This is a genomic window from Kocuria sp. CPCC 205260 (genome assembly GCF_040981045.1).
GTDB lineage: Bacteria > Actinomycetota > Actinomycetes > Actinomycetales > Micrococcaceae > Kocuria > Kocuria palustris.
This window is the reverse complement of record NZ_JAVKPT010000001.1, coordinates 230687-690724: the sequence shown is the minus strand read 5'-3', so window position 1 is coordinate 690724 and position 460038 is coordinate 230687. Positions and strand designations below refer to the sequence as shown.

Below are 460038 nucleotides of genomic sequence, written 5' to 3'. Positions count from 1 at the left end.
GAGCCGACCGCGGTGCGGGGGCTCTGGACCGGCAGATCGCTGGCGCTCTCGCGCTGCTCGTCAGGTGCCGGGGCCTCGACCTGCGCGTCTGCGGAGGCGGGGGCCGCCCAGGCGCTCGCGGCGGCACCGCCGGCCAGGAGCAGGACGGTCCCGGTGCCCAGACCGCGCCGGGCGGACGAGCCGTGGGGCCGGCCGGATGCGCTGAGTCCGGCGGTGGATTCGACGGGCGGCGGGGGAGCGAAGCGGGCTGCGCACTGCACCGACATGGTTGCCTCCAGGCGTCATGGTCACCTGCTCTGCGCACCCCGCCCGAGCCGGAGGCCCGGAGCGGCAGATCCTCTCAGATGCTGTCATTTGATGCCATTTGGTGACTGTTGATGCTCATAGCTTCCAGGAGGACGCGTCAGGTGTCAATCAACGATGATTCTCAATATGAAGCGCCGTGAAGGGATGTCTTTCGTAGACTCCGGGCAGGTCGGTCCACGGCTGGTCGCAGTGGCCTGCCGCGGGCGGGGCGTTCGGGAGACGGGGGAGCCGATGCGCTGGGATGAGCTGTTCGCGGACATGGAAGCGCAGCTGGCGGCCGAGCGCTTCCGGGACGTGGAGCGGGAGGCGGCCGAGCTGACTCGCGCCGAGATCGCGGAGGCGCTGCTGCAGGACCGGTTCCTGGGGTGCGAGGGCGCAGCGGTCCATGTGGGGCTGCGAGGGGGCTCGTCGGTGCGCGGCGAGGCGGCCGGTGCCGGGATGGGCTGGGTCATGCTCGACGGCTCCGCGGCCCAGCTGCTGATCCCGCTGGAGTCGGTGCTGTGGGTCGAGGGGCTGGATCGGCGTCGCGGCGATCCGCAGCGCCGCAGCCGACTCGGGCTGGGACAGGCGGTGCGGGCGCTGGCGCAGGCCAGGGCGGGGGTGCGGGTGATCCTGGTCGACGGCGTGCCGGGCGCAGCGCTGGAGGGGACGATCGACCGGGCCGGGCGCGATCACCTGGATCTGGCGATGCACCCGGACGACGAGTTCCGGCGTCGTCGGGCGGTGCGCGCCATGCGGACGGTACCCTTCTCGGCGATCGCCTGCGTGGTCTCGAACGCCGCGGCGGCCGGGCGCGCCTGAGGCCTCAGTCCAGGGAGGCGCCCGCGCGCACGGCTTCAGCGGTCTCCTGGTGACGCTTCTCGATCCACTGATCGAAGCGCGCCTTCTCGACCCGCCATTGACCGCGGCCGCCGACCTGGATGGCCGGCAGCTCGCCCGAGCGGACCATGGCCCGGGCCTGGGAGGCCGAGATCGCCAGAATGTCGGCGACATCGGCCAGGGTGAGGAACTGCGGCTCTGCCATGGTGATCTCCTGAGATTCCGGGGTCGGGGCCGAGGCCGGCTGCGACTGTGGACATTGTGCCATCCAGTGCGCTGACGTGGGCAGAGGCTGTGGATGAGCCGCCTTGAGGCGGTTCGCCCCCGGATGATGTGCTCTGCCGTGGAGAGGCATGCAGTTCGTGCCGTCTGAGCGCAGTTGAAGTCATCGAGTCGTCCACAGTTCCAGTCGAGGTCTCCCGGGCGGGCCCTCGCCGGGTCACGATGAGCACCGGATCGGTCCGCTCGCAAGCGGGCATGGCCGATCGCAGCGCCACGGACGGCCCGCGGCGCTGTGCCGACTCCAGGAGGCGAACGTGCTCAGATCCGGTTCGACCACTTCATCCCGAAGCGCCTCGGGCGCCTCGGGCACCGCGACGGCCGGACGGCTGCGTCGTCCCGGCTGGCGCGAGCCGCGGCTGCTGGTCGGGCTGGGGCTCGTCGTGGTGGCGATCGCCGCCACGACCGCCACCGTGACCTACGGCGATGCCACGGAGTCCTTCGTCGTGGCTGATCGGGATCTGGAGGTCGGTCAGACCGTCACGGCCGAGGACCTGCGCACCGTCGACCTGCGGCTGGAGTCCACGGGCGAGCAGTATGTGGCCGGGGCGCAGCAGCTGCACGAGGGCTCAGTCGTGCTCCAGCGCGTTCCGGAGGGGCAGCTGATCCCCACGGAATCCCTGGGGCGGCAGGAGGACATCGACCGTCGTCCCATCGGGATACCGCTGGCCACTCCGCTTCCGTCGGGAACCGAGCCCGGGGACCACGTGGACATCTGGGCCTCCCAGCGCGATCGGACCGGCGGGCAGTGGGACGAACCGGTGCAGATCCTGGAGGGGGCGGAGCTCGCCGGCGTGGAGGAATCCGCCGGCGGGCTGGCCGCTGACGACGACGCCACCGCCCAGGTGCTCGTGGACTCCGCGGACGTGGAGGCGGTCGTGGGGGCGCTGTCCGGCGAATCCAGGATCACGCTGGTGCCGCACCTGGGCGGCGGACGATGAGCCTTCCGCTGGCCTGCCTCGGCCAGCAGGCGGATCTGCTCGGACAGGAGGTCGACCGGTTGCACGGGCCGGTGACGCTCGTGCGCCGCTGCGGGGACCTGGTCGAGCTGCTGGCCGTGGTGCGCTCGGGCCTGGCGCTGGCCGTTCTGGTGGACGCCGATGAGCCCGAGCTGACGGCACCGGCCCTGGATGCGCTGCACCGCGACGGCGCCGTGGTGGCCGTGGTCGTCCACGAGCCGCTCGTCGCCGTGCTCGACGGGGCGGAGGCAGAGGACGCGCCGGATGACCGCCTGGCCCACGACGCCCACGATCCTGCCTCCGATGCCATCGACTGGCAGCGCCTCGGTGCGCTCGAGGTCCCTGCCCAGCTGCCGGCGCGACAGATCGCCCAGCGCCTCCTGGAGGCTGCTGAGGGGCCGCGCTTCCGCCCCGGCGATCCGCCGATGATGCTCGGCGGCGACGAGGTCGAGGGCGTCGTCGACCCTGGCAGGGGCGCGCCCGGGCAGTCCGAGGGAAGCGGCAATCGGCTGGATCCCGATCATGAGGATCCAGAGGCCGCATGGCGCCGCCTGCTCGAGGAGCCCGAGCAGGCGGTGGGCCTCGACGCTTCGAGCGGTCTGCCTCCTCGAGGGCGCGTGGTCGTGGTCTGGGGACCGCACGGCTCCCCGGGTCGGTCGACGGTGGCGATCAACCTGGCGGCGGAGCTGGCCCAGCAGGGCGTGGAGACCACCCTCGTGGACCTGGACACCTGGGGCCCGTCCACGGCGGCGCTGCTGGGGCTGCTCGACGAGACGGCCGGCGTCGCCCTGGCCTGTCGAGCCGCGGACCGGGATCGGCTGAGCCCGGAGGCCCTCGAGCGGGCGGCCGTGGAGGTCCAGGTGGGCCGCGGCCGGCTGATGGTGCTGACCGGGATCACGCGCCCTGAGCGCTGGCCTGAGCTGCGCGCCGGCAGCGTGCGCCGAATGCTGCGCGCCTGCCAGCACATGCCCCGGGCTCTTCAGCTCGCCGACGGCTCCGGTGCCGCCCCGTCGCGCGGGCCAGCGCCGGTGATCGTGGTCGACGTCGGGGCGAGCCTGGAGGAGGACGAGGAGCTGGTCTCGGAGATCGAGATGCCGCGGCGATCGGCGGCCACCACGGCCGCGCTGGCCGAGGCCGACCTGGTGCTGGCCGTCTGCTCGGCCGAGGTGCTCGGGATCCCGCGTGCGGCCCGGGCGCTTCCGGGACTGCTCGAGCTCACGCCGGCCCCGGTCATGCTCGTGGCCAACCGGGTGCGCCGCTCTGCCGCCGGAAGCTCGCCCCGGGCCGCCCTGAAGGAGGCATGGGCGGCCATCGGTGCACCGGGGCAGTGGGACGCCCACCTGTCCTGGGAGCCGAAGACCGTGGATGCGGCGGCCCTTGCCGGCTCCGTGCTGGCAGAATCCGCGCCGTCGTCGAGCCTGCGCGCGCAGCTGCGCGATCTGGCCGGCTCGGTGCTGCGCCGCCTGGACGGAGATCTGGGCCCTGAGCAGGATGCGGAGGAGATCGAGGACGTCCGCGGAACCCGTCTGGGACGGGCCGTGGGAGGCTGGCTGCGCCGGTGATAGCCTCGAAGCCACGATCCCGTGCGGGCAATGCCGCCCGCTGCGGCGGAAGGAGCCCGAGCGCGTGTCCCTCGTCGAGCTGAGCAGCCGCGATGGATTCTCCGAGGAGGCCGTCGAGCACCTCCATCTGCTCGTGGGCGAGTGGCAGATGCTCGCCGATCTGGGCTTCGGCGATGTCCACCTGACCTTCCCCGATCGCAGCTTCGAGCCCGCTCCGGGCGCCATGCGCCTGCCGGCTCGCGACACGGACTTCCTGATCCTCGATCACGCCCGGCCGGGGACCACGCAGACCCTTTTCCCTGCTGACCAGATCGGCCAGCATCTCGGCCCCCCGCTCAGCGCTCTGCTGCGCGAGATCTGGGGCGCTGCCGGTGTGAGCTCCCACCGCAACACGGGCCAGCGGCTGCTGCCGGGGCTGGCTGCCGACGTCCAGGCCATAGTGACCACCGTCTTCTTCGACGGGCAGCCGATCGCGCTGCTGTCGCTGATCTCGGAGCGCAGCATTGGGACCACGACCTCTCCGGGGGAGCAGAGCTATCGCGAGGTCGCGGCTCAGCTGATGCGCATGGCGGGGAGGGGGCAGTGGCCGCAGGCCGGCACCCAGCCGTCGCCCCGGCGCGGCAATCCGCGCGTGGGCGATGGCGTCATCAGACTGGACCAGGACGACCGCGTCTCCTTCATGTCCCCCAATGCCGTCTCCGCGGTCGCCCGACTGGGCGCCGGGGAGGCCGCGCTCGGGCAGCGGCTCACGGAGGCGCTGGGCTCCGGAGCCTTCGCGGGGGAGCAGGTCGACGAGGGCCTGATGGGCGTGCTGCGCGGTCGGGTCCCCAGCCACGCGGAGGTCCGCCGGGGCCGCGTGGTCGTGATGTTCCGCTCGGTCCCGCTGTCCGAGGACGGTCAGCGGGTCGGTGCGCTGCTGCTGTGCCGCGATGTCTCCGAGCTGCGTCGGCGCGAGCGCGAGCTGTCCTCCAAGGACGCCGCCATCCGCGAGACGCACCACCGCGTGAAGAACAGCCTGCAGGCCGTGGCGGCCATGATGCGCATGCAGTCGCGCCGCGCAGACAGCCCGGAGGCACGGCGCGGGCTGTCGGAGGCCATGCGACGGCTCGAGGCCGTCTCGGCGGTGCATGAGACGCTGTCGCACACTCCCGAGGGCTCGGTGGACTTCGACGAGCACTTCAGCCGCCAGATCCGTGCGATCGCCGAGCTGGCCGCCACCGGGCAGACCGTGCGCACGCGCGTCACGGGGAGGTTCGGCCGGCTGCCGGGTCAGCAGGTGACGGCCATGGCCCTGGTGCTCAACGAGATGCTCACCAATGCCGTGGAGCACGGGCTGAGCGGTCGCGACGGCACGATCGAGGTCAGCGCGCAGCGCCGTGATCCGGACCCCTCGACCTGCCGGGAGGCTCGCGCCGAAGGCCGTCCGGTTCCGTGCGCGGAGCTGGTCGTGACGATCGTCGACGACGGCCTGGGCATGGATCCCTCCATGAGCAGCGGACGATGGTCGGCCGATGAGCCCGAGGGATCGTCGATGCCCTCGGCGGGGCTGGGGAGCCGGATCGTGCGCAGCCTGGTGCTGGGGGAGCTCGACGGATCGGTGAGCTGGCGCCCCGGAGACGACAGCGGCACGGTCATCGAGATGACCGTGCCGGTGTACGAGGCCTCGTCGTGACGAGGCGATGAGCTGATCAGGAAGCGCGGCGAGCGCGGGCGTTGCGGCGCTTGAGGGAGCGGCGCTCGTCCTCGCTCATGCCGCCCCAGACTCCGGCGTCCTGGCCGGAGGACATGGCCCACGAGAGGCATTCGTCCATGACGTCGCAGGTGCGGCACACGGCCTTGGCCTCCTCGATCTGGAGCAGGGCCGGGCCGGTGTTGCCCACGGGGAAGAACAGCTCCGGGTCCTTCTCGAGGCAGGCTGCGTGTGAACGCCAATCCATGACGATTCGACTCCTTTCAGAAGGCACGCGACGGCCGGGCAGGGGCAATGCCCGGCGAGGTGAGGGGTGCCCTGGAGGGCGGGTGACAGGTCGTCAGCGACCCGTTCAAGATCTCCTCCACTTTTCCATGTGAACGGCACGTGAACAAGGGGATGGGACATTCGTCACACCCCTTCCCGACGGGGATCTCGGGGGTGAATTCCCGAATCCCCGGAGAATTCCTGAAGCCCACTGCGAGCGCCGATCACGCGGCCGGGTCGTCGGGCGGGATCGGCCTTCGTGGACGTGGTCGGTGCCCTGCGGCGATACGCTGATGCGGCAAGGAGCCGCGCGAGTCCGCGGCTGCCCCGAAGACCCTTCCAGGAGCTGCCCGTGGCATCCGCCGGTCACCGAGACACCGCCGAGGCCGCTCGGCCTCTGCGCCCCCAGGCCCTCGTGCCCCTGGTGGTGATCGTGGCCGCCGAGTCGGTGGTGGTCTTCGCCGGCGCGCTGTGGGCGCTCTCCGGGCTGTTCACGGGCCACGCCGCCTCCGCGGTCACCACGCTGATGCTTACCGTCCTGCTGGCAGCCGGAGGGCTGTGGGTGGCGCGCACCTCCATGGCGCTGTGGGCTGGCAGGCGCTGGCCCCGTGCCGCGGCGCTGACCTTCCAGCTGTTCGCGGTGATCATCGCCGTGGCGATCCTCCTGCCGCTGAGCCGGTGGCTCGCCCTTCTCGTGGCGGCGGCCGCCCTGGTCGCGGGCGGCTCCCTCTTCCGCCAGGACGTCGTGGACTGGACCACGCAGGACGTCGCGCCGGATCGGCGCTGACGGCCAGTCTCCGTCGTCCCGCCCAGCCCGTGAGCAGTCCGTGACCGGTCGCACGGCCGGGTGTGGCAAGCGCCTCATCATGCGCGTCCCACAGGAGCTCCCAGGATCGCTCCGGTACCGTGGGGGCCACGCCGACCGGTCGCGCTGCGTCGCGCCGGGTGAGATGTGGTCCGTCGGCCGAGCAGGCTCGGAAGCGGACCGGAACGGGAGAAACTGCATGAATGCTGACCTCGTGGTCGTCGGATCGGGCCTGTTCGGGCTCACCGTCGCCGAGCGCGCTGCGGATGAGCTGGGCCTGAAGGTCGTCATCCTGGACCGCCGCTCGCACATCGGAGGCAACGCCTACTCCGAGAAGGAGCAGCGCACCGGGATCGAGGTGCACCGCTACGGCGCTCACCTCTTCCACACCTCGAACGAGCGCGTGTGGGAGTACGTGAACCGGTTCACCACGTTCACGGACTACGTGCACAAGGTGTACACGCGCCACAACGGCGAGGTGTTCCCCATGCCGATCAATCTCGGCACGATCAACCAGTTCTTCCGCTCGGCCTACTCACCGGGCGAGGCAAGGGAGCTGATCCGCGAGCAGGCCGGCGAGCTGGCGGGCACCGACCCGCAGAACCTCAACGACAAGGGCATCCAGCTGATCGGACGCCCCCTCTACGAGGCGTTCATCAAGCACTACACGGCCAAGCAGTGGCAGACCGCCCCCGAGGACCTGCCCGCAGAGATCATCAAGCGGCTGCCCGTGCGCTACACGTACGACAACCGCTACTTCAACGACACCCACGAGGGGCTGCCGACCGACGGCTACACCGCCTGGCTCGAGCGCATGGCGGATCATCCGAACATCGAGGTCCGGCTGGACACCGACTTCTTCGACGACTCGCACGAGTTCTCGAAGTCAAAGGTCGTCGGCCAGGTCCCCGTGATCTACACCGGCCCGGTGGACCGCTACTTCGACTTCGTCGAGGGCGATCTGTCCTGGCGCACGATCGATCTGGAGGAGGAGGTCCTGGAGATCGAGGACTTCCAGGGCACCTCCGTCATGAACTACCCGGACGCCGACGTCCCCTTCACCCGCATCCACGAGTTCCGCCACTTCCACCCGGAGCGGGACTACACCAAGGACGCGACCGTGATCATGCGCGAGTTCTCGCGCTTCGCCGAGAAGGGCGATGAGCCCTACTACCCGGTCAACACCACGGTGGACCGCGAGAAGCTGCTCGCCTACCGAGACCTGGCCGCCGGCGAGTCCTCGGTCCTGTTCGGAGGGCGGCTGGGCACCTACAAGTACCTGGACATGCACATGGCCATCGGGTCGGCGCTGTCCATGGTGGACAACAAGATCGCCCCCCACTTCCGGGGCGGGGATCGGATCACGAGCGGAGGCATCGACGCGTGAGCGAGCAGAACGGCAGCACCGGCGCCGAGCAGGACGCCCAGGGCTTCCTGGGCCGGATCACCAACGCGCCGTCGTCGTCGCAGGGCTCCCTGCGCGAGGTGGCCCGGGTGGTCCTGCCCGAGGCCAAGGACCTCGACGCGCTCCCCCTGTACGTCGACGGGCCGCTGAGGAAGGAGCGCTCCTCCGGCTCGTCAGACGAGGTCGCCGAGCACCCGGATGACATCCTGAGCCGGCGCTCCATGCGCATCCGCTCGGGGCGCCGCGTCTCCTTCGGCTCGTACTTCAATGCGTTCCCGGCCTCGTACTGGCGCCGCTGGACGGTCGCCGAGAAGGTCGTGCTGTCCGTGGCCACCACCGGCGCCGGCTCCCTGATCGTCTACCGCTCGAACGCCCGCGGCATCTCCCAGCGCGTGGAGAACGTGCGGCTGCCCGGCGGCTCGCAGACCAGCGAGTTCGACCTCACCCTGGCGCCGTTCGGCGACGGCGGCTGGTACTGGTTCGACCTGATCGCCGATGAGGAGGGCATGGTCCTCGACTCGGCCGCCTGGTCGGTTCCGGACACGGCCCCCCAGGGGACCGTGACCCTGGGCGTCACGACGTTCAACCGCCCGGACTACTGCGTGAACACGATCCGCACGATCGCGGAGGCCGACGGCTTCGACGACGTCCTGGACGAGCTGATCATCGTGGACCAGGGCAACAGGCTCGTGGAGGACGAGGACGACTTCGCCGAGGCCGAGAAGGCTATGGGCGGGAAGCTGCGCATGATCCGCCAGGGCAATCTGGGCGGCTCGGGCGGCTTCTCCCGCAACATGTACGAGGTCGTGCAGGGACGCGCGGACGGCTCGGCCTCCGACTACGTCCTGATCCTCGACGACGACATCCTCCTGGAGACCGAGGGCGTCCTGCGCGCCGTCGCCTTCGCGGACTTCTGCCGCACTCCCACGATCGTGGGCGGGCACATGTTCGACATGTACAACCGCCCGGTGCTCAACGGCTACGCCGAGGTCGTCGACCGCTACCGCTTCCTGTGGGGCCCGATCGAGCATCTGGGCGGCATCGACTTCTCGGAGGCGGGCCTGCGCTCGCGACCGAACCTGCACCGCCGCTGGGACGCCGACTACAACGGCTGGTGGATGTGCCTGATCCCGCGCAAGGTGCTGCAGGACGTCGGGCTGTCGCTGCCGGTGTTCATCAAGTGGGACGACTCCGAGTACTCGCTGCGCGCCGCCGAGGCCGGGTACCCGACCGTCTCCCTGCCCGGGGCGGCCGTGTGGCACGTGTCCTGGATGGACAAGGACGACGCCGTCGACTGGCAGGCCTACTTCCACGAGCGCAACCGCCTGATCGCGGCCCTGCTGCACTCGCCGTTCCCGCGCGGCGGGCGCATGGTGCGCGAGTCCCTGGCCGTGGACACCAAGCACACGGTCTCCATGCAGTACTACGCCGCAACGTGCGTGCTGATGGCCATCGAGGACGTCCTGCGCGGCCCCGAGGGCCTGCACGGGATGATCGGCACCAGGATGCCGGAGATCCGCTCCCTGAAGTCCGAGTTCTCGGACGCCCAGTTCAGCCAGGACCAGGGCGCGTTCCCGGCGGCCAAGCGGCGTCGTCCGCCCAAGCGCCTAGGCCTGCCCAAGCCGCCGGCCTACTGGCAGCTGCCGCCGTGGGCGGTCAAGACCCTGCTCAAGCAGACGGTCCTGCCGGTGCGCGAGCTGGCGCAGAGCCATCCCGAGGAGTGGGTCGCCCACCAGGACGGCAAGTGGTACCACCTGGCCACCCTGGACTCGGCCGTGGTCTCCAATGCCGACGGCACCGGTGCGGCCTGGCACAAGCGCGACCCCAAGGCGGTGCGCGAGCTCACCGCCCGCAGCGCCAAGCTGCACGCCGAGCTGCTCTCGCGCTGGGACTCGCTGTCCGAGCAGTACCGCGCGGCTCTGGGCGAGATCACCTCGCCCGAGGCGTGGGCGAAGACCTTCGAGGACAACCCGCCGGTGGACGTCCAGCGCTGATCCGCGGCGCATGACCGATCCACCACGATGACGGGCGCAGCGGCGCACCCAGCCGCTGCGCCCGGCGTCGTCGTGATCCCAGCGCACGGCCGGCCCAGCGCCGCAGTGCGCGCACTGACGCAAGGAGCAAGGATGAGCACGACAGCGCCGGAGCTGATGACACCCGGCAAGGGACGCGGACTGCTGGACGTCTTCCGGAACCGCTATCTGCTGAGGCTGCTGGTCGACAAGGAGATCCAGGTCCGATATCGCGGGACCGTGCTGGGCCTGGTGTGGTCCTATCTCAAGCCAGCCGTGCAGTTCTTCGTCTACTACATCGCGATGGGCATCTTCCTGGAGCTCGAGAAGGGCCTGGAGAACTTCGCGATCTACCTGTTCTCCGGGATCGTGCTGATGAATCTCTTCGGGGAGGTCTTCGGCAATGCCTCGCGGTCCATGACGGACAACGGCGGGCTGCTGAAGAAGATCTACCTGCCGCGGCAGCTCTTCCCGGTGGCCAATCTCTTCGTGGCCCTGGTGCACTTCCTGCCGCAGCTGCTGATCCTGCTCATCGCATGTCTGGCCGCAGGATGGCACCCGGGGCCCAAGCAGTTCCTGTCCATGATCGCCGGATTCTTCATCGTCGCGATCTTCGCCCTGGGCCTGGGACTGATCTTCGCCACGCTCAACGTCTTCTTCCGCGATGCGGAGAACTTCGTGGACCTGATCCTCATGGTCTCCACGTGGGCGTCCCCGGTGCTCTACCCCTTCACCATGGTCGAGGACAAGCTGCCGCAGTGGGTGTACTACATCTACTTCGCCAACCCGCTGACCGTGGCCGTCGAGCTGTTCCACTACGGGTTCTGGTTCGCCTCAGTGGAGCTCGAGCAGCCGCGCTGGCACGTGGCCGATCACCTGATGACGTTCTGGACCCCGTTCGCCCTGCTGGTGTCCGTGGCTGCCGTGCTCGTCGGCGATCGCATCTTCCGCCGCTACGAGGGCAACTTCGCCCAGGAGCTCTGATCCCCATGACCGCTCTTCCCTTCAAGAAGCCCGGTGCCGTCTTCACCGAGGACTCCGTGGCCATCCGCGTGGATCACGTGGTCAAGTGGTTCACCCTGCGCCACACGCGCTCCATCAAGGAAGCCGTGCTGTGGATCCTGCGCGGGCGCAAGAACGACCTCTCGGACAAGTTCAAGGCCCTCGACGACATCACCTTCGACATCCACGACGGTGAGACCGTGGCGCTGCTGGGATTCAACGGCTCGGGCAAGTCGACGTCGCTGAAGATGATCTCCGGGGTCATGCACCCCGATTCCGGCAGCGTGGGCACCCGTCGCAAGGTGGCCGGCCTGATCGAGGTCGGCGCCGGATTCCACCCGGATCTGTCGGGGCGCGACAACGTCTATCTCAACGGCGCGATCCTGGGTATGGACAAGGAGGAGATCGACTCCAAGTTCGACGAGATCGTGGCCTTCTCCGAGATCGGCGAGTTCATCGACACGCAGGTGAAGTTCTACTCCTCGGGCATGTACCTGCGCCTGGCCTTCGCGGTGGCGATCCACACCGACCCGGAGGTCTTCCTGGTCGACGAGATCCTCTCCGTGGGCGATGAGCCCTTCCAGAAGAAGTGCATCCGGCGCATCAAGGACCTGGTGCGCCGCGGCAAGACCCTCGTGGTCGTCTCCCACGACCTGGACCTGATCATGGACATCTGCGAACGCGGCATCGTGCTCGAGCACGGGAAGATCGTCTACGACGGCTCCTCCGTGGGCGCGGTGGCCATGCTGCGCGATCGCCCCGTCGAGGAGGTCCAGCGGGAGCAGAACGAACGCGTGGAGCGCCGCCTGCACTGGAAGCGCGTGGACCGGGAGAAGGCGGCCGAGGAGGCCGCCGAGCGCGGGGAGGCCTACGTGCCCGAGTACGACCCCGAGCTCGATGACCCCGCAGATCTGGACGACCCCTCGAAGGTGCGCCGGACCAAGGGCCTGTGAGGAACGAGGGTCGTGCAGGCGCACTGAAGGGGGCCGGTCATCCGACCGGCCCCCTTCATCGTCTCTTGAGGTCGAGCCTCAGGCCCCTGTGATGAGACCCGGGTGCAGCTCGTCGACCGTGGCCACCCCCAGCAGGTGCATGGTCACGCGCATCTCCTGCTCAAGCAGCTCGAGCGCGCGCTCCGCGCCCCCCTGCCCGCCAGCCATGAGCCCGTAGAGATAAGCGCGGCCGATCAGCGTGAAGTCCGTCCCCAGTGCCAGGGCGATGATCGCGTCCGTGCCGGAAAGGATGCCCGAGTCGTAGATGATCTCCGCGTCCGGGCCGAGGGCCTCGCGGATGCGCGGCAGCGCACGCAGCGGCTGGATCACGCGGTCGAGCTGGCGGCCGCCGTGGCTGGAGATCACGACGCCGTCGGCGCCGGCGGCCACGGCCCGCTGGGCGTCCTCGACGCCGAGCACGCCCTTGAGGAAGAGCTTCCCCGGCCAGACCGAGCAGATCCACTCGAGATCCTCGAAGTCCAGGGTCGGCTCGAACATCGAGTTGATGACCTCGGGAAGGGAGGCGCCGCTGCCGGAGAGCGAGGCGAAGCTCAGGGGGTCCGTGCTCAGGAAGTTCAGCCACCATTCCGGGCGGTAGGAGGCATCCAGCACGGTGGACAGGCGCAGCTTAGGCGGGATGGTCATGCCGTTGCGGGTGTCGCGCAGGCGGAGTCCGGCCACGGGGGTGTCGGCAGTGACCAGCAGGGTGTCGTAGCCGGTCTCCCAGGCGCGGCGCACCAGCTCCCCGGAGGCGCGGCGGTCCTTCCAGAGGTAGAGCTGGAACCAGCGCCGTCCCTCGCCGGAGACCTCGGCGACCTGCTCCACCGAGCGGGTGCCCATGGTCGAGAGGCTGAACGGGATGTCGAAGAGCCTCGCGGCGGCCGCCCCGGCGGGACCCGCGGGCGGTCTGCTCGGACAGGGCGGCGCCGTCGACGTAGTCGAAGGCCGCCTTGGGCGTACGGCGCTGTGCGATGCACCGGAGGTCGCCGATGTCGGCGGCGCGCTGCAGCCGGTGCGCCCGATCCGGCAGGTCGGGGCGCTCGAAGGACAGCAGCGGTCGCAGCTCGGACCAGCGCGGGACCTGGCGGGAGAGGCGGGTGCGGTTCATGTCAGTGGGCTCCTGTGGTCTGGGAGCAGCGAGATGAGGCAGGCGGCGCTGACGGCGACGGCACCGGCCAGCACGCGTCCGCCGGCCAGGTCGATGATCCACACGAGCGCTGCAGGCGTCAGCCCGGCCACGATCGCGCCGTTGACCTCTCGGGCGATCGCGATCCCGCTGCAGCGCTCGGCGGCGGGGAACAGCTGCGCCAGGAAGGCGCCTTGGGAGCCCGAGGCGAGGGCGATGACCAGTCCGTAGCCGCCGGCGATGGCCACGGCGGCCACGACGGCGCTGCCGCTGGAGAGCCCGAGCAGCAGGGGGGAAGGCGTAGGCGGCGCCGATGGCGCAGCCGAGTCCGAGGATCCTGGCGGCGCCGAGGCGGTCGGTGGCCGCGCCTCCGAACGGCGTGGCCACGACGCCGACGAGGCTGCCGAGCGTCACTGCCAGCAGCGCCGGGGTGCGCTCCAGGCCCACCTGCGGGGAGGTCATCAGGGAGATGGCGAACACGGCCATGGCGTAGTTGAGGCAGTTGTGCCCGGTCATGGCCAGGAAGCCGATCAGCAGCTCGCGCGGGCTGCGGCGCAGCAGTTCCATGACGGGCAGCTTGGTGCGCCCCTGCCCCGCGTCCTCGACGGCGGCGCGGTACTCCGGGGTCTCCTCCAGGTTGCGGCTGATGAAGATCGCCAGCAGGAACAGCACAGCCGAGATCAGGAACGTAAGCCGCCAGGCCCAGCCGAGCAGGGCCTGATCGCCCAGGCTGGCTGCGGCCAGGAAGGCGGCGGTGGCCAGGGCGATGCCGGCCGGGGGAGTGGACAGCACGAGAGAGGTGCAGAGCCCCTTGCGCTTCGACCATGCCGGCGACACGAGCAACGCGTTCCACCGATCGGTCGGAGCATGGCCCGGTCCTCCACGGTCCACCTGCCCGTGGCGCCTGTCGCCGCAGCGGCGGCGGGCACCTCGGTGGACGGCGTGATTCCTCCTCGCTTAAGCTCGACGAGAGCCGGGCCGCGGGCGACGGGCATCCACATGACCGTGGCACTTCCGCGACCGGGCCATCCCCAACTGGAGGAGATCGTCATGGCAAGCACCAACCGCGCCGTCGTGTTCCAGAACGTCAAGGACATGCGCGTCGAGACCCTCGACTTCCCGAAGCTCGAGATGCCGAACGGCAAGAGCGCCCCGCACGGAGTCATCCTCAAGATCGTCGCCACCAACATCTGCGGCTCCGACCTGCATATCTACCGCGGTTCCTTCCCCGTCCCCCAGGGCATGGTGATGGGGCACGAGATGACCGGCGAGGTCGTCGAGGTCGGCTCCGACGTCGAGTTCCTCTCCGAGGGCGACCTGGTCTCGGTCCCCTTCAACGTCGCCTGCGGCCGATGCCGCAACTGCCGCGCCCGCCACACCGAGGCGTGCGAGACCGTGAACCCCGACGTGTCCTGCGGCGCCTACGGGTTCAACCTGGGTGATTTCCAGGGCGGACAGGCGGAGTACCTGTTCGTCCCCTACGCCGACTTCCAGCTGCTCCGCTTCCCGGACAAGGACCAGGCCATGGAGAAGATCCGTGACCTCGCCCTGCTCTCGGACATCCTGCCCACGGCGTTCCACGGCCTCATGGAGGCCGGGGCGAAGCCCGGCTCGACCGTCTACATCGCCGGCGCCGGACCTGTGGGACGCTGCGGCGCCGCGGCGGCCCGTCTCCTGGGCGCTTCCTGCATCATCGTCGGTGACTACCATCAGGACCGGCTGGACCTGATGAAGAACAACGGCTGCGAGACCATCGACCTGAACCAGGACGTGCCGCTGACCGATCAGATCGAGGCCATCCTCGGCGAACCCATGGTGGACTGCGCCGTCGACTACGTCGGCAACGAAGCCCACGGGATCGGCCGCGAGGCCGAGGACATGAGCCCGGCCCACGCCATCAACCAGGTCATGGACGCCACCCGCGCAGGCGGTGCCACCGGCATCGTCGGCGTCTACGGCCCCGACCCGCTGGCCTCCTCCAAGGCCGAGCAGGAGGGCACCTACCCGCTCGACTTCGGCAAGGCGTGGATCAAGTCGCCTCGGATCTCCGGCGGCCAGGCCCCGATCATGCACTACAACCGTGAGCTGATGATGTCGATCCTGTGGGACCGCATGCCCTACCTCAGCGACATGCTCAACACCAAGGTCATCAGCCTCGACGAGGCCCCCGAGGCCTACGCGAAGTTCGACACCGGTGTCTCGGAGAAGTTCATCATCGACCCGCATGGCATGATCCCCGCCTGATTCAGGGATGTCATGCACCCGGCCCGCGATCGTCGCTCCTGCGGCGGTCGCGGGCCGGCTCTGTGCACGGATCCGTCGCCGATCCCGGCCTGGACGATGCCCGGGCGCGGGCCTGGCGCCGGTGGGGCCGGCATGCCGGAGCTCAGCGGCGGTGACGAGTGCGCAGGGGCGTGATCGGGGGAGACGGGGCAGGTCGCTGCGACGCTCCTGACGCCCCTCACCTCCCGCTCCGGATCGCCTCGCGAGGCGAGGGGGGGGGGCGACCACTGGTGCCAGGGCCGCCGGCGCGGGCACGTCGCGGAGGGACCGGTGGTCACCCGGCACCGGTCCTGGCGGGGAGCTCCAGCGGGGGTGTCACGCGGACGAGTGCCGGAGTCCGCAGCTGTCGATCGAGCCGTTGCGGGAGTCCGGCGTATGCGCTCCATGAGAGAAACCATCGCCTGGATCGAGCGGACCTCCGACCGGCGCCGATGCCGGGCACGTCCTGCGGGGAGGAGGGTCACGTGGCGCTCTGCGCCACGCGGGGATCGTCTGCGGCATCAGTCCACCGCATCCGGTGGGAGGGGACAGGGTCCGGGCGTGCCGTCACCTGCCCACTCACTACGGGATGCGGTGGGCGGTGGTCACCGGATGGCGGAGCGGATGGCGGCGGCCGCGGCGGCGACGTCCGATGCGCTGTAGATGGCGCTGCCCGCGACGGCCACGTCTGCTCCCGCCTGCTGGACGGCCTCGACAGAGTCCGCACTGACGCCGCCGGCGACGGAGAACGGGACCTCGGCGGCCTTGCCGGCGGAGAGCAGGGCGTCGAGGCTGTAGCCGTCCTCCGCCTGCTCGTCGAGGCCGGCGTGCATCTCCACGAAGACGGCGCCGAGGGCGACGACCTCTCGGGCCCGTGCGGCCTTGTCGGACACGCCGATCAGATCGACGACGACGCCCTTGCCGTGCTTGGTCGCTGCGGCGACCGCTCCGGCGATCGTGCTGTCACCGGCGACGCCGAGCACGGTGACCAGATCGGCTCCGGCGGAGAAGGCGATGTCAGCTTCCAGCTCGCCGGCATCCATGGTCTTGAGATCGGCGAAGACGGTCTTGTCGGGGTGGGCGGCCTTGACCGCCGTGATCGCCGCGAGGCCCTCGCTCTTGATCAGAGGGGTGCCGAGCTCGAGGATGTCGACGTAAGGGGCGGCCTTCGCGGCCAGGTCGAGGGCGGACTCGGTGGTCAGGGTGTCCATGGCGAACTGCAGTCGCATGTCAGGGTGTCTCTTTCTCGTGGTGGTGTCGATGATGGAACGGGGAAGAAAGGTCATTCGAGGTTGGCATGACGGGGCCAGAGCGCATCCGCACTCTGTCCGCTCTTCTGCCACAGGACGTCGAAGAGAGCGTCGCCGACGAGGACGAGGAGCTGCTCGAAGAGGCTGCCGGCGTACTGGGCCGACTGCTGCTCGGACCGGTCTGTCTTCGTCGCCGCACGGATGACCAGGACGGCGTGGGACAGCTGAGCAAGCGGTGACTCGGGGTCGGTCGTGATCCCGATGACGCGGGCACCGACGGATCGCGCCGTCTCAGCCGCGCTCACCACCCCCGAGGTCGTGCCGGAACCGCTGGCGGTCAGGAGCAGATCGCCCTCTCCGATCGCCGGGGTCGTCGTCTCACCGACGACGTGGACCTCCAGTCCGAGGTGCATGAGGCGCATGGCCGTCATCCGCAGCGCGAGCCCGGAGCGTCCAGCGCCGTGGACGAAGACCCGCCGGGCGTCCGCTGCCAGCTCGACGGCGGCCGCGAGCGCGGGCGCGTCGGGAAGGGCAGCTGCCCCCTCGATCTCGTTGACGATCCGCGTCAGCGAATCCTGAATGCCTCGTTCTTCCATGTCGACCATCTTGGGCCGGTCCGCGGCGGTCCACTGCTGCCCGATGAGCGGGGCGCCCCGTTCGATCGGGTAGGTCTCCCAGGTCGGGCTAGAGTAGCGGGGTGAGCGACCTCCCGACCCCGCTGGAACGTGCCCGCTCCCTGTCGCGGGACCGTGCCCTGACCGAGCAGGCCGATCAGCATGCGATCACCCTCGAATCGATCCTCGCCGTGCTCCGCTCCGGCCGACTCGCGGATGCTGCCGCGCGCAGGGAGGCCACGGAGATCGCCTCCTCCGCACTCATCCGTGCTCGTTCGGTCCATGCGCAGCAGGAGAGCGTGCTCGAGCCGGTGGCCGAGGCATTCTCGCGCCTGCGCACCGAACTGCGTCCTCTGATCCGCTCCGGGCCACTGCAGGTCCAGTTCGCCGAGCCTCCTGCGCGAGGACGGGCGCTGCCGGGCCCGGTCGCTCGGGAAGCCCGCGCCATCTCCCGCACAGCAGTGCTCTCGCTCATGGACCGCGCGGACGCTGCACGCGCCCGGATCGGCTGGGACTGCGATGGCCGCAACCTGCTGATGGAGGTCCGTGACGACGGGGGAACCGCGGTGACGGCGGACGACGACACACTGCGTCCGATCGTGGAGCGGGTGGTGGCGCTCGACGGAACCATGGACGTGGAGACGACCCCGGGCTGGGGGACGACGCTGCGGATCGAGATCCCGCTGGACCCACCCAGCGCAGCGCTCACCGTGGAGGGCGCCGAGGAGCTCACCGATCGCGAGAAGCAGGTGCTGCGCCTGGTCGCGACCGGGATCTCGAACCAGCGCATCGGCGATCAGCTCGGGATCACGGCGAACACCGTGAAGTACCACGTGGCCAACTTGCTGCGGAAATACGGCGCCCGCACGCGCGCCGAGCTCGCAAGCATCGCCCACTCCGATGATGCGCACCATCCGAGCTCCCGGACTCGATAGCGGGCCTCGGTCCGGACGGTGACTGCGGTGCCCCGACCTGGCGCCCGGCGCGGAAGATCCCACCATCACCGGTCGGCCGGCACTGCGAGCGGTGGCGTACCCGCAGCATGGGCGTGGGTCCGGGCTGTCGAGCGATGGTGACCACCAGCGGACATGGTGCGCATCCTTCTGGGCCGCCCATCGGCCACGCCAGATCAGATGTCACCTCTCCGTGCGGCAGTGCCCTGCGTGGAACGGGTTCCTCGCCGGCATGGTCGCCCGCGACCTCGCCGGGGAGCGCATGGTGACATCGGATGCGCATGCGGGGGGGGGTCACGGCGATCGCCGCGCATCTGCCCGGGGCGGCCCGGCGGCGGAGTCGCACCCACTGCGTCGTGAACCTCATGGCCGTGACCTCGAAGAGCTGGTGGCCGGCGGTGAAGGCGATGCCGCACGGTGTCCATGACCAGCCCGACGCGAGAGCGGTGAACGCGCAGCTGTGACTGATACGCTCCGGCACCGCCCGCGTCCCACCGTGTTCTGGGTTCGCGGATCGGCCTCAGGCCTTCGCCGCCTGGGTGCGGCTCCCGCGACGGCTGGATTCCAACATCTCGGTCAGTGAGCGCGCGTCATAGCTGCCCATCATCCGACAACCATCGACGAAGAACGTCGGGGTCATCTTGGCGCCGCTCGCCTCCGCGCTCGCGATGTCCCGCTGCACCCTCTCAGCAACCTCGTCGCTGTCGAGATCCTCGATGAACGCCTCGACATCGAGGCCCAGCTCAGCCGCGTAGCCGATGAGATCCTCCCTCTCCAGCGCGTGCTGCCGAGTGAAGACGAAGTCGAGCCACCGCCAGAACATCTCCTGCTTCGCGGCCGCCTCGGCGGCCCGTGCGGCGAGGGGGCCGTGAGGATGGTGAGGCAGATGCCGCACGACATAGCGCAGATCGTCACCGAAGCGCCCGTGCAGGTCTTCCCATGACCCAGTGGCGTGCGCGCAGAACTCGCACTCGAAGTCCACGAACTCCACGAGGGTGAGCCGGGCGTCCTCCGGTCCGCGGATGTGATCCACCTCGGGGTCCACCGGAGAGTCGAGCGTCATCGGGAGATCCGCCGTCTCCTCTCCCCACCGACGGGCCGCGACCTTGAAGATCGACCAGCCCAGAACAGTAGCGAGCACCATCGCCACGAGCACGCCCAGCGTCGCCTGGCGCCCCAGATCAGAAGAGGAGTCGAAAGCGAGGCTGATGACCAGCAGCGACACGGTGAAACCGATGCCCGAAAGTGCTGCCCCGCCGAACACGCTGCCCATTCCGACTCCCTCCGGCAGTCGGCCTGCGCCCATCCGAACGGCGAGGAGCGTCGCGATCCCGATTCCGAGGAGCTTGCCGAGCACGAGCCCCGCGATGACGCCCCACGTCACAGGCGAGCCCAGCGAGTCTGCCACCACCCCGCCGCCCAGGTCGACCCCGGCATTGGCCAGAGCGAAGATCGGCACGACCAGCAACGCCGTGGGGAGACGGAGGTGATCGTGCAACCGCTCGTTGACCGACACGCCCTTGGACAGCCCCCGTCCGACGGCACGCGCCGAGGAAGCGCTCGGGGATTGCCAGAAGTCGCGGAACAGTTGCCGGGCGGCGACCACCTCGTGCCGTTGCGTCGGGTAGGCGGGGATCAGAAGGCCGGCGATCATGCCCGTCAGCGAGGCGTGGATGCCGGAGGACAGAGTCGCCAGCCACAGCACGATGACGATCCCCACATACGGAGCAGCACTCCACTGCCGGGAACGGCCCAGCAACCACAGGGCGACGAGGCAGCCGAGAGCGACCAGCAGCGGGACGGGCCGGATCTCCTCGCTGTAGAACACCCCGATGATCGACACCGCAAGGAAGTCGTCGACCACCGTGAGAGTCAGAAGGAAGACGCGAAGCTGCCCGGAAAGCCGGGGGCCGACGATCGCGAGAGCACCGAGCATGAACGCCGTGTCCGTTCCGACGACCGCCCCCCACCCGCGAAGCCCCTCGCCACCGGACGCTCCGACGACCAGGACATACACCAGCGCGGGCAACGCCACGCCCGCGACACCGGCGATCGCTGCCAGGCGCGCGCGACTGCTGTCCCGCAGGGCCCCATACGCAAACTCCTGGCGCACCTCGAGACCCACGACGAAGAAGAACACGACCATGAGCCCGTCGTTGATCCAGTGGTGCAGATCCAGGTGCAACCCGAACGGGCCGACGTCGATCCCTACGTTCTGGTGCCACAACTCGAAGTAGGAAGAGGACAGCGGCGAGTTCGCCCAGAGGAGGGCGAAGGCCGTGACAATGATGAGCAGCACGGCCGATCCCGACTCCGTGCGGAGTCTTCCGACCATGCCCCGGGGGGATGAGTTTGAGTGAGACACGGCTACATTCTGCCTGTACATGCTGGCTAGCGGTGCAGCGGGACGGTGAGGATGGCACGCAACGTCAGCGCTCGAGGAGCCGTCGAGAGGGACTGCCGCACGATCAGGTCAGGTCAAGATGACCTGACCTGATCATGCGGCAGTCCCTCCTCACCTGACGTGCCACTCAGGGTTCCCCGAGATGACGACACACGATCGACATCCCGCCCTGTCCCATCGCGAGAGGCCGATTCTTCCCGTCCGTCACTATGACCGAGTGCCGCGCGTCAGACTTAGTGGCAGGGCCGTTATGTAGGTCCTGAAGGAGAGTCAGACATGGGTAGACCACCCTCGATTCCGGCGGAGAAGAAGACCCGGATAGTGCTGAGCGTGCTGGCCGGCGAGATGTCCATCGCCGAAGCGGCACGCAAGGAGAAAGTCAGTGAGCAGTCCATCGGACGGTGGAAGGCCGAGTTCCTGGAAGCCGGCAAGACCGCCCTGGTGGCCGGCAGGTCCGGACCATCCTCCCGAGAGGAACAGCTGGAGGCCGAGGTCGCCGAGCTGACCCAGGCCTTGGGCGAGGCACACCTGGAAGCCAGGGTGTGGAAGAAGTCCGCGGAGGGCCGGCTGGGCCCTTCGAGGACCTCGAGGTGATCCGCGTGGAAGCGGGCATGTCGACCGCGAGGTTCTGCCAGCTCTTCGACATGCCCGAGCGGACCTGGCGCCGCTGGCAGGCCAAGGCCCGCACCGGGACGGCGGTGAAGGGACCGTGGCCGCAACCGGGACGGCAGGCCGCCAGGGAACTGGTGGTCAAGCACGCGCTGGCCCATCCGGCGTGGGGGCATCGGAAGATCTGGGCAATGGTCCGCCACGACGGGCATGTGGTTTCCGAGGCGACCGTGCTGCGAATCCTGCGCGACGAGGGGCTGATTCTGCCCGCGCAGTACCAACGGGAGCGACGGAAGCTGGCCGAGCGGCGCAAGGCCGCGTTCGCCACCGAGCCCTCAGGCCCGAACCAAGTCTGGCAGCTGGACTTCAGCGAGTTCGAGACCACCACCGGAGGGACCTGGCGGCTGGCCGGGTGCCGGGACTACTGGTCCAAGTACGAGCACCCCTTCCACGTTTCGCCCACCGGGAACCAGCACGACGCGATCGACGCGATCGAGTTGGCCCTGGCCGACTACGAGGCCATGTTCGGTCACCCGCTGGTCGAGGCCTGCCCGGTCGATCCCGAGACCGGTGAGCTGTTGCCCGTGGTGACCATCGTGACGGACAACGGCGGGCCGTTCCGGTCCTTCCGCTTCGAGTCCTTCATCGCCGCCCACCCCGAGCTACACCACGTGCGCACCCGAGTGAAGACCCCGGGGCAGAACGGGTCCCGTGAACGCGGCTTCGGCACGCTGAAGTACGAACGGCTCTACCTGGACGAGATTGACGACGCGATCGTGCTCGCCGAGCGGGCCGAGGACTACCGGATCGAGTACAACGAGCTCCGGCCCCACGAGGCCGTCTCATGGAACCGGCCCAAGGAGGTGCACCTGGGCCTGGCCGACCCCACCACCCCGACATTCAAAACCAAGGAAATCCTGCCAACTACTTGACGCGGGACACGAGCGTCTCTCCACCGCTCCAACGCCCTTGCAGTGAATCTTCGACCGGTCGCGGGGAAGGTCGCAGCATGCGAGGAAGCAAAAGGGTCGGCAGCGACGTCGAAGGGAGGGCCCCTGAGAGGATCAGCGGATGCGTTGAGCGGGTCAAAACTGCACGAATGATCATTCTGCGTCGCTACTTTGCGGTCACTTCCCGGCTTGCCCGGGGGTGTTCCCCCAGGTCGGAGAAGTGTTATCCACACCCTGGACCAAGGTCCATGTACCGCCTGCACCCTGAGCTCTAGATTCCTCGGCAATCGGGGTTGTCGAGCGGATGGGGGTCCGTGATGGCTGCAGTGCTGCAGGGGCAGACGCGCCCACGGGGCGTGTCTGCGGTGCGTGGGCGTCGTCGAGCCGGACAGGTCGAGGAGTCGCAGCTCAGCTCACGGGTGATCGCCGAGGTCCGCGAGCAGGTGCGTCGTCGGGGTCTGGATCCGTTCGATGCGCCCACCGAGGTGGCCTCGATCGTCGACGCCGTCCTGAATGAGCACGATCAGATCTCGGCGCGCACGGGCTCCGCGTCGTTCGAGGACCTGGAGGAGGTCCGCCATCGGATCCTGGACGCTGTCGCCGGCTTCGGGGTGCTGCAGCCGCTGCTCGACGACGACTCGATCGAGGAAGTGTGGATCAACGGCCCCGATGAGGTGTTCGTGGCCCGCAGCGGAGAGTCCGAGCTGACGGGGCTGCACGTGGAGCCGGAGGAGGTCCGGCAACTGGTGGAGCGGATGCTGCGACGCTCCGGCCGACGCCTGGATCTCAGCTCGCCGTTCGTGGACGCCTCCCTTCCCGACGGCTCGCGCCTGCACGTGGTCATTCCGGATGTCACCCGTGAGCACTGGTCGGTGAACATCCGCAAGTTCGTGGTGGCGGCACGACGGATCGCGGACATGGTCCGACTGGGCTCCATGAGCCCGGAGGCGGGGACGTTCCTCTCGGAGGCCACGCGGGCGGGGCTGAACATCCTGGTCTCCGGAGCCACGCAGGCGGGCAAGACCACCATGCTCAACTGCCTGTGCGCGCAGATCGACCCGCGGCAGCGCGTGGTCACGGTCGAGGAGATCTTCGAGCTGCAGATCCCGCTGCGCGACGTGGTCGGGATGCAGTGCCGGCAGGCGAACCTCGAGGGCACTGGCGAGATCCCCATGCGCCGGCTCGTGAAGGAGGCACTTCGGATGCGACCTGATCGGCTGATCGTGGGGGAGGTCCGCGAGGCCGAGTCCCTGGACATGCTCATCGCGCTGAACGCCGGCCTCCCGGGGATGGCCAGCCTGCATGCGAATTCCGCGAGGGACGCCGTCACCAAGATCTGCACGCTGCCGCTGCTCGCGGGGGAGAACATCTCCTCGGCGTTCGTGGTGCCCACCGTGGCCGCGTGCTTCGATCTGGTGGTCCACTGCCGTCGTCGCCCCGACGGGCACCGAGAGGTGGAGGAGATCCTAGCCGTCGGCACCCGGGTCGAGAACGGGATCATCGAGACGTCGACTCTGTTCCATCGGGTCGGCGGCGATCTGGTCGCAGCCGGTGCCGAGGTTCCGGCCCCGGGGAAGTTCGCTCTTGCGGGCATCTCCACCGAGCAGGTGCGCGAGTGCCTGGGCCGCAGCCGTGACGACGGGTCGGGACGATGATCACCGGTGTCCTGCTCGGGCTGCTGCTCGGGGCCGGACTGTGCCTGATCTGGTGGTCGTTCTGGACCCAGGTCACGCCGCGTGCGCAGCGACGGCGTCGTGAGGGACTTCTGCGCCGGCGCCTGGATCGTGCCGGGATGCATGCGGTGCGCCCCGGCTCGTTCGTGCTGCTGTCCGTCGTCGTGGCGGCCCTGGCCGCGGTGATCGTGTGGGCCGTGTCCGGGGGTGCGGTGTTCGGCCTGTGCGCGGGCATCGTGTCGCTGTTCGTCCCGTGGTCCCTGCTGGGGCGGCGCATGCGCCGTCGCTCGCACCAGCTGCGCACCGTGTGGCCGGACGTGGTGGACATGCTGCGCTCGGCGATCCGCGCGGGGCTCTCGCTGCCCGAGGCCCTGGCCCAGCTGCAGCACCGGGGCCCGGAGATCGTGCAGCCGGCCTTCGAGCGCTTCGCCGGCGACTACCGGGCCACTGGGCAGTTCCTCCCGGCGCTGGACGCCCTCAAGGAGGAGCTCGCCGATCCGGTGGCCGACAACATCATCGAATCCCTGCGCGTCACCCGGGAGGTGGGCGGCACGGACCTGGGTCGGCTGCTCGGCACGCTCTCCGAGTTCCTGCGCGAGAACTCGCGGACCCGCAGCGAGCTGGAGGCCCGGCAGTCGTGGACGGTCAATGCGGCACGGCTGTCCGTGGCCGCGCCCTGGCTCATCCTGCTGCTCATGGCCAGCCAGCCGGCGGCCGTGAGCGCCTATGACAGCCCGGCTGGCGCGGTCGTGCTGCTCGGCGGTCTGGCGATCTCCGCGATCGCCTATCGCCTCATGCTGCGCCTCGGTGCTCTGCCCGAACCGGAGCGGGTGCTCCGATGAGCCTGCCTTTCGCCATCCCGCTGATCATCGGCACCGTGCTGGGGCTCGGGCTGTGGCTGATGCTCGTGCCCGCGCCGTCCAGCTCCCGTCGTCGCTTCACGCGTCGAGTGGTGATGCAGATGCGCGCCACGGATCCAGCGGTGCGCCATGCCGAACACGTGCGCACCCGCGACCAGCGCGGACTGCTGGCCATCGGCATGGCACTGGCCTCTCCGGTGGGACTGGGGCTGGGGCGGCGCCTCGGCGGGGATGCCCAGCGTCAGCTCCTGCGCAGGCTGGAGCGCGAGGGGGCGGGCCGCAGCCTCGCCGACTACCGGACGGAGCAGGTCCTCTGCGCCTTGGCCGGTGCGGTCATCGGCGGCGTCTGGGGCGCGGCGGCTGTCCTGCGACTCGGTGCGCCGGGGCCTGCGGTCCTGCTGCTGCTCATCGGCGGTGCGCTCAGCGGGGCCTGGGCCCGCAGCTGGTGGCTCGGGAACCGGATCTCCGGCCGCGAGACCCGCATGCTCGCCGAGTTCCCCGCGATAGCCGAGCTTCTGGCACTGTCCGTCGGCGCAGGCGAGTCCACCCTGGGCGCCCTCGAGCGCGTGAGCCGGATCGCCGATGGAGTGCTGGCAGAGCAGTTCCGCTCCGTGCTCGATCGCACCCGCTCCGGTATCCCGCTGACCGAGTCGCTGCAGGAGTTCGCCGACCGGGTCGAGGTCACGCACATCTCCCGCTTCGTCGCGGGCATCGCCGTGGCCATGGAGCGCGGCACGCCGCTCGCCGAGGTCCTGCGCTCACAGGCCCAGGACGTCCGCGACCAGGACAAGCGCGAGCTCATGGAGATGGCCGGGCGCAAGGAGATCGCCATGATGGTGCCCCTCGTGTTCATGGTGCTCCCGCTGTCCGTGCTCTTCGCGGTGTTCCCCGGCATCGCCATCCTCCAGCTCGATCTGTGATGACTTCCCATCCGCGTCACCCTCTCCCGAAAGGCAGCACCATGAACCGCGAGCACTCCTCCCTTCCCGACGCCGTCACCGATGTCCCCGCTGCGGCTGTCCATGCGCACAGACCAGTTGAGCCGGCGGCTCTCCGGCCGCTCGATGATCCCGACCGCGGGGACGTCCCCGGCTGGGTCATGCTGACCCTGATGTCGGCGGTGCTGGTGGCCGGACTCCTGCTGATCGCACAGCCTGCCCTGGAGGGCCTGTTCAATGACGCCATCTCCCGGGTGACCGGTGGCTGAGCCTGCGACTCGCGGCCCGCAGAGGGAGGGGGACGACGGCTCCGTGGTCGCCGAGTGGGCCATGGTCGCCGGGCTCAGCGCGATCCTCTTCGCTCTCACGCTGCAGCTCGTCTTCGCCCTGCACGTGCGCAACGTGCTGATCGATGCGGCCTCGCACGGGGCGCGCTACGGCACGCTGGCGGACCGCGGTCCCGCCGATGCGCAGGAGCGCACGCGCGAGCTGATCACCGGCTCGGTGGGCGCGCGATTCGCCGGCGATGTCACCGCGGTGCCCGCCGAGGTGCAGGGAACTCCCACGCTCGAGATCCGAGTGGTCGCGCCGCTGCCGATCGTCGGCCCCTTCGGGCCACCCGGGGCGATCGAGGTGAGCGGCCATGCCGTCGACTGGTCCTGAGGCTGCAAGCTCCGGGCGCGAGGACGACGAGGGCTCGGCCGTCGTCGAGTTCCTGCTCGTGGGTGTGGTCCTGCTGGTTCCGATCCTGATCTTCGTGGGCGTCCTGGCCCAGGCGCAGGCCGCGGCCTTCGCCGCCGTGGCGGCTGCCCAGCAGGGCTCGCAGGTGCTGGCCTCCCAGCCTGCCGGTGAAGTCTCGACGGGGCAGGTCCAGTCCGCCGCGGCGCTTCCGGCTGCGGATCAGGGCTTCGACGACGGCGAGATCGAGGTCTCGGTGACCTGCTCCGACGGGACGTGCGAGGAGGCCGGTGCCACGGCCACGGTCACTGCCGTGGCCACCGTGCGACTGCCCCGGATTCCGTTCGTGGGCATGGCCGAGATCGTCCAGATGGAGCACTCCTCGACAGTCGTGGTCGGGCGGTACTCATGAGGCCAGAGGAGATGCAGCCGGACCACCCAGGGCAGGAGGACGACGGACAGATCTCGATCCTGGTGATCGGGATGATGCTCATCCTGCTGATGGCGGTGATCGTGGTGATGGCGGTGACCTCCGTGCAGCTGGCCGAGCGGAAGCTGCAGGTGCACGCCGACCACGCCGCGCTCGCGGCCGCCGACACCTTCACCGAGCTGCAGGGCACCGAGGGAGCGGGATCGGCCCCCACCGCGGTGCTCGATGACGCCTCCGTCTCCGGTGCAGCGACGTCCTACCTGGTGACGGTCGATGCCGAGCATGACCTGGACAGCCTTGCGGTCGGATCGGGAACGGGCTCCGCCGACGGTCGCACCGCCCGGGTGCATCTGACCGCGGTGGCTCGCCCGCCGGTGGTCGCGTGGTTCATCCCGGCAGGCGTCCCCGTCGAAGCCAGCGGGGAGGCCAGGGCGGAGTTCAGCCGGTGAATGGGGGAACACGCAGGTGTGGAGCCGGACGAACGCCAGCAGGACAGCAAAGCGTGACGCCAGAGCACGACTGCTTCGCAGGACGGTGCTAAACTGCCACCATCATGATCAGCCCGTTGCCGAAAGGCGCGGGCTGATTTTCTTCCTGGGAGAGGGCCCATGGTCGCTTATGACAAGCCATGGCTGTCGGTCGAGGACCAGATCAGTCGCCTCAGGTCGCATGGTCTGGTGATCGACGACGACGCCCGTGCGGCTCAGGTCCTCTCGTCCATCGGCTACTACAGACTCACTGGGTATCTGTACCCGTTCCGAGTCTCGGAGCCGTTCGACGACGAGACCGGCAGGCGTCGGATCCGAGTCCTCAGCGACTTTCGACCCGGTACGCACCTGACCCACGCCGAAGAGATCATCGTCTTCGACCGTCACCTGAGGATGCTCGCCCTCGATGGGCTGGAACGGGTGGAGGTCGCCTTTCGTATGCGTACGGGATATGTCCTCGGACGGAGGTCTCCTTTCGCTCATGAGGATCCGACCAACTTCACATCGTCATTCACCAGTGAGCTGGCAGAAGACGGGAGTCGCTCGACGAGCAAGCATGAGCAATGGGTCACGCGGGTCAGGGAGCGCCAGCAGAAGTCTGATGAGCAATTCGTTCAGCACTTCCACGATGCCTACGACGGTCGCATGCCGATCTGGGCCCTGACAGAGATCATGGAGCTCGGCCACCTGTCGACCTTGTACCGGGGTCTCAATCAGGCCGATGCGGAAGAGATCGCGCATGCTTTCGGAGTGCCGACGAAGAAGCTGATGACGAGCTGGCTGGGCAGCCTCAACTACGTGCGGAACGTGTCGGCTCACCACGCCCGGCTGTTCAACCGCAAGCTGCAGAACGCTCCGGGCCGCCCTGGGATCGGGCAGATTCCCGTGCTGGACCACCTCCGCGAATCGGAGGATGCCAATCGTGTCTTCGGGACGTACAGCGTCTTGGCGGTCATCGCCTATCTGCTCTCTGTCATCGATCCCTACTCCGACTGGGCAGAAAGGCTGGCTGACCTGCTGCAGAGCTTTCCGGCTTCTGACTGTCTGAGCGTCGAATCGCTCGGCGCCCCTCAGGCGTGGGAATCGCTGGACCTCTGGCGATCCTGATGGCATTCGACCTCGGCAGATCCATCGCTCAGAGTTGTTCGTGCACGTCGCATTGGGGTACCGCCCCGGGCTCAACAGCTGACGCACGCCCCCGTGATCCTGAGCGTGTCGGCGTCACTCGAACTGCGCGAAGTCCGGCCGTCGCTTCTCCTGGAAGGCCGCCAGCGCTTCCGCTGACTCGGGGCTGCGCAGGCGGTCGGCGAAGACCTCGATCTCGCGCTGCATGTGCTCCAGCAGCGCGGGGACATCGCGCATCAGGGCCTTGGTCTCGGCCAGCGACGTGGAGGGGCGCGCGAGCAGCTCTGCGGCCAGGCGGCGGGCCTCGTCGTCGAGCTGATTGGTGCCGACCACGGAGGTGGCGATCCCCGTGGACAGGGCCTCCTGGACGCCCATCGGCTGCCCCAGGGCGAACATCGCGAAGGCTCGGGCGTGGCCGATGCGCTGCGGCAGCAGCAGGGTCGAGCACGCCTCCGGCACCAGCGCCAGATCGACGAACGGGACGGTCAGCGAGGCGTCGTCGGCCAGCACCACCAGGTCGCAGTGCAGCAGCATGGTGGTCCCCACTCCCACGGCGCGGCCCTGGACCGCGGCGATCACGGGGGCGCCGCAGGAGATCAGCGCTCGCAGGAACCGGGTGACCGGCCACTGCTCGGCCGGGCGGTCGTCGCCGGTGAGATCCGCGAAGTCCGCCAGGTCGTTGCCGGCGGTGAACAGCCCGCCCTCGGCGCGCAGGACGACCACGCGGACGTCGGGATCCGCATCGGCGCGCTCGAGAGCCTCGGCCAGCCCGGTGTACATCTCGTGGGTCAGCGCATTGCGCTTGTCCGCCCGATCGAGCGTCACGGTGAGAACGCGGTCCTGAAGGCTGACGCTGATGCTCTGGGCCATGTGAGTGTCCTCCCGCCGGATGGTGCACGACGACGCCGCGCAGTGATGCGCGCCACTATGCCATGGGTCGTCGGGGCGGGGTCCAGGCCGTGCCTGTGCCGTCGGCGAGCTGTGATCTACTGAGCGGAGCATCAGGACATGATCTGGATCACAGAGGAAGTGGGAGACCATGCCATCGCAGGGCGGGCACATCATGGGAACGCCGTCGACCATGGGCGACGACGAGCAGCTGACCACCACGCGCCTGCTGCGCGATGCCGCGCGCAGCTTCGGCGACCAGGAGATCCTGTACCGCACGGACGACGGCGCCTGGCAGCGCACCGACTACGCCGCCACCTGGGACCGCGTCCTGCGCATGGGATCGGCGCTGAGCGGTCTGGGCGTGGGCCCCGGATCCAAGGTGGGCCTGCTGCTGTGGAACGGGCTGCACCACTTCGAGTCCTACTACTCCGTGCCGCTGACCGGGGCCACCATGGTCCAGCTCAACCTGCGCCTGGCCCCGGCGGATCTGGCCTACGTGATCGAGCACAGCGGCGTGTCCGTGATCGTGATCGATCACTCTCTGCTGGATCTGGCCCGCACGCTGCGCCGCCATGTCTCCGAGGACATCCGCTGGATCGTCGCCTCCCACGACGAGCTGGAGGAGGGGTGGGAGGAGATCGCCGACGGCGACACGTACGAGCAGCTCGTGGCGGGATCCGAGCCGCTCGCGGACATCCCGGACATGTCCGAGCGCAGCGCCTCGGGCGCCTGCTAGCAGCGTCTCGGGCGCCTGCTACACGACCGGCACCACAGGTCGGCCCAAGGGCGTCTACTACTCGCACCGCTCCGTGTGGCTGCACGCCGCGGCCATGGCCTGCAACGCCGGGATCACCCTGGATGACGGCGTCATGATGCTCACGCCCATGTTCCACGTCCAGTGCTGGGGCCTGCCGTACGCGGCGACCATGGTCGGGGCGCGAGTGGTGCTGCCCGGGCGCTTCGATCTCAATGACGTCGACGGGCTGATCGACTCGATCGTCGAGTGCGACGTCACGTTCTCCCCGGCGGCCCCGGCCATCCTCATGCCCATGCTGCGCGCCCTGAAGCGCCGCGAGGACCCGCCGCGCTTGGATCGACTGCGCTTCATCAGCGGAGGCAGCGAGCCCCCGGTGTCCATGGTCCGGTCCTTCCATGAGCTCACGGGCGCGCAGGTCATGCACCTGTACGGCGCCTCCGAGACCTCTCCGCTCGTGACGATCAACCGCATGAAGCCGGCCGTGGCCGCCAAGGTCTCCGAGGAGGAGGCCTGGCAGATGCGCAAGTACCAGGGGCTGGTGCCTGCAGGCGTGGAGGTCCGTCTCGTGGATCCGGCGGGGGAGCAGCTGCCCTGGGACGGCGAGACCGTGGGCGAGTTCCGCTACCGCGGCCCCTGGATCACCCGCTCCTACGCGGACAACCCGGAGGCCACGGAGAACGGCTTCGACGAGGACGGCTTCTGGCGCAGCGGCGACATGGGGTACCTGACCGAGCACGGCTATCTGAAGATCACCGACCGGCTCAAGGACGTCATCAAGTCCGGGGGCGAGTGGATCTCCTCGATCGACATGGAGAACGCGCTGGTCGCCCTGGACGGAGTGGTCGAGGCGACCGTGATCGGGGTGCCGCATCCCAAGTGGGAGGAGCGGCCGCTGGCGCTCGTGGTGCGCTCGGAGGGCTCGGCGGTCACGGACGAGTCGGTGCGCGAGCACCTGTCCTCGAGCTTCGCCTCCTGGCAGCTGCCGGATGAGATCCGCTTCGTGGACGAGATCGCACGGACCTCGGTGGGCAAGATCAACAAGAAGAAGCTGCGGGCCGAGTTCGAGGACGCCTACACCGAGCAGTCCTGAGGGTCGCTCGACCGGGCGGGTCTGCGCGGGCCTCAGCCCTGCGCGGTCGGCTCCTCGGGGGGCATCGCGATCCTGACCAGCGGTGCCGGGGCATCGTGCGCGGCGTGATCGGCCGCCGGCTCCAACCGCTGCCAGAGCCGGTCGGTGAGCGGCTGGACCACCATGGAGCCGATCTGGCGCAGCAGCGTGGACAGCACCGAGGTCCGAAGATCCCGGCTGCTGGCGCCTGCACGGCGCAGGCGCCGGGCCTCGCTCAGCGTGAAGTCGACCAGCCGCTCGGCCAGACCGTCCTCCGCGGGTGCGGCCTCGCGTGCGGAGTGGGTGCGCGCGGAAGGCCTGTGCTCGTCGTCGTGGGCTGCGGGCTCGGACCCCGTGGGGTCGTTCCAGACCGGGGCGATCAGGCACCAGCGCAGGTAGCCGGCGATCTCTGGGTGCTCGCGCAGCATGCGCGCGAAGGCCTCGTCGCGCGCCGCCCCCACGGCTGCTGCCGTGTCCGAGGGTGCAGCCTGCGCGGTGGCCGTCTCCAGCGTCTCGGCGATGACCGAGAGCACGAGGTCGTCCACGGCGCGGGTGAGTCCCGCCTTGGAGCCGAAGTGATGGCGGATCAGTCCGGGGGCTGCCCCTGCATCGGCGGCGATCTCCCGCACGCCGGTGCCGGTCGGGCCCTGCCGGGCGTAGAGCTTCAGGGCGCTGGCGCGCAGGCGCTGCGCTGCGGCGGGAAGCTCCGGGGCAGCGTCGCGCGTCGTCGCATCCATCCGGAGTCCCCCTTCGACCAGGCGAGCCGCCCCGCGCGGCCATCGTCCTGAGCCGGAGTATTGCACGACTGTGCAATCTCGTGCTTGACTGCGGGCACCAACCATGTGAGTCAGACCACAGGAGTCCCACCATGGCCGCAGAGCCGCCGCTGGTCCACGGAGCACCGTCCACCATGGGCGATCACGAGCAGCTGACCACCACCCGGATGCTGCGCGACGCGGCCCGCAGTTTCGGGGATCAGCAGATCTCCTACCGGGACGACTCCGGGCAGTGGCAGTCCACGGACTACGCCGCCACCTGGGACCGGGTCCTGCGCATGGGCTCGGCGCTGGAGGGTCTGGGCATCGGCCCGGACTCCCGCGTGGGCGTGCTGCTGTGGAACAGCCTGGAGCACTACGAGTCGTACTTCTCGATCCCGCTTGTGGGCGCCACCATGATCCAGTTGAACATGCGCCTGGCGCCGGCGGATCTGGCGTACGTGATCGGGCACAGCGGGGCCACGACCCTGATCGTCGATCACACCCTGCTGCGCCTGGCCCAGGGGCTCAAGGAGCACATCCCGCAGGTCACCCAGTGGATCGTCGTGGGCCCGGACTCCTCCCTGGAGCAGTTCGACGGCTTCCCGGGAGTCTCCTCTTACGAGCAGCTGATCGCCGGCTCCCAGCGGCTGGCGCAGATCCCGAACATGGCCGAGACCACGGCGTCTGCGGCCTGCTACACCACGGGCACCACGGGTCGGCCCAAGGGCGTCTTCCTGTCCCACCGCTCGGTGTGGCTGCACGCCATGGCCGTGAGCTCGAACAGCGGTCTGACGGGTGCGGACAAGGTCATGATGCTCACGCCCATGTTCCACGTGCAGTGCTGGGGCCTGCCGTTCGCGGCCACTGCCGTGGGCGCGCAGATGGTGCTGCCGGGGCGCTTCACGCTCGATGACATGGACATGCTCACCGAGGCCATCCTGGAGCAGGAGGTCACGCTGGCCCCGGCGGCGCCGGCGATCCTCATGCCCATGCTGCGCAGCCTCAAGCGCATGGACGCGCCCCCGCGCCTGGATGGCCTGCGCTTCCTGTGCGGGGCCAGCGAGCCGCCGGTGTCCATGATGCGGGCCTTCCATGAGCTCACCGGAGCGGAGGTCGTCCACGCCTACGGAGCCACGGAGACCTCGCCCGTCGTGACGATGAACCGCATGAAGCCGTCCGTGGCCGCGAGGGTCTCCGAGGAGGAGGCCTGGGAGATGCGCAAGTACCAGGGCCTGGTGGTCGCCGGCGTGGACGTGAAGATCGTGGACCCCGCAGGCGAGGAGGTCCCGAACGACGGCAGCACGGCCGGCGAGGTGCGCCTGCGCGGACCGTGGATCGTCGCCTCCTACGCCGATAATCCCGAGGCCACGGAGGCCGGCTTCGACGAGGAGGGCTACTGGCGCAGCGGCGACGTCGGCTACCTCAACGAGCACGGCTACCTGAAGATCACCGATCGGCTCAAGGACGTCATCAAGTCCGGCGGCGAGTGGATCTCCTCGATCGACATGGAGAACCGCCTGATGGCCCTCGACGGGGTCGTGGAGGCCACGGTGATCGGCGTCCCGCACCCCAAGTGGGAGGAGCGGCCGCTGGCTCTGGTGGTGCGCTCGGAGGGCTCTGACGTCACGGAGGCCTCGGTGCGCGAGCACCTCTGCGGCGCCTTCGCCGAGTGGCAGCTGCCGGATGAGATCCGCTTCATCGACGAGATCGCCCGCACCTCCGTCGGCAAGATCAACAAGAAGAAGCTGCGCGACGAGTACTCCGACGCCTTTCAGCCCGAGTCCTGACGGACCGCGCAGCCCGACCACCCCCATTCCCCAGGAAGGCCCCCTTTCATGACGGCACCTGCCGAAGCACTCATCTTCGACGCCATCCGCACCCCGCGCGGGCTGGGCAAGCCCCGCGGCAGCCTGCATGAGATCAAACCGGTCGACCTGCTCGGCGGACTGCTGGATTCCCTGCGCGAGCGCCACCCGGAGATGGACCCGGCGGGCATCGAGGACATCGTCCTGGGCTGCGTGACCCCGGTGGGGGATCAGGGCGCGGACATCGCCCGCACCGCCGCGATCAAGGCGGGCATGCCCGAGGGAGTGGCCGGCGTGCAGCTCAACCGCTTCTGCGGCTCCGGGCTGGAGGCCGTGAACCAGGTTGCCGCCCGCGTGCGCTCGGGCTGGGAGTCGCTGCTGATCGGCGGCGGCGTGGAGTCGATGTCCCGGGTGCCCATGGCCTCCGACGGCGGCGCGTGGGCCATGGACCCGGCCACGGCGATCGCCACGGACTTCATCCCGCAGGGCATCTCCGCCGACCTGATCGCAACCCGCGAGGGCTTCACGCGCAGGGAGCTCGACGAGTTCGCCGTCCAGAGCCACCAGCGCGCGGCTCGGGCTTGGGAGGACGGCCGCTTCGCCGGGTCGGTGATCCCGGTGAAGGACCAGAACGGACTGCAGGTCCTGGACCGGGACGAGACCATCCGACCGGAGGCCACCGTCGAATCGCTTGCCGAGCTCAACCCGGCCTTCGCCAAGGTGGGGGAGGCCGGCGGCTTCGACTTCATCGCGGCCAACCGCTACCCCGAGATCGAGCGGGTCGAGCACCTGCACCACGCAGGCAGCTCGTCGGGGATCGTCGACGGCGCGGCCCTGGTGCTCGTGGGCAGCCAGGAGGCCGGGCAGCGCCACGGGCTGCGGCCCCGGGCGCGGATCGTCTCGACCGCCGTCGTGGGCTCGGAGCCCACGATCATGCTCACCGGGCCCACTCCGGCCTGCCGCAAGGCCCTGGACGTCGCCGGGCTCAGCGCCTCGAACATCGATCTGGTCGAGATCAACGAGGCCTTCGCCGCGATCCCGCTGAAGCTGCTGCGCGACATGGGCTGGTCCCAGGAGCAGACCAACGTCAACGGCGGCGCGATCGCCATGGGCCACCCGCTGGGAGCCACCGGCGCCATGATCCTGGGCACGCTGGTGGACGAGCTCGAGCGCCGGGACCTGGAGCACGGGATCGCGACCCTGTGCATCGGCGGCGGCATGGGCATCGCCACCGTCGTCCAGCGGATCTGACACCGCCTTCTGCACCCCGCACACAGCAGCCAGCCCCGGTTCGCATGAGCCATCCGAAGGGACCCCCACCGATGACGCAGCACGACAGCGACGCCACGACCACCGAGCCGACCATGATCTCCTGGCAGCGCGACGACGACCTGGTCATCCTCACCATGGATGACCCCGGCGCCCCCGTGAACACCATGAACGACGCCTACCAGGACGCCCTGGAGAAGGCGCTCGAGCGGCTCGAGGCCGAGCGAGACTCGATCCACGGCGTGGTGCTGACCAGCGCCAAGAAGGACTTCTTCGCCGGAGGCGACCTCAAGGCGCTGCGGGCGGCCGGGCCGGGCGACGAGGAGGAGATCTTCGCCCTCACCCAGTCGATCAAGGGGCAGCTGCGCCGCCTGGAGACCCTGGGCATCCCGGTCGTGGCTGCGCTCAACGGCTCAGCGCTCGGCGGCGGGCTGGAGATCGCGCTGGCCTGCCACCACCGGATCTGCGTCGGCGGCTCCCGGGTCAAGCTCGGCCTGCCGGAAGTGAGCCTGGGCCTGCTGCCCGGCGCCGGCGGCATCTCGCGCCTGACCCGCATGCTCGGGATCCAGGCCGCTCTGATGGGCTGGATCCTGCCCGGGGCCCAGAAGTCCCCGGCACAGGCCCTCGAGACAGGAGTCATCGACGAGGTCGTCGAGTCGCCGAAGGAGCTGCTGCCCGCGGCGAAGGCCTGGCTGCGCGAGCACGCCCAGGGCGAGGACGCCGCGGTCAAGGCCTGGGACGTCAAGGGCTTCCGCATCCCGGGCGGCGGCCCCTCGCAGCCATCGTTCGCCCAGAACCTGCCCGCCTTCCCCGCCAACCTGCGCAAGCAGCTGAAGGGAGCGGACCTGCCCGCTCCGCTGGCGGCGCTGAGCACCGCGATCGAGGGTGCGCAGGTCGACTTCGACACCGCCTGCCGGATCGAGTCGCGGTACTTCACACAGCTGGTCACCGGCCGGGTCTCGACCGCCATGATCCAGGCCTTCCACTTCGACCTGCAGGCCGCCCGAGCGGGCCGGTTCCTGGGCGAGCGGACCACGCAGCCGCAGAAGGTCTCCTCGGTGGCCGTTCTGGGCGCCGGGATGATGGGCGCGGGCATCGCCTACGAGTGCGCCCGCGCCGGGATGACCGTGCACCTCAAGGACGTCTCCGTGGACAAAGCGGAGAAGGGCCGTCAGCACAGCGAGTCGCTGCTGGCCAAGGCCGTGCAGCGCGGGCGGATGACGCAGGAGGAGGCCGATGAGGTCCTGGGCCGCATCCTGCCCACCGATCAAGCGTCGGATCTGGCGGGCGTCGAGGCCGTGATCGAGGCGGTCTTCGAGGACCCCGATCTGAAGGCATCCGTGTTCGCCGAGGTGGAGGCTGTCGTCGGGCCGGACACGCTGATGTGCTCGAACACCTCCACCCTGCCGATCACCTCGCTGCAGTCCCGTCGTGAGCGGCCGGCGGATTTCATCGGCCTGCACTTCTTCTCGCCGGTCGAGAAGATGAAGCTGGTCGAGATCATCAGCGGCGAGCAGACCTCCCAGCGCACGCTCGAGCGGGCCTATGACCTCTCGCAGCAGATCCGCAAGATCGCGATCAGCGTGGGCGACGGCCGGGGCTTCTACACCTCGCGCGTGTTCGGCACCCTGCTGCTCGAAGCCGTGGCCATGCTCGACGAGGGCGCGGATCCGCAGGTGATCGAGCGCCGCGCCTCGCAGGCGGGGTTCCCGGGCACGCCGCTGGCGATGTTCGATGAGATCTCCATGAACCTCATGCGCCACATCCGCGATACCGAGATCCAGGCCGCCCATGCCGAGGGCCGAGAGCGCCCGGTGGCTCCCGGCGAGGCGCTCGTGGACCGCATGGTCGAGGAGTTCGAGCGGCCCGGACGCGCTGCCGGGGCGGGCTTCTACGACTACCCGGACGACGGCGGCAAGCACCTGTGGCCGGGGCTGAGGGAGCACTTCGCACGCGGCACCGAGCTGCCGGCCGAGGACATGAAGGACCGGCTGCTGTTCCGCATGGCCCTGGAGACCGCGGCCTGCTTCGAGGAGGGCGTGCTCACCGACACGGCCTCGGCGAACATCGGCGGGATCTTCGGCATCGGCTTCCCTCCGGCCACCGGCGGCCCGGCCACCTTCATGACGAACTACGAGGGCGGCCTGGCCGGCTTCATCGCCCGGGCGGAGGAGCTGGCAGCGGCCTATGGCCCGCGCTTCGCGCCCTCGGACTGGCTGCGGGCCCGAGCGGACGAGGGGACCCTGGCATGACCGAGCGCCCCGAGCCCGGCCCCGCCCAGCCCGCCGCGCGCGGAGGGGCGGTGCCGTCCGGGGCGCTCGAGGACCTCGTGGTGGTGTCGATCGCCCAGAACCTCCCGGGACCGGTGGCCGCGGCGCGCCTGCAGGGCCTGGGCGCGCGGGTCGTGACGATCCAGCCGCCGTCCGGAGATCCTCTGCGCCACCAGCTGCCCGAGCTGTTCGAGCACCTCCACCGGGGCCAGGAGGTCCTGAGCCTGGACCTCAAGTCGGACGAGGGCCGAGAGCGCCTCGAGGGCCTGCTGGAGGGCGCGGACCTGCTGCTGAGCTCCTCGCGGGCCGGGGCGCTGCGACGGCTGGGCCTGGACTTCGCCTCGGTGCATCCCCGGCACCCGGGGCTGTGCCAGGTCGACCTGGTGGGCTTCCCCGGCGACCACGCCGATCGTCCCGGGCACGATCTGAGCTTCCAGGCGGGGGCGGGGCTGCTCGACCCGGACCGTCTGCCCCGCACGCTGAGCGCGGACATGCACGGCGCCGAGCAGGCCGTGAGCGCAGCCCTGACCCTGCTGCTGTCCCGCGAGCGCCACGGAACCCGCGGGCCCGACGGCCGCTGGGCCAGCGGCGGCGGCCATGAGCAGACGGCGCTGAGCGAGGCCGCCCTGGATCTGGCACTGCCGGTGCGCTGGGGGATGACCGGCCCGGAGTCGCCGCTCGGGGGAGCGAGCCCGTACTACCGCATCTACCCGGCCGCCCAGGGCCACGTGGCGCTGGCGGCCCTGGAGCCGCACTTCGTGCAGGCGCTGGTCGGCCTGGGCCTCGACCCGCAGGGCGACGTCCCGGAGCAGCTCACCTGGATCCTGGCCGAGCGCACCGCACAGGAGTGGGAGGACTGGGCGGCCCGAGCCGGGGCCCCGCTCACCGCTCTGGCTGAACCCGTGCGTCCGGGCCCGAGCACGGACCGCCCCGAATCCGGAGCCCCCTGACCCAGACCCCGGGCCCGCAGCAGCGACGTCCCGGTCGCATCGCAGAAGGAGAGCCATCATGAGCGCAGAGCACATCGACATCGCAGATCTGCCGGAGGCGGACCTGCTGGATCACCGCAGCGCGCTGCCGCAGGACCAGCAGCGCAGGCTGCGCGAGCTGCGGGAGTTCCTGGACGCGGAGATCCGCCCGCATACGGCCGAGCACTGGTCGCGCGACGAGTTCGCCCCCGAGCTGGCCGCCAAGTGCGGCGAGTTCGGACTGGGGGATCTGCGCTCGCCGGATACCGACTCGGTCTTCCGCGGCTTCGTGGCAGCCGAGCTGGCGCGGGCGGACATCTCCATCAGCGTCTACCTGGCGCTGCACAGCGACCTCGTGATGGCCACCCTCGACGAGCTGGGCTCCGAGGAGCAGAAGCAGCAGTGGCTGCCGCCCATGCGCCGCATGGAGTTCACCGGCTGCTTCGCCCTGACCGAGCCCGACCACGGCTCAGACGTGGCAGGCGGGCTGGCCACCACGGCGCGCCGCGACGGCGATCACTGGGTGCTCAACGGCACCAAGCGCTGGATCGGCAACGGGACGATCGCCCGCATCGCGATCGTGTGGGCCCGCGACGAGGCCGACGGCCAGGTCAAGGGCTTCATCGTGGAGACGGACACCCCCGGGTTCACGGCCACCAAGATCGAGCACAAGATCGCGGTGAAGATCGTGCAGAACGCGGACATCACCCTCGAGGACGTCCGCATCCCGGCCTCGAACCACCTGCCGGGCACCAGCTCCTTCCGCGACACCAACGTGATCCTGGAGCAGTCCCGTGCGGGGCTGGCCTGGCAGTCCGTGGGTGCGCAGATGGCGATCTTCGACGTCGCCCGCCGGTACGCCCTGGAGCGCCGGCAGTTCGGCCGCCCTCTGGCCGGCTTCCAGCTCACGCAGGATCACCTGGTGCGCATCGCGGCCAACACGACCGCCTCGGTCGGGATCGCCCACCGGATGAGCCAGCTGCGCGCCCAGGGCACGGCCACCATGGGCCAGGCGGCCATAGCCAAGCTGAAGACCTCCCAGATGGCGCGCGAGTCCGCTGCGCTGGGCCGCCAGCTCATGGGCGGCAACGGCATCCTGGTCGATCGGGAGATGGGGAAGATCTTCAGCGATGTGGAGGCGATCTTCACCTACGAGGGCACCGCGGAGGTCAACACCCTGATCGTCGGACGCGCGCTGACCGGGGTCTCCGCGTTCGTGTGAGTCGGCACATGCCCGCTCAGCCGTCGGTGCGCCGCCCCACGCAGCGCGCCGGATTCCCCGCCCAGATCTCGTCCTCGCCGGTGGAGCCCAGCACGACGGCGTTCGCTCCCACGATCGTCCCTCGGCCGATGCGGGTGATCCCGGCTCCGCCGAGCACCTTGCACCCGGGGAACAGCACGACGTCGTCGCCGATCTCCAGGTGCTCGAACGGCGAGTCGGTGCGGGGGAGGTGCGCATCCTTCCGCCCGATGGTGACCTGCTGATAGATCCGCACGCGATCGCCGATCGTGACCTCCGGATAGATCACGGTCCCGAAGCCGTAGTGCACCAGCTGCAGTCCGTCCCCGATGCGCACCTCGGCGGGCACGGAGAGGTTCAGCGGCAGGGCGGCCAGCCGTGCCAGGCGCCAGTTCCTGCGTGCGACGAGCCTCTCGGCGATGCCCATGGAGTTCCTCCCGATCCGGTGCTGCGAGCCGCACCCGAGTCTTCCGCGCCGTTCGTGAGCAGGGAAGAGGGACAGATGTGGACAGACGACGACGGACCCGCTCGAGAAGCGGGCCCGTCGCGGCGGCTGCTCCGGTGCGGGGCTTCAGCCCTCGAGGTCGACGACCTCGAACTCCAGCAGCTCGGCCTGCGAGCTCACCGGCTGGCGGCCGGTGGACTCGTGCGAGGGCTGGCGCTGGGAGCGCCACGCCTCGAAGGAGGCCTCATCGCGCCAGCGGGTCACCACGAAGTAGCGGGATTCACCGCCGGTGGGGCGCAGCAGCTCGAAGCCCTCGAACCCGTCCGCGCCGTCCACCGAGTGCTTTCGGGCGGCGAAGCGCTTCTCGAGCTCGGCACCTGCACCCTCGGGGACGCTGAGGACATTGATCTTCACGACAGACATCGCGCACCTCTTCCGGTCGGCTCTGCGGCTTCTCGGGGCCGCCCCTTCAGCCTATGACCCCGGAGCCGGGGCGCTGGAGGGGCGAGGGCTCAGGCGGTCGCGGGCGATTCGTCCAGGGCATCGGCCAGGTGGCGGCTGGTCGTGCCCGGTGCCTCCTGCACGCCCGTCGCCCTGCACCACAGCAGGTACGTCGCCGCGGTGACGAGCACCGTGGGCAGCATCGCCCCCAGGGCGGAGGGCCACACGAAGGACAGGAGACCGCAGCAGACGGCGCCCACCGCCCAGGACACGACGGCCCCGGCATGCCAGCCGCCGCGGAACCAGTAGCGCCCGCCGCTGGTGCGGAGGATGTCCGGGGTGATGGTGCGCCGTCGCACCAGGTAGTAGTCCACGATCATCACGGCGAAGACCGGGATGAACAGGGAGCCGATCGTGGACAGGAAGTCGGTGAAGCGCTCGAGCAGCGCCAGCCACGTGGATCCCGCCACGGCCGCAGCGCCCAGGCCCAGCGCCGTGGGCACGAAGGGCAGCGGGCGACGATGCGGGAAGGCGTGGCGCAGCGTGAGCGTCATCCCGTAGAGGGCCATGGAGTTGGCGGCCATGACGGACAGGAACATGACGGCGGCCAGGGGAGCGCCGAAGGCGTCCAGGATCAGCGCCGGGTCGAAGGCGCGCGCACCGCCTCCTTCCAGCAGCACGAAGGACACGCAGACGATGCCCAGCACCATGGCCAGGATCGTGGACGTGGCATAGCCGACCGACGAGCCCACCGCGGCAGCCCTCTGCGTCCGAGCGGCCCGGGTCAGATCTGCGCTGAGCACGGTCCAGGAGATGGCGGTGGCGAAGGCGATGTCGAAGACGTCGATGCCCATCAGCTCGCCGCCGGGGATCCCGGTCAGCTCCAGGTACTCGCCGGGAGAGTGCCGTGTGAGGGCCTGCTGGAAGATGAAGGCCATCACGGCCAGGGTGAGCAGCCCCAGCAGCGGCTCGACGCGCTCGATGGCCCGATGCCCGAACAGGGCGATGCCGACCACGATGGCCTCGCTCGCAGCGGCGAACAGCGCAGGCTGGGAGAAGCCGGTCAGGTCGTGGACGACGTAGTCCACGGAGAGCCCGGCCAGCATGGCCTGCACCCATGACCAGCCCATCAGGATGACCACGTTGGCGATCGAGGGCAGCTGGGATCCCCGCAGGCCGAAGGAGGCCCGTGACAGGGCCATGGTGGACAGTCCCGTGCGCGCGCCCATCACCGCGATCAGCGACAGGATCGCGGTGCCGGCCAGCGTTCCCACGCCCGCCCACAGCACGGCGTCGGCGAACGGCACGGAGGGCACGAACATGGTCCCCGTCAGGATCGTGGTGACCACGAGGTTCGCGGCCAGCCAGATCAGCAGGATCCGGCCCAGACCCAGGGTGCCGCGCACGGGGCGGGCCCCCGGCGGGATGTCCATCCCACCGGGGGCCGTGGGCTCAGCCGCCGTAGACAGTGCCCGACTCCCCGTAGGCCGGTCCGCCCTTCTCGGCACCGGCGCCGAGTGCGAGCAGGGACATGAACTCGTAGACCACGTGCGCGGCGGCCAGGCCGGTGAGCTCGGCGTGATCGTAGGGAGGGGAGACCTCCACGACGTCCGCGCCCACCAGGTTCGTCCCGCGCAGCCCGCGCAGGATCTCGAGCAGCTCGCGCGAGGTCATGCCGCCGGGCTCGGGGGTTCCGGTGCCCGGGGCGTGCGCCGGGTCCAGGACGTCGATGTCCAGGGAGATGTACAGCGGGCGATCGCCCACGCGCTTGCGCAGCAGCTCGACCACGGCATCGGGGCCCATGCGCATGACGTCGTTGCTGGTCACGATCCCGAAGCCGAAGCGGGCGTCGTCGTCGAGGTCCTGCGTGCCGTAGAGCGGGCCGCGGGTGCCCACGTGGCACAGCGCGTCCGTGTCCAGCAGACCCTCCTCGAAGGCCCTGCGGAATGGCGTGCCGTGCGTGTACTCGGCGCCGAAGTACGTGTCCCAGGTGTCCAGGTGGGCATCGAAGTGCAGCAGGGCGATGGGCCCGTGCTTGGCGGCGTGGGCGCGCAGCAGCGGCAGGGCCAGGGTGTGGTCGCCGCCGATCGTGATGATCGAGGTGTCCTGGGCCAGGAAGGAGGCCGCGGCCTCCTGGGCGGCGCGCAGTCCGTCCTCGATGTCGAAGGCGTTGATGGCCACGTCGCCGGCATCGGCCACCTGCTTGGCGGCGAAGGGCGAGACCGACTGGGCGGGGTTGAACGGGCGCAGCAGGCGCGAGGACTCGCGCACGTGCGTGGCTCCGAAGCGAGCGCCGGGCCGGTAGGAGACGCCGGTGTCGAAGGGCATGCCGACCACGGCCACGTCGGCGTGGTCGACGTCCTCGATCCGGGGCAGGCGGGCGAAGGTGCCCAGTCCTGCGTAGCGCGGGGTGAGGGCGGCGTTGACGGGGCCGACGTGCCCGTTCTCGTTGACGCGGGGGTGATCCATGACGGGTCCTTCCGGTGGTGGGTGCGGGGCGGTTCAGTCCAGGGAGATGGGGCCGTACTCGTCGAGCAGCTCGCCCGGGCCCGGGTTCTCGGCGGCGCTGGAGCCGCCCAGATGGCGCACGACGCCCCAGGCCGCGTTCAGCGCGGTCTGCACGGCGCCCTCGGCCCAGCCGGCGGTCCAGGAGATGTCGTCGCCGGCCAGGAAGATGCCGCGCTGGTGCTCGGGCAGGTCGTCCTGCTGGAAGTGGGTGAACAGGCGCTGCTGGTAGCGGTAGTGTCCCGGCAGGTTGGCCTTGAAGGCGCCCATGAAGTTCGGGTCGGACTCCCACGAGACGGTGATCGGCTGGCCCACGATGTGGCTGGCGATGTCGACGTCCGGGTAGATCTGCTTCAGCGAGTGCAGCATCAGCTCCACGCGCTGGTCCGCATCCAGAGACAGCCACTTCATGGCGTCGTCGTTCCAGGTGTAGGACAGCAGGATCACGGCGGGCTTGTCGTCGCCGTCATCGAGCAGGTAGGTCGCGCGGTTGAGGCGGTCCGTCAGCGTCATGGACAGGGTGTCGCGGCCGGTCTCCGGATCGACGTCCTTCCAGAAGGGCCGGTCCACCATCACGAAGGTCTTGGAGGACTGCATGTAGTGCGAGCGCTCCAGGGCCGTCCACAGGGGCGCGGGGAACAGCGACTCCTGGGTGTCGATCCGGGTCGAGAGCAGCCAGGACTGGCAGGCGGTCACGACGGCGGCGTAGCGGCGGGTGCGGCCCCAGCGCTCGGTGATCTCGAGCTCGCCGGTGGTCTCGTCGCGACGGATCGCGCTCACGGCGCCGGCGGGGGCGCCGCCGTGCAGCGACTGCAGGCTGGTGCCGGCGGGCCAGTGCTCGAGCTGATCGGGGACATGGCGCCACAGCCGCTCCGGCAGCTGCTGGGCCCCGCCCAAGATGCGGCGGTGGCCGTCGTCGGCATCGGTGTAGACCACGCGCAGGATCTCGAGGATCGAGTTCGGGAAGTCGGTGTCCCAGCCGCCGGTGCCGAAGCCGACCTGGCCGAAGGCCTCGCGGTGGGCGAAGCCGGCCTCGCGGAAGGCCTGCGACTCGGCGATGAAGCCGTAGAAGGTCTGCTCGTCCATGCGCGGCAGCAGCCGGTTCCAGATCTCCTTGATCCGGGCGGTGTCGCGGTCGCGGATGGCGTCCTTCATCTGCTCGGCCTCGGCGTCGTCATCGATCGCCGACTGCCAGGCGCGGGCCACCTCGTTGAAGAACTCGGGCAGCTCATCGGGCGTGCGGGCGTAGTGCGACTGACCGCCCAGCTCGATCACCGTGGAGGGGGTGACGTCCGAGAGCGGGTTCGGGAAGGCCTCGGTCTCCAGTCCCACCAGGTCGATGTAGTGGTAGAGGGCGCGTCCGGAGACCGGGAAGCGCATGCCGCCCAGATCGGCGACGACCTCGGGAGCGGCGTCGAAGCTCGCGGTCTTCAGGCGACCGCCGATCTGGCCGGCCTCGTAGACCACCGGGCGCAGGCCGAGCTTCATCAGCTCGTAGGCCGTGATGAGCCCGGAGAGCCCCGCGCCGATCACGGCGACCTCGGTGCCGTGCATGGACTCGGGCACCTGGCCCAGGCCCGCGGGGTGCTGCAGGTAGTGGTCGTAGCTGAACGGGAAGTCGGGGTTCAGCATGGTCAGCGGGCGGTTCTGGCCGCCGTCCATGGGGTGCTCGGTGGCAGTGGTCATCGTGATTCGCCTTCCTGGTCGCGGCGCTGGGGGGCGCTGTCCTGGTCGCGGCGCCTCGGCGCGCCGATGGGGGAGGGGCCGTCAGCGGCTGCGTAGTCGATGGGGCCGGTGGCGGGGTACGGCTCGGCCATGAGGACGCCGTACTCGTCGGCGGAGAGCTTGCCCACGAGGGAGTGGCGGCGGCTGTAGGCCAGGTAGATGACCGCTCCGACCGCCATCCAGATCAGGAACACGATCCAAGTCACGCCGCCGAGCTGGGTCATCAGCGCCGCGCAGATCAGGGCGCCGAGGATCGGGGTGATGGGGAACAGCGGCAAGCGGAAGCTGTCGCGGCTCATGGGCTCGCGGCGGCGCAGCAGGATCACGGCGATGTTGACCAGCATGAAGGCGAACAGCGTGCCGATGCTCGTGGCGTTGGCGAGCTCGCCCAGCGGGATCAGACCGGCGGTCACCGTGATGATGGCTCCGACGATCACCGTGTTGGCCACCGGGGTGGCGGTGCGCGGGGAGACCTTCTGGAAGATCGCCGGGACCATGCCGTCGCGGGACATGGACATCAGGATGCGGGTCTGGCCGTAGAGCACCGTGAGCACGACCGAGACGATCGCGACCACAGAGGACACGGCGAAGATCAGGCCGGGAACACGGGATCCGGTGATTGAGTCGAGGATGTGCACGAGCGGGGCCTCGGAGCCCTCGAACCAGTCCCAGGGCCGAGCGCCGACCGCGCTGACGGCGACCAGCACGTAGAGGGCCGTGATGACGACCATCGAGATGACGATCGAGCGCGGCAGATCCCGCTTGGGGTTCTTGGCCTCTTCGCCGGCCGTCGAGGCGGCGTCGAAGCCGATGTAGGAGAAGAACACGACGGCAGCCGCACCGGTCACGCCGCTGACGCCCATGGGCAGCAGGGGTTCGAAGTTGCCCGAGTCGAAGGCCGTGAAGGCCACGATGATGAAGAAGATCAGGATCGCCATCTTGATGAGCACCATCACGACGTTGGTCAGCGAGGACTCGCGGGCTCCGCGCACCAGCAGGATCGTGGCGAAGATGACGACCAGGATGGCCGGCAGGTTGATCAGCCCGCCCTCCGACGGCGCGGCCGTGAGGGCCTCGGGCAGGCTCAGCCCGAAGACCGACAGGGTCTCGTTGACGTACTGGCTCGCGCCCACGGCCACGGCTGCCACGGAGACCCCGTACTCGAGCACCAGGCACCAGCCGCAGATCCAGGCCATGCCCTCGCCCATGGTGGCGAAGGAGTAGGAGTAGCTCGATCCGGAGACGGGGACGCGTCCGGCGAGCTCGGCATAGGACAGGGCCGACAGCAGCGCAGCGATGCCTGCGATGACGAACGAGATCCACACGGCGGGACCGGCCATGGGCACGGACTCGCCGAGGATCACGAGGATGCCGGTTCCAAGGGTCGCGCCGATGCTGATCATGGTCAGCTGGACCACGCCGAAGCTGCGGCTGAGCTCGTTTCCCTCCTCATCCGCGCCGCTCTCGCGTCGGAACATGGGCAGGGGCTTGCGCCTGGACAGCTGGGCTCCGAGCGAGAGTCGCTCGGCGGGTGCATCGGCCATGGGGGTTCCCTTCTCCGGCGGATCGAGTGCCACTCTAGGGACGTGATCCGCATCTCATCGTGGGATGATATGCCCTGAGATTCGTCAATGAGGTGCGGAACGCACCATAGCCGCTGCCGTCGAGGACGGGGCCCTCGGGCCCGGCCCGGCGAGGCGGGGGCATCGGCGCAGACCAGCGAAGGAGCACCGACCGACGTCGGGGCCTCCCGCGCTCGGATCAGGAGGAGATCGTGGACCCGTCGCTCGAGACACCGCTCGTGACCGTGACCCTGGACAGGCTGCTGCGGGCGCTTCCCGGTTCGGTGCGCGTGCTGCACCCGGGACGCGGGGACAGCGCGGTGCGGTGGGTCGGCTCGAGCGAGCTCGATGACCCCGTCCCGTTCCTGGTTCCGGGGGAGGTCCTGCTCACCTCGGGCATGCCATTCCGCGCCGCCGACGGCAGCGGCGAGGCCGAGCGCTACGTGGCGTCGCTGGTGCGGGCCGAGGTCCGCGCGCTGGGCGTGGGGCTGGCTCCGCATCACGATCGCACCCCCGAGGCGGTGCTCGAGGCCTGCCGGCAGCACGGGCTGGGGCTGTTCGAGATCCCGCCCGAGGTCTCGTTCGCCGCGATCGGGCTGGCCTTCGCTCAGCTCATGGAGACGGCTCGGGCCCGGGTGCTGCGCGATCTGCACGACGGCACCCGGCGCCTGCTCGGTGCGGCCATGGGCTCGAGCCCCGAGCAGGACGTGCTGTCGGTGCTCACGCGAGGCGGCGTGGGGTGGGCCGTGCTGCTGGGCACGGACGGACGGGTGCGCGCCGGGGTCAGCCCGGCCTCCGCGCAGCAGCTCGAGCAGCTCGTCGAGCGGGTGATGGGCCGGTCGGGATCGCGCCTGGAGATCGCCCGGTTCCCCGAGATCGAGGAGCCGGTCGTGGAGGCGCACCCGCTGCGCCCCCGCGGCGACGACGCCGTGGCGGTCCTGGTGGCTGGCTCCCGCCGCCCGCTGGAGCCCTCGGCCGCCGGCACCGTCCGCGCGGCGGTGACCGTGCTGGAGGTCCTGCAGCATCGCCGCGACGGCAGGAGGGAGGCCGTCGGGGAGCTGGCGGCTCGGTTGCTGCTGCGGGGCAGCGCGGCCTCACCGGCCACGGAGGCGCTGATCAGCCGCAGCGCGGGGTCCTCGGAGCGCAGGCGGCTGCGAGTCGTCATGGGCGTGCCCAGGGATCCGGGCGGGACATCGGCCGGTGCTCGCTTCTGGGGCCATCTGCTCGACACGGATCTGGTGATCCCGGAGGACTGGGGATTCACGGCGATCATGCGCCGCGATCCGAGCGCCCAGGCGGTTTCCGAGGCCCGGCGCCGCGGATGGCTCCTGGCCATCGGCGATCCGGTCGCGGCCGACGCCCTGCGGACGGCGGCCGTGGAGGTGACAGCGGTGCGCGATCAGCTGCGCAGCAGCGACCGCAGCCTGCGTCAGGGGGAGCAGCCGCCGAGCGTGGCCTCCCTGCTGGGCCCGCAGGCGGGCGCCGCACTGGCCCGTGGAGTGCTCGGGCCCCTGCTCGAGCCCACCGCGGAGGCGGTCGAGCAGCGCCGCGTGCTCACCGCATGGCTGGCCTGCGGCGGCTCCTGGGAGGCGGCGGCCCGCGAGCTGGACCTGCATCGCAACACGGTGCGTCGCCAGATCGAGACTCTGCAGCGGGAGCTCGGGACGGATCTGGGCGACATGGGCGTGCGCGCCGACCTGTGGGTCGCGCTGCGCTTCGCCGCGGAGGCTTAGGAGGCTCGGACGGACGACGACGGGGACCGAGCGAGCCGCTGAAGGCTCGGTCGGTCCCCGTCGTGCGCCGCCTGCTGTGCGTCGCTGCTCAGCCGCGCTCCCAGCGGGAGTAGAGATCGGGGCGGCGCTGGTCCAGGTAGGGGATCTCGGCGCGGGCCCGGCGCACCTCCTCGAAGTCCAGGTCCGCGATGATCAGCTCCGGCTCCTGGCCCGCTCGGGCAAGGTCTCTGCCGTGCGGTCCCACGATCACGCTGCGTCCGTCGTAGCGGATCCCGTCCTCCACGCCCGCGTGATTCGCATAGGCCACGATCGTGTGGTTCTCGAGAGCGCGCGCCCGCAGCAGCACCTCCGAGACCTCCGGGAAGCCCTCGGACATCGCCGTGGGAGCCAGGATCAGCTCCGCGCCCGCGACCGCCGCGGCTCGCACGATCTCCGGGAACTCCACGTCGAAGCAGATCACGATCGAGACGGGCACGCCCAGCAGGTCGACGACGGCTGGAGCCTGCTCGGAAGGGGAGAAGGCGGCCGCCTCGTCCCCGCCGAAGAGATGGACCTTGCCGTAGTCGAGCAGCCGGCTGCCGTCGGCGTCGAAGAGCGCGGCGCGGATCTGCCATGGGCCGTCCGGGCCCGAGCCCGGCTCCTGGGCGGGGAAGCTGACGGCCGCGGCGATCCCGATCTCCCGGCAGGCCTGCGCCACGCGCTCCAGGACGCCGGCGATCGCCTGCGGATCGGCTGCGGCGCGCACTGCGAGCGGGGCGTAGCCGGTCAGGAACAGCTCCGGGGTCACGAGCACGTCGGCCCCGCGGTCGGCGGCCGCTCTCATGCCGTCCACCACCGTGGCCAGATTGGCCTCGAGATCGTTGACGACCGCGAGCTCCTGCAGAACTGCCAGCCTCATGGGCTCCTCCTCATCCGTGCGGGGCCGTCGAAGCGGTGCCGGTCGCGCCCGGGCAGTCGCGTGCTCGACGGGCCCGCGGCTCAGGCCTGGGTCGCGAAGGCCTCCTCGAGGACGTCCAGGGCCTCGCCCAGCAGATCATCGCTGATCACCAGGGGCGGGAGGAAGCGCAGCACGTTGCCGTAGGTGCCCGCCGTCAGCGTGATGACGCCTGCGGCGTGGCAGGCGGCGTTGACGGCCTTGGTCAGATCGGGATCCGGGGTGGTGGTGCCGGGCTTCACGATCTCCACGGCCATCATGGCGCCGCGGCCGCGGATCTCGCCGATGGCTTCGTGCTTCTCGGCCAGCTGCCCCAGGCGCTCGCGGAAGATCGCCTCGATCTCGCGGGCGCGGCCCGGGAGGTCCTCCTGCTCCATGGTCTCGATCGAGCCCAGGGCGGCGGCGCAGGCCACGGGGTTGCCGCCGTAGGTGCCGCCCAGCCCGGAGGCGTGCACCGCGTCCATGATCTCGGCGCGGCCGGTCACCGCGGACAGCGGCAGTCCGCCGGCGATGCCCTTGGCGGTCGTGATCAGATCCGGGACCACGCCCTCGTGATCGCAGGCGAACCAGTCGCCGGTGCGGCAGAAGCCGGTCTGGACCTCGTCGGCGATGAAGACGATGCCGTTGTCGCGGCACCACTGGGCGATCTTCGCCAGCCAGCCCGACGGCGGGACAATGAAGCCGCCCTCGCCCTGGATCGGCTCGATGATCACGGCGGCCACGTTCTGGGCGCTGACCTGTGCGGAGACGGCCGAGGTGAAGGCCTCGAAGGCGTCGTCGGCGATCGAGGCGGCATCGCCGGTCCAGCGGTACGGGTAGGCCATCGGCATGCGGTAGACGTCCGAGGCGAACGGGCCGAAGCCGTGCTTGTACGGCATGTTCTTGGCCGTCAGCGCCATCGTGAGGTTCGTGCGGCCGTGGTAGGCGTGGTCGAACGCGATCACGGCGGTGCGCCCGGTGTGGTGGCGGGCGATCTTGATCGCGTTCTCGACGGCCTCAGCGCCCGAGTTGAACAGCGCGGTGCGCTTCTCGTGATCGCCGGGGGTCAGCTCGTTGAGCTTCTCGGCGACCTGCGTGTACTCCTCGTACGGGGTGACCATGAAGCAGGTGTGCGTGAAGTCCTCGAGCTGGGCCTGGGCGCGGTCGATCACGCGCTGGGCGGAGGCGCCCACCGAGGTCACGGCGATGCCCGAGCCCAGGTCGATCAGCTGGTTGCCGTCGACGTCGACGACGATCCCGCCGCCGGCCTTCTCCACGTAGACCGGCAGCCCCACGCCCACGCCGGAGGAGACGGCCTGCTTGGTGCGCTGGTGCAGCTCCTGGCTGCGGGGGCCGGGGATGGCGGTGCGCAGCTCGCGCTTCTGCGGGACGGACATGACGGCTCCCTGGTGCTCGTATCGATGCGATGCTCGCCGCGGGCTGCGCCGGCTGCGAGCCGGTGCGGGCACCGCGACGACGGTGATGGCCACCACTGTCGTCTGCGCCTGCCTATGCTGTCCAATATCGATACTCGATGATCGCCATGCCGATCAGGAATAGGGGTGGGAATGGACCTGCGTGCGCTGCGCAGCCTGGTCGCCGTGGCCGAGGAGGGCACCGTCACGGCCGGGGCAGCCCGGCTCGGCCTGGGTCAGCCGGCCGTCAGCCGCCAGCTGCTCCAGCTCGAGCGGCAGCTGCGCGTGCGCCTGTTCGACCGGGAGGGCGCTCGGATGCGCCTGAGCGCGGCCGGCCAGCAGCTGCTGCCCGAGGCGCGGGAGCTGCTGCGCGGCGCGGCCGCCTTCGAGGCAACGGCCGCCGACGCCGCCGCCGGATCCCTGCAGCGCGTGCGGATCGCATCGGCCGGCACCACGCGCGATGACGTCGTGGCTCCCTGGCTTGCCGAGTGGTCGCCCGAGGCCCCGCTGGCCTCGGTCCTGGAGGCGCCCGTGGACTCCCTCTATCCGGCGCTGCGCCGCGGCGCGGACCTGGCGGTGGCTCCGATCGCCCCCACCGCCGGCCTCGAGTCCATCGAGGTCGCGCAGCTGGGGCTGTGGGCCTATGCGGCCCCCAGGCACCCGCTGGCCGGGACGGGGGCGATCACGGTGCGCGAGCTCGCCGACACCGACCTGCTGCTGCTCGAGCGGTCGTTCCACGCCCGTCGCAGCCTGGACGCCGCCTTCGAGGCCGCCGGGCTGGGCGTGGAGCCGGCGGTCGAGGTCGGCTCGCCCGTGATCGCCCAGGCGCTGGCCGCCTCGGGCCGCGGTCTGACGGTGCTCAGCGACGATCCGCGCTTCGAGCTCGTGCCGCTGGCGATCCTCGCCGACGACGGCAGCCCCCTCACCCTCCGACTGCACGCGGCCTGGGACCCCGACCACCATGCCGCCGGCGCTCTGGCCGAGCTCGCCCGCGACCTCCGCCGGTTCGTGCGCGGACGCTACCCGCAGCCCGGCGCCAGGCAGCCCGCCGGGCCCGGGACGGACGGTGCTCAGCGCGCCGGCAACCGCGAGGACTCCGCTCGGAGCGGGTAGCGCTTCCACTGCCCGTCGCGCCAGTACTTCAGCTGCTTGAGCTGGCGCAGCCCGGCGTCGGGGCACGTGTTGATCCGGATCTGATCCGTGACCAGCCGGTCCAGGGTGGACAGGGCGATGTCGCGGTCCCGCCAGTCCTCGCCGCGGCGCGGATCGATGACCTCGAGCACCTCGTCGATGCGGTCCACGATGTAGGTCGGGACGATGTCCACGCGCGCCCACTGGATCTTCTCGCGGGTGACCTGCGACCAGATGTCCCAGGTGTCCTGGCCGGACTCGTAGGCGTCGATCTTCCGCCGCAGCTCGATCATGTCGTCGACCACCTCGCCCTTGCGGCCCAGGTGCCTGCCATCGCGGTCCAGCAGGTTCTCGAGGGTCTTGAACGGGTTCAGCGACAGGGACGGCACGGATGCTCCTCGGGTCGACGGACCGACGGCCGGGTCCGCCGGGGTGATCGTTCCCATTGTGACGGCTCGGGCGTGCCCGCGTCAGCCGCTGCTGCGACGACTTCCTGCGACCGTCGTGATCGCAGGGGTCGGGGCAGGGGAGCGGCCTGTGCGCATGAACTAGGCTGTGTCCCTATGGCCACCACAGACTTTCCCGCCGAGATCAGCTCTCTGCGCTCCACCTACTCGTCCATCACCGAGGTCGTCGACATCGACGCTCTGCGCGCAGAGGTGGCGCAGCTCAATGAGCAGGCGGCGGCCCCGGATCTCTGGGACGACGTCGAGAACGCCCAGAAGCTGACCTCGCAGCTCTCGCACAAGCAGTCGCAGCTCAAGCGGCTCGACGCCCTCGGCGAGCGGATCGAGGACATCGAGGTCATGGTCCAGCTTGCCGAGGAGGAGGACGACGCCGACACCCTCGCGCTCGCCGAGGAGGAGCTCGTCTCCGTGCGCAAGGATCTGGCGCAGCTCGAGATCACCACGCTGCTGTCGGGCGAGTACGACGAGCGCGACGCCGTCGTGACCATCCGCGCCGGCGCTGGCGGCGTCGATGCCGCGGACTTCGCCGAGATCCTCATGCGCATGTACCTGCGCTGGGCCGAGCGCCACGGCTACCCGACCAAGGTCCTGGACACCTCCTACGCGGAGGAGGCGGGGCTGAAGTCGGCGACCTTCGAGGTCAAGACCCCGTACGCCTTCGGCACGCTATCGGTCGAGGCCGGCACCCACCGCCTGGTGCGCATCTCGCCGTTCGACAACCAGGGCCGCCGCCAGACGTCGTTCGCGGCGGTGGAGGTCATCCCGCTGATCGAGTCGGACGACACGATCGAGATCCCGGAATCGGAGCTCAAGGTCGATGTCTTCCGCTCCTCGGGCCCGGGCGGTCAGTCCGTGAACACCACGGACTCGGCGGTGCGCATGACCCACATCCCCACGGGGATCGTCGTGTCCATGCAGAACGAGAAGTCGCAGATCCAGAACCGCGCCGCCGCCCTGCGCGTGCTGCAGTCGCGCATCCTCCTGCAGCGCAAGGCCGAGGAGGACGCGAAGAAGAAGGAGATGGCCGGAGACGTCAAGGCGTCGTGGGGCGATCAGATGCGCTCCTACGTGCTGAATCCGTACCAGATGGTCAAGGACCTGCGCACGAACCATGAGGAGGGCAACCCCTCCTCCGTGTTCGACGGCCAGATCGACGATTTCGTGGACGCGGGCATCCGCTGGCGCGCCGGCGCGACGCCCGATCCGTCCGAGGGGTGATAAGGCCGCATGGCGACCAAGAAGAAGAAGCAGAACGACGACGGCCGTGATGTCGTCGCCAACAACAAGAAGGCCCGGCACGACTACGAGATCCTCGACACCTACGAGGCCGGGATCGCCCTGATGGGCACCGAGGTGAAGTCGCTGCGCATGGGCCGCGCCACGCTGGTGGACGGCTACTGCGCCTTCGACCGCCGCGGCGAGCTGTGGCTGGAGAACGTGAACATCCCGGAGTACCTGCAGGGCTCCTGGACCAACCACTCCGCCAAGCGCCGTCGCAAGCTGCTGCTGCACGCCTCGGAGCTGGACAAGATCGCGCAGAAGACCCGCGAGTCCGGCTTCACGATCGTGCCGCTGAGCATGTACTTCCGCGACGGCAAGCGCGTGAAGGTGGAGATCGGCGTGGCCCGCGGCAAGCGCGAGTTCGACAAGCGTCAGGCACTGCGCGAGGCCCAGGACAACCGCGAGGCCCAGCGCGCCATGCGCTACCGCAACATGCGCTGAAGCGCTCTCCAGCACCGCTCACCCCGACGGCTGCGGTCGGCGGGGTGTTGTCGTCCCGGGCGTCGAGCAGTAGACTCATGTGTCCGGCAACGGCCCTCAGGGGCAGTCGTCGGAGCTGGTTGACAACAGCATATGGGGATGATCGGTTTCGACGGTGTGAGTCGATTCTGGTGAAGCGGGCCGAGAACGCACAGTCATCTCGTTAATGTCCTGTGCAAACCAATAAGTGCCGAATCCAAGCGCACTGACTTCGCTCTCGCTGCCTGATTGAGCTAGCGACAGCAGTCTGTCAGCCCGGGGTCGCCTTCGCCCCGGTGTCTGGCATCAGCTAGAAGGCCACTGCTTCAGCCGTACGTCGCGGACGGCTGGTGAACACTTACGCGACTGAGCCTGTTGGTCGAGACGTGTGCTACAAGGACCAGGGCTGAGAAAATCCACAGCACACTGCGCCCGGAGAAGCCCGGAAGAAGCTGCACCGGACGGGGGTTCAATTCCCCCCATCTCCACATGTGATGCCTCGTGCATCGGCAGAGCGCCCCGGACCATTCAGTCCGGGGCGCTCTGCGTTGTGCTCGCATCCGCCCAGGGCCCTGGCTGCACCCCTCGGAGGGCCGCTCCGCGTCCCTGCCGTCGCATCGCTCGTCGAGTCGACGCTTCCCTGCGCGAAAACCGCACCATCGCACCGGGACGCGTCGATTCGGCGGGGGAGCAGGAGCCGGTCGGAGGGTCGTCGCGGACCTCCCTGCGGCGGGATTCACAGCCGAAGAAGCTGACAAGTCGGCTCTCAGGTGTTTACCTGGGGGCGCACAAGATCTGAAAGCTGTCTGTTAATCGCTGCCCGGGCGGTTCCGTGTCGGAGCCGCAGGATCGAGGCGGCACGGAAGGAACGCATGGCTGAGACACCCCACGAGACCAGACCGCCGGCAGCGGACGAGCACAGCACGCCGCCCGAGGATCCCCTGGACTCCGATCTGCGTCCCCAGAACCAGATCGCCGATGACGACACCGATGCCCAGATCACCGAGAAGCTCAAGGCTCAGGGCGTCCGGCTCCGTCGCGGCAGCATCGCACCGGCGGTGTTCTGGCCCGCGCTGATCGCGATCATCGTGGTCACCGCCTGCGCGCTGATCTTCCCGGACTTCACGGCCGATGTGCTGCTCGGGGCTCAGACCTGGCTGGTGACCAACCTGGGCTGGTACTACATGACGGTCATCGCGGCCTTCATCGTGTTCGCCCTGTACATGTGCTTCTCGCGCTTCGGCAGCATCAAGCTCGGGCGTGATGACGAGGAGCCCGAGTTCTCCTGGATGAGCTGGTTCGCCATGCTCTTCTCCGCGGGCATGGGCGTCGGTCTGGTCTTCTACGGCGTGGCTGAGCCGCTCACCTACGCGACCTCTGATCCCAAGCCGGGCTGGACAGGCGACCAGGTGGAGCTGGCTCAGCTGGGTATGGCCCAGACCTTTGTCCACTGGGGCCTGCATCCCTGGGCGATCTACGCCGTGATCGGCCTGGCTCTGGCCTACGCCATCCACCGCCGCGGCCGCCCGGTCTCCATCCGCTGGGCGCTGGAGCCGCTGCTCGGCGAGAAGCGCGTCCAGGGCTGGATGGGCGACGTCATCGACATCCTGGCCGTCTTCGGCACCATCGCCGGTGTGGCGACCTCGCTGGGCCTGGGCGTCCAGCAGATCGGCGCGGGGCTGGCTGCCATGGGCGTCGTCGAGTCGGCGGATATGACGCTGCTGATCATCCTGATCGTCGTGATCACGTTCCTGGCCACGGCCTCTGTGGTCACGGGCCTCGGTCGAGGCATCAAATGGCTGTCGAACATCAACCTGTCGCTGGCCGGCATCCTGCTGATCGCGGTGCTGCTGCTGGGTCCCACGCTGTTCATGTTCCAGAACTTCATCCAGTCCCTGGGCGTGTACCTGGCCAACGTGCTGAACATGAGCTTCGACGTCGGCGCCTACCAGGGCGAGGAAGGCGCGGCCTGGGGCGCTGCCTGGACCATCTTCTACTGGGGCTGGTGGGTCTCCTGGGCGCCCTTCGTGGGCGTGTTCATCGCCCGCATCTCCCGCGGGCGCACCGTGCGCCAGTTCGTCGCCGGCGTGCTGCTGGTGCCCACCACGGTCGGGTTCTTCTGGTTCTCCGTGATGGGCGGCGCGGGCCTGTTCCGCCAGCTCTTCGGCGAGGGCGGCCTGGTCGACCCGGAGGAGGGCGTGATCGCCGAGTCCGCTCTGTTCGATCTGCTGGCGGACATGCCGATCGGCGGGATCCTCTCGGTGCTGGCGATCGTGGTCATCGCGATCTTCTTCATCACGTCCTCGGACTCGGGCTCGCTCGTGGTGGACATGCTCGCCTCCGGCGGCCACCCGAACCCGCCCACGTGGTCGCGTGTGACGTTCGCCGTGCTCGAGGGCCTGATCGCGGCAGCTCTGCTGCTGGCCGGCGGGCTCACCGTCATCCAGGCCGCGGGACTGATCACGGCGCTGCCGTTCTCCGTGATCCTGATCCTCATGGCCATCGCCACGGTCAAGGCCATGCGCACGGACCTGGAGCAGATGCAGGACCGGGAGCTGGAGCAGCGCTACCGGCGCGTCTCCGAGATGCTCCAGGAGGACTTCGACTCGAGGTTCGGCGAGCAGGTGGATACCCGAGTCGATCACCGGATCGACTACCGCCTCTCCCGCACCACGGGGCCTGTCACGGGCAGGTTCCGTCGGCTGAAGGGCAACGAGAAGAAGTGACCGTCTGTGCCGATCAGCGCCCTGCGGGGCCGTGATCGGCGAAGAGGATCCCACGGGGGTCGTCGAGCACCGCGCTCGACGGCCCCCGTCGCCTGTGCACACCGCCGCCGTCCTGCCGCGACTGTGGGAGAATCGGAGGCGACCCACGAACATCGGACCTCCCTCAGGAGACGGACTTGAGCTACCAGCCCCCGCACAACGCAGACCAGTCGTCCCCGTGGTCGGACGGCGGCGCACGGGCAGACGGCGCGGCCCGCGACGGCGGCCCCAAGGGCCCCGCGCACGATCCCGGCCAGGAGGAGGCGCCCCGCTACGGCGTGCGCGCCCCGCAGGAGCCCGCCCCGTCCCAGCAGGGCGTCCCGCAGTACGGCCGCTACGACGACGGCCAGAGCTCGTACAGCGCCGGTCAGCCGGTGCAGACCGCCGGCTACGGCGCGGGCGCGAGCGCCCCGGCGCAGCAGTCCTACAGCGGCTACCCGAACCAGGACCCCTACGCCCAGGGCGGCTACCAGCCCGGCCGCAAGGTCAAGGACGGCAAGGGCATGGGCATCGCGTCCCTGGTGCTCGGCATCGTCAGCGTCCTGCTGTTCTGGCTCCTGGGCCTGTTCATCATCGCCGCCGTGATCGGCCTGATCCTGGGCATCGTCTCCCTCGTGCGGGCCTCCAAGGCGCGTGCGGGCAAGGGGTTCGGGATCGCGGGCGTGATCCTCAACGGTTTGGGCCTGATCCTCAACGGCCTGATCCTGGTGCTCTCGCTGATCTTCGGCGCGGCCATGATCCAGGTCTTCAACGACCCGGACGTCCGCAGCTGCTGGGACACCTACATGGGCACCGAGATGACCACGCAGGACCAGGCGGACTTCGAGCAGTGTGTCAGCGACACCGTCGACCAGCAGCTCGACGAGGAGCCTGCGACCGCCAGCTGAGCGATCCGCGCCGCGGTGCTCCAGCCCAGCGGCAAGGACCTGCTCGCGCACGCAGACGAGGGGGCCGAGGCATCATGCCTCGGCCCCCTCATCCGTCTGAGCTAGCCCGCGGGCGATAGGGGATCAGTCGCCGATCAGCTCCAGGACCTGGTCGTGCAGCAGTCCGTTGCTGGCCACGGCGTTGCCGCTGAACGGGCCGGGGGCCCCGTCGAGTCCGGTGAAGCGTCCGCCGGCCTCCTCGACGATCGGGACCAGTGCGGCCATGTCGTACAGGTTCAGCTCCGGCTCGGCGGCCAGGTCCACGGTGCCCTCGGCCACCAGGCAGTAGGACCAGAAGTCGCCGTAGGCGCGGGTGCGCCAGACGCGGTCCGTGAGCTCCAGGAAGTCGTCGCGGTGCCCACGGTCCTTCCACCCGCTGAGCGAGGAGTAGGACAGCGAGGCGTCCTCGAGCCGATCCACCGACGAGACGCCGAGCCGCTCGGCCTTGGCCAGGGATCGTCCTGCCCAGGCCCCGGTGCCGGCTCCGGCCCACCAGCGCCGCTGCAGGGCGGGGGCGGAGACCAGCCCCACCACGGGGACGCCGTCGTCGATCAGGGCGATCAGCGTGGCCCACACGGGCACGCCGCGCACGAAGTTCTTGGTGCCGTCGATCGGGTCCACGACCCACTGCCGGGATCCGGAGCCGGTGGTGCCGAACTCCTCGCCGAGCACGGAGTCCCGGTTGCGGACCCGGGCCAGCTGCGCGCGGATGAGCTGCTCGGCATCGCGATCGGCATCGGTCACCGGGGTGAGATCGGGCTTGGTCTCGACCTGAAGCTCCTGGGAGCGGAACCGCGCCATGGTGAGCGAGTCGACCGTGTCGGCGAGCACGTGGGCGAGGCGGAGGTCATCCGTGTAGGAACCGTGAGGGCGCATGCTCTCCAGGCTAGCGGAGGCTCAGGCCCCCAGGGTCTTGGACTCGGCCTCCTGCTCGTGTCCGGAGCTCAGCAGGCGCCGCAGCGACTCCAAGCGCTCGGGGCCCGCCTGACCTGCGTGTCCCTGCGCGACCCATGCGTCGAGGGCGCAGCCGGGCGCCTCGGCCAGGTGCGTGCAGCCCTTGGGGCACTCGGCGATGGCCGGGCCCAGCTCGTCGAAGGCCTCGACGATCCGATCGGGCTCCACGTGCGCCAGGCCGAAGGAGCGCACACCGGGGGTGTCGATGATCCAGGTGCCGGCAGGGGAGTCGGGGACCCGCAGCGCCAGCGCCGAGGACGAGGTGTGCCGCCCGCGACCGGTCACGGCGTTGACGCCGCCCGTGGCCCGCTGTGCGCCGGTCAGGGCGTTGACGAGCGTGGACTTGCCGACGCCGGAGTGGCCGAGCATCACGGAGACGCTGCCCAGCAGCCTCTCGCGCAGCGCGTCGACCAGCTGCTGATCCAGCGGCAGCGAGTCCTCCTCGGCCGCTGAGGCGCCGTCGCCGGCGGCTCCGGAGGTCAGCACGGACAGCTCGAGCGCTCGGTAGTGCTCGATGAGCCACGACGGGTCCTGCAGATCCGTCTTGGTGATGATCAGCAGCGGCTCGATGCCGGCGTCGTAGGCGGCGACCAGCGAGCGGTCGATGAAGCCCGTGCGCGGCTCCGGCTCCGCGGCCGCCACCACGATCACCAGACGGTCGGCATTGGCCACGACCACGCGCTCGACGGGATCGGTGTCATCGGCGCTGCGGCGCAGCAGCGTGGTGCGCGGCTCGAGGCGCACCAGCCGGGCCAGGGTGTCCGGGCGTCCGGAGACGTCCCCGACCAGGCCGACCCTGTCTCCGGCCACGATGGGGGTGCGGCGCAGCTGCTTGGCGCGCACGGCGGTGACCAGGCGCTCGTCGTCCGAGGATTCGTCGACGACTGCGGTGAAGCGGCCGCGGTCCACCGCGACGATCCGCCCGATCACGGCATCCTCGTAGGCGGGCCGCTCCTTGGTGCGCGGCCGGGAGCCCTTCTTGTTGGCCCGGACACGGACGTCCGACTCGTCCAGCTCGTCCCAGGACGATGCCCTGCGATCAGCGCGCGCCATGGCTGTCTGAGCGCTGGGGAACGGGGGAGGACCCGGGCTGGACGGGCACGGCACCGGTGTCCAGCACGGAGCCGGTGACCATCTGATTCCACAGCTGCGGGAACTGCGGCAGGGTCTTGGCGGTCGTGGCGATGTCCTCGACCTGCACCCCGTCCAGGACCAGTCCGATCACGGCGGCGGCCGTGGCCATGCGGTGGTCCTCGTAGGAGCGCATGACGGCCGGGTGCAGCTGCCCCGGCTCGATCCGCAGGCCGTCGGCGGTCTCCTCGGCGCGGCCGCCGATCCGACGGATCTCCGTGACCAGGGCGGCCAGACGGTCGGTCTCATGCCCGCGGAGGTGGGCGATCCCGCGAAGCACCGATGGCGAGTCCGCCACCGCGCAGATCGCCGCGACGGTCGGTGCGAGCTCCCCGGCCTGGCTGAGATCGAGGTCCACGCCGTGCGGCGGCTTGGACGCGCTGACGGTGAAGGTCCCGTGCTGGCCGTCGGCCTCCGGCTCCAGGCTCACCTGCGCCCCGAAGGCGGGGAGGATCTGCTGCCAGTGGGCTCCGCCCTGAGTGGTGCGCAACGGCCAGCGGGGGATCGAGACGGTGCCGCCCGAGACGACGGCCGCCGCCAGGAACGGCCCGGCATTGGACAGGTCCTGCTCGATGCTCAGATCGACGGCCTGCACGGTCCCGGGGGACACCGACCAGGCGGCGGGCTCGGAGCCCTCGACGCGCACACCGGCCTCCCGCAGGGTCTGCAGCGTCATCTCCACGTGGGGCAGGGACGGCACGCCTGCGCCGTCAGCGCCCACGTGGCGCAGCTGCAGGCCGTGCTCGAAGCGGGCGGCCACCAGCAGCAGCGCCGAGACGAACTGGGACGACTCGGAGGCGTCGATGCTCAGCTGCCCGCCGGGCAGGGCACCACGGCCGATGACGGCGAAGGGCAGGCGCCCGGGCTCGCCGAGCTCCTGGACCTCCACGCCGAGCCCGCGCAGGGCCTCGATGACCGGCCCCATGGGTCGGCGCTCGGCGGCGGCGTCCCCGTGGAACTCGGTGCGACCGGGCACCAGGGCCGCCAGGGCCGGCACGAAGCGCATGACGGTGCCGGCCAGCCCGCACTCGATCCGCCGCTCGGTCGCCGTTCCGGCGGCATCCTCAGCGGCCGCCTGCGTCCGCAGGTGCTCGAACGGGATGGGGGTGATGAGCCAGTCGTCGCCGAAGTCTCCGTGGCCCGGGACGTCCTCCACCCGGGCGCCGAGCTCGCGCAGGGCCTGGGCCATGAGCTCGGTGTCCCGGGAGCGCAGCGGAGCCCTCAGGCGCGACGGGGCATCGGCCACGGCGGCCAGCAGCAGCCAGCGGTTGGTCAGCGACTTGGACCCGGGGACGGTGAGGGAGGCCTGGACGGGACGGGAGCCGAGGAAAGGAGCCGGCCACAGCGACGTGGCTGCGACCGGCTCCTGGTGCTCGGGCTCCTCCGGGAGATCGCGGGTCACGCAGTGCTCCGTTCGGGGTTCGACGAGGTGGTTCGGCGAAGGGCGCTCAGCGCTTCTTCTGTGCCTTCTTGGCGGCCTTCTGCGCCTGCTTGATGCGCTCGGCCGAGCGCTTCTGCGCCTGCTCGGCAGCCTTCTTGGCCGCCTTGCGGGAGCCGCGGGTGGACTTCTCAGCGGACTTCTGGGCCTGCTCGAGGCGCTTGGAGGCATCGGCGGCGAAGCTGCTGGAGGACTTGGTGGCCGCATCCACGAAGTGCTTGGCGCGCCAGGCCAGCGACGGACGGCCGTTGGTGTCCACGGTGGCCAGCATGGTGGCGCCGATCAGCGACACGTTCTTCAGACCGGAGTTGCGGCGAGCGGCCTTCTGCTCCTTGGAGCCGTGCTCGGCCGCCTGGAAGTCCAGGTACGCGTTGAGGCTGGTGGTCACGACCAGCACGGAGGCTGCGGTGCGGGGGAACTTGCCCAGGCCGTAGGCGACACCGGCGGTGACCTGCGCGGCGGCCAGTCCCTGCGCCACGACGGCGCTGTTGGACACGGCCGACTTGGCCTGCGGGACGGCGCGCTCGACGCCGGTCAGGACCGGGGCCAGGTGCTCGGCCGAGCGCGACGAGTTGCGGAAGGCGTCGACGCCGTTGACCACGAAGCCGGTGGCCAGCAGCGGACGGGCGATGATGCGGATGATGCTCATAAGGGGTCCTCCTGTATGTACTGGCGGTCCGGCGTGCGCGGACCGGTGGCCCTTGTTACCGGCCATCCTAACCAGGCTGTCGGTCACCGCACCGGCGCTGGCCCGAGGTGTCGGGACGGCGTCACGATCCGGCGGCCGGAAGGGGCTGCCTGCACAGCGCTTCACCTGCGCCGCGCGGAGGTCCGGGAGGTCGCGGCCGCGACCCGGCGGAATAGACAGGCCCCGCCGACCGTTGCGCGTTGTCGACGCACCGGGAGGCAGACAGACCCTGCCGGACCCGACAGGACAGGAGAGGAGGGACATGGTGCTGACAGCGACCCGCACGGCCGCGACTGCTCCGGCCCGCCTAGACTTGTCCGCGATGAGCGAAGCAGATGACACCGCGGACCGGACCAAGCCGAGCGCGCAGGACGGCCCCGTCGAGACCGCGCCCGATGACGACCTGATGGCCGAGTCCGGCCCGGCTGCCCCTGAGGAGCAGCCCGTGGACCTCGAGACCGAGACCCCGGAGCAGCGTGCCGAGCGCTTCGAGCGCGAGGCCATGGTCTACGTCGACCAGCTCTACGCGGCGGCGCTGCGCATGGCGCGCAATGCCGCCGATGCCGAGGATCTCGTCCAGGAGGCCTACACCAAGGCGTTCTCGTCCTTCCACCAGTACCGCCCCGGCACGAACCTCAAGGCCTGGCTGTACCGGATCCTGACGAACACCTACATCAACCTGTACCGCAAGCGCCAGCGCGAGCCCAAGCAGGCGGACACCGAGACGGTCGAGGACTGGCAGCTGCACCGCGCGGAGCAGCACACCTCCTCCGGCCTGCGCTCGGCGGAGGTCGAGGCCCTCGACCACCTGCCCGACTCGGACGTCAAGCGCGCCCTTCAGGAGCTGCCGGAGGACTTCCGCATGGCGGTCTACCTCTCCGATGTGGAGGGCTTCGCCTACAAGGAGATCGCCGAGATCATGGGCACGCCGATCGGCACCGTGATGTCGCGGCTGCATCGTGGCCGTCGGCTCCTGCGCGAGATGCTCAGCGATTACGCGGCCGACCGCGGGATCGACACCACCAAGGGCGGTCGCCGCAAGTCCTCCGCCACGCAGAGCGCGGCCGCCGACACCAAGTCCGCCGCCAGGGCCCGGGCCGCCCAGCGCACCACCGACGAGAAGCAGAAGGACTGACCATGACCGATTCCCAGCGCGATGCTCACGACGACGGCGCTCCCTGCGGCTGCTCGCAGGCCCAGCTCGAGCGGATCCACGAGTACCTTGACGGCGCCCTGACCGTGGACGACGTCCGCGCCATCGCGGAGCACCTGGACGACTGCCCGGACTGCACGCACGAGCACGACCTCGAGCGGGAGATCCGCACCGCGGTGCGGCGATCCTGCGCGGAGACCGCCCCGGAGACCCTGCGGGCCTCGATCATGTCCCGCATCAACGAGGCCTGCGGCCGCACCGAGGCCGGAGCCCAGGCGGAGTCGGAGTCCGTCCGCCAGAGCACCCAGTGAGCACAGTCGCGGGAGAGCTGTCCCCGCGCGCATGACGAAGGCCCCGACCGGAGGAGCTCGAGGATCTCGAGCCGCCCTGGTCGGGGCCTTCGCTCACTGCTGTCCCAGTCCGGCCCGGGAACGGGCTCAGGAGTTGGGGCGCTTGCCGTGGTTCGCCTTGTTCTTGCGGCGGTCCTTGCGCTTGCGTCCACGCTTGCTCATGCGTGCCTCCTCGGTCGAGTGGTCGGGGATCCGACGGGGGCGGACGGCGTGGGACCGCCCGCAGCCTTCCGCGGACATCCGCCCATTGTTCCACATCCGCGCATGCGGAGGGAACGAGGCGGCGCCGATCGCGCGGATCACTGCGGCTCGGGCAGATCCAGCCAGGAGTACCAGCCGCGGTGCAGCACGAGCCAGGCGATGAGGCCGTAGCCGGCCTGGCCGGGGCTGCCGTCGTTCGCCGAGAGGTCCTTGCGCCACTGCTCGTGGTGCTGCAGCGGATTGAAGGTGTCGACGTAGATGTGGTTGCGCCGAGTGACGACGTCCGCGAAGGCGGCCGAGAGATCGGCGATGCGCCGGTTGCGATCCGGGTCCAGGGTGGGCGGGGGGCCCACCACGAGCACCTTCACGTTGGACTGCGCCGCGGTGTCGACCATGTTGGCCATGTGCAGGCGCGAGCGCGCCGTGGTGATGGCCAGGTCGACGTCGCGCGTGGACGGAGCGATCACCAGGCGGTTGTCCGCACCGGCGGCGAAGCGGAGGGAGGCCTCGCCGAACCAGCGGTCGTTGAGCGCCTCGCTGCCCTCGCCGGGGGCGGCGAGGACGTAGGAGGAGATCGGGACCACGTCATGGGGCGTGCGGGCCAGCACGCGGCCGTACCAGCCAAGCGCCCGGGGGTCTCCGGCGCCGGCCAGCAGCTCGTCGCCGACCGCGACCATTCTGATCCTGCGTTGCTCCACGGGGTTCCTCTTCTTGATGTTCAGCACGGATGGTGGGCGGTGCGGTCCGGGCCTCGGGGGAGGGCCTCGATCGGGCCGCCGGTGACTCAGGCACCCGTCTCATGCAGCCTGTGCCGCCGCTGTGGCAACGGTACATCCTGCGGGGCCGCGCACGGGCACCGCGCGGGACATGGGACGACGGGTGACGCCTGGTCGTGACGACGGCGCCCGGCCCTCCTGCCGCCGCAGCGGGAGGCGGACCGGGCGCCGTCGTCAGGTGCGCCCTGGGGCGCGGCGATCGGCTCAGCGGCCCTCGAAGAGCTCCTCGATGAGGGTCTCGAGCTCGAGGGAGTGGCGCTTGGCCGAGCCGGCTGCCGGGGAGGCCGAGGCCGGGCGCGAGACCAGCGAGACGCGGCGGTCGAGCTCCGGGACCAGGTTGACGGCCATGAAGGGCCACGGGCCCTGGTTGGCCGGCTCGTCCTGCGCCCACACGACCTCGGCGTTCGGGTACTTGGCCAGCTCCGCGCGGATCTCCTCGCTCGGCAGCGGGTAGAGCTGCTCGACGCGCACGATGGCGGTGCTGCGATCGTCGCTCTTCTCGCGGTGCGCGGCGAGGTCGTAGTACAGGCGGCCGGAGACGAGCACCACGCGGGTGACCTTCTCGGCATCCAGACCGGCCTGGTCCTCGATCACCGGGCGGAACGTGCCCGAGGTGAAGTCCTCGACCTGCGAGCTGGCGGCCTTCAGCCGCAGCAGCTGCTTGGGGGCGGCCACGATCAGCGGCTTGCGAGGACGGGCGTAGGCCTGACGACGCAGCATGTGGAAGTGGTTCGCCGGGGTCGACGGCTGCGCCACGATCATGTTGCGCTCGGCGCACAGCGCGAGGAAGCGCTCGATGCGGGCCGAGGAGTGGTCCGGGCCCTGACCCTCGTAGCCGTGCGGCAGCAGCATGACCAGCGACGAGCGCTGGCCCCACTTCTGCTCGGCCGAGGAGACGAACTCGTCCACGATCGTCTGGGCGCCGTTGATGAAGTCGCCGAACTGCGCCTCCCACACGGTCAGGGCGTCCGGGCGCTCGACGGAGTAGCCGTACTCGAAGCCGAGCACGCCGTACTCGGAGAGCAGCGAGTTGTAGATCGCCAGCGTCTCCTGGTCATCGACCAGGCCGTTGATCGGGATCCACGGCTTGCCGGTCTCGTTGTCGAAGAGCACCGCGTGGCGCTGGGTGAACGTGCCGCGCTGGACGTCCTGGCCCGACATCCGCACCGGGATGCCCTCCATCAGCAGGGAGCCGAAGGCCATGATCTCGCCCATGCCCCAGTCGATGCCGCCGTCGACGGTCATCTTTGCGCGGCGCTCGAGCAGCTTGGTGAGCTTGCGGTGGACCGTGAAGTCCTCCGGCGACTCGAGGTGGGCCTGGCCGATACGACGGGCGGTGTCCACGGAGATGGCGGTCGAGCGGGGGATGGAGATCCCGGAATCGGCCTGCTGGGCTGAGGGGCGCTCGATGTTCGAGATCGCGGCGGCATCGCCGGTGACCAGCGGGGCCTCGGAGGTCTGGGCCTCGTGGGTCTCGGTGAACACCCGCTCCAGGCGCTCCTGGTAGTCCTTGAGCGCGCGATCGGCCTCGTCCTGGCTGATGTCGCCGCGGCCCACGAGGTTCTCGGTGTAGACCCGGCGCGTGGAGCGCTTCTGATCGATCATGTCGTACATCACCGGCTGGGTCATCGAGGGGTCATCGCCCTCGTTGTGACCGCGGCGGCGGTAGCAGATCAGGTCGATCACGACGTCCTTGTGGAAGCGCTCGCGGTACTCGAAGGCCATCTGGCCCACGTGGGTGACGGCCTCGGGGTCATCGGCGTTGACGTGGAAGGTCGGCACCTGCACGGCGCGGGCGACGTCCGTGGCGTAGGTCGAGGTGCGACCGGCCTCCGGACCGGTGGTGAACCCGATCTGGTTGTTCACCACGACGTGCACCGTGCCGCCCGTGGCGTAGGCGGGCAGCTCGGCCATCTGCATGACCTCGTAGACCACGCCCTGACCGGCCATGGCGGCATCGCCGTGGACCTGGATGGGCAGCACCGGGAAGGTGCCGTCGCCCTCGGGGCCTGCGCCCAGGACATCGGTCTTGGCGCGGGCGACGCCCTCGATCACCGGATCGGCGGCCTCGAGGTGCGACGGGTTGGCACCCAGGTAGACCTGGGTCTGGTTGCCGGCATCCGAGGTGAAGGTGCCCTCGGTGCCCAGGTGGTACTTGACGTCGCCGGAGCCCTCGGCGCGGGGATCCTGGCCGCCGTCGAACTCGCGGAAGACCTGGGCGTAGGACTTGCCGGCGATGTTCGTCAGCACGTTGAGGCGCCCGCGGTGGGCCATGGCGATGGCCACGCCGGCGAGGTTCTGATCGGCGGCATCGGAGATCACGGCGTCGAGCAGCGGGATCAGCGACTCGCCGCCCTCCAGCGAGAAGCGCTTCTGGCCGACGTACTTGGTCTGCAGGAAGGTCTCGAAGGCCTCGGCCGCGTTGAGGCGGCTGAGGATGCGGAACTGCTCCTCGCGCGAGGGCTTGGTGTAGCCCTTCTCCAGGCGCTCCTGGAAGAACTCGCGCTCCTGGGGGGCGTCCAGGTGCATGTACTCGACGCCGATCGTGCGGCAGTAGGCATCGCGCAGCAGGCCCAGGATGGTGCGCAGGGTCAGCATGCGCGCCCCGCCGAAGCCGCCGGTGGGCCACTCGCGGTCCAGGTCCCACAGCGACAGGCCGTAGGTGCGGATGTCCAGATCCGGGTGGGCGCGCTGTTCGTAGCCCAGCGGGTTGATGGCGGCCATCAGGTGGCCCCGGACGCGGTAGGCGTGGATCAGCTGCTGGACCCGGGCGACCTTGTTGACCTCGGTCTCCGGGTTCACCTGGTTGTCGGTGACCCAGCGCACGGGCTCGTAGGGGATCCTCAGCCCGTGGAAGACCTCGTCCCAGAACTCGTCGCCGAGCAGGTAGGACTCGATCAGCTTCAGGAACTCGCCGGAGCCGGCGCCCTGGATGACGCGGTGGTCGTAGGTCGAGGTCAGGGTGATGACCTTGGAGATCGCATTGCGCGCCAAGGTGCGGGGGGAGGAGCCGCGGAACTCGGCGGGGTAGTCCAGCGCGCCGACGCCCACGATCGTGGCCTGGCCCTTGGACAGGCGGGGCACGGAGTGCACGGTGCCGATGCCGCCGGGGTTGGTCAGCGAGACCGTGGTGCCGGCGTAGTCGTCCATGGTCAGCTCGCCCTTGCGGGCACGGCCGACCATGTCCTCGTAGGCATCCCAGAACTCGCGGAAGGTGAGGTCCTCGGCGCCCTTGATGTTGGGCACCACCAGGTTGCGCGAGCCGTCCTTGTTGGGCAGGTCGATCGCCAGGCCGAAGTTGACGTGCGCCGGGTGGATGGCCACCGGCTTGCCGTCCTGCTCCTCATAGGTGACGTTCATGGACGGCATCTTCTTCAGCGCCTTGATGACGGCGTAGCCGATCAGGTGCGTGAAGGAGACCTTGCCGCCGCGGTTGCGGGCCAGGTGGGAGTTGATGACGATGCGGTTGTCGATCAGCAGCTTGGCCGGCACCGCGCGCACGGTCGTGGCGGTGGGGACCGACAGGGAGGCCTCCATGTTGGCGGCCACGGCCTTGGCCGGCCCGCGCAGCTTCACCACCTTGTCCTGCGGCTCGTCCTGCGGCTGCTCTGCGGATCCTGCCGAGGTGGACTCCACTGGGGTGCTCTCCTGGGTGCTCTTGTTCGTGGTCTTCTGGGGGGCGGGCTTCGAGGCGGCGGCGCTCGGACCCTTCTGCTGCGCGGCGGAGGACGGCGCCGGCTTCTTCGCCGGTGCCTCCGCCTCTGCTGCGGACTCGTTCGTCGTGGCCTCTGCCGGGGGCTCCGGGGAAGCTGCCGCGCTCTCGCTGCCGGAGGATGCGGCGCGGTCCATGGCCTCGAACACCGGCCACCAGTCACGATCGACCGAGTCGCGATCCTTCCGGTAGCGCTCGTAGAGGTCCTCGACCAGCCACTCGTTGCCCGCGAACTCTTCCGGGATCAGATCTCGTGGTGTGCTTGGCACGTGCCTACGCCTCATTCTGTCGTCAGTATCGCCGCGGCCGCCGTCGGCCGCGCCTGAGGACCGCCCTGCCGGGTCCGGACCCTGAAGGGCGGCTCGTCGTCGAATCCGCCCGTTCCGACTCAGCCCGGGACGCGGCTGGAGGCGCTGCTCCCGGGTGCGGTCATATGCATCCAGAGTCTAGTAGGGCGAGTCGGCCAGGGCCAGCAGGGGCCGCGCCCGTGGCCCGCGCGGCTGAACGGCGGTCCTAGACTTCGGTGCGTGCGATTCCTCAACACCCCTGTCACGGATCTGACCTACGACGACGCCTTCCTGGTCCCGTCGTCCTCCGCGACCTCCTCGCGCTTCGACGTGGACCTGGCGGCGCCCGATCCGACCGGCTCCACGATCCCGCTGGTGGCCGCGAACATGACCGCGGTGACCGGCAAGCGGATGGTCGAGTCCATGGCCCGGCGCGGCGGCCTGGCAGTGCTGCCGCAGGACCTCCCGCTGGAGGTCGTGGCCCGGGAGACCGACTGGGTCAAGGCGCGTCCCCTGCGCTTCCTCTCGGCGCGCACCTTCCGCGCTGAGGACACCGTCCACGACGCCCGGACGCGACTGGGCGAGTACGCCCACGGCAGCGTGCTGGTCGTCGACGACGACGGTCGACTGCTCGGGCTCGTCCAGGAGCCGGACTGCCAGGAGGCGGACAGCGGCGCCTCGCTGCGCTCGGTCATGCGCACGGACCTGCCGGCGATCCCGGAGCAGGACCTGGCCGTCGAGGGCATCGGTGCGGCCCCGTCGTCGCTGGTGCCGACCATGGCAGCCGTCAGCCAGCGCCTGGCGCAGTCCGGCACCGAGGTGGCCCCGGTGGTCTCCGCCGAGGGCATCGCGCTCGGCGTGATCACCTCCCAGGCGGCTGTGCGCGCCACGATCTACGCGCCGGGCACGGATGCCGACGGACGGCTGAGGGTCGCCGCGGCCATCGGCATCAACGGCGATGTGGAGGGTCGGGCCCGAGCGCTCGTCGAGGCCGGCGTCGACGTGCTGGTGGTCGACACCGCTCACGGGCACCAGCGGAAGATGCTGCAGGCGCTGGAGACCGTGCGGACGGTGGCCGCCTCCCGCCCGATCGTGGCGGGCAACGTGGTCACGGCGGACGGCGTGCGCGACCTGCTGGGGGCCGGGGCGGACATCGTGAAGGTCGGTGTGGGCCCGGGGGCCATGTGCACGACCCGCATGATGACCGCCGTGGGGCGTCCCCAGCTGTCGGCCGTGCTCGAGTGCGCCGAGGCCGCCGCCGAGCTGGGCGGGTCCGTGTGGGCGGACGGCGGCGTGAAGCATCCCCGGGATGCCGCCCTGGCGCTGGCCGCGGGCGCCAGCCAGGTCATGGTGGGCTCCTGGTTCGCCGGAACCCACGAGAGCCCCGGGGAGCTGCGGCGAGCCGCCGACGGCCGCCTCTACAAGGAGAGCTTCGGCATGGCCTCCACGCGCGCCGTGCTGGCTCGGACCGAGGGGCTGGAGGCCTTCGAGCGCTCGCGCCGGGCCATGTTCGAGGAGGGCATCTCGAGCTCCAGGATGTACCTGGACCCGCGTCGCCCGGGGGTGGAGGACCTGATCGATCACCTCACCGCCGGGGTGCGCAGCTCCATGACCTACGCCGGAGCCTCGAATCTGCCGGAGTTTGCAGATCGCGCTGTGCTCGGCATCCAGAGCCGCTCGGGATATGAGGAGGGCCGCGCGCGCTCCGAGAGCTGGAGCTGAGTGCGCGAGCGGTCGGATCGCGCTCGGGCTGGGTCCGGGCGGCAGCATCTGCTACTGTCGGCGCCTAGATGAAAACGATTATCAATAAGAGCCGGCCCGGCGGGGCGGCCGACGAGCTTCCCGCCGCGGCCCGCGCAGGGCGACCCGCGGGGCGGCCTCGCCGCGGAAGCCGCTGCTCAGCGACCGGCCTCCTGGCTCTGGCCGCCGTCGGGGCCCTGGCGATGACCGGGTGCACCTCCGGCCATCAGGCTCGGGCAGCGGCGGACGACGAGACGCTGCGCGTCGTCGCCTCGACCTCCGTCTATGCCGACATGGCCCGGGAGATCGGCGGGGATGACGTCGAGGTCACGGCCATCATCGACTCCCCGGCCCAGGACCCCCACTCCTACGAGGCCACGCCGCTGGATGCCCTCATCGTGCGCGACGCCGACCTGGTGATCGTCAACGGCGGAGGCTACGACAGCTTCATGGACGGCCTGCTCGAGGGCTCTAAGGCCCGGGTGATCGACGCCGTCGAGGTCTCCGGCCTGGAGGCGTCGGACGAGGCTGACGACGAGCACGACCACGACGGCCACGACCACGAGGAGCACAGCGAGGACGAGAGCGCGCATGAGGCGCACTCCCACGACGGCCACGATCACGCCGCCTTCAACGAGCACGTCTGGTACGACCTGCCGTCCATGGAGCGCCTCAGCGGGGCCCTCGCCGACGGCATCGGCGAGCTGGCGCCGGAGGAGGCCCCCGAGGTGACCGAGCGCGGGCAGCAGTACGCGCACAGCCTCCACGAGCTGGGCGTGCGCGCCGAGGACCTGCACCTCGAGGGCTCCTTCCTGGCCACCGAGCCCGTCGCCGATCACCTGCTCGAGCGCGCCGGTCTCCACGACGCCACTCCCGAGCAGCTCACGGCCGCGGTAGAGAACGGGCTGGACATCCCGCCGCTGCTGTACCTGGAGGCCGAGGAGGCCCTGGAATCCGGGGAGGCGGACGTGCTCGCCTACAACGAGCACACCGCCAGCGGGCAGACCCAGCGGCTGCAGGACACCGCTGAGGAGACCGGGGCGGACGTCGTGTCCTTCACCGAGACCGTCCCGGAAGGCGTCACCTATCTGGAGTGGATGAGCGCGAACGTCGACCAGCTGGAGGAGATCCGATGAGCGCCGGCAGCACCGAGGCGGCACCCGTGGTGGAGTTCCGCCGGGCGAGCCTGTCCATGGGGCGGCGCACCCTGTGGTCCGGGCTGGACCTGCAGATCTCGCCGGGGGAGTACATCGCCGTGCTCGGCGGCAACGGCACGGGCAAGACCTCGCTGCTGCGGGTCCTGCTCGGCCTGCAGCCGCTGAGCGGCGGAGAGGTCCGGGTGCAGGGCCAGGCCCCGCGCTGCGGCTCCACCGGCATCGGCTATGTGCCCCAGCAGAGGGCCTTCGCCCGCGAGGTGCCCATGCGCGGCCGCGACCTGGTGGGCATGGGCCTGGACGGGCACCGCTGGGGGCCGCGCCTGCGCGGCCGCGCGTCCGCCCGGCGCCGGATCGACGAGGCCCTGCAGCGCGTGGGCGCCCTGGACTTCGCGGATGCCCCGGTCGGGCTGCTCTCCGGAGGCGAGCAGCAGCGCCTGCGCATCGCCCAGGCCATGATCACCGACCCGGACCTGCTGCTGTTCGACGAGGCCCTGCTGTCGCTGGACCTGAGCAGGCAGCGCGACGTCGCCGGACTGGTGGCGCAGCAGAGCCGGCGCACCGGGGCGGCCGTCGTGTTCGTCACCCATGACGTGAACCCGATCATCGACGACGTCGACCGCGTGCTGTACCTGGCGAACGGCTCCTTCCGCATCGGCACTCCGGACGAGGTGCTGCGCACCGACGTGCTCTCCGAGCTCTACGGGACCCCGATCGAGGTCGTGCGCGCCGGCGGGCGGATCATCGTGGTCGGCGCCGAGCGCGAGCACGCCCACCATCTCGATTCGGACCCTTCAGCCCACGAGGGCGCTGCGGTCCGACCGCCCCACGACGAAGGGAGCCGTCCGTGGACGACGCCATCTCGCTGAGCACGCTGCTGGAGCAGGTCTTCGTCTTCGAGCGCTACGGCGAGGTCCTGGTCCTGCTGCAGAACTCCCTGTACGCCGGAGCCCTTGTGGGCCTGGTCGGCGGCATCATCGGCACGTTCGTGATGATGCGCGACCTGGCCTTCGCCGTCCACGGCGTCTCGGAGCTGTCCTTCGCCGGCGGGGCGATCGCCCTGCTGGCCGGGACCTCGATCGTGACCGGCTCGCTGCTGGGCTCGGTGATCGCAGCGCTGCTGATCGGTCTGCTGGGTGCCCGATCCCGGGCGGCCAACTCGGTGGTGGGAGTGCTCATGCCGTTCGGGCTGGGCCTGGGCATCCTGGCGCTGTCGCTCTACCAGGGGCGCAGCGCGAACCAGTTCGCGCTGCTGACGGGCCAGATCGTCTCGGTCTCCGAGATCCAGCTGGTCTCGATCGCGATCCTGTCGATCGTGGTCCTGGCGGGGCTGGGGCTGCTGTGGCGGCCGCTGAGCTTCGCCAGCCTGGATCCCGCGGTGGCCCAGGCGCGGGGGCTGCCGATCCGGGGGCTGTCGATCGTGTTCATGCTCCTGCTGGGCGTGGCCGTGGCGCTGTCGGTGCAGATCATCGGCGCCCTGCTGGTGCTGGCCCTGCTGGTGACCCCGGCCGCAGCGGCCATGAGCCTCACGGCCTCCCCAGGACGCGTGGTGGTGCTGTCCGTGGTCTTCGCCGAGGCGGCGATGCTCGGGGGGACGCTTCTGGCGCTGGGCGGATCGCTGCCGATCAGCCCGTACGTCACTACGATCTCGTTCCTGCTGTGGGGCATCGCCCGGCTGCTGGGGCGGCGCCGCCGGGCAAGCGGACGGCTTCCGCGCAGCGGCCGCCCCGCGGGGCAGCCGCAGGCTCAGAGCAGGACGGGCAGCGCCGCGGGTTCGATCGAGATGACGGCAGGGCCGGAGCCCACGGGCTCGCCGTCCGCGTAGATCGGGCCGGTGGCGTCGATCCGCGCGGACAGGGCCGCATCCATGCTGACCTCGGGCAGCTCGGTGTGCGCGGCGCGCATCAGGAGCGGGAACAGGCGAGCGACGCGGGTGCGCGGCATGGCCCGGACCTGGAAGATCTCCAAGACGCCGTCGAAGGCCTCCGCATGCGGGACGATCCGCAGACCGCCTCCGATCGAGGACGTGTTGGCCACGGAGAGCATGAGCAGGCGCCGCGCCGACAGCACGGTCCGCCCTCCCGGCTGCTCGATCTCCAGGGACGTGAACGGAGACGGGTAGCGCAGCACCTCCACCGGAAGAGCGGCCAGATAGCGGGACTCGCCGCGCGGCCAGCGCCAGGAGTTCGCCCGCTGAGCGACCGCGGCGTCGATGCCGCAGCAGGCGGCGGTCGCGTACCAGCGCCGGTTGCCGTCGGCGAGCTCGATGCGCCCCAGATCCATGGACCGCGGGCCCTCGTCGAGACCGCGCAGCACCCGGCCGGCGGCTCGCTCCGGGTCGTTCTGCGGAACGCCCATGTGCCGAGCCAGGTCGTTGCCGGTGCCCGCCGGCACCAGCCCGAACGGGACCGGCTCCAGGCCCCGGTCGCTGCGCTGCCTGAGGACGTTGACCACGGTGTGGACCATGCCGTCCCCGCCCACGGCCACGACGGCGGCCACGGCCTCGCCCTCGGCGTCGGCCCGGGACAGCCTGCGCTGCAGGGATGCTCCCCACACCACGCCAGAGCGGTCGGTCGCGTCCTCCGGGGCGGTGCGGACGGTCTCGGTGCGGAAGCCTCCGGTGCGCAGGATGGCCGCCGCGCGCCGGGCCGTGTCCGGGCCGCGGCGCCTCCGCGGATTGACCACCAGGAGGATCAGCGGCGCGGTCCGCGCCGAGGACCGGCTCATGCCGCACCCGGGGCGTCGTCGCCCTCGTCATCGCTCGAGTCCTCGGCCGGGGCCTGAGCGGAGCATCGGGCGCACAGCCCGACGATCTCGACGGTGTGGTCGACCTGCGTGAAGCCGTGATCCTGCGCGGTCTGCGAGGTCCAGCGCTCGATCTCCGGCGCCTGCAGCTCCACGGTCGCTCCGCACCGGCGGCAGACCAGATGGTGGTGATGCTGCTCGGCGGCGCACTGGCGGTAGATGGACTCGCCGTCCTGGCTGCGCAGGACGTCGACCTCCCCGGCCTCGGCCATGGACTGCAGGATCCGGTAGGTCGTGGGCAGGGAGACGGACTCGCCGCTCTCGCGCAGAGCTGCGTGCAGGTCCTGGGTGGAGATGAAGTCAGACTGCGCGCTCATGGCGGCCTGGACCGCGCGGCGCTGGCGGGTCACGCGCACGGCGGCGTGCGGCTGCTGAGCTGACGGCGTGGACAACGAAGGACCTCCTGAACACGATCGCACCCGTGCCTGGGGGACGGCGGCCGGGGGATCCTCCATGCTACTCGGGCGCGGCCCCGGGCCCGGTGCGGTGGACGCGGGGGACGGGGCCCTCGCGAGGTCGCAGCGGATCAGTAGGCTGGGAGCACAGCACCGGCCGCGCCGCGCAGCTAGCGGCGGAACCGCACGGTGCAGGCATCGCTGAGGAGTTCCACGTGAAGCTGACCAAGTACACCCATTCCTGCGTCCGCCTGGAGATCGACGGCACCGTGCTGGTGCTGGATCCTGGCAGCTTCTCCGAGGTCGAGCAGGCCATGGACGGGGCCGATCATCTGCTGATCACTCACACGCATCCCGATCACCTGGATCCCGAGCGCGTTCCGGCGCAGCTGCGGCAGATGCGCGATCTGCAGGTCTGGGCCCCGGGCTCGGTGGCCGCCGATCTGCGCGAGCAGCTCGGCGCGGACGCGACCGACTCGAAGGGAGGCGAGCGCATCCACGACGTCGATGCCGAGACCGAGCTCGATCTGTCGGGCGTGCGGGTGCGCACCTTCGGCGGGCAGCACGCGCTGATCCACCCGCTGATCCGCACGGTCGACAACGTCGGCTACCTCATCGAGGAGCGCGTCTACCATCCCGGGGACTCGCTGGTCGTCCCGGACGGCATCACCCCGTCCACCGTGCTGGTCCCGCTGCACGCGCCGTGGTCCAAGATGGCGGAGGTCATCGACTTCCTCATCGCGGTCCGGGCCGAGAAGGCCTACCCCATCCACGACGCCCTGCTCTCGGACAACGGCTTCGGCATCGTGGAGAAGCAGGTCACGGCCTTCGCCGCCAAGTACGGCACCGACTACGAGCACCTGGACCCCGGCACGACCGTCGAGGCCTGAGCGCACCCCTCGCACAGCACACCCGGAGACACCCGCACACCCAGGAGGACGCAGTGACGACCATCTTCACCCGCATCATCGACGGCGAGATCCCCGGCCGATTCGTCTGGACGGACGACGAGTGCGTCGCCTTCCTCTCGGCGGATCCCCTGTCCACCGGGCACACCCTGGTGGTGCCCCGCCAGGAGATCGACCACTGGCTGGATCTCGACCCGGCGCTGGCCGGACACCTCATGCGCGTCAGCCAGGTCATCGGCCGAGCCCAGCGAGAGATCTTCGAGCCCCAGCGCGTGGGCCAGATGATCCAGGGCTTCGAGGTGCCGCATGTCCACATCCACGTGTGGCCCGTGTCCTCGACCGCGGACTTCGACTTCGCCAATGCGGACCACGATCCGGATCCGGCCGTGATGGACGACGCCGCTCAGCGCATCCGCGAGGCACTGCGCTCGGCCGGCCACGAGGCCCAGGTGCCGCAGGACTGAACCGGATGGGGCCCGCAGGACCCCGGCCGCCACGGCGCCATGTCAGCAGGCCCCGACGATTCCCGGATCGTCGGGGCCTGCTGACATCCTGCGGCAGAGGCAGCGGGTCACGGCGCGGGTCGGGCCCGGAGCGTCGTCTCCCGGTGCCTTCCCGGATCAGCGAGCAGCGGCGTCTCGCAGCGCCTTGCGCACGCGCTTGGCCGAGACGGTGTGGGCGGTGCCGAGCTCCTGGGCGAACAGCGAGACGCGCAGCTCCTCGAGCTCCCACTCGATCACTGCCAGCGCCTCGGGCACCGGCAGGCCCTTCGGCACGGCGGCCACGGCCTTGTCGAACTCCTCCTCGAGGGACTGGATCTCGCTCATGTTCACGCCGTCGCGCTGGATGTTGGCGGTGCCCACGAGCTTGTCGATGCGCAGCTCCATGGCCTTGAGGTAGCGCGGCAGGTGCTGCAGGTGCGCCCACCCGATACGGGTCACGAAGCCCGGCTTGACCAGACGGTCGAGCTGCTCTCGGATGTCGGCGAACGCGCTGACGGCTGCCATGGACGACGGTCGCTTGATCCGCTTGCGCACGGAGTTGGCCAGCGTGAGGACCTCGGCCACCAGCGCGGTGACCTGGAAGACGGTCTCGATCTGCTCGGCACGGACGTCGTCGAAGAGCCGGTCGAACTCCTGGCGGGTCCACGGCGGCTCGGCCGGCACGAGCTTGTCCACGGCGGCGCGGGTGCAGTCCTGGATGAGGGCGTCGACCGACCCGTGGGGATTCTGGGTGAAAACGATCTTCTCCCGGTTGTCCAGATGGTCCGAGATGAACCGCTGGGTGTTCGGCAGGCGGCGCTGCAGCAGCGAGATGGTGCCCGAGCGCTGGGCCGCCCGCTGGTCCTGCTCGGAGGAGAAGACGCGGACGTCGGCGGTGGGCTCGGAGGCCTCGGCGCCGGGGGAGGCCACGAGCGCCGGCCAGCCGGTGATGCGCTGACCGGAGACCACGGTGTCGACCTTGCGCGGCAGGTCCCGCTCGGGCCACTCGGTGAGCCCGTCGCGCTCCATCGCAGGCCCGGCCGTTTCCTTGCCGCCGCCGGAGGCAGGGCCCTTCTTCTTCCGCCCGCTCTTCCCCTGGGAGCCGGAGCCGCCTCCCGGGCCGGGGACGGCACCGGGGCCGGGCACCGGCAGCGCCGAGGCCGAGGTGCCCAGCGATTCGGCCAGCGTGGCGCGGACCTGATCCCGCAGCGCGACCTGCAGGTGCTCGAGGTCCTCGCCCTCGCCGAGGATCCGGTTGCGGGAGTCGCGGACCTGGAAGTGCATGCGCAGGTGCTCGGGCACAGCGGACCAGTCCCACGACCCCGGTGGGATGACGACGCCCTTGAGCTGGCGCAGAGCGCGCTCCAGAGACTGCTCCAGGTCGTCCTGCTCCGGATCGGCTTGAGCGTCGAGCAGCTCGACGGCCCGACGGGCCACATCCGGGGCCGGGACCACGCTCTTGCGCACCTGCTTGGGCAGCGAGCGGATCAGGGCGGTCACCAGCTCCGTGCGCAGACCCGGGATCAGCCAGCGGAAGGGCCCCGGGCGCAGCTGGTGCAGGAAGAGGATCGGCACGCGCACTGTGACGCCGTCGGCCTGGCGCCCGCGCCCGGACCCCTTCCGCTCGGAGGGTCCGGTGCCGGAACCGGGGGCGAACGTGTAGTCCAGATCCAGGCTCAGCTCACCGCCGTCGGTGCGGGCGATCCAGTGGCGCGGGAAGGCGGAGTCGTCCCAGGTCTCGGCCTGGTCGTCGATCAGCTGCTCGGGGTCGAAGTCGAGCAGGTGCTCGTCCTGGCGCGAGGCCTTCTTCCACCACGTGTCGAAGTGGGCCTGGGAGACGACCTCGGCGGGGACCCGGGCATCGAAGAACTCGTAGAGCGCCTGGTCGTCGACCCGCAGGTCCTTGCGGCGCAGCCGTGACTCGAGCTGCTCGACCTCGGCGAGCTTCCTGCGGTTTCGCTGCACGAAGCGGTGGCGGGTCTGCCAGTCGCCCTCCACGAGGGCCTTCTGCAGGAAGATCTCGCGGGAGGCGACCGGGTCGATCCTCCAGTAGCCCACGGGCCGATCCGCCGCCAGCGGGACGCCGTAGAGGGTGGCCCGCTCCTTGGCCATCACCGCGCCCTGGCTGCGGGACCAGTGCGGCTCGGCGTAGGTGCGCTTGACCAGATCGCCGGCGACCTCCTCGATCCACTGCGGTTCGACCGCGGCGTTCACGCGCGCCCACAGGCGGGAGGTCTCCACGAGCTCGGCAGAGACCACGAAGTCCGGCTTCTTCTTGAACAGCGCCGAGCCCGGGAAGATCGCGAAGCGCGTGCCGCGGGCGCCCTGGTAGTCGCGGGTGCGCTCATCGCGCAGGCCGATATGGCTGAGCAGCCCGGCCAGCAGGGACTTGTGGACGTCATCGGCCTTGGCGGCCGGATCGATCTCCCGGTCGCGGCCGACCTCGATGCCCACCGAGCGGCCCATCTGCCGCAGCTGCGTGTAGAGGTCCTGCCACTCGCGGATGCGCAGGAAATTCAGGAACTCGCGCTGCACGGTCTTGCGGAACTGCGAGCTGGACAGCTGCTCCTGCTGCTGCTGGAGGTGCTGCCACAGCAGCAGGAAGCCCAGGAAGTCGGAGCTCGTGTCCTTGAAGCGGGCGTGCAGCTCATCGGCCTGAGCCCGCTTCTCCAGCGGGCGCTCGCGGGGGTCCTGGATGGTCAGCGCGGCGGCCAGGATCATGACCTCGCGGGCGCAGCCGCGGCGCTGGCCCTCCACGATCATGCGGCCCAGCCGGGGATCCACGGGCAGCGCGGCCAGAGTGCGACCGGTGCGGGTCAGCGGAGAGCGCTCGTCGTCCCTGTCGCCGCGACCGCGCCCGCGGCGTCCGCGCGAGCCGCGCCCGGATCGCTCGCCGTCCTGCTCTGCCCGACGGCCGCGGGAGGACTCGGCGGGACGCAGGGCGCCGAGCTCGCGCAGCAGCATCACGCCGTCCTTCACGGCGCGGGATTCGGGCGGCTCCACGAACGGGAACCGGCCGATGTCCTCGGGGGAGTGGACCACCCCGGCAGAGGTCATCTGCAGGATGACAGAGGCCAGGTTGGTGCGCAGGATCTCCGGATCCGTGAACTCGGGACGGGACTCGAAGTCCTCCTGCGAGTACAGCCGGATGCAGATGCCGTCGGAGACGCGGCCGCAGCGGCCTGCGCGCTGATTCGCCGAGGCCTGCGAGATCCGCTCGATCGGCAGGCGCTGGACCTTGGTGCGGGTGGAGTACCGGGAGATGCGCGCCGTGCCGGTGTCGATCACGTACTTGATGCCGGGCACGGTCAGCGAGGTCTCGGCCACGTTGGTGGCCAGCACGATGCGCCGCGAGGAGCCGCGGGAGAACACGCGGTGCTGCTCGGCCATGGACAGCCGGCCGAACAGCGGAAGGACCTCGGTGCCGCGCAGCCGCGGACGATCCGCCACCAGGGACTCGAGCGCGTCCTGGGCATCGCGGATCTCGCGCTCGCCGGAGAAGAAGATCAGGATGTCGCCGCGGTCCTCGTGCGAGAGCTCCTCGACGGCCTCGCACACGGCGTCCAGGGGGTCGCGGTCCTCGTCCTCGAGGCCGTCGTCGTTGTCCTCGTCGATCTCGTGTTCGCCGCTCAGCGGCCGGTAGCGGATCTCGACGGGGTAGGTGCGCCCGGAGACCTCGATGATCGGCGCGGGCTCGGGCTGCGCGTCCTGCGAGCCATCGGTCGGCAGCGGCTCGTGGAAGTGCTGGGCGAAGCGCTCGGGATCGATCGTGGCCGAGGTGATGATCAGCTTCAGATCCGGGCGCTGGGGCAGGAGCGTCTTGAGGTAGCCGAGCAGGAAGTCGATGTTCAGGGAGCGCTCGTGGGCCTCGTCCACGATGATCGCGGAGTAGCGCGAGAGCAGGCGGTCGTGCTGGATCTCGGCAAGCAGGATGCCGTCGGTCATCAGCTTGATCCGCGAGTCCCGGCCCACCTCCGAGGTGAAGCGGACCTGGTAGCCGACCGTCTGGCCGATCTTCTCGCCCATCTCCTCGGCGATGCGCTCGGCCACCGAGCGGGCGGCGATGCGCCGGGGCTGGGTGTGCCCGATCATGCCGGACTCGCCCAGGCCGAGCTCTAAGCACATCTTGGGGATCTGGGTGGTCTTGCCGGAGCCGGTCTCGCCGGCGATCACGACGACCTGATGGTCGCGGATCGCGTCCTGGATGTCCTGGCGCCGGCCCGAGACCGGCAGCTGCTCGGGGTAGACGATCCGGGGGCCGGTGCCCTCGTGCGCGGTGGTGGTCATATCCGGGCCATTCTACGGGGCGGGGACGACGGCCCCGCGGCCGCCGTCCCCCTGGCGGCGCCCTCGTGGGGCAGCGCGGCGCCTCAGAGCAGCTCGAGCGCGCTGCGAGCGGCCCGGTCCGCGGCTCCCAGGTAGGACCCGCCGCGCGGAGGGTCGAAGAGCACCGCGTGGGCGATCAGCACGAAGAGCTGATGCAGCCCCGTGCGCTCGTGCCACCCGTCGCGCAGCGGATGCGCCTCCTGATAGCCGGCCAGGATCTCCTCCAGGTGCGGGGCGCCGAAGACCGAGAGGAAGGCCAGGTCCTGCTCCCGGTGGTCGCCATGGGCGGCGGGGTCGATCAGCACCGCGCCCTGGTCGTCCCACATCAGATTGCCCGCCCACAGGTCGCCGTGGATGCGTGCGGGACGGTCGCCGTCGTCGAACCTCCCCGCTTCGATGGCCTCGGTCGCCCGCTCGATGTCCTCGAGCTCCGAGTCCGTGACGCCGCGGGAGCGCAGCCGCTCGAGCATGGGGCGCAGCCGCTGACCGCCGTAGAAGGCGCCCCAGGAATCCGTCGGCTCGAGCGAGACCTCGATCGGCTGCTCGAGCGGGCCGAACCAGCCGCTGCGCCAGCCCTCTTCCGGGGCGGGACGCGTCCACTGCGAGCTGGCCGCAGGCACCGGCGGTGCCGCGCCGAAGGCCTCCGCGCCCAGGTCATGCGTCTGCGCCAGGGCCCGGCCGAAGCTCCGCGCCGCCTCAGGGGTGGGCTGCGCGGAGCCGATGCGGCCCAGCTCCAGGAAGTCCGCGCCGACGTTGTGGACGGGAGCGCAGCGCACCGGACCCTCATCGAGCCACAGCAGTCCGGCTGCCTCCAGGGCGAAGACGCCGGGGGAAGAGCCGTCGGAGGACTTGCGGTGGATCTGGTGCTCAGCAGGCTTGCGATCACGTGTCATGCCACGAGTCTGACGCCACTAGGGTGGATCCGCACGCCCGGGCGAAACATTCGCCCAACCGACCGCCGAGCCCCTGGCCGAGGAGGCCGCAGAGATGACCAGCCTGTCCCCGCAGCAGCGGGCCCGACGACGCCGGATCGCCGGCCTGCTGGCCCTCGTGGGCATCGTCCTGCTGCTGGTCTCCACCTATGCCGTGCCCATGGGCATCATCTACTGGGCCCGGGCCACCTCGGAGGAGGCCCCGGTCCCGCTCACCGACGGTGCGCTGCTCACGATCATCGCCGGACCTGTCTCCCTTGTGCTCGGGGGCATCCTGAGCATCGCGGCCTTCCAGATCACTCGCTCCCACCGCGAGCCGCGCACCGAGGAGGACCGCGAGCTCGATGAGCAGTGGGGCGACGACGCCATGATCGACTTCGATCCGACCGAGTTCAACAGCGGCCATCGCTCGGCTCGCCAGCGCGAGCGCGATCGCTGGAGCTGATCCGGATCGGCTGAGGCATCAAGAAGGCGCCGATGGGGCGCAGCACCGGGGAATCCTCCCCGTGCTGCGCCCCTTCAGCGCTCACAGCCGCCTCGGCGGTTCAGCTCTCAGGACCGGCGGCGCCGCAGCGCGGTCGCTCCCACCAGGCCAGCTCCGGCCATCAGCAGGACGCCGCCGGCGATCACCACCGATCCGTTCGAGACACCGGCGTGCGGCAGCTGCTCGCCCCACCACTGCTCAGCGGGGGGGGGGCTGCTCGGCCTCCTGCGCAGGAGCGGCCTGCTCCGGTGCGGCCGGGGTCGGCTCTGGCGCGGGGCCGGCGTCTGGGCCCGCGCCGTCTGAGCCGTCGCCCGGGACCGCGGCGCTCGGGCTCGACGTGGCTCTCGGCTGCGGGACGACGGGCTCCTCCGACGGCTGCTGCGTGGGTGCCTGAGTCGGGGCCGGTGCGGGCTCCGGCGTCGGTTCGGCGGTCGGTTCCTCAGTGGGTTCGGGACGCGCACGGAGACCGTCTCTCCCGGGATCAGGTCGCGCAGCTCGTAGAGGTAGGGGTCCTCCTCGGTGCCCAGGCCCGGGCTGTAGTCGATCTTCGGGTTCACGCGCGTTCCGTAGAGCAGTGCGGAGGCGAACTGCTGGGTGCCGTTGACGTACCCGTGGCCCTGGAAGCTCAGCATCATGCGCGACTCGGCGGGGATATACGGGAAGTCGTAGGTGCAGGTCACGGTGCCGTCGGCGATCACGACCCGGGTGGGCGTCGGCACTGCCGGCGAGGAGGTCGAGGTCAGCTGCGTCCCGTAGTGGGCCGCCACGATGGCCGGCTCGTCGGCGATGAACAGCCGGGGTGTGGCGGAGACCGACGGGCTGTCGGAGCCTGCGGGCAGGGTCACCGTCAGGGTCGCGTCGCGGACCTCGCGGTAGACGGCCAGGGAGCCTGCGGCGAGCCGACGGGCTGCCGTGCGCCGTGCCGCGCGACGCGGTGCGGATCCGCTCCCGCTCGAGAGGCTGGTGTCCCGCTCGAGAGGCTGGTGGGGGAGGGGGTTCCGCTGCTGTGCATGGTGCTCCAAAGGCCTTGTCGGCCTGGGGGGGGGTGCCGACGTGAGGACTCGGATGAGGGCGCGCCCACGCGTCACCGACGAGTCGCGAATGGCCTCGGAGTAGGTCCACGTGAGAGCCCACACCTATATTCCGTCACATGTTTTCAACTGTGACTTCTTGGCGGCTCATCTGTCGCGCGGTCGAGGTTCGCGAGACTGCTCGGCGTCCCTGACCTGCGGCGACCGTGGTGGTGGCAGAGATGCCCTGAGCCGGAGTGGCCCACGGCTCTGACGGCGAGGGCGACAGCTATGGAAAAAGCCTGAGCCGCGACCTCGTCTGTGGGCGGGGTCGCGGCTCAGGCCGGAAGTGCCCGAGATAGGATTCGAACCTACGACTTCCTGCTCCGGAGGCAGGCGCTCTATCCCCTGAGCTACTCGGGCGGGGGTCGATGCTCCGGCACGGATGCCGTGATCGACCCGACGACTCTATCACCACGGCCGCCCCGGGTCGCATCGGCGGGCAGCCCGTCGCGGCCCCGTCGGACGACCCGGTCGGCGGAGGCCCGCAGGTACACTGTCCCGGTGACTCCCGAAGAACTCTCCGCAGCCCTGTCCGCCAGCCTCGAGCAGGCCGTCGCCTCGGGGGAGCTCGCTCTCGCAGAGGATGCGCAGCTGCCCGAGCTGAAGGTGGAACGTCCCAAGAGCCGAGAGCACGGGGACTGGGCCACGAACGTGGCCATGCAGCTGACCAAGAAGGTCGGGATGCCCCCGCGCGAGGTCGCCGCAGTGCTGAAGGCCCGCTTCGAGCAGATCGAGGGCGTGGCCTCCGTCGACATCGCCGGGCCCGGGTTCCTCAACATCGTCCTGGACGCCGCCGCAGCAGGCGAGCTCGCCCGCTCCATCGTGGAGGCGGGCCGGGAGTTCGGCCGTGGCACCGCCATGCAGGGCCGCAGCATCAACCTCGAGTTCGTCTCGGCCAATCCCACCGGCCCCATCCACCTGGGCGGCACCCGCTGGGCCGCCGTCGGCGACTCCCTGGCTCGCGTGTTCCAGGCTCAGGGCGCAGACGTCACCCGCGAGTACTACTTCAACGACCACGGCGCCCAGATCGACCGCTTCGCACGCTCCCTGCTGGCCCGGGCCCAGGGCCAGCCCGCCCCGGAGGACGGCTACGGCGGCGAGTACATCTCGGACATCGCCCAGCGCGTGCTGGAGGCAGAGCCCGGAGCGCTCGAGTCCGAGGACCCGCAGGAGGCCTTCCGCGCTGCCGGCGTCGAGTTCATGTTCGGCGACATCAAGCAGTCGCTGCACGAGTTCGGCGTGGACTTCGACGTCTGGTTCCACGAGGACTCGCTGTTCCGCGACGGCTCCGTGGAGGCCCTGCTCGAACAGCTGAAGGAGCAGGGAGCCCTCTACTTCGCCGACGGCGCGTGGTGGCTGCGCTCCACCGATCACGGCGACGACAAGGACCGCGTGGTCGTGAAGTCGGACGGCAAGGCCGCCTACATCGCCGGCGACATCGCCTACTACAAGGACAAGCGCGACCGCGGAGCGGACCTGTGCCTCTACCTCCTGGGCGCGGATCACCACGGCTACGTGGCGCGCCTGAAGGCAGTGGCCGCCTCGCTGGGCGACTCCCCGGATCGGGTCGAGGTCATGATCGGGCAGATGGTCAACCTGGTGCGCAACGGGGCGGCGGTGCGGATGTCCAAGCGCGCCGGAACCGTGGTGACCATGGAGGACCTGGTCGAGGCCGTCGGCGTGGATGCCGCGCGCTACTCGCTGACCCGGTACTCGATCGACTCCAACATCGACATCGACCTGGACCTGCTGACCAAGCGCTCCAACGAGAACCCGGTCTTCTACGTCCAGTACGCCCACGCCCGCACCTGCGCGGTGGGGCGCAATGCCGCCGAGATCGGGGTCCGCCGCACCGCTGAGGACGGCGCGGCCGCCTTCGACGCCTCCCTGCTCTCCCACGAGACCGAGACCGAGCTGCTGGCAGGGCTGGGGCAGTACCCGCGGATCGTCGCCGAGGCCGCGCAGCTGCGCGAGCCGCACCGCGTGGCCCGCCACCTGGAGGCGCTGGCCGGGTCCTACCACCGCTGGTACGGCGCCTGCCGCGTGACCCCGCAGGGCGACGAGCAGATCACCGACACCCACCGCACCCGCCTGTGGCTCAACGATGCCACGCGCCAGGTCCTGGCCAACGGCCTCGAGCTGCTGGGCGTGAGCGCACCGGAGAGGATGTGAGCATGCCCCTGGACAGCGATCCGGCGCAGGAGCCGGCCGAGGACGTCGTGACCACCGGGTTCCGGCTGCAGCCGGTCCCGCTGCTGGAGCCCGCCCGGGGGGAGCAGATCCACACTGGCCCCAGTCCGCTGGCGCCCGAGTGGCTCGAGGTCCCGCAGGACTGGACCAGCCTGGATCCCAAGATCTGGCCGGAGCAGTTCGGCCGCGATGACGAGGGCACGCTCACCGTCTCGGGCATCCCCACCACCGCACTGGCCGAGCACTACGGCACCGCGCTCTACGTGGTCTCCGAGGACGCCTTCCGCCAGCGAGCAGCACAGTTCCGCACGGCCTTCCAGGACGCCTTCGCCGCGATCGGCGCGGAGGCCTCCGTCTACTACGCCGGCAAGGCCTTCCTGACCCCGGAGATCGCACGCTGGGTGCAGGAGGAGGGCCTCAACCTCGACACGGCCTCCGGCGGCGAGATGGCCGCAGGGCTGCGCGGCGGCATGCCGCCCGAGCGCATGGCGCTGCACGGCAACAACAAGTCCGCCGCGGAGATCACCATGGCGCTGGACGCCGGCGTGGGCCGCATCGTCGTGGACTCCCTGCAGGAGATCGAGCTCGTCGGGCGACTGGCCCGCACGCTCGGGGTGAAGGCGCCGGTGATGATCCGGGTGACCCCGGGCATCCATGCCGAGACCCACGAGTTCATCGCGACCGCGCACGAGGACCAGAAGTTCGGGCTCTCCATGGCCGCAGAGGACGGAGAGTCCCCGGCGCTGCACGCCATCAGCGGCTGCGTGGCGCACCCGGACATCGAGCTGATGGGCCTGCACTGCCACATCGGCTCGCAGATCTTCGCCTCCGACGGCTTCGCCCAGGCCGCCGATCGCGTGCTCGGGCTCATGGGAGAGGTCGAGCGCCGCTTCGGCGTCACGCTGCCGCAGCTGGATCTCGGCGGCGGCTACGGGATCGGCTACACCGCCGCAGATGCTCCCCGCCCGGCCGCGGCCGTCGCCCAGGACATCGCCCGGGCCGTCCAGGAGTCCTGCCGGCGGCTGGGCCTGCAGATCCCGCACCTTTCCGTCGAGCCGGGCCGCTCGATCACCGGTCCCGCCGGGATCAGCCTCTACACCGTGGGGACGTGCAAGTCCGTCACGGTCCGGGACGGACTGCGCCGCCGGTACCTCTCGGTCGACGGCGGCATGTCGGACAACGCCCGCCCCGTGCTCTACGGCGCGGACTACTCGGTGGTCGTGGCCGACCGTGCCGAGGAGCATCGCGGGCAGGCCCCCGCGCTGTCCCGCGTGGTCGGCAAGCACTGCGAGTCCGGCGACATCCTGGTGCACAGCGCCTACCTGCCCGAGGGCGTGCGCGCCGGCGACCTGCTGGCCGTTCCCGCCACCGGCGCGTACTGCTGGGCGCTGTCCAGCAACTACAACTGGCTGCCGCGTCCGGGCGTGGTCGCGGTGCGCACTGTCGACGGCATCCCCGAGGCCCGGCTGATCGTGCGCGGCGAGACGGAGGAGGACCTCTTCGCCCGCGACGTCTCCCAGGACCCCGAGGCCTCCCGCCCGCTGCGCCTCGCCGAGCGCTGAAGTTCCGCAGCACCCGACCACCCGAACGCCCCGACCCCACCCGTCTGGAGCCTCCACGTGACCCACGCACCCGACACCCGTCCTGACGTCGTCCGAATCGCCCTGCTCGGCGCCGGCAATGTCGGCGCCGAGGTGGCCCGCGTCCTGCTCGAGCAGCCCGAGGAGCTGGCCCGTCGCATCGGCGCCCGACCCGAGCTGATCGGCATCGCCGTGCGCGACACCTCCGCCCAGCGCACCGTCGAGCTGCCGCAGCAGCTGCTGACCACCGACGCCGAGTCGCTGATCGACGCCGCCGACGCGGTCGTCGAGCTGACCGGCGGCATCGAACCGGCCCGCACCCGGATCCTGAGCGCGCTGAATGCCGGCAAGCCCGTGGTCAGCGGCAACAAGGCGCTGCTGGCCCGGCACGGACAGGAGCTGCACGAGGCGGCCGAGGCCTCCGGGACCACCCTGAACTATGAGGCCGCCGTGGCCGGGGCCATCCCGATCGTGCGCCCGGTGCTCGAGTCGCTGTCCGGGGACCGCATCCGCCGCGTGCTCGGCATCATGAACGGCACGACCAACTACATCCTCGACCAGATGGACACCACCGGGGCCTCGTTCGACGACGCCCTGGCCGAGGCCCAGCGCCTGGGCTTCGCGGAGGCCGATCCCACAGCTGATGTGGAGGGCCATGACGCCGCCGCCAAGGTCGCGATCCTGGGCGGGCTGGCCTTCCACTCGTGGTACACGATCGACGACGTCTACTGCCGGGGCATCCGCGGGATCACCGCAGAGGACGTCGAGGCCGCGCGCTCCGCGGGCTTCGTGATCAAGCTGCTCGGCGTGGCCGAGCGGGTCTCCTCGGGCGTGAACCTGCGCGTGGTGCCGACCATGATCCCGCGCACCCACCCCCTGGCCAGCGTCCACGGCGGTTACAACGCGGTGTTCGTGGAGGCCGACGGCGCTGAGGAACTCATGTTCTACGGCCCCGGTGCCGGCGGCGGGCCCACCGCCTCTGCCGTGCTCGGGGATCTGGTCTCGGCCCTGCGCCGCGTCGTGGCCGGAGGACCGGGCATCGGCCCGGTCGTGCACGCGGGCCTGCCGGCCACCGGCGTCGACGACGTCCAGACCAGCTTCTCCCTGACCCTGCTGTGCCCCGATCAGACCGGGGTGCTCGCGGCGGTGGCCGGGGTGTTCGCCGAGCACGGCGTCTCGGTCTCGACCATGCGCCAGGACGACGTCCGCGACGATCCCCGCCGCCCCGGGGAGGACCTGGCCGAGATCCGCATCGTGACGCACCGGGCCCGCAACGCGGACCTCGTGCGCACCGTCGAGGCCGTGCGCGGCCTGGACGTGGTCTACGACCTCTCCGGGCTCATCCGGGTCGAGGCCGACGACTGAGCACGGATTCGTCCGCAGCCGCACGGGCCGGCGGACCCGCGAGTCCGACGAGCCCCAGCGGCCCCGGCACGACAACGCAGTGACAACCCCGCGGCACCGCCCACCGGGCGAGGCAGCCGCAGCGAAGCGAGGAGCAGCAATGGCACATCAGTGGCAGGGCGTCATCAACGAGTACCGCGACCGCCTTCCGGTCACCGATTCCACCCCCGTCGTCTCGATGGGCGAGGGCGGCACCCCGCTGATCCGCGCCCGCGCGCTGTCCGAGCTGACCGGCTGCGAGGTCTGGGTCAAGTTCGAGGGCATGAACCCCACCGGCTCCTTCAAGGACCGCGGCATGACCATGGCCATCACCAAGGCCAAGGAGGAAGGCGCCAAGGCGGTCGTGTGCGCCTCGACCGGCAACACCTCCGCCTCCGCCGCGGCCTACGCCAAGCAGGCCGGCATGCGCTGCGCCGTGCTGGTGCCCGAGGGCAAGATCTCCATGGGCAAGATGGCCCAGGCCGTTGCCCACGGCGCCGACATCATCCAGATCAACGGCAACTTCGACAACTGCCTCGAGGTCGCGCGCAAGCTCTCTGAGTCCTACCCGGTCTTCCTGGTCAATTCCGTGAACCCGTACCGGATCCAGGGGCAGAAGACCGGCGCCTTCGAGGTCGTCGACGCCCTGGGCGATGCTCCGGACCTGCACATCCTGCCGGTCGGCAACGCGGGCAACATCACCGCGTACTGGAAGGGCTACCAGGAGTACGCCGCCGAGTTCACCAACGACCAGGGCGACGTCCTGCCGGCCGTGGCCACGAAGACCCCCACCATGTGGGGCTTCCAGGCCGAGGGCTCGGCGCCGCTGGTGGCCGGGCATCCGATCGATGACCCGGACACCGTGGCCACCGCGATCCGCATCGGCAACCCCGCCTCGTGGGACACCGCGATCGCCGCGCGCGACGACTCCGGAGGACTGATCGAGGCCGTCTCGGATACCGAGATCATCGCCGCTCAGCGCTTCCTGTCCTCGCGCGATGGCGTGTTCGTGGAGCCCGGCTCCGCCGCCGGCGTGGCGGGCCTGATCAAGAAGCACGAGCAGGGCCAGGTCCCTGCCGGTGCGCGGATCGTCATCACGGTGACGGGCCACGGTCTCAAGGACCCGCAGTGGGCCGTGAAGGGCGCCGAGGCCGAGGACCCGCATGCCGCCGAGCCGGTGCGCGTGGACTTCGACGTCGTGTCCGTCGCCTCCGCTCTGGGCCTCGAGTGAGCCCCGTGGCGCGTCGCGACTGGCGCGAGGTCCTGGTCCCGGGGCGCTCCGTGGCCGTGAGCGTCCCGGCCTCGACCGGCAACGTGGGCCCCGGCTTCGACACCCTGGGCCTGGCCCTGGAGCACCGCGACGAGATCGAGCTCACCGTCCTGGAATCGGGCCTGGAGTTCGAGCTGCAGGGGGAGGGCTCCGAGTCCGTGCCCCGCACGGAGGACCACCTCCTGGTGCGCGCCGTCCGCGCCGCCTGGCGCGCGGCAGGCCTTCAGGAGCAGCCCGGCATGCGGATCGTGGCGCGCAACCGCGTCCCCCACGGCCGCGGCATGGGCTCCTCGGCCGCCTGCGCGGTGGCGGGAGTGGTGGCCGGCAACGCCCTGCTCGCCGAGCAGCAGCGCCTCGACGAGGACGCCGTCTTCCAGGTCTGCGCCGGCATGGAGGGTCATCCGGACAACGTGGCTCCGGCCCTCTACGGCGGCCTGACGATCTCGTGGGGCGAGCCCGGGGCCTGGCGGACGGCCCCCGTGGACGTGCTGCCGGAGATCGTGCCGATCGTGGCGATCCCCAACTACGAGGTCTCCACGGCGCTGGCGCGCTCGCTGCTGCCCCAGACGGTCGACCACCGCGAGGCGGCCCGCAACGCCGGGCGCTGCGCCCTGCTGATCGACGCCATGTCGCATCGCCCCGAGCACCTGATGCCCGCCACCGCCGACAGCCTGCACCAGCCCTTCCGCGCACCGGCCATGGAGCCCAGCGCGGCCCTGGTGGCCGCGCTGCGGGAGCAGGGGCACGCCGCGCTGATCTCGGGAGCCGGACCCACCGTTCTGGTGCTCTCCGATTCCGCGCCGTCCGCTGATGCCGCGGAGAAGGCCATCGGCGAGCTCGCCGCGCACCAGGGCCCGGGCAGCGAGCACGTCACCTGGCGTGTTCTGCGCCTGTCCGTGCCTCAGCAGGGTGCTAAGGTGAGCGAGCATCCATACAGCATCTAGGATGCGCACGGGCGTTCGAGTCCGCTCCAGCAGACCGAGGTCCGCCGGGGGTGCTCGTAGTCTCCGCCCGACCCGACGCAAGCCCCGCCTGCTCCGGCAGGACGGCTCGTCCAGTCTCCATCGCGATATCGCCCTCGGCACGGCCTGCGTGCATGCCGTCGGGCGGGCATCTCATCGGATGGGGGCTCCGTCGGCGAGATCGTCGCCATCTGCAGCGCGATCAGGCCCGCAGCTTGCGGCCCGCCACCATGCACAAGAGGTCCGGCGTCTGAGTGCCGAGGCCTTCCACCGAGGGAGAAGGAAACCTTCGTGACCGAATCCACCGACCTGACCTCAGGTACGGATCAGAACTCCGAGCAGAACCAGGGCACCGGCCTCTCGGGCCTCAAGCTGGCTCAGCTGCAGGCCCTCGCCGCGCAGCTGGGCATCACCGGGGCTCGCCGCATGCGCAAGTCGCTGCTGGTCGACGCCATCCAGGCGCATCAGCGCGGCGGCGCCGTCGCCGAGCGCGATGTCGAGGTGGCCGAGAAGATCGAGAAGACCGCGCAGCGCGCCGCCGCCAAGGCCCAGGGCGATGACGCCTCCTCGGCCCAGGCGGGGGAGCCGAAGGTGGAGCCCGAGGCGGGCGATCTGCCGAAGGTCTCCGCGCGCACCGGCCGCGGCCGCCGCTCCTCGGGCTCCGAAGGCTCGCAGGGCGAGCAACAGGGGCAGGACCGCGAGAGCCAGTCCGGCTCGGAGTCCGGGCAGGACGCCCCGTCGGGCGATGACTCCCAGCAGCGCTCCGAGGGCGGGCGCCCCTCGCGCTCCCAGCGACGCGGCCGGGGACGTCAATCCGACTCGGACGATCAGGGCGCTCAGAACAGCGCCGGCCAGAGCAACGGCGGCCACGACGACTCCGAGTCCTCGGACGAGGGCGGGCGCCGTCACAACGGCCAGAACGACGGCGGCGGCCGCGGCAGGGGCCGCGGCAAGGGCCAGGGCGGCCAGAACGACGGCGGCCAGCAGGGCGGCAAGGGCCAGAACAGCCAGAACGGCGGCGGCAAGGGCCAGAACGGCCAGGGCGGCAAGCAGCAGTCCAAGCGCCAGGGCGGCAGCGACCAGAACGGCGACGACGATGGCGGCTCGCGCCGCAGCCGTCGCAACCGCGGCCGCAATGATCGCAACGACCGCAACGAGCGCCGGAACAACCGTCGCAACCGCGGCGGCAACGGCCCCGAGGTCGATGACACGGAGCTGACCGAGGACGACGTCCTGCTGCCCGTGGCCGGCATCCTGGACGTGCTGGACAACTACGCCTTCGTGCGGACCTCCGGCTACCTGCCCGGCCCGAACGACGTCTACGTCTCGCTGGCCCAGGTCAAGAAGAACAACCTGCGCAAGGGCGACGCCGTCGTCGGCGCCATCCGCGCCCCGCGCGAGGGCGAGGAGAACCAGCGCGGCCAGCGCCAGAAGTTCAACGCCCTGGTGCAGCTGACCAGCGTCAACGGCAAGAAGCCGGAGGAGCAGGGCGATCGCACCGAGTTCTCCAAGCTCGTGCCGCTCTACCCGCAGGAGCGCCTGCGCCTGGAGACCGAGCCCAAGAAGGTCGGCCCGCGAGTGGTCGATCTGGTCTCGCCGATCGGCAAGGGCCAGCGCGGCCTGATCGTCTCCCCGCCCAAGGCGGGCAAGACGCTGATGCTGCAGTCGATCGCCAACGCGATCACCACGAACAACCCCGAGGTCCACCTCATGATGGTGCTCGTGGACGAGCGCCCCGAGGAGGTCACGGACATGCAGCGCACGGTGAAGGGCGAGGTCATCGCCTCGACCTTCGACCGTCCCGCGGACGACCACACCACCGTGGCCGAGCTGGCCATCGAGCGCGCCAAGCGCCTCGTGGAGCTGGGCATGGACGTCGTGGTGCTGCTGGATTCCATGACCCGCCTGGGCCGTGCGTACAACCTGTCGGCTCCGGCCTCCGGGCGCATCCTCTCCGGCGGCGTGGACTCGGCGGCGCTGTACCCGCCCAAGCGCTTCTTCGGCGCCGCGCGCAACATCGAGAACGGCGGCTCACTGACCATCCTCGCCACCGCGCTGGTGGAGACCGGGTCCAAGATGGACGAGGTCATCTTCGAGGAGTTCAAGGGCACCGGAAACATGGAGCTGCGCCTGTCCCGTCAGCTGGCGGACAAGCGCATCTTCCCCGCCGTGGACGTCAACTCCTCGGGCACCCGTCGCGAGGAGAACCTCATGGGCGCCGATGAGCTGAAGATCATGTGGAAGCTGCGTCGAGTGCTCTCGAGCCTGGATCAGCAGCAGGCCCTCGAGCTGCTGACCTCCAAGCTGCGCGACACCCAGTCGAACGCCGAGTTCCTCATGCAGGTCCAGAAGACCACGCTGAACGTCAAGGCGGACGACGACCGCTGAGGTCCCTCGCGACCAGCCCCGGGGTCCGCTCGACGAGCGGTCCTCGGGGCTGAGCCGTCATGCGTCCGTCGACCGGTCGCATGCCATCCCCGCCCGGCGACCGCCGTCGCCCGGCCCGCAGCCCCCTCAGGAGAGCGCGAACCCGTGACCGAGATCGAAGCCCGTGAGGGTACCGGGCCCCTGGAGGCGATCCTCCAGGAGCACGAGCAGCTGCAAAAGCGACTTGCGGATCCGTCCGTGCATGCCGACCAGCTGCTGGCCCGTCGGCTCAATCGCCGCTATGCGGAGCTGGACCGGGTGGTGGGCGCCCATCGGGAGCTGCAGGCCCTGCGCGAGGACCTGGAGGCGGCCCGCGAGCTGGCACCTGAGGCCCCCGAATTCGCCGCGGAGGCCGAGCAGCTGCAGGCCCGGATCGACCCGGCCCGCGAGCGGCTGCGCCGGCTGCTGATCCCGCGGGACCCGGACGACGCCCGTGACGCCATCCTGGAGATCAAGGCGGGGGAGGGCGGTGCGGAGGCCGCGCTGTTCGCCGGCGATCTGCTGCGGATGTACCTGCGCTTCGCGGAGTCCCAGGGCTGGAAGACCGAGGTCCTCAGCGACACCCCCGCGGACCTGGGCGGGCACAAGGACGTCCAGATCGCGGTCAAGGGACGCTCCCAGGACCCGGCCGAGGGCGTGTGGGCCAAACTCAAGTACGAGGGCGGCGTGCACCGCGTCCAGCGGGTCCCGGCCACCGAGTCGCAGGGCAGGATCCACACCTCCGCCGCCGGCGTGCTGGCCTTCCCCGAGGTCGATGCCCCGGAGGAGGTCGAGATCACCCAGAACGACCTGAAGATCGACGTCTACCGCTCCTCGGGCCCCGGCGGGCAGTCCGTGAACACGACCGACTCGGCGGTGCGGATCACCCATCTGCCCACGGGGATCGTCGTGGCCATGCAGAACGAGAAGTCCCAGCTGCAGAACAAGGAGGCGGCCATGCGCGTGCTGCGCGCGCGCATCCTGGCCCACCAGCAGGAGCAGCTCGACGCCGAGGCCTCCCAGGCCCGGCGCAGCCAGGTGCGCACGATGGACCGCTCCGAGCGGGTGCGCACGTACAACTTCCCCGAGAACCGCATCGCCGATCACCGCACCGGCTACAAGGCCTACAACCTCGACGCCGTGCTGGACGGAGCGCTCGGGCCCGTGATCGAATCCGCGATCGAGCTGGACGAGCAGCACCGGCTCCAGCAGATCGGCCAGGGCGCCGGCGCCCAGGACCTCGGCTGATGGCCGAGACCCTCGCCCAGGCGCTGCGCCGGGCCACGGCACGGCTCGAGCGCGCGGGGGTGCCCGCTGCGGAGGCCGATGCCGTGGAGCTGGCCGGGCACCTGCTGGGACTGCAGCGCGGAGAGGTCGCCGCGCGCGCCATCATCGGCGCGGACGCGCCCGAGGGCCTCGACGAGCTGGTCGAGAGGCGCGCGGCCCGCGAGCCGCTGCAGCACATCGTGGGCACGGCCCCCTTCCGCCGCCTGGCGATCCAGGTGGGGCCGGGGGTCTTCATCCCGCGCCCGGAGACCGAGCTGCTCGTCGAGCTGCTCGTCGAGCGCCTGCGCGAGGACCAGGCGGACGGGGAGGCGCGCCCGGTAGTCGTCGACCTGTGCACCGGCTCGGGGGCGATCGCCGCCGCTGTCGCCGACGAGGTGCCCCACGCCCGGGTGCACGCGATCGAGCTCGACCCGCAGGCCCTGCACTGGGCACGGCGCAATCTCGAGGGCACCCGGGTGGACCTGCGCGAGGGCGACGCCACGCATGCTCCCGAGGATCTGCGGGGGCGCTGCGCGGCCGTGGTGAGCAATCCCCCCTATGTTCCGGCCCGCGAGCCCATCACCCAGCCGGAGGTGCTCGAGCACGATCCCGCGGCAGCGCTGTGGGGCGGTGGAGACGACGGGATGGAGATGCCGCGTCGGATCATCGCCGCGGCGGCCCAGCTCCTGCGCCCCGCCGGCTGGTGCGTGCTCGAGCACGCCGAGTCGCAGGCCGAGGACATGCAGGAGCAGATGCGCAGCTCGGGATTCGAGCAGGTGCAGCTGCATCAGGACCTGACGGGTCGGCCCAGGGCCACCAGCGGGGTCCTCGCGTGATCGGGACCGCAGGGGCCGTCGGGGGTGGACAGGGGCGGCGGAGTGCAACAATGAACGGTGTGAACGACACTTCCAGCGATCGCCCCCAGAACCCCGACGACCTCGCAGCGCAGCCCCGGGACGCCATTCCGGCCGAGGACGCCGAGCAGTCCCTGGAGGAAGCCCCCGAGAACGTCGAGCCCGAGCAGGAGGCCGAGGAGCAGGCGGAGGCGCCTGTGCCCGCGGAGTTCTTCCGCATCAAGGACGAGCGCTCGCGCGGCGCCGCTGTCGATGCCGCCCGCCGCGAGCTGGCCCGCCACCAGGTCGTCGTGATGCCCACCGACACCGTCTACGGCATCGCGGCCAACGCGTTCTCGGCCGAGGCCGTGCAGCGCCTGCTCGAGGCCAAGGGCCGCGATCGCACCATGCCCCCGCCCGTGCTCATCGCCCACAGCGGCGTGCTCGACGGGCTCGCGGACTCCGTCTCGGAGGAGGCCCGCGCCCTGGCCGGAGCCTTCTGGCCCGGCGGACTGACGCTCATCTGCCACGCGCAGGCGTCCCTGCAGTGGGATCTGGGCGAGACCCGCGGCACGGTCGCGCTGCGCGTGCCCGACGATCCCGTGGCCCAGCAGCTGCTGCAGGAGACCGGGCCGCTGGCCGTGTCCTCGGCCAACCGCACCGGCATGACAGCCGCCGTGACCGCCGAGCAGGCCCGCGAGATGCTCGGCGACTCGGTGCGCGTCTACCTGGAGGACGGCCCGCGCACCGAGGGCATGGACCCCGCTGGGGAGGGCACGGCCGACGCACAGCCCGTGGCCTCCACGATCGTCGACTGCACCGGCGGCGTTCCGGTCGTCGTGCGCGACGGCCGCATCTCCCTGACCCGCCTGCGCGAGGTCGTCCCCTCGGTGATCGCCCGCGACGGCAGCAGGGCCCCGAGCGATGCCGAGGAGGAGACGGCGCAGCCCGACGCCGTCTCCTCCGCGGACGGGGAAGCCGCCGACGAGTCGTCGGTGCAGGGCCCCGGTCAGCGCAGCCAGGATGCCTCCGGCGAGCAGACCGGTCCCGATCAGGACCCCGCCGGAGCCGACGAGCCGTCCGGGCCGCAGGGCAGACACGCGGGCTCGGGCGGCAGCACCGTCGCCGACCCGGAGATCGGGATCGTGGAGCAGGCTCGCGCCGAGCAGGATTCCGCGGCACCTGGGCCCGAGGACTTCGCAGGGGCCAGCGCCGCCACAGGGGTCTCGGCCGCAGCCGCCGTCGTGGCTGCCGGCGGAGGAGGCGGGAGGCACGGTGCACCCGACCAGAACCGCACCCGTCCGCAGCGCAGGGATCCCGAGAGCACTCGCCCGCTCGGGGTGGCGCAGGCCAGCGCGCTCGTGGCCCGCGCCGTGCCGGAGGACCAGGCGGAGGCCTTCCTGCCGCAGGCCGGGGTGGACCAGCAGCGCTGAGGCACAGGGACTGCAGCACGAAGGGCCCGTCGGGCAGAGGAGCCGATCCTCAGCCCGGCGGGCCCTTCCGCGCCCAGCGGCGCAGGTGCCGGATGCGTGCCGGGGCTCAGCGGCCCTGGGCCGTGTGCACGGCGCGCAGCACGGGCGTGATGGCGGGGGCGGGGAGCATGTCGTGCTCCTGGACCCAGCCGGGCACCTGCTGCTGGCCGAACCACGTGACCTCTATCCGGCGCAGCGGGCCATGCCAGCGGGACCCGGCGGCCGAGGAGATCAGATAGCCCAGGCGCACTGCCGCCCGGCACAGGACGGTGGGCAGGTGCAGAGGCTCCCGACGGCCGGCATCGCGCAGGATCGAGGCGGTCGTGGCCCCCTCCCACGGCTGCAGCACGATCCGGGGCGGCTCGCCCTTGAAGGTGCCGAGACTGGCCACGAGCTCCGCCAGGGCCTCCGAGGAGGTCACCGGGGTGTGCGCGGTGCCGTCGCCGGCCACGGAGCTCAGCGGGGTCGCGGCGAACCTGGCCAGGCGCTGGGTGGTCGAGCGTCCCCGGCCCTGGACGGAGGTCGCGCGCAGCAGCACGAGCTCGGGCAGGCCCTCGCGGGTATCGGCCTCGCGGTCCAGCACGCGCAGCAGGGCGCGCTCGGCAAGGGCCTTGGAGAACGAGTAGGGGGAGAAGGGATCCGTCTGCGTGGTCTCGTCGAGGCACGGCGTGCTGCCCTGGACCGCCGCGGTGGACAGGTGGATCACGCGGGTGACGCTCGTGCGCTCGGCCGCGGCGAGGATCAGCAGCGGCAGGAGGGCGTTGGCGCCCACCAGGGCGTCCTGATCGGTGCCATCGGGGCGGGCGAGTCCCGCGGCGTTGACGACCACATCTGCACCGGCGAACGAGTCGGCCAGGTAGTCGATGACGGATTCCAGGTCCCGGGCGCGACCCATCAGGTGGTGGACGGTGCGCGCGCTGCTGGAGAGCCGCGGAGCGGAGACGGCCTGGACGGTGTGGCCTTCGGCACGCAGCCGGGCGGTGATCGCCGATCCTGCGAAGCCGGTCGCACCCACGACCCGCCAGTTCCTCGCCGTCATGAGAACTCTCCTGTCTGCAGACCCGCGGACCGCGGCGCCGCGGCCCATCGCTGCTCATCGTACAGAGGCCGCGGATCCGGCAAGCGGATGCACGAACCGTCCAGGGGAGCCTCAGGCAGGCTCCTGGAGGATCACAGAACGGGCGAAGGCACCGGTGCTAATGTTCCGGAACCCGAGACAGGCCGCGCAGCCCCCGAGCCCCGCGCACCGGTCCTCGGACCCGAATCCTCGATTCCCGTCTGGAGCTGAAGCTGTGCCCGTCTCTGCGAGCGAGCCCGTGGTGGTCGCCGTCGTCGTGAGCTTCAATCGAGCTCGCCTGCTCACGATCACGCTGCAGGGCCTGGCCTCCGGCGAACGCTCACCGGAGACCATCGTGGTCGTGGACAACGCCTCGGACGACGACTCCGTGAGCGTCGTGGAGGACTTCGCCCGCCGCAGCGAGATCGACGTGGACCTGATCCGCCTGCCGCGCAACGTCGGGGGCGCCGGAGGCTTCGCCGTGGGGATCGATCGAGCGGCCCATCACCACGGCGCGGACCTGATCTGGGTCATGGACGACGACACCGAGCCCCTTCCGCAGGCGCTGTCCGCGGCCGTGGGCGCCTGGCGGGCCTACGACCCCCGCGGCGGCCGCCGTCCCGCCTTCGTGGCCAGCCGCGTGCTGTGGACCGACGGCACCGAGCACCCCATGAACTCGATGATCGAGCGCATCGGAGCCGGTGCCGGGCGCCGTCGGCGGGCCGAGGCCGTGGGCGCCCGCACGATCCGCTCGGGCTCGTTCGTCGCGCTGCTGCTCGACGGCGATGCCGTGCGCGCGACCGCTGCGCCCATCGCCGACTTCTTCATCTGGAACGACGACTTCGAGTTCTCCACACGGCTGGCTCGATGGAGCGATGCCCTCCAGGTGCCGGCCTCCCAGGTCGTGCATCACACGGCCCGGCCGGTGACCACGGACTCGGATCCGGGCCCGCGCTTCTACTACGACGTCCGCAACAAGCTGTGGGTCTTCACCCGCTCGACCTCGCTGGCCCCGTGGGAGAAGGTGCTCTACGGCGGGGCGACCGCGCGGCTGTGGCTGCGGACCCTGCGCGGATCGCAGGAGCGCGGACAGGTCCTGCGGCGGTTGGCCGCAGGCGTTCGGGACTCCCTGAGCGCCCCCCGCAGCAATGCCGAGGTCCTGGATGGCGTGTGGCGGCTCGAGGGAGCGCAGTCGCAGTCGGAGGAGCCCGCCTCCGAGCAGGCCCTGCCCGAGTTCTCCGTGCTCCTGCCGGTCTACGCCGGGGACGCCCCGGAGCGCTTCCGCCGTGCGGTGGCCTCGTCCACCCTCGAGCAGACCGTGCGCCCGAGCCAGGTCGTGATCGTGCGCGACGGCCCCGTGGCCCCCGAGATGGCCGCAGCGCTCGAGGAGATCACCGAGCAGCTGCGCTCGGCCGAGCCACCGATCGACGTGGTGCGCGCTGACCTGCCCGAGAACCGAGGGCTGACGGCCGTGCTGCGCCACGGGATGCGGCTGTGCACGCACGAGATCATCGCCCGCGCGGACGCCGACGACATCTCCTACCCGCAGCGCTTCGAGGAGCAGCTGCCCCTGATCCGCGACGGCGCCGACCTGGTGGGGGCGTCCATGAACGAGATCGGGGATCGGGAGGAGGTCCTGGCCCTGCGCCAGGCGCCCACGGATCCGGCGCGCATCGCGCGGATCTCCAGGCTGCGCAATCCCATATCCCATCCCGCAGCCGTCTTCCGCCGCGGCGCGGTCGAGGCCGTCGGCGGCTACCAGGAGCTGCCTCTGGCCGAGGACTACTGGCTGTGGGTGCGGATGATGCGCGCCGGGGCCCGGGTCCGCAACGTCGCGCAGCCGCTCGTGGGCTACCGCGTCTCCGACGGCGCCTACACCCGCCGTGGCGGCCTCCGGGTCTTCGCCGCCGAGATGCAGCTGCAGTCCCGGCTCTTCGGCCTGGGTCACGTGGGCCGGCTCGAGCTGGCGCGCAACGTGGTGGTGCGCGGCGGCTACCGGTTCATCCCGCGGCGGCTGCGCGAGCGCAGCTTCCGCGCGCTGGTGAGCTCTCGCCGCGTGTGATCCGCCTCCCGCACAGGGGCGGCCTACCGGGTCGCGGGTCCGCCTGCCTCTAAGCTGGACGGACCGACTGCCGGGCCCGCGCACCTTCGGGCGCTCCGTCGCAGCCCCCGCGAGGGCTCTGCTCGGGCGGCCGGCACAGCGCTCCCGTACGTCTCCAGGAGGGACCGACCCCGATGCAGCCACCGCAGGACGGCGACGGAGCCGCATCCTCCACCGGTCTGACCGGCTCCGCCTCGCTCGCGCTGAGCCGAGCCGCGGCCGATGAGAAGCCCACCGCGTGGCTGTGGATCCAGATGATCCTGGACTCGCTGTCCTGGATCGTGGCCATGACCGTCGCCCTCGCGCTGCGCTACGAGCTCAACCTGGACTTCATCAGCCCGATCGGGATGTTCGCCGTGTGCGTCGTCGCTGTCGTCTCGCAGCTGGCCGTCGGCTATTCCTTCGCCCTCTATCGGGGCCGCTACTCCTTCGGCAGCTTCGACGAGGCCAAGCTGCTCGTGGTCGTCACCGTGATCGTGGCGGCGATCCTGCAGATCCTGCTGCTGATCACCGGCCCGTCGATCGGGGTGCCGCGCTCAGTCGCGCTGATCGCCTTCCCGTTCGCGTGCCTGCTGATGGCCGCCTTCCGCTACCTCAAGCGCATGTACCAGGAGTCCGCGTCCAAGCCCGGCGAGGCGGCCCAGCACGTGGTCGTCTACGGCGCGGGGCAGTCCGGCACGTTCATCATCCAGCGCATGATGCAGGACCCGGACTCGGAGTACGTGCCCGTCGGGATCATCGACGACGACCCCGCCAAGAAGCACCTGCGCATCTCCTCGGTCCCGGTGCTCGGCACGCTCGACGACGCCACCCAGGTGCTCGAGCAGACGCGCTCGCAGATCCTGCTCGTGGCCCTGTCGGGGGTCGACTCCAAGAAGCTGCAGCGGGTGGCGGACACGGTCGCCGGCACCGGCACGCGCGTGATGACCGTGCCGCCGCTGTCGTCCATGCTCACCGGCCCCGGCACCAGCGTGGACATCCGCGATGTCAACCTCGAGGACCTGATCGGGCGCAGCCCCGTGGACATCGACTCCAAGGAGATCTCCGGCTACATCACGGGTCGGCGGGTGCTGGTCACGGGTGCCGGCGGCTCCATCGGCTCGGAGCTGTGCCGCCAGCTGCTGGCCTTCGAGCCCGGCGAGCTGATGATGCTCGACCGCGACGAGACCAACCTGCAGTCCACGCAGATCTCCATCACGGGCCGCGGCCTGCTCGACGGCCGGGACACCGTCCTGGCCGATATCCGCGATGCCGAGGCGCTCGAGCAGCTGTTCCTCGAGCGCCGACCGGAGGTCGTCTTCCACGCGGCGGCGCTGAAGCACGTCTCGCTGCTGGAGACCTATCCCGACGAGGCATGGAAGACCAACGTGCTCGGCACCCTCAACGTGCTGGAGGCCGCACGGAAGGCGGACGTGGGCGTGTTCGTCAACGTCTCGACCGACAAGGCCGCTAACCCCACGACCGCACTGGGGCACTCCAAGCGCGTGGCCGAGAAGCTCACCGCCTGGATGGCCCAGGAGACCGGCAAGCGGTATGCCTCGGTGCGCTTCGGCAACGTGTTCGGCTCGCGCGGATCCATGCTCCCGCTGTTCACGGAGCAGATCCGCCAGGGCGGGCCCATCACGGTCACCGACGCACAGGCGACCCGCTACTTCATGACCATCCCGGAGGCCTGCCAGCTGGTGGTCCAGGCCGGGGCGATCGCCCGCGGCGGCGAGGTGCTCATCCTGGACATGGGCGAGCCGGTCCGCATCATCGACATCGCCGAGCGGCTGCGGACCCTGTCGGGGCGCGAGTCGATCGAGATCGTGATCACCGGGCTGCGCCCGGGGGAGAAGCTGCACGAGGAGCTGATCGGTCTCGGCGAGTCGGACGAGCGCCCCTTCCACCCCAAGATCTCGCATGCCAAGGCGACGGCGCTGTCCCCGGAGGGCCTGGACCGGCACACCTGGAAGCTGCGCGGCAACATGCCCACGACCGGCATGATCCCCGTGGTGCGAACGCACTCCCAGCCTGCGCCCACGGAGTTCCGCGCCGCACGCCGGGCCTCCCTCTCCGCTCACGCGGAAGAGCCCGAGCACGGGACCGCTGCCGGTGGTGCGTGCCGCGGCGACGAAGAGCTGCCGTACGACCAGGATCAGGACAGCGCCTCATGAGCACCGCCGCGATCCCCGCTCTGCAGCTCAGTGCCGAGAACAAGGACATCTCGGTGCTCGCCACCGATCCCGGCGCCTGGCCGACCGCCGAGGAGCTGCAGTCCCTGCTGCACCTGGGCCTGATCTTCGGCTCCGCAGCCCTGGTGCTGAGCCTGGCCATGCCGCTGGTGGTCAAGCCCGTGCTGCGCCGACTGGGCGTGGTGGACATCCCCAATGAGCGCTCCTCCCACACACGCACCGTGATCCGCGGCATGGGCCTGGCGGTGGCGGCCGCCGTGGTGGTCGTGCAGCTGCTGGCCCTGCTTCTCGGGGCCGTCGAGGTCGACCGCTCGGTCGCCCTCGTCGTGCTGCTCGGCACGGCCCTGGCCGCCGGGCTCGGGTGGTGCGAGGACATCCGCGGGCTGTCGGTGCGCTGGCGCCTGGCCGGGCAGCTGCTGATCGGCCTGGTGTGCGCCGGGGCGCTGACCCTCATCCTGGGCACCGGGATCTGGTGGTGGCCGGTGTGCGCGATCGCCGTAGTCGCCTACATCAATGTCGCGAACTTCATGGACGGCCTCAACGGCATCTCCGGGATGCACGGCTTCGTGGTCGGCCTGGTCTACTCCTGGGCGGGGGCCTCCAACGACCTGGTGTGGATGATCGTGGCCGGGCTCGTGGTCGCCTTCGCCTTCCTGGGCTTCCTCCCCTGGAACTTCTCGCGCGACTCCGTCTTCCTGGGCGACGTCGGCTCCTACCTGCTGGGCGGATCGCTGATCATGATCGCGATCGCGGCCTTCCTGTCCGGGGTGTACGTCGAGTACCTGCTGCCCGCGCTGTCCGTGTACCTGGCGGACACGGGCTGGACCCTGCTGCGGCGCATCCGCCGCGGCGATCCATGGTGGCGCCCGCACCGCGAGCACGTCTACCAGCGGCTCACGGACATCGGGTTCTCGCATGCGGCTTCGTCCCTGACGGTCGCGGTCTTCACCGTGGTCGTCTCCCTGGTGGGGCTCACCGGCCTGTGGCTGAGCGGGCTGCCGGCCGTCGTGCCGGGCCTGGCCGTGCTGGCCGTGCTCGCGCTGTACCTGAGCCTGCCCCACCTGCTCGGCGCACGACGCACCGCCGAGGCCCAGGAGGCGCGCGCATGAGCGTCCGTCGAGACCCTCGCCGGCGCCTGAGCACCGTCGGGGGAAGCCCCTGGGCAGTGATGCTGCGCCACGGCCTGATCGCCGGTGCCGCGGCCTGCCTGGCGCTCGTGGTCGCGGCCGCGATCATCTCCGGGGGAGGTGCTGCCGCCTCGGCGGCGACGGCCTCGGCGGTCGTCGCCGTCCCGTTTGCGCTGTCCGGCCTGGCGCTGTGGTGGGCCAGCGGGCTGTCGGCCTATGCCCCTCCGCTGGTCATGCTCTTCGCCTACCTCGTGCTGGTGCTCGTCGGGGCCATGCTGATGGCCTCGGTCGAGACCCCGGGCTGGCTGAGGCCCCACTGGCTGATGGCAGCGGCCGCTGTGGCCGTGGGGGCGTGGCTGGGCGGGATGGCCACCGGCCTGCGCCGAGCCCGCATGCCGATCTACGACGTCGCCGTGCCGGACGGCGATTCCGAGAGGACCTGACGATGGACCCCGCACAGCACCCAGACCATACGCCGAGAGCATCCGCGGGCAAGGACTCCCCGGAGGCTGGATCAGCCGCTGAGAAGAGCCCGCTGAGCACCGCGGGGGAGCTCGTGCAGGCCGGTGGGAACCGCGCCGCACTGGGGATCATGACCTATCTCGTGATTGGGACGGCCTTCTGGGGTCTGATAGGATTCATGCTGGATTACCTGGTGGGAACACAGTGGATGGTCTATGCCGGTGCGGGCCTCGGGCTCGCGGCAGGCCTCGCTCTCTCCTACCTCCGCCTGCAGGCCGGGCTGCGGATCAGCGAGGACCCGCAGGATCATGGTGCCGCCCGGAAACGCCGAGACGCCCCGTATCACTCCGAGACTCACCGGAGCTGGGACGGCGGCAGCAGAAAGGACCGCCAGTGATTGTCGCGCCGCCCCTCGAGGGAACAGGCCTAGAGGTCCCCGGCGTGGAGGACATGCACCTCCCGCCGCTGTTCGAGATCGGGTCCTTCGCCTTCGGCAAGCAGATGCTTCTGATCCTGCTGTCGGTGGCACTGATCTCCTTCTTCTTCCTCTGGGCCATCCGGCGCCAGTCGCTCGTGCCGTCCAAGGGCCAGTACCTCGGTGAGGTCGCCTACGGCTTCGTCCGCAACTCGCTGGGTCGCGATCTGATCGGCGAGAAGGAGCTGCGCCCCTGGCTGCCGTGGCTGTTCACCTTCTTCTTCTTCATCCTGGTGAACAACTTCTTCGGGTCCATCCCCGTCCTCCAGCTGCCGACCATGTCGCACGCCGGCTCGGCCTACGTGCTGGCGATCATCGCCTACGTCGCCTGGGTGGGCGTGGGGATCAAGCGCCACGGCTTCGGGAAGTTCATGGCCAAGATGACCATGCCGGAGGGCGTCCCCAAGATCCTCTACGTCATCCTGATCCCGATCGAGTTCCTCTCGAACCTGATCATCCGCCCCGTGACCCACGCTCTGCGTGTGTTCGCCACCATGTTCGCCGGCCACATGGCCATCATGGTCTCGGCCGGCCTCATGTCCCACCTCTTCGTGAATGTGGGCGGCTTCGGGTTCCTCGGCGGACTGGGCGCCCTCGTGCTCGGCATCTTCATCTTCTTCCTGGAGGTGCTGATCCAGGTGCTCCAGGCCTACATCTTCGTGCTGCTGTTCGCGGTCTACGTCGACGGCGCACTGAAGGAAGGGCACTGACCCCACAGTCTTGGTTCGGCAGCGACCGAGCCACACGCGGAGTACCGCTCCGACCTGTCAATCGCCATTCGTGGCACACCGCTCGCACTGCGCGGGCAGTCTGAAAGGAATCTCCAAGAATGGATATCACTGGTTCGCTCTCCGCCATCGGCTACGGTCTCGCTGCCATCGGCGGCGGCATCGGCGTGGGTCTGATCTTCGCCGCGTACATGCAGGCCGTCTCCCGCCAGCCGGAGGCCCAGCGCGTCCTGCAGCCCATGCTGTTCATGGGCTTCGCCGTGGTCGAGGCCCTGGCCATCCTGGGCTTCGTCATGTTCTTCCTGTGATCCTCCGCGGTAGTGGAGATCTGACAGGAGCCGAAGAGAACAGGAACGACGTCCATGACCACTGACATCATGGCTGCCGAGGCGGCCAATCCGCTGATCCCCAATGGCTGGGAGATGCTGGTCACCGCCGTGGGGTTCTTCATCCTGCTGTTCGTCGCGATCAAGTGGATCGTCCCGATGTTCGAGCGCACCTACGCCGAGCGCAGCGAGGCGATCGAGGGCGGGCTCGCTAAGGCCGAGCAGGCCCAGGCCGAGGCCGACCGCGCTCGCGACGAGTACAACCAGCAGCTGGAGAGCGCCCGTCTCGAGGCCCAGAAGATCCGCGAGGAGGCTCGCCTCGAAGGCGAGAAGATCCTGGCTGACTTCAAGGACCGCGCGAACAGCGAGTCCGCTCGGATCACAGAGAACGCGCACAAGGCCATCGCCGCCGAGCGCTCCTCCGCCGCGCTGTCGCTGCGCACCGAGGTCGGCTCGCTGGCCACGCAGCTGGCGTCCAAGGTCGTCGGGGAGTCCCTCTCCGACGATGATCGCTCGCGTCGCGTCATCGATCGGTTCATCTCCGAGCTCGAGAGCGCGCCGGCCGATCAGGGTGCCCAGCAGTGAGCGCCGCACGGTCTGAGCTCGGACGCGTGGATGTCGCGTCGCTGCTGCGCCCGTGGGCGGAGCAGGCGCACTCGAGCATCTCGCGCGAGCTGTTCGACGCGCTCGAGGCCGTGCAGGGCAATGATCTGCTGCGGCGCTCGCTGACCGACCCCTCTCGCTCCGGCGAGGAGCGCGGCGCCCTGGCGCGGCGCATCTTCTCCACGGCGCTGGGGGATGCGGCCACCGGGATCCTCGAACTGCTGAGCAGCCGCACGTGGGCCACCGAGGAGGCGTTCACCGAGGGCCTCGAGTCCTCGGCCGTCGTCCTGGCGGGGTTCGCGGCAGAGCGGCGCATGGGCCCCGAGGGCCTGGACGCGGTCGTCGACGACGCCCTGGGCATGCAGGCGGTCCTCGAGGAGGACCCCGAGCTGCAGCAGGCGCTGACGGACGCACGAGCTCCGCGCGAGGCCAAGCTGCGTCTGCTGGATCGCGTGGCCCCGTCGCTGCGCGAGGAGGGTCGCCTGCTCGCCGAGCAGGCCATCCTGACCCCGCGGGCCCACCGCCCGCACCGGGTGCTGGCCGACTGGGCCGAGCTGCTCGCCGAGGTCCGAGAGGGCGGCATCGCCCGCGTCCGCTACGCCGGAGCTCTCGACGACGCACAGGTCGAGCGCCTGCGCGGCGCCCTCTCGCGGCTCTACGGCCGCGAGCTGAAGATCGTGCTCGACGAGGACCGCACGCTGGTCGGAGGTCTGCGGATCACCGTCGGCGACGAGGTGATCGACGGCTCCGTGGCAGCACGGCTGAACGAGCTGCAGGAGCGCATCCGCGCCTGAGGCCGCCACCGGACGCCGCACCGCGCCCGCCGGTCGGGAAGATCCGACCGCACAGACGAAACAGCTGGTCATCGACACGATGATCACGAACGAGGAAGCAGGGACACGAGATGGCCGAAGTGACCATCAATGCCGATGAGGTCCGCAGCGCGCTCCAGGAGTTCGCGGCGTCCTACGAGCCCGGCACCACCGAACGCACCGAGACCGGCCGCGTCACCAGCGCCGCCGACGGCATCGCCCGAGTCGAGGGCCTGCCCTCGGTCATGGCCAACGAGCTGCTGCGCTTCGAGAACGGCGAGCTGGGCCTGGCCCAGGACCTGGACGTGCGCGATCTCGGTGTGGTCGTCCTGGGCGACTTCCGCGAGATCGACGAGGGCCAGACCGTCGAGCGAACCGGGGAGATCCTCTCCGTGCCGGTCGGCGACGCCTTCCTCGGCCGCGTGGTCGACACCCTGGGCAACCCGCTCGACGATCTGGGCCCCATCGAGGCCGAGGGCCGTCGCGCCCTCGAGCTGCAGGCCCCGGGCGTGACCATGCGCAAGTCGGTCCACGAGCCCATGCAGACCGGCCTGAAGGCCATCGACGCCATGGTCCCGATCGGGCGCGGCCAGCGCCAGCTGATCATCGGCGACCGCCAGACGGGCAAGACCGTGATCGGCATCGACACGATCCTGAACCAGCGCGAGAACTGGGAGACCGGCGATCCGGACAAGCAGGTCCGCTGCATCTACGTCGCCATCGGCCAGAAGGCCTCCACGGTCGCGGGCATCCGCAAGACCCTCGAGGACAACAACGCGCTCGAGTACACGACCATCGTGACGGCCTCGGCCTCCGACTCGGCCGGTCTCAAGTACCTCGCTCCGTACGCCGGCTCGGCCATCGGCCAGCACTGGATGTACGGCGGCAAGCACGTCCTGATCATCTTCGATGACCTCTCCAAGCAGGCCGAGGCCTACCGCGCCACGTCGCTGCTGCTGCGCCGCCCGCCGGGACGCGAGGCCTACCCCGGTGACGTCTTCTACCTGCACTCCCGCCTGCTCGAGCGCTGCGCCAAGCTCTCGGACGAGCTGGGCGCAGGCTCCATGACCGGCCTGCCGATCGTGGAGACCAAGGCGAACGACGTCTCGGCGTTCATCCCCACCAACGTCATCTCCATCACCGACGGCCAGATCTTCCTGCAGTCGGACCTGTTCAACGCGGATCAGCGTCCCGCGGTCGACGTCGGCATCTCGGTGTCGCGCGTCGGCGGCGCCGCGCAGATCAAGGCCATGAAGAAGGTCTCCGGAACGCTGAAGCTGGACCTGGCGGCCTACCGCTCCATGCAGGCCTTCGCCATGTTCGCCTCGGACCTGGATGCGGCTTCGCGCCAGCAGCTGACCCGCGGCGCCCGCCTGATGGAGCTGCTGCGCCAGAAGCAGTACTCGCCGTACCGCGTCGAGGACCAGGTCGTCTCGATCTGGGCCGGTGCCAACGGCCACCTGGACGACATCGAGGTCGCCGACGTCCTGGACTTCGAGCGCGCTCTGATCGATCAGGTCCGCCGCACCACCAACGTCACCGACTCGATCGTCTCGAGCGGCAAGCTCGAGAGCGACGCCGTAGAGGCGCTGGAGAGCGCCGTGGCCGAGGTCAAGCGCGACTTCCGCGGCACGAACCGGGACAACCACGCCCAGGGCCACGAGGAGAGCCAGCCGCTGTCCGACGACGAGGTCGGCCAGGAGCAGATCTCCGCCAGCGGCAGCACCCGCGCCAACTGACGCCCTCCGCTGCGGTGCGCCGCGCGTGAGCGCGGCGCACCGCAACGGCACAGAAAGGAAGCTTCATGGGAGCCCAGATCCGGGTCTACCGCCAGAAGATCTCCTCCACGCAGTCCATGAAGAAGATCTTCAAGGCGATGGAGATGATCGCGACTTCGCGCATCAGCAAGTCGCGTCAGCGCCTGGCCGCGGCCTCGCCGTACGCCAATGCGCTGACCCGTGCTCTGTCGCAGGTGCTGTCCCAGTCCGGGACCTCGAGCCACCCGATGCTCAACCAGCGCACGGAGACCTCGCGCCGCTCGGCCGTAGTCGTGTTCAGCTCGGACCGCGGCCTCGCCGGTTCCTACTCGGCCAACGTCCTGAAGAAGACCGACAAGCTGCTGGCTCGCTTCGCCGAGCAGGGCACCGAGGCGAAGGTCTACCTGATCGGGCGCAAGGCCAAGCAGAACTTCGACTTCCGGGACCGCGCCTACGAGCAGGCCTTCGAGGGGGACACCGACAGCCCCAAGGCGGAGCGGGCCGAGGAGCTGGCCGAGCTGCTGGTCGATCTCTACACGACGGAGTACGACGAGGGCGGCATCGACGAGATCCACCTGGTGTACACGCGCTTCGAGTCGCTGGTGAAGCAGGAGCCGTCGGTCCTCCGCCTGCTGCCGCTGGAGGTCGTGGACGCCAACGAGATCCATGACGACGTCGCCGAGAGCTACGGCGAGGTCTCCACGGCGGACACCGGCTTCGATTTCGAGCCCTCTCCGGAGGACTTCCTGGACATCGCGCTGCCGCGCTACATCCGGGCGCGCATCTACTCGAGCATGTGCCATTCGGCCGCTTCTGAGCTGGCTTCGCGCCAGCGCGCCATGAAGTCGGCCGGGGACAACGCCGGCGAGCTGATCAACAAGTACACGCGCCAGATGAACAACGCCCGCCAGGCCGAGGTCACCACGGAGCTCACGGAGATCGTCTCGGCCACCGAGGCCCTGTGATCCATCGGCGCCCCGGCGCCGCCGCATTTCCCCACGCCACCCACGAACAGTGAAGTGAGAGACATGACTTCCACCATCAACGAGCAGGACACCACGCCTGTCGCTGGCGCCGTCGGTCGCGTCGCCCGCGTCAAGGGCTCGGTCGTCGACATCGAGTTCCCCGAGAACCAGATGCCGGCGATCTACAACGCGCTGACCACCGAGCTGGTGTTCGAGGGCGAGACCAAGACGATCAACCTCGAGACCGCTCAGCATCTGGGCGGCAACATGGTCCGCGCGATCTCGCTGCAGCTCACCGACGGCCTGGTCCGCGGCACCGAGGTGCACGACACCGGCGCCCCCATCTCCGTCCCGGTCGGCGATGTGGTCAAGGGCCACATCTTCAACGTGGTCGGCGACTCGCTGGACGTCGCCTCGGACCAGCTCGAGATCAAGGACCGCTGGTCGATCCACCGCGACCCGCCCCCCTTCTCCGAGCTCGAGGGCGCGACCGAGATGCTGGAGACCGGCATCAAGTCGATCGACCTGCTGACCCCCTACATCCAGGGCGGCAAGATCGGCCTGTTCGGCGGCGCCGGCGTGGGCAAGACCGTGCTCATCCAGGAGATGATCACCCGTGTGGCCCGCAACTTCGGCGGCACCTCGGTGTTCGCCGGCGTGGGCGAGCGCACCCGTGAGGGCAACGACCTCTGGGTCGAGATGGACGAGGCCGGGGTGCTCAAGGACACCGCCCTGGTGTTCGGCCAGATGGATGAGCCGCCCGGAACGCGTCTGCGCATCGCGCTGACCGGCCTGACCATGGCCGAGTACTTCCGCGACGTGCAGAACCAGGACGTGCTGCTGTTCATCGACAACATCTTCCGCTTCACGCAGGCGGGCATGGAGGTCTCGACCCTGCTGGGCCGCATCCCTTCGGCCGTGGGCTACCAGCCCACGCTGGCCGATGAGATGGGCGTCCTGCAGGAGCGCATCACCTCCACGCGCGGACACTCGATCACCTCCATGCAGGCGATCTACGTCCCCGCCGATGACTACACGGACCCGGCTCCGGCGACCACGTTCGCCCACCTGGACGCGACCACGAACCTGTCTCGTGAGATCGCATCCCGCGGTCTCTACCCGGCGATCGACCCGCTGGCCTCGACCTCGCGCATCCTCGACCCGCAGTACGTGGGCCAGGAGCACTACGACGTCGCGACCCGCGTGAAGTCGATCCTGCAGGAGAACAAGGAGCTGCAGGACATCATCGCGATCCTCGGTGTGGACGAGCTGTCCGAGGAGCAGAAGGTCGTCGTCTCGCGCGCCCGTCGCATCGAGCAGTTCCTGTCGCAGAACACCTACACCGCCAAGCAGTTCACCGGCGTGGAGGGCTCCACGGTCCCGCTCAAGGAGACCATCGAGTCCTTCAAGAAGATCTGCGACGGCGAGCTCGACCACGTTCCGGAGCAGGCGTTCTACAACGTCGGCGGCCTGGACGATGTCATGGAGCAGTGGGACGAGATCAAGCGCTCCACCGGAGAGAAGTGACATGGCTGATCCGCTGATCGTCGAAGTCGTCGAGGTCGACCAGTCCGTGTGGAACGGCGAGGCCCGTCAGGTCATCGTCAACACCATGGAGGGCGAGATCGGCATCCTCGCGGGACACGTCCCGGTCGCGGGTGTGCTGCAGGAGGGTCGTGTGATCATCGACCCGACCAGCGGCTCGCGCGTGGAGGGCCGCGTCGACGGCGGAATCGTCACCGTCGACAACAACCGCGTGACCATCGTCGCCGATCACTTCCGCGAAGGCGCAGCCGCGCAGAAGTGATCCGCCGGACCGCCCGTCCCCGCGCGCAGCAGCGTCTGCGGGGGCGGGCGGCTTCATGCCGTCGTCGTGTCGGCGCATCGCCGCCGCCCCGAGGGCTGCGGGCCAGCAGACCAGGAAGAGCCAGAACATGGAAGACAAGATCGTCGTCCGCGGCCGCACGTCCGTGAACGGGACGCTGCCGGTGCACGGCGCCAAGAACAGCGTCCTCAAGCTGATGGCGGCCACGCTGCTGGCCGAGGGCCGCTCCACGATCACCAACGTCCCGGAGATCCAGGACGTCTCGATCATGGCGGAGCTGCTGAGGCGCCTGGGCTGCCAGGTCGACTACGACCGCGCCGCGCACACCGTGGCCATCGACGTACCCGAGGTCCTGCACCACCAGGCCGACTACGACCTGGTCCGCGCCATGCGCGCCTCGATCTCGGTGCTGGGCCCGCTGACGGTGCGCAGCGGTGCGGCCGAGGTGGCCGTGCCCGGAGGCGACGCCATCGGCACCCGCGGCCTGGACATGCACCGCGCCGGGCTGGAGGCCATGGGTGCGCACCTGCGCACCGAGGGCGGCTACCTCAAGACCTCGGTCGACGGGCGGCTGCACGGCGCCCACTACCGGCTGCCGTACCCCTCGGTGGGGGCCACCGAGAACCTCATGACCGCAGCGACCCTGGCCGATGGCGTCACGGTGCTGGACAACGTGGCCCGCGAGCCGGAGATCGTGGACATCTGCCGCATGCTGGTGGACATGGGCGCTCAGATCGAGGGGATCGGCACCGGCACGCTCACGATCACAGGCGTGGAGCGGCTGCAGCCGGTCATCCACCGCACCGTTCCGGATCGGATCGTGGCCGGCACCTGGGCCTTCGCCGCGGCGATCACCGGGGGAGAGGTCGTCGTGCAGGGCGCTGAGGCCGAGCACATGGAGGTCGTGCTCGACAAGCTGCGCGACGCCGGCTGCGAGATCGAGGTGCTCGACGACGGCTTCCGCGTCCGCGGGCCGCAGCGACCCAGCCCGGTGAACTTCTCGACCTTCCCGTACCCGGGCTTCCCCACGGACCTGCAGCCGTTCGCCGTCGCCCTCAACGCGGTGGCCGACGGGCCCGGCATGATCACCGAGAACGTCTTCGAGGCGCGCTGGGGCTTCACCGCCGAGCTCGAGCGGCTGGGCGCGATCGTGCGCCTGGACGGTCACCACGCCTGGCTCAACGGTGTGGACGAGCTCTCCGGTGCGCCCGTCGAGGCCATGGACATCCGCGCCGGCGCCGCACTGGTCATCGCCGGCATGCGCGCCGACGGCGAGACGATCGTGGGCGGAGTCGAGCACATCGACCGCGGCTACGAGCACTTCGTGGAGAACCTGACGGCAGCGGGCGCCGCCGTGGATCGCCGACTGCAGGGCGGTTTCTGAGCCGGGAGTTCGCGGACGGATCGGGGGTCGGCAGCACCGACGGGTGCCGCCTGCCCCCGATCCGTCAGAAGAGCCGCGAGTCGACGTCGTCCACGCCGCGCATGGCGTCGTAGTCGAGGGTGAGGCAGTCGATGCCGCGATCGGCGGCCAGGGTGCGCGCCTGCGGCTTGATCTGCTGCGCGGCGAAGATGCCGCGCACCGGGGCCAGGCGGGGGTCGCGGTTGAGCAGCTCGAGGTAGCGGGTCAGCTGCTCCACGCCGTCGATGTCGCCGCGGCGCTTGAGCTCGATCGCGATCGTGGCGCCGGAGGCATCTCGGGCCAGGATGTCCACCGGCCCGATGGCCGTGGGGAACTCTCGGCGCACCAGCGTGGTGCCCATGGAGACCAGGTCCAGCTGCTCGGCAAGAAGGCGCTGCAGGTCGGCTTCCACGCCGTCCTTGATCAGCCCAGGGTCGACGCCCAGGTCGTGGGAGAGCTCCTCATGGCGGGCGTGGATCAGCACGCGCAGGACATCGTCGGACTTGGCGGCGCTGACGGTCCACACCTCGGTGACGCCGGCGGCGGCCTGGTCCTCATCCGGGGCGGTCTCGACCAGCCGAGCCGGCGGGGACATCCAGTTCAGGGGCTTGTAGCTGCCGCCGTCGGAGTGCACGAGCACGGAGCCGTCGGCCTTCACCAGGAGGAGGCGACGGGCCAGGGGCAGGTGGGCCTTGAGGCGGCCCTCGTAGTCGACGGAGCAGTCAGCGATCACACAGCGCACGGCCGACAGTCTCCCACAGCGGCCCTGCTCGAGCGGACACGGGCATCCCTCAGCGAGGGTCGCCAGCCCTGTCCCGCGCTGCTGCGGAGGCTCTCGCGCCGGGCCTCCGTCTGCGCGGACGACGCGCCCGTGCGCTGACAGCGAGCGCCGCAGCAACGACGGGCAGAGGCGGCGATGCCGTCGCTAGACTCGCAGGCATGAGCATTCCGAGCGATCCCCGTATCCCCGCAGGCGCCGGCGCGGCCGAGTCCGCGTCGCAGGACGACCAGGCCCAGCAGCTGCCGGCCTCGGTGCGCGGAGCCGTCGACCTGGGCCAGGCAGCCGCCCCGTCGGCAGACGGCGAGCAGGGCCAGGTGCAGGGCGGCGGCTACCGCCGGGACATCGAGACCGTCGAGCAGTTCCAGGACGTCGCCGAGCTCTCGGCCACGGTGCCGGTCGTGCTCGTGCTGTGGGCCGCGTACTCCGAGGGCTCCCGCACGTTCGTTGACGAGGTCGCCGCGCAGATCGACCGTCGCGCCGGTCGCCTGGTGCTGGGCGCGGTGGACATCGAGAAGCTGCCGCAGATCGCCGAGGCGCTGCAGGCCCAGTCGGTGCCCACCACCGTTGCCATGATCGGCGGGCGCCCCGTGCCGATCGGACAGTCGGCGATCCCCATGGACCAGCTGAGCTCGCTGTTCGACGAGCTGCTGCAGCTGGCCGAGCAGAACGGCGTCTCCGGCACCGCCGAGCCGACCGGGGGGCAGGAGGAGGAGAAGCCGCTCCCGCCGCTGCACCAGGAGGCCATGGACCGCATGGAGGCCGGCGACCTCGACGGCGCCAAGGCCAGCTACGAGCAGGCCCTGAAGGAGAACCCGGGCGATCACGAGGCCAAGCTCGCCCTGGCCCAGGTCGAGCTGCTGCGCCGCGTCACCGCCATGGATGCCGCCGCGGTGCGCCAGGCCGCGGCACAGGACCCGCAGGACGTCCCCGCCCAGCTGGACGTGGCGGATCTGGATGTCTCGGGCGGTCACGTGGAGGACGCCTTCACTCGACTGCTGCAGCTCGTGCGGCGCACGGCCGGAGAGGAGCGGGAGACCGTCCGACAGCGGCTCGTCGAGCTCTTCGATGTGGTGGGCTCGGAGGACCCCCGCGTCATAGCGGCACGGGGGCAGCTGATGCGCGCCCTGTTCTGAGCAGAGCCTCTCCGCCGGCCCCTCCTCTCCTGGGGGGAGGGGCCGGTGCGCGCCCCGGCGATCCTCCTCCCAGCGGGGGAGGCGACCGGGGCGCTGTCGTGCCTATCGTGGATCCATGACGCAGATCCCCATCCCGCCCTCCGAATCCGCGGTGAGCCTGCGCGGGCTCACGAAGGTCTTCGGGTCCTCGAAGAGCCCGTCGGTGGCCGTCGACCGGCTGAGCCTGGACGTTCCGCGCGGGGCCTTCTACGGCCTGGTGGGCCGCAACGGCGCTGGCAAGACCACTGCGCTGTCCATGCTCACGGGGCTGCTGCGCCCCACGGAGGGGCAGGCCTTCGTCTCCGGGATCGACGTCTGGGCGGATCCTCGAGCCGCGAAGGCCAGGATGGGGGTGCTTCCGGACGGGGTGCGGCAGTTCGACCGCCTGGCCGGTCGCCAGCTCGTGACCTACTCGGGCCTGCTGCGCGGCATGGATCGGGAGACGGTCGCCCAGCGCACCGAGGACCTGCTGCGGGCCATGGATCTCGTGGAGGCCGCGGGCACCGCTGTGCAGGACTACTCGGCGGGCATGACCAAGAAGATCGCCCTGGCGGCGGCCATGATCCACGCACCTGATCTGCTGGTGCTCGACGAGCCGTTCGAGGCCGTCGACCCCGTCTCGGCGGCGCGGATCCGCGAGCTGCTGCACGGCTTCGCCCAGGCCGGCGGCACGGTGATCGTCTCCAGCCACGTGATGGACCTGGTCCAGCGGATGTGCGACCACGTGGCGATCATGGACGGCGGCGTGCTGAAGGCCGCCGGGACCGTCGACGAGGTCCGCGGCGAGCGCTCCCTCGAGGAGGTCTTCGTGGACACCGTCGGCGGCGTCCAGGGCGCAGGGGAGGAGCTGACGTGGCTGAAGCCCCGATGACCCCGCAGGGACCCGGCTCCGAGACCCCTATGCAAGATGCCGGGACCGGGGAAGCCGCACCGCAGGATCTGACCGCTCGGCAGGCGGCCTCTTCCCTTCCCGCCCCTGGCGGGAGCGCGAGCGTGAAGGGCCCGTCGGCTGCAGCCACGGCGCGGCTGGTCGTCGGCCTCAAGGCGCGACTGACCGCGGCGGCCATGCGCCGCAGCACCTGGACCCTGGTGGGCACGATCCTGGGCGGGCTCTACCTGCTCGGCCTCGTGGTCTTCTGGGGCGGCATGGCCTGGGTCGGCGGAGGCGGCGCCGAGCCCCGAGCGGTCGCGGTGCCGGTCGTGCTGGTCGGTGCGGCCGCCACGATCGGCTGGTGGGTCGCCTCCCTGGTCACCGGGCGGGCCGATGCCACGGTGCACGCCGGTCGCTTCGCCCTGTATCCCATCCCGCGCTCCGGACTGGCCCTGGGCCAGCTGCTCAGCGCGGCCGTGGGGCTGGCGGGGCCGTTCACGCTGCTGGGGCTCCTGGCGCTGAGCCTGGCCTGGCGCGCCACCCCTATCGCACTGATCAGCTCCCTCGTGCTGATCCCCGTCGCCTGGGGGCTCATGGTCCTGGGCAACCGGTGCCTGGCTGCCGGGCTGGAGGGCCTGCAGCGCAGCCGGCTGCTCGGCGATGCCGCCTCCGTGCTGGGACTGGCCCTGCTGGTCCTGATGGGGCCGGTGATCGGCGGTCTGACCGGTCTGCTGGCAGGTGGCGGGCTCGACCTCGAGCGGATCGCTGCGGGGGTGTCGTGGACCCCCTGGGGAGCACTGTGGGCGATCCCCGCCGATCTGGCCGACGGCTTCCTGCTGCGCGCTGCGGGTCGGCTCGCCGTGGTCGCTGCGACGGGCATCGCCGTGTGGCTGCTCTGGGCTCGTCTGCTCGAGCGCTCGCTGGAGCATTCGACGGCACCGGTGCGGGGCACGGCCTCTCGCGTGCGCGGCGCCGGGCTGCTGGGCCGAGTGCCCGCGACCCCGTGGGCCGCCGTGGCGGCGCGCAGCATCATCTACTGGCTCAAGGACCCGCGTTACGCAGCCTCGATCGTGCTGATCCCCGTGATGCTGGGCCTGCTGTGGTTCAACTCGGGCTCGGGGGAGGGCGGTCCTCTGCTGTTCGCGGGACCGCTCGTGGCCGCCATGATGGGCTTCACGATCTCGGCCGATGTGGCCTACGACCACTCGGCGTTCAGCCTGCACGTGCTCAGTGGGATCCGAGGCCGCGACGACCGCCTGGGCAGGCTGATCTCGCTGTGCGTCGTGGGAGGGGTGCTGAGCATCGCGGCCCTGCTGTTCGGCGCCGCGATGACCCAGACCTGGCACCTACTTCCCGGTGTGATCGGCATGAGCCTGCTCGGGCTGCTCGGCGGGGGCGGCATCAGCTCCGTGCTCTCGGCGCGCTACACCTATCCCGTGCCGCTGCCGGGCGATTCGCCCCTGAAGACGCCGCCGGGCTTCACCTTCCTCAACGTGCTGGTGCAGATGGCCGTCATGGTCCTGATCGGAGCTGTGACGATGCTGGCCGGCATCCCGCTGGTGGTCCAGATGATCACCGGACAGGATCTGTGGGGCTGGCTCGGCCTCGCCGTCGGTGTCATCGGCGGGCTGGGCCTGGCCTGGGGCGGCGTCGTCCTCGGCGGCAGGTGGCTCGAGGCCCGGGCGCCGGAGCTGTACCAGCAGGTCTCGTCCTACCGCTCCTGAGCCGCGCCGTGAGGGTGGCCGGACGCACAGGCCCGCAAGGCCCTGAGCTGGGGAGGGGCGTCGGGCGCGCGGAGTACACTGGCCGCCATGAGCTTCCACGACGACACCCTCCCCGTGGCGGGTCCCTGGCCCTTCGGCGGGGGAACCTCGAACGAGCCCGTCGGCGGCACCTCGACCCTCGAGCGGGAGGAGACCCGCACCTTCGAGGAGCCTGGCGATCACGAGCGCTTCGCGCACTACGTCCGCAAGGAGAAGATCACGGAGTCGGCCGTCACCGGCGATCCCGTGATCGCACTGTGCGGCAAGGTCTGGGTTCCGGGCCGCGATCCGGAGAAGTTCCCGGTCTGCCCCACCTGCAAGGAGATCTACGACGGCCTGCGCGCTCCGCAGGACGGCGGCAAGTGATCTGAGACCGCGTGCGCTCGGCCCCGTCGGGATCGACGGGGCCTTGCTCGTGCGCCCTCAGCTCGGCCCGCGCCACCCCCGGCCCCGCAGCGATTGCGGGGCGCCCCTCTGCGGCGCGTCCGCACGACGCCCGCCACGCGATCCGCGAAAGGACCTGCCCAGCCCGTGTCCGATGACTCCCAGCCCTCACTGTTCGGCGGCACGGCCGCCGAGATGCCTCCCGCCTACCCCGAGCGAGCCGCCTGGGGCACAGCGGGGAAGCTGCGCGCCTGGCAGGCAGAGGCCCTGGAGAAGTACTTCGCCGCCGAGCCGCGCGACTTCATGGCCGTGGCCACGCCCGGCGCCGGCAAGACGACGTTCGCGCTGCGCCTGGCCCGGGAGCTCGTGGACCGAGGGACCATCAACCGGATCACCGTGGTGTGCCCCACAGAGCACCTCAAGCGGCAGTGGGCGGATGCCGCCGCGCGCGTGAACCTGGCGATCGATCCCAATTTCAAGAACGCCGACGGCAGCCATGCCCGCGGGTTCATCGGAGTCGCGCTGACCTACGCGCAGGTCGGCATGAAGCCACTGCTGCACCGGGCGCGCACCGAGCAGGGCCGCACGCTGGTGATCATGGACGAGATCCACCACGCCGGCGACTCCCGCTCCTGGGGCGACGGCCTCAAGGAGGCCTTCGAGCCCGCCGCGCGCCGTCTGGCTCTGACCGGCACGCCCTTCCGCTCGGACACCTCGCCGATCCCGTTCGTCACGTACCAGGAGGACAAGGACGGCATCCGCCGCTCGAAGGCCGACTACACCTACGGCTACGGCGACGCCCTCAAGGACCACGTGGTCAGGCCCGTGATCTTCATGGCGTACTCGGGACAGATGCGCTGGCGCACCTCGGCAGGCGAGGAGATGGCCGCCGAGCTCGGCGAGGGCTTCACCAAGTCGATCACCGCTCATGCCTGGCGCACGGCCCTGGCTCCCGACGGCGCCTGGATCCCCTCCGTGCTCCAGGGCGCCGACCGCCGCCTGACCGAGGTCCGGCGCACGGTCCCCGATGCCGGTGCGCTGGTGATCGCCACGGATCACCAGGACGCCAAGGCCTACGCCGCTCTGCTCGAGCGGATCACGGGCGAGAAGCCCACCGTCGTGCTCTCGGACGACAAGGGCGCCTCCGAGCGGATCGAGGCCTTCGCGGAGGGGGATCAGCGCTGGATGGTGGCGGTGCGCATGGTCTCCGAGGGCGTCGACGTCCCCCGCCTGGCCGTGGGCGTGTACGCCACCTCCACGTCCACCCCGCTGTTCTTCGCCCAGGCGGTCGGGCGCTTCGTGCGCTCGCGCAAGCGCGGGGAGACCGCCTCGATCTTCCTGCCCTCGGTGCCGCTGCTGATGGCGCACGCCAACGAGATGGAGCTCGAGCGCGATCACGCCCTGGACCGTCCCGTGGCGCAGGGCCCGGACTTCGTGGACCTCTCGGAACAGGGCTGGGACGACGACGAGCTCGCGGCCGCCAATCGCGAGGAGAAGGCCTCCTCGCAGCTGGCCGGCGGCGAGTTCAAGGCCCTGGAGTCGGACGCGTCGTTCCACGGCGTGCTCTTCGACGGCGGCGAGTTCGGCGGCGGCGTGGCCGCCGGCACCGACGAGGAGGCCGACTACCTCGGCATCCCGGGTCTGCTGGATGCCGAGCAGGTCACCACGCTGCTGCGCGAGCGGCAGTCCGAGCACGCCCGTCGGCGCTCGCAGTCGGCAGCCGATCAGTCGCAGCAGGCGTCGTCCGTTCCGGATCACCGCCGGCTCAAGGAGCTGCGCAAGAAGCTGTCGCAGAACGTCTCGGCCTGGTCCGCCCGCACGGGCACGCCGCACGGTGTGATCCACAACGACCTGCGCCGCGAGTGCGGGGGACCGGCCGTGGCCCAGGCCACCGAGGAGCAGATCGAGGCGCGGATCGCCAAGATGCAGAACTGGTTCGTGGGGCGGAAGTAGGACGCACCGGGGCGAGACGCTTCGATGCGGAAAGTCCCGCCGCAGCAGGCGCAGCGCGTCGGTGCGAGGCGGGCCCCGTCAGTCGCGCACGAGCTCCACGCCTGCGTCGTCGAGCTCGTCGATGACGTCCTCGAGGGAATCGGGGGAGACGGCGGCGCTCAGGCTCAGCAGCACCCGGGTCTCGTAGCCGGCGTCGGCGGCGTCCAGGGCGGTGGCGCGCACGCAGTGATCGGCGGCCAGGCCCACGATGTCCACGGCCTCGATCTCCCGATCGCGCAGCCAGTCGTCCAGGCCGATCGGCTCCTCGTCCTCGGCCTCGTCGTCCTCCTCCACCGCCCCCAGGGGCGTGGAGGTCTCCGGGGCCAGGACGCCCTCGAAGCCCGAGTAGGCGGCTTCGTACTCGCCCTTGCGGAACCAGGCCTCGATGCGGTCGGTCTCGAACTCGTCGTGGGTGTCGGCGCCCTCGGTCTCGGCCACGCAGTGCACGGGCCAGGAGGTCCGGAAATCAGGGTCCTCGGAGAAGTGCGAGCCCGGCGAGATGTGCCAGTCCAGGGTCCCCACGATCGCCTCGTAGTCCCCGTGGTGCTGCTCGATGTGCTCGGAGATCGCGGCTGCGACGTCCGAGCCGCCGTCGACGGCCAGGGAGCCGCCCTCGCAGAAGTCGTTCTGGACGTCGACGACGATCAGTGCGGTGCGCATGAGGAGGGTTCCCTTCAGTTCTCGAGCACGGTGGGGATCGCGGCCTCGCCCTCGGAGAGGCGGGTGGCCGAGCGCGGGAGCTCCCGCACGGAGTCGGCGTGGCGCTGCCGGGCGCGCCGGACGCCCTGGGGGCCGGTCCAGCCGTCGACCAGCTCGCCTCCGCGCACGAAGTCCTGCATCAGGGGGCGGTCGTCGCCGTCGTCGGCGGGATCGTGGCCCACCCCCACGATCTCGTGGGTCGCGGTGCCGCGCGGATCCAGGCGCCGCAGCGCCGACTTGCGCCCGCCGACGGAGGCCTTGCCGGACGAGGCCTTGGCCACGGAGACGAGCTGCCCATCGGCGCCCTCGCGGGCCACGAGCTTGTAGACCATGGAGGACGTGGGGGCCCCGGAGCCGGTGACCAGTCGGGTGCCCACGCCGTAGGAGTCCACGGGGGCAGCGGCCAGCGCTGCGATCGCGTACTCATCGAGATCGGAGGTCACGGTGATGCGCGTGTCGCGGTTTCCCAGGCTGTCGAGCAGGGCGCGCACGCGACCGGCCTGATCCACCAGGTCCCCGGAGTCCACACGCACGGCCCCTAGCTGCGGACCGGCGAGCTCGACGGCCAGGCGCACCGCCTTCTCGACGTCGTAGGTGTCCACCAGCAGCGTGGTCCCCACGCCCATGGTCTCGAGCTGGGAGCGGAAGGCCGCCTCCTCGTCGTCGTGCAGCAGCGTGAACGCATGCGCCGAGGTGCCGATGGTCTTCAGGTCATAGCGGTAGCCGGCCTCGAGGTTGGAGGTCCCTGCGAAGCCCGCGATCACGGCCGCACGGGCGGCGGCCACGGCGGACTCCTCGGAGGCCCGGCGCGAGCCCATCTCCAGGCACGGGCGCTCGCCCGCGGCGGTGATCATGCGGGAGGCGGCGGAGGCCACGGCGGAGTCGTAGTTGAGCACCGAGAGCAGGTAGGTCTCCAGGATGCAGGCCTCGGCGAACGTGGACTCCACGCGCAGGATCGGCGAGTGCGGGAACCAGAGGTCGCCCTCGGCATAGCCGCTGATGTCGCCGGTGAAGCGGAAGTCCGCGAGCCACTCGAGGGTGGCGGCATCCACCACGCCGGTGCGCTCCAGGAAGGCCAGGCGGTCCTCGTCGAAGCGGAAGCTCGCCAGTCCCTCGAGGAAGCGCCCCGTGCCGGCCACGACGCCGTAGCGGCGTCCGGCGGGCAGGCGGCGGGAGAAGACCTCGAAGACGCTGCGCCGCTGCGCGGTGCCGTCGCGCAGGGCGGCCTGCAGCATGGTCAGCTCGTAGTGATCCGTCATCAGCGACGTCGGGGCGGGGTACCAGGTCCGGTTGCTCGATTCCACGCAGGCCACTGTACTGGCCGCCCGCCGTGCGGTCCTGTCCCCGGGCATGGTCCTCATGATGCGCTGTCGGGACCGGTGCCTACGATGGGGCACATCATGGAGCTCAGCACGAGAACCCGCACGCCTCTGACCAGCCTCGGACCGGATCTGGACGAGCGCCCGGAGGTCGACACCGCCCAGCGCACCGCCCTGGAGATCCCGTGGCACGTGGTGGTCTGGGACGATCCCGTGAATCTCATGTCGTGGGTGACCTGGGTCTTCCGCACGCACTTCGGCTTCTCGCAGGCCAAGTCCCACGCCCTGATGCTCGAGGTCCACGAGCGGGGCCGGGCGATCGTGGCCGAGGGCACTCTGGAGGAGGCCGAGCGCCATGTCGCCGCCCTGCACGGCTATGGCCTGATGGCCACCTACGAGCGCGCAGGCGGAGGCCAGGACGCGGAAGGGGTGCGCAGCTGATGGCGCATGGATTCCGCTCGGGGGCCCACGGCCTCTCCGCCCGGCTCTCCGCGGATGAGCGAGGGCTGCTGGTCAGGCTGTGCCAGGACATCATCGGCCTGCTCGAGCTCGAGCAGGCCGCTCCGGAGGCAGATCCGCTGGAGGCCCTGCTCGGCGGCGACGGTCCCGTCGAGGCGCCGCAGGATCCGGCGGTGGCGCGCTTGCTGCCGGCTGGCAGCCAGGATCCGGAGCAGGCGGAGGAGTTCCGCCGCTTCACCGACCGGTCCCTGCGCGAGCAGAAGGTCGCCTCGCTGCGCGCTGCGGCACTCGCCTTCGAGTCCGATCCCGTGCGCCTGAGCCCCGCGGCGGCCAGCGACGTCTCCCGGGCGCTCAACGACATCCGTCTGGTGCTCTCGACCCGGCTGGGGATCGACTCGGAGGCGGACGCCCGTCGGGTGGAGAAGGCCTCCGGGAAGAAGCCCAAGGACACCGAGACCTACATGGCCGTCGTCTACGGCTTCGTCTCGTGGCTGCAGGACTCGCTGATCCAGGCCATGCTGGTGGAGCTGCCGGAGGATGACGGGACGGATGATCAGCCGGCGCAGGGCCTCTGACCAGCGTGAGGACTCTGCATGAGTCATCGTGTGAAGTGATCTCCGTGACCTCGTCGGCGCGCGGTTCAGGCTGCTGAGCGGCACCGGTCTACCCTGGGTGCCCTATGCGCGAGATTCCGGGGATCACAGAAGCGGCAGACGGACCCGTCGAGGGTCCGTCGCCCGATGCTCCCATCGGCGTGTTCGATTCCGGCGTGGGCGGGCTGACGGTCGCCCGGGCGATCATCGACCAGCTGCCGGATGAGCGGATCGTCTACGTGGGCGACACCCTCAACGGCCCCTACGGTCCGCTGCCGATCGCCGAGGTCCGCGCCCACGCGCTGCGGATCATGGACGAGCTGGTGGACTCCGGGGTCAAGGTGCTGGTGATCGCCTGCAACACCGCCTCGGCGGCCGTCCTGCGCGATGCCCGGGAGCGCTACACGCGCGCCTACGGCATCCCCGTGGTGGAGGTCATCCAGCCGGCCGTGCGCCGGGCCGTGTCCTCCACGCGCAACGGCCGCATCGGCGTGATCGCCACCCAGGCCACCGTGGGCTCGCGGGCCTACGAGGACACCTTCGCGGCCGCTCCGCAGCTCGAGGTGCGCTCCGTGGCCTGCCCCCGGTTCGTGCCGTTCGTCGAGGCCGGGGTAACCACCGGTCCCGAGGTCCTCGAGACCGCTCAGGAGTACCTGCGTCCGCTGCAGGACTCCGGGGTGGACACCCTCGTGCTCGGCTGCACGCACTACCCGCTGCTCACCGGCGTGATCTCCTACGTCATGGGGGAGGCGGTCACGCTGGTCTCCTCTGCGGAGGAGACCGCCAAGGACGTCTACCGCGCACTGGTGCGCCATGACCTGGCGCGCGTCCAGCCGCCGCAGGAGCCCCACGAGTTCCTGGCCACGGGAGATCCGGAGCCCTTCCAGATCCTGGCCCGGCGCTTCCTGGGCCCGGAGGTCACGGCGGTGCGCCACGTGGGCTCGGTGGCCGAGCAGTTCCCCACGGGCTCGCTGTCCCAGGTGAGCTCGCAGATGCTCGCCGAGCACGCCGCCGTGAAGGACCGCTCCTCCGCCGGCCCGTCCCCTGTCCGCGCCTCCGACGATGAAGGCCCCGTCTCATGATCCTGACCGTGATCGGCTGCACCGGCTCGTTCGCCGGCCCCGATTCCCCTGCCTCCTGCTACCTGCTCACCGGAACCGATCATGAGGGTCGGACCTGGCGGGTGCTCATGGACCTCGGCAACGGGTCGCTGGGCGCGCTGCAGCGCCACATCGAGCTCTCGGAGATCGATGCCGTCCTGATCAGCCACCTTCACCCGGATCACTGCGTCGACCTGGCGGGGCTGCACGTGGCGGTGAAGTGGGATCCGCGCGGCTGGGGGGCCGGCCCGGTCCCGGTCTGGGGCCCGGCCGGGATGATGGACTACATGGAGGCCGCCCACGTCCTGGCCTCCGCGGAGACGATCGAGAACGAGTTCACGATCGGGCAGTGGGAGGACGGCCGGGCCGTGGAGATCGGCCCGTTCCGCATCACCCCTCACCGGGTCGAGCACCCGGTCGAGGATCCGTTCGCGCTGCGCGTCGAGTACGACGGAGCCGACGGCAGCAGCGTGCTGACCTACTCCGGGGACAGCGACGCCTGCGAGGGCCTCACCGAGGCCGCCCGCAATGCCGATCTCTTCCTGTGCGAGGCCGCTTACCACGAGGGCCGCGACGCCTACCGGGGGATCCACCTCACGGGCCTGCGCGCCGGGCAGACCGCCGACGATGCCGATGCCGATGAGCTGATGCTCACGCACCTGCCCGTGTGGAACTCGCCGACCCGTGCCGTCAGGGAGGCTGCCGAGGCCTTCACGGGTCCGATCTCGCTGGCTCAGCCGTCGACCTCGTACCGGATCGTGGCCGACATGGACCGCACCGCCGGTCGCGTATTGGCCAGGGGCCGCTCGGTGCCGAGCACCACGACCACCATGCGCGTGATCGACCCCAACACGCGCGGTGCCGAGACGCGCTGAGCTCCGGCACGGCTCGCCCGCCGAGCCGTTGGCCGCCGCCGCCCGCGCGCGGCTAGGCTGGGCGCCATGACTTCCGAGGCTGAGACCCCCGCCGCATCCTCGTCCGCGAGCGGACCCCGAGCGGACGGACGCGCCGTCGACGAGCTGCGTCCCATCACCATCACGCGCGGCTGGTCCGCGCAGGCCGAAGGCTCGGCGCTGATCGAGTTCGGGCAGACTCGCGTGCTGTGCACCGCCTCGGTCACCGAGGGCGTTCCGCGCTGGCTGCGCGGCGAGGGCCGCGGCTGGGTCACCGCCGAGTACGCCATGCTTCCCCGGGCCACCGGCACGCGCTCGCAGCGCGAGTCGGTCAAGGGAAGGATCGGCGGCCGCACCCACGAGATCTCCCGGCTCATCGGCCGGTCGCTGCGCTCCGTGATCGACCTGAAGGCGCTCGGCGAGAACACCGTGGTCCTGGACTGCGATGTCCTCCAGGCGGACGGCGGCACCCGCACGGCATCGATCACCGGTGCCTATGTGGCGCTGAGCGAGGCCATGGGGTGGGCCCGACGCCAGGGCCTGGTCACCGGCGATCCGCTCACCGACTCCGTGGCCGCGGTCTCGGTCGGGATCATCGACGGCGTCCCCATGCTGGATCTGCCCTATGTCGAGGACGTCCGCGCCGAGACCGACATGAACGTGGTCGTCACCGGCTCCGGGACCTTCGTGGAGGTCCAGGGCACCGCCGAGGGCGCCCCGTTCGATCGCAGCGAGCTCGACGGCCTCCTGGACCTGGCGGTCGCCGGATGCGCCGATCTGGCGAGGATCCAGGCGGCCACGCTCGCGGAGGGCCGCGATGCCTGAGCAGCATGACCCATCCCAGGTCGCCGCACCGACCGCTCCCGGTGCGGCCGTGGAATCCGCACCGGAGGACCCCGAGCCAGATCCGGACGCGTCCGCGGTGTCCATCCCATCGGGCGCCCGCCTGGTCCTGGCCACGCACAACGCCGGCAAGCTCGCCGAGCTGCGGGCCATGATCGCAGCCGAGCTGCCCGGTCTGGACGTCGAGCGCGCCGTGCTGGACGCAGGCTCCCTGGGCCTGCCCGACGTCCGTGAGACCGGCACGACCTTCCAGGCCAACGCGCTGCTCAAGGCGCACGCGGCCGCCGAGGCCTCCGGCCTGCCTGCCGTGGCCGATGACTCCGGACTGGCCGTCGACGTCCTTCACGGCGCCCCGGGCATCTTCTCGGCACGCTGGGCGGGGCGCCACGGCGACGACACCGCCAATCTCGAGCTCCTGCTGGCCCAGCTGGGCGATATCCCCGATGAGCACCGTGCCGCGGGCTTCGTGTGCGCCGCAGCTCTGGTGACCCCGGAGGGAGCCGAGCACCTCGAGTTCGGGCACCTGCGCGGCACGCTGCTGCAGGAACCGGTCGGCGACGGCGGCTTCGGCTACGACCCCGTCCTGCGCCCCGACGGCCTGGACGTCTCGTGCGCCCAGCTCGATCCGGAGCACAAGAACCGGATCAGCCACCGGGGACAGGCCATGGCCGCCCTGGCGCCGCACCTGGTCGCCCTGCTCTCCCAGCGCGCTCCCGCAGCGGAGCCCGGAGAGGAGCGCTGAGGTGGTCGCCCTGGGCATGAAGCGCATGCTCCCGTACGCCGATGTGGTGGATGCCGCGCTGCGCGAGATCGGAGAGCACCCGGATCCGAGCACGTGGCGGATCATCACGAGCGGGTCCGCGCACGTGGTCGTCGGGATCGACGACCGGCTGTGCGTGCGCATCGCCAAGAACCCGGCCGCCAAGCGCAGCCTGGTACGGCGCACCGAGGTCCTCTCCAGGCTGCCCGAGTACTCCTTCGCCACGCCGCGGCCGCTGAGCCGCGTGCACGGCAGCCGAGGCCACGGCGCTGTCGCCCTGTCCTGGGTGCATGGCGAGCACCGCTGGGGCAGGGTGGACACCGCGGAGCTGATCTCGCTGCTCGAGCAGCTGTGGGCCACCGACACCGCACCGCTGGAGGCCTATCTGGACCGCCCTGGTCAGCATTGGGGCGGGCATCGTCGGCGTCGGATCATGCTCGACGACGTCGTGCCGCGGCTGCTGCCGCGCAACCGCGAGCTGGCCCGGCACGCGATCCGGGATCTGGCCGAGCTGGAGACGGTGACTCCTCACCTCGTGCACTCGGACCTGATGGGCCAGAACATGATCTGGTCCGGTGACGCGCTGGCCGGGGTGATCGACTGGGATCACGCGAGCCTGGGCGATCCGGCGCAGGACGTGGCCGCACTGGCCTGCTCGTACGGCTGGCCCACCCTCGACGGCGCCCTGCCGCCCGAGATCCTGCACCGAGCCCGACTGCACGCGCGGATCATGCCCATGCAGTCGGTGGCCTACACGCTGGTCCAGGATCTGGACACGGCGCAGGTCAATCAGGCCGTGGCTCGGGCCGATGAATGGATCGACACTCGTCTGCGAGCCCTGCTGCGCCGCTGAGCCGGGTACCGAGCCCAGCGGCGATCGCTCAGCCGGTCAGGCCGAGCAGCTGCACCCACCGCTGGCAGGCCTCCTCGATGACCTCCCGGGCCTCCAGCCGCCCGATCTGCTGAGCCTCCAGCGACGCACCGCCATGCGCGGCGGCGATCAATGCCGCCGCCAGCGGTGCGCTGCCGCGGGCGTCCGAGCCCTGCTCCCGCTGGGCCGCGGCCACGGCCGTCTTCCAGAGCTCAGGCGCCGAGGCACCTGTCTGCTCGGCTTCCAGGGCGCAGCGCAGGCCGATGGCCAGCGTTCTGGACGACGTGTCCCGGTCCGGCCCGGCGCTGCTGCCAGCGGCGCCGGAGTCCGCCTGCCCCTGCGGGGTGTCGGCGTCCTGTGCCACGCCCGCGGCGGTGTACGGATCGCGTCCATCGAGGACGGCCTGGAGCAGCTCGGAGGTGCCGCGGGTGGGACGGGTGAGCCGGCCCAGCACGTCCAGCGCGGACTCGGCGGCAGTGCGCACGGGCTCCTCCGAGCCCCGGCAGCCCTCGACCTGCGCGGCTTGGAGCATGAGCGCCAGCGCGGTCGCGGCCGTCTGCGCCTCGGCCCGTCCGTGGGTGATCGCGGCGGCATCGATGCTCAGCGGGGCGATCGAGCGCCAGCCCACGGGAAGCAGGCCGTAGGGGATCGAGCGGATCACCGCAGTCCGGTCCTGGGCCTCCGGGAGCACGGGGCGCTCGACCAGGCCCATGCTGCCGGTGAGCAGCGCCTCCAGCGTCTGGCCCTGGTGGCCGTGATCTGCGTGAAGCACCTGGTGGGCGTCGATCCAGCGCGGCAGCGGGGAGGGTGCGGACTCCGGCCATTCGACGTCCTGGGTGCGCAGCCAGCGCAGCTGCGCCAACCACTGGCAGGCGGTCTCATCGGCGGCCTCACCGGCCGAGGCCCATTCGATCGACTCGAGCAGCCCGTCCATCGTGTAGAGGCTCAGCTGGGTGTCGGCACTGATCCGCAGCGGCTGAAGCTGGAGCGTCGTGGGACCGGAGACGGCTGCGGCGTCCGCGATGCTCGCCCCCGCTCCTCCAGAGGCCGCACCCGCACCGGGCGAGCCATCCTGCGCGGCGCCGGGCGACGGGATGCCGAGGACCTGGCCTCCTGCTGCGGTGCTGACGCCCTCGGGCGGGGCCGCAGGGGCTTGCGCGGGCTCGGGCTGCGCCGTCAGGGCGTCCCCCAGTGCCCCTGCGAGCATGATCGCGCGGACCCGATCGGCGATCCCGGGGAGATCTGCCAGGGTGCCCTGATCGGGCGAGAGCGCGGGCGAGGACGAGGATGCGGTCATGGCCCCATCCTAGAAGCGCTGGGACGCGCCCCGGCACGAGGCCCGCGGGGCCGCCCCGACGCTCGGCGCTAGGCTGGGCGCCGAGCACCGCGCAGAGCCGGTGCCGTGAATCCGTCCGCACGACAGCCAGGAGCGCCATGAGCGACAGGGCCAGGCTCGGCACCGGCCGCGAACCCGCAGCCGACCATGCCGCCGGCGGCTCGTGGTCGGGATCCCGCAGCAGCACCGGCGAGGGACGGGCAGACGCGCCGACAGGCTCCGGGCCTAGCGGTGCCGCCGCGGGCTCCGGCGAGTCCGCCGCGGGAGAGCTGGCCACGCCGCTGCCGGACCGGGGCCACCGCGCGCTGGCGATCGGCGGCATCGCCAGCGCGGGCACGGCGGGACGCGGCCCGGAGCTCGGTGCTGCGGGGCACAGCGGCGCCGTCGCGGGGGACGGCGCCGCGCCTGCGGATCCTTCTCCCGGCGCCTCGTCGGAAGCCGACGTCCAGGCCGGCGATCTCACCTCGGACACGAGAGCCGAGGACGGCTCTGCCCCGCAGGAGGGAAGCGGCCGCGATCGGCGCACCCGACGGGCGCAGCTGCGCACCCTGATGGTGGGTGACTACCCCGTCCTGCGAGGCGTGGTCTCCAACTGGTACCTCCTGCTGACCCTGATCGTGCGGCTTCCGTCGGTCATCCTGCCGCTGACGGTGCTGACCTATGTCACCGCCGTGTCCGGGCAGGAGCTGTGGGGTGCCGCCTGCGCGGGCGCGGTGCACCTGGGCCAGGCGGTCTCGGTGCTGGCCCTGGTGCGCGGCGACCGGATCCGCCGCCGGCAGTGGATCCTGCTGCTGCACACGCTGCTGCACGTGGGCGTGATCTGCTGGCTCGTCTTCCGCTTCTCGGAGCAGGCGCAGGACGCGCCCACCGCGCCCTGGCCGTGGCTGCTGTGCCTTCTGGCGGGGCTGTCCGCACCGCAGCTGGGCAGCGCGACCCGGCTGCGCTGGCGCACCATCCTGGAGCAGCGCCGCAGCCTCGTCCTGATCCTGCCGAGCATGCGCCACGACGCCGTCATGGACGCCGTGCCCCTGGTGCTCGGCGCGCTGATCGTAGGCGTCCTGGCGATCACGCTGGGGCCGTTGCTGGGGATCATGGCCGCCGCCGGGCTGCTCGTGCTGTGCACGACCGCTCTGCTGCTGCACCCCACCGCCGACATCCTGGGCGAGGATGCCCAGAACCATCTGGTCGATCCGACTCATCAGCCGCTCAACTCCGCCATGCGACGCAGGCTGCGCACGCAGCGGCGCATGCGCTTCCTGCCGGTGGTGGGCGTCGGGTGCATCGGGCTGATGCTGGGCTCGATCCAGATGTGCCTGGTCTACTTCACGGCCTCGGTCGAGGCCATCGAGACGATCGGGGCCCAGTTCGCGGCCCTGGGCCTCACCGCTGGGGCGGCGGCGGTGATCACCGCAGGCGCGCGGCCGCGTCGTCCCTGGAACCTGTGGGTGCTCTTCGGGGCGGTGACGGTGCTCGCCACGCTGCTGATGTCTCTGCCGTCGCGGCCGCTGGGAATGGTCCTCATCCTGGCGGTCCTGGGCGCTGCGATCGGTCCCACGCTGGTGGCCGTGTTCTCCACGGTCCCGCTGATCACCCCGCTGAGCGAGGTCAGGGGACTCACTGCTGCCACGAGCGTCCTCATCCAGGTGGGGATGGGCCTGGGCGTGGGCCTTGCCGGTGTCATGGGCGACCTGGCCGGCTATGAGACGGCCGCCCTGCTGCCCGTCCTGGCGGCGGCGGCTCTTCTGGCGACCGCCTTCGTGCTCATGGCGCGACGCAGCCGCGTGCCCCTGGACCTGGTGGGGGAACGGCCGATCCCGGGCACCGAGTCCGTTCCGAGGATGCTCTCGGAGGACTGAGGCCTGGGATCGGCGCGATCGATCAGCGTCCGCGGATCAGTGGCCGCGGTCGAGCCACTCCTGGACATGCGGGGCCTCGGCCCCGATCGTGGTGGAGTCCCCATGCCCGGTGAGCACCGCCGTGGAATCGGGCAGGGTGAGCAGGCGCTCGCGGATGGACTCGACGATGGTGGGGAAATCCGAGTACGAGCGGCCCGTGGCTCCGGGACCGCCCTGGAAGAGGGTGTCTCCGGAGAACACCACGCCGCTCAGGGGCTCGACGGGGGAGCCCTGGTCGTCCACGACGCCCAGCTCCGGGGCGTAGAGGCACACCGAGCCGGGCGCGTGGCCCGGAGTGTGCAGCGCGCGCAGGCTCAGGGAGCCGATCTGGAACTGCGTGCCCTCGGCGATCTCGTGATCGGGGGCGGTCCGCGGGTGGGTCTGGTCCCACAGCACGCGATCCTCCGGATGCAGCCAGGTCTGCGCCCCGAGCATCTGGGCCACCTGCGGGGCCACGCCCACGTGGTCGTCGTGGCCGTGGGTCAGCACGACCGCCACGACCTCTCGGCCTGCCACCGCCTCCCGCACGGCCTCCGGGGAGTGCGCGGGATCGATCACCAGGCAGCGCTGGCCGTCCCCGACGATCCAGACGTTGTTCTCCACCTCCCACGTGCCTCCGTCGAGGGAGAAGGTCCCGCTGGTCACCACGCGCTCGACGCGCACGGAGCCGTCGGCGGAGGCGGCGACGGTCTGTGGCGCGGTGCTCATTCGCCCACCTCCACGACCGAGCGCAGGACGCGGCCCTGCTTCATCTTCTCGAAAGCGGACTGGACGTCATCCATGGTGATGCGCTCGGAGACGAAGCTGTCAAGGTCCAGCCGACCCAGGCGGTACTGGTCCACGAACATGGGGAAGTCGCGCTCGGGCAGGGTGTCGCCGTACCAGGCGGACTTGATGGAGCCGCCGTGGCTGAAGACCTCGGCCAGGTCGATGTCGGTGACCGTGCCCGGGTTCGGGACGCCCACCAGCACCATGCGACCGGCCAGGTCACGGGCCTCGAAGGCCTGGCGGAAGGTGGCAGCGATGCCCACGGCATCGATCACCAGGTCTGCGCCGTGGCCGCCGGTGATCTCGCGGATGGCCTCGACGGGGTCCTTCTCCTTGGAGTTGACCTTGTGCGTGGCGCCGAAGGACTCGGCGGTGGCCAGCTTCTCGTCGTCGAGGTCCACGGCGATGATCCGCGTGGCTCCACCCAGCTGAGCGCCGGTGATCGCCGCGGTGCCCACGCCGCCGCAGCCGATCACGGCCACGGACTCGCCGCGCTTCACGGCACCGGTGTTGAGCACCGCGCCCAGGCCGGCGGTCACGCCGCAGCCGAGCAGCCCGACGGCCGCGCGCTGCTGCGGCTCGAGGGCACCGCCCGGGATTCGAGTGCACTGACCGGCTGCGACCAGGGTCTTCTCCGCGAAGGCGCCGATGCCCAGGGCGGGCTCGAGCGGGGTGCCGTCCTGCAGGGTCATCTTCTGCGTGGCGTTGAGGGTGTCGAAGCAGTACCAGGGCTCGCCGCGGTGGCAGGCGCGGCACTGGCCGCACACGGCGCGCCAGTTGAGGATGACCTCGTCGCCGACGGCGATGTCCGTGACGCCCTCGCCGATGGCGGCCACGCGGCCGGTGGCCTCGTGTCCGAGCAGGAACGGGAAGTCGTCCGAGACGCCGCCGACCTGGTAGTGCATGTCGGTCTGGCAGACCCCGCAGGTCAGGATGTCCACCAGGGCCTCCCCGGGGCCCGGATCCGGGACCAGGATGGTCTCCACGACGGGGGCCTCGTCCTTGGCCTTGACGACGACGGCCTTGACTTCATGCATGCTGGATCGCTCCTCGTGCGTGTTCAGGACAGATGCTCGCCGCCGACCCTGGACAAGACGGCGGGAGGCGCCGCGGCACCAGGGCCGCGGCGCCTCCCGCCACTGTAGCGAACAGCACAGACGTCGTGCCTGGCCCGCCTGTCTCAGACCTCGCGCTGGCGCTGCTCGTCGAGCACGGAGCGGGCCTCGTCATCGAAGTGGGCGACCTCGTCGGCGCCCGCCGCGCCGGAGTCCTTCCCACTGGCCGTGTAGTCGATCCCGGAGTCTGAGTCCAGGCGCAGCTGCCGGCCCTGCTCGATGAGCTTGTCCTGCTTCTCGATGTTCGCCACGACCGTGCCGACATCGCGCGGGGGCAGCTGCAGCGTGTCCTCCGCGGGGATGCCGGCCTGCAGCTCGCGCGCCCGCTCGACCTCGGCGTCGATCTCGGCACCCAGCAGGAGCACGTTGTTGAAGATCCACACGCCCAGCAGGCCCAGGATCACGGCGCCGATGACGCCGTAGGTGGCGGTCTGCGTGGCGAACTGCGTGGCGTAGACGGAGAAAGCGCCGGCGGCCAGGATCGCGCCCAGGATTGCGAAGACGGCACCGGGGGAGATCCAGCGCATCTTGGGCTGGCGGACGTTGGGGGTCCGGTAGTACAGGACGGCCACGAGCAGCATGAGCAGCAAGAGGATGACGGGCCACTTGGCGATGTTCCACACGGTCACGGCGGTCGAGCCCAGGCCGATGGCATCGCCCAGGGTCTCCGCGATGCCGCCGGAGAGCAGGATCATCAGGAAGATCAGCACCACGGTGATCACGACCGTCAGCGTGGTCAGCAGCATGGACAGCTTGAGCTTGACGAAGCCGCGGCCCTCCTCGACCTCGTAGATCCGGTTCATGGCCCGGGAGAATGCGCCGACGTAGCCGGAGGCCGTCCACAGTCCGGTGGCCACACCGATGATCAGGGCGATGATGCCGCCGCCGGTCGAGCTGGTGAGGTTGTTGATCGGCTCGGAGAGCAGCTCGTTGAGCTCCGGCGGGACGCGTCCGTCCAGGAAGCCGGTGATCGCCTGCGTGGTCTGCTCGCCCTGGCCGAACACGCCCAGCAGGGAGACGACGGCCAGCAGGCCGGGGAAGATCGCCGAGACCGTGAAGTAGGTCAGCGCTGCGGCCAGGTCCGTGCAGCCGTCCTGCGTGAACTCCGCGAACGACCGCTTGAGGACATAGCCCCATTTCATCTTGGTCGGCGAGTCCGGCTTCGAGCTGCTCTCGGCCGCGGGGGCCTCGGCGCGCTCCAGGGTCTCGCGAAGGTTGTTCTTCGCCACGTGGGGCTCCTTGCTGAGGGTCGAGAGGGAACTCGGATCGCTCGTGAGCTCGGGCGGCCGTCGCGATCCGGGAGTTCAGTGTACTGAGATCCGGCCCGCGGACCCGGGAGCCGGCGCGACCCCCGTCGCTCCGACGCGCCGGGCAGGGCGGGTCGAGGCGGCAGGGTCCGCATGGTGCAGGGCGCGGACCGGGGAGGTCCGTGCGGGGATCAGTCGGTCAGGCTGTGGCGCAGGCGATCGGAGAGCCGGGTGAGGATGCGCAGCTCCTCCGAGTCCAGCCCGGCGACCATGAGCTCGTGCACGTGGCGGTCGAAGTGCTCCGCGATGCGCTGCTGCAGGTCCTTGCCGTCCTCGGTGAGCCTGATGCGCAGGCCGCGCAGGTCCTGGGGATCCTGCCAGCGGTGGACGAGGCCCTTGGCCTCGAGCCTCTCGAGCATGCGGGAGAGGCTGGACTGCGTGAGGAGGACATACTCGTTGAGCTCGTTCAGGCGGATGCCGCGGGCGTCGGAGCGGGCCAGGTTGAACAGGACGTCGTATTCGCGCATGGACAGATCCGCGAACTCCTCCTGTCGCTGGAGCTTGCGCATGACGGTGACCTGGGCTCGGTACAGGGCCTCCCATGCAGTGGTGGAGGTCTCTACGGGGTCGTTGTCAGATTCTCTGGTGGGCACGAGCCAGATCATATGTCATCCAAGTCGAATGCATGATTCTTCCGTGTCCACCGAAAGGCGCCTGTGTCCGGAGAAAAGGTCGGGGACAGTTCCGACGGCGGTCTCCGTCCGTGTCTGTGGCCTGCAACGTCACGGAAGGACGGGCCGGGACGACGACGGCCTCCCATGCATATGCATGGAAGGCCGTCGTTCAGGCGTGCGTCATGAAAGCGCTCGGAGGCTATCTGCTCATCGGATTCCGAGGGTCTTTGCGGTGTGGCCCATGATCTCGTCGGCCAGCGCCGGGTTCTCATCGAGCTGCTGACCCAGCGAGGGGATCAGGTCGGTGAGGCGGGACTTCCAGGCCGCGGAGTGGTTCGGGAAGCAGCGTCCCAGCAGGTCGATCATGATCGGGACCGCGGTCGAGGCGCCCGGGGAGGCGCCCAGGAGGCCTGCGATCGAGCCGTCGTCGGCGGTGATGAGCTCCGTGCCGAACTGCAGCACGCCGCCCTTCTTCTTGTCCTTGCGCATGACCTGCACGCGCTGGCCGGCGTGGACGAGCTCCCACTCCTCGGCCTGGGCCTGCGGGTAGAACTCGCGCAGGGCCTCCATGCGCTGGTCCTTGTTCTTGGCCAGCTCGGAGAGCAGGTACTTGACCAGGTCCAGGTTGGCCAGGCCTGCGCGGGCCATGGGGTAGATGTTGTCGGGGCGCACGGACTTGGGCAGGTCCAGCAGGGAGCCCTGCTTGAGGAAGTTCGGCTTGAAGCCGCCGTAGGGGCCGAACAGCAGCGACTTCTTCCCGTTCTCGTAGCGGGTGTCCAGGTGCGGCACCGACATGGGCGGGGCGCCGACGGCCGCCTGGCCGTAGACCTTGGCGTCGTGGCGCTCGGCGGTGCTGGGGTTGGAATTGCGCAGCCACAGCCCGGAGACCGGGAAGCCGCCGAAGCCCTTGATCTCCGGGATCCCCGACTTCTGCAGCAGCGGCAGGGCTCCGCCGCCGGCGCCGACGAACACGAACTTGGCGCGGATCTCGCGGGAGTCCTCCGAGTTCAGGCGGTTCTGGGTGCGCACGATCCAGGTGCCGTCCGGCTGGCGGTCCAGGTTCTGCACCTGGACGCCGGTGCGGATCTCGGCGCCGTTGGCCTCCATGTGCCGGATCAGCTGGCGGGTCAGCTCGCCGAAGTTGACGTCGGTGCCTTCCGGGGCGAAGGAAGCGGCCACGGGGCCGGCGCCGCGGCCCTCCTGGGTCAGCGGGGCCCACTGGGCGATCTGGTCGCGGTCCTCGGAGAGCTCGAGGCGCTCGAAGAGCTTGTGCTGCGAGAAGGACTCGTGGCGGGCCCGCAGGTACTCCACGTGGTCCGGGTTGAAGACCATGGAGATGTGCGGGACCGGGTTGATGAACGAGCCCGGCTCGCCGAGCTTGCCCTCGGTGACGAGCGTGGACCAGAACTGGCGCGAGACCTGGAACTGCTCGTTGATCTTCACGGCCTTGGTGGCATCGACCGTGCCGTCCGCGGCGCGCGGGGCGTAGTTGAGCTCGCACAGGGCGGAGTGCCCGGTGCCGGCGTTGTTCCACACCGCCGAGCTCTCCTGGCCCACGTGGTCGAGGCGCTCGAGCAGGGTGATGCTCCAGCTCGGCTCGAGTTCCGTGAGCATGGCGCCCAGGGTCGCGGACATGATGCCGCCGCCCACCAGGACGACGTCGGTGGATTCCATGGTCTTGGTCACGTGAAGAGGCCTCCGTCTGCTCGGGCGCGGAGATCAGCTGCCCTGGACCCGGGCCTCCGCGCGCGTGGTCGCCTCCCAGGCTACTCCGTCGTGGGCCGTGCCTGCGGTCACGACTGGGTGAGCTCGACCTCGCGGAAGGGCTCGAAGCCCGTGGAGGACAGGGGGAAGGACGCCGTGCGCTGATTCACGGCCACGGCAGTGATGGGGAAGGCCAGGGGCAGCGCGGCGCGGTGCTGGGCGACCTGGTCGCCGACTCTGCTGTAGAGCTCCTGGCGCTGCTCGCCGTCCGGGACCTCCGCGGCCTCCTCGATGAGCTCGTGGAGGCTCTCGGATCGCAGGTCGAGCTCCGGGGTGGTCGCGGAGAAGAGCACGGCCGTGAAGAAGTCCTGATCGCGCAGCCCGCCGCTGAGGCCGCTGAGGAAGAGGTCGTGATCGGCGGAGCGGGTGCGCAGGCTCTGCGCGTAGGTGCTCCAGGGCAGCGGCACCGGCTCGATCTCGAACCCGCAGCGCACCAGCTGCTCCGAGATGTCGGCGTAGAGCCGCTCCGGCTCCAGCGCCCAGGAGCGGGAGGCTCCGGTGGGGTAGGCGAAGCGCAGGGGCGTGCCGTCGTAGCCGGCGTCCTCGAGGGCCCGGCGCGCGTCCTGCGGGTTGTAGCCGGGGTATCCGGAGGTGCCGTCGGGGATGTTGAAGCGGGCTGGCATGAAGTCCTGGGCCACCCCGGTGCCCTCGGGGTAGTGCTCGCGCACCAGCGCCTGCCGATCGATCGCGGACATCACCGCGCCGCGGACCTCGAGGGAGTCCAGCCACTTCGACGAGGTGTGGATGCCCAGGTAGGACAGGGCATAGGGGTCGCGCTGCAGGACCTGGACTCCGTCGCGGGCCAGCGGCGCGAAGTCCGAGAGCCCGACCAGGTCGTAGCCGTCCACGCGTCCGGTCTCCAGGGCGATGTAGCGCATGCGGGGGTCGAGGATCGCCACGAACGACAGGCGGCCGATGTCTCCGGTGCCGTTCCAGTGCTCGGGGAAGGACTCGAGCTCGATGGGATCGTCCGGGAGCTGGCCTGCGCCCGGGTCGAGTCCGCGCACCACGCGGAATGGCCCAGTGCCCACGGGTGCGGTGCCGACGGTGTCGTCGTCGATCGAGGCGCTCGAGGCGATCCCGAAGGCCGGGTGCGTCAGGCACGTGACGAGGGCGGGGAAGCGGCGGGTCAGCAGCAGGCGGAAGGTGTGCTCGTCGACCGCCTCGCAGCCGTCGTAGAGGCTTCCCTGGGGGGTGCCGCGGCGGAAGATCGCATCGAACAGGCTGTGCCGCCCGGTCGCGGTGTCTCGCACGGAGGCCGCCGCCCAGCGCTCGAAGTTGCGGCAGACGCTCTGGGCGGTGAGCTTCTCGCCGTCGTGGAAGACGACGTCGCGACGCAGAGCGAAGTCGAGGGTGCGTCCGTCGTCGGAGGCAGCCCAGCTCACCGCGAGCGCAGGCACGGCCTCGCCGGTCAGGGAATCCGGGGCCACGAGGCCGTCGAGCACCTGGCGGGCCACGCGATTGGTCTCCACATTGTCCGTGAGCGTGGGGTCCAGCGTGGGGGCCGTGGCCGCATTGGCGAACACGTACGGCCGCTGCGATGCGCTCTGCTCCTCGGAGGCGGAGTCGGCTTCCGATCCCCGGGAGCAGCCGGCCAGCGCCAGGGCGGAGGCGCCGAGCAGCAGCGCTCGGCGGGTCGGCTGAGCGCTCACGATTCCTCCTGGGGCTGGTCTCGGTCGGGGACGGCGGTGCGGGAGCGCGGGCGATGAGCAGGCGCGCTGCGGGAGTGCGCGAGGCGGGACTCGAACCCGCACGCCGGAGCACAGGAACCTAAATCCTGCGTGTCTGCCAGTTCCACCACTCGCGCTCGCCCCGCACTGCGGGGGCCGCCCGATCATACCGTCGACGGAGCCGACGACGCCGGCCGCATCGCCTCAGTCCTCCAGGCCGAGGTCCCGGCGCAGCTTGGCCACGTGGCCCTTGGCGCGCACGTTGTACTGGGCGAGCTCGACGACGCCGTCGGCGTCGACGACGATCGTGGAGCGGATCAATCCCTCGTACACCTTGCCGTAGTTCTTCTTCTCGCCCCAGGCGCCCCAGCGCTCGGCGACCTCGTGATCGGGGTCCGAGAGCAGGGGGAAGCCGAGCGACTCCTTCTGCGCGAAGCGCTCGAGAGCGGCGGGGGCATCGGGGGAGATGCCCAGGACCTCGAAGCCGTCGGCGCGGAAGCGCTCCAGGCGGTCCTGGAAGTCGCAGGCCTGGGTGGTGCAGCCGGGGGTGGAGGCCTTCGGGTAGAAGTAGACGATGACCCGACTGCCGCGCAGCCCGGACAGGGTGACCTCCTCGCCTGCGGCATCGGTGAGGGTGAAGTCAGGGGCCTGCTCTCCGGGGGTCAGTCGCTGGGACATGTTCGGACTCCTTCGTCGCTGTCGGGTGCTGCTGACATGGTCGCAGATCGGCCTGATCCGGCAGTCGGGGCCGAACCCATGCGGCAGTGAGGATTGCTTCCCTCGTCATGGTTACAATCGTGTCATGTCCGAGAACTCCGAGTGGTCGACCAATCGCCTCCTGTCCACGGCGGCCCGGCTCGTCGAGCACTCGTGGAACGAGCGGCTGGCGGCCCTGGGCGTGACCCACGCCGGGTACATGGCGCTGGACGTGCTCCACGAGCACGGCACGCTGAGCCAGGCCCGGCTCGCCCAGGAGGTCCGGGTCCAGGCGCAGACCATGGGCAAGACCCTGCACCGGCTGGAGAGCCACGGGCACATCAGCCGCAGCCCCAATCTCAAGGATCGGCGCAGCCACCTGGTCTCGATCACCGAGGCGGGCCGGAACGTCCTGAACGAGGCCTCGCGCCTGGAGGGCGAGCTGATCGACGACGGCACCCTGAGCGACGAGCAGCTGCGCCGCAGCCTGGCGCACATCATCTCCACTCTCGGCGCCTCCCGCTGGAAGTTCGATGTCGATGCCCAGGGCGCGGTGTACGAGGTCTCCGAGGACCAGGGTGAGCGCCCTGCCGAGTCTGCTCCAGCGGCGGGGGGTTCGGGGGCGGTCTGAGGCCGCGGCGCCCGGCCGGCTCTGCGCCCCGGCGAGCGCGGCATGCGGCGTTCATGCATAAGGGCCCGACTCCAGCTGTAGTCGGGCCCTTTGCCTTTCCTGTGCGCCCCCTCGGACTCGAACCGAGAACCCGCTGATTAAGAGTCAGCTGCTCTGCCAATTGAGCTAGAGGCGCGGGATGCGATCTGGGGGAGCGGAACGCTGCCGCTTCCTTCGATCTGCGCCGCAAGACATTACCACAGGGCGAACTCGGACTCGCTGGACCTCCAGGAGAGGTGCGGGGAATCCGTTTCGCGAAGCTGTGCTCCGTCGAACGACGAGGAAAGAATGTACCGGAGGTTCCCGGCGCTGTCCACTTGGTGCTCCCGGACGTGGTCTGTCTCACTATGCGGGACGGTCGTCCCGAGGATTGACACGCCCTTGCGGGGCATCGGAGCATGGCCGACATGCAGTGGATCACAGCGCGCCGTCACTCGGTCATCCTGACCGGGCTGGTCGTCCCAGTCGGGCGACCGGTCTGACGCGCGCTGAGCATCCCGCGAGCTGAAGGCCCCGTCGCCCGTCCGCACCAGGATGGATCGGGGCCTTCGCTCGTTCAGCCCGCCCGCACGATCGCCTTGGCACCCGGGGCGCCGGCGAGCGGCCGCTTCCGGAGGATGGCGAGATGCCCGAGACCTCCCGGCGCCGTCGTGCGCCAGGGGGCCGCGGGAGGCCTTCGGATCGGGGACAATGTCTGCAACGGCCGCTGGGCCGAGGACCGCAGCGCCGAGGATTCGGCACGAAGGACGATGACATGAGCAGTGGAACAGAGATCAGCCCCGCGCTGATGGCCAGTCGGCGCACGGGTGCGGGGCACCAGAAGGCGGCCTCCGACTCGGGCGTCGTCATGCCGCGGGTCATGGGGCCGAACCCCACGATCGCCCCGGAGGAGACCACCGGGTCGGGGGCGGTCATCAAGTCCCTGCAGGCCCTGGGCGTCACGGACGTCTTCGGCCTGCCGGGCGGGGCCATCCTGCCCACCTACGACCCCCTGATGGACGCCGAGGGCATCAATCACATCCTGGTCCGCCACGAGCAGGGCGCCGGGCACGCAGCCGAGGGCTACGCCATGGCCTCCGGGCGCGTGGGCGTGTGCATCGCGACCTCCGGCCCGGGTGCCACCAACCTGGTCACCGCCCTGGCCGATGCCAACATGGACTCGATCCCCATGGTCGCGATCACCGGTCAGGTCGCCTCGAGCCTGATCGGCTCGGACGCCTTCCAGGAGGCGGACATCGTGGGCATGACCATGCCGGTCACCAAGCACTCCTACCTCGTGACCGACGCCGACGAGATCCCTCGCATCATGGCCGAGGCCTTCCACCTCGCCTCGACCGGCCGTCCCGGCCCCGTGCTGGTGGACATCGCCAAGGATGCGCAGGTCGCGTCCACGACCTTCTCCTGGCCGCCCACCCTGGACCTGGTCGGCTACCGCCCGATCGCCCGGGGCCACGCCAAGCAGATCCGCGAGGCCGCGCGCCTGATCCGCGAGGCCCGTCGTCCGGTGATCTACGCCGGCGGCGGCACGATCAAGGCGGAGGCCTCCGAGCAGCTGGCCGAGCTGGCCGAGCTCACGGGCGCCCCGGTCGTCACGACCCTCACCGCCCGCGGTGTCTTCCCGGACTCCCACCCCCAGAACCTGGGCATGCCGGGCATGCACGGCACGGTGCCGGCCGTCTACGCCATGCAGCAGGCGGACCTGCTGATCGCCCTGGGCGCTCGGTTCGACGACCGCGTGACCGGTGTCCTCGCCTCCTTCGCCCCGAACGCCAAGGTCATCCATGCAGACGTCGACCCCGCGGAGATCTCCAAGAACCGCGTCGCCGACGTCCCGATCGTGGGCGATCTGGCCACGGTGATCCCGGATCTCTCCGAGGCGCTGCGCTCCGGCACGCAGCAGCTGCCGGACCTCGCCGACTGGTGGAAGGTCCTCGACGGCGTGCGCGAGACCTACCCGCTCGGCTGGACCCCGACCGAGGACGGCCATCTCAGCCCGCAGCTCGTGATCCAGAAGATCTCGGAGCTCAGCGGACCGGAGTCGGTCTACGCCGCGGGCGTGGGCCAGCACCAGATGTGGTCCTCGCAGTTCATCCGCCACGAGCGCCCGCGCCAGTGGCTGAACTCCGCCGGACTGGGCACCATGGGCTTCGCCGTGCCCGCGGCCATGGGCGCCAAGGTCGCCGAGCCCGAGCGCACGGTGTGGGCCATCGACGGCGACGGCTGCTTCCAGATGACCAACCAGGAGCTGGCCACGTGCACGCTCAACGGGATCAACATCAAGGTCGCGGTCATCAACAACAGCTCGCTGGGCATGGTGCGGCAGTGGCAGACCCTGTTCTACGACGGCCGCTACTCGAACACCCACCTGAACACGGGCCATGACTCCCGGCGGGTCCCCGACTTCCTCAAGCTCGGCGAGGCCTACGGCTGCGCCGTCTTCCGCTGCGAGCGGGAGGAGGACGTCGAGGAGACCATCCGCGCGGCCATGGAGGTGAACGACCGCCCGGTCGTCATCGACTTCGTGGTCTCCGCCGACGCCATGGTGTGGCCCATGGTGCCCTCCGGCGTGGCGAACGACCTGATCCAGATCGCCCAGAACATGACGCCAGATTGGAACCAGGACGATGCCTGAGCAGTCCCGACACACCCTCTCGGTCCTCGTGGAGGACAAGCCGGGCGTCCTGACCCGTGTGGCCGCCCTGTTCGCCCGGCGCGCGTTCAACATCGACCAGCTCGCCGTGGGCGGCACGGACCAGGAGGGGCTCTCCCGCATCACGGTCGTCGTGAACGCGGACCCGCACTCCCTCGAGCAGGTCACCAAGCAGCTGAACAAGCTGGTGAACGTGATCAAGATCGTGGAGCTCGCCCCGGAGGCCTCGGTCTCCCGGGAGCACGTCATGATCAAGGTCCGGGCGGATGCGGCAACGCGGCTGCAGGTCACCCAGGCCGCCGACCTCTTCCGCGCCTCGATCATCGACGTCTCCCCGGACTCGGTCGTCATCGAGGCCACCGGCTCCTCGAACAAGCTAGAAGCGCTGCTCGAGGTCCTCCAGCCCTTCGGAATCCGCGAGATCGCCCGTGCCGGTACGCTGGCGCTCGGTCGCGGATCGAAGTCCATCACCGACCGCGCGCTGCGCCACTGATGCGGCCCCGCCCCGGGCCGTCGAGCACGGAACGGGGCATCGTCGCAGGCGCGGCGCCGGCACCGAAACGCCCGCACCCGCTGCGGGTCACCCACCCAAGGAGATGCACACGAACATGGCAGCAGAGATCTTCTACGAGGATGACGCCGACCTCTCGATCATCCAGGGCCGCAAGGTCGCGGTCATCGGCTACGGCTCCCAGGGCCACGCCCACGCGCTGAACCTGCGCGACTCGGGCGTCGACGTCCGCATCGGCCTGGCCGAGGGCTCCCGCTCGCGCGCCAAGGCCGAGGCCGAGGGCCTGCGCGTCCTGACGGTGGCCGAGGCCGCCGCCGAGGCCGACGTCATCATGATCCTGACCCCGGATCAGGTCCAGCGCACCGTGTACGCCGAGTCGATCCAGCCGAACCTCGCCGACGGCGACGCGATCTTCTTCGCGCATGGCTTCAACATCCGCTTCGGCTACATCGAGGCCCCGCAGGGCGTCGACGTCGCCATGGTCGCGCCCAAGGGCCCGGGCCACACCGTGCGCCGCGAGTTCGAGGCCGGGCGCGGCGTGCCGGACCTGGTCGCCGTGGAGGTCGACGCCTCCGGCAAGGCGCTGGAGCTCGCCCTGTCCTACGCGAAGGCCATCGGCGGCGCTCGCGCCGGCGTGATCAAGACGACCTTCACCGAGGAGACCGAGTCGGATCTGTTCGGCGAGCAGGCCGTGCTGTGCGGAGGCATGTCCCAGCTGGTCCAGTACGGCTTCGAGACGCTGACCGAGGCCGGCTACCAGCCGGAGATCGCGTACTTCGAGGTCCTGCACGAGCTCAAGCTGATCGTCGACCTCATGGTCGAGGGCGGCATCTCCAAGCAGCGCTGGTCGATCTCGGACACCGCCGAGTACGGCGACTACGTCTCCGGGCCGCGCGTGATCGATTCGTCGGTCAAGGAGAACATGAAGGCCGTGCTCGCCGACATCCAGGACGGCACCTTCGCCCGCCGGTTCATCGAGGACCAGGACAACGGCGCCCAGGAGTTCCAGCAGCTGCGCGAGAAGGGCCAGGGCCACAAGATCGAGTCCGTCGGCCGCGAGCTGCGCAAGCTGTTCGTCTGGTCGGACTCGGACGCCGACTACAACGAGGGCTCCGCCGCTCGCTGATCCGCGCAGCACCTCATCACGACGGCGGCCTCCCCTCCATCAGGAGGGGAGGCCGCCGTCGCGCTGTGCGCAGCCGATCAGCTGCCGGTGGTGATCACCGGAACGCCCTCGGAGGGCTGGACGACGACGAAGCCGGGGCCGTGGAAGGCCAGCTGGAAGGCCTCCCCGGAGCCGCCGCGGAACATGCCCGAGAAGTTGAAGTCGTTCTTGATGGACGGCGCCAGGTTGGTGGACCAGCACACCGCGGCCTGGGGATCCACGAAGGTGGGCTGCGTCGAGGCATCCAGGACCATGGGCTCGCCGTCGCAGCACACGGCGATGAAGCCGTGACCGGACAGCTCGAGGTTGAACAGGCCGCCGGCCATGAAGCCCGCGCCCTGGATGCGCTTGATGTCCCAGTTCAGGGAGCCGTCGAAGGCCAGCAGGGAGTCGGAGTCGACCGTGATGGCCTCGCCCTCGAGCTGGATCAGGAAGATGTTGCGCGCCTGGCGCGCGAAGAAGACCTCGCCCTGGCCGGAGACGCGCATCATGGCCCCGCCCTCGCTGGTCATGGCCTTCTTGAGGAACTTGCCCAGGGAGCCGGAGCCCTCGTGGGTGAAGGTCATCTGCCCCTGATAGGCCACCATGGCGCCCTTGGTGGCGATGATGTCCTGGGACATGTTGACCCGGAGCATCTTGGAGGACTGCAGGGCCCACTGGTCCTGCGTCTCGCGCTCCATGTGATCCGGGGCGAACAGTTCGCTGCGCATCGCGTGCCTTTCGTGCTGGGAGACGCCCGACGGTCGCGGGCAGGATCAGGGTCTCACATGAAATTGCTTAAGTGAATACTTGACGGGATCGTGGCCGCTCCGTGTCGGGTCGGGCACGGCGCCGGCGGTGGGGCGGGCGCGGTCGTCGCCGCTACGATGGTCCGCGTGACTTCTGAGCAGACTGCCGACGTGAGCGCCGAGACCCCCGAGCCCGAGACCGTGACCAGCGCGCGACCGGCGTTCTACCTCACGACCGCCATCTCGTACCCCAACGGGGCGCCGCACATCGGGCACGCCTACGAGGCCATCGCCGCGGATGTCCTGGCCCGGTTCAAGCGCCTGGACGGCTATGACGTCCGCTTCCTGACCGGCACCGACGAGCACGGCCAGAAGATGCAGCAGACCGCCGACCGCGAGGGCATCGCGCCCAAGCAGCTCGCCGATCGCAACGCGGCCGCGTTCCGGTCCATGGACGACATGCTCCAGGTCTCCTACGACCGCTTCATCCGCACCACGGATGCGGATCACTACGAGGCCTCGCAGGAGATCTGGCGGCGCATGGAGGCCAACGGGGACATCTACCTGGACTCGTACTCGGGGTGGTACTCGGTGCGCGACGAGGCCTACTACGCCGAGGACGAGACCGAGGTCGTCGACGGCGTGCGCCTGTCCAAGGGCACTGGCACGGAGCTGACCTGGACCGAGGAGTCCTCCTACTTCTTCCGGCTCTCCGCCTATCAGGACCGTCTGCTGGCCCTCTACGAGGACGGGCTGGTGGGCCCGCAGTCGCGCAGCAACGAGGTCGCCGAATTCGTGCGCGGCGGACTGCGCGACCTGTCGATCTCGCGGACCACCTTCGACTGGGGCGTCCCCGTGCCCGGGGACCCGGATCACGTCATGTACGTGTGGGTGGACGCCCTGACCAACTACCTGACGGGTGTGGGCTACCCGGATGTCGACGGCGAGCTCTTCCAGAAGTTCTGGCCGGCGGACGTGCACATCATCGGCAAGGACATCATCCGCTTCCACTCGGTCTACTGGCCGGCCTTCCTGATGTCGGCCGGACTGCCGGTCCCGCGGAAGGTCTTCGGGCACGGCTTCCTGTTCAACCAGGGCGAGAAGATGTCCAAGTCCGTGGGCAACGTGATCGACCCGCAGTCGCTGGTCAGCGTCTACGGCCTCGACGCCCTGCGCTTCTTCCTCATGCGCGAGGTCCCCTTCGGACAGGACGGCTCGTACTCGCACGAGGCGATCGTCTCGCGCATCGATTCGGACCTGTCGAATGACCTCGGCAACCTGGCTCAGCGCTCGCTGTCCATGGTGGCCAAGAACCTCGAGGGCAGCGCCCCGCAGCCGGGCGAGCTCACGGCCGAGGACCGCCAGATCCTCGACGACGCCCACGCCCTGCTGCCGCAGGTCCGCGAGGCCTTCGACGCGCTCCAGTTCCATCGCGGTCTTGAGCAGATCTGGAAGGTCGTGGCGCAGTGCAACCGCTACTTCAGCTCGCAGGAGCCGTGGGTGCTGCGCAAGACCGATCCCGGGCGCATGGCCACGGTGCTGTGGTCCACGCTCGAGGTCGTGCGCACGGTCGCGGTGCTGGTCCAGCCCGTCATGCCCGGATCGGCCGCACGCCTGCTCGACGCGCTCGGGCAGGAAGCGCAGGACCGCGAGTTCACCGCGCTGTCGCGCGAGCTCGTGCCCGGCACACCGCTGCCCAAGCCCACGCCGGTCTTCCCGCGCTACGAGGAGCCCTCGAAGGATTGAGCGCCCTGCCTGCCCGCAACGTGGACGTTCGTCTCACATCATGAGATGACATCGCGGTCCGGGGACGGCGGGCCCGCGCCGTCGTATCGTGAGGGGCATGACCGCGCAGAACACCGCCACCGCCTCGTCCGCCTCCCACCGCATCGCCGTGATCCCCGGGGACGGGATCGGCCCGGAGGTCGTCGCCCAGTCGCAGAAGGTGCTGGCGGCGGTGTGCGCCCCCGCAGGGATCGAGCTGCAGGAGACCAGCTTCCCGCTGGGCGCCGAGCACTGGCTGGCCACGGGGGAGACCCTGCCGGATGAGACGCTCGAGCAGCTGCGCGGCTATGACGCCATCCTCTTCGGCGCTGTGGGCGCGGCTCCCGGCGACAAGCGGATCCCGTCGGGGATCATCGAGCGCGAGATGCTGCTGAAGATGCGCTTCAGCCTGGACCACTACATCAACCTGCGCCCGTCGGAGCTGTTCCCCGGCGCGGTCTCTCCCCTGAGCGACCCCGGGAACATCGACTTCGTCGTGGTCCGGGAGGGCACCGAGGGCCCGTACACCGGCAACGGCGGTGCGCTGCGCGAAGGCACCGATCAGGAGATCGCCACGGAGGTCTCGATCAACACCGCCCACGGCGTGCAGCGGCTGGTGCGCTACGCCTTCGAGCTGGCGGCCGAGCGGCCCCGGCACAAGCTGACCCTCGTGCACAAGCACAACGTCCTGGTCCACTCCGGGCGCCTCTACCAGCGCACGGTGGATGCGATCGCCCAGGAGTTCCCGACGGTCGAGGTCGACTACATGCACATCGACGCCGCGACCATCCACATGACCGTGGATCCGGCTCGATTCGACGTCATCGTCACGGACAACCTCTTCGGCGACATCATCACCGACCTCGCCGGCGCCGTCTCCGGCGGCATCGGCCTGGCTCCCTGCGGCAACATCAATGCCGCTCGCACCGCGCCGTCCATGTTCGAGCCCGTCCACGGCTCGGCCCCGGATATCGCCGGACAGGGCATCGCCGACCCCACCGCCTCGATCCTGGCGGGGGCCATGATGCTGGATCACCTGGGACACCCCCAGCAGGCCCAGCAGATCCGCGACGCCGTGCGCCGCGACCTGGAGGCCTCCGGCTCGCAGCGCCGCAGCCCCGAGCAGATCGGCGACGCGGTCGTCGCCGCCCTGGCCTGATCAGGCCAGGGCTCCCGCACCACCAGCACACAGGCTCTCCGGCTCCCGAGCCGGGCGCAGGCCGCGCGCGCAGCCGCGGCAGAATCGACGGAACCGACATGAGCATCGACTTCCAGCGCACCCCGAACCCGAATCCGGCCACCGCGCAGCAGCGCGAGGAGATCCTGGCCGCGCCCGGCTTCGGGCAGCACTTCACCGATCACATGGTCACGATCGAGTGGACCGGCGACGTCGAATCGGGCGAGGGCTCGTGGGGCACCCCGCACCTGCAGCCCTACGGGCCGCTCCAGCTCGACCCGGCGGCGGCCGTGCTGCATTACGGGCAGGAGATCTTCGAGGGGCTGAAGGCCTACCGGCACGACGACGGCTCCGTGTGGACGTTCCGCCCCGAGTCCAACGCGAGCCGGCTGCGCCGCTCCGCCCAGCGGCTGGTCATGCCCGAGCTGCCGGAGGAGCTGTTCCTGGCCTCCCTGCGCGAGCTCGTGAGCGCCGATCAGGACTGGGTGCCCTCGGGGGACGGGCAGTCGCTGTACCTGCGCCCTTTCATGATCGCCACGGAGTCCTACCTGGGGGTCCGGCCCGCGCGCCGCTACCTGTTCTGCGTGATCGCCTCTCCGGCGGGCTCCTACTTCGGCACGGTCGACACCGTCGACATCTGGCTGTCCCAGGACTACGCCCGGGCGGGCGTGGGCGGGACCGGCGCGGCCAAGTGCGGCGGCAACTACGCGGCCTCGCTGATCGCCCAGATGGAGGGCGAGGCCCACGGCTGCGCCCAGGTGCTGTTCACCGATCCGAACCGCGATCACGCGGTCGAGGAGCTCGGCGGAATGAACGTGTTCTTCGTCTTCGACGACGACCGCCTGGTGACCCCCGAGCTGACCGGGACCATCCTGGAGGGCGTGACCCGCTCGTCGATCATCGAGCTGGCCGAGGCCCGCGGGATGACGGTCGAGCAGCGACGATTCACGCTCGACGAGTGGCGCGAGGGCGTGCGCAGCGGGCACCTCACGGAGGTCTTCGCCTGCGGCACCGCTGCGGTCATCTCCCCGGTCGGTCGGCTGATCTCGCCCCAGGAGGCCATCGGCCCGGACGACGCCCGGCCCGGAGAGGTCACCATGGCCCTGCGCGAGCAGCTGCTCGGCATCCAGACCGGCGCTGTGGAGGACACCCGCGGCTGGACGTCCCGGCTGGCCTGAGCCGACGCCGGCCGCAGCGCCCCGGAAGCCTGCGCGCGAGCGGGCGGTCCCGGGGCGCTGCCGCGTCGGGGGCGGGGCTTAGGCTGAGAGCATGCGCATCAGCCGATTCACCGTCGAGAACGAGATCCACTACGGCGTCGTCCAGGGCGAGGGGGAGGACCAGGTCGTGGTCCCCATCGCCGGCGACCCCTTCTACAACGGCATCCAGCCGATCGAGGGAGCGTCGTGGAAGGCGCAGGACGTCCGCCTGCTGGCTCCCGTGATCCCGCGCTCCAAGATCGTGTGCGTGGGGCGCAACTACGCCGACCACGCCGCGGAGATGGGCAACGAGCTGCCCACCAGCCCCATGCTGTTCTTCAAGCCGAACACCTCCGTGGTGGGCCCCGGCGACCCCGTCACGCTGCCGTCGTGGACCGAGCGCGTGTCCTACGAGGCCGAGCTGGCCGTGGTCATCGGCCGGATCTGCAAGGACGTCCCGGCGGAGAAGGCCGATGAGGTCATCTTCGGCTACACCGCCGCCAACGACCTCACCGCCCGCGACGCCCAGGAGACCGACGGCCAGTGGGCCCGCGCCAAGGGCTTCGACGGCTCGTGCCCGCTGGGCCCGTGGATCGAGACCGAGCTGGACCCCTCGGACCTGCGCATCGCCTCGCGCGTGGATGGGCAGACCAAGCAGGACTCCTCGACCGCCCAGATGGTCTTCTCGGTCGCCGAGATCATCGCCTACGCCTCCGCGGCGTTCACGCTGCTGCCCGGCGACGTCATCCTGACCGGAACCCCGGCGGGCGTGGGCCAGGTGGATGAGGGGGATCGGATCGAGGTCGAGGTCGAGGGCATCGGCACCCTGGCCACCGTGCTGCGCCGCTGACCCGGGGCTGAGCCAGGCGGCGTCGGTGCCTAGACTGGGGTCATCATGACTGACGCATCCACGGACGCCCCCCAGGGCGAAGCACAGATCACCCCCAGCGCAGCCGCGACCGGCTCGGACATCCGCGTCCGGTTCTGCCCGTCGCCCACAGGAACCCCGCATGTGGGCCTGGTGCGCACCGCCCTGTTCAACTGGGCGTGGGCCCGGCACACCGGCGGCAAGCTGATCTTCCGCATCGAGGACACCGACGCCAGCCGGGACTCGCAGGAGTCCCTGGACCAGCTCGTCGAGGCCCTGCAGTGGCTGGGCATCGACTGGGACGAGGGCTACGGCGTGGGCGGGCCCCACGAGCCGTACCGCCAGTCCCAGCGCGGCGAGCTGTACCAGGACGTGATCGCCAAGCTGAAGGACGCCGGGGCGATCTACGAGTCCTTCTCCACTCCGGAGGAGGTCGAGGTCCGCCACCGGGAGGCCGGGCGCGACCCCAAGCTCGGCTACGACGGCTTCGACCGCGATCTCACCGACGAGCAGATCGCAGCCTTCCGCGCCGAGGGCCGCAAGCCCGTGCTGCGGCTGCGCATGCCGGACGAGGACATCACCTTCACCGACCTGGTCCGCGGCGAGATCACCTTCGGCGCCGGCTCCGTGCCGGACTTCGTGGTGGTGCGCGCCAACGGCCAGCCGCTGTACACCCTGGTCAACCCGGTCGACGACGCCCTCATGGGCATCACCCACGTGCTGCGCGGAGAGGATCTGCTCTCGTCGACCCCGCGCCAGATCGCGCTGTACGACGCCCTGGTGCGCGTGGGCGTCGCCGAGCGGATCCCCGAGTTCGGCCACCTCCCCTACGTGATGGGAGAGGGCAACAAGAAGCTGTCGAAGCGCGATCCGGAGTCCAACCTCTTCCTTCACCGCGACGCCGGCTTCATCCCGGAGGGGCTGCTGAACTACCTGGGGCTGCTGGGCTGGTCGCTGTCCGCGGATGAGGACGTGTTCACCACGCAGCAGTTCATCGAGGCCTTCGACATCCACGACGTCCTGGCCAATCCCGCGCGCTTCGACGTCAAGAAGGCCACGGCGATCAATGCGGATCACATCCGCATGCTGGAGCCGCAGGACTTCCGCGACCGCCTGGTGCCGTACCTGCAGGCCGGGGGAGTGCTCGGCGAGACCCTGACGCAGCGCCAGGAGCAGATCCTGGACGAGGCCGCTCCGCTCGTGCAGACCCGCATGGACCTGCTGGGCGAGTCGGTCGCCCTGCTGGGCTTCCTGTTCGTCGACGACGCCGAGCTCGTCCATGACGAGACCGCCGTGTCCAAGCTCAAGGAGTCGGCGCCGCAGGTGCTGGCCGCGGCCCGCACGGCGCTGGCCGATCTGGACGACTTCACGGCCGAGCCGATCGAGACTGCCCTGCGCGAGGCGATCGTGGACGGGCTGGAGATCAAGCCGCGGCTGGCCTTCGGCCCGGTGCGAGTGGCCGTCTCCGGGCGCCAGGTCTCGCCGCCGCTGTTCGAGTCGCTGGAGATCCTGGGGAAGGACGCGGCGCTGGCACGCATCGACGCACTGGCCGCTCGACTGGGCTGAGATCGCCCGAGGCCCGGCCGTCGGATGGATTTGCTGAGGCGGTCGGCCTTGGGTATAGTTTCAGCCTGTTGCGCGCAGGAATGCGAGGCGGACCGAGAGGTTCACGTCGAGGACTTGCGCTGACAGTGGGGTATGGTGTAATAGGCAACACTACGGTTTCTGGTACCGTCATTCTAGGTTCGAGTCCTGGTACCCCAGCGGCCCCATCGTATAGCGGCCTAGTACTCCGCCCTCTCACGGCGGCAACACCGGTTCGAATCCGGTTGGGGTCACTTCCGCTGACAGCTGCGTCGCATCTTCGGGTGCGGCGCAGCTGTTCACGAGACCACCGGCGCACGTCGTCGGTCGCACGCCCCGATCCTCGGATCGGGAATCCGCTCGCACTGCGAGCACCTCGGCCCCATCGTATAGCGGCCTAGTACTCCGCCCTCTCACGGCGGCAACACCGGTTCGAATCCGGTTGGGGTCACACCGAGGCGAAGCCCCGGACCATCTGGTCCGGGGCTTCTTCCATGTCTGCGTCGCGCTCTCGCGCGCCGGGACTCCGGGTCCATCCTGCACACGCCTTCCTGTCCACGGGCCGCTGACGCCGCTGCGGGCTCCTGAACCCGTGCACTGCGGGTTCGTGGCAGATGCGCATCCGATCAGCGCTGATGGGGTGCGCATGTGTCACCAATCGGCTGCCGGCCTGCGCCGGGCGGCTTCGGCGCGGGGCTGAAGCGCTGCCGGGGGAGGGTGCGGCATGATGGTCCACCGTGAGCACCGCCCCAGATCCTTCCGCGAACGGCCGCACCCCCGCCGAGGCCGTCGACGAGCTGCGCACGGTCCTGTCCCAGGTCAGTCTGCCCTTGGACACTCCGGACGCGCCGCCCGGGCGCGACGCCGCCCGACGCAGCCTCGACCAGATCGACGACTACGTCCTGCCCCGCGTGCGCCACCTCGACGCCCCGCTGCTGGCGGTCGTGGGTGGCTCGACCGGGGCAGGGAAGTCGACCGTGGTCAATGCCCTGATCGGCCGCCCCGTCACCCGGGCGGGCGTGGTGCGCCCGACGACCCGCCAGCCCATGCTGATCCACCACCCCGACGACGCGGCGGCCTTCGAGGGCAGCCGTGTGCTGCCGCACCTGGCTCGCGTGCGAGGCAGGCTGGCGCGCACGGAGGACGCCGGCGGGGAGCTCGGTGCGCCCGAGACCGCAGCAGCGGGGACGAGTCTCGTGCTGCTCGCCGACGAGGGCGCGGATCGCGGCATCGCCCTGCTGGACGCCCCGGACATCGACTCGATCTCTGAAGCGAACCGGAAGCTGGCCGGGCAGCTGCTGGCAGCCGCCGACCTCTGGCTGTTCACCACGACCGCGAACCGCTACGCCGACGCAGCCGCCTGGGACCTGCTCATCGAGGCCGGCCGCCGCCAGATCACCGTCGCCGTGATCCTGGACCGCGTGCCGGCAGGGGCGGCCGAGGAGATCGAGCCGGACCTGCGGCGCATGCTCACGGAGAAGGGCCTGGGGGAGGCGCCGATCTTCGTGATCCCCGAGTCCCCGCTCAACGCCGCCCAGATGCTGCCGGTCGCGGCCGTGGATCCGCTGCGCATGTGGCTCAGCGACCTGGCCGCCGACGCCCAGGCCCGCTCCGAGGTCGCCCGTCGGACGCTCGGAGGTGCGCTCGAGCAGCTGGCTGAGCGCACCGACGACGTCGCCGACGCGGTGGCCGCGCAGAAGGAGGTCGCCGACCAGCTTCGCTCGGACGTCGAGGAGGCCTACCGCCGGGCCCTGGAGGCGATCGACGACGCCACGCGCGACGGCTCCCTGCTGCGCGATGAGGTGCTCTCGCGCTGGCAGGACTACGTGGGCACCGGCGAGTTCTTCCGCTCGCTGGAGGCCAGGATCGGGCGCTGGCGCGATCGAGCCGGAGCGGCACTGCGCGGCAGGCCTGCGCCGGAGGTCCAGGTCGAGCAGGCCCTGGAGACCGGGCTGCAGGCCGTGATCATCGAGGAGCTGGCCAAGGCCGGCGAGCAGTCCCAGCGCCGGTGGCGCGCGGACGCCGCCGGGCGCGGGCTGCTCGGCGGAGATGACCTGGGGCGACTGCCCGACGACGTCCCCGAGCGCTCCGCCGAGGTGATCCGGGCCTGGCAGGGCGAGATCATGACGATGATCCGGAGCGAGGGCGCGGGCAAGCGCACACAGGCTCGGCTGATGTCGATCGGGCTGAACATCGTCACGGTCGGGCTGATGGTGGTCGTGTTCTCCATGTCGGCGGGGCTGACGGGAGCGGAGGTCGGCATCGCCGGAGCCTCCGGAGTGGTGGGCACCAAGCTGCTGGAGGCGGTGTTCGGCGAGGACGCCGTGCGCCGGATGGCCCAGCAGGCACGTGAGGACCTGGAGCGCAGGATGGAGGAGTTCGTGGAGCAGCTCGAGCAGCCGTGGAGGCAGCGCCTGGAGGCGGTCGCCGATCCGGAGCCCGCGCGGCTGAAGGAGGCGGCTGCTGCCGTCCGCGCGGCGGGGGAGGCGCTGTGAGGCTCCCGGGGCGGCGCACCCGCCGCGATCCGCACGCCGATCTGGATCAGCGCCTGAGCGCCCTGCGCGAGGCGGTCGACCTGGGCCGCGGGCGCCTGGACGAGGAGGCGCTGCAGCTCGGCGAGGACGCCCTGGCTCGGGCGGCAGGACGGCGCGCTCTGTCTGCCGAGCACACCGTGGTGGGCTTCTTCGGAGCCACGGGCTCGGGGAAGTCGTCTCTGCTGAACACCCTGCTGGGCCGTCAGGTGGCTCGAGCCGCGGTTCAGAGGCCCACGACCTCCGAGCCGATGGCCGTGCTGGGCGGGCTGCCGGGAGCCGATCCGCTGCTGGACTGGCTGGAGGTCCGCGACCGGCGCGTCCTCGAGGAGCTGGCGGCCGAGCCGTGGTCCCAGGGACCGGCGGGGCTGTGGACGCCCGTGCCCGAGGGGCTGATCCTGCTCGATCTGCCGGACGTGGACTCCGTGGCCCGCGAGCACCGGCAGATCGCCTCGCGTCTTGCGGGAATGGTCGACGTCGTCGTGTGGGTCGTGGACCCCCAGAAGTACGCGGATGCGGTGCTGCACGACCACTTCATCGCTCCGCTGTCGCGCCACGCCTCGTCCACCCTGGTGGTGCTCAACCAGGCCGACCGCCTCCCGACCGGAGAGGTGCCGCGCGTGCTGGAGTCGCTGCGCGAGGTCCTGGCCCAGGACGGGCTGCGCACGGACGGCCGCGCCGCGCCGATCGCAGCCTCGGCGGCCCGGGGCACGGGCATCGGGCAGCTGCGGGAGGCGATCGCCGAGGTCGTCGAGGCCAAGGCCGCCTCCTCGGAGCGCCTGTCCGGGGATGTCGACTCCGCCGCCGAGGCGCTCGAGGCCTCCCACGGCGCGGGACGGCCCGACGGCGTCACTCCGTTCGCCCGCGAGTCCCTCGTGGACGGCCTGGCGACCGCGGCGCAGGCCGACGGGATCGCCGCTGCGGCCTCCCGCAGCTATGTCCTGCACGCCTCACGGCGCACCGGATGGATGCCGGTGCGGTGGCTCGGAGCCTTCCGCAAGGATCCGCTCAAGCGCCTGCACCTGCAGGGGGCTGGGCAGGGTTCCGCAGAGGGGGCCGATCCGTCGCTGCACCGCAGCTCTCTGCCTCCCATGGGCGCCGCCCAGCGCGCCGCAGGGGACACCGCGGTGCGCCGCTTCGCGCAGGAGGCCGCCCATGGCGCGTCACCGGCCTGGGAGCGCTCGATCCGCGAGGCGGCCCGATCGCACGACGAGCAGCTGCCCGACGCCCTGGACCAGGCTCTCGCCCGCACGGACCTGCGCCGCGGCGCGCGGTCCTGGTGGTGGGTTCCCATGGGCATCGTGCAGTGGCTGCTGCTGCTCATGGCCGTGGCGGGTCTGCTCTGGCTCACCGGGCTGTTCGCCCTGGACTACCTGCAGATCCCGGTGCCGAGCGCACCCGAGGTCCGGGACACCGGCATCCCGGTGCCCACGCTGCTGGTGGTCACCGGCCTGGTGGCCGGGCTGGTCTTCGGGGTGCTCTCGGCCGCCCTGGCGCGGCTGTCGGCCTCCCGACGACGGGCGCGCGTACGGCGCAGGCTGCGGGATCAGATCGCCGACGCGGCCCAGACCCATGTGATCGATCCGGTCGAGGCGGAGCTGTCCCGGCAGGAGCGCCTCACCGAGGCGCTGGTGCGCATCAGGGGCTGAGGGCCCAGCGCCGGCAGCCCGCGGACCGTCGGCTCAGAGTCCCGGGCGGATGGCCTGGGTGAGCTGACGCGCCGCCGCCACGACCGTCTCGGCGTGCAGCCGCCCGGGCTGGCGGGTCAGGCGCTCGATCGGTCCCGAGATCGACGCGGCGGCGATGACGCGCCCGGACGGTCCGCGCACCGGAGCGGAGACCGAGGCGATGCCCGCCTCGCGCTCGCCGATGGACTGGGACCAGCCTCGGCGTCGGACCCCGGAGAGCATGGTGGCCGTGAAGCGGGCGCCCTGCAGGCCCTCGAGCAGGCGGCTGTGATCCTCCCAGGCGGTGAGCACCTGGGCAGCCGAGCCCGCCTTCATGGACAGCTGGGTGCCGACCGGGATGGTGTCGCGCAGGCCGATCGGGCGCTCCGAGGAGGCCACGCAGACGCGCCACTCTCCCTGGCGCCTGAAGATCTGCGCGGACTCGCCGGTGGCATCGCGCAGCTGCACCAGCGTGGGGCCTGCCGCGGCGATCAGGCGGTCCTCGCCGGCGGCCGAGGAGAGCTCGACCAGGCGCGGGCCCAGCACGAACCTGCCCTGGACGTCCTTGCCGAGCAGCCGGTGATGCGCCAGGGCGGAGGCCAGCCGGTGGACGGTGGGCCGCGAGTAGCCGGTGGCCGAGACCAGCTGGGCCAATGAGGCGGGGCCGGCCTCGAGGGCATCGAGGATCCCGGAGGCCTTGTCGATCACCCCGACTCCGCTGGGGGAGAAGGAGGTCTCCGCCTCGGCGGAGGTGCTGCGGAGGGGGTCGGAGGCCCGCGGAGTGTCCATGTTGCGATACTACGTCTCAGGATGCGAGATGTCCTCCCGTAATGTGGCGGAATCCGCGCGGCGGGCCGATCCTGAATGCATGACTCCGGCGGCCGCATGGCCGCCCTCTTCCGCCTCGCCCCGATCGGGCGGGCGCGGAGCTCTTCAGCGGAAGGACCACCATGTCGACTGAGACCCAGTCAGCGCCTCTCACCCTGGCCGAGAAGGTCTGGCAGCAGCACCTCGTGCGCCGCGGCGAGGACGGGCAGCCGGACCTGCTCTACATCGACCTCCACCTGATCCACGAGGTCACCTCGCCCCAAGCCTTCGAGGGCCTGCGTCTGGCGGATCGGCCGCTGCGGCGCGTGGACCTCACCATCGGCACCGAGGACCACAACACGCCCACCGAGGACATCTTCTCGACGATCGCCGATCAGACCTCCCGCAAGCAGATCGAGGCCCTGCGCTCGAACACCGAGGAGTTCGGCGTCCGGCTGCACCCTCTGGGCGATGACGAGCAGGGCATCGTCCATGTGGTGGGCCCCCAGCTGGGTCTGACCATGCCGGGCATGACCGTCGTGTGCGGCGACTCCCACACCTCCACCCACGGGGCCTTCGGCTCGCTGGCCATGGGCATCGGCACCTCCGAGGTCGAGCACGTCATGGCCACGCAGACCCTGCCGCTGGCACCGTTCAAGACGATGTCCATCCGGATCGACGGCCACCTGCGCCCGGGGGTCTCCTCCAAGGACATCATCCTGGCGGTCATCGCCGAGATCGGCACCGGCGGCGGCCAGGGCTATGTCCTGGAGTACCGCGGCACCGCCATCGAGGAGCTGTCGATGGAGGCCCGCATGACGATCTGCAACATGTCGATCGAGGCGGGCGCGCGCGCCGGGATGATCGCCCCGGACGAGACCACGTTCGACTACGTCAAGGGCCGCCCGCACGCCCCCGAGGGCGAGCTGTGGGACCAGGCGGTCGAGCACTGGCGCAGCCTGCGCACGGATGACGACGCCGTCTTCGACGCCGAGGTCGTGATCGATGCCGACACCCTCGAGCCGTTCGTGACCTGGGGGACCAACCCGGGCCAGGGCGTCTCGCTGTCGGGGGAGGTCCCGGATCCCGAGGACTTCACCGACGACAGCGCCAAGGCCGCGGCGCAGCGCGCCCTGACCTACATGGACCTCACTCCCGGCACCCCGCTCAAGGAGGTTCCCGTGGATGTGGTCTTCCTGGGCTCGTGCACGAACTCGCGCATCGAGGACCTGCGCCTGGCGGCCGAGGTCGTCAGGGGCCGCACCAAGGCCCCGAACGTCGAGATGATGGTCGTACCCGGCTCCCAGAAGGTCCGGCTGCAGGCCCAGGAGGAGGGCCTCGATCAGATCTTCAAGGACTTCGGCGCGGACTGGCGCTTCGCCGGATGCTCCATGTGCCTGGGAATGAACCCGGACCAGCTGGCCCCGGGGCAGCGCTGCGCCTCCACCTCGAACCGCAACTTCGAGGGTCGACAGGGCAAGGGCGGTCGCACGCATCTGGTCTCGCCCGTCGTCGCCGCCGCCACGGCCGTGCGCGGCACGCTCTCGGCCCCGTCCGACCTCGAGCCCGTCTCGGTCTGATCGGGCCCAGCGCCCGCCTCGCACACGTCCAGCACCCGCCCGGGCAGAGCCCGGCAGCACTCCAGGAGGACCCCGTGGAGAAGTTCAGCACCCACACCGGCATCGCAGCGCCGCTGCGCCAGTCGAATGTCGACACCGACCAGATCATCCCCGCCGTCTACCTCAAGCGGATCACCAAGACGGGCTTCGAGGACGCCCTGTTCGCCCAGTGGCGCACCCAGGACGACTTCGTGCTCAACCAGGACGCCTACCGCGACGCGAGCATCCTGGTGGCCGGTCCGGACTTCGGCACCGGCTCCTCGCGCGAGCACGCCGTGTGGGCGCTGCGCGACTACGGCTTCAAGGTCGTGATCTCGCCGCGCTTCGCCGATATCTTCCGCGGCAACTCGGGAAAGCAGGGGCTGCTGGCGGCCCAGGTCGAGCAGTCGGACGTGGAGCTGCTGTGGAAGCAGATCGAGGCCGAGCCGGAGGTCCCCACCACGGTGGATCTCACAGCGCGCACCGTCTCGGTGGGCAGCGTCACCGTGCCGTTCCAGATCGACGACTACACCGCGTGGCGGCTGTCCGAGGGGCTCGACGACATCGGCCTGACCCTGCAGCACGAGGATCGGATCCGCGAGTTCGAGGCCCAGCGCCCGGCCTGGCTGCCCACGACCCTCCCCGCTCGGACCTGAGGCCCTCGAGGAGGCGGATCGTGACCTGGGCGGATGAACCGCTCATGAGGGCAGTGCGAACACGCGGGGCCGTCCTCTCGTAGGATGGTCCCTCGAAGCAGCGCGATCGCTGCGCGCATCGAGCAATTGCCGTGGGCTCACGGCAGATCGGGAGACCATGTCCAGCGCACTGACCATCACGGGCGGGGTTCCGCTCCAGGGCACGATCAAGGTCCGGGGAGCCAAGAACCTCGTACCCAAGGCCATGGTGGCCGCGCTGCTGGGCGCCACCCCCTCGACGCTGCGCAACGTCCCGCACATCAAGGACGTCCAGGTCGTCACCGATCTGCTGTCCCTGCACGGAGTGGCGGTCGACAACGACGGCCAGGGCAAGCTGCACCTCGACCCGTCGAACGTGGTCCGGGCCCAGCACGCGGACATCGATGCCCACGCCGGCGACTCCCGCATCCCGATCCTGCTGTGCGGCCCGCTGCTGCACACCCTGGGCGAGGCCTTCATCCCCGACCTGGGCGGCTGCAAGATCGGCGATCGCCCCATCAACTACCACCTCGATGTCCTGCGCCACTTCGGCGCCAAGGTCGAGAAGCTCGACTCCGGCATCCGCATGTCCGCCCCCAACGGGCTGCACGGCGCCAAGGTCGAGCTGCCGTACCCGTCGGTGGGGGCCACCGAGCAGGTGCTGCTCTCCGCCACGCGCGCTCGCGGGCGCACCGAGCTGCGCGGCGCCGCGACCGAGCCCGAGATCATGGACCTGATCGCGATCCTGCAGAAGATGGGCGCCATCATCACGGTGCAGACCGATCGCGTGATCCACATCGAGGGCGTCGAATCGCTGTCCGGCTACAACCACAGCGCCATGTCCGATCGCATCGAGGCGGCCTCCTGGGGCTCGGCCGCGCTGGCCACCGGCGGAGACATCTTCGTCGAGGGCGCCACGCAGGCGGACATGATGACGTTCCTCAACACATTCCGGAAGGTCGGCGGCGATCTCGACATCCGCGAGGACGGCATCCGCTTCTCCCATCCGGGAACGGCGCTCAAGCCGATCGTCGTGGAGACGGATGTCCACCCCGGCTTCATGACTGACTGGCAGCAGCCGCTCGTCGTGGCGCTGACGCAGGCCGAGGGCGTGTCGATCGTGCACGAGACCGTCTACGAGAACCGCTTCGGCTTCACCCACGCGCTGCAGCGCATGGGAGCCAACATCCAGCTGCACCGCGACTGCCTGGGCTCCACGCCCTGCCGCTTCGGCCAGTCCAACTACGTGCACTCCGCGGTCATCTCCGGACGCACCGAGCTGCGGGCACAGGACATCCACGTCCCGGACCTGCGCGGCGGCTTCTCGCACCTGATCGCGGCCCTGTCCGCCGAGGGCGTCTCCCACGTGACCGGCGTCGAGCTGATCGAGCGCGGCTACGAGCACTTCACCACGAAGCTCGAGGCCCTGGGCGCCACGTTCGACGTCGCGAACAGCTGATCCGCTCGAACCGCCGGGAGCTGCACATGGCCCGCACCCGCCTCTCCGGTCGCCGCAGCGAGCTCAATCTCGAGCTGCAGATCCTCCAGCGGCTCGTGCGGCTGCCCTACGGGCTGCTGGCCCGGCGCCGCGTCGAGCATCTGGAGCGGATCCCGTCCGACGGCCCGTGCCTGATCGTGGCCAACCACGTCACCGAGATCGACCCGATCACGGTGGGGCTCAGCGTCGTCGATGCCGGGCGCACACCCCGATTCCTGGCCAAGGAGTCGCTGTTCCGCATCCCCGTGCTCGGCTTCCTGCTGCATCGGATCGGGCAGGTGCCCGTGCACCGGGGCACTCGCGACACCGCCCAGGCCCTCAGCAACGCCCAGGACCACCTGGCTCGCGGCGGGGTCGTCGTGATCTATCCGGAGGGCACGCTGACCCGGGATCCGCTGCGCTGGCCCATGCACGCCTACCCCGGTGCGGCGCGGCTGGCTCTGGGCCTCGACGTCCCCGTGATCCCGATCGCCCACTGGGGAGACCAGCAGATCCTGGGCCGCGACAGCCGGTGGCGGGTGCACGTGAGCCTCCGTCCCCGGCGGCCGGTGCGGGTGCGCGTGGGCGAGCCCGTGGACCTGAGCCGCTTCCGCAGCACGCGTGCGCCCGGGCAGACTGGGCGCACGGATGCCGAGAGGGTCGCGGCCGTGCCGCGCGCCGCGGCCGCTGAGGCCACCGATGCCATCCTGGACGCGATCGCCGCTGAGCTGTCCGTCCTGCGCGACGAACCCGTTCCGCCCACCCGATGGGACCGACGCCTCAGGGGACGACGATGACGCAGCATTCCGAGCAGCTGACCCGCGACGGCGACGCCGCACAGGATCTGGGCGCTCCCGAGCCGAGGTGGAGCCCGCGCCGGGCCGCCGTGCTGGGCGCCGGATCCTGGGGAACGACCTTCGCCAAGATCCTCACCGACGCCGGGCTCAGCGGCGAGGGCCCGGTCCCCGAGGTCGTGCTGTGGGGCCGGGACGCAGAGGCGATGTCCCGCATCGCCCGCACCCGGGTCAACGAGCGCTACGTCCCCGGCACGCACCTGCCCGATCCGCTGCAGGTCACCGCGGACCTGGCCCAGGCCCTGGAGGGGGCGGACCTGGTCGTGCTGGCTGTTCCCGCTCAGGCCCTGCGCGCGCAGATGGCTGCCGTGGCGCAGCACCTCGAGCACGAGGCCGTGCTGGTCTCGCTGGCCAAGGGCCTCGAGCGGGGCACGGGTCTGCGCATGAGCGAGGTCGTGGCCGAGGTCCTGGCCGAGCAGCGCCCGGAGGGCCACCCGCAGGGCGGGCGCGACCGCGAGGGCTGGAGCCGGCGGCTGTGCATCGTCTCGGGCCCGAATCTGGCCATGGAGATCGCCGACGAGCAGCCCACCGCCTCGGTGGTGGCGGCAGCCGATCCGCAGCTGGCCGCCGATGTGGCCCGCGCCGTGGCCGCGCCCTACTTCCGCCCGTACACGAACACCGATGCCGTCGGTACGGAGATCGCCGGGCTGACCAAGAACGTGATCGCCTTGTCCGTGGGCATCTGCGACGGCCGCCACTACGGCGACAACTCCAAGGCCTCCGTGATCACCCGCGGGCTGGCGGAGTCCACCCGGCTGGCCCTGGCGCTCGGGGCTCGCAGCGAGACCATGGCTGGGCTGGCCGGGATCGGCGATCTGGTGGCCACCTGCTCATCGCCGCTGTCGCGCAACCGGACGGCCGGGCGCCTGCTGGGACAGGGCCGCACGCTCGAGCAGATCGACCGCGAGATGACGCAGACCGCCGAGGGCCTGAAGTCCGCGCCTGCTGTGCTGCAGCTCGCGCGGGCGCACGGGGTCGACATGCCGATCACCGAGGCCGTCGTGGCTATCCTGGACGGTCGCATCACCGTCGAACACCTCGCCCCGCTGCTGCTGGGCCGCGAACTGAAAGCGGAGGCAACCACCGCATGAGCACCATCGATCCCGCAGCCGCTGAACCGCAGACCGCAGCCCCGTCGTCCCGCCCCCGTGTGGCGATCCTGTTCGGCGGGCGCTCCTCCGAGCACAGCATCTCGCTGGTCACCGCCCGGGGTGTGCTCGGGGCGATCGACCGCGAGCACTGGGACGTGGTGACCGTGGGGATCGCGCGCACGGGCGAGTGGTTCCTCTTCTCGCAGGACGAGCTCGAGGCGCTGCTCGACGAGAACCCCATCACCGAGCTGCCGGTCGGCGAGCAGATGGTCTCGCTGCCCATGGGCTCCGGCGACACCGAGCTGCTGATCCGCGACATCTCCGGCGAGGGCCCGGCCCAGGAGCGCCGCGAGCACATCGACGTCGTGCTGCCGCTGCTGCACGGCCCCTACGGCGAGGACGGCACCCTTCAGGGGATGCTCGAGCTCGCCGACATGCGCTACGTCGGCTGCGGGGTGACGTCCTCGGCCGTGGGCATGGACAAGCACTTCATGAAGGTCGCCTTCGAGTCAGCCGGGCTGGAGGTCGGGCCGTACATCGTGGCCAAGGACCGGCGCTGGCGCAGCGAGCCGGAGGCGGTCCTGGACGAGATCGCTCAGCTGGCGGCGCCCGTCTTCGTGAAGCCCGCCCGAGCCGGATCGTCGTTCGGCATCACCCGGGTGGATGACCCGAGCGATCGTTCGGCTGTCACCGCCGCGGTGGAGGAGGCCCGGTCCTTCGACCGCAAGGTGGTCGTGGAGGCCGGGATCTCTGGGCGCGAGATCGAGTGCGCCGTGCTGCAGGGCCACGGGCAGGACGCTCCGCGCGTCTCGCTGCTCGGGGAGATCGTCGTGGTGGACGAGCATTCGTTCTACGACTTCGAGGCCAAGTACGTCGCGCAGGACTCCGCGCAGCTCAGCTGCCCGGCCGTGGTCCCGGAGGCGACCGCCGAGCGCATCCGCGCGGACGCCGCCCGGGCCTTCGAGGCCGTCGACGGCGAGGGGCTCTCGCGCGCCGACTTCTTCCTGACCGACGACGGCCGCGCCCTCATCAACGAGGTCAACACCATGCCGGGATTCACCTCGATCTCCATGTACCCGCGGCTGTGGGAGGCCTCCGGCCTGCCCTACGACGCTTTGCTCGACGAGCTGCTGCGCCTGGCCCTCGAGCGGCCGATCGGGCTGCGCTGAGCCCGGCTCAGGTCTGCGGGACCTCGTCCACGGAGAGGCACTCGGAGTCCTGCGGCACGGTCGAGACCGCGCTGCCCAGATCGACCAGAGCGGTCGAGGACGGCACGACCGTGGTGTCGAAGGTGATCTCGAAGGCGGGGTCGCGCCCGTAGGTCGTGGCCTGCCACCGGTTGTCGGACTCGAGATCGCGGATCAGCCAGTCCACACCGTTCACGCGCGTGCACAGATCGGTCGTGGGCTCCGGGGGAGTCACCCCGCAGCGCACCACGGCCGCCGAGGGATCCCCGTAGGCCGTGGTGCCCTGGCTCGAGGTCTGGCGCTGGTCCTGCCCGCTGATCTGCTCCGGCATGGCGAGCATGGCGGGCGCGCACTCCGGATTCGCGGCGTCCTCGGCAGCCTCGACCTGCGCGGTGCTCGAGCCGCAGCCCGTGAGCAGGACCAGGCCGGCGGCCGTCAGAGCCGCAGCGCGGAGGGGGAGCAGGGGATTCGGACCGGAGCGCATGGCCCGGATCCTATCGCCCGGCTCCAGCGGGCCTCGAATCGCGCAGAACCGCCGCACGGGACCGCCGGCACGCACGACCTCAGGACGCAGCGAGCGGCTGTGCTGTCCGCCCAGGCGGCTAGCGTGAGCCCCGATGAACCGAGAGGCGGCGCAGATGACCAGGCAGGACAGCACGGGCGGCTCGACGCTGCGAGGCCAGGGGCCTGGGACTGCTCGCGCAGCGGCCGTGGACGGCTCGTCGGAGGCTTCCGCCGAGCCGTCCACGGCTGCGGAGGCTCTCGCCGGCCGCAGCGTGGGGGAGACCTCCGAATCGGAGCTGCTCGCCGCCTTCCTGCCGCTGCTGCAGGGCGAGGACTCGCCGTACCTGCAGCTGGGCCCTGGTGATGACTGCGCGGTGATCGCCGCCCCGGACGGGCGCTTCGTGATCACCACGGACACCCAGGTCGAGGGCCAGGACTTCCTCCCGGTGTGGCTCAGCGGCGCACGGACCGGCGGTGCGGACACCGGTGCCAAGGCCGCCGCGCAGAACCTGGCAGATGCCGCGGCCATGGGCGCGGTGCCGTCATCCATGGTCGTGTCCCTGACCCTCCCGGCGCAGACTCCGTGCCAGTGGGTCCTGGACTTCGCCCGCGGGCTGCGCGGCGGGATCCAGGCCTGCGGGGCACCGCAGCTGTCGGTGGCTGGAGGTGATCTGGGCGGCGGCGAGCAGATCTCCGTGACCGTGACGGTGACCGGGGATCTGCAGGGCCGTGAGCCCGTGCGCCGCTCGGGAGCCGCGCCGGGGCAGCGTCTTGTGCTGGCCGGGACAGTCGGGCGCGCGGCGGCCGGCTTGGCGCTGCTGCTCTCGAGCGACTACCGCCCCGGGGAGGATGCCGTCCTGGATGAGATCGCAGGCTGGCAGCTGCGGCCCGTGAGCCCCGTCCCGTCAGGCGCGCGGCTGGCGCAGGCAGGGGCCACCGCCATGATCGACGTCTCCGACGGCCTCGTGCGCGACGGCGGACGGATCGCCTCGGCCTCCGGTGTGCACCTGGAGCTGGATCCCCAGTCCCTGCAGGAGCTTGCCGAGCCCCTGCGGCCGGCGGCCGAGCTGCTGGGTGCAGACCCCCTGGACTGGGTGCTCGCAGGCGGGGAGGACCACGGTCTGCTGGCCTGTCTCCCGGAGGATGCCCAGGTGCCCGAGGGAGTCCGTGCGATAGGCTCTGTGCGCCTTCCGGGAGCTCCCTCCGGCGGACCAGCAGCCGGTCCTCCCGGACGCGCGCAGCCCCAGGAGCCCGTCGGCGGCTGGGGCGTGAGCGTGGCGGGCGATGACGCGAACCAGCTGATCGGCGGGAGCCGCAGCGGAGGATGGGACCACTTTGAACGAGCGCAGCACAGCGAGCACGGAGGCCGTTCGGCGGTGGTTCGACCTCGCCGTCCGTGAGCTGCGCGCCAGCGCCGACATCCTGGACGCGATCAACGTCTTCCCGGTGGCCGACTCGGACACCGGCGCCAACCTCGTGACCACCGTCGGCACCGCCGCTGAGGCCGCCCAGGTGCTCGAGACCCCGGATGTCGGCGAGCTCATCTCGCTCGCCGGCCAGGCCGCGCTGGATGACGCCCGCGGCAACTCCGGTTCCCTGTTCGCCGTGTGGCTGTGCGCCGTGGGCGCCTCGCTCGAGGGCCGCGGCCTCACCGCAGACGCCTTCGCCCAGGCCCTGTCCTCGGGCGAGCTGCGCTCCTGGTCCGCCCTGACCGATCCCGTGCCGGGCACCATGCTCTCGGTGATCCGGGACATCGCCGCGGTGCAGGTCCCGGAGGCCGAGGAGCCCGGCTCCAAGCGCACGCTGCTGCACCACATGGAGCGCGTGGTCGCCGCGGCCCGGGAGGCCGTGCTCGGCTCCACCGAGCAGCTCGGGGCCTTGCAGGGCTCGGGGCGCGTGGACGCCGGCGCCCTGGGGATGCTCATCATCCTGGACGCCCTGCGCCGCACCGCCGCCGGCGAGGGCTCCGGGCGGCCCGTGCTGTGGGCCGGTGCCCCGGAGGACAGCGCCGAGCCGACCGGTCAGGAGACCGGCATGCAGGTCCAGCAGCTGCTCGAGAGCATGCGAGAGGCCGCGGCGGCCTGCGCAGCCGGGGAGGCCGCCGCGGCGGGCGGCGAGGCCGAGACCGGCGTGGAAGTCGTGGCCACCGTCGAGCTGACCGCCCTGGAGGCCGCCTCCGTGCGCTTCGAGCTCACCGAGATCGGCCGCTCCGTGATCACCTCGCCGATCTCCCAGATCGAGGGAGAGCTGTGGCGCTGGCGGGTCCACGTCCACGTGGATGATCGTCAGGCCGCCCTGGATGTCCTGTGCGCCCACGGCACGCCGCGCAATGTGGCCGTCACCGGGCTGGACCCGGAGGGCTCGGGGCGTCAGAGCCGCGTCAACCCCTCGGATCTGGACTGATGAGCCCCCGGAAGGGGAGCCGGGGCTCGGCATCCGGACCGGAGGCCCCAGCGTCGTCCGTGGACCGCGGGGATCTGGACCGCTCGCTGGCCGAGGTCCTCGGGGCCGGCTCGGCGAAGGCCTTCGAGAAGCACCTGGGCATCGTCTCGATCGGGCAGCTGCTCGAGCACTTCCCGCGCCGGCTGGTGCCCCGCGGGGAGCTGACGTCCTTCAGCGGGCTGCGCCTGGATGAGCACGCCACGCTCGTGGCCGAGGTGCTGCGCGTGTCCACCCGGCGGATGCGCTCGCGCAGCGGCTCGATCACCGAGGTCGTGATCACCGATCGCTCCTCGGACTCCGGGCCGGATCTGCTCGCGGAGTCCACCGGGGCCACCATGACGCTGAGCTTCTTCAACGCCTGGACCGCCTCGCGCGACCTCACCAGCGGGACCCACGCGCTGTTCTCGGGCAAGGTCTCGCAGTATCGCGGCGAGCTGACGATGGCCAATCCGCACTATGCGCCGCTGGATCCCGACGACGACGTCGATGCCGCCGACGCCTTGGACAGCGCTGGTCGCCCCGTGCCGGTGTACCCGGCCGTCGCCAAGCTCACGAGCGATCGGATCGCTCAGGCCGTGCAGCTGTGCCTGGCCGCCGTGGACTGGTCCACCGTCCCGGATCCGCTGCCGCTCGAGGTCGCCCGGGAGCACCGGTACTCGGATCTGGCCAGCGCCTATCAGGCCATGCACCGTCCGGCGGATGAGCAGGACTGGCACCGCGCCAAGGCCCGCTTCCGCCACACCGAGGCGCTCGTGCTCCAGGCTGCGCTGCTGCGTCGGCGCCAGGCGGTCGCCCAGCGCCGCGCTCCGGAGCTCACCGGCGCGGAGGGCATGCTGCAGGAGGGCTTCGCACGACGGCTGGGCTTCGAGCTGACCGCCTCGCAGCAGGAGGTCGGGCAGCAGATCGCCGCGGATCTGGGGCAGGTCCACCCCATGAACCGGCTGCTGCAGGGCGATGTGGGCTCCGGCAAGACCGTCGTGGCGCTGCGGGCCATGCTGCAGGCCGTGGACTCCGGGGCGCAGGCCGCACTGCTCGCGCCCACCGAGGTCCTGGCCGCCCAGCACCATGCCTCGATCGTGCGCGCACTGGGGCCGCTGGGTGCGGCCGGGACGCTGGAGGGCGATCCGCAGGGAACCCGTGTGGTGCTGCTGACCGGCTCCATGCCCGCCGCCGCGCGCAAGCAGGCGCTGCTCGAGATCGTCACCGGCGAGGCCGGGATCGTGATCGGCACCCACGCGCTGCTCTCGGAGACGGTGCAGTTCCTGCGCCTGGGCCTGGTGGTGGTCGATGAGCAGCATCGCTTCGGCGTGCAGCAGCGCGACCGCCTGCGCGAGACCGGCGCCGACGAGGTCCCGCACCTTCTCGTCATGACGGCCACGCCCATCCCGCGCACCGTGGCCATGACGGTCTTCGGCGACCTCGACGTCTCGGTGCTCGAAGGGCTGCCCGCGGGACGCCAGCCGATCGACACGCACGTGGTCGGGCTGCTCGAGCACCCGGCCTGGGAGCGGCGGATCATGGCCCGGGCCGCAGAGGAGATCGCCGCAGGACGGCAGGTCTACATGGTCGCGCCCAAGATCGGGGCGGACGACGAGGTCCCGCCGTTCTCCCTGGCAGGCTCGGCCGCCGATGAGAAGGCCGCCGAGGCCATGGTCTCGACCACCTGGCTCGAGCTGCTCGTGCGGCGGGCGCCCGAGCTGGAGCAGGCGAGGGTCGCGGTGCTGCACGGGCGCCTGGACGCCGCGCAGAAGACCGAGACCATGGAGGCCTTCGCCGCCGGGGAGATCGATCTGCTGATCTGCACCACCGTGGTCGAGGTCGGCGTCGACGTCCCCAATGCCACGCTCATGGTGATCGTGGACGCCGATCGCTTCGGCATCTCCCAGCTGCACCAGCTGCGCGGGCGGATCGGTCGCGGGGCGCACCGCTCCACCTGCCTGCTGGTCACCCGCCGCGATCCCGAGCATCCCTCGCGGGAGCGGATCGCGGCCGTGGCGGCCACGACCGACGGCTTCGAGCTCGCCCAGGCCGATCTGGCTCAGCGCCGCGAGGGCGACATCCTGGGCGATGCCCAGTCCGGCGGGCGCTCCACCCTGCGGCTGCTGCGCGCCGTCGATGACGCCGGCGTCATCGAGCGCGCCCGCCGCGAGGCCCAGGCCGTGCTGACGGCCGATCCCGGGCTCGAGCAGCACCCGCAGCTGCTCGCGGCCATCCGCGCCGCGCTCGACGAGGACACCGAGAAGTACCTGGAGAGGGGCTGATCCGCTCGTGACCCGCATCATCGCCGGAGCGGCCGGCGGCACCCGACTGGCCTCCGTGCCCGGCACCGGTACCCGGCCCACGACCGATCGTGTCAAGGAGTCGCTGTTCTCCCGCCTGGACGCCTGGGGCATGCTCGACGACGCCCGCGTCCTGGACCTCTTCGCCGGCTCCGGGGCCCTGGGCTGCGAGTGCGCCAGCCGCGGCGCGCGCGAGGTCGTGCTCGTGGAGAAGCATCCGCGGGCCGTCTCGGTGTGCAGGGTCAATGCCGAGACGGTCAATCGTGCCCTCGGCTCGCAGCGGGTGCGCTGCGAGCGCGGCTCCGTGCACGGATACGCCTCGGCCCACGAGGGTCCCTGGGATCTCGTGCTCGCAGATCCGCCCTACCCGCTGGGGGAGGCCGAGCTGAGCGAGGTGCTGTCCCTGCTGAGCGGCAAGCTCGGCCCCGGCGGCGTCGTGGTGATCGAGCGATCCGCGCGCAGCCCGGAGCCCGCCTGGCCCCAGGGCCTGCGTCGGCTCGAGAGCAGCAGGCACGGCGAGACCATGCTCTGGTTCGCCGAGGCCGACGACCCCTCCTGACTCGCTCGTCGCCCGAGCGGATCCGGGGTGCGGGCGGGGACGTCGACGCCGGCATCATCTGAAGTTCACCTGGCACACCGCGGCCCCCCCGCTCCGGGGAGGAAGAGGATAGCTAGTCTGCTGGTATGGGTTGCCGTCTGTGCGGCCCGCACTGCGGAACGGCGTGCGTTGGGCACGCACACGAGACCGAGGAGCACGCACCGGATGCGCATCACTGTGCTGGGGACCGGATACCTGGGCGCCACGCACGCGGCGTCGCTGGCGGAGATGGGCTACGAGGTGCTGGGGGTGGACATCGACCCCGCCAAGCTCGAATCGCTGTCGGCCGGGGTTCTGCCCTTCCACGAGCCGGAGCTGCCGCAGCTGCTGCGCAAGCATGTGGAGTCCGGGCGCCTGCGCTTCACCTCCGACTACGAGGAGGCCGGGGCCTTCGGGGACGTGCACTTCATCGGGGTGGGCACCCCGCAGCGCCCCGGAGCATTCGCCGCGGACATGAGCTTCGTGGATTCCGCCGTGGAGCAGATCTCCCGGCACCTGACCCGCGATGCCGTGATCGCCGGCAAGTCCACCGTCCCGGTGGGCACCGCTCGGCGGCTGCGCGAGCTGGCGCGGGAGAATGCGCCGGAGGGGATCGAGGTGGACCTGGTGTGGAACCCCGAGTTCCTGCGCGAGGGCCACTCCGTCGAGGACACGCTGCACCCCGACCGCATGGTCATCGGCCTGCCCGGGCACGGCTCCGCTGATGCGAGGGAGCACGAGCAGGCCCAGCGCCTGGAGTCGCTCATGCGCGAGGTCTACGCCCCGCAGCTGGCCGAGGGCATTCCGCTGATCGTCACCGACTACGAGACCTCGGAGCTCGTGAAGGTCGCGGCGAACTCGTTCCTGGCCACCAAGATCAGCTTCATCAACTCGCTGTCCGAGCTCACGGAGGCCGTGGGCGGAGACATCCGCACGCTGGCCGATGCGATCGGGATGGACGAGCGGATCGGGCGCAAGTTCCTCAACGCCGGCGTCGGATTCGGCGGCGGCTGCCTCCCCAAGGACATCCGCGCCCTGCGTGCCCGGGCCTCGGAGCTCGGCCTGGATCAGTCCGTGCGCTTCCTGGCCGAGGTCGACGACATCAACATCCGACGCCGCGAGCACACCGTGGGAGTCATCACCGACATGCTCGACGGCTCCGTCATGGGCCGGGAGATCGCCGTGCTGGGCGCTGCCTTCAAGCCGGAGTCCGACGACGTCCGCGACTCGCCGGCACTCGACATCGCTGCGCGCCTGCACTCCATCGGCGCCGACGTCCACGTCTATGACCCCAAGGCCAATGAGAACGCCGCCAAGCGCTACCCGCGTGTGGACTACGCGAGCTCGCTGATCCAGGCGGTGGCCCGCGCCGAGGTGGTCGTGCTGCTCACCGAGTGGGACGAGTTCCGGCGGATGACGCCGCAGGACCTGGCTCCGCTGGTGCGGCGTCGCCAGATCCTCGACGGGCGCAACGTGCTCGATCCGCAGCAGTGGATCGATGCGGACTGGACCTACCGCGCGCTGGGGCGCAAGGGCTGAGCCTCAGCGCAGGGCTGCGGCCAGCCGGTCCATGCCCTCCTGGAGCGTGGACTCCCGCTTGCATGCGGCCACTCGCATCCAGCCCGCGTAGAGCTCCTGGTTCTCCGGGGCTGCGAAGGCCGACAGGGGCAGCAGGGCGAGCCCGGCCTGCTCGATCAGCGCGCGCGACATCTCCGCCGACGTCGTGGCGCCATAGCGGTCGAACAGCGGCGAGAAGTCGGCCACCACGTAGTAGGAGCCGGACGGCTGGGCGACCTGCAGCCCCAGATCCCGCAGCGCCTGCCCGACCAGTGCGCTGCGCTGCGCCTGCTCGGCGGCCAGCGTCTGCCCCCAGGTCTGCAGGTCGCGCAGGCCTGCCGCCACGGCCTTCTGCAGGGGAGCGGCCGCGGAGTGGCTCAGGTAGGTCTTCACGGCGCTGACCCCGCTGATCAGATCGGCCGGCCCGCTCACCCAGCCGATGCGCCAGCCCGTGACCTGCAGGGACTTGGAGGCCGAGGACACCACGAGCGTGCGCTCGCGGACCTGCTCGGCCAGCTCGGGCTCGAGCATGGACGACGACGCCCCGGCCGCCAGGGAGAGGTGCGCTCCGTCGTAGCGAAGGTGCTCGTAGACCTCGTCGGTGAGGATCACGGCATCGTGCTCCACGGCCAGCCGAGCGATCTCGCGTGCGGTCTCGGGGCTGAGCACGGTGCCGGTGGGATTGTGGGGATCGTTCACGAGCACTGCGGCTGTGCGGTCGCTGAAGGCGGCGCGCAGGTCCTCCAGGTCCACACCGAACTCCGGCGGGCGCAGGGCCACGGGGCGCAGGACGCCCCCGGCGAAGGCCACGATCGCGGCGTACAGGTCGTAGTGCGGCTCGAGCACCACCACCTCGTCGCCCGGGCGCAGGATCGACAGCAGCGAGGCGGCCAGGGCCTCAGCGGCGCCGGCCGTGACGACCACCTGGGTGTGGGGGTCGAGTTCGCGGGACTGCGTGGCGAGCTGCTGGGCCGCGATCGCCTCGCGCAGCTCGGGCAGCCCGCGCTCGGGCGAGTACTGGTTGAGCCCCGAGCGCAGGGCCTCCGCCGCGGCCTCGATCATGGCGGCGGGGCCGTCGGCGTCCGGGAAGCCCTGACCCAGGTTCACGGCGCCGTGGGCGCGGGCCAGGACGGAGGTCTCGTCGAAGATCGTGGAGCGCAGCGCCCCGGAGTCCTGCATGAGACCCGCACCGCGTGCCAGGTCGTGCCAGGGGAGGTCGGGGGAGTCGGTCTGCAGAAGGCTCATGGGCTCGAGTCTAGGGAGGCGGCCGCCGCGATAGCGTGTCCGGCATGACTGAGAACCCTGCACCCGCTTCGGCCGCGCCCGAGCAGACTCCGAGCGCTGGGCGCCGAGCCGTCTGCGTCGGGTCCTTCGACCCGATCCACCTGGGCCACGTGGGCATCATCGAGCGCGCGGCTCGGCTGTTCGACGAGGTGATCGTGGCCGTGGCGGACAACCCGAGCAAGAAGCACCGCTTCCCGATCGATCGGCGCGTGGAGCTCGTGGAGCAGTCGCTGGGCTCGTCGTCGGAGCGGGTGAGGATCGAGCCGCTGGGCGGGGGACTGCTGGCGCAGTACGTCACCGGCCGCGGCGCCGTGGCGGTCGTGAAGGGCCTGCGCTCGGGGCAGGACTTCGACTACGAGCTGCCCATGGCCGGGATGAACCGCAGCCTCACGGGCATGGAGACGGTGTTCCTGGCCGCTGCGCCGGAGCTCGCGCACGTGTCGTCGTCGCTCGTGAAGGAGGTCCACGGCTTCGGAGGGGACGTCTCCGCGTTCGTGACGCCAGAGGTGCTGGCCGCCCTGGACGGGACCCGCGACGCCATCGGTTGAGCATCCTCGTCCTGCCGTCTAGAATGACGTGCTGGCATTGAACCCACAGGAGATCATCATCAGTCGAGACAACGTTTCACCGCTGGCGCTGGACGTCAGGGACCTGGAACACCGTCCCGGGACGATGCGTCTCTTCCAGGAGACCTTGCCTGCGCCGAAGGATTTCGGCAATGCGATCATCGGGGCCCCTGAGGGCTCCGACATGGCAGCCGACCTGAGGCTGGAATCCGTCGTGGACGGTATCCTGGTCTCCGGCACGGTGACAGCCCGCCTTCACGGCGAGTGCAGTCGGTGCCTCGATCCGGTCGAAGAGGACATGACCGTAGAGGTGCAGGAGCTCTTCCTGTTCGACGCCCCTTCCGAGACTCCGGAAGAGGACGACGACGCCGACGAGATGTACACCGTCCAGGACGATCACATCGATCTGGAGCCGATGCTCCGGGACGCAGCGATCACCAAGCTGCCGTTCCAGCCAGTGTGTCGGGAGGACTGCCCCGGTCTGTGCGCCCAGTGCGGCGCGCGGCTGGAGGACGACCCCGATCATGTACATGAAGTGCTCGACCCCCGCTGGAGCGCCCTCGCAGGCCTGCTCGAGCAGGGGGACGAGTCCCCGAGAGAAGAGAGATAGCAGTGGCTGTTCCGAAGAGGAAGCTCTCGCGAGCCAACACGCACGCCCGTCGTTCGCAGTGGAAGGCGAAGGCCCCCAAGCTGGTCCGCACCGTGGAGAACGGCAAGACCGTGTACTCCCTGCCGCACCAGGCCAAGCTGGTCACCGACTCCGCCGGCACCGCCCTGTACTACGAGTACAAGGGCCGCAAGGTGGCGGACGCCTGAGTTGGCGTCTGATCATCAGGATCTTCTGCAGCGTCTCGGCGTCGATATCGACGCCGAGACGCTGCTCATTGCGCTGACGCATCGCTCGTACGCCTACGAGCATGCCGGTCAGAAGCACAACGAGCGCCTCGAGTTCCTGGGCGACTCCGTGCTTGGGCTGACGGTCACCGACGAGATCTTCACGCGCTACCCCGAGCGCAGCGAGGGCGACCTCGCCAAGATCCGTGCCTCCGTGGTCTCCACGCGCACCCTGGCGCAGCTGGCGCGCGAGCGCGGGCTGGGGGAGTTCATCCGCCTGGGCCGCGGCGAGATCCGCACCGACGGGCACGACAAGTCCTCGATCCTGGCCGACACCATGGAGGCCGTGATCGGTGCGCTGTACCTCTCCCAGGGCCTGGATGCGGCACGAGCGTTCGTGCTGCAGATGATCGTGCCGCTGCTCGAGGACGACTTCGTGATCCGCGAGGGCCGCGACTGGAAGACCGAGATCCAAGAGCTGGCCGCCATGCGGGGCATGGGCGCGGTGACCTACGAGGTCGAGGGCACGGGCCCCGACCACAACCGCTCCTTCACGGCCTCCTGCCTGCTGGGCGGAACCGTGCACGGCACCGGCCCCGGCACCTCCAAGAAGGAGGCCGAGCGCCGGGCGGCGGAGTCCGCCTACTCGGCGATCACCGGCACCACCCGCACCGACGGCCACGGCCGGCCGCTGGCCGACGGGCGCTGAGATGCCCGAGCTGCCCGAGGCCGAGGTCGTGCGCCGCGGCCTCGAGCGATGGACGGTCGGGCGCCGGGTCGAGACCGTCGAGGTCCTGGACCCTCGTTCACTGCGCCGTCATGCGGATGGTCCGGGCGACTTCGTCGAGCGGCTGCAGGGCGCGTCCATCCTGGACGCGGTGCGCCGGGGCAAGTTCCTCTGGCTGCCCGTAGCTCTGGCCTCCGGCGATGAGCTCGCGCTGATGATGCACCTGGGGATGTCCGGACAGGCGCTGATCCAGGGAGATGACCAGCCCGACGAGCGCCATCTCAAGGTCCGCCTGGGGCTCTCCGAGACTCCCGAGGAGCTGCCCGGTCAGCTGCGCTTCGTGGACCAGCGCATCTTCGGGGGCATGTTCCTGGATCCTCTGGTCCCCACCGCCGACGGCCATCCCGGCGGTCGAGGTGCTCTGGGCCAGCCGCTGATCCCGGTCCACGCCGCGCACATCGCGCGAGATCCGCTGGACCCGCACTTCGACCCCGGCGCCTTCCACGCCGCCCTGCGCCGCCGCAAGACAGGCATCAAGCGCGCTCTGCTGGATCAGGGCCTCATCTCCGGGATCGGCAACATCTACGCCGACGAGGCCCTGTGGTCCGCCCGGCTGCACTACGCCCGCCCCACCGAGACCCTGACGCGCCCGGAGACCCAGCGGGTGGTCGAGGCGGTGCAGGACGTCATGGCCCGGGCCCTGGAGGCCGGCGGGACGAGCTTCGACTCCCTGTACGTGAACATCAACGGGGAATCCGGCTACTTCTCCCGCTCCCTCAATGCCTACGGCCGCGCCGGTGAGGCGTGCCCGCGCTGCGAGGCCGAGGGCCGCGATGGCGTGATCGTGCGTGAGCAGTTCATGAACCGGTCGTCGTACCGGTGCTCCGTGTGCCAGCGCCGCCCTCGCCGCGCGCGGTACTGACCTGCCGCCTGCCCGCCCCGCTGAGGCCGCACGTGCGCATGCCATCAGCTCTGATGGGTGGGTGTCATGCGGCGTCAGCATCCGGGGCCAGAGCTCGTCGTCCGATCCAGCAGCTGCGCGGCCGTGGTCTTCCCGACGAGTGAGCGGCAGGCCTGCTGTGAAGGCGATTCCTACCGGGAGGCCCGACGTGAGCGCCACTGTCACCAGCCGCGAATTCGACTGCGACGTCGGCGCAGCCATGCGAGCCGCCGAGCAGGGCCCGGTCAAGGTCATCGATCACGGTCGGGCAGCGCATGTGCTGCTCACTGTCGAGGAATTCGAGCGGCTCTCCGGCACGCCGGAGCTGATGGGAGACCGTCTCCGAACGGGCCAGAATCACGGTGACGAGTTCGACCTGCCCGTACGCCGTGTCGAACCGCCGCGGCCTCTCGACCTGTGAAGTGCTGTCTCTGCGCGGGAATCACGGGACCTTCGGGTTGGCCGACGTGGCCTCGTCGCGGGAGAGGGACTCCGGAATGGCGTCGGCCCCGCCTCGTGAGACGAGGCGGGGCCGAAGCGAATGTTGCGCAGGTCTGCCGCTCAGTGACGCTGCAGGCCAGCGGGCCTGCAGATCATCAGATCAGTCGACGCAACCAGCAGGCTCAGCTGCCGGCCTTGAAGGTCGTGGACTCGACGCGCTTCTCGCGCTTCTCGCGCTGCTCGACCACGACCGGCAGCGGATGGTGGTCGTAGTGCTGCTTGAGCCGGCGCATGCCCTCCTCGATGGAGACGGACGGCTCCCAGCCCAGGACCTCGTGGGTGCGCTTCTGCGAGAACCAGTGCGCGGTCGAGAGCTGCTCGGCCAGGAACTCGGTCATGGGCGGCTCGTCCTGACCGGGGAACCGGGCCCAGACCTTCTCGATCGTGCGGCCGGCGAAGCGCGCCACCCCGGCGGGGATCTTGCGCTTGGGAGCGGGCACGGAGCCTGCGCGGCACATCATGCCGATCAGCTCGCCGACGGGACGCGGCTGGCCGTTGGTGACCACGAAGGCCTCGCCGTGGGCGACCTCGATGCGCTCGAGCGCCCGGACGATGGCCTCGGAGGCGTTGTCCACGTAGGTGGTGTCGATCAGCGCGGCGCCGTCATCGAGCAACGGCATGCGCCCGCGCGCGGCCCGGTCCACGATGCGCTCCACGAGCTGGGTGTCGCCGGGGCCCCACACGATGTGCGGGCGCACCGCGGTGACGCGCAGGGTATCGGAATCGGCCTCCAGGGCCAGCAGCTCGGCCGCCGCCTTGGAGCGGGCGTAGTTCCCGCGGGCCTTGTACGGATTGGCCGGTCCGGCGCAGTCGCCCGTGATGGACACGCCCGTGTGCGCCACGGACGGGCTCGAGACGAAGACGAAGTTCTTCGCCCCGGCCTTGCGCGCCGATTCCAGCAGGATGCGCGTTCCGGTGATGTTGGTGAAGACGAAGTCCTCCCAGTCGCCGGCGAAGGAGACCTTGGCCGCGAGGTGGATGACGTCGTCGACGCCGTCCAGGGCGCGCTTGACGGTGTCCATGTCCGTGATGGAGCCGAGGACCTGCTCCACGCCGTGCTCCAGGGCGATGGGGGCCTGGCCGCGCTGCAGCACGCGCACGGTCCAGCCCTGGCTCATCAGCCTGCGGGCCACGGACTCGCCGAGCATCCCGGAGGCGCCGGTCACCAGGACGGTGCGGCCCTTCCCCTGCAGCTCCTGCACGTCTTTCAGCTCGTCCGCAGTGGCGCGGTGCGCTTTCCGGGGTGCTCCGGCGGCGCGGGGAATGCCTGGCGTGGTGCTCACGGGTTCCTGATCCTTCCCCCGCTCAGGGCATCTTCGGCCCAGGCGGCGAGGCGCGTGCGGTCGACCTTGGAGTTGTGGCGGATGTCCGTGGGGTGCCGGGGCACCACCAGAACGGCCGCGACATCCAGGCCGGTGGCGGCGTGGACTGCACTGCGCACGCGCCCGGCCAGACCCGCTCGTGCGGGGCCGGATCGGCGTGCCGGAGGCTCAGTCTCGCACACGACGACGGGCACCTGAGCACCCTTGGGTCCGACACCCACGAGCGCTGCTCGGCCCACCCCGGAGACGGTCTGGGCGGCATACTCGCCGGCCACGGGAGCGACCGGTCCGTCGCTGGTCAGCAGCAGGTGATGGAGGCGTCCGGAGACCCACAGGCGGCCCTTGTCGTCGAGCTGCCCGACGTCTCCGGTGGCGTGCCAGCCGGGGATCCGCGTGGACTCGTTCTCGGTGATCCACAGGGAGTCGTAGCGGTCCTTGACGTGCGGGGCCTGCAGCACGATCTCGCCCAGCACGTCCGGCAGATCCACGAGCCGATCGGAGGGGACGCCGTCGTGATCGACCGGCGCGATCCGCACGGCCGCACCGGGGACCGGGGCGCCCACGCAGACGCCCTCGCCGGCCCCGCGCACGCGGGCCTGCGAGCGGAAGCCCTGCTCGGGGTGCAGCGGCTGGGAGTCGACGGCCGCCTCGCGGATGGTCTCCAGGCGGACGTCCGTCATGGGCAGGGCCTCGGTCATGCCGTACGGGGTGTGCAGCTCGGCCGCGGGCAGCAGCTTCTGCAGCTGCTCCAGCAGCGGCGGCGGCAGTGGGGCCCCGGCCGAGAGCATGAGCCGCACGCGGCCCAGCGCCTGGCGCTGATGCGGTGCCAGGTCGTTCTGGGTGGCCAGCACGTTGACGATCGCAGCGGGGGAGGCGAACACGGTGGTGGCCTCGATCGCCGCAGCCGCATCGGCCAGTGCTCGGGCGGTGAGGGTGCGCGGTTTGGTGACGTCCATGTCCGGGGTCACCGAGGCCGCGCCCATGGCCGGGGCCAGCAGTGCGAACGGCGCGAAGGCGGCAACCAGCCCGGTGCCGGGGCGCAGGTCGCACACGGCGGCCACGGCATCGCGCATGGCGGCCATCTGCCGCTGGGTGTAGACGACGCCCTTGGCCGGGCCGGTGGAGCCCGAGGTGAACAGCACGGCGGCGTCCGCATCCGGGTCGATCTGCGGCAGCGGGCCCGGCGCGGTGCGCTCGAGCTCGGCCACGGAAGCCTCAATCCCCAGCACGCGCCGGCGCACCGGATCCAGGGTCTCGACGCTGATGCGCCGCCCCGGCCAGCCCAACGTGCGGGCGGCGGTCAGAGCCGCGGGGATGCCGATGAACCACTGCGGGGAGGCGCCCTTGAGCGCGCGGCGCAGCCCCGGCAGGCCCAGTCCGGTGTCCGCCACGACGATCACGGCTCCCACACGCAGTGAGGCGTAGATCAGCGTGGTGAGGTCGGCCCCCGGGGGCACCATGAGATTGATGCGGTCTCCGGGCTTCACCCCGAGCCCGATCAGCCCGGCGGCGATGCGCTCCACGCGCTCGTCGAGCTGCGCCCAGGTGAGGCTGCGCTCGACGGCCGGGGCGCTGTCGTTCTCGGCCTTGCCCATGTCCACGGTGGCGACCGCGGTCGTGGCCTCGTCCAGGCCGGCCCGGTGGGACAGCCCGGCCGTGAAGGGCACGAACGGCTCCTCGGCCTGCGGACGGGCCTCGAGGTGCTGGAAGCGGCGGGGGTGCGGATCGACGAGGTTCTGCTGCAGCCACTGCATGACCGGCGTGGCGATGTCCCGGTCCTCGGGCAGCAGGTGGTTGGCGCCCTCGAAGCGGTGGACGTCCGCCTGCGGCATGCGCTTGCGAAGGTCCTGGAGGTAGCGCTCCAGGAACACCGGGTCCTTGGGGCCCCACAGGAACAGAGCGGGAACGGTCGAGGTGGCCATCCAGGACGCCGTGCGCTCGTAGCGGTGGTTCGACGGATGATCCGCGAACGCCGGGATGTCCGCCACGAAGTGCTCGATGCCGGCTCGATGCTCGGGGGTGTCGTAGGGCGCCTTGAACGCCGCCTTGATCTCGGGAGCCAGCGAGGGGGAGACCAGCGACAGGGAGATGTCCAGGAACGCGGTGGTCCGGGAGGTGACGGCTCCGTGGACCTTCGGCGCCAGCGCCAGACGCAGCGGATCCGGGATGGGACCGGACTCGGGATCGTGGTAGATCGCCGTGTTGGTCATGATCGTTGCCGCGTGCGCCTTCGGGTGCAGCTCGGCCCAGCCCATGGATACGAGACCGCCCCAGTCGTGGGCCAGGGTGACCACGCGCTCGTCGTCCAGGCCGATCTCGGCGGTGAGGTCGCTGAGGTCCTGGATGCGGTCGTCGTAGCGGCGGAACAGGCCGGTGCGCTCGGAGAAGCCCATGTCGAGCTGATCCACGGCCACCACGCGCCAGGGGGTCTCGGCCTCGGTCGCGGCCTTCAGGACCGAGCGCCACAGGTACGACCAGGTGGGGTTGCCGTGCACGGCCAGGATGGTGCCGGCCGGGGTCTTCCCCTGCTCCTGGAGCACCGCCTGGTTGTCGAGCAGGTGCCAGCGCCGGGTCGTGCCGGGGACCGGCTCGCAGGCCGCGTGGGAGGGGGCCTCCACGGTGCGGGACCAGCGGGGGTCCACACCGGGGAAGCCGGCCCAGTCGATCCGGGGGGTCTCGGTCTGCATGCTCACCAGTCGACCTCCATGAAGGTCGCGTTCAGTCCGGATCCCACGCCCATGGCCAGCACGCGCTCGCCCTTCTGGAACGAGCCGTTCTCGGCCTGCAGCGCCAGGGTCATCGGCAGGGCGGCTGAGGCCACGTTGCCCCAGAACGGGAAGGTGCGCGGCAGCTTGTGCGCGGGGATCCCGATGTCCGCCTCCGTCTTGTCCGTGTGGGAGGTGGAGACCTGGTGGGCGACCACCCAGTCGAAGTCATCCCACTCGAAGCCCTGGGTGCGGGCCTCCTCCCACGTGTCCGTGAGCAGGCCGACGCCGTGCTTGAGCAACCCGCCCGCATCCGTGAACATGCCGTCGAAGCCGCCCACGCACAGCTCGAAGTGCTCGGTGGCCGAACGCGTCACAGAGGTGCGGATCCGATGGCCGTCGGGGTGGTTGTCCGCCCGTCCCACGACGGCAGCCGCGGCGCCGCAGCCCAGCGTGAGCGTGGCGAACTCCCGGATGACCTCGGCGCGGGTGACGTCCGGTCCGCTGAGGCGGCGGAAGGCCTCGCGGTGCCAGCGGGTGGGATCCTCGCCGGCCACGACCAGGGCGTAGTCGATGGCGCCGGAGTCGATCATGGACGAGGCCACGGTCATCCCGTTGATGAAGCCCAGGCAGGCATTGGTGATGTCGAAGCTCAGCGCCGAGCTGGGCAGGCCCAGCCGGGCGTGCTCCCCGGAGGCCAGGGCCGGCTCGTAGCCGTCGCGGGTCACCGAGCAGTTGATCAGCAGGCCCACTTGATCCGGGCTGATGCCGGCCTGGTCCATGGCGGCCTGCGCCGCCTCGATCGCGCCGTCGGTGTAGTGGCGGCCTTCGGACCACTCGCGGTGCTCCTTGACGCCGGCCAAGCGCTCCAGCAGGCCCTTCGGCAGCTTGAGGCGCTCGAACGTCTCCTGCAGCTGCTCGTCTGCGCGCTCGGAGGAGACGACGACGTCGGCTTCGACCTTCTGGATCGACAGCAGCGAGGCGCTGCTGTGGCGGATGATGGAGTTCCCTGGCAAGGCACTGCTTTCGACGAAGGTGTGAGGAGTCTGTCCTGAAGTCTATCGACGCGCCTGGACATCACCTGACGGCAGCGCGTCCATGTCCGCCGCTTCGTCGTCCCGGGGCCGATGCGAGACGATGGGCGCATGAACAATCGCTTCCTCATGGCCGGGGCCGTCGTCACCCTCGCCCTCGTCCTCCTCGTCGCCTATCTCGTGGGCATGTGGGCCTGGATCTTCTTGGGCGTGGTGGCCCTGCTGCTGCTGGGGCTGGGCATCTGGGACCTGGTCCAGCCGCGCCATGCGATCCTGCGCAACTTCCCCGTGCTCGGGCACGCCCGCTACCTGCTGGAGTCCATCCGCCCCGAGATCCAGCAGTACTTCATCGAGAAGAACACCGAGGGCAAGCCGTTCAGCCGCGACCAGCGCTCGATCGTCTACGCCCGCGCCAAGGGCCAGGACGATCACAAGGCCTTCGGCACGGAGAAGGCCACCGACGAGATCGGCTACGAGTTCCTGCTGCACACCACCGCCCCGGTAGCCCCGGCCGCGGAGCCGCCGACGGTGCGCGTGGGCGGGCCGGACTGCGCTCAGCCCTACGAGATGCCCCTGATGAGCATCTCCTCGATGTCCTTCGGCTCGCTGTCCAAGAACGCCGTGCTGGCCATGAACAAGGGCGCGGCCATGGGCGGGTTCGTGCACGAGACCGGCGAGGGCGGGCTGACCGAGTATCACCTCGGCAGCGGCGCCGACCTGTTCTGGGAGATCGGCTCCGGGTACTTCGGCTGCCGGTACGACGACGGGCGCTTCAACCCCGAGCGCTTCGCCGAGAAGGCCCGCTACGACGAGGTCAAGGGCATCACGATCAAGCTGTCCCAGGGCGCCAAGCCCGGCCTGGGCGGCGTGCTGCCGGGCTCCAAGGTCACCGCCGAGATTGCTGAGGCCCGCGAGGTCCCCGAGGGCGTGGACTGCATCTCCCCGGCCTCGCACTCCGCGTTCACGACCCCGCGCGAGATGGTCCGGTTCATCGGGCAGCTGCGCGAGCTCTCGGGCGGCAAGCCGATCGGCATCAAGTTCTGCGTGGGCTCGCGCACCGACGTCCTGGCCATGTGCAAGGCCATGTGGGAGGAGCGGATCGCGCCCGACTACATCATCGTGGACGGCTCCGAGGGCGGAACCGGCGCCGCCCCGCTCGAGTACTCCGATCACGTGGGCACTCCGCTGACCGAGGGGCTCATGCTCGTGCACAACGCCCTGGTGGGCACCGGACTGCGGCACATGATCCGCATCGGCGCCGCAGGCAAGGTGGTCTCCGGCTCGGACATCGTCAAGCGCATGATCCAGGGCGCGGACTTCACCATGTCCGCCCGCGGGATGATGATGGCCACCGGCTGCATCCAGGCGCAGAAGTGCCACACGAACCACTGCCCCGTGGGCGTGGCCACCCAGGACGCCCGCCTCATGCGCGCACTGGACGTGGAGGACAAGGCCAAGCGGGTGCACAACTACCAGAAGCTCACCGTCCGCGAGGCCGTGCAGATCATGGCCTCCATGGGCGTGGAGGCCCCGTCGCAGCTCAACGCGCGGATGCTGCGCCGTCGGGTGGATCACCTCAACACCCGCTCCTACGCCTCGATCTACAACTGGCTGCGGGAGGGCGAGCTGCTCGAGCAGCCCCCGCGCGGCTGGGCCGCGGACTGGGCCGAGGCCGACGCCGATCACTTCGGCGAGCACGCCCCGCTCGGCTTCTTGGACGAGGACGGGCCCCACTGGAACGACGAGATGGCCACGCAGACCGGGATGATGGCGACTGTCGGCGCCGGCAGCTCGCTGGCCTCTTCGGGCGGCAGCCATGTTCCGGGCGGGCCGTCGGGACAGCGTCACTCGGACGCGCACGCCCCTTCGAGCGGTCGGGGCGGGGAGCAGGAGCAGGGCCAGCAGCCGGTGCGCAGCGACGGCGACGAGCCGATCGGCCGACCGGAGGCCAGCCGCACGCCGACCACCGGCTCCACGCCGGTCGTCGGCGACAGCACCCGACCGGAGGGGCGCCCAGCCGAGTGAGGCAGGTTCAGAGGGTGTTCTCGGTCGGCTCCTGACCGGCGATCTCATTGCCGAGCTCACCCGGGGGCGGGCTGACGGCGTCGTCGGCCCCCTCCCGGTAGGCTCGCCGGGTGCATCTCAAGACCCTCTCCGTGCGCGGCTTCAAGTCGTTCGCCTCGGCCACGAGCTTCGAGTTCGAGCCCGGGGTGACCTGCGTCGTCGGCCCGAACGGGTCGGGCAAGTCGAACGTGGTCGATGCCCTGTCCTGGGTCATGGGCGAGCAGGGCGCCAAGTCGCTGCGCGGCGGGAAGATGGAGGACGTGATCTTCGCCGGCACCTCGGGCCGGGCGGCCCTGGGGCGAGCGCACGTGGCCCTGACGATCGACAACACCGACGGCGCCCTGCCGATCGAGTACACCGAGGTCACGATCTCGCGCACCCTGTTCCGCACCGGCGGCTCCGAGTACGCGATCAACGGCCAGTCCTGCCGCCTGCTGGACATCCAGGAGCTGCTCTCGGACTCGGGTCTGGGCCGGGAGATGCACGTGGTCGTCGGGCAGGGCCAGCTCGACCGGATCCTGCATGCCACGCCGGAGGAGCGCCGCGGCTTCATCGAGGAGGCCTCCGGGATCCTCAAGCACCGGCGGCGCAAGGAGCGCACGATCCGCAAGCTCGAGGGCATGCAGGCCAACCTGGACCGCCTGGACGACCTGCTCTCCGAGATCCGGCGTCAGCTCACGCCGCTGGGCCGTCAGGCCAAGGTCGCCCGCCGCGCCCAGCGCATCCAGTTCGACGTCCGCGACGCCCGCTCGCGCCTGCTCGCCGATGACCTGGTGCAGGCGCAGTCCGCGCTGGCCGTCGACGTCGAGACCGAGCAGCGGCTGCGCGAGGAGAAGGAGGACGCCGAGCGGCGTCTGGGGGCGGGCCGCACCCGCCAGAACGAGCTGGAGACCCGCGCCGCGCAGGCCACACCGGCGGTGACGGCGGCGCGCGAGACCTGGTACGAGCTGACCTCGGTGCGCGAGCGGCACCGCTCGCTCGAGCAGCTGGCAGGGGAGCGGCGGAGACTGCTCGGAGCCACGGAGGAGCAGCCCTCCTCGGACCGCGACCCGGACCGGCTGGCCGGGCAGGCCGCGCGCACCCGCGAGGAGGAGAAGTCGGCGCTGGAGCAGGTCGAAGAAGCCGTGGACACCCTGGCCGAGGCCATCCAGGACCGCGAGGACAGCGAGGCGCAGGCGCGCGAGGCCGACAAGGCGGTCACCGCGATCCTGCAGGCCGCCGCCGATCGCCGCGAGGGCGTGGCCAAGCTCTCCGGCGGCGTGGGCGCTGCGCGCTCGCGGGTCGAGGCCGCCGAGAACGAGCTCGAGCGGCTGCGCGGCACCGAGCAGCAGGCCGCCCAGCGCCGGATGGGTGCGCTGAGCCAGGTGGAGACGCTGCGCGCAGCCGCCGAGGACGCCGCCGAGGCCTCGCGCCGGGCGGCCTCCGAGCGCGACGAAGCGGTCGAGGCCTTCGACGCCGCCCGGGAGCTGCACCGCCAGGCCGAGGCCGCTCGCACCGAGGCGGTGCGCGCCCACGACGCCCAGGCCGCCCGCGCCGAGACGCTGCGGGCCTCGGTCCGCCAGCCCGACGGCACCGAGGCCGTCAAGGCGCAGTCCGCCGATGCTGTGGTGGCTGCAGTGGCCGAGGTCCTGACGATCTCCGCCGGCTGGGAGCGTGCGCTGACGGCGGCCCTAGGTCCGCTGGCCGAGGCGCTCGCGGTGCGCTCGCACGCGGCGGCGGCGGGCATCTTCGAATCTCTGCGCCAGGCGGATGCCGGGCGCGTGCACATGCTCGTGGCGGGCGGATCTGCGGCGCCCGTCTCAGAGCTGCCGGACGAGATCCGGGGCTACGCGGGCGTCGTGCCGGCGGCCGAGGCCGTCGAGGCGGCGGCGGGAGCGGGGGATGCTGCGGAGGCCGTCGTGCAGCGCGTGCGCGCGGAGCTGGCCGGGACCGTGCTGGTCTCGGACGCGGCCACCGCGGTGCGCCTGACCGGCGATCACCCGCAGGTGCGCGCCGTGACCCGCGACGGAGACGTCTTCGCCCCGCACAGCGCCTGGGGCGGAGCGCGGGAGGCGGCCGGCTCCCTGGAGATCCGCGCGCAGGCCGAGGCCGCGGAGGCCGAGCTGAGTCAACTGCGGCAGACGCTGGATCAGGCGACGGAGGCCGCCCAGTCGGCTGCTGCGGAGCGGGACCGCCTGCGCCCCCAGGCCGAAGCTGCGCGCAAGGCGGCGCAGGAGGCCGAGAAGGCCGAGCGGGATGCCGCCGGAGCGTCCTCGCGGACCGAGGCCGTGCTGGACTCCGCTCAGGCTGAGTCGGATCGCTTCCAGCGCCAGGTCGCCGAGACCCAGGACCAGGTGGCCGCGCATCAGCGCGCTCTGGACGAGGCGCTTTCGCGCCTGGAGGCCGCCCAGGAGGACCACGACGACGACGAGTCCGAGCGCGCCCACCTGGAGGCCGTGGCGCGCCGCGACTCCTCGCAGCGCGAGGCGACCCAGGCACGGCAGGCAGAGACGGAAGCCCGGCTGGCGCTGCGGTCGCTCGAGGAGCAGGCCCGAGCACTGGGCAACCGCGCGCATTCGCAGGAGCGGGCCGCCGCCGCCGAGCGCCGCGCCCGGGAGGAGGCGGCCCGCCGTGCCGAGAGGCGGCGGCAGCAGGCGCGCAGCGCCGAGGCCGTGCTGGCCGCGGTGCGCCAGATCCTGGTGCGCATCGACGCCTCCGTGGAGCGGGCCGAGGCCGAGCGGCAGCATGCCGAGCAGGTCCGCCAGGCCCTGGACGCCGAGCTGCAGGAGGTGCGCACCGCCAACGACGGCCTTGCCTCTCGACTGGCCCAGCTCACCGACGAGGTCCACCGCGACGAGGTCGCCCGCACCCAGAAGCGGGCCCGCATCGAGACCCTCGAGCAGCGCTCGCTGGACGAGCTCGGGCTGACCCCCGACGCCCTGATCGACAACTATGGCCCGCACCTGCCCATCCCTGATGCCGACGCCATCCTGGAGGCCTCGCAGCGCCGCGATGAGCGCGCCGCCGCCGCAGCTGCGCGTCGCGAGCTCGAGGCCGAGCAGCACGGGATCACCCCGGAGGAGCTGGCGGAGAAGCAGGGGGAGTCGGTGCCGTCGTCGGGGACCCCGGACACTTCGGACGGGGAGGAGCCGGAGGAGGACCTCTACGACGAACCGGTGGGCATCCCGTTCGTGCGCGAGCAGCAGGAGAAGCGGCTGGCGTCGGCGGAGCGTGATCTGGCCAAGCTCGGCAAGGTCAATCCGCTGGCGCTCGAGGAGTTCGCGGCCCTGGAGGAGCGCCACGCGTTCCTCTCCGAGCAGCTCGAGGACCTGCACCGCTCCCGGGCCGATCTGCGGCAGATCATCCGCGACGTCGACGAGCACGTGGAGCAGGTCTTCACCGAGGCCTGGCACGACGTCGAGCGCGAGTTCATCACCGTGTTCGGGACGCTGTTCCCCGGCGGTGAGGGGCGACTGAGGCTGACCGATCCTGCGGACATGCTCAACACGGGCATCGACGTGGAGGCGCGCCCGGCGGGCAAGAAGATCAAGCGGCTGTCGCTGCTGTCCGGCGGCGAGCGGTCGCTGACGGCGATCGCGATGCTCGTGGCGATCTTCCGCGCCCGGCCCTCGCCGTTCTACATCATGGACGAGGTCGAGGCCGCCCTGGATGACCGCAACCTGGGCCGGCTGCTGACGATCTTCCAGCAGCTGCAGGAGACCTCGCAGCTGATCGTGATCACCCACCAGAAGCGCACCATGGAGATCGCCGACGCCGTCTACGGCGTGAGCATGCGCGACGGCGTCACCACCGTCCTGGGCCAGCGCCTCAAGGAGATGCGGTAGACCCGCTCTTCCACGTCGAATGGCCTGGGCGTGTGCTTCTCAACCGCGAAACGGACACTTCCGGGCCACTCGATGGTGAGGGCACGCTGCGGGGCCACTCGATGGAAGTTCCCGAGGGGAGCTCGGGGTCAGGAGTCCTCGCGCTCCTCGTCGGACACACGGGGGACGGAGCCGGTGGGGACGGCGTCGACGTCGGGGCGCTTGAGGGTGTCCATCACCGGGGTCCAGGCCAGCGCGGCCACACCCATCAGCACGCCGGAGACCAGGAAGGCCGGGCCGAAGCCGGCGGCATCCACGAGGGCCCCGGCCAGGATCGGGCCCAGGATCTGCCCGGCGTCCTGGCTCATCTGGAATCGCGAGAGCACGGTGCCGCCGGAGCGCTGCGGGCCGATGACATCGGCCACGGCCGCCTGCTGCCCCGGATTGAGGGTTCCGGAGCCCACTCCGGAGAGGAAGGAGGCCACCGCGAAGATCCACACGCTGTCCGTGAACCCGATCACCGCTGTCATCACGCCGGCCAGCACCAGTCCGGTGATCACCAGCGGCTTGCGGCCCACGGAGTCGGAGATCCGGCCCGAGAACGACAGCGCCACGGCGGAGCCGGCGGCGAACACCGTCAGTGCGACGCCGGACAGGGCAGGTCCGGCGCCGAAGACGGCGGAGGCGATCAGCGGGATCAGCGCCACGCGGATCCCCATGGAGGTCCATCCGTTGGCGAAGCCCGAGACCAGCGAAGCCCGATACGCCCCGAACTGCCAGGCCTCGCGGAAGCTCATACGCACCTGGGCCTTGGCGGCCGCCCGATCCTGCAGCGACTGCGGGGGGATCTGCCAGAAGACCACACCGGCGGCCAGCAGGATCGCGGCCCCGTAGATGAGAAACGGCGCCTGCATGCCGAATCCCGCCAGCAGCCCGCCGATCACCGGCCCCAGGATCCCACCGATCAGGAATGTGGAGGCGTACATGCCCGAGATCCGCCCGCGCGAATCCGGCGGCGCCAGGCGCACGATCAGGCCCATGGCGGAGATGGTGAACATGGTGGAGCCGAGTCCGCCCAGGCCGCGGAAGAGCAGCAGCTGCCAGTAGGAGCCGGCGAACGCCGTGGCGAACGACGACAGCGCCACGATCACCAGGCCGATGAGATAGGTCCGGCGTTCGCCGATGGCATCCAGGATGCGACCGCCGGCCGGGGCGAACATCAGTCTGCAAAATGCGAAGGCCGAGACGACGGCTGAGGCGGCGGCCACCCCCACGCCGAAGCTCGAGGCGTACTGGGGCAGCACCGGGGCCACCAGGCCGTAGCCGACCGCGATCGCGAAGGCCGCGGCGATCAGCACCAGGATCTCCCGCGGCACCGGGGTCCGGGCAGGAGACTTCGATCGCGACGACCGGTCGGAGGACCTGCGCGCAGCGGGGTCCGGGGAGGAAGAGGAGGAGGCCATCACCAGCGCAGTCTAGGAGTATGGCGCTAACGCCGCAGGCGCGTGCGGGCACCGCCCCTCGGCGGCCCCCGCCGAATCGTGGTGCAATGGGGGACGTGGACCAGATACTCGCTCAGATCCCTGTCTTCGTGTACGTGCTGATCGCCGTGGTGGTGCTGGCGCTGCTGGGCTTCGTGCTGCTGCGCGGGCCCAAGGCGCCTCCCGGCGGTTACGACTCGACCCGAGACGCCGATGACCCGGCGCCGAGCGCTGCCGGCGACGGCTCGGGTGAGCATGCCCGGGCCGGAGGGGCAGCCGCGACCGAGGCCAAGGCGCCGTCGCTGGACACCCCCGAATCCGCCGGCTCCCGCATGGCGCGCCTGCGCGGGCGCCTGGCCAAGTCCAACAACGTGTTCGGCCGCGGCCTCCTGGCGCTGCTGTCCCGCGATCACATCGACCAGGACGTCTGGGATGAGATCGAGGAGACGCTGCTCATGGCGGACCTCGGCACCGACGCCTCGATGGAGCTCGTCGAGAACCTGCAGGTGCGGGTCAAGGCCGAGGGCACGCAGGACCCGAACCACGTGCGGGCCATGCTGCGCGAGGAGCTGCTCAAGCTCGTCGACCCGTCGATGGACCGCTCCCTGGCCGTGACCCGCAAGGGCGACACTCCGGCCGTGATGCTCGTGGTGGGCGTCAACGGCGTGGGCAAGACCACGACCGTGGGCAAGCTGGCGCGCGTGCTCGTGGCCGAGGACAAGGACGTCATGCTCGGTGCGGCCGACACGTTCCGCGCCGCGGCCGCGGATCAGCTGCAGACCTGGGGCAACCGCGTGGGCGTGCCGACCGTGCGCTCCGACGTGGAGGGCGCCGATCCCGCCTCCGTGGCCTTCGATGCCGTGAAGACCGGTATCGACTCGGAGGTCGACGTCGTCATGATCGACACGGCCGGGCGCCTGCAGAACAAGGCAGGGCTCATGGACCAGCTCGGCAAGATCAAGCGCGTGGTCCAGAAGGCCGCCGAGGTCGACGAGGTCCTGCTGGTCATCGACGCCACGACCGGGCAGAACGGCATGACGCAGGCCAAGGTCTTCTCCGAGGCCGTGAACGTGACCGGCATCGTGCTCACCAAGCTCGACGGCACCGCCAAGGGCGGCATCGTCGTGGCGATCCAGCGTGCGCTGGGCGCCCCGGTCAAGCTCATCGGCCTGGGCGAGGGCGCCGATGACCTCGCCCCGTTCGACGCCGAGCAGTTCGTGGACGCCCTGCTCGAGTAGGCCCCCTGGTGTGATCCCACAGATCGAGTGGCCTCGCAGTGTTCGTCCAGCAGCTCAGACGCACACTGCGGGGCCACTCGTCTTGTCTCCGCCGTACTCAGGACGCGCGGACGCTGCTCGATGACCGCAGCCCCGTTCACATGCCCGACACGAACGAGCGCGTGTTGTCACACGCCGGAAACGACGGTGCGACGCCGGTGACTCATGACCTCGCTTGACTCATGTGCAGCGCCCGAGAGGGCCCGAGACGCGAGGAGAGACTGACGATGGACGAGACGACGCTGAGCGCGGTCGATGTGTGGACCGTGGTCGCCAGCGCCATGGTGCTGCTGATGACGCCGGGACTGGCCCTGTTCTACGGGGGCATGACCCGTGCCAAGGGCGTGCTGAACATGATGATGATGTCCTTTGCCGCCCTGGGTCTGGTGATCCCGGTGTGGATCCTGTGGGGGTGGTCGATCTCCGGCGGCGAGCCCATCCTGGGAGGCCTGGCGGGCAGCCCTCTGCAGGCGCCGGGGCTGGAGGACCTGATCGGCACCAGCGATCTGCTGGGCGTCGCGTTCTCCTGCACGTTCGCGATCATCTCGGTCGCGCTGATCTCCGGAGCCGTGGCAGACCGCATGCGCTTCAGCGCCTGGCTGCTGTTCGTGCCGGTGTGGACCACCCTGGTCTACGCGCCGCTGGCGTTCATGGTCTGGGGCGGGGGCCTGCTGGGCGCCGATGGGGCGATCGGCTCCCGCTTCGGCGAGGCGATCGACTTCGCGGGCGGGCTGGTGGTGCACATCAACGCCGGCGTGGCGGCGCTGATCCTGATCCTGCTGATCGGCCCGCGACAGGGATTCGGGAAGGACTCGGGCCAGCGCCCGCACAACCTCCCCCTGGTCATGCTCGGCGCGGCCCTGCTGTGGTTCGGCTGGTTCGGCTTCAACGTCGGTGCTGCGGCCACCCCCGAGCAGGCCGGCCTGATCCTGGTCAACACCATGGCCGCCCCGGCCACCGCGATGCTGGGCTGGCTGCTGGTCGAGCGGGTCCGCGACGGCCACCCGACCTCCCTGGGCGCCGCCTCCGGCGCGGTGGCCGGTCTGGTCGCCATCACCCCCGCCTGCGCCGATGTCTCCCCGTTCTGGGCCATGGTCCTGGGCCTGGTCGCCGGCATGTGCTCCGCGGTCGCGGTCGCGCTGAAGTACCGGATCGGGATGGACGACTCCCTGGACGTGATCGGCGTGCACCTGGTCTCCGGCATCGTGGGGACCGTGGCCCTGGGCTTCATCGCGATCCCGAGCGCGGAGTCGGCAGGCGGGCTGTTCTACGGCGGCGGGCTGGGGCTGCTGGGCACGCAGGTCATCGCCACGGTCGTCTCGGTCATCTACTGCGCCGTCGTGACTCTCGTCATCGCCCTGGTCATCCGCGCGTTCGTCGGCCTGCGGATCACGGCGGATGCGGAGATCGAGGGCATCGACATCACCGAGCACGCGGAGTCCGGCTACAACCTCGCGGGCGATGCCTCCGGCTCGTTCCGCCCCCGTCGCCCGGTCCCGGGCAGCCTCGAGGACGTCATCGAGCGTCAGAAGAAGGAGCAGCGCGCATGAAGCTCGTCGTCGCCGTCATCCGGCAGGAGAAGTTCGCCGACGTCAAGGACGCGCTGGCCGCGTTCGGGATCCAGGGCATGACCGTCACCAACGTCCACGGCTACGGCCGCCAGCGAGGGCACTCCGAGGTCTACCGCGGTGCGGAGTACTCGGTGGACCTCATCGAGAAGACCCGCCTGGAGCTGGTCGTCACGGACCAGCAGGCCCACGAGGTCGTCGACGCGATCGCCGCTGCCGCCACCACGGGCCGGGCGGGCGACGGCAAGGTCTGGGTCACCCCCGTGGAGGAGGTCGTGCGGCTGCGCACGGGGGAGGGCGGCGAGTCCGCTGTCTGAACACGTCCCGCAGGCGCTTCAGCGCACGGCGTCAGGAGCCGAGCATGTGCTGACGGCGGGCATTGCTACCCTGGAGCACTGATCCGGTGCGCACTGCGCACCCCCAGGGGCGACGACGGCGCGGCCACCTGGTCGCGCCGTCGACGCGCGTCCAGGCCGGCCCGCCGCCCCAGACCATCGAAGATCCACAGCGAGGACCACGTGTTCAACTCCCTCTCCGACCGCTTGACCGCGACGTTCAAGAACCTGCGCGGGAAGGGCAAGCTCTCCGAGGCGGATGTCGATGCCACCGTGCGCGAGATCCGCCGCGCGCTGCTCGACGCCGACGTCGCCGTGCCCGTGGTCCGCGAGTTCACCGCCGCCGTCAAGGAGCGCGCGCTGTCGGCCGAGGTCAACGAGGCGCTGAACCCGGGCCAGCAGGTCGTGAAGATCGTCAACGACCAGCTCCAGGAGATCCTGGGCGGTCAGACCCGGCGCATCCGCATGGCCAAGACCGGGCCCACGATCATCATGCTGGCGGGCCTGCAGGGCGCCGGCAAGACCACGCTGGCCGGCAAGCTCGCGTACTGGCTCAAGAACCAGGGCCACCGCCCGCTGCTCGTGGCCTCCGACCTCCAGCGCCCCAACGCCGTGACCCAGCTGAAGGTCGTGGGAGAGCGCGCGGGCGTGCCGGTGTGGGCTTCGCACCCGGGCACCACCTCCGAGTTCGACGACCCCACCGGCGATCCGGTCGAGGTGGCCCGCGAGGGCGTGGAGCACGCCCGCTCCAAGCTCTACGACGTCGTCATCGTGGACACCGCCGGCCGCCTGGGCGTCGACCAGCCCCTGATGCACCAGGCCCGCGACATCCGCGACGCCGTCCAGCCGGACGAGGTCCTGTTCGTCATCGACGCCATGATCGGCCAGGACGCCGTCCAGACCGCCCAGGCCTTCAACGAGGGTGTGGACTTCACCGGCGTGGTGCTCTCCAAGCTCGACGGCGACGCCCGCGGCGGCGCCGCCCTGTCGGTGGCCTCGGTGACCGGCAAGCCCATCATGTTCGCCTCCACCGGCGAGGGCGTGAAGGACTTCGAGCAGTTCCACCCGGATCGCATGGCCTCGCGCATCCTCGACATGGGCGATGTCATGACCCTGATCGAGCAGGCCGAGAAGACCTGGGATCAGGCCGAGGCCCAGAAGATGGCCAAGAAGTTCGCCGACCAGGAGGACTTCACCTTCGAGGACTTCCTGGCCCAGATGCAGCAGCTCAAGAAGATGGGCTCCATGAAGAAGCTGCTCGGCATGATGCCGGGCATGGCCGGAATGCGCGAGCAGCTCGAGAACTTCGACGAGTCCGCGCTGACCCGCATCGAGGCCATCATCCAGTCCATGACCCCGCACGAGCGGGTGGCGCCCAAGATCATGAACGGCTCGCGCCGAGCGCGCATCGCCAAGGGCTCCGGGGCCACGGTGCAGGAGGTCAACCAGCTCATGGAGCGCTTCGGGCAGGCGCAGAAGATGATGCGCAAGATGTCCCAGGGCAAGGGCATTCCGAACCTCCCGGGCATGGGCGGCGGCGCTCCGGGCATGGGACCGCAGGGCGGCAACCCCATGGCCGGCATGCAGGGGATGCAGGGCATGCAGGGGCTGCCTGGCGCGGGCGGCGGCAAGTCCTCCAAGTCCAAGGCCAAGAAGAAGGGCTCGCGCTCCGGCAATCCGGCCAAGCGCGCGCAGGAGGCCGCCGCCGCGCAGAACCGCTCCAAGGCACCCACGGGCTCGTCGTTCGGCCAGCCCCAGCAGCCCGAGCAGAACCTCAAGGACCTCCCCAAGGGCTTCGAGAAGTTCCTCAAGTGACCCCGCAGCTGCCCCCGCGCCGCTGAGCGAAAGGCGCCACCATGTCGTCGTACCTCCCCGAGAACGAGCTCAAGGAATTCATCGCCTCTCTGCCGACCCGCCGCCTGGCGTCCTCGGCGCTGATCCGCGACCCGCACGGCCGGGTGCTGATCGTCGAGCCGAACTACCGCGACGGCTGGACCCTGCCCGGCGGAACGGTCGAGGCCGGGGAGGATCCCCGCACCGGATGCTTCCGCGAGGTGCTCGAGGAGGTCGGGCTGCAGCTGCCGGAGGGACGGCTTCTCGTGGTGGCCCACGGGCTCGCCGCCGGCATCTGGGGCGATTCGGTCGCGTTCCTCTACGACGGCGGCGTGATCCCCGAGGACACCGAGATCACCTTGCAGGAGGAGGAGCTGGACAGCCACCGCTGGGCGGAGCCCGGCGAGATCCTGGGGTACGTGGGCGATCGCATGGGACGGATGATCCTCAGCGGCCTCGAGCAGCTCGAGACCGGCGGCGTGTCCGAGTTCGTGATCGGAGGCTGAAGGACGCCCCGGCGCAGGCTCTCAGCGGAATCTGCTGCCCGCACCCCGGGGTCGTCCAGTGCCCGCGGGTAGCATGGCGCGCATGACCACCCCCTCTTCCGGACCCCAGCATCCGTCGTCCTCCGGCGCGGACGGCGCAGGCGGAGCAGACGGCGCCCGGCACGGCCGCCGACGCGCGGAATCCCCGGTGGATCGCAAGACCTCCGCCCTGGACGGCTGGTCGGTGCTGCCTCTGGCGGTGCGGATCAGCAGCCGCAGCTCCGTGCCGGACGTCGACGGCTCCGACCTGCTGGGCCCGAACACCGCAGATGCCGCCGAGATCGTGGGCTTCGTGCCCACCGCGCAGGGCATCCGCAAGGTCCTGGGCCACCACCGCGCCGTGGCCGCCGCCGCCGAGGGCTCCGACTACCTGCAGATCGCGGTCCTCGTCGACGACCAGGGCCGAACGGCCACCGTGGGCGAGCACGGAGCGGTCGTGCCGGGCCAGGGCGTCGAGGAGATCGCCGCCTCCGTCCACCGCATCACCGGTCAGACCCTCGAGCCGCAGCACCCCCGCCTGCAGCGGGCGCTGATCCTGCACCTGGATGCTCCCGAGCTGCCCCTGCTGGCCAGCAGCGCCGGCGCCGCCTTCCGGGCTGTCAGCCGCGACGGCTGGTCCGTGCTCGTGCCCGACGACGACGCCTCGTGGTGGGCTCTGCGCACCGGAGTCTCCGGCACGGCCGTGGCGCTGGCCTCGGACGGCGCCGCCCGCTCCCTGGAGGTCCTGCTCGACGGCGCTGACGGCGTGGGCCGCCATCCGGAGACTGCCCGGCCCGACCCCACTCGGATCTCGGCCGAGTCCTCCGGCGACCGAGCCGCCTGCGGGCTGTCCTGGGGCCCGGCCTGGTCTGCGGTCTCGATCGACGACGACGGAACCCCCGCCGCACGGCTGACCCGCGAGGTCCTCGAGCTGTGCGATGGCGAGACCACCCAGATGCACGTCGAGTCGGTGGCCTCGGTCTTCGACCTGGACCCGGTGCAGACCGTGCGCCTGCGCAACTACGTCGACGGGGAGACCTCCTCGCTGGTCCTCGAGTCCGTGCTGCAGCTGCTCGAGCTGCCGGTGCTGGCCGCCAAGATCGTCGAGGGGCAGAAGCCGCTGTCGGAGATCGAGGGCCTGGAGCGGTTCGAGCCCACCAGCATGCGTGAGGCCGTCATGCAGGGCCTGGGGATGGAGCCCACGGACGACAGCACCTTCTCCCGCCTGCAGGCCAGGCTGGCCGAGCGCCCGGAGATCCTGCTGGCCGCCGCCGGGGCGCAGACCGCCGTGGGCATCGGGCTCGCCGCCCTGGGTCGTCGCGGGGGACGCGGCAGCCTGGTGCTCGGCACGCTGTCCGGACTCGCGTTCACGGATGCGGCCTCGCTTTCGGGGCTCTACGCCGTGCTTCGCAGGCAGCGCCGCCGTCGAGACGGCAGGCGGCCCGGCCGATCGCACGACTGAGCGGCCGCTGCCGGCGGATCCGTCGCGCGACGGATCCGCCAGGACGCGGGAGGCGATAGCGTGCTGGGGTGTCGCAGCTCAGCCAGGACCCCCGCCAGGATGTCGCCCCGTCTGCTCCCGCCCGGACGGCTCCGCGACCCGAGTCCCGGCCCACGACCGCCGAGCGCCTGATCGGGGTCCTCTCCGACCCCTCGGATCCGGACTGGCGCCGTCCCGGGCCCGGTGCCACGGGGCTGCGCCGCGATGTCCTGGGGGCCCTGGCCCTGTTCGCGGTGGCCGCCCTCATCCTGGCCCTGCTCGAGAGCTTCGCCGGCACGAGCGAGGACCGGCCCCGCTGGCTGGGCTATCTCATGGTCGCGCTGCAGATCCTGCCGCTGGCCGGGCGCCGCCGCTGGCCCGCTGCGGTCATGGTGGTCTCCACGGCGGTCTACGTGATCGGCTACTACCTGACACCCATGGCGGCGGGTCAGTCTGGGACGGTGCTCGGGCTGTACGTCGCGGTCTACACGCTCGTGGCCTGGGGGCCGTTGCGGCAGGTCGTGCGCATCATCGTGGCCCTGTTCCTGGTCCTTCTGCTGCTGTGGGTGGGCATCGACCTGGCCATCACGGGCTCGTACGCGGAGATGGTCGAGGAGCTCGACTCCCAGGCCGGGCCCTTCGAGCCCATGTCCGCCTATTCGGCCTACTCCTTCCTGCTCAACATCCTGGGCTTCGGCATCACGATCTTCCTGGGGTGGACCTCGTGGCGCTCGGCGCTGCGGGACCATCAGAACCGCGCGCAGGCCGAGCAGCTGCGCAGCCAGTCGCAGCGCCTGGCCCGGCAGGCGGTCGTCGAAGAGCGCCTGCGGATCGCCCGCGAGCTGCACGACGTGATCGCCCACCACGTCTCGGCCATCGGGATCCAGGCCGGGGCCGCCCGGAAGGTCCTGCACCGAGATTCCGAGCTGGCGGCCGAGGCGCTGCGCTCGATCGAGGGATCCAGCCGCCAGGCCGTGAGCGAGACCCGGCAGCTGCTGGGCGTCCTGCGAGCGGACTCGGACGCGGAGGCCGCCGATGGACAGCCGCGAGCGGAGACGGCGCCGGCGACGAGACCCGGGCCCCGGCTGGAGGAGATCGAGCAGCTCGCACGCGAGCACGCCCAGCGCGGCCTGTCGGTGACGGTGACCTGGGTCGACGGTGCAGAGGCCGCTGAGCTGCCGCCGGCCCTCGCGCTGTCCATGTACCGCTGCGTCCAGGAGGCGATGTCGAACGTGGTGCGCCATTCCACCGCCACCAGCGCCGAGGTCGTGATCCGCAGCATCCGCCGGGACGACCATGGCTCCGGGGCAGCGCAGGCGATCGAGCTCGAGGTGCTGGACGGGGGAAGGCCCCGTGCGGGCAGCGCCGGCACCGGCTTCGGACTGCGAGGACTGCGCGAACGGGTCCAGCTCCACGGCGGGACAGCGGAGATCGGCAGCCGGGATCCGGGGCCCGGCTGGCGCGTGCGGGCGAGGTTCCCGCTCGAGAGGATCGGTCCCGAGGCGCCCGACTCGGAATGAGAGGATCACAGCCATGACCTCTGTGCTGCTGGCCGATGACCATGCTCTCGTGCGCTCAGGCTTCGCCATGGTGCTCTCCGTCGAGGACGACCTCGAGGTCGTGGGCCAGGCCGCCGATGGTCGCCAGGCCGTGGAGAGGGTCGCCCAGGGCGGTGTCGACGTCGTGCTGATGGACGTGCAGATGCCGGACATGGACGGGCTCGAGGCCACCCGGCGCATCGTGGCCGCAGGCGGAGCCAAGGTCATCATCCTCACGACCTTCGACCGGGAGGACTACCTGTTCGAGGCGCTGCGCGCCGGGGCTTCGGGCTTCCTGCTCAAGAACGCCGACCCGGATGATCTGGTCGACGCCGTGCGCTCGGTGGCCGACGGTCACGCGCTGCTGGCTCCGGAGGCCACGGTGCGGGTGATCCAGCGGTGGGTCGCCGCGGACGCAGCGGGTCCGGGCGCTTCCGCCCCCCACGGCGCAGCCGCGCCGACGTCGGCAGCCGCTGCGCAGCGCACGACCGGGACGACCGCGACCAATCCCTCCGCCGGCCCAACCACCGAAGTCGGCGCATCGGGCCCGGGGCGTCCGTCCGAGGAGCATCGCCGTCTGCTGGAGGGCCTGACCGAGCGGGAGTCCGAGATCCTTCGGCTCATGGCCGAGGGGCTGTCCAACGCCGAGATCGCCCAGCGCCTGTTCGTGGGCTCGGCCACCGTGAAGACCCATGTGTCGAACGTGCTGGCCAAGACCGGCAGTCGCGATCGGGTCCAGGCCGTCGTACTGGCGCACCGGGCCGGCGTCGTCGGGCCCTGAAGCGCACGATCTCGGGCCGCTCCGCCTCGCGGCGGAGGCGTCGTCCATGCCCAGCCGCTGGGCTGTCCCGGAGGTTCCGTCGCACGGCGGAGGACCGCGGCGAAGCCCGTCCCTAGGCTGGTCCCAGTTGCGCTGGGGGAGCTGCCCCGGCGCTGAGGCCGAGAGCTCAGGAGCCCACGTGAGCAGCACGCAGACAGCGCAGGAGACGCCCTCCGACGGCGCCACGAGCCGCAGCACCACCTACTCGCCGCCCAGCCGGGGCCATCGGCTCGAGGTCCGCGGCCTGACCCGCACGTTCGGCGAGAAGACCGCCGTCGACGACGTCTCCTTCACCGTGGAGCCCGGGGGCATGACCGGGTTCATCGGGGCCAACGGCGCCGGGAAGACCACGACCATGCGCATGATGATGGGCGTGCTGCGGATCCATTCCGGGCAGGTGCTCTGGGACGGCCGCCCGATCACCGCCGCCGACCGCGCGGGGTTCGGGTACATGCCGGAGGAGCGCGGGCTGTATCCCAAGCAGGGGATCCTGGACCAGCTCGGCTACCTCGGTCAGCTGCACGGCATGGAGCGCGCCCAGGCTCTGCGCGAGGCCCAGCGCCTGCTCGAGCGCTTCGATCTGGCCGATCGGCCCAAGGACAAGCTCGAGACCCTCTCGCTCGGCAATCAGCAGCGCGTCCAGGTGGCGGCCTCCCTGCTGCACAGCCCGTCCGCCCTGATCCTCGACGAGCCCTTCTCCGGGCTGGACCCGGTGGCCGTGGACTCGATGGTCGAGCTGCTGCGCGAACACATGGCCCGCGGCGTCCCCGTCCTCTTCTCCTCCCACCAGCTCGACCTCGTGGACCGGCTGTGCGACTCCATGGTGATCCTCTCCGGCGGCCGCGTGCTGGAGCACGGCACCGCCGACGAGCTGCGCGCCGCCCGCCCGCTGTCACATCGCCTGCGATGCAGCGAGGACGTCGGATGGGTGCGCGATGTCCGCGGCGTGCAGGTCGAGGACCTCGACGGCTGCCGGGCCGTCGTGCGCCTGGACGACGACGCCGCACGCGCCGAGCTGCTGCGCCGAGCGCTGGACCGCGGCCTGCAGGAGTTCACCGACCTGGCGCCCACCCTGTCCGAGATCTACCGCGAGGTGACCCGATGAGCTCTGCGACCCGATCCGACGGACCCGATGCCTCCGCACCCGGTGCTTCCGAGGAGGCCGGCGGCCCCGGTCGCACCGTCGAGCGTCCGTGGCTGACCGTGATGATGCGGGAGCTGGCCGTGAAGGTCCGCAACCGCTCCGTGCTGATCTCCACGGCGGTCACGCTCGTGCTGATTGTCGGGGGCCTCGTCGCCTCCTCGCTGCTCTCCGGCACGGATTCGGGCAGCGAGCACGAGATCGCGGCGGTGGGCGCCGGCTCGGTCGAGATGGTCGAGGCCGTCGATGACAGCCTGTCGGACGACGACTCGGCGAGTCCGCGGAAGGCGACGCGTCAGGAGGCCGAGCAGCTGCTCGACGACGGCGACGTGGACGCGGCTCTGGTCCACGAGGACGGCTCGTGGGTGCTGCTCGGCGACGGCTCCCTCAATCCGGTCCTCGAGCAGGCCGTGACGCAGTCGGTCTCCAGCGCGACCATCGCCGCGAACGCGGCCAGCGCGGGCACCTCGATGGATCAGCTCGCGCAGGGCTCCGAGGTGCGGGTCGAGCAGATAGGCGAGGGGTCGGACAGCAGGGATACCGCGGCCTCGGTCGTGCTGCGCTACGTCTTCGCGATGCTGTTCTACATGGCGGCGATCATGTTCGGGACGGCGATCGCCAACTCCGTCCTGGAGGAGAAGCAGAACCGCGTGGTCGAGATCCTGGCCACGGCCATCCCGGTGCGCCAGATCCTCTACGGCAAGGTGCTCGGCAACTGCGTGATGGCGTTCGCGCAGATGGGTCTGTTCGCAGGCGCAGGTCTCCTCACGGCCTCGCTGCTCGGGCTCACGGACGACCTCGGCTGGGCGCTGTCGGCCTCCGGCTGGTTCATCGCGTTCTTCGTCGTGGGCTTCGCCGCGCAGGCGACGATCTGGGCGGCCCTCGGCGCACTGGCCTCGCGCAGCGAGGACCTGAACACGTCCATGACGCCGATCATGACAGTGCTCGTCGTCGCCATGTTGGCGGGGCTCATGGGCACCGGCACCTGGCTGACGGTCGCCTCCTACGTCCCGATCATCTCGTCGATCGCCATGCCGGTGCGCCTCCTGGAGGGCGAGGCGGCCGTGTGGGAGCCCTTCGCGGCCCTGGCCGTGTGCGGCGCCTTCGGCTGGGCCATGCTGCGGATCGGAGAGCGGGTCTACCAGCGCGCGGTGTTCCAGGGCGGGCGCTCGCTGTCCTGGCGCCAGGCGATGCGGCTCGAGGACTGAGACGGCGCCTCCGGCAAGCGTGAGCGGACTCGCACCGGGTACCGGGGCGTCATCGCCTGCAGCCTTGACAGATCTGGCACAATAGCCGGGTACCCGAAACGAGCGGACCCTCTCTCCGCCCGGATTCGCGTCCACAGGGTGCACCTCAAGATCGGCCCGCCCCACGGGAGCGTGACCGGTGCACCCGTACCTGAATACCAAGGAGAGATTGCACAAGTGGCAGTCAAGATTCGTCTGAAGCGCATGGGCAAGATCCGCGATCCCCGCTACCGCGTGGTCGTCGTGGATTCCCGCAAGAAGCGCGATGGTCGCGTGATCGAGGAGGTCGGCATCTACCAGCCGACCGAGAACCCCTCGCTCATCCGCATCACCTCTGAGCGAGTGCAGTACTGGCTCGGCGTCGGCGCTCAGCCGTCGGAGACCGTCCTGGCCCTGCTCAAGGTGACCGGCGACTGGCAGAAGTTCAAGGGCCTGCCGGGCGCCGAGGGCACCTTGCAGCAGCCGGAGTCCAAGGCCGCCTTCGTGGCCGAGGACAAGGGCTCCGTGATCATCCCCGAGGCGATCACCCCCAAGGCCGAGAAGATCGAGGACTCCGCCGAGTCCGAGGATGCTCCGGCTGAGACCGCCGAGGCTGAGGCCGAGAAGGCCGAGTGATCATGCTCGCCGACGCGTTGGAGCACCTGGTCCGCGGCATCGTGGACAACCCCGAGGACGTCGACGTCACCGCCAAGAACGGTCGACGCGGCGAGTCCCTCGAGGTGCGCGTGCATCCGGATGACCTCGGTCGCGTGATCGGGCGCCACGGCCGCACGGCGGCTTCGCTGCGCACCGTGATCAGCGCCCTGTCCGAGTCCGAGGGAGTGCGGGTCGACGTGGTCGACACTGACCGCCGACGCTGAGGCGAGAGGGTCCGCACGGATCCGGCACGAGCGATCGTGCACCGAACACGGCCCCCGTGTCCCGCAAGGGCGCGGGGGCCGTCGTCATCCCGCCCCCCCTCCTCAGCGAGGGGCCACGAACCATCAGCACGGGCATCCCGTGCGCAAGGAGCACTGCGTGAAGGTCCAGGTCGCCCGCATCGGCAAGCCGCACGGCATCCGCGGCGAAGTCACCGTCCAGCTGTTCACCGACGATCCCCAGGGGCGCTGCGCGCCCGGCGCCGTCCTGCAGCTCGAGGCCGCCACCGACCAGGCGGCCCGACTCGCGCCGACCGGGACCCTCGAGATCTCCTCGGCCCGGTGGAACAAGTCGGTCATGGTGCTCGGCTTCACCTCCGTGAAGGACCGCAATGCCGCGGAGCTGCTGCGCGAGTCCCGCCTGTGGGCCGAGTCCGAGGACGACGACCAGGACGACGACGCCTGGTACGAGCACGAGCTGCTCGGACTGGACGTCGTGCTGGCCGCCGAGCTGGAGCGCGCCGAGGCCGAGGGGCGCGAGCCCGCCGCGGTCGGCAGGGTCACCGGGCTGCGGACTCTGCCGGCCCAGGACCTGCTCGAGCTCGAGCTGGCGGACGGGCAGGAGGGCATGGTGCCCTTCGTGGAGCAGATCGTGCTCGAGGTCGACCCCGACGCGGCGCGCGTGGTCATCGACCCGCCGCCCGGTCTGCTGGATCTGGAGGCATCGCAGGGCACCGAGGGCGAGGCCGCCGAACGCGCTGCCGAGACCGGCGAGCCGGCCGATCTCAGCGGTGTCGAGCTTCCCGGGCAGACCCAGGGCCAGCGCTCGTGAAGCTCGACGTCATCAGCATCTTCCCGGAGTACCTGGCCGCGCTCGACCTGTCGCTGATCGGCAAGGCCCGGCGCGACGGCCTCCTGGACCTGACGGTCAACGACCTGCGGGAGGTCACCACCGACCGGCACCGCACCGTCGATGACACGCCCTACGGCGGCGGGGCGGGCATGGTCATGCAGCCCGAGCCGTGGGCGCGCGCGCTCGAGGGCGTCCTGGAGTCATCGGACGCGGGCGAGGTCGAGCGGCCGCGTCCCGTTCTGGTCGTGCCGTCTCCGGCGGGGGAGGTCTTCCGACAGTCGACCGCCTACGAGCTGGCCGGACGCGAGCACCTGGTCTTCGCGTGCGGACGCTACGAGGGGATCGACGAGCGCGTGCTCGACTGGGCGCACGAGCGCTTCGAGGTCCGGCCGATGTCCCTGGGCGACTACGTCCTGAACGGGGGAGAGGTCGCCGTGCTGGCCATGGTCGAGGCCATCGCCCGCCTGGTGCCCGGGGTGATCGGCAACCCGGAGTCCCTCGTGGAGGAGTCGCACTCGGACGGGCTGCTCGAGTACCCCGTCTACACCAAGCCAGCCCTGTGGCGGGATCGGCCCATCCCCGAGGTCCTGCTCTCGGGCCATCACGCCAAGATCTCGCGCTGGCGACGGGACGAGCAGCTGCGGCGCACGGCCGCTCGGCGTCCCGACCTTCTCGAGCAGCTGGACCCGGAGACCCTCGACAAGCACGACCGCGCGGTGCTCCAGGAGCTGGGCTGGGAGCCGGGAGCCGCGCAGTGAATCCCTGGGCCGCGCAGCGTGAGTTCGGCGGCCCGCTGTGGCATAATGGTCGCTCGCGTGTGCGCTGGGCACGCCCCTGCCGCAGGGGGAAGAGCGACCTCAACAGCGCACGCACCGCCTGATTCCTCCATGGAGATCGGCGGCAAGCACACGACTCGCGGCACGCGAAGCCCACGGACATCCGCCAGGGCCAGCGCTGTGCCGAAGACCTCACGCGGGCGACCTGCGGTGTCCGCCAGGAGAAGCACCATGAACATCCTTGATGATCTCGATGCCAAGTCGCTGCGCAGCGACATCCCCGAGTTCTGGCCGGGCGACACCCTGAACGTGCACGTCAACATCATCGAGGGCAATCGCTCTCGTGTGCAGGTGTTCAAGGGCTTCGTCGTGGGCCGTCAGGGCCAGGGCGTCCGCGAGACCTTCACGGTCCGCAAGGTCTCCTTCGGCGTCGGCGTGGAGCGCACCTTCCCGGTGCACTCGCCGGTGATCGACAAGATCGAGGTCCTGACCCGCGGCGACGTCCGCCGGGCCAAGCTGTACTACATGCGCGATCGCCACGGCAAGGCTGCTCGCATCCGCGAGAAGCGTTGATCACCCTCCCCATGGCATGCCGCGCCCCTCGGGGCGGGGCCGTCGCGGGGAGCCGATCGATTGGCTGAGCGCAGCACGCACGAGGACCCGGCTCCGGCCGGGTCCTCGTCGTCTCAGGGTCCTTCCGATCCGCAGCGGACGTCCCTGCTCGAGCGCTGGAGCCGCGGCTGGCGGCTGGTGCTCGTGGCGGTGATCGCCGCGCTCGTCGTGCTGATCGGCGTGCGCACGTGGGTGCTCGACATCTACTACGTCGGCTCGCAGTCCATGCAGCCCACGATCGAGCCGGGGGACCGGATCCTCTCCGATCAGATGGTCGATGCCTCGCAGCTGCAGCGCGGGGACCTCGTGATCTTCGACGGACGCGGATCGTTCGCCCCCGTCGACGCTGACCCGCCCCTGGTGGAGGCGGGTCAGCGGCTGGCCAGCTGGGCGGGGATCCGACCGACGGACGACATCTTCGTCAAGCGAGTGATCGGGGTGCCCGGCGACACCGTGGCCTGCTGCGCTGCCGACGGCCGTCTCACGGTCAACGGGGAGCCGCTCGAGGAGCCCTACCTGTTCCCGGGCGATGCCCCCAGCGAGACCGAGTTCGAGGTCGTCGTGCCGGACGGACGCCTGTGGCTGCTGGGCGATCACCGATCGGTCTCCGTGGATTCCCGGTCACTGCTCGGCGCACCGGGCGGAGGCCTGGTCCGGGCGGATAGAGTGCTCGGGACACCGGTGGCCGTCGTCTGGCCGCCCGGTCGGGACCTCCCTTGATCCATCGACCGACGCGCGGCGAACCGCGCTGCGGCCCCCTGTCCGGAAGGAAGCACTGCCTGTGAGCGATCAGCCCGCGTCGAGCACCCCCGAGAAGGCGCAGAAGAGCGGATCGTCGGGCGGCATGCTCAAGGAGATCCTGATCACGATCCTGGTGGTCCTGATCATCTCCTTCCTGCTCAAGACGTTCCTGTTCCGGCTCTTCTACATCCCCTCCGGGTCCATGGAGAACACGCTGCAGCTGCAGGACAAGATCGGCGTGAACGTCGCCGAGCCGTGGGCGGGACCGCTCGAGCGCGGGGACATCGCCGTCTTCGAGGACACCCAGGGCTGGCTGCCGGCCGCCGAGACCTCCTCGAACCCCGTGCGCCAGGGCCTCGAGTTCGTGGGGCTGGCGCCCGATCGCTCCAAGCAGTACCTGATCAAGCGCGTCATCGGCACCGAGGGCGACACCGTCACCTGCTGCTCCGCGGACGGCAGGATCACGGTCAACGGGCAGGAGCTGGACGAGCCCTACCTGTACGAGGGGGACGAGCCCTCGGAGATCCCGTTCGAGGTCACCGTCCCGGAGGACAGCTACTTCGTGCTCGGCGATCACCGCTCGGCCTCCGCCGATTCCCGGTACCACATCGAGCAGGGCACCGAGTTCGTCAGCCACGACGACGTGGTGGGCTCGGCCTTCTCGATCCTGTGGCCTATCGATCGGTGGACCTGGCTGTCGAACCCCTCCGACACCTTCGCCGACGTCCCCGACCCGTCCTGATGACCGGCTCGCCGTCGTCGCAGTCATCGCCTCCCGAGCAGGAGAAGGCGGAGGTCTCGGCGCCCGCCCAGTGGGAGGGCCTGAGGGACGCTCCTGCGGTGCGCTCGGACGGCGTGCCCATGCGCCGCAGGCGCACCGGTCGCCGCGTGCGAGGCGCGGATGCGTCGCAGCCCGAGCGCAGCCGCGGCATGCAGTCGGCCCGCGATGTCGCGACTGTGGTGATGGCCGGCCTGCTGATGACGTTCGTGTCCCAGCACGTGCTGGTCAGCGGATATCTGGTCACCGATGAGGCCATGGAGCCGACGCTGCGGCCAGGGGACCGGGTGTTCGCCAACGTGCTGGATCTGACGGTCTCCGGTGCTGATCGCGGTGAGGTCATCGTGTTCCGGCGCCTCGACGGCGACCCGGCGAGCCCCGTGGACCGACGCGAGGCCAATCCCGTGCAGCAGACCCTGTCCTTCTTCGGGCTGTCCCCAGATCGCTCGCTGGACCACGACGTCAAGCGGGTGGTCGGGGTCGGCGGCGACCGGGTCTCCTGCTGCGACGCCCAGGGGCGGATCATGGTCAACGAGGTCCCGATCGACGAGGCCGAGGCCTACCTGCACCCCGGTGAGATCGCCTCCGACATCGAGTTCGACGTCATCGTCCCGGATGATCAGTACTTCGTGCTGGGCGACTACCGCTCCGTCTCGCACGACTCCCGCGATGTGCTCAACACCGATCAGGGTTTCGTGAGCCACGACCGGGTCGAGGGAACCGCGTTCGTCGTCGGCTGGCCGCTGGATCGCATGGGGCCGCTGCCGGACGGCACCTGGGTCTACGACGAGTCCCGGGCCGCAGCTCTCGGCCCCCAGCCGCCGTGGCGGTGAGCGCGGCCCCCACACTCGAGCTCGAGCGCTCCCTGCTCGAGGCTCTTCCCGCCGGCGCACGGATCGCGGGCATGGACGAGGTGGGTCGCGGGGCGCTGGCCGGTCCGGTGGCCGTCGGCGTGGCGGTCGTCTCCGCTTCGACGCCCGGGGCGCCGAGCGCCGTGCGCGACTCCAAGCTGCTGCGCCCGGCCGTGCGCCAGGAGCTGGTGCCGCAGATCCGCTCGTGGGCCGTCGGCTCGGCGGTGGGCATGGCCTCGCCGTCGGAGATCGACGCGCTGGGGATCGTCGGGGCTCTTCGCCTGGCCGGACGACGGGCGCTGGAGGACCTGGACCCGACGGCGCAGCCGGACCTTGTGCTGCTCGACGGCTCCCATGACTGGCTCAGCCCGCCGAGCGACCTGCTGGCGCTGGCCGCAGACTCCGATGCGGCCCCTGCATGGGACGGTCCGGTGCGCACACAGGTCAAGGGCGATATGACCTGCGCCTCGATCGCCGGTGCCTCCGTGCTGGCCAAGGTCGAGCGGGACGCCCTGATGCAGGCTCTGGATGCCGAGCACCCGGCCTACAGATGGGCGCGCAACAAGGGCTACGGCGCCGCCGCGCACCGAGCGGCCCTGCTCGAGCGCGGGGTCACCGAGCACCACCGGCGCAGCTGGAAGCTCGGTCTTCCGAGCTGAACCTCGTCCACAGACGCAGGGCGGCTCTGGTCCGCCCGTGCGGGTGTCGTCATCCTGGGCCCCAAGGGACGACGACGGACGGGGGAGCTCATGCCGAAGGAGGGCAGCGGATCGAGGCTGCAGCTGGGGGAGCAGGGGGAGCGGCTGGCCGAGGCCTTCCTGGTGCGTCGCGGGGCCCAGGTGCTGGAGCGCAACTGGCGTGCCCGGCCGACGCACCACGGCGTGCGCGGGGAGCTGGACCTGATCGTGCAGTGTGAGGCCGTGCTCGTGGGCGTGGAGGTCAAGACGCGGCGCGGCACCTACTACGGCCATCCGTTCGAGGCGGTCGATGAGATCAGGCTGCGGCGGCTGCACCTTCTGCTTGCGGCCTGGGCGGGCGAGCGGGGCTGGACGGCCGCTCGGCGAGTGGATGTGATCGCCGTGCTGCTGCTCGGCGGCCCGGAACACGAGCGGGTCCGGCTGGAGCACCGCGCGGGGCTGCACTGAGCCGCGGCACTCGGGCGCGACCAGCATCTGCGGAGCCCGAGCTGCCGGCGACGAGCCGGGGAGGAGCCTCGCCGCCGCGGCCGGGCACCGGATGCCGGCGACCGGAGGCCGGAGACCCGGCCGGATGCCGGAGGTGGAACCGCGCGGGCGTCGCGGCTCCACAGGCTGCTGCTTCTGCCGCCTCCGGGACGAGCCCTCCTGCATCGGCTCGGTAGAGATCCGACGAGCCGGTCAGTGATCCACCCTGAGGCCACCCGGGAGGTCCGGGGCATCGGAGGGGGTCAGCATGAGCGGTCCGGGCTACGCGCGCAGCCTGTCGGTGGCGCTGATCGGGCTGGAGGGCACGGTCGTGGAGGTCGAGGCGGACATCGGCTCGCAGATCCCGGCGTTCACCATCCTGGGACTGCCAGATGCCTCGGTCCAGGAATCCCGCGACCGCGTGCGCTCGGCCGCCCGGAATGCCGGGATCCCCCTGAGCCCGCGGCGCATCACCGTGAACCTCTCCCCTGCCACGCTGCCCAAGCGCGGCAGCGGCTTCGACCTGGCGATCGCCATGGCCGCGCTGCAGGCCGACGGACAGCTCGCAGCCCCGCCCGGTGTGGTCTACCTGGCGGAGGTCTCCCTGGACGGAGCGCTGCGACCCGTGCGCGGGGTGCTTCCCGCCGTGCTGGCAGCGGTGCGCGCCGGCTATGACCGGATCGTCGTCGCCACGGCCAACGCGGAGGAGGCCGCGCTCGTGACCGGGGCCCAGGTGCGCGCCTATGACTGCCTGGCCGATGCCGCCGCCGAGTTCGGCGCGGATCCGCGGCCGCTTCGCAGGCCAGCCAGCCAGTCCGCCACCTCGGTCGGCGTCGCAGACGAGGAGGAGGCACCGCTTCCCGACCTGTGCGATGTGGCCGGTCAGGCGGAAGCACGCATGGCACTGGAGATCGCAGCGGCCGGATCCCTGCACCTGCTGCTGACCGGACCGCCGGGGGCGGGCAAGTCCATGCTGGCCTCCCGTCTGCCGAGCATCCTGCCGGAGCTGGACGATGAGGCGGCCACCGAGGTGACCGCCGTGCGGTCGCTGGAGACGCTGGTGGGGCCCAGGCGGCGGCTGATCCGCCGCCCGCCGTTCGAGGCTCCGCACCACTCGACCTCGGCCGCAGCACTGCTGGGCGGAGGCTCTGGCATTCCCCGGCCCGGGGCGGTGTCCCGGGCGCATCGCGGGGTGCTGTTCCTGGACGAGGCGCCCGAGTTCGACCGCGGCGTGCTCGACGCCCTGCGCCAGCCCCTGGAGACCGGTGACGTGCGGATCGACCGCTCGAGCGCCAGCGCCACCTATCCCGCGCGCTTCCAGCTCGTCCTGGCGGCCAACCCGTGTCCGTGCGGACGCTCGAGCGGCAAGGGCGAGGACTGCCGGTGCACGCCGGCTCAGCGCCGGGCGTACTTCGGGAAGCTGTCGGGTCCGCTGCTGGACCGGGTGGATCTGCGGCTGCAGGTTCCGGCGCTCAGCTATGCCGAGCTCACGGCCGGGCAGACGGGGGAGTCCAGCGCAGACGTGGCGCGCCGAGTGGCCGCAGCTCGTGCCGTCCAGGCCGAGCGGCTGCGACCTCACGGGCTGCGCACCAATGCGGAGCTCACGTCCTCCCTGCTCAGCGGGCCCCTGCGCAGCGCCGCGTCCGTGATGGCGGGTCTCGAGCGGGAGATGGAGCGCGGTGCGCTGACCGCCCGCGGCATGCACCGGGTGCTGCGCGTGGCCTGGACGCTGGCCGACCTGGAGGCTCGCGACGGCCCCACCGCCGACGACGTCGACACCGCCCTGCACTTCCGCGCCAGCTCCCTGGCGTGAACCGCCCCTCCATGCACCGGATCAGGAGATCGCCATGACCCTCGAGGACCAGCAGCTCATCCGCCGAGCGCGGGCGGGCCTGTCCCGCGTGATCGAGCCGCGGGATGCGATCGGCCATGTGCTGATCAAGGCCCTGGGACCCGTCGTCTCCTGGGAGATCGTGTCCAGCGGACGCCGCCTGAGCGCCGAGGAGAGCCTCGCCCTGACTCAGGCGATGCAGCGCGTCCCGGAAGCGGTGGGCGGGAGCATGGCCACGGCAGCGCAGCGCTGGAAGGCACGGGCCTCGGTCGTGGACACGGATGCCGATCGGCGCGCCCTGGAGGACGTCGGCGGGTGGCTGTGCGTTCCCGAGGACGACGACTGGCCGGCGCAGCTCGACCAGCTCGGCCTGCAGTCGCCGGTGGCTCTGTGGGGCCGAGGGAGACGCACCGCGCTGGGCCGATGGCCGCGCGATGCTGTGGCCATCGTCGGCTCCCGCGACGTCACCAGCTACGGGCGCAGCATCACCTTCGATCTGGCGGGGGCCCTGGCCGCGCGCGGTCGCACGATCGTCTCCGGCGGAGCCTATGGGGTGGATGAGGCGGCGCACCGAGCTGCTCTGGCCACCGGGGTCGGTCCCGTCCCCACGGTCGCCGTGATGGCCGGCGGCGTCGACCGGCTGTACCCGCGCGGGAACCAGGAGCTGCTCGAGCGGGTGTGCGCGGAGGGCACGGTGGTCTCCGAGTCGCCACCGGGGACCATGCCGGCGCGCTACCGGTTCCTGGACCGCAATAGGCTGATCGCGGCGCTGTCGGCGGCGACCGTGCTGACGGAGTCGCGATGGCGCTCCGGGGCGCAGAACACCGCGCATCACGCGGACCAGCTCTCCAAACCGGTCGGTGCCGTGCCCGGAAGCATCCACTCGGCCGCCTCGGCCGGGTGCCATCGCCTCATCCGAGAGGGCGCGGCGGTCCTGGTCAGCGACGTCGAGGAGGTCCTGTCCCTGCTGGAACCCCTGGGGGCAGTCGCCGAGTCCGCACCGGCCGAGCAGCTGCAGATCTTCGACGGGCTCAGCCAGCAGGACCGCATGCTCGCCGATGCCCTGCCCGTGCGCAGCGGTGCGAGCATCGACGCCCTGGTCTCCGCCACCGGGCTGCCGGTGCGCCTCCTGCTCGGTGCCCTGCGCCGCCTCGAGCGCGACGGCCTGGCCCTGGAGCGCGACGGCCTGTGGCGCAGGCCGAGGATCCGATAGGCCGGCCTGCACCGTCATAGGATCGGAGGCATGTCCCACGCCGGTCCGCCCCCCGCCGCACCGCACGACTCAGCGGCTGACGACTCCACCGAGGCCGAGTCCCGGCTGCTCGCGCAGTTCGGCGAGCACCTGCGCCTCGAGCGCTCGCGCAGCGAGGCCACCATCACGGCGTACACGGCCGATCTCGAGCTCCTGCTGGCGTGGGCCCGTCGTCGGGAAGCTGCGGTGGAGCAGATCGACCTGAGCGTGCTGCGCGGCTGGCTGGCCGAGCTGCATGCGCGCGGGGCCTCGGCGTCGACGCTGGCTCGTCGCACCTCCGCCCTGCGCACCTTCTTCGGGTGGACCACCGCGACCGGGCGCACGCCTTCAGATCCGACCCTGCGCCTCAAGGCGCCTCGGCGCGGCTCCCACCTGCCCGAGGTCGTGGGCGCCGGCGACCTGCAGGCGATCCTCGACGATCTCGCCGCCCGAGCCCAGGACGCGAAGTCCTCGGAGCGGGACCGGGCGCTGGCCTCCCGCGACCTGGTGATCGTCGAGCTGCTGTGGGCCACCGGCGTCCGCGTCGCGGAACTGTCCGGGCTGGATGTCGATGACCTGGATCGGCAGCGCCGGACCCTGCGAGTGACCGGCAAGGGCGACAAGCAGCGCGTCGTCCCGTACGGCGCGCCGGCCGATGCCGCGCTCGAGCGATGGCTGAGCCGGCGCGCTGAGCTGAGCTCCCCGGCCAGCGGCCCTGCTCTGCTGCTCGGCTCCCGAGGAGGTCGTCTGGGCACCCGGCAGATCCGCGAGGTCGTCGATCGGGAGCTCGCGGCCCGCCCGGACGTTGCCGCCCGGGGCCCCCACGCGCTGCGGCATTCAGCGGCCACCCACTTGCTCGACGGCGGCGCCGACCTGCGCAGCGTCCAGGAGCTGCTCGGCCACGAGTCCGTGTCGACCACCCAGATCTACACGCACGTCTCGGTCGACCGGCTGGGGGCCGCCTTCCAGCAGGCGCATCCCCGGGCCTGAGCCCCTCGCGGAGCCGAAGCGCGGTGTCATCGACGTCCTTATGACGTCGGAGTCCGTCGTACACTTCGCCGCCGAGTTGACGGCAGAGTCATCGATCGAGAAGGATGAGACTGCTCCTCTGTCTGATGACCTCGAATCCATCAGCTCGGTGGGGCGCCGCAGGACAGAAAATTTCATCGCGGGACGATCCCGGAGGCCTCGAATCCTCTCCGATCGGACCGCATCGGCAGACGCGGGCTGAAGGGTCCTTGTCGCTTCTGGAACTCGTGAAGGTCGTTGGGGAAGACGCACCTACACGTCGGAGGGACACGTCATGTCGACCACGATCACGCGGGGAGTGCTTCACATCCACTCCGCCCCGCAGGCGCTGTGCCCTCATATCCAGTGGGCGCTCGAGGCGCTCGCGCGGGGACGCACCGCACTGGACTGGACCGCCCAGGAGGCGGAGCCCGGTACTCTGCGCGCCGAGCTCACCTGGGCCGGACCGGCCGGGACCGGCGCGCTGATGGCCTCTGCCCTGCGCACGCTCGGGAAGATCCGCTTCGAGATCACCGAGGAGCCCTCGCCCGGAGGCGACGGATCCCGCTGGTCCTTCACCCCTGACCTGGGCGTCTTCCACGCCACCACCGACGCCGCCGGCAACGTGGTGGTCTGCGAGGACCGCATCCGCTACGCCTTCGAGAACTCCCATGGCAACCCCGCCCTGGTGGTCAACGAGCTCTCGCTGGCTCTGGGCGAGGCATGGGACGAGGAGCTCGAGCCGTTCCGCCTCGCCGCCGAGGGCGCCCCCGTCCGCTGGCTCCACCGGGTCTCCTGAGAGTCCCGGGCCTCGCGGGCCTGTTCTGCGGGACCTGACGCCTGGCCGCTGATCCCTCACCCGGAACGAGCAGCCCCTCCGCCTCCCCACTATCGAGTGGGGCCTGCGTGTGAGGACCCGAATCGAGGGGCGTCGGAATGTGCGTTCGGGGCGTCGGACGCACACTGCCGCACCACTCGAATGAGTGAGCACCGCTGAATCGCGCTGCAAGGCCACTCGACGACTGCGGCCCGGAACGACTGCGGCCCCGCACCTCGAGGTGCGGGGCCGTCGATGCTTTCCGGGCATCGTCCCGGCAGCAGAAGCCGACTCAGACGGAGCGGAAGGCCACCACGGCGTTGTGACCGCCGAAGCCGAACGAGTTGGACAGGGCCGTCGCGTCGCCGGAGCGCAGCTCGCGCGGCTCGGTCACGACGTCGAGATCGATCGCGGGATCCTGGTTGTCCAGGTTGATGGTCCGCGGCGCGGTGCGCTCGGTGAGCGCCTTGATCGTGAGGATCGCCTCCACGGCGCCGGAGCCGCCGAGCATGTGCCCGGTCATGGACTTGGTCGCCGAGACGGGGATGCCGTCGATCGCATCGCCCAGCGCCGCCCGCATGGCGGTGGCCTCCGGGAGGTCGCCCTTGGGGGTGGAGGTCGCGTGCGCGTTGACGTGGATGACGTCCTCGGGGGCGATATCCCCCTCGCGCAGCGCCTCGCGCAGGGCGCGGGCCGCACCGGCTCCGGTGTCGTCGGGGGCCGTGATGTGGTGGGCGTCGGCGCTGAGGCCAGCGCCTGCGAGCTCGCAGTAGATGCGGGCGCCGCGGGCCTTGGCGAACTCCTCGGACTCGATGACCACCGCACCGGCGCCCTCGGCCATGACGAAGCCGTCGCGGTCGATATCGTACGGACGGGAGGCGCGCTCGGGCTCGTCGTTGCGGGTGGACAGCGCCTGCATGGCGCCGAAAGCCGCGAAGTTCACGGGGTGGTTGGCAGATTCGGCGCCGCCGACCACGACGACGTCGGCCTTGCCGGTCTGGATGAGCATGAGCCCCTGGTAGAAGGACTCAGTGCCGGAGGCGCAGGCGGAGACGCTGGTGATGGCGGCTGCGCGGGCCTTCAGAGCCATGCCGATCGTGGCGGAGTTGCCGTTGGGCATGAGCATGGGGACGGTCATGGGCATGACGCGTCGGACGCCGCGCTCGCGCATGGTGTCCCAGGCATCGAGCAGGGTCCAGGCGCCGCCGATGCCCGTGCCGAACACGACGGCCAGGCGCTCGGGGTCGACCTCATCGGAGAGCTCGGCGTCGGCGCCGGAGAAGCCGGCGTCGGCCCAGGCCTCGCGGGCGGAGATCAGGGACAGCTGCCCCGACGGATCCAGGCGCTTGGCCTCCACGCGGGAGAGCGCCTCGGAGGCGGGGGTCGAGACGGAGGCGGCGATGCGCGAGCTCGTGGGGTAGAGCTCGAGCCACTCGGCGTCGATCGCGGAGACACCGGAGACTCCGGCCAGGGCGTTGCGCCACAGCTCGGGGACGGTGCCGCCGATGGGCGTGGTGGCTCCGAGTCCGGTGACTACTGCTTTACGGGTCATGTGCGCTGCTGCTTCCTGATCTCAGGGGTGGAGGGGCCGGTAGTCCGCGGCCGGCGCGCCGCCTGCGCCGTGCCGTGGCACGACGGGGCGGCGGCGCGCTCGGCCTGCGGTTCCGGTGGGCCGATCAGCCCTGGGCGTTGTCGATGAAGTCGACGGCGTCCTGAACGGTCTTGAGGTTCTTGACCTCCTCGTCCGGGATGGTCACCTCGAACTTCTCCTCGCAGTTCACGACGATGGTCATCATCGAGATGGAGTCGATGTCCAGGTCCTCGGTGAAGTTCTTGTCGAGCTGGACGGCCTCGGTCTCCAGGCCGGTCTCCTCGTTCACGATCTCGGCCAGACCTGCCAGGATCTCTTCCTTGCTCGCCATGCTGTCTTCCTTTCGTCTGGCCCTCGAGAGGGCCGTTCCCAATCGCGTCGGTCGGCGGTCGCCGACCGGTGATCTCCGGCTCGCGGTGCGAACCCGGCGATCTACGTTGTCACTGCGGTCTCAACTCTACGGGCGGGCCGGCCGCTGAGCGTGGAGCCCGATCCTCGAACGACTGCCTCATCGGGAGGAGGTCGTCGGCCGCTTGCGGATCGGAAGGCGGGGGAGCCGCTGGCTGCAGGCACGAGGCCTGCAGCGGAGGGCTCAGGGCAGGATCACCACCTGGGCGGCGAACACGAGTCCGGCGCCGAATCCGACCTGCAGGGCGGGCTTGCCGGACAGCTCCGGGTGCTCCTTGAGCAGGCGGTGGGCGGCCAGCGGCACGGAGGCCGCCGACGTGTTGCCGGCATCGGCGATGTCGCGGGCGATGACGACCGACTCGGGCAGCTTCAGCACCTTGGCCATCTGGTCGATGATCCGCATGTTGGCCTGGTGCGGGATGAAGGCGCCCAGATCCTCGGGTCCGATCCCGGCAGCTTCGAGCGCCTGCGTGACCCGCTTGGCGACCTCGAAGGAGGCCCAGCGGAACACGGTCTGCCCGTCCTGGCGCAGGGTCGGCGACAGCGGGGCGTCGGCCGGCATCTCGCCGGTCTCCTTGTCCGCCAGATCGGCGCGGAAGGGCCGCGGCTGCCCCTGATCGATCAGGCGCAGATCCGTCAGCGGGTGCGTCATGCGGATGGCCTCGGCCTTGGAGCCGTCCGAGCCCCACACGGTGGGGGCGATCCCGGGCGTCTGCGAGGGGCCCACGACGGCCGCGCCGGCGCCGTCGCCGAGCAGGAAGCTGATCGAGCGCTCGCCGTTGTCGATGACGTCGGAGAGCTTCTCCACGCCCACGACCAGCACGTGCTCGGACATGCCCGAGCGGATCAGGGCGTCGGCCTGGGCAATGCCGTAGCAGTATCCGGCGCAGGCCGCCGAGACGTCGAACGCCGCAGCGGGCGTGGCGCCCAGCTGATCGGCGAGCACGGCAGCCATGGACGGGGTCTGGTACGGATGCGAGATCGAGGCGACGATCACCGCGGAGAGGTGCGAGCCCTGGATCCCGGCCGCCTCGAGCGCCTCGCGCGAGGCCTCCAGGGCCATGTCCAGAGCGCTGGTGGACTCATCGGCGCGGTGGCGGGTGACGATGCCGGTGCGCTGTCGGATCCACTCGTCCGAGGACTCGATCCACTGGCAGATGTCGTCGTTCGTGACGGTGACATCCGGTCGGGAGGCGCCCAGGCCCAGGATGCGGGAGTGGGCGGTCGGGGTGTACTGGTTCAGCGTCACCATGCGGACGTCTCCTGGAAGTAGTGGATGGACCGATGCGCGGCAGCGGGCTCAGGACAGCGCACTGCGCGCGTCCTCGAGGGCCTCGGCCGAGGTCACGGCCACGGCCGGCACGCCGCGCATGGCGCGCTTGGCCAGTCCGACGAGCGTACCCGCGGGCGGCAGCTCGATGAGCTGGGTGACCTCGCGGCGCTTCATCTCCTCCATGCACAGGTCCCAGCGCACGGGGCGGCAGACCTGCTCGATGAGGGACTCCAGGTTCGCCTGCCCGGAGGCGACGGCCCGGCCGTCGCGGTTGGAGAGCAGGACCGAGGCGGGGTCCTGCGGAGACAGCGACCCGGCGAGCTCGCGCAGCGGCTCCAGGGCAGGAGCCATGTAGTCGGTGTGGAAAGCGCCGGCGACCTTCAGCGGGACCACGCGCGAGCGCTCCGGCGGGTTCGCGGCGAAGGCCTCGAGGGCCTCGAGCGAGCCGGCGGCGACGATCTGCCCGGAGCCGTTGGCATTGGCCGGGGTCAGTCCGGCGGCCTCGATGGCCTCGCGGATGACGTCCTCCTGCGGGGAGAGGACCGCGGACATGCCGGTGGGCGCGGCGGCAGCGGCCTGGGCCATGGCGGTGGCTCGGGTGCGCACGAAGCTCATGGCGTCGTCCTCGCTCAGCGCGCCGGCCAGGGCGGAGGCGGTGATCTCGCCGACAGAGTGGCCGGCGAACAGGAGGTCGTCGCGGCCGTCGAGCTCGCTGCGCAGCAGGCGCGCGGCCACCAGCCCGGCCGCCACGATCAGCGGCTGGGCGACCGCAGTGTCCTTGATGGTCTCGGCATCGGCCTCGGTCCCGTAGTGGATGAGGTCGAGGTCGGCACCGCGGGAGAGCCGCTCGAGGTGCTCCCGCACGCCGGGCAGCGGCAGCCACTCGGCGAGCATTCCTGGCTTCTGGGCGCCCTGTCCTGGGCAGAGGATCGCAATCACCCGTGAATTCCACCAGATCGGGGGACGCGCAGCGACCTGCGGCTCGCACGAAGGCCCCGTCGGAGCTTTGTCGACTCCCTACAAGGCCTGCGACGGCGCCTCGCCCGGGCTCCGGCGCGCCGGTCGGGGCAGCTGTGCGGGGCCTCCAGCTGCGCCGGGGCCGCTGCGTGCGGCGGAGCTGGAGGCGAGCCGGCCGGCCACCAGCGCGCAGTGCAGCACGAACGCGTCGCGGGGCACGAGCGGATCCCAGCCGGTGAGGTCAGTGATCCGCCGCAGGCGGTAGCGCACGGTGTTGGCGTGGACGTAGAGCTCGCGCGAGGTGGCCTCGAGGGAGTGGCCCACGGAGATGTAGGTCGACAGGGTCTCCTCGAGCCCGGTGGTCGAGGCCGCCAGCGGCGCGTGGATCTGCTCCACGATCGCCGCGCGGGCCAGCAGGTCCCCGGTCATCAGGCGCTCTGGCCACAGCTCCTCGGAGTGCACCGGGCGCGGGGCGGCGGGCCAGGCATGGGCTGCCTCGAGCCCGGCGGAAGCCGGCTCGGAGGAGGCGACCACCGAGAACAGCGAGTCGGCCTCCGGCCCGTAGACGACCGGGCCGGGGCCGAACAGGGCGGCGAGCCGGGCCAGGGCGCGGTCGGTGCGCTGCATGTCCGCGAGCATCAGCAGGAGGCGATCGCCCTGGATGGACACGAGCGCATCCGAGGCGTGCCGGGTGGCCACGCGTCGGATGCGGGCCACCACGGCCGGGCTGGTCTGCTCGGGGCTGCTGCCGACCACAGCCGTGACCGGGCCCTTGGAGTCCCAGCCCAGGGCAGCCACGCGGGAGCGCAGGGTCTCGCTGCGCTCGCCGCTGAGCAGGCCGTCGACGACGACGGACTCCATGCGAGCATCCCAGGAGCCGCGGTTCTCGGCGGCACGGGCGTAGATGTCGGCGGCGGCGAAGGCGATGTCGCGGGAGAAGCGCAGGACGCCGTCGCGCAGGACGGCGGCGTCGCTTCCCGTGGCCAGCTCGGGGACCCGGTCCTCGACGACGTCGACCACTACGCGCAGCACCTGCAGGGCCTGGTGCAGGGAGATCGCGGTGGTGAGATCCGTGGGCGCTTCGCGGAACATCGTGAGGAGGAACTTCTCGTCCTCCGGATCCTCGCACCACGTCACGAAGCCGGCGATGCCGCGCTGGGCCATCAGCCCGAGCTCGGAGCGGTCCTTGGGCTGCAGCTCGGCGAACCAGGGCAGGTCCTCGCCCAGCCGGTCGATCGCCACATCCGACAGCGGCGCCACGTTGGCTCGGACCCGGTCGAGGGTCTTGCGTCCCGGCATGGGCTCAGCGCGCCACGCGCTGCGTCGGGACGAGCGCGCAGACCTGCCGCCGGTCGACTTGGCGCCGCGGATCCACCGGCTCCCGCCGAGCAGCGCGCCGCCGGAGCGGGAATCGGAGTCCGTCGAGGTGTCCTTCGCCATGACGGCCAGGATACGACAGGAGGCCCGGGGCGAGCGCCCCGGACCTCCTGCCGACTGCCGTCGCCTGAGCTGATCAGGCGTCGCCGCCCGCGTTGCCGGAGGTGCCGGCGTTCGGGTTGAGCAGGTCGTACTTCTCGATCGCCTTCTGAGGGGCGTCCGAGTCGACCTCGCCCTGCTTGGCCAGCATCTGCAGAGCGCGCACCACCATCGAGTGCGAGTCGATGTGGAACCAGCGACGGGCACCGGCACGCGTGTCCGCGAAGCCGAAGTCGTCCGCGCCCAGTGTGGCGAAATCGTTCGGGACGTACTGGCGGATCATGTCCGGGACCTCGGAGGCGTAGTCCGTCGAGGCGATGATCGGGCCCTCGGCACCGGCCAGCGCCTGGGTGACGTACGGCGTGCGCACGCCCTCCGACGGGTTCAGGAACGCGTCCTTCTCCGCGGCCATGGCATCGCGGCGCAGCTCGGTCCAGGAGGTCACCGACCAGACGTCGGCGGACACGCCCCAGTCTTCGGCCAGCAGCTTCTGGGCCTCGAGCGCCCAGGGCACGGCCACGCCGGAGGCCAGCAGCTGGGCGCGGGGGCCCTCCTGCTCGGAGGCCTTCAGGTGGTAGATGCCCTTGAGGATGCCCTCGACATCGACGTCCTCCGGCTCGGCCGGCTGCTGGATCGGCTCGTTGTACACCGTGAGGTAGTACATGACGTCGTGATCCTCATCGGCGGTGCCGTACATCTGCTCGATGCCGCGCTTGACGATGTGGGCGATCTCGTAGCCGTAGGCCGGGTCGTAGGTGATCACAGCCGGGTTGGTGTTCGCCAGGATCGGGGAGTGGCCGTCCGCGTGCTGGGTGCCCTCGCCGGTCAGCGTGGTGCGCCCTGCGGTCGCGCCGATGATGAATCCGCGCGCCCGCTGGTCGGCGGCCGCCCAGAAGACGTCGCCGGAGCGCTGGAAGCCGAACATCGAGTAGAAGAGGTAGAACGGGATCATCGCCTCGCCGTGAGTGGCGTAGGAGGTGCCCGCGTTCAGGAACTGCGCCGTGGCGCCGTCCTCATTGATGCCCGGGTGCAGGATCACGCCCTGTGAGGACTCCTTGTAGGACAGCATCAGCTCGCGGTCCACCGACATGTAGTTCTGCCCGTTGGGGTTGTAGATCTTGGCCGTGGGGAAGAACGAGTCCATGCCGAACGTACGGGCCTCATCCGGGACGATCGGCACGATGCGGTGCCCGAAGTCCTTCTCGCGCATGAGGTCCTTGAGCGTGCGGACCAGCGCCATGGTGGTGGCGGCCAGCTGCTTGCCGGAGCCCTTCTTGGCCGAGGCGTAGGCCTTGTCCGAGGGAAGGGTGATCTCCTTCTGCTCGTGGCGGCGCTCGGGCAGGAACCCGCCGAGCTCCTTGCGGCGCTCCAGCATGTACTGGATCTCGGGGGAGTCCATGCCCGGGTGGTAGTACGGGGCGTTGTACGGGTCCTCGAGCTGCTCGTCCTCGATGGGGATGCGCAGGTGATCGCGGAAGGCCTTGAGGTCCTCCACGGTCAGCTTCTTCATCTGGTGCGTGGCGTTGCGGGCCTCGAAGTGCGGGCCCAGGCCGTAGCCCTTGACGCCCTGCGCCAGGATGACGGTCGGCTGGCCCTTGAACTCCATGGCGGCCTTGTAGGCGGCATGGATCTTGAAGTAGTCGTGCGCGCCGCGCTTGAGGTTCCAGAGGTCGTCGTCGGACAGGTCCGCGACGAGCTCCTTGGTCTCCGGGGTCTGGCCGAAGAAGTGGTCGCGGATGAACGCGCCCGACTCGCCCTTGTAGGTCTGGTAGTCGCCGTCCAGGGTCTGGTTCATGATCTGGACGAGCTTGCCGGTCTTGTCCTTCTTCAGCAGCTCGTCCCACTCGCGGCCCCAGATGACCTTGATGACGTGCCAGCCGGCGCCGCGGAAGAACGCCTCGAGCTCCTGGATGATCTTGCCGTTGCCGCGCACCGGGCCGTCCAGGCGCTGCAGGTTGCAGTTCACCACGAAGGTCAGGTTGTCGAGCTTGTCGTTGGCGGCGGCCTGCAGCACGCCGCGCGACTCGGGCTCGTCCATCTCGCCGTCGCCCAGGAAGGCCCAGACGTGCTGTTCGGAGGTGTCCTTGATGCCGCGGTTCTCGAGGTACCGGTTGAACTGGGCCTGGTAGATCGCGTCCATGGGGCCGTTGCCCATGGAGACGGTCGGGAACTGCCAGTAGTCCGGCATCATGCGCGGGTGCGGGTAGGAGGACAGCGCATGGCCCTCCTTGGTCTTCTCCTGGCGGAAGCCGTCCAGGTCCTCCTCGCTGAGACGGCCCTCGAGGTAGGAGCGGGCGTAGTTGCCGGGGGAGGAGTGGCCCTGCCAGAAGATCTGGTCGCCGCCGCCGGGATGATCCGGGCCGCGGAAGAAGTGGTTCTGGCCGACCTCGTAGAGCGTGGCCACGCCGGCGAAGGACGAGATGTGCCCGCCCACGCCGATCTCCGGCTTCTGGGCGCGCTGGACCATCATCGCGGCGTTCCAGCGCATGTAGGCGCGGTAGCGGCGCTCGATCTCCTCGTCGCCGGGGTAGTCCGGCTCCTGGTCGACGGGCACCGTGTTGATGTAGTCGGTGGTGGTGACCATGGGGACGCCGACGCCCTGGGCGCCCGCATCCTGCAGGAGGGCGCGCATGATGTACTGCGCGCGCTCGGTGCCCTGGGTCTTCACGAGGTCCCTCAGGGACTCGACCCACTCCTCCGTCTCCTCCGTGTTGGAGTCGGTCAGCTGGCTGGTGAGCCCGCTCAGGATGTGATTGTTGCTCTCGGATGCCACGATCAACCTCTCTTCGTCGAGTGCGGCGGCGGTCCTGGCGGCAGCTGCGCCGCATGTTGGGGCGCGCCCCGCCGGAAGTCCTCAGACCATCATCCAACATTCTGCCGTCTCGTGCGTCCACGCCTTGACCTCCTGTCATGGGACTTGCCATGCGTCTCTGGTCACAGTCGGGCCGGGTGGAGTCGAAGCCGTCGTCACGGGTTCGCTGGCAGCGCCAATGACGGGCTCTGGTTGCCAGTCGCCTTGCACGCAGCGGCCAACAGGTGTTGTGTTGCGTCGAGGGCCGGACCGCGTCCTGCGATCCGGCAGCACAACTGGCCGCGACTGAGCGGCATGTCTTTCGGTGCACCTCCCGGCGGGAGGGCCCGGTGAAGGAGAGTGACGTGGGCGAGGCCAAGGCCGCCGCAGACGACGCGATGAGCGAGCTCAAGCTGCCTGAGGACGCCATCGTGCAGGAGTTCGGCTACGACGACGACGTCGACTTCGATCTGCGGGATCGCATCGAGGACCTGATCGGGTCGCAGATGCTCGACGAGGACGATCAGGACGTCGTGGATGCCGTGCTGCTGTGGTGGCGCGACGGAGACGGCGACCTCATCGACGCGCTGGTCGACGCTCAGACGCAGCTCGACACGGGCGGAGCCGTCTGGCTCCTCACGCCCAAGCCCGGTCGCGACGGCCATGTCAGCCCCGCGGACGTCGAGTCCTCGAGCTCCACGGCCGGACTGCACACCACCTCGCGTGCAGGCGTGAGCGAGGACTGGACCGCGCTGCGCTTGGCGCCCAAGCGCAATCACTGACGAGCAGGCGGCCTCCGCGCCGCTGCACGGACCCCCAGACCCACGATGATCTGCACCGGAGTCGGCCGTCTCGGCCGATCCCGGACGCGGCGAGGTGAGACCCATGATCGAGATCGGCCAGTTCGCGCCCGACTTCACGCTGAACAACCAGTACGGGGAGGCCGTGACGCTCGCTGAGCACCTCGGCCGGCCCGTGGCGCTGGTCTTCTATCCGTTCGCCTTCTCCTCAGTGTGCACGGGGGAGATGTGCCAGCTGCAGGACATGATGGATGAGGTCCAGGAGGCCGATGCCCTCCTGCTGGCGGTCTCCACGGACTCCCAGTACGTCCTCAAAGCCTTCAGTCGCGAGGAGTCCCTGGAGTTCGACCTCCTCTCCGACTTCTGGCCCCACGGCGAGACCGCACGCGCCTTCGGCGTGTTCGACGAGACCACCGGCATGGCCAGCCGCACGACCTTCCTGATCGATGCCGACGGCATCGTGCTCGACCGCTTCACCTCGGAGATCACCTCGCAGAGGCCCGTCGAGCGCTATCGCGAGGCGCTGGCCAAGCTGCCGGCACCCACCGCGTGAGCCCTCCTGTCCGCATCCTGCGGGCCGGATACGGCCCCCGCGATGAGCCGGACCTGTTCCCCGATCCGCAGGCTCTGAGCCTCGAAGCCGGGCTTCCGGCCGCCCTCGAGCAGCTGGCCGGGCGGGAGGCCCTCGTCATCTCGGGCGCGGGCATGTCCACGGCCTCCGGGATCCCGGACTACCGCGGACCTGACGCCCAGCCGCGCCAGCCCATGAGCTTCCAGGAGTTCACGGGCTCGCCCGAGCGCCGAGCGCACTACTGGTCGCGCAACCAGATCGGGTGGCGGAACCTGCAGCGCGCCGAGCCGAACGCCGCGCACCGCAGCCTTGCCCGGCTCGAAGCCGCCGGAGCAGTGCGGGCGGTCATCACACAGAACATCGACCGGCTGCACGAGCGCGCCGGCTCGCGCTGCGTGATCGACCTGCACGGGCGCTACGACCGCGTGCGCTGCATGGACTGCGCAACGCTCATCCCACGGACTGTCTGGTCGGATCGGCTCGACGCGCTGAACCCCGAGGCCGCAGCGGCCTCGGCGGATCCCGCCGACATCGACTTCGCCCCGGACGCCGATGCCGAGGTCGCCTATGCCGGCGACGCCTACCGCGTGCCGGACTGCCCGGTCTGCGGGGGCGTGGTCAAGCCGGACGTGGTGTTCTTCGGCGAGAGCGCTGATCCCGACGACGTCGCCGCCGCCTGGCATCAGACCGAGCTCGCTCAGGCCCTGCTGGTGCTGGGGACCTCGCTGACCGTGCACTCGGCGCGGCGATTCGTGCGCGGGGCTGTGCGAGCGGGCATCCCCGTGGTGATCGTCAACCACGGCCAGACCCGCTCGGATGCCGATGCCTCGGTCAAGATCGACGCGCAGGTCGCGGAGTTCCTGGCCGCAGCAGAAGCCCCGCTGAGCGAGCGCGCACGCGGCCGTCGACCCTGAGGGGCCCAGGGCCAGGAGGACGTCTTCACAGCCGACGTGATGGAAGACACCAGCTTCCGCATCAGGAATCGTTGTCGGAGCGTCACATAAGAGCCGACTCGGGGGTAACATCTGCGTCGGCATCGGGTGCTGACGGCTGCAGAAGTCGTCCACCCGATGCCGCCACATCCAGGGCCTTTAGCTCAGCTGGCAGAGCACTGCGTTTACACCGCAGGTGTCGTCGGTTCGATCCCGGCAGGGCCCACCACAGCGGGCATCTGCTGTCGGACCCAGTGCATCACCCACAGGCCGCCGGCACGCTCGTCCTGCTTCTCGGTCCCATCGGGCACGAAGCCGTTGCGCCGATAGAAGCGGTGGGCGCGCGGATTCTCCCGGGCGACCCACAGCTGACAGGGCTCGGAGCCGACGACGGCGTCCAGGAGCGCCTGTCCCGCTCCCGAACCGTGGTGTCTGCGCAGCACATAGAGCATGCGCAGCTGCGTGCTCGGTGGGTTGTCGTGATCCGTCGGGACTGCCATGGCGAAGCCGATGACCTCGTCGCCCGCCTCGGCCAGCATGAGCCGCTGACCATCTGGTTCGTCTCGCACCAGGCCGGACCACAGCTCCTGCCGTCGCTCCAGTGCCGAGGCCTCAGTGGGGTCGGTGGGAAGGCGCATCCCATAGGTCTCGCGCCAGCACTGGGTGTGCACCCGGGCGAGCTCGTGGGCATCGGACGGCGTCGGGCGGCGCAGGGTCCAGATCGGATCGATCACATCCGAGAAACTATCAGCGACAACCTGGGTGCTGGTGCAGATCATGCGCCCCATGGTGCGCGCATGGCGGAGCGATTGCCCGCAACCTGCCGCATCCGGCGGTTCCGCAACATCCCCGGCTGGTGGGAGCGTGATTCCGACGCCGCGGCGAGGAATGAGGAACCCTGATGTCCAGCATCACGCACCGTCCGCCCTTCGACGCCGAGACCGAGGCCTCGATGAACGCGATCGCCGAGCAGCTGCCGGTGATCACCCCGGAGATGATCGCTTCGCTGCGCGAGGTGCCGCTGCCGGTGTCCTTCTCCGAGGAGCTGCTCGCCGAGCACGACGCCGTGGCCGTGAGCGTCGAATATCGCCTGGCCCCGGAATTCCCCGATCCCTGCCCCGTCGAGGACTGCCATGCCGGGCTGGTGTGGACCGCGGCCAACGCGGCCCAGCTCGGCATCGATCCGCAGCGGCTGATGATCGCTGGTGCCAGCGCCAGCGCCGGCGGCGGTCTGGCGGCCGCGCACCTCAGCGCTCCCGCCCGGGATGACCCACGCGTCGTCGCGCGGTGCACGCGGACAAGTCGCCGCGCTCGGAGGACCAGGGCTTCCACGGCCGGTGCCGGCGACGTCGCTTGCGGGTTTCCGCCGCCCGCGTCCGCTGGGCCCAGGCAAGGAGACCGGTCCGGTCGACAGGGGCTGCCGCGAGCTTGTCCCCGCGATGCAGGTCATGCTCGGAGGCCAGCTCCCAAGTCTGCGGTCTCGGCTCCTCGGACAGCTCTCTGACAAGCTCCATGATCAGGCATCGAACGCAAGGGCCTTCCAGCACTCGCAGGGCCTGCGTCTCATCCATCCGCCCATGTGCGGCGGACATGCTGCGACGAGTAGGGATCAGAGTCGGCTCTGAGTCAGCCGTTCCACGGCGTCCCAGGCCTCGAGCTCGCGCCGGGCGTCGTACGACTGCGCCGAGGACCTCTGCACGGTGTCGCGGTCGATGTAGGCGCCCGTGGGCGCCTCCAGGTCTCCGGTGACGACGGAGGCGAGCCAGCTGCCGGCCTGCTCCGGAGTGCTCGCCAGCGGGGTGACGGCCAGCAGCGGCATGATTCGTCGCATGACGAGGCGAGATGCGACATCGGCCTCGCGGGCAAGGTCGGTGTCGGGGACGAAGCCAGGGTTGAACCCCACGATGGTCGGCCCGGAGGGGAAGCGGCGCGCGAACTCATGGATGAGGTGGATCGACGCGAGCTTGCTGGTCGAGTAGGCCCTGCGACCAGCAGCCGTGCTGCTCGGCCTGTCGAAGGCCCCCGGGCGGGCCAGAGCCTCGACCGGCTGCCAGCGCGGGCCCGGCACCATGCCGAGGTTGTGCCGCAGATCGCCGAAGTGGGTGTCGCTGACGGTCACCACGATCCTGCCCTGCGGGGACAGGGCGCTCTGCAGCCGCCGGATGAGGACGTGGTGCGCCAGCACGTTGACCGCGAATGTCGATTCGAAGCCGTCGTCGGTCTGCGTGCACGCGTTCGTGTGCTGGACGCCGGCGTTGCAGACCAGGGCTCCCAGCGGCGGGAGGCCGCCCGCGCTCAGCTTCTGGAGCACGGCGTCCGCGGCATCCCGCGTGCTGGGCAGCGAGGACAGGTCGCAGCCGATGCTCGACAGCCTTCCATCGAGCACCGCTGGTTGGTCGACGAGCTCACGGGAAGGGCCGCGGCTGAAGATCACCAGATGCGCTCCGGGCCGTTCGGCCAGCAGCCGCTGCGCCGCGATCCAGCCGATTCCGCGGCTCGCGCCCGTCATCACGATGGTCTGCTCCACGAGCAGATTCTCCCATGCCACCGGCCCGACCATGGCCTGCTCGAGCACTGCCGGGGCAACAAGCAGTACCCATGGAGGGCTGTCCGGCCCCCGGACTAGGCTGAGGCCCATGACTTCAGAGAAGAAAGCTCAGATCGGCGTCACCGGACTCGCGGTGATGGGCGCCAACCTCGCCCGCAACTTCGCGCACCACGGCTACACAGTGGCCCTGCACAACCGCTCGGTCGGCAAGACTGATGCCCTGATCGCCGAGCACGGCGACGAGGGCGAGTTCATCCGCACCGAGACCGTGCAGGAGCTCGTGGACTCGCTCGAGAAGCCGCGCCGCATCCTCATCATGGTCAAGGCCGGCGCCCCTGTGGACTCCGTGATCGAACAGCTCGTCCCGCTGCTGGACGAGGACGACATCATCATCGACGGCGGCAACTCGCACTACCCGGACACCATCCGCCGCGAGCAGGCGCTTGCGGAGAAGGGCCTGCACTTCGTGGGCGTCGGCGTCTCCGGCGGCGAGGAGGGCGCGCTCAACGGCCCGTCGATCATGCCGGGCGGCTCGCAGAAGTCCTACGACTCCCTGGGCCCCATGCTCGAGTCCATCGCCGCGGACGCCCCCGGGGACGGCAAGCCCTGCTGCGCCTGGATCGGCACCGACGGCGCCGGGCACTTCGTGAAGATGGTCCACAACGGCATCGAGTACGCCGACATGCAGGTCATCGGCGAGGCCTATGAGCTGCTGCGCCAGGTCGGCGGCATCGAGCCGGCTCAGCAGGCCGAGATCTTCACGCAGTGGAACAGCACCGAGCTGTCCTCCTACCTGATCGAGATCACCGCCGAGGTCCTCAAGCAGGTGGACTCCCGCACCGGCAAGCCCCTGGTCGACGTCATCGTGGATGCCGCAGCCATGAAGGGCACCGGCACCTGGACCGTGCAGGCCGCCCTCGAGCTGGGCTCGCCGGTCACCGGCATCGCCGAGTCCGTCTTCGCCCGCGCCCTGTCCTCCACCGCTCGCGAGACCCGCCTGGAGGCCCAGGAGGTCCTGGCCGCAGGCGTTCCCGAGCCCGGCACCGTGGATGACGCAGCCTTCATCGAGGACGTCCGCCGCGCTCTGTACTGCTCCAAGCTCGTGGCCTACGCCCAGGGCCTGGAGATGCTGGATGCGGCCTCGGCCGAGCACGACTGGGACCTGCAGCTCGACGTCATCGCCTCGCTGTGGCGCGCCGGCTGCATCATCCGCGCCGAGCTGCTCGAGGACATCATGGCCGCCTACAAGGACAAGGAGACCGCCCCGCGCAACCTCCTGTTCGCACCGGCCTTCCGCGACGTCATCGCCGAATACCTGCCGTCGTGGCGCCGCGTGGTCGTGGAGGCCACCAACCGCGGCATCCCGGCCCCGGTCTTCGCCTCGTCGCTGTCGTACTACGACGGCCTGCGCCGCCCCCGCTCCAACGCCGCCCTGACCCAGGGACTGCGAGACTACTTCGGTGCGCACACCTACCTGCGCACCGACTCCGAAGGTGCCTTCCACACGCTGTGGAGCGGCGACCGCTCCGAGATCGACAGCTGACCCGAGCCGTCGGGGCCCTCGGGCTCCGGCAGCCGGATCGACGACGGCCCCGGACTCTCGTGAACGAGAGTCCGGGGCCGTCGTCGTGAACCGGAAGACTTCAGATCCACATGGCCGGATCGATGTAGGCGGCCGGATCCACCAGCGGCTCCTGCTTGTCCGGGGTGCGGGCTCGGGCCTTGCCGGGAATGCCGGTGACCACCGAGTCCTCCGGGACGTCCTTGACGACCACCGAGTTGGCGCCCACGGCCGAGCCGCTGCCGATCTCGATGTCGCCCAGGACCTTGGCGCCGGCGCCCACGGTCACGCCGTCGCCGATCGTGGGGTGGCGCTTGACCTTGGCCAGCGACGTGCCGCCCAGGGTCACGCCCTGATACAGCATGACGTCATCGCCGATCTCTGCGGTCTCGCCGATCACGATCCCCATGCCGTGGTCGATGAAAAACCGGTGCCCGATGGTGGCGCCCGGGTGGATCTCCACGCCGGTCAGGAAGCGCCCGAGCTGGGAGACCGTGCGGGCCACGCCCTTGGTCTGCTCCCGCTCCCAGAGTCGATGCGAGAGGCGATGCAGCCAGATGGCATGCAGCCCCGAGTAGTTCACGACGATCTCGACGTCCGAGCGGGCGGCGGGGTCGAAGGCGCGCGCGGTGTCGATGTCCTCGCGCAGTCTGCTGAGAAAGCTCACGGATCTCCTCATCGAAGCGTCACCGGGCGGGCGGAGCCCGGCGGGGCGGTGGGTCCAGCGGCATCCGTCCCGGCCGGCTAGGGACCGAGGGGAGATCGCAGGAGGTCGGGGAAGGCGACGGACCCGCCGCTCGTCGACCCCGTCGAAGGCAGGGAGGGGAGCACGCGGGTCCGTCGGGACCGTACCGCGCCGGTGCTCGGCGCGGTCAGAGGTCGCTGCGGGGATCAGCCCCGGATGTCCTCGTACAGGACGGTGGAGATGTAGCGCTCGCCGAAGTCGCAGACCACCGTGACGATCAGCTTGTCGCGGTTCTCCTCCTTCTTGGCCTCCTCCAGCGCCGCGAAGACGTTCGCGCCGGTGGAGATGCCGCCGAGGATGCCCTCCTTGGTGCCGAGCTCACGCGCCACGCGGACGGCGTCGTCGACCTCGACGTCGTAGACGTCGTCGAAGACCTCGCGGTCCAGGACGTCCGGGACGAAGTTGGCGCCCAGGCCCTGGATCTTGTGCGGGCCGGCCTTGCCCTGCGTGAGGATCGGGGAGTCGGCCGGCTCGACGGCGACCACGCGCACATCCGAGTTCTGCGACTTGAGGTAGGAGCCGGCGCCCGTGATGGTGCCGCCGGTGCCGATGCCGGCGACGAAGACGGCGACCTGGCCGTCGGTGTCCTCCCAGATCTCCGGGCCGGTGGTCTCGCGGTGGACCTTAGGGTTGGCCTCGTTCTCGAACTGGCGGGCCAGGATGGCGTTGTCCGAGGACTCGACGAGCTCGCGGGCCTTCTCGACCGCCCCGCGCATGCCGTCGGCACCCGGGGTCAGGACGATCTCGGCACCGTAGGCGCGCAGCATGGCGCGGCGCTCGGTGGACATGGTCTCCGGCATGGTCAGGATGACCTTGTAGCCGCGGGCCGCCCCGACCATGGCCAGGGCGATGCCGGTGTTGCCGGAAGTGCCCTCCACGATGGTGCCGCCGGGGCGCAGCTCGCCGGAGGCCTCGGCGGCGTCGACGATCGCGCGGCCGATGCGGTCCTTGACGGAGTGTGCGGGGGAGTAGAACTCGAGCTTCACGGCGATGTTGCCGGGGAGGTCCTTGTCGAGCTCGTTGAGTCGCACCAGCGGGGTGCCGCCGATGAGCTGGGTGACGTTGTCGTGGATCTTGCCCATGATGATTCCTTCCGAAGGGGATCTGCGGTGCCCTGGCAGCCGCGGTGAGACGGCATCCGTGTGCGGGGCGATCGGACTCTGCTCGAGCCTAACGGCCGATGCCGCGGCGCCTGCGAGTCACGAGGTGGTCAGAAACTCTGCGTAACCTTGCCGGACCTTGGCCAGCTTGGGATTGATGACGAACTGGCAGTACCCGTTATAGGGCTGGCGGGCGTAGAAGTCCTGGTGGACCGGCTCGGCCTCCCAGACGGTGCCCAGCGGCTCGAGCGTGGTCACGATCGGGCGCTCGAAGTTCGGGGCCATCCGCTCAATGGCCTGCTGGAAGAGCTGCTTCTGCTGCTCGTCGGCGTAGAACATCGACGAGCGGTACTGCGGGCCCTCATCCGCTCCCTGGCGGTTCAGACTCGTGGGATCGTGCGAGGTGAAGAACAGATCCAGGATGATCTCGGGGGAGACGACCTCCTGGTCGAAGCTCACCGCCACCGCCTCGGCATGGCCGGTCTGACCGGAGCAGACCTGCTCGTAGGTCGGGTGGCTCACATGGCCGCCGGTGTAGACGGAGACGACGTCGCTCACGCCGCGGGTCTTGCGGTAGATGGCGTCGAGGCACCAGAAGCAGCCGGCGCCCAGGACGTAGGTCGTGGTGGTCATGGTCGGTGGAACCTTCCTCGCGGCCTCGGTATTCCTGCGCTCGACCTCCTGCCGATCCGGCCTCGGGAGGGTCCCAGCGGTGAGGTCCCGACCGGCCGGGCGCGCTGTCGTCGTCTCCTCCTAGACTCGGTGCCATGAGCGAGATCCCCACGCTGGCAGAGGTCGTCGACGCCGCGGATCGGCTGTGGCCGCTGCGCACGCAGCAGTCCTGGGATGCCTCGGGGCTGATCGCGGGGCGACCGGAGGCCCCCGTGCGCCGGATCCTGATGGCCGTGGACGCGGTGACGCCCACCGTCCAGGAGGCCGTGGAGACGGAGGCGGATCTGCTGCTGACGCACCATCCGCTGCTGATGCGCGGGGTGTCCACGGTGGCCGCTGACACCTACAAGGGACGGGTGCTCCACGAGCTGATCGAGCGCCGGATCGGGCTGCTGGCTTGCCACACCAATGCCGACGCCGCGCGCGACGGCGTCTCCGATGTCCTGCTGCGCGCCTGCGGCGTGGAGCGGATGCAGCCCCTCGAGCCGTCGTCGGAGGATCCGGAGATCGGGATCGGCCGTGTGGGCGACCTGGACGAGCCCGTGCGCCTCGTCGAGCTCTCCCAGCGGCTGGCCGCCGTGATCCCGCCGACCGCCCAGGGCGTGCGCGTGGCAGGGGATCCCGACCGGATGATCCGCCGCGTGGCGGTGTGCGGCGGCTCGGGGGACTCTCTGTTCGAGACCGTGCGGCGTGCCGAGGCGGATGTCTACGTCACCGCCGATCTGCGCCATCACCCGGCTTCGGAGGCGCGCGAGACCGCACTGACCGGCGACGGCTCACCGGCGCTGATCGACCTCTCGCACGCGGCCAGCGAGTGGTTGTGGCTGCCCGCGGGCGCGGCCGCGCTGCAGGAGGAGCTCTCCGCGCGCGGGTTCCAGGCCGAGGTCCGGGTCTCGCGGCGTCGCAGCGACCCCTGGGACTTCCGGGTGCCCAGCCCGCACGAGCCCCCGCAGGACGTGTGGGAGCCGAGCCGATCGACAGGAGCCGCATCATGACCACCGCCGCCCCTGAGCAGTTCGAGGCGCTGCTGGCGCTGCAGTCCCGCGACTCTCGCGCTGCGACCCTGCGCGAGCGGCTCACGGTGCTTCAGAAGGAGCCCGAGCTCGTGGAGTCCCTCAAGCGCCAGCGCGCCGCCGTCGCCAAGGCCAAGGAGCTGCAGGCCCGGGGCGCTGAGCTGGTGGGCGCCCGAGACGCCGCCCATCAGAAGGTCGATGACCTCCTCGCCCGGCTCGAGACGGAGCGCGCCCGGCGCGATGCCGGCGGATCCGCCAAGCAGGTCTCGGCCCAGACCCGGCAGATCGAATCGCTGACCGGGCAGGCCGAGAAGGCCCGTGCCGGGGCCGAGCGCGCCGATCAGGAGCTGGCCGCCTTCCAATCCCAGCGCGACGAGCTGATGCCGCGGCTCAAGGCCGCAGATGCCGATGCCCGCGCGCGCGTGGGTGCGGCCCAGGAGTCCGGCAAGCAGATGCGGCTGGATCAGGGCCGGCAGGACGCAGTGCTCGCCGTGGGCAACGATCAGCTGGTGGCGCGCTACGAGCGGATCCGCGGCGGCGGCACGGGACGGGAGAAGATCGCGGCGGCGCGTCGTCAGGCCTCGGCCTGCGGAGCCTGCGGCAGCCCCATGAGCCCCGCGGAGGTCTCGGCCCTGGAAGCCGATCCGCAGACGGTGGCCGCCTGCTCCGACTGCGGCGCGATCCTGGTGCCCTGAGAGCGCTTGCGGAGGTGCCGGAGCGGCGATGTCGAGGGACAGGACGGCCTGTGAGCCGGGTTCTGTGCACGCGCCCGGTCGCCCGGGGCACGGCGGTGATCATCCATCTAGGCCCATCGTTGCCGATGGGCTCGAGCGGCCTACCCGGATGCAGGACGAGCAGCCCTGTCGCACCCTGTCTGACCTTGCTCCGAACGGGGTTTGCCTAGCCGCACCGGTCGCCCGGCGCGCTGGTGGTCTCTTACACCACCCTTTCACCCTCACCGCACGGCGGGCCGTGGGCGGTCTGCTCTCTGTGGCACTTTCCTGCGGGTCTCCCCGAGTGGCCGTTAGCCACCGTTCTGCTCTGCGGAGCCCGGACTTTCCTCGAGGCGCACATGGCGCCGCGCGATCACCCGGCCGTCCTGTCCAGCCGACCACTGTACCCGTCTGCGGCCGATAGCATGCTCGGATGCTGATCCTGCTGCCGCCCTCCGAGACCAAGACCCAACCCGCCTCCGGGGATCCGGCGCAGCTGCAGGAGCTGTCGCTGCCGCAGCTGAACGACGACCGCCTCCGGGTGCTGAAGGCGCTGGAGAAGGTCAGCGGGCAGCGCAATGCGCTCGAGGCACTGGGCGTGGGGGCCTCGCTCGCACCGGAGGTGCAGCGCAACCTGTCGCTGCGGACCGCACCGGCGGCACCGGCGCTGCAGATCTACACCGGGGTGCTCTACGACGCGCTCGGGACCGAGACGCTCACCGCCGAGCAGCGCCGGGTCGCGGAGCACTCCGTGGTGGTGATCTCGGCCCTGTGGGGCGCGGTGCGCCCCGTCGACCGGATCCCCGCCTACCGGCTGTCGATGGGCACGGCCCTGCGAGGGCTGGGCAAGCGCGAGCCGGTGAAGCTGTCGTCTTTCTGGAAGCCGCGGCTAGGGGAGGCGCTGGGCACGCAGACCGAGGGCCAGCTGATCATCGACTGCCGCTCCTCCGCCTATTCGGCGGCCTTCGCCGCCCCGTCAGAGACCACCGTGGCCGTCCGCGCCGTCACCGAGGACGACGACGGCCAGCGCAAGGTCGTCTCGCACTTCGCCAAGCACACGCGCGGCGAACTGGCGCGTCACGTGCTGGAGCAGCTCGCCCTGGGGCGCCGCGTCGAGACGGCCCAGGAGCTGGCCGAAGCGGCGAGCCAGCGATGGCGCGTCGAGCTGGAGGAGCCGAGCGGTCGACGGCCCGGTCAGCTGACCGTCGTGCTGCCCGCCTGAGCCGAGCCCTGCCCGGCCGATCAGCAGGACCGGGCAGCGGGCGGGCTACGGTTCCGGGTCTAGGATGTCGGACCTGCTGACTGCCTCCACGCCGACTGTGCCTGCAGCTGCCCCCGCGCAGGAGGTTTCGCGTCCGGTCATCAGAGTGAATGCCGCTCTCCACCTGTTGCTCGTCGTGGGCGTCGCGGCTGCTTGGGGCCTGGGGGATCTCGGCGGCGCCTTTTCGGGCTGGGACTCACCGCCTTCACTTGGACCGATGCTCTGTCGCTGGACTGGTCCGGCGTGGTGGTGCTGGTGCTGTTCGCGGTGATCTTCACCGGGGCGGCGCTGCTGTTGAGGCGCGGAGCGCGCCAGGTCTGAGCGCCGGGCCCGTGCCATCGCGGTGTGCGGTCGTCGCCTCGCGGCTGCTGCCGGGCAGACCGAGGGCCCGAGGCCGGATCAGTGTCCGAAGGGGTCTTCATCCACGCCGGGGGTCCAGGTGTTCCCGGCCTCGCGCCAGCCCTCGCCCTTCAGCGCCTTCTTGGCCTTGCGCGACCACTTCTCATCCAGGCGGTCGACGTAGAGCTTGCCGTCCAGGTGGTCGTACTCGTGCTGCATCACGCGGGCGAACCAGCCGGTGGCCTCCCAGGCGATGGGCTGGCCGTGCGGATCGAAGCCGGCGATGCGCACCCACTCGGCGCGCTTGAGCGGGAAGCTGTAGCCGGGCACGGACAGGCAGCCCTCGGCCTCCTCATCGGGGTCCGGACGCTGCTCGGAGATCTTGCCGACCGTGAGCACAGGGTTGATGATCTCGCCGCGGTTCGGGGCGTCGTCGTCGTTGTCGAACACGAAGGTGAAGATCCGCAGTCCGACACCGATCTGCGGGGCGGCCAGGCCGACGCCGTGGGCTGCGTCCATGGTCTCGTGCATGTCGGCGATCAGCTCGCGCAGCGAGTCGTCGAACTCCGTGACCTTGGCGGCCGGGCGGTGCAGGACGGGATCGCCGGTGATCACGACGGGGCGGACGGACATGCAGGGGCTCCTGGAGCTGGCGGGACGGTGGGGCGGCCGTGCGCGGCGGCGGCCCCGATCCTACCTGGGGAGCCGGTCGCCCACCGGAACCGGGGGCCGACCGGCTCGGGCACGGTCCGGCTCCGTCCATCAGCCTGCTGTCTGTTCCCAGGTCCGTGTGCCAGATTAGGGCCATGACCTCTGAGCCTGCCCCCATCCTCGATGACATCGCCCAGGCCGTGGGCGGCACCCCGCTGGTGCGCATGTCCCGGCTGTTCGACGGCCATCCGGCCGAGGTGCTCGCCAAGGTCGAGTCCCTGAATCCCGGGGCCAGCGCCAAGGACCGTCCGGCACTGGCCATGCTGCGCGATGCGCTGGACTCCGGGCGACTGGCCCCCGGCGGGACCGTGATCGAGTCCAGCTCCGGGAATCTGGGGATGGCCCTGGCACGCGCGTGCTCGGCGCACGACGTGCAGTTCGTGTGCGTCGTGGACACCCGGGCCAACCGCTCGACGATCGCGGCGATCCGGGCGCTGGGCGGACGGATCGAGCTCGTGGAGCATCCGGATCCGGCCACGGGCGACCTGCTGACCGCCAGGCTGGCCCGCGTTCAGCAGCTGCTGCGGGAGATCCCCGGGGCGGTGAACCTGCACCAGTACGGCAATCCGGCGAATGCGGGGGCCCACCGCGAGGGGACCATGCGCGAGATCGCCGAGGCCATGGAGCACCGCGTCGACGACGTGGTCGCGGCCTGCTCCACGACCGGCACGATCGGCGGCTGCGCCTCCTACATCCAGGAGCACGGGATGCGCACCCGCGTGATCGCCGTGGACGCGCAGGGCAGCGTGCTGTTCGGCGGGACGGCCGGGGCACGACGCCTGCCGGGGATGGGCGCCGGATTCGTGACCGACCTGTCGCGCCGGGTCCAGCCCGATCAGGTGCTGCGGGTCAGCGAGCTCGAGTGCGTGGCCGGCGCGCGTCTGCTGGCCAGGCGCGAGGGCATCCTGGCCGGGGCCTCGACCGGGGCGGTCGTGCACGCCGTGGCCTCGCTGCTGCCGCAGCGCCCGGACGATGCCCGGATCGCCATGGTCGTGCACGACGGCGGCATGCCCTACCTGGACACCATCTACGACGACGAGTGGGTGCGCACCGTCCTGGGAGCCTCCCCGCAGCAGGTCGAGGAGGCCGTGCAGGCTCTGCAGGAGCGGACGCGTGGCTGAGGGCATCCTGCGGCTGGCGGTGATCGGAGCCGGTCCCAAGGCACTGAACGCACTCGATTCCCTGGGCAGACGGCTGCGAGCAGCCGGCCGCGGCGACGGTCCGCGGGAGATCCGGATCGACATCGTGGACCCCTCCGAGCGGCCCGGCACGGGCGCGGCCTACCACCCGCGACAGCCCCGGCATCTGCGCCTGAACGTCACGGCGGGGATCGTCGACGCCCATGAGCCGGGGGCCGAGGACCGCGTGGTGCAGCCCTTCCGGCAGTGGGCGCTCGAACAGGGCCGGGACGATGCCGCCGAGGACTACCCGCCCCGGGCGCTGATCGGCGACTACCTGGAGCACGCGTGGTCGCAGGTGATCGCGGCACTGCCCGAGCGGACCCGGGTGCGGGTGCTCCGCGGCCGCGCCGAGCAGCTGCGCCGCCCTGCGCTGGAGCCGCGCGCGTGGGAGGTGCGGATCGAGCCCGCGCGGCGCGCAGGGGGCTCCGGCCCGCTCTGGCACGGCCCGTACGACGAGGTGCTGCTGGCCACGGGCCACGCATCGGATCACCCTGCCGCCCTGGCGCACGGATGGGTCGCTCCCGTGCCGCTGATCGGCGGTGTGTATCCCGCCCAGCAGCGGCTGAGCGAGGAGGCCGTGCCCCCGGGATCCGGCGTGGTGGTGCGCGGTGCTGCGCTGACCTTCATCGACGCGGCGCTGAGCCTGAGCGAGGGACGCGGCGGCCGCTTCGAGGAGGGCTCCGACGGCCGTCTGCGTTACCGCCCCAGCGGCCGGGAGCCCGCGGTCATTCTCCCGACGGGACGCAGCGGAGCGCTGCTCGATGCCAAGCCGGATCCCGATTCCGCACCGGCGAGAGCGCTGCAGGAGGGCGAGCGCGCCGAGATCCTCGCAGCGGGCCGCCGAGAGGTCCTCGATGCCTCGGACGTGTCGGAGCTGCTGGGGGCCGTGCAGCGCACGGCGCAGCGGCTCCTGCTGTGCGAGCAGGGGCAGGAGTCCGAGAACAGCCGCGACCCTCTGCGCTCGCCGATCCCGGAGGGCATCATCGCGGCGGTGGGGGAGACCCTGCGCCGCGGCAGCGAGCCGGAGCGGTCCTGGGGAAGAGCGGCGAAGCCCGCGGCGGGATCGGCCCCGGCTGGACACGGTGCTGCAGCACGGGGTCTGCGCCGCGGGATCGCCGTGGCCCAGGGCCGCGAGCCGGGCGGCCCGGCGTGGGTGCTGGGGCGCGCGTGGTCGCTGCTGTACCCGGCCATCGTGCAGCGGATCAGCTTCGCGCAGATCCCGCCGCAGCAGTGGGCAGAGCTCCGCGCGGCGGCAGTGCGCTTCGAGCGGTGGGCCTTCGGACCGCCGCTGCGCAGCGCGCGGCGGCTCGAAGCCCTCGTCGAGGCCGGGATCGTGGATCTGTCCAGCCTGGATGCGGGTGCGCAGATCGGTGCCGACGGCCGGCTGCGGGCCCCCGGCGGGCCGTCGTCCCCGGGCCCGGACGTCGTCGTCGATGCCGTGCTGGCCCCGCCGGGCATTTCGGCGACGGATCCGCTGCTGCACGGGCTCGTGGAGCGCGGTGTGCTCAGCATCCCGCCGGGGCGCCGCGGCTGCCGCATCACGCGCGAGGCGGCCGCTGTGGATGTCGCCGGTCGCCTCGTCCCCGGGCTGTCGGTGCTCGGGCGGCCCACCGAGGACGTCGTGCTGGGCCATGACACGCTGAACCGAGCCCTGCATCCCCAGCCGCAGCTGTGGGCACAGCGGATGATCGAGACCCCTCCCAGGAGAGCCATGACCGCCACCCCGCCGATCGACGACCCCCTTCGCTCTCGCGCGCACGGCAGCCCCGCGCTGCCGGGCCGCCTCGAGCCCTGGATGCAGGAGCTGGTGGGCGATCCCGTCGCGTGCCAGGACCTGCTGGCCGAGCACGGCAGCCCCGTGAACCTGCTGGACCCGGGCCCGCTGGAGGCCAACGCGCAGGAGCTGATCCGTGCGGCGGACCAGCGCGGGGTCGAGCTGCGCGTGTTCGTGGCGCGCAAGGCGAACAAGATGCTCGCGGTGGTGGACCGGGCGCGGGAGCTCGGCCACGGGATCGACGTGGGCAGTCAGCGAGAGCTGCGCCAGGTCCTCGAGCGCGGGGTGCCGGGAGAGGACATCGTGGTGACGGCGGCGATCAAGCCGGAGCCGCTGCTGCGGCTGGCCGTGGACTCCGGTGCGACCGTGGTCGTGGACAACCGGGATGAGCTGGCCCTGCTGCGCCGAGTCGTCGCGGGGCGTCCGGCCGGGGCCGCGCCCGTCGGGATCGGTCTGCGGCTGGCGCCGGAGCCGGGGCGGGGGATCGCGCCGACCCGGTTCGGGGAGTCGGCGAGCACGTGGCTGGCCGAGCTCGGCGGCGCAGGGGAGTCGGTGAGCGAGTCGGGGCTGGCGGTCACCGGCGTGCACTTCCACCTGCACGGCTACGATCCGGGCGATCGCAGCGAGGGCCTGCGCCAGGCCGTGTCGCTGGTCGATGCCCTTCGCCAGCGCGGACAGAAGCCGGCCTGGATCGACATGGGCGGCGGCGTGCCCATGTCCTATCTCGAGGACCCCGAGCCGTGGGAGTCGTTCTGGCGGGCCCACGAGCAGGCCGTCCTCAGCAGCGACGAATCGCTGACCTGGCGCGGTGACGGCCTGGGACTGCGTCGGGAGGAGGGCCCCGACGGTCCGCGGCTGGGCGGAGCGCGCGAGCTGTACCCCTATCACCAGAAGCTCACGCGCGGGCCCTGGCTGGGCGAGGTCCTCGACGCGGACTTCGCCCCCGGCAGGGACGATGACGGCGTCGTCGGGGCGGAGCACGTCGGCCTCGGCGCGCAGGCCACGGTGGCCGATGCCCTGCGCGCCCGCGGCCTGCAGCTGCGCTGCGAGCCCGGCCGAGCGATGCTCGACGGCTGCGGCATGACCCTGGCCCGAGTGGCCTTCCGCAAGCGCACCAGCGACGGCGTGCCGATCGTCGGTCTGGAGATGAACCGCACGCAGTGCCGCTCGACCTCCGCCGACTTCCTGGTGGACCCGCTGCTCGTGCCCGGTCCGCAGCGCGACGACGGCGCACTCGCATCCGATGCCGCAGGATCGGAGTCGCCCGTCGACCCCTGGGCGGGGCCGATCGAGGCCTTCCTGGTGGGCGCCTACTGCGTGGAGGCCGAGCTGATCCTCAAGCGGCGCATCGTCTTCCCCCACGGAGTGGCGGTGGGGGACGTCATCGCGCTGCCGAACACCGGCGGCTACCTCATGCACATCCTGGAATCCGCCTCGCACCAGATCCCGCTGGCGGCCAATGCGGTGCGCACGGCCCACGGATGGGAGCCCGATGACATCGATCGGCAGTGAGCGGGTCCGACCGCGGGGGCGACTGCGGGCGGGCACCCCGCTGACAGCCTCCCGGGCGATCGACGACTAGGATCGATGCTCGGAATCGACAGACGCCCGCGGGACGACCCGCCTCACCAGCGGCCTGCAGCGGGGACGGCCCCGCACAGGAGACCTGGTCCTCATGAATTCACCGTCTTCGGCCCTGTGCACCGTGCTGCACCCAGCCGTCATCCTGCGCCTGCTGCTGGGCTGGGGCTTCTATTTCGCGCTGATTCTGGCCCAGCCCCTTCTGACGGGGCACCTTTCCGCGGCCGCACTGACCGCGCTGCTGACGGGCATCATCGTCGTGATCCTGGTCTGCGCCTCAGGCGTCGTCGAGCAGGCAGAGCACCTGGCCCACCGGCTGGGGGATCCCTACGGGACGCTTGTGCTGACGCTGTCGGTCGTGCTGATCGAGGTCATCCTCATCTCGGCGGTCATGCTCGGCCCCGGCGAGCACGCGAGCATCGCCCGCGACTCGGTCATGGCGGTGTCCATGATCATCCTCGACCTCGTGATCGGTGCGTGCCTGATCGTCGGCGGTGCACGCCACGGGGGTCTGCGATCCAACCGCGCCGGGGTCTCCGCCTACCTGACGCTGCTGATCGTGCTGGCGGCCACGGCCTTCGCCCTTCCGGGACTGATCGGCGACGAGGGCGCGTACACCGGCGCGCAGGCGGTGCTCGTGGCGGCCATGACCATCGTGCTCTATGCGTACTTCCTACAGCGGCAGATGGGACCCCAGCGCGCTGACTTCCAGGAGCCGGGCGCTTCCTCGGACCCGGAGCTCCCCGCCGCAGCTTCCTCGGGCGCTGCGATCACAGAGGTGCTGCGGGCGCATCGCGCCGAGATCATGCTCCGAGCGCTGGTGCTCGTGGCCGCCGTCGTGCCGATCGTGCTGCTCTCGCACCACATGGCAGCCCTGCTGGACGAGGCGCTCGCGCGCCTGCAGGCCCCGGCGGAGCTGTCCGGGCTGGTGATCGCCGCCATCGTGTTCCTGCCGGAGACGATCACCGCGCTGCGGGCGGCCCTGGCCGGCGAGATGCAGCGGGTCTCGAACCTGTGCCACGGCGCCCTGGTCTCCACCGTGGGCGTGACGATCCCGGCCGTGCTGGTCATCGGTCTGCTCACGGGTCAGGACGTGGTCCTGGCAGCTTCCCCGGCGCATCTGGTGCTGCTGGGGATCTCGCTGCTGCTGAGCGTGACCACGTTCTTCGGCGGCCGGGTCACCGCGCTGCACGGTGCCGGGCACGTGATGGTCTTCGTGCTCTACGTCATGACGCTGTTCGCCTGAGCAGAACCAGACAAAGGGGCTCTTCAGGGTTGAGTGTGGGCGCGTCGGTTGGGTCGGGTAGCGGGGTGTAGACGTCGAGGTCCCCGATGATCAGCGGACTTCTGCCCCCGCTGATCTCAAGGACCTCGACGATGCCCAGCCATAGTTGTGTATGCCCTGACGCGCTCGATCGATGCGATGTTCTCCTCGACTTCCCAAGCCTCCACCTGGTCGCGGTGACGCAGGCTCCAACGGGCCTGGTACTCGAGGTGGAGTCCTGCGATCCGGTCACGGGCTGCCCCGGCTGCGGAGTCATCGCGACTGGTCACGGCCGTGTGATGGTCGAGATGATCGATGCGCCCTGGGCCGGGCGGCCGGTGCGGATCCGGTGGGCGAGCGGCCAGGTCCGGGCCGAGGGAGCAACGATCCAGGGCCTGGCCCGGCAGCTCGGCACCACCTGGAACACGCTCTGGTCCCAGGTCCAGCCCGTCCTGGCCCAGGCCGCAGGCGATCCCTCTTCATGCCATGCGTGCCACGGCATCGCACTGCACGAGGGTAATCGGACGAGGTCAGGCGGCCTTGAGAGGGCACCGGAGCTGCTGCCCGGAACCTCACGGAGCGCGTAGAGCGCAAATGAAGTATTTACTGCTTTACATATGGCTGGCTACCGGCCATTTTTCACAAGAACGACGTCGCCGTAGTCCTTTCCCCGGCTGTTCAGTGCTCCGCTCCTGGGCGCCTGTCTAACGGGCGGCCACGGCAATGGGTGTCAGGACGGCGAGGACAAGCATCACGGTGGGTATGGCCCGCCGTCAGGCGCGGCCCTCGGTGACGCACGGCGGATGGGCCCCGCTTCGAGCGGATCGCTCAGATCGTCTGTGTCGTCCGGGGGAGTGTGGTGCTCAGGGCGGTGAACTGGGCGGTTTCGACGAAGGCGCGCGCTGCCCAGTCTTCGTTGTCCTGGCGCCAGGCCACACTGACTGTGGAGGGAGACAGCTCGGCCACGGGGACGAAAGCCAGGCCGGGGCGACTGTAGAAACGTTGGGTGGAGGCTTGCGTGAAGGCGACGCCTTGGAGACTCAGGATGGCCTCGAAACACTCGTCGACGGTGTTGACCTCGGAGCCGATGACCGGGGAGTGGTTGTGACGGGCGTCGGTGGCCAGCCAGAAGTCCCGCCACAGATCCGGGGCGTTGCGGGCGATGAAGGGTTCATCGAGGAGTTCTTCTACTCGGACCGAGGATCGGGTAGCCAGCTCGGAGGCCTCTGAGACCGCTAGAACCCGGGGTTCGGTGAACAGGGTGGCCATCCGCAGCTCTTTGAACTGCGGCAAGGGTGGGCGAACCAAGGCGACGTCGGCGCTGCCATCGGCCAACCCAGCGGTGGGATCGCCGAAGGGGTAGGAGCGCATTTCGACCTGGACCGCCGGGTTGCTGTGGCGATAGGCCTCCAAGACGGCCCGGGTGAGTTCGGCGGCAGCATTGGCCTGGAAACCTACCACCAGTTTTCGGCCCGGTTCCCGGGCTGCCCGCCGGGTCAAGGAAACGGCCGCCTCAGCGGCCGCCAGCAGGTCCCGGGCGTGGACCAGCAGGACCTCCCCGGCCGGGGTCAGGGTCACCCCGCGGCTGGTGCGGTTGAGCAAGGGGGTGTCGAGGGAGCGTTCGAGATTGCGGATCTGCACGCTCAGTGACGGCTGGGCGATGTGGAGCCGGGTGGCGGCGCGTCCGAAGTGCAGCTCTTCAGCAACAGTGACGAAGTAGCGCAGAACGCGCAGCTCGAAGGAGGGCTGCATGACTCAACGGTAGTGACCGCCCCGTTGGCTGGCAATAGTCGTGGCCTATCGCCCCATCGAAGAGGAGTAATGGATTTGTGAGACAGGTCACGCTCCAATGAAGGAGGCAGACGCCACGGACAGAGCACGTCAGGCGGGAAGGACCACAACATGACTACCACCACCTCCACCACCTCGACCCAGCAGTGGGTTGACGCCTTCACGGTGGCCAACGACCAGGACCCCGAGCTCCTGGCCCATGGGAAGTACTTCACCTGCTCCTACCTGCTGGACATGGACGAGCACTCCTTCGTAGTGCGAATGAACGCGGGGAAGGTCGCTGAAATCAGCGTCGACCCCGGACCCCTCGACGCCCCGTACCAGTTCGCCATCCGCGCGAGTGCGGCCACCTGGCGAGAGTTCGGCACCGAGATGCCCGCCCCGATGTTCCACGGCATCTGGTCGGCATCCTTCCAGCGCGACATGGCCCTGGAGGGCGACGTGCTGGTGCTGATGCAGAACCTGCGCTGCCTCACACGCCAGATCGAACTGCTGCGCACCGTCGGCGTCCCCGTCTGAACCGCCTGAACAAGGAGAACTCTCATGGCTCGCATCTCACCCGTCACCGGCCACTACGTCACCGTCGACGTCGACGGACTGGAGTACAAGGTCTTCTACCTCGAAAACGGCACCGGCCAGCCGTTGGTCTGCCAGCACACCGCCGGCTGCCACAACCACCAGTGGCGGGACCTGCTCGAGGACGAGGAGATCACCGCCAACTACCGGGTCATCGCCTACGACCTGCCCCGCCACGGGAAGTCCGACCCGCCCGAGAACACCGCCTGGTGGACCGAGGAGTACAAGCTCACCGCCGACCACTTCGCCAACTTCATCATCGCCTTGTGCGATGCCCTGGAGCTGGAGAACCCGATCTTCATGGGCTCCTCCTTCGGCGGCAACATCGCCCTGCAGCTGGCCTACCGGCGCCCGGACCGCTTCGATGCGGTCATCCCGGTCGAGGGTGCGGACTACTCCCCGGGCTTCTACCTGGACTGGTGGCAGCACCCGCACGCCAACGCCGCCCAGGTCTGCGCCTCCGGTACCTGGGACCTGATGGCCCCGCAGTCCCCGGATGCCGACCGGTGGAAGACCTGGTTCTACTACACCCAGGGCTCGGAGTCCTTCAAGGGGGATTTGCACTACTACTCGGTCGACCATGACTTGCGCGGCAAGCTGGGAGAGATCGACACCGATCAGTGCGCGGTGGTGCTGATGACCGGGGAGTATGACTACCTCACCACTCCCGAAGACGGTGAGCGGACGGCCTCGCAGATCCGCAACGCGGAGTTCATCGAGATGAAGGAGATCGGCCACTTCCCGATGAGCGAGAACTACCCCGTGTTCGGCAGCTACCTCAAGCGCGCCCTGGAGATCGTCAAGACCAAGAAGAGCTCCTCGGTCAGCTCCTGACCCCGGCCTGCCACCGTCTTCCTACCCGGAAATTACCTCCCCATGGAGAAGATCAGCTGTCTCCGGGGGAGAGAACGCCTCGTGGGCGCCTCACCCGCTAAAAGTGGGTGAGGCGCCCACGAGGCGTTCCGGGAAGCACATGATCAAGAAGCGCCCTGCGATGCGCGTCCACCATCCTCCGCGGGCCTGAGCCCGCACCACCGGAGGCATTCCGGGGGCTCCCGGGACTCTTCAGGCGTCGGTCCCCACCAACGGAATCATCGAGCTCGGCCGCCGCATCGCCGCCGGGTTCCGGAACGTCGAGCACTACCGCCTCCGCATGCTCCTCATCACCGGCGGCCTCGACGCCTCACCCCACACTCAACTCTGAAGAGCCAGTTAACCAGCTGAAGGCTGCTGTCCAGAAGGTTTTTTGGAAGCGTTGGCGGAAAAGTGCGAAGTGCCCGATCTCGTCTACATCGAGGTTCCGGGGGTGCAGGTAGATCTCCTCGCATTCGGCTTGAGGGAGATAGTTCAGTGTTCTTCGCACCGCTGCTGGTGTGGCATATGGGTCGTCAGTTGGATTCACCGCCAATACCGGGAGCGTCAGCTGAGCGCTTCGGCGCAGTATCGCCTCTCCCTCGGGGCCGATCGTCTTCGAGTAGTCCGATGCTCCGCGCGCCCAGTCGAGGGCGACGCCCTGTGGCAGATTTTCCAGCCATCCGAGCTTCTTTCCCGGGAAGTAGCCCAGTGCTCGAGCAATCACCGGCATGCAGACGTGCCACTTGATAAATAGGCTGAGCCTGTGCTTCTTGTCGTAATCCGGCCAGTGTGCGTGCTGGGCGCCCACCATCAGTAGCCGGTCGATCTCAGACGCGTGCTCCGCGAGGATTGCCGCGTAGCCTCCGAAGCTGTGGCCGACGGCGCTTAGGCGCGCCTGCGCTCCGTGGCGTTTGCGTATCCAGAGAATGCAGGCTTCAAGGTCACGCGTACCCCAGTAGTGCCATCGAATCTTCGCTTTCCGGTACTCCTTGAGAGTGTTCGGTGCCGAGCGGCCGATACCTCGATAGTCGGGCACCAGGGTAGTGACTCCGTTCTCAGCCAGGTAACTCGCGAATCGCCAGTAGTATCGGCCCTGCACACCGGTTGCCGGGGCGATGATCACAACATGCTCGATGTCACGGGCCGGTGCTGTGGAGGAGAAATACCGAGCCTGGATCGTCTCGCCGTCGGCGCAGGTAATCGCGACGTCCTCGTACTCATATTCGGATTCGATCACCCGACATCTCCTTTCGATTCCGAGTGCCTCTCGTTCTCACACGATCTGCCCTCAGCTACTCTCGTGAGCCGACGCTCTCTGGTCGATAAGGTTCTTCCTGCACACCGTGGGCGAGCACGAGTTTCATGGTGAGCAGGACGGGCAACCACGCCCAGAGATCAGGGGCGGGGGTGAAGAATGCTGCGATGCCCGCGAGTGCGCAGAACGCCGAGGCGACCGGTCGCTGGAGATACAGCGTTGAACGTCGGACAGTGATGGTACCCGCGAGGGTGAAGAGATACCAGAGCGCGCCCCACCACCAGAGTGTCGGAGCGAACACCAGGGCAATGAGTATGGGATGCAAGTGCAGCGCCGAGAAGAGGACCGGTCGCCGCACGAGTTTCATCCCGAAGGATTCCGGTCTCTCTCCGTGCGAACCGAAGTGGTCACGTTTTGCGGAGTTCAGGCCGTTGGCGACGACGCCGCCGACCACATCGAACGAGATGATGACGGCAAGAACATACTGTGCCCAGCTCCAAGACGCGTTCGTTCGCAGGGTGAGTGCGGTGATTCCGATCGCTCCGACCAGGCCGACAATGTTCGCGAGACCTTTCTCGGCGCGGGTTGCGCCGGTGTCGAAGATCGGGTCGGGTTTGCCCGGCGGAACAGCCCAGCTCACCGCTGAGGTCGCTTCACGGGGAAATTCTTGGCTCATCGCGTTTCTCCGGCGACGTCGAGAATCGCACCGTTGACGTAACTGGCCTCGGGGCCGACGAGCCACTCGACAGCAACAGCGATCTCCTCTGGTTGAGCGGGTCGCCCCATCGGCGATCGCGCCCCGACTTCGGTTGCGCGGTCGGGGCGCGATCGCCCGCGCATGGATCGTCGTGGCCGTCGTGCCCGGACTCACTGCATTCACCTGGATTCCGTGAGATGCGGCTTCTACGGCCAACCCCACAGTGAGCGCGTTCACCCCGGCCTTCGCTGCCGCATACCAGACGTATTCCCCGGGAGATCCGGTTTTCGCGGCGACGGAGGACAGGTTGTATCGCCCTGGGTCTGGTGGAGGCTGTGATCCCACGGGTGGATGAGCACCGTGGCAGCACCGAGGAAGTACCCCGACGAGCTCCGGGAAGGGCCACGAGGATGGCTGTGGCCGTGCGGCTGGATCCAGCGACGAGGTCGGGTGCGTTCCGCCGTGTGGGCGAGCAGCTCGGGATCCATCCGGAGACGCTGCGGACATGGGTCCGGCAGGCTGAGATCGACGAGGGCCACCGGTCCGGGACCACGACCAGCGATGCGCAGCGGCTCGCTGAGCTGGAGAAAGAAGTGCGCGAGCTGCGCCGAGAAGGCGTCATGGTCGCGCGCTGCACCGGGCAACGACTGATGCCGGCGGAAGGACTTCGCGGGATCACTCGAGAGAAGGGCCCGCGGATCACGCTTGCCGGCGATGGCCCGGACACTGGCCTTGACCTGGTCGAACGGGACTTCACCGCGAGCGCCCCGAACCAGCTGCGGGTCGCGGACATCACCTGCTGGCGCACCTTCGCGGGCTGGGTCTATGCCGTGTTCGTCATCGATGTGTTCTCCCGCCGTGTGCTCGGCTGACAGCTGTCGACGTCGCTGCCGGGCCGACCTCGCCCTGGACGGGCATCGGCGAGCTCGAGGAGAACGACCATCACCACCAGACCGTGCCGGCGGCCGCCGACACGGCACTTGCGAGCCTCTCACAAACCCGGGGCGATACACACCGCGTCGTTGGAGACCATCGAGCACCGGATCACCGCGCACCACGGCAACTACGCCGCTGCGCGAGAGAACTTCGACGACTCGCTGAAGCTGTTGTCCAACGCCGCCGACATCTACGAGTACGCCGACGACGCGAACCGGCGGCTCATCAATCAAGTGCTGTTCAAGGCGCTCTACATCGACGAGGACAACGACGTGCGCGTCGGCTGCCGGAACCCGTACGACGGGCTGAGCTGGACCGCCGAAGCGAAGAAAATGGGCCAGGTGAGAACCTCGACCAAGAGCGGACCCTTGGTCGAAAGTTCACACCTGACCCGTTTGGGGTGAGCGACGGGGGTTGAACCCGCGACCTCCTGGACCACAACCAGGCGCTCTGCCGACTGAGCTACGCCCACCAAGCTGCTCGCCACGGCCGGGCCGTCTCCGCAGGGGAGACGTTGTCAGCCGCTGAGCAACGCGGACTACTGTAACCCATTCCTGAGTCTTCCGCGCGCACGATGTCGATCTCGTCACGGGCAGATCGCACAGCCGCAGGGGCGGCGCGGGACCTCAGGCCTGCGGCTCGTCCTGGGAGCCGCTCTGCTCGGCCAGGCGCCGGGCCGCCACCACACGGGAGGCGGCTTCCTTGGCCTGCTCGGAGGAGGGGCCGGGGTCGTCCACGAACACGGCCTCGCGGAAGTAGCGCAGCTCGTCGATCGAGTCCTTGATATCGCCCAGGGCGCGGTGGTTGCCGGTCTTCTCCGGGGACTGGAAGTAGGCCCGGGGGAACCAGCGCCTGGACAGCTCCTTGATCGTGGAGACGTCGATGATCCGGTAGTGCAGGTGCTCCACGACCTCCGGCATGTCCCGGACCAGGAACGTGCGGTCGGTGCCCACGGAGTTGCCGGCCAGCGGTGCCTTTCCCGGCTCCGGAACCCATGTCCTGATGTAGTCGAGGACCTGCTGCTGGGCCTCCTCCATCGAGGTCCCCGACGGCAGCTCTTCCAGCAGGCCGGACTCGACGTGCATGTTCCGCACGAAGTCGCCCATCTGCTCGAGCGCGCCCTCCGGCGGCCGGATGACGACGTCCACGCCGTCGCCGAGCACGTTGAGCTGATCATCGGTGACGAGCACCGCGACCTCGATGAGGGCATCGTCCGTCAGGGACAGACCCGTCATCTCGCAGTCGATCCACACCATTCGTTCATTAGAGAGAGCCACGTCGGCCACTGTAGCCGCGGCGACGGACAGCCCAGCGCCTCCGTCGTGAGAAGTCCTCACTCATGGCGCGGCGGTAGGATGACGGCCACCGCGCCAGGCGCCCGCAGCATGACCGGGGCGCCTGGCCGACCGCCCGCAGACCGCCGTGAGGGGATCCGTGCCAGAGACGACCACCGAGCAGCCGCCCGAGCCGGCGGCCGACACCGCGACGACCCCGCCGCGCTCCGCGCGCGCAGAGCGGTCGATCCTGCGCTCCGTCGTCTTCGGGACTCTCGGATCCGTGCTGCTGATGATCGGCTCCTACGGGGTCGGCTGGCTGGCAGGGGTCTCCGAGCTGCGGCGCAGCCCCCTGGTGATCGAGCTGCGCTTCACCACACCGGGCGCGATCCTGTCGATCATCCTGGTGGCGATCGGATCCATGATGCTGGTGCGCGAGTGGTTCCGCCTGGGCCAGAAGCTGCAGGGGTGGGGGCCCGGATCCCGCAGGTGGGTCACCGCCGCGACCATCGCCTGGTCGGTGCCCATGGTCTTCTCGGTGCCGATCTTCAGCCGCGACGTCTACTCGTACATCGGGCAGGGCCGGGTGGCGGCTGCCGGGCTGAGCCCCTACGAGGCCGGCGTCTCCACGATCGAGAACTTCTTCCAGCTCGGTGCGGATCAGCTGTGGAGCGAGTCCCCTCCGCCGTACGGGCCGCTGTTCATCATGATGGAGCGGGCGATCGTCGGGATCACCGGCGCGGAGCCGGACTCGTCGGTGTTCCTGTTCCGCATCCTGTGCGTGCTGTCCGTGATGCTGCTGGCCTGGACCGTTCCCCGGCTGGCGCAGCGCCACGGGGTCGATCCCACGCGCGCCCTGTGGCTGTCGACGGCCAATCCGCTGCTGCTGGTGAACTTCATCCTGGCCGTGCACAACGACGCCATCATGACCGCGCTGGCGCTTCTCGGCGTGCTGGTCGCGGCCACGTGGCGCGACTGGCGCGGGGGACTGGCAGGCACGGCCCTGGTGGTCCTGTCGATCGGCATCAAGCCGATCACGGTGGTGCTGCTGCCGTTCATCGGGCTCCTGTGGGCCGGGCGCGGGGCGTCGTGGCCGCGGAAGTTCCTCATCTGGTTCCTGACGCTGGCCTGGGCCATCGCCGTGATGGCTGCGCTGGGCTGGATGTCCGGCTTCGGCTGGGGCTGGATCGAGGGCCTGTCGACTACAGGTACCTCGTTCATCTGGTACGCCCCGATCGGCCTGCTGGGCGTGGTGATCGGGGGAATCGCCGGGCTGTTCGGCGGCGACGCGGGGGCCGCCAGGGGCTTCGTGCACTCGGCCGGTCAGGCGCTGGCGGTGCCGATCATCCTGTGGCTGATGTTCACGGGCCGCGACGAGCGGGTGGTGCGGCGCATGACGCTGGCCTTCGCGGCGATCGTCGTGTTCTCACCCATGATCCAGGCCTGGTACGTGGTGTGGCTGATCCCGTTCTTCGCGGTGACCGGCATCCGCCCGGACTGGCAGGCCGACGTCCTGCTCTTCCTGACCGTGTTCTTCATGATCTACGCGATCTCGGACCAGCTCGACGTCTTCCCGTACCTCGACATCGACCTGGGATCCGGCCGCACCATCGCCGCGGTGATCGGCGTGGCGTACGGGGCGTACCTCTGGTTCCTGGACCCCTCCACCCGACGCAGCCGGCGGACGCGCAGCATCGACCCGAATCAGCCCGTGGTGATCTGAGGGCTCAGGAACCGTTCTGCGCGTCCCAGGGATCGACGACGGGGACGCCCAGGGGCATGGAGTCCCTGACAGTGCGCGAGACGATCCATGTGCGACCGGCAGGGTCCCCGCGCCTGAACGTCCGCCGTGAGCGCGTGAGCCTACGGCAGCTCCGGTTGGTGACGGATATGCACGCCATCAGCGCGGATGGCGTGCATATCTGTCACCAACCGCCTGCTCGCCGACTCGCCGCGAGAAGAGGCTGAGCCGCGACATCGTCTGTCAACGATGTCGCGACTCAGGACAGAAGTGCCCCGGGAGGGATTCGAACCCCCGACCAAGAGATTAGGCTCGTTGAGCCCCGCCATTGTGCCCCTGACCTGCCCATTCACCGGGCTGACCTGCGACAACGCTGCTTCAGACTTGCTCAAATGAGCTCAGCAACTCTCGGAAAAGCTCGATGCTGTGGGTCAGTTTATGGGTCAGTTCTGTGCCTGCCCTGCCGGGCTCACTCGTCCTGAGGATCCGGCTCAGCCTCGTCCTCATCATCGTCCATCAGCCCGACCTCGCGCAGCGTGCGCAGGTGCTCGGTCAGCACGGTGGCATCGGCCAGCGACGTGTACGACGACCGGTTGACCGCCACGCTGTGACCCAGGTGCGCAGCGCGCATCGCCACTGGCAGCTCCTGGAGCATCGTGTTCAGCGTGCCCCGCCAGATGTGCGTGCGTCGCTCGTGCAGGTAGGGCAGATCCAGCTGCTCGGCGAGCTCGTCGTAGAGGTTGCGGATCGCTTCGTCGCGCTGGCGCTTGTCCCAGAGACCCTCCGGTCGAGCCGGCGAGCCGAAGACAGGCCAGCCGTACGGGATCGCTGAGCCGCGCTCCAGCAGGCGCTGCTCGACCCGAGCATCCCCGACACCGATCGAACGAGGCTTCTTCGTCTTCGAGATCTCCTTGGTCACGTTGATGATCAGCCGGCCGTGGCTGTCCGCGACCATCTCTTTGCCCCAACGCAGCCGCGAGGCCTCGTTCACGCGCAGCGCCGTCGTGGCCTGCAGCAGCGTCAGGTCGATCACCGTGGCGCGACGCGCGATCCGATCCGCCAGCGTGTACATCCCGCGCTTGGGTGCCTCGATGCCCTCGGCCGGGTCGATGCTCAGCAGGTGGTCCAGCACCTGGTTCCACTGCTGGAAGTCCAGCACCAGCAGGGGCCGCTCCTCGACTTCAGTCACCGTGTTCAGCCGTCGACCCAGCAGAGGATTCGCCGTGATGAGGTTGTCGCGCATCATCTGCTCGAGCACGTAGAGCGAGACGACCGTGCGCGTCTGGTGCCGAGTCTCGCGACCATGCAGCACCTCCATCTCATCGAGCATCTTCTCCACGCTGCGAAACTCGCGAGCCGTGCCGATCGTCTGTCCCTTGAAGCTGTGCTGCGTGCCGTGGTCAGCAGCGCACTCGCCTTTCATGTAACGGAGCACCTGCAGATATCGATCCTCTGTCCGCTTTCTCCGACGGGCCCGCATTATCGCCGGCTTGGCCACCAGATCGAGGTAATCGACCATCAGATCCGAGGTCGACCAGTGCCCTGTCGAGAAGTCACGGATCATCTTCTCGGCCTTCTGCTGGGCATTGCGACGAGCCGCGCCTTTCGTCTTTCCCTGAGAGCGCTTCTTGATCAGCTGTCCATCCGGCATCTTGATGTACCAGGACAGCATCCACACGCCATCGGCGTTCTTGACCGCCTGCACGCGGTTGATCGTCGTCTCGCCCTCGCTGAGTCCTGCCACGTCAGCCCGCCTCTTCTCGTCGTGCCGCCAGTCCTGCTGAGCCGGTGCCGGCATCAGCGTCGCTCGATCCTAGCCATCGTCAGCGCCTCATGTCGCCCGTGAGCGCCCTAATGCTCTCAGAACCTCTCGCGAGTTGCTTGTCGAGAGGGCATGAGAGACCTATGCTTGTCCTGCACGCGCACAGCCGGTCGCGTCGCAACGCACAGGCCTCTCGAGTCATCGGGACAGGCTGTTGAGAACCCGAAGGTGAGCAGTCATGACCCGATCGCCCCAGACGCAGATCGACCCGCGGCGCGGGATCTCCGAGCAGCTCGACGAGATCATGGCTCGACTCGACCAGCAGGCCTCGGGGGCACCGACCAAGGCCGCGCTGTCGGCCGCTGAGGCCGCTGAGTACATCGGCTTCGGGGTCTCGACCATGCGTCGCTGGCGCGCTGAGGGAGTCGGGCCCAACTACGTCCAGCACGGCTCCTCGATCGTCTACCGCGTCAAGGACCTCGACGCCTGGCTGCGCGCGCACCTGGTCTCCTCGCGCTGAACAGCAGCCCGACTTGAAGCACCTCATCGGCCCGTCTGCGGATTCCGCAGACGGGCTGCTTCGTTCGTGCAGTCCTGACAGATCAGGCGAAACGTCGTGCGCTCTGCTCTACGATCCGGAGCATGCGTTCCACCTCTTCCCACACCCCGGACACCTCGAAACCTGCATCACGGACCCCTGCGCGCAAGCCGGCGAAGTCCGTGAAGACCACGACGGCCGATGTCCAGTCCGAGCAGCCGGTCCCGTCTTCTTCGCCGGTCGAGGCCACGACGCTGGCTGTGGCCGATGCCGTGCGCCAGTACCGGCGCACCCTGCAGCTCAGCCGCGATGAGCTCTCCGGCCAGATGGCCTCCTACGACCACCCGATCAGCCCCCGGCGTCTGCGCCAGATCGAAGATGCCGAGGTCCCTGCCACCGTCGATGACCTCGTGGCGCTGAGCTTCGCGCTCGACGTGACGCCCACGGTGCTGCTGGGCCACCTGCCGATCAACACGCCGGGTCCGGAGCAGCCGCTGGGATCCGGGCTGCCGGAGGACCTGAGCTACCTCGAGTTCCAGCAGTGGCTGCGCGGGGAGACCAGCTTGGATCAGCCCACGCGCCTGGCCTGGTATCAGGACAAGCGCTTCCGGCTGCGGATCCGCTGGGATCACGTGGAGGACCAGCTCGAGGCGGCCCGCGATGAGCTCCAGGATCTGGCGGTCGTGCACGAGGACGAGCTCGATGTCGCCCGGGTGGCCTATCTCCAGCAGCTCGTGCCGGAACTGGAGCTGCTCTTCGACGAGACGGAGCGCGGTCTGCGGGTGCTCGAGCACCAGATCGAAGTCCTCTCCGGCCGCGGCTGAGACTCGCTCGAGAATGCGCAGGAAGAGAATCTGTCTGCGTATTCCGCAGTTCTCTGGTTGAATGTTCCTGAAGTGGCAGGACAACTATGGATCGATCAGGCCAGCTCCGGCCCCCGGGTGTCCTCGCGAGAGGACTCTGCTCGGGTCGGGGGAGTCTGCTGGAGATGGGGCCGGGACGCTGGAAACAGCGGCGAGGTCCTGATCCGATTACACGATCCGCAGTTTCGATTCACGAACATCATCAACCGATAGAAAGAGCACATCATGAACACCACCAGGACCGCGACCCAGCGGATCCGCCGCACCGCCGCTGGTCTCGTCCTGGGCGGTGCACTCATGTCTCTGGCTGCCTGCGGCGGCTCGAGCACCACCGAGGCCAGCGGCTCCAGCTCTGACACCAGCTCGCAGGCCGGCCCCGTCCAGGGCATCTTCCAGGGCGAGGACCGTTCCGAGCCGATCTACCTGCAGATCGACGGTGATCAGGCGATCCTCACGCGCTCGGCGCTGCAGGACGAGGATCCCTACGAGACGACCGAGGCTGCCGAGGCCGGCGAGTTCGATCAGAACGCCGACTACATCGACGACATCGGGACCATCAACGACGATCAGACCGCCATCGTCTGGCAGAGCGGCGACGATTCGACGCTGAGCCTCGACGACAGCATGGCCGTGCTCGACGACGATCCGATGCTGCCCTTCGACTCGGACCAGGCCAAGGCCCAGCGCGACGAGCAGCTCAACGACTGAGCCTGCGCTGAGATCCTCAGCGCGCACGACAAGAGCCCCGTGGGAGATCCCACGGGGCTCTTGCTTTCTCACCGATCAGCGACGACGCATCTGACCGGGACGACGACCGCCGTTCTTCGGCTGAGTCGCACCACCGGCAGCACCACCGGTGCGCGGAGCCGGGGACTGCCGCGGGGCCGGAGTCGCGCCACCCGTGCGCGGTGCCGATCCGCTGGTGCGCGGAGCCGGTGCCTGAGGACGTGCCGGTGCCTGGCGCGGAGCCGGAGTCGCACCACCCGTGCGCGGGGCCGGTGCCTGAGGACGTGCTGGTGCCGATCCCGAGCGCTGCGGTGCAGCCTTCGGTGCCGGAGCCGAACCCGAGCGCGGAGCGACCGGGGTCGAAACCTGACCTCGAGGCGTTCCCTTGACGCTGCGGCCCAAGCGGGATCCATCGGCGGTGTAGTTCTCCACACCCGTCGCGGCTCCCTTCACGCCCGGCTGGGAGACCCGGTGCTTCCCAGAGTCGCTGGCAGCACCGTTGGTCGGCTGGCTCGAAGCGCCCTTTGCACTGCCGCGACCGGTGGAACCAGCAGCCTTGCCGGCCGCCGCCCCGACACCTGCAGCAGCCCCGACACCTGCAGCCGCGGCAGCACCGGCACCGGCACCGGCACCGATACCAGCACCGGGCTTGGAGCCGGTGTTGATCCCGGTTCCCACGCCCAGCCCTGCCGTGCTCGCAGCACCGGGAGCCCCGTTGCCGCGATCGACGTCCATGCCGAAGCGCCCGCCGTTGCGGGAGCCGTTGTTGGACCCGGCAGCACCTTCAGCACCAGCGCCAGCACCAGCACCGCCGTTGACGGCCACAGAGCCGCCGGCCGCACGATCCTTGGAGCTCAGCGCCGAACCGGACTCGCCGGTGGCATCCAAACCATCAGCACCGCCGACGCCGGAGGCCTCAGCCGAGGCACCGTCGCGACCCATGCCAGCGGTGCCGTCGGCACCGCCCACAGCGAAGCCTGCACCGGCCGAACCGTGCGCACGCTCACCGGCAGCACCAGCAGCGCCGGAGCCGCCGGAGGCACCCTCGGTGCCCTCAGCGCTCTGACCCGTACCGGCTGCGCCCTCGGTGCCTGCACCGTCGACGCCCATGCCGGCCTGACCGCGAGGACCGCTCGTGGAGCTTCCGGAAGCACCGGAGGAGCCCGAGCCGCCCTCGGAGCCGGCCTCGCCGTCAGCGCCGACGTGGTTCGGCCCGAAGCCGTAGTTCGTCAGGCCGCCCTGGGACTGCAGACGATCCGCGGCCGCACGATCGGCAGCCGGCGAGTCGCCCTGTGCACCCTGGGTGCCCTCGGCACCGGCACCATCAGCCCCATCGGAAGAAGCACCCGTCAGGGCACGACCACCGGGGCCCTTGCCGCCGCCGGGGCCGCCGGGTCCGGTGCCGCCCTCGATGGCACCACCGGCAGCGCCGGGCGAACCCTTCGAACCGCCGCCCAGACCACCAGCTGCACCGCCAGTGAGAGCGCCGGCCGCACCGGCGGAACCCAGTCCACGACCGCCGCCGTTGAGGCCGCCGGTGTTGGATCCGCCGCCGACGCCGCCCATGCGGGTGGAGCCGCCGCCGCTGGGGCGACCGCCGCCGGAGCGACCCGAGCCGCCGCCGTTGAGACGCGAACCGGCAGCTGCCGCACCGGCAGCACCCAGACCGCTGCCCACGGCCTGCGGGATGCCCGTGCCGCCGCCGAGCTGACCAGCCCCGGTGGGTGCGGCCTCAGTCTCCATGAAGCGGTTGACATACTTGGTGACCTGCTCATCGATGACCGTGAGCACCACCTTGCGAGCCCGCATCAGCGCGAAGGCGATCACCAGGATGAAAAGCGTCGAGAGCAGCGTCAGCACGACGATCGCCACAGTGCCCAGGATCCGGCTGCCCAGCAGCGACCCGTTGCCCAGGAAGCTGGACATCGGCCCCGTGATCAGCGAGGGCAGCACCAGGATGATCTCGGAGACGAACTGGTACAGGAACAGCGTCACCAGGACCTCGAGGATCAGCACGGTCGCGTAGATGACCAGCTTGGCGATCTGGCCCAGCGAGCCCAACGTCGCGAGCGGAATCGCGCCCACCAGCCCGATCACGCGCTTGATCGCTCCGAAGAGCATCCCGAAGGCGTAGGAGAAGCCCAGCAGGACGATGACGCCGAGGATCACCACGGTGTTGGACCAGAAGGTCACCTTGACCGGACCGGTGCCGACCTGCGAGACCGCCATGTGGTTCTCACGGGTGAACCCGCTGGTCGCGTTGTTGGAGCTGTACATCGTCATCGCATCCGGACCGAAGCCGGTGTTCAGGTAGTTGTACATGGCCAGCGGCGCGAGGTTGCACGCGGCCGCGTTGCCGTCCTCATCGACCACCTGGAAGTGGCAGGACCGACGCGCAGCGTCCGAGGTCGTGAACTCGTAGACGGACGAGCTGCCGTCATCAGCCTCGACCAGCTCGGCCTGCAGTCCCTCGCCCGGAGCCACGGAGATCACCGGGTGCTCGTTCGGCTTGACCGGATCACCCTTCTTGCCCAGGTCCTTGACGTCGCCGTAGCTGCCGGAGTCGTCGAACCAGGCCTGCTTGTCCTTGTCCTTGACGGTATCGGTGCGGGTGATCTCGGACTTCACGCCCGACTCGAAGTCGGCGGCCGAGACCTCGGTGCCGCTGATGTAGTTGTTCAGAAGCCCCAGCACCGCCAGGATCGAACCGGCGTCAGAGCCCTGCGTGGCATCGTCCTCGGCCACAGCACCGCTGAAGTCGCCGGTGCCGGAGTTCCAGGCCTCATCGGCAGACGTGCCGGACTCGCCGACCTGGATCTGCGAGAACTCCGAGTTCGAGGCCGCGTTGATGGCCAGGGCCGTCGTGCGCGCGTTCATCATCGACGAGGCCCCGGCCTCCTGACCGGACCAGGAGATGTCTGCATTCTCGGGGATCGCCAGGCGCTGATTCATCGCCCAGTCCTCGAAGTCCACGTAGGTCGAGAGCACCACGCGCGTGGGCCCGGAGTGCTGACCGAACATCGAGTCGTCGAACTGGTTCAGCACCGACGTATAGAGCGAGCCGATCAGCGGCAGACCCAGCCCGATGAACAGCAGGCGGATGGCCAGCTTCTTGAGCAGCGACCCGCGGTTCGACTTCTTGAGCACGACCAGCGAGAAGATCAGCACCGCCACGAACAGCGGCACCATCAGCTGCCAGGCCATGTCGTTGAGCAGCCCGTACCAGCTGCCGACCCAGATCTGGATGTGACCCAGGATCGACTGCGAGCTCTGCGGGGCACCGTCCATCATGCCCAGAGCCATCTCCTTCTGGGCCTCGATCGAGTCCGCCGAGCCGTCGCCAGCACTCATGATCCCGGTGTAGAACCAGCCGAACGGATTGAGCAGCTTCAGGAGCTGGATGACGACCCAGAACGTCGTGCTGATCGCCAGCGCCAGGGCGTAGAGGATCCACACGATCGATCCGGAGATCATCGCCATCATGCTGCCGCCGATGCCGCTGGACATGCTGTCCAGGCCCAGGGAGTTGTTGGCCGCACCGAAGTGGGCGTAGTCCAGCATGCCGGAGTAGTTGGCGTCCGAGTTCGCCTCAGCCGGGGTCACGAAGGTCTCGTAGCGCACCGACTGCGAGGAGCCGGAGACCTCGTTGAAGGCCCAGCCGACGGCATCGCCGAGGCTGAAGTCCGGGTCGGCATAGCCGAGCATCGAACCGCCGTCGGCCGCCGAGTCGGTGACCTCGCCCCAGTTCTTGGCCAGATCGCCCTTGCCGACCGGGCTGTTCTCCTGAGCGAAGTAGCTCGAGGCGTTTGAGGCCAGCTGGTAGAGCGAGTAGTTGTCGGCCTCCTCGTCATCCTTGGCGGCCGAAGCCGGTGTGATCGACAACACCATCGGCACGATCAGCAGCGCCATGAGCAGCACCACAAGCACACGCACGAGAAGGGGCCTCGTGGCCCCGTCTCGCGTCTTCAATCCGAGTCCGCTCAGCGGGCTCCGGGCGATCATCTCAGTCATCGCAGTCTCTCGAGTAGTGGTGGACATCTCAGTTCACGGTGGACCCGTGCGAGGCAGCCGACCGCGCTGCCGAAGTGGTGGCCGGCTGCGAGGAGCTGCCCTGCCTGGCCTTGTCGGCCCGGTTCAGACCCAGGCCTCGCCCAGAGCTCTGTCCGGGCCGGTTCTTCTGCTGACTCGAGTCCTGCGCCACAGCTGCGGCCGCCTTCTCGTCCTTGCGCAGCAGCGACTTGCGCCGAGCCGCGCGCACAGCGGCCTGACGCTCTCGGGCCGCCACGTACGTCGGATCCGCCATGGACTCGTTCATGACCGAGCTGCGTCGGGCTCCGGGCTCCATGTGCTGATCCAGGGCCGCCTCGGCGCGGGCCTTCTCCATCGCCTCCTGCGCCTGACGCGCCAGCTTCCGCCGATCCGCCTCGCGGTGCGGGTTGATGCCCAGCGCGAGGTCGGTGTGGAAGACGATGTTCTGCTTGCCGCGGCGCAGGAAGGTCAGGCCCTCACCGCGACGCACGACGAGGTTGTGCAGATCCGGGGGCAGCACCTGGTGCAGCAGCTTCTGGTACTTCTCCACGATCGGCTCGCGCATCGGGCCCAGAACCGTGTAGTCGGCCGCGTCGAAGGTGTTGAAGTCCTGGTCGTCGAGCATCTTGCCGACATCGTTGTAGCTGTAGACCACGCGCCCGCCCCGGCTGTACAGGTGCGCCAGCTGGTCGCCCACGTACTTCTTCACGCCGTCGTCGATGTGCTCTGCGCCGTGGATGATCACCACGTCGCCCTCGCCCAGCGTGGAGACCGCGAAGCCCAGGACGTTGACGAACTGCGCCATCGCCAGACCCTTGCCGCGGCGGATCAGCTTGGAGAACTCGTAGATCACGCGCTGGGCGTCATTGACCCCATCGATCGCCGCTGTCGTCGGCTTGTTGAACAGCTCGCCGTTGGAGTTGAGCATCATGTTCGAGATCGAGATCAGCACGTTGTAAGCGCGCAGCTGGTCCGGGTCGTTGTCCGAAGCGGCCATCAGTCGCTTGCGGGCCACGTTCAGGTACGAGATGAACATCTCCAGGCGCGGCACGTCCTGGTGCGGGATCCCGACCACGCGCAGCTTGTGGCGGTTCTCCTGCGCGTTGTAGCGCCACATGCCCTGGTCGACGTAGAAGTCGGTCAGCGACTCCTCGAGCGCGCCGCGGATGATCGTGCGCACCGAGCCGTCGGTGTCCTCGTGGAGCTGCTCGTACATCAGCTTGAGCTTCTCCATCTGGACCGAGAAGATCGCCAGCTCCTCCTCCTTGTCGCCGAACATCTCGAACATGTTCACGTCGCCGGTGGACATGTCCACGCGCGAGGTCAGCCGGGAGAACTTCGGCCCGAGCTTGTCGAGATCGGCTCCGTCCAGCACCAGGTGCACAACGCGGTGATTGTTCAGCAGCGCGGCCTGCGAGATCTTCGAGCACCACATGTTCGACACGCGCTGGCGCTCGAGGTAGAGGCTCATGGCCTCGTCGGCGATCACCGTGTGGTGATCGAAGCCGTCGACCTCGAACAGCACGGCGGAGTTGTTCAGGTCGCCGACCATCTCGCCGACGAACTCGCCGGCCTTGTCGTTGATGCCGTTGGTCACCAGCGAGTACGACCCGGCCAGCTCCGTGGAGGTGAAGTGGAAGCCGCGGCCGCGCTTCTTGTCGTTGGGCTTGAGCAGTCCGCCGAGCTCATCGCGCTGCAGGCCCGTGTAGGCCGCCGTGGTGATCGTGGCGAAGCGCTCGGTGTAGAGCTGGCTCAGCCGCTCCAGCGACTCCTCGAGGATCTCCAGGGTCGGGGCCTTGAGCATGATCCGGTTGTGCACGTGCAGATACGTCGCTCCGTTGCGCAGCTCGGAGGCGATGACCTCCATGTCCTGAGCGACCTTCGAGGTCTTCTGCTTGGAGGACCGGGTGCCGGCGTCGGCCTGCTCCTTGGCGTCGAGCACGTCCAGGCGCTCGGCCATCTTCTCGTGCTGCTTGACCCAGGACTCGTCCATGCGCCGGGTCTGCTCGAAGACCACAGCGGTCACGTCGTGGTGCAGCCCGTCCGGCACGCGATCCACGCCCCAGAAGCTGGCGAAGCCGTCGTCGGCCGCCTCGCGGTGGAAGAAGGCCAGCACGCAGGCGAAGCTGTCGTCGACCTTGTAGTAGTCCGAGTGGAAGACGTAGCCCTCCTTCGGCTTGATCGCCAGCAGGTGCGGGTAGTTCTCGAACGCCCCGGTCAGCTCTCGCTCACGGGCGCGACGAGCCCGCCAGCCGCGCAGGCCCTTCAGCTCGGTCGCCGGCGTCTCCTCGTCCTCGGAACCGGCCTCAGCACCGACAGCCGTGGAGCCGCCGGAGGTCTCACCCGCACCCGCGGTGGTCTTCTCCTTCGCGGCCCGGGCCTTGCGACGCATGCCGGTCACCCGGGCCATGCGATCTCGCAGCGACCCGCCCCGGTTCGAGGTACCGATGGTCTCCTCGATCTCCGAGGCGTCCACGCTGTCCTTGAAGAGCGCGTCGATCGAGGCGTCCACCTCGTCGTAGGTCGTGCGGTTGGTCGTCGCCTCGGTCTCGTCCCCGGTGCCGACCGAGCCCGTGGTCTTCGGGCCGGAGCTCGTGATCAGTGCCATATCGCTTTCGTCCTGTCCGTTCTGGTGTCTGTGGTGATCGCTCAGCTGGCCGGCGGCTGGGCCATCTCGCTGCGGGCCAGCTCGTTCTGCAGCTGGCTCTTGGCACGCTCGGCCGGGGTGCGCCCATAGCCGTAGCTGTTGAAGACCGATCCGCCGCCGGAGCCCTGGAAGAAGGTCTGCAGCAGGGGCACGACCTCGGTGCGATCCTGCAGCTGGATGTCGCGCAGCATCAGCGTGGAGGCCTGGGCCTCGGACTCGAAGACCTTCTGGGCCCGCAGCAGCGCGTCCGCCGAGTCGCCGCGCACGAGCATGTACTGGTGCAGGGAGCTGAACTTCGTGCCGACGTGATCGACGAGGATGTCGTAGCTCTCGTTCTGCAGCCCGATCAGATCCGGATCCCGGTTGACCAGCTCGCGGTTGCGGCGCTCGAGGTTCGCCAGCTGGTGATGGATCCGCTGGGGCTCCTTGGTCGTGATCGTCAGCCACTCGCTGGACACGTCGGCCTTGCGCCAGTACGAGTCGTTGCGGTCGATGATCTCGATCCGGTCGTCGTCGAAGAGCAGGTAGGACGCCGAGCCGACGACGCGGTAGATCACGGCCTTGGCCCCGCCGTAGAAGCTGATCGTGCCGTCCTCATCGATCCCGTCGATGCCGCCGGAGACCGAGTAGAACGGCGTCGGCGAGGAGGTCGTGCGCGTGATCACGTGCCGGGCCTTGTGCGGCAGGTAGGCCAGGATTGAGGGAACCTGCGAGATCACCAGGTCCTTCGTCTTGGTGACCCGGCCCATGTAGAGCAGCACGAGCACGCCCCAGATCACGAAGAGGACCACCAGCCAGGTGGCCGCGCTGCCCACGAAGGTCACCCGCACGATCCAGACCAGCGCCATGGCTCCCAAGAAGATGAACAGCAGCTGCTTGACCGGGGTCTCCGGCAGCGACGGATTGACGTGGATCCCATGGTCCAGCGGGGACCGGTTCAGACTTGCCGGAATGCCATAGCGTTCCTTCGCCATGTCGCCGCCCTTCTGCGCTTCTCGTTCTCACCGAAATCTCCCTCAGAGATGAGGGCACTTGTAGAGAAGACTACCGCACAAAGGCCTCTCGAGACGAGACTCGAGAGGCCTTGACGGGTGAGATGTCCAAGACGCGCACGAAGGCCTCTGCCGATGCGGCAGAGGCCTTCGCCGTGTGACGATCTCACGAGCCGGATCGACTCGTCATCGCAGGTCAGTTCTGATCAGGGATCACTTGCCGAAGGTCGGGACCAGCTTCTTGCGTCCCTTCTCCTGCTTCCACTGCACCGTCGCCTCGAAGCGCTTCTTCGTCTTGCTCGAGACGAAATCGCTGGCCTTGACCTTCTGCCCGGCGACCAGCTTCTTGTACTCGGCATCCGAGAACTCGTGATTGCACCACGACTTGGGCGGAGCGTCCGGATTGCCGAAGTCCGGGATGATCTTGTGCTGATCGGCATCCCAGGTGACCTCGGCCGAGAAGGTCTTCTTCGTCCGGGCCGACACGAAATCGTCGATCTTCAGCTTCTGCCCGGCCAGCAGGGCCGTCACCTCGTCGTCGGTGAACGTGTGACTGCACCACTGCGTCGGCTTGTCCGGCATCTTGCGCACGAAGCCCACGTAGACCCGGCCCTTGAAGGTGTTCAGCCCCAGCGAACCGGTGGCCACGTAGGGCTTGTCCTGCTTCGAGACGGCATCGAAGGTGATCTCCTCGCCGGCCAGCAGCTTCTGGATCTCCTCGTCGGTGAACTCGTGGCTGGAGTAGATCCGCTTGAAGCTCACCTTCTGCGGGCCCTCCGGATGCGCCTGCCACACACCGGTGGCCCGGGCCGTGACCGGCGTCCTGGTCAGCCCGAGCTCGCTGCGCAGGGTGTCCGCATTGCGCTGCATGGTCTCGATGTCCTCGCGCACCCAACCGGCGACGTCGCCCAGCAGCTGATCCGCCGAGGCCGAGCCGTCGGCGACCGCGCGCATGTTCGCGTAGACCTGCTCGGTCAGCGTGAGATTCCCGATGTGTGTGTCCGGCAGCAGCCGCCAGTTCAGGTCCCCAGCCTCGGCCAGGGTCAACTTGCGGCCCTTCTCGATCAGCAGCGGGTACTTCGCCTTCTCGTTGGTGATCTCCGCGTACGTCGAGGTCCGCGTGGCACCGGTGCCCACGTCGCGCTTGGCCAGCTGCTTCATCAGCCAGCGCATCGAGGGATGCTCCGGGCGCACGTTCGCGCCCTCGTGCACGAACGGATCGGCGCTGGTGCCCAGCCCGGAGGCGGCCTCCTGCTCGGCGTCCTCCTCGGGCTCCTCACCGGCGTCGGGATCGAAGACCAGCTTCCAGCCCTGCTCCTTGGGCACGTTGGTCTGGCCCAGGAACGCCGGGTAGGTCTCCAGGTGGCCCTTCTGCTGCTCGTAGGTGTAGTCCTCGGCCAGCATCGCCAGGTAGTTGCGACCCAGCGTCTCGTAGATCAGCCGGCCGGTGACCCCGTACGTCGACTCGAGGCTCTGCAGCGAATCGGGGACATTCGGGCCCGGGCGGTTCGCGCCGTGGGCACCCTGGGACTTCACGTGCGTAGTCCGGGCCGTGCGATGCGTCAGCAGGGCCGGATCCACTCCGACCAGGGCCGCAATCTGGTCCACCTTCGGGGCGAGCTCGTCGAACTGGGCCGGGGTGATCGTCTTGTCGTCCGTGCGCGGGTAGCTGACAACACCAGCTTCGTACATCTTCTGGTACGTCGAGAGCACGAGCTTGGCCTTCACACCCTTGCCCTGCAGCTGCGTCGACAGGCTCGCCAGATCCAGCAGCTTCGGGGGAGCGGTGGACTTCATGGTCGCCGAGTCCTTCACGACCGGCGAGCTCGAGTAGCTGGAGGGCACCTGATCAGCCGCGTCGAAGCGCGGCTCCTCCGGGTTCGTGTAGACGACGCCGTTCTCATCCTTGAAGCGGTTCTGGAAGAACGGCTTGCGCACGTAGTCGTTGTGAGCCTTGAGCTGATCGCCGACCAGCTTCACATCCGCGGACTTGAGCCGGCCGTTGCGCAGCACGAGATCCCGACCGGACTCTCGAGCCATCGTCGTGGCCACGCGGGTGAACTGGATCGTGAGCATGTCCAGCATCGCCCGGTAGCGCGCCTTCTGGTACTCGTCGAAGGAGGCCAGCGAGGCGATCTGCATGCGCGAGCGGAAGGCCTTCTGCAGCGAGGAAGCCTCCTCGTCGGTGAAGTACATGCGCGAGAGCTGCTTCGACTCCAGGCCGAGCTCGCTGATGATGTTGCCGGCGATCATCCCGCCCTCGCCGGTCGGGTCCACGTCAGTAGCGATGACGATCTCGTCGCAGCTGCCCAGATCCCGTCGCAGCGAGATCAGCAGGTCCTTGGTGTCCTTGATCGGCACCAGATGCCAGTCCAGCTCCTGGGGATCCCACGGCAGGTTCTGCAGGTCCCACAGCTTGTACTTGGACTCCAGAGACGGGTCCTTGACCATCTCGTGCGGCTCGGCGAACTCGTAGAGGTGACCCCGGGCCGAGACGATCTTGTAGTCCGTGCCCTCGAAGTTGCCCGAGGTGCCGCCCAGGGCGGTCGCGAACTTGCGCGCCGCGGAGGGCTTCTCGGTCAGAATGCCGACGGTCATGATGCCGTCCTCTCAGTAGTCGACTCGTTTATGAACGAGAGTCTATCCGAGAGACGACTCGGAGAGGCGAGTCGAGCCCAGCATTCCATGACATAATCGAGTCATGACCCATGCTCCGCCGCCTGCTCCTGCTGATGACGCCGATCCTGCTGCTGAGGCGCGTGTCCTCGACGTCCTGGATTGGCTCGAGCTGCCCGAGACGGATCCGGAGCCCGTGCAGCGCTGGGACCAGCAGGCGGCGGCCCTGTCACCGCCGGACTGCGAGCCCACGAGAAGAGGCTCTCGTGGGAGACTCGTCCGATGACGAGCTCCTCAGATCCGCACGAGCCCTCGAACCCAGTCCCTGCGATCTTCCTGATCCGCGCCGAGAACGCTCTGCTGGAAGCCGGGCTCAGCGAGGCCGACCCGCAGCCGCTGGCGCAGTGGGCAGCAGATCAAGTCGCGCAGCATCCTCGCGATGAGCGCGCCGTCGGCGTGCTCGTGTGCGCCGACGGCGCTGTGCTGACACAGACCAGCAGTGATCGGCGCTCGGGCACTGATCCGTTCCTGGTGCCCATCGGCGACGAGCAGCTGTCCCTGCGCTTCGCACTGCCGATGATCGCCCAGGACCTGGGCCGGGCTGTCGCGCACGTGCGCTCCTATCAGGTCTGCGAGGGGTCCGCCGTGAGGCATCCGGACTCGCAGCTGCACATCGGCAGCCAGGACTGAACAGCAGAGACTCTGAACATGACCGAGGCCCGCCAGGATCACTCCTGGCGGGCCTCGGTCGCACAGATCAGCAGCATCCCGTCAGCTGTTCGTGACAGGAGTCAGGGATGCGGCAAGCGCATCAGCCTCCTGTGCTGTCTTCCTCGCAGCCTCCATCGCCCGCTTGTCGGTCCCGGTGGCCAGGCCCGCGCTGCCGCAGCCAGCAGAAGCCCTGATTGGAGCCGGTCTCGCGCTACGGTGGCCCCACGACCACCGAAAGGCAGGACCACCATGCTCATCTATGACTCGATCGAGACCGCTAACGAGGCCGAGAGCCTGCAGATCCGCCCCAGCGGCACCCCCGGCAGCAGCGAGATCCACGAAGCTGACTGGGGCTACCGTCTGCGCGGCCACGGCATGCCCGGCGGTCGCGACGGCGGCTGGCTGCTGACCTTCCAGTACACGCAGTCCGCGCCGGCTGGCACGCTGATCGCCTACGAGATCCGCGACGATGAGCGCACCGGGCGAGTGGGCATCGTGCGCCGAGACTGGCAGCGCGCCGACGATCAGCTTCACCTCGATGCCACGAAACTGCAGCTGTCCCAGCCGTGGCAGGGCGCGAACATGCAGCCCGGGGGAGAGGCTGACCTCGAGGAGATCGACGAGCTGCTGCCGGGTCAGAAGCTCTGAGCATGGCCAAGGCCCGCCAGGAACGATCCTGGCGGGCCTTGGTCGTCCACGTCAGCAGCGGTTCATCAGCTGCTCTTGGCAGAACTCAGATCCGCCGCAAGCGCATCAGCCTCCCGCGCCGTCTGCGTCGCCGCCTCCAACGCCCGTTTGTCGGTCAGAGATGTCGTGTAGATGGTCTTGCCCGAAGAAAGCTTCACCTCGTAGACGTCCCCTCTGCTGCTGCGGCTCCTGCCGAACATGCGAGATAGGAGCTTGCGGGACACGGGCTTCTGCCACCGCCCCTTGCCCTGCACTTCCTCCTGGCCGCTCATGAGCCTCAGCATATGACCCGACCATCGAGACTCAGCCTCCGATCGTCACGGCAGCCCGGGCCTGCAGCACGGCCAGCACAGCGAACAGCGCCTCGAGGTCCACGCGCTGATCCTTGACCGGCTCCTCGAGCTCCTTGAGCCGGATCGGGCGGATGCCAGCGGCCGCGGCGACCTGCTTGCGAGTGGCCGCACCTCGACGCTTCACCAGGAAGTCGGCCAGTGCCTGCGGGTCCTGCAGCACCCGCAGCTGCTCGGCCTCTCCGATCCGGGAGTGACCGATGTGCAGATGCCGGCAGTGGCTGCACCGATACCAGTTCGTCGAGGGGTCATCCCGGATCCGGTCCGGGATCTCCTGCCCGCAGCGATATCGGCGCTTGAAGACCCAGGTCCCGTCGCGCTGGGTCCTGCACTCCCGCGGTGCCTCGTCCGGCCGATCCGCCGGTGCCGGCACACCGGCACAGCGCGCACTGCAGTAGAGCCCGTCCAGCACCGGATCCGTGACATGCACGCCCAGGCCTCCTCGACAGCTCGCGCAGCGGCGGCGCTGCGGGTAGACCAGCTTCGTCCCGGTGCTCATCGCTTGCGCCCCTCTCGGTCCTTCTCGCGCTGCAGCTGGGTCTTGACCTGGTGCCGCGATCGATCGCGCAGCCCGATGACCGACTGCTCGGAGACGTCGATGTCCATCGAGCTGTGCTGACCGCGCAGCAGGTTGTCCTGCTTGTCGACGATCGCGAACGCCTGCATGTGCTCGATGGTCGCCGTCGTGGAGATGATCCGACGCTGGTTCGACTCCAGCCGGGCCAGCCGGCGGTCGCGCACCGTCTCGCGAGTGGCCATGTGCTCGAAGGCGCTCACCAGGGCCGCCTGCAGCGGGTCCGTGCGACGGAACAGCTGCACCGCCATCGCCGTGGAGTCATCCAGGTCCTCGAGCTTCAGGTCGTTGACCTGCAACCGGGCGAACAGCAGCGCGGTGACCAGAGCCGCCTGGGACAGCTTGGTTGCGAACAGCTCAGCCTCGCCGCGGCGATGTCCGGCCGAGATCGCGGCCTCGGTGATCGTGGTGCGCAGCGCCTGCGAGAACACCTCCGGCATCGCCCGGACCTGCATCTGCGATCCGCTGTGGCCGGCGACCTTGAAGCCGGTGACCGGCAGCAGCGACGAGCGCCCGGCGGCCGCGTCCTGGGCGGCTGCCAGCGCCTCCTCGACCGCCGTGTCGACGTCCTGGTCCTCAGGATCCGCAGCGACGGCTTCAGCGCTGAAGTCCTCCTCGGCCGACTCGGAGCCAGCCTCCGCCGGCTCGTCATCCGGAAGGTCGTCGCCCTCATCGTCCCAACCGGCCCCTTGAGCGGCCTGCTGCTGCTCATCCGTCTCGGCTTCAGCGTCCTGGGACACCGACAGCGCGGCCTTCAGAGCCCACTCGTGCTCCTGCTCGGCTGCATCCGAGGCAGTGCTCGAGGCCGCAGCCGGGTAAGCAGCCGTCGAGGCGGAGCCGCCGGTGCGATGCGCGCTGAGCAGATCGTTGAGCGCCGAGTCGGCCTCGTCCTCGGCATCGAAGTCGAGCCCGTCCAGATCCAGATCAGACACGCAGCTCACCGTCCTCCGGAGCATCCAGCAGGTCCGAGGAGCCGCGGGTCATGCCCGTGAACATCTCGATCATCTGCAGGACCAGCCGCTCCAGGTTCGCCAAGCCCTCGGTATTGGCCTTCACGAGATCCATCAGCTGCAGCAGCCGGGCCTGCTCCAGGGTCGGCAGGTCGTAATCCTGGTTCTCGCGCTTGATCTTCTCGAGCACCGCCTCGGAGACGTACTCGCCCAGAGAGTTGAAACCGCGTTTGTCCGCCCAATACTGCGCGCGGGCCTTGTCGTGATCGGCCAGGCGCACGAAGACCCCCGGTCGCTGCGAGACCACTCGTCGGTTCGGCCCCGTCACCGGACCAGTGGACGGGCCGCCCCCGGATCCGCCCCTGGTCTTCGTCTCGATCGTCATCTGAGATGACACCTTCTTCCCGCATTCGGCGCTGATATGCGCTTTCGACTCATGTTCAAGTACATCCTACGATGCTCTATCGAATTATGAGGCAAAAGACCTCTGCGAGACACGCTCGAAAGCCCTCTGGCTGCTGGTGGATCCGTCCTGATCCCGCATAGGATCCAGAGCGAGTCGGCAGGATCGTCCCCCCAGGAGACTGGATCGGCCGACTCGCAGGACCGGCAGCCCGAGTGGATCCCCTGTTCTCACCCTGGCTCGGTCTGCTGGAAGGGCACGTGTCGGTCTGCCCAGCCGACGCTGCCGCTGATGAAGAAAGACCGCATCCCGGATCTGTGCCGAGCCGGATGCGCGGCCGGCGATGACTCGCACTCGAGGTGCAGAGTCATCGCCGGCTTTCTCTTCGCCCAAGCCTCAGTCGTTCGAACTCGCTGAGGCAGAGGCCGTCGCGGCATCATCCGGAGCCGCCGCCAGCTCCGTCTCGGCCGCATCCGTGCAGGACACCATCTGGTCCGTGAAGCCGTCCGACTCCCAGATGGCCCGGTCGCCGTCGTTGAGGTGATCCGCGATCGAACCGGTGCCCAGCGGCGCGCCGCCGGCGATGAAGCGCAGGCCGTCGTCGGAGAGACCGGCTCCGAAGATCGTCTGCGAGAAGCAGTCCGCGCTGCGTTCGTAGACCTTCTTCTGGTGCTCGTCCACGGCAAAGGAGCCGAACATCGAGATCACCCCGCGGCGCAGCGCGCCGGAGTCCTGGATCTTCTGATCCTCATCAATCTCCACGACCGGCTTCGTGTTCGGCTTCTTCGCCGCCGTCTCGTCGTCGGCCGGCTCATCATCAGCAGTCGAGGAAGCGCCGGCAGCTGAAGGCGCAGCTGAAGCATCGGCCCCGGAGGTGATCTCCAAGAGGCAGTCGTCGGTGGACTGGCGCAGGTCGCTGGAGAGCATCGTGTAGCGATCCTCGTCGGGCATCGACTGGATCACGGAGCCAAGATCCTGCGAGCCATCCGTGTCCAGGATCAGCTGCTGGGCCTTCTCGCTGATCTGCGCGTCGTTGACGGCCTGCTCGAGGCACTGGCCGACCTCCGGCTGATTCTGCGGATCATCGCCGGCCGGCACGTAGAGCTGCGCCAGAGCCTGCGCCATCGTGACCGGCTCCTGCGTGGCCGTCTCCGTGGATCCATCGGCTGCCGTGTCGTCCTGACCAGAGCCGCAGCCGGTCAGCAGCACAGCCCCCAGCAGGGCCATTGCGCCCAGTCGCAGCCCTGGTCTCGTCATCGTGCGGGTCATCGTGCAGTCCCCTCTTGTCTCGGCGTCTTCGCGCGTATCCGCTAGAGGCCTCTCACGTCGTTTTCTCCTGGCTTTCGAGACTAGACTACTCGACAACGACTCTGGGAGAGGGCTCTCATGCGGGTCAGTCATCCGGTGTCAGGTGCTCAGCGCGCAGCTGGCGCTGCGCGGATCAACGGAGTTGATCCTGGCGGATTCAGGACACGACAGACGTGTCCGGCAGGTGCTGGTTCAGCACCTGCCTCCATCAGAGAAGAAGGACCGTGAGACCCATGACCGCAGTGCTGAACGAGACCCAGGCCGTCGCCGGATCCATCGAGCTGACCCAGCTGGATCTGCTGGTCACCTCCCAAGCCGGGCACCGCAGGTGGGTGCGCTTCACCGGGGAGTCCCCGGCGTGGCTGGACGCCCGAGTGGCCGCCTACCTGAACCGGCACCCGCACCTGTCCATCGACCTGTCCGAGACCGACGTCTGCTGGTCCGCGCTGCCGAAGACCTTCGACATCGTGCTCAGCCGCTGAGTCGGCTCTGGCCCGTTCCGTTCCGTCATCCATCCCAGAGAGGACCACGATCGCCATGCAGAAGTTCCACCCCACGGCTGCCGAGCGCCAGCGCGCTCGTGAGCTGCGTGCCGCCAATCCCGCGATGGCCGCAGCCGTCGCCGAGATCTACCGGTCCTCCCGGGCCACCCCGCACAAGGACCGCCGCGCTGCTGCGCGCAACGGCCTGGGCCGCGGCGGTCGTGCCGGTGCCAAGGCGGCACTGCGCGCGGCCGTCAAGGAGCGGTTCTGATGCACCGCGCGCTGTCCGAGCGTCCGATGCACACCCACGGCGGCTCCGAGAGAGCCCGTCGTGCCGCGGCCATCGCCCACGACTTCCGCACCACCGCTGAGGCCGAGAAGATCTCGATCCATCGCGCCCTGGTGCCGCCGGTCGTGATGGCTGTGGCCGTGTGCCTGCTGATGCCGGTGGTCCTGCCGCTGGTGCTCACCCAGGCCATGGCCGCCTCCCTGCTGGCGGCCTACTTCCTGCTGGCCTCGGCCGTGTGCCTGCTGGCCGCACTGTGTCTGCAGACCACCAGCGACACCGCTGTGGTCAACCACAGCCCCCGCCTGCGCAACTACCTGCTGGGTCTGCTCGGCGGCTACCTCGGCGGCTTCGTGCTGCTGGGTCTCGCCTTGGCACTGCGCCTGGCCGGCTGACCTCGATCCGAAAGAAGACCCCGACATGTCCCTTGCCCTGCACCCCGGGCTGCCCGATGCGCTGCTGGCGCGCCTGGCTCCCGAGCCGATCGCTGCTCAGCCCGAGCCCGACTCCGACGACACGGCTGCCACGACCGACCTCTGCCTGAACTGCGCGCTCGAGCCCGGCGATGAGACCGGGATGGCTCAGTCCATCACCGAGATCAGCCGCCAGGACACCATGACTCGCATCCGGCTGTCCTGCGGTCACCAGATCGTCTCCTGGATCTGAGCCGGCAGCTTCAGACGCGACAACCACCGATGGCATCCCTCTTCGTGATGAGCGTGACGACCCTGGCGCTGTGCGTGTCCGGGCTCTTCCGCGATGCCATCCCGCAGCAGCTGCTGCGCCGTGCCCTGCGAGGCACCACGACACCTGACGACAACTCCCGTGATTCCCGGGATTCCCACACGTCCCGGGATGACTCCGGGGAGTCCCACCCTGCATCGGAGGAGAACCACCATGACTGAATCCACCCGCGCGACCGAGGTGGCACTGTGAACACCGCGCTGCAAATCTTCGGATCGGCGGTGCTGCTGCTGGCCGGGCTCGTCTTCATCTTCAACATCGTGCTGGCCGCCTCGATCGTGTGGCGCACCTGCAGGATCGTCGACACGTCCACGGTCTACAGCCTCAAGCGCCACGCCCGGATGCCGGAGCCCTACGAGGAGGATCTCATCGACCAGCTCAACCATGACCTGACCGATGAGGCCGCCCGGGCCCGCGCCTGCGGCGACATCTCGCGTCTGGATCAGCTCGAGGCCCACCTGCGCGATCTCGAGTCCATCCACCAGCAGCGGCGCTGAGCCGCTCAGCGCAGATCAGCAGGGGAGCAGATCCCCCGAACAGCAGGACCCACCGAGCCAGTGAGCGCACAGCTCACCGGCTCGGTCTGTGTCTGCAGCAGGCGCAGGCACAGGGTGACTCAGCACAGCTGAGTCGGAAGAGGCTTTGAAGCCAGGGCTTCACGAGAACACAGCAGGGATCAGCCGGAGGCTGATCCGGAACAGATCACGGTCGTAAGAACGACGACGAGCAGTTCAGATCGTCAACACAGCAGGGCACAGCCGGAGGCTGGCCCGGAGGTGAAGACGAAGGTCACAGGCACTGCGCCTGCAGACCCCCAAGACCACACGCATCCAGCATCAGAGAGCGCTGAGTCCCAGCGCAGAGAGTGAGTTCATCATGACGAACCCCGCCAACAACGCCGGCACCATCGGTCGCCTCGCCTCGGACCCGAAGGTCTTCGAGAACGAGGACGGCTCCAAGAAGATCCTCTTCACGGTCTACGCCGATCGCAACTACACCGACCGCAACGGCAAGCGCGGCTCGGATGCCCTGCCCTTCGAGGCCTTCGTGCCCGCCAAGGTCTCCGGCATCGGCCCCTACGCCAACGTCCACAAGGGCGACCTGGTCGCTGTGAGCTCCGTGCTGCGCATGGACAACTACACCGACGAGGCCACCGGCCGCAAGGTCTTCAAGCTGAAGATCATCTCCGAGGACATCAAGTTCCTCGAGTCCAAGGCCGCGACCACCCAGCGCCTGTCCGACCGCCTCGCCGAGGCGCAGGCCCAGGTCGCAGCTCAGAACCAGGCCCAGGTGCCGGCGGCGGCTCCGGCTGCTGCCGAGGTGCCCGCGGCTGCGGCTGTGCCCCAGTTCCCGATGGCTGCCCCCGCGGCTGCTCCGGCGGTCGCTGAGGCTCCGGCGGCTGCTCCGGTGGCGGTTCCCCAGTTCGCGGCCGCCCAGTCGGCGACCCCGGCCTCGGATCAGGCCCAGTTCGCTGCTGCGATCCAGCAGTACGAGCAGCAGTACCCGCCGTTCAACAACTGAACCGGCTGACGAAAAGACCCCGGTTCCCGGCAGGGAGCCGGGGTCTTGTCGTTTCCCCGATAAGACTGCGGCTCACAAGGGATGCACCCCCTGTGAGCCGCTTCAGCAAGAACACCATCCGCTTCATCCAGAGAAAGATGTTCCCGCCATGGCCAAGACTACCAAGACCGCCTCTCGCGCCAAGCTCGACAAGGCTGTCGATATGACCAGCACGTCTGCGAATCCGCCGGCGAATCCCAAGACGCCTGTTCTGCCGAATCACATCGGCCGGCAGAATCAGCTGATCCCGCTGAAGGATCTGCACATCGATGAGAGCTACCAGCGCCCACTGCAGGAAGCCCACATCGCGCGCATCACCAAGAACTTCGATCAGGATCTGTTCACCGCTCCGATCGTCGTACGTCGTCTCGACGGATCCCTGTGGGTCGTCGACGGCCAGCAGCGGATCGCGGCCATCCGCACCGAGGACATCAAGGCCACGCACGTCTGGTGCTCGGTCATCCATTCCCGCGACGTCGAGCACGAGGCCTGGCTGTTCGTGCAGTTCGACAACAACCAGAAGAAGCTCAACGCGCTGCAGCTCTACAAGGCCAACTACCGCTCCGGCGAGCCCATGACCGTGGCCTGCGAGGACGTGCTGCGCGACTACGACCTGACCGGCATGCACACCGGCACCGTCCATGCGATCACCGCCGTGCGCTCGATGCGCGACGCCTGGGGTCCTCGAGGCAAGACCTCGTGGGCTCCGATCACCGATCAGCAGCTGGCCTACGGCTCCACGATCCTGCGCCGGACCATCGAGACCGGGCTGCCGCTGCTGGCCAAGGGCGAGGCCGCCAACAAGGTCTTCAGCAAGGATGCGCTGGCCAGCATGATCTGGATCCAGCTCAACGCGCAGTCCACCCCGGACACGGCCCTGATCCAAGAGGTCTTCTCCCGCACGACCAGCACCTACATCCACGAGGTCATCACCGGCATCAAGGATCGTCACGGCTCCTCCGGCGGTGACGGCCGTCGTCGACGAGGCATTCTGCTGGCGCAGTGGATCAACAGCCAGGCCGACACCACGGTCGTCGATCTGGCCGAGGAGCACCACGAGTATCTGCTGGTCTACCTCGGACGGTGAGTCTGAACTCGATGCCGGTGTCTCATAAAGTCCTACGCCGGACTTTATGAGACACCTCAGTGCGACAGGGATATCGCTCTCTCTCGCTCGATTTCGAGAATGGCTATGGAATCTCGTTCGAGAGCGATCTGCCGTGCTATTCTGAAAGCCCCGACAAAGCACAGGAAGAAGGGCTGCACACATGGCACAGAAGGTGGAGATCATCCTCGAAGACGATCTCGACGGCGGTATTGCTGATGAGACCGTGCGATTCGGTCTGGACGGCAAGAACTACGAGATCGACCTGTCCAAGTCCAACAGCTCGAAGCTGCGAGACGCGCTCGAGCCGTTCGTGACCAGCGCGCGCACCAACAGCACGGGCGGATCTCGTCGTCGCCGCGGCACCGGTTCAGGCCAGGGCACCAACAGCGACACGAAGCAGATCCGCGAATGGGCCAAGGCCAACGGCTACCCGGTGGCCGACCGAGGCCGGATCCACGAGGAGATCCGTGAGGCCTACTACGCAGCACAGAAGGCCGGCGCGACCCCGCAGTGAGACGGTCTCTCTGACCCACGAAGAGCCCGAGTCGATCCACGGATCGGCTCGGGCTCTTTCTCTGCTCGAGAGCAGATCAGCAGGGCTGATCCGGGGGAGTTCATGCACCAACAGCCCCCGTGCACATCCGGCACGCGCCGGCGACTCGGATTCGAGAAAACCCCGACGACGACCGAGAACCCGAACGAGAAGGAGGAGCCCCCATGCTGACCATCGCCTGCGACATCGACGGTGTGCTCCAGCCGATGGACCCGCTGCAGACCCGGCATCTCAGCTCGCTGATCAAGCTGCCGGACGTCCAGCACGGCACGATCCTGACGCAGCACGCTGCTGATGCTCTGCGTGAGTGGCAGCGTGCCCCCGGCGTGCGACTGCTGTGGCATACGACCTGGCGCAGCCCGTACACGGATGATCTGACCGAGGCGCTGCAGATGCCGGCGATCGACCACTTCGCCACGGATGAGCAGTTCCTGCGTCCCGTGCCGGGCTTCATGTGGTGGAAGCTGGCGGCCGTCGTCCACTGGCTCAGGCACACGGCCACAGCCGATGATCACCTGATCTGGATCGACGACGACATCAGCGATGCTCGTGAGAACGGCGAGATCTCGGATCTCGTGATCGCCGACCCGCGGCTTCACCTGATCAGCCCCAGCCCCGAGCTCGGGCTCATGCCTCAGGATCTCGGCGAGATCCAGCAGCTGATCCAGCTTCTGGCCTGAGCTCGCCCATCCTCGCCCGCAACAGCCGCGGGCCGACAAGAACGCCAGGACCACGAAGAGCCCGAGTCGATCCACGGATCGACTCGGGCTCTTTCTCTGTTCGAGAGCAGATCAGCAGGGCTGATCCGGGGGAGTTCATGCACCAACAGCCCCCGTGCACATCCGGCACACGACTTCCCAGGAGGACATCATGGCCGCTCTGGCTTTCCCGCGCGTCCCGCTCAAGGAGATGGACCCCGCGATGCGACGCAGGACTCGAGTCCGGATCGGGATGGTGCTGCTGGCTGTGCTGGTTGCACTCAGCGCGGCGGTGCCGCGGCTGCAGGCCGGCCCGGGCACAGCCGCGGATCGACAAGAGCGCCAGGAGCTGACCGAGATCGCCGTCCAGGAGTGCCGCCAGGTGCTCGGTCCGCTGGACTGCCTGTTCTACGACGTCGAGATCACAGACCTCGACGATCCGATGCTCGGGATGGTCCAGCCGTACTACCAGACGCGGATCGGCCGCTCGGACCGGGTGCGCACGACGGACGGCATCTTCCTGGACTTGGATCTGCTCGAGGCTGATGTCGAGCTGCAGCATCACGTGGCCGCTCACGAGTGGCACCACGTGCGCGCCGAGCAGCTCTTCCCGGGCGAATACGAGCACGCGGCCTTCGATCAGCGCGCGGCCGACTACTACGGCAGCGCCGATGGCGACGAGATCCTCACCGACTGCGCGGCCTACGAGGCTGCCCCTGATCGCAGCGTCTACTCCCACGACCAGCAGACCGACGTGGTCTGCCGGGACTGGAGATCGCTCTACGCACCCCTGACCTGACTGACAGAGAAAGAAGCCCATCATGTCCGCACAGACCCTGCACGAGAACCTGAAGCCCGGTGCCGTCGTCGAGCTCACCAACGGCACCGTCGTAACCGTGGAAGGACCCATGTTCGCCGGCTCGGCGACCAAGGACTCCTCGCTCTACTCTGCGACCATGGTCACACACGGTGACGCCGCGCTCGAGAGCATGACCAGACTGGTTCCGGATCCCGTCCTGGCAATCTCGAAGAAGAACCTGGTCGCCGGCCGCACCGTGCACAGCGCCTGAGCCCTGATCCACCGAGCGGGTCCGCTTTCGCGTGGGTGTGGGAGCAGCCAAATGTCCTTCTGACCGGGGAGAATGGGGGTGTTGAAGCCAGATTCACGCCGAGCCGGAAGGACACCTCGTAGGTGCAATCATTCCATGGAATCCAGCCCGTGTTCGATGAGGACAATCTCGTATCGCATACCGGTCTGGTGCCGGTGCTGGCGCTGGCCGAGCGGGCGGGCCTGTCGGAGCTGGTGAGGGAGCACTCGAGCGTGCCGTCGGCGTCTCGGGATGTGAAGGCTCGCACGGTGATCGCCGGGATGCTGGCGGGCGCGGACAGCATCGATGATCTGGACGTGCTGCGCGCGGGCTCGACCGCACGGGTGATCGGCGAGGTGCGTGCGCCGTCGACGATGGGCACGTTCCTGCGCTCGTTCACGCACGGGCACGTGCTGCAGCTGGGTGCGGTGAACCGGCGGCTGCTGCACGGGCTGGCGGACATGGTCCCCGGCCTGGTCGGCGGCGACGACGGGTCGCTGGTGCTGGTCGATCTGGACGACACGATCGGCGAGGTCCACGGCTACGCGAAGCAGGCCGCGGCGTTCGGCTATTCCGGGGTACGCGGCCTGAACGCGCTGCTGGCGACGATCAGCACGCCCACGACCGCGCCGGTGATCGGCGAGTTCTCGCTGCGGCGCGGCAATGCCCGCTCCGGGTCGGGCGCGCACTGGTTCGCGGCGCGGGCGTTGGCGACGGTCGCGCGGGTCGCGCCTGGCCGGCGGGCGCTGGTACGCGGCGACAGCGCGTTCTGCAGCCACGACCACGTGCAAGCGGCCATCCGGGCGGGTGCCTGGTATTCGTTCACGATCCCCAAGTGGCCGACGGTGACGTCCGCGATCGACGCGATCGCCGAGGACGCCTGGACGCCGATCGAGTATCCGCACGCGGTCGCCGACCCCGACACGGGCGAGCTGATCAGCGACGCCGAGGTCGCCGAGACCACGTTCACCGCGTTCGTCTCCCGCCGCAAGAGCGAGCGCATCAGCTGCCGGCTGGTGGTGCGGCGGGTGAAGCGGCTGAACACCGGCGGTAAGACCGGCCAGGAGCCGCTGTTCGACACCTACCGGTATCACGCGTTCATCACCAACAGCACCCTCTCCGCGGTCGAGGCGGACGCGACCCACCGCCGGCACGCGATCGTCGAGCAGGTGATCGCGGAGCTGAAGAACGGGCCGCTGGCGCACCTGCCATTGGGCCGCTTCCACGCCAACGCCGCCTGGCTGGGGTTCGCGACCATGGCCTTCAACGTCTCCCGCGCGGCGGCGATCGCCGCCGGCACCCCCACCGCACGGATGGCGACCGTCCTGGCCACCACGATCGCCGTACCCGCACGACTCGCCTCGCGTGCGCGACGAACGATCATGCACCTGCCCACGAACTGGCCCTGGCGACACGCCTGGGCCAGACTCTGGGCCACCGCGACCGGACCACCGAGCCCCGCCACCACCTGACCAGCCAGCCCTGACGGGCGCGACCGGAGACTCTCGTGGAAAGGCCAGCACAGGCTGGCAGGCCGACCGCGCCCTCACATCCGCGACCCCGCCCGCTCCGCTACCGCAGCCGACCTGAAGCCGGACGGTGGATCTGGGCTGAGACAAGACAGAGTTCCCACGCACAGCCTGGTCCGGCGCAGCCGGCCCCGGGGGAGAGTGCGGAGGGCTGGAACACGCCTTCCTAGAGAGGGATCGTCACACCCTCCTTCTGATGGATGCCGGATGCGTCGCGCACCCCGCACTGATTCGATGGGCCACTGGCTCATTGATCAGCGCGGGGTGCGTTCTTTTTTTCCGCGGGTTCAGCTGGTCTTGGCCGTTCTCGTGATCTCGGACCGGCTTGGCAACAGGGTTCTCGGTCACGACCTGACGCTGCTCAGCACAGCTGAGCCGGTGGTTTGGATGAATCGTGGTTATGATCTCCTCGAGACCTACTACTGCTGAAAGGAGCAGTGACGGACATGAACCCCATCGACGCCATCATCATCCTGATCGCCGCGCTGCTCTTCAGCGCCGTTCTGGTGCGCATCGCGACCGCCCAGGCTCGCGCCGAGCGCAAGGCCGCCCGTCGGGCTGCTGCGCTGCGCGATCGCCGTGAGGCTGAGTACCTTGCGATCCGCCAGGCCCGCCTGCGCGATCACAACCTGGAGTGGCTGGACCAGCACAGCTGAGTCCTGAGTCAGACGCTGCGCTGACCTCCGAAGAAGCTCAAGACCCCCACTTGCCATGTGCGGCAAGCGGGGGTCTCTTCTTCTCTGCGTCGTCTGCTGGTGATGCTGATTCCAGAGGCGAGACGCCAGAGCCCAGCACAGTTGGGTCGGGGAGATCCTCAGTTCTAACAGGAGATCCATCATGCGTCACACAGAAAGGCCTCACGACAGCCCAGACAACAAGCCCCAGCCTCAGCCCGAGATCATCGACCAGTTCGCGATGATCCTCATCGGCTGGGCTGCAGAGAACACCCTCGACCAAGTGCTCAAGACGACTCTGCAGACAGCTCGTCTGCTCAGCTCTTTCATCGCCGGTCTCATCGGCTAATTAGAGAAGACACTTCACGCCCCGTCGCGCACACCCGACGGGGCTTTCTCTTGCCTTCTCGCGGATCTTTCAGATCGCTTGCCGGCGGCTCAGCGGAGCTGAGCCGGAAGAGGTTCTGAACAAACAGACCATCCGCGTACGAGCAGGTCAGGAGACCCATCATGAGCGCTTCCACCGTCACCGCACCGGTTGCCGAGAAGACAGCCGAGATCTACTCCGAGGCCGACCGCATCCGCGATCGCGCCCTGTGCCAGCGCTACTTCGGTGCATGGACCGGCTCCTTCGGCATGACCTCCGAGCAGCGCGCTGCGGCTCCGGCGGCTCCCATCAGCTTCGCTGAGTTCGAAGCCGCTGCTGCACGACTCGCTCAGCCTCGTACCTGAGGCTAGTCTGAGAGGCACTCGCCTCCTTCTCGCGCCTGACTTCTGAGCGCCCTCTCGCTTCGCACACCCCGGCGGCTCATCTGCCGCTGCATCTCTTCCCACACCTGATCAGGAGAGCTCTCATGAACCGCCTCGCCGCTCGCGCCTCCTCGCGCAGCTCGATCTTCCACGTCCTGCTGCTCGTGCTGATGATCACTTCGATGCTCATCATCACCGCTTGCTCCAACACCACCGTGAAGACCCTGCAGGATCAGCACCACAACGCCGAGCCGGTCAGCGCTGACCGAACGCAGTCGATCCAGACCACCGTCGTGCGCGTCATCGACGGCGACACGGTGGCCCTGGCTCCGGTCAACGGCGAGCTTGCCTCCACCGACGACGACATGTCGGAGACCTCCGTGCGGCTGCTGGGCATCCAGGCTCCGGAGATGAACTACCAGGACCCGACGGCTGGGCCGGAGTGCATGGCCCAGCACGCCACCGATCGCCTCGAGGCGCTGCTGCCGGTCGGCACCGAGGTGACGCTGAGCTTCGACAACTCGGCTGACACCTACGACAAGTACGGCCGGGCGCTGGGCTACCTCAGCACGGAGGCCGACGCCGACGTGGCTGAGCAGATGGTCACCCACGGCCTGGCCGAGGCCTGGGTCCCGGACAGCGAGCCGCGCCCGGACCGCCTCGATCACTACGAGCAGCTCGCCCAGAGCGCAGCTGCCGACCAGCGCGGCCTCTACGGCCGCTGCTGAACCAGAAGACCTGAAACATCCCCTTCACCAGATCAGGAGTGACATCCATGTCCACCATTGAAGCTCTCGAGCTCGCCAAGAGCCTCTCCCAGAAGCACCAGTCCGTCTCGCAGCGATTCTTCGCCGCGCAGCCCGACTCCGATGAGCGCCGTTCGCTCGCCTCGACCATGGTCGAGACGCAGACGATGCGCGAGAAGCTCTACGACCAGACCGGCTGGACCTACGAGGGCGGCAACGTGCTCTTCGACGAGCCCGGCCTCTGGATCCAGACGCTGCGTGTGCCCCGTTCCCGCTTCTTCCCCGATCGCCGTAGTGCCAGCATCACGCTGCAGTACCGCGACGTCGACAACGAGCCCGTGCTCCTCGAGGCCGACGAGGCCATCGAGCTCTGAGCTCTCTATCTCTTACTGACCCGCACCATTCCTGAGGAAAGAAGGAACCTGTCATGACCACCGAGAACACTTCCACTGCGCCGCTGCACGTCGGCGATCTGGTCACCGACGGCAACGGGACCAACAATCTGGCCACCGTGCGCGAGGAGCGCTTCGTGCCGGCCGTGCCGGGCCCTGGTGGCCGTGAGGCGGCCCAGCTCGTGCGCGTGCCCGGGTACGCCGGCTGGTTCGACGCGGTGACCGGTCGGGGCTACAACCGGCCCTCCCTGCAGATCGCCCGGATGGAGAACGCCTGATGTCGCAGATCCCCAAGTACATCGATCCGGCACAGTTCCGAGATCCGGACATCCAGCGCATGGTCCAGAACAGCAACGCCACGCGCAACGTCCTGCTGAATGATCGCGCTCGGCGGCAGTTCCTGCAGGAGCAGCACCCGCTGACGTGGCGCGTGCACTACCACGGTCTCAGCTACGACGTCGTGCGTGCGATCGGCTTCGGCGCGCTGTGCATCGGATTCCCGATCGGGCTCTGGTTCATGGCCACGGGCCAGGGCTGATCATCTTCTCGAAGACCCCTGCGATTCCCGGTGCGCCGAGGGATTGCAGGGGTCTTTCTCTCTGCAGAACAGCAGACAGCTGCAGAGCCGCTATCGAGGCATTCGCTGAAGAAGAAGACTTTCCAACATCTTGACGTAAGAGTGTGATTCCCAGGATGGGATCGCTGATCCCGTGATCTGAAGGAGGACTCTGCGTCACAGCGCCTCAGCGGAGCTGAGGCGGGGGAGTTCATGCACGAAGAAGGCTCAGCCGGTCATTGACACCCTGGGTCATTACACGTGTTCCCCTGCTGTGCTCGTGACAGCGGCTGCCCGTCAGCCCCGCGAGCACGGAGATGCGTGACGAAGAGCTGGACCCGATGCGCCCACGTGCCGCGGTTCCAGGAGACGACACCGAGAAGCCGCAGGACATCGCTGCGCCTCGATCGTCTCGACGCACCGGTACAGCGACAGCGCATGCACTGTCGCTGCGACCGCACCCGTCAACGGAGCTGAGCCACCGAGCTCACACGCTGACGGGTCTCTTCTTTCCTGCGCACATGAGAAGGCCCCGCACTGCCTTGACCGGCAGCGCGGGGTCTTCTTTTTTCTGACCAGCTCAGCGCCGGCGTCTGATCCGGGCCGCCTAGGTGTATGAGGCCATGACGTTGTTGACGCGCACCGGTGTTGCAGATGCAGGCGGTTGCCCGTCGTGAGCGCCGTGTGGACGGTGATAGTTGTAGTGCCGGTTCCACGTTTCCAACGCAGCAGCGCGTTCAGTTTCCGAGCGCCAAATGCGAGCGTAGAGGAACTCTTCGGCGAGGATCCGGTTGTAGCGCTCGACTTTGCCGTTGTGTCGAGGCGTATATGGCGTGATGCGCTGGTGTCGGCTGGTCCCGACCGCCTCGCGGAAGGCTGCAGATCGGTAGCAGGAACCGTTGTCAGTCACGACGTGCTCCATCCGGGTGATCCCGTGCGCGGCGAACCAGGCTCTGGCCCGCCCGAGGAACGCGACGGCAGTGACGGCCCTCTCATCCGGTAGCGCTTCTGTGTAAGCGAATCGGGTGTGTCCGTCGATGGCGGAATGCAGGTAGATGTACCCGGTCCTCATACCGCGGGCCTTCGTGCGGGCGACAGCTTTGGCTCTCTCGCTGCCTTTGCCGTGCACACGCCACCCGCCGCCGTCAGGGATGCGCCCAACCTTCTTCACGTCCAGATGCACCATGTGGCCGGGACGTTTGGCGTTGATGCTTTGCGGCTCCCGGTTCGTCTCGCCGTTCGGATCGATGAACTTCCGCCGGTTCAGGCCCAGCTGCGCGAAAAGCCGGGTGATGGTGCGACGGCTCACCGGCGTTCCTGCCTGCTCAAGCTCGAACGCAATACGGGACGCCGACCATTTGTGTCCACGCCGCATCGACTCGATCTGCTGCACGAGGCAGCCAGGCGTTGCAGATGGCTGTCGGATAGGAGACGACGAGCGGTCTAGAAGGCCGGTCTTCCCGAATCGCTTGTATCTGTTGACCCATTTCGAGGCGGTCGCACGGGAGATCCCCATCTCGGCGGCCACGTGGGAAATAGGGCGGGTGCGGCAGCGTTCGATCAGGCGGCGTCGGCCTTCGGGTGAGAGGGGAGCGTTGGCATGTGTAGGCGAGGTCATGACTGTTCTCAGTGATCTCAGATCAGCTCCATCACCGGGCCCTCATGCACGGCCTCGTAGATCACGTTGCGGATCACGTTGGCCTCTTCCGAGGTCAGGGTGCGGTCGATGGGGCGCAGCATGATTCGCAGCAGGAGATTGACTTGTCCTTCCAGAGTGCCGAGCCTCGAGCGCGCAGCCTCGGGCAGTCCCTCGTGGGGTGTGCGGCTGAGAACCTCGAGAGACTCGATGACGTCGGCGTTGTCTCCGAGGGCGACGCGGATGCGGTCACCAAGCGTCTCCTCGTCCTCTTGTGCATCCACGACGACTGAGATGTCGCGCCGGGCCGCAGGCAGAAGTGAAACGTGCTGCCATGGATTCAGGGTGAGCATCTGGGTTGCTATGCGAGAGTCTTCTGCCCGGAGATAGCGGATGTCAGGGATGCCCTTGCGCAGCATAAGTGCACGTTCAAGGCCCATACCGAGAGCCAGACCTGACCATCGCTCGGGGTCGAGGCCCGATCCGCGCAGCACCTCGGGATGGATGCGGCCGCACTCGGCGAGTTCAAGCCATTCGCCGTCGTGGAGCACGTCGATCTGCCTACCACCGACGGTGTATGGGTGCGCCACGTCTGTTGTTCTCCACTGCGCATCCGGAAGGACTGCCTCGACCAAGTGGCCGATCATCCTGAGCATGTCCTCGTCACCGGTATCCGGAGTGCTACGGATGCGCCACAGGTCCACCTGGTGGGGTTCCCCCACGTGGGTGCGATCGACGGCGTCGCGACGGTAGACGAGACCGGGTACCACGAGTAACTCATCCACCTCGGACATTCCCGCATAGTCCTCAAGGACGCGCGGGAGTTCGGCGCTCATGTGACTGCGAAGCATTACGACGGGGCTGATGTACCGGGTGTACCGGCGAGCCCTAGTCACATCACTTGGGTCGTAACCGAGGCGGTCGTAGTTGTCCCGAACAGGAACGACTGGCGAGCCGCGCACATACCGGATCGAGCTGTCCCACTCGGGCAGCAGACGGTCAATTACTAATTGCAGGAGAGACTGGATGGCGTGACGTCCCTGGTCGGGATCGGTAAGGTCGCGCGTATTGAGAGCACGATAGAGCTGGTCGGAAGTCAGGTAGTCGGCGTGCGACATGAGAAGGTCTCCAAGAAGATGGCAGGTAGGTGAAGGACGAGAAACTTCCCCCGGCCGTACCCGCGGAGACCTACTGCGCTACGACTGCGCGTCGAAGACCCCGCGGCCATATCCCGGCCGGGGGTCTTGAAATCGCTGCTGCATCCGCATGACACAAGTGTAGCTGTGCGACCAGCCACCCGCGAGCAACGTCAACAACCTCCTGGCCAGCAACAGTCAGCTGGCCAAAGGTCCGAGACCAGTCGGTGGCGGCTGCATCAAGGTCCGGTTGCCGGCCCACCGGCGGCAGCTTCGGTGAGAGCGCATGAACGCGGTTGAACAGCCGGCCATGGTGCGCGCAGATATTGCGGACGATGTTCAGCGCCTTGAGCCAGCTCGTCAGCTGCGGTGCGCTCAGGCCGCATACGTCAGCGACAGCATCCTGGACGGCACGCGGCGCGAAGCCGTACAGGCGCGTGAGGCCGCCCCAGCCGAGCAGCTCGACGGCCGCCCAGACCGGCAGGACCCCACCGTACTTCGCGTGATGGTGCGCGACGAAGTCCTCGCGAGACTGCTCGAGCTCGAACCTGTATCCCGCGAGCCAGTTGATGTAGGCGTCACCACGGCGGGCCGTCGGACCGAGCATGCTGGGATCTAGATGCGCGCAGGGGTCGACGCGCCCGAGCTCGTGACCGAGCAGCGCGCGGATCGCCAGTTCGATGGGGGTTAGGACGGAGAAGGTCGCCGTGCGCAGCCTTGCGTCGAAGTCATACAGCGCGATGACGTCGTTGAGCCGGGTCCCGGGGTAGAAGTCGTCCCCACGCCCCGTCTTGGACTGCTTTCGGAACGGATACCAATACCCGCTCAGTCGGTAGTAGTTGACGCGTCGCAAGGTAGACCGGGCGGTGTCGCGATCCCCGACGTCCATCCCGCGCGCGGACAGCAACTCAATCTGCTCGTCGTAGGACTTGTACTCCTTGACCCCGTCGTCCAAGAACACCACCTGAGAAAAATGAGGACCGGCCCTGGACCTACCGAAGTAGGCGGAACCGGTCGTGATGGGAACATCGTATCTTGCCCCGGGACTCGCCGCAATCTCGCGTCTCTCAAGGGGTCAGCGTGGCTGGCGCAACCGACGGTTGTTGCCTCGCAAGGTCGATCGATGAGATAGCTGCGGCCGCCCGGTGGCCCTCGATCTCGGGGCTCGACGACCACGGTGTGACCGTTCGACTAAAGCCCGGAGACCGAGGAGGGAGCCGCATCTACGCTACGTCCTCAGCTCCTTGTGCCGGCATCGTGATGCGCATGGCGATCAGTCCAGCGCCTATCAGTCCCGCGACGGCGAGAGCACTGCTGATCAGGAACGGGTCTCCTCCCGCAAGAGCTGCAGAGAAGCCGACACCGATGTAGACGGTGATGCCGGTAGACCCGCCGAGCTGGTCTGCCGCGCGCTGGACTCCGGACGCGGTCCCTGCGTCGTCCTCAGTCACCCCGGTGACGGCCGCGTACTGGAGTCCGACTAGGCCGAAGCCCATCCCGGCGGCGATGAGGACCATGGCTGGGATCATCGCGGGAGCCGGTGCCTCAACGTGGGTTGCGAACGCGATCGCTGCCATCCCGAGGGCGGTGGATCCGATACCGGCCAGGGCGCAGAACCGTGCACCCCAGCGTCCGAGGAACCGCGGAACAACCGTGGCCGCCGCAACCAGCGCGACCGCCAGCGGCACCAGTGTCAGCCCCGTGGTCAGCGGGCTCAGTCCCAGCCTGTTCTGCAGATAGAACGTGAACAGCAGGAACGACGTGGACAATGCAGCGCTGAGTAGAGCAGTGGCAAGATTGGCCATCACGCGTGACCGGTTGCGGAAGAACTCCAGCGGCACCAGCGGGTTCGCAGCGCGTCTCTCGACTGCGACAAACAAGACGGCTGCGACCACAGACCCGACCAACACGGCCACGGCCACCCACCGGGGGATACCGTCGGTCTCTCCTAGTTCGACGATGCCGAAGGTGAACAGGAGCGGTGCCCCGGTCAGCAACAGCGAGCCCGGGAGATCGAGTGCGGTGCGGGCTCTCGGACGGTCGGCCGGTACGAGAATGCTCGTGGCGATGAGCACGAACACGATGAACGGCACCGATACGAGGAAGATCCACCGCCACCCCAGAAGCTCCGTGATGATTCCGGAAAGGATGAATCCGAGCACCAGGCCGCAGCTGGCCACGGCCGCCCACACGCTCAACGCCCGTGATCGGCCCTGGCCTTCGGCGAACAAGAGAACGATCACGGCCATCGCGGCAGGCAGAGCAAGCGCTTCTCCGACGCCTTGGAGCAGCCTTGCTGCTACCAACAGGTGGAATGTCGGGGCGAGCCCTGCCAGCAGTGAGGCGAGGCCGAACACTGTCGTGCCAGCCAACAATAGCCGTCGCTGACCGAGCACGTCGCCGAGTCGGCCCCCGAGCATCAGCAGTCCGCCGCCGGTGATCGTGTATCCCACGACGACCCATGTCAGCTGCCGGGCGTCGGCCCCGAACTCGTCACCGATGGACGGGAGGGCGACGTTGACTACGGTCACGTCGACCGCGATCAGGAATTGCAGCATGGACAGGCAGGCAAGCGTGACCCATGCTCGTACCGGCGTGTTGCCGCGCCGGGAAGAAGTAGTGGTTTGAACCAAGTCGTGCTCCATCGTTCAGACGTAGAACTCCGGGCAGCACTAAGAGCCGCTCCGGACTGGCCGTGGAGCGACGAAGCATCAGGAGAGGTGAAAAGAGGAGTGCTCCGCCGCTAGCGGAGCGTCCTCGTCACGGCGGCCGCAGCCGCTGCAGAAGCAGACATGGTTATCACGGTACCGCATCTGCGGCGCTGTCTCCGCCATTGCTACGCCGGTCACAGCCAGCAGCTGGCACGGTGCTACGCTGGACGGCATGTGTTGCGGTGGTATCGCGTCGATGAGGTTGCGCCGTCGCTGACGGCGGTCCCCACATTCGATCAGTGAGTTCCGCCGTCCTGCCGGTCCTGCCGGGCGGCGCGTTTCTGCATGCCCGGCTCCGTCCACGGATTCACGGAGCTACCCAGTGCCTACTTACCGTCATGGCCGTCACGAGCACGGCCAGAACTTCCTGCACGACAAAACCATCCAGAAGATCATCGTAGAGCGCGTCCAGGCCACCACCGGGCCGATCGTCGAGATCGGCTCCGGCGCAGGCGCTCTGACCAAGCCCTTAGCCTCCTTGGAACGCCCACTGACCGCGGTCGAGATCGACAGCAGACTCGCCCGTTCCCTCGAACAGCAACTGCACCCCCGGATCGAGGTCGTGCACGGCGACTTCCTTCGCCACCGGCTGCCGGCGACCGCTCACGTCCTTGTGGGGAATCTGCCCTTCCACCTGACGACGGCGATGCTGCGTCATATCCTTCGCGCACCGGGATGGACCCACGCCGTCCTGATCGTCCAGTGGGAAGTGGCCCGTCGCCGCGCCGGGGTCGGCGGTGCCACACTGATGACCGCCCAATGGTCGCCCTGGTTCACCTTCGAGCTCGGACAACGTATACCAGCACGTGCTTTCACTCCTGCTCCGAGCATTGACGGTGGTGTTCTGACGATCACGCGCCGGGAGACACCTCTACTGCCGAGGCGGGAGCGCAAGTCCTTCCAAGCCATGGCACATCAGGTCTTCACCGGCCGAGGGCGAGGTATCGCCGAGATCACCGCCCGAGCAGGGTTCTTCGACCGAGCTCGTTCCGCGGCGAAATGGGCAACCAACGCGGGCTTGGACCCACGCGCCCTACCAAAGGACCTCTCTGCCAGGCAATGGGCGGACCTCTACCGGACTAGCTGTTGCGGGTCAGGACGTTGTTTACATGCAACGGAGGCTCGGGTGGGTGTTACCTGTGGCGACAGGTCGGCAGGTGAGGGGCTCATCGCATGAGAGGGCATGGGTAGGATCTGAAGCCTCCGGTTTCCAGGAGCCAGCGGGCGATGTAGTGAGTGAGGCTGCGGAAGCCCAGAGCAGAGGCACGGAGATGCTCATGGCGACCATGGATCGCCTCGGTCGACCCGTCGCTCGTGCCTGGACAATCGAAGTGGGGCAGGGCGTCGACTTGTCGACGCTGGAGGGTCTGTCTGAGACTGGCGAGCTTCGGCAGTTCCCGATTTCCAGTGCCAGGCGCTCCCCCGTGCAGAGGGCAGTGGGTCCCGAACCGTCAGACCCTCTAGGCCGTTCCCGTAGACTGGTGTCATGCCCGTTCAGCAACAGGTCATCGAATTCCATCCGCGCCACAGGGCCGCGGTGCTAAATGGCACTAAGACTCTGACCGTGCGGTGGAACGAGGCAATCACCGTGGGTGCGGCGTGGTTGGCTTTTGATCCCGCCGGACGAGAGATGCTAGATGGCGTCGTACTCAAAATTCAGCGGTTTCCACTCAACAAACTCACAGCTGCTGCTGTGCGTGCTCCGGAAAACACCGACATGGCCGAGTACGTGCGGCAATTACGGGAGAACTACTACCCGTCGATGCCAACCGACGCGCTGCTAGACGTAGTCCACTTTCGAATTCAGGGCCCGCAACACCGTTAGTTCCGGCGTACAGCATGCCATACGACAGACTCAGTATCTGGCCTGCGTTGTATGGCTTCCGGCCGTTCGATCCAGAGGGTTCGATCCAGAGGACTGCAACCTGTAGGAGAAGGCCCCCGGCCAGATGGCCGTCGGAAGCGATGCCCGCACCGACACTGTAACGAACCAACGCCGGGGTGCAGGAGTCGATCGAGCTCACGTCGCGACAGCTACATGCCGGTGAATGCAGCTGCATACAGCGCCGCAGCAACCCCGTCGGACCCAGAGCACCCACACCGGACGCGAGGCCGAACCTCCACTCGACATCCTTTGTACGCGGCTCGTGCAAAGGATGTGCGCTATCGAGGGAGCATCGGTAGGGTGAGGAGCATGGCGTGCCCTAAATCAGACACTCAGGGGGCTTTCGGTCACACCGTCAGCCCCCAGGCCTACTGAGTCCTTAACCCGCTGCGTGCGCTTGTGCGCCATGCGGGCTCTTAGGCGGAACCCTGGGCGCTGGCCGTGATGACGAGACGTTCCCCCTTTTTCGTTCTCGTTTCTCGGAGTCCTCCATGCCCTTCGCCCTCTACCTGCTTGCCCTGGCTGTCTTCGCCATGGGCACATCTGAGTTCATGCTTGCTGGCCTCGTGCCAGACATCGCCGCCAGCGTCGGTATCTCGGTCGGAACCGCTGGGCTACTCACCTCTGCCTTTGCGGTTGGAATGATTCTCGGTGCGCCCGCCATGGCAGCTCTCACCCGTCGGTGGCCCGCCCGGAGCACCTTGCTCGGGTGTGTGGTAATTTTCGCTGCCTGTCACGTCATTGCCGCCACTGCCGAGACCTTCTCCGTGCTGTTCGCAACTCGTGTGGTGGCTGCGGTCGCCAACGCCGGTTTTCTGGCCGTCGCTCTCAGCACCGCGACCCGCCTCGTGGCCCCCAGCCGGAAAGGCCGCGCTCTTGCCATCCTCCTCTCGGGCACCACGATCGCCATGGTCGCCGGTGTTCCCGCGGGGGCTCTCCTGGGTACAGCGCTGGGATGGCGGGCCACGTTCTGGGCGGTCGCCTTCTTGTGCGTTCCTGCTGCAATCGGCATCCTCACCGGCGTCCGTCCACAGCCGAGAGACACGCAGAACGAAGCCGACGATGGCCCGACTCTCGCCGTCGAGTTGGCGCAGCTCTGCGTGCCCCGTCTATTCACGGCGATGCTGCTCGCTGCGCTGGTCAATGGCGGGACGTTCGCCGCGTTCACATTCCTCGCGCCGGTCGTGACCGGGACAGCGGGTCTGGGCCAGGTGTGGGTATCGGTGGCTCTGGTGCTGTTCGGTATCGGGTCCTTCATGGGAGTCAGCATTGCTGGGCGACTGTCTGACCAGTACCCGCGAATGGTCCTCGTTGTGGCCGCGCCGCTCTTGTTGGTCGGGTGGCTGTTGCTCGCGGTGCTTGCTGGGCATTCCGTGTCGCTGCTCGTCCTGGTGTTCCTGCTGGGAATGCTGGCATTTGCCGTGGGAAGCACCTTGATCGCTCGAGTGCTCTACGCAGCATCAAAAGCGCCCACTATGGGTGGTTCCTACGCGACCGCCGCTCTCAACATCGGGGCCGCTGCTGGTCCGGCGCTCGGAGCGGTATCGCTCGAGAGCTCGAGCAACCTTGGGCCCGTGTGGGCAGCGACCGCGCTGACCGCTCTCGCACTCCTCGTCATGCTGCCCACGCTGCGCATGATCGCCCCGCGGGTACGGAATGTGGAGGCTGACAAGTGACGCACGCCAATGCTCCGCTGAGCCTTGAAGGCCGACGCCGGCTCGTGAATCGGTGCCTGACCCGTCCAATCGCGCACGTAGCTGCCGAGATGGGCATCTCACGCGCGTGCGCTTCGAAGTGGGTCAACCGGTGGAGACAGCATGGCGAAGCCGGTCTCCACGACCGTGCCTCGACGCCCCACCACAGCCGTACCGCGACAGCAGCCTGGGTCATCCAACGGATCGATTTCTGGCGGCGCGAACACAAGTGGTCTGCCCAGCGCATCACCTACGAGCTCGCCGAGCTGGACGTCAGGATCAACCGGCGTACCGTCACCCGACACCTGAGGCGGCTCGGCCTTGGCCGACGCAGATTCATCGACCCCGGCGGCGATACCAATCGCAAGCCAGGGAAGATTACCGCCCGCTGGCCCGGTCATATGGTGCACCTCGATGTGAAGAAGGTCGGCCGAATCCCTGACGGCGGCGGCTGGCGCATTCATGGGCGCGACAGCGACCAGGCCAAGACCGCTGGTCGCGCGAAGTCAGCTGGGTCGAAGCGGGGTTACACGTACCTGCACTCCGCCATCGACGGATTCTCCCGACTCTCGTACACCGAGCCGCTAACCGACGAGAAGGGAACCACCGCGGCAGCGTTCCTCGCCCGAGCTAAGGCCTGGTTTGCCGCTCACGGGATCTCGCACATCCATCGCATCATCACCGACAACGGCGCGTGCTACCGCTCAGGCGACTTCGTGCGAATCGTCGGCAACCGCACGCGCCACCAGAAGACCAGGCCCTACACGCCCCGACACAACGGGAAGGTGGAGCGCTACCAGAGAATCCTGGCCGAAGAACTGCTGTACGCCCGAGAGTTCGAGAGTGAAGACGCCCGCGACACGGCGATCGGAATCTGGAACATCCACTACAACTACCACCGCCCCCACAGCGGAGTGGGCGGACATCCCCCAGCATCTCAGCTCCGTGCTGGCGTCACCAACGTCCTGCCCTCGTACACCTAGTTTGGTGCCGTTGATGATTGAGCCCGGAAGGATGTGAAGCGCCCTGAGTTTCGTTCCGAATTTCGGCAAGGAGACTCGGAACGAAGCCCAGGGTGCTTCAGGCGCTGAGTTCTGAGGGCCTGCTACCACCGCCACTTCTTGGGGTAAGCTAAGCGTCTTCCCTGGGCCTGCAAGGCTTCTGCCAGTTGGTTGGCCCGTTCACCGGTTACCCGTCCGTCTGGAGCGCTGGAGACGATCTTAAGGACGTCTTCGTCCCCGTAGATTTCCAATAGGGCCATGCACACTTTGCTCTCCGCAAGGATCTTCGCCCGACCTGGGCTGTCCTCGCCTGCGCCACTGGTTTCTGCGTTGAGGACCATGGTCTTGAGCGCGTGTTCGATCTGCTCTAGCTGGTACTGCTCAGAGCGCCGTTTCCGCTCGTGACGCTGAGTGAATATATAGGTCAGGGCAGCGCCGACCACTGCTACGAATACAGGAATCAGCGAACCCATCAAGAGCCTGCCTCAGTGGCGAGCGGCAGCGGTGGCTGTGGTCGGTCTGCTGTCTGTTGAGCACGTTCCTTGCGCGCTCGGTAGGTACGATGATTCACGGTTGCGATGTCCAGGCGGAAGTGCTTGGCCGTCTGCGGCCAGGAGTGCCCTCCGTCGTCGTGGAAGGTTCGGATGGCTTCGCGTTCAGCGGCCAATTCTTGAAGCCACTCAGTACGAGTGCGCGACGTGTGACGCGCAATGGTGGCTTTGCTGAGTCCGGGGCGCTGAGACGGTTCTCTGATGCTTCTGCCCTCGCGGTCGATCCGTTCGTATGTCATTTCAGCTCCTGAACGATCGGGACCGGTGCGCGTTCACGTGACCCCTGTGCGTGCATCAGTTCCCTCGTCGGTCAGCCCTTGGAGTTGCGGGGGTCTTTCGCCGGCGCGATCGTGTTCTTTTCCCGGATCTTGCCGTCAGTGCCATGGAGCTTCAGCTCTCCACCGCCGCTGCGCGCCATGAGATCTCGCGTCTCGTTGTAGGCCTCTTGCTGAGTGTCTGAGCTCACCGAAGCGCGGCTACCATCCTCGCGCTTGCCGACCCACTTATCACCCTGTTTGAAGACGTCGTAGTTCGCCACCATCATCACCCCTCTGTCGTTGTCAACAGCGTACTCGGCGACGATCGCCACCGGGCGTCCGTCAGAAATATCAGTGGCGTTTTCATCAACTATGACGACAGAGGCTTCCCTGGCACAGCATCACGCCGTCGCAGGGGGTCTGCTTTTCCTGCACTGGTTTGACCCTCGGCCAGCTGCTACTCCTGGACGGAGCACGAACAGCTAGCTCAGGTCGAGATTTTCGGAGAAGATCCCGCCGTGAAGCCCTTCGGCCCCGTTACGAAGCTCGCCGGGAGCCAGCTTCGTGATCGCTCATGAGTCTCACAAGACCAATGCAATGCCAGCGCCGATGATGGTGTTCGTGGGGTAGGGGTGGCGGTCAGGCGAATCCCTGGATCGTGACGACGCGTCGCTCAAAGACTCCTGTCCACCCGGCACGGCGGTATCGCATCTCGAGCTCGTGGTTGAGGGGCATCTGCAAAACCAGACCGTCTCCAGGGGCCAGCTGCACGGTGCTCCAACTGCTGTCATTCGACATCGCCCCGCCTCCGACGTCGGAGTCCAAACTGACACCGAAGGGCTCGCTTGCGAGTTCCGATGGGGTGAGGGACTTCCACGCCGGCCGCATGTTGGCGTAGGTGCTGATCCCCGTGTAGCGGACGTCGAGGATCTGCACCGTCAGGGGGGATTGGTTCCGCAGCACCCACGAGTCCGGGATCGGTTCCCCGCGAACATCACGCGCAGGCTTGTTTCGGGTGATCACCACGCCGCGGGGTAGGAGCAACCACAAGCCGATGCTCACGATGGCGGATGCCACCAGGCCGGTCACGAAGTTCTCGATCACTCGATCAGTTTCGCATCCGCATCCGACAAGCCAGGGTGGGATGCCTGGTACCTCACCGCGCGCCGATGTAACCAGTGCTCGGGAAGACCAGGTCGCGTGCCCGATGGAATTCGTCAGTCGATTGCCGGGATGCTCCTCATCGCGGCCATGGCGGCAGCGGCTGTCCCCTAGGCCGACGGTGAGCCTCCCGGTGAAGATGTGGCGTGCAGGGCTGCGTTTGGTGAAGTAGCTTCACCCGGGCGGCGTCCAGCCGCGCCGATGCCCAAGCAGCTGAGAATCACCACGGCCGCGAAAGCGATCGGCAGCCCCAGGCCCTCGGCAAGGAAACCGATCACGGTCGGGCCAGCCAGATAGGCGAAGTAGCCGAAAGCGCTGACTTGTGCGGTCATTGCAGCGGCGCGGTCTGGGTTGGAGCGGCTGGCACGGGAGACAGCCAGCGGGAAGACCGGGCCCAGCATCAGCCCGATCAGGCCGATCGCTACGACCATGACCAGGGGCTGGGCGATCAGGGTGCCTGTGATCACCAGGCTCACCACCACGAGGGCGACAGCGATCAGCACGGTACTTTCCGGGATGCGGTTGAGCACTGCGTCGCCGGCGGAGCGAGAGACGAACATGGCGAGGCTGAACAAGGTCAGCGCGGTGGCTCCCAGCGGGGCCGGTGCCTGGAGGTCACGGGTGATCAGCAGCGCAGACCAGTCGGTGATCAGCCCCTCGACGAGCAACCCGGAAACTGCCAGAGCGGCGATCGCCAGCGGCAGGGTGAACAGCCGCGTGCGCTGGGTGGCCGGGGCTTTCTCGGTGGTGCGCTCAGCGCGGTCCCAGGGCTGAGTCCACAGCACGGGGACGCACACCAGAGCGAGGATCACCAGTACCGCAGCGACGGTGAGGAAGTGCTCAGTGACGCTGATGCGAAAGTGCGTGGCGACGACTCCGCCGCCGGCCCCGGCGAGCACACCGAAACTGTAGCCGCCGTGCAGCCGTGACAGCAGCCGGTGACCCGTGTGCTGCTGGTAGGCGATTCCAGCCGTGTTCATTGCGATGTCCAGGACGCCGCTGGCGGCCCCGAGGACGATGAGCACCCCGGCCAGCTGCCAGAGACTGCCGGTCGTGCCGATCAGCGGAAGCGCCGCGCCGAAGATCGCAGCGGTCACGACGCAGACCGGCCCGGATCTGAGGTGATCGAGCAGCCGCGCGGTGAGCAGCAGAGCGGGAACGGAGCCGGCGGCGATACCGAAGAGGGCGATGCCCAGTTCGCTGTCGCTGAGGCCCAGGAGGTCTTTGACCTCGGGGATGCGCGGTGCCCAGCTGGAGAGGACGGTCCAGTTGATGAAGAAAACGGTCCAGAGACGGACAGAGCTAAAGCGATGGCATGGCGAATGCAAGGCGACCCTCAGGCCGCCCTGACGAACATGATTCGCCTGTCCCCCGGACGGTCAGGAGAGGCGCTGCAACGCTGTGTCGCATCATCAACGTAGCAACCACCGGACCGGGTTCACAGGGCCCCGGTACCTGCCAAGAACATCCCGCCCCCCCCCCCCCGCGATGACGCGGCTTGACCTGGACGGCAGTCCTGCCGCTGCTGAACGTCACGTTGACGGCGTTTCTTCTAGCATCTTCTCCATGAGCGGTGTGCCGGTCACTGATCCATAGCTTCCATCTTCGACGAAGACTGCCACCGCGAGATCACCGTGCGAGGCGATGACCCACGAGTGGGTTTTCGGCGGGTTCTCCGTCCCGTATTCCGCGGTGCCGGTCTTACCCATCGCGGTATCCGGGTCCAAAGCTCGCAAGTCCCCGAGATGCCCGTCAGTGACGACGGCTCGCGTCATGTCTTGCAGATCCTCAGCCTCGCCCTGCGTCAACGGCTGCTCAGGTCCGGGAGGGGTCGAACCTTCATCTCCCGGCTCTGACTCCTGGTTGACCAGCGACGGGGATACGAGCTCCCCTTCGGCCACAGAAGCAGCCATGACAGCCATGACCAGAGGCGAGACCAAGGTGCGACCTTGCCCGATCATGGCCGCCGCGTGCTGGGTCGTCGGTTCATCATCCGGGATGCTGCCCTCAAAGGCGGGCACGCCCAGATGCAGCGGCTGACCGACCCCCAAGGCCTGCGCGGCATCGGCAAGCTGCGCCTGATCCACGGCCTCGTACTGCGAGATGAAGCTCGTGTTGCACGACTGGGCCACCGATTCCCGCAGCGGTATCTCACCCAGGGACCCCTCGGGGTAGGTAGGAGCATTGGAGAACTCTGCGCCGTCGACTGTGATCCGGGACGGGCAATCGATACGAGTATCCGGGGTCGCGCCATCGCGCAACAGAGCGAGGGAGGCGGCCACCTTGAAGGTGGAGCCGGGCGCGTACTGGCCGAGCAGAGCCGTTGAATAGCCCTCGCTGTCGGGACCGTTCGCAGCGGCAAGCACCTCGCCGCTGGAGGGGCGGATGGCGACGATGGCCGACGGGGATTCGACGTCCGAGAGAGCCTCCTCGGCCCGCAGCTGCAGCTGCGGGTCAAGTGTCACGGAGAGGTCCTCACCGTCCCGCGGTGTGTGCTCCACGAGCGTCTCGGCGGTCTGCGGGCGGGCGGTTCCGTCGGCATTGAGGGAGACGCTCTCGACGACCACGCCGCCTTGCCCGCGCAGGGTGTCGTCGTGCGCTTCCTGCAGGCCCCCGCGCCCGACCTGATCCGCTGCCGTCAGAGTTCCACCGGACGCGTCGATGTCCCCCTGATCGGCCGGTCCGACCGATCCAAGAATGTCGCGGGCGAACTGCGAGGTCGGCGGCAGAGGCATCTCGTCGTCACGGACCAGCAACCCGGGGATCCGCTGCATCTGCTCGTTGTCCAATGCTCGGAAATCGCTCTCCCGCAGGGTGATGGCCTCGACGAAGGCCTCGTCGCCTGCCGCCGCCACGGTCTGGGCATAGGAGTCAGCGTCGATGTCGACGGCCGCAGCGAGATCTCGGGCGGCGTCCTCCTCCTGATCATCAGGAATTTGAGACCGGTCCAGTCCTACCCGGTGCACGGGGCGTTCGGTGACGATGGGGGCACCGCCCGCTCCGGTGATGTCCCCGCGGGAGGCAGGCACGGTCGAGAGCCTGAGCTGCTCGTCCGCCTCCAGGGAGGGCTCCACGACGGATCGCTCCCATTGGACGGCCCATTGCTCGCCGGTGGGCACCAGGAGCGCCGAGGTCTCGTAGGTCCAGTCTTCATCGGTGGCCGGCAGATCCCAGCGCCACCCCAGGGTCGCGGTCCGGGAACCGTCTTCCGACTCCTCGGAGAGGCCCTCGACAGTTACTTCGGCGGGTGAGATGCCCCCCATGCCGCTCAGAGCCTCGGCGCGATCCTCCTCGACGGACGAGGCGTCCAGGGCCTGATCATCAGCTGCAGCCACCGGCAGCCCCGAGACATCCCCGACGTGAAGAGCTTGCGCCAGCGACTCGGCCGTGTCTCGGGCTCGGTCATTCGAGGCCCCGGGACCACTGCACCCAGCCAAGATCAACCCGGTGCTGACCAGGCATGCGGTGAGACGCAGGCCTGCGGGCCCACGGGCCGGGCGGGGCCCGCCCATTGAGCGACGGTGAACGGGCATCTCGGACATGGCTCTCCTCTGCTGAAACGAGGCTGCCTGAACGGGTCGCCTCCGGTGGCTTGCAGGCTATGATCGGCCTTCTAGATATGTCCAATACCTCGAGATACGGAAGACCATATGTCAGCGGATATGCCATTAGGTCAGGGAACAAGCAGAGGCGGCCGCCGCAGCTCGAACCCCGTGCGACTGGCCGCCTACTTCCTGACAGTCGCCGAGGAAGGGCATGTCGGGCGGGCAGCAGACCGACTCGGGATCGCCCAACCGCCGCTCTCCCAGTCATTGCGCCGCTTCGAGGAACTGCTCGGTGTGCAGTTACTCGCGCGTCATCCCAAGGGGGTCACCCTTACTGCCGCTGGTCGGAGGGCAGTGCCCGCGGCAAGGGCCCTGGTGGAGGCCGAGACAGCGCTGCGCTCCTCTATTGCTGAGCCGATGGAGCGTGACCGTCCTGTCATTTCTGTGGCCCCTGAGGTTCCGGACGAATGGGTCCTGCGCTGGGCCTCCTCGAGAGATTTGACAGTGCGCCGCAGCCCATCGCAGCAGGCGATCCAGGACCTGGCAGAGGTCGACGGCGGCGACAGCCGCCAAGCCGCCGTTCACTTGGCGGTGGTGGTCGCGCCGTCGGTCATCGGAGCACACGAGCCTGGCCCCATTGTCGCGACGCCTCAGCGTCTCATCTGCGCCGACCGGCATCTGCCCATGACAGCGGACGGATGCAGCAGTCGACCCCTCGATCCCGCCGGCCTGCGTCGCCTACTGGCTCTGCCCATAGCTTCCGCCCCGCGGCGTTGGCAGCCCTCCGCCTATGACCTCCTGGCGGACGAGCTGCGTTCGGCAGGGTCTCGGGCGCACCCTCTCGTAGTTGAGATTCCCGATCGCACAGCAGGGCTGGCGGAAACCGTCTCGGGGCGGGCATTCATGCTCAGCGCATCTGCCGATACGCCACCCGGCGTATCGGCGCTGACTCTGCCGGCAGGGTGTCTTCCGCTGCGGCTGCGCGTCGTCATCGCGGCCGGAGGAGGCGGAATCGACCGGGGATTGCTGCAGGACGCCGCGCGTGAGATCACCTCCGACCTTCAAGGAATGGCATGAAGTCAACGCTGACCCATGATGTCGTCGCCGCGGTTGAAGCGATCTTCGCAGACGCAGGAATAGAGGGGGCTGTCTGCGCAAAGGTCCTGGGTCGTCCGGAAGTCGTCGAGGTGAGGGTCGATGCCGACCGCATCTATCCGACGGCGTCGTTGTACAAGTTGCCACTGATCATCGCCTTCGTCCGGGCCTGCGAGGAAGGTCTCGTGGACCCACGGGAGCAGGTGCGGCTCGAGCCGTCGCAGCGCACACGGGGTGGGACCGGGCTGTCTGTGCTGTTGGACCCGGTCACCATGAGCTGGCGGGACTTAGCCCGGATGGCAGTGACCGTCAGTGACAATGCCGCCGGGGACGCGCTGCTGCATCTGCTCGGGGAAGCCGACATCGGCGCGATGCTCAGTACGTTGGGTGCCGAATGCACAAATGTCCGTGGAGGGGCTGCCCTGACCCTCGATCTGCTCGCCGAGCAGCACGGCCATGAGGTGGTGAAGCCAGCTGACATCAACATCGGCCAGGATTCTCATGCGCTCGATCCGAAGCGCGTCAGCAGCACGACCCCCGCGGACATGGTTCGTCTCGTGGAACAGGTCTGGATGGACCAGGCGGCCTCCGCGCCTGGGTGCGCTTTCGTGCGAGAGGTGCTGTCCCAGCAGGTATGGGCTCACCGTTTCGCCGGCGCGTTCTCCTATCCAGGAGTCTCCATCGCCGCCAAGACGGGCAGCCTTGGCCCCCTGCGCCACGAGGCGGGCGCAGTGCAGCACCGCGATGAACCCCCTGTCATCCTGTGCGTCATGACGCGCGCGGCCCGTCGCGACCCGTCGCTGCCCCGGGCGGATGCAGCTGTCGGAGCCGCAGCCCGCGAGCTCGTCCAGTTCCTGCGTCAGTTCCTCTGAGTCCCGAACCGTCTGGAAATGTCACCGTCCTCGCCCGGACTCAGCCGGGCAGATGAACCGGCTGGAAGGAGGAACCGGTGAACTCTGAAAAACCCTGGTGGGACTGATGCGCGATCAGGTGTCAGCTGGGGTTAGGCCGCCAGGCTGACGGTCGGGTTCATGATGGTCTCGTATTCGATGGGGGTCAATCGACCCAGACGGGCCTGCCGGCGGCGTCGATGGTAGGTCCGCTCGATCCAGGTGGTGATCGCGATCCGCAGCTCGTCGCGGGTCCGCCACCGCTTGCGGTCCAGGACGTTCTTCTGCAGCAGGGCGAAGAAGGACTCCATCGCGGCGTTGTCCCCGGCAGCACCGACTTTGCCCATCGATCCGATGAGGTGATGGCGGTTCAGGGCGTGCACGAAGCTCCGCGCTCGAAACTGACCAGGTGTGGGTCACTGACATTACCGAGCATCCCACTCGAGAGGGCAATGTCTACTGCGCCGCGGTCCTGGATGCCTGCAGTCGCAAGATCATCGGCTGGGCCATCGACTCTAAGCAGGACTCCACCCTGGTGGTGAACGCCCTGGACATGGCCATCCGAGCACGCCAACCGGCCCCCGGAGGGGTCGTGCATGCAGACCATGGAGTGCAGTTCACCTCGTGGGTCTTCACCCAGAAGATCCGCTCCGCGGGCCTGTTGCCCTCGTTCGGCACCGTCGGCGATGGCCTCGACAATGCGATGATGGAATCGTTCTGGTCGAGCATGCAGATCGAACTGCTCAACCGGAAGAAGTGGAAGACCCGGGTCGAGCTCGCGAACGCGATCTTCGAGTACATCGAGGTGTTCTACAACCGTCGCCGCCGACACTCCTCCCTCGAGTACGCGACACCCCACGACTACGACCTCGCCCGCACCCCGCGGACACTCACCACTACCGGAAGCAAGCGACCAAGAGTGGAAACCAGACCATAGGTCAGGTCAGAGTGTCACCTATCCGTGCAGCAGACCCTCGCGGCATCCGCCGAGACGGCATTACTCAGCCTCTAACAAACCCGGGGCGATTCATGGCGGCGAGCTGCTGCTCGCCGCCACGTAGGGGATGGGGTGGGATGTCAGTCGACGGGGCTGACGCGGATGAGGTTGCCGTCTGGGTCGGCGATCACGAAGGTGCGGCCGAACACGTCGTCGTGGGGCTCCTCGACCACCCGGATGCCCTTGGCGACCCACTGCTGATAGACCTCGTCGATGGCGTCGCCCCCGCCAGGCAGCATCAGTCCGAGCTCGCTGGTGCGCGGCGTCTCCAGGGTGGTGTGTTCGTTGTGGCCGGTCCAGATCGCGAACAGGACGCCGGGCGCGACCTCGAAAGCGACATAGCGGGGGCTGGTGAAGGTGGGCTCGATGTCGAACAGGTCGCTGTAGAACGAGGTAGAACGCTGAGCGTCGGTCACGTAGGTCAGGAACAGGTTGGGTGCCGTCATGGCGGGCCTCCAAGGGTTGGGCTGGCGTGTAAACGTCCCCCAGCACATCGCCGATACACGACAGTTCCTGTCATATTTTTTGTGAGAATGAGGACATGAAGGCTTCTCGTCTGCTGTCGATCGTCCTGCTGCTCCAAGTGCACGGACGGATGACCACCCAGCAGCTCGCTGACCGCTTTGAGGTGTCTACCCGGACGGTCCTGCGCGACGTTGAAGCCCTGTCCGCTGCCGGTGTCCCAGTCCATGCAGAACGCGGCCGTCATGGCGCGATCGTGCTCGACGCGCGTTCCCGTCTGGACCTGTCACGGCTCGATCCCTCCGAGCTGCAGCTCCTCGCGGCAGTCGGCCTCTGCCCCGACCAGCTCGCACAGATCGGCCTGGGAGAGGTAGGTGAACACGCCCGCGCCAAGCTCACGGCAGCCACCCGTCGCTGGGGCACAGGCGAACCGCCTCTGACCGATGTCCTATTGATCGACCCTGCCGGATGGTTCACGCCTGCCACGACCCGGGACCTGTCGAGTTTGCTGGCTGCGGCCCGGCAGGGCCGCCGGCTCGTCGTCACCTACCGCCACAGCGGACACGCCACTGCCGACACCTACCAGGTCGACCCCTACGGACTGGTCAGCAAGCAGGCCGCCTGGTATCTGGTTGGTGACGTGGACGGCACGCCGCGTATGTTCAACACCAATCGCCTGGTGACACACAAGGCTATGGACGAACCGGCCGTGTTGCGGCCCGGCCAGCCCTTGGAGAAAGTCTGGGATCAGTTGGTCGGCACGTTCACCACCGACGCGAGCGTGGAGATTAACGCTCACCTGCGGGCCAACCGGCTGGACCTCGCCGCCAGGATCCTGGGGAGCCGTCTGGTCGACGTGTCCAATCCCGTCGACGAGTGGCTCACCATCACCGTGGCCTATCCCGACATCGAGTCGGTTCGCCAGCTCCTCCAATTCGGGGACCACATCAAAGTCCTCGACCCACCTGAAGCCGTGCAGCGCGTCCATGACCTCGCCCACCAACTGATGCAAGCTCACAACCCGGCAGGCTCAATCAACGTCTCCGGTCATTACACCTAGGACTGCTCCTCCATCTGCCGCTCGTAGGCGGCCTCCTGGCGTGCCCTCTCCAGCGAGGCCTGCGGCACCCGATGGCTGGAGTGCTCGAGCTCGTAGACCCGGCGCTGGATCGGCGTCATCCCGCCCCAGATCCCGAAGCGCTCGGTCGCAGCCAGCGCCGTGTCGAGACACTGCTGGCGCACCGGGCAGCTCACGCACAGCTTCTTGGCCTTCACGGTCGAGGCCCCGCCGGCGTAGAACAGGTCCGGATCAGCGCTGGTGCAGGCTGCCTGTTCGCGCCACGACTCAGTGAGGCTCGTCTGCAGGGGCCGCACCTGCTCGGTGATCCAGCGGCTCATGGCAGATCACGCTGCCAGGGCGCAGCAGTCCTTTCCGAAGACTGGACGCACAGTCCGCCATGACGAGCCAGCGCTTCGCCGATGTCCTGGCTGTCAAGCACGCGATCCTTCAGCAGCTGATCGATGAGCTCCTCGATGGCCTCCGACGGCACACGATCCAGCATGTTCGCCGCATCGACCTGAGCTCGATCCAGCAGCAGCGGGCCCAGCAGATTCGTGGGTTCGCCCTCGAGCAGACGCAGTCGTCGCTGGTTGCTGATCAGCTGATCCAGCTTCTCCTCCGAAGCCGTCAGCCAGGACGGTCCGTCGCGCAGATCCCAGCGGAAGTCGTAATCCAGGTGAGCTCGCTGTCGCCGATCATGGCGGCCCTCGACTGCACGATGTGCCTGCATCTGGCGGACCATGGCCTCGATGCCGGCCATGCACACCATCCGGTCATCGTGCTCAGACACCAGCAGGGGCACGAAGTGATCCCCGCGGCTGGCCGGATCACCCGGGATGATCGAGGCTGTGACCCTCGCACCCTGATCCGCCAGCAGATCCAACATCTCGATGCGCTGGCCGACCCGACCCTGCTGCCAGCTGATCATCGACTGGCCGATCAGATCAGCAGCCACAAGACGATCGGCAGCACGGTCAGTGCCCTCTCCGGCGTCGCCGATCTTCTCCTTCCGGGCTCGTGCATCATGCGCCCGGCGCAGGCACCAGCGCACGGTCGTGATCGCGGCTCCGATGATCATCGACAGCAGCAGCAGATTCAGCACAAACTCCACGGGCAGGGTGCTGAAGAGGCTCTGCGGCGGTCCGCCGACGATGGCCGCGAACAGCATCAGCAGCAGCACGCCTGCGCCGCTGTAGAGCAGCCCGAGGAACAGACCCTCCACGGCCGCGCTGCTGGCCTGCAGCATCAGCGTGATCAGGTGCGCGCTCACCTTGCCGAGTCGGCGCAGGCGGCGGTGGCGCATCGGCCACGAGCGCTGGCTGCGATGATCCGGCTCGCGCTCGGGATCATCGCGGACCGGGATCACCACGTGTCCGGCCTGCTGCTCAGGAGTCGTCACGGCCGTGCTCATCGCGCGGCCTCCGCGATCTGAGCCTGCTCGGCGGCCGGGACCTCGGCGTCGCCCTCGCTGGAGGACATGAGCAGGTTCAGCTCGGCGACACGGGCGGCCAGGTAGAGGCCCTCGCGGTTCAGATGCCGGGAGTAGCTGCTGTCCAGGTAGAGCACCGGCACGTCGCCGGCCACCGCGTGCAGAGCGGGGTAGAGCTGCTCCTTGAGCGGTCCCGAGCCGCCGCCGTAGACGTAGACCACCTCGGTGGCAGCCCCAGCCTGGGCGAGCACGTTCTGGAACATGCCGGCGATCTCCTGGACCAGGTACTCGGCCTCGTCTGCGACGAAACCGGCAGCCCGGGAGTGCCGCCCGCGCTGGAAGGCCGAGGGAACCGTCTGCAGGAAGTCGGCCAGCTGCTTGCGCGAGGAGAACTGCAGAGACGAATCGCTCTCCACCATCCGGTCCATGCCGTTGGACAGGGCCGTGCCGTAGCCGGACTCGAGCGTGTCGGAGGCCTCGGCGTTGAAGGCCCCGTCGGTGAAGACCGGGAAGTTCACGGTCCCTTCTCCGACGTCGACGCCGACCGTGTTGCGCACGGCCACGAGATCCTGGGCCGTCACACCCTCGACCAGCTGCGGGTCGCGGCTGCGCAGATCCTCCAGCAGGGCAGCCGCCAGGGTCTCGCCCTTGTCCGAGATCGCGTACTGAGCCGATGCGCCCTCAGCCACCACCTGCACGTCCAGGAAGCGCAGACGCACCGCGACCGGCGTCGAGAAGTTCTTCACGGTCACGATGTGCGTGGCCGGCTCCCCGGGCTGACCCATGAACTGCGCGGCGAAGCCATGGCGCTTGGCCACGAACTCGGAGATCGGCAGCGCGAGCCCGGCGCGCACATCCACCGTCAGCTCGTGATCGGGCAGCTCATCGTGGACCGACACGTAGTCGCGCACGGCCTTGGCGGCGAAGACGCCGAGCACCAGCACTGCCGACAGCTCCTGATCGGCCTTCGAGTGACGGCCCAGCACCTCGAACTCGGTGAACTTGGAGCCGCGCACGGACAGGGCCGCCCGACCGAAGATCCGGCGATCCGAAGCAGTCACCAGCGGCGTGACCATCGAGCAGTCGAGGACGTTGTAGAAATCCCCGCCGGTGATCTCTGCCGCCTTGGAATCCGGCACCGGAACCTTCGGCGTGGAGCGCGACGTGCTGATCACACCGGAGGGCAGATCGATGTCATCGATGGTATCCAGCTCGGTATTGCGGATCACGCCCTTCACATATCCGTTGCCGACGTCGATGCCGCCGGTGAGGCTGATGCGATCGTGCTTGTTCATGGTTCTCGTCCCGCTTTCATGATGAAGAATGGAAATGCTGCCCGCTCTGCTCAGGAGTATGAGAGAGCATCTAATTCAGTGATCTCGATCTAACGCCGCGTCGAGCGCATGATCTCGTTCATGTCGACCTGTCGAGGCACCGGTGCCTCTGCGCTGTCGCCATCCGCCGACGAGACGGTCTGCGGCACACTGCCGGCGGCCGATCCGGCGTCATCGGACTGCGGATCCGAGGCGCGGCGCTTGATCGTGGAGACCCGCCGCGGCTGCACCGGCTCAGCCTCAGGCTCGAGCTGCGCAGGCTGCTCTGTCTCATCCGGCTCGTCGAGCAGCGCAGGCTCCTGAGCCTGCGCTGCATCGATCGGCAGATCCCGGCTGGGCGCGACCGCCGGCGTCGGGGCCGCAGGCGGTCGACCCTGCCGCGGCTTCTGGTCCACCGGGCGGTTGTAGACGTCCGTGTAGCCCTCGCGCTCGATCGACTCCCGGACCAGCACACGCAGCGACGCCGGGACGTCCTCCTGAGCCTTCACCCAGGCCTGCGTGGAGACATCGGCGGCCGAAACCGTCCAGCGCAGTCGCCGCGGCTCGTACACCTCCTCTGTCTCGACGACCGATGCAGCTGCAGAGGCATCGCGAGTGCTCATGCGCCGGACACCTCATCCTCGTCTTCACGAGTCGCCTCGCGACTCTTCTTCTCCGAGGCCGCGTCCGCGATCACCCGGGCGTAGAACGAGGTCTTGCCCGCGCGCTTCCCGGCGAGCTGACGCTGATGCTGAGCATGTTCCATGGAGGCAGCCCTCCTTCCTGTCAGGTCGATGGCATGCCGTGCTTGTGTCCGCCATCGACTCGAGAAACCCTGTCGAGAGACAGTCTATGGCCTTTCGGTGGCCTCGACAAGACCTTTCAAAGTCCTCTCGGAGGCCACTCGAAGTCCACACACGGTGCTGAGGACTTTCATCGGCCTCGGCGAGACCAGCTGGAGGTCTCCTAGAGGCCACCGGAAGTCCCCTCCGGCTCTCTCCGGCTGCGGGGGACTTTCATCGGCCTCCCAGTGGCCTCGGCGCGACCGTTCAAAGGCCGTTTTGGTGCCTGAAGACCCCTCGAGAAGCTCATCCAGCCCGGCCAGAGGACCCTGAGGACTTTCACTGGCCCTGCAGTGGTCATTGCTGGCCAATGGGAGGCCACTATCTGGTCTCATCGAGGCCAGTCGAAGGCCGATGAAAGTCCTGCCGAAGGCCTTCAGAAGGCCTCTCTTCAGAGCTGCTGCACGGCGGTGAAACAGGGCGGGCTCGCAGCTCGAGGTGGGAGGCCGCAGGGTGCGATCCACGGACGGGACCGGGCCTCGAGAACGCAGTTGGCGATGCGGCTCCGGCAGGGCGCTCAGCCAGTCCGCGCAGTCACACGCAGCCGTGCCGCTGGCGCGCCCCGTCTGCTTGAGGTGCACCCACCTCGAGCTGCGAGCTGGTGGAGGCAGATGCTGCCGGCACCGGAGGAGCACTGGGGCAGTGCCGGTGCATCACCGGGGCAGTGCGGGGCGCGCCAGCTGGCTGGTCGTCGCAGAGAGCTGGAGATCGGGCCCGGGAAAACAGCCAGAGATGCCCGTCGCAGGAACTGCAGGGGCCTTACGGGCCCAGCGTGACTTGGCGCACAGGAGAGGAGCCTGGAGGCAACCACTCGCCCAAAGAGGCTCCTCTCCTGTGCACCAAGCACCAGAGGCAAGGTCTGCCGGTGCTTGACCAGCCAGCCGGCGCTGGGGGTTGCACCTCGTGAACAAAGCCGGAGACTGATCAGTCTCACGCACGGACGACCCAGAGTTATCCACAGCCTGCACCGGCTCCGCCGGGATGTTCAGGACGTCCTGCAGGCGGTGCTCTGCCGACGGCAGCGACTCAGCCAGAAGAGCAGGATCCACCGGCTCCGGAACTGATGCTCACCACGAGCCGCACAACCGGCAGAGACACCCGTACGGATGAGCGCTCGTGCCTCGCTGGAGCATCAACAGGCCACCCGTACGCCTGTATCAGGCACACAGAGCAGACCGTACGCCTAACAAGCTGCTGACCAGGCGAAACGAACCGACCCGTACGCCCTACGGGCAGAGAGAGACACCCGTACGGGTCGAGGGTGTACGGATCGTTTCCCCTGATGTTTCAGGCCTCCGCTGACGCTCCGGCGCTGAAACAGAGAAGGAGCGGCAAGGGGAGAGAAAGGGCATAAGGGAACCTGATCACACGGTGCTGCGCACCCGGGCTGCGCCCGGCCCCTCGCTTCGCTTCGGGACGTGTGAGTCGGCATAGCCGACGGGTTCCTACCCTCGCTGGCGCTCGGTTGATCCCTCCGGTCGCTGGCGCTCCCTGCGGGCCTATGCCCATCGCTGCGCTCAGAGAGGATGACCCACCTCGGGCTCTCGCGGCATGTATCCACAAGTGGATTCGCCGCCAGGAGAGCGAGGCCCGAGGTGATGAGCCTGTGCGGCGCACGTGGATGCCCGGGATCTGCCGCTGGCGCGGCACCGGTGTCCCACGTGCGTCGCTCAGGCTCCGGGAGTGTGAGGCCGCCGCCGGCGGCGACAGCTCGAGCGCACCGCGGGCGGTGCATGCAGCGCAGAGCTCGAGCTGCCAAGGAGACAGCGATCCTGCCGTCGGCAGGAATGGCCAGCGCAGGCTGGCTCGAGAGCAGTGATGTGTCGATGAGAAGAGAGCATCGAGTCCAGAGTCATCAGTTCGGCTCGGGCTCGGTGATCCTGCTGTGCTGCGATCGACTGTCACATCGACTGCCGCGAGCTGTCTCGATGTGACATTCCGTGCGGCTTCGATGACCGGCCCGTCCTCCACGGATCAGCTTCGGCCGAACTGGGACGAGCCCTGCGATGAAGTCGTTGATCCTCTCGTTCTGAGCTGACCGGCGGTCGCGATCACAGGGCAGATCCGCCCTGTCGGCCATGTGCTGGATCGAGCCGGAGAGCGGCTCGCGTCACCACCGAAACTTTTCGTGAAACGTTTCCAGAAACTTTGCGCACAACGTTGTGCTGAGACTTCTCGACCCCATGACACCTACTGCAGAAGGAGGCTCGGACCCATGAGCCAGGCATCTCACGTCCTGATGGTCACTGGATCCCGCGACTGGGACAGCCAAGCAGCAGTGACCGATACGATCTCGGCCCTGTTCGACGAGTGGCTGGCCGGTCCGGTGCCGGTCACGATCCCGGTGCTGATCTCCGGTGCCTGCCCGACCGGCGCTGATCAGCTCGCCGAGCAGGTCTGGTCGCAGCCGCGCTTCCCGATCCACCGCATGCCGGCCGACTGGGACGCCCACGGTCGTCGTGCCGGGTTCGTGCGCAACCAGGAGATGGTCGACCAGGCCGTCATCGCCCGGGACGCCGGCGCGGTCGTGAATGTGATCGCCTTCGCGGATCTGTGCAAGAAGCCGGACTGCCCGCAGGCGGCCCAGCAGGATCTGCGCGAGACAGACCACTGGACACCCGGGCACTTCTCGCACGGAACGATGCACGCTCGTCGTGCGGCTCTGGACGCAGGTCTGGACGTGCGCACGATCGTGCATCCGACCCTGCCGCCGTTCTGAGCATGAGCCAGCCCCGAGTCGCTGTGCGTGGTGCACTCGACTCGGGGCTGTGTCGTGTCGGATCAGAGCTGGATGGGTCGGGCCTCAGACCTGGGGGAGTCCGCCGTGCTCCTGCTTGTAGGCGGCGTAGATGTGCTTGGGGATCACACCGCGGTCGGCGATCTCGAAACCCTCGTCCTTGGCCCACTGGCGCACGATGTCGCGCTGCTCGGGCGTCGTGTCCGGCACGAAGCGCTTCGGGTTCGGGCGAGGCCCGGCCTTGCGCGCGATCTCGAGATACGAGTTCAGAGCCTGGATCAGCTGATCCCGCTCTTCCGGAGTGAGGTCGACTTCGTACCACGTGCCTTCCAGGCCGAAGGTCACAGTCGAGGCGTTCGTGCTGCCACTGAGGTCGGATTCTACGATCTGTCGGATAGCCATGGGCCACAAAGTAATCCATTCCGGCTGAGAGGTCACCCATATATGCACTCGAGTCGTGCCTTATGGCAGCTCTGAAGGCCAGCCGGATCCTCTATTCCTGCAGAATCCGCAGATCTATCAGTCGGTACTGCTAGAATAGCACTAATAAACAAGGACACCCGAAACGCTGTCCACTCAACTGCCCACTTGCAGGAGTTCCACTCATGACTCTCATGGCCTCTGACGAGGATCGCGTGTTCGATTCCGTCCCCTTAGACAACGACCCCACGGTCGATCTCTTCGCCCTGCTGCGCCAGCGTCGCGGCTGGACCGACGAGTACCTCGCCCAGATCGAGGACCCCTCCCACGAGCCCCTCAAGGACCTCGAGCCGATGATCGAGTGCCTGGACCAGATCCGGGCGAAGGGTCTGCAGATCACCATCGCGCCGGACTTCGACATGGATGGCATCGCCTCGGGCGTGCTCGGCTATGCCGGTCTCAGCGAGCTCGGCTTCGACGTGAACCTGCAGATCCCCGACTACCGCCGCGGCCACGAGCTCACGCGCGCCGACATCGAGGAGATCGATCGCCTCTTCCCGGACACCGACGTGCTGCTGACCTGCGACAGCGGCGTGAACTCCTACGCCGGTCTGCATGCTGCACGCACCCGGGGCTGGATCACCCTGGTCACGGATCACCACCAGGAGCTGGAGCCGGGCTGCCCGGCCGACATCACCGTGGATCCCTGCCGGCTGGATGAGACCTACGCCCATCCCGGGATCTGCGGGGCCGCCGTGCTGCATCAGGTCCTGGAGGCCTACGCGGCCCGGTTCGCGCCCGAGAAGAAGTGGCAGATCCGGATGCTGTCGCTGTTCGCCGGGCTCGGCACGGTCTCGGATGTGATGCCGCTGCTCTACGAGAACCGTCAGCTCGTGCGCAACGCAGTCTCGATCGCCCGTCTGCTACGAGCTCCCGCCCCGCGCACGAAGCGCGATGCGTGGAACCAGCTCGTCCCGGACTATGACCTGATGGATCCCCGCCAGGCCACGATGATCCAGCTGATGCCGGCCTCGGACCTGCACCCGGTCTACCGTCGTGCCTTCCTCGGATTCGCCACGCTGCTCAAGGCCTTCGCTCAGGCGGACAAGCTGCGCGCGGACACCGAGCTGACCGAGGAGTTCTTCGGCTTCTACCTGGCTCCGGCGATGAACAGCCCGCGGCGGATCGAGACAGACATCGCGCCCTGCTTCGAGATCTTCACCTCCAAGACGATCGACGAGATGCACGCCGCGGCCCAGACGGTCATCGAGTATTCAGCGATCCGCAAGCAGCGCACCGGCGAGTACCTCGAGCAGATGCTCGACGATGAGAAGGCCCACGCGCAGCCGCTGGCCCCGTGGGTCTGGTTCTCGCCGGCTCCCACGGGCATGCAGGGTCTGCTGGCCAACCAGATCATGCACCGCACCGGTCTGCCGGCCGTGGTCATGTCGGCTCCGGGCAGCGCCTCGGCTCCGATCGGCGGTTCGGCCCGGGCCCCGCAGTGGTTCCCGGTGATCGACGTGCTGGCCCCGGTGATGGGCATGCACGCCGTGGGCCACCAGCAGGCCTGCGGTGTGAAGCTGCAGCGCGCGGATCTGCTGCCCGAACTGGTCGATGCCCTGCGTGAGAACGCTGCTCTGGCCTCGGCTGCCGCGCAGCAGACGCAGACTCGAGCGGCTGATCTGCGCATCGGTGTCAGCCACGACTGCGACACGGATCTGGAGGACGTCGAGGCGATGCAGACTTTCATCCGTCGCATCGCCTCGATGAAGCCCTTCGGGCACCGCTTCGAGGCCCCCAGCGTCGAGCTCGTCGTGTCGACGAACCATCTGGCCCTGCGCCGGATCGGCTCGGAGTCCCAGCATCTGCAGATGATCACCGCCGGCGGAATGAAGCTGCTGTGGTGGAATGCCGCCGAGCAGCACTACGAGGCGCTGCGCCAGGTGATCGATGCCGGCCACCGGTTCCGGACCCTGCGCTTCACGGCGGCCCTGCAGCTCAACGAGTTCCGCGGCGTCGAGCGGGTGCAGGCCGTGATCCAGGATCGCCTCGAGGATGACTACCTGTGAGCCCCGCCGATCAGTCGTCTGTGCTCTCTCGTACCTGGTGGGCGCTGTATGTGCCGCTAGGCACGCTGCTGGGCTACTGCGTCGTCGCGATCCTGGCGCTGAGCCTGGGCCTGTCGCCGGTGTGGGCCACGATCGTCACCGGAGTGATCGCCGCGGCCTGCGTGCTGGTGCTGCGTGCTCGCAAGCCGCCGCTGTTCGATCCTGCAGCACGCGCTGGGGGAGAGGTTGCAGCTCGCGGGCGGCTTCCCCGGAACATGTGGCTGCCGATGATCCTCGCGCTGGGACTGGCCTTCCTGGCAGGCCAGGTCCTGGGGGTGCTCGTGCTGACCAGCACCGGCGGTGCTGGCTTCGAGCACTCTGTGGCGGATCGCGAGGCCGGCGGAGTGCTGCCGGCACTGCTGCTCTCTCTGCTGATCGCCCCGGTCGCCGAGGAGGCTCTGATGCGCGGGCTGGTCTACCCGCTGCTGCGTCGTCGGCTCTCGATCGTGGTCTCCGTGATCCTGACGCTGGCCACCTTCGCGGTCATGCACATGAACGCGGTGCAGATGCTGGCGGTGGCCCCGCTGTCGGTGCTGCTGTGCTGGATCTACGAGCGCACGAACTCGCTGGCTGCCTGCATGGCCGGGCACTTCCTGTTCAACGTCGCGGCTCTGACGGTGCCTGCAGGACTGATCGGTGCGCTGACCAACCCGGTGGTCGGCGTCGTGCTGACCGTGCTGTTCATCTGCGCCATGGTGCTGCTGCGGCAAGTGGACTGGCACTGCGCCCACGAGCGCGAGATCGAGCACAGCTGAAATGTCCCGCGGTCGCGGATTCAGCGAAGATCTCCTGGCCTGGGACGCCGGCGCTGCAAGGCGCAGGCGTCCCAGGCCATCGTGCGTCGGTGACCGGGCATCCCGGTCACGGGGTCGGTCTTGAAGGGATCGGCGAACGGGCAAGCCGTTCATCTCGTATGATCCCCAGAAGTCGATGACGCTGATCTGTTCGCCGAAGGAGGTGCGCTCGTCATGACCATCATTTCTCCCTGCCGCTACAACTCTGCCGGCCAGCTGCTCGTGCCGCGGCGCGCTGATATCGATGCGGCTGCTGATCGTGCTCTGGATGAGGCCATCTTCGAGGACACCAGCCACGCGACCTTCGACCGCGGGTTCTACCACCGCTTCGTCATCGATGTGATCGATGCGAGCCCGGACGCAGCCCGTGATCGCCTGGACGCCAAGCTCGAGCGCTTCATCGACATGGGCAGCTCCAAGGGCCGCTACCGTGCGATCCGCCGTACGCCCAGCACGGGCACCGTCGGGCGCGATCGCCGGATCAAGATGTCCTACACGCTCATCTACGCGATCGAGTGATTCCTGCACTGCGCCTGCGCAGTGCCTCCCGCGTCGAGAGCCTTCTCGACGCGGCCCACATTCCCGGATCCGCCTGAGTGCGGGTCCAGCGCACGCAGCCTATGACGGGTGAGCGTGCGCTGCCGATCTGAAATGCGAGAAGCCGGAGAGCAGGACCCCTTCCCACGGGGGTTCAAGCTCTCCGGCTTCTCAGTTTCGCATTCCAAAGCGACAACGTACAGGTGACGACAGCGGACTGGCTCAACCACCTGGGAAAAACAATAGCACACACGAGAACGTGCGCAAGGACTATCAGAGAGGAACTTCTGATCCGTTCCTCGATCTCTTGTTCGCGCGTCGAGCGATTAAGTCGACAGACCTGTCGCAGTTGCTCTCGACTGCCGAGGTGTACCAGCAGTGGTGGTACAGCGGTACAGGACCCGAGAAAGGCCTTCTGACTAGGCACGACAGGTTGTCGAGAGGACGGCCCGACGAGAAGCTGTACCACCTGCCGATCGCGTCGCGGTACGACATCGTACCTGGTCAGAGCGCGATTGCAGCAGATGTACCACCTGTACCACCAAATCCCGACATTTTTATATGGCCACATGCGTGCATGAGGCAAGGAGGGTGTACCGCCCATATATAACTTCAGATTAGGTGGTACAAGTGGTACAAGCCCCCATAAAGCCCTTCTGACTAGGGGCGATGCCCGTACCATGTACGATCGGGAAGTGGTACAGGGCCCCCTCCTCATCGGCCCCATTCCCTGGCTGACCAGGCACGACGTGTGTACCACCACTGGTGGTACACCTGCCTCGGTCCGGGCTGATCCGCCGACTGCCGACCTGCAGCCTGCGTCCTGAGCTGACCATCCGCTCGAGTCCTCGCTGTCCTGTCTCCAGGTCCTCTCGACGTCCTGCCGGCTGACGCCGGCCGCGGGTGCGCCCTCGACATGCCGACTCGCGCTTCCCGCCTCAGGTGCCCTGTGCCGCACTGCCTCTTGTGCATGATGCGCGACTGACGAGGCCGTCACGGACTCGACAGCCTTGTGCGAGAGGCCTCTCGTGAAGTAGAGTCATTCCACATTCCATTCGATTACGAGACGGAAACGGCCTTCCCACTGCCAGGCTGCTTCGGTCTTCGCGACATCGTGAAAGAGACAGCCCATGGCTTCCGACGACCCCGTTTACAGCGACGACCTCGACCCCTTCGACGGCCCGGACTCCGATGAGCCGGACACGGATCTCACGACTGCAGCCGGCCCCGGCTCCGTGATCGATCCCGGGCTCGAAGCATCCCAGGAGCTCGAGAAGCACTTCAGCTCCAGCACTCAGGCCTCCATCGATGCCGTCGTGCGCCGAGCGACAGACGCCTACCTCTCGCGCCTGGATCCGCAGCGCGCGCCGGACGCTGAGATCATCGAGCAGCGACTGCTCAATCTGGTCAACACGGTCATCGACCGGGACAACCGCACCAAGACCTCGAGCAACGCCGAGAAGCAGTCGAGACTGCGAGCCCTGTGGCCCTGGCAGATCGCCCAGATCATGCTCACGCTGCACCGGATCATCCGCGTCGCGCCCTCGGACAAGGACACCGATCGCGAGTACGACCTGCTGGCCATGTACCAGCCCGAGGGACCCTCGGCCGGCACCTACACCTCCAGTGAGGACGACCTGCGCACCTGTGCTCGTCGCTACTCCACGCGCCTGTCGCTCAACGACTTCAAGGAGGTCACGGCCGTGCTGCGCGAGGACGCCCCACGTGTCACCCAGTGCCGGCACCGTGACCTGATCGCCGTGAACAACGGGATCTTCCACTACGGCACCGAGGACGCCGAGCTCGAGATCGACGGCACCATCCAGACCTTTCAGGCCAAGTCGCTGCACCCGTTCGACCCGCGCATCGTCTTCCTGACCAAGTGCCACATCGACTACGTGGCCGATGCGGTCTGCCCGATGATCACCCATCCGCAGGACGGCACGGTCTGGGACATCGAGTCATGGATCCAGGACCTCTCGGATCATGAGGGCGTCCCGGAGCTGCTCTGGGAGATCATCGGCGCGATCATCCGACCGCGCGTGCGCTGGGGCAAGACCGCCTGGTTCTACTCCGAGGTCGGCAACAACGGCAAGGGCACCCTGTGCGCCCTGATGCGCAACCTCTGCGGGCCCCGGGCTCACACCTCGATCCCGCTGTCGGACTTCGGCAAGGACTTCGCGCTCGAGCCGCTGGTGCGGGCCTCGGCGATCATCGTCGACGAGAACGACGTCGGCACCTACATCGACAAGGCCGCGAACCTGAAGGCGATCGTCACCAACGACGTCATCCAGATCAACCGCAAGCACCGGATGCCGATCGCCCACCAGTTCTTCGGGCTGATGGTCCAGTGCCTCAACGAGCACCCGCGCGTGAAGGACAAGTCCGAGTCGTTCTACCGCCGGCAGCTCTTCGTGCCCTTCGACAAGTCCTTCACCGGCCACGAGCGCCGCTACATCAAGAACGACTACCTGATGCGCACCGAGGTCCTCGAGTACGTGCTCTGGTACTGCCTGCATCGAGCCGGTGCTGAGACCCCGGGCAGCTACTACGAGTTCTCCGAGCCGAAGGCCACCCTCGACGAGCTGAACGAGTACAAGAAGTCCAACGACCCGGTGCGCGCCTTCTGGGAGGACTTCCGCGAGGAGTACGTCTGGGACCTACTGCCCTTCACGTTCCTCTACGACCACTACAAGGCCTGGATGGCGCGGCACTACCCGGCCGGCATCGTGCTGGCGGACCGGACCTTCATCAAGGATCTGCTCTCGGCCGTGCGCAAGGACTCGATGTGGGGCTGCCCGGACCGCTCTCGCAAGATCCGTCCCGGTCAGATGATGAGTGCGCCCGAGCACCTGATCCACCACTACTCGCTGACCGCGTGGATGAACCCGCACTACCGCGGCACCAACCTCGACAAGATCTGCCAGCCCGCGCTGCAGACCAGCTACCGCGGCCTGGTGCGCACCGCCTCGGCCTACGGCGTCGCTGCCGGGCTCGATCAGGACGATCCCGATGCGACCGGTGCTGATCCCGATGACACGGATGCCTGAGGCATCGCCCGGCGAGGCCGGGCCGGGTGCTGTCTCGATTTGGCGGGTCTGGCTGTCCGGTTCGGACAGGCCAGGCCCGCGTGTCCCTTCCCTGCTCACGAAAGGTGCCCATCATGCGCCGTGAACCCGTCACCGCCGACGGCTCGATGTTCACCTTCTACGACATCGAGTCCCTGTCCAATGCCTTCACCATCTGCGCCTACATGCCCGTGCGCGACGAGCCCAAGGTGCACCTGCTCGAGATCTTCTACCTGATCGATGACCCGAGCCTCGTCGCCCAGATCGACTTCGCAGTGCTCTACGACCGCGTCGTGGCCGCCAACCCAGCAATGGGCCCCACCAGCTTCGTGCCCTGGAACCTGGCCACGCAGCCCGGTGCGTCCCGGCTGGCTCAGCTGGTCGGTGCCTCCACGGCCGATCAGGTCTGCGATCCCACGGATCTGTCCCGGCTGCCGGTCCAGTTCCGTCCCGTCTGCGACACGGACACCGACTACAACCCGATGACCAGCCCGTTCCTGGCCGGCTACAACTCGCAGAACTACGACACGGTGATGCTGGCGCAGTTCCTGGCCGAGTCGTTCCCGGTCGATCCCACTCAGCAGAACGGCCCGGTCTTCCAGCCGGCCTCGGCCGCAGAGCTGCGCCGGCACAATGACCTGCTCTACTCGACCTACATCGACTACATGCCGAAGTCACTGGGCTACGACAGCCCGGCTGCAGTCCTGCGCAAGAACATGCTGGCCAGCGGTCGGCATCTGGATGTGGCTCGTCTCAACGAGGCTCAGGTCAAGGTCGCGCTGAAGCGTCAGCTCGGCATGCTCGGCCGCCAGATCCTGGAGTCCGAGAAGCTCTCGCAAAACACGGTGATCGAGTCGATCGAGCATCTCTACGATCTGCTGGCCTACAACGTCTCGGACTGCGTGGGTCTGTCGCATCTGTTCGACGACCCGACCTACAGCAACGCCTTCGACCTGAAGGCCGGCCTGGTCGCCCGGTACGACGAGACGCGGCGTCTCTCCGACGGCACGGTGCGCAAGGATCGCCTGAGCATCGACAGCTCCTCGGCGAAGCTGGTCGGTCGGATCCTCTCGCCATACGGGCACCTCGATGATGCCCCGGTCGTCAGCTTCAACTACCCGCACCCTGAGGTGGCTGCCCAGCGCGGTGTGCCGGTGACCAACGTCCTGGACGACACCGAGAGGTACTTCCGTCAGAACATCGCGGACCCGGATGATCCGAGGATCACGACGCTGCAGAAGCAGGCCTGGGCTCGATTCAGCCAGGTGCTGGCCTTCTACCGCGAGATCGAGGGCAAGAACTTCAACGACTCGCCCGAGTACCAGCAGAGGCACGGTCCGACGCACACGCCGCATGAGCTCAAGGAGATCACCAAGCGCGCGCTGAACGTGCCGTACTTCCGCGCCGACGGCTCGCCCGACTCCTGCTTCGTGACGTTCTCCACCGGAGGCATCCACGGAGCGGAGATCAACGCCCAGGCCGTGAAGGATCAGCAGGAGCAGTACGCCGAGCAGGCTCAGCAGATCCGGATGGCCCGGGGGCTGTTCGCTGCTGATGCGCAGAAGTTCCTCGAGCTCGCCAAGGACCAGCACAACGTGCTGACCCTGCCCGATGGCCGTCGGGTCGACAAGCGCCTGGTGCTCATCGGCTCGGACCCCGAGAAGGTCCGCTACCGCAAGCCGAAGGCCGGCGTCACGGATGAGGCCAGTCTCCAGCGCGAGCAGCTGGCGGCCGCCCAGGCGCAGCTGCCGGATCCGGCCGATCTGCTGGCGACCCAGCGCGAGGCGACGATGCAGTACGACGTCGTGCTCGCCGATGGGCTGGTGCTCGAGGCCAAGACGGTGCTCACCAGCAACCGCAAGGAGTTCCGCGAGGCCCCCGGCATCGCAGCCCCGACCATGTTCCAGGACAAGGACGATGGCTCCAACGTCCTGGACAAGAGGTTCACGTTCACCTCGGCCGGGCTCGTCGTGCACGAGGACTTCACCAGCTACTACCCGAACCTGCTGCGCAACATGCGCGCGTTCTACAACAAGCAGCTCGGGGAGGATCGCTACGCCAGCATCTACTTCCAGAAGGAGGAGCTCGGCAAGCAGCTGAAGGACCCGAGCCTGACGAAGGAGCAGCGCACCGCGCTGACCAACGCCCGCAACGGGACGAAGCTGATCCTCAACTCGGCCTCCGGTGCCGGCGACGCCTCGCACAAGACCCCGATCCGGATGAACAACACGATCATCGCGATGCGGATCATCGGTCAGCTGTTGACGTGGCGGATCGGTCAGGCCCAGACGCTGGCCGGCGGTCGGATCATCTCGACGAACACCGATGGCCTCTACTCGGTCATCGACCACGACGGCACCTTCGACGTCGCCACCAACAACCGCGTGCTCCAGGAGCAGCAGGCGGCCATCGGCGTCGACATCGAGCCCGAGCTGATGTTCCTGATCAGCAAGGACTCGAACAACCGCATGGAGCTGATGCCTCCGCGCGGGGTGCCCGAGCTCGAGGATGCCGTCCAGCCGCAGCGGCTGCTGCGCGACGACGGCGGGTTCGAGATCCAGGACCTGGAGATCACCGCCGCCGGCGGGGGATCCCTGGCCTGCTTCACCGGTCCGCTGGCCACCAAGTCGCTGTCGCACCCTGCTGTGCTGGACCGAGGTCTGGCGCACTACCTGAAGCGACTCACGACCGGCGGTCAGGATCGCCTGCGAGATGCCTTCGATCCGGAGCTGGGTCGGCAGGTCATCGAGGAGGCGATCGACCACAGCGATCCCGTGCAGACCCTGCGGATGTTCCAGAACGTGCTGGCCGCTTCGCGCGGTTCGATCACGTACCCGTTCGCGGCCACGCACATGGGAGCGCAGATCGCAGCCGAACAGGCGGACGGCGGCACGGCCGGCGATGAGCTGGTCGAGCCCCGAGCACTGCAGATGTACAACCGCGTCTTCGTCGTCCGTGAGGGCACCCCTGGCGCGGTGAACCTGCACATGGCCGCGGCCCCCAAGGTCTCGGCCGCCTCGCAGCAGTCCCGAGCGAAGAACGGTCAGCCCGGAAGCCGGCACGACCCCGTGGCACAGCGGATCCTCGCTCACCACGGCTGGGCCACGACCCGCGCCGACCTCATCGAGAACCCGTCGCTGCAGCTGATCCCCGAGGACCGCGACATCGCGGTCCGCAAGATCAACAGCATCGACCCCCGGTGGCCGATGCGGATCGTCAACGACGACCTGTACTGCCTCTCCGACCAGGCCGCAGCCGAGCTCATCGACTCGCTCGACCTGGAGATCTACACGCAGATGCTCGAGGCCACGTTCACGAAGAACTGGCGCAACAGCTGAGCCGGCCTCGTCCTGGGATGCCCCGTGCGTCCCAGGACGAGGCAGATCTCCCAGGACGAGGCAGATCTGCTGGCACGTCCCGATGTACCCACCCCATCCACAGAACAGAGAGTGAGCTCGATCCCCATGTCCACCACACAGCTGCCGGTGCGCGCCGACGATCCGGATACCTCCTACGCGGCCGCCATCCGCGCGACCATGGGCGCTTCCAAGATCCGCCCGGTCATCCTCGACATCCTGCGCCAGGCCGATGAACCGATGACCCACGACGAGATCATCGCTGCCTACCGCTTCCGCATCGTCACCACGCCGGACACGCCGCGGGCCTCCGATTCCGGGGTCCGCACCCGCCTCAAGGAGCTCGTCGCCGCCGGGCTGGTCTACAAGGCCCCGGGCCTCGGCAAGTCGGCCTACGGCAACGCAGCCGTGCTGTGGATGGCCGTCGACGACGATGTCGTGATCGCTGCGGCTCATCAGGTCGCTGCCGATGCGGACGGCCTGAAGCCCGAGGAGGCCGACGACGCCGAGGAGGACGACTCCTGATGAGCGCATGGGTGCGCCGTAATACCACCGTCGAGTCCGACGTCGAGAAGCACCTGCTCGCTGCATGCCGCCAGGCGGGCTTCCTGTGCCTGAAGTTCACCTCACCCGCCCGTTCCGGCGTGCCGGACCGCGCTCTGATCACCAAGGCGGCGACCGTCTTCGTGGAGCTCAAGCGCCCGGGCCAGACTCCGCGTCGGCAGCAGGAGGAGATGCAGAAGAAGATGCGCCGCGCCGGAGCCGTGGTGGCCAACGCCTCCACGGTGGCGGAGGTCGAAGCCCTCGTCGACGAGCTGGTCAGCTTCAACGAGAACTGCCCCACCTTGCACGAGACCGGGCTGGGCTCATGAGCAGCACGCTCGAGCCGCTCACCGAGTCCTCGGCCGGCTTCACGCAGCTGAGCGGCAAGCAGCTGCGCGGGTTCGACCCGCAGATCCGCGAGCTCGCGCTGCGGGCGATCCGAGCTGGCTGCACGGCCAGGATCACCAGCAACCGGCACCTGCTGCTGATCAACGATGCGCGTCTCACGATGTCGCTGCAGAACAAGGACGAGCCCTACAACCGCGGCACCAAGAACGCGCAGGCGGCGATGAAGCGGTTCCTGCAGCAACACCGGGCTGCGCGCAAGCGGATCCTGGCCAAGAAGAGCGTCACCGAGGCTGAAGAAGAGCAGGCCGATCAGACCGTCCAGATGACCGTCAAGGACGGCTTCCTCGAGGGCGGGCAGGACTTCATGCGCTACTTCGACAGCCTGCCCAGGCCGCTGCCTCCGGATGCTGTGCTGGAGGCCAGCGGCAAGCCCGGTCAGCGCACCTTCACGATGATCGACGACAAGTCGGTGCCCGCGGAGGAAGAGACCGCCGAAGAAGAAGAGACCGCAGTGGTCGCAGAGACCCCTGGGGCCTCTGAGGCCTCTGATGTCCCCGAGGTCGAGCAGATCGTCACGCCCGACAACGACGCCGCTGAGCCTGAGCCGGCTGATGACGACGAGAACGCTGATGAGCCTGTCGAACAGGCTGACGGCTCCTTCGTGTGCCCGATCTGCCAGCGCGTGTACCGCCAGCAGGTCTCGTTGACCATGCACCAGCGGATCCACCGCCGACTGCGCACCAACGCCTACTCGGTGGCCAACATCGCGCGGTTCAACGAGACCTCCACGGCTCGTCTGCTGCAGACGCTGATCCAGGCCGGCGTGCACACCGACGGATCGTTCCCGGACATCACGCCGGAGGATCTCGAGGCCGCCGGGCTGAAGGCTCCGCCGGTGCCGAAGCGGTTCTCGACGCGACCGCCCATGGAGCCAGCGCTCACCGGCCCGCATGACCACTCCACCGATTCCCCGAAGGAGGCTGACCCCGTGGCAGCTGATGATGACGACCAGTCTGTTCCGGCTAACGCGAATCTGCCGCTGCAGCTGCCGACCCCCACGCCGCTGGCTGCTGCTGCAGCGCACTCCGGCTCGGTAGCTCCCGATGATCGCGATCCCGAGAAGGTGCTGCTCGCCGTGCGCGCGGCACTGGGACCCGATCCACGGATCCGCCAACTCGAGGCCGAGATCGGCGAGCTGAAGAAGCAGCTCGAGGAGAAGAGCCTGCGGATCCAGCTCATCCAGGAGGCCCTGGCCGGCTGAGGCTGTGCCAGCACCCGGGCTCGAGAGCATCACTGCTCTTGGGCCCGGGCTCCCGGGTCCCGTCTGCTGCACGCTGCCTGCTTCCCCCATTCGTTCGAGAGGACCCTGATCCGCCATGACCACTCCAACCATCGCCCCGGCACCAGTGCCTGCGCCTGTCGCGGCCGCACCGACGCTGAAGCCCTACCAGCAGCAGGTCCTGGACTTTCTGGCCCGGCCGTATGCGGCTGCCTGGCTGGGCATCGGCTACGGCAAGACGCTGACAAGCCTCGCCGCACTGATGACCTACCAGCCCTCCGGCCACATCCTCGTGGTCGCGCCCAAGAACATCGCGCGCTCGACCTGGATCAACGAGATCCAGAAGTGGGGCCTGCCGATCCGAATGAAGTCCCTGATCACCGACGAGCACGATCGTGAACTGACCCCGGCCGCGCGCAAGGCCGGCTTCAAGGCGGTCTTCGACGACCCGCCCACGATGTACTTCATCAACCAGGAGCTGCTCACCCAGTCGCCGCAGAAGATCACTGCCGTGCTGCCGGTGCGGGTTGATCGCCCGACCAGCACTGCGCACACGTACCTGGAGCACCTGGTCCTCGAGCAGGCTGCGGCCACCGTGCGCACCCGGGCTGAGCTGATCGAAGCCACGCGCCAGCAGCACCTGGCTCAGCAGCCGAAGGCCAAGAAGCCGGCCGTAGCCCGTCTCAACGCAGTGATCCGTTCGATGATCAGCGCCGGCGAGCTCGAGTCGGTGCAGCTGCCGTGCCGGACCTGCGGCGGCGATGGCTGCCCCGATTGCTGCAACGGGCTCGTGGACCAGATGCCGCGGGTCGGCACCGCGAAGCACCCGCAGATCGTGTGGCCCTTTGCCACGCTGATCATCGATGAGTCCCAGGGATTCGCCTCGCATGCCTCGGCGCGCTTCAAGGCCCTGGCCGCGGTCCGTCCGGCCATCCAGCGGGTGATCGAGCTGACCGGCACGCCTGCGCCCAATGGACTGCATGACCTCTGGTCGCAGATCTACCTGCTGGACCAGGGCGCAGCGCTGGGGCACAACATCACCGAGTACCGCCGGCGCTACTTCGAGGAGAAGTCCGTCGGCGAGGCCTCCGGGGCCAAGAAGTACATCCTGCGTCCGGGAGCCGAGAAGGAGATCTACGCCGCTATCTCGCACCTGGTCATCTCGGCGTTCACCACGAAGCTGCAGCTGCCGCCGCTGAACGTCCAGGACGTCCCGGTCGTGCTGCCCGAGGAGCTGATGACTGCGTACAAGACCTTCGAGAAGGAGCTGGTGCTCGACATCGCCAAGGACTACGTGGACGCCAAGGGCACCCTCGAAACCGTCGTGGCCACGATCATCGCCGACAACCGGGCCATCCTGAACTCGAAGCTGCTGCAGTTCGCCTCCGGTGCGCTGCACGCCTCGGATCCAGATGATCCCAGCACCGCCGGGGCCGTGGAGATCATCCACAACGAGAAGCTGCACATGCTCGAGCACATCGTGAAGAACACGTCCGGACCGGTGCTGATCGCCTACTACTTCCGGCCCGATCGCGATCGGATCGTCAAGCATCTGCGCGCGACCGGCATCAAGGGGGTCACCACCTTCGACGGATCCCGGAAGATGCTCGCCGACTGGAACGCCGGTCGGATCCCGGCACTACTGCTGCACCCTGCCTCGGCCGGCCACGGCCTGAACTTCCAGGACGGGGGAGCGACGCTGATCTGGTACACGCTCAGCCACTCGCTGGCCCACTACCAGCAGACCAACGGTCGGCTCTACCGCACGGGCCAGAAGCTGCCGGTGAACATCCTGCGTCTGCTCACCGTCGGCACGATCGACACGAAGATGCCCGGCGTGCTCACCGGCAAGGCGGCGACCCAGGACGATCTGCTGGCCGCGGTCTCCACGCAGGGCCCGGCCCAGGTCCAGGCTCAGGCCGCCGGCGGGCCGATCAGCGCAGCTGCTCCGGGCGTGGATGAGACGCAGATCGACGATGCCGCGCTGCAGGAACAGATCGGCGATGCGATCGGTCAGGCGCTGAGCGAACTGCGCTCTCGCCAGGACTGAGGTCACCAGGTGTGCTTCTCGAAAGGTCTCTGCCAGAGGCCTCAGGCCGTAGCATCGAGAACAGGATCCAGCAGCAGCCCGAGCTGCTAGATCCTCACCGACCTGACCACCGATCGCCGCACCATCGAGAAGACGAGATTCCGCTGTACACCGACAAGCCCTTCGACAAGATCCACCAAGCGCTGGTCTTCGACTACGCACGCGCGCTGGTGAAGGCGCAGTCGTCTCGAAGTGCCCTGTCTGCCAAGCAGTCCCGTCGGGCCGCTCAGGAGCGCCGTGTGGCCTTCGACGCCACGATCGCCGTGATGCTGCACCAGCGGCTGCCCCTTCACGCCCAGCAGCTGGATGCACAGATCAGCACGGCCCAGCAGGCCCTGGGCCCGCGCGAGAGGGCCGATGTCCGTCTGCGCCGCATCGCAACCGCCTGTGCTGAGCACATCCGCGAGCAGCAGAGCCTCATCAGCGCCGATACAGCACCTCAATCGACAGAACCGATCACCGACTTCAGCGACGCCCGCTGAAGCACCCAGAGAGGAACGATTCCATGACCATCGACCACCGCATCGACACCCAGACGGCTCACCCCGAGGACGACCTGTCCGTGTGCCGGCTGTCGAAGGACCCGACCCGCTACCACCTCGTCGAGATGGCCGATCAGCTGCCGAAGTTCGAGGCTGTCCCGCAGATCACCGTCTTCGGACCGCCGAGCTGCCCGAACTGCGTGCGCACGATGAACCAGCTCGCCGCCAAGGACATCGCCGCGCAGAAGGTCGACCTCGAGCCCGAGACCGACGAGTACGAGATCATCACGCAGCAGCTGAACCTGCGCGAAGCCCCGATCGTGATGCTGCACTCCGAGCCGGAGGATCCCACCGCGATCGTCAGCTACTGGTCCAAGCACCGCCCGGATCTGCTGCGCCGGCTCACGCGGCTCTGTGCCGACCTGTGAGCCAGACCTGCTGAGGCGGCTCATCGCACAGGCCAGAAGAGCCTGCCGTCACGCTCTGCGTCAAACATGCAGCAATACAGATCAGCCCGAATCCTCAGCAAGGGTTCGGGCTGATCTGCGTCAACTCCTTCATGAAATGACTCGACCGAAATACGACGCAAGACTCTCTGAGAAGCCAGATACATGCTTTTCGTCAGAAACCAGACGAATCAAGCAGCGACACTTCTCGTCTCGATGCTGGTCCGACCCCGGCGGCGCAGCCGCCGCGGGGGAGTGGACGCAGGTCAGCCCGATTCCGGCTGGCTGCCTGCGTCTCGACGCAGGCCCATCACCCACCTCTGGAGGATCCCCATGGCCACCACTGATCTCTACGACCCCCGTCCCGGCGAGAGCTACGCCCGCTGCGAGGACTGCAGCGTCGTGCTGGCAGATCCCGAGGCAGTTCGCACGCACATGGCCGAGACCATGGCCGCCAGGACGGATGCCGGCTCGGCACTGCGAGCCCAGAGCCACTCGGTGCGCACTCTGAACCCGACTCGGCCTCAGCGCATCGCTCGAGCCGTCGAGCAGATCTTGCAGGACGCCGTCTTCCAGGAGCTGGGGCCCGATGACCTCGACCTGGAGATCGGCAGCTTCGAGCTCAAAGACCACATCATCCAAGGCGGTCTGTGCGATCTCGACGACATGGTCAACCACGACCACGCCACGGTCGAGGAGGTCGACGCAGCCCTGGAGCGCAAGCTCGAGTTCCGTCGGATGTGGCGCGAGCAGCACGATCTGCCCGAGCTCGATCAGCCCAAGCTGCCGATCTTCGGCTGAGCAGCACCCATTCAGCACTGCTTCATAACTTCACAGAGAAAGGCTCGTCATCATGACCAGTTACACGATCCGCGTGCACCCGCAGGACCGCAACCGCGTCCTCGTCACCCGCCGGGAGGACTTCGCTTCCACCTCGCGCATCGTCCATGTCCAGGACGCTGACCCGGAGCACCGCCTCATGGAGCACCGTCTGGCCGCCGGCTGGTACGGACACATGATCGCAGCGGCACCGTCGCTGCCCGCGGCCCTGGCCCAGGCGCTCGAGGACCGTGATCGACCCGTCGCGGCCGCTCTGATCCGGCTCGCCGAGACCGACCAGCGGATCTATGACCGGTTCGTGGGCCCGCTGCTGGACCAGCTCGAGAACGCGGCCACCAGCGCCGGCGCGCAAATCATGACCGCCGAGCCCAGCACCCGCGTCCGAGCCTGAGAGGAACTCCACCATGCCCGTCGACAAGCTCGGCCAGCGTTATGACGTCGGAGATCTCGTGCTCGTGGCCATCAGCGACCGCTATGCGCAGATGGTCTTCATGGAGGTCGACGAGATCGTCACCCACGACAAGGACGGCAATCAGCTGCTCGAGGAGCAGATCTACGACCACAAGACCGGACAGCTTGTCGGCGGCACGCCCACCTTCCATGTGAAGGGCACGCCGGCTCGATCCACGCATCCCTTGGATGACTCGAGGCGACGTTCTCGGCAGACGACCTTCACGAAGGCCTACAACATCATCGCGCTGCCGAATCACACGCTGGCCGACATCCAGCGCAACGCGCACCTGTGAAAGGAGCCACCCCGCCATGTCTGATCATCAGCCGCTGGCTGCTCGCATGCGGCCCCGAAGTCTCGACGAGATCGTCGGACAGGACCACCTGACCTTCGACGGCTCCCTGCTGCATCAACTCGTGGCCGGCAAGCTGTCGACCTCGGTGCTGCTCTACGGCCCGCCGGGCACCGGCAAGACCACGATCGCCTCGGTCATCGCTGCGACGACCTCCTCGCGCTTCGTGGAGCTCTCGGCGACCTCGGCCACCGTCAAGGACGTGCGCCGGGTGCTCGCCGAGGCCTCGGACGCCATGTACGACCGCGACCTGCACACGCTCGTCTTCCTCGACGAGATCCACCGGTTCACGAAGGCCCAGCAGGACATCCTGCTGCCGGCGGTCGAGGCCGGCACGATCTCGCTGATCGGAGCCACCACGGAGAACCCCAGCTTCTCAGTCAACTCCGCGCTGGTCTCCCGCTCCATCCTGCTGGTGCTCAAGGCACTGGATGAGCACTCGATCCGCCAGCTGCTACGCGCAGCGCTTCGGGACCCGCGCGGTCTGGACGACCAGCTCAGCATCGAGGAGCCAGCTCTGGAGAAGATCGCGACCCTGGCCAGCGGTGACACGCGCCAGGCGCTGAACCGCCTGGAGACTGCTGCAATGGCTGCCCAGGCGGCCGGCACGGCGATCACCGTCGAGATCGTGGATATGGTCACCGGCGCTGCGACCCAGCGTTACGACCGTGACGGCGATCAGCACTACGACATCATCTCCGCGTTCATCAAGTCGATGCGCGGGTCCGATCCCGATGCCACGCTCTACTGGCTGGCCCGGATGATCGAAGCGGGGGAGGACCCGCGCTTCATCGCCCGCCGGCTGATCGTCCACGCTTCCGAGGACGTCGGCATGGCAGATCCGACCGTGCTGCCGCTGTGCGTGGCTGCCGCCCAGGCCGTGCAGCTGATCGGACTACCCGAGGCCAGGATCAACCTCGCCCATGCAGCGCTGGCCGTTGCGCTGGCCCCCAAGAGCCCTGCGGTGATCGCCGGCATCAACGCGGCCCAGCAGGCCGTGGCCGGCGGTGCGACCGGAACTGTGCCTGTGCATCTGCGCGATGCGCACTATCCCGGTGCCGCCGCTCTAGGCCACGGTGCCGGCTACCTCTACCCGCACGACTACCCGCGGGCCGTGGTCGCTCAGCAGTATCTGCCCGATGATCTCGACGGCTCGGTGGCCGGACGCTTCTACAGCCCCAGCGCCAACGGACGCGAAGCCGACATCGCCGAGATCCTGCGTCTGCGTCGAGCACTGGCCGAGGCCTCCCGATCGTCCTCGTGAGCAGTCCCTGCGGTCCCATTCACTGACCGACGAGGAACATCTCCATGACCGAACAACCGGAACACCCTGTCTACGACCAGCAGAACGATCAGGACATCCTGAAATCGGCCCCGGGTCGAATCACGACCCAGGGCCCGGCAGTGCAGCGATCAGCAGATCACTCCGTGTACTTCCGATCTGCTTCCTCGAACGACATGTCCTTGGCAAGGACGAAGTACTCGCCCGTCGGGCGCTTGAAAGCCACAACGGTGCCGTCTCCCACCGGAGTCAATCCTCGGAGCTGCCGATCCGGTGCGCAGAACACCACGAGCCAGTCCGAGTGGAGACCGAGGACGAGATCCCAGCCCTTAGGGCCGACATCCATGTTCTTGTCGATGGTCCACCCCTCCGCCAGCTTCGGATACTTCGCATAGAAATCATCGATCGATGCATACGTTTCGATTGCTTCTCCGAATGGTGTGTCCATTGTCACAACGTATCACGAGGCCACCATCAGTGCCTCGATGCAGACCATCCGGCAGCTCACCCAGGAGGCCGATTCCTGCCTCGATCCATCTCGAGGCCACCGGGGCTGAGCCATCTTCTCTGTCCTGATCCATCCCGAACGACTTGCCCCAGAAGGAGCACTCCATGATCGCCATGACCGAAACCGCCGAGATCGACCCGAACGTACCCGACCGCCAGCTGCTGCAGGACATCGCTGACTACGATGCCGCGGACTCGCTGGGATGGCTGCACGAGCTGCACCTGGATCCCCAGGCCCCGATGCTGCACCTGAGCGCCGAGGACCTCATGGATGACGGCGAGGACAGCGCCTGCGACTACCGCATCTCCGCGGATAAGATCCGCGCCTCGTTCACGGCCCTGACCGAGGATTCTCGCGTCAAGCTGTGCTGCGCGGCCGAGATCATCGACGGCGGGCTCGGCTACGGCTGCCTCGATGATGTCGACGCCGTGCTGCAGCACGCCTGCTACGGCCGCATCATCTTCGCCTGAGCACCACTTCCATCACCAGCACCACCAGAGAGGAGTCCTGCTGCCATGTCCGAGCAGAGCCACGACGACCAGTCCGAGCCCACGCCCTACGACAAGCTCTCGGCCGATCTGGGCATCGACGTCGACAGCTTCACCGACCAGCTGCGCCTGCGCAGAGACCTCGCGCGCATCCATGCCGGAGAGACTCCCGAGATGGGTTTCGTGTGCATCGAACGCGAGAACCACCCCAACGCGATCGTCGCCTTCGATTCCCCGGAGGCTGCAGCTGCCGCCCTGAACAACCACCCGCTGATCGAGGATCTCTGCCAGGAGGACTGCCTCGAGTGCTACATCCCGGAGAAGCTCAATCCCTGTGATCTGGCCAACGTCGAGGTCATCCTGGCCTGATCTGATGCGCTGTGCGGCCGCGCGTGCAGTACGGTCGAACTCGCAGACTTGCTGATCTCAGTTGAAGAAGCCTGTTCGACGCTGATGCCCGCACTCGGGCTGCCCCCTGATGAATGCGGGCATCAGCCCTGTATCAGCACCAGCTCTTACGTGAAAGGCCCTGGCATGTTCGCCTCTCAGATCGCGCCCGTGCACGAACGCGGCGCGGCCATCTACTCCAACACCGTGCTGGGGATCTACGACACGCTCGTCGTGCGTGTGTCCAACTCCTGGATCTGGAGATCCCCCTCTGCCAAGACGCTCGAGCTCTACAACGACCAGCTCAGCAAGAACCACCTCGAGATCGGCACCGGCACCGGCTGGCATCTCGCCAATGCCCGTCTGCCCGAGGGCATCCAGCTCAGCCTGCTGGACCTGAATCCGAACGCACTGCAGCTCACGAAGCGGCGCGTGCGTCGGTCGCGTCATCTGCGCGCGAATCAGATCACGACCTCGGTCGGCAACATCCTCGAGAAGTCCACGCTGCCGGATCGGCAGTTCTCCTCCATCGCGGCCAACTACCTGCTGCACTGCTTGCCGGGCGATCCCGGACAGCGATTCGAGGCACTGTCGAACATGGCCTCGATGCTCACCGACGACGGCGTGCTCTTCGGATCCACCATCCTCGGCGATGACGCAGCGCACAATCTCGCCGGCCGCGGGCTGATGACGCTGTACAACCGGCTGAACATCTTCGACAACCGCGATGATGATCCGGCCGTGCTGCACGAGATCCTCGACAGCCTCTTCGATCACATCGACCGGTTCGATGTCGAGGGGACCGTCGTCACCTTTTCTGTCTCGTCTCCCAGACGATGACGCCTCCCGCCATAACGCCAGCCGTGGAACTAGACTGCGAGGAAACCGGTCCCAGCGGCTCTGCCCCCGCTGGACTGCCATCGAAATCAGAGGTCATGGCATCGATGAACCACCCCTCCGCCTCTGCAGTGCATGAAGATCCTCAACAAGCACTGCAGATCGCCCAAGCCGTCATGGGCAATCGCACCAAGTCGATGATCGTGCGCCACCTGTGGACTCACGGCGACTCGACCGGCTCCAGCATTTGCGCAGAGACCGGCATCTCCGGGCCGACCTTCTCCCTGGCGATGCAACAGCTGGAGAAGTGGCAGATCACCTCCGGATCGATCCCCAGCCATCAGCGTCACGGCCGGGCTGTGACCTACTCGCTGGACCAGACCAAGATCCGCGGCCTGGTCCAGCTGTGGTTCGACTTCGTGCAGGGTCAGATCCCAGGGCAGTCCGAAGCACCCGAGGGGTCGTAGTCCAGTCGGATCACGGCGTTGTCGGAGCGCAGACCCGACTGCACGCCCAGCACCGTGATCCGGCTGGTGACCAGCTCGCCGCGCTCGTCATAGCACTGAGCCACCATCTCCCGGGGCATGCTCGTCTTGGCCGCCGCTTGGCGCACGACCTCGGCGACCTCATCGATATTCAGCAGATCCAGCTGCTGCAGTGAGTCCACGGACCCGAAGCTCTGCTTGCGCCAAGCCGCCGAGGTCATCAGCACATTCAGCGTCTGCGGGTCCACGACGACCATCGGATCTCGAGCCAGCTCCATCACCCCGCGCAGCACGTCATCGACACGCGCGGCGTTGGCGTCCTGCTCGAAGGCGATGTCGTGGAAGTCCTCCGAGACCTCGTAGCTGAAGCCCTGCAGCAGGATGTACTCGTCCTGCGGCTGGATCCGAGGGATCACACCCACCAGCCGCAGGTGCCGCCGGCCGCGCTCGGAGCCGGGCTGCCCGTAGCCGGTGACCACGTGGTAGGTCAGACACCGGACCTTCTCGACCACGCCGTTGAGACCGTCCTGGACACCATCGCGGATCGAGACCCCCACCCGCATCTGGTCCGTCGGCTCGATGAGCTGGTTCGCCCACTCGCCGGCCTCCCAGTAGCCCTGGTGGTACTGGGCGATCGACGGGTCCATGTCGTAGAGCGCGAAGAGGTTCTCGTCCCAGTACGTGTAGCGCCTGGCCCCGGGCTGACCGTCGTCCTTGCGGTCGATCACCCACTCCCAGATGCCCACCAGCGGCATCGCCGGCAGGTCGTCCTCGCTGCGAGTCACGATCGCCTGCACGCCCAGCACCGTGCGCGAGTACGGAGAGCACAGCGGCACCAGCTTCACCCGCCAAGAGCCGTCCTCGCGCTCGACGATCTCATCGACGTTCCGGCCGTTGTCGTAGACCGCGGCCACGCGGTTGTCGTCCAGCAGCAGCTCCCGAGGCACGCGCTTGGTCGCCTTCCGAGCCGAGATCGGTCCGCACGGCGTGTCGTCGATCATCACGATCTGCCGGCCGTCCACACCGCAGAGCAGTCCCCAGGCTCCGACATCGAGCTGTCCTGAAACGGTCGTCATCGAGTCTCCTGTTTTCGGTGTTGCGTGACGCATCTCGCGACACGGGTGTATCCAACCATGCGGCATGATCCCGGATCTTCGTCTATCCTCTGTAGAAGCTCGAATGTACTGGGACTTGTACCCCTGCGTTGGCAAACGTCAGGCGGTGTCCGCTGAACCTTCATCCACATGAGGATCGCTGATGCCTGCCTTGACTCTCTTCTCTGATCTCGTCGCTCCGCACACGTCCCGGCTTCTGCATGATCTCGCCCGGGGCCGCTGCTTCCCTCTCTGTGAGCTCGACCCGGCCACACGCCGAGCGGCCCAGACACTTCTCGATGCCGAGCTGGCCATCGTAGAGCACAGCTGCCTCCTCATCGCTGATGGCTTCCAGGCCCGTCTCGGCTCGCGCCTGCAGGCCTGGCTGCCTGGTGTTCTCGAGTCGCAGACCAGCGACCACTGCATGGTCAGCTGAGTCTGGCGGGCCGCTCCGACAGCCCAAGCACCAGCCCCCGCTGCAAGAAGTTCTCCCTGATCTCTCAGGACATCTTCACAAGCACTTGTTCAATCTGCTTTAGTAAGTCCGGCTGAGCAAGAACTACCTCGCACGACCTCCCCCCGCACTTGGCCTCCCTCGATGAAGGAGCACCTCATGACATCCGATATGACCAGCGACGAGCAGTCCCGCGCCCACTTCCCGGGCTTCCATGATGCCGAGCGCGCTCTGCTGGCACTGCGCCGGCGCTCGACCGTCTATCAGCGCCTGCAGGCCACGCATCTCTACAAGGACATGAACGTGGCAGCCGTGCACGTCGATCACCTCAGCCGGGCAGACCGCGACATCCTGCACGCCTACGACTTCCGCGGGAAGCTGCTCGACACACTGACCCTCTTCCTCGACGAGCCCCAGCAGAAGATGCACGTGGCCGACGAGTTCGATCACGACATCACCGGGATGCTCATCCTGCGCGACTCGGACCTGGCTGCTGCGATCGCCGAAGACCACGGCTGGATCGTCGACATGGCCCATGTACGCGACTACGACCTCGAGGAGGACGTGCAGACCACCCAGCGCCAGATGGTGCTGCACCAGCTCGCCGAGTTCGCCGCTCAGAAGATCGATCTGCGAGACCTCGAGCACCCCATCGAGGACTGAGCGGCAGCCACTGCAGCTCTTCACGACACAGGCCCCGACCCAGCAGCGCTGGGTCGGGGCCTGTTCTGCGAGCTGGACCGGCTCAGCCGGTCCCGGGGGAGTGGTGGTGGGTGCTCGGGCTCGAACCCCAACTCGACCTCAGTCCACCGGCAGGATCAGCGGATCCCCGGCGTAGATCACGTCCGGATCCTTGATCGCGTTCAGATCCGCCAGGTACTGCGTGCTCACGCCCTCGTCCATCGCGATCTCGGAGAGCGTGTCGCCCCAGCGGATCTCGTAGGCCACTCCGTAGGAGCCGTCCACCGGCATCGCATGACGAGGACCGGAGTTCGCGCTGCCGGCCGTCGGCGGCACAGCGTCCACGGGAGCCTCGCTCACATGACGACCGCTGCCGGCCGCCGACGAGGAGGAACCGGCCTGCTGGGAGGCCCCAGGCGCTGCCTCGGCGGCAGTCCCGGAGGCTGCAGATCCGGCACCGGTCCCGGCAGACGCGCTCGAACCGGCCTCGTCAGGGCTCTGCGCCGCAGAGCCCTGGCTGGGCTTGGCCTGTCCGGCCCCGTCCGAGGGATCGGACGCGGGGGTGGAGTCGGTGCCGCTGGGATCCTCCGCGGAGGTCCCGTCCTGGGCACCCGTGCTCGAAGCATCGCTGCTCGACTCATCACTCGAGTCGATCGTCGACTGATCACTGACTGCGCTCGGCTCTTCGTCGAGGGTCATCGCCACAGCGCCGACGCCTCCTGCCACGGCCACGGCCCCAGCCATGACGCCCAGAGCCAGCAGCGGCCCTCGTCCGTAGCTCACCGCAGTGCGGTTCCGGTCCTGCTCGCTCATCTGCTCGTCCTTCGTCGTCGCGGGTGAAATCCGTGAGCGGCTTGTCAGGAAACCACTCGAGTAGTGCTCGTATTCTACTCATAACCGAGTCGACTTGGTAGACTGAGAGCACTGCTCGAAAGACCAGTCAGAAGACCTGACTGCTCCAGATCCGCAAGACGCCGGTGCCTCGCATCGCGTCCTGGATCGTCGTCCATCCGAAAACCACCCACAAGGGAGTCAGCCACCATGGCCACCGCCTACCAGTTCATCCCCGAGAACCTCACCCCGGGCCGCCAGATCTACATCCGCGGCAAGATCCGCTACTCGCGCATCACCCGTCTGATCCAGGGCGAGGAGCTCACGCGCTCCGACGCCCGCCGCGTCCAGAACGGCATGAGCGCCGTCGGCAAGCCGCACCTGTCCATCTCGCTCACCGAGCCGGCCGTGCAGTACGAGGATCCGAACCAGCCCACCTACGAGGACAACTTCGTCAACGAGCGGTTCTTCACCTCCAAGAAGAACCCCGAGCTGGGCTCGCAGTATTCGATCGACCCCAAGGGCACCGATCTGCCGATCATTGCGATCAGCGACGACAACGGCGGCTACACCCAGGACACCTCCGGGCGCGAGCTCGCCCAGGGCCTGGATGTGACCATCCTGCTGCGCGTCTACAAGCCGAAGTCGCATCCCAAGTGCGGCCTGGCCCTGGAGATGGTCATCGTCAACGAGCCCGTGCGGTACTACTCCGCCGGCGGCCCGGACCTGTCCTCGCTGGCCGCGCGCGGGATCACCTTCTCGACCCAGCCGCGGAAGATCTCCGCCTCGGAGGCCAACCCCTCCGGCGACGTGCCTGAGATCGACAGCGATGACCAGGGCTACGACCTGCCCCAGCCGCAGGCGGCCCCGGCGGCCGGCTACCCGAACCAGGCTCAGCAGGCTCCGGCGCAGCAGGCCCCCGCGGCAGCGCCGAACACCGCCGTGGGCTACGCGCCCCAGGCGCAGGCTCCGGCCCAGCCGCAGGCTGCCCCGGCCGCTCCGGCGCAGATGACCCGTGAGCAGCTCGAGGAGCAGCTGAAGGCGCTGGAGGCCCAGCAGGCCGGCCAGGCGCAGGCCCCGGCGGGCAACCCGGACTCGGCGATCACCGCCAACCCCTGGCCCAACAGCCAGCGTCCTGCCGCCCCGGGCATCTCGGTGCCCACCCAGGGCTGAGCCCGAGCCGAGCACAGCGTCTGACGCTGTGCTCGGCTCATCCGCCCCCGGTGATGAAGGCCCCGACTCCGAGCTGGTCATCGATCAGCGACGAGTCGGGGCCTTCTGCTTCCGATCCCTCCGACGAAAGACCGTGACGCGATGCCTTCCCCGTCAGTCCCACATGACGCGATTCCCACGACAGCCCAGGAGGCCCGCGCTCGATTCCCCGGCTTCTACGCCAACCGCGGCATCAAGGTCCTGGCCGACGCTCGACGCTGGACCGTCTCCGGGATGATCGGCGACCTCGAGGAGTCCGTGGACTCCGAGCGCTTCGCCAAGGCCCGCAAGGCCCCCATCGACATGCGCCACCTGCTCGAGACCGGTCGCGTGCGCGGAGCCTGGGCGCGCGACCAGCAATGCCTCGTCGATCTGGACGAACTGACCACAGGGCTGCCGCAGGCAGCCAACGCGGCCTACTACCTGCGCATGCAAGTCGACGGCCTGATCATGGTCGACATCGAGCCGGATTGTCCTGAGGACATCGCCTCGGCTCTGCTGCGTCTGCCGCGGGTCCTCTACGCCGAGACCTCGATGTCCGGACGCGGCTACCACCTGCTCATGCACGCGCCCACCAACCTGCACACGGCCCCGACGGCTGCGCGCAAGACCGTGCTGCGCGAGGAGCACGGCTGGTACGAGCTGCTCATGGAGCACTGGGTGACCTTCACCCGCCGGCCCATCCCGACCCAGCGGCTGCTCAGTGCTCATGCTCAGCCGCAGCGCGATGCGGACCCCTCTCGCATCGAGGACGTCTTCGCTGATCTGGCTGCCAAGGCCGCAGCCACCAGTGCTGCCGACCCGACGGCGCTGCAGACCGGTGAGCAGATGCCCGAGATCCCGCTGTCCGAGCAGATCGTCACCGGGATGATCGTCACCGCTCATGACCGGATGCGCGAGCCCAGCGACTTCCATCACGACCTCTCGCGCTGGGAGTTCTCGGTCCTGGGCAAGCTCTACACGGCCATGCGCTCGGAGCTGGCCAAGGCCGAGGGCATCGGCTCCGGCGGTTACAGCGACATCGATCGCACCTGGCTGCTCTGCGAAGCGGCCACTCGCATTCTCCCGGCTCGCGACAAGCACACCGAGACACGTCATGGCAGGCCCTACCTGCTGGATCGTGCCGCGACCATCGTCGCCGATCGACGCGCCCAGGAGAAGGCCGAGCGAGCTCGGCAGTCTGCCTGATTCACCCCGGACCGGCGTCCGGGGTGATCGCGCGCAGCGCGATCGGGTGGTGATGCGACAGCGGACAGCCCTTGGGTGGGCTGCCCGCGCCCTGCCGGATCGGCTCTGCGGAGCAGATCCGCGTCACCGTCCCCTGACCTGATTTCCATTCCAACGCCTTCGTGCATTCCGACAACAGCACCAGCTAGTGAGGACACACCATCATGAAGTTCGACGCCACTCTCAACACCCTGGTCGATCAGCTCCTGGCCACCGGTTCCGTCCCGGCACTGATGGGCGAGCCCGGCATCGGCAAGTCCTCCTTCGTGGAGGCCCTGGCCGAGAAGAACAGCACCACCTGCTTCACCATCGCCGTGAACCAGCTGGCCGAGAAGGCCGACCTGACCGGCGGTCGTCTCGTGCCCACCCCCGACGGCAAGGACTTCGCCCAGGCCTTCTTCCCGCACGAGGAGATCACCGCGGCGATCGACTACGCCGAGGCTCACCCACAGAAGACCCCGATCCTGTTCCTGGACGAGATCAACCGTGCGGCCTCCGACCTGACCTCGGCCGTGCTGACCCTGGTCACCGCGCGCAAGATCGGACGCAAGAAGCTGCCGCACAACCTGCGACTCGTCGTGGCCGGCAACGACAAGGGCAACATCACCTCGATGGATGATGCCTCCGTCTCGCGCTTCGTCCTGCTGCCCGTCGAGCCCGATGCGGCCACGCTGATCCAGATCCTCGAGGCCTCCGGGTCGATGAACCCCTGGGTCAAGCAGATCCTCACCGCCCAGCCGAACCTGGTCTTCTCCAAGGCCGAGCCGACCGGCACGCTGGTCGACGGTTCCAACGACGATGATGACGACGATGCCCAGACCATGCAGATCGGCGATCTCTACGAGGCCGACGAGGCCATGGTTCAGTTCGCGACGCCTCGAACCATCGAGGCCGTCTCGAAGTGGCTCAACGTCTTCCACGCCGATGCCAGCCCGCTGCTGGAGATGCTGACCACCCTGGTCACCGACACCTCCTCGATGCGCCCGGGCTCCAACGACGCGGAGATCTCGCAGCTGCAGCAGACCCTCGAGTGCTTCACCGGACCCACCGGCTTCACCTCCGCGCTGCTGTCGGTGATGACCCGGGACCTGACCGCCGGCAACGTCGGCACCCAGGCCTCCACGCTGACCGTGCCGAAGCCGTCCAGCTACGCCTTCCTCAAGCAGGCGAGCACGGTCACCGACCTCGAGCAGGTCGTCTCGACCCTCAGCGATGCCGACAAGTCCGGCGCGCTGCTCTACGCGCTCTACGAGTCGGCGGACAACTCCCGCCTTCTCGAGAAGCTCACAGAGCAGATGAGCGGTCTCGACAAGGACGGCAACCGCCTGCTGTTCGAGATGCTCAGCCAGGACAAGGCCCACAAGCAGAACATCGAGGCCTTCATGGCGCTGTCGACCACGATGGCGCAGAACTACCAGGGCATGATCGCCAACTTCGTGTGAGCCCTGGTCCCCTTCGAGTCGCCCTCCTGTGCTGGTTCTGTTCCTGAGCCAGCACAGGAGGGCTGCTCGTCCTCTCGCTTCGACCACCATCCGTCTCGCTCGCGTCCAGGAGGACGATCATGACCATCCATGTCTCGGCTCAGAAGCCGGCCGTACTGGACCCGCACTACACCGACGACCTCACCAAGGACTACGATCCCGAGGCCGTGCTCAAGACCATGGTCACCGACCAGATCACGCAGCCGCTGCGTGCGAACGTGCCGGTCTCCATCACGGAGAACAACCAGGCCATGACCGATGACGAGCTCGATGAGCTGGTCGGCATCCTGCTGCAGATCAAGAGCACCACGAGCGACTACCAGCGCCTGCGCAGTCTGCTGCGCCAGAGCCTCGTGCACTACGATCCGGCTCCCACGATCCCGATCCACGAGGTCTTCGTCTCCCAGATCGCCGTGGCGCATAAGATGCCGGCTCCGGCTGCCAACGTGCGCTACACCGCCGGCACCGACATCATCCCGGCCGCCAAGACGGCTCTGGCAGGGCGCGGTGCCGAGCAGCTGACCGCCTCGATCGCCTACACGTACCACCCGCAGACCCTGGGCGTCTGGTTCCCCGATGCCGATGGCTTCAAGGACTTCCAGACCTGGGCTGATCTTCAGGTCCAGGCCATCAACGCCCAGACCCCGCTGGATCCAGCGGTGCTGAAGCTGATGCAGCAGTTCGGTGGCCTGAACCTGAAGGGCCTCACCGAGTCGCTTCGTCTGCGCAAGAACAGCACAGACGCCTTCCAGCCCGGCTCCTTCCCGCGACTGCTGATCGACCTGGTGATGCGGTACTGCCAGAATCCGCCGGCTACTGCCACGGGTTCGACGAACAGCCCCGCGGGGCTGATGCCGTTCTCGACGCTGGAGCTCGTGGTGCCCAGCAGCATCGTCTTCGTCAACGTCGAGGCGCACGCCCGGGCCTCCAGTGCTCGAGTCCACAAGGTGTGGGACGAGATCAACAAGTCGCTGGCCCTGCCGGTGAAGATGGTCTCGAACCAGAAGCTGTCCAAGCTCACCGCTGTGCATCGCATGCTGCAGAAGGCTCAGGCCAGCGGCGGTAATGGCGGCTCGCATGCGGCCCGATCGGCTCGAGTCGTCTTCCGCAAGAAGCCGCCCACGAGCATCGACCTGATCAAGGGTCTGACCAAGATCCTGCGCCGGATGGGTCGCGTGAGCGCTTCGCAGAACATCTACAAGCGCCAGACGCGCAGCTTCGCCCGGGCCTCCCGGCGTGATCCCTCGGGCCTGAACAGCCCGGGCATCTCCACGCGGATCGCCTACCTGCCGGATCTGCACGTCTACCTGGACACCTCCGGATCGATCTCGGAGATCAACTACCAGGACGCGATCATGATGCTCATCCGGCTGGCCAAGAAGATGGACGTGAACCTGTACTTCAACTCGTTCTCGCACGTCCTCTCCCAGCCGGTGCTGCTGAAGACCAAGGGCAAGTCGGTGGCCGCAATCTACCGCGAGTTCACCAAGGTGCCCAAGGTTACCGGCGGCACGGACTTCGAGCAGATCTGGCGCTACATCGAGGCCTCGCCCAAGCGCAAGAAGGAGCTCTCGTTGATGATCACCGACTTCGAGTGGGGACCCCACTCCTCGTTCGCGGGTCATCCGAAGAACCTCTACTACGCCCCGGTCTCGAACACGGACTGGACGTATATCACTCGAGCCGCGAAGAACTACGTGGACTCCATGGCTCACATCGAGCCCAACCTCGCGCGACGACTCGTCGGACTCTACGTCTGACAGACCCAGCCCAGCGGCCGGCAGGGCAGCTGCACACACGCAGTCACCCTGCGGGCCGCTGGGCACCCGCCGCGCCTTCTCGATCTTCCATCCCCGCACCATCAGCGCCTGACGAAGGAGATTCAGTCATGCCTCTCACCGACTTCACCAGCGATTCGGACGCCTCCAACGGCTCCGATGACACCAGCTCCAACAACGGCACCGGCGGCACGGGCTCCGGCAACGGCAGCATCCACACCGGCGGCCCCGGTGGCCCGGGCATCCCGAACAACCCGTCCGCGCCCAGCCTGATGGCACCGCCGGATCTCGAGGACCTGCTCGTGAACTACAACGAGAAGTTCTCCGGGTCCGTGCCGGCGAAGTTCCGCGACGGGCTCATCGATCAGGCGATGTCCGTGCTGATCTCCTACGCGAAGCCGAACGCGCTGCTGGTAGGCCCGGCCGGTGTGGGCAAGACCCGCATCGTCGAGGACATCGCCCGTCGCCTGGCTGATGACGATCCCTCGGTGCCGCGTGCGCTGAAGGGCTTCACCATCTACGAGCTCGAGTTCGCCTCGATCTCTGCCGGTGCCGGCATCGTCGGTCAGGTCGAGCAGCGGATCCAGGCGATCGTCGACTTCATCAAGGACCCGGCCAACAAGGCGATCCTGTTTCTCGACGAGGCGCATCAGCTGTTCGCGTCCAAGCTGTCCCAGCCCTTCAAGCCGGCGATGGCCCGCGGCGACTTCCGCATGATCGCCTCCACGACCGCCAATGAGGCGCGCACCATCAACGATGATCCGGCCATGGCCCGACGGTTCTCCCGTCTGATCGTCGATGAGCTGAGCGTGGAGCAGACCATGGAGGTCCTGCAGGACACCCGGGCCTCCATGAGCACGCACTACGGGCACAAGGTCTCCGTCAGCGACGCGGTTCTCGATGAGCTGCTCACCGTGGCCGAGGACCTCATGCCGGCGCACATGCACCGTCCCGATCGCCAGCTCACCCTGCTGGATCGGTCGATGGCGGATCGGATCGTGCGCCAGCACCGGATGATCCAGGACGCCCAGGCGATCGGAGATCAGTCGCTGGCCTCCATGCTGTCCTCGATGACGACCTACCCGCTGCTGATCAAGCAGGTCCGAGAGGTCGCCGAGAAGATGCGCCGGGGCACGGCCACGGCTCATCGCAGCGACGTGACGCAGCTGAAGACGGCTCTGCAGGATGCCCTGGTCGGGCAGGACGCCGTGATCGATCAGGTCACCGACGCTCTGTCCCGCAAGGCCCTGTCGCTGTTCAAGGACCCGCGACCGACCTCCTGGCTGTTCGCCGGGTCCTCGGGCACCGGCAAGACGGAGACCGTGCGGATCCTCGCTGAGCAGATGACCGGCCGTGAGCCGATCATCCTGAACATGTCCGAGTACACGCACGCCTCGGCCGAGACGAAGATCCTCGGATCCCCTCCCGGCTACATCGGCTCGGACTCCCAGCGCGAGAAGCCCTTCGACACGCTCGAGTCGGATCCGCACCGCGTGATCCTGCTCGACGAGTTCGAGAAGGCCCATCGCGACATCCAGCGGCTGTTCCTCTCGGTGCTCGACACGGGCACCCTCACGGACGCCTCCGGCACGGTGATCGACTTCTCGAAGGCGATCGTCGTGGCGACGACCAACGCCGGGCGCGAGGTCAGCGGAGATCGTCCGCAGATCGGCTTCGCACCCAGTGCGCCCTCGGCGCTGTCCGATGAGTCGCTGACCAAGGCGCTGGCCGAGCACTTCGACAAGGAGCTGCTGGGCCGGTTCCAGCTGCGGATGGCCTTCGAGTCGATCGATCGCGGCCTGTTCCGCGAGATCTGCGCTGCTCACTTCGTGCGGCTGCGCGCTCAGATCGCCGAGCACAACCCCAGTGCCGCGGCCGGGCTGCCGGTCGCCCTCGATGACGCTGCTCTCGATGAGCTGGCCCAGACCAGCTTCGTGGCAGCCCTCGGTGCTCGTCCGGCTCGTGCCGCCGTGCAGCGATGGATCGAGGATCGGCTGCTGCAGGCCCAGGCGGCCGCAGCCAGCTCCTCCGGACAGATCGCGGTGGCCGTCCAGCCCAACGATGACCCCGATCAGAACGGCCACCGCGGCTGAGCTGATCTTCCCGATGCAGTCCCGCTGACGGATCGTGCAGGGACCTGACGGTCCCTGCCGGGGGAGTCCTTGCCTGCAGCCGATGGCTGGCCCAGTAGCCGGGCCAGCCATCGGCTGCCGCACTCGTGTCTTGAGTCATGACTCAAGACACGACTCGCAGTAGTCTTTCTGGGTCATCTTCCAGAGCCCCTGACGTACCAGACGAGCATCTGCTCGCTCGGCGGCACGCCCATGTGCTGTCCCTCGCATCCATCAGGCCCGCAGTCTTCTGCCGGGCATTCCCACGACCTCTTGAGGACTCATCATGCCCATCCTTCTCGACGACATCGACAACTCGAGCTTCGCGGCCCAGGACAAGACCAACCCCAAGTTCTTCTCCTCGGCGCTGACCGGATCCGGCAAGAAGGCCGGTCTGCTCAACCAGGATCTGCTGCCCATCAAGGCCACCTCGGTCGACATGGGCAATCCCGCTGAAGACATGCCGCGCAAGCGCCGCGACACGCAGAGCGACATCACCGTCTCGCGCATCCCCGTGGACACCCGGCTGTCCTCGACCTACCACTCGGATACGCTCACCGGCACCCCGGCGCTGACCCGGATCCCGGACGACGGCCAGCGCTTCGAGCTCAGCTTCCAGCCCGTCGGTCGACCCGCGGTGACCGCCACGAAGCTGGTGTTCTCCTGCCACCCGCAGTCGGTCATGATCCGCGAGGACAAGTCCGGTGCCGACACCTCTCGCGATGTCGTCGTGCACTACCGCATGCAGATGACGATCTTCGATGACGTCACAACCTCGCAGTACGCCGAGATCACGGACATCAACAGCGCCGCGCTGCGTCACACCGCGCTGCGTCACCTGCACAACGAGCCGCTGGCGGTCCTCGAGTTCACCGACTCGCCGATGCACACGGCCCGCGAGTTCGTGGAGAACACCCTGCGCCTCAACCGCTTCAGCGCCAACAACCTCGACGACCTGGACACCTGGCTGCAGGACTACTCGGTCTACGAGCACATCCAGGCCCTGGCCGAGATCTGGTCCTCGGACGAGATCGCCGAGCACGTCAACGTGGTCGTCGACTTCGCGAAGACGGCCTTCGCCGCCGGCAACGTCGCACCGATGAACACGCTGGCGATGCAGCTGCGCTACCTGGAGAACTACCCGGTGACGCTGGAGGCCTACAAGGAGATCCATGCGCACATGACGGCCGTGCTGGACCCGGATTCGGTCTCGAAGCTGTCGAAGCAGAACCTCAACCTGCTGATGTCCGACACGCTGAACCAGCTGGCGGCCGTCAAGTCGCAGCTGTCCGTGCCGATGGCCCCGGCCGCTCCGGTGACCCTGCCGACGCACTACTCGACCCAGCAGCGCGCGGCGATCACCACACACGAGCCGCTGGTGATGACCCAGGCCGGAGCCGGAACGGGCAAGTCGACCGTGATCCTCGAGCGCATCAAGTACCTCGAGGCCTGCGGTGTGCCGGCCGATGACATCACCGTGCTGTCCTTCACCAATGCCGCCGCCGACAACATCAAGGAGAAGAACCCGGCGATCGGCTCGATGACCATCGCGAAGATGATCATCGACATCTACGGTGCCAACCACCCGACGCACAAGACGTCCTCGGCCGATACGGTCATCAACGCGCTCGAGATCTTCTACCCGAACGACGGCATCTCCGAGATGCTGCGCCAGCACCTGGTGAACGTCGATCGGAACTCGGTCGGTGCGATGACCGCGCTGAACACTTTCGTCGAGTACAACTTCGACGCGATCATGACCCGGCTGGATCGGATCCGGCAGACCACGCTCGAGCTGCAGATCATCGTGTGCTACCAGCGCATCGATTCGATGATCGAGCCCGCCAGCGTGGCCTCGCGCCACCTGATCATCGACGAGGTGCAGGACAACTCGATCTTCGAGTTCATCTACGTCCTGCGCTACGTGGCCAAGCACCTGGAGTCCCTGTTCATCGTCGGTGACGCCTCGCAGACTCTCTACGAGTTCCGCTCGGCGAACCCGCGGGCGCTGAACACCCTGGAGTCCTCGGGCGTGTTCACTACCCACCAGCTGTCGACGAACTACCGCTCGGGCCAGGAGATCCTGGACTTCGCGAACCTGACGCTGCAGAACCTGGCGACCAACCGGAATGCCAACATCCGGCTCCAGGCCAACTCGCTGACGGCTTCGACCGAGAAGTCCTTCACCGATGCCGTCACGCTGGATCGACGGCTCGCACCCAAGCTCACGGAGTTCGTGGCCAACGAGCTGGGGCTGATCGTGCGCAACACGATCGCGAAGAACTGGGTCGCCTCTCGCATCGCCAACGGCGAGCGGGTGTGCTTCCTGGCCTACTCGCGTCGTGAGGTCGAGACCATGCGCAAGGCGCTCATGGCCGCCTTCCCGAACGAGAACGTGGCGTCGCTGATCAGCGATCGGATGAACTCCACGGACATCTTCTCGAAGTACATCCGCCTGTACTGGAACGACGTTCTGCAGTCCCCGCCGCACAATGCTGCGTACACGGTGACTCAGGGCATCCAGAACAACCTGCCGAAGCTGACTCGCAATGCCGGAAAGCCGGCTGTCGAGAAGGCCATCATGGGGACCGTCTCCCAGTGGTGGGTCACCAACGCGGCCGTCATCAATTCGATGGTCGCGCGTGTGCAGGGCGGTTCGATGTCGATGAACGATTTCTTCGACGGGCTGCGCGACAACATGCTCGACTTCGAGATCCAGAAGAACCAGGAGAAGCTGAACGTCGTCAAGCACCGGAATCAGAACCGCAAGCAGCAGAACATGACGTCTGATGCGAAGCTGCTGGTTTCGACGATTCACGGCGTGAAGGGTCTCGAGTTCGATCACACGGTCGTGCTCTACAAGGACGAGTCACCCATGTCCGAGGAGGCGCGACGGATGTACTACGTCGCGTTCACCCGGGCCATGCGCTCGACCTACGTGCTGGCTTACGGCACCAAGCCGAACTCGGTCATCGAGAACCAGTACGAGCAGGTCGTCAAGGCGCTGGCCGACCGCGATGCGGCAGTCGCTCAGGCTGCTGCAGATGCTGCCCTGGCGGCAGCTGCTGCGCCTGCAGCCGGGGCCCCTGTCGCGGGGACCGATCCGGACGCTGATCCGGATGCTGATCAGGTCATCACCGTCACCGGGCCGCTGGACGGCTCTGTGCCGGCGGCCGACGTCAGCGCTGCGGTCTTCGACGACGACGGCGGCTGCGTCTCCTCGGCAGCCCTCGATCAGGTCGAGGACGCCGACAGCGATGGCGACAACCACTCGGCGGATCCCGCCGGCGATGTCCCCGTCGAGGCCGCCCAGACGGCCGCTGTCTGACCTTCGGGTCGATCGCGCTGTGCGCGGCTGAGCATGCTCAGCCGCGCACAGCGCCCCCCTTCTTTCCCCTCCCACGAGCTCGAGCTGACTGAGCAGCCCGGACCCCGCTCACAACCAATCGCAAAGGACCCCTGACGATGCACCCGACGTCTTCTGAGCCCGACTTCGCTGACCCGCACCCCCAGGAGGCTGCCGCCACGCGCGCGGATCTGATCATCCTGCGCGAGTCCCGCATCGTGGCGCACTTCCGCTGCAACAGCCCCGAGCACCGGCTGCGCATCGCCCTGGCCGAGCTGAACAAGCATCCGCGGCTGCTGAAGATGAACTCCAGCACCACCGGGGAACTCCCCGAGTTGGATGGGCCCGACATCTGGCGCTGGGTGGCCATCCAGGACCTGTGCCTGCCGATTGATCCGCGCATCAAGACCGACCCGGATCTGATGTTCCACCGACTCTCCAAGCTGTGCGGCAACTGGGGCATCCAGCTGATCGCCTCGCAGCCGCAGCTGGTCGATCCCGGCTGGACCCTGTTCGGGCACTGGCACGACGACACGCTGGTCATCGATCACGCCGTGCGCGGCAACCACTTCGACGAGATGCCCCTTGAGCTGGTGGCCATCGAGCAGGAGGCCGATCAGCCCTGGTGCGATCACGTTCCCGTTGCCAGCCTCCGGGACGCGCTCGACGTCGCCCTGGCCCAGCACAACGCCTACGAGCGCAGCTGAGATGTTCGCCGAGGCGTGGCTGTGGCTCCTCGAGCGCCCGGCGCTGGAGTGGACCGGCATCGGTCTGCTCGGGCTCGGTCTGCTCTACGTGCTGCATCTGCACGATCGGTCCCGTCGGGATCCGCAGCGGCTGTTCAGCTTCGACCAGAAGCGCGCGCTGCGTGCTCAGGCGCTGGGCCGCTGCGAGCACAAGCCGCTGATCGGGCCCCGCTGCCGGATGCGCGGCACACAGGCTGATCACGTCGTGCCGTGGTCCAAGGGCGGGCCGACCCAGCTGTGGAACGGCCAGCTGCTGTGCCAGCGGCACAACCTCGCCAAGTCGAACCTGATGCCCTCGCGCTTCTACCGCTGGCGACTCATTCGCCGCCGGCGTCGGTACTGAAGAAGCGCGCCCGCTCCCGCCTTGCCCCGTCCTGTCCGTCACTTCCCCGAAGGGACTCCATCACCCACTGGCTGTATGTCGCCTTCTTGGCGGTCTGTCTCGGCTCAGGAGCCGCCGCGGTGATCATCGGTGCTCTCACGGTGATCCTCCTGCTCGTCATTCCCGGGCTCTTCGACGGCATGGACCCCGATGACGAACAGCCCATGCCCTGATTCACCGGACGATTCATGCAGCTGTTTCCCATGCGTCATCTATTCCAGGAGAACAATCCATGAGTGACCCCACACCGCTTCAGATCAAGATCGTCCTGTGTCCAGAGGATCAGGTCTCTGAGATCCTGAAGATCATCGACGACTACGATCTCGTCCTCGATATCCGAGCCACCGTCCCGGGAAATGTCCCCCAGGACGATCATCTCTACCGCAACGAGCTCTACATCAATTCCGCGGCCTCTCCGAACTCCGCCGAGGAGATCGCGAGCCTTCTGCAGGCGAATGCCCCCGATACCGCCTGGGAGGTCCGATCCGATCCCACGAGTGAGCGTCTCGGCCAGGTGTATCGATTCACCAGCAAGCTCGGCCTCTGGATCGGCACCTGCGTCGCTGACGGCACCGCCGTCTTCACGGTCGAGGAGGTGATCGAGTTCCTCGACGACCGCAGCCTCTCGCGCAACGACATCGACCGCCGTCTCGGCGTTGCGCATACCGAGTCCTTCGAGGAGAGCCTGACTGCCGCCGCGGCGTGTCGCTTCTTCTACGACCAGGACAAGGAGGTCTGAAGATGGAGAAGATCCAGCTGAACCTGTGCGAGTGCTGCGCGCTGGTCGTGGCCAACGGCGACGACACCAAATGCGCACTCACCGTGTTCTCTGACATCATTCTGGTAGCTCAAACCACTTGCTGTCGACGAAGCGCGCCGGATCTCGCCGACTAACACTCATCGCCGCAGTAAATTTGACCTGCTGCACCCCAGGCGGACAGGAAACCCAAAACATCGAATACGACTCAGTGCGGAGATACGTGGGGTTGAACACACCAGGCGTACGTTTCACCGATCGCTTGCTTAGTCGCTGGAAACACAGCGGGAGGGACTCAGGCATTCCCACCCTGGCGAGGTTGGGCTTCGCCTTGTCAGGCAGATCGTCCGGCAGCCATTCATGCGGGCTCACATCATGCACGAACGAACGAGTGCCGGTGTTTCTCATCCAGCACCAAATCCAGCGCACTCCGTTCTCGTCGACCTTGATATTCTTCCCGAGCCCAAAGTCTGCCGAGACTGGGAGTGCTTCGCGTTGCGTTCGGAGTGCGACCACCGAAACCAATAGCGCCACTACTGCTACTACAAACGTGCCAACGGCCCCGAAGATCGAAGCTACATAGGCCCAGGCTTCAAGATTCACTTCTTCCCACCAGTCTTCCCACCAGTCTTCCCACCAGAGGTTAGTCCACTACGGAACTTCACCACGTCGCCACGGTTATGAACGTCAGGTTCGGACTGTTGCCCTCGTCTCCCTGGCGTTTCCCGAGGCGTCGGTCCACGTGACCACGCAATCGACTGCGTCTGGCGACCCCATGGCGAGCAGCAGGGGGAACCGTGCTTCCTGACCTGGCGGGATGGTTCCGAGCGGACCCTCCTCGCGACGCACGTGGAACATCGCATTCTCCGGAAGGTCCAGGAACTGGAAGTCCACGTCGGACGCCGGTCCCCGCGAGGTGTTGTGAAGCACGAGCGACCAGTGCCGCTGGGTCTTCAGCCGACCCTTGTTGTCCGTCTTCACGCTCTCGCGAACCTCGGCTCGCGGCCACACGCCTTCCGAGGGGTCCGGCCCTGCCGGTTCCTCATCCTTAGAGGCTTCGACGGACTGTTGGAACTGCGCAGTAGCCCTGCTCAGGAAGTTGTTGAGGTGGCTAATGAGGTCGCCCTCGTTGGCATAGTCGAAGACGAGGGCGGTCTTACGCAGGTCAGTCAGGTACTCGGTCAGGCGCTTCCGCTCTTCAAGGGCTGAACCACCGAGAGGCGGTCTGGCGGACGCATTCACCAGTACCGCCACCGACTTGCCAGCCTCGACGAGGACCTTGATCTCTTCGGCCGTACCCGAATCTGCCTCACCGGTCGGAGTGCCCAGGCGGTCGTAGAAGAGAGCGACAGCGAAGTCCGCCTCCTCAACGATCTGGTCGTTGAGGATGGCCTGAGGGCGGTCCCCGAACTCGGCGACCGCGTGCTCGGTCCAGGACACGGGCAACACGGTGAGGCCGACGACGCGGCCGAGGTTGAGGTTCCACTGGCTGATCGTCTTGCGGATGGTCGCCATGTCCTGGACGGGCACGTCTCCCGGTGCCGAGATGAGCAGGTGGAGCGCAAGGGTGGGATAGGCCATCGATGAAGGTCCTTCGTTAGATTGGTGATGAGAGGCAAAGCCGGGCCTGGGCAAGTCAGCCCCCATCCGGCAAGACCAGAGGGTCAGTCACTGCCGACGAGGCGGAGCACTGGGCGCTCGTCGGCATCGCCCAGCAGGTCGCGCACCAGATAGGGCATGATCTTCAACGCTTCGGCAAGCGCCGGGATAGGCGCTGGTCGGGTCGGTCTCGGCTGTCGGCAGACGTTAGAGCGCGAACCTAAATTCCACCACGTTCCGTAGCCGAGTGACGTCACTGTCACGGATGGGCAACGCGCTCACAGTTTATCTCTGGAGCGATCCGGGCAGTTCGCCGCGTGCTTCAGCAGGCGCAGACTCTCGTCGATTGGAGGATAGATTGAATCCGCGGAAATACCGTCATCACTCTTCAGGGACTCCCGAATTTGTGGCTTAAGTTCCCCCGGGATACGAACAGTCAGTCCAGTTGCCGTCCAGCGGCCCTTCAGTTTATTCTCCAGTCTCCGCACATGTCTTACATTCGCGGGGAACTTGATCATCATTGTCGACACTTGGCGTAGTTCTTTCTGCGTCAGCGCAGCCTTTTTGGCGGCCCCGTTCGGAGGGTGTTTTGCAGTGTCGATCCAGTACTGATGATGTCCACCCTTATTGGTGGTGAGACCGCCTGCAAGGAAATAGCCTTGCTGCGAGATCATGCGCGGATCGGTGAACGGCAGTAAAAGCGGCCAAGTGGTCTGCTGCCACGGATGTCTTGGAGGGCTCGGCCAATCGACGTCTTCACCTAATGACTTTGTGAACTTGCTCCACAGTGACGGCATCGCAGCAATCACAAACAGCCGGCCGTCGACCGTGTCTTTTGCTTCGCTCGCGAAGTAGAGTGCCACCTTCCAAGATGCAGAAACATCGATCAGGCGTGTTGGAATGAGATGGTGTTGCAGCACTGTAAGCAACTCCAGTGATGTCAGATTTCGACCAAGGCCCTGCTTGCGCGCCTCTTGAAGCACGCGCGTCTCAGCAGAACGCATGAGTTCCTCAATGGCACACGGTCTCGCGCCATTAAGATCATCTGGATCGAGAGTTCTAAATAGTGACGAGTTCAACCCATGACGACTATCTGTCTGGCCCCGAAAAAAGTACCGAGCTTCACCTTCCTCGAAGGGTGCGGGGGTGAGGCCGCCTTGGTCGAGCGTCGGGGTCGCGGCGAACAGTTCGCTCAGTGATGACAGGTACTCTGTCCCGCTTGTTGCATCGATAACCAACTCGCGCTCTCCGAAAAATTCTTCCGCCACACTCATTAGCACTCCTCGCGTTGAAACCCTCCTGGTTTTCAGGGCCTCCCTCAAGCGAATGCTAACACAACTCCTCCTGCGTCGCTGGAGTTCCCCTCAAGGTGTTTGGGAATAGGCCGGCGGTTCGATACCCGTCTAATTGTTGACGCGGAACTCCACAGCGTGCCGCACCTTCTACGGTCACTTCCACGACGAGGCCCAGGTGCCCGCTGGCACGGTCGTGGACCTTCAGCCCCTGGAGCACACCAGCGACACCTACCTGCTCTGCGACGGCCACGGCCTGCAGATCCAGCCCCTGTCGACCTACTACCAGGCGCACGCCCCCGCTGAGCCGACTGCCGGCTGAGCAGGCTCACCCACCGATCAGGCCCGCAGGTCGCATGACGCGACCTGCGGGCCTGATCTCTTCCTGCTCAGATCTGTGCCAGAAACAGTCGAGCTCGACACTGACAGCCTTCCGACTATCTCTCTAGAATGGACTCATGAACCACTCCGACAAGAACTCCGACTCGTCTGCGAAGCAGCCGTCCCTGCGCTTCGCCACGGTGCCGCTGTCCAAGATGACCCTGCGCCTGTTCCGCAACGTCCTCGAAACGTTCAAGCGCGGCCGCACCTCCCCGCTGATCCTGCGCCTGGAGGACGAGAAGCCCGTTGCCGCCCTGGTCCCCTTCGACGACTACCTGCGCCTGGTGCGCTACGACCAGGCCCTCGAGGACCAGTTCCAGGGTGAGATCTCCGTGCGCGGCGATCAGCTCAGCACTGGCGAGACGCAGGCGCTGAGCATGGATCAGCTGCTCGAGCAGCTCGGCCCTGAGATCACCGACCCGCCGGCTGCGAAGGACTGAGCGACCCATGAGCTCCGACGGCTACAAGAGCCCGCCCGGCTTGGACTTCGAGATCTCCCCGCAGGTCAAGGACGACATTCGGAAGCTGCACGACCGCGCTGTGCGCAACCCCGACGATCCTCATGCCGCCAACCTGGTGCGCGTGAGCATCAACGCTCTGCAGGAGCTGCAGACCGGGCACCCCGGCACGAAGCCGCTGGAGCCGATGTCCTCCTACCCGGATCTCTCCGACTGCCGGACCCTCTACGTCGGCGCGAACCAGGACCAGAAGCCCAGCCATCGCATCGTCTTCCGCGACGTAGCTCCGGATCATCCCGGCGGCCGTCCGCGCCGCGAGGTGCTGGCTGTGGGGGAGCGGGAGGCCGGTCGCGTCTACCAGACCGCCGGCGCGCGCCTGGGTCGTCCTGTGGGCCTGACGCTCGAGCAGCTGCATGCTCTGCCGGAGCCGACTGCTGACCGCGGTCTGAGTGCTCCCACTCGGCCGGCGCTGCCGGCGACCCCTGCCCCTGACCATGACCACGATGAGCCGACGCTGTGAGCTGCGGTTCGACACCCGAGGAGACCTGACCTGATGTCACAGCATTACACCGAGCCCTACGACCTCATCGAGCCGCAGTACCAGCCCCAGCAGGACGCGGCGGCCGCACAGCCGACACCGATCTCGCCTCGAGCCCAGCGACGTGCTCAGATGGCCGCACAGCGCCGGCAGCGCCGTGGTGCACGCAGCCGATCGCTGATCGTGCGACGGCTCATCGCCGTGGCGCTGATGATCGGGATCTTCTTCTCGATCTACTACGTGCTCTTCCACACGCACCTGGCCGACCCGCTGCTGGCCATGATCGGTCCTGCTCAGCAGTGGCTGGCCTGGGTCAGGGCTGATCCCTCGCGTGTCTTCGGCGCGCTGGCCCTGATGATCCTGCCGTACATGGGCACGTACTCGTTCCTGTTCGAGCGCAGGGGCTGATCAGCATGCGCGCATTGTCCGGAACGATCCGGATCGTCCTCGTGCTGGTGCTGGTCGCACTGCTCGTGGGACTGGCCCTGTTCGCCTGGTACTCCGGGCTCATCCCGACGATCTGGGAGACGGTCGTCGCGATCTTCAACGAGCCGCTGGCCACCAACGGCGTCCTGAAGGCACTGATCGGAGCTCTCATCGGAGGCGTCATGGTCTTGGCCGTCGTTCTCGTGATCACGGATCTCTGAGCCGGCCGATCTGCACCAGCTCACAACGAAGCCCCGGCCCTGACGCACATCGCGTCAGGGCCGGGGCTTCTTCTTTCTCGAGGCTCCCGCTCAGCCCGTGGGCAGCAGCTGGCTGTCCTCATCCGCCGAGTCGGTCTCCTCGGCGTTCTCGTCCTGATCGGCGGCCTCATCCGGGCTGTCCAGGTCCTCGTCCCCGCGTTCCTGATCCAGCTCCCGGTTCATGCTGCGCGACGCCGAGAACTTCAGCACCGAGTAGTCGTTGACTGCCGACTTGCCGAAGCGGACCTTGTGGCCCTTGTGCTCCTGCAGGTAGAAGCGCCCGAAGCCGGTCAGCACGACAGTGGAGCGAGCCCGCACAAGATCCCGCAGCTCGTCGAGCAGGCCCTCGTACACCGTGGACACGAGACGAATCGGCAGCTCCGTTCGCGCAGCAACGCGAGAGATGAAATCTCGCTTGCTCACTCTCGGCTGCTCGTTCAGATCCATGATGGTCATCTCTTCCTCGTCTCTCGGCGTCGTTCAGCCATGTATACGAGTCTACCTGGGCCTCTTCTCGCAGAGAGAACTCACGAGCGGCTGTATCTGCTTTCTCGACTCAGAACTCGAGATCGTCGTCCAGCACCTTCCGATCATCCTTCGGCGAGTACGAGACCGTCTCGGAGATCGTGCGCCCGGAACTCGAGCGACGGGCCGAGACATTGCGGGTGTGCGTCTCGTCGAACTGCTGCTGAGCAGTCACCCGATGCGCCGCATTGAGCTGGGCGTCGATGTTGCGCGAGGAGAACTGCATCATCGACTCGCTCGCCGAGAGCATCATCGCCTTCAGCGGGTTGATGCGCTCCTCACGGGCCTTGCGACGCTTCGCCCACTTCTCCTGCTCTCGCTGGGCCTTGTAGCCGAACATCGTCGCCATCCGCGTGTCGTAGTTCGAACTCATGATCACTGCGCTCCTTCGTCATGGCTGCCGTCGTCGCAGCAGCCGGTTCTGGTGGGGGAGAGGCCCTCAGGCGCTCTGCGGCTGAGGATCCGGAGTCGGCTCCGCATGCCACTGAGCCTGCTCATGGGCCTGCCGGCGACGCTTCTGATGCGCCTGACGCATCGAATCCACGAAGGTCTCCGGATCCGCACTCGCGTGCTGCATCCGCTCCAGCGTCTGGTCCCAGCTGTGACCCAGCGTCGCCTCGACGCGCTGCTGGAAGTCCGGCACGTCCTCCATGACCTCGTTGATGGCATCGACGTAGGCGTTCGAAAAGGCCTCGCGCTGCTGCTCTGCACTCAGACCGTCGATGCCCATCGTGGCGATCATGGTCTGGGTCTGCGCGGCCCGGTGCTGCATGGCCTCGGGCAGGTCCTCCACGGACAGGCCCTTCTGCTGAGCGGCGAAGACGACCGGGTAGCAGTAGAGATCCATCTGCAAGGCCTCAGCGTCGCCGCGGGTCAGCGAGTCCGTGATCGAGCGCGTCATGGTCCGAGCCAGCCGTACCTGGTGCTCATCGACCTCCTGGGGCTTGCGCAGCACGAAGATCCCGTCGTCGGGCAGCGGCTGACCCAGGTGGTCCTCGAACTCGCCGGTCCAGGCCTGGACCGTCTCCTGCGAGTTCGGCAGCCGGATCGTGCGCGGAGCCGACTTCTGCACGCGGCCGTGGGCCATGCCGTTGAACATCGTGCGCACCTCGGGCTCAGTCTCCATGCGCTGGCCGATGATGATGCGAGCTCGAGTCATCACATCCGCCTGATCCAGACCGTCATCGGCCATCTGCTGGTGCAGCAGATCGCGCATCGACCGGTAGCTGGTGAGCACCTCGTCGACATTCGCGTCCGGCTCGCGCATCCGCCAGTAGGCGCTGTCCATGAGCCCGACCTCGGTCATCGCCGCGGTGTCCGGGGTGAACATGTCCCGGTTGCCGCGATCGCGTCGCTCCAGAGCATCGATGCGCTTGAGCTGCCGGCGCGAGACGTGATCCCGGTAGTCGCTGCTGAACTGGCCGTACCTGTTCGGAAGCCCCTCAGCGGCATGATGCCGGGCCTTGTCCGCGAGCTTGCGGGTCCGGGCGTCGGCTCGATCTCGCACGTAGTCACGCACCTCGCCGGCCTTCTCGCCGACCTCAGCACGCAGGTCCGGAGACAGCACCATCAGCGCCGTCATAGTCGTAGCCGACTGCACCACCGAGCTCACCGAGACGCCACGCTGCAGCGGCGTCATGCACATCTGCATCATCATGCGCGTGTGGACCTTGCGCATCACGTTGAACTCACGCACCTGCTGGTCCTTGCCGTAGCCGGGCACCACGATGTTGGAGTCGCGCAGCGACTTCATGAACTGGGCATCCGCATCGCGCAGGCCCGAGCGCATGTCCTTGAGCCACGCCCGGTCCGAACGAGAATCGCGATCCGCCTCCGGGACGTCCTGCTGACTCGATGCCCCGTTCTGGGCACTGCGCTGCTGACGAGCCGCCCAGTCCGGGTCGTATTCGGCCATCATCCGCACCGCGGTCTCGTGATCGGCAGCCATCGCGGCCTCCTTGATCCGAGCGGCCTCGGCCCAGGAGTCCGTGAACTTCTCGCGGATCGTCTTGATGATCCGGTCGCGCCAGGCTGCGAAGCTCTTGGGACTGGCGTGCGGACCCGCTGCAGTCTCTCGAGCTCGGGGCTTCGCCGGGCGGCCCTCCAGCTCCTCGACGATCTCTCCGTCGATGATCGTGTCCTGCTGGGCCCGGTCCTGGCCCTGATCCTGCGATCGACCAGTCGCCGGGGTCTGTGCACGCACCGGCAGCTTGCGCAGCGGGCGCACCTCGACCTCGCTGGAGCCGGTTCCGGGGTTCTTCTGCTCAGCCATCTCAGATCTCCATCTCGTAGTCGTCTGCCGCAGGCGCAGCAGGGGTCATCACCGGGGTCGTGCGATGGCCGGCGGCCACCGCGTGCGCCGATCGTCGCGAGGACCCGCGGGTCTTCGCACCGGCCTCGGTCTCGGCCATCACGTCGGCCTTGATCACGCCGGCATAGCTCTGCGAAGACGCCAGCTGGATGTCAGCCAGCGGATCACCCAGAGCCGCCATCTGAGCCTCACGAACGCGCACAGCCGAGTAGCTGGCGTTCGGCGCGAACTGGGAGGCGCACTTGCTGTCGTAGATCGACTCGCGCTTGGCCGCGGCCTCCATCAGCATCTTGAAGTCGCCGCCGTAGGCCATCTGATCCAGCAGAGAACCGGCCAGCGCCGGATCATCCTCGAGGTTGCGGATCAGACCGGTCTTCGGATCCTCGAGCTGACGCGCCACCCGCTCGACGTACTCCGGGTTGACCTCCACGTTGAAGCCGTCCGGCGACGTGTAGAAGTCGTTGAACTGCGCGACCCACTGCTCGCGGGTGGCCTGGACCGGCTGACCCTTCTCGAACTGGGCCTTCCACTGGCCTGCGCCCACGCGCTCCATGACCCGGCCGCGCCACAGCTCACGACCGGCCGTGCGCAGCACCTCGTCCTTGTGCCGGGCCTCCGAGGCGTTGTGCTTGGACTGCAGCACGGACTGGGTGGTCACGGAGGTCACCTCCAGCGCCGGCTTCAGGTCCTTGTCGCGCAGTGCTCGCACCGCGCGCTGCGAGTACGTCCCGGCCAGGCCGGTGTCGTGGGACTTGATGGCCGTGGCGAACATGGAGGCCTCCTGATCCTCCTGAGTGATGCCCGGGCCGTTCTCGTCGCCGAAGTAGCGGGTGTACTCCTCAAGCTTCTTCGGGCTGCCCTTGGCCCCGGTCTGCACGCAGACCTCATCGATGGAGCGCAGGTGCTGCTGCTCATCGGCAAACGAGAGCGCCGAGCCGAACTCGTCGCGCTGGGCGTCGAAGTAGAAGCCCGACAGCTTCGGCACCAGGGCCTCGTTGCTGGCGCGGTTGCGCCGCTTGATCGACTCGCGCAGCTCCGGGTCGCCGTAGAGAGCCTCGACAGCGTTGAGGTTCGCCTCCCCGGAGAGCATGTCCAGCTCTTCGCGCAGCTTCGCGGACTTGGACAGCCCGACCTTCGTGTCCAGAGAGACCTGCATCGCAAACGGGTGCGTGCCGCGCTCGGAACGCACGCGGGTGTCCAGCAGGTTCGCCTCGACCGTGAGCTTCTCCATGGCCTCGGCCTTGGCGGCTTCGCTGTGCAGCTTCACCACGGCCACCGAGTCGCCGTCGAAGTCGCCGTCGAAGCAAGCATCCATGACCGGGTTGATCGCAGCACCGGTGAGCCGGTCATCGATCGCCACGCGCATGTAGCGCACGCCGGCATCGCGCAACACCGGGTCTCGCCAGATCAGCGCGTAGTCGTCCTCGTGCAGACCCAGCTGCTCGGCCTTCACCGAGGACAGGGCCACCTGATCGATGTCCAGGCGCGGATCCGCGGTCCAGACCATCGTGGCCGAGTCGGAAAGCCGCGAGGACATGATCCCGGTCTTGAAGATGTTGTTCTTGCCCTCGAGATTCCGGCGCTGGATCTCATCGGTCATCGAGTCAAAGCTGCGCTGAGCTCGAGCCACGGACTCGTCCAGCTTGGCCTTGTACTCGGCACGGGCCTGCGGGTCCTGGGTCTGGCTCATGGCCGCGGCCGCGTGACGGTACTGGCAGGCGTCCATGAAGATCGACTCGTAGGTGCGCGTGTAGTCGTGCGTCGTGGTAGTCCCGTCGTCGAACTCCTGGCCCGAGCGCAGATGCGAGGACAGCACCGGCAGCTTCCACGACGTGGCCGTGGCCTGCTCGGTGAGTTCGCCGGTCGGATACCGCAGCGGGAACGGCATCTCAAGATCGCCGCCGCGAGTGCCGATCAGATCCGCGAAGTCCTTCTGCATGCTGCGCGTGTTCAGCCCCGGCATCGGATCCTTCTTGCGCGGCTTGGTCAGCTTCAGCTCCGGCTTGGCGATCAGTCGGCGCGCCGGGACCTCGCCCGAAGGCTTGTCCCGGCCCACGACGCGCAGTGCACCGTCGGCATCCATGTCCAGGCCGTTGACCAGCAGATACTCGCGCAGGTTCGACTCGGCCCCGGAGTTGTGGCCGTAGAACTCGCGCATGATCGCCGGGCAGTCCTGGGACTGGATCGCCCAGCCCAGCTGCGAGGAGGCCTTGCGACCGCGACCGGCTGCGATCTGCTCGTCGTCGTAGATCTTGGTCTTCTCGTCCACGGCCATGTGCGTGACCACGAAGCGCATCTGACCGATGCCGCCGGACACCGGCTGGGCCGGGCTGCCCTCCGGTGCCTTCAGGTCCGCGACGTCGCTGCTCATCAGCTCGCGGCCGGCTCCGGCGTTGCGGCGGGAGATCAGCGAGAACGGACTCATCACCACGTCCATCTCAGGGTTCGCCTTGAACCAGGCGACCTCCTGCTCGAGCTGCTGCTCCCGCGCGGTCTCTGCGTCCATGTTCCGATCCACGATCAACGAGACGACGCCCTTGTTGCCGTGCAGATCGGACAACTTGTCTCCCACGACCAGGTTGCGCATCTGGCCGTTGGCCCCGCGGATCTGATGAGTCGTCGCGAAGCGGTCCGAGATCACGATCGGGTCATCGGCCGTCCAGCCGCCGAAGGTCATCAGGGCCGTGCCGGTGGGCTGCGTGATGGTCGAGGACTGCATGATCGTCGAGGCCGTCATCTGCTGGCGGTCGAACGGGTCGTAGGACATCGCCGCCGTCTCCGGCAGAGTCATCAGCGGGGCTCGCGCACCGGTCAGCGTCTCGGGGTCGCCCGGGACGATCCGGCCCTGCGCCTCGACCTGCGCATCCGCGGTCAGATAGCGCACGATGCCCTGATTCGTCGCACCGCCGGTCATCACCGGATCGAAGTAGCCACCCGGAGCCTCCACGCCGCGGCTGTCCTTGCCGGTGAGCATGACCATGTTGCGCCCGCCGGTCACCCGCCAGGCGTCGTAGGTGTTGTCATCTGCCGGGTCCAGCGTCTCGTGCCGGGCCTTGTACTCGGCGTAGACCGTCGAACCGGTCTTGATCTCGTTCGAGTAGCGGATCCGGCGGGACTCGGTCTGGAGGATGGCCTCCGTCCACGGGTTCAGGCGCTGGTTGCCCTGCTCGTCGAGCTCCATGCTGCGCTCGATGAAATCGACCGGGTGCTTGGTGCCGTAGAGCTGGCTGTAGACCCCGTTCAGCGAGGCCGGCTCTCCAACGCGCGAGCGAGCCGTGGTCGCGTCCGAGCTGATCTGGTACTGGATCCGCTCGCGCATCAGCTGCTCGTAGCCGCGCAGCAGGGTGCGCTCCTCGACCGAGGCCGGAGCGGCGTCCGGGTCCTGGGCCATGATCCGAGCCTGGTAGCCCGGCACGACCAGAGCGTTCTCCCCGGAGGCGAACTGGGTGACGATCTCACCGTGGTCCCCGACATCGAAGATCTGCCCGATCTGACCGGAGACCGGCACCTGCGCCCCGCGCCGGCCCACGCGCTGGGCCTGCCAGGAGATGACGCCCTGGTCATCAATCTGGATGGACTCCACCGACATGGCGTTGGTCTGCAGCGACTCGCGCACGGTCTGGGCCATCGAGCGCATGAACACCGAGTCGTGGCGCTCCATGTCCACGGCCTGCTCGGGGTTGAAGCGCACGAGCCGATCCTGGAAGCGCGCGGCCTGGAAGCCCTCGCCCATGATCTCCGAGGCCGGCACGCCGGCCTCGCGCGCCGCCGCAGCCAGGTTGTCCAGGTTCGTCCACTGGCCGCGGGAATCCTCGCTGGTCATGTACTTGGCGACCCGTCCGGCGTCGAAGCGCTGATCCACCAGTTCGCCGTCCACGTCGTGGGCCATCGGCTCCCAGGTCCCGATGATCTCGAAGGCCACGTCGTCGGCGTGATCCCGGACCTTCTGCTCGGCGGTGCCGACGTAGGCCAGGTTCGCCAGGTCCGGCTCCTCGTCGGCCTGCATCTCGCCGATCTCCTCGAGACGTTCGCGGTACATCGCCTCGGTCGCGCCCGGGCGCAGCAGCTCGGTGCGCGCTCCGGTGAGCACATCCCAGTAGGCGCGCTCGATGCCGGCGATCTCCGGATCGGCCGAGAACTCGGGAGCGTGCACCTCGTCACCCTCGGCCTCGGCGCGGTCCATCTCCGTGCGGGCTGCTTCGATGAGCCCGTCCACATCCAGCTGGGCGACGAAGTTCTCGCGGGCCGACTCGACGGCGGCCTGACCGAACTGCTCGGCGACCTCGGCGTCGTGGAAGAAGCGGGTCATCGTGCGGTTGGCCGCCTCGCGCCGGATCATGACCTTCGCCCCGGGTCGAGCAGCCGTCTCGCCGGCGGCCACATAGTCGTCGACCGCGAACATGGTCGAGCGCTCCACGTGGTAGGCATCCTGCACCTCGTCCTCGCCGGCACGGTGCGTCGAGCCGATCTGCCCGACCATCAGCTGCGAGCCATCGCGGCGGGGGATGGGCTGGCCCTGTGCGAAGCGCAGCAGCGCGACCGCCTCTTCGGGGCTCGGTGCGTAGTGAGCCATCTGAGCGATGCCGGACTTGACGTTGGTCGAGTACCGGATCGAGACGCCGTTGTCGTAGAAGCGCGCCCCGGCCATCTCCTCGTGCTCGAGGTCGGTCAGGCGAGCCTCCAGACCCGTGCCGGCGATCTTGGCCTTGATCTGACCCGGCAGCCGGTCCCGGCTCACCTTGTAGGGAATGCCGCGGGACTTCAGATCCTCCAGCACGGCAGCGCTGCGCTCGATCGCGGCCGTGGACATGAAGCGGTTGCGGTCGACCTGACCGGTGCGCGGGTCGCGGGCTCCGGCCAGGACCCAGGAGCGCACGTCGTTGTACTCGGCGGCCGACATCTTGTCCATCAGCACGGACAGCCCGGCCGCGTCGTCGTCCGTGTACGCCGGACCCAGCGGCTCGAGCTGGCCGTTCACGTCGCGCACGGACAGCTCCAGATCGGCGAACTCGGAACTGGTCAGCTCCTCGAGCTGCGGCTGCCGATCGCCGACGCTCTGCACGGGCAGGTGCACCAGCTCGGTGCCGGCCCGACGCACAGAGGCGCGCGAGGACCACCGCGGGTCGTACGGGCTGATCGGCAGCGTCTGGGTCATGCTCGCCGGCGCTTCGGCCTGTCCGACCATCTGGGCGAACTGGCTCTGCAGCTGCAGGTACTGCTCATCGGTGCCCGAGTGCTCCTGGAAGCGCGACTGGTACTCCGGCCGGCGCGCGGCCATCGCGGCGTCGATCGCCGAGAGACAGGCGCGGATGCCCAGCTTCGGGTGCTGCAGCGACAGGTTCGGATCCTGTGCGGCCAGCTGCGCATCGACCTCCCGTCGGATCGACTTGGCCTGCGAGATCGGGATGACGTGCGAGGTCGTCTCCCGTGCAGACTCGATGACCTCGTGGAAGAGGTACTCGTAGAAGTAGCCGCGCAGGCCCTGGCCGTTGTACATGGTGCAGCCTCTCGTGAAGAAGACTCGGGTGATCGTTCTCCCACTCTAGTCGTCTCACGAGAGGCAAGGCGAGAGGCACAGGGCAGTTCCGAGTGAGACTTCAGTCAGAACCAGCTTCGAGTCGGACGCGGAATCATCTCGCCGTAGTGTCAACTTGTCCGGTTGCCGGCGAGCCGTCGGCAGTCCAGACGATCGTCTCGGCGCGCATCAGGCGTGATCCTCGGTAGCGAAGCGCATCTCCCGAGCCATCGCCCGGTCGAAGGCCCCGCGCGCCAGCGTCTTCCAGCTGGGCAGCGAGGACAGGTAGAGGTAGAACTCCGCAGTGATCTCGTGCAGGGCCGTGGCCGAGAGATCATCGAAGTCGACCTCGGTCTCGCTGTACGCGCGGGAATCCGGGTTGGTGACCTCGGCGCGCAGCTCATCCAGATCAGCTCGAGTGCTGTGCCTGATGTAGACCTCGCGCCCATCCTCGCTGCACAGATCCCCGGCACCGTTGACGCTGAAGTGCTCCTCGTCCTTCTCCATCTCGGTGCGCACCTGCTGGTAGGCCTCCGCGATCTGCTCGTCGAGCTTGCGCACCTTCGCGACCCCGGCCTCGGTGACCAGCATCTCGCGGCTGATCATGCCCTCGGCGTAGCGCATCGCGACGTACTCGTCGTTCTTGACCTTCCAGAACGCCGTCTTCTCGGCCACCTCCTGGTCCTCGACGATCTGGTCGTCGGAGAAGTTGCCGAAGGACGCGCTCTGCTCCTCCGGGTCCACCTCGTAGACCGAGCTCGGATCCGCACCGTTCTCCACAGCCACGTGATTCGAGATCAGGTTCATCACCTCGTCGGCGTACACGTCCGGGTCCAGGCGCTTGATGTCGATGTCCTTGTACCCGTAGAGCTCCTGGTACTGGATCTTTGCCCGATCTGCCTTCGAGGCCTGGTTCATGCGCTTGTCCAGAGCCTTCACGAAGTCCGGCTGGTTCATGCGCACGTCGAACTCCATCGCCGTGGACATGGTGGGCACCGTCTGCAGCGAATACTCCTCATGACCGGCGTGGTTGATCCGGTTCTCGAACATCCGCCAGGACATCGGCAGGATCGTCTCGTTGCGGTTCCAGATCGGCGCGTCGCCGGCACGGAAGACGATCGCATTGCGCGGGGCCAGATAAAGCATGTCGTTCTGGCTGATCAGCGGCTCCTCCTTGACGTTGAAGTTGTAGCTGACCTTGCCCTCGGTGCGACCCATGCCGCGGATCTTCTCGATGTCCTGGGTGACCGACTTGCCGTCCCGGTAGACACGGTGCGTCTTGCCGGAGAGCTTCTCCAGCGTCTCGAGCATGGAGTCATCCGTGGACTTCAGGTAGATGATGTTCGAGATGTTGCCCTGGGCGATCCTGTCGATGGAGTCGCCGTAGACCTCGCGCAGCTGCTGCAGGGTCTGCAGGATCACCGTGAACTGCTGTGACTGCCCGAGACCGATGGAGAGCATCGTCTCGAAGTTCGCGATGCCGTGGCCCTCGGACTGCAGGTTGCCCAGCTCGTCGAGCATGAAGCGCGTCTTGAAGAGCGGCTTCTGCGAGGACTTCGTCATATAGGCCTTGTCGAAGTTCAGGTCCACCAGCTGCTTCAGCAGGATCAGCACGAGCTTCGCGTACTTGGTCAGATGCGGCGGAGTGATCAGGAAGATCGCCTTGGGCTTCTCGGAGTAACGCACCGAGGTCCGCATGATCGCGTGCACCGAGGCCGTGGCCAGCTCCGGCTCCGAGGTCTCGGACATGTCCAGGCGCTTCTGCTTGTACGTCGTGGCCGCGAACCGGAAGCTGGTGATCTCCCCGTCCTTGCGCACCGGGCGCATCTCGCGCAGCACGCCGTTCTTGATCTGCTTCTGGCTCGTCACCGGCTCGGTGACGTAGCGCCGCCCGTTCAGCGAGAGCTGGAAGCTCTTGGTGAACTGGAAGTAGAACGTGTGCGCCAGCGAGCCGGACTGCGGGTTGCGCAGCTCGAGCTTGATCCAAGCGCTCGGCGTCTCGAAGATGCCCTCGAAGTAGTACCGCGCCCAGCCCTCGCGACTCACCATGTCGGTGTGACCGAACTTGCTGCCCAGATCCTGGGTGAACATGTCGTCGCTGTAAGCCCGCCACACCGCCTGCAGACCGGTCAGCGAGTGCATCTTGGCGAACTGCGGAGTGAAGCGCACACCGAAGCGCCGTGGGAACGACAAGCCACCCAGATCGACGTTCTGCGAGGGCCGACCCGAAGTCAGAGTCGAGATCGTCGGGTCCGTGAAGAACGACATCGCGGTCAGAGCGATGCCGTAGACCGAGGCCATCATCTTCTCGGCTCCGGCCATCGCGCGCAGCGCGTTGTCCGTATCGGCCACCCGGTCGCGCATCGACGACTTCGGCAGCATGGCCGTGGCGTTGAAGAACAGCGTGAGCATATCCAGCTCCGGCTTGTCCTCCCAGATCTTCGCCCGGGCCTCGACGGCCTCACGAGCCAGCTCCTCGCCCTCAGGATCCTCCTCGAACTCGCCGTTCTTGACCCGCTCCTCGAACTCGCTCATCGGATTCTTGAGCTTGCGCGAGGTCAACTGCACGAAGAGCTGGTAGCAGTTGTAGAGCGTCACATTGCCCCACATCTCGTCCAGACGCTGCTCGAGCGTAGCCGGGTGCATTCCGGTGGCCTCGGCGTAGACGCGCAGCTCGCGCTCCTCCTCGAGGTAATAATCGATCAGACCGTAGGCCGCTCTCTTGAAGGCGTTATTAGCAGCATTGGCCCACATCGGATCATCGCCGCCATCCACCGGAAAGAACACCTCGGCGATGTTCTCGACATAAGACGCCATCTTCGTGAAATCACCCTCGCGAGCCGATTCCGCCGCCATTCCCAGAGGGTTGTAGATATCCGTCTTGATGATGTTGATCAGGTTGAACTGGATGACCTCGAAGCCGCGCACGACCAGCCGCTCGTAGAACTTGACCAGCAGCTCGCCCTTGGGGTCGTTGGCCAGGAAGTTGTTCATCGCCGTCTCGCGCGACCACATGTCCAGCACGGCCTCGATGTAGGTCTGGCCCTTACCTGCACGGGTCATGGCCAGCATCATCGTGTTCACCGGCGCGGTGTCGACGATGTAGGCACCGGCCGGGCGCTGAGGCTCGTAATCCGGCAGCGTCCAGTCGGCCTTGATCAGATCGGCCACCGTCTCGTACTTGCCCTTCTCGCGGTTCGTGCCGCCGGGGTTGTACGGGATCCGACGCGCGTCAAAGTAGCGCTGCAGAGACTTCTCGAAGACCTCCGAGGCCTCGAAGAGGGCCTTGCCGAACTTCTCGTCGATCAGCGGAACGTCATGTCGGATGGCCTCGCCGTTCTCGTCCACGACGATCTCGCCTTCGTAGAGCTCGGCGTCGCCCTCGTCGTCAAGCTTGTCCTCCTTGGCTCGCTCCGGGAAGGCGACCTTCGGCAGACCCTTGTTCGCCAGCATCATGTGGCTGAGCATCGAGGAGACCTGCACGGAGCTGTGCGCCCCGACGTCCGGGAACCAGTCGTAGCTGCGCTGGACCTCCTCAGGCAGCGCGATGTGCTGGTCGTTGTCATACTGGTTGATGTCGTCGGTGCGCGACATCAGGTTCGAGGTGTCCACCCGCCGGCGGACCATCTCCGCCACGCTCAGGCCCACGCCGGCCCCGACGGCCAGCGTCACGAAGATCTTGAAGCCGCCGAAGGTCGTCAGCGCAGCCCCCAGCGTGTGCTCCGGCGACGCAGCGTCCTCAGCAGCAGCACCCTCGCTCGTCGAGGCGGCCTCGGCCTGGGCGTACCAATCCGGCACGGGCACCTCGGCAGCCGTGTCGTAACACGGCGCTCCCGGCTCCGGCTGACCATCAGAGGCCAGCGGCGTGAAGCACTCCATCGACTCGCCGTTGGCCCCGACCGTCACGGACTGCTCGTAGTAGTCGCTCGGCTCGGCACCTCCGGAGCCGGAGCCTGCCGAGCCGAGCCCGCCGAGCGCGCTGCCGGCCATCGACAGGATCAGCATCAGCACCGAGTAGAGAACCCAGGTGAGGATCCCGGTTCCCACACCGAGCACGGCGGCTCCGATGTAGCCGGCCTTCTTGGAGCGAAGCTTCGGCAGGGCCTGCCGATCCAGCTGCTGCGCACCGTGGACATCACGGTTGGCCAGGGTCTCACCGCTGGAGCGGGCAGAGATCTTGTCCCAGTTGCTGGCGTTCGGCCCCTTCGACCGACGCCGACTCATCACCGACATAGCAGAGACTTCTTTCGTTGATCAGCGGATATGACGACACGACGACCGAGCCATCGGCCTGCGATGCACCCGGTCGTCGTGTCAGAGAACCTCGTGCGCTCAGCCGCCGAGGATGGTCGAGAAGAAGATGCCGCCGGCCACGAAGGCCAGGATGCCCAGCACCACGATCAGCACGATCAGCATCGAGTTGGAGCGACGCTGCATGTCCGAGATCTGGTCGTTGCCGCGCTGGGCCGCATCCCGGTCCTCGCGCAGCTGCTCGATCCGGGCCCGGAAGCGCTGCTCGACCTCCTCCTCGATCGAAGCGTTCTTCTCGCGCAGCTCGATGGCCTCCTTCTCGGCGGTCTCGAGCTTGGCGTTCTTGAGATCCACCTCGTGCTGCCATTCGGCGTTCAGACGCTCCAGCTGCGTGCGGATCGCAGCCTCGGCCGCCTTGGCCTCGATCTTCGAGCGGTGCAGCTGCTGCTCGTGCTCGGCCTCCATGGCGGCCACGATCGAGTCGTGATCGCGCTGGGCCGTGGCGAGCTCATCGGTGCGGCGATCGTGCTCAGCCAGGGCCTCGGCGCGCGTGAGATCCGCCTTGCGGTGATCGTCAACGAACCGGGTGATGTAGTCCGACCACTCGGCCAGCAGCTTCTGCTCGGACTCGTGATCCGACTGCTGCTTCTCGGCCAGCGTCTCGAAGATGGCCGTCTGGCCCTTCTCCATCTTCAGCGCAGCACCGCGGCGGCGCAGGTCGTTGATCTTGTCCATGTCCGCCGAGTGATCGACCTCGATGGACGTCTCGATCTGCGAGGCCCGATCCGCCTGCTCGCGCTCCATCCGAGAGCGGTGACGCTCGAGGTAGGACGCCTTGGCGGTGCGCTGTGCGGCCTCGCCGGCCTCCTCGGCCTGCCGGTTGTACTGCTCCAGGACCTCGGTGCGCGCCTGACGGATGCGACGATCCTTCTCGCCCAGAGCCTCCTCGCGACGAGCATCGGCCTGGGCCTTGAGCTTGCCGTAGGGCGAGTCCGGCTTCTCGAAGGAGACGGTCTTCTCGATGTTCTGGGCGTGCTGCGAGGACAGGTTGACGTAGGTCGTGCGCATCCGGTCCTGATTGGACTGGTGCAGCTGGTAGAGCGCCGCGTTGGCCTGCCGGGTCAGCTGCGAGATCTGATCCGCCAGCCACTCCGAAGAGCCGGTGGGCACCTCGATCTGCACGACCGGAGCTCCGATGCCGAAGGTGGCGTTGAACGAGGCGAGATCCACGTCCAGATCCAGGTCGCCGGAAAGGAACCGCCGGGCGATCGCATCCTGAACCTGTCGCTGATCCGCAAAGGTCTCCACCGGCACGGTTGCCTCGACCTCGTACTGCCCGTCCTCGAAGGACTGGCCCGCCGGCGGGTTCCAGGGCTCCTCGTCCTGGGCCTCGTCCGCATTCAGATCGCCCTCGTCCTCCTCGTCGTCCAGACTGTAGTCCGAGGACGGCAGAGCAACACCGGGGGAGGACTGCTCCGGCTCATCCGCCGCAGCATCGTCCGAGACATCGATCTGATCCTTGCCCTCGTCCTCAGCGCCGTCGTTCAGCCCGACCGAGCTGATGACCTGCGTCGACTCGGGATCGTCCTGCAGATCCGCATCCTCGAAGTCGGGCTCATCCTCGTCTTCGCCGTAGACCGGGCCCTCGTCACCGTCGTCCTGGATCTCGTCCTGGTCGAAGATCGGGCTGTCCTCGTCGTAGACGCCGGCCGCGGCCTCCGTCTCGGTCTCGGTCTGATCAGCGCCCTCGTCCGACTCAGCCGCAGCCCGCGCCGAGGCCTCGCCGCTGTAGTGGTTCCAGAGGTCCTCGCCCACGGCCTTGCGCAGGGTCATGTTGCCCAGGGAGACGTCGCGCACCTCCTCGAAGCTCGTCGTGGAATCCGACTGCTCGATGATCAGGTCGTCGTTGCTGTACCAGGCCACGCCCCACGAGTAGACCGCCGAGGTCATCATCGAGAACTCGTCCAGACGCGACATCGTGTCGTGGTCCGGGATGATCCCGAGCACCTCGGCCTCGATCATCTCCTCCGTAGCGATCACGTGGATGTGGTCGTTGCGGATCAGCTCGATGAGTTGGCCCTTGGACTCATCGTTGCGGTCGCGCTTGGACAGTCCGCCGATCGACTCGACCTCGAGCACCAGCAGTGCCCACGTGGTCTCCGAGGGGAAAGCGAAGTTCGAGTTCTCCTTCAGCAGATCGACGCTGGCAGGGACCGTGGTCTCTTCCACCACCGACCGCAGTCGATCGTTGGGCTTCTTCTTCGCCCCCGTGGGACGACGACCGGGCATGTGGGGCCTGAAAGCCATGTTCCTGCCGTTCTCTTCGCAGTACGTGATGAGGACTATTCGCCTCGTTTACGAGCATTCTATCGGCATGATCTCTCAGACAGCAAGACGAGAGGCATTCATCTGCCTCTCGTGTCGTCTTGCGGAGAGAAAGCCGATCCGTCGATCAGCGGTCGGCCTCGACCACGATCGCCACATCGGTGCGGACCTCGGACTTGTTCTCCGAGGCCATCTTTCCCTCGGCCTTGACGATGATCCGGCGCTCCTCCGGGTGCAGGTTCACGAAGGTCGCGATCTCGGTCGTCACCTCGTTGGTCAGTCGCGCCACGGCCGCACGGGCACCGCCGGCATCCGACTCGGTGTCGCCGCGGTCATCGGTGAGGTAGTTCAGGACGCGGCTGGTGTAGTTCACGCGCACCCCGTGCTTGCGGAAGACCTCCTGGGCCAGGTCCAGCATCTTCTTCTTGACGATCGCCTTCTGCGTCTTCTCCGACAGCGGCTGGAAGGGCACGATCTGATCCACACGCCCCAGCAGCTCGGGCGGAAACTTGTTCTCAGCCTGCGTCGAGGACAGCGAGCGGCGGATCAGCTTGTCGTACTGCTTCAGCTGCTTGCCCGAGCCCTCGTCATCGGCGGCATAGCGCGCGACGTCCTGGTAGATCTCCGATGCCGCGTTGGTCGTGAGCACGATGTAGCAGTTGCGGAAGGAGACCTCGCGCTGGTTGGCGTCCATCAACTGGCCGTCGTCGAGGATCTGCAGCAGCAGGCGGATGACCTTGCCGGAGGCCTTCTCGATCTCGTCGAACAGCAGCACCGAGTGCGACAGCGACCAGACCCGGCGCGTGAGCGTCTCGCGGAAGCTGGCCATCGTCGAATCTTCGGAGAAGTCGGTCATGTCGAAGCGGATCAAGTGACGCTGATCGTCGCCGAACAGCATCTTCGCCAGCTGCTTGGTCATCTCCGTCTTGCCCGTACCGGTGCTGCCGGTGAGCAGGAAGGAGGCCTCGGGCCGGGACTTGTCGTTGAGATCGGCCACCGACAGCTGCAGGCGCTTGGAGATCGCCAGCGTCGCGGCCTTCTGCGAGAGCACCTGCGCGTCCAGCTGGTCCTTGATGCTTCCGCCGTCGACCGCGAAGGCCACGTTGACGCCCAGCGACTCCTCGAGCACGTCGGCCAGCAGCTCCCGACCCATCGCCCGATGGGTGAGCCGATGCCAGCCGACCATCGCGTCCAGGATCAGGATCGACTTGCGCGGCTGGGCCGAGGCCGGCATGTAGCGCTGGGTGTACTCGTAGATCAGCTCGAAGAGGTGATCGTCGTAGAACTGATCGGCGACCCGGTAGCGCTGGGCCATCCCACGCAGGATCTTGACCGTCGTCTCGCGGTCCGGGGGATTCAGGTTGATGCGCTGCAGGCGCTCGACCAGCGGCTGGTTCGGCGCGATGTACTTGTGGAACTCCTCGTAGGTCGTCGCCGCGATCAGGCGGATGCCGAGCACACCGGAGGAGGCCAGAATCGGCTTGATCGCCTCCACAGCGGCCGCCGAGAGCTGGATGATCTGGTGGATCTCGTCCATGAAGATCACGAGCTCCTGCTGCTCGTCGCGCACGAAGCGCTCGGCCTCGCCGAAGAACTCCTTGAGCTCGGAGGCCATCCGCTCGGGGGTGCCGGCCTCGAAGATCATCTTCGGCAGATCCAGCTCGAGGTAGAGCCGATTCACGTCCGAGAGATCCGTGGCCTGGACCAGGGCCGTCTTGCCCGTGCCGGCCTCGGCCAGCAGCAATGCGTTGCACAGCTCCGGACGCGCCATCGCGGCCATCAGCTGGCGCTTCTCGTGCTCACGTCCCACGATCTCGCGCTCCGGCTTGGCCAGCGGATCCGCCAGCTTCGAGAGCTTCTCGTACTTGGTGTCCAGTTCGGCATCCGAGAACACGGGCGACGACCTTTCTGCGGCCGACCACCGCAATGAACCTGCTTCTTCTGGAATATCAGTCGAAGAGTACCACGCGAGAGGCCTCTCGACTTAGCAGGTGCAGAGCCTTTTCCCGTGACCAGGACATGACGAAGGCCGCATCGAGGATTTCTCCTCGATGCGGCCTTCGCGCACAGCCACAGTGCCGACGAATCAGCCGATGGCCGGCTCGTCGTTCTCGACCTGGGCGGGCTCGGCAGCCTCAGCCGCCGGGGCCTGAGCCTGGGTCTCGGCCTGCGCCTCAGCGGCCGGAGCCGCCTTGTCCGGAGCTGCCTTGGCTGCCTTCATCGCCGCGAACTGCTTGTCCAGCGTGTCGTTCTCCATCTTGAAGTCCGACTGCTTGAGCTCCTTGTTCGTGTTGACGATCAGCCCACCGCGGGAAGCCGGCATCAGGCTGCCCTTGAAGGCGAACGCGCTGCCGACCTTCTCGCCCTGCTTGTTCATGACGGGGACGCCGTTCGGACCGGCCGCCTCGACCATCTTCGCGAACTGACCCTCCTGATCAGCCGAGTAGGCCGCGGTGTTGTTGTACCGCTCCTTGCCGTCCTTGCCGGTCTCCTTGCGAGTGGAGATGTGCAGGTTCTTGTCGCCCTGCCCGCGCTGATCGCGCGCATCCACCATGACGTCGACGAATCGGGTCGTCTTGCCGGTCTTCTCGTTGGTGTACACCGCCGAGTCGTAGACACGAGCGATCAGGTTGACGTCGGTCATCGCGCCGGGACCCTTGAGGTTGGCCATGATCTCTTCTCCTTGTGCTTGTAGTGGCAGCCGACCTCATGTCGACTGCTGGATCAGATCATCCGACTCAACCGCTGGACCTCGGTGCCTCTCGGCGTGCTCACTCAGTCTCCCTGGTTGAATCTGCTTTGACACTAGCCTTACGGACAAGACGAGTGCAACAACCACTCGACAAGTTCTCAGCAAGATCTTTCTGCGACCTGACTCAGGCCCGACAGTCCTGTCGTCTCACAACTGCGGCTGGGACTGCCTCGAGGCCGACTCAAGCTCTGCCGGCTCCGGCTGACGGGGCTGCTGGACGGCTTCCTCGATCGAGCGCTGCAGCGACACGGACAGCCCGGAGTCCAGCTCCGTGGTGGCACTGCGGACCATCTCCGGTTGCTGAGCCTGCAGCCGGCGCAGCTCGGCGATGCGCGAGGGCAGCAGGTGCAGCCCTGTCTGCGGATCCCGGCGCGCCGAGCTCATCGATCGCGCCAGCTTCTGCATCGCGTGCACGTCGGCCTGGGGCAGGTCCTGGACGGCTTCTCGCTGATCGGTCGCTCGCAGGTAGTCCACCGCCGCCTCGAGCCGGCGCTGGCGCTGGATCGCCGCGCGTCGGAACCGGTCGAAGGCCCGATCTCCGACGGGCACATCGTCGGTGTAGTCGAAGCCGAGGTGATGCAGATCCAGGGCCTTCACGTCCTCGAAGTCCTCCACCGGTCGCGGGTCGATCTGCAGGCGATCGACGTTGCGCGGATGCCGCAGCACGGCCGGCTCGGCCGTCTCCAGGCGCGGTGCCTGATCCGTCTGCGGCAGCACGAGGCTGCTCTGCTCACCAGTGGCCAGAGCTGGAGCCTGAGTCGGGCCCGAGCTGCTCAGGCTTGTCGAAGCGTCGGCGCGCAGCACCAGTCGCTGACCCGAGGACGCCAGATCGTCCTGGAACGCAGCGACCTGATCCGAGTAGCGATGCGACATCGCCTGGATCCGCGACTCGAGGATCTTCCGCCCGGCCTTACCCTGAGTCAGCAAAGCCCCACCGGGCTGGTCGTAAACGCCGCGGCCCAGCGCCTCGGCGGCCCGGGCGTCGCGCATGCGCTGCAGGGAGGCATCGTTGCGCATCGCCATCAGCGCCTGCAGCCGCTGGCCGTACTCGAGGATCTCCTGCTGGCGCTGCAGCCACAGCTGCTGCTCGTCGAAGATCGGCAGGTAGTGCTGGTACTTGGCCATCAGCTGCTGGTGCCAGTCGCGCTCGTAGCTATAGAAGTCGTAAAGCGGTCGCGAGGCCGCATCAGCCACACCGGCCTCATCGGCACTGCGCCACTGCTGAGCCAGGTCGCCGTAGTCCTTGGCCGCCTTGCGATGATCGCGCAGTCTCGAGCTGTAGCTGCGCATCCGGTAGCCGAACTCGGTGAACTCGTCCTCATCGTGCTCGACACCTTCTCCGGGCCGGTTCCGCGCCGCCAGCTGCTCGTAGTCCATGGTCATGACCTGCAGCGCCGGTGTGCGGATCTTCAGCTGCTCCTGAGGCAGAGCCTGCAGCACGGAGTAGACGCCGTTCACGGCCCGCTCGGTGATCTGGGCTCGACCCGTGTCCACCAGCTTCTGGTGTGCGGCCGGATCCAGGCCCTCGAGCTCGCGTCGATGATCGGCGTACTCGCGCACCCGATCCATGGCCGCCGGCAGGGGAGACCCCGGTGCTTCCAGCTGCTCCTCGACCAGCTCGGTGACCAGCCGGTTCGCTCGCTGCATCCGCACGTCGTTGGTGCCGGCCCGCCACAGCTTGCGATCAGCGGGCAGGCACGCGACCAGCAGCTGCGGCAGGGCCTCACGCTGGATGCGCTGCATCGCCCAGCGCTTGATGTGCGAGGTGACGTTGCGGCGCTCGTAGCCCACGGCCGAGGACAGGTGCGCGACGACCTGCTTCTCGTCCAGCCAGGCGTCCACACCGCGACGCAGTCGGGACTTGTGCTTGTCCAGCAGCTTGCCGCGCTGCGTCCCATCGGCACGCAGCTGACCGACTCCGGCATCGACCATCGCCAGGTGGCAGTGCACGTGCTCCGTGTCGACCTGGATCACTCCGACGTAGCGCAGATCGTCGAAGCCCCCGGAGCCCGAGCTCATCCGGTCGAGTCCGTTCATCACGGCCAGGCGCAGCTTCATCTGGTCCAGGTTGCCGCGGTAGCCGCCGCGCCCGGACAGCTCGAAGTCCTCGGGCACCAGGTGATGCCGGCGCAGGTAGTCCTCATCGAAGGAGATGACCGTCTTCATCCAGGTCTTCCCGGCCATGACCTTCTGCTGCAGATCCGCCGAGGCCGCCTGCAGCTGATCGTGCGACAGCGAGACCTGCCCGTAGCCGAAGGCCACCCCGCCCTGTCCTTGCGCCTGGGCCATCGTGGTCTTCAGCGTCTGCGGCGTGTCCTCCACGCCGGCGGTCTCCACGGCCTCCGATCGAGCCATGTACCGCAGCACGAAGTCGTCGACCTGGCTGCGTCGGATCGGTGCCACCGTCTCGGTCGCCAGTTCCCGGGCCATGTAGCGGGTCACGTAGGCACCGGGGGTCGCACCTCGCGAACTGCCGCCGCCGGGCAGCGGCTGAGAAAACTCGTTGACGATCACGATGTCCTGCTTGAGACCCACGACGGGCTCCTTCTCGAGATGATGGTCTGATCGACCGCGACCCGGCACCCCTGCTTCTGGGATGCCGGGCCGCGGTCGTGCTGCTGTGCGGGCGAGGCTCAGGCCCCGGGCTGGGGCTGGTCGTCCTGGGACTTCTCGTCCTCGAGATCCGGGGCCTCGTAGCCGGGAGCCTGCTCGGGAGCAACCTGATCGAGCACCCCGGAGCCGTCCGGGCGGCGCAGCGCCTGGGCGATGTTCTGCTGCCGGCGCGCGGTGCGACGGGTCCGGGCCGCCTCGACGTCCTCGGGCTCGAGCTCGTCGTCGAAGAGCCGGACGTTCTCCTCGTCCGTCATCCCGATCCGATCCAGATCGTCGCGCAGCGCCGCCGCGGCGGCGGCCTCGACCTCCTCCTGGGCCTGCTCGTCCTCCTCCTCGTCCTGCTCATCCTCGAGGTAGCTGGCGATGCGCGAGGCGTAGAGGTTCTCGTCGCTGCCGGCCCGGTTGGCCAGGTCCTCCTCGTAGTCGCGCTGCTCCTGCTCGATCGAAGCGGCGATCTCCTCGGCCGAGGCATCCAGCGGGGAGAGCTGGACGGGCTCGTCGTCCTGGACCGGGCCCTTGTGCTGTGCGCGCGGGTCCTCGAACTGCTCCAGAGCCAGCTCCTCGTCGGTGAACAGCGAGTCGTACTGGCCCTGCGACGTCCGGGCCGGGCGCTGCGACCACATCTCGTGGGCCTGCTGCGGGGTCGAGGTCCGCGATCGGTCCGCAAAATACTCGGCCATGTCGTAGCGGGTGTTCTCCATGTCCAGCTTCAGGTCGGCCGCGTCGTGGATCTGCAAGAACACGATCGCCGCGTTGGTGCCGTCTTCGCGTCCGGACGGGCCCACGATCACAGCGTCGGCCTCGATGGGCAGCTGCCACTCGATCCCCGTGATCTCCTCCGGGACCGTGAAGTCCTGCCCGAAGTAGCCCTTCCGGACCAGGCCGGCGAGCTGGTCGTCGGTGAACTCGTAGAACCCGCTGATCCGCTCCTGTCCGCGGTCGTAGCTGATCTCGGTGATATCCCACGGCATCGGATCCTGCGGCACCACGGAGATCAGATCCCCGGTGGCCTGCAGGTACGGCCGGTAGTTCAGCTCGGAGCCGTGGTGGCCCAGCGTCACGGTGTCGATCATCACGGTGGCCTCGCAGGCCTGGTTCTGCACTCGGGCCAGGTTCAGGTCCGTGCGGCGCATCACCCGATCCGACCAGATGTTGCTCATCAGCAGTCCGGAGGTCTGCATCACTTGCTCCTCTTCTTGCGACCTGCGCCGCGATTCGTCGTGGTGGAGGGGGTCTTCTTCTGGACGGCCTTGGTCGCAGGGATCTCGACACGCTTGGGCTCATCTGCCGGCAGCGCGGTAGCACGTCCGACTCGACCGGCCGCTCGCCACAGCCAGCGCATCCCGGCGATCTCCGCGACCGCGATCATCACGGTGATGAAGACGAAGGGCATCAGCCACAGCGCGATCAGCCCGGCGTCGTTGAGCGACATGTCCGCGGTGCCGGACTGCTGATGCAGCCAGGCCCCCAGCAGCGGGATGAACGTCAGCGCCGTCACCGAGACGGCTATGTAGTCGAGGATCACCACGAGGAAGCGCAGCACGAATCGGATGAACCGCCCCGGGTGGGCGTTCGACTCCTTGGACCGGTTCATCGACGAGGTGCGCAGCCGCGTGCGCAGTCGGCTCAGTCGAGACGGGCCCTTCTCGGCGGCCTTGTCGGCGTCGGCCTTCGTGGAGGCACCGGAGGCGGCTCGGGCGTCGCGCTCGGCCAGCACATCCTCGATCTCGGGAAGCGGCTCCTTCTCAGCCACATCCTTCTTCGCAGTCATCATCGTCGCCATCTTGGGGTCCTCTTCTTCGTCGTTGTCGTGGTCGTCCAAATACTCGAGCCGATGATCATCGGCTCAGGATCAGTCCTGGGAGTCGTTCTCGTCGCTGGCTGCTGCCTGGTCCTCATCAGCCGTCAGCCGCTGTGCAGTGGTCTCAGAGGCCAGCTGCCCGGAGGCGTCGGTCAAGCGCCCGTCGCGATCGGTCGTGTAATGGATCAGCACGATCTGCGGACTGGCCTCCGAGTCCTGCTCGGCACTTCCGTCGGGGACCGGATCCAGCTGAGCGCTCAGCAGCAGCTCATGCGGGCCCGTGGTGTCATCGGCCTGCTCCGCCGAGGAGTCGTCCTGCGCCGTCGACCCGAGGTCTTCTGCCGGCAGGATCTGCAGATCGGCGACGCGGTAGCGCATCGGGTCTGCGCCCAGCTGCGGCGTCGTGGCCGTGGCCGAGACCAGATCCGGCAGGAAATCGGTGAGCAGCTGAGAGTCGCTGCCCAGCCCGGAGTAGCTCGTCGCCAACAGCTGCGCGGAGCTCTTGGTGCCGTTCGTAGAACCCAGAGACGCCGTCACGCTGTCGATCAGGTCCTGACCGGTCGCCACGTCGGCGGCCGCGCGCTCGGACTCGTAGCCGGGCAGCTGCGAGAGCGTGTCCTGGTACTGATCCGCCAGGCCCTGGCGAGCATCCGCCTCAGCAGACTGAGCCTCCTGCAGCTGCGGCTGGGCCTGTTCATCGGCGACCGCGGTGCTGTCGGTGCTCACGGCGTGCACCGCGCTGGCCACACAGCCGGCGCAGACCACTCCAGCGGCGATCATCGCGATGCGCTCACGTCGGTTGAAGCCGACCCAGCGAGGTCGGGATTCCACAGGAGCAGCGTCCTGATCCGAGTTCTGAGCCTCCGCGTCGCTGTCCTGGACGGCAATCTCTTCCGGATCAGCTTCGCCGAACAGCTCGAAGACCTCATCGTGGGAGGACTCGTCCTTGGCGCGCTTGGTGCGTCGAAGCCGGCGCTTGCTGGGCTGTCCGTTGAGCAGTCCCATCAGGCACCCACCTTCAGCTGTGCGGCGTCGCCGTCCTGCGTGGTGCCCGTGACGAGCCCGTGCATGCTGTCGGACCGCGGATCGAACTCAGCAGTGGCCCAGGCCAGCAGCACTGGAGCGTCGTCGTCCAGCGTGTCGGTCTCGTAAGCAGAGAAGCGCACCGGCACCGTCCCGTCCTCGTTGATCGTGGCCGCACTGTCGACCGTCCAGGTCACCGTGGAGTCGAAGCCCTTCGAGCCGAAGCCCACGCCGGCGTCGGCCTCCACATCAGCGGCCGCCAGATACCACGGGCCCAGCGCCTCCGCATCGGTGTCCTGGAAGTAGGGCTCCATCTGCCGGGCGAGGTCATGCACCTGATCCGCGTCCATCGACGAGGCTTCATCGATCGCCGCGGTGTCTCGAGCTGCTCCGGTCTGCAGATCCACGATCTGCTGCGCGGTCTCGCTGGCCTGGGCCACCACACCGGCCGGATCATCGACGCCGGTCAGCACTTCGGTGCGCGACTGCGCATCGCGCTCACCGGCCTGGGCCGCGTCGTAGGCGGCCACCGTCGAGTCGAACGGCACCGACGGCTCGGTGAAGATCGCGGTGCCGATCAGGCTCAGCACGCTGAGTCCGGCCGCGCCGGCGACGATGATCCGTGTCGTGGGGTGCGTGGTGAGCACGAGCTCGCGCACACGTTCGCGCGGCGAGGGCTTCGGCTCTTCGACCACCGGCTCCCGTGGTGCAGAGGACGCCACGAAGCGCCGAGGCTGCACCGTCGATGCCTGCACAGGATCATCGGACGGCGCACTCGTGCTCTGTGTCGCAGGCATCTGCAGTCCACACCCTCTCTCTTCTCGGGAATCCTCTCGAATACGAGGCTAACTGTATCAACAGTTGACCCAGAAAGGCAGTCGAGAACTCTTTCGAGAAGCAGGAATGTCGAGATCGCCTCAGGAAGTCCGCGTGACACCGCTGGAAGCAGCGCCATCGAGATCCGTGACGATGCCGTTGCTGTCGATCGTCAACTCCAGCAGCACCAGCCCGGACGTGCTGTCGGAGCCGTCCGGAGACGAGGACGAGTCCACGGCCTCAGAGGTGATGTCCGTGTCGACCACGACCGTGTAGCGGTACTTGTCGGCCATCACGGACTCCAGACCGATGGTCGTGTCAGAGACCGAGCTGTCGATCCCCATCACGTCGAGGTAGTACGTCCGGTCCCCGTTGCCGTCCACGTTCGAGGCCGCCGGCGGCATGAACTGCACGAAAAACGGATCGTCCTCGCTCATGCCGAGTTCGTCGATCAGATCCGCTCGAGCCTGTGCGTAGGAGGCTCCCGAGTCCCAGGTCCCGATCTGCTCGGCCAGCCGATCGATCACCACGGCGTCGTCATCCATCCGCTTCGGATCAGCTCCCAGAGCCGTGTGGATCTGCTCGTCCTGAACCGTCTCGACCGCGGTACTGCGGCTGTCGAGCTCGTCCTGAGCAGCCTGGTGATCCTGCTGAGCCCCATGCAGCGCCGAGTTCTGCGAAACCAACAGCAGGCTCGCCCCGATGGCCATCAGCACGACCACGACCAGCAGGATCAGATTCACCAGCCCCGGCCGTCGTCTCGGGCTCGAGGACACAGCGTCGTCGGGATCGTTGCGCGAGACCTGCGTGCTCATCGGCTCTCCTCCGTGTTCGTGTCGCCGGAGCCGTCCGGGCGCAGTGCGTCCGTGTCCGCCTGGGACGCATCGGCGGCCGGTGCATCCACCTCGCTGCCGGCCACCGTGGTGGTGACCTGGATGTCGGAGAAGACGCCGGCGCTCGTCTCGTCTCCGACCGTCTTGTCGTCAGCCGTGTAGACAGCCTCGGCGAAGGCAAGCACCTCATGGGTGTCCGCATCCCGGGCCGTGAACACGACGTCGGCGCTACCCAGCGTGCCGGGATCCGGCTGAACGTCCAGCTGCGGGGTCACCGAGTCCAGCTGCCAGGCCCAGCTGTCAGCAGCCGCCACGTCGTCGCCGTCGTAGCGCACGAACCAGGGCCAGCGCGGATCCAGCTCAGCCACCGGATTGAAGAGCGTGCCGGTCGTCCACTGGTACGGATCCTGATCAGTGACCAGGTAGTCGTCCTCGCTGATCAGCCCGGCGAGATCCTCTCGATGCGCCGCCACCGCCTCATCGGCCACCGTGGGCGTGCCGTCGTTGGTCGGGGTGGCCTGATCCGCGGCGCGCTCCAGGACGCTGAAGCGGTTCTGCGCACTGGCCAGAGCCCGGCCGCGCTCATCGGCCTGCGTGGCCACCTCGGTGATCCGATCCTGCAGCGAGGTGTCCGCCTCAGGGTCAGTCGGTAGGTCATCGATCTGCGTGCGCAGCTGCTGCGTCTGGGTCTGCTCATCGCTGATCTGCGTGTTCAGGTGATCGAGGCCGAGTCCGACGCCGACTGCTGCTGCGGCCAGCACGACCACGAGTCCGCCGGTGAGCAGACGCTGCTGCCGGCGGATCTTCACCTCTTCGGGCTGATCACTGCGGGCTCGAGCCCGCTCCTGGAACCTCGCCTCGAGGTCCTGAGGCGAGACCGGCTTGTACGCCGCACGGAACTGCTGGCGCAGCGAGGGCTCATCTGCCTTCGAGGACCCGGAGGGCTTCTCGGAAGACGAGGACTGCGGCTGCGGATCTGCCACCAGAGCCACCTCTCTCTTTGACTGATAGACGAGTCGAGTCTATCTCAAGTCGCCTCTCGGCAACTACGCGATGCGCCTTTCGTCTTCTCGGGTCGTCCTCACGAGAAGAGCCCGGTCCGCACTGAGTTCTCAGTACGGACCGGGCTCGCAGGCCTGGCCTCAGGATCAGGCGGCCAGACCCAGCGACGCCAGATCCGGCAGCGCAGCCGCATCCACCGACGTCGCGTCGTCGCTGGCAGCGTCATCGCCCGAGTCGCTGTTGTCCAGGCCGGCGTCCTTGCGGAGCATGTCCGACATGTCCAGGAACTCCCAGTTCTGGGCCTTCCACTCGCTGGCCTCGACCCAGCGCACGCGACCCGGGAACTGGCAGTAGCTCGCCTCGCCGATCAGGATGCGATCGCCCTTCACACCCAGCACCACGCCGGTGTGACCGGCCGAGGAGCCCACGCCGTTGGAGAAGACCGAGTAGGGCTTCGGCGTGGCCGTCGGCGTCTTGCCGATCCTCGAGCCCACAGAAGAGGCCACGTCCACGCCGTTGCCGGCCGCGTAGGACTTGTCGTAGGTCGTGTACTTGGTGATGAAGTACCAGGAGAAGGACGTGCAGTTCTCGAGGTAGGACCCGTTGCACTTGCCGGGACCGCCGCCGCCGAACTCCGCGGTAAGCACGTCATCGCCCTCCTTGTTGTAGAGCTCCGTGATCTTGCGCGCCTCCTCGGCCTCGACACCGCCGTCCTTCAAAGCGCCGACACCGGCTGCACCGCCAGCCTCATCCGAGCATCCGGCGTTGATGAGGTCGACGCCGGAGGTGCCCAGAGAGATCAGTCCGTCGATCAACTTCTGGGCACCGGAGGCCGACTCGGAGTCGACGTCCCAACCGGACATCTTGCCCATCCACATCTTGGCGTCGGCCTGACGCTCGGCCATCATCGCGGCGTCATCAGCAGAGCGCTCCCAGTTGTCGTGGAAGAACTTCGCCGCGTCCTCGGGGCTGCCCTTGGAGTCCTTGATCATGTCCTTGAACACGGCCACGTCCGAGGGGTTGTCCCCGGCGGCCATGAAGGCCAGCTGCGTTTCGATCGCGTACCAGTCGGCGTCATTCTCCTTGGCGAAGTCGACGAGCATCGGCGTGCGGTCGTTGGACCACTGTCCCAGTCCGATGCCGCCGTGGGCCTGACCCGGGATGTGCGTGAAACCGCCGTCCTGTGCCTTCTTCTTCTGCGGGCCGATCTCGAACGGCTCGGAGAAGATGCCCTCCACCGACGTGGCGTCGATCCCGGACTCCTGCGACCAGTTACCGAGGATGCCGGCGATGTTCTCCTCGGGCATCCCCATCTCGGAGAGCACCGAGAACACGATCTTGGCGTTCTTCTCGGTGTCGGCCGAGACCTTCGTCGTGGAGGCCGTCACCGCCGAGTTCGATCCGCCCAGCATGCACTGCGAAGCCGAAGCATCCACACGATCGTCGCGCACGTTGCTCGCCGTGTTGATGACGCCGCCGACCAGGGCCCCGACCAGCGTGAAGGCCGTGGCCATCGTCGTGACGCCGGCGGTGGCGACACCGGCAGTGCCGACCGTCGCGGCACCGCCGAAGAGCCCGCCGGTCAGTGCAGCGCCGATGTTGAGCACCGACTTGCCCAGGGCCATCAGTGTGCCGGTCAGCTTCGACAGCCCGGCCGTGACGTAGCTGCTCACGAAGGCCAGCAGCATCTGACCCAGGTTCAGCGCGAACGCCGCGGCAGCGAAGAACATCGACTTCAGGAACGCGATCAGGGCTGCGATGTTCAGCCCGATGAAGATGCCCGGCACCGCCACAGCAGCACCGGCGGCACCGGCGCGCTTGACGTTCTTCTCCACCGCGCTCGAGCCGTTCGGGGACTCGCCGTCCTTGCCCGGCTCCTTGCCCTTGGCGTAGCTGGTGCCACCCACGCCCAGCTTGGCCGCATCCGGCGAGGGAGTCAGCACGTCCGAAGCCGTCTTGGATCCGGGCACCTTGTCCAGCTTCTCGCCGGCCTTCCGGGTAGCCGACTTCACGGCTGCGGCGCTGGTCTCCTTGATCGATGCGCCGTTGGCCAGATCCTTGGCCGTGCCCACGCCCAGCTGCTTGGTCCCGAGGCTGGGGCCAGCCGCCTTGGCACCGCCGGCAGCAGCGCCACCGGCAGCACCAGCAGCACCAGCAGCGGCAGCGCTCTGACCCCCGGAGCCCACCGGCAGCTGCTTGAGACCTCCGCCGGGGGAGCCGCCAGACGACGCCGGGCTGTTCGGAGCAGCCGGAGCCTTTGAGGAGGCCGGGGCCGCGCCACCGGACTCACCGGTCGGAGCCGGCGAAGAGCCGCCAGCCCCGGAGGGCCCGGCATTGTGCGGCAGCACCGGTGCAGCGCTCTGCGAGGATCCAGCGGCACCGCCGCCGCTGTCGGGCCCGGGCTGCGCGGCAGATCGAGGGCTCGAGCCGCCGGCATCAGTGCCACCGACGGCAGCCGTCTGCCCGGCCCCGGAGCCTCCCTGGCTCGGTGCCGCGACAGGACCGGTTCCACCGGCGTTCGAGCTGGCCCCGGAGCCAGCGCCCTGCCGGGCCGCGTTCGAGGACCCCTGAGCCTGCTCACGAGCACCAGCCGAAGCGCGATCCTGAGCAGTGCCTGCTCCGGTCGCAGATGCGTTCGAGCCCTGGGACGCCGCAGCATCCGGGGGTCCGCCGACCTGCTTCTGCGAAGCCTCCACCGGCTTCGACTCTTCGTGAGCCATGACGTCCTTTCGGGACAGATCCCGCTGCATCAGCGGGAGGATCAGTAGGTCAGGAAGCCCTCGTCGTTGTTGACCGAGGTGTTGGACTCCACGCTGCGCACGTCGACATCCAGGGACAGCAGCTCCGAGAGCAGGTCCGTCTGGTAGGTCGCCTTGTCGGTCGCATAGGCCTCGTAGGCCCCGGAGAGGTTGTTCATGGCGCTGAACAGCGGCTGCATCGATCGCGCCGAGCTGTCGTAGTCATCGGTCAGCGAGGAGCCGTCCGACAGACGCCAGGTCATGTCCGCCACGGAGGAGGCACCTGTGTCGTCCGAGCTGTCGGAGGCATCGCCGGAGGAGGCCGCAGCCTCGTTGCGCTCGTTCAGGAACTCGGAGACCGACTTGCCCTTGGGCACGATGTCGTCGAGGTAGCCGTCGTAGACGTTGCCGGAGCGCCAGTCGAAGTCGTAGCCGCCGGGGTCGACCTCATCGGTGCGCAGCTGCAGCGTCGAGGTGTCGTCATCGGACTCCTGCGCCGACTCGCCGTTCACCTCGTCGCCGTCGATGAACGAGGGGACCGTCGGCGGACGCAGGAACAGCCCGTCGACCTTGGTCGTGGCCAGATCGTCCTCGTAGGAGTGCGCGCGCTGCAGATCGGCTCGCATCAGCTCCAGCTGGCTGTCCAGACGGGAGCGCACGTCCTTCTCCTGGTCCTTGACCACGATGTCGTAGTAGGCCTGCGCCGGGTCGAACTGCGAAGCGTCGAGGGCCGGGATCTTCTGCACGCCGTCAGCGCCCGGGTTCACGTACACGCGCCACTGGTCGTACTGGTCGAAGGAGGTGTCGCCGCCGCGCATCGCGATCTCGTTATCACTGAGCTCCTGGGAGGACGCCTCCTCGTCCGGGCGGGTCAGCTCGGTGTTCGAGCGCATGGTCAGGTTCATGACCTGCTCAGCGAACGGCTCGTCGGCGGTGAGCAGCACGCCCACGTAGCCGGTGGAGCCCATGACGTAGAAGGAGCCCTGCAGACCCTGGGTCTTCAGGTCCTGGAACGACAGGTCCATGCCCGCACCCATCAGGAAGGCCTGGTAATCGTCGGCGTTGTAGCTGATCGGGGCTTCTTCGTCGAACTTCATCATGATCAGCACCTTGTCGCCGGCCTCGTTGCCGTAGAGGCCGGTGACCTCCCCGGAGAGGTCCGTCTTCGAGGTCGTGAAGGTCGAGGTGTAGACCGTCTGATCGGCCAGCACGGCTTGGTTCGACATGTAGGCCGAGCTCCCGGAGGCCCCGACCAGCAGCAGTCCAGTCACTCCCAGCGCCGAGATCATGACCCCGAAGCGCTCTGCCCCGTGGTGCGAGTCCAGCCGCAGCGTCTTGCTGACCGCCTGGGCTCTCTTCTTGATGTCCATCTGCCTGCCTGCTCCCTGTTCGTCCTGTGTCGTAGCTGCCGTGTCAGTGCTCTGCGACTCGAGTCATGTGCCGATGCTCGAGGCGCAGTCGTCGCATGGGTCCTGCGCTGTGCCTGAAGCGAAGAACCGGGCCGATGAAGGTCAGTGACCCCCGTCGACCCGGTTCGTTCCTTCGAGGTGCTCTGCTCGGTGACCGGCTCAGAAGCCGGTGAGCGCCGAGTCCGCCCCGTCCAGCTGATGGACCACCGCGGTGCCCGAGCCCAGGTCTCGGATCGTGGTCTCACCGCCGGAGCCCAGGTCGGACACCAGCGACCAGCCGCCGCCGACGAACGCGCCCGAGGCGATGAGCAGCAGGACCAGGCGAGACCACTTGGCCTCCTGGGTCTGCTGCTGCTCGGAGGCCATCAGCTTCTTGATCGCCAGCACGGCGAAGACGATGAGTCCGACCACGCCCATCAGGATGATGAGCAGGCCGCCCCAGCCCTTCAGCGTGGAGGTGGCGCTCTGCAGGAGGTTGCCCACATCGAACGCAGCCGGGGCCAGCGTGAGAGCGGTGGTCTGCACGGAATCGCCCACGGCGGTCGCCGCCGGGGCCAGCGACGTGAAGTTCTCGAGCATTGTCATGTGTCCTTTCGGGTCCGACGCCTCACGGTCAAGGCGGCTTCATCCTGACTTGGTCCAGTCCTCTCGACGTGGTGACGAGAGGATCGTCGGCAAAGACGGTGCAGCCTTGAGCATCGACCTCTTGTGCCTTGTGCGAAGCTGCACGGGCTCCTTGGGGACCCGGCGGCGATAACCTTCGTCACCACCGACCCGACTGGTTTACGTGCGTCTTCTACAAAAACAATCTAACTCATGACTCGAGTCATCTCACAGTCCTCTGCGAGAAGTTGTCGAGAAAGTGTCCAGTGATCCTCGACGCAGGCCTGATCCGGGTGCCTGAGGGCCCTCGTCTCTCACGTCATCAGGCAGAGACGTCGCAGGTCATCGCGCAGAAGCGGCCCGAGTGCCGACGAGCGCGCGACGGTAGGCTGAGCGGCAATCCGCTGCCTGCTTCCCTCGCTCCAGGAGTCCGCGTCCGCAATGTCTGCCGTGCCCGAACCCACGCCCTCTGATCTCTTCGCGGCTCGTCTGCGTGCAGCACGAGAGGCCGCCGGCATCTCCCAGGCCGAGCTGGCACGACGCATCGCGGCTCTGCAGGGCACCAACCTGGAGTCCACGGCCATCACCCGCATCGAGCAGCAGACGCGCGCGGTGCGCCTGGAGGAGGCCGTCTACGCGGCTCGAGCCCTGGATGTGCCGCTGCTGAGCCTGCTCCATGAAGATCCCGTGGCGACGATGGATGCCCAGATCCAGCGCCATCTCGACGAGCTCGCCGTCGCCGAGCAGCGCTTCGAGGCGGCCCGGGCCGAGAAGGATCAGATCACCCGCAGCATCGTGGAGCTGCAGCGCCAGCGCGCCAGCCTCAGCGACCCGCGACGCGCCAGCTGAGCCTCACAGCCCGAGGCTGTGCACCGAGTTGCGCTCGGCGGGGGAGTGCTCCCGGTCGTAGAGCTCCACGGTCGCCGCGCGCTGCCAGCGACCGGCTCGCATGATCTCGGCCGTATCGGCACCGCCGCGTCGAGCCTGCGTAACGTGTCCGGCACGCAGCGAGTGGAAGCCGTAGGGCCGCGGGTCGATCCCGGCAGCGGCCAGTCTCGTGCGCAGCATCGTGTGCAGCGCATCCCCTGAGACGGCCCGATCGTGAACCCGGGCGTCGTGACGATTGCGGTAGGTCGCCGGCAGCAGCGGCCTCGGCTCAGTGAGATCCGCACTGGTGATCAGCCCGGGCCCGCCTTCGGCACCGCAGACGTGCTCGCGGTCCTGGTAGCTGTACAACGCCTTCATCATCGACTGCCGGCGCGCTGAAGCGTCCGGCTGCTGCGAGAGGCTCAGCAGCTGCACCCAGCGGTGCAGCGCGCAGACCGGGCAGCTGACAGCCTTCGTGCCGTAGGGCAGCACCACGATGTCCGGATGCTGGTTCTCCTGATCGGCCTTCGACTTGCCGACGCGCACGTGCACGCCGTCGTGGTCATCCAGGTGCAGCTGCGACAGATGCAGGCCTGCAGCCTCCGAGCGGCGCAGGGCCCCGGCGAAGCCCAGCCACAGCGCCAGCGTGTCCCGATGCGCCGAAACGCCGATCGGGTACACGTCGTGCTCCATCGCTGCGATCACCCGCAGCACGTCGTCTCGCAGCAGAGCTCGACGCTGTGCAGGCCTGGCGGCACGCAGTCGGGACAGCCCGCGCACCAGATCGCGCACGGATTGATGCGCCGTGGGATCCAGCAGTCCGGCCCGCAGGTGCACGTGGGCGATCCCGGCCAGGTCCTGGCGCACAGAGGAGACCCCTCGAGCCGGGGTGCCGTCATCATGAGTCTGCTGGGCCAGCCAGGCCACGTACCAGCCCACCGTCTGCGGATGCGCCGGCAGAGCATCCAGGCCGTGCTGGTCCGTGAAGCCCTCGAAGCTGCGCCAGGCCCGGTCGTAGGCCCGCAGTGTGGCCGCGGAGAGCGTGTGCTCGCTGAGATCCTCAGCCACCTCCTGCAGCTGCGCCAAGGCCCCGGGCAGACCAGCCTCGTCCTTCTCGTCGATCGACTCCGGTGCGACCGCGGCCGCCACTGCTCGCATGCTCATGCCTCCAGTCTCTGGATCCGAGTCCGCTCCGCGCTACGGCTGTCGCTGGCAGGTCTCTGATAACGACGCTTATCAGGCCATGCAGACTGACTGGTCTCGCGTGACACGCTGAGACCCATGGAGCATCTGCCGGAGCTGTGGATCGACTGGTGTGCGGCCACCGGCACCTCGATCGAGACCGATGACGCTGCGACGATCGAGCGCTTCGCCCGCATGGCTCAGCCGTCCCGGGATGTGCTCGTTGCACTGTGTGCAAGAACCTCAGGACAGGCTGTCGAACGCACAGCGCCGGCTTGGCCGGTGATCCTGCACGATGACCAGCAGGCGCTGGCACGGACCCTGCGCAACGGCACAGCCTCGGTGCAGCTGGCGGGGCCCGACTGGCAGCACCGCGTGCGCCTGCGACGGCTGCTGGCGATCGCTGTGCTGATCGCGCCGGTGCAGCTCGGGGGAGCAGCCCTGTCTCGCAGCGAAGTCTCAGGACTGATGCCGCCGCGGCTGGCGGAGATCCGCGAGCAGCTGGGCTGCCACGACGATCCAGCCTCGTGCCCGCAGTGCATCCTCTGGTCGTGGCTGCAGGTGCTGGGGATGAACCGCCACTGGTCCCGGACGGCCGTGCGCGAGCACGAGAGCTTCCCGGACCGTCTCGATGAGCCGCAGCATCGGCACGAGCTCGAGGACCCCGAGCCGGACTGGATGCTGTGGTCGCGGGAGGCTTCCCTGGTGCCGGCGATGGATCGCCACGGCTACCTCGAACTCCACGCCTCGCTGCATCCCTCGTCGCTGTCGGTGGTGATCGCCCGGATCGCAGACCTCGGCGCGCGGGCCCCGGCTCAGCAGATCCCCGACGGCCGCCGACTGGGGCGAGCCGCGAGTCCGACCGTCTCGGCCGCCAGGGAGTGCGAGATTCTCGCTGAGGCCGATGCGCTCAACGCCCGGATGGCCCGGATCTTCTCCTCGCTGAGCTGAGCTGCAACCGGCCTGACCCGCAGTGCGAGGCCTGTGTCAGGAAATCTCGCGCTACGGGTCAGTTTGCAGGTCAGTTACCGTTTGCAACCGGTCCCAGTCTCTGCATATTGCCTAGTCAGAACCGGTTTCCGTGCCCCGGGAGGGATTCGAACCCCCGACCAAGAGATTAGAAGGCTCCTGCTCTATCCCCTGAGCTACCGAGGCGGGCGCGGAACAGCTTATCGAACAGCTCGCGCCGACCGTGCACCCTGCCTCCACAGCAACAAGATCCGGGCTTGTGCCTGCAGATGCCCCCAGATGCGTCGGCGCCGCCGCCGGGGGCGGGGCATGGCGGTCCAGTCTGAGCGGACTCCGGGGCGCTGCCCGCACGAGCAGGCTCCGGCGACCATCGGCCGAGCGGCTCGTCTCGGCCCTCACCATCAGGAGTTGCCATGTTCGACACCCTCACGGTCCGCGGCTTCGCCGCCACCAAGCCCGATCTCCGCAATCTTCCCGACGGCACTCCGGTGGCGTCGTTCCGCCTGGCCTCGACCCCGCGGCGCTTCGACACCGAGTCGAACTCCTGGGTCGATGTGGGCCCCACCAACTGGTACACCGTGACCTGCTTCCGGCGGCTGGCGGCGAATGCGGCGTCGTCGCTGAAGGTCGGCGACGCCGTGCTCGTGATGGGCCGGCTGCGCCTTCGGCCCTGGACCACCAAGGAGGGTCAGGAGCGGCTGACCGTCGAGATCGACGCGACGGCCCTGGGCCCGGACCTGGCGCTGGGCACTGCCACCTACAAGCGCTCCGGTGCCGGTTCCGACAGCTCGCGCGGCGAGGGCTCGGACGCCTCGCAGCACAGCGACGACTGGGGCGACGGGTCCCGCTCGGTCGACCCCATGACCGGCGAGATCCTCGACGACGGGAACGACGAGCACGACGGCCGCGACGGGTCCGGCTCCGATGCCGGGGGCAGCTCCGAGGACGCGCATTCGTGGGAGGGCGATCCGCAGGAGCTGCTGGCCGGTGCCGGGCAGGGCTCCATCTCCTGAGTCGGTGTGCGGACAGCAGGTCCGTGCCGGGTCTGCAGGGCGCTCGCGGCGCCTCCCGCTTGGGTGCTCTCAGGGGCAGGGGGAGGCGCCGCCGGGGTGCGGAGCCCGGCCGAGGGGACTGGACCCTGGGCAGATGCTCAGGCGGTGTGGCTCCGGCTGTCGTCCCCGACGGGTAACCTGAGGGCCATGGCTGAATTCATCTACACCATGAACAAGGCCCGCAAGAAGGTGGGCGACAAGGTCATCCTCGATGACGTCACGATGTCGTTCTACCCAGGCGCCAAGATCGGCGTCGTGGGTCCCAACGGCGCGGGCAAGTCCACCATCCTCAAGATCATGGCGGGGCTCGACGAGCCCTCCAACGGCGAGGCCCGTCTCTCACCCGGCTACTCCGTGGGCATCCTCCAGCAAGAGCCCCCGCTGAACGAGGACAAGACCGTCCTCGGCAACGTGGAGGAGGGCGTCGGCGAGATCAAGGCCAAGCTCGACCGCTTCAACGCCATCTCCGAGGAGATGGCCCAGCCGGACGCGGACTTCGACGCCCTCATGGAGGAGATGGGATCCCTCCAGACGGACATCGACGCCGCGAACGCCTGGGATCTCGACTCCCAGCTGGCCCAGGCCATGGACGCCCTGCAGTGCCCTCCCGGCGACGCCCACGTGAAGAACCTCTCCGGAGGTGAGCGCCGCCGCGTGGCGCTGTGCAAGCTGCTGCTGGAGAAGCCCGACCTGCTGCTGCTGGACGAGCCCACCAACCACCTGGACGCCGAGTCCGTGCTGTGGCTCGAGCAGCATCTGGCCGCCTACCACGGCGCCGTGCTGGCCGTGACCCACGACCGCTACTTCCTGGATCACGTGGCGGAATGGATCTGCGAGGTCGACCGCGGCCGCCTGTACCCCTACGAGGGCAACTACTCCACCTACCTGGACACCAAGGCCAAGCGCATGGAGGTCCAGGGCAAGAAGGACGCCAAGCAGGCAAAGCGCCTCAAGGACGAGCTCGAGTGGGTGCGCTCCAACGCCAAGGGCCGCCAGACCAAGTCCAAGTCGCGTCTGGCGCGCTACGAGGAGATGGCCGCCGAGGCCGAGAAGACCCGGAAGCTGGACTTCGAGGAGATCCAGATCCCGCCCGGACCGCGTCTGGGCAACCTGGTCATCGAGGCCAAGGACCTGCAGAAGGGCTTCGGCGACCGCTCGCTGATCTCGGATCTGTCCTTCACCCTGCCCCGCAACGGCATCGTCGGCGTGATCGGCCCCAACGGCGTCGGCAAGTCCACGCTGTTCAAGACCATCGTGGGCAAGGAGCCGATCGACGGCGGCGAGCTGCGCATCGGCGACTCCGTGAAGATCTCCTACGTGGATCAGAATCGCGAGAACATCGACTCCGAGAAGTCGCTGTGGGAGGTCGTCTCCGACGGCCTGGACTACATCCACGTCGGCCAGGTCGAGATGCCCTCGCGCGCCTACGTCTCCGCGTTCGGCTTCAAGGGCCCGGACCAGCAGAAGAAGGCCGGCGTCCTCTCCGGCGGTGAGCGCAACCGCCTGAACCTGGCGCTGACCCTCAAGCAGGGAGGCAACCTCCTGCTGCTGGATGAGCCCACCAACGACCTCGACGTCGAGACCCTGGGCTCTCTGGAGAACGCGCTGCTCGACTTCCCGGGCTGCGCCGTGGTCATCTCCCACGACCGCTGGTTCCTGGACCGGGTGGCCACCCACATCCTGGCGTGGGAGGGCACCGAGGAGAAGCCGGACAACTGGTACTGGTTCGAGGGCAACTTCGAGTCCTACGAGGAGAACAAGGTCGAGCGCCTCGGCGAGGAGGCGGCCCGTCCGGGCCGCATGACCCACCGCCGCCTCACGCGCGACTGAGCTGCTCTGCCGCGGCCCTCGCACCGCGCCTCGAGGGCCCGTCGTCATCCTGCACCGGATGACGACGGGCCCTCGTCATCATGTGCGCTGGTTCGGATCAGCCGCGGCACCGCCCCTGGCTCGGGCGCCCTGCAGAGCCTCGCGAGTCAGGAAGGCAAGCTGGGCGGTCTTGTCCGGAAGCCGGATCTGCGTGCCGAGCTCGAAGCCGGTGCGCTGCATCCTCCGCACCGCTCGCCAGTTCGAGGCATCGGGCTCGGCGACCACGCGCCGGGTAGCGGGGTCGGCGAAGAGGAACTGCGCCAGCGACTCCGCCAGGGCAGAGGTCAATCCGGGCTGCGGCCGCCGGGCCGGGGCGAGGAGCAGGTGCATGCCCAGATCCCCGGCCCGCGGCAGATAGGCCCCGCCGATGGGGTCGGCGTGCGGCTGATAGGTCTGCAGCAGCCCCAGGGGGCGGTCCTCGAGCTCGAGGACCCAGGCGTGGTGGCTGTCGGAGGCTGCGATCTCGGCGTAGATCGCCGAGACCGTCTCCGCGTCCAGTCCTCCCATGCCCCAGAAGACGGCGTGCGGTGAGCTGACCCAGCCGTGCAGCAGCTCGGCATCGGCCAGGGGATCCACCGGTCGCAGGCTCAGCAGGGGAGCGTCGGGGCCGAACCCGGGGGCACCGGTGGACTCCTCTGCGGAAGCGCCGACCGGAGCCTCGGACGTGACCTGCGCGGCAGGACGGCGCAGGTGCAGGCCTCCCAGCGGGTGCAGACGGTCAGTGGACGCCGGAGCCCCAGGCGGCACCCACGGCAGCGCCTGATCGATCTCGCCTGCCGCCCACCGATCGAGCGGTCGCGAGCCCAGCTGGCCGCGGTCCACGGGGTCCGGGGTGATCCATGCCGCGGCGGCCGGGTGCGCCAGATCCCACAGCACCCGCGCCGAGGGCACACGAGCGCAGCCTGCGCCCAGGCCCGGCAGCACGCCTGCGGCCAGCAGCGCATCGGAATCCCCGCCGACGGGCACGGGAGCGAAGGGCAGCAGCTGGTCGCAGGCCCTCCACGGGGCGAAGGCGTGCTGCACTCCCCACGGGGAGCCGGACGGCCTGTCCATCTGCGCCGCGAGCTCCTCGAGCGCCGCCTCGGCGCAGGGGCCGGGATCCAGCCCCAGCCCCGGGCCGAGGGTGACGATCGACTCGAGGGCCAGCCCCACCCGAGGGGTGGTCCCGAGCAGGGGATCCCACAGGGGCGGCAGGCCCGTGGCGCCGCGCAGCGGCTCGAGCGCCGGATGGCCCGCGAGGTGCCGGGCCAGCAGATCCCGCCACTGGGCCGCGTGCGCGGCGACGACGGAGTCCGCGGCCATCTCCCCGTCCCACTCGAGCAGCTCCTGGCGCACGGCCTCGACCTCCGATCCTGCAACGGGGCTGGACGAGCCGGCGGTGCGATCCGCGCAGGGGCCGGCGGCAGGATCGACGGTCCCGCCGGCGTCGTCGTCGGAGTCCTTCTGCGCGTCAGCCGGAGCGAGCAGCGCGTGCACCAGACCCAGCAGGGACGACGAGCGCGTGTCCAGCTGGGCGCTGAGCAGGTCCTCCGCCGAGATCGCACCGCTGTCCGCGAGCGCCTGGCGCAGCAGGTGCTCTGCGCGCCGGGCGCGATGGGGAGGGGCGCACCCCAGGACGGATCCGGCCGCGATGGGATCCGGGGGCCGCTGATTGGCGCGCACGAGCAGGTCGTCGACGTCGCGGGGCTCGGGCAGCGGGCGCGCGGCCGCACCGATCACGGCGTGCACGCACCTGCCCCTCGTGTCGGCCGCGACCAGGTCGTTGACGGGCACCGCCCAGCCTTGTGCCGCGGCCAGGACATCGGCAGCGGTGCCGGCGCCGAGCAGAGTGCGGCAGGCGCTGAGGGCCGTGGCCGCAGAGCTTGGCGACAGCTGCTCGGCTGCCGTGCGCACGACCAGCACGGACGCGGCGCCGCCCTCGGGCAGGTCCGACAGCGCAGCCTCGCGCTCGCTGCTGCCGGGCAGGACCCGACCCTGGCGGCAGCGACGAATCACGCGCAGTGCGCCGGTGCTGTCCCGGAACCCGGACTCGATGAGAGGCTCACCGGTCTCCTGCAGGACCAGCTGCCCGCCACAGCGCACCACGGTGATCTCGGCGAGCTGCTCCGTGACGGCCATCGAGGCGGTGATCGCCCATGCCGCTGATTCCGTGCGCCCGAAGTGCGGGACGCCCGGCAGGCCCACCAGCGCCAAGCCCCGAACGCGCACACCGGGGCACGACAGGCACACCGGCTGGTAGGGCCCCGACTCCTCGACGATCCGGTGCGGATCGGCCGCGATCATCGGGGCGCCGGAGGCGCTGAGCCGCCCCGGGACCAGCCACGCATTGGATCCGGCCGTGCGGGGGCTCTCCGCGTCCAGGGCGTCGAGCCACTGCGCTCCGAGCTGCCGGCGCACCCGGTGGCGCCACAGCTGCTCCGGCAGACTTCCCGCCAGCAGGTGAACGTCCAGGTGCACCGCGATCGGCGTCCACGGCTGCCAGGGCCGGGGAGGACGATGACCGAGGCCCAGGGACTGCACCTCGGGGCTTGCTGCCCAGGCCTGCGACAGCTGCGAGCTGACCCCGCGCGCGTAGCCGGCCAGGAACACGCGGTCCTGAGACCCGGCGGCCTCCCACCAGGACCGCGCCGTCTCCTCGATGCCGAGGGCGGCGCTGAGATGGTCGCCGTCGTCGTGCTCCGAGCCCAGCAGATGCCCGCTGCGGGATTCGGCCCGGGTGCGCAGGACCTCCAGCTGCCACACCCGGTCGCGGGCGGTCACGGCCCCGTGACCGAAGGCCAGCGCCTCGAGGTCGCGCGCCTGGACGTGCGGCACGCCGTGCGGGTCGCGGAACACGGCCCACCCGTCGCCGGAGAGCTCGCAGCCGTGCGGATCCGGATCGGTCATGGGCGGCTCGCCGCCTCGTCCCGGCACTTGACCTCGACGCCGGCCGGACTTCCGATCTCGTCCGAGGTGGGGCCGACGCCGCGGAACTGCGCCAGCGGATTGCGGATCCGCCCCACGAGGATCTGGGAGCCCAACGGGTCCGTGAGGCTCACCATGGACTGCGGGTCGCGCAGCTGGAGGCGGTTGAGGCACGAGTGGGCGAAGTCCTCGCGGAAGAGATCGTGACCGCGCCACAGCTCGGGATGGGCCGCACGGTGCTCGTCGAGCACCTCGGCGGCCGCGCCCCAGAACCGCTGCTCGTCCAGCACGCCGTCGGCGTGCAGCAGCGCACCCAGGTGACGCAGCACCCCGTCCAGGACGTCGGTGTGCACGGACAGCTCCTGGGACTCCGGCTCGATCAGGGTGCGGATGCGCTCGATCTGCGGAGGCAGGGGCTGATCATCCATCACGGCGATCTCCTCGCCGAGGTCCTTCCAGAAGGCGCCGACCGGCAGGCCGTCCTGCAGGCGCAGGATCACGTTCTCGCCATGGGGCATCAGCGCGATCGAGCGCGAGAGCACGAGATGCGCGACGGGCAGCAGGTAGACCTTCAGCAGAGCACGGATCCACGTCTCGGCATCGACCCCGCTGCGCTCGATCCAGGCGCGCGCCAGCGGCACGCCGTTGCGATCGGTGTGCAGGACCCCGGCGAGGCTGGCGGCCTGCTCCCCGGGGGCCAGCCGAGCGACCGGGGATTCCCGCCACAGCGCGGCGAGCTGCTTGGTGTGATCGCTGCGCAGCCCCGAGCGGTGCTGGGCATCGCCCACCCATCCCACGGCGCTGCGCTCGCGCAGGACCTCCACGCCGCACTCCCTGAGGACGGGGTCGGCCGAGACGATGTCGTCGAGCCAGTCGCTGATGGCGGGCATGGCCTCCATGTAGGCCGGCGAGAGCCCGCGCAGGAAGCCCATCGAATGCACGCCCAGCGCGGTCTTGGCGTAGTCGCGGGCCGGATCGTCCATGTCCAGGAAGGTCCGCACTGACTGCTGGGCGCGCCAGCGGTGCTCGCCGGGGCCCACCAGGATCAGATCCCGGCGCAGGACGTCCGGCAGCATGCCGGGCAGGATCCGGTGCTCCCACTGCCAGGGGTGCAGGGGGATCGGCGTGTAGTCCTGCGGGTCCTCGCCCGCCTCCCGCACGGCAGCGCGGAAGCGCTCGCGCTCCGGGCCCAGCAGGTGAAGCTCCATGTGCTCAAGGTCATCCATCTCACGGCCGAGCGAGAGGACGCAGCCGCTGCGGCGGGCGGCGAGCCACACCAGCGGGGTCGGCTCCGGGGCCTCGGGCGCCCACCGCTCCTGCTGGGCGGCGCCGAAGCCGATCCGGCCGGAGCTGGCGACGAATCCGGGGTGGCCCTCGTGCAGATGCTGCTCGACGAGCTCCAGGGGGCTCGCGGCGAGCTCGCGGGAGCTCGGTGCGGGTCGGGCCTGACGCCGGGCGGAGGTGAGCTGCGTGGCGGAGAGGTCCTCCAGGTACAGCGGCAGCACCCGGTCGGTGAGCTCGAGGACCTCGCGCAGATCCAGGATCGCCTGCTGGGCGTCGAGATCGCGAGGCGCTGAGCCGGGGCAGCCATCGTCGTCCAGGCGCTGGATCGACGACGGATCCACTCGCCAGTGCTCCATCGGGTGGCGGCTCGCGCGGAAGCGCCAGCGCGGCGTGCCGGTGTGATCGTCCACGACCCAACCCCCCGCCTCCGGACGCGGCGCGAGGATGCGCTCGTGGGCGAACTCCGCGAACAGCTTGGCCAGGGTGAGCCGCTGCAGCTGCTCGGCGCCCTCGGCATCCAGGTTCGGGGCAGGCGTGGGTCCGGCGGAGCTCGCGGTCTCGGCTCCGGTCAGGGCGGTCTCGGTCATCGGGGATCCTCCTCGCTCGCGGGATCGACGGTCAGGGTGCCGGCCGACGGGTGCTCGGAAGCCGAGGTGCCCTCGGACGTCTCGGGCGCTGCGTCGGCCGCGGTGCGCTCGCGCACGGACAGGCAGGCGGTCTTCTCCGGCAGCTCGAGGGGTCCGAGCTCTCGGAAGCCGGCGCTGCGGTTCACGGCGCGGATCGCATGGTTGGTCTCGTCCGGCTCCACGACGACGCGCTGGACGGACGGGTCGCTGAACAGCAGCCGCAGGGCCGCCGCCATGACGGCCGAGGACGTCCCGGGCACCGGATCCTGGGCCGGGGCCATGAAGAAGTGCAGCCCGACGTCGCCGTCGCGCACGCACCAGTGCTCGGCCAGCGGGCTGCGTGCGGGGTCGTAGGTCTCCACGAAGCCGCGCCGCACCGGATGCTCGGGATCCGAGGCCACGATCTCCTCGACGAGCCAGGCCTCCATGTCATCGGCGCGCTCGATCGCCTCGAAGACCTCTCGGATCCGCTCGGGGCTTGCGCCGACGAGATCCCAGGCCCTGGCCCGAGGCCGGCTCAGCCACTCGTGCAGCGCGGCGCCGTCGCGCTGCGGGTCCACCGGACGCAGCATGAAGCGGCGCCCGTCGATCTCGGCGCAGAACGGCTGGGCCTCGGCGGTGCGGGGGCCCCAGTGCTGCTGGGGCAGGCGGCCGAAGCTCTGGAACATGGTCCGCCGCTCCGTCCGATACGGCTGCCGACCGGTGACGTGGCCCAGGACGATCGCATTGCGCAGCGCGCCCATGCCGAGATCCGGGGCGGTCAGGGCGTGGGTGTGCTCGGTGTGGTTGAGCACGTGCAGGGTGCCGTCGGAGCTGGCTCGGTGCCATCGGTCCGGGCTCAGGCGTCCTGCTCCGTCCAGGCTGAGCTGAGCGCGCACGGGCTCCAGCCACGGCAGGGGAGCAGGGGCGTAGCCGGTGCCGGCCACGACCGCGTCCGTCACGGTCTCGCGGCTGCGTCCGGTCTCGATCGAGCGCCAGGTCAGCAGCGTCCGGGCGTCGTGCGGGGCGGCGGCCACGAGCTCGGTCGCGGCCAGAAGCCGCACCGGGGCACGCCCGCCGGCCGCGCGGCGGACGTGCAGCGCCTCGTAGATCCGGGTGATCGTCTCTGCCGAGATGCCGCGGTGCAGCTGCGGCTGGGCGCGGTTGATCGCATCCCGCTGATCCTGCGGAAGGCCCCGGAAGTGATCCAGGTATTCGGGGGAGGTCAACTCGAGCGAGAGCTCGGAGTACTCCATGGGGTAGAAGCGCGGGGAGCGGGTCACCCAGTCCACGGCCGGGCCGTGGGGATCCTCGAGCAGATCGACGACGACCTCTGCGGCCGACTGCCCCGATCCCAGCACGGTGACATGATCCTGCCCGTGCAGCCGGTCCTGGTGGGCCAGGTAGTCGCCGGCGTGCAGGACCGCATCGCCCGCAGGATCCAGCGCCTTCGGCAGGGTGGGGATCGTGCCGGCCCCGACCACGAGGTGGCGGGTCCACCAGAGCTGCTCGAGACCGTCGTCGTCGCGGGAGCGGACCTGCCAGGCCCCGGAGCCGGACGGGCGACGGACCTCGAGGACGTCCTGGCCCCAGTGCAGTCCCGGGACGCGGGAGGCGGCCCAGCGGCAGTACGCGTTGTAGTCGCGTCGCAGCGGATAGAAGGACTCGCGCACGTAGAAGGAGTAGAGCTGCCCCGTCTCCTTGAGCCAGTTCAGGAACGAGTGCTCGGAGGTGGGATCGGCCATGGTCACCAGGTCCGCCAGGAAGGGGACCTGCAGCGTCGCGTCCTCGAAGAGCAGCCCGGGATGCCAGTCGAAGCCAGGTCTGCGGTCCAGGAAGGCGGCGCGCACGTCCGGCAAGGGATCGGCCAGGCAGGCCAGCCCCAGGCCGAAAGGCCCGAGGCCCACGCACAGCAGGTCCAGCGGCTCGTCTGCGGAGCCCGTCTCGGCGGTGGAGCGCATGGTCATCGGATCCTCTCTGCGGTCTGGGCCATGTCGGGATGCGGCTGGGCAGCGCGCTCGGCGAGCACGGCCTCCCCGGCCCGGTGGACGTCGTCCAGGACGGCGCGCAGGTCACTGAGCTGAGCGGCAGGGTTCAGCAGCGTGAGCTTGAGGCAGCGCTGACCATCGACCACGGTCTCGGCGACCGTGGAGGAGGCGTCGTCCCACACTCGGCGCCGCACTGGGCGCACGAGAGCCTGCGGGTCCGAGCCGTCCAGGGGCAGCCAGCGGAACAGCACCGTGGACAGCGACGGCTGCGCGATCAGCTCGAAGCGCGGATCGGCCGTGATCTCCCGGGCCGTCTCCTGGGCCAGGGCGCAGCAGCGATCGAAGAGGTCGCCGATCCGCTCCGGGCCCATGGCGCGCAGGGTCGTCCACAGCTTGAGCGCATCGAAGCGCCGCGTGGTCTGCAGGGAGCGGTCCACCTGGTTGGGCTCCGGGGTGTCGGCCGGATTCAGGTAGTCGGCGTGATGCGTGCAGTGCCGCAGCGTGCGGGGATCGCGCACGATCACGGCCGAGCAGGACACCGGTTGGAACCAGGACTTGTGGAAGTCGATGGTCACCGAATCGGCCTGCTCGATCCCCGCCAGGCGCTCCCGCTGAGTCGTCGAGGCCAGCAGGCCGCCGCCGTAGGCGGCGTCGACGTGCAGCCAGGTCCCGGACTCGGCGCAGAGCCGGGCGATCCGCTCGAGCGGATCGATGGCGCCGCGGTCCGTGGTCCCGGCGGTCGCCACGACGGCGGCCGGGACCAGGCCCTGGGTGCGCAGATCCTCCAGTGCGAGCTCGAGGGCCTCGGGAAGCATGCGGCCGTCGTCGTCGACGGGCACCTGGACCACGGCATCGTCGTCCAGGCCCAGGATGTGCGCTGCGGTGAGCACCGAGAAGTGGCTCTGCTCGGAGGCCAGCAGCCGCAGCCGAGCCGCGCGCACGGGCCGGGGCTCGGCTCGCGGGGTCGCCGCGGAGCGCTCGAGCGCCTCGTCCCGGGCAAGCATGAGCGCCTGCAGGGTCGAGGTCGTGCCGCCGGGGGTGAACATGCCATCGGCGCCGTCGGAGAAGCCGATGCGCTGCGCGGTCCAGGCCAGCAGCCGCCGCTCGATCAGGGTGGCCGAGGTCGACTGGTCCCAGGTGTCCACCGAGGTGTTCACGATCGCGGCCATGGTCTCGGCGGCCACGGCGGGCACGGCCACCGGGCAGTTGAGGTGGGCTGCAGTGCGCGGCAGATGGAACCACACGGCGTGGCGCAGCCAGAGCTCGTCGAGCTCGGCCAGCGCGGCGTCCAGATCCCCGAGCGGCCGGTCGAGGTCGATCGGATCGATCAGCGCGGTGAGCTGGTCGAATCCGGCGGGGGAGTGCGCCGCGCCTGCCTCGGCCAGGCGGGCCGAGGAGGTCCGTGCGGCGGAGGCGACGGCCTCGCGCAGGCGCGGGGCGGTGGCAGCGGCGAGCAGATCGTCCTGCGCGGAGGCTGCGACCGTCGGCGGCCGGTGGGTCGCAGAGTCGGTGCGGTCGGGGGCTGGGGGCATGGAGCAGACTGCCTTTCGCCGTGGTCCGCGAGGGGACCGGTGGGACACGGGTCGTCACGATCGGGGGACACGGGGTGTTCCTCCCGGCCGCAACGAACAGTGAGGTTAGCCTAATCTTCCTGAGTGGCGGCTCACTGCGAGCTGGCCGAACCGGCAGAACCCAGCGGGAGAGGGAGCATGGCGAGGATAGAGAGTGCCGTGGTGCGTGCCATGGGGTCGATGGAGACCAAGCTCACAGTTCTGGGGCGGGAGGAGATCGCGCCGTCGTACCTGCGGCTGGAGCTGGATGACGGCGGACTGCTGGCCCGCAGGGTCCCGCACCCGACCATGTGGCTGCGGCTGTGGTTCGCCGAGGGAGGCCGGGACCACCAGCGGGCCTACACCCTGGTGGATCCCGATGTCGACGCCGGCCGGTTCAGCCTGGAGTTCGCCATGCACGAGGGCGCGGCCAGCGACTGGGCGCGCGAGTGCCGTCCCGGCGACACGATCCGAGCGTCGCTGCTGGGCAGCAAGCCGCCCTGGGCGCCCCGCGGTCGTCGCGCGCGGAAGGCCGTGGACCCCGACGTCCCGTTCAGCGGTCGGACGATCGTCATCGGCGACTCGGCAGCGCTGCCCGCGATGAACTCGCTGCTCGAATCGCTGGGCGAGGCTCCGGCAGAGGTCTGGCTCGAGCACAGGCTGCCCGAGGACCGGCAGCTGCCGCTGCACCTGGGGCCGACTGCGGAAGGCCACAGGGTGCACCGCAGCGACGAGAGCAGCGGGGTGCGCGCCGTCCTGGAGAGCCGCTGGTCGCAGCAGCCGCCGAGCCCGCAGGATCGCTACTGGATCGCGCTTGAGGCCCGCGACACCCGCGGGGTGTCGTCGATGCTGCGCGCTCACGGCGTGGGCCGCGAGGCGATCGAGGCCACGGCATATTGGAGGAGCGCATGAGCCGGGCGAGGACCGCGAGCACCCCGAGGGCCTCCGTCGCGCGGCCGCACGTGGCCGCAGGGCTGTGGAGCCTGCTCTGGGCGCTGTACACCACCCAGTTCATCGGGGCGTCGTTCATCAGCACCGGCCTCACCGGGATCCTGCGCAGCGGCGGGGTGGACCTGGCGATGCTGGGCCTGCTGCAGCTGCTCGGGCTGATCTGGCCGCTGAAGATCCTGTGGGCGCCGCTCGTGGACCGCTGGAGCCCCGCACGGGCGGCGGGCCATCATCGAGCCTGGCTGATCCTGCTGCAGTCGCTGATGGTCCTCAGCCTCCTGGGCCTGGCGCTGATCGGCGACCCGGTCGCCCAGCTGGGCCCGGTGGCCGTGCTCGCCGGGCTGTTCGTGCTGTTCTCCGCCACGCAGGACATCGCCGCCGACGCGCTATCCGTGCGTCAGCTGCCCGAGGACAGGCACGACGACGGCGCCGGTGTCCAGGTGGCCGCCAGCTACGTCGGCACGGTGATCGGCGGCGGGCTGGCGCTGGTCGTGCACGACCAGTGGGGCTGGCGCGCGGCCGTCGTGCTGCTGGTGCTGTGCACCGCTGCGGCCATGATCCCCGTGCTGCGCTGCCGGGAGCCGGAGCGCGAGGACCTCGAGCACGTCCGGTTGCGCCTGCGCGATGTCGTGGGCGTGCTGGCACAGCCGGGAGCCCGGCTGTGGGGCCTGGGCGCCATCCCGCTGGTGGCCATGGGCTCGGCGGGCATGTGGTCGCTGGTGACCCCCATCCTCACCGACGCCGGCTGGTCGCTGAGCCGGATCGGGCTCACCACCTCCGTGCTGGCCTCCATCCCGGCCCTGGGTGCCGGCCTGCTGGCCGGGCGCCTGATGGGCCGATGGGGACGGGCTCCGATCATGGGTCTGGGGGCGGGCGTCCAGCTGCTGGGCGGTCTTCTCCTGCTGCCGCTCGTGCTGGGCTCAGGCGCCTCCGCGACCGCGGGGGCAGCAGCCGTCCTCGGCGCCTGCCTGATCCTGGCGGGCTACACCGTGGCGAACACCGGCATGTACGCCGTCAACCTGGATCTCTCGCGCCCCGACCATGCCGGGACCGACTTCACGCTGCTGAGCAGCCTCAACATGCTCGCCGGGACGATCGGGGCCTGGGCCGGACTCACGGTCGCAGCGTTCACCGGCTACCCGATCTCCCTGCTCGTCGGCCTGGTCGTGGCCGCCGCCGGGATCCTCACCGCACAGCGGCATCAGCGGGTCTGGGGTCGAGCGGCAGGCCGCGGCTGAGCTCCCGTCTCCGGTATGGGAATCGACGCAGGTTCCGAGCGGATGCTGCCAGCCGAGTCGCGGCTGGCGAGCATCCGCTCCTTCCCCAGCCCTCGTCCTCAGTCCGCGAACTCGGGCAGTCGCATCATGCCCTCCTGCATGGTGGTGGCCACCAGGTTCCCATCGCGGTCGAACATGCGGCCCTCACCGAGCGCGCGGGCTCCGGAGGCCGACGGGGAGCTCTGCACGTAGAGCAGCCATTCGTCGGCGCGAGCCGGGCGATGCCACCACATGGCATGATCCAGCGAGGCCACGGACATGCCCTTCTGGGTCCACACCTTGCCGTGGCGGCGCAGCGCGGGCTCGAGCATCACGTAGTCGGAGACGTAGGCCAGTGCGGCCTGGTGCAGCTGAGGGTCATCGGGCAGGCGGCTGTGGGTGCGCACCCACACGGCGTTGAACGGCTGGCGATCCTCGTCCGGGGCCAGGTAGATCGGCTGGGTGATGTAGCGGATGTCGAACGGGCGCTCGATCACCGAGCGGGCCGCCGACAGCGGCACGCCCTCCAGCAGCGTCTCGGCGGTGGGCAGGGACTCCGGATCCGGCATGCCCTGCGGCATCCGGTCCTGGTGCTCCAGGCCCTCGGCGGGCTCCTGGAACGAGCATATCCCGGAGAAGATCGTGCTGCCGGACTGGTAGGCATGCACGCGCCGGGTGGAGAACGAGCGGCCGTCGCGCATGCGCTCCACACCGAACGTGATCGGCTCGTCGATGTCTCCGGCGCGCAAGAAGTAGGCGTGCATCGAGTGGATGCGCCGCGACGGCTCCTCGACCGTCCTCCCCGCCGCGATCACGGACTGCGCCAGCACCTGGCCGCCGTAGACGGCCCGGCGAATGGCCGACAGGGTGCGTCCCACGAAGATGTCCTCGTGGGTGCGGGCCCCGCCGCCATCGGCCAGCTGGAGCATGTCGATCAGATCCTGCGTGCGACGGGCAGGATCCTTGGCGGGCTCCTCGCCACCGGTTCCGGTCCCCGTGCCGGTGGACGGGGAAGCGGGGGGCACGGCGGAGGAGGGGCGGCTGCGGTCGCTGGAGGACTGGGTCATGGACCCACTCTATGCGCGGGCGCAGCGGGATCGGATGAGCCTCGGGCGTCGTGCCCGTGTGCTTCCATGGGAGGCATGAGCTCCCTGAGGATCCCCGTGCAGATGCGCTTCGGTGACATCGATTCGTACGGCCACGCCAACAACGTCATCCAGCTGCAGTACTTCGAGGAAGCGCGAGTGCGTCTCAGCGAGTCGACTCTGGAGGGCGTCCCCGGTGTGCCGGGGGACGTGACGTTCCGGGAGCTCGTGGGGCAGCGCCTGACCGTGATCGGGCGCCAGGAGGTCGAGTACCTGGCGCAGCTGCACTACCGCACCTCCGAGATCGAGGTGGAGGTGTGGGCCTCCCACATCGGCACGAGCTCCTATGTGCTCAACTACAGGCTCCAGGACGCGGGCGGCGGGACCGTCTACGCGATCGCCCAGTCCACGACCGTCGAGATCGACGCCAGGACCGGCCGCCCGGAGGCATTCGGCCCGGAGCAGCGCGCCTTCCTGGAGCACTGCAGCGGGGATCCGATCGTCTTCGGCCGCCGTCCGGCCGAGACCGCAGCCCACGAGGGCTCGGGCGCTCAGGAGGCGTGAGATGGGACGTTCGCTGCGCCTGCGGGACCGGGAGTCCGTCGAGGACGTCGGCACATACCTGAGCCGAGCCCGGGCGGTCGATGCCGAAGGAGCCGTGCGGTTCCAGGCCGTCGGCGGTGCCGTGGGGATCTGGACCTGCGCCCTGGCCAAGCAGGGGCTGCTCGACTCCACGCCCACGGTGCTCGGGCTGCGCACCGCCGGACTGTCCGAGGCCTCCGAGCTCGACGTCGTGGTGTCGCTGGCGGCCGTGCTGGACCGGATCCCGCGCGCGGATCAGGACGACACCCTGCTGGGCCTGCCGCCTCATGACGCCCACGCGGCCTGGGCCGGGATCTCGCCGTCGCTGTCGGGCTGGGAGACCGTTGCGGCAACCCCGGCCCCGGAGCTCGTGCGCGCGGCCCGCGACGGCATCGAGGAGGTCGCGCGCACCGTGCCCACGGATTCCGGGCAGGAGATCGTCGACCGTGTGCGCTCGCAGGTCTGGGGCCGGGTCTCGGAGTGGGGGCAGACTCCCGGTCACGCCGTGGACGTGCCGGTCGGGGCGGCGTTCGCCGCCTGGTCCCTGGGCTTCCTGCGCGCCGACGACGACTCCGAGGTCCCGGTGGCCGTGCACGGCTCCTGGGCGCGGCTGGCGTGTCCCGGCGGGTTCGTGCTGATCCGCCGCTGAGGACGATCAGCCGGGGCTGTTGACGAGCGAGTGCGCCGCGCGCTCCAGGTAGTCCCACAGGACGCCCTCGTGCATGGGGGACAGCTCCAGCGTCTCCACGGCGGCGCGCATGTGCTTCAGCCAGGTGTCGCGGGCCCAGGTGTCCACCGTGAAGGGCATGTGCCGCATGCGCAGGCGCGGGTGGCCCCGCTCCTGCGAGTACGTGCTCGGCCCGCCCCAGTACTGCTCCAGGAACATCCGCAGCCGACGCTCGGCGGGACCCAGGTCCTGCTCCGGATACATGGAGCGGAAGCGCTCGTCCTCGGCCACCCGGGCGTAGAACTCGCGGGTGAGCTTGGCGAACGTCTCATGCCCGCCGATCTCGTCGTAGAACGACGAGCTGCGCGAGGACTCCGCGCTCTGCTCGCCGGAGCCTGAGACCGAGCCGGAGCTGCGCTGCGGGCGGCGCATGGCCGACAGCGGGCGGCCCACCGGGATCAGCCGCGCATCGGCAGGAGCCTCCGGCGCCGTCGGCTGCTGAGCGGGGTCGGGGACGGGCGCCGATACGTGCGGAGCCTGACCGGTCGAAGCCCCGTCGCCGGCTGCCTGCGGGGCCGCCTCGCCCGTCGAGGGATCCTCACGGTCGTCGGAGTCTCGGGGTGCGCTGGGCTCGGGCATGCTGGCCTCCTCGGGGTCGCCGGACACGGGGTCCTGTGCTGCAGGGTGCTGTGCTGCAGACAGCGTGGGGTCGGGGCGCGTCATTCCATGGTGGTGCGCGGTGCGGGCGTGCGCTTGGCGGCCTCGGCATCGGCAAGAGCCGTGAGATCGGGCTCGTGCACGCCGGGGGATGCCGGGTGGGCGGCGTCGACCTCCTGTGCGGCCACGGCCCGCACCACGCGGTCCCGACCCTCCAGGGCCAGGCGGCGCAGGCCGTTGAGGTCCTCGGGGATCTGCGCGATGAACTCATCGGCGGCATCCACCGTGGCCTGGACTGCCGTGCGCGGGAACAGGCCCACCGCGATCTGCTCGGCGAGCTCGTGCGAGCGCGTGCGGTAGATGTCGGTGACCTGCTCGAAGTAGCGCTGCGTGTACGGGGCGAGCAGCTGCGGATCCTGGGTCTTGCGGAACCCAGCGATCGCGGCGGCCTGCAGCGAGTTGGGCATGGTGCCCTCCTCGACGACGGCCCGCCAGGTCTCGGCCTTGGCCTCCGGCGTGGGGATCGCGGCCCGGGCCGAGGAGGCCGAGATGGCCCCGTGCTCGGTGTTGTCCGCCTGCAGCGCGGCGTCGATGTCAGCGGCGCCGGCGCGGCCGCCCGCGGCCAGGCTGATCAGCAGCGACCAGCTCAGGTCGTCGTCGATCTCCAGGCCCTCGAGCCGGACCTGACCGGAGCGCAGCTGCTGGACCAGGTCCAGATGCTCCTCGGTCGAGGCGCGGCGGGCGAAGGCGCTGACGAACTGCAGCTGATGATCCGAGCCGGGTGCCGCCTTCTCGGCGAGCTCCCAGAGGCGGGTGGCGGCATCGTGGTCAGTCGCCTGGCGCGCTCCCGCAGCCACGTACGAGTCCAGGACCTGGTCCAGCCGGCGCAGCTGCAGGTTCACGGTGGTGGAGTCGGACTCCTGTCCGATGTTGTTCAGCACGGTGTCCACGTAGGCGCGGGCCGGGGTAACGCCGTCGTGCACGCCGTCCCAGGCGGCCTGCCACACGAGGGCGCGCGGCAGCGAGTCCGCGAAGTCCTTGAGGTGCTCGGCCGCGGTGTCCTGCGAGCACTCGTCCAGGCGGATCTTGGCGTAGGCCAGGTCGTCGTCGTTGAGCAGGATCAGGTCGGGGGCATCGCGCCCCACGAGCTCGGGGACCTCGGTGAGCGCGCCGTCGATGTCGAGCTCGTGGCGGTGGGTGCGCTGCAGCAGCCCGGTCGCGGAGTCGACGTCGTAGAACCCGACCGCAAGGCGGTGCGGGCGCAGGGTCGGCAGCTGCTCAGGGGCGGTCTGCTCGATCGCGAACGAGGTGATGACGCTGTCGTCGTCGCGCTCGACCCGAGGGATCAGGGTGTTGACCCCTGCGGTCTCCAGCCAGCGCTGGGACCAGTCCTTGAGATCGCGACCCGAGGCCTTCTCAAGCTCGACCAGCAGGTCCTTCAGCTCGGCATTGGCCCAGCCGTGGGCCTGGAAGTAGGTGCGCAGCCCGGCCATGAACTCCGGCTGGCCCACCCAGGCCACGAGCTGCTTGAGCACGGAGGCGCCCTTGGCGTAGGTGATGCCGTCGAAGTTGACGAGCACGTCCTCCAGATCGGCGATCTCGGCCTTGATCGGGTGCGTGGTGGGCAGCTGGTCCTGCTCGAAGCCCCACGACTTCTCCCCGGAGGCGAAGATCGTCCAGGCGCCCTCCACATCCGTGGCCTGTGCGCTGGCCAGGGTCGAGGCGTACTCGGCGAAGGACTCGTTGAGCCACAGGTCGTTCCACCAGCGCATGGTCACGAGATTGCCGAACCACATGTGCGCCAGCTCATGCAGGATCGTGATGACGCGGCGGTCGCGGCGGGCCTGCGTCGGCTTGGAGCGGAAGACGTAGGACTCCACGAAGGTCACAGCGCCCGCGTTCTCCATGGCCCCCGCGTTGAACTGCGGGACGTAGAGCTGGTCGTACTTCTCGAACGGGTACGGGGTGTCGAACTGGGCCTCGTAGAACTCGAAGCCCTGCTTGGTGATGCGGAACATCTCCTCGGCATCGACGTGGTCCATCAGCGACTTGCGGGCGAAGACGCCCAGCGGGATGGTGCGGCCGTCGCTGGAGGTCAGCTCGTCGCGCACGACCTCGTACGGGCCGGCCACGAGTGCGGTGATGTACGGCGGCAGCACGGGGGTGGGGGCGAAGGCCCAGGTGCCCTTGTCGCCTTCGACGACGGGCCCCGGGGTGGGCTGGTTCGACACGACCTTCCAGTGCGCCGGCGCGGTCACCGTGAAGGCGAAGCGGGACTTCAGGTCCGGCTGCTCGAACACCGGGAACATGCGCCGCGTGTCGGCGACCTCGAACTGCGAGTACAGGTAGACCTCGCCGTCGGCGGGGTCCACGAAGCGGTGCAGGCCCTCGCCGGTGTTCGTGTACTGCATGGTGGAGGCGATGACGAGCTCGTTGTCCTCGGCCAGCTCGGGCAGGAGGATGCGCACGCCGTCGGAGACCTCCGCCGGATCCAGCTCACGGCCGTTGAGGCGCACGGAGGACACGGAGGCCGTGAAGGCGTCGATGAAGCTGTCCGAACCCGTCTCCCGGCACGTGAAGCGGACGGTCGTGAGCGCCTCGAAGGTCTCGTCGCCGGTCGTCAGGTCCAGCACGACGTCGTAGGAGGCGACCTCGAGGGCGGCGGCGCGCTGGGCGGCCTCCGCGCGGGTCAGGTTCTTTCCGGGCACGGTCGGGTCCTTTCCGGACGGTTCTCCACTTGCGGTGCGGGCGGCGGCTCATCAGGGCATCTTCGCGCTGAGTGGGGGAGGGGCCTCCCGGGCGTTCTGCCCATGATGCCATGCGCCTCGCACGTCGCAGCAGGCGATTAGGCTGGGGCCGCATCTGGGGCGCGGTCCGTGCGCCCGTCGAGAACTCGAGGAGCTGAAACGCTAATGCGCGTGCACATCGCCACGGATCATGCCGGAATGGAGCTGTCCCAGTACCTGGTCGAACAGCTCTCGCAGCGCGGATTCGAGATGATCGATCACGGCCCCGAGGTCTATGACGCCCTGGATGACTACCCCTCTTTCTGCATCCACGCCGCGCAGGCTGTGATCGAGGACCGCCAGGCCGGGATGGACTCCCTGGGCATCGTGCTGGGCGGCTCCGGCAACGGCGAGCAGATGGCGGCCAACAAGGTCACCGGCATCCGCGCCGCGCTGGCCTGGTCGCTCGACACAGCCAAGCTGGCCCGGGAGCACAACGACGCCCAGGTCGTGGCGCTCGGGGGACGCCAGCACACCCAGGAGGAGGGCCTCGAGATCGTGCTCGCCTTCCTGAACGAGCCGTTCTCCGGCGACGAGCGCCACGTGCGCCGCATCGCCCAGATCGAGGAGTTCGAGCGCACCGGGAGGGTCGTCGGCCACTACGACGCCGTGACCGCCCGCGCCTATCGGGGCTGACCCGTGCCGGAAGGGCACTCGGCCCACCGCCTGGCCACTCAGCTCGGCGACGTCTTCGGCGGGCAGGCTCTGGTCGTGTCCAGTCCGCAGGGTCGCTTCTCCGACGGCGCGGCCATGCTCGACGGCCGGCGGCTGGTGTCCTCGCACGCTCACGGCAAGCAGCTGTTCCTGGAGCTGGCGGCCCCGGATGATCCCTCCGACGTCCTGATCATGCGCTCGCACCTGGGCATCTACGGCGCCTGGGGCTTCGCGGGAGATTCCGAGTTCTCCGCCGCCTCCAGCATCGGGGCTCCGCGCCGGCTGGGGGAGCGCGAGTCGGAGGACTCCCTCCAGTCCGTGGAGCACGATGACGACGGCCGCGTGATCCCCGATCCGCCCGTGGGCGCCGTGCGAGTGCGCCTGGTCGGAGACCACGGCTGGGCCGATCTGCGCGGACCCGCGCTGTGCACGGTGGAGAGCCCGGACGAAGCGGCTGCCGCTGAGGCGAAGCTCGGTCCCGATCCGCTGGATCCAGATGCCGACCCGGCTGCCTTCTGCGCGCGTGCGGCCCGCAGCCGTCGTCCGATCGCCGTGCTGCTCATGGAGCAGGACATGATCGCCGGCGTGGGCAACATCTTCCGCGCCGAGTCGCTGTTCCGTCAGGGCGTGGATCCGTTCCTGCCGGGGGCCTCGGCTTCCGAGGAGACGCTCGAGGCGCTGTGGAGCGAGAACGTGGAGCTCATGCGCACCGGCGTGCGACTTGGACGGATCATCACCACGGATCCGTCGGACCGCCCCGGGATCGACGAGGCCGAAGCATGGCCCGAGCAGGCCAACTATGTCTACGGCCGAGCCGGCCTGCCCTGCCGTCGCTGCGGCACGACGGTGCAGCGCCAGCAGCTGGCCGGGCGTGCGCTGTTCTGGTGCCCGAGCTGCCAGCCGCCGGTCTCACCCCGCTGAGGCCGCAGCAGCGCACGCGATCGATGCTGATCGGGTGCCGAAGTGCGGCCTGGACCACCGGTACGAGTGTGCGGTGCCGTCTCCTGGTGAGCTGATGACAGATCTGCAGCCCCTCAGCGCTGAGGGGCTGCAGATCTGTCACCAGCCGGCAGAGCGACGACGAGGGCCCCGGCGATCTGCTGATCGCCGGGGCCCTCGATTCTGGAGGGGATGACGGGAATCGAACCCGCGTAATCTGTTTGGAAGACAGAGGCTCTACCATTGAGCTACATCCCCGCGCATGCGTCGACGGCATCGGATCCGATGAGCACGAGCGACGATGAAACTACCCCACGCAGACCACCTCGGCAAACCGCGCGGAGCCCCCGCGGGTGCGGCATGACGGTGCGTGCGGCTAGACTCGTGCGGTGTCCGCGCCCAGGCGCGGGCACCGCGGACGGTCAGCGGACCCCGCAGCGTGTGCCACCGGCTCCAGCCGGGTCCCTCCGGCAGCGCGCGGCCCGCACGCCCACGGGGTGTAGCGCAGTGGCTAGCGCGCCTGCTTTGGGAGCAGGAGATCGCAGGTTCGAGTCCTGTCACCCCGACGCCTGTCCCCGTCGCCGTGCTGTGCGCGGTGCACGAGGACGCCGTCCGTGCCTGCGGCCCAGTGACGGTCCGCAGGCCGAGCAGACATCGCATCATCACCGATCCGAATCCACTGAGGAGTGCATCGCCAGTGCAGAGCACCGTCGAGAAAGTCAGCCCCACCCAGGCCAAGATCGAGCTGGAGATCCCGTTCGCGGAGCTCAAGCCGTACCTCGATCGCACCTACAAGTCCCTGGCTGATCAGATCCAGGTGCCGGGCTTCCGCAAGGGCAAGGTCCCCTCGAAGCTGATCGAGCAGCGCGTGGGCTACGACTTCGTCGTGGAGAACGCCCTCCAGGAGGGCATGGACTCCTTCTTCCAGCAGGCCCTGGCGGAGAATGAGCTCACCCCGATCGCCCAGCCCAAGCTCGAGGTCACCCAGCAGCCCTCCTCCGAGGACCGCGAGGCGGACGTCAAGGCGACCGTCGACGTCACCGTGCGCCCGGAGATCGAGCTGCCTGAGTACAAGGGCCTGACCGTCGAGGTCGAGGCGCGTGACGCCGAGGACGCCGACGAGACCGAGGCCCTCGACGAGCTGCGCGGCCGCTTCGGCACCCTGAAGAGCATCGACCGCCCGGCCGCCGACGGCGACTTCGTGACCCTGGACCTCCAGGCACTGGTCGACGGCGAGGAGGTCGACGCCGCGAACGACCTGTCGTACCAGATCGGCTCGGGCAACATGCTCGAGGGCATGGACGAGGCCATCCTGGGCCTGTCCGCTGACGAGGACGCCACCTTCGAGACCAAGCTGGCCGGCGGCGAGCACTCCGGCGAGGACGCCACCGTCAAGGTCAAGGTCACGGCGGTCAAGGAGCGCGAGCTGCCCGAGGCCGACGACGACTTCGCCCAGATGGCCTCGGAGTTCGACACCATCGAGGAGCTGCGCGCCGACCTGAAGAAGCAGGCCGCCGACTCCGTGGTCGTCGAGCAGGGCATCGAGGCCCGCGACAAGGTCCTCGACAAGCTCGTGGAGCTCGTCGAGATCGAGGTCCCGGAGTCCATCATCGAGGACCAGCTCGAGCAGCACTTCAACAACCCGAACGCCGAGGCCGGGCACGACACCCCGGAGCACCGCGACGAGGTCCGCGACAACGCCCGTGCGGCGTTCCGCAACGAGATCATCCTGGACGCCGTCGCCGACGCCGAGGAGATCGGCGTGGAGCAGTCCGAGCTGATCGACTACATCGTCACCACGTCGCAGCAGTACGGCATGGACCCGAACCAGTTCGCCCAGATGCTCGACGGCTCCGGCCAGGCCGGGATGATGGTCGGCGAGGTCCGTCGTCGCAAGGCCCTGGCCAAGGTCCTCGAGTACGCGACCGTCTCCGACTCGAACGGCAAGCCCGTCGACCTGTCCGACTTCGTGAAGCCGGCCAACGAGACCGCGGAGGAGGCCTCCGAGGCCGCCGCCTCGGACGCTGCTGTCGAGGCCGACGAGATCGTCGAGCCGAACGACGGCAAGTGATCCGATCCCGGTGAGCGCCTCCTGAGGGAGGCCCGCCCCGGGCCCAGCGTACGGCGCCCCGTCCGATCGGACGGGGCGCCGTCGTCGTCGCGGGGATCCGCAGGCCCGCGACAGCCGTCAGCGAACACCGCCGCCGAGCTACCCGCGCGGCCCCGCTGCCGGATTAGTGTCGGAGGCAATCAGAACGACCCCGAGAAGAGGACGCACCCATGACTTCGTCGCAGCCGCGAATGGAGACCACGCCCGGCCCCATGGGCCAGGACGACTACGTCTACAACCGCCTGCTCCGCGAGCGCATCATCTGGCTCGGCTCGCAGGTCGAGGACCGCAACGCGAACCTGATCTGCTCGCAGATGCTCCTGCTGTCCGCGGAGGACCCCGAGGCGGACATCTACCTCTACATCAACTCCCCGGGCGGCTCGGTGACCGCCGGCATGGCGATCTACGACACCATGCAGCTCATCCCGAACGACGTCGTGACCGTGGCCACCGGCCTGGCCGCGTCCATGGGGCAGTTCCTGCTGTCGTCGGGCACGCCCGGCAAGCGCTACGCCACGCCGAACACCCGCATCCTCATGCACCAGCCCTCGGGCGGCATGGGCGGCACGGCCTCGGACGTGCGCGTGCAGGCCGAGCTGATCATGGACATGAAGAAGCGCCTGGCCCAGCTCACGGCCGAGCAGACCGGTCAGAGCATCGAGAGGATCCTCGAGGACAACGACCGCGACAACTGGTTCACGGCGGAGCGGGGCCTGGAGTACGGCTTCTTCGACCACATCGCCGCGAACGCCTCGGGCGTCTCCGGGGGCGGCGGCACCCGCAAGGACACCGAGTCCTGAGCCCGCAGTCCACGCCCGCTGATCTTCCGAAGGAACCGAGGATGACTTCCATGCACAACCACCAGGCCATGGCCGCCGCCTACGGCGCCGGCTCCGCGGCATCCCACATGCCCTCCTCCCGCTACGTCCTGCCGGACTTCGAGGAGCGCACTCCCTACGGCTACCGCCGTCAGAACCCGTACACCAAGCTGTTCGAGGACCGCATCGTCTTCCTGGGCGTCCAGGTCGACGACGCCTCCGCCGACGACGTCATGGCGCAGCTGCTCGTGCTCGAGGCCCAGGACTCGGACCGCGACATCACCATGTACATCAACTCGCCGGGCGGCTCGTTCACGGCCATGACGGCCATCTACGACACCATGCAGTTCATCCGCCCCGAGATCCAGACCGTGTGCCTGGGCCAGGCGGCCTCGGCCGCCTCGGTGCTGCTGGCCGCCGGCACCCCGGGCAAGCGCCTGGCGCTGCCGAACGCCCGCGTGCTGATCCATCAGCCGGCCATGCAGGGCCAGGGCGGCGGACAGGCCTCGGACATCGAGATCCAGGCCAACGAGATCGTGCGCATGCGCTCGTGGCTCGAGGACACCATGGCGGTGCACACCGGCAAGTCCTCCGAGCAGATCAACCGCGACATCGAGCGCGACAAGATCCTCACGGCCGCAGAGGCCAAGGACTACGGGATCGTGGATCACGTCTTGGAGTCGCGCAAGGCGGTCAAGCCCAAGACCGTCACCCCGTGACACCACGGGATCGGCCGAAGGGCTGATCCTCCGGCGGGAGGGCGAGGCGCACGCAGGCGCCTCGCCCTCCCGCCGTCTCGTCGCCTCGAGCCCCGGTCGGCCCATGACGGGCGCGGCGACGTCCGCCGAGCGGGCGGACACCCAGGCGCAGTCATGTTGTTGGGCGGGTCGTCGCCCCTCGCGTATCGTGGAAGCGTCAGCGCCGACCGGCGCTCGTCGTCGTGCGCCCGCACTCGGGGCGTCGGCAGCACCCGGCAGAAGGAGAGCCCCATGGCCCGCATCGGCGAGAGCGCTGACCTGCTCAAGTGCTCCTTCTGCGGCAAGTCCCAGAAGCAGGTCCGCAAGCTCATCGCGGGCCCCGGCGTCTACATCTGCGACGAGTGCATCGAGCTGTGCAACGAGATCATCGAGGAGGAGCTGACGGAGACCGTCGGCCAGGAGGACTCCTCGCTGCCCACGCCCCGTGAGATCTACGACCACCTCCAGCAGTTCGTGATCGGCCAGGACCCCGCCAAGCGGGCGCTGTCCGTGGCCGTCTACAACCACTACAAGCGGGTGCGCGCCTCCCAGGAGGGCCGCCCGCTCCAGCTGGCCACCGACGAGGGCGACGAGTCCGTCGAGATCGCCAAGTCCAACATCCTGCTGGTGGGCCCCACGGGCTCCGGCAAGACGTACCTGGCGCAGTCGCTGGCCCGCAAGCTCAACGTCCCGTTCGCCGTGGCGGATGCGACCTCGCTGACCGAGGCCGGCTACGTGGGCGAGGACGTCGAGAACATCCTGCTCAAGCTGATCCAGGCCGCCGACTTCGATATCAAGCGCGCCGAGTCCGGGATCATCTACATCGACGAGATCGACAAGATCTCCCGCAAGTCGGAGAACCCGTCGATCACCCGCGACGTCTCCGGCGAGGGCGTCCAGCAGGCGCTGCTGAAGATCCTCGAGGGCACCGTGGCCTCGGTGCCGCCGCAGGGCGGGCGCAAGCACCCCCAGCAGGAGTTCATCCAGATCGACACCACGAACGTCCTGTTCATCGTGGCGGGGGCGTTCGCCGGGCTCGACGAGATCGTGGAATCCCGCGCCGGCAAGACCTCGATCGGATTCGGCGCTCCGGTGGAGCAGATCCTCAACCCGCAGAAGGCCATGCACTCCGGCACCGTGCTGCCGGAGGACCTGCTGAAGTTCGGTCTGATCCCGGAGTTCATCGGCCGCCTGCCGATCATCGCCGCGCTGGACGAGCTGACCACCGAGGATCTCGTGCGCATCTTGCGCGAGCCCAAGAATGCACTGCTCAAGCAGTACCGCAAGATGTTCGAGCTCGACGGCGTGGAGCTCAGCTTCACCGACGAGGCCCTCACCGCGATCGCGCAGAAGGCGGACGAGCGCGGCACCGGCGCCCGCGGCCTGCGCGCCATCATGGAGGAGGTCCTGCTCCCCGTGATGTTCGATCTGCCCACTCTCGAGGGTGCCGCTCAGGTGATCGTCGAGGCCGAGTGCGTCACCGACGGCGTGGAGCCCCAGATCCTCACGGCCCCGGACGAGGAGTCCAAGTCCGCCTGAGCCTGACCTGATGCCCGGTGTGCGGGGAGCGGGCCCAGTCTCCGGATCGTGCAGCCGGCTCCCGGACGTCGACGATCAGGCAAGCAGAGACACATGAGCAGGGCCCCGATCGCTGCGCGGCGATCGGGGCCCTGCTCTTCTGCGGACTGTCCTGTGCTCAGCGGCTCAGGCGCTGCGCGTCGAGGCGGAGGAGTCCGCGCGTCGGGTGCGGTTCTTCCTGTGCTTGCGCAGCGCGCTCAGCGCGATGAGGAGCAGACCCGCGGCCGCCCAGCAGACGAGCACGATCAGCGCGTGAGTCATCCCGGTGCCGTCGAAGAAGGCCACTGAGCGCAATGCGGTGCCTGCGGCGCCGATCGGCAGCTGCTGTCCGATCGCGCCCCACGGCTGCGGCAACCACTGCCAGCCGGTCGCCACGCCCGACAGAGGGTTGGCCACGAACATCATGAGGACCGCGCCCAGCGCCAGACCGGCACCGCCCAGCACGGACTGCAACCCGGAGACGGCCAGGGAGATCGCCGCGATGCCCAGCGCGAGCACGCCGGCCAGGGCCCAGAAGTCGCCGTCGACCGCGTGCAGCCAGCTCTGCAGGACCCAGGTCACGGCCACGCCCGCCAGCGCCGAGAAGCCGATGATGCCGAGGGCGCGCACAGCGGGACGATTCCCGGACAGCATGGTGAAGGCCGCAGCGGAGATCATGCCGCCGAAGGCCAGTGGCAGGGCAAGCGTGCTCATGGCTGTCGCGTTCGGGTCGTCGTCGGTCAGCGGGGCGACGTCGCGCACGGTGACCTCCTGGGCCGGGGCCTGCTGGGGCTGGTCACTCGGGGCCTGCTGGCCCTGCGCCTGTCCGCCCTGAGCGGCAGTCTGATCGCCCTGCGCCGGAGCCTGCTGTTCCTGCCCCTGTGCCTGCTGCGCCTGGGCCTTCTGCTGCTCCTCCAGACCCGTGGCGATGCCGTCCATCATCGTGCCGTAGGGGGTGCCGGCTCCCGAGGCCTTGAGGACCTCGACACCCTGCTGTCCCACCGTCACGGCACCGATGGCCTCTCGATCGGCCACGGCCTGCTCAGCCTGCTCGGCGTCGTCGTACTCGGTGATCTCGAAGGCGCCGGGGGAGCGCTCCTCGAGCGCATCGGTGATCTGCTCGACGGCCGGGGCGGGACCGGCGACCGCCAGCGGCAGGTCCTCCGGGCCGGAGTTCGGGGCCGGTGAGCTGGGTCATGGCCGTGCGAGGATCATGAGGCGGCGTTCCGAGCGTCAGAGTGCTGCCAGCCGAGAAGATGACCACGGAAGGACCACCATGCGAGCCGATGCCCGAGCCAAGCGCGCTGCTCTGCAGACGGCCGGGGCTGAGCTGTTCGCAGAGCAGGGCACGGACGTCCCGCTCAGCGCGGTTGCGGTACGAGCGGGCGTGGGGATCGGCACCCTCTACCGCCATTTCCCCACGCGAGGGGAGCTCTACCTGGGGGTGATGGAGGCCGTCGTCGAGAAGGTCGAGGCGGCGGCCGCTGAGCTGGAGACGGCGTGGGATCAGGATCCCCGGGCCACGTGGCAGGCCGCCGCCCACGAGCTCGGGCGGCTGCGGATCGGCGCTCTGGTGGAAGGTGCCGACCCGCAGCGCAAGGCGGCGTTCGAGGAGGCGGGCTGGGACCGAGTGCTGCAGCTGCGGGACCGGCTCTTCGACCGGCTGGGCGCGCTGCTGCGTCGGGGCAAAGAGGCGGGGCTGGTGCGGGAGGACCTGAGCCCTGCGCAGTTCTACTTCGGCCTGGCGGTGGTCACCCGCCCGCTCCCGGAGACCGTGACGCAGACCATGCCGGTGGATCTGAGCTGGCTCGTGGGCGCCTACTTCCACGGTCTGCGTCCCTGAGGGGCGGGCAGGCTGCGCACACGCGGCGGGCGGTCGGATCCTGCACGTCATCACGCTGTCAGCGGACGCCTCGACCTGTGCCGTCCGTGCGTCATAGGTTGGGAAGCGATGGCCGGGTCCTGTTCCGGGTCGGCCGCCCCCGCACATGGCGGCACCTCGCCGCTGATCAAGGAGTGAGCATGTCTGACAAGGTGGACTTCTGGTTCGACCCCCTGTGCCCCTGGGCCTGGATGACCTCCCGGTGGATGGGCGAGGTCCAGCAGCGCCGCGATGTCGAGGTCGACTGGCGCATCATCTCCCTGGGCATCCTCAACGAGAACAACCCGGACAACCACCACCACGGCCACGACGAGTCGATGTGGATGGTCCGCGTGATCCAGGCTGCCGCGCAGGCCCACGGCGACGAGTACCGCAAGAAGCTCTACGACGCCATGGGAACCCGCTGGCACGTCCAGGGCTACGGCGACGAGAAGAAGCTGGTCGAGACCATCGCCGAGTCCCTCGAGGAGGTCGGCCTGCCGGCCGAGCTGATCGAGGCCAAGGACTCGACCGACTTCGACGCCGCCCTGCGCGAGTCCACCGAGGCGGCTCAGGCCGTCGCGGGCAAGGACATCGGCACCCCGTGCATCGCCGTGAACGGCACCGGCTTCTTCGGCCCCGTGTTCACCCCGGCTCCCAAGGGCGAGCAGGCGGCCGAGATCTGGGACGCCGCGCTGACCCTGTCGGGCTACTCGGGGTTCTACGAGCTCAAGCGCGGCCGCGAGAAGGGCCCGGACTTCAGCTGAGGCCTCCGGCCGCGCTCGCCGGGACTGCCCCGACGACGGCCGCCGTCACGCCCGTGGCTGACGAAGGCCGTGGTCGACAGGGCAGGCGTCGGCCAGTATCCGACGCAACTCGATGAGGCGCCGAGCAAGCACTACGGCCCCCGCACCGATCGGTGCGGGGGCCGTAGTGCCGTGCCATCGGATCAGGCCTGCACGGTCTCCTCCGGGGGAGCCAGCCGGACGTCGCCGACCAGCAGCAGGGCATCGCCCGTCTCGCCCTCCACGACGGTCAGCTCGCGTGCGTTGCCGGCGGCCTTCAGATCGCCCAGCCCGGCCTGCAGCTGCTCGACCTGGGCGGCCGGGGCCGTGATGGTCGCCGACAGCACCTCCGTGCGCTGCTTGACCTTGGCTTCGGACTTGGACTTGCGCAGCCCGGACAGTGCCACGCCCACGGCGGTGAGGATCTCGGGATCGGCCTGATCGGCCTGGCCCAGGGACTCGGCCGACGGCCACGGCGCGCGGTGCACGGAGCCTGCGCGCCACCACGACCAGACCTCCTCCGTGGCGAAGGGGATGAACGGGGCGAACAGCCGCAGCAGCGCATCCAGGGTGGTGGCCAGGGCGGCATGCACGGAGGCCTGCTGCTCGGGGCCCTGCGCGCCGTAGGCCCGGTCCTTCACGAGCTCGACGTAGTCGTCGGTGAACGACCAGAAGAACGACTCCACGAGCTGCAGCGCCCGAGCGTACTCATAGCCGGCCAGGGCCTTCGACGCCTGCTCCACGACCTCGCGCAGACGTGCCAGCAGGGCGCGATCCAGGCCGTTGATGATCACCGACGGATCGGCACCGGCGGAAGCGGCTCCGGTGCCCAGCACCGAGGCCTCCGTGACCCCCTGGTTCAGCACGAACTTGGAGGCGTTGAGCAGCTTGATCGCCAGGCGACGGCCGATCTTCATCTGACCCTCGTCGTAGGCGGTGTCCGCGCCCAGGCGTGCGGAGGCCGCCCAGTAGCGCACGGCGTCGGCGCCGTACTTCTCCAGGACCTCGTTCGGCACGACCACGTTGCCCTTGGACTTGGACATCTTCTTGCGGTCCGGATCCAGGATCCAGCCCGACAGCGCGGTGTGGCGCCACGGCACGGAGCCGGCCAGGGTCTCGGCGCGCACGGCGGTCGAGAAGAGCCAGGTGCGGATGATGTCGTGGCCCTGCGGACGCAGGTCCATGGGGAACGTGGAGGCGTGCAGCTGCGGATCGGTCTCCCACCCCGTGGCGATCTGCGGCGTCAGCGACGAGGTCGCCCAGGTGTCGAGCACGTCCGGGTCGCCGGTGAAGCCGCCCGGGACGTCGCGCAGGTCCTCGGTGTACCCAGGGGCCGGCTGGGCGGCGGGATCGACCGGCAGCGCGGCCTCGTCGGGCAGCACGGGGGAGTCGTAGACCGGCTCGCCCTGGGCGTCCAGCGGGTACCAGACGGGGATCGGCACGCCGAAGAAGCGCTGGCGGGAGACCAGCCAGTCGCCGTTGAGCCCCTCGATCCAGTTCTCGTACCGGGAGCGCATGAACGACGGATGCCACTCGATCTCCCGGCCGCGCTCGATGAGCTTCTCGCGGCGAGAGGCGTCGCGGCCGCCGTTGCGGATGTACCACTGCCGGGAGGTCACGACCTCGAGGGGCTTGTCGCCCTTCTCGTAGAAGTTCACCGGGTGGGTGATCTTCCTCGGCTCGCCCTCGAGGTCGCCGGACTCCGTGAGCATCTCCACCACAGCCTGCTGAGCGGAGAACACGGTCTTGCCGGCCACGTTCGCGTAGCGCTCAGCCGGGGCGCCGTCGGCGATCCACGACGGCTGCTCGGCCAGGAAGCGGCCGTCGCGCCCGATCAGGGCGCGGGTGGGCAGCTCGAGCTCGCGCCACCAGGTGACGTCGGTGAGATCGCCGAACGTGCAGATCATGGCGATGCCGGAGCCCTTGTCCGGCTTGGCCAGGTGATGCGCCTTGACCTCGACCTCGACGTCGAACAGGGGCGAGCGCACGGTGGTGCCGAACAGCTCCTGGTAGCGCTCGTCGTCGGGGTGGGCCACCAGGGCCACGCAGGCCGGCAGCAGCTCGGGGCGGGTGGTCTCGATGAAGACCTTCTGCCCGTCCGGGCGGTGGAAGGCCACGCGGTGGTAGGCGCCCTCGCGCTCCTTGTCCTCGATCTCCGCCTGTGCCACGGCCGTGCGGAAGGTGACGTCCCACATGGTGGGGGCCTCGGCCATGTAGGCGTTGTCGGCCTGGAGGTCCTTCAGGAAGGCCAGCTGCGAGACGCGGCGCGAGTGGTCGTCGATCGTGCGGTAGGTCCGGGTCCAGTCGACCGACAGGCCCAGGGTGGCGAACAGGTGCTCGAAGACCTTCTCGTCCTCGACCGCCAGCTCCTCGCACAGCTCGATGAAGTTCTGGCGGGAGACCACGTCCCAGTCGCGCTGGTTCTTGGCAGGCTTCTCCGGCGGGCGGTAGCCCTCCACGTAGGCGTAAGAGGGATCGCAGCGCACCCCGTAGTAGTTCTGGACGCGGCGCTCGGTGGGCAGGCCGTTGTCGTCCCAGCCCAACGGGTAGAACACGTTCTTGCCGGTCATGCGCTGGTAGCGGGCGATGACGTCGGTCTGCGTGTAGGAGAACATGTGGCCCACGTGCAGCGAGCCGGAGGCCGTGGGCGGCGGGGTGTCGATCGAGTACACCTGCTCGCGCGGGGTGCCCTCCTGGAAGGCGTAGGTGCCCTGCTCGCGCCAGCGCTGCGAGTACTTCTCCTCGAGGCCCTCGAGGGCGGGCTTGTCCGGGACCGTGATCGTGGTGGGCGTGTCTGTGCCCTGAGTGTTGTCAGCCATGGGGACCAGTCTCCCATGGCTCGCCCTGCGTCTCAGCACCTCTCACTGCCCTGGCCAAGGGGAATACCCACCTGGCCCGAGCGGATCCCTCACCTGGCTCGAGTGGATCCCTAGTTGAGCAGTTGGGGTGAACAGCGCAACTGGGGATCCACTCGGCGGGAGTGTGCAGGAGGTCGTCGGGGAAGACTCAGGCGGCTGTCGGAGTGTCGAAGCCATTCCGTCACGCAAAGGCAACAAAAAAGGAGTAGACCTGTTCCCCGAATGTCGAGAAGGCTTGCGACACGCATCGATCCGAACGGCTCGATCCGACGGCACGTCGTCGGCTCGGGCCCTCGAGCCAGCAGAGGAAGCTCATGCACCTTCAGCCCAAGGACCAGGAGAAGCTCCTGGTCGTCGTCGCCGCCGATCTGGCCAGACGCCGCCAGGCGCGCGGTCTCAAGCTGAACCACCCCGAGGCCGTCGCGATCCTCACCTACGAGCTGCTCGAGGGTGCCCGCGACGGGCGCACCGTCACCGACCTGATGAGCTGGGGCAGCACGATCCTCACGGCGGACGACGTCATGGAGGGCGTCCCCGGGATGATCCCGGACGTCCAGGTCGAAGCCACCTTCCCCGACGGCACGAAGCTCGTGACCGTCCACGACCCGATCCGCTGAAGGAGACCGTCATGCAGCCCGGAGAGTACGTCCTCGCCAGCGACCCCGTCGTGTGCAATCCCGGTCGGGAGGCCATCGAGCTCGAGGTCCTCAACAGGGGCGATCGGCCCATCCAGGTCGGCTCGCACTTCCACTTCGCCGAGACCAATCGGGCGCTCGACTTCGATCGCGAGGCCGCCCTGGGACGCCGCCTCGACATCCCCGCCGGCACCGCCGTGCGGCTGGAGCCCGGCGACTCGACGACCGTGAAGCTGATCCCGCTGGGCGGTGACCGCGTGGTCCACGGGTTCCGCGACCTGGTCGACGGCCGCCTGGATCCCCAGGAGGCCGCGGACGTCTCCCAGATCAGGTCCGAGGACTACTCGGGCAACCGGCGCCATGCTGCCGGGGACGCCCCGCAGCCGCTGCGCGAGCGCGCCGAGACCGACTACTCCAATGAGACGCGCTGAGCGCGAGAGGACCAGGACGACATGAGCTTCGAGCTGAGCCGCGAGCAGTACACGAGCCTCTACGGGCCCACGACCGGGGATGCGATCCGACTGGCGGACACCGAGCTGTTCGCGCAGATCGAGCAGGACCTGACCACGCCGGGCGAGGAAGCGGTGTTCGGCGGCGGCAAGGTGGTGCGCGACGGCATGGGCCAGAACGGGCAGCTGGTCCGCGACGTCGGCATCCCGGACACCGTGATCACCAACGTGGTGGTCATCGACTGGACCGGCATCTACAAGGCCGACGTGGCCCTGCGCGACGGGCACATCTTCAAGATCGGCAAGGCCGGCAACCCGGACACCATGGACGGCGTCGACATCATCATCGGCGTGGCCACGGACATCATCGCGGGCGAGGGCAAGATCCTCACGGCCGGCGGCATCGATACCCACGTGCACTTCATCAGCCCGGATCAGATCGAGACGGCGCTGGTCTCCGGCATCACGACCATGATCGGCGGCGGGACGGGCCCGGGGGAGTCGACCAAGGCCACCACGATCACGCCCGGCGCGTGGAACATCCACGGCATGCTGCGCTCCTTCGAGCACTTCCCCATGAACTTCGGGCTGCTCGGCAAGGGCCACGGCTCCGCGATCCAGCCCATGGCGGAGCAGATCCGCGCCGGTGCGATCGGGCTGAAGATCCACGAGGACTGGGGCGCCACGCCGTCGTCGATCAACACGGCCCTGGAGGTCGCCGACGAGTACGACGTCCAGGTCGCGATCCACACCGACACTCTCAACGAGGCCGGGTTCGTGGAGGACACCAAGGCGGCGATCGCCGGCAGGGTGATCCACACCTTCCACACCGAAGGCGCCGGCGGCGGGCACGCTCCCGACATCATCGAGCTCGCCTCGCAGCCGAACATCCTGCCGGCATCGACCAACCCCACGCTGCCCTACACCCGCAATACGGTGGAGGAGCACCTGGACATGCTCATGGTGTGCCACCACCTGCGCGCGGACCTCCCGGAGGACGTCTCGTTCGCGGACTCCCGCATCCGCAAGGAGACCATCGCCGCGGAGGACGTGTTGCATGACATGGGCATCTTCTCCATGACCTCCTCCGACTCCCAGGCCATGGGGCGCGTGGGCGAGGTCGTGCTGCGCACCTGGCAGGTGGCCGATTCCATGAAGCGCCAGCGCGGCAAGCTGCCGGAGGACGAGGGGAGCACGGGCGACAACCACCGGATCAAGAGGTTCATCTCCAAGTACACGATCAACCCGGCGCTGGCGCAGGGGATCAGCGGATCGGTCGGCTCCGTCGAGGTCGGGAAGTTCGCGGATCTGGTGCTGTGGGAGCCGCAGTTCTTCGGGGTGAAGCCGGACATGATCCTCAAGGGCGGAACGATCGTGCACGGGATCGTCGGCGACCCGAACGCCTCGATCCCCACGCCGCAGCCGCGCTGGTACCGCAAGGCCTTCGGAGCCTACGGCGCCGCCGTGTCCGGCACCTCGATCACCTTCCTGTCCAGGTCGGCGATCGAGCGCGGTGTGCCGCGCCAGCTCGGGCTGCGCAAGATCGTGCGCGCCTGCTCCGACATCCGGACCCTGCGCAAGGCCGACCTGAAGTTCAACGGCCAGACGCCCGAGCTGGTCGTGGACCCGGAGACGTACCAGGTCTCCGTGGACGGCGAGGTCGTGACCTGCGAGCCGCAGACCGAGCTGCCCATGGCCCAGCGGTACTTCCTCTTCTGAGGTCGTGACCGTTCACCCTGCCCGCGGCGGACGCAGCGTCCGCCGCGGGCAGGACCGACGACGAGAGGAGTCGCGACGATGATCGTGACCGAGCTGCTCGGCAGCATGAACGACGAGGCCGGACGCGCCCTGGTGGGGCAGCGGCACGTCGAGCGAGTGGTCCTGGCGGACGAGGAACTGTCCAAGCGCATCCAGCGAGTGCGCACCGACCACGACCGCGAGATCGGGCTGCGTCTGCCCCGCGGCAGCGCCGATCTGCGCGACGGCGACATCCTGGCCGTCGAGGGCGAGGGGGCCGACGGCAATGCCGTGGTGATCTCGCTGCTGCCCACGGACGTCCTGGTGATCGCGGCGCGCAGCATCGTGGAGATGGCCTTCGCGGCGCACAGCCTGGGCAACCGGCACCTGCCGGCGCAGTTCTTCGACGCGCAGAGCCCGTACGGCGCCGAGGTCATGGTGGTGCGCTACGACCACACGGTCGAGGACTTCCTGGTGCATCACGGCATCCCGTTCGATCGTCAGGAGAGGGTCATGCCCGTGCCTTTCCGCCATGCGGAGCACACGCACTAGATGACGCCGACACCGACCATCGCGGCGGCCTCCGGGCCGGATCCGCTGCTGAGCCTGATGCAGCTCACGGACTCGGCCCTGCCGACAGGCGCGTTCAGCCAGTCGCTGGGCTTCGAGACCTACATGCAGCGCGGGCAGATCCACGACGAGGGCAGCTTCGCCGAGTGGCTGCAGATGTTCGCCGATCAGCAGCTGACCTACACGGATGCTCTGGCCATCCGCCTGGTCTACACCGCGCGCGAGGTGGAGGAGGTCGTCGACCTGGATGAGCTGGCGACCGTCCAGGCGCTGCCGCAGCAGGTGCGCGACGGCGGCATCACCATGGGCCGTCGCCTGCTGAGCATCGGCGCGGCGTCCTACCCGGGCCCGTGGACCACCCGCTGCGCCGAGGAGGTGCAGGCCGGGCGCATGCAGGGCCATCAGGCCGTCGTCTGGGGAGTCCTCGCCCGCGAGCTGGGGCTCGATCAGGACACCGCCGTGGCGGCCCACGTCCAGGCCACGGCGACCTCTCTGACCCAGAACGCGGTGCGCGGCATCCCCCTGGGACAGAGCGCCGGGCAGCGCATCATCCGCGCTGCGCAGGACTGGACCCGCCGGGCCGTCGAGGTCTCCCGGGGACTGGAGCGCGAGGACCTGGGTGCGATCGCCCCGGGGCTGGAGATCGCGCAGATGCACCACGAGCGTCAGCGCGCTCGGCTCTTCATGAGCTGATGCGCTCGGCGCCGGGTGCGCCGACAAGACACGAAGCACAGACAGCAATACAGGAGGAGAAGAAGCCATGGACCCCGTCATCATCGGCATCGGAGGCCCCGTGGGCGCCGGGAAGACCCAGTTGATCGAGCGCCTGACGCGTGCGATGAGCCAGGAGATCTCGATGGCCGCGATCACGAACGACATCTACACCATCGAGGACGCCAAGATCCTGGCCCGCGAGTCGGTGCTGCCGGAGGAGCGGATCATCGGCTTGGAGACGGGCGGCTGCCCGCACACGGCGATCCGCGAGGACACGTCCATGAACGAGGCCGCGATCGAGGAGCTCAAGCGGCGCCTGCCGGACGTGCGCGTCATCTTCGTGGAATCCGGCGGAGACAACCTCTCGGCGACGTTCAGCCCCGAGCTGGTGGACTTCTCGATCTACATCGTCGACGTCGCCCAGGGCGAGAAGATCCCGCGCAAGGCGGGGCAGGGCATGATCAAGTCGGACCTGTTCGTGATCAACAAGACGGATCTCGCCCCGCACGTCGGCGCGGACCTGGAGGTCATGGAGGCCGATTCCAAGGTCTTCCGCAAGGACAAGCCCTTCGCGTTCACCAACCTGAAGACGGACGAGGGCCTGGATTCCGTCATGAGCTGGATCCGCTCCGACGTCCTGATGCTCGACCTTGACTGAGCAGGCTGCGGGCCCCTCGCAGGACGAGCAGTCGCCGAGCGCTCCGCCGACCGGGCAGCTGCGTCTGCGGATCGAGCAGCGCGACGGCCGCTCCTACGCGGCCCGGCAGTTCCACGACGGCGCGCTGCGGATCCTCAAGCCGCTGCACCTGGATGGCACCGGGCAGGTCTGCTATCCGGTGATCAACCCGGGTGGGGCGTACTTCGGTGCGGACCGCTATGAGCTCGAGCTCGAGGTGGGTCAGGACGCCTCGCTGCTGTCCACTACGCAGTCGGCGACCAAGGTGTATCGGACCCCGCAGGGCCCGGCGCGGCAGGACATGGAGGTCCGCCTGGGCCCCGGGGCGGTGCTCGAGCACCTGCCGGACCAGCTGATCGTCTATCGCGAGGGCTCCTACCGCCAGCGAACGCTCGTGCGGATGCACCCCACCGCGTCGCTGGTCATGGCCGAGATCATCACCCCGGGGTGGTCGCCGGACGGCGAGCCGTTCCGCTTCGACGAGGTGCGGCTGCGCACAGAGGTCCAGGTCGAGGACGACGAGCACCGGCGCCGGCTCGTCGTCGATCAGCTGCGCATGGTCCCCGACGCGGGCCAGGCCATCACCGGCTCGGGGATGATGGAGGGCCGCAGCCACACGGGCCAGCTGCTGATCGCCGATCGGCGCCTGGACGACGAGCTGTACGAGCAGCTGGCCTCGTCCGTGGAGGACTCGGCGACGCTGTCCGGGATCACCCGCGGCGGCCTTCCGCATCCCGACGGCCTGCGGTGCGTCGCGATCCGCTCCCTGGCCGATTCCACGGGCGCGATCGCCGCGCTGCACCGCGGGGTCGTCGACCTGCTGCGGGCCCGTTGGCGCGACCAGCCCCCGCTCGACCTGCGGCGCCCGTGACGACCGGGCCCCGACCCTTCTGCTGCGTCCTGACGACGCCCCGCTGAGAGGCTTCATATGATGAACGCTGTCCGCACCGTGCTGTACGGGATCTCCCAGATCTTCTTCCTGCGCAGCGCTCCCGCCGGAGCGCTGCTGCTGATCGGCATCGCCGTGGCGAATCCCCGCACCGCGGTCCTCGTGGTGATCGGCTGTGCCGTCCAGACGCTGGCCGCATGGGTCATCGGAGAGCGAGAGCTCGTCCGAGACGGGCTCATGGGCTACAACGGCGCCCTGGTCGGCGCAGCGGCCTCGCTGTCGACCATCCATCTCAACGAGACCGCGCTGTCCATCGCCATGACAGTGGTCGGCGCGCTGGCCTGCATCCCGGCCCACCTGGTCCTCCGTGGCCTGTTCGACACGGACGCGCTGCGCCGCTTCGGACTGCCGGTCTCGACCGCGCCCTTCTGCCTCGTGGCGGGACTGCTCTTCGGCGTGCTGCAGCCGATCGTCGAGCCTGGCATCACGACGACCTCGGCCGGCGCCGTGCAGGGATCGCTGCTCGGGATGCTGAACCCCTTCGCCGAGGTCGTGCTCGCGGACGGCCTGGTCCCGGGGCTGGTGATCCTCGCGGGGCTGCTGGTGGGATCGCTGCGCGTGGGGCTGTGGGGGCTGTTCGGCTCGCTTCTCGCTCTGGTGCTCGGTCTCGTCCTCACCAGCGACATCGTGCCGGTGTCCACAGGTCTGATCGGCTACAGCGCGGTGCTCGTCGCGATCGCCCTGGGGGCGATCTTCTGCCCGGGACGCGGCCTGGTCCACCGGCTGGTCTGCGCGGCGATCGGCGTGGCCGCAGCCGTCGGGCTGCGCTGGGTGCTGGACCCCACCCCCATCCCCACCTACACCTGGCCGTTCCTGCTGGCCATGTGGGCCGTGCTGATCGGAGACGAGCTGCTCTCGCCGCGGCGGCGGCAGCTCTCGGACGCGTCGCCGAGCAGCGAACGTGCGCCCGCGTGAGCCGTCCTGCCGCTTCCGCTCCATCGTCCGAGTGGACATCCCGTTGCGCTGTTCAGCCCGACAGCGCAACGGGGCATCCACTCGATGCGGGGGAGACGAGGGACAGGGTCTCACGGTCTGCCGTGCCGTCTGAGATGCCCGACGAGGAGCCAGAGATGACTGGTCGTACGCCCACCGGTGGGCAACTGCACCCGCACCGACCAGCCCCTGGAGAGAGGCTCGACACGCACCGTCCGGAGGCGTGCGAGCACACCCCCGGACGTCGATTCAGGCCGGACAGCGGGCACGAGGTCCAGCGCCGGATCACCGACTACTGGGACCAGCGGGCGCGGGAGTACGACCGGCAGCAGCACCGCGAAGCACGCGTGGAGGCGGATCGGATCGCGTGGCGAGGGATCCTTGAGCAGGTGATGCCCGCTCAGCCCCAGGACGTGCTGGATCTGGGCACCGGCAGCGGCTACATGGCCCTGCAGCTGGCGCAGCTGGACCACCGCGTCACGGGGATCGACCTCTCTGAGGCCATGCTCGGGATCGCCCGGGACCGGGCTGCGGAGCTGGGCCTGTCGGTGGAGTTCGGCCTGGGAGATGCCGCCGAGCCTCCGGTGGCGCCCGGTTCCTTCGACGTCCTCGTCAGCAGGTACCTGCTGTGGACCCTGCGCTCGCCTGATGACGCCCTGCGTGCATGGCGGCGCGCGCTGCGACCGTCGGGGCTGCTCGTCGCGGTCGACGGCCTGTGGTTCCCGCGGGGGATCGACGCTAACCCGACTCCGGGGTTTCGCGAGCACTACGACCCTGCCGTGCGCTCGATGCTGCCGCTGGCCGAGGCCCGCAGCGTCGAGGAGCTCACCAAGCGGATCCGCGCCGCGGGCTTCCGGGAGGTGCGGGTGCGTCTGCTCGAGCAGCTGTGGGAGCTGGACCGCGATCGAGGGGTCGTCCCGGGCCACGACCTGGTGCCCCAGCACCTCATCACGGCTCGGCCCTGAGGTGGAACCGCAGCGGATCGCGCACTGCGGGATCGTCAGTACAGTGAAGGGTTCTGAAGCCGAAGGAGGGGCCACATCGTGAGGCAGGAGTCGAGCTCGCAGATCGCGGGCTCGCAGATCGGGCGGGTGCTCTCGCGCAGCCGCCGACGCGCGGTCCTGTGGATCATCGCCCTGGTCGCCGCGCTGTGCGCGGCGCTCGTGCTGGCGGTCGGCGTGGGCTCCGTGAGCATCGGGCCCGTGCGCGTGCTGGGTGTGCTCGTCGAGCATCTGACGGGGATGGAGATCGGCCCCGGTGCCAGCGCCACGCAGGATGCGATCGTCTGGCAGGTCCGCGCCCCGCGCGTGGTGCTCGCGGCCTTCGTGGGGGCAGGGCTGGCGGTGTGCGGCATGGCCCTGCAGGCGATGGTGCGCAACATGCTGGCCGATCCTCAGCTGCTCGGCATCAGCTCCGGAGCCTCCTGCGGCGCGGCGGCCTCGATCCTCTTCGGGTTCACCCTGGGCGGCGGGGAGCACGCCCTGCAGGCCATGGCCTTCCTGGGCGCTCTGGGAGCCTCCGTGCTCGTCTACGCCACCGCCCGCTCCGGCGGCCGGCTGACCTCGGTTCGGCTCCTGCTGGCCGGGGTCGCGGTGGGCTACGCGCTCAACGCGCTGACGAGCTTCCTGATCTTCGCCAGCGGCAGCGCCGAGGGCACCCGCTCGGTCATGTTCTGGCTGCTGGGCTCGCTGTCGCTGGCGTCGTGGGGCACGCCGCTGGCCGCCGTCGTCGTCATCACCTCGGTGACCGTGGTCGTGCTGAGCCTCCAGGGGCGGCGCCTGGACGCCCTGGCCCTGGGCGACGACACCGCGCACTCGCTGGGCGTGTCGCCGGAGCGCACGCGGGCCCTGCTGCTGGTGCTCGTCTCGCTGTGCATCGGGGTGCTGGTCGCGGCCTCGGGCAGCATCGGGTTCGTGGGGCTGATCATGCCGCACCTGGCCCGGCGACTGGTCGGCGCGGCTCACACCGCCGCCATTCCCGTGGCGGCCCTGCTGGGCGCTCTGCTGCTGAGCCTGGCGGATCTGGCCGCGCGCACCGTGCTGCAGCCCCAGGAGCTGCCCATCGGCATCATCACCGCGATGCTGGGCGCCCCCTTCCTCCTCCTCCTCATCCGACGCATGCGCGCCGGGTCCTCCTCTCGCTGATCGGAGCTCCATGCACTCGTCGTCCCGTTCTCGCGCCCGCGTCCTGTCGGCAGCCGCCGTGCTGCCGGCGGCCGCACTTCTGCTCGGCAGCTGCTCCCAGGACCAGGCCTCCGAATCCGACGGAGGCGGCGGGCACTACCCGGTCACCGTGAACAGCTGCGGGGAGGACGTCACCTTCGAGCAGGAGCCGGAGCGGATCGTGCTGCTCAAGTCCGCGTCGGTGCCGGGGCTGCACGAGCTCGGTGTGCTCGACCGGGTCGAGGCCAAGGCCGGGGCCTATCCGCTGGAGTCCTACGACGAGACCACCCGCGAGGAGGTCGAGGCCATCCCTTCGCTGGGCGGCGACGTCGACTCGAGCGGGCATCTGAGCGTGTCCCAGGAGGCCGTCATGGCCCAGGAGCCGGACGTCGTGATGGGACAGGCGGAGAACCTTGATGCCTCCGCGCTGTCATCGGTGGGGATCCCGCTGCTCGAGGAGCCGGCGCTGTGCCCAGGGGGCATCGAGGATCCCGGGTTCGACGACGTCTACGACCAGCTGCGGCTGTACGGGAAGGTCTTCGACCGCGAGGACGAGGCCGAAGAGAACATCGGCGAGCTCGAGGATCGTGTGGCGGCTGTCGAGGAGCAGGTCGACGGATCCGCCTCGGACCAGGAAGAGCCCTTGACCGCCGCGGTGCTCTACCCCACGGTCGGCGGCGGCACCACCTATGCCTACGGCGCCCACAGCATGGCCGCGCCGCAGCTGGAGGCCGCGGGTCTGGAGAACGTGTTCGCAGACCTCGACGAGCGCGTGGCCGAGGTGACTCCCGAGGAGCTGGCCGGGCGGGATCCCGACGTCCTGATCGTCCTCTACTCGGAGGGCGACCCTCAGGCCGTCGAGGACTCGATCTCGGACATCCCCGGCACCGATGGCATCTCCGCGGTCGTCGAGGACCGGATCCTGGCCATGCCGATGAACATGACGGAGCCGGCCACTCCGCAGGCAGTGGAGGGTCTGGAGCGGATCGTGGAGGAGTTCCAGCAGTGATCGAGGGGACCGGGCTGTCCTTCTCCTACGGCCGGGGCCCCGCGGTGGACGGGATCGACGTGGTGTCGGTGCCCGAGCGACTCATGGGCCTGATCGGACCCAACGGCAGCGGCAAGTCGACGCTGCTGCGGCTTCTGCATGGTCGCCTGCGGCCGGCTTCCGGGCGGGTGACGGTCGACGGGCGCGATCTGGCCGGGATGAGCGTCAGGGATATCGCCCGCAGCATCGCGGTGGTCGTCCAGGAGCACGAGCCCGCGGTCGAGCTCAGCGCAGCGGAGATGGTCATGCTGGGGCGCCTGCCCCGCGGCGGGCTGGGCGGTCCGGCGGCCGCCGATCATGCGGCCGCGGAGTCCGCTCTGGAGCAGGTGGGCCTTCTCGCCCAGGCCGAGCGGCCGCTGTCGGCCATGTCCGGCGGCGAGCAGCAGCGGGTCATGATCGCCCGGGCCATGGCGCAGGAGACCGAGCACCTGCTGCTGGACGAGCCCACCAATCACCTGGACATCCGCTACCAGCACGAGGTGCTCTCCACGGTGCGGCAGCTGCGCCGCACGTCCATCGTGGTGCTGCACGACCTGAACCTGGCGGCGCAGTACTGCGATGAACTGGTGCTGCTGGACCACGGCCGGATCGCCGCCCGCGGGACGCCGGACGAGGTGCTGCGCGCCGAGGTCCTGGAGCCCGTCTACCGCATCGGCGTGCGGCGCTGGGACGACGACGGCATCCACCTCTCCTTCGGCCTCCGAGACTGACTCTCCCCGCCCCGTCCTGCCACCCCCCGAGTGGATACTCAATTGCGCAATTCGGCCCTTCTGCGCAACTGGGCATCCACTCGGCCGGGGGGGCTGGAACGACGGCAGCGGAAAGTCCGGTTCGATCAGGCGATCAGGGGCCCGACCAGCAGCGCCAGACCCAGCAGCAGCCAGCCCACGGGGAAGATCCAGCACAGGACCTTGCCCGTCCGGTGGGCCACATTGAGCGTCCAGTTCGACGGCTGGTTCTGGACCATCAGCGGAAGCTCGGGGTCATCGACCAGACCCGGGATGCGCCATCGATGCAGTTCCTCTCGCGAGTGCTCGCCGAGGGGGATCTCGAGTGCGTCGAGCTCGCGCAGCACGTCAGCCCGGCTTCCGCGGAGGCAGGCGGCGGCGATCAGAGGCAGAGCCAGCATGGAGGCGCCCAGCAGCCAGGTACCGCGGATCTGCCCTGAGCCGTCTGCCCAGCCGGCCACGCTCGTCGCGCAGATCGCGGTGCCCAGCGGCAGCAGGGACCAGGCCACGGCGGCGGCGAGACGGCGGTTCTGCACAGCCATGCGGATCAGCGGTCCCAGTCCATCGGCGAAGGGGTTCCGGGGACGAGGTCGGCCCACTGCGGTGACCAGCGTCGTCAGGCCCGAGGCGAACAGGACGCCGCTGGCCCCCAGCAGCGGGCCGACCAGCACCGAGCCTAGGGTCTTGGGCTCCCAGCGGGTGACCTGGTCGTCGGCGTCGGTGTGGGCGGCGACCTGCTCGGGGATCCGGTCCCACCATGCGGCGCACAGCAGCAGCGTCGCGACCAGCACCGCGGCCATGACCACGGAGGGCACCAGCGGCGAGGGCATGCCGTCGACGTGCAGCTCGTAGCCGCCCTCCTCGACCGTCCGCGCCCACTCGCCCTTCGGTAGGCCGTCGGAGTCCGCGGGGCGGTCCCGGGATGCTGGCAGGGCGGCGGATCGGTCGGAGCTCACCGCGCCATTCTCCCACCCCCCTGCCGAGTGGATACTCAGTTGCGCTGTTCGCCCCGATAGCGCAACTGAGTATCCACTCGGCGGGGGGAGGGGCGCGTAGGGTCGGTGCATGACGCATGTGGAGATCAAGAAGGTCCGCGACGAGCCCTCCTCGGACGACGGCGTCCGGCTGCTCGTCGACCGCCTCTGGCCGCGCGGGGTGTCCAAGGCCGACGCCGAGCTCGACGGCCATCCCAAGGACGTGGCCCCCAGCACCGACCTGCGCAAGTGGTTCGACCACGACCCGAAGAAGTTCCAGGAGTTCGGCGACCGCTATCGCGCAGAGCTCGACGACAACGACGCAGCCCATGACCTCGCCGCCAAGCTGCGCGATGAGCGTCCCCAGCAGGTCACGCTGCTCTACGGCGCCAAGGACGACGAGCACAACCACGCGATCGTCTTGCGCGACTGGCTGCGCGACCACCTCTGAGACCGCCGAGTGGATCCTGGGTTGCGCTGTTCGCTCCCTCTGCGCAACTCAGTGATCACTAGGCGAAGGGGGAGGGGCGGCGGGCGCGGCGGATCATGTCGATCAGCGCCGGGCGGTGGCCTCGAAGGTCCTCTGCGGTGACCCGCAGCTCCTGCCACCCTGCCGCCTCGGTGAGCCGACGCCGCAGGATGTCCTTGCGCAGCTGATCCCCGCGGGCATGATGCGGCCCCTCGACCTGCAGGCTCAGCCGATCCTCGTCATCGGCCAGATCGGGCCAGAAGCAGGATCCGTTCGGCGCGCTCACCTCCAGATCGGTGACCCAGCGGGTCTCCCCGAAGCGCTCGAGGCACAGGCGCGCCTCGGTCTCCAGCGCGGAGTCGACGGCCGCCGCCGTGCGCTGCAGGGCGCGCTTGATCCGAGCGACTCCGCGCACTCCCGGCAGCTCGCGCAGTTCTCGCTCGAGCTGCTCTCGAGACCTCAGTGCCGGCAGATCCTTCCGGATGCCGGTGGTGTGGGTGCAGATGATGCCGTCGAGCACGGCGACCAGGGCGTCGTCGTCGAGCAGCGGCCAGCGGCCCTGAGCGGCACCGGCCAGATCCACTGCGGTCCGCGCAGGGGAGGTGACGACGACGCCCTCGAACTCGATCAGCGGAGTCAGCCGGGGCAGCAGGCGGTGGGCGATGATCCCGGGAGATCGCATGAGCAGTTTGGGATCGGGGGAGACCAGGTGAATCGGCCAGGCCATGCGCAGCCGGTTCGGCACCCGCAGACCGAGCAGCGCCGCAGCCGTCACGTGACTGGCCGCCGCCCCGGGCTGGGCCTGGAGCATGGCAGGCAGCAGGCGGCGCAGCTCCCGGACATGATCGGCTACCGCATCGCGCTGGCCGGCCTGTGCAGGGCAGCCCTGTGGAGCCGCTGCCCTCCCGCCCCCTCCCCGCCGAGTGGATGCCCAGTTGCGCTGTTCGCCCCAACAGCGCAACTGGGCATCCACTCGGCGGAGAGGGGAGAGGGGGACTCGGTGGGCGTGGATGCTCGGGCAGGGCGTCGGTAGCGTCAGGGTCAGACAGGACGGGCGGTGCAGGTCGGGCCCGTCGACGCACAGCAGCGAAGGAGCGCAGGACATGGACGCAATGAAGACGAACGCCGCCGGACGCCAGATGGTCGCCGTGGTCACCGGGGCCTCGACCGGGATCGGCGAGGCCACCGCACGACGCCTGCGCGCCGACGGCTGGATCGTCTACGCCGTGGCGCGGCGCGCCGAGCGCCTGGAAGCGCTGGCTCAGCAGACCGGGGTGATCGCGGCGGCGACCGATCTCACCGTGCAGGAGCAGGTCGATGCCCTGCGCGATCGCGTGCTGAACGAGCAGGGCGCCCTGGACGCGCTGCTGAACATCTCCGGCGGCGCGCGCGGCACCGACCGGGTCGCGGATGCCAAGGACGAGGACTGGCAGTTCATGTACGACGTCAACGTCATGGGCACCATGCGCCTGATCCGCGCCTTCCTGCCGGCGTTGCGCGACAACGGCGAGGGCACTGTGCTCAACCTGACCTCGATCGCCGGCTGGCGGGCCTACGAGGGCGGCTCCGGCTACAACGCCGCCAAGTTCGCCGAGCGCGCCATGACCGAGGCGCTGCGCCTTGAGGAGGCCGAGAACAACCTGCGGGTGATCGAGGTGGCCCCGGGTCTGGTGCACACCGAGGAGTTCTCGCTGATGCGCCTGGGCGGGGATCAGGCGGCCGCGGACAAGGTCTACGCGGGGGTGGACAAGCCGCTGACGGCCGAGGACGTGGCCGAGGTCTGCGCCTTCTCGGTGAACCTGCCGCACCACGTGGACCTGGACACGATCACCGTGAAGCCGGTGGCCCAGGCCGCCCCGCACAAGATGATCCGGAGCAGCTGAGGAGCCTTCAGCGGGTGTATGCGGAGGAGCCTTCAGCGGGTGTAGGCGGTGCCGGTGACCTCGCAGCCGTCGTCCGAGTGGAAGGCCTGGACCTGGGAGAGGAAGGAGCCGGCGTCGGTGCCGTCGCAGGCGCTGTGGACGTTGGAGGCATAGGCGCCCACGCCGGCCAGGACGCTGAGCACCAGCAGGAAGGCGAGCACTGCGCTGAGCAGAGCTCGGCCGTTGAGAGCATCGGTCATGCGGGCACCTCCTGCACTGCTGTCTGCGACCCTCGGACGATCACTCCCTGCGATCGTCGCCCCCGGGGCGCGGTGCCGCCGCCTGCGGTACCTCTCGGTCGGCTGCGGCTCCCTCCGCCGCAGCGGGTCTGCCGGGCCCGGATGCGTGTCGAGGACAGCATCCGGCGACGGACCACGAGACAACGTAGCGACCCGCACGAGGGCCGCGAGCCGATTCGAGGGGAAAACCGATAACGATCCGGTCACTGTGTGCCGATTCGTTGATCTGGGTCACACCTGGGGCGCGGCTGGGCGAGAGCCCTGTCACAGCAGGAGCTTCAGGACCCGAAGACCACCGTGCGGTCGCCGTTGAGGAAGATCCGCCCCTCGCAGTGCGCCTGGACGGCCCGGTGCAGGACGGTGCGCTCCACATCGGCTCCGGCCTGCACCAGGTCGTCCTTGGAGTGCCCGTGGTGCACGCGGGTCACGTCCTGCTCGATGATCGGACCCTCGTCGAGATCCGCGGTGACGTAGTGCGCGGTGGCCCCGATCATCTTCACGCCGCGGTCGTGGGCGCGCTGATACGGATTCGCGCCGATGAACGACGGCAGGAACGAGTGGTGGATGTTGATGATCGGGGTGGGGGCCTTCTGCAGGAACTCGTCCGAGAGGATGCGCATGTAGCGCGCCAGCACGATCAGGTCGACGTCCTCGCCGATCGCCTCGAGCACCGCCGCCTCGTGCTCCTGCTTGGACAGCCCCTCGTGCGGCACCACGACGAACGGGATGCCGTGGAACTCGCACAGCTGACGGTGGACGTCGTGATTGGCCACGACCTTCACGATCGACCCGCCGAGCTGCCCGTCCTGGGCCCTGCGGATCATCTCGTTGAGGCAGTGATCCGTCCGGGAGGCCAGCACCACGATGCGCTGCTGCGCCGGGTGCGGGCGGATCTCCACCTCGGCGTCGTCGATCGAGGCGGTCAGCCGCTCGCCCAGGCGCCGGAACTCGTCGTCCTCGGCCGCGGGCGAGGCGAAGAGCCCGGAGGGTGCCTCGATGACCGCGCGCACGAAGAACGAGCCGTCGTTCGTGAACTGATCCAGCTGGTTGATGTTCAGACCCCGGTCAGCGAAGGCGGTCGTGATGATGGAGACCAGTCCGGTGCGGTCGGGGCAGGAGACGCGGACGATGCGCTGGAGCACGGCACTTCCTCGAGGGACGAGAGGCAGGGGAACGAAGGGATATCGTCCCACAGGCGCCCGCACGGCGCGGCCATCCCGACGTGCCGCAGGTGTGGGCCGTGGCCTATGATCGAAGGCAGAACGTGAGCAGAGATCCGGCCATCACCGGGGAGCTCTTCGGAAGAACGGGGCCTGCGTCCTCAGTAGAGCCGAACGGGTCGGGCCCGACACAGCCTCAGGAATCGAGCGGCTCGCCTGCTCCCGGACACGGGGGCGGCGGGCAAGCGAGGTGGTACCGCGTCGAAGACGGCCGTCACGCACGGCCACGGCGTCCTTGCAGCAGGGACCCGCGGAGCATGGTCCGCGGGAACGAGGACGACGCACGACCAGGACGGACCACATGAGCGCACAGCATCCCCTGTATCCCAAGGCGAGCACCGGCGAGACCCGCGGCGTGCCCGCCTCTCCGCGCTTCCCGCAGATCGAGGAGCGGGTGCTCGAGTACTGGAAGCAGGACGGCACCTTCCAGGCCAGCATCGACCAGCGCCCGGCCGGCGAGAACGGCTCCAACGAGTTCGTCTTCTACGACGGCCCTCCCTTCGCCAACGGCCTGCCGCACTACGGCCACCTGCTCACCGGCTACGTCAAGGACCTCGTGGCCCGCTTCCAGACGCAGCAGGGCCGTCGCGTGGAGCGCCGCTTCGGCTGGGACACCCACGGCCTGCCCGCGGAGCTCGAGGCCATGAAGCAGCTCGGCATGACGGACAAGGCCGAGATCGAGGCCATGGGCATCGACCGCTTCAACGACGCCTGCCGCACCTCCGTGATGACGTACGCCTCCGAGTGGAAGGACTACGTCACCCGCCAGGCGCGCTGGGTCGACTTCGACAACGACTACAAGACCCTGAACCCCGACTACATGGAGTCGGTCATCGGCGCGTTCAAGGCCCTGGACGACAAGGGCCTGGTCTACAAGGGCTACCGCGTCCTGCCGTACTGCTGGAAGGACGAGACCCCTCTGTCCAACCACGAGCTGCGCATGGACGACGACGTCTACCAGGAGCGCACCGACCAGACGGTCACCGTGGCCTTCCGCCTGACCGGCGAGGTCCAGGACGAGACCGCCGGCGACCTCGAGCTGGCCGCTCAGCTCGCCGGCGCCGAGGCCCTGGCCTGGACGACCACCCCCTGGACCCTGCCCACGAACCAGGCGCTCGCGGTCGGCCCGCAGATCTCCTACGTCCTGGTGCCGGGGCGCGGCGAGCTCGAGGGCCGCCGCTTCCTGCTGGCCCAGGACCTGCTGGGCGCCCACGCCGAGGCACTGGGCTTCGAGTCCGCCGAGGAGGCCGCGGCCGCCGTCGAGCGCACGCTGCAGGGCGCGCAGCTCAAGGGCCTGCGCTACGAGCCGCTGTGGGACTACCTGCGCGGCCTGCCGGGCACGGCCGTGGCGCTGGCCCCGGGGCAGTCGCTCGAGAACTCGTGGCAGATCATCGTGGCCGACTACGTCACCACGACCGACGGCACGGGCATCGTCCACCAGGCCCCGGCATACGGCGAGGACGACCAGATCGCGTGCGCCGCCCACGGCATCCCCGTGGTGCTCTCCGTCGACGAGTCCGGTGCCTTCTTCGGCTGGTTCGCCGACGGCTCCGTGCTGCCGGGCACCCCGCTGGGCCCGATCGCCGATCGCAACGTGTTCGACTCCGAGGTCTCGCGCACGATCATCCGCGATCTGCGCGAGCGCGGGCTGCTGGTGAAGCAGCAGTCCTACGCGCACTCCTATCCGCACTGCTGGCGCTGCCGCAACCCCCTGATCTACCGCGCGGTGGACTCCTGGTTCGTGGAGGTCACGTGCTTCAAGCAGCGCATGGTCGAGCTCAACCAGGACATCAACTGGATCCCGGGCAATGTGAAGGACGGGCAGTTCGGCAAGTGGCTCGAGAACGCCCGGGACTGGTCGATCTCGCGCAACCGCTACTGGGGCTCGCCCATCCCGGTGTGGGAGTCGGATGATCCGGCCCACCCGCGCCGCGACGTCTACGGCTCGCTGGCCGAGCTCGAGGCGGACTTCGGCCGTCTGCCGCGCAATGCCGAGGGCGAGGTGGACCTGCACCGGCCCTGGATCGACGAGCTGACGCGCCCCAACCCGGATCACCCGGAGGCCACCATGCGCCGGGTGCCCGAGGTCCTCGACGTGTGGTTCGACTCCGGGTCGATGCCCTATGCCCAGGTGCACTACCCGATGCAGAACCGGGAGTGGTTCGAGACCCACAACCCGGGCGACTTCATCGTCGAGTACATCGGGCAGACCCGCGGCTGGTTCTACACGCTGCACATCCTGGCCACGGCGCTGTTCGACCGCCCCGCCTTCCGCAATGTGATCTCCCACGGCATCGTGCTGGGCTCGGACGGGCAGAAGATGTCCAAGTCCCTGCGCAACTACCCGGATGTCTACGAGGTCCTGGACCGCGACGGCGCCGACGCCATGCGCTGGTTCCTGATGTCCAGCCCGATCCTGCGCGGTGGCAACCTGATCGTCACCGAGGAGGGCATCCGCGAGGCCGCCCGCCAGGTGCTGCTGCCGCTGTGGAGCACCTGGAACTTCTTCAGCCTCTACACGAACGCCGCCGACGGCGGGGCCGGCTACGACGCCCAGCCCCGGTACAGCTCCGATCACGTGATGGACCGCTACGTCCTGGCCCGCACCGGCGCCGCCGTGCGGGAGGTCGAGCGCCACCTGCAGGACTACGACGTCTGGGCCGCGGCCGAGGCGCTGCGCGCTCACATGGAGCTGGTGACCAACTGGTACGTGCGCCGCAGCCGCGATCGGTTCTTCGAGGAGGACCGCGAGGCCTTCGACGTCCTGTGGACCGTGCTCGAGACGACCGTGCGCATGGCGGCCCCGCTGCTGCCGCTGGTCAGCGAAGAGGTCTGGCGCGGGCTGACCGGCGGGCGCTCCGTGCACCTGACGGACTGGCCCGACGCCGATCGGTTCCCCCGCTCCGCCGAGGACGAGCGCCTGGTCCAGCTCATGGAGACCACGCGTGCGGTGTGCTCGGCGGGCTCGTCGCTGCGCAAGGCGCACGGCCTGCGCGTGCGCCAGCCGCTGGCCGGCATGACAGTGGTCGTCCCGGACGGCCAGGCGCTGGCCGGCACGTTCGAGTCCATCGTGGCCGATGAGCTGAACCTCAAGTCGGTCGAGCTGCGCGACACCGCCAGCACGAGCCCCGCGGACTACGGCATCTCCCAGCAGCTCAAGGTCAACGCCCGCGCGGCGGGCCCGCGCCTGGGCAAGGGCGTGCAGGCCGCGATCAAGGCGGCGAAGGCGGGGGACTGGTCCACCGCCGAGGACGGCACCGTGACCGCCGGCGGCGTCGAGCTGGCCGAGGGCGAGTACGAGCTGCAGACGGTGGTGGGAGAGGACGCGGCGGCCGAGACCGCCGTGACCGTCCTGCCCGGCGGCGGGTTCCTGGTGCTCGACACCGCCCTGACCCCGCAGCTGCAGGCCGAGGGCGTGGCCCGCGACATGGTCCGCGCCGTGCAGCAGGCACGCAAGGACGCCGGGCTGCAGGTCTCCGACCGCATCCGCACCACGATCACGGACACCGCCGAGGTCGTCGCGGCCGTGCAGGAGAACCGCGAGCTCGTCTCCGGGGAGACGCTGTCGGTCGAGCTCGAGCTGCTCGAGACCCCGGACCCGAAGCAGTCGGGCATCACGGTCGCCGTGGTGGCCTCGGCCGGATCGGAGGGCGCGCTGTGAGCATCGATCCTCCCGAGAAGAACGCTGGTGCAGCCGCCGAGGACGCCGACCTCGGCGCCTCGGCGCTGAGCCAGGACGCCTCCGTGTGGGCCTCGCCGTCGGTGGGCTCCATCGAGGACGTGTACCGGCAGCTGCTGGCCCGCGCCCCGGAATCAGCCATGGAACCGCGGATGGAGGCGGTCGAGCAGGCCGTCGAGCTGCTGGGCGATCCGCACCGGGCCGCCCCGGTCATCCACATCACGGGCACGAACGGCAAGACGTCCACAGCGCGCATCATCGAGGCGCTGCTGCTGTCCCAGGATCTGCGGGTGGGCCGCTACACGTCGCCGCACCTGGAGTCGGTGACCGAGCGCATCTGCCTGGACGGCTCCCCGGTGACCGAGGAGACCTTCGTGCGGGTCTTCGCCGAGATCGCCCCGCTGATCTCGGTCGTGGACTCCGGCCTGGAGGCCGAGGGCAAGCAGAGGCTGACGTACTTCGAGCTGCTGACCGTGCTGGGCTTCGCGATCTTCGCCGACGCCCCCGTGGACATCGTCGTGCTCGAGGTGGGGCTGGGCGGGCAGTGGGATGCCACCAACGTGGCCGATGCCGCCGTCTCGGTCATCACGCCGATCGACCTGGATCACACCGAGCTGCTGGGCGACACGGTGGAGGACATCGCCCACGAGAAGGCCGGGATCCTCAAGCCCGAGGGCTTCCTGATCTCGGCGGCCCAGGTCCCGGAGGTCGCCGACATCCTGCTCGAGCGCGCGCAGGAGCTCGGGATCCCGTTCCGCTTCGAGGGCGTCGAGTTCGGCGTCACCGAGCGCACGCCCGGAGTCGGCGGGCAGCAGCTGTCCATCCGCGGCCTGGCCTCCGAGTACGAGGAGCTGCTGCTGCCTCTGCTCGGAGCGCATCAGGCGCAGAACGCCTCGGTGGCCGTCGCCGCCGTCGAGGCCTTCGTGGGCGGAGGGGAGCGCGCCCTGGATCTCGAGGTCGTGCGCGACGCCTTCGCCGCCGTCACCTCGCCCGGGCGGCTCGAGCTGATGCAGCCGTCGCCGCCGGTGATCCTGGACGCAGCTCACAACCCGCACGGGGTCCGGGCCAGCGCCGAGGGGCTCGTGGAGTCCTTCCACCCCGAGCGGCTCTACGCCGTGGTGGGGGTGCTCGCCGAGAAGGACGTCGACGGCATCCTGCGGGCCCTGCACGACGGCTACGACCACGCCCGGACCCAGTGGTGGTTCACCCGCTCGGGCTCGCCGCGGGCTGTGGACCCCGAGCAGCTCGCGGAGGCCGCGATCGCCCTGGGCTTCGACGAGGCCGCCGTGCGCACCTCGTCGAGCATCGGCGAGGCTCTCGAGGAGGCCCTGTCGGCCGCACGCGCGGAATCGGCCTCGGATTCCGAGGGCAAGGGCGAGTCGGCCGTGCTGGTCACCGGCTCCATCACCGTCGTGGGCGAGGCCCGCGAGATCCTGGGGAGGTGAGCGCCGTGGCGCAGAAGCAGCGCAGGCTCAGCCGCAAGCAGCAGCAGTGGCGCCCGGGGCAGCGCAAGAAGCCGTCCTCGGTCATGGTCATGTTCGGGGCCACCACGCTGCTCATGGAGGCCTTCGTCGTGTTCTTCGGCGGACTGGCGGCCTTCGGGATCTGGGGTGCTGGACACACCGGACGCGTGCCCGTGCTGATCGGGGCCGCCGTGCTGGGGATCGTCTTCGTGGTCGGCTCCGGCACCTTGAGCCGTCCGTGGGGCCCGGCCTTCGGCTGGATCCTGCAGCTCGTGATGCTGGCCACCGGATTCGTGTTCCCGCCCATGTTCCTGGTGAGCGTGCTGTTCGTGCTGTGCTGGTGGTACTCGCTGCGCACCGGTCGGCGCCTGGACCGCGAGAAGCGGCAGCGCTACGAGGCCGAGCTCGAGTGGGATCGGCGCCACGGGCTGGGCTGACAGGCTCCGCAGCGACGGCGAGGGCGGCGACCGCATCATGCAGTCGCCGCCCTCGCCGTCTCGTCCGGGCTGCGCGCTCGAGCCTCAGTACGCGCCGCGCGCCGTGACCACGGCACGGACCGCCTTCACGAGGATCAGCAGGTCCTGGACCAACGACCACTGCTCGACGTACAGCAGGTCCAGGCGCACCGAGTCCTCCCAGGAGAGGTTGGAACGGCCGGAGATATGCCACGGCTCGGTCAGTCCGGGGCGCACCAGCAGACGGCCCGCGATCACGACGTCCCCCTGGCGCGCGTGTCGACCGACTGCGTCTTCGACGGCTCCCTGCCGCTGGATCAGGAGCACGCACCCGAGCACCCCGTGGCCCCGCTGGCCCAGCGGGGGATCGACCCTGCCGTCGTCGATGATCAGCACGGCCGTCTCACCTTCGCCGCCGACCTGACCGAGGTCCTGCTGGACCTCGTGGTCGAGCAGGCCCCCTACGGCACCCGGCACGTCACCAACGCGGGAACGGCCATGAGCTGGTTCCAGGGGGTGCGCGCGGTCTTCGAGCTGACGGGCCACGATCCGCAGCGGGTGAGCCCCGTCAGCACGGCGGAGTTCTTCCGGGACTGCCCCGGTGCGGCGCCGCGCCCAGCGCATCCAGTTCGACGTCCGCGACGCCCGCTCGCGCCTGCGAGAATCGAGAGGCCGTCATCGCCGCCGCCTTCTCCAAGAGGACTCCATGACCACTCCCGTCCTTCCAGTGCCCGAGCTCGAGCCGACCGTGCAGCGGCTGCTCAGCGCGCTTCGACCCCTCCAGGACGACGCCGAGGCCGAGCGCACCCGCGAGACCGCCCGGCAGTGGCTGGCCGGCGACGCCCCCGTGCTGCAGCAGCGCCTGCTGGACTTCGCCCGGCGGGAGGACGCCGCCGGACGCAGCTGGCTGTCGCGGGAGTGGCTGCGCGGCTACCTGCGCACGCGCGAGTCCCTGCCGCTGAGCACGAGCGTGGGCTTCCAGCTGGCCGACGAGCCCGGGACTCCCGGCCTCGACCGCGCAGCCCGGTTTATCCACCGCGCGGCCGCCGTCCACCTGCAGCAGCTGCGCGGTGAGACCCCGGTGGAGGTCAGCCCGCGCGGTGCGCACCTGTGCATGCAGCAGTGGGAGGCCCTGGGCGGCGGGCTGCGGCACCCGCAGGCGGGCATGGACGAGATCCGCCGGCCGCGGGTCGAGGCCGCCGACGCCGAGATCGGCATCCTCCACCGCGGGCGCCTCCGAGTGCTGCCGATCGCCGATGCCGACGGCCAGCCCCGCAGCGCCGCCTGGATAGCGCAGGCGCTGCGCACGATCGTCGCCGCGCCGGGCGGTGCCCGGGACGAGCTGCCCTTCGGCGCGGTCTCCTGGCTGCCCGCCGACGACGCCGCCGAGATCCTCGAGGAGCTGCTGCAGGACTCGGCGAACGCGCGGACCTACGACCGGCTGTCCCGCTTGGTGTACACGGTGGACCTGCAGGAGCAGCAGCTCACGGATGAGCAGCACCTGCAGCACCTGGCCTTCGGCTTCCACGACGCCTGGGTGCGCAAGCCCATGTCCTACGAGATCGCGCTGCACGACTCCTTCACGGGCGTGCACGTGGAGCACAGCACGATCGACGGGGCCACGGTGCTGGCGGCCGTGGGCCGCATGCAGCAGGTCGAGATCCACGACGCCCCCGCCGCCGTTCCGGAGCTGGTCATCGAGGCCCCGGAGCTCGCCTGGTCGATGACTGCGGAGCAGGCCCAGCGCGTGCGCACCGGGCTGGAGGGCGTGTCTCAGGCCGCCGAGCCGCTGTCGGTGCGCCTCGTCACGGTGCCGCGCATGTCAGCACAGGAGCGCCCGTTCAAGATGAGCGACGACGCCGTCCAGCAGCTGATCTTCACGATCGCCCAGCAGCTGGCCTTCGGGCGGGTGCGCAGCGTCTACGAGTCGGTCGACGTCCGCGAGTTCCAGGCCGGGCGCACCGAGTGCCTGCGCCCGGTGACGGCCCAGGCCGTCGAGCTCGCGGCCGCCGCCGTGGAGGGCACGGCGACCCAGGAGCAGCTGCGCGCTGCGATCGAGGCGCACAAGGACTGGATCAAGGCGTGCAAGGCCGGGCACGGCCCGCAGCGCCACGTCACCGGCCTTCGGCTCATGGCGGATGAGGACCAGGTGCGGAAGGGGCTGCTCGGGGATCCATCGCTGGAGGCGCTCTCGGAGGACTTCCTGTCGACCACCTCGGTGGGCGGGGCGCAGTCCATCGTGCGCTACGCCTTCGCCCCCACCTCCGCGGCCGGTTTCGGCATCGCCTACACCAAGGGCGAGCGCGAGTTCGAGTTCTGCCTCAGCTTCCGCGCCGACACGGCCGAGGACCCCGACAGCTTCGCCGAGGCGCTGGTCGAGGCCGCGCAGCTGCTGTGGTCCGTTGTCGGGACGCCCGCGCGCTGAAGCGAGCTCCGGGCCCCACTAGGGTGGTCCTGGAGACCTGAACACCGCGCCCGTCCAGGGCGCACGGCAGAGACGGAGAAGCACCGAATGACTGAGCGCACCCTCATCCTGGTCAAGCCCGACGGCGTCGAGCGCGGCCTGACCGGCCAGGTCCTGGCCCGGGTCGAGGCCCGCGGCTTCCACCTGGCCGAGCTCAAGAAGCTCGACGCCACCCGCGAGATCCTGGAGCAGCACTACGCCGAGCACCAGGGCAAGCCGTTCTTCGAGCCGCTCGTCGAGTTCATGATGTCCGGGCCCGTGGTGGCCGCCGTGTTCGAGGGAGAGTCCGTGATCGAGTCCTTCCGCGCCATGGCCGGGGTGTCCGATCCGGTCAAGGCGGCCGCCGGGACCATCCGCGGCGACCTGGCCCGCGACTGGGGCGAGAAGGTCCAGAAGAACATCGTGCACGGCTCCGACTCCTCCGAGTCCGCCGAGCGCGAGATCGGCATCTGGTTCGCCTGAGCTGAAGTCCACCGCAGCATCACGACGGCCGCACCGATCCGCTCGGTGCGGCCGTCGTCGTACCTGCCGCGCGGCGACGCGCCGGTGGAGTGTGAGCCGTTGCACACTCACGGGGCGCACCAGTAGGTTGCTGAAGGTCCCGTGCACGCGCGCACGGAAGACGATCCCACCCCCGAAGGAGACGCCGTGAGCACCCCGGAGCGCAGGGCTCAGGACCTGCTGGAGCAGGTCAGCGGCACCGGCATCCCGGTCGCGCAGCTGCTGTGCGACCGCCACGATCCGCAGGCCGTGGCCTTCACGGTCGTCGAGCAGGACCTCTCCCGCCGAGATCTGACCTACGGGCACCTCACCGAGCGCTCGCAGCGCGCGGCGGCGGCACTCGCCGAGCTCGGAGTGGGACCCGGTGACCGGGTCGCCACGCTGATGGGCAAGGGCGAGGACCTGGTGGTGACGCTGCTGGGCATCTGGCGCCTGGGCGCGATCCACATCCCGCTGTTCACAGCCTTCGCCCCGTCCGCGATCGCCCAGCGGCTGCTGCCCAGCCAGCCTCATGTGGTGGTGTGCGACGCCTCCCAGCGCTCCAAGCTGGACTCCGAGCAGCTGCGCGGCGAGGACGCCGGCTGGACCGTCGTGACGGCCGACGACGGCTCCGGCGAGCCGGTCGTGGCCCCTGCGCTGGAGCAGCTGATCGAGCAGCAGCAGGCAGGCCTGCCGGCAGCGCTTCGCGACCGCGACGATCACCTGGTGCACATCTACACCTCAGGAACCACGGGATCGCCCAAGGCGGTCCCGGTCCCAGTGCGCGCGCTGGCCGCGTTCGGCATCTACCTCGAGTACGGGCTCGACGTGCGCGCGGACGACGTCTTCTGGAACGCCGCCGATCCCGGATGGGCCTACGGCCTGTACTACGGGCTCATGGGCCCGCTGTTCATGGGGCGGGCCAACATCCTGCTGCGCGGCGGCTTCAGCCCCGAGCTGACCTGGCGGCTGATCGCCGAGCTCGGCGTCACCAACCTCGCGGCGGCTCCGACCGTGTACCGGGTGCTGCGCTCCGGGTCCGGTCCGGACCAGCCTCTGAGCGTGCGCGTGGCCTCGTCTGCCGGAGAGCCCCTGAACCCGCAGCTGGTCGAATGGGCAGAGCAGCATCTGGGCACGGCCATCCGCGACGACTACGGCCAGACCGAGATGGGCATGTGCATCGTCAACGGCTGGCACCCGGACGTGCTGCGCCCGATCGAGCCCGGCTCCATGGGCCGGCCCCTGCCCGGATTCGCAGCGCAGGTCCTCGAGCTCGAGGCGGATCGGCCCGCCCCTGACGACGAGCCCGGCCGCCTGGCGATCGTCCTGCCGGACAGCCCCCTGATGTGGTTCACCGGCTACGTGGACGAGCCCGAGCGCACAGCGCAGCGCTATTCGCGCGACGGGAGCCTGTATCTGACCGGGGATCTGGCCCGCAGGCTGTCCTCGGGGGCGTTCGCCTTCACCTCGCGCGACGACGACGTCATCCTCATGGCCGGGTACCGGGTGGGCCCGCTCGAGGTCGAGTCGGCGCTGATGGGCCACCCGGCCGTGGCCGAGGCAGCCGTGATCGGCGTGCCCGACGAGCTGCGCGGAGAGGTCGTGGAGGCCTTCGTCGTGCTGCGCGACGACGTGCAGCGGGCGGACGGCCTGGGCGAGGAGATCGCCCGGTTCGTGAAGACCGAGTACGCCGCGCATGCCTTCCCGCGCCGGGTCCACCTGGTCGACGAGCTTCCCAAGACCCCGTCGGGCAAGGTCCAGCGCAATGTGCTGCGCGCCCAGCGCAAGGAGCAGGGCGCCGGGATCGGCGAGCGCTCCTGAATCCCGATCCCGCGGCCAGCGCACATCGAGACCCGAACCTTAACGAGAACCCCAAGGAGAGACCATGCAGCTGAAGGACACCGTCGCCCTCGTCACCGGAGCGGCCTCAGGACTCGGCGCGGCCACCGCGGCCGCGCTCGTCGCCCAAGGAGCCACCGTGTACGGCGTGGACCTGCAGCCCTCGATCGACAAGGCCGAGGCCCAGGACGGCGTGCACCTGATCGCCGCGGACGTCACCGACCCCGAGGCCGTGCAGGCCGCCGTGCAGGAGGCGGCAGCGGCCGGCCCGCTGCGCCTGGCCGTGAACTGTGCTGGCATCGCCCCGGGCCAGCGCATCCTCAGCAAGAAGGGCCCCCACGACATCGGGCTGTTCCAGAAGGTCGTGGAGATCAACCTGATCGGCACCTTCAGCGTCATGACAGCTGCGGCGGCCGCCATGGCCGAGCTCGAGCCGGTCGACGACGACGGCCAGCGCGGCCTGATCGTCTCCACCGCCTCCGTCGCGGCCTTCGAGGGCCAGATCGGGCAGGCCGCCTACGCGGCCTCGAAGGGCGGCGTCCACGCGCTGACGATCTCGGCGGCCCGAGACCTGGCCTCGAAGGGCATCCGTGTGTGCACGATCGCCCCGGGAATCGTCGAGACGCCCATGATGGCCGGAATCGACCCGGACTTCCGCGCCGGGCTGGAGGCCACCGTCCCGTTCCCGGCGCGCCTGGCCCGCCCGGAGGAGTACGCGCGCCTGGTGAGCATGCTCGTCGAGCACGACTACCTCAACGGCGAGACGGTGCGCATGGACGGCGCGCTGCGCATGCCGCCGCGCTGAGCACTGGGAAGTCCCCTGAGCGGATTGCGGAGGTTCGGGCGCAGCCCTAGGCTGAGAGTCCCTCCCGATCGCGGACGGGCCGTTCCGCGGCCCGCGCAGATGCGGGGGAATGACAGTGCGAACGCCCCGGAAGTCCTCTTCCGGGGCGTTCGTCCTCTCTCAGGTCGGCACCCGCTGGACGGGTACTGCGGGGATTCAGCCGAACATGGTGCCGGAGAACCGCACCAGCACGGCGCCGAAGATGATCACCACGATCAGCACGGCCAGCCCGATGCTCCACAGGCCCGCGCTGGAGCGGGCGGCAGCCGAGCCCGGCAGCGCGCCGGTGCGCACGCCGCGCCCGATCGTGGACATCAGCAGGAACGGGTGCACGAGCCACACGAGCATGCAGTACAGGCACAGGGCGTTGATCTGGAAGGTGGCCTCGAACCAGAGCCAGATCAGGAAGACCTGCCCCAGCACCAGACCTGCGATCAGGCCCCACCAGAACCAGCTGCGGAAGCGGGCACCGGCCAGCACGGCGACCGCGACCACGATCACGACCGCGTAGGCGACCAGGCCGATCAGTGGGTTCGGGAATCCGAAGACCGCCGCCTGGTCGGTGCGGATCACGGTGCCGCACGAGAGCACCGCATTGATGTCGCAGGCCGTGGTGTGCAGCGGGTTCTCCAGGATCTGCAGCTTCTCCCCGACGAGCGAGATCGAGGCGTACAGCCCGGCGGCCGCAGTGATCAGGGCCAGGATCGCCCAACCGGTCTCGCCTGCCGGGCGGGGGGAGGTTGGCTCGGAGCCGCGCGCGGCGGCGTGAGCGCGGCCCGGCTCGTCAGTGGGGGAGTCCAGAGTGTCTCGAGTGTTCACCCTCCCGATCCTACGGGCGCGCCGATGGGTAGTGAGGGTCGCGGCGATCACCCCGGGCCCGGACGTGATGTGCCTCATTCCGGGGGAGCGCTGTGTCAGAATGTGAGCGGTCCTCCTTCGGCCGCACCCGTGGGAGGGTCCGTCGACGGCTCCGACCCGGTCGGCGCGGCCGCAGCTCTCGGAAGGATCGAGCGCGTCCGCCGCCCGGACAAGATCGGCCGTGAGCAGGGTCCTACAGGGCCCGCCCCGGCGACTCGGATCCGTGACGGCCTGCGCGCCCGGCGATCAGCGCCCCCGCGCAGCGCACACACACGACTTCTTGCAGCAGCCGCGCGACCCCTCGGGGCCACGCACGGCGCTCACGACCGGGGGACCGCCGGGTGCGGACGGCTGGTACCCGCAGGAGCACAGCACACATGGCATCAGAGCAGGCACAGCCCGAGTCGGACTCCTCGCCGGAGGGCGCGAACGTCCCGGCGGAGAACCCCTCCACCGATTCCGCTGACCCGTCGGCCCAGACCGAGATCGACCTGGGCGCAGCGGCTCAGGACACCCCCACGGAACCCCGGGCGACCACCGCTGAGACGGCATCCGCTGAGCCGGCCTCGACGGATCCCGCCCCGTCGGCGGACGCCGGGACCGAGCAGGCCGAGGCCGGCGGCAAGAAGAGCCTGACAGACCAGACCGAGCAGACGGAGTCGGCGCAGGACGAGGAGTCCCAGCAGGAGGGCGAGCGCGTCGAGACCGAGGGCCAGGCCGCCGAGCAGGCAGATCCGGCGCAGACCGCCTTCGAGGCGCTCGAGTCCGCAGAGCACACGCAGGAGCAGGCCAGCACCACGATCCTGCGCACCGCGCCGCTGGGCGGCAGCGAGCAGACCCAGGAGGCGCAGAGCCAGCAGCAGCCGGCCCAGCAGGAGCCGCCGCAGCAGGGCAAGGACGAGGAGACCAAGGACGAGCAGCCGGCGGCGGATCCGTTCGCCGCGTTCGGCGCGGCTTCGGCCACCTCGCTGCTCTTCCACGCCCCGGCCCCGGAGGATGTCGCCGCGGCACGGGAGCGCGCCGAGCGCGAGCGCGAGGAGGCTCGTCTGCGCGAGGTGCAGGAGGAGGAGCAGGCCGAGGAGGCCGAGTACGAGGACCCGGAGCCCGGTGCGGGGGTCACGAGCCGACGTCGGCGCAGGCGCCGTCGCGGCTCGGAGGATCTGGAGCTGATCGGCGGGGACGACGGCGACCCGGAGCAGACCATCACGCGCATCCGCACCGCGCGCGTGGTCGACGGCTCCGCGCCCACCACCGTGCAGTCGGTCAAGGGCTCCACGCGCCTGGAGGCCAAGAAGCAGCGTCGTCGCGAGTCGCGTCAGACCGGGCGCCGCCGCCAGGTGATCACCGAGGCGGAGTTCCTGGCTCGTCGGGAATCGGTCGAGCGGACCATGGTGGTGCGGCAGAAGAACGACCGCATCCAGATCGGCGTGCTCGAGGACGGGATCCTCGCGGAGCACTTCGTCTCGCACACCCAGCAGGACTCGCTGATCGGCAGCGTCTACCTGGGCAAGGTCCAGAACGTGCTGCCGTCCATGGAGGCCGCCTTCGTGGACATCGGCCGCGGCCGCAACGCCGTCCTCTACGCCGGCGAGGTCGACTGGGACAAGGCGAGCCTCAACGGTGCGGCCAAGCGCATCGAGAATGCGCTGAAGCCCGGAGACCCGGTGCTCGTGCAGGCCACCAAGGACCCGGTGGGGCACAAGGGCGCGCGCCTGACCAGCCAGATCTCCCTGCCGGGGCGCTACCTCGTGTTCGTGCCCGGCGGCTCGATGACCGGCATCTCCCGCAAGCTGCCCGACGTCGAGCGCCAGCGGCTGAAGAAGATCCTCAAGGACCACCTCCCGGAGGGTGCGGGCGTCATCGTGCGCACCGCCGCCGAGGGGGCTTCGGAGGAGGAGCTGACCAACGACATCAACCGCCTGCGCACCCAGTGGGAGCAGATCCAGGAGAAGGCGGCCCAGGGCAAGACGCTTGCGCCGGAGCTGCTGTACGCCGAGCCGGATCTGACCATCAAGACCGTGCGCGACGTCTTCAACGAGGACTTCACCGCCATGCACGTCCAGGGCCAGGAGGCCTGGGACGGCATCGAGGCCTACGTGACCTACGTGGCTCCTGACCTGCTGGACCGCGTCCACCGCTGGGACGGGGACGAGGATCTCTTCGCCCACTACCGGGTGGACGATCAGATCTTCAAGGCCCTGGAGCGCAAGGTCATGCTGCCCTCGGGCGGCTCCCTGGTGATCGACCGCACCGAGGCCATGACCGTCGTCGACGTCAACACGGGCAAGTTCACCGGCTCCGGCGGCAATCTCGAGGAGACCGTCACCAAGAACAACCTCGAGGCGGCCGAGGAGATCGTGCGGCAGCTGCGCCTGCGCGATATCGGCGGCATCGTGGTCATCGACTTCATCGACATGGTGCTCGAGGCCAACCGCGACCTCGTGCTGCGGCGCCTGGTCGAGTGCCTGGGTCGCGACCGCACCAAGCACCAGGTCGCCGAGGTCACCTCGCTGGGGCTCGTGCAGATGACCCGCAAGCGCATGGGCACCGGCCTGCTCGAGGTCTTCTCGGAGGACTGCGAGGCCTGCGACGGCCGCGGCGTGGTCGTCCACGATCACCCGCTCAAGGGCCGCAGCTCGGGCTCCTCGGACAACCGGCAGGGTCGCAACGACCGCAAGCGCAGCCGTCGTCTCCCGGGCGCTCAGGACGAGCAGCGTCCGCGCGCCGAGGATCCGGAGCAGGCCAAGCGCGCACAGGCCACCCGAAGCGCCCTGGCCGCGATCGCCTCGGCCAGCGGCCACGACACCGACTCCTCCGCCTCGGCAGGAGAGCGGACGGAGGCAGCCTCTGCGAGCGAGTCCGCCGGGGACCAGGAGTCCCAGGGCCAGCGCACGCAGGAGTCCCAGGACTCCCGCGAGAGCGGCAAGCGTCGTCGCAAGCGCCGCGGCAAGCGCTCGCGCGGCCGCGGTCAGGACGGCCAGGCCCCGCAGGACCAGAACGATCAGGACCGCAGCGACCAGGCCCAGAGCGACCGGCAGGACTCCCCGCAGGCCGATCCGGGGCAGGGCCAGGACACGGGCGCCCAGGCAGAGCGGGGCCGCGGTGAGTCGGACGGCCGCTCCGGGCAGCGCCGGCAGCGCGGTGAGCGATCCTCCGGCCGTGGCGGCCGCGGCCGGTCCGAGGCGCAGTCCGGGGCCCGCTCCGAGGACGAGACCCGCTCCCTGATCGAGGCGCGCATCCGTGCGGCCTCCGGCGAGGCTCCCGAGGCGAGCGCCCCGCGCGAGGACGCGGCGGATCAGTCGGCCCCGGAGAAGGAGGCCGACGGCGAGTCCACGCCGCGAGAGGCATCGGAGCCGAAGCGCCGGGACGCCGCTCAGGGCCCCCAGGGACGACGTGAGCGGCGATCGCGCACGGCGCGAGCCGAGTCGCAGGAGGCGGCCCAGGGTGCTTCCCAGGGCGAGCAGGCGGCTGCCGCTCAGCAGAAGCGTCGCAGCCGCACCGCGGCCGCTGCCCAGGCGGCGCCGGAGCCGGTCCAGGCCCCGGCCGCACCGACGGCCCCGGCCGCTCAGGGCACGGCGACGGTGCGCGATGCGGACGCGGAGCAGGCCGCCCCGGTGCGCCAGCGGGCCCGTCGCTCGCGCCGTGCCGCAGCCCCGGCGGGCACGCCCGAGGTCCCGCAGTCGGCTCCCGCGGCTCCGGGCGCCGCGGCGACCGTGACCGCAGGCACCGCCTCGGTGGTCTCGACCTCCGACGGAGCCTCGCAGGTGACGATCAACGGCGAGGTCATCGAGCTGCCGCAGGGCCACAGCGCCGCCGAGGCGCTGGGCGCCGGCGGCTCGACCGGCTCGCAGCTCGAGTCGCTGGCCAGCACCATGGGCGAGCGCGAGCCCGGTGCCGCCGGACCGCGTCGCCGCCCGCGCCGCTCGCGGCGCGCCAGCGCGCCCGAGGCCGCTCCTCAGACGGGCGCGGAGCAGTCCTCGCCGCAGGACGGTCACGGGCGCACCTGAGCGCAGGGCCGCACCGGCGAGCAGCCGGCCCCGCTGAGCCGCGTGCATGACGGCCGCCTCCCCGAGCGGGGAGGCGGCCGTCATCGTCTCCCAACAGAGCAGCCGGATCACGTGTAGACTGAGCAGGCACGACACGGGGTGCCGCCCGAGCAGGCGGCTGAGAGCACACCCGTAGAACCTGAACTAGTTCGCACTAGCGGAGGGATTGTCGCCTTGATGCACAGTCACACCCAGAGTCCATCGCAGTCCGCCCACCAGCCCGTCTCGGAGCGGATGGCCCGGCTGCTCGAGCAGCTGCGCAGCACTCGCCCCCTGGTGCAGTGCCTGACCAACACGGTGGTCTCCAACTTCACCGCCAACGCCCTGCTGGCCCTCGGCGCTGCTCCGGCCATGACGGACATCCAGGGGGAGGCAGGGCCGTTCGCCGAGGTCGCCGACGGCATGCTGATCAACCTGGGCACCCCGGATCCCGAGCAGCGCGGCGCCATGCGCGAGGCCGCTGCCGCGCGACAGGCCTCAGGCCGCCCCTGGGTGCTGGACCCGGTGGCGATCGGCTCGCTGCCGATCCGCACTGCCCTTGCCGCCGAGCTGCTCGAGTCCCGTCCGGCGGTGATCCGCGGCAACCCCTCGGAGGTCCTGGCTCTGACCGGAGGGGCCGGGGGCCGCGGCGTCGACACGACCGATGCCCCGGAGGCCGCCGTTCAGGCTGCCCGGCAGCTCGTATCGACCGGCAGCGCCGATGCCGTGGCCATCTCCGGGCCCGTCGATCTGATCGTCTCCTTCTCGGCGACGCTGAGCGTGCCGCACGGGCACGAGCTGCTGACCCAGGTGGTGGGCGGAGGATGCGCCCTGGGCTCCGTGATCGCGGCCTTCGCCGCCGTCGCGCAGGACCCCGCCGAGGCCGCTGCGGCCGGGAGCCTGGTCTGGGGGCTGGCGGCCGAGGACGCCGCCGATCGCTGCCAGGGCCCGGGGTCCTTCGCCGTGCATCTGCTCGACTCCCTGCACGGGCTGCGCCCCGAGGACGTCGCCGAGCGCTGCCGTGTCGAGGCAGCCGATGCCTCGAACGCCGCGGACGGTGCCGCCGCCGGGGCGGGTCAGGCCGAGGAGGCCGGGCGATGAGCCCCCGATTCGACCCCGCCGCACTGTCGCTCTACCACGTCACCGACCCCCAGCTCAGCCGGACTCGCAGCGTCCCCGAGGTCGCGCGGCTGGCTGTCGAGGGCGGGGCGAGCATGATCCAGGTCCGAGCCAAGGACGCCTCCGGACGCGAGCTGCTCGAGCTGCTCGAGGCCGTCGTGTCGGCCGTCGACGGCGCGGCCCCGGTGGTCGTCGACGATCGCGTGGAGTGCCACCTGGCCGCACGCGCCCGGGGGATCGCATGCGACGGCGTCCACATCGGCCAGTCGGATCTGCCCCCGGAGGACGCCCGGCGCCTGTGCGGACCGGAGGCGATCATCGGGCTCTCTGCGGCCTCGCAGGACGAGATCGCAGCTGCCGCGGCACTGCCCGCGGGCACGGTGGACTACCTGGGCATCGGGGCGGTGCGGGCCACGGAGACCAAGCCCGACGCCCCGCAGCCGCTGGGCATCGACGGCTTCGCCCGGGCCCGAGCCCTGAGTGCCCTCCCGGCCGTGGCCATCGGCGGGATCCGGCCGGAGGACGTCGCGGGGCTGATGGCCGCAGGTGCCGACGGCGTGGCCGTGGTCTCCGGGATCTGCTCGGCTGCCGATCCGCGCCTGGCGGCGCAGACCTACCGACGGGAGATGCAGCGATGAACTCGACGACCTGGAGCACGACCAGCACGCGCGCCGTCCCGCGCGTCCTGTCGATCGCCGGAACCGATCCGACCGGCGGCGCCGGTCTGCATGCGGATCTGAAGACCATCAGCGTCCTGGGCGGCTACGGCATGGGTGCGGTCACCGCTGTCATCGCGCAGAACACCTGCGGTGTGCGCTCGATCCACACGCCGCCGCCGGAGGTGCTGAGGGATCAGCTGCTGGCCGTCTCCGACGACGTCGTCGTGGATGCCGTGAAGATCGGCATGCTGGGCAGCGCCGGTGCGGTCGAGGTCGTGGGGCAGTGGCTGCAGGAGCAGAAGCCGCCGCTGTGCGTCATCGATCCCGTCATGGTCGCCACAGCCGGTGGGACGCTGCTGGAGTCCGAGGCGCTCGGCGCCGTCCTGGAGCTGCTGGGCTCCGCCGACCTGGTGACGCCGAATCTCACGGAGCTCGCCTCCCTGCTGGACCGGGCGCCGGCGCAGGAGTGGTCCGAGGCCCTTGAGCAGGGACGGCGGCTGGCCGATCGGCTGGGCGTGCTCGTGCTCGTCAAGGGCGGGCACCTGCCGGGGGAGCGCACCCCTGATGCGCTGGTCGCGCCAGGGCAGGAGGAGCCGGTGGCGCAGTGGGACGCAGCGCGGATCGACACGAGCTGCACCCACGGCGCGGGCTGCTCCCTCTCGAGCGCGATCGCCGTGCTGGCGGCGCGCTCGGGGCGTCTCCCGGAGTCCGTGGAGGCGGCGCGGGGCTGGCTGCGCGGAGCGCTCGAGCATGCCGAGGAGCTCGAGGTGGGGCGGGGCAGCGGTCCGGTGCACCACGGGCACCACCTGGCACCGGCCCTGCGCGGGATGCTCGGGGCGTGACCCGGATGACGACTCGCGCGGGGGCGATGTCCTTGTCCGCAGCGGTGACGATGGAGTAATCTGCTTGTTCAGTGCCATGCCGCATGACCCCTCGTGACACCGTCCATGTCATGAGTGCGGGACTTCGGAAGGCACACCCGGGTGCAGCTCCTGACCGCTGAGAAGCCGCGTCGGCCGTACTGTCTCCATCCCACTGGCAGGCCGACGCCACGGTGATCTCGGCGTCGTCAGTCAGGCAGGAGCGTCTGCGCCCCCAGACAGTGATTTCTACTCGAGAGAAGTGAGTTCCCCGTGGTTTACGCGATTGTCCGCGCAGGCGGCCGCCAGGAGAAGGTTGCCGTCGGCGACCTCGTGACCCTCGACCGTGTCGCCGGTGAGACTGGCAGCACCCTCGAGCTCCCCGCGCTCCTGCTCGTCGACGGCGACAAGGTGACCTCCGAGGCCGAGAAGCTCTCGGGCGTCAAGGTCACGGCCGAGGTCGTCGAGAACCTCCGCGGCCCCAAGATCCGCATCATGAAGTACAAGAACAAGACCGGCTACAAGAAGCGCCAGGGTCACCGTTCTGAGCTGACCACCGTGAAGGTCACCGACATCAAGGCCTGACCCACCCGGTCACCCTCTCCACACTCCATGGGTCCGCCCGAGCCTCCGCGGCTCGAACCGGACCGACTAGTGAAAGCAGGCAGCAGCCATGGCACATAAGAAGGGCGCAAGCTCCACCCGCAACGGCCGCGACTCCAACGCCCAGTACCTGGGCGTCAAGCGCTTCGGCGGCGAGTCCGTCAACGCCGGCTCGATCATCGTGCGTCAGCGCGGCACCCACTTCCACCCCGGTGAGAACGTGGGCCGCGGCAAGGACGACACCCTGTTCGCCCTGGCCACCGGCCAGGTGGCCTTCGGGACCAAGCGCGGCCGCAAGGTCGTCAACGTCCTCGCAGCGGCTGAGTGACCCGGCGACCGCTGCAGCGACCCTGAGGGGGCGCTGCAGCGGTCGCTCGACGCGGGATCATCCGCGTCACGCTCACCATGAGGAGTCAGAGGGTGGGTGCCACGTGCGCCCGCCCTCTCTTCCGTTTCAGGACCCCGCCGGCTGAACGCCTGGCGGAACGCACATTTCGGCGCCCTCAGGCGCCGATCAGCTGCCGGCGCGGGACGCCCGGCAAGGAAGGGAGACCATGGCCGAGTTCGTCGACCGAGTGGTCCTCCACGCAGCGGGCGGCAACGGCGGCCACGGCTGCGTGTCCGTCCGACGCGAGAAGTTCAAGCCGCTGGGCGGACCGGACGGCGGCCACGGAGGCGACGGCGGCTCCGTGATCCTGCGGGTCGACGGTCAGTCCACCACGCTGCTGCCGTATCACCGCTCCCCGCACCGCTCGGCGCCCAACGGCGGCCCGGGCATGGGCGATGACCGCAACGGGTTCAAGGGCGAGGACCTGATCCTCTCGGTCCCGGACGGCACTGTCGTGAAGGACCGCGACGGTGAGGTCCTGGCGGATCTGGTCGGCGTCGGCTCCGAGTTCGTGGCCGCCGCCGGCGGTCAGGGCGGGCTCGGCAACGCGGCCCTGGCCTCTCCCAAGCGCAAGGCCCCCGGCTTCGCACTGCTGGGCCTTCCCGGCGACGCCCGGGACGTCGTGCTCGAAGTCAAGTCCCTGGCGGACATCGCGCTGGTGGGCTACCCGTCGGCCGGAAAGTCCTCGCTGATCGCGGCCATGTCCAAGGCGCGGCCCAAGATCGCGGACTACCCGTTCACGACCCTGGTCCCCAACCTGGGCGTGGTCGAGGCCGGGCAGTACCGCTACACCGTCGCCGACGTCCCCGGCCTGATCCCCGGCGCGTCCGAGGGCAAGGGCCTGGGCCTCGAGTTCCTGCGCCACGTGGAGCGCTGCGCCGCCCTGGTGCACGTCATCGACTGCGCCACCCTCGAGCCCAACCGCGACCCGATCTCCGATCTGGAGGCGCTCGAGGCCGAGCTGGCCGCCTACGCGATCGACGGCAAGCTCGACGGCGGCCGCTCCATCCCGCTGCTGGAGCGCCCCCGCCTGGTGGTGCTCAACAAGATCGATGTCCCCGATGCCCGCGAGCTGGCCGAATTCGTGCGCCCGGACCTTGAGGAGCGCGGCTACCGCGTTTTCGAGGTCTCCACGGCCTCGCACGAGGGGATGAGCCTGCTGGGCTACGCCATGGGCGAGCTCGTCGAGCAGGGCCGCGAGGCCGAGGCTCCGGATGAGACCGCACCGGCCGTGCTGCGGCCCGAGCCGCTGCGCACCCGTCGCGGCGGGAAGGTCGGGGTCCCCGACTTCACGATCACGCGCGAGGAGCGCGGCCTCGAGCCGCTGTGGCACGTGCGCGGCGAGAAGCCCGAGAAGTGGGTCCTGCAGACCGACTTCAACAACGAGGAGGCGGTGGGCTACCTGGCCGACCGCTTCGCCAAGCTCGGCATCGAGGACGAGCTGTTCCGCCAGAAGGCCCGACCCGGCGACGCCGTGCTGATCGGTCCCGAGGAGGACGGCGTGGTCTTCGACTGGGAGCCCACCATGGTCGGCGGCGCCGAGCTGCTCGCGGCACCGCGCGGCACGGATCCGCGACTGCAGGACACCACGAGCCGTCCCACGCGCGAGCAGAAGCGCCGGGAGTTCTACGATCGGATGGATGCCAAGACCGCCGCGCGCGACGAGCTCGAATCGGAGCGCCTGGCCGGCGTGTGGACCGAATCCGTCGACGAGAAGCGCCGAGCCCGTCAGCAGGGCGGCAGCCAGGGCCAGGACACCACCGAGGACTGAGCCCGGCCCTGCCGCAGCGCGGCACGACAGCAGCACCCAAGCGACACGCACGATCCCCCTGACCTCTTCAGACTTGCCCCGCAGCGGGGCACAGGAAGGACACGGACAAGCATGGCGAAGGTCTTGCACAAGAACGACATCGACCGCATGGGCGGGGAGGCGGAGAAGTCCGTCGAGCAGATCAGCTCCGAGAACCGGGGGAAGAACCGGGTCTCGCCGATCACGAGCCCGTCGCAGATCCCCAGGGCCCAGCGGATCGTCGTGAAGGTCGGCTCGTCGTCGCTGACCAGCATCCAGAACTCGATCGACGAGGCCGCGATCCAGCGCATCGTCGCCGCGCTGGGCCAGCAGAAGAAGCGCGGCAAGGAGATCGTCTACGTCTCCTCCGGCGCGATCTCGGCCGGTCTGTCGCCGCTGGGCTTCGACAAGCGCCCCAAGGAGCTGGCCGCCCAGCAGGCCGCCGCCTCCGTGGGCCAGGGCCTGCTGATCGGTCGGTACATCGACTCGCTGGCCCGCTACGACGTCCAGGTGGGCCAGGTCCTGGTCACCGCCGAGGACCTCATGAAGCGGCATCACTACCAGAACACGCACCGCCAGATCGAGCGGCTTCTGGACCTGGGCGTGCTGCCGATCATCAACGAGAACGACGCCGTGGCCACCCAGGAGATCAAGTTCGGCGACAACGACCGCATCGCGGCGCTGACCGCGAACCTGGTCAAGGCCGACGTCCTGCTGCTGCTCTCGGACGTGGACGCGCTGTACACCAGGCACCCGGATGAGGGCGGTGAGCGCATCCCGGTCGTCGAGGATCCGCTCAAGGACCTCGAGGGCGTCGAGATCGGCACCGTGGGCCGGGCGGGCGTGGGCTCCGGCGGCATGGTGACCAAGGTCCAGGCCGCCCGCATCGCCGCGGCCGGCGGCGTGCCCGCGCTGGTGACCTCCACCGCGAACATCGAGCGCGCCCTGGCCGGCGAGGACGTCGGCACCTGGTTCCTGCCCACCGGCGGACGACGCAACACCCGCCTGCTGTGGCTGGCGCACCTGGCCGACATCAAGGGCTCGCTCGTGCTCGACGACGGCGCCGTCAAGGCCATCGGCAAGCGCAAGTCGCTGCTGCCGGCCGGCGTGACCGAGGTCCGCGGCCGCTTCGCGGCAGGTGAGCCGGTCTCGCTGGTCAACGCCGAGGGCGAGGAGGTCGCCCACGGGCTGTCCAACTACGACTCCGAGGACATCCCGGACATGCTGGGCCGCACGACCCGGGAGATCGGGGAGGACCTGGGCTCGCGCTTCGAGCGCGAGCTGGTCCACGTGGACAACCTCGTGACCATCCGCCCGCGCTCGGCCAAGACCAAGGTGCGCCGCCGCGCCAGGACCCAGTCCATGCCCAAGGTGAAGGCCAAGGACGGCGCAGGCGCGAAGTCCAAAGCCAAGACCAAGGACAAGGACAAGGCCGAGGGGAAGTCCAAGGCGAAGGCCAAGGACGGCGCCGCCGCGAGGTCCGCCTCCCGCAAGCGCAGCACCTCCGACGCCGCAGACAAGCCCCGCAAGCGCAGGAGCGAGTGATCCGGCGGCCTGGCCCGGCGCGGAACAATGCGCCGGGCAGGTTCGCTGTGCTGAGCAGGAAGACCACCGGAGCAGGATGATTCACGACCCCGCCGCGACGGCGGAGGAGGAGCACACCCTGATGAGCGAGAACACCACGAACGACACCGCCTCGACCGATGCCTCGGTCCGCCTGACCCACGAGACCTTCGGCGAGGACCCCCAGGTGGCCGTCGGGCTCATGGCCGATGACGCCAAAGTGGCAGCCCGCACGCTGGCCACGGCCACCCGCTCGCGCAAGGACGCCGCGCTGCTGCACATCGCGGAGGCCATCGAGAAGTCCTCCGAGCGCATCATCGAGGCCAACAGGCGCGATATCGACCGCGGTCGCGAGAACGGGACCTCCTCGGCCCTGCTGGACCGGCTGGAGCTGGATGAGGACCGCATCAAGGGCCTCGCGGACTCGCTGCGCGAGCTGGCCGCGCTTCCGGATCCCGTCGGCACCATGGTGCGCGGCGAGACCCTGGCCAACGGACTGCGCATGCGCCAGGTGCGCGTGCCCATGGGCGTCGTCGGCGCGATCTACGAGGCGCGCCCGAACGTGACGGTCGATATCGCCGGCATCGCCCTGAAGTCGGGCAACGCCGTCCTACTGCGCGGCGGCTCCGCTGCCGCCGAGTCCAACCGCGTGCTCGTCGGGCTGATCCGCGACGCCCTGGCGGACAAGCGGCTGCCCGTGGACATCGTGCAGACCGTCGACGACTATGGCCGCGACGGAGCCACGGCGCTGATGTCGGCGCGCGGCAAGGTCGACGTGCTCATCCCGCGCGGCGGTCGCGGGCTCATCCAGTCCGTCGTCCAGAACGCCACGGTTCCGGTCATCGAGACCGGCGAGGGCAACGTGCACGTCTTCATCGACGCCTCGGCCTCCGAGAAGATGGCCGTCGAGGTCGCCGTGAACGCCAAGACGCATCGCACCTCCACCTGCAACACCGCCGAGACGCTGCTGCTGCACAAGGACTCCACCGCCGGTGCCGCCGTGCTCGAGGCGCTGATCAAGGCCGGAGTGACGCTGCACGTCGACGAGCGCGCCGCGCAGCTGCTGCCCTCCGGCTCGGATCAGCCGGCGGCCACGGAGGAGGACTGGGAGACCGAGTACCTCGACATGCACATGGCCGTGAAGGTCGTGGACTCCCTGGACGAGGCGCTCGAGCACATCGAGAAGTACACGACCCGCCACACCGAGGCGATCGTGACGAACGATCTGGCCGCTTCCGAGAAGTTCATCGCCTCGATCGACGCCGCAGCCGTGATGGTCAACGCCTCCACGCGCTTCACCGACGGCGGCCAGCTCGGCCTGGGCGCGGAGATCGGGATCTCCACGCAGAAGATGCACGCCCGCGGGCCCATGGGCCTCGAGGAGCTGACCACGACCAAGTGGATCGTGCAGGGCGACGGCCACATCCGTCCCTGAAGCAGGAGACGGCCCGCACCGGCCGGACGTGTGCTGGGCGCGAGCTGAGCCGAAGCCGCGAACGGGGCTCCTGGACCGCTACCATGGTGGGGACCAGGAGCCTCGCGCGCGTGCGGGGAGACAGAAGGGAAGACCATGCAGCAGACCTCAGTGCTGATCCAGGCTGCCGAGGGCGGCCACCACATCGTCAACGAGCTGCCGGTGGACGGGCCGTGGTTCGGCATCGTGGCCTTCATCGTGTTCATGCTGCTGCTGATCACCACCCTGACCTTCGGGCCCCGCAGTCAGTCGCCGGATGACACCGACCACCACGTGGATCCGGCCCAGCTGCCGGCCGACGAGGCCGCCATGCTGGCCAGCTACTCGACCAAGCGCGGGCACTGAGCGCAGCAGGACATCCCGGACACCCCGTGTCGGAGACCTCCGAGCTGAGCATCGTGGCCGAGCGCCAGGCGCAGGTTCCAGCGCGCGCTCGGGCCCCGCAGGGGATCCAGGTGCCGCCGCGGCGCCCCGGGCGCACCAGGCTCGGCGTCATGGGCGGCACGTTCGACCCCATCCACCACGGGCACCTGGTCGCCGCCTCCGAGGTGGCCGCAGTGTTCGATCTGGATGAGGTCGTGTTCGTGCCGACCGGTCAGCCCTGGCAGAAGTCCGGCTCCGAGGTCTCGGACGCCGAGCATCGCTACCTGATGACCGTGGTCGCCACGGCGGCCAATCCGCGCTTCAGCGTCTCGCGGGTGGACATCGATCGCCACGGGCCCACGTACACCGTGGACACCCTGCGGGACCTGCATGAGCTGCGTCCGGATTCGGACCTGTTCTTCATCACCGGCGCGGATGTCCTCAGCGAGATCCTCTCCTGGCACGGGGCGGAGGACATCTGGGACCTGGCGCACTTCGTCGGCGTCACGAGGCCGGGCCATGAGCTCAGCGTCCCCGAGGGCGCCGGCGATGTCGTCCTGCTGGAGGTCCCCGCCATGGCGATCTCGTCCACGGACTGCCGCGCCAGGGTGCGCAGCGGTCAGCCCGTCTGGTATCTGGTGCCGGACGGCGTGGTCCAGTACATCGGCAAGTACGGTCTCTACCGTCCCGGTGACGACCACCGCTGGCCCGCCGATACCCTCGGCACCGCCTGAAGACCCCCTCCCACGCACACATTCATCCCGCCGCCCGCTCATACGGGCGAGCAGATTCGAGGCACCGATGAGCGACGGCCGGTTCGCACAGGACAGCGACGCTGCACCGGATGACGTCACCATCCCGGATCCCACCGACCCTGATCAGCAGGGCCTGAACCCGCCGGCGCCGATCATCGACCTGGACGGCGACATCGCCGTGGGCCCGAGCCGCCCGCTGGGCCCGCGGCGCCTGGCGCTGCTGCGCGAGCAGATGGCCGAGCACCAGCAGGAGATCGAGCGCTCCGGCACGGAGGACCCGGCGCACGTGGATCCCGTGCTGGCGAAGAAGCAGCGGCGCATGGCCGAGCTCGCCTCCCGTGCTGCGATCTCCTCCGAGGAGGACCGCCGGCTCGCCGACGAGGCGATCGCCCAGACGCAGAGCATCCAGCCCATCACGGACGAGTACCTGGCCTCCCTCGACGAGCAGGAGGCCCACGAGACCCAGCCCGGGACGTCCTCTCTCGAGGAGGCGCCCGAAGAGGTCTCGGAGCAGGTCGACCAGTCGGACCGGGCCTCCGATGAGACTCCGAGCGACCCCGCGATCCAGGCGACGCCGTGGAGCGAGCCCGTTCCGGTCGTGCCGGCATCTGAGCCCGCCGAGGAGCCGGCGCGCGATGACGTCGAGGAGTCGTCGGAGACTGCTCAGCCGAGCGACTCCGCCGAGGAGCACGCGTCCTCCCTGGAGTCCTCGGAAAGCGCGGAGGCGAACGCGTCCGAGCAGAGCTCGCCGCAGGACGCAGCAGGGGCTGCCGGTGCCGCTGCGAGCGATGACGAGCAGGCGCCGTCGGAGCCCGTGCGCGCCGTCAATGCCCAGGGCCTGCAGCTGATGGACCCCAAGGACTACCGCACGCCGTCGGATTGGCGCACGCCCGTCCTGACGATCGCGGCGATCCTGGTCCTGGCGCTGCTCGCAGTCCTGATCATCTTCTTCATCCTCTGAATCTGAGACACACCACCATCCATCGCCGCTGGCGATCGAGAGGAAGCACTGCATGAGCATTCCCGAGACCTCCCTGGAGTACCTCCGCACGGCGGCGCGCGCCGCCGATGACAAGAAGGCCGAGAACATCGTGGCCATCGACGTGAGCGAGGCGCTGGCCATCGTCGATTCGTTCCTGATCGCCTCGGCTCCCAATGAGCGCCAGGTGGCCTCGATCGTCGATGCGATCGAGGAGGACCTGCAGGACAAGCATGACCTCAAGCCCCTCCGTCGCGAAGGCCGCGCTGAGGGCCGCTGGGTGCTGCTCGACTTCGGCGACGTCGTCGTGCACGTCCAGCACGACGAGGAGCGGGCGTTCTACGCGCTCGAGCGCCTGTGGGGCGATGCTCCCACGATCGACCTGGGCCTGGCCGAGGCCGCGGCAGAGCCGTCGGCAGGCTGATCCGGCGGGGGACCGGCGGCCGATTTGCACGGCCGCCGAGCGTCCCCTACTATTTAACGCGTTGCCGAACGGGAGACGAACTCCAGCGGGAACGGGCAGGAATTCTCGATGAGGGGTTCAGTCCGAGAACCTGGTAGAGTGTTCGGGTCGGAAACGGCAAGGGGCTGTGGCGCAGCTGGTAGCGCATCTGCATGGCATGCAGAGGGTCAGGGGTTCGAGTCCCCTCAGCTCCACCGAAGGAATACGAAGGGCCGCATCGAAAGATGCGGCCCTTCGTCGTTGTCCTGATGATGTCGCTCTGGACCATCGGGTCAGAGGCAGGAGGGCGCCGAGGGGACGCATCTGAAGACCTTCGGGGCCTGAGGCACGGCCGAAGAGTCCCCCTTGGCGTCGACCTGCGACCGCTCCCGGGCCGGGGTGCAGATGGCGGTCGGCGACGGCCGCCTGGACACGCGCCCGATCCCGCAGGTGCGCGGGGACGTGCTCACGGGACCAGCACCCGATGCGCGGCAGATCCGCCATGGAGATGGCCGCAGCGGAGAAGCCCGGGGATCTCAGGGGGCGGGTCGTTGCGCGGCGGCTGGGACCCGGCCCGACAGGACGGCAAGGGCGATCGTCGGGATCAGGGTCAGGATCACGATGATCGTGCCGACCGTGGCCGGGCCGGACAGTCCCAGCGCGCTGCCCAGGGAGGCTCCTGCGAGCGGTGTGCCGATTGCGGTCCCGCTGTTGAAAGCCGCGACGGCCAGTCCCGAGCCGAGGGTCTGCGCGCGGCCGGCATAGGTGACGGCCGGGTGGATCAGCACGGTGTTGGCGCTGAGCCCGAAGGCCCCAGCAGGATCACTAGGAGCACGGTCATCCAGGTGATGCCCGTCAGCGTGGCCATCGCCATCAGGACGAAGGCCGAGAGCGCCGGGGCGGCGATCACGACCGCATGCGCGTGCTTGTCGCCCAGACGACCGCCGAGCAGCGTTCCCAGGAACGGACAGATGCCGTAGCCGGCGAGCACCGCAGGAACAAGACCGGTTGCGTGCCCGCCCTGATCGGTGAGGATCGGGGCCACATAGGAGTACGCCGCGAGCCCGCCGCCGGACGCCGTGAGGCATGCCGCCAGGACGAGCCACAGCCGCGGCGAGCGCAGATCGGCCTGCCCACCATCGCCCGTCGCCGGGTCCCTGGCCTGCGGCGCGAGGAGGTCGCGGTGCTCGCGGGGGTCAGCACCGAGTGGTACACGAAGCTCGAGAAGGGCCACATCGCAGGGGTCTCGGAGGAGTTCCTGGCCGCCATCGCCGATGCTCTGCGCCTGGACGTGATCGGCGTGAATGCCTGGGCAGGGCCCTGCACGCGGCCATGTTCGACAGCCCCACGGCCAGGGGAGGGCGGGCGAACTTCGCGCGCTACCACTTCCTGGACCCCGGTTCTCGGGAGTTCTTCGTTGACTGGGAGGGTGGTGCCGCCGCGACGGTCGCCCTGCTGCTGGCCGAGGCGGGGCGTGCGCCGTACGACATGGCGCTGCGGGAGCTGATCGGAGAGCTCTCCACGGTCAGCGAGCAGTTCAGAGCGTACTGGGGCTCCCACGACATCCTCATCCGCCATGAGGGGCGGAAGGGGCTCCAGCACCCCGCCGTCGGGGAGCTCGAGCTGACCTGCCAGTCCACGGAGATCCCCCTCGCTCAGCGGGCCTGGCACGACCTGACCTTCTGCACCGCGGAGCCGGGGACGGCGCACGAAGAGCGGCACAGGCTCCTGGCGAGCTGGCACGCCACGGGCGCAGCTCAGGAGCCGGACAGCGGCGCATCGCTGCATCCGGGCAGCTGAGGCGTTCCTCTCAGAGGACGGTCTTGGCTCTAGGCCCCGCCGGAGTACGGTGGTCTGCCATGAGCGAGGAGCCGAAGCAGGCTGACAAGCGGATCGGGACCGTGGAGACCGCAGACGGCGCGCGGCTGCAGTGGGCGTCGTATGGCGAGGGCCCCGGTCTGCTGCTGATCGCGGGTCAGGCCACCACCCACGTCAGCTGGCTGCATGTGCTGCCGCAGCTGGCGCGCAGACGGCGGGTCGTGGTCTTCGACCATCGCGGCGTGGGGCGCAGCACGCTGGGGGAGCCCGGCGGGCTCAGCACACGGGCGCTGGCCCAGGACGCGCTCGCCGTGATGACGGATGCCGGTCTGGAGCGCGCGGATGTCTACGGCCATTCGATGGGCGGGCGCATCGGTCAGTGGCTGGCGATCGATGCGCCCGAGCGCGTGCGTCGGCTGGTCCTGGCCAGCACCACCGGAGGCGACCGTCGGGACGGCCCGCGCGGACCGGGGATCGACGCCGCCCTGGCCTCCGGTGACCGCAGGACCATGACGCCGCTGTTCTTCACCGACGGCTTCGCAGCCCAGCATCCAGATGTCGTCGAGCAGTTCTTCGCCCGCGACGCCGATCTCACCGCACGCCGAAAGCACTTCCAGGCCAGCCGCGGCCACGACGCCTGGGGCGACCTGCCCCGGATTCAGCCGCCCACGCTGGTGCTGCACGGAGCCGACGACCAGGTGACACCTCCTGACAGCGCCCGGCGCCTCGCCGAGCTCATTCCGAGTGCCCAGCTGCGGATCCTGGAGGGACAGCGCCACTGCCCGCACCTGGAGTCGACGGAGGCGCTGGAGGCCGTGGAGGAGCTCCTGGCGGCTGACTGATCTTGCGGGGTCGCCGGTGCGCCGACCGGGGTGCCGCTGTCTCAGGCGCTCTCGCCCGAATACGGCTGCAGCTCACCGAGCACCTCGTTCAGCGCCTCCGTGCTGGAGGGGTGGGTCCAGATGCCGTTCATCAGCTCGTCCGCGGTGACCTGGACCCGGATGGCCAGGGCCACCAGATTGATCAGCTCCTGGGAATCGATGCAGAACAGCGAGGCGCCCAGCACCTGCCGGGTCTGCGCGTCCACAGTGAAGGTGATGACGCCGTCGGTCTCGCCCACGATCTTGGGCCGCGGCATGGCGGCGATCGAGGCCACGTCCTTGGCCGCGTAGAGAACCGAGTGCCCTGCACGCACGGCTTCCACCGGGCCCATGCCCACCTGGGACAGCGGGGGAGTGAGGAACGTCGTGTTCGGCACGGCCACGCGGTCGGCGCGGCTGCGCTGCCCGGAGCCGATGAGCTGATCCCAGACGATGCGGTGGTCGTCCAGGGAGATGTAGGTGAACTGCGGGCCGCCGTTGACGTCGCCCACCGCGTACACGCCCTCCGCGCTCGTGCGCAGCTGATCATCGACCGCCAAGAAGCCCCGGTCGTCGGTCTCGATGCCGGCTGCCTCCAGGTTCAGGTCGGCGGTGGCCGGGGTGCGGCCTGCAGCCACCAGCACGGCATCGGCCTTGACCTGGCCGTCGGCCAGCTCCAGCACGAGGGCCTCGCCGTCCTGCCGGATCTGCTGCACCCGGGCGCTCTGCCGCACGACGACGCCGGCCTCCGTGAGCACCTGGTGCACCGACTCCGCCACGACAGGCTCGGCGCGGCGCAGGAAATGCTCGCCGGAATCCACCACGGTGACCTGGGAGCCGAAGCGCTGGAACATCTGGGCGAACTCCAGTCCGATGAACCCGCCGCCGATGATCGCCAGGCGCTGCGGCAGGGGATCCGCGTGCTGGATGGACGTCGAGTCGTAGACCCGAGGCAGATCGATGCCGGGGATGTCCGGGCGCGCGGGCACGGCACCGGTGCCCAGCACGACCGTCTGCGCGGTGATGATCAGCTCGCCGTCGGCCGTGTCCACCGCGACCTTCCGCGGGCCGATGAACCGAGCGGTTCCGTCCACCAGCTCTGCCTGGCCCTCGAGCATCCTGTGGTTGGCCGCATTGAGCTTGCCGATCAGCGAGTCGCGCCCGGTCACAGCCTGCGTGAAGTACTCCTGCGGGTCATCCTGCGGGCGGCGCCGCTGCGCCGAGACGATCAGATCCTTGGTGGGAACGCAGGCGATGTTGATGCAGGTGCCGCCGTACATCTGAGGGCTCTTCTCCACCATGGCCACGGACCTGCCGGTCGCGGCCCAGCGCTTGGCGAGCGTCTTGCCCGCCTTGCCCCAGCCGATCACCAGCAGTTCGACGGACAGCTCTGCGCTCATGGACGTGCTCCTTCTGGGGGAATGGGGGTCAGTCGGCCTGGATCTCGCGGATGACCCTGGCGGGGTTGCCGACGGCGATCACGTTCGCGGGCAGATCCCTGGTGACCACGGATCCTGCGCCCACCACGGTGTTCTCGCCGATGCTCACGCCGGGGCACACGATCACGCCGCCGCCGAGCCAGACGTTGTCGCCCAGCGTGATCGGCTCGGCATCCTCGAGCTTGTCCCGTCGAGGGCCGGGCTCCACGGGGTGGGTGGGCGTCAGCAGCTGGACGTTGGGTCCGAGCTGGCAGTCCTCACCGATGGTGATCGGCGCGACGTCCAGGGCAGTGAGGTTGAAGTTCACGAAGGACCGGGCGCCGATGCTGATGCGGCTGCCGTAGTCCACACAGAGCGGCGGGCGCACGTCCGCGTCCTCACCGAGGTGCCCGAGCAGCTCCTCGAGCAGCTCGCGGGAGCCGGGATCGACGTCGACGACGGCGCGGTGGAAGGCATCGGAGAGGCGCGTGGCGCGGCGGGAGGCTTCAGCGAACTCGGGGCCATCGGCGATGTAGGGGTCGCCGTCGAGCATGCGCTGCCAGTGGCTGCGGTCGTCACCTGCGAAGTGATCGTTCGTCATGCTCCGAACGCTACGCGGGGCCGCCGACGTGCCGCGGAGGATCGCTGGGCAGGCGCGCCTGCCTGCCCCCTGAAAATGTGATGTAATTCATATCATCTGCTTCGGGGTGCCGATCTTCGGTGCGATCCGAGGCCTCGCTTCATCGCCGAGGAGCACAGCAGCCATGGGACAGCGCGTCCGCAGGACCGCCGCAGGGATCGCAACGGGACTGGCCGCCGTGCTGCTGCTCAGCGCCTGCGGCTCGGGTGAGGACGCCGAGAAGGACTCGACGTCCTCCGCCTCCGCATCTGCCTCGCCGAGCGCTGAGCCGACCGAGACCGAGACGCCCACCGAGACCGCCACGGAGGCATCCTCCGCGCCGACCGATCAGCCTGCCGCCGAGGCGCAGGCGGAGACTCCGGCTGAAGCTCAGGATCCTTCCGCCGGGCCGACTCCGGACGAGACCCCTGTCCCGGCGGACGTCGGTCAGGACCCCTTCGCCGAGGAGTCGGGCGTCGGTCCGGCCCCGGGGGAGGTCCCGGTGCCGGCGGAGGTCGGTCAGAATCCGTTCGGCGAGGACGCCTCCGCAGGCGGCCCCGGGTCTGTGCCGCAGGGCACGGCGACGGCGGCGGCGCAGAACTATCTGGACTTGACGAACTTCTCTCGCAGCGGCCTGATCGAGCAGCTCGAGTACGAGGGCTACTCGAACTCTGAGGCCACGGCGGCGGTGGACGGGTTGAACGTGGATTACGCCCAGCAGGCCGCTGGAAGTGCACAGAGCTACATCGACATGACCGGCTTCAGCCGCTCCGGGCTGGTCGATCAGCTCGTCTATGAGGGATACACCCCTGACCAGGCCGAATCCGGGGTGAGCAGCCTGAGCGTGGACTACTCGGAACAGGCGGGCCGGTCGGCACAGAGCTATCTGGATCTGATGCCGATGTCGCGCGCGGAGCTCGTGGATCAGCTGATCTACGAGGGGTACACGCCTGAGGAGGCCGCCGCAGGAGCGGACAGCGCCGGTCTGTGAAGCGCAGATCGGCGACGGGCCGGCAGGTGGCCTGACGGTCCCAGGCCTGTGGGGCCGAGATCGACGGCTGCCGACGACGACTGCGCGAACTGGTCACTCGCAGTCGTCGTGCACCTTCCGGGCCTCCAGCACGGCGGGCAGATCCGCCTCGATCGTGGTGATGAGCGCAATGAGAGGCTCGGCCACGGCCGCGCCGAGCTCCGTCAGGGCGTAGTCCACGTGCGGCGGGATGGCGCTGTGCACGGTTCGCACCACCAGGCCGTCGTGCTCGAGCTCGCTGAGAGTCTGGGAGAGCATGCGGTCGCTGATCCCCTCGATGGCCCGGCGCAGCTCGCCGAAGCGTGCAGGGCCCACGCTGCGGGAGAGCGCGACCATGGTCAGGGCGCCCCATCGGCCCGTGACGTGATGCAGCACGGAGCGCGACGCGCAGGCCTTCGCCATGACATCAGCACCGAGCTCTGCCGTGGGCTGCTCGGCCTGCCCGTGCACGATCTGGGGTGTCGTCTCCTGCGAAGTCATGTCGTCCACTGTAGCGAGAGCACTTTCGAATATGTCGGCACGTGAAGATACGCAGTGCTCACGAAAAGTAAGTGCTACGGTGTGCAGGAACACCGAACCGAAGGAGAGCATCATGAGCATCGCCGTCACCGGAGCCACCGGACAGCTGGGCCATCAGGTCATCGAATCCCTCATCGAGCGCCAGGTCGCGCCGGGGGAGATCGTCGCCGTCGTGCGCAATGCCGACAAGGCGCAGGACCTCGCCGACCGCGGTGTCCGGCTCGCGGTCGCCGCCTACGAGGACGCCGACGCCCTGAAGGCCGCTCTGGAGGGCGTGCAGCGCCTGGTGATGGTCTCCGGCAGCGAGGTCGGCAAGCGCGTGGCGCAGCACTCCAACGTCATCCAGGCTGCTCAGGAGGCCGGTGTGCAGCTGATCGCCTACACGTCGCTGCTGGGTGTCGAGACCTCGACCCTGAACCTGGCCCCCGAGCATCGGGAGACCGAGCAGCTGCTGGCCGAGTCCGGCATCGGCCACGTGCTGCTGCGCAACGGCTGGTACTGGGAGAACTACGCCTCGGCGATCGCCCCGGCCCGTGAGTACGGGAAGATGTTCGGGGCTGCCGGAACGGCCCGTGTGAACGGGGCCGCGCGCAGGGACTACGCCGAGGCCACCGCGGCCGTGATCACGATGGAGGCCCAGGAGGGCCGAGTCTACGAGCTGGCCGGCCAGCCTGCGCTGAGCTACCCCGAGATCGCTGCGCGCATCGGCGGGCTGCTCGAGCGCGAGGTCGACTACATCGATCAGACCGTCGAGGAGTACGCGCAGGTGCTGCAGCAGGCCGGGTTGCCGGAGCAGGTCGCCGGGTTCGTCGCCGAGATGGACCGCGGGATCGCCGACGGCGCCCTGGAGTCGGACAGCAGGGATCTGCAGACCCTGCTCGGGCGCCCGGCCACCACGATCGCGCAGGCGCTCGCGGACTCCGTCTGAGCTGAACAGGTCCGCCCGGGGCCGGGAGCACCGAGGGGGGTGCGACGCCGCGATGGCGTCGCACCCCCCTCGTCGTCGCCTTGATCGCTGCCAGAACGGGGCGATCCCGGCTCAGAGCGCGGCTTCGACCTGATCGGCGAAGGTCTGGGCGGACTTGGTGTTCTTCTTCTTGTCCATCAGTGCCTTGGGGGAGCCCGGGCTGTTGTCGTAGTCGACGGTCATCCGCGTTCCGCCGCCGGCCTCCTCCAGGGTGATCGCCAGATGGGTGCCCCAGCTCAGGGCCGTTCACTTGGTCGTGATGTCATAGCGCAGCCGATCGCTGCTGACGGCGTCGATGTGGTGGCCCTCCGATCGGGCCGTGGACTCGATCGCGTCGCGGACGCGGTCCAGAGGCGCGGGGAGGTCCTTGCTGAGGGTGCCGTTGGAGGCGAAGAGAGCCATCGGGGGATCCTGTCGTCGGGGGTGGTTGCGTAAGCATAGATCTCCCTGCGACAGGGTGGGCTGCCTCACTCGGGTGTGACGCGGTGCGGATCCTCTGTGACCGGTGCCTCAGGCGGCCGCGGGCTCGGGGTGGGCGCGCGGGCGCCCCCGGCCCAGGGTGACCCCCATGCTGGCCAGGACCACCAGGCTCACCGCCGCGATGCTCAGCACTCCAGCCCCCTGGCCGAGCAGGACCCAGCCGACCACCGCCGCGATCGCGGGCTCCAGGCTCAGCAGCACGGAGAAGACGTCGCTGGGCAGGCGGC

The 460038-nt window shown here is 69.2% G+C and carries 409 protein-coding genes, 12 tRNA genes, 2 other RNA genes, 10 pseudogenes and 1 riboswitch (2 of these 434 only partly in view); of the genes and pseudogenes, 283 read left to right on the top strand and 150 right to left on the bottom strand.

Annotated elements, in window-relative coordinates:
- Positions 1-266, bottom strand: partial view of a LysM peptidoglycan-binding domain-containing protein gene (locus tag RF645_RS03100; RefSeq protein ID WP_368818570.1) — the 5' end (the start) only. 346 nt of this gene lie to the left of the window's left edge; the window shows 266 of its 612 coding nt (coding positions 1-266); the start codon lies at positions 264-266; its stop codon lies off the left edge, out of view.
- Between the two features lie 271 nt (positions 267-537).
- Between RF645_RS03100 and RF645_RS03095 the strand changes: the two genes are divergently transcribed.
- Positions 538-1107: a hypothetical protein gene (locus tag RF645_RS03095; protein ID WP_137801641.1), complete on the top strand. Its 570-nt coding sequence runs from the start codon at positions 538-540 to the stop codon at positions 1105-1107.
- A 4-nt stretch (positions 1108-1111) separates the two neighbouring features.
- Here RF645_RS03095 and RF645_RS03090 read toward each other — a convergent pair whose 3' ends face one another.
- On the bottom strand, positions 1112-1330 hold the full coding sequence (locus RF645_RS03090) for a helix-turn-helix domain-containing protein (RefSeq protein ID WP_137801642.1): 219 nt from the start codon (positions 1328-1330) through the stop codon (positions 1112-1114).
- A gap of 331 nt (positions 1331-1661) precedes the next feature.
- On the opposite strand from RF645_RS03090, the gene RF645_RS03085 reads away from it, so the two are divergent.
- The 3 genes from RF645_RS03085 to RF645_RS03075 all read left to right on the top strand — a co-directional run bounded on the left by RF645_RS03085 (position 1662) and on the right by RF645_RS03075 (position 5597).
- Positions 1662-2345: an SAF domain-containing protein gene (locus RF645_RS03085; RefSeq protein WP_171004052.1), complete on the top strand. Its 684-nt coding sequence runs from the start codon at positions 1662-1664 to the stop codon at positions 2343-2345.
- Positions 2342-3925 (top strand): CpaE family protein, encoded by a 1584-nt coding sequence (locus RF645_RS03080; protein ID WP_368818569.1) that lies wholly within the window; start codon positions 2342-2344, stop codon positions 3923-3925. The genes RF645_RS03085 and RF645_RS03080 overlap by 4 nt, the downstream gene beginning before the upstream one ends.
- A gap of 64 nt (positions 3926-3989) precedes the next feature.
- Positions 3990-5597 (top strand): sensor histidine kinase, encoded by a 1608-nt coding sequence (locus RF645_RS03075; RefSeq protein WP_171004053.1) that lies wholly within the window; start codon positions 3990-3992, stop codon positions 5595-5597.
- Between the two features lie 16 nt (positions 5598-5613).
- Here RF645_RS03075 and RF645_RS03070 read toward each other — a convergent pair whose 3' ends face one another.
- A complete protein-coding gene (locus tag RF645_RS03070) occupies positions 5614-5862 on the bottom strand; it encodes a WhiB family transcriptional regulator (protein ID WP_006215304.1) in 249 nt (82 codons plus the stop codon).
- A gap of 372 nt (positions 5863-6234) precedes the next feature.
- Between RF645_RS03070 and RF645_RS03065 the strand changes: the two genes are divergently transcribed.
- The 5 genes from RF645_RS03065 (at position 6235) to RF645_RS03045 (ending at position 12059) form a co-directional block, all read left to right on the top strand.
- A complete protein-coding gene (locus RF645_RS03065; RefSeq protein ID WP_137801646.1) occupies positions 6235-6669 on the top strand; it encodes a hypothetical protein in 435 nt (144 codons plus the stop codon).
- A 217-nt stretch (positions 6670-6886) separates the two neighbouring features.
- The gene (gene glf / locus RF645_RS03060) at positions 6887-8074 is read left to right on the top strand and encodes a UDP-galactopyranose mutase (protein ID WP_137801647.1); all 1188 of its coding nucleotides are present in this window, start codon (positions 6887-6889) and stop codon (positions 8072-8074) included.
- Complete coding sequence (locus RF645_RS03055; protein ID WP_368818568.1) at positions 8071-10086, top strand: glycosyltransferase; 2016 nt, start codon at positions 8071-8073, stop codon at positions 10084-10086. The genes glf and RF645_RS03055 overlap by 4 nt, the downstream gene beginning before the upstream one ends.
- A 132-nt stretch (positions 10087-10218) precedes the next feature.
- Positions 10219-11088: an ABC transporter permease gene (locus RF645_RS03050; protein ID WP_368818567.1), complete on the top strand. Its 870-nt coding sequence runs from the start codon at positions 10219-10221 to the stop codon at positions 11086-11088.
- Between the two features lie 5 nt (positions 11089-11093).
- On the top strand, positions 11094-12059 hold the full coding sequence (locus RF645_RS03045) for an ABC transporter ATP-binding protein (protein ID WP_171004063.1): 966 nt from the start codon (positions 11094-11096) through the stop codon (positions 12057-12059).
- A gap of 78 nt (positions 12060-12137) precedes the next feature.
- Here RF645_RS03045 and RF645_RS03040 read toward each other — a convergent pair whose 3' ends face one another.
- From RF645_RS03040 to RF645_RS03030, 3 genes and pseudogenes are all read right to left on the bottom strand, one after another.
- A complete protein-coding gene (locus tag RF645_RS03040; RefSeq protein WP_368818566.1) occupies positions 12138-12938 on the bottom strand; it encodes an alpha-hydroxy acid oxidase in 801 nt (266 codons plus the stop codon).
- A gap of 264 nt (positions 12939-13202) precedes the next feature.
- A complete protein-coding gene (locus RF645_RS03035) occupies positions 13203-13481 on the bottom strand; it encodes a hypothetical protein (RefSeq protein ID WP_368818678.1) in 279 nt (92 codons plus the stop codon).
- Positions 13482-13578: 97 nt separating this feature from the next.
- Positions 13579-14016: pseudogene (locus RF645_RS03030) on the bottom strand (MFS transporter); the annotation flags it as partial.
- Positions 14017-14274: 258 nt separating this feature from the next.
- On the opposite strand from RF645_RS03030, the gene RF645_RS03025 reads away from it, so the two are divergent.
- Positions 14275-15468 carry an alcohol dehydrogenase catalytic domain-containing protein gene (locus RF645_RS03025; RefSeq protein WP_368818565.1) on the top strand — a complete coding sequence of 398 codons (1194 nt, stop codon included), beginning with the start codon at positions 14275-14277 and terminating at the stop codon, positions 15466-15468.
- Between the two features lie 623 nt (positions 15469-16091).
- Here RF645_RS03025 and hxlA read toward each other — a convergent pair.
- Together hxlA and hxlB are read right to left on the bottom strand one after the other, a co-directional pair.
- Positions 16092-16715 (bottom strand): 3-hexulose-6-phosphate synthase, encoded by a 624-nt coding sequence (gene hxlA, locus RF645_RS03020; RefSeq protein WP_024290845.1) that lies wholly within the window; start codon positions 16713-16715, stop codon positions 16092-16094.
- A gap of 53 nt (positions 16716-16768) precedes the next feature.
- A complete protein-coding gene (gene hxlB / locus RF645_RS03015; RefSeq protein WP_368818564.1) occupies positions 16769-17341 on the bottom strand; it encodes a 6-phospho-3-hexuloisomerase in 573 nt (190 codons plus the stop codon).
- Positions 17342-17433: 92 nt separating this feature from the next.
- On the opposite strand from hxlB, the gene RF645_RS03010 reads away from it, so the two are divergent.
- Both RF645_RS03010 and RF645_RS03005 read left to right on the top strand, forming a co-directional pair.
- Positions 17434-18285, top strand: coding sequence for a LuxR C-terminal-related transcriptional regulator (locus RF645_RS03010; protein ID WP_058871302.1), 852 nt, complete (start codon positions 17434-17436; stop codon positions 18283-18285).
- A 226-nt stretch (positions 18286-18511) separates the two neighbouring features.
- Positions 18512-18761, top strand: a pseudogene (locus tag RF645_RS03005) (transposase); the annotation flags it as partial.
- Positions 18762-18823: 62 nt separating this feature from the next.
- Here RF645_RS03005 and nhaA read toward each other — a convergent pair.
- On the bottom strand, positions 18824-20638 hold the full coding sequence (gene nhaA / locus RF645_RS03000) for a Na+/H+ antiporter NhaA (protein WP_368818563.1): 1815 nt from the start codon (positions 20636-20638) through the stop codon (positions 18824-18826).
- A gap of 345 nt (positions 20639-20983) precedes the next feature.
- Between nhaA and RF645_RS02995 the strand changes: the two genes are divergently transcribed.
- From RF645_RS02995 to RF645_RS02950, 10 genes are all read left to right on the top strand, one after another.
- Positions 20984-21301 carry a helix-turn-helix domain-containing protein gene (locus RF645_RS02995; protein ID WP_010080477.1) on the top strand — a complete coding sequence of 106 codons (318 nt, stop codon included), beginning with the start codon at positions 20984-20986 and terminating at the stop codon, positions 21299-21301.
- Positions 21298-22248, top strand: a complete 951-nt coding sequence (locus RF645_RS02990) for an IS3 family transposase (RefSeq protein ID WP_058870809.1) — start codon at positions 21298-21300, stop codon at positions 22246-22248. The genes RF645_RS02995 and RF645_RS02990 overlap by 4 nt, the downstream gene beginning before the upstream one ends.
- A gap of 437 nt (positions 22249-22685) precedes the next feature.
- Positions 22686-23921 carry a CpaF family protein gene (locus RF645_RS02985; RefSeq protein WP_204783288.1) on the top strand — a complete coding sequence of 412 codons (1236 nt, stop codon included), beginning with the start codon at positions 22686-22688 and terminating at the stop codon, positions 23919-23921.
- Positions 23918-24781 (top strand): type II secretion system F family protein, encoded by an 864-nt coding sequence (locus RF645_RS02980; RefSeq protein ID WP_006215282.1) that lies wholly within the window; start codon positions 23918-23920, stop codon positions 24779-24781. The genes RF645_RS02985 and RF645_RS02980 overlap by 4 nt, the downstream gene beginning before the upstream one ends.
- Positions 24778-25719, top strand: coding sequence for a type II secretion system F family protein (locus RF645_RS02975; protein WP_024290840.1), 942 nt, complete (start codon positions 24778-24780; stop codon positions 25717-25719). Before RF645_RS02980 ends, RF645_RS02975 begins: the two co-directional genes overlap by 4 nt.
- 41 nt (positions 25720-25760) lie before the next feature.
- Positions 25761-26006 carry a hypothetical protein gene (locus RF645_RS02970; RefSeq protein ID WP_006215278.1) on the top strand — a complete coding sequence of 82 codons (246 nt, stop codon included), beginning with the start codon at positions 25761-25763 and terminating at the stop codon, positions 26004-26006.
- A 61-nt stretch (positions 26007-26067) separates the two neighbouring features.
- The gene (locus RF645_RS02965; protein WP_368818676.1) at positions 26068-26400 is read left to right on the top strand and encodes a pilus assembly protein; all 333 of its coding nucleotides are present in this window, start codon (positions 26068-26070) and stop codon (positions 26398-26400) included.
- Positions 26381-26827: a hypothetical protein gene (locus RF645_RS02960; RefSeq protein ID WP_006215276.1), complete on the top strand. Its 447-nt coding sequence runs from the start codon at positions 26381-26383 to the stop codon at positions 26825-26827. The genes RF645_RS02965 and RF645_RS02960 overlap by 20 nt, the downstream gene beginning before the upstream one ends.
- Before the next feature lie 11 nt (positions 26828-26838).
- Positions 26839-27294 (top strand): pilus assembly protein TadG-related protein, encoded by a 456-nt coding sequence (locus RF645_RS02955; protein ID WP_006215275.1) that lies wholly within the window; start codon positions 26839-26841, stop codon positions 27292-27294.
- Positions 27295-27453: 159 nt separating this feature from the next.
- On the top strand, positions 27454-28440 hold the full coding sequence (locus RF645_RS02950) for an Abi family protein (RefSeq protein WP_368818562.1): 987 nt from the start codon (positions 27454-27456) through the stop codon (positions 28438-28440).
- Between the two features lie 114 nt (positions 28441-28554).
- On the opposite strand, the gene RF645_RS02945 is transcribed toward RF645_RS02950, so the two are convergent.
- Positions 28555-29328, bottom strand: coding sequence for an enoyl-CoA hydratase (locus RF645_RS02945; protein ID WP_368818561.1), 774 nt, complete (start codon positions 29326-29328; stop codon positions 28555-28557).
- A 169-nt stretch (positions 29329-29497) separates the two neighbouring features.
- Here RF645_RS02945 and RF645_RS02940 point away from each other — a divergent pair, with 169 nt between their 5' ends.
- The 3 genes and pseudogenes from RF645_RS02940 (at position 29498) to RF645_RS02930 (ending at position 31196) form a co-directional block, all read left to right on the top strand.
- Positions 29498-30085, top strand: coding sequence for an AMP-binding protein (locus RF645_RS02940; RefSeq protein WP_368818560.1), 588 nt, complete (start codon positions 29498-29500; stop codon positions 30083-30085).
- Positions 30086-30110: 25 nt separating this feature from the next.
- A pseudogene (locus RF645_RS02935) lies at positions 30111-30698 on the top strand (AMP-binding protein); the annotation flags it as partial.
- Between the two features lie 123 nt (positions 30699-30821).
- Positions 30822-31196 (top strand): hypothetical protein, encoded by a 375-nt coding sequence (locus tag RF645_RS02930; RefSeq protein ID WP_368818675.1) that lies wholly within the window; start codon positions 30822-30824, stop codon positions 31194-31196.
- A 32-nt stretch (positions 31197-31228) separates the two neighbouring features.
- Here the strand turns inward: RF645_RS02930 and RF645_RS02925 are convergent, their stop codons facing one another.
- The gene (locus RF645_RS02925) at positions 31229-31951 is read right to left on the bottom strand and encodes a TetR/AcrR family transcriptional regulator (RefSeq protein WP_006215270.1); all 723 of its coding nucleotides are present in this window, start codon (positions 31949-31951) and stop codon (positions 31229-31231) included.
- A gap of 131 nt (positions 31952-32082) precedes the next feature.
- Here RF645_RS02925 and RF645_RS02920 point away from each other — a divergent pair, with 131 nt between their 5' ends.
- The 5 genes from RF645_RS02920 to RF645_RS02900 all read left to right on the top strand — a co-directional run bounded on the left by RF645_RS02920 (position 32083) and on the right by RF645_RS02900 (position 39506).
- Positions 32083-33759 (top strand): long-chain-fatty-acid--CoA ligase, encoded by a 1677-nt coding sequence (locus RF645_RS02920; RefSeq protein WP_006215269.1) that lies wholly within the window; start codon positions 32083-32085, stop codon positions 33757-33759.
- 48 nt (positions 33760-33807) lie between these two features.
- A complete protein-coding gene (locus RF645_RS02915) occupies positions 33808-35028 on the top strand; it encodes an acetyl-CoA C-acetyltransferase (RefSeq protein ID WP_368818559.1) in 1221 nt (406 codons plus the stop codon).
- 71 nt (positions 35029-35099) lie between these two features.
- Entirely contained in the window at positions 35100-37298 is a 2199-nt protein-coding gene (locus RF645_RS02910; RefSeq protein WP_006215267.1) for a 3-hydroxyacyl-CoA dehydrogenase NAD-binding domain-containing protein, read from the top strand.
- Complete coding sequence (locus tag RF645_RS02905) at positions 37295-38266, top strand: CoA transferase (RefSeq protein WP_006215266.1); 972 nt, start codon at positions 37295-37297, stop codon at positions 38264-38266. Before RF645_RS02910 ends, RF645_RS02905 begins: the two co-directional genes overlap by 4 nt.
- Before the next feature lie 58 nt (positions 38267-38324).
- Positions 38325-39506, top strand: a complete 1182-nt coding sequence (locus tag RF645_RS02900) for an acyl-CoA dehydrogenase family protein (protein ID WP_006215265.1) — start codon at positions 38325-38327, stop codon at positions 39504-39506.
- Positions 39507-39522: 16 nt separating this feature from the next.
- Here the strand turns inward: RF645_RS02900 and RF645_RS02895 are convergent, their stop codons facing one another.
- The 6 genes from RF645_RS02895 to RF645_RS02870 all read right to left on the bottom strand — a co-directional run bounded on the left by RF645_RS02895 (position 39523) and on the right by RF645_RS02870 (position 46184).
- Positions 39523-39951, bottom strand: coding sequence for a serine acetyltransferase (locus RF645_RS02895; protein WP_006215264.1), 429 nt, complete (start codon positions 39949-39951; stop codon positions 39523-39525).
- A 144-nt stretch (positions 39952-40095) separates the two neighbouring features.
- Positions 40096-40392: an antibiotic biosynthesis monooxygenase gene (locus RF645_RS02890; RefSeq protein ID WP_053447124.1), complete on the bottom strand. Its 297-nt coding sequence runs from the start codon at positions 40390-40392 to the stop codon at positions 40096-40098.
- A gap of 89 nt (positions 40393-40481) precedes the next feature.
- Positions 40482-41843: a cytosine permease gene (locus RF645_RS02885; RefSeq protein ID WP_285729449.1), complete on the bottom strand. Its 1362-nt coding sequence runs from the start codon at positions 41841-41843 to the stop codon at positions 40482-40484.
- 19 nt (positions 41844-41862) lie between these two features.
- Complete coding sequence (gene speB, locus RF645_RS02880) at positions 41863-42879, bottom strand: agmatinase (RefSeq protein ID WP_006215261.1); 1017 nt, start codon at positions 42877-42879, stop codon at positions 41863-41865.
- A 33-nt stretch (positions 42880-42912) separates the two neighbouring features.
- On the bottom strand, positions 42913-44601 hold the full coding sequence (locus tag RF645_RS02875; protein WP_024290823.1) for an NAD(P)/FAD-dependent oxidoreductase: 1689 nt from the start codon (positions 44599-44601) through the stop codon (positions 42913-42915).
- The gene (locus tag RF645_RS02870) at positions 44598-46184 is read right to left on the bottom strand and encodes an amino acid permease (RefSeq protein ID WP_058871288.1); all 1587 of its coding nucleotides are present in this window, start codon (positions 46182-46184) and stop codon (positions 44598-44600) included. Before RF645_RS02870 ends, RF645_RS02875 begins: the two co-directional genes overlap by 4 nt.
- Before the next feature lie 230 nt (positions 46185-46414).
- Between RF645_RS02870 and RF645_RS02865 the strand changes: the two genes are divergently transcribed.
- On the top strand, positions 46415-47935 hold the full coding sequence (locus tag RF645_RS02865) for a PucR family transcriptional regulator (protein ID WP_368818558.1): 1521 nt from the start codon (positions 46415-46417) through the stop codon (positions 47933-47935).
- Between the two features lie 88 nt (positions 47936-48023).
- Here the strand turns inward: RF645_RS02865 and RF645_RS02860 are convergent, their stop codons facing one another.
- On the bottom strand, positions 48024-48833 hold the full coding sequence (locus tag RF645_RS02860; RefSeq protein ID WP_314301630.1) for a nitrilase-related carbon-nitrogen hydrolase: 810 nt from the start codon (positions 48831-48833) through the stop codon (positions 48024-48026).
- 80 nt (positions 48834-48913) lie between these two features.
- Positions 48914-50245 carry a 4-aminobutyrate--2-oxoglutarate transaminase gene (gene gabT / locus RF645_RS02855; protein WP_368818557.1) on the bottom strand — a complete coding sequence of 444 codons (1332 nt, stop codon included), beginning with the start codon at positions 50243-50245 and terminating at the stop codon, positions 48914-48916.
- A 171-nt stretch (positions 50246-50416) separates the two neighbouring features.
- Here gabT and RF645_RS02850 point away from each other — a divergent pair, with 171 nt between their 5' ends.
- Positions 50417-51376 carry a LysR family transcriptional regulator gene (locus RF645_RS02850; protein ID WP_368818674.1) on the top strand — a complete coding sequence of 320 codons (960 nt, stop codon included), beginning with the start codon at positions 50417-50419 and terminating at the stop codon, positions 51374-51376.
- Here RF645_RS02850 and RF645_RS02845 read toward each other — a convergent pair.
- Entirely contained in the window at positions 51334-51783 is a 450-nt protein-coding gene (locus tag RF645_RS02845) for a hypothetical protein (RefSeq protein ID WP_368818556.1), read from the bottom strand. The genes RF645_RS02850 and RF645_RS02845 overlap by 43 nt on opposite strands.
- A gap of 174 nt (positions 51784-51957) precedes the next feature.
- On the opposite strand from RF645_RS02845, the gene prfB reads away from it, so the two are divergent.
- From prfB to RF645_RS02820, 5 genes are all read left to right on the top strand, one after another.
- Positions 51958-53079 (top strand): peptide chain release factor 2, encoded by a 1122-nt coding sequence (prfB, locus tag RF645_RS02840; protein ID WP_024290816.1) that lies wholly within the window; start codon positions 51958-51960, stop codon positions 53077-53079.
- A gap of 9 nt (positions 53080-53088) precedes the next feature.
- On the top strand, positions 53089-53583 hold the full coding sequence (smpB, locus tag RF645_RS02835) for an SsrA-binding protein SmpB (RefSeq protein WP_006215252.1): 495 nt from the start codon (positions 53089-53091) through the stop codon (positions 53581-53583).
- Between the two features lie 134 nt (positions 53584-53717).
- Positions 53718-54092: a transfer-messenger RNA gene (gene ssrA / locus RF645_RS02830) on the top strand.
- A gap of 381 nt (positions 54093-54473) precedes the next feature.
- Complete coding sequence (locus tag RF645_RS02825; RefSeq protein WP_006215251.1) at positions 54474-56327, top strand: BCCT family transporter; 1854 nt, start codon at positions 54474-54476, stop codon at positions 56325-56327.
- A gap of 176 nt (positions 56328-56503) precedes the next feature.
- A complete protein-coding gene (locus RF645_RS02820; protein WP_006215250.1) occupies positions 56504-57253 on the top strand; it encodes a DUF4190 domain-containing protein in 750 nt (249 codons plus the stop codon).
- Between the two features lie 123 nt (positions 57254-57376).
- On the opposite strand, the gene hisN is transcribed toward RF645_RS02820, so the two are convergent.
- The 4 genes from hisN to RF645_RS02800 are packed head-to-tail and all read right to left on the bottom strand — an operon-like array spanning position 57377 to position 61464.
- A complete protein-coding gene (gene hisN / locus RF645_RS02815) occupies positions 57377-58168 on the bottom strand; it encodes a histidinol-phosphatase (protein WP_006215249.1) in 792 nt (263 codons plus the stop codon).
- A gap of 21 nt (positions 58169-58189) precedes the next feature.
- Positions 58190-59299, bottom strand: a complete 1110-nt coding sequence (rsgA, locus tag RF645_RS02810; protein WP_006215248.1) for a ribosome small subunit-dependent GTPase A — start codon at positions 59297-59299, stop codon at positions 58190-58192.
- Positions 59286-60779: a 3-phosphoshikimate 1-carboxyvinyltransferase gene (gene aroA, locus RF645_RS02805; protein WP_006215247.1), complete on the bottom strand. Its 1494-nt coding sequence runs from the start codon at positions 60777-60779 to the stop codon at positions 59286-59288. Before aroA ends, rsgA begins: the two co-directional genes overlap by 14 nt.
- Before the next feature lie 46 nt (positions 60780-60825).
- Positions 60826-61464, bottom strand: a complete 639-nt coding sequence (locus RF645_RS02800) for a DoxX family membrane protein (RefSeq protein ID WP_006215246.1) — start codon at positions 61462-61464, stop codon at positions 60826-60828.
- Between the two features lie 445 nt (positions 61465-61909).
- Here RF645_RS02800 and RF645_RS02795 point away from each other — a divergent pair, with 445 nt between their 5' ends.
- Together RF645_RS02795 and rsrA are read left to right on the top strand one after the other, a co-directional pair.
- Positions 61910-62638: a sigma-70 family RNA polymerase sigma factor gene (locus RF645_RS02795; RefSeq protein ID WP_171004064.1), complete on the top strand. Its 729-nt coding sequence runs from the start codon at positions 61910-61912 to the stop codon at positions 62636-62638.
- 2 nt (positions 62639-62640) lie between these two features.
- Entirely contained in the window at positions 62641-62967 is a 327-nt protein-coding gene (rsrA, locus tag RF645_RS02790) for a mycothiol system anti-sigma-R factor (protein WP_006215243.1), read from the top strand.
- 126 nt (positions 62968-63093) lie between these two features.
- Here rsrA and RF645_RS02785 read toward each other — a convergent pair whose 3' ends face one another.
- The 3 genes from RF645_RS02785 to RF645_RS02775 all read right to left on the bottom strand — a co-directional run bounded on the left by RF645_RS02785 (position 63094) and on the right by RF645_RS02775 (position 67979).
- Positions 63094-63246: a hypothetical protein gene (locus RF645_RS02785; protein ID WP_157796656.1), complete on the bottom strand. Its 153-nt coding sequence runs from the start codon at positions 63244-63246 to the stop codon at positions 63094-63096.
- A gap of 59 nt (positions 63247-63305) precedes the next feature.
- The gene (locus tag RF645_RS02780) at positions 63306-63905 is read right to left on the bottom strand and encodes a GDSL-type esterase/lipase family protein (RefSeq protein ID WP_024290807.1); all 600 of its coding nucleotides are present in this window, start codon (positions 63903-63905) and stop codon (positions 63306-63308) included.
- A gap of 282 nt (positions 63906-64187) precedes the next feature.
- Positions 64188-67979 carry a multifunctional oxoglutarate decarboxylase/oxoglutarate dehydrogenase thiamine pyrophosphate-binding subunit/dihydrolipoyllysine-residue succinyltransferase subunit gene (locus RF645_RS02775; protein WP_058871272.1) on the bottom strand — a complete coding sequence of 1264 codons (3792 nt, stop codon included), beginning with the start codon at positions 67977-67979 and terminating at the stop codon, positions 64188-64190.
- A gap of 243 nt (positions 67980-68222) precedes the next feature.
- Here RF645_RS02775 and RF645_RS02770 point away from each other — a divergent pair, with 243 nt between their 5' ends.
- The 4 genes from RF645_RS02770 to RF645_RS02755 all read left to right on the top strand — a co-directional run bounded on the left by RF645_RS02770 (position 68223) and on the right by RF645_RS02755 (position 72701).
- Positions 68223-69704, top strand: a complete 1482-nt coding sequence (locus tag RF645_RS02770) for a GuaB1 family IMP dehydrogenase-related protein (RefSeq protein WP_058871271.1) — start codon at positions 68223-68225, stop codon at positions 69702-69704.
- 221 nt (positions 69705-69925) lie between these two features.
- Positions 69926-70858, top strand: coding sequence for a metal ABC transporter solute-binding protein, Zn/Mn family (locus RF645_RS02765; protein ID WP_006215238.1), 933 nt, complete (start codon positions 69926-69928; stop codon positions 70856-70858).
- A complete protein-coding gene (locus tag RF645_RS02760; protein WP_058871270.1) occupies positions 70855-71745 on the top strand; it encodes a metal ABC transporter ATP-binding protein in 891 nt (296 codons plus the stop codon). The genes RF645_RS02765 and RF645_RS02760 overlap by 4 nt, the downstream gene beginning before the upstream one ends.
- Positions 71736-72701, top strand: coding sequence for a metal ABC transporter permease (locus RF645_RS02755; protein ID WP_024290803.1), 966 nt, complete (start codon positions 71736-71738; stop codon positions 72699-72701). The genes RF645_RS02760 and RF645_RS02755 overlap by 10 nt, the downstream gene beginning before the upstream one ends.
- Here RF645_RS02755 and RF645_RS02750 read toward each other — a convergent pair.
- Together RF645_RS02750 and RF645_RS02745 are read right to left on the bottom strand one after the other, a co-directional pair.
- On the bottom strand, positions 72623-73603 hold the full coding sequence (locus RF645_RS02750; protein WP_053447141.1) for a diacylglycerol kinase family protein: 981 nt from the start codon (positions 73601-73603) through the stop codon (positions 72623-72625). The genes RF645_RS02755 and RF645_RS02750 overlap by 79 nt on opposite strands.
- Positions 73600-74073, bottom strand: a complete 474-nt coding sequence (locus RF645_RS02745; RefSeq protein ID WP_053447142.1) for a Fur family transcriptional regulator — start codon at positions 74071-74073, stop codon at positions 73600-73602. Before RF645_RS02745 ends, RF645_RS02750 begins: the two co-directional genes overlap by 4 nt.
- A gap of 218 nt (positions 74074-74291) precedes the next feature.
- Here RF645_RS02745 and RF645_RS02740 point away from each other — a divergent pair, with 218 nt between their 5' ends.
- Both RF645_RS02740 and RF645_RS02735 read left to right on the top strand, forming a co-directional pair.
- Complete coding sequence (locus RF645_RS02740) at positions 74292-74966, top strand: MBL fold metallo-hydrolase (RefSeq protein ID WP_058871269.1); 675 nt, start codon at positions 74292-74294, stop codon at positions 74964-74966.
- 53 nt (positions 74967-75019) lie between these two features.
- Positions 75020-75448, top strand: a complete 429-nt coding sequence (locus RF645_RS02735) for an HIT family protein (RefSeq protein WP_058871268.1) — start codon at positions 75020-75022, stop codon at positions 75446-75448.
- A 156-nt stretch (positions 75449-75604) separates the two neighbouring features.
- Here the strand turns inward: RF645_RS02735 and hrpA are convergent, their stop codons facing one another.
- Positions 75605-79753 carry an ATP-dependent RNA helicase HrpA gene (gene hrpA / locus RF645_RS02730; RefSeq protein ID WP_058871267.1) on the bottom strand — a complete coding sequence of 1383 codons (4149 nt, stop codon included), beginning with the start codon at positions 79751-79753 and terminating at the stop codon, positions 75605-75607.
- 83 nt (positions 79754-79836) lie between these two features.
- The gene (locus RF645_RS02725; protein WP_271403939.1) at positions 79837-80685 is read right to left on the bottom strand and encodes a fructosamine kinase family protein; all 849 of its coding nucleotides are present in this window, start codon (positions 80683-80685) and stop codon (positions 79837-79839) included.
- Between the two features lie 94 nt (positions 80686-80779).
- Between RF645_RS02725 and RF645_RS02720 the strand changes: the two genes are divergently transcribed.
- A complete protein-coding gene (locus RF645_RS02720; RefSeq protein ID WP_024290798.1) occupies positions 80780-81169 on the top strand; it encodes a hypothetical protein in 390 nt (129 codons plus the stop codon).
- 107 nt (positions 81170-81276) lie between these two features.
- Here RF645_RS02720 and RF645_RS02715 read toward each other — a convergent pair whose 3' ends face one another.
- Positions 81277-82230 carry an LPXTG cell wall anchor domain-containing protein gene (locus tag RF645_RS02715; RefSeq protein ID WP_368818555.1) on the bottom strand — a complete coding sequence of 318 codons (954 nt, stop codon included), beginning with the start codon at positions 82228-82230 and terminating at the stop codon, positions 81277-81279.
- A 338-nt stretch (positions 82231-82568) separates the two neighbouring features.
- A tRNA-Arg gene (locus RF645_RS02710) sits at positions 82569-82641 on the bottom strand.
- 141 nt (positions 82642-82782) lie between these two features.
- Between RF645_RS02710 and argS the strand changes: the two genes are divergently transcribed.
- The 9 genes from argS to RF645_RS02665 all read left to right on the top strand — a co-directional run bounded on the left by argS (position 82783) and on the right by RF645_RS02665 (position 95604).
- Positions 82783-84453 carry an arginine--tRNA ligase gene (gene argS, locus RF645_RS02705; protein WP_058871265.1) on the top strand — a complete coding sequence of 557 codons (1671 nt, stop codon included), beginning with the start codon at positions 82783-82785 and terminating at the stop codon, positions 84451-84453.
- Between the two features lie 2 nt (positions 84454-84455).
- Positions 84456-86033 carry a diaminopimelate decarboxylase gene (gene lysA, locus RF645_RS02700; RefSeq protein ID WP_235586753.1) on the top strand — a complete coding sequence of 526 codons (1578 nt, stop codon included), beginning with the start codon at positions 84456-84458 and terminating at the stop codon, positions 86031-86033.
- A 57-nt stretch (positions 86034-86090) separates the two neighbouring features.
- Positions 86091-87416, top strand: coding sequence for a homoserine dehydrogenase (locus RF645_RS02695; RefSeq protein ID WP_368818554.1), 1326 nt, complete (start codon positions 86091-86093; stop codon positions 87414-87416).
- Between the two features lie 139 nt (positions 87417-87555).
- A complete protein-coding gene (gene thrC / locus RF645_RS02690) occupies positions 87556-88665 on the top strand; it encodes a threonine synthase (protein ID WP_006215225.1) in 1110 nt (369 codons plus the stop codon).
- Between the two features lie 5 nt (positions 88666-88670).
- Positions 88671-89648, top strand: coding sequence for a homoserine kinase (thrB, locus tag RF645_RS02685; protein WP_024290793.1), 978 nt, complete (start codon positions 88671-88673; stop codon positions 89646-89648).
- Positions 89649-89957: 309 nt separating this feature from the next.
- Positions 89958-92054: a transcription termination factor Rho gene (rho, locus tag RF645_RS02680; RefSeq protein ID WP_058871263.1), complete on the top strand. Its 2097-nt coding sequence runs from the start codon at positions 89958-89960 to the stop codon at positions 92052-92054.
- Between the two features lie 144 nt (positions 92055-92198).
- The gene (prfA, locus tag RF645_RS02675; protein WP_201023874.1) at positions 92199-93320 is read left to right on the top strand and encodes a peptide chain release factor 1; all 1122 of its coding nucleotides are present in this window, start codon (positions 92199-92201) and stop codon (positions 93318-93320) included.
- Positions 93320-94174 (top strand): peptide chain release factor N(5)-glutamine methyltransferase, encoded by an 855-nt coding sequence (gene prmC / locus RF645_RS02670; protein ID WP_058871262.1) that lies wholly within the window; start codon positions 93320-93322, stop codon positions 94172-94174. The genes prfA and prmC overlap by 1 nt, the downstream gene beginning before the upstream one ends.
- 59 nt (positions 94175-94233) lie before the next feature.
- A complete protein-coding gene (locus RF645_RS02665) occupies positions 94234-95604 on the top strand; it encodes an L-threonylcarbamoyladenylate synthase (RefSeq protein WP_235586752.1) in 1371 nt (456 codons plus the stop codon).
- 106 nt (positions 95605-95710) lie between these two features.
- Here the strand turns inward: RF645_RS02665 and RF645_RS02660 are convergent, their stop codons facing one another.
- On the bottom strand, positions 95711-96682 hold the full coding sequence (locus RF645_RS02660) for an NAD-dependent epimerase/dehydratase family protein (protein ID WP_368818553.1): 972 nt from the start codon (positions 96680-96682) through the stop codon (positions 95711-95713).
- Positions 96683-96935: 253 nt separating this feature from the next.
- On the opposite strand from RF645_RS02660, the gene RF645_RS02655 reads away from it, so the two are divergent.
- The 14 genes from RF645_RS02655 (at position 96936) to murA (RF645_RS02590) (ending at position 111439) form a co-directional block, all read left to right on the top strand.
- A complete protein-coding gene (locus tag RF645_RS02655) occupies positions 96936-98762 on the top strand; it encodes a glycosyltransferase (RefSeq protein ID WP_058871260.1) in 1827 nt (608 codons plus the stop codon).
- A 173-nt stretch (positions 98763-98935) separates the two neighbouring features.
- The gene (locus RF645_RS02650; RefSeq protein WP_058871259.1) at positions 98936-100957 is read left to right on the top strand and encodes a nucleoside-diphosphate sugar epimerase/dehydratase; all 2022 of its coding nucleotides are present in this window, start codon (positions 98936-98938) and stop codon (positions 100955-100957) included.
- Positions 100954-102084, top strand: a complete 1131-nt coding sequence (locus RF645_RS02645; protein ID WP_053447151.1) for a glycosyltransferase family 4 protein — start codon at positions 100954-100956, stop codon at positions 102082-102084. Before RF645_RS02650 ends, RF645_RS02645 begins: the two co-directional genes overlap by 4 nt.
- Positions 102081-102545, top strand: coding sequence for a hypothetical protein (locus RF645_RS02640; RefSeq protein ID WP_058871258.1), 465 nt, complete (start codon positions 102081-102083; stop codon positions 102543-102545). Before RF645_RS02645 ends, RF645_RS02640 begins: the two co-directional genes overlap by 4 nt.
- A 149-nt stretch (positions 102546-102694) precedes the next feature.
- On the top strand, positions 102695-102961 hold the full coding sequence (locus RF645_RS02635; protein ID WP_368818551.1) for a hypothetical protein: 267 nt from the start codon (positions 102695-102697) through the stop codon (positions 102959-102961).
- Positions 102962-103014: 53 nt separating this feature from the next.
- On the top strand, positions 103015-103749 hold the full coding sequence (gene atpB / locus RF645_RS02630; protein WP_051452724.1) for a F0F1 ATP synthase subunit A: 735 nt from the start codon (positions 103015-103017) through the stop codon (positions 103747-103749).
- A gap of 125 nt (positions 103750-103874) precedes the next feature.
- Positions 103875-104075 (top strand): ATP synthase F0 subunit C, encoded by a 201-nt coding sequence (locus RF645_RS02625; RefSeq protein WP_024290781.1) that lies wholly within the window; start codon positions 103875-103877, stop codon positions 104073-104075.
- Between the two features lie 54 nt (positions 104076-104129).
- Positions 104130-104678 carry a F0F1 ATP synthase subunit B gene (locus RF645_RS02620; RefSeq protein WP_006215212.1) on the top strand — a complete coding sequence of 183 codons (549 nt, stop codon included), beginning with the start codon at positions 104130-104132 and terminating at the stop codon, positions 104676-104678.
- Positions 104675-105490: a F0F1 ATP synthase subunit delta gene (locus tag RF645_RS02615; RefSeq protein WP_153005671.1), complete on the top strand. Its 816-nt coding sequence runs from the start codon at positions 104675-104677 to the stop codon at positions 105488-105490. The genes RF645_RS02620 and RF645_RS02615 overlap by 4 nt, the downstream gene beginning before the upstream one ends.
- 110 nt (positions 105491-105600) lie before the next feature.
- Complete coding sequence (gene atpA / locus RF645_RS02610; protein ID WP_137801701.1) at positions 105601-107247, top strand: F0F1 ATP synthase subunit alpha; 1647 nt, start codon at positions 105601-105603, stop codon at positions 107245-107247.
- A 65-nt stretch (positions 107248-107312) separates the two neighbouring features.
- Positions 107313-108230 (top strand): F0F1 ATP synthase subunit gamma, encoded by a 918-nt coding sequence (locus tag RF645_RS02605; protein WP_137801702.1) that lies wholly within the window; start codon positions 107313-107315, stop codon positions 108228-108230.
- Positions 108231-108293: 63 nt separating this feature from the next.
- A complete protein-coding gene (gene atpD, locus RF645_RS02600; protein ID WP_006215208.1) occupies positions 108294-109757 on the top strand; it encodes a F0F1 ATP synthase subunit beta in 1464 nt (487 codons plus the stop codon).
- A gap of 1 nt (position 109758) precedes the next feature.
- Positions 109759-110037, top strand: a complete 279-nt coding sequence (locus tag RF645_RS02595; protein WP_006215207.1) for a F0F1 ATP synthase subunit epsilon — start codon at positions 109759-109761, stop codon at positions 110035-110037.
- A gap of 127 nt (positions 110038-110164) precedes the next feature.
- Positions 110165-111439 carry a UDP-N-acetylglucosamine 1-carboxyvinyltransferase gene (gene murA, locus RF645_RS02590; protein ID WP_061712061.1) on the top strand — a complete coding sequence of 425 codons (1275 nt, stop codon included), beginning with the start codon at positions 110165-110167 and terminating at the stop codon, positions 111437-111439.
- A gap of 64 nt (positions 111440-111503) precedes the next feature.
- Here the strand turns inward: murA (RF645_RS02590) and nucS are convergent, their stop codons facing one another.
- The gene (gene nucS, locus RF645_RS02585; protein WP_368818550.1) at positions 111504-112199 is read right to left on the bottom strand and encodes an endonuclease NucS; all 696 of its coding nucleotides are present in this window, start codon (positions 112197-112199) and stop codon (positions 111504-111506) included.
- Positions 112200-112396: 197 nt separating this feature from the next.
- Here nucS and RF645_RS02580 point away from each other — a divergent pair, with 197 nt between their 5' ends.
- The 5 genes from RF645_RS02580 (at position 112397) to RF645_RS02560 (ending at position 118381) form a co-directional block, all read left to right on the top strand.
- Positions 112397-113371 carry a co-chaperone YbbN gene (locus tag RF645_RS02580; protein WP_368818549.1) on the top strand — a complete coding sequence of 325 codons (975 nt, stop codon included), beginning with the start codon at positions 112397-112399 and terminating at the stop codon, positions 113369-113371.
- Between the two features lie 115 nt (positions 113372-113486).
- Positions 113487-114281, top strand: coding sequence for an ABC transporter ATP-binding protein (locus RF645_RS02575; protein WP_006215203.1), 795 nt, complete (start codon positions 113487-113489; stop codon positions 114279-114281).
- 122 nt (positions 114282-114403) lie between these two features.
- Entirely contained in the window at positions 114404-116005 is a 1602-nt protein-coding gene (locus tag RF645_RS02570; RefSeq protein WP_368818548.1) for a hypothetical protein, read from the top strand.
- A 114-nt stretch (positions 116006-116119) separates the two neighbouring features.
- Positions 116120-116410, top strand: a complete 291-nt coding sequence (locus RF645_RS02565) for a DUF3039 domain-containing protein (RefSeq protein ID WP_051452810.1) — start codon at positions 116120-116122, stop codon at positions 116408-116410.
- A gap of 213 nt (positions 116411-116623) precedes the next feature.
- Entirely contained in the window at positions 116624-118381 is a 1758-nt protein-coding gene (locus tag RF645_RS02560) for a DEAD/DEAH box helicase (RefSeq protein WP_053448216.1), read from the top strand.
- 78 nt (positions 118382-118459) lie between these two features.
- On the opposite strand, the gene RF645_RS02555 is transcribed toward RF645_RS02560, so the two are convergent.
- Positions 118460-119080, bottom strand: coding sequence for an isochorismatase family protein (locus RF645_RS02555; RefSeq protein ID WP_368818547.1), 621 nt, complete (start codon positions 119078-119080; stop codon positions 118460-118462).
- Between the two features lie 14 nt (positions 119081-119094).
- A complete protein-coding gene (locus RF645_RS02550; RefSeq protein ID WP_368818673.1) occupies positions 119095-120432 on the bottom strand; it encodes a nicotinate phosphoribosyltransferase in 1338 nt (445 codons plus the stop codon).
- Between the two features lie 87 nt (positions 120433-120519).
- Between RF645_RS02550 and clpS the strand changes: the two genes are divergently transcribed.
- From clpS to RF645_RS02515, 7 genes are all read left to right on the top strand, one after another.
- Positions 120520-120879, top strand: coding sequence for an ATP-dependent Clp protease adapter ClpS (gene clpS / locus RF645_RS02545; protein WP_368818546.1), 360 nt, complete (start codon positions 120520-120522; stop codon positions 120877-120879).
- Positions 120879-121472, top strand: a complete 594-nt coding sequence (locus tag RF645_RS02540; RefSeq protein WP_137801708.1) for a DUF2017 domain-containing protein — start codon at positions 120879-120881, stop codon at positions 121470-121472. The genes clpS and RF645_RS02540 overlap by 1 nt, the downstream gene beginning before the upstream one ends.
- A gap of 104 nt (positions 121473-121576) precedes the next feature.
- A complete protein-coding gene (gene murI, locus RF645_RS02535) occupies positions 121577-122572 on the top strand; it encodes a glutamate racemase (protein WP_368818544.1) in 996 nt (331 codons plus the stop codon).
- Positions 122569-123465 (top strand): MBL fold metallo-hydrolase, encoded by an 897-nt coding sequence (locus RF645_RS02530; protein ID WP_006215194.1) that lies wholly within the window; start codon positions 122569-122571, stop codon positions 123463-123465. Before murI ends, RF645_RS02530 begins: the two co-directional genes overlap by 4 nt.
- Before the next feature lie 66 nt (positions 123466-123531).
- Positions 123532-124308, top strand: coding sequence for a ribonuclease PH (gene rph, locus RF645_RS02525; protein ID WP_006215193.1), 777 nt, complete (start codon positions 123532-123534; stop codon positions 124306-124308).
- Positions 124301-125068, top strand: a complete 768-nt coding sequence (gene rdgB, locus RF645_RS02520) for an RdgB/HAM1 family non-canonical purine NTP pyrophosphatase (protein ID WP_368818543.1) — start codon at positions 124301-124303, stop codon at positions 125066-125068. The genes rph and rdgB overlap by 8 nt, the downstream gene beginning before the upstream one ends.
- Before the next feature lies 1 nt (position 125069).
- Positions 125070-125939 (top strand): phosphotransferase family protein, encoded by an 870-nt coding sequence (locus tag RF645_RS02515; protein WP_006215191.1) that lies wholly within the window; start codon positions 125070-125072, stop codon positions 125937-125939.
- A gap of 28 nt (positions 125940-125967) precedes the next feature.
- Here RF645_RS02515 and RF645_RS02510 read toward each other — a convergent pair whose 3' ends face one another.
- Positions 125968-127254, bottom strand: coding sequence for a hypothetical protein (locus RF645_RS02510; protein ID WP_368818542.1), 1287 nt, complete (start codon positions 127252-127254; stop codon positions 125968-125970).
- A 137-nt stretch (positions 127255-127391) separates the two neighbouring features.
- Here RF645_RS02510 and RF645_RS02505 point away from each other — a divergent pair, with 137 nt between their 5' ends.
- Entirely contained in the window at positions 127392-129149 is a 1758-nt protein-coding gene (locus tag RF645_RS02505; RefSeq protein ID WP_368818541.1) for a hypothetical protein, read from the top strand.
- Between the two features lie 36 nt (positions 129150-129185).
- Here the strand turns inward: RF645_RS02505 and RF645_RS02500 are convergent, their stop codons facing one another.
- The 8 genes from RF645_RS02500 to bcp all read right to left on the bottom strand — a co-directional run bounded on the left by RF645_RS02500 (position 129186) and on the right by bcp (position 137104).
- A complete protein-coding gene (locus tag RF645_RS02500; protein WP_368818540.1) occupies positions 129186-129896 on the bottom strand; it encodes an MBL fold metallo-hydrolase in 711 nt (236 codons plus the stop codon).
- Entirely contained in the window at positions 129893-130993 is a 1101-nt protein-coding gene (locus tag RF645_RS02495) for an S-(hydroxymethyl)mycothiol dehydrogenase (RefSeq protein WP_368818539.1), read from the bottom strand. The genes RF645_RS02500 and RF645_RS02495 overlap by 4 nt, the downstream gene beginning before the upstream one ends.
- 143 nt (positions 130994-131136) lie before the next feature.
- Positions 131137-132300 (bottom strand): YihY/virulence factor BrkB family protein, encoded by a 1164-nt coding sequence (locus RF645_RS02490; RefSeq protein ID WP_006215185.1) that lies wholly within the window; start codon positions 132298-132300, stop codon positions 131137-131139.
- Between the two features lie 209 nt (positions 132301-132509).
- Positions 132510-132971: a MarR family winged helix-turn-helix transcriptional regulator gene (locus RF645_RS02485; RefSeq protein ID WP_024290760.1), complete on the bottom strand. Its 462-nt coding sequence runs from the start codon at positions 132969-132971 to the stop codon at positions 132510-132512.
- A gap of 228 nt (positions 132972-133199) precedes the next feature.
- The gene (locus RF645_RS02480) at positions 133200-134666 is read right to left on the bottom strand and encodes a malate:quinone oxidoreductase (protein WP_368818672.1); all 1467 of its coding nucleotides are present in this window, start codon (positions 134664-134666) and stop codon (positions 133200-133202) included.
- A gap of 119 nt (positions 134667-134785) precedes the next feature.
- Complete coding sequence (locus RF645_RS02475; protein ID WP_259903554.1) at positions 134786-136408, bottom strand: ABC transporter substrate-binding protein; 1623 nt, start codon at positions 136406-136408, stop codon at positions 134786-134788.
- 75 nt (positions 136409-136483) lie between these two features.
- Positions 136484-136563: transfer RNA gene (locus RF645_RS02470), tRNA-Leu, on the bottom strand.
- A gap of 67 nt (positions 136564-136630) precedes the next feature.
- Positions 136631-137104 carry a thioredoxin-dependent thiol peroxidase gene (gene bcp / locus RF645_RS02465; RefSeq protein ID WP_006215181.1) on the bottom strand — a complete coding sequence of 158 codons (474 nt, stop codon included), beginning with the start codon at positions 137102-137104 and terminating at the stop codon, positions 136631-136633.
- Positions 137105-137228: 124 nt separating this feature from the next.
- Here bcp and RF645_RS02460 point away from each other — a divergent pair, with 124 nt between their 5' ends.
- A complete protein-coding gene (locus RF645_RS02460; RefSeq protein WP_368818538.1) occupies positions 137229-137753 on the top strand; it encodes a MarR family winged helix-turn-helix transcriptional regulator in 525 nt (174 codons plus the stop codon).
- Between the two features lie 102 nt (positions 137754-137855).
- Here the strand turns inward: RF645_RS02460 and RF645_RS02455 are convergent.
- Positions 137856-137928, bottom strand: a tRNA-Lys gene (locus RF645_RS02455).
- Positions 137929-138546: 618 nt separating this feature from the next.
- On the opposite strand from RF645_RS02455, the gene RF645_RS02450 reads away from it, so the two are divergent.
- The 3 genes from RF645_RS02450 (at position 138547) to ilvC (ending at position 142079) form a co-directional block, all read left to right on the top strand.
- On the top strand, positions 138547-140424 hold the full coding sequence (locus RF645_RS02450) for an acetolactate synthase large subunit (RefSeq protein WP_137801713.1): 1878 nt from the start codon (positions 138547-138549) through the stop codon (positions 140422-140424).
- Entirely contained in the window at positions 140417-140935 is a 519-nt protein-coding gene (gene ilvN, locus RF645_RS02445; RefSeq protein ID WP_024290754.1) for an acetolactate synthase small subunit, read from the top strand. The genes RF645_RS02450 and ilvN overlap by 8 nt, the downstream gene beginning before the upstream one ends.
- Before the next feature lie 115 nt (positions 140936-141050).
- Entirely contained in the window at positions 141051-142079 is a 1029-nt protein-coding gene (ilvC, locus tag RF645_RS02440) for a ketol-acid reductoisomerase (protein ID WP_368818537.1), read from the top strand.
- A 77-nt stretch (positions 142080-142156) separates the two neighbouring features.
- Here the strand turns inward: ilvC and RF645_RS02435 are convergent, their stop codons facing one another.
- Positions 142157-142828 (bottom strand): AIM24 family protein, encoded by a 672-nt coding sequence (locus RF645_RS02435; protein WP_006215175.1) that lies wholly within the window; start codon positions 142826-142828, stop codon positions 142157-142159.
- A gap of 219 nt (positions 142829-143047) precedes the next feature.
- Here RF645_RS02435 and metG point away from each other — a divergent pair, with 219 nt between their 5' ends.
- From metG to RF645_RS02385, 10 genes are all read left to right on the top strand, one after another.
- A complete protein-coding gene (gene metG / locus RF645_RS02430) occupies positions 143048-144592 on the top strand; it encodes a methionine--tRNA ligase (protein WP_368818671.1) in 1545 nt (514 codons plus the stop codon).
- A 97-nt stretch (positions 144593-144689) separates the two neighbouring features.
- Positions 144690-145769 (top strand): 3-isopropylmalate dehydrogenase, encoded by a 1080-nt coding sequence (locus RF645_RS02425; protein ID WP_368818536.1) that lies wholly within the window; start codon positions 144690-144692, stop codon positions 145767-145769.
- 98 nt (positions 145770-145867) lie between these two features.
- Positions 145868-146965: a branched-chain amino acid aminotransferase gene (locus RF645_RS02420; RefSeq protein ID WP_058871241.1), complete on the top strand. Its 1098-nt coding sequence runs from the start codon at positions 145868-145870 to the stop codon at positions 146963-146965.
- 91 nt (positions 146966-147056) lie between these two features.
- Positions 147057-147833 carry a fumarylacetoacetate hydrolase family protein gene (locus RF645_RS02415; protein WP_024290749.1) on the top strand — a complete coding sequence of 259 codons (777 nt, stop codon included), beginning with the start codon at positions 147057-147059 and terminating at the stop codon, positions 147831-147833.
- Between the two features lie 45 nt (positions 147834-147878).
- The gene (gltX, locus tag RF645_RS02410; protein ID WP_368818535.1) at positions 147879-149417 is read left to right on the top strand and encodes a glutamate--tRNA ligase; all 1539 of its coding nucleotides are present in this window, start codon (positions 147879-147881) and stop codon (positions 149415-149417) included.
- Between the two features lie 126 nt (positions 149418-149543).
- Positions 149544-149615 (top strand) — tRNA-Gln (locus RF645_RS02405).
- 1 nt (position 149616) lies between these two features.
- Positions 149617-149689, top strand: a tRNA-Glu gene (locus RF645_RS02400).
- Between the two features lie 124 nt (positions 149690-149813).
- A tRNA-Glu gene (locus RF645_RS02395) sits at positions 149814-149886 on the top strand.
- A gap of 286 nt (positions 149887-150172) precedes the next feature.
- The gene (locus RF645_RS02390) at positions 150173-151930 is read left to right on the top strand and encodes a dynamin family protein (RefSeq protein ID WP_368818534.1); all 1758 of its coding nucleotides are present in this window, start codon (positions 150173-150175) and stop codon (positions 151928-151930) included.
- On the top strand, positions 151927-153615 hold the full coding sequence (locus RF645_RS02385; protein WP_368818533.1) for a GTPase: 1689 nt from the start codon (positions 151927-151929) through the stop codon (positions 153613-153615). Before RF645_RS02390 ends, RF645_RS02385 begins: the two co-directional genes overlap by 4 nt.
- A gap of 33 nt (positions 153616-153648) precedes the next feature.
- Here RF645_RS02385 and RF645_RS02380 read toward each other — a convergent pair whose 3' ends face one another.
- The gene (locus RF645_RS02380) at positions 153649-154422 is read right to left on the bottom strand and encodes an IclR family transcriptional regulator (RefSeq protein ID WP_231861232.1); all 774 of its coding nucleotides are present in this window, start codon (positions 154420-154422) and stop codon (positions 153649-153651) included.
- Between the two features lie 161 nt (positions 154423-154583).
- Between RF645_RS02380 and leuC the strand changes: the two genes are divergently transcribed.
- The 6 genes from leuC to RF645_RS02350 all read left to right on the top strand — a co-directional run bounded on the left by leuC (position 154584) and on the right by RF645_RS02350 (position 161303).
- Positions 154584-156020: a 3-isopropylmalate dehydratase large subunit gene (leuC, locus tag RF645_RS02375; RefSeq protein WP_024290744.1), complete on the top strand. Its 1437-nt coding sequence runs from the start codon at positions 154584-154586 to the stop codon at positions 156018-156020.
- A gap of 74 nt (positions 156021-156094) precedes the next feature.
- Complete coding sequence (gene leuD / locus RF645_RS02370; RefSeq protein ID WP_006215048.1) at positions 156095-156694, top strand: 3-isopropylmalate dehydratase small subunit; 600 nt, start codon at positions 156095-156097, stop codon at positions 156692-156694.
- Between the two features lie 157 nt (positions 156695-156851).
- Complete coding sequence (murA, locus tag RF645_RS02365; RefSeq protein WP_137801720.1) at positions 156852-158171, top strand: UDP-N-acetylglucosamine 1-carboxyvinyltransferase; 1320 nt, start codon at positions 156852-156854, stop codon at positions 158169-158171.
- Positions 158172-158197: 26 nt separating this feature from the next.
- The gene (locus tag RF645_RS02360) at positions 158198-158986 is read left to right on the top strand and encodes a lysophospholipid acyltransferase family protein (RefSeq protein WP_368818532.1); all 789 of its coding nucleotides are present in this window, start codon (positions 158198-158200) and stop codon (positions 158984-158986) included.
- Entirely contained in the window at positions 158983-160134 is a 1152-nt protein-coding gene (locus RF645_RS02355) for an NAD(P)H-dependent glycerol-3-phosphate dehydrogenase (protein WP_137801722.1), read from the top strand. The genes RF645_RS02360 and RF645_RS02355 overlap by 4 nt, the downstream gene beginning before the upstream one ends.
- Positions 160131-161303, top strand: a complete 1173-nt coding sequence (locus tag RF645_RS02350) for a D-alanine--D-alanine ligase family protein (protein ID WP_368818531.1) — start codon at positions 160131-160133, stop codon at positions 161301-161303. Before RF645_RS02355 ends, RF645_RS02350 begins: the two co-directional genes overlap by 4 nt.
- A 7-nt stretch (positions 161304-161310) precedes the next feature.
- On the opposite strand, the gene RF645_RS02345 is transcribed toward RF645_RS02350, so the two are convergent.
- Entirely contained in the window at positions 161311-161805 is a 495-nt protein-coding gene (locus tag RF645_RS02345) for a DUF3515 family protein (RefSeq protein ID WP_053447177.1), read from the bottom strand.
- A gap of 154 nt (positions 161806-161959) precedes the next feature.
- Here RF645_RS02345 and thiL point away from each other — a divergent pair, with 154 nt between their 5' ends.
- The 5 genes from thiL (at position 161960) to RF645_RS02320 (ending at position 168662) form a co-directional block, all read left to right on the top strand.
- Positions 161960-163225, top strand: coding sequence for a thiamine-phosphate kinase (gene thiL / locus RF645_RS02340; protein WP_249933724.1), 1266 nt, complete (start codon positions 161960-161962; stop codon positions 163223-163225).
- Positions 163161-164228 (top strand): DAK2 domain-containing protein, encoded by a 1068-nt coding sequence (locus RF645_RS02335; RefSeq protein WP_137801724.1) that lies wholly within the window; start codon positions 163161-163163, stop codon positions 164226-164228. The genes thiL and RF645_RS02335 overlap by 65 nt, the downstream gene beginning before the upstream one ends.
- On the top strand, positions 164228-166528 hold the full coding sequence (locus RF645_RS02330; RefSeq protein ID WP_249933725.1) for an ATP-dependent DNA helicase RecG: 2301 nt from the start codon (positions 164228-164230) through the stop codon (positions 166526-166528). Before RF645_RS02335 ends, RF645_RS02330 begins: the two co-directional genes overlap by 1 nt.
- Positions 166529-166535: 7 nt before the next feature.
- The gene (gene rsmD / locus RF645_RS02325) at positions 166536-167105 is read left to right on the top strand and encodes a 16S rRNA (guanine(966)-N(2))-methyltransferase RsmD (RefSeq protein ID WP_137801725.1); all 570 of its coding nucleotides are present in this window, start codon (positions 166536-166538) and stop codon (positions 167103-167105) included.
- Between the two features lie 204 nt (positions 167106-167309).
- Positions 167310-168662, top strand: coding sequence for a UDP-glucose/GDP-mannose dehydrogenase family protein (locus tag RF645_RS02320; RefSeq protein WP_137801726.1), 1353 nt, complete (start codon positions 167310-167312; stop codon positions 168660-168662).
- 3 nt (positions 168663-168665) lie between these two features.
- Here RF645_RS02320 and RF645_RS02315 read toward each other — a convergent pair whose 3' ends face one another.
- On the bottom strand, positions 168666-169925 hold the full coding sequence (locus RF645_RS02315) for an aminotransferase class I/II-fold pyridoxal phosphate-dependent enzyme (protein ID WP_058871232.1): 1260 nt from the start codon (positions 169923-169925) through the stop codon (positions 168666-168668).
- A 44-nt stretch (positions 169926-169969) separates the two neighbouring features.
- Between RF645_RS02315 and coaD the strand changes: the two genes are divergently transcribed.
- The 6 genes from coaD (at position 169970) to RF645_RS02285 (ending at position 173452) form a co-directional block, all read left to right on the top strand.
- Complete coding sequence (gene coaD, locus RF645_RS02310) at positions 169970-170512, top strand: pantetheine-phosphate adenylyltransferase (RefSeq protein WP_053447183.1); 543 nt, start codon at positions 169970-169972, stop codon at positions 170510-170512.
- A gap of 28 nt (positions 170513-170540) precedes the next feature.
- The gene (locus RF645_RS02305; RefSeq protein WP_235586747.1) at positions 170541-171140 is read left to right on the top strand and encodes a DUF177 domain-containing protein; all 600 of its coding nucleotides are present in this window, start codon (positions 170541-170543) and stop codon (positions 171138-171140) included.
- 2 nt (positions 171141-171142) lie between these two features.
- Complete coding sequence (gene rpmF / locus RF645_RS02300; protein WP_006215062.1) at positions 171143-171346, top strand: 50S ribosomal protein L32; 204 nt, start codon at positions 171143-171145, stop codon at positions 171344-171346.
- A 1-nt stretch (position 171347) separates the two neighbouring features.
- Positions 171348-172073: a ribonuclease III gene (gene rnc, locus RF645_RS02295; protein WP_058871231.1), complete on the top strand. Its 726-nt coding sequence runs from the start codon at positions 171348-171350 to the stop codon at positions 172071-172073.
- A gap of 1 nt (position 172074) precedes the next feature.
- Complete coding sequence (mutM, locus tag RF645_RS02290) at positions 172075-173013, top strand: bifunctional DNA-formamidopyrimidine glycosylase/DNA-(apurinic or apyrimidinic site) lyase (protein ID WP_058871230.1); 939 nt, start codon at positions 172075-172077, stop codon at positions 173011-173013.
- A gap of 187 nt (positions 173014-173200) precedes the next feature.
- On the top strand, positions 173201-173452 hold the full coding sequence (locus RF645_RS02285; RefSeq protein WP_368818530.1) for a type II toxin-antitoxin system Phd/YefM family antitoxin: 252 nt from the start codon (positions 173201-173203) through the stop codon (positions 173450-173452).
- A 202-nt stretch (positions 173453-173654) separates the two neighbouring features.
- On the opposite strand, the gene RF645_RS02280 is transcribed toward RF645_RS02285, so the two are convergent.
- From RF645_RS02280 to RF645_RS02270, 3 genes are read right to left on the bottom strand one after another with little or no spacing between them, the layout of a single operon-like run.
- Complete coding sequence (locus tag RF645_RS02280; protein ID WP_368818529.1) at positions 173655-174815, bottom strand: NAD-dependent epimerase/dehydratase family protein; 1161 nt, start codon at positions 174813-174815, stop codon at positions 173655-173657.
- Positions 174812-177541 carry an alpha/beta fold hydrolase gene (locus tag RF645_RS02275; RefSeq protein ID WP_368818670.1) on the bottom strand — a complete coding sequence of 910 codons (2730 nt, stop codon included), beginning with the start codon at positions 177539-177541 and terminating at the stop codon, positions 174812-174814. The genes RF645_RS02280 and RF645_RS02275 overlap by 4 nt, the downstream gene beginning before the upstream one ends.
- 2 nt (positions 177542-177543) lie before the next feature.
- A complete protein-coding gene (locus tag RF645_RS02270; RefSeq protein WP_368818528.1) occupies positions 177544-178575 on the bottom strand; it encodes a 3-oxoacyl-ACP synthase III in 1032 nt (343 codons plus the stop codon).
- Between the two features lie 129 nt (positions 178576-178704).
- On the opposite strand from RF645_RS02270, the gene RF645_RS02265 reads away from it, so the two are divergent.
- Positions 178705-180618 (top strand): FMN-binding glutamate synthase family protein, encoded by a 1914-nt coding sequence (locus RF645_RS02265; protein WP_058871225.1) that lies wholly within the window; start codon positions 178705-178707, stop codon positions 180616-180618.
- Positions 180619-180728: 110 nt separating this feature from the next.
- Positions 180729-184481 (top strand): chromosome segregation protein SMC, encoded by a 3753-nt coding sequence (gene smc, locus RF645_RS02260; RefSeq protein WP_368818527.1) that lies wholly within the window; start codon positions 180729-180731, stop codon positions 184479-184481.
- 128 nt (positions 184482-184609) lie between these two features.
- On the opposite strand, the gene RF645_RS02255 is transcribed toward smc, so the two are convergent.
- Complete coding sequence (locus tag RF645_RS02255; protein WP_368818526.1) at positions 184610-185923, bottom strand: MFS transporter; 1314 nt, start codon at positions 185921-185923, stop codon at positions 184610-184612.
- 95 nt (positions 185924-186018) lie between these two features.
- Between RF645_RS02255 and ftsY the strand changes: the two genes are divergently transcribed.
- The 24 genes from ftsY (at position 186019) to RF645_RS02135 (ending at position 209204) form a co-directional block, all read left to right on the top strand.
- Positions 186019-187179 carry a signal recognition particle-docking protein FtsY gene (gene ftsY, locus RF645_RS02250; protein WP_368818525.1) on the top strand — a complete coding sequence of 387 codons (1161 nt, stop codon included), beginning with the start codon at positions 186019-186021 and terminating at the stop codon, positions 187177-187179.
- A gap of 266 nt (positions 187180-187445) precedes the next feature.
- Complete coding sequence (locus RF645_RS02245) at positions 187446-188768, top strand: ammonium transporter (protein WP_137801733.1); 1323 nt, start codon at positions 187446-187448, stop codon at positions 188766-188768.
- Positions 188765-189103, top strand: coding sequence for a P-II family nitrogen regulator (locus RF645_RS02240; protein ID WP_024290723.1), 339 nt, complete (start codon positions 188765-188767; stop codon positions 189101-189103). Before RF645_RS02245 ends, RF645_RS02240 begins: the two co-directional genes overlap by 4 nt.
- Before the next feature lie 201 nt (positions 189104-189304).
- Complete coding sequence (ffh, locus tag RF645_RS02235; protein WP_368818524.1) at positions 189305-190936, top strand: signal recognition particle protein; 1632 nt, start codon at positions 189305-189307, stop codon at positions 190934-190936.
- Positions 190937-190977: 41 nt separating this feature from the next.
- Positions 190978-191460 (top strand): NUDIX hydrolase, encoded by a 483-nt coding sequence (locus tag RF645_RS02230; RefSeq protein ID WP_053447192.1) that lies wholly within the window; start codon positions 190978-190980, stop codon positions 191458-191460.
- Between the two features lie 82 nt (positions 191461-191542).
- Positions 191543-192940 carry a hypothetical protein gene (locus RF645_RS02225; RefSeq protein ID WP_368818523.1) on the top strand — a complete coding sequence of 466 codons (1398 nt, stop codon included), beginning with the start codon at positions 191543-191545 and terminating at the stop codon, positions 192938-192940.
- Positions 192941-193008: 68 nt separating this feature from the next.
- Positions 193009-194478, top strand: coding sequence for a sensor histidine kinase (locus RF645_RS02220; protein ID WP_058871217.1), 1470 nt, complete (start codon positions 193009-193011; stop codon positions 194476-194478).
- Positions 194479-194491: 13 nt separating this feature from the next.
- Positions 194492-195277, top strand: coding sequence for a response regulator transcription factor (locus RF645_RS02215; RefSeq protein WP_058871216.1), 786 nt, complete (start codon positions 194492-194494; stop codon positions 195275-195277).
- Positions 195278-195455: 178 nt separating this feature from the next.
- On the top strand, positions 195456-196421 hold the full coding sequence (locus RF645_RS02210) for an ABC transporter ATP-binding protein (RefSeq protein WP_368818522.1): 966 nt from the start codon (positions 195456-195458) through the stop codon (positions 196419-196421).
- On the top strand, positions 196418-197665 hold the full coding sequence (locus tag RF645_RS02205) for an ABC transporter permease (RefSeq protein ID WP_368818521.1): 1248 nt from the start codon (positions 196418-196420) through the stop codon (positions 197663-197665). The genes RF645_RS02210 and RF645_RS02205 overlap by 4 nt, the downstream gene beginning before the upstream one ends.
- A gap of 216 nt (positions 197666-197881) precedes the next feature.
- Entirely contained in the window at positions 197882-198319 is a 438-nt protein-coding gene (gene rpsP / locus RF645_RS02200) for a 30S ribosomal protein S16 (RefSeq protein ID WP_368818520.1), read from the top strand.
- Positions 198320-198321: 2 nt separating this feature from the next.
- A complete protein-coding gene (locus RF645_RS02195) occupies positions 198322-198564 on the top strand; it encodes an RNA-binding protein (protein WP_040561204.1) in 243 nt (80 codons plus the stop codon).
- A gap of 157 nt (positions 198565-198721) precedes the next feature.
- On the top strand, positions 198722-199393 hold the full coding sequence (rimM, locus tag RF645_RS02190) for a ribosome maturation factor RimM (RefSeq protein WP_368818519.1): 672 nt from the start codon (positions 198722-198724) through the stop codon (positions 199391-199393).
- Entirely contained in the window at positions 199390-200172 is a 783-nt protein-coding gene (trmD, locus tag RF645_RS02185) for a tRNA (guanosine(37)-N1)-methyltransferase TrmD (protein ID WP_058871213.1), read from the top strand. The genes rimM and trmD overlap by 4 nt, the downstream gene beginning before the upstream one ends.
- Positions 200173-200421: 249 nt before the next feature.
- Positions 200422-200763 carry a 50S ribosomal protein L19 gene (rplS, locus tag RF645_RS02180; protein ID WP_006215087.1) on the top strand — a complete coding sequence of 114 codons (342 nt, stop codon included), beginning with the start codon at positions 200422-200424 and terminating at the stop codon, positions 200761-200763.
- 60 nt (positions 200764-200823) lie between these two features.
- Positions 200824-201522 (top strand): signal peptidase I, encoded by a 699-nt coding sequence (gene lepB, locus RF645_RS02175; RefSeq protein WP_006215088.1) that lies wholly within the window; start codon positions 200824-200826, stop codon positions 201520-201522.
- Positions 201523-201583: 61 nt separating this feature from the next.
- The gene (lepB, locus tag RF645_RS02170) at positions 201584-202285 is read left to right on the top strand and encodes a signal peptidase I (protein ID WP_053447196.1); all 702 of its coding nucleotides are present in this window, start codon (positions 201584-201586) and stop codon (positions 202283-202285) included.
- Entirely contained in the window at positions 202285-203154 is an 870-nt protein-coding gene (gene lepB / locus RF645_RS02165; RefSeq protein ID WP_268142886.1) for a signal peptidase I, read from the top strand. The genes lepB (RF645_RS02170) and lepB (RF645_RS02165) overlap by 1 nt, the downstream gene beginning before the upstream one ends.
- Complete coding sequence (locus RF645_RS02160; protein ID WP_058871481.1) at positions 203151-203831, top strand: ribonuclease HII; 681 nt, start codon at positions 203151-203153, stop codon at positions 203829-203831. Before lepB (RF645_RS02165) ends, RF645_RS02160 begins: the two co-directional genes overlap by 4 nt.
- Positions 203832-203921: 90 nt before the next feature.
- Complete coding sequence (locus RF645_RS02155) at positions 203922-204317, top strand: YraN family protein (RefSeq protein ID WP_006215092.1); 396 nt, start codon at positions 203922-203924, stop codon at positions 204315-204317.
- 286 nt (positions 204318-204603) lie between these two features.
- Positions 204604-206148, top strand: a complete 1545-nt coding sequence (locus tag RF645_RS02150; protein WP_058871211.1) for a YifB family Mg chelatase-like AAA ATPase — start codon at positions 204604-204606, stop codon at positions 206146-206148.
- A 34-nt stretch (positions 206149-206182) separates the two neighbouring features.
- Positions 206183-207379 carry a DNA-processing protein DprA gene (gene dprA / locus RF645_RS02145; RefSeq protein WP_058871210.1) on the top strand — a complete coding sequence of 399 codons (1197 nt, stop codon included), beginning with the start codon at positions 206183-206185 and terminating at the stop codon, positions 207377-207379.
- 30 nt (positions 207380-207409) lie between these two features.
- Entirely contained in the window at positions 207410-208387 is a 978-nt protein-coding gene (locus RF645_RS02140) for a tyrosine recombinase XerC (RefSeq protein ID WP_082676909.1), read from the top strand.
- 313 nt (positions 208388-208700) lie between these two features.
- Positions 208701-209204: a DUF3145 domain-containing protein gene (locus tag RF645_RS02135; RefSeq protein WP_006215096.1), complete on the top strand. Its 504-nt coding sequence runs from the start codon at positions 208701-208703 to the stop codon at positions 209202-209204.
- Positions 209205-209514: 310 nt separating this feature from the next.
- Here RF645_RS02135 and RF645_RS02130 read toward each other — a convergent pair whose 3' ends face one another.
- From RF645_RS02130 to aceE, 6 genes are all read right to left on the bottom strand, one after another.
- The gene (locus RF645_RS02130) at positions 209515-210774 is read right to left on the bottom strand and encodes a beta-ketoacyl synthase (protein ID WP_058871209.1); all 1260 of its coding nucleotides are present in this window, start codon (positions 210772-210774) and stop codon (positions 209515-209517) included.
- Between the two features lie 124 nt (positions 210775-210898).
- The gene (locus RF645_RS02125) at positions 210899-211144 is read right to left on the bottom strand and encodes an acyl carrier protein (protein WP_006215098.1); all 246 of its coding nucleotides are present in this window, start codon (positions 211142-211144) and stop codon (positions 210899-210901) included.
- 261 nt (positions 211145-211405) lie between these two features.
- On the bottom strand, positions 211406-212473 hold the full coding sequence (locus tag RF645_RS02120; RefSeq protein ID WP_053447202.1) for a beta-ketoacyl-ACP synthase III: 1068 nt from the start codon (positions 212471-212473) through the stop codon (positions 211406-211408).
- A 48-nt stretch (positions 212474-212521) separates the two neighbouring features.
- Complete coding sequence (locus tag RF645_RS02115) at positions 212522-213433, bottom strand: ACP S-malonyltransferase (protein ID WP_058871208.1); 912 nt, start codon at positions 213431-213433, stop codon at positions 212522-212524.
- Between the two features lie 78 nt (positions 213434-213511).
- Positions 213512-214891 (bottom strand): PucR family transcriptional regulator, encoded by a 1380-nt coding sequence (locus tag RF645_RS02110; RefSeq protein WP_368818518.1) that lies wholly within the window; start codon positions 214889-214891, stop codon positions 213512-213514.
- Between the two features lie 73 nt (positions 214892-214964).
- The gene (gene aceE, locus RF645_RS02105) at positions 214965-217700 is read right to left on the bottom strand and encodes a pyruvate dehydrogenase (acetyl-transferring), homodimeric type (RefSeq protein WP_368818517.1); all 2736 of its coding nucleotides are present in this window, start codon (positions 217698-217700) and stop codon (positions 214965-214967) included.
- A 416-nt stretch (positions 217701-218116) separates the two neighbouring features.
- On the opposite strand from aceE, the gene RF645_RS02100 reads away from it, so the two are divergent.
- From RF645_RS02100 to RF645_RS02085, 4 genes are all read left to right on the top strand, one after another.
- Positions 218117-218500, top strand: coding sequence for a DUF3052 domain-containing protein (locus RF645_RS02100; RefSeq protein ID WP_100244740.1), 384 nt, complete (start codon positions 218117-218119; stop codon positions 218498-218500).
- Between the two features lie 103 nt (positions 218501-218603).
- Complete coding sequence (locus RF645_RS02095) at positions 218604-219071, top strand: peroxiredoxin (protein ID WP_006215105.1); 468 nt, start codon at positions 218604-218606, stop codon at positions 219069-219071.
- Positions 219068-220003 (top strand): Sir2 family NAD-dependent protein deacetylase, encoded by a 936-nt coding sequence (locus RF645_RS02090; RefSeq protein WP_082676908.1) that lies wholly within the window; start codon positions 219068-219070, stop codon positions 220001-220003. Before RF645_RS02095 ends, RF645_RS02090 begins: the two co-directional genes overlap by 4 nt.
- Before the next feature lie 171 nt (positions 220004-220174).
- A tRNA-Val gene (locus RF645_RS02085) sits at positions 220175-220250 on the top strand.
- Here the strand turns inward: RF645_RS02085 and RF645_RS02080 are convergent.
- Positions 220207-220659, bottom strand: a complete 453-nt coding sequence (locus RF645_RS02080; protein WP_268766249.1) for a GNAT family N-acetyltransferase — start codon at positions 220657-220659, stop codon at positions 220207-220209. The genes RF645_RS02085 and RF645_RS02080 overlap by 44 nt on opposite strands.
- A 263-nt stretch (positions 220660-220922) precedes the next feature.
- Here RF645_RS02080 and RF645_RS02075 point away from each other — a divergent pair, with 263 nt between their 5' ends.
- Positions 220923-221525 (top strand): alpha/beta hydrolase, encoded by a 603-nt coding sequence (locus RF645_RS02075; RefSeq protein ID WP_058871206.1) that lies wholly within the window; start codon positions 220923-220925, stop codon positions 221523-221525.
- 105 nt (positions 221526-221630) lie between these two features.
- Here RF645_RS02075 and RF645_RS02070 read toward each other — a convergent pair whose 3' ends face one another.
- Complete coding sequence (locus RF645_RS02070; RefSeq protein ID WP_235586745.1) at positions 221631-222548, bottom strand: SDR family NAD(P)-dependent oxidoreductase; 918 nt, start codon at positions 222546-222548, stop codon at positions 221631-221633.
- A 109-nt stretch (positions 222549-222657) separates the two neighbouring features.
- Here RF645_RS02070 and gndA point away from each other — a divergent pair, with 109 nt between their 5' ends.
- The gene (gene gndA, locus RF645_RS02065) at positions 222658-224112 is read left to right on the top strand and encodes an NADP-dependent phosphogluconate dehydrogenase (RefSeq protein WP_058871205.1); all 1455 of its coding nucleotides are present in this window, start codon (positions 222658-222660) and stop codon (positions 224110-224112) included.
- Between the two features lie 100 nt (positions 224113-224212).
- On the opposite strand, the gene epsC is transcribed toward gndA, so the two are convergent.
- From epsC to msrA, 3 genes are all read right to left on the bottom strand, one after another.
- Complete coding sequence (gene epsC, locus RF645_RS02060) at positions 224213-224797, bottom strand: serine O-acetyltransferase EpsC (protein ID WP_058871204.1); 585 nt, start codon at positions 224795-224797, stop codon at positions 224213-224215.
- A gap of 224 nt (positions 224798-225021) precedes the next feature.
- Positions 225022-225957, bottom strand: coding sequence for a cysteine synthase A (gene cysK / locus RF645_RS02055; protein ID WP_058871203.1), 936 nt, complete (start codon positions 225955-225957; stop codon positions 225022-225024).
- A 117-nt stretch (positions 225958-226074) separates the two neighbouring features.
- Positions 226075-226608, bottom strand: coding sequence for a peptide-methionine (S)-S-oxide reductase MsrA (gene msrA / locus RF645_RS02050; protein ID WP_058871202.1), 534 nt, complete (start codon positions 226606-226608; stop codon positions 226075-226077).
- A gap of 134 nt (positions 226609-226742) precedes the next feature.
- Here msrA and RF645_RS02045 point away from each other — a divergent pair, with 134 nt between their 5' ends.
- Both RF645_RS02045 and RF645_RS02040 read left to right on the top strand, forming a co-directional pair.
- Positions 226743-227642 (top strand): Nif3-like dinuclear metal center hexameric protein, encoded by a 900-nt coding sequence (locus RF645_RS02045; RefSeq protein WP_058871201.1) that lies wholly within the window; start codon positions 226743-226745, stop codon positions 227640-227642.
- Positions 227639-228355 carry a zinc ribbon domain-containing protein gene (locus tag RF645_RS02040; RefSeq protein ID WP_058871200.1) on the top strand — a complete coding sequence of 239 codons (717 nt, stop codon included), beginning with the start codon at positions 227639-227641 and terminating at the stop codon, positions 228353-228355. Before RF645_RS02045 ends, RF645_RS02040 begins: the two co-directional genes overlap by 4 nt.
- A 35-nt stretch (positions 228356-228390) precedes the next feature.
- Here the strand turns inward: RF645_RS02040 and rnpB are convergent.
- An RNA gene (rnpB, locus tag RF645_RS02035) (RNase P RNA component class A) lies at positions 228391-228762 on the bottom strand.
- A gap of 44 nt (positions 228763-228806) precedes the next feature.
- On the opposite strand from rnpB, the gene RF645_RS02030 reads away from it, so the two are divergent.
- Complete coding sequence (locus RF645_RS02030) at positions 228807-229595, top strand: YaaA family protein (RefSeq protein ID WP_058871199.1); 789 nt, start codon at positions 228807-228809, stop codon at positions 229593-229595.
- Between the two features lie 438 nt (positions 229596-230033).
- Here the strand turns inward: RF645_RS02030 and def are convergent, their stop codons facing one another.
- Positions 230034-230606, bottom strand: coding sequence for a peptide deformylase (def, locus tag RF645_RS02025; RefSeq protein WP_058871198.1), 573 nt, complete (start codon positions 230604-230606; stop codon positions 230034-230036).
- Positions 230607-230779: 173 nt separating this feature from the next.
- Between def and sbnA the strand changes: the two genes are divergently transcribed.
- The 3 genes from sbnA (at position 230780) to RF645_RS02010 (ending at position 236466) form a co-directional block, all read left to right on the top strand.
- The gene (sbnA, locus tag RF645_RS02020; RefSeq protein WP_058871197.1) at positions 230780-231805 is read left to right on the top strand and encodes a 2,3-diaminopropionate biosynthesis protein SbnA; all 1026 of its coding nucleotides are present in this window, start codon (positions 230780-230782) and stop codon (positions 231803-231805) included.
- Positions 231798-235151 (top strand): FAD/NAD(P)-binding protein, encoded by a 3354-nt coding sequence (locus RF645_RS02015; RefSeq protein ID WP_368818516.1) that lies wholly within the window; start codon positions 231798-231800, stop codon positions 235149-235151. The genes sbnA and RF645_RS02015 overlap by 8 nt, the downstream gene beginning before the upstream one ends.
- 163 nt (positions 235152-235314) lie before the next feature.
- Positions 235315-236466, top strand: a complete 1152-nt coding sequence (locus RF645_RS02010) for a calcium:proton antiporter (protein WP_058871196.1) — start codon at positions 235315-235317, stop codon at positions 236464-236466.
- 846 nt (positions 236467-237312) lie between these two features.
- On the opposite strand, the gene RF645_RS02005 is transcribed toward RF645_RS02010, so the two are convergent.
- A complete protein-coding gene (locus RF645_RS02005; protein WP_058871194.1) occupies positions 237313-238236 on the bottom strand; it encodes a LysR family transcriptional regulator in 924 nt (307 codons plus the stop codon).
- A 150-nt stretch (positions 238237-238386) separates the two neighbouring features.
- On the opposite strand from RF645_RS02005, the gene RF645_RS02000 reads away from it, so the two are divergent.
- Both RF645_RS02000 and RF645_RS01995 read left to right on the top strand, forming a co-directional pair.
- Entirely contained in the window at positions 238387-238794 is a 408-nt protein-coding gene (locus tag RF645_RS02000; protein WP_058871193.1) for a hypothetical protein, read from the top strand.
- 24 nt (positions 238795-238818) lie between these two features.
- Positions 238819-239685 carry an alpha/beta fold hydrolase gene (locus RF645_RS01995; RefSeq protein WP_058871192.1) on the top strand — a complete coding sequence of 289 codons (867 nt, stop codon included), beginning with the start codon at positions 238819-238821 and terminating at the stop codon, positions 239683-239685.
- A 349-nt stretch (positions 239686-240034) separates the two neighbouring features.
- Here the strand turns inward: RF645_RS01995 and RF645_RS01990 are convergent, their stop codons facing one another.
- The 4 genes and pseudogenes from RF645_RS01990 to RF645_RS01975 all read right to left on the bottom strand — a co-directional run.
- The gene (locus RF645_RS01990) at positions 240035-240943 is read right to left on the bottom strand and encodes an alpha/beta fold hydrolase (protein WP_058871191.1); all 909 of its coding nucleotides are present in this window, start codon (positions 240941-240943) and stop codon (positions 240035-240037) included.
- 55 nt (positions 240944-240998) lie between these two features.
- A complete protein-coding gene (locus tag RF645_RS01985; RefSeq protein ID WP_153005666.1) occupies positions 240999-241637 on the bottom strand; it encodes a hypothetical protein in 639 nt (212 codons plus the stop codon).
- Entirely contained in the window at positions 241634-241747 is a 114-nt protein-coding gene (locus RF645_RS01980) for a hypothetical protein (RefSeq protein ID WP_259903362.1), read from the bottom strand. The genes RF645_RS01985 and RF645_RS01980 overlap by 4 nt, the downstream gene beginning before the upstream one ends.
- Positions 241748-241847: 100 nt before the next feature.
- Positions 241848-242165 (bottom strand): annotated as a pseudogene (locus tag RF645_RS01975) (hypothetical protein); the annotation flags it as partial.
- Here RF645_RS01975 and RF645_RS01970 point away from each other — a divergent pair.
- Positions 242069-242530, top strand: a complete 462-nt coding sequence (locus tag RF645_RS01970; RefSeq protein WP_082676904.1) for a transposase — start codon at positions 242069-242071, stop codon at positions 242528-242530. The pseudogene RF645_RS01975 and the gene RF645_RS01970 sit on opposite strands and share 97 nt — an antisense overlap.
- 150 nt (positions 242531-242680) lie before the next feature.
- Positions 242681-242998, top strand: coding sequence for a hypothetical protein (locus RF645_RS01965; RefSeq protein WP_235586743.1), 318 nt, complete (start codon positions 242681-242683; stop codon positions 242996-242998).
- On the opposite strand, the gene RF645_RS01960 is transcribed toward RF645_RS01965, so the two are convergent.
- Positions 242991-243066 (bottom strand) — tRNA-His (locus tag RF645_RS01960). The two genes, RF645_RS01965 and RF645_RS01960, sit on opposite strands and share 8 nt — an antisense overlap.
- A gap of 154 nt (positions 243067-243220) precedes the next feature.
- Entirely contained in the window at positions 243221-243850 is a 630-nt protein-coding gene (gene orn / locus RF645_RS01955; protein ID WP_058871189.1) for an oligoribonuclease, read from the bottom strand.
- A gap of 178 nt (positions 243851-244028) precedes the next feature.
- On the opposite strand from orn, the gene mptB reads away from it, so the two are divergent.
- The gene (mptB, locus tag RF645_RS01950) at positions 244029-245591 is read left to right on the top strand and encodes a polyprenol phosphomannose-dependent alpha 1,6 mannosyltransferase MptB (RefSeq protein ID WP_058871188.1); all 1563 of its coding nucleotides are present in this window, start codon (positions 244029-244031) and stop codon (positions 245589-245591) included.
- Between the two features lie 487 nt (positions 245592-246078).
- On the opposite strand, the gene RF645_RS01945 is transcribed toward mptB, so the two are convergent.
- Complete coding sequence (locus RF645_RS01945) at positions 246079-247353, bottom strand: hypothetical protein (protein ID WP_368818514.1); 1275 nt, start codon at positions 247351-247353, stop codon at positions 246079-246081.
- Positions 247354-247609: 256 nt separating this feature from the next.
- Between RF645_RS01945 and RF645_RS01940 the strand changes: the two genes are divergently transcribed.
- From RF645_RS01940 to RF645_RS01930, 3 genes are all read left to right on the top strand, one after another.
- Positions 247610-247891, top strand: a complete 282-nt coding sequence (locus RF645_RS01940) for a helix-turn-helix domain-containing protein (protein WP_278855660.1) — start codon at positions 247610-247612, stop codon at positions 247889-247891.
- Positions 247892-248013: 122 nt separating this feature from the next.
- Positions 248014-248733: a helix-turn-helix domain-containing protein gene (locus RF645_RS01935; protein ID WP_368818513.1), complete on the top strand. Its 720-nt coding sequence runs from the start codon at positions 248014-248016 to the stop codon at positions 248731-248733.
- Positions 248734-248997: 264 nt separating this feature from the next.
- Positions 248998-249480: a hypothetical protein gene (locus RF645_RS01930; protein ID WP_058871185.1), complete on the top strand. Its 483-nt coding sequence runs from the start codon at positions 248998-249000 to the stop codon at positions 249478-249480.
- 75 nt (positions 249481-249555) lie between these two features.
- Here RF645_RS01930 and RF645_RS01925 read toward each other — a convergent pair whose 3' ends face one another.
- From RF645_RS01925 to RF645_RS01910, 4 genes are all read right to left on the bottom strand, one after another.
- A complete protein-coding gene (locus RF645_RS01925; RefSeq protein WP_368818512.1) occupies positions 249556-253431 on the bottom strand; it encodes a hypothetical protein in 3876 nt (1291 codons plus the stop codon).
- A gap of 106 nt (positions 253432-253537) precedes the next feature.
- Positions 253538-256135: a hypothetical protein gene (locus RF645_RS01920; RefSeq protein ID WP_368818511.1), complete on the bottom strand. Its 2598-nt coding sequence runs from the start codon at positions 256133-256135 to the stop codon at positions 253538-253540.
- A 41-nt stretch (positions 256136-256176) separates the two neighbouring features.
- Positions 256177-257148: a hypothetical protein gene (locus RF645_RS01915; protein WP_201023873.1), complete on the bottom strand. Its 972-nt coding sequence runs from the start codon at positions 257146-257148 to the stop codon at positions 256177-256179.
- 231 nt (positions 257149-257379) lie between these two features.
- Positions 257380-259764 (bottom strand): DNA topoisomerase, encoded by a 2385-nt coding sequence (locus tag RF645_RS01910; RefSeq protein WP_368818510.1) that lies wholly within the window; start codon positions 259762-259764, stop codon positions 257380-257382.
- Positions 259765-260064: 300 nt separating this feature from the next.
- Between RF645_RS01910 and RF645_RS01905 the strand changes: the two genes are divergently transcribed.
- Positions 260065-260472, top strand: coding sequence for a hypothetical protein (locus RF645_RS01905; protein ID WP_368818509.1), 408 nt, complete (start codon positions 260065-260067; stop codon positions 260470-260472).
- A gap of 270 nt (positions 260473-260742) precedes the next feature.
- Complete coding sequence (locus RF645_RS01900) at positions 260743-261141, top strand: hypothetical protein (RefSeq protein WP_368818508.1); 399 nt, start codon at positions 260743-260745, stop codon at positions 261139-261141.
- A gap of 65 nt (positions 261142-261206) precedes the next feature.
- On the opposite strand, the gene RF645_RS01895 is transcribed toward RF645_RS01900, so the two are convergent.
- From RF645_RS01895 to RF645_RS01875, 5 genes are all read right to left on the bottom strand, one after another.
- Positions 261207-261452: a hypothetical protein gene (locus RF645_RS01895; protein WP_368818507.1), complete on the bottom strand. Its 246-nt coding sequence runs from the start codon at positions 261450-261452 to the stop codon at positions 261207-261209.
- Positions 261453-261483: 31 nt separating this feature from the next.
- Entirely contained in the window at positions 261484-262029 is a 546-nt protein-coding gene (locus RF645_RS01890) for a hypothetical protein (RefSeq protein ID WP_350870581.1), read from the bottom strand.
- The gene (locus RF645_RS01885; RefSeq protein ID WP_368818506.1) at positions 262026-263036 is read right to left on the bottom strand and encodes a hypothetical protein; all 1011 of its coding nucleotides are present in this window, start codon (positions 263034-263036) and stop codon (positions 262026-262028) included. Before RF645_RS01885 ends, RF645_RS01890 begins: the two co-directional genes overlap by 4 nt.
- Entirely contained in the window at positions 263029-263439 is a 411-nt protein-coding gene (locus RF645_RS01880) for a hypothetical protein (RefSeq protein ID WP_350870578.1), read from the bottom strand. Before RF645_RS01880 ends, RF645_RS01885 begins: the two co-directional genes overlap by 8 nt.
- A gap of 414 nt (positions 263440-263853) precedes the next feature.
- Positions 263854-264726: a hypothetical protein gene (locus RF645_RS01875; RefSeq protein WP_368818505.1), complete on the bottom strand. Its 873-nt coding sequence runs from the start codon at positions 264724-264726 to the stop codon at positions 263854-263856.
- Between the two features lie 272 nt (positions 264727-264998).
- Here RF645_RS01875 and RF645_RS01870 point away from each other — a divergent pair, with 272 nt between their 5' ends.
- The 20 genes from RF645_RS01870 (at position 264999) to RF645_RS01775 (ending at position 275913) form a co-directional block, all read left to right on the top strand.
- Positions 264999-265247: a hypothetical protein gene (locus RF645_RS01870; protein ID WP_350870572.1), complete on the top strand. Its 249-nt coding sequence runs from the start codon at positions 264999-265001 to the stop codon at positions 265245-265247.
- A gap of 55 nt (positions 265248-265302) precedes the next feature.
- Entirely contained in the window at positions 265303-265518 is a 216-nt protein-coding gene (locus RF645_RS01865; protein WP_058871174.1) for a hypothetical protein, read from the top strand.
- Positions 265518-265928 carry a hypothetical protein gene (locus tag RF645_RS01860; protein ID WP_368818504.1) on the top strand — a complete coding sequence of 137 codons (411 nt, stop codon included), beginning with the start codon at positions 265518-265520 and terminating at the stop codon, positions 265926-265928. The genes RF645_RS01865 and RF645_RS01860 overlap by 1 nt, the downstream gene beginning before the upstream one ends.
- A 25-nt stretch (positions 265929-265953) precedes the next feature.
- Positions 265954-266199 (top strand): hypothetical protein, encoded by a 246-nt coding sequence (locus RF645_RS01855; protein WP_058871172.1) that lies wholly within the window; start codon positions 265954-265956, stop codon positions 266197-266199.
- Positions 266200-266246: 47 nt separating this feature from the next.
- A complete protein-coding gene (locus tag RF645_RS01850; protein ID WP_368818503.1) occupies positions 266247-266438 on the top strand; it encodes a hypothetical protein in 192 nt (63 codons plus the stop codon).
- A 27-nt stretch (positions 266439-266465) separates the two neighbouring features.
- Positions 266466-266774, top strand: a complete 309-nt coding sequence (locus RF645_RS01845) for a hypothetical protein (RefSeq protein ID WP_350870559.1) — start codon at positions 266466-266468, stop codon at positions 266772-266774.
- Positions 266775-267153: 379 nt separating this feature from the next.
- Complete coding sequence (locus RF645_RS01840; protein ID WP_368818502.1) at positions 267154-267798, top strand: single-stranded DNA-binding protein; 645 nt, start codon at positions 267154-267156, stop codon at positions 267796-267798.
- 148 nt (positions 267799-267946) lie between these two features.
- Positions 267947-268924, top strand: a complete 978-nt coding sequence (locus RF645_RS01835) for a DUF6551 family protein (protein WP_368818501.1) — start codon at positions 267947-267949, stop codon at positions 268922-268924.
- Between the two features lie 181 nt (positions 268925-269105).
- Positions 269106-269459 carry an Lsr2 family protein gene (locus RF645_RS01830; RefSeq protein WP_278855625.1) on the top strand — a complete coding sequence of 118 codons (354 nt, stop codon included), beginning with the start codon at positions 269106-269108 and terminating at the stop codon, positions 269457-269459.
- A gap of 203 nt (positions 269460-269662) precedes the next feature.
- Positions 269663-270178: an HAD domain-containing protein gene (locus RF645_RS01825; RefSeq protein ID WP_368818500.1), complete on the top strand. Its 516-nt coding sequence runs from the start codon at positions 269663-269665 to the stop codon at positions 270176-270178.
- Between the two features lie 190 nt (positions 270179-270368).
- Positions 270369-270995: a hypothetical protein gene (locus RF645_RS01820; protein WP_368818499.1), complete on the top strand. Its 627-nt coding sequence runs from the start codon at positions 270369-270371 to the stop codon at positions 270993-270995.
- Positions 270996-271017: 22 nt separating this feature from the next.
- Positions 271018-271266 carry a hypothetical protein gene (locus RF645_RS01815; protein WP_368818498.1) on the top strand — a complete coding sequence of 83 codons (249 nt, stop codon included), beginning with the start codon at positions 271018-271020 and terminating at the stop codon, positions 271264-271266.
- Between the two features lie 140 nt (positions 271267-271406).
- Complete coding sequence (locus RF645_RS01810) at positions 271407-272756, top strand: IS1380 family transposase (protein ID WP_271404783.1); 1350 nt, start codon at positions 271407-271409, stop codon at positions 272754-272756.
- A 503-nt stretch (positions 272757-273259) separates the two neighbouring features.
- Positions 273260-273469 carry a hypothetical protein gene (locus RF645_RS01805; RefSeq protein ID WP_368818497.1) on the top strand — a complete coding sequence of 70 codons (210 nt, stop codon included), beginning with the start codon at positions 273260-273262 and terminating at the stop codon, positions 273467-273469.
- Positions 273470-273650: 181 nt separating this feature from the next.
- Positions 273651-273836 carry a hypothetical protein gene (locus tag RF645_RS01800; protein WP_058871161.1) on the top strand — a complete coding sequence of 62 codons (186 nt, stop codon included), beginning with the start codon at positions 273651-273653 and terminating at the stop codon, positions 273834-273836.
- A 161-nt stretch (positions 273837-273997) separates the two neighbouring features.
- Positions 273998-274219, top strand: coding sequence for a hypothetical protein (locus RF645_RS01795; RefSeq protein WP_350870535.1), 222 nt, complete (start codon positions 273998-274000; stop codon positions 274217-274219).
- A 122-nt stretch (positions 274220-274341) separates the two neighbouring features.
- Positions 274342-274965, top strand: coding sequence for a thermonuclease family protein (locus RF645_RS01790; RefSeq protein WP_368818496.1), 624 nt, complete (start codon positions 274342-274344; stop codon positions 274963-274965).
- 47 nt (positions 274966-275012) lie between these two features.
- Positions 275013-275357: a hypothetical protein gene (locus RF645_RS01785; RefSeq protein ID WP_368818495.1), complete on the top strand. Its 345-nt coding sequence runs from the start codon at positions 275013-275015 to the stop codon at positions 275355-275357.
- Between the two features lie 53 nt (positions 275358-275410).
- Positions 275411-275653, top strand: coding sequence for a hypothetical protein (locus RF645_RS01780; RefSeq protein WP_368818494.1), 243 nt, complete (start codon positions 275411-275413; stop codon positions 275651-275653).
- Positions 275653-275913 (top strand): hypothetical protein, encoded by a 261-nt coding sequence (locus RF645_RS01775; protein WP_368818493.1) that lies wholly within the window; start codon positions 275653-275655, stop codon positions 275911-275913. Before RF645_RS01780 ends, RF645_RS01775 begins: the two co-directional genes overlap by 1 nt.
- A 625-nt stretch (positions 275914-276538) precedes the next feature.
- On the opposite strand, the gene RF645_RS01770 is transcribed toward RF645_RS01775, so the two are convergent.
- From RF645_RS01770 to RF645_RS01755, 4 genes are all read right to left on the bottom strand, one after another.
- A complete protein-coding gene (locus RF645_RS01770; RefSeq protein ID WP_082676903.1) occupies positions 276539-277549 on the bottom strand; it encodes an IS481 family transposase in 1011 nt (336 codons plus the stop codon).
- Between the two features lie 17 nt (positions 277550-277566).
- Complete coding sequence (locus RF645_RS01765) at positions 277567-278685, bottom strand: hypothetical protein (protein ID WP_368818492.1); 1119 nt, start codon at positions 278683-278685, stop codon at positions 277567-277569.
- Between the two features lie 70 nt (positions 278686-278755).
- Positions 278756-279664 carry an Abi family protein gene (locus RF645_RS01760; protein ID WP_368818669.1) on the bottom strand — a complete coding sequence of 303 codons (909 nt, stop codon included), beginning with the start codon at positions 279662-279664 and terminating at the stop codon, positions 278756-278758.
- Positions 279665-279926: 262 nt separating this feature from the next.
- Positions 279927-281348 carry an MFS transporter gene (locus RF645_RS01755; RefSeq protein ID WP_368818491.1) on the bottom strand — a complete coding sequence of 474 codons (1422 nt, stop codon included), beginning with the start codon at positions 281346-281348 and terminating at the stop codon, positions 279927-279929.
- 388 nt (positions 281349-281736) lie between these two features.
- Between RF645_RS01755 and erm the strand changes: the two genes are divergently transcribed.
- Positions 281737-282591 (top strand): 23S ribosomal RNA methyltransferase Erm, encoded by an 855-nt coding sequence (gene erm, locus RF645_RS01750; RefSeq protein WP_368818490.1) that lies wholly within the window; start codon positions 281737-281739, stop codon positions 282589-282591.
- On the opposite strand, the pseudogene RF645_RS01745 reads toward erm, so the two are convergent.
- Positions 282581-282808: pseudogene (locus tag RF645_RS01745) on the bottom strand (transposase); the annotation flags it as partial. The gene erm and the pseudogene RF645_RS01745 overlap by 11 nt on opposite strands.
- A gap of 92 nt (positions 282809-282900) precedes the next feature.
- On the opposite strand from RF645_RS01745, the gene RF645_RS01740 reads away from it, so the two are divergent.
- The 3 genes from RF645_RS01740 to RF645_RS01730 all read left to right on the top strand — a co-directional run bounded on the left by RF645_RS01740 (position 282901) and on the right by RF645_RS01730 (position 285976).
- Entirely contained in the window at positions 282901-283239 is a 339-nt protein-coding gene (locus RF645_RS01740) for an ASCH domain-containing protein (protein ID WP_081609509.1), read from the top strand.
- 551 nt (positions 283240-283790) lie between these two features.
- Positions 283791-284975: a Cmx/CmrA family chloramphenicol efflux MFS transporter gene (locus tag RF645_RS01735; protein ID WP_040560896.1), complete on the top strand. Its 1185-nt coding sequence runs from the start codon at positions 283791-283793 to the stop codon at positions 284973-284975.
- On the top strand, positions 284972-285976 hold the full coding sequence (locus RF645_RS01730) for an IS481 family transposase (RefSeq protein ID WP_058871155.1): 1005 nt from the start codon (positions 284972-284974) through the stop codon (positions 285974-285976). The genes RF645_RS01735 and RF645_RS01730 overlap by 4 nt, the downstream gene beginning before the upstream one ends.
- 122 nt (positions 285977-286098) lie before the next feature.
- Here RF645_RS01730 and RF645_RS01725 read toward each other — a convergent pair whose 3' ends face one another.
- From RF645_RS01725 to RF645_RS01705, 5 genes are all read right to left on the bottom strand, one after another.
- On the bottom strand, positions 286099-286467 hold the full coding sequence (locus RF645_RS01725) for a hypothetical protein (RefSeq protein ID WP_368818489.1): 369 nt from the start codon (positions 286465-286467) through the stop codon (positions 286099-286101).
- Positions 286468-286855: 388 nt separating this feature from the next.
- Complete coding sequence (locus RF645_RS01720; protein ID WP_201023872.1) at positions 286856-287134, bottom strand: DUF2188 domain-containing protein; 279 nt, start codon at positions 287132-287134, stop codon at positions 286856-286858.
- Between the two features lie 307 nt (positions 287135-287441).
- Positions 287442-287906 (bottom strand): hypothetical protein, encoded by a 465-nt coding sequence (locus RF645_RS01715; protein ID WP_058871151.1) that lies wholly within the window; start codon positions 287904-287906, stop codon positions 287442-287444.
- A 167-nt stretch (positions 287907-288073) separates the two neighbouring features.
- A complete protein-coding gene (locus tag RF645_RS01710; RefSeq protein WP_368818488.1) occupies positions 288074-289291 on the bottom strand; it encodes an MFS transporter in 1218 nt (405 codons plus the stop codon).
- Positions 289292-289495: 204 nt separating this feature from the next.
- Positions 289496-291505, bottom strand: coding sequence for a penicillin-binding transpeptidase domain-containing protein (locus RF645_RS01705; protein ID WP_368818487.1), 2010 nt, complete (start codon positions 291503-291505; stop codon positions 289496-289498).
- 171 nt (positions 291506-291676) lie between these two features.
- Here RF645_RS01705 and RF645_RS01700 point away from each other — a divergent pair, with 171 nt between their 5' ends.
- Positions 291677-292585, top strand: a complete 909-nt coding sequence (locus tag RF645_RS01700; RefSeq protein ID WP_368818486.1) for a LysR family transcriptional regulator — start codon at positions 291677-291679, stop codon at positions 292583-292585.
- Positions 292582-293475 (top strand): serine hydrolase, encoded by an 894-nt coding sequence (locus RF645_RS01695; protein WP_368818485.1) that lies wholly within the window; start codon positions 292582-292584, stop codon positions 293473-293475. Before RF645_RS01700 ends, RF645_RS01695 begins: the two co-directional genes overlap by 4 nt.
- A 131-nt stretch (positions 293476-293606) precedes the next feature.
- Here RF645_RS01695 and RF645_RS01690 read toward each other — a convergent pair.
- Positions 293607-293897, bottom strand: a pseudogene (locus RF645_RS01690) (integrase core domain-containing protein); the annotation flags it as partial.
- Between RF645_RS01690 and RF645_RS01685 the strand changes: the two are divergent.
- A pseudogene (locus RF645_RS01685) lies at positions 293897-294430 on the top strand (IS3 family transposase); the annotation flags it as partial. The pseudogenes RF645_RS01690 and RF645_RS01685 sit on opposite strands and share 1 nt — an antisense overlap.
- Positions 294431-294570: 140 nt before the next feature.
- Here RF645_RS01685 and RF645_RS01680 read toward each other — a convergent pair.
- Positions 294571-294936, bottom strand: coding sequence for a VOC family protein (locus RF645_RS01680; RefSeq protein ID WP_058871146.1), 366 nt, complete (start codon positions 294934-294936; stop codon positions 294571-294573).
- A 95-nt stretch (positions 294937-295031) separates the two neighbouring features.
- Here RF645_RS01680 and RF645_RS01675 point away from each other — a divergent pair, with 95 nt between their 5' ends.
- Positions 295032-296012, top strand: a complete 981-nt coding sequence (locus tag RF645_RS01675; RefSeq protein ID WP_368818484.1) for a helix-turn-helix transcriptional regulator — start codon at positions 295032-295034, stop codon at positions 296010-296012.
- Here RF645_RS01675 and RF645_RS01670 read toward each other — a convergent pair.
- The 5 genes from RF645_RS01670 to RF645_RS01650 form a co-directional block, all read right to left on the bottom strand.
- The gene (locus RF645_RS01670; RefSeq protein ID WP_082676901.1) at positions 296009-296350 is read right to left on the bottom strand and encodes a WhiB family transcriptional regulator; all 342 of its coding nucleotides are present in this window, start codon (positions 296348-296350) and stop codon (positions 296009-296011) included. The genes RF645_RS01675 and RF645_RS01670 overlap by 4 nt on opposite strands.
- Positions 296347-297411: a hypothetical protein gene (locus RF645_RS01665; protein WP_368818483.1), complete on the bottom strand. Its 1065-nt coding sequence runs from the start codon at positions 297409-297411 to the stop codon at positions 296347-296349. The genes RF645_RS01670 and RF645_RS01665 overlap by 4 nt, the downstream gene beginning before the upstream one ends.
- Before the next feature lie 8 nt (positions 297412-297419).
- Positions 297420-298736 carry a hypothetical protein gene (locus tag RF645_RS01660; RefSeq protein ID WP_368818482.1) on the bottom strand — a complete coding sequence of 439 codons (1317 nt, stop codon included), beginning with the start codon at positions 298734-298736 and terminating at the stop codon, positions 297420-297422.
- 89 nt (positions 298737-298825) lie between these two features.
- A complete protein-coding gene (locus RF645_RS01655) occupies positions 298826-299377 on the bottom strand; it encodes a hypothetical protein (RefSeq protein WP_368818481.1) in 552 nt (183 codons plus the stop codon).
- Positions 299374-299520 carry a hypothetical protein gene (locus tag RF645_RS01650; protein WP_368818480.1) on the bottom strand — a complete coding sequence of 49 codons (147 nt, stop codon included), beginning with the start codon at positions 299518-299520 and terminating at the stop codon, positions 299374-299376. Before RF645_RS01650 ends, RF645_RS01655 begins: the two co-directional genes overlap by 4 nt.
- Before the next feature lie 2291 nt (positions 299521-301811).
- On the opposite strand from RF645_RS01650, the gene RF645_RS01645 reads away from it, so the two are divergent.
- Positions 301812-302315, top strand: coding sequence for an SLOG family protein (locus RF645_RS01645; RefSeq protein ID WP_368818479.1), 504 nt, complete (start codon positions 301812-301814; stop codon positions 302313-302315).
- Between the two features lie 84 nt (positions 302316-302399).
- Here the strand turns inward: RF645_RS01645 and RF645_RS01640 are convergent, their stop codons facing one another.
- Positions 302400-302735 (bottom strand): Lsr2 family protein, encoded by a 336-nt coding sequence (locus tag RF645_RS01640; RefSeq protein WP_082676900.1) that lies wholly within the window; start codon positions 302733-302735, stop codon positions 302400-302402.
- Between the two features lie 203 nt (positions 302736-302938).
- Between RF645_RS01640 and RF645_RS01635 the strand changes: the two genes are divergently transcribed.
- The 15 genes from RF645_RS01635 (at position 302939) to RF645_RS01565 (ending at position 320710) form a co-directional block, all read left to right on the top strand.
- Positions 302939-304822, top strand: coding sequence for a DHH family phosphoesterase (locus tag RF645_RS01635; RefSeq protein WP_368818478.1), 1884 nt, complete (start codon positions 302939-302941; stop codon positions 304820-304822).
- The gene (locus tag RF645_RS01630; RefSeq protein WP_350871193.1) at positions 304819-305616 is read left to right on the top strand and encodes a type II CAAX endopeptidase family protein; all 798 of its coding nucleotides are present in this window, start codon (positions 304819-304821) and stop codon (positions 305614-305616) included. Before RF645_RS01635 ends, RF645_RS01630 begins: the two co-directional genes overlap by 4 nt.
- Before the next feature lie 213 nt (positions 305617-305829).
- Positions 305830-306174, top strand: coding sequence for a hypothetical protein (locus tag RF645_RS01625; protein WP_058871138.1), 345 nt, complete (start codon positions 305830-305832; stop codon positions 306172-306174).
- Positions 306175-307322: 1148 nt separating this feature from the next.
- Positions 307323-309242, top strand: coding sequence for a phage/plasmid primase, P4 family (locus RF645_RS01620; protein ID WP_368818477.1), 1920 nt, complete (start codon positions 307323-307325; stop codon positions 309240-309242).
- A gap of 113 nt (positions 309243-309355) precedes the next feature.
- Entirely contained in the window at positions 309356-312598 is a 3243-nt protein-coding gene (locus tag RF645_RS01615) for a hypothetical protein (RefSeq protein ID WP_368818476.1), read from the top strand.
- A 126-nt stretch (positions 312599-312724) separates the two neighbouring features.
- Positions 312725-313141: a hypothetical protein gene (locus RF645_RS01610; RefSeq protein ID WP_368818475.1), complete on the top strand. Its 417-nt coding sequence runs from the start codon at positions 312725-312727 to the stop codon at positions 313139-313141.
- A complete protein-coding gene (locus RF645_RS01605; RefSeq protein ID WP_278857063.1) occupies positions 313141-313488 on the top strand; it encodes a hypothetical protein in 348 nt (115 codons plus the stop codon). The genes RF645_RS01610 and RF645_RS01605 overlap by 1 nt, the downstream gene beginning before the upstream one ends.
- On the top strand, positions 313485-314768 hold the full coding sequence (locus tag RF645_RS01600) for a C2H2-type zinc finger protein (RefSeq protein WP_368818474.1): 1284 nt from the start codon (positions 313485-313487) through the stop codon (positions 314766-314768). The genes RF645_RS01605 and RF645_RS01600 overlap by 4 nt, the downstream gene beginning before the upstream one ends.
- A gap of 115 nt (positions 314769-314883) precedes the next feature.
- The gene (locus tag RF645_RS01595) at positions 314884-316836 is read left to right on the top strand and encodes a DEAD/DEAH box helicase (RefSeq protein WP_350871179.1); all 1953 of its coding nucleotides are present in this window, start codon (positions 314884-314886) and stop codon (positions 316834-316836) included.
- A gap of 278 nt (positions 316837-317114) precedes the next feature.
- Complete coding sequence (locus RF645_RS01590) at positions 317115-317357, top strand: hypothetical protein (protein WP_368818473.1); 243 nt, start codon at positions 317115-317117, stop codon at positions 317355-317357.
- Between the two features lie 23 nt (positions 317358-317380).
- Complete coding sequence (locus RF645_RS01585) at positions 317381-317785, top strand: hypothetical protein (protein WP_058871093.1); 405 nt, start codon at positions 317381-317383, stop codon at positions 317783-317785.
- A gap of 351 nt (positions 317786-318136) precedes the next feature.
- The gene (locus tag RF645_RS01580) at positions 318137-318604 is read left to right on the top strand and encodes a hypothetical protein (protein WP_350871173.1); all 468 of its coding nucleotides are present in this window, start codon (positions 318137-318139) and stop codon (positions 318602-318604) included.
- Between the two features lie 52 nt (positions 318605-318656).
- A complete protein-coding gene (locus RF645_RS01575; RefSeq protein ID WP_082676890.1) occupies positions 318657-319034 on the top strand; it encodes a hypothetical protein in 378 nt (125 codons plus the stop codon).
- Positions 319035-319047: 13 nt separating this feature from the next.
- Positions 319048-319389 (top strand): hypothetical protein, encoded by a 342-nt coding sequence (locus RF645_RS01570; protein ID WP_368818472.1) that lies wholly within the window; start codon positions 319048-319050, stop codon positions 319387-319389.
- 16 nt (positions 319390-319405) lie between these two features.
- The gene (locus RF645_RS01565; protein WP_368818471.1) at positions 319406-320710 is read left to right on the top strand and encodes a replication-associated recombination protein A; all 1305 of its coding nucleotides are present in this window, start codon (positions 319406-319408) and stop codon (positions 320708-320710) included.
- Between the two features lie 157 nt (positions 320711-320867).
- On the opposite strand, the gene RF645_RS01560 is transcribed toward RF645_RS01565, so the two are convergent.
- The gene (locus RF645_RS01560) at positions 320868-321176 is read right to left on the bottom strand and encodes a hypothetical protein (protein ID WP_350871166.1); all 309 of its coding nucleotides are present in this window, start codon (positions 321174-321176) and stop codon (positions 320868-320870) included.
- A gap of 164 nt (positions 321177-321340) precedes the next feature.
- On the opposite strand from RF645_RS01560, the gene RF645_RS01555 reads away from it, so the two are divergent.
- From RF645_RS01555 to RF645_RS01540, 4 genes are all read left to right on the top strand, one after another.
- Entirely contained in the window at positions 321341-321706 is a 366-nt protein-coding gene (locus tag RF645_RS01555) for a hypothetical protein (RefSeq protein ID WP_368818470.1), read from the top strand.
- A 45-nt stretch (positions 321707-321751) separates the two neighbouring features.
- A complete protein-coding gene (locus RF645_RS01550; RefSeq protein WP_058871085.1) occupies positions 321752-322093 on the top strand; it encodes a hypothetical protein in 342 nt (113 codons plus the stop codon).
- 48 nt (positions 322094-322141) lie between these two features.
- Positions 322142-322951 carry a class I SAM-dependent methyltransferase gene (locus RF645_RS01545; RefSeq protein WP_368818469.1) on the top strand — a complete coding sequence of 270 codons (810 nt, stop codon included), beginning with the start codon at positions 322142-322144 and terminating at the stop codon, positions 322949-322951.
- A 95-nt stretch (positions 322952-323046) separates the two neighbouring features.
- Complete coding sequence (locus tag RF645_RS01540; protein WP_153005649.1) at positions 323047-323415, top strand: helix-turn-helix transcriptional regulator; 369 nt, start codon at positions 323047-323049, stop codon at positions 323413-323415.
- Here the strand turns inward: RF645_RS01540 and RF645_RS01535 are convergent.
- The gene (locus RF645_RS01535) at positions 323376-324509 is read right to left on the bottom strand and encodes a hypothetical protein (protein ID WP_058871082.1); all 1134 of its coding nucleotides are present in this window, start codon (positions 324507-324509) and stop codon (positions 323376-323378) included. The genes RF645_RS01540 and RF645_RS01535 overlap by 40 nt on opposite strands.
- Before the next feature lie 631 nt (positions 324510-325140).
- Between RF645_RS01535 and RF645_RS01530 the strand changes: the two genes are divergently transcribed.
- Complete coding sequence (locus tag RF645_RS01530; protein WP_368818468.1) at positions 325141-325644, top strand: hypothetical protein; 504 nt, start codon at positions 325141-325143, stop codon at positions 325642-325644.
- 138 nt (positions 325645-325782) lie between these two features.
- On the opposite strand, the gene RF645_RS01525 is transcribed toward RF645_RS01530, so the two are convergent.
- Positions 325783-326475, bottom strand: a complete 693-nt coding sequence (locus RF645_RS01525; protein WP_368818467.1) for a LysM peptidoglycan-binding domain-containing protein — start codon at positions 326473-326475, stop codon at positions 325783-325785.
- Positions 326476-326703: 228 nt separating this feature from the next.
- Between RF645_RS01525 and RF645_RS01520 the strand changes: the two genes are divergently transcribed.
- The 10 genes from RF645_RS01520 (at position 326704) to RF645_RS01475 (ending at position 339670) form a co-directional block, all read left to right on the top strand.
- A complete protein-coding gene (locus tag RF645_RS01520) occupies positions 326704-327666 on the top strand; it encodes a hypothetical protein (protein WP_368818466.1) in 963 nt (320 codons plus the stop codon).
- A gap of 141 nt (positions 327667-327807) precedes the next feature.
- Complete coding sequence (locus tag RF645_RS01515) at positions 327808-328893, top strand: hypothetical protein (protein WP_368818465.1); 1086 nt, start codon at positions 327808-327810, stop codon at positions 328891-328893.
- Positions 328894-329096: 203 nt separating this feature from the next.
- Positions 329097-330374, top strand: coding sequence for an AAA family ATPase (locus tag RF645_RS01510; RefSeq protein WP_368818464.1), 1278 nt, complete (start codon positions 329097-329099; stop codon positions 330372-330374).
- Between the two features lie 119 nt (positions 330375-330493).
- Positions 330494-332173 carry a hypothetical protein gene (locus RF645_RS01505; RefSeq protein ID WP_368818463.1) on the top strand — a complete coding sequence of 560 codons (1680 nt, stop codon included), beginning with the start codon at positions 330494-330496 and terminating at the stop codon, positions 332171-332173.
- A 128-nt stretch (positions 332174-332301) separates the two neighbouring features.
- Complete coding sequence (locus RF645_RS01500) at positions 332302-334284, top strand: AAA family ATPase (RefSeq protein ID WP_368818462.1); 1983 nt, start codon at positions 332302-332304, stop codon at positions 334282-334284.
- 304 nt (positions 334285-334588) lie between these two features.
- The gene (locus tag RF645_RS01495; RefSeq protein WP_368818461.1) at positions 334589-337630 is read left to right on the top strand and encodes a UvrD-helicase domain-containing protein; all 3042 of its coding nucleotides are present in this window, start codon (positions 334589-334591) and stop codon (positions 337628-337630) included.
- Positions 337631-337767: 137 nt separating this feature from the next.
- Positions 337768-338355, top strand: coding sequence for a hypothetical protein (locus tag RF645_RS01490; RefSeq protein WP_368818460.1), 588 nt, complete (start codon positions 337768-337770; stop codon positions 338353-338355).
- Position 338356: 1 nt separating this feature from the next.
- Positions 338357-338737 carry an HNH endonuclease gene (locus RF645_RS01485; RefSeq protein WP_368818459.1) on the top strand — a complete coding sequence of 127 codons (381 nt, stop codon included), beginning with the start codon at positions 338357-338359 and terminating at the stop codon, positions 338735-338737.
- Positions 338738-339008: 271 nt separating this feature from the next.
- The gene (locus tag RF645_RS01480; RefSeq protein ID WP_368818458.1) at positions 339009-339515 is read left to right on the top strand and encodes a hypothetical protein; all 507 of its coding nucleotides are present in this window, start codon (positions 339009-339011) and stop codon (positions 339513-339515) included.
- Between the two features lie 2 nt (positions 339516-339517).
- Entirely contained in the window at positions 339518-339670 is a 153-nt protein-coding gene (locus RF645_RS01475) for a hypothetical protein (RefSeq protein ID WP_368818457.1), read from the top strand.
- A gap of 550 nt (positions 339671-340220) precedes the next feature.
- On the opposite strand, the gene RF645_RS01470 is transcribed toward RF645_RS01475, so the two are convergent.
- Both RF645_RS01470 and RF645_RS01465 read right to left on the bottom strand, forming a co-directional pair.
- A complete protein-coding gene (locus tag RF645_RS01470; RefSeq protein ID WP_368818456.1) occupies positions 340221-341114 on the bottom strand; it encodes a hypothetical protein in 894 nt (297 codons plus the stop codon).
- Positions 341115-341410: 296 nt separating this feature from the next.
- Entirely contained in the window at positions 341411-342406 is a 996-nt protein-coding gene (locus tag RF645_RS01465) for an FRG domain-containing protein (protein WP_368818455.1), read from the bottom strand.
- Between the two features lie 136 nt (positions 342407-342542).
- Between RF645_RS01465 and RF645_RS01460 the strand changes: the two genes are divergently transcribed.
- The 5 genes from RF645_RS01460 (at position 342543) to RF645_RS01440 (ending at position 344448) form a co-directional block, all read left to right on the top strand.
- Complete coding sequence (locus tag RF645_RS01460) at positions 342543-342746, top strand: hypothetical protein (protein WP_058871068.1); 204 nt, start codon at positions 342543-342545, stop codon at positions 342744-342746.
- Between the two features lie 136 nt (positions 342747-342882).
- On the top strand, positions 342883-343245 hold the full coding sequence (locus tag RF645_RS01455; RefSeq protein WP_058871067.1) for a hypothetical protein: 363 nt from the start codon (positions 342883-342885) through the stop codon (positions 343243-343245).
- A gap of 7 nt (positions 343246-343252) precedes the next feature.
- Positions 343253-343783 carry a hypothetical protein gene (locus tag RF645_RS01450; protein WP_368818454.1) on the top strand — a complete coding sequence of 177 codons (531 nt, stop codon included), beginning with the start codon at positions 343253-343255 and terminating at the stop codon, positions 343781-343783.
- A gap of 33 nt (positions 343784-343816) precedes the next feature.
- Positions 343817-344209 (top strand): hypothetical protein, encoded by a 393-nt coding sequence (locus tag RF645_RS01445; RefSeq protein ID WP_368818452.1) that lies wholly within the window; start codon positions 343817-343819, stop codon positions 344207-344209.
- A gap of 14 nt (positions 344210-344223) precedes the next feature.
- Positions 344224-344448, top strand: a complete 225-nt coding sequence (locus RF645_RS01440; RefSeq protein WP_368818451.1) for a hypothetical protein — start codon at positions 344224-344226, stop codon at positions 344446-344448.
- A gap of 90 nt (positions 344449-344538) precedes the next feature.
- On the opposite strand, the gene RF645_RS01435 is transcribed toward RF645_RS01440, so the two are convergent.
- The 18 genes from RF645_RS01435 to RF645_RS01350 all read right to left on the bottom strand — a co-directional run bounded on the left by RF645_RS01435 (position 344539) and on the right by RF645_RS01350 (position 374980).
- Positions 344539-344943: an HU family DNA-binding protein gene (locus RF645_RS01435; protein ID WP_368818450.1), complete on the bottom strand. Its 405-nt coding sequence runs from the start codon at positions 344941-344943 to the stop codon at positions 344539-344541.
- Between the two features lie 100 nt (positions 344944-345043).
- The gene (locus tag RF645_RS01430) at positions 345044-345385 is read right to left on the bottom strand and encodes a hypothetical protein (protein ID WP_368818449.1); all 342 of its coding nucleotides are present in this window, start codon (positions 345383-345385) and stop codon (positions 345044-345046) included.
- A gap of 66 nt (positions 345386-345451) precedes the next feature.
- Positions 345452-347284: a hypothetical protein gene (locus RF645_RS01425; RefSeq protein WP_368818448.1), complete on the bottom strand. Its 1833-nt coding sequence runs from the start codon at positions 347282-347284 to the stop codon at positions 345452-345454.
- 1 nt (position 347285) lies between these two features.
- Positions 347286-352820, bottom strand: a complete 5535-nt coding sequence (locus tag RF645_RS01420) for a hypothetical protein (protein ID WP_368818447.1) — start codon at positions 352818-352820, stop codon at positions 347286-347288.
- 207 nt (positions 352821-353027) lie between these two features.
- Positions 353028-357062, bottom strand: a complete 4035-nt coding sequence (locus RF645_RS01415; protein WP_368818446.1) for a type IV secretory system conjugative DNA transfer family protein — start codon at positions 357060-357062, stop codon at positions 353028-353030.
- A 108-nt stretch (positions 357063-357170) separates the two neighbouring features.
- A complete protein-coding gene (locus tag RF645_RS01410; RefSeq protein ID WP_368818445.1) occupies positions 357171-359396 on the bottom strand; it encodes a hypothetical protein in 2226 nt (741 codons plus the stop codon).
- A gap of 145 nt (positions 359397-359541) precedes the next feature.
- Positions 359542-361308: an AAA family ATPase gene (locus RF645_RS01405; protein WP_368818443.1), complete on the bottom strand. Its 1767-nt coding sequence runs from the start codon at positions 361306-361308 to the stop codon at positions 359542-359544.
- A gap of 192 nt (positions 361309-361500) precedes the next feature.
- Positions 361501-362085, bottom strand: a complete 585-nt coding sequence (locus RF645_RS01400) for a hypothetical protein (RefSeq protein ID WP_278857222.1) — start codon at positions 362083-362085, stop codon at positions 361501-361503.
- A gap of 228 nt (positions 362086-362313) precedes the next feature.
- The gene (mobL, locus tag RF645_RS01395) at positions 362314-364701 is read right to left on the bottom strand and encodes a relaxase MobL (RefSeq protein ID WP_368818441.1); all 2388 of its coding nucleotides are present in this window, start codon (positions 364699-364701) and stop codon (positions 362314-362316) included.
- A gap of 98 nt (positions 364702-364799) precedes the next feature.
- Positions 364800-365960: a hypothetical protein gene (locus tag RF645_RS01390; protein ID WP_278857219.1), complete on the bottom strand. Its 1161-nt coding sequence runs from the start codon at positions 365958-365960 to the stop codon at positions 364800-364802.
- A complete protein-coding gene (locus RF645_RS01385) occupies positions 365960-366532 on the bottom strand; it encodes a hypothetical protein (protein ID WP_278857218.1) in 573 nt (190 codons plus the stop codon). The genes RF645_RS01390 and RF645_RS01385 overlap by 1 nt, the downstream gene beginning before the upstream one ends.
- Before the next feature lie 99 nt (positions 366533-366631).
- On the bottom strand, positions 366632-367585 hold the full coding sequence (locus RF645_RS01380) for a hypothetical protein (RefSeq protein WP_368818440.1): 954 nt from the start codon (positions 367583-367585) through the stop codon (positions 366632-366634).
- Entirely contained in the window at positions 367585-368298 is a 714-nt protein-coding gene (locus tag RF645_RS01375; protein WP_368818439.1) for a hypothetical protein, read from the bottom strand. The genes RF645_RS01380 and RF645_RS01375 overlap by 1 nt, the downstream gene beginning before the upstream one ends.
- A 222-nt stretch (positions 368299-368520) precedes the next feature.
- Positions 368521-369234 (bottom strand): hypothetical protein, encoded by a 714-nt coding sequence (locus tag RF645_RS01370; RefSeq protein ID WP_368818437.1) that lies wholly within the window; start codon positions 369232-369234, stop codon positions 368521-368523.
- On the bottom strand, positions 369231-370235 hold the full coding sequence (locus RF645_RS01365) for a hypothetical protein (protein WP_368818436.1): 1005 nt from the start codon (positions 370233-370235) through the stop codon (positions 369231-369233). The genes RF645_RS01370 and RF645_RS01365 overlap by 4 nt, the downstream gene beginning before the upstream one ends.
- 165 nt (positions 370236-370400) lie before the next feature.
- Positions 370401-372440, bottom strand: a complete 2040-nt coding sequence (locus RF645_RS01360; protein WP_368818435.1) for a phage tail tip lysozyme — start codon at positions 372438-372440, stop codon at positions 370401-370403.
- Between the two features lie 575 nt (positions 372441-373015).
- The gene (locus RF645_RS01355; RefSeq protein ID WP_368818434.1) at positions 373016-374362 is read right to left on the bottom strand and encodes a hypothetical protein; all 1347 of its coding nucleotides are present in this window, start codon (positions 374360-374362) and stop codon (positions 373016-373018) included.
- A gap of 198 nt (positions 374363-374560) precedes the next feature.
- Positions 374561-374980: a hypothetical protein gene (locus RF645_RS01350; RefSeq protein ID WP_058871047.1), complete on the bottom strand. Its 420-nt coding sequence runs from the start codon at positions 374978-374980 to the stop codon at positions 374561-374563.
- A 474-nt stretch (positions 374981-375454) separates the two neighbouring features.
- Between RF645_RS01350 and RF645_RS01345 the strand changes: the two genes are divergently transcribed.
- Positions 375455-375853, top strand: a complete 399-nt coding sequence (locus RF645_RS01345) for a helix-turn-helix domain-containing protein (protein ID WP_350870922.1) — start codon at positions 375455-375457, stop codon at positions 375851-375853.
- A 3-nt stretch (positions 375854-375856) separates the two neighbouring features.
- Here the strand turns inward: RF645_RS01345 and RF645_RS01340 are convergent, their stop codons facing one another.
- Complete coding sequence (locus RF645_RS01340; RefSeq protein WP_278857205.1) at positions 375857-377035, bottom strand: tyrosine-type recombinase/integrase; 1179 nt, start codon at positions 377033-377035, stop codon at positions 375857-375859.
- 117 nt (positions 377036-377152) lie between these two features.
- On the opposite strand from RF645_RS01340, the gene RF645_RS01335 reads away from it, so the two are divergent.
- Complete coding sequence (locus RF645_RS01335) at positions 377153-378004, top strand: hypothetical protein (protein WP_368818433.1); 852 nt, start codon at positions 377153-377155, stop codon at positions 378002-378004.
- A 131-nt stretch (positions 378005-378135) separates the two neighbouring features.
- On the opposite strand, the gene RF645_RS01330 is transcribed toward RF645_RS01335, so the two are convergent.
- Positions 378136-378208 (bottom strand) — tRNA-Arg (locus RF645_RS01330).
- 227 nt (positions 378209-378435) lie between these two features.
- Here RF645_RS01330 and RF645_RS01325 point away from each other — a divergent pair.
- Entirely contained in the window at positions 378436-379035 is a 600-nt protein-coding gene (locus RF645_RS01325) for a single-stranded DNA-binding protein (RefSeq protein WP_058871036.1), read from the top strand.
- A 186-nt stretch (positions 379036-379221) separates the two neighbouring features.
- The gene (ettA, locus tag RF645_RS01320; RefSeq protein WP_058871035.1) at positions 379222-380904 is read left to right on the top strand and encodes an energy-dependent translational throttle protein EttA; all 1683 of its coding nucleotides are present in this window, start codon (positions 379222-379224) and stop codon (positions 380902-380904) included.
- A 78-nt stretch (positions 380905-380982) separates the two neighbouring features.
- Here ettA and RF645_RS01315 read toward each other — a convergent pair whose 3' ends face one another.
- The 4 genes from RF645_RS01315 to RF645_RS01300 are packed head-to-tail and all read right to left on the bottom strand — an operon-like array spanning position 380983 to position 389256.
- Positions 380983-383829: a GNAT family N-acetyltransferase gene (locus RF645_RS01315; protein WP_235586734.1), complete on the bottom strand. Its 2847-nt coding sequence runs from the start codon at positions 383827-383829 to the stop codon at positions 380983-380985.
- Complete coding sequence (locus tag RF645_RS01310) at positions 383826-385718, bottom strand: IucA/IucC family siderophore biosynthesis protein (protein WP_058871034.1); 1893 nt, start codon at positions 385716-385718, stop codon at positions 383826-383828. The genes RF645_RS01315 and RF645_RS01310 overlap by 4 nt, the downstream gene beginning before the upstream one ends.
- Positions 385715-387703, bottom strand: coding sequence for a GNAT family N-acetyltransferase (locus RF645_RS01305; protein WP_235586733.1), 1989 nt, complete (start codon positions 387701-387703; stop codon positions 385715-385717). The genes RF645_RS01310 and RF645_RS01305 overlap by 4 nt, the downstream gene beginning before the upstream one ends.
- Complete coding sequence (locus RF645_RS01300) at positions 387700-389256, bottom strand: aspartate aminotransferase family protein (RefSeq protein ID WP_368818432.1); 1557 nt, start codon at positions 389254-389256, stop codon at positions 387700-387702. Before RF645_RS01300 ends, RF645_RS01305 begins: the two co-directional genes overlap by 4 nt.
- Positions 389257-389475: 219 nt before the next feature.
- On the opposite strand from RF645_RS01300, the gene RF645_RS01295 reads away from it, so the two are divergent.
- The gene (locus tag RF645_RS01295; protein WP_368818431.1) at positions 389476-390186 is read left to right on the top strand and encodes a siderophore-interacting protein; all 711 of its coding nucleotides are present in this window, start codon (positions 389476-389478) and stop codon (positions 390184-390186) included.
- Positions 390183-391460 carry an MFS transporter gene (locus tag RF645_RS01290; RefSeq protein WP_368818430.1) on the top strand — a complete coding sequence of 426 codons (1278 nt, stop codon included), beginning with the start codon at positions 390183-390185 and terminating at the stop codon, positions 391458-391460. The genes RF645_RS01295 and RF645_RS01290 overlap by 4 nt, the downstream gene beginning before the upstream one ends.
- 98 nt (positions 391461-391558) lie before the next feature.
- Here the strand turns inward: RF645_RS01290 and RF645_RS01285 are convergent, their stop codons facing one another.
- Positions 391559-392407 (bottom strand): acyl-CoA thioesterase, encoded by an 849-nt coding sequence (locus tag RF645_RS01285; RefSeq protein ID WP_368818668.1) that lies wholly within the window; start codon positions 392405-392407, stop codon positions 391559-391561.
- A 213-nt stretch (positions 392408-392620) separates the two neighbouring features.
- Here RF645_RS01285 and RF645_RS01280 point away from each other — a divergent pair, with 213 nt between their 5' ends.
- Entirely contained in the window at positions 392621-393127 is a 507-nt protein-coding gene (locus tag RF645_RS01280) for an acyl-CoA thioesterase (RefSeq protein WP_368818429.1), read from the top strand.
- 1 nt (position 393128) lies between these two features.
- Positions 393129-393794: a hypothetical protein gene (locus RF645_RS01275; RefSeq protein ID WP_368818428.1), complete on the top strand. Its 666-nt coding sequence runs from the start codon at positions 393129-393131 to the stop codon at positions 393792-393794.
- Positions 393795-393800: 6 nt separating this feature from the next.
- Here the strand turns inward: RF645_RS01275 and RF645_RS01270 are convergent, their stop codons facing one another.
- Both RF645_RS01270 and pepN read right to left on the bottom strand, forming a co-directional pair.
- Positions 393801-394244: a globin gene (locus RF645_RS01270; RefSeq protein ID WP_285730985.1), complete on the bottom strand. Its 444-nt coding sequence runs from the start codon at positions 394242-394244 to the stop codon at positions 393801-393803.
- A 287-nt stretch (positions 394245-394531) separates the two neighbouring features.
- Complete coding sequence (gene pepN, locus RF645_RS01265; RefSeq protein ID WP_368818427.1) at positions 394532-397177, bottom strand: aminopeptidase N; 2646 nt, start codon at positions 397175-397177, stop codon at positions 394532-394534.
- 204 nt (positions 397178-397381) lie between these two features.
- Between pepN and RF645_RS01260 the strand changes: the two genes are divergently transcribed.
- Positions 397382-397891 carry a ribose-5-phosphate isomerase gene (locus RF645_RS01260; RefSeq protein WP_024290667.1) on the top strand — a complete coding sequence of 170 codons (510 nt, stop codon included), beginning with the start codon at positions 397382-397384 and terminating at the stop codon, positions 397889-397891.
- 3 nt (positions 397892-397894) lie between these two features.
- Positions 397895-398830 (top strand): Fpg/Nei family DNA glycosylase, encoded by a 936-nt coding sequence (locus RF645_RS01255; protein WP_368818426.1) that lies wholly within the window; start codon positions 397895-397897, stop codon positions 398828-398830.
- A 202-nt stretch (positions 398831-399032) separates the two neighbouring features.
- Here the strand turns inward: RF645_RS01255 and RF645_RS01250 are convergent.
- Positions 399033-399106 (bottom strand) — tRNA-Gly (locus tag RF645_RS01250).
- Between the two features lie 235 nt (positions 399107-399341).
- Between RF645_RS01250 and RF645_RS01245 the strand changes: the two genes are divergently transcribed.
- From RF645_RS01245 to clpX, 5 genes are all read left to right on the top strand, one after another.
- Positions 399342-399414 (top strand) — tRNA-Pro (locus RF645_RS01245).
- Positions 399415-399545: 131 nt separating this feature from the next.
- Positions 399546-400919 (top strand): trigger factor, encoded by a 1374-nt coding sequence (gene tig, locus RF645_RS01240; protein WP_368818425.1) that lies wholly within the window; start codon positions 399546-399548, stop codon positions 400917-400919.
- Between the two features lie 209 nt (positions 400920-401128).
- Entirely contained in the window at positions 401129-401758 is a 630-nt protein-coding gene (locus tag RF645_RS01235; RefSeq protein WP_006215149.1) for a ClpP family protease, read from the top strand.
- Positions 401759-401808: 50 nt separating this feature from the next.
- Positions 401809-402495 (top strand): ATP-dependent Clp protease proteolytic subunit, encoded by a 687-nt coding sequence (locus tag RF645_RS01230; protein WP_006215150.1) that lies wholly within the window; start codon positions 401809-401811, stop codon positions 402493-402495.
- Between the two features lie 270 nt (positions 402496-402765).
- Positions 402766-404052 carry an ATP-dependent Clp protease ATP-binding subunit ClpX gene (gene clpX / locus RF645_RS01225; RefSeq protein ID WP_368818424.1) on the top strand — a complete coding sequence of 429 codons (1287 nt, stop codon included), beginning with the start codon at positions 402766-402768 and terminating at the stop codon, positions 404050-404052.
- 165 nt (positions 404053-404217) lie between these two features.
- Here clpX and RF645_RS01220 read toward each other — a convergent pair whose 3' ends face one another.
- Complete coding sequence (locus tag RF645_RS01220) at positions 404218-405105, bottom strand: ABC transporter ATP-binding protein (RefSeq protein WP_368818423.1); 888 nt, start codon at positions 405103-405105, stop codon at positions 404218-404220.
- 241 nt (positions 405106-405346) lie between these two features.
- Between RF645_RS01220 and RF645_RS01215 the strand changes: the two genes are divergently transcribed.
- Both RF645_RS01215 and RF645_RS01210 read left to right on the top strand, forming a co-directional pair.
- Positions 405347-405913: a TetR/AcrR family transcriptional regulator gene (locus RF645_RS01215; RefSeq protein WP_006215153.1), complete on the top strand. Its 567-nt coding sequence runs from the start codon at positions 405347-405349 to the stop codon at positions 405911-405913.
- A gap of 179 nt (positions 405914-406092) precedes the next feature.
- Positions 406093-406698, top strand: a complete 606-nt coding sequence (locus RF645_RS01210) for a DsbA family protein (RefSeq protein WP_006215154.1) — start codon at positions 406093-406095, stop codon at positions 406696-406698.
- Positions 406699-406880: 182 nt separating this feature from the next.
- Here the strand turns inward: RF645_RS01210 and valS are convergent, their stop codons facing one another.
- On the bottom strand, positions 406881-409535 hold the full coding sequence (gene valS, locus RF645_RS01205; RefSeq protein WP_006215155.1) for a valine--tRNA ligase: 2655 nt from the start codon (positions 409533-409535) through the stop codon (positions 406881-406883).
- A gap of 353 nt (positions 409536-409888) precedes the next feature.
- Here valS and RF645_RS01200 point away from each other — a divergent pair, with 353 nt between their 5' ends.
- The 12 genes from RF645_RS01200 (at position 409889) to RF645_RS01145 (ending at position 420157) form a co-directional block, all read left to right on the top strand.
- On the top strand, positions 409889-410191 hold the full coding sequence (locus tag RF645_RS01200) for an urease subunit gamma (RefSeq protein WP_006215156.1): 303 nt from the start codon (positions 409889-409891) through the stop codon (positions 410189-410191).
- A gap of 11 nt (positions 410192-410202) precedes the next feature.
- Positions 410203-410640 carry an urease subunit beta gene (locus RF645_RS01195; RefSeq protein ID WP_006215157.1) on the top strand — a complete coding sequence of 146 codons (438 nt, stop codon included), beginning with the start codon at positions 410203-410205 and terminating at the stop codon, positions 410638-410640.
- Positions 410641-410661: 21 nt separating this feature from the next.
- The gene (gene ureC / locus RF645_RS01190) at positions 410662-412377 is read left to right on the top strand and encodes an urease subunit alpha (RefSeq protein ID WP_006215158.1); all 1716 of its coding nucleotides are present in this window, start codon (positions 410662-410664) and stop codon (positions 412375-412377) included.
- A gap of 78 nt (positions 412378-412455) precedes the next feature.
- The gene (gene ureE, locus RF645_RS01185; protein ID WP_006215159.1) at positions 412456-412947 is read left to right on the top strand and encodes an urease accessory protein UreE; all 492 of its coding nucleotides are present in this window, start codon (positions 412456-412458) and stop codon (positions 412945-412947) included.
- On the top strand, positions 412948-413658 hold the full coding sequence (locus tag RF645_RS01180) for an urease accessory protein UreF (protein WP_006215160.1): 711 nt from the start codon (positions 412948-412950) through the stop codon (positions 413656-413658).
- Positions 413659-413725: 67 nt separating this feature from the next.
- Entirely contained in the window at positions 413726-414337 is a 612-nt protein-coding gene (ureG, locus tag RF645_RS01175; protein ID WP_006215161.1) for an urease accessory protein UreG, read from the top strand.
- The gene (locus RF645_RS01170; RefSeq protein ID WP_006215162.1) at positions 414330-415226 is read left to right on the top strand and encodes an urease accessory protein UreD; all 897 of its coding nucleotides are present in this window, start codon (positions 414330-414332) and stop codon (positions 415224-415226) included. The genes ureG and RF645_RS01170 overlap by 8 nt, the downstream gene beginning before the upstream one ends.
- Before the next feature lie 57 nt (positions 415227-415283).
- Positions 415284-416219, top strand: a complete 936-nt coding sequence (locus RF645_RS01165) for an urea transporter (RefSeq protein ID WP_368818422.1) — start codon at positions 415284-415286, stop codon at positions 416217-416219.
- Between the two features lie 155 nt (positions 416220-416374).
- Entirely contained in the window at positions 416375-417202 is an 828-nt protein-coding gene (locus RF645_RS01160) for a class I SAM-dependent methyltransferase (RefSeq protein WP_368818421.1), read from the top strand.
- Between the two features lie 78 nt (positions 417203-417280).
- On the top strand, positions 417281-418381 hold the full coding sequence (locus tag RF645_RS01155) for an iron ABC transporter permease (RefSeq protein WP_006215166.1): 1101 nt from the start codon (positions 417281-417283) through the stop codon (positions 418379-418381).
- A gap of 10 nt (positions 418382-418391) precedes the next feature.
- Positions 418392-419408, top strand: a complete 1017-nt coding sequence (locus RF645_RS01150; RefSeq protein ID WP_368818420.1) for an ABC transporter substrate-binding protein — start codon at positions 418392-418394, stop codon at positions 419406-419408.
- Positions 419405-420157 carry an ABC transporter ATP-binding protein gene (locus tag RF645_RS01145; RefSeq protein WP_368818419.1) on the top strand — a complete coding sequence of 251 codons (753 nt, stop codon included), beginning with the start codon at positions 419405-419407 and terminating at the stop codon, positions 420155-420157. The genes RF645_RS01150 and RF645_RS01145 overlap by 4 nt, the downstream gene beginning before the upstream one ends.
- A 125-nt stretch (positions 420158-420282) precedes the next feature.
- Here the strand turns inward: RF645_RS01145 and RF645_RS01140 are convergent, their stop codons facing one another.
- Positions 420283-421131, bottom strand: a complete 849-nt coding sequence (locus RF645_RS01140; protein ID WP_368818418.1) for a DUF1648 domain-containing protein — start codon at positions 421129-421131, stop codon at positions 420283-420285.
- A gap of 109 nt (positions 421132-421240) precedes the next feature.
- Between RF645_RS01140 and RF645_RS01135 the strand changes: the two genes are divergently transcribed.
- Positions 421241-421600 (top strand): DUF488 domain-containing protein, encoded by a 360-nt coding sequence (locus tag RF645_RS01135; RefSeq protein WP_024290648.1) that lies wholly within the window; start codon positions 421241-421243, stop codon positions 421598-421600.
- A gap of 58 nt (positions 421601-421658) precedes the next feature.
- On the opposite strand, the gene RF645_RS01130 is transcribed toward RF645_RS01135, so the two are convergent.
- Positions 421659-422429: a hypothetical protein gene (locus tag RF645_RS01130; RefSeq protein WP_368818417.1), complete on the bottom strand. Its 771-nt coding sequence runs from the start codon at positions 422427-422429 to the stop codon at positions 421659-421661.
- A 292-nt stretch (positions 422430-422721) separates the two neighbouring features.
- Here RF645_RS01130 and RF645_RS01125 point away from each other — a divergent pair, with 292 nt between their 5' ends.
- The gene (locus RF645_RS01125) at positions 422722-423501 is read left to right on the top strand and encodes an SDR family oxidoreductase (protein ID WP_368818416.1); all 780 of its coding nucleotides are present in this window, start codon (positions 422722-422724) and stop codon (positions 423499-423501) included.
- A 32-nt stretch (positions 423502-423533) separates the two neighbouring features.
- Here the strand turns inward: RF645_RS01125 and RF645_RS01120 are convergent, their stop codons facing one another.
- Together RF645_RS01120 and purU are read right to left on the bottom strand one after the other, a co-directional pair.
- Positions 423534-423740, bottom strand: coding sequence for a hypothetical protein (locus RF645_RS01120; RefSeq protein ID WP_006214623.1), 207 nt, complete (start codon positions 423738-423740; stop codon positions 423534-423536).
- 317 nt (positions 423741-424057) lie between these two features.
- Positions 424058-424921 (bottom strand): formyltetrahydrofolate deformylase, encoded by an 864-nt coding sequence (gene purU, locus RF645_RS01115; protein ID WP_251715402.1) that lies wholly within the window; start codon positions 424919-424921, stop codon positions 424058-424060.
- A gap of 379 nt (positions 424922-425300) precedes the next feature.
- On the opposite strand from purU, the gene ileS reads away from it, so the two are divergent.
- The 3 genes from ileS (at position 425301) to RF645_RS01100 (ending at position 430578) form a co-directional block, all read left to right on the top strand.
- Positions 425301-428660, top strand: a complete 3360-nt coding sequence (gene ileS, locus RF645_RS01110; protein WP_058871007.1) for an isoleucine--tRNA ligase — start codon at positions 425301-425303, stop codon at positions 428658-428660.
- 101 nt (positions 428661-428761) lie between these two features.
- Positions 428762-430123, top strand: coding sequence for a folylpolyglutamate synthase/dihydrofolate synthase family protein (locus RF645_RS01105; RefSeq protein WP_058871134.1), 1362 nt, complete (start codon positions 428762-428764; stop codon positions 430121-430123).
- Between the two features lie 5 nt (positions 430124-430128).
- The gene (locus tag RF645_RS01100; RefSeq protein WP_058871006.1) at positions 430129-430578 is read left to right on the top strand and encodes a DUF4233 domain-containing protein; all 450 of its coding nucleotides are present in this window, start codon (positions 430129-430131) and stop codon (positions 430576-430578) included.
- Positions 430579-430662: 84 nt separating this feature from the next.
- Here RF645_RS01100 and RF645_RS01095 read toward each other — a convergent pair.
- Positions 430663-430842, bottom strand: a pseudogene (locus RF645_RS01095) (sugar transferase); the annotation flags it as partial.
- On the opposite strand from RF645_RS01095, the pseudogene RF645_RS01090 reads away from it, so the two are divergent.
- From RF645_RS01090 to RF645_RS01070, 5 genes and pseudogenes are all read left to right on the top strand, one after another.
- Positions 430804-431160, top strand: a pseudogene (locus RF645_RS01090) (sugar nucleotide-binding protein); the annotation flags it as partial. The pseudogenes RF645_RS01095 and RF645_RS01090 overlap by 39 nt on opposite strands.
- Positions 431161-431302: 142 nt before the next feature.
- The gene (locus RF645_RS01085) at positions 431303-433021 is read left to right on the top strand and encodes a choline/carnitine O-acyltransferase (protein ID WP_058871004.1); all 1719 of its coding nucleotides are present in this window, start codon (positions 431303-431305) and stop codon (positions 433019-433021) included.
- A gap of 87 nt (positions 433022-433108) precedes the next feature.
- Positions 433109-433522, top strand: coding sequence for a nucleoside-diphosphate kinase (ndk, locus tag RF645_RS01080; RefSeq protein ID WP_058871003.1), 414 nt, complete (start codon positions 433109-433111; stop codon positions 433520-433522).
- A gap of 186 nt (positions 433523-433708) precedes the next feature.
- A complete protein-coding gene (locus RF645_RS01075) occupies positions 433709-435361 on the top strand; it encodes an AMP-binding protein (protein WP_058871002.1) in 1653 nt (550 codons plus the stop codon).
- Positions 435362-435425: 64 nt separating this feature from the next.
- The gene (locus RF645_RS01070; RefSeq protein ID WP_006214632.1) at positions 435426-436184 is read left to right on the top strand and encodes an SDR family NAD(P)-dependent oxidoreductase; all 759 of its coding nucleotides are present in this window, start codon (positions 435426-435428) and stop codon (positions 436182-436184) included.
- Between the two features lie 195 nt (positions 436185-436379).
- Here the strand turns inward: RF645_RS01070 and RF645_RS01065 are convergent, their stop codons facing one another.
- A complete protein-coding gene (locus RF645_RS01065) occupies positions 436380-437042 on the bottom strand; it encodes a vitamin K epoxide reductase family protein (RefSeq protein ID WP_053447262.1) in 663 nt (220 codons plus the stop codon).
- A gap of 416 nt (positions 437043-437458) precedes the next feature.
- On the opposite strand from RF645_RS01065, the gene RF645_RS01060 reads away from it, so the two are divergent.
- From RF645_RS01060 to RF645_RS00995, 14 genes are all read left to right on the top strand, one after another.
- Entirely contained in the window at positions 437459-441088 is a 3630-nt protein-coding gene (locus RF645_RS01060; protein ID WP_058871001.1) for an Rne/Rng family ribonuclease, read from the top strand.
- A gap of 124 nt (positions 441089-441212) precedes the next feature.
- Positions 441213-441311, top strand: a riboswitch (TPP riboswitch).
- Positions 441305-442207 carry a hydroxyethylthiazole kinase gene (thiM, locus tag RF645_RS01055; RefSeq protein WP_058871000.1) on the top strand — a complete coding sequence of 301 codons (903 nt, stop codon included), beginning with the start codon at positions 441305-441307 and terminating at the stop codon, positions 442205-442207. (Overlaps the previous riboswitch by 7 nt.)
- A complete protein-coding gene (gene thiE, locus RF645_RS01050) occupies positions 442204-442863 on the top strand; it encodes a thiamine phosphate synthase (protein WP_058870999.1) in 660 nt (219 codons plus the stop codon). Before thiM ends, thiE begins: the two co-directional genes overlap by 4 nt.
- A complete protein-coding gene (gene thiD / locus RF645_RS01045) occupies positions 442860-443726 on the top strand; it encodes a bifunctional hydroxymethylpyrimidine kinase/phosphomethylpyrimidine kinase (RefSeq protein ID WP_058870998.1) in 867 nt (288 codons plus the stop codon). Before thiE ends, thiD begins: the two co-directional genes overlap by 4 nt.
- A gap of 291 nt (positions 443727-444017) precedes the next feature.
- Complete coding sequence (rplU, locus tag RF645_RS01040; RefSeq protein WP_006214638.1) at positions 444018-444329, top strand: 50S ribosomal protein L21; 312 nt, start codon at positions 444018-444020, stop codon at positions 444327-444329.
- Positions 444330-444417: 88 nt separating this feature from the next.
- Positions 444418-444675: a 50S ribosomal protein L27 gene (gene rpmA / locus RF645_RS01035; RefSeq protein ID WP_006214639.1), complete on the top strand. Its 258-nt coding sequence runs from the start codon at positions 444418-444420 to the stop codon at positions 444673-444675.
- 226 nt (positions 444676-444901) lie between these two features.
- Positions 444902-446506 carry a GTPase ObgE gene (gene obgE, locus RF645_RS01030; RefSeq protein ID WP_058870997.1) on the top strand — a complete coding sequence of 535 codons (1605 nt, stop codon included), beginning with the start codon at positions 444902-444904 and terminating at the stop codon, positions 446504-446506.
- Between the two features lie 111 nt (positions 446507-446617).
- Entirely contained in the window at positions 446618-448069 is a 1452-nt protein-coding gene (gene proB / locus RF645_RS01025) for a glutamate 5-kinase (RefSeq protein WP_006214641.1), read from the top strand.
- A gap of 220 nt (positions 448070-448289) precedes the next feature.
- Entirely contained in the window at positions 448290-449522 is a 1233-nt protein-coding gene (locus RF645_RS01020; protein WP_368818667.1) for a glutamate-5-semialdehyde dehydrogenase, read from the top strand.
- Between the two features lie 135 nt (positions 449523-449657).
- Complete coding sequence (locus tag RF645_RS01015) at positions 449658-449906, top strand: hypothetical protein (RefSeq protein WP_006214643.1); 249 nt, start codon at positions 449658-449660, stop codon at positions 449904-449906.
- Between the two features lie 104 nt (positions 449907-450010).
- A complete protein-coding gene (gene nadD, locus RF645_RS01010) occupies positions 450011-450658 on the top strand; it encodes a nicotinate-nucleotide adenylyltransferase (protein WP_040560817.1) in 648 nt (215 codons plus the stop codon).
- Between the two features lie 67 nt (positions 450659-450725).
- Entirely contained in the window at positions 450726-451640 is a 915-nt protein-coding gene (locus RF645_RS01005; protein WP_368818415.1) for a hypothetical protein, read from the top strand.
- 52 nt (positions 451641-451692) lie between these two features.
- On the top strand, positions 451693-452082 hold the full coding sequence (rsfS, locus tag RF645_RS01000; protein WP_368818414.1) for a ribosome silencing factor: 390 nt from the start codon (positions 451693-451695) through the stop codon (positions 452080-452082).
- Between the two features lie 160 nt (positions 452083-452242).
- Positions 452243-452315 (top strand) — tRNA-Ala (locus tag RF645_RS00995).
- A 321-nt stretch (positions 452316-452636) separates the two neighbouring features.
- Here the strand turns inward: RF645_RS00995 and RF645_RS00990 are convergent.
- Entirely contained in the window at positions 452637-452888 is a 252-nt protein-coding gene (locus tag RF645_RS00990; RefSeq protein ID WP_368818413.1) for a hypothetical protein, read from the bottom strand.
- A gap of 128 nt (positions 452889-453016) precedes the next feature.
- Between RF645_RS00990 and RF645_RS00985 the strand changes: the two are divergent.
- From RF645_RS00985 to RF645_RS00975, 3 genes and pseudogenes are all read left to right on the top strand, one after another.
- Positions 453017-453334 (top strand): annotated as a pseudogene (locus tag RF645_RS00985) (hypothetical protein); the annotation flags it as partial.
- 98 nt (positions 453335-453432) lie between these two features.
- Positions 453433-453900 carry a hypothetical protein gene (locus RF645_RS00980; RefSeq protein WP_368818412.1) on the top strand — a complete coding sequence of 156 codons (468 nt, stop codon included), beginning with the start codon at positions 453433-453435 and terminating at the stop codon, positions 453898-453900.
- 59 nt (positions 453901-453959) lie between these two features.
- Complete coding sequence (locus RF645_RS00975) at positions 453960-454760, top strand: alpha/beta fold hydrolase (protein WP_368818411.1); 801 nt, start codon at positions 453960-453962, stop codon at positions 454758-454760.
- Between the two features lie 41 nt (positions 454761-454801).
- On the opposite strand, the gene RF645_RS00970 is transcribed toward RF645_RS00975, so the two are convergent.
- Together RF645_RS00970 and RF645_RS00965 are read right to left on the bottom strand one after the other, a co-directional pair.
- Positions 454802-456178 carry an FAD-dependent oxidoreductase gene (locus RF645_RS00970; RefSeq protein ID WP_368818410.1) on the bottom strand — a complete coding sequence of 459 codons (1377 nt, stop codon included), beginning with the start codon at positions 456176-456178 and terminating at the stop codon, positions 454802-454804.
- 28 nt (positions 456179-456206) lie between these two features.
- On the bottom strand, positions 456207-456797 hold the full coding sequence (locus RF645_RS00965; RefSeq protein ID WP_368818409.1) for a sugar O-acetyltransferase: 591 nt from the start codon (positions 456795-456797) through the stop codon (positions 456207-456209).
- 163 nt (positions 456798-456960) lie between these two features.
- Here RF645_RS00965 and RF645_RS00960 point away from each other — a divergent pair, with 163 nt between their 5' ends.
- Positions 456961-457806 (top strand): Ltp family lipoprotein, encoded by an 846-nt coding sequence (locus RF645_RS00960; RefSeq protein WP_368818408.1) that lies wholly within the window; start codon positions 456961-456963, stop codon positions 457804-457806.
- Positions 457807-457899: 93 nt separating this feature from the next.
- Here the strand turns inward: RF645_RS00960 and RF645_RS00955 are convergent, their stop codons facing one another.
- Positions 457900-458325, bottom strand: a complete 426-nt coding sequence (locus RF645_RS00955) for a winged helix-turn-helix transcriptional regulator (protein WP_368818407.1) — start codon at positions 458323-458325, stop codon at positions 457900-457902.
- 112 nt (positions 458326-458437) lie between these two features.
- Here RF645_RS00955 and RF645_RS00950 point away from each other — a divergent pair, with 112 nt between their 5' ends.
- Positions 458438-459292, top strand: a complete 855-nt coding sequence (locus RF645_RS00950; protein ID WP_368818406.1) for an SDR family oxidoreductase — start codon at positions 458438-458440, stop codon at positions 459290-459292.
- A gap of 285 nt (positions 459293-459577) precedes the next feature.
- Here RF645_RS00950 and RF645_RS00945 read toward each other — a convergent pair whose 3' ends face one another.
- Positions 459578-459733: a hypothetical protein gene (locus tag RF645_RS00945; protein ID WP_368818405.1), complete on the bottom strand. Its 156-nt coding sequence runs from the start codon at positions 459731-459733 to the stop codon at positions 459578-459580.
- Between the two features lie 108 nt (positions 459734-459841).
- Positions 459842-460038, bottom strand: partial view of a DMT family transporter gene (locus RF645_RS00940; protein ID WP_368818404.1) — the 3' end only. The gene runs 697 nt beyond the window's last position; only the last 197 of its 894 coding nucleotides appear in the window; its start codon lies beyond the right edge, outside the window; the stop codon is at positions 459842-459844.

Coding starts and splice junctions, on each gene's coding strand:
- RF645_RS03095 (WP_137801641.1), top strand. CDS start 538: ATGCGCTGGGATGAGCTGTTCGCGGACATGGAAGCGCAGCTGGCGGCC.
- RF645_RS03090 (WP_137801642.1), bottom strand. CDS start 1,330: ATGGCAGAGCCGCAGTTCCTCACCCTGGCCGATGTCGCCGACATTCTG.
- RF645_RS03080 (WP_368818569.1), top strand. CDS start 2,342: ATGAGCCTTCCGCTGGCCTGCCTCGGCCAGCAGGCGGATCTGCTCGGA.
- RF645_RS03070 (WP_006215304.1), bottom strand. CDS start 5,862: ATGGATTGGCGTTCACACGCAGCCTGCCTCGAGAAGGACCCGGAGCTG.
- glf (WP_137801647.1), top strand. CDS start 6,887: ATGAATGCTGACCTCGTGGTCGTCGGATCGGGCCTGTTCGGGCTCACC.
- RF645_RS03050 (WP_368818567.1), top strand. CDS start 10,219: ATGAGCACGACAGCGCCGGAGCTGATGACACCCGGCAAGGGACGCGGA.
- RF645_RS03045 (WP_171004063.1), top strand. CDS start 11,094: ATGACCGCTCTTCCCTTCAAGAAGCCCGGTGCCGTCTTCACCGAGGAC.
- RF645_RS03040 (WP_368818566.1), bottom strand. CDS start 12,938: ATGGGCACCCGCTCGGTGGAGCAGGTCGCCGAGGTCTCCGGCGAGGGA.
- RF645_RS03025 (WP_368818565.1), top strand. CDS start 14,275: ATGGCAAGCACCAACCGCGCCGTCGTGTTCCAGAACGTCAAGGACATG.
- hxlA (WP_024290845.1), bottom strand. CDS start 16,715: ATGCGACTGCAGTTCGCCATGGACACCCTGACCACCGAGTCCGCCCTC.
- hxlB (WP_368818564.1), bottom strand. CDS start 17,341: ATGGTCGACATGGAAGAACGAGGCATTCAGGATTCGCTGACGCGGATC.
- nhaA (WP_368818563.1), bottom strand. CDS start 20,638: ATGGTCGGAAGACTCCGCACGGAGTCGGGATCGGCCGTGCTGCTCATC.
- RF645_RS02995 (WP_010080477.1), top strand. CDS start 20,984: ATGGGTAGACCACCCTCGATTCCGGCGGAGAAGAAGACCCGGATAGTG.
- RF645_RS02980 (WP_006215282.1), top strand. CDS start 23,918: ATGATCACCGGTGTCCTGCTCGGGCTGCTGCTCGGGGCCGGACTGTGC.
- RF645_RS02975 (WP_024290840.1), top strand. CDS start 24,778: ATGAGCCTGCCTTTCGCCATCCCGCTGATCATCGGCACCGTGCTGGGG.
- RF645_RS02970 (WP_006215278.1), top strand. CDS start 25,761: ATGAACCGCGAGCACTCCTCCCTTCCCGACGCCGTCACCGATGTCCCC.
- RF645_RS02965 (WP_368818676.1), top strand. CDS start 26,068: ATGGTCGCCGGGCTCAGCGCGATCCTCTTCGCTCTCACGCTGCAGCTC.
- RF645_RS02960 (WP_006215276.1), top strand. CDS start 26,381: ATGCCGTCGACTGGTCCTGAGGCTGCAAGCTCCGGGCGCGAGGACGAC.
- RF645_RS02955 (WP_006215275.1), top strand. CDS start 26,839: ATGCAGCCGGACCACCCAGGGCAGGAGGACGACGGACAGATCTCGATC.
- RF645_RS02950 (WP_368818562.1), top strand. CDS start 27,454: ATGGTCGCTTATGACAAGCCATGGCTGTCGGTCGAGGACCAGATCAGT.
- RF645_RS02945 (WP_368818561.1), bottom strand. CDS start 29,328: ATGGCCCAGAGCATCAGCGTCAGCCTTCAGGACCGCGTTCTCACCGTG.
- RF645_RS02940 (WP_368818560.1), top strand. CDS start 29,498: ATGCCATCGCAGGGCGGGCACATCATGGGAACGCCGTCGACCATGGGC.
- RF645_RS02930 (WP_368818675.1), top strand. CDS start 30,822: ATGGGGTACCTGACCGAGCACGGCTATCTGAAGATCACCGACCGGCTC.
- RF645_RS02925 (WP_006215270.1), bottom strand. CDS start 31,951: ATGGATGCGACGACGCGCGACGCTGCCCCGGAGCTTCCCGCCGCAGCG.
- RF645_RS02920 (WP_006215269.1), top strand. CDS start 32,083: ATGGCCGCAGAGCCGCCGCTGGTCCACGGAGCACCGTCCACCATGGGC.
- RF645_RS02915 (WP_368818559.1), top strand. CDS start 33,808: ATGACGGCACCTGCCGAAGCACTCATCTTCGACGCCATCCGCACCCCG.
- RF645_RS02910 (WP_006215267.1), top strand. CDS start 35,100: ATGACGCAGCACGACAGCGACGCCACGACCACCGAGCCGACCATGATC.
- RF645_RS02905 (WP_006215266.1), top strand. CDS start 37,295: ATGACCGAGCGCCCCGAGCCCGGCCCCGCCCAGCCCGCCGCGCGCGGA.
- RF645_RS02900 (WP_006215265.1), top strand. CDS start 38,325: ATGAGCGCAGAGCACATCGACATCGCAGATCTGCCGGAGGCGGACCTG.
- RF645_RS02895 (WP_006215264.1), bottom strand. CDS start 39,951: ATGGGCATCGCCGAGAGGCTCGTCGCACGCAGGAACTGGCGCCTGGCA.
- RF645_RS02890 (WP_053447124.1), bottom strand. CDS start 40,392: ATGTCTGTCGTGAAGATCAATGTCCTCAGCGTCCCCGAGGGTGCAGGT.
- RF645_RS02885 (WP_285729449.1), bottom strand. CDS start 41,843: ATGGACATCCCGCCGGGGGCCCGCCCCGTGCGCGGCACCCTGGGTCTG.
- speB (WP_006215261.1), bottom strand. CDS start 42,879: ATGGATCACCCCCGCGTCAACGAGAACGGGCACGTCGGCCCCGTCAAC.
- RF645_RS02875 (WP_024290823.1), bottom strand. CDS start 44,601: ATGACCACTGCCACCGAGCACCCCATGGACGGCGGCCAGAACCGCCCG.
- RF645_RS02870 (WP_058871288.1), bottom strand. CDS start 46,184: ATGGCCGATGCACCCGCCGAGCGACTCTCGCTCGGAGCCCAGCTGTCC.
- RF645_RS02860 (WP_314301630.1), bottom strand. CDS start 48,833: ATGAGGCTGGCAGTTCTGCAGGAGCTCGCGGTCGTCAACGATCTCGAG.
- gabT (WP_368818557.1), bottom strand. CDS start 50,245: ATGTCCGTCCCGCAGAAGCGCGAGCTGCGCACCGCCATCCCCGGCCCC.
- RF645_RS02850 (WP_368818674.1), top strand. CDS start 50,417: ATGGACCTGCGTGCGCTGCGCAGCCTGGTCGCCGTGGCCGAGGAGGGC.
- prfB (WP_024290816.1), top strand. CDS start 51,958: ATGGCCACCACAGACTTTCCCGCCGAGATCAGCTCTCTGCGCTCCACC.
- smpB (WP_006215252.1), top strand. CDS start 53,089: ATGGCGACCAAGAAGAAGAAGCAGAACGACGACGGCCGTGATGTCGTC.
- RF645_RS02825 (WP_006215251.1), top strand. CDS start 54,474: ATGGCTGAGACACCCCACGAGACCAGACCGCCGGCAGCGGACGAGCAC.
- hisN (WP_006215249.1), bottom strand. CDS start 58,168: ATGCGCCCTCACGGTTCCTACACGGATGACCTCCGCCTCGCCCACGTG.
- rsgA (WP_006215248.1), bottom strand. CDS start 59,299: ATGGCGCGCGCTGATCGCAGGGCATCGTCCTGGGACGAGCTGGACGAG.
- RF645_RS02800 (WP_006215246.1), bottom strand. CDS start 61,464: ATGAGCATCATCCGCATCATCGCCCGTCCGCTGCTGGCCACCGGCTTC.
- RF645_RS02795 (WP_171004064.1), top strand. CDS start 61,910: ATGGCCGAGTCCGGCCCGGCTGCCCCTGAGGAGCAGCCCGTGGACCTC.
- rsrA (WP_006215243.1), top strand. CDS start 62,641: ATGACCGATTCCCAGCGCGATGCTCACGACGACGGCGCTCCCTGCGGC.
- RF645_RS02785 (WP_157796656.1), bottom strand. CDS start 63,246: ATGTCCGCGGAAGGCTGCGGGCGGTCCCACGCCGTCCGCCCCCGTCGG.
- RF645_RS02775 (WP_058871272.1), bottom strand. CDS start 67,979: ATGAGGCGTAGGCACGTGCCAAGCACACCACGAGATCTGATCCCGGAA.
- RF645_RS02765 (WP_006215238.1), top strand. CDS start 69,926: ATGACCGGGTGCACCTCCGGCCATCAGGCTCGGGCAGCGGCGGACGAC.
- RF645_RS02760 (WP_058871270.1), top strand. CDS start 70,855: ATGAGCGCCGGCAGCACCGAGGCGGCACCCGTGGTGGAGTTCCGCCGG.
- RF645_RS02750 (WP_053447141.1), bottom strand. CDS start 73,603: ATGAGCCGGTCCTCGGCGCGGACCGCGCCGCTGATCCTCCTGGTGGTC.
- hrpA (WP_058871267.1), bottom strand. CDS start 79,753: ATGACCACCACCGCGCACGAGGGCACCGGCCCCCGGATCGTCTACCCC.
- RF645_RS02725 (WP_271403939.1), bottom strand. CDS start 80,685: ATGACACGTGATCGCAAGCCTGCTGAGCACCAGATCCACCGCAAGTCC.
- RF645_RS02720 (WP_024290798.1), top strand. CDS start 80,780: ATGACCAGCCTGTCCCCGCAGCAGCGGGCCCGACGACGCCGGATCGCC.
- lysA (WP_235586753.1), top strand. CDS start 84,456: ATGCCCCTGGACAGCGATCCGGCGCAGGAGCCGGCCGAGGACGTCGTG.
- thrC (WP_006215225.1), top strand. CDS start 87,556: ATGGCACATCAGTGGCAGGGCGTCATCAACGAGTACCGCGACCGCCTT.
- prmC (WP_058871262.1), top strand. CDS start 93,320: ATGGCCGAGACCCTCGCCCAGGCGCTGCGCCGGGCCACGGCACGGCTC.
- RF645_RS02660 (WP_368818553.1), bottom strand. CDS start 96,682: ATGACGGCGAGGAACTGGCGGGTCGTGGGTGCGACCGGCTTCGCAGGA.
- RF645_RS02650 (WP_058871259.1), top strand. CDS start 98,936: ATGCAGCCACCGCAGGACGGCGACGGAGCCGCATCCTCCACCGGTCTG.
- RF645_RS02645 (WP_053447151.1), top strand. CDS start 100,954: ATGAGCACCGCCGCGATCCCCGCTCTGCAGCTCAGTGCCGAGAACAAG.
- RF645_RS02640 (WP_058871258.1), top strand. CDS start 102,081: ATGAGCGTCCGTCGAGACCCTCGCCGGCGCCTGAGCACCGTCGGGGGA.
- RF645_RS02635 (WP_368818551.1), top strand. CDS start 102,695: ATGACCTATCTCGTGATTGGGACGGCCTTCTGGGGTCTGATAGGATTC.
- atpB (WP_051452724.1), top strand. CDS start 103,015: ATGCACCTCCCGCCGCTGTTCGAGATCGGGTCCTTCGCCTTCGGCAAG.
- RF645_RS02620 (WP_006215212.1), top strand. CDS start 104,130: ATGACCACTGACATCATGGCTGCCGAGGCGGCCAATCCGCTGATCCCC.
- atpA (WP_137801701.1), top strand. CDS start 105,601: ATGGCCGAAGTGACCATCAATGCCGATGAGGTCCGCAGCGCGCTCCAG.
- RF645_RS02605 (WP_137801702.1), top strand. CDS start 107,313: ATGGGAGCCCAGATCCGGGTCTACCGCCAGAAGATCTCCTCCACGCAG.
- atpD (WP_006215208.1), top strand. CDS start 108,294: ATGACTTCCACCATCAACGAGCAGGACACCACGCCTGTCGCTGGCGCC.
- RF645_RS02595 (WP_006215207.1), top strand. CDS start 109,759: ATGGCTGATCCGCTGATCGTCGAAGTCGTCGAGGTCGACCAGTCCGTG.
- murA (WP_061712061.1), top strand. CDS start 110,165: ATGGAAGACAAGATCGTCGTCCGCGGCCGCACGTCCGTGAACGGGACG.
- RF645_RS02580 (WP_368818549.1), top strand. CDS start 112,397: ATGAGCATTCCGAGCGATCCCCGTATCCCCGCAGGCGCCGGCGCGGCC.
- RF645_RS02575 (WP_006215203.1), top strand. CDS start 113,487: ATGACGCAGATCCCCATCCCGCCCTCCGAATCCGCGGTGAGCCTGCGC.
- RF645_RS02560 (WP_053448216.1), top strand. CDS start 116,624: ATGCCTCCCGCCTACCCCGAGCGAGCCGCCTGGGGCACAGCGGGGAAG.
- RF645_RS02555 (WP_368818547.1), bottom strand. CDS start 119,080: ATGCGCACCGCACTGATCGTCGTCGACGTCCAGAACGACTTCTGCGAG.
- clpS (WP_368818546.1), top strand. CDS start 120,520: ATGGAGCTCAGCACGAGAACCCGCACGCCTCTGACCAGCCTCGGACCG.
- RF645_RS02540 (WP_137801708.1), top strand. CDS start 120,879: ATGGCGCATGGATTCCGCTCGGGGGCCCACGGCCTCTCCGCCCGGCTC.
- murI (WP_368818544.1), top strand. CDS start 121,577: ATGCGCGAGATTCCGGGGATCACAGAAGCGGCAGACGGACCCGTCGAG.
- RF645_RS02530 (WP_006215194.1), top strand. CDS start 122,569: ATGATCCTGACCGTGATCGGCTGCACCGGCTCGTTCGCCGGCCCCGAT.
- rph (WP_006215193.1), top strand. CDS start 123,532: ATGACTTCCGAGGCTGAGACCCCCGCCGCATCCTCGTCCGCGAGCGGA.
- rdgB (WP_368818543.1), top strand. CDS start 124,301: ATGCCTGAGCAGCATGACCCATCCCAGGTCGCCGCACCGACCGCTCCC.
- RF645_RS02510 (WP_368818542.1), bottom strand. CDS start 127,254: ATGACCGCATCCTCGTCCTCGCCCGCGCTCTCGCCCGATCAGGGCACC.
- RF645_RS02505 (WP_368818541.1), top strand. CDS start 127,392: ATGAGCGACAGGGCCAGGCTCGGCACCGGCCGCGAACCCGCAGCCGAC.
- RF645_RS02500 (WP_368818540.1), bottom strand. CDS start 129,896: ATGAGCACCGCGCCACAGACCGTCGCCGCCTCCGCCGACGGCTCCGTG.
- RF645_RS02495 (WP_368818539.1), bottom strand. CDS start 130,993: ATGCATGAAGTCAAGGCCGTCGTCGTCAAGGCCAAGGACGAGGCCCCC.
- RF645_RS02480 (WP_368818672.1), bottom strand. CDS start 134,666: ATGGAATCCACCGACGTCGTCCTGGTGGGCGGCGGCATCATGTCCGCG.
- bcp (WP_006215181.1), bottom strand. CDS start 137,104: ATGTCCCAGCGACTGACCCCCGGAGAGCAGGCCCCTGACTTCACCCTC.
- RF645_RS02460 (WP_368818538.1), top strand. CDS start 137,229: ATGTCCGAGAACTCCGAGTGGTCGACCAATCGCCTCCTGTCCACGGCG.
- RF645_RS02450 (WP_137801713.1), top strand. CDS start 138,547: ATGAGCAGTGGAACAGAGATCAGCCCCGCGCTGATGGCCAGTCGGCGC.
- ilvN (WP_024290754.1), top strand. CDS start 140,417: ATGCCTGAGCAGTCCCGACACACCCTCTCGGTCCTCGTGGAGGACAAG.
- ilvC (WP_368818537.1), top strand. CDS start 141,051: ATGGCAGCAGAGATCTTCTACGAGGATGACGCCGACCTCTCGATCATC.
- RF645_RS02435 (WP_006215175.1), bottom strand. CDS start 142,828: ATGCGCAGCGAACTGTTCGCCCCGGATCACATGGAGCGCGAGACGCAG.
- RF645_RS02425 (WP_368818536.1), top strand. CDS start 144,690: ATGACCGCGCAGAACACCGCCACCGCCTCGTCCGCCTCCCACCGCATC.
- RF645_RS02420 (WP_058871241.1), top strand. CDS start 145,868: ATGAGCATCGACTTCCAGCGCACCCCGAACCCGAATCCGGCCACCGCG.
- RF645_RS02415 (WP_024290749.1), top strand. CDS start 147,057: ATGCGCATCAGCCGATTCACCGTCGAGAACGAGATCCACTACGGCGTC.
- gltX (WP_368818535.1), top strand. CDS start 147,879: ATGACTGACGCATCCACGGACGCCCCCCAGGGCGAAGCACAGATCACC.
- RF645_RS02380 (WP_231861232.1), bottom strand. CDS start 154,422: ATGGACACTCCGCGGGCCTCCGACCCCCTCCGCAGCACCTCCGCCGAG.
- leuC (WP_024290744.1), top strand. CDS start 154,584: ATGTCGACTGAGACCCAGTCAGCGCCTCTCACCCTGGCCGAGAAGGTC.
- murA (WP_137801720.1), top strand. CDS start 156,852: ATGTCCAGCGCACTGACCATCACGGGCGGGGTTCCGCTCCAGGGCACG.
- RF645_RS02360 (WP_368818532.1), top strand. CDS start 158,198: ATGGCCCGCACCCGCCTCTCCGGTCGCCGCAGCGAGCTCAATCTCGAG.
- RF645_RS02355 (WP_137801722.1), top strand. CDS start 158,983: ATGACGCAGCATTCCGAGCAGCTGACCCGCGACGGCGACGCCGCACAG.
- RF645_RS02350 (WP_368818531.1), top strand. CDS start 160,131: ATGAGCACCATCGATCCCGCAGCCGCTGAACCGCAGACCGCAGCCCCG.
- RF645_RS02345 (WP_053447177.1), bottom strand. CDS start 161,805: ATGCGCTCCGGTCCGAATCCCCTGCTCCCCCTCCGCGCTGCGGCTCTG.
- thiL (WP_249933724.1), top strand. CDS start 161,960: ATGACCAGGCAGGACAGCACGGGCGGCTCGACGCTGCGAGGCCAGGGG.
- RF645_RS02330 (WP_249933725.1), top strand. CDS start 164,228: ATGAGCCCCCGGAAGGGGAGCCGGGGCTCGGCATCCGGACCGGAGGCC.
- RF645_RS02320 (WP_137801726.1), top strand. CDS start 167,310: ATGCGCATCACTGTGCTGGGGACCGGATACCTGGGCGCCACGCACGCG.
- RF645_RS02315 (WP_058871232.1), bottom strand. CDS start 169,925: ATGAGCCTTCTGCAGACCGACTCCCCCGACCTCCCCTGGCACGACCTG.
- coaD (WP_053447183.1), top strand. CDS start 169,970: ATGACTGAGAACCCTGCACCCGCTTCGGCCGCGCCCGAGCAGACTCCG.
- mutM (WP_058871230.1), top strand. CDS start 172,075: ATGCCCGAGCTGCCCGAGGCCGAGGTCGTGCGCCGCGGCCTCGAGCGA.
- RF645_RS02275 (WP_368818670.1), bottom strand. CDS start 177,541: ATGCAGACCGAGACCCCCCGGATCGACTGGGCCGGCTTCCCCGGTGTG.
- RF645_RS02265 (WP_058871225.1), top strand. CDS start 178,705: ATGAACAATCGCTTCCTCATGGCCGGGGCCGTCGTCACCCTCGCCCTC.
- RF645_RS02255 (WP_368818526.1), bottom strand. CDS start 185,923: ATGGCCTCCTCCTCTTCCTCCCCGGACCCCGCTGCGCGCAGGTCCTCC.
- RF645_RS02245 (WP_137801733.1), top strand. CDS start 187,446: ATGGACGAGACGACGCTGAGCGCGGTCGATGTGTGGACCGTGGTCGCC.
- RF645_RS02240 (WP_024290723.1), top strand. CDS start 188,765: ATGAAGCTCGTCGTCGCCGTCATCCGGCAGGAGAAGTTCGCCGACGTC.
- RF645_RS02230 (WP_053447192.1), top strand. CDS start 190,978: ATGTCGTCGTACCTCCCCGAGAACGAGCTCAAGGAATTCATCGCCTCT.
- RF645_RS02225 (WP_368818523.1), top strand. CDS start 191,543: ATGACCACCCCCTCTTCCGGACCCCAGCATCCGTCGTCCTCCGGCGCG.
- RF645_RS02215 (WP_058871216.1), top strand. CDS start 194,492: ATGACCTCTGTGCTGCTGGCCGATGACCATGCTCTCGTGCGCTCAGGC.
- RF645_RS02205 (WP_368818521.1), top strand. CDS start 196,418: ATGAGCTCTGCGACCCGATCCGACGGACCCGATGCCTCCGCACCCGGT.
- RF645_RS02195 (WP_040561204.1), top strand. CDS start 198,322: ATGCTCGCCGACGCGTTGGAGCACCTGGTCCGCGGCATCGTGGACAAC.
- rplS (WP_006215087.1), top strand. CDS start 200,422: ATGAACATCCTTGATGATCTCGATGCCAAGTCGCTGCGCAGCGACATC.
- lepB (WP_268142886.1), top strand. CDS start 202,285: ATGACCGGCTCGCCGTCGTCGCAGTCATCGCCTCCCGAGCAGGAGAAG.
- RF645_RS02155 (WP_006215092.1), top strand. CDS start 203,922: ATGCCGAAGGAGGGCAGCGGATCGAGGCTGCAGCTGGGGGAGCAGGGG.
- RF645_RS02150 (WP_058871211.1), top strand. CDS start 204,604: ATGAGCGGTCCGGGCTACGCGCGCAGCCTGTCGGTGGCGCTGATCGGG.
- dprA (WP_058871210.1), top strand. CDS start 206,183: ATGACCCTCGAGGACCAGCAGCTCATCCGCCGAGCGCGGGCGGGCCTG.
- RF645_RS02140 (WP_082676909.1), top strand. CDS start 207,410: ATGTCCCACGCCGGTCCGCCCCCCGCCGCACCGCACGACTCAGCGGCT.
- RF645_RS02135 (WP_006215096.1), top strand. CDS start 208,701: ATGTCGACCACGATCACGCGGGGAGTGCTTCACATCCACTCCGCCCCG.
- RF645_RS02130 (WP_058871209.1), bottom strand. CDS start 210,774: ATGACCCGTAAAGCAGTAGTCACCGGACTCGGAGCCACCACGCCCATC.
- RF645_RS02125 (WP_006215098.1), bottom strand. CDS start 211,144: ATGGCGAGCAAGGAAGAGATCCTGGCAGGTCTGGCCGAGATCGTGAAC.
- RF645_RS02120 (WP_053447202.1), bottom strand. CDS start 212,473: ATGGTGACGCTGAACCAGTACACCCCGACCGCCCACTCCCGCATCCTG.
- RF645_RS02110 (WP_368818518.1), bottom strand. CDS start 214,891: ATGGCGAAGGACACCTCGACGGACTCCGATTCCCGCTCCGGCGGCGCG.
- RF645_RS02100 (WP_100244740.1), top strand. CDS start 218,117: ATGAGCGAGCTCAAGCTGCCTGAGGACGCCATCGTGCAGGAGTTCGGC.
- RF645_RS02095 (WP_006215105.1), top strand. CDS start 218,604: ATGATCGAGATCGGCCAGTTCGCGCCCGACTTCACGCTGAACAACCAG.
- RF645_RS02080 (WP_268766249.1), bottom strand. CDS start 220,659: ATGCGCCTTCCCACCGACCCCACTGAGGCCTCGGCACTGGAGCGACGG.
- RF645_RS02075 (WP_058871206.1), top strand. CDS start 220,923: ATGTCCAGCATCACGCACCGTCCGCCCTTCGACGCCGAGACCGAGGCC.
- gndA (WP_058871205.1), top strand. CDS start 222,658: ATGACTTCAGAGAAGAAAGCTCAGATCGGCGTCACCGGACTCGCGGTG.
- cysK (WP_058871203.1), bottom strand. CDS start 225,957: ATGGGCAAGATCCACGACAACGTCACCCAGCTCATCGGCGGCACCCCG.
- msrA (WP_058871202.1), bottom strand. CDS start 226,608: ATGACCACCACGACCTACGTCCTGGGCGCCGGCTGCTTCTGGTGCCTC.
- RF645_RS02045 (WP_058871201.1), top strand. CDS start 226,743: ATGAGCGAGATCCCCACGCTGGCAGAGGTCGTCGACGCCGCGGATCGG.
- RF645_RS02040 (WP_058871200.1), top strand. CDS start 227,639: ATGACCACCGCCGCCCCTGAGCAGTTCGAGGCGCTGCTGGCGCTGCAG.
- RF645_RS02030 (WP_058871199.1), top strand. CDS start 228,807: ATGCTGATCCTGCTGCCGCCCTCCGAGACCAAGACCCAACCCGCCTCC.
- def (WP_058871198.1), bottom strand. CDS start 230,606: ATGTCCGTCCGCCCCGTCGTGATCACCGGCGATCCCGTCCTGCACCGC.
- sbnA (WP_058871197.1), top strand. CDS start 230,780: ATGACCTCTGAGCCTGCCCCCATCCTCGATGACATCGCCCAGGCCGTG.
- RF645_RS02010 (WP_058871196.1), top strand. CDS start 235,315: ATGAATTCACCGTCTTCGGCCCTGTGCACCGTGCTGCACCCAGCCGTC.
- RF645_RS02005 (WP_058871194.1), bottom strand. CDS start 238,236: ATGCAGCCCTCCTTCGAGCTGCGCGTTCTGCGCTACTTCGTCACTGTT.
- RF645_RS02000 (WP_058871193.1), top strand. CDS start 238,387: ATGACTACCACCACCTCCACCACCTCGACCCAGCAGTGGGTTGACGCC.
- RF645_RS01995 (WP_058871192.1), top strand. CDS start 238,819: ATGGCTCGCATCTCACCCGTCACCGGCCACTACGTCACCGTCGACGTC.
- RF645_RS01985 (WP_153005666.1), bottom strand. CDS start 241,637: ATGAGCCAAGAATTTCCCCGTGAAGCGACCTCAGCGGTGAGCTGGGCT.
- RF645_RS01980 (WP_259903362.1), bottom strand. CDS start 241,747: ATGGGGCGACCCGCTCAACCAGAGGAGATCGCTGTTGCTGTCGAGTGG.
- RF645_RS01970 (WP_082676904.1), top strand. CDS start 242,069: ATGGCTGTGGCCGTGCGGCTGGATCCAGCGACGAGGTCGGGTGCGTTC.
- orn (WP_058871189.1), bottom strand. CDS start 243,850: ATGGTGTGGATCGACTGCGAGATGACGGGTCTGTCCCTGACGGACGAT.
- RF645_RS01940 (WP_278855660.1), top strand. CDS start 247,610: ATGACCCGATCGCCCCAGACGCAGATCGACCCGCGGCGCGGGATCTCC.
- RF645_RS01935 (WP_368818513.1), top strand. CDS start 248,014: ATGCGTTCCACCTCTTCCCACACCCCGGACACCTCGAAACCTGCATCA.
- RF645_RS01930 (WP_058871185.1), top strand. CDS start 248,998: ATGAACACCACCAGGACCGCGACCCAGCGGATCCGCCGCACCGCCGCT.
- RF645_RS01920 (WP_368818511.1), bottom strand. CDS start 256,135: ATGGCACTGATCACGAGCTCCGGCCCGAAGACCACGGGCTCGGTCGGC.
- RF645_RS01915 (WP_201023873.1), bottom strand. CDS start 257,148: ATGGCGAAGGAACGCTATGGCATTCCGGCAAGTCTGAACCGGTCCCCG.
- RF645_RS01910 (WP_368818510.1), bottom strand. CDS start 259,764: ATGACCGTCGGCATTCTGACCGAGAAGCCCTCCGCGGCGCGCAAGTTC.
- RF645_RS01905 (WP_368818509.1), top strand. CDS start 260,065: ATGACGAGCTCCTCAGATCCGCACGAGCCCTCGAACCCAGTCCCTGCG.
- RF645_RS01900 (WP_368818508.1), top strand. CDS start 260,743: ATGCTCATCTATGACTCGATCGAGACCGCTAACGAGGCCGAGAGCCTG.
- RF645_RS01895 (WP_368818507.1), bottom strand. CDS start 261,452: ATGAGCGGCCAGGAGGAAGTGCAGGGCAAGGGGCGGTGGCAGAAGCCC.
- RF645_RS01890 (WP_350870581.1), bottom strand. CDS start 262,029: ATGAGCACCGGGACGAAGCTGGTCTACCCGCAGCGCCGCCGCTGCGCG.
- RF645_RS01880 (WP_350870578.1), bottom strand. CDS start 263,439: ATGACGATCGAGACGAAGACCAGGGGCGGATCCGGGGGCGGCCCGTCC.
- RF645_RS01875 (WP_368818505.1), bottom strand. CDS start 264,726: ATGACCCGCACGATGACGAGACCAGGGCTGCGACTGGGCGCAATGGCC.
- RF645_RS01870 (WP_350870572.1), top strand. CDS start 264,999: ATGACCGCAGTGCTGAACGAGACCCAGGCCGTCGCCGGATCCATCGAG.
- RF645_RS01865 (WP_058871174.1), top strand. CDS start 265,303: ATGCAGAAGTTCCACCCCACGGCTGCCGAGCGCCAGCGCGCTCGTGAG.
- RF645_RS01860 (WP_368818504.1), top strand. CDS start 265,518: ATGCACCGCGCGCTGTCCGAGCGTCCGATGCACACCCACGGCGGCTCC.
- RF645_RS01855 (WP_058871172.1), top strand. CDS start 265,954: ATGTCCCTTGCCCTGCACCCCGGGCTGCCCGATGCGCTGCTGGCGCGC.
- RF645_RS01850 (WP_368818503.1), top strand. CDS start 266,247: ATGAGCGTGACGACCCTGGCGCTGTGCGTGTCCGGGCTCTTCCGCGAT.
- RF645_RS01840 (WP_368818502.1), top strand. CDS start 267,154: ATGACGAACCCCGCCAACAACGCCGGCACCATCGGTCGCCTCGCCTCG.
- RF645_RS01835 (WP_368818501.1), top strand. CDS start 267,947: ATGGCCAAGACTACCAAGACCGCCTCTCGCGCCAAGCTCGACAAGGCT.
- RF645_RS01830 (WP_278855625.1), top strand. CDS start 269,106: ATGGCACAGAAGGTGGAGATCATCCTCGAAGACGATCTCGACGGCGGT.
- RF645_RS01825 (WP_368818500.1), top strand. CDS start 269,663: ATGCTGACCATCGCCTGCGACATCGACGGTGTGCTCCAGCCGATGGAC.
- RF645_RS01820 (WP_368818499.1), top strand. CDS start 270,369: ATGGCCGCTCTGGCTTTCCCGCGCGTCCCGCTCAAGGAGATGGACCCC.
- RF645_RS01815 (WP_368818498.1), top strand. CDS start 271,018: ATGTCCGCACAGACCCTGCACGAGAACCTGAAGCCCGGTGCCGTCGTC.
- RF645_RS01805 (WP_368818497.1), top strand. CDS start 273,260: ATGAACCCCATCGACGCCATCATCATCCTGATCGCCGCGCTGCTCTTC.
- RF645_RS01800 (WP_058871161.1), top strand. CDS start 273,651: ATGCGTCACACAGAAAGGCCTCACGACAGCCCAGACAACAAGCCCCAG.
- RF645_RS01795 (WP_350870535.1), top strand. CDS start 273,998: ATGAGCGCTTCCACCGTCACCGCACCGGTTGCCGAGAAGACAGCCGAG.
- RF645_RS01790 (WP_368818496.1), top strand. CDS start 274,342: ATGAACCGCCTCGCCGCTCGCGCCTCCTCGCGCAGCTCGATCTTCCAC.
- RF645_RS01785 (WP_368818495.1), top strand. CDS start 275,013: ATGTCCACCATTGAAGCTCTCGAGCTCGCCAAGAGCCTCTCCCAGAAG.
- RF645_RS01780 (WP_368818494.1), top strand. CDS start 275,411: ATGACCACCGAGAACACTTCCACTGCGCCGCTGCACGTCGGCGATCTG.
- RF645_RS01775 (WP_368818493.1), top strand. CDS start 275,653: ATGTCGCAGATCCCCAAGTACATCGATCCGGCACAGTTCCGAGATCCG.
- RF645_RS01770 (WP_082676903.1), bottom strand. CDS start 277,549: ATGACCTCGCCTACACATGCCAACGCTCCCCTCTCACCCGAAGGCCGA.
- RF645_RS01765 (WP_368818492.1), bottom strand. CDS start 278,685: ATGTCGCACGCCGACTACCTGACTTCCGACCAGCTCTATCGTGCTCTC.
- RF645_RS01755 (WP_368818491.1), bottom strand. CDS start 281,348: ATGGAGCACGACTTGGTTCAAACCACTACTTCTTCCCGGCGCGGCAAC.
- RF645_RS01740 (WP_081609509.1), top strand. CDS start 282,901: ATGCCCGTTCAGCAACAGGTCATCGAATTCCATCCGCGCCACAGGGCC.
- RF645_RS01735 (WP_040560896.1), top strand. CDS start 283,791: ATGCCCTTCGCCCTCTACCTGCTTGCCCTGGCTGTCTTCGCCATGGGC.
- RF645_RS01725 (WP_368818489.1), bottom strand. CDS start 286,467: ATGGGTTCGCTGATTCCTGTATTCGTAGCAGTGGTCGGCGCTGCCCTG.
- RF645_RS01705 (WP_368818487.1), bottom strand. CDS start 291,505: ATGTCCGAGATGCCCGTTCACCGTCGCTCAATGGGCGGGCCCCGCCCG.
- RF645_RS01695 (WP_368818485.1), top strand. CDS start 292,582: ATGAAGTCAACGCTGACCCATGATGTCGTCGCCGCGGTTGAAGCGATC.
- RF645_RS01680 (WP_058871146.1), bottom strand. CDS start 294,936: ATGACGGCACCCAACCTGTTCCTGACCTACGTGACCGACGCTCAGCGT.
- RF645_RS01675 (WP_368818484.1), top strand. CDS start 295,032: ATGAAGGCTTCTCGTCTGCTGTCGATCGTCCTGCTGCTCCAAGTGCAC.
- RF645_RS01670 (WP_082676901.1), bottom strand. CDS start 296,350: ATGAGCCGCTGGATCACCGAGCAGGTGCGGCCCCTGCAGACGAGCCTC.
- RF645_RS01660 (WP_368818482.1), bottom strand. CDS start 298,736: ATGAACAAGCACGATCGCATCAGCCTCACCGGCGGCATCGACGTCGGC.
- RF645_RS01655 (WP_368818481.1), bottom strand. CDS start 299,377: ATGAGCACTCGCGATGCCTCTGCAGCTGCATCGGTCGTCGAGACAGAG.
- RF645_RS01650 (WP_368818480.1), bottom strand. CDS start 299,520: ATGGAACATGCTCAGCATCAGCGTCAGCTCGCCGGGAAGCGCGCGGGC.
- RF645_RS01645 (WP_368818479.1), top strand. CDS start 301,812: ATGAGCCAGGCATCTCACGTCCTGATGGTCACTGGATCCCGCGACTGG.
- RF645_RS01640 (WP_082676900.1), bottom strand. CDS start 302,735: ATGGCTATCCGACAGATCGTAGAATCCGACCTCAGTGGCAGCACGAAC.
- RF645_RS01635 (WP_368818478.1), top strand. CDS start 302,939: ATGACTCTCATGGCCTCTGACGAGGATCGCGTGTTCGATTCCGTCCCC.
- RF645_RS01625 (WP_058871138.1), top strand. CDS start 305,830: ATGACCATCATTTCTCCCTGCCGCTACAACTCTGCCGGCCAGCTGCTC.
- RF645_RS01620 (WP_368818477.1), top strand. CDS start 307,323: ATGGCTTCCGACGACCCCGTTTACAGCGACGACCTCGACCCCTTCGAC.
- RF645_RS01615 (WP_368818476.1), top strand. CDS start 309,356: ATGCGCCGTGAACCCGTCACCGCCGACGGCTCGATGTTCACCTTCTAC.
- RF645_RS01610 (WP_368818475.1), top strand. CDS start 312,725: ATGTCCACCACACAGCTGCCGGTGCGCGCCGACGATCCGGATACCTCC.
- RF645_RS01605 (WP_278857063.1), top strand. CDS start 313,141: ATGAGCGCATGGGTGCGCCGTAATACCACCGTCGAGTCCGACGTCGAG.
- RF645_RS01600 (WP_368818474.1), top strand. CDS start 313,485: ATGAGCAGCACGCTCGAGCCGCTCACCGAGTCCTCGGCCGGCTTCACG.
- RF645_RS01595 (WP_350871179.1), top strand. CDS start 314,884: ATGACCACTCCAACCATCGCCCCGGCACCAGTGCCTGCGCCTGTCGCG.
- RF645_RS01585 (WP_058871093.1), top strand. CDS start 317,381: ATGACCATCGACCACCGCATCGACACCCAGACGGCTCACCCCGAGGAC.
- RF645_RS01580 (WP_350871173.1), top strand. CDS start 318,137: ATGGCCACCACTGATCTCTACGACCCCCGTCCCGGCGAGAGCTACGCC.
- RF645_RS01575 (WP_082676890.1), top strand. CDS start 318,657: ATGACCAGTTACACGATCCGCGTGCACCCGCAGGACCGCAACCGCGTC.
- RF645_RS01570 (WP_368818472.1), top strand. CDS start 319,048: ATGCCCGTCGACAAGCTCGGCCAGCGTTATGACGTCGGAGATCTCGTG.
- RF645_RS01565 (WP_368818471.1), top strand. CDS start 319,406: ATGTCTGATCATCAGCCGCTGGCTGCTCGCATGCGGCCCCGAAGTCTC.
- RF645_RS01560 (WP_350871166.1), bottom strand. CDS start 321,176: ATGGACACACCATTCGGAGAAGCAATCGAAACGTATGCATCGATCGAT.
- RF645_RS01555 (WP_368818470.1), top strand. CDS start 321,341: ATGATCGCCATGACCGAAACCGCCGAGATCGACCCGAACGTACCCGAC.
- RF645_RS01550 (WP_058871085.1), top strand. CDS start 321,752: ATGTCCGAGCAGAGCCACGACGACCAGTCCGAGCCCACGCCCTACGAC.
- RF645_RS01540 (WP_153005649.1), top strand. CDS start 323,047: ATGGCATCGATGAACCACCCCTCCGCCTCTGCAGTGCATGAAGATCCT.
- RF645_RS01535 (WP_058871082.1), bottom strand. CDS start 324,509: ATGACGACCGTTTCAGGACAGCTCGATGTCGGAGCCTGGGGACTGCTC.
- RF645_RS01530 (WP_368818468.1), top strand. CDS start 325,141: ATGACATCCGATATGACCAGCGACGAGCAGTCCCGCGCCCACTTCCCG.
- RF645_RS01525 (WP_368818467.1), bottom strand. CDS start 326,475: ATGAGCGAGCAGGACCGGAACCGCACTGCGGTGAGCTACGGACGAGGG.
- RF645_RS01520 (WP_368818466.1), top strand. CDS start 326,704: ATGGCCACCGCCTACCAGTTCATCCCCGAGAACCTCACCCCGGGCCGC.
- RF645_RS01515 (WP_368818465.1), top strand. CDS start 327,808: ATGCCTTCCCCGTCAGTCCCACATGACGCGATTCCCACGACAGCCCAG.
- RF645_RS01510 (WP_368818464.1), top strand. CDS start 329,097: ATGAAGTTCGACGCCACTCTCAACACCCTGGTCGATCAGCTCCTGGCC.
- RF645_RS01505 (WP_368818463.1), top strand. CDS start 330,494: ATGACCATCCATGTCTCGGCTCAGAAGCCGGCCGTACTGGACCCGCAC.
- RF645_RS01500 (WP_368818462.1), top strand. CDS start 332,302: ATGCCTCTCACCGACTTCACCAGCGATTCGGACGCCTCCAACGGCTCC.
- RF645_RS01495 (WP_368818461.1), top strand. CDS start 334,589: ATGCCCATCCTTCTCGACGACATCGACAACTCGAGCTTCGCGGCCCAG.
- RF645_RS01490 (WP_368818460.1), top strand. CDS start 337,768: ATGCACCCGACGTCTTCTGAGCCCGACTTCGCTGACCCGCACCCCCAG.
- RF645_RS01485 (WP_368818459.1), top strand. CDS start 338,357: ATGTTCGCCGAGGCGTGGCTGTGGCTCCTCGAGCGCCCGGCGCTGGAG.
- RF645_RS01480 (WP_368818458.1), top strand. CDS start 339,009: ATGAGTGACCCCACACCGCTTCAGATCAAGATCGTCCTGTGTCCAGAG.
- RF645_RS01475 (WP_368818457.1), top strand. CDS start 339,518: ATGGAGAAGATCCAGCTGAACCTGTGCGAGTGCTGCGCGCTGGTCGTG.
- RF645_RS01470 (WP_368818456.1), bottom strand. CDS start 341,114: ATGGCCTATCCCACCCTTGCGCTCCACCTGCTCATCTCGGCACCGGGA.
- RF645_RS01465 (WP_368818455.1), bottom strand. CDS start 342,406: ATGAGTGTGGCGGAAGAATTTTTCGGAGAGCGCGAGTTGGTTATCGAT.
- RF645_RS01455 (WP_058871067.1), top strand. CDS start 342,883: ATGAACCACTCCGACAAGAACTCCGACTCGTCTGCGAAGCAGCCGTCC.
- RF645_RS01450 (WP_368818454.1), top strand. CDS start 343,253: ATGAGCTCCGACGGCTACAAGAGCCCGCCCGGCTTGGACTTCGAGATC.
- RF645_RS01445 (WP_368818452.1), top strand. CDS start 343,817: ATGTCACAGCATTACACCGAGCCCTACGACCTCATCGAGCCGCAGTAC.
- RF645_RS01435 (WP_368818450.1), bottom strand. CDS start 344,943: ATGACCATCATGGATCTGAACGAGCAGCCGAGAGTGAGCAAGCGAGAT.
- RF645_RS01430 (WP_368818449.1), bottom strand. CDS start 345,385: ATGAGTTCGAACTACGACACGCGGATGGCGACGATGTTCGGCTACAAG.
- RF645_RS01425 (WP_368818448.1), bottom strand. CDS start 347,284: ATGGCTGAGCAGAAGAACCCCGGAACCGGCTCCAGCGAGGTCGAGGTG.
- RF645_RS01420 (WP_368818447.1), bottom strand. CDS start 352,820: ATGTACAACGGCCAGGGCCTGCGCGGCTACTTCTACGAGTACCTCTTC.
- RF645_RS01415 (WP_368818446.1), bottom strand. CDS start 357,062: ATGAGTCGGCGTCGGTCGAAGGGGCCGAACGCCAGCAACTGGGACAAG.
- RF645_RS01410 (WP_368818445.1), bottom strand. CDS start 359,396: ATGGCTTTCAGGCCCCACATGCCCGGTCGTCGTCCCACGGGGGCGAAG.
- RF645_RS01400 (WP_278857222.1), bottom strand. CDS start 362,085: ATGGCCAACCTCAAGGGTCCCGGCGCGATGACCGACGTCAACCTGATC.
- RF645_RS01390 (WP_278857219.1), bottom strand. CDS start 365,960: ATGCAGACCTCCGGACTGCTGATGAGCAACATCTGGTCGGATCGGGTG.
- RF645_RS01380 (WP_368818440.1), bottom strand. CDS start 367,585: ATGGGACTGCTCAACGGACAGCCCAGCAAGCGCCGGCTTCGACGCACC.
- RF645_RS01370 (WP_368818437.1), bottom strand. CDS start 369,234: ATGAGCACGCAGGTCTCGCGCAACGATCCCGACGACGCTGTGTCCTCG.
- RF645_RS01355 (WP_368818434.1), bottom strand. CDS start 374,362: ATGGACATCAAGAAGAGAGCCCAGGCGGTCAGCAAGACGCTGCGGCTG.
- RF645_RS01350 (WP_058871047.1), bottom strand. CDS start 374,980: ATGCTCGAGAACTTCACGTCGCTGGCCCCGGCGGCGACCGCCGTGGGC.
- RF645_RS01340 (WP_278857205.1), bottom strand. CDS start 377,035: ATGAGCATGCGAGCAGTGGCGGCCGCGGTCGCACCGGAGTCGATCGAC.
- RF645_RS01335 (WP_368818433.1), top strand. CDS start 377,153: ATGGAGCATCTGCCGGAGCTGTGGATCGACTGGTGTGCGGCCACCGGC.
- RF645_RS01325 (WP_058871036.1), top strand. CDS start 378,436: ATGTTCGACACCCTCACGGTCCGCGGCTTCGCCGCCACCAAGCCCGAT.
- ettA (WP_058871035.1), top strand. CDS start 379,222: ATGGCTGAATTCATCTACACCATGAACAAGGCCCGCAAGAAGGTGGGC.
- RF645_RS01315 (WP_235586734.1), bottom strand. CDS start 383,829: ATGACCGATCCGGATCCGCACGGCTGCGAGCTCTCCGGCGACGGGTGG.
- RF645_RS01310 (WP_058871034.1), bottom strand. CDS start 385,718: ATGACCGAGACCGCCCTGACCGGAGCCGAGACCGCGAGCTCCGCCGGA.
- RF645_RS01305 (WP_235586733.1), bottom strand. CDS start 387,703: ATGACCATGCGCTCCACCGCCGAGACGGGCTCCGCAGACGAGCCGCTG.
- RF645_RS01300 (WP_368818432.1), bottom strand. CDS start 389,256: ATGCCCCCAGCCCCCGACCGCACCGACTCTGCGACCCACCGGCCGCCG.
- RF645_RS01295 (WP_368818431.1), top strand. CDS start 389,476: ATGGAGACCAAGCTCACAGTTCTGGGGCGGGAGGAGATCGCGCCGTCG.
- RF645_RS01290 (WP_368818430.1), top strand. CDS start 390,183: ATGAGCCGGGCGAGGACCGCGAGCACCCCGAGGGCCTCCGTCGCGCGG.
- RF645_RS01285 (WP_368818668.1), bottom strand. CDS start 392,407: ATGCTCCAGCTGGCCGATGGCGGCGGGGCCCGCACCCACGAGGACATC.
- RF645_RS01280 (WP_368818429.1), top strand. CDS start 392,621: ATGAGCTCCCTGAGGATCCCCGTGCAGATGCGCTTCGGTGACATCGAT.
- RF645_RS01275 (WP_368818428.1), top strand. CDS start 393,129: ATGGGACGTTCGCTGCGCCTGCGGGACCGGGAGTCCGTCGAGGACGTC.
- RF645_RS01270 (WP_285730985.1), bottom strand. CDS start 394,244: ATGCGCCGCCCGCAGCGCAGCTCCGGCTCGGTCTCAGGCTCCGGCGAG.
- RF645_RS01260 (WP_024290667.1), top strand. CDS start 397,382: ATGCGCGTGCACATCGCCACGGATCATGCCGGAATGGAGCTGTCCCAG.
- RF645_RS01235 (WP_006215149.1), top strand. CDS start 401,129: ATGACTTCGTCGCAGCCGCGAATGGAGACCACGCCCGGCCCCATGGGC.
- RF645_RS01230 (WP_006215150.1), top strand. CDS start 401,809: ATGCACAACCACCAGGCCATGGCCGCCGCCTACGGCGCCGGCTCCGCG.
- clpX (WP_368818424.1), top strand. CDS start 402,766: ATGGCCCGCATCGGCGAGAGCGCTGACCTGCTCAAGTGCTCCTTCTGC.
- RF645_RS01215 (WP_006215153.1), top strand. CDS start 405,347: ATGCGAGCCGATGCCCGAGCCAAGCGCGCTGCTCTGCAGACGGCCGGG.
- RF645_RS01210 (WP_006215154.1), top strand. CDS start 406,093: ATGTCTGACAAGGTGGACTTCTGGTTCGACCCCCTGTGCCCCTGGGCC.
- valS (WP_006215155.1), bottom strand. CDS start 409,535: ATGGCTGACAACACTCAGGGCACAGACACGCCCACCACGATCACGGTC.
- RF645_RS01200 (WP_006215156.1), top strand. CDS start 409,889: ATGCACCTTCAGCCCAAGGACCAGGAGAAGCTCCTGGTCGTCGTCGCC.
- RF645_RS01195 (WP_006215157.1), top strand. CDS start 410,203: ATGCAGCCCGGAGAGTACGTCCTCGCCAGCGACCCCGTCGTGTGCAAT.
- ureC (WP_006215158.1), top strand. CDS start 410,662: ATGAGCTTCGAGCTGAGCCGCGAGCAGTACACGAGCCTCTACGGGCCC.
- ureE (WP_006215159.1), top strand. CDS start 412,456: ATGATCGTGACCGAGCTGCTCGGCAGCATGAACGACGAGGCCGGACGC.
- RF645_RS01180 (WP_006215160.1), top strand. CDS start 412,948: ATGACGCCGACACCGACCATCGCGGCGGCCTCCGGGCCGGATCCGCTG.
- ureG (WP_006215161.1), top strand. CDS start 413,726: ATGGACCCCGTCATCATCGGCATCGGAGGCCCCGTGGGCGCCGGGAAG.
- RF645_RS01165 (WP_368818422.1), top strand. CDS start 415,284: ATGATGAACGCTGTCCGCACCGTGCTGTACGGGATCTCCCAGATCTTC.
- RF645_RS01160 (WP_368818421.1), top strand. CDS start 416,375: ATGACTGGTCGTACGCCCACCGGTGGGCAACTGCACCCGCACCGACCA.
- RF645_RS01150 (WP_368818420.1), top strand. CDS start 418,392: ATGCACTCGTCGTCCCGTTCTCGCGCCCGCGTCCTGTCGGCAGCCGCC.
- RF645_RS01135 (WP_024290648.1), top strand. CDS start 421,241: ATGACGCATGTGGAGATCAAGAAGGTCCGCGACGAGCCCTCCTCGGAC.
- RF645_RS01130 (WP_368818417.1), bottom strand. CDS start 422,429: ATGCTCCAGGCCCAGCCCGGGGCGGCGGCCAGTCACGTGACGGCTGCG.
- RF645_RS01125 (WP_368818416.1), top strand. CDS start 422,722: ATGGACGCAATGAAGACGAACGCCGCCGGACGCCAGATGGTCGCCGTG.
- RF645_RS01120 (WP_006214623.1), bottom strand. CDS start 423,740: ATGACCGATGCTCTCAACGGCCGAGCTCTGCTCAGCGCAGTGCTCGCC.
- ileS (WP_058871007.1), top strand. CDS start 425,301: ATGAGCGCACAGCATCCCCTGTATCCCAAGGCGAGCACCGGCGAGACC.
- RF645_RS01085 (WP_058871004.1), top strand. CDS start 431,303: ATGACCACTCCCGTCCTTCCAGTGCCCGAGCTCGAGCCGACCGTGCAG.
- ndk (WP_058871003.1), top strand. CDS start 433,109: ATGACTGAGCGCACCCTCATCCTGGTCAAGCCCGACGGCGTCGAGCGC.
- RF645_RS01070 (WP_006214632.1), top strand. CDS start 435,426: ATGCAGCTGAAGGACACCGTCGCCCTCGTCACCGGAGCGGCCTCAGGA.
- RF645_RS01060 (WP_058871001.1), top strand. CDS start 437,459: ATGGCATCAGAGCAGGCACAGCCCGAGTCGGACTCCTCGCCGGAGGGC.
- thiM (WP_058871000.1), top strand. CDS start 441,305: ATGCACAGTCACACCCAGAGTCCATCGCAGTCCGCCCACCAGCCCGTC.
- thiE (WP_058870999.1), top strand. CDS start 442,204: ATGAGCCCCCGATTCGACCCCGCCGCACTGTCGCTCTACCACGTCACC.
- thiD (WP_058870998.1), top strand. CDS start 442,860: ATGAACTCGACGACCTGGAGCACGACCAGCACGCGCGCCGTCCCGCGC.
- rpmA (WP_006214639.1), top strand. CDS start 444,418: ATGGCACATAAGAAGGGCGCAAGCTCCACCCGCAACGGCCGCGACTCC.
- obgE (WP_058870997.1), top strand. CDS start 444,902: ATGGCCGAGTTCGTCGACCGAGTGGTCCTCCACGCAGCGGGCGGCAAC.
- proB (WP_006214641.1), top strand. CDS start 446,618: ATGGCGAAGGTCTTGCACAAGAACGACATCGACCGCATGGGCGGGGAG.
- RF645_RS01020 (WP_368818667.1), top strand. CDS start 448,290: ATGGCCGATGACGCCAAAGTGGCAGCCCGCACGCTGGCCACGGCCACC.
- RF645_RS01015 (WP_006214643.1), top strand. CDS start 449,658: ATGCAGCAGACCTCAGTGCTGATCCAGGCTGCCGAGGGCGGCCACCAC.
- RF645_RS01005 (WP_368818415.1), top strand. CDS start 450,726: ATGAGCGACGGCCGGTTCGCACAGGACAGCGACGCTGCACCGGATGAC.
- rsfS (WP_368818414.1), top strand. CDS start 451,693: ATGAGCATTCCCGAGACCTCCCTGGAGTACCTCCGCACGGCGGCGCGC.
- RF645_RS00980 (WP_368818412.1), top strand. CDS start 453,433: ATGTTCGACAGCCCCACGGCCAGGGGAGGGCGGGCGAACTTCGCGCGC.
- RF645_RS00975 (WP_368818411.1), top strand. CDS start 453,960: ATGAGCGAGGAGCCGAAGCAGGCTGACAAGCGGATCGGGACCGTGGAG.
- RF645_RS00970 (WP_368818410.1), bottom strand. CDS start 456,178: ATGAGCGCAGAGCTGTCCGTCGAACTGCTGGTGATCGGCTGGGGCAAG.
- RF645_RS00965 (WP_368818409.1), bottom strand. CDS start 456,797: ATGACGAACGATCACTTCGCAGGTGACGACCGCAGCCACTGGCAGCGC.
- RF645_RS00960 (WP_368818408.1), top strand. CDS start 456,961: ATGGGACAGCGCGTCCGCAGGACCGCCGCAGGGATCGCAACGGGACTG.
- RF645_RS00955 (WP_368818407.1), bottom strand. CDS start 458,325: ATGACTTCGCAGGAGACGACACCCCAGATCGTGCACGGGCAGGCCGAG.
- RF645_RS00950 (WP_368818406.1), top strand. CDS start 458,438: ATGAGCATCGCCGTCACCGGAGCCACCGGACAGCTGGGCCATCAGGTC.
- RF645_RS00945 (WP_368818405.1), bottom strand. CDS start 459,733: ATGGCTCTCTTCGCCTCCAACGGCACCCTCAGCAAGGACCTCCCCGCG.